Here is a 461,373-nt window from a genome sequence, read left to right as displayed (position 1 = left end):
ATACCCCAGTTCCGTTAAAAGCACAATATATACCGCGTATCCACGCATTGACATACTATAACTATGTAACTATAATGAATTACCGGATACAAAACATGTTCGGAGGTGTCAGTTTATGGGCATCATTCCTTCCAGAAACCTGGATGATCAGCGTCGTGAGAAAGACGGGATCGTCTATTTCGACCGCGGAACGCTGACGGGGAAAAACGGCCGCCGGTATGACCGCTTTGCCATCCAGACCCATTTTGTCGAAGTGGGGGAAGACCAGGCTGAACTGGTCCGCCGTTACGTCCTGCCCCTGGCGCAGGACGGGGATGTTCTTTCCTTCGGCGCCAAGGTCATGGCTATGTGTACCAAAAACGTCAAAACCAAAGAAGAAGTCCATCCGGGCTTCTGGGCCAGGAAGCTTGCGCCTTTTGCCGGCATCAACGAAACGGGCGTCGGCATGCATGAGCCCTACAAGCTTCAGCTGGTCATTGATATGTGCGGCCTGCCCCGGGTGCTCTTTGCCGCGGTGGTCAGCGCCATTACCCGTCCCTTCGGCGTTCACGGCCTTTTCTACAAGATCTGCGGAAAAGGCGTTGCCGGCATAGACGGCTTCTATTTCCGTTCCAGTTTTGACCGGTATAAAGAGCTTGCCCTCATCAATCCTCCGAATCCGGTGGAACTCTGCAACAAGCTTGAAAAGGATACCGGCATTCCCGTTGTACTGATGGATGCCAACGATATCGACCAGAATCAGCTCGGTAAGTGTGATGATTTCCCGCTGACCGATGAGGAGATCCAGGACGCCATGGCGGACAATCCCTCCGGCCAGGGTGATGAACTCACTCCCCTGATCCTGATCCGTCCCCTTTCCTGATTATGCGCCACATACCCTCATCTGATACAGTTCATGCCGGAGTCCTTTCTTTTGAGGAAGCGCTCATCCCTTCCGCTGCGGACTTTGACCGTCGCCGTTGGATCTATGTGCCGGATCACTATAGTGAATACCGGTATATTCTGGGCACCAGGGGCACTCATCCCCTGGTCTGTATAGGCATCAATCCTTCCACCGCCATTCCGGACCGGCTTGACAACACCCTGAAATCAGCCGAGCGCATCGCGCTGCATAACGGATATGATTCCTTTGTGATGTTCAATGTTTATGCCCAGCGCGCTACAGATCCGGATGATATGGAAAAGGAACTCAATCCTGTACTCCACCGGGAAAACATGAAGGCTTTTGACTGGCTTCTCTCTCAGTTTCCGGCCCCGCCGGACCTGTGGGCAGCATGGGGATCCATCATCGAAAAGCGGCCCTACCTTCCCGGTTGTGTTCTGGATATGGCCGCTGTGGGCAGCCGCCACGGATCCCGTTGGTTCACGGCCGGTCCCCGAAGCAAGGCGGGCCACCCGCATCATCCCCTTTACCTGAAAAAAGACTCCCCCCTTGATCCTTTCACAGACTTGACAGACTATCTTCACTCCCTGGAAAAGGGAACCCGGAGGTAAACCATGTATAACACCTATGATGAAACTTTTACCCTGCGGCCCAGGGACTGCGACCTGAATGAAAAATGGCGTCCCAGTGCCATTCTGGAAACCATGCAGGATGCCGCCGGCGCCCACAGCATTCTGCTCGGCTGCGGCCGGGATGAACTGATCAGGAAAAATATGGTCTGGGTGATCGCCCGGTGCGAGCTGCACATGGATCGTTATCCCTCTGTCGGTGAGCAGATTACAGTCCATACCTTCCCGACCCCGACCCGGATCTGCTTCTTCCCCAGGTACTATATCTTTACGGATGCCCATGGCGAAATGATCGGCAAGGCCGGTACCCTCTGGCTCCTGCTGGATGTGGCTACCCGCCGTATGCTGCCGCCCGGGGATGTCGGAAAGCTGATCCCGGACAACAAGGATCTTTCTGTTCCCATGAACCTGCCCGCCACAGTCGGCAATCTCCAGGGAGAAGAATTTGTCAGCGAATACCGTCCGGTCTATACCGACCTGGACGTCAACGGCCACGTTAACAACACCCGCTACGCGGACTGGCTCTGCAACACGCTGGGGGTTGACATCATGACGGAATACGAACCGGAGCATATCATCCTGAACTACAATCACGAAGTGCTTCCCGGTCACGTTGTGACCCTGCACCGCATCCTGAAGGACAGCGAATACCGTCTCTGCGGCAAGATCGGAGACACCACCGCCTTTGAGATCGGCGGAACCCTTCGCAAACGCGTGTAAGATCCTTTGTGCCCCGTTTTTACTGGATTATCCTGAAAACCAAGCCTTGACAATCTGTCCCGAAAAGGATAAAATATCCCGCGTTGAGTGCCCGTAGCTCAGTTGGATAGAGTGTCAGACTCCGACTCTGAAGGTCACAGGTTCGAATCCTGCCGGGCATACCAAAAGCCCCCGCATCAGCGGGGGCTTTTCTCATGGTTTTATTGTCTCAGTACAGGATCTTTTCCGCGTCTTCAGCACTGGCAAAAGGTCCGGGAATGGTTTCGGTTCCGCGGTGATTGCCGAAGTAGTCACGGTCAAACACGATATCCGTTCCGTCCGGGTTTTCGAACCGCTGTTCGGGTTCGAAGGCCTTTCCCAGTGTCTCTGTGCAGATGATTCCGTCTTTAAAGTTCTTCAGCTTCGCGTACACATTGGTCTTCAGGCTGTACTTCCCGTCCTTTTCCTCCAGGGCGATCGTCACCTTGGACCGTTTGTCCAACAGCTTATGCTTTTCATGCTTGCATACAGTCGCCCCGTTGAAGTAGGCGTTGCCCTCAACCCATACCGGCAGATGACCGAAATGGACTTTGGCCAGGGCGCCCATATCGGGTTTCGCGCCGGGAACAAAAGGAGCGAACCACTCTTCGTAGGTCGGGAAGATATCAAAGGGCGCCGTGCCCACAGTCTGGTATTCAGCGTCCGTGGGCTTCCTTTCCTTGTCCTGGATCGGATAGGCCTGGATGAACAGGTTGTTGTAGATCCGGTCATCTCCGTGCAGAATGGTCATAAAGCCTGCCACCTCCGTCCGGTGGCGGATGTGATAGGGCGTATACCGGGGCTCCCGCTGTCCGTTCACCACGCTGTCCACGCCGCTGTTGATCAGGCTGAAGCCGCCCAGGATCAGGTTATGCACACAGGCAATGCCTTCCGAGGGGATCGTGATGCTGACCGGGCTCATCAGCACGTTATTGTCGATCAGCGTGGGGCCGTGGCCGACCTCCACAAAGATATCGGTGGAGAACATCGCTCCGCGGGCCTGTTCTCGTCCTTCCGGCCGGCAGTTGTCATGCATCAGGTTCTGGCTGACGCGGGCACCCTGTGCCTCCCAGTCAAGCCATACGCCCATAATACAGTTGTGGATATGGTTGCGCCGGATCGTCACGTCGATCGCAGCATGCAGTTTGATGCCGGCGGTTTCCGCGCCGCCAAGCTGCTGGCTGTTGCAGATGTGATGAATATGGCAGTCCTCGATCGTTGAGAACACGCCGCCCATACGGCCGACAATACCGGTCTGTTCGCAGTGATGCACGTTGCAGCGCCGGATGATATGGCCGCCCACCTTTTCCTTCAGCCAGCCGTGATACTGTCCGCGGCAGACCGCGTCCCGCTCCATCTGGGTGGGGCTCTTTACCTTCTTGTGGAAGAAATACATATCATTTTCCGGATCCAGGTACTTGCCCAGGGAGATACCGCAGCAGCGGCTGTTGCTGACTTCACAGTCCTCAATGATCCATCCCCGGGACCAGTGCGGTCCGATCATGCCGTCCTGGTATGCAGCCGGCGGCGCCCATGTTGTGGCTGCCTTGGTGATCAGGAAGCCGCTTACGGTAATGTATCCGATGCCGGTCTTGTCAGGCATGAAGCAGTTCCGGCGGACGCTGATCTCCACTTTCTGCTTGTTGGGATCCTTTCCGTGGAAGTTGGCGTACAGTACGGTTTCCTCTCCGTCCTGCTCCGTATACCACAGGTATTTCGCCTCGTCCTGCGTCCAGGCGTGGGGATCCGGTTTGCCGGCTTCGCATTCCTCCAGGGAGGAGCACTCGTACATCGCTGCGTCATTCAGGTAGACCGATCCGGTATGACGGATCACAGGAGAAAAATACCAGTCTCCGCATACGACTTCCTTATAGGGATTGTAGGTCCCGAATATGCCGTTGTTCACCCGTGCGGTCCAGGTTGTTCCCTTGACCTTTTTCCATCCCGTCAGCAGTTCAGCACCGGTAATGACTGCTCCGAGGGGCTTTTCACTTCTGTAAGTGATCCGTTTCTCCTCGGTACCGGCGTTCACGGGATTGACGTACTCACGGTAGATACCCGGAGCCACGATGACTTCATCGCCGGGCACCGCGATTCTGGCCGCGTCATTGATGCGCCTGAAGGGCATTTCTTTGGATCCGTTGCCTTCCCGGGGGGCATTTGCACTTACGTAATAGATCATGGGGAACCTCCTCAAAGATAGATTTTATAGTTGCCTGTCAGCATCAGCAGACAGAAGAAATACAGACAGTTGTCATAGTACCGGCGGACGCCTTTCCGCATCGGCAGCTCAGCGAACTCCTTCAGGAAACGAAGCCGGTTTTCAGAACGGCTGGCGATGGAGGCTGCGCCAAGTACAGCGCGGATCGCTGTCGGATGCATGGCCGGTTCGCTCTGCGCTTTGCCGTCCAGTTCGTAGGCGCGAAGGTCGTTCATGTCCTGCGTGCCGAAAAAGTCCTGTATATGCGTTTCGATTTCCGCCAGGGTCTCATTCTCCCCGAACCAGACGCAGTCCAGCGCGATATTTTCAGCCACACGGTAGGCATCGGAATAATATACCCAAGGTTTCCGGAACAGCAGCACGGTCTTTCCGTCATAATCGGCGTATTCCGGGCTTAATCCGGTAACAGGATCCGCAGAGAGTGCAATATACTTCCTGCTCTGCTCCGCCGCGTATTTCCAGAACTCCCTGTCTTCCTCATCGGCCTTCAGGGAAAACAGCTCGTAGAAATGAGGCAGGTGATAGCTGGGATCTGAAATCTTCATTCCGGGAACAAAGCGGATATAGCCGTTTTCCGGTTCCCACATAGGCTGTCCGCCCTCAGTCATCTCATGCTGATGAACAGCATGGCGGAGGATCTCCCGGGCCCGTGCGGTATAGTTGAAGCTGCCTTCACCGTCTCCCCACCGGGCGGCGGCCATGAACAGCGCCATGGCGTAATACTCTTCCCCGTCCGGTGCCGGTCCGTCAGAATTCGGAGAACCGTCAATATGGACTGACCAGCGGAAATAGCCGGCGTTGGGACCATCCTTCAGCAGCATATAACGCTCCGAAAAGGTCCACAGCTTATCAAAGATATCTTTCCGGTCCATCTGCACGCACATCATCATGCCGTAGCTCATGCCCTCTGTCCGTGCGTCAATATTGCCGGTATCAACCATACACCAGGCATCCTCATCCGTATGATGGCAGAAGTTTTCCTCCGGATCAAAAAAAATCGTCTCAAAAGCCTGACTGACTTTTTCCGCCGCTTCCCTGTCACTGATCCCGGCTTCAGCCAGGTAATTCGGATATATTCCGGTCACAAAGGCACCTGTTTTCATCGCAGTTCCTCCGGTTGTACGTACTTTTATAATCATAAATCTAAGGAATCATCGATGTCAAGATTTTTCCTGCAGGCGGCCGGACGCCTTTAATTTCCGGAAGAATAGCTGCCTGATGAAGAAGCGGCAGCGGCGGCCGCCCGGTCTTTGATCATATGCTGAAGCGTAACGAGAATCGCGATGGTGATATCCTGGAACTCAGGCTGATACAGGTCAATGCAGTATTTGTCGTGCATGGACAGCATCTTCTGGCCGATCACGGCGATCACCCTGTCCTGCCCGTCATAGAGTTCAAAGTTCAGTCCCGCGATATTTCCCCGCAGCTGCCAGTCCAGTCCTTCGATGTTCGTAATATCCTTCACCAGGTGAAACAGTTCATTGGACATCTCAAACTTTTTGCCATCCGCCATGGTGACATTGTGACGCTCATGAAGGGTCATCAGTTTCCGTTCAATATGGGCAACATGCCTGCCTTCCGCATCCCTGATATCCGTCTTGTCATGAATGGACGGGAATTTGGTGTCCGCCTGGTATACAATACTGCCCTGTTCATCTGTAATATCGATATGGTGGTGCAGGGTGAACACCTTTGTTGTGGTGAAGAGGGAAAGCGCAGGCTCCCCAAACATCTGAACATTATTCACGTTTGCCTCTTCGCCTGCTTCACGGAAACGATGATACCTGGAAAATACGCCCATGGTCAGGTTCCTCCTTTATTCTTCCCGCGTTCTGTCCGGCATGGATCAGGCCCGCGGGATGCGTTTCTGCATTCAGAAAGGGGGCTGGCTCCTGTCAGCCCCCTCGCTTCCCGTTTATATCATTTTCAGTGCCGGAAAGGACAGGACCATCATCATGAATCCCGGACTGTCCTCCTGTTCAAAAAAACGGGTCTGGAAAGCCGGTTCCACCTGCAGTCCTGTCGGCGGAATCCAGTCGGTTTCCGTAATTCTCTCCGTAATCGCTGATACCGGCATCCCGTTCCTTCCGAACATGTACATCCCGTTCCGTTCCTCAACGGTCATGGACCAGCCGCCTGTATCCGTACGGGCGGAAAACTCATAAAGTCCCGGCTGCCAGAAGATGATCCGGTACAGTTCCTCTCCCGTCAGGTTATCCTTGATTCTCCTGCTGACGCCCGGCACTATATCCGTATCGATCTTGAACTGGCTGTACCAGGCGATATCCTCACCGGTCACGCGTACTGTGGAGGAAGTGCTGATCTGGCAGGTCGTTTCCCCGATTTTCTCGCTGCCCAGGTAATAGGAATAGCCCCACATCCCTGTAGCAGAAAGGCGGTAGGAAATAATATCCGTCATTTCCTGCCGCCCCCTTTCATGCCGCATTCCCGGCGTTTTCCTTCTTTATTCCCTGTCCGGCACGGTTTTCCCTTCCGCCGCGCCGGAAATCAGTTTGAGCTTTTGTTCACGGTTCATGTGCTTGATGTGCCATTCCCGGCTCAGCGCCTCGTGCCGGTCCTCATAGGTTTCATACCATACCAGCTTTACCGGCAGCCTGGACCTGGTATATTTGGCTCCCCGGCCCAGACTGTGCTGTTCCACGCGGGCTTCCAGGTCCGTTGTCCACCCGCAGTAGAGGCTGCCATCCCCGCATCTCAGCAGATATACATAGTTCATTCCTGTATTTCCGTTTTTCCTTCCCCTGCCTGTTGTTTCCGTTCCGCCTTAAGCCGGTTCTGCCTGGCCTTGTTCAGGGCGTGCATCGCTTCAAAGGGACCGAATATGGCGGACAGGATAATCAGGATCCAGTACCATGGCATGGGTATCACACTCCGCTGTCTGATGTTTTATCCTTATACTGCCTGTTCCCAGAGCATTTGGGTCAGGCACTTCCGCACAATGGATTCCGGTTCTGTTTCCGGATTGATCCACTGTCCTACATCCTCCTCCGGAAGCATCAGGGGCATCCGGTCATGCATCCAGGCCAGCGAATCGTCCGCCTGCCTGGTCAGGATAACAAAAGCAGGGATTCCCGCTTCCATCCTGTATAGTCCGGCCAGCCAGACATGGTCTTTTCCGGCGGGATGGATCCTGTATTTCTGTCCCGGTTTTTTCTTCGCGTCATGCTCCCATTCGTAATAGCCGGAAGCAGGGATCACACACCGGTGTTTCTGCCAAGCTTCCCGGAAGGTCGGCTTTTCGGCGGCTGTTTCAGACCGGGCATTGATCAGCAGCGTCCCGGATCGTCCGGCCGCGGAAGGCTGGCTGAATCCCCACTTCATCGGGAACACCTTCCGCTCGCCGGTTTTGCTGCTTGCAATAACCGGAACCACAGATGAGGGGACAATCTCCCCGCCCTGTGTAATCGGCGGCTGGTTCGCCGCGCTGAAAAGCTCAGCCAGTTTGGTCCGGTTGATTTCCCGGATCATTTCCAGGATAGCCGGATCCACCGGTTCGATAACATAACGTCCGCACATCGTTTACTCCGGTTCAGATGATTCCCAGGGGAATCAGGATAATCAGCAGCAGGGCAACAAGTCCCCACAGGACCGCCAGGAACCTCGTACGTTTCCGCGGCTCCAGGTCCGGAACATAGTTGCTTGCGATAAAGAAAGGAATATAGGTCGTGATGAATACCGGGATCACGCCCCACCATTTGTAAACCCAGATGAAGGAATGGTTGCTTGTCCCTGCCAGGAAGGATTCCACCAGCGCAAACAGCAGCGCCATCTCCAGTGCCCCGGCCAGCTTGCAGGAAATACCCCCTTTGCCGTTGCGTGCAAAGTATCTCTTTGTCCGGTCCTGCGGCAGCATCTTGAAGGAAATCATTCCCGCGATGGAAAACATCATCGAAAGCTCCCAGCATACACCGATCAGGAGAATGAAGGTTGTGGATTCGTTGCTTACAGACCACAGCGGATAGCCGGCCAGTTTGCCGATCACCGCGTTGCAGATTTCATACAGCCAGTGCACACCGTAAAGAGCCAGGCCGGCACACACAACTTCTGTATTTTTCTTTTGGATCTCGGTCCAGTAGACATAAAAAACAACAGACAGGATAAAAATGAAAGTCCAGTTGAAATTCTCTGTGCTCCGTACCCGGATGGCATTGACAAGGTCCATGGCTTCCTGCGAGCCGTCTCCCCAGAATCTGAACATATGCTTTCACTCCTTTATACTTAATTGACTGCTGTCAATGGAGTCCCGGCTTCAGTTTCCTGTTGTTTTCCCGATGCAGAGGGTTTCCAGCTTTTCCATGTTCGTCAGGATGCTCACAGCCGGCTGCACCACGTTGTCGATCAGCTTCCAGTCATATCCGTTCATGATCAGCGCCATGGTAATTCCCGTTTCCCGCTGATAATAGATATTCGATGACAATCCGCTGTACCGGCCCTGGTGTCCGTACCAGGTGCCCCGGTCAAATCCAGTCAGCCGGACCGTGCTCAGGCCGTACCGGCTTTCCGCCGTCAGCGGCTGGTCGGCCTCCATCAGCCTGACCGTTTCTTCTTTCAGGATCCGGACCCCGTTCAGTGTTCCGCCGTTGAGCATCATCTGCGCCAGCTTTGTCAGGGACTCCGCGTTGATATACAGTTTCCCCACGGTATATCCGTTGTTCCCCTTCGGATCAGCCTTGTTGTTATACGTCCGGTTCCTGTCCTTCTGTACGGATATCTGCACCTTTCCGTTTGTTTTCAGGAGATCCTTTGTCTTCGTTCCTGACGGCAGGAATTTCGGGGAATAGGCTGCGGTCAGTCCAAGGGGCTTAAACACTTTCTGGTTCAGGTAGTTCTGTACGCTTTTGCCGGAGATGGCTTCAATCAGGCATCCGAACAGCGCCCCGTTATAATCCGCGTACATATAAACGGTTCCCGGTTCGACGGATTCATCAAAGATCGGGTCATATCCTTTTTTCCCGATCCTTCCCCAGTCCGGATGGTAGTTTGACGCATCCGCTGACAGGGACGATGTATGGGTCAGGAGCATCCTGGCTGTAATGGGCGTATCCGGAAAAGCCGGATTCCGTACTTTGAAGCCGAGATAGGAACTGATATCCTTGTCCAGGTCAAGCTTTCCCTGGTCAAACAGCGTCATCAGGCCGATCGCCGTCACCCATTTGGTAATGGAGGCGATCCTGAAGCAGGTATCTTCGTCAACGCCTCCGAAAGACCATGTGAGGAATGTTTTTCCCTCTTTGGAGAGCACAAGCGTGCCGCATGCAGCGCCGCTGTTTCTTTGAACGGACTGCAGGAAGCTGTTCACCTCATCCGGAAGGATGACAAGACCGGTCGCCGGATCCGCTGCAGTCGGTAAATCCGATCCGGACGAGGGCGTCTCCGCCGTGTCATCATCCGCTTTGGCATAGAGCTTCCCAAGGGTTTTCGGTCCCGCAACGCCGTCAGCCTTCAGCCCGTTTTTCCGCTGATAAGCTTTGACAGCGTTCCGCGTTCCCTTTCCGAAAACACCGTCAATTTTCCCATTGTAAAAGCCCAGGTCCTTCAGGGCCGTCTGCAGTGTTTTCACAGCAGCCCCCCGTGAACCTTTCTTGAGCGTCTGAACTTTTTCCGCCTGTACAATCTGCATGCAGGAAACCAGCAGCACCAGCACGAGCAGGAATGCCGTCAGTCTTTTCAGCACGGAAGTCCCCTCCATTTTGAACGGGTCGGCACATCTTGTTTTTCAATATCTTATTTATTATATGCTACAATCCGTAAACCCGTCAACCAATGAAAAACACTGCTTTATCTCTGCTGTTTGTCTTGCGTGCGCCTTCCGGAACAGATACAATAGGATTCACCTGGAAATGATTCACCGGAAGGTCGTGTTTTGATTTGCGTATTCTTCTTATCCGTCATGCGGAACCTGATTACACCGTGGATTCCCTCACACCGAAGGGGCGTGTGGAAGCTGAACTCCTGAGCAGGCGCCTCATACATTATGATATCCGCGATTTTTACGTTTCCCCCCTGGGCCGTGCGCGGGACACCGCTGCCTATACCCTTGAAAAACTGAATCGCCATGCTGAAACCCTTTCCTGGCTCCGTGAATTCACGGGCTCCTATCCGGATCCGGAAACAGGTGTCCGCCGGATCGTGGCATGGGACGTGAAGCCCCGGATCTGGACTGCCTTTCCCGGCGTGACTGATATTAGCACCTGGTGTGACGCGCCTGCCTTTTCCGGCGGCGATGTCCGGGAAATCTGGAAACAGACTACGGACGGGGTTGATGAACTGCTGGGACGATACGGCTATGTCAAGGACGGCCCTGTCTGGCGCTGTGAACAGAACGAAGATTTTACCCTGGCCCTGTTCTGCCACTTCGGGATTTCCATGGCAGTCCTGGCCTATCTCACGGATGTCTCTCCCATGGTACTCTGGCACCACACGCTTTGCCTGCCGTCTTCCGTAACAGAGATTGTGACGGAGGAAAGGATCCGCGGAGAAGTTTCCTTCCGGATGACCAAGCTTGGGGATCTGACCCACCTGGAAGCCGCGGGCGAAAAAAGAAGCACCGCCGGATTGTTTCCGGAGTGCTTCACAGGGATTGACTCAACGGATCCCGCTGTGAACGGAACCCTGAAATGATATGAAAAAAGCGCCGTGAAGGCGCTTTTTTACTGCAATTATTGCTTGGCGATCTCAACGAGCTTGGCAAAGCCGGCGGCATCGTTCACAGCCAGGTCAGCCAGCATCTTGCGGTTGACTTCGATGTTCTGCTTCTTCAGGCCGTTGATGAACGTGGAATAGCTCATGCCGTTCAGGCGGGCGGCAGCGTTGATACGGGTGATCCACAGACGGCGGAAATCGCGCTTGCGGAGTTTACGTCCGATGAACGCGTAACGCAGGCTGCGGGCAACCTGTTCTTTCGCGGCGCGGTACTGTTTGGATTTAGCTCCCCAGTAGCCTTTCGCCAGCTTCATAACCTTGCGGCGACTCTTATGGGCGTTAACGGCCCTCTTAATGCGTGCCATGTTTGTTTTCCTCCTTGCCGGTGAATTGGCTTATTTGTAAGGCAGTAACTTGTGAATGGTCCGGGCTTCAGCAGCGTTGTCAACAACACCGGCGTTCCGCAGGTGACGGGTACGCTTGGTGGTCTTCAGACGCACCTGATGGTTGGCGTTCATCTGCTTATGCCTTACGATACCGGATTTGGTAAAGGAAAAGCGTTTGGCAGCTCCGCGATGGGACTTTTGTTTGGGCATTGGTTTTGTCCTCCTTCCAACGGTTTACTCCTTCGTCTCTTTCGAGACGGCATTCTCCCTCTTTGCCTTTCTTTCGGCAAAGGAAGCCTTAACGGCTTTGGGAGCAAGGATCATGATCATGTTACGGCCATCCAGCAGCGGGCGGCGTTCCACCATGCTGGCATCCTTACACCGTTCAGCAAAATCCTGCATGACCTTAAGGCCGATTTCGCTGTGGGTGATCTGGCGGCCGCGGAAACGAATGGATACCTTAACCTTGTCGCCGTTCTCCAGAAAGCGGATCGCCATCTTCGCCTTGGTGTTCACATCGTTTTCTTCGATGGTGGCGGACAGCTGCACTTCCTTGATATCGACAACGCGCTGATTCTTCCGGTTTTCCCGCTCCCGCTTTGCCTGTTCATAGCGGTACTTGTCATAATCCAGCAGTTTGCACACAGGCGGAACCGCTGAAGGCTGGATCTTGGCCAGATCAAGTCCCCGTTCCTCCGCAAGCTGCAGTGCCTGCTGCGTACTCATGACTCCGAGCTGTTCACCGTTTTCGTCGATCAGGCGAACCTCTCTGTCGCGGATTTCCTCATTGATCATCAGTTCGGTTGCGATGTCCATGCACCTCCTACAAAAATGAGCGGCGGGCTGTTGACCCGTCGCTCATGAATCATCTTATCCTGATCGGAAAAGCGCCATAACCCGGCAGCGTGAGCCGCGCAAGGTGAGAGACGGGCAAGCCTCTGCTTTAGAACATAGGGATATTACCACAACGGTATGACACCTGTCAAGCTATTCTTTTCTTTCTTTTTTTCTTTTTATATATGTTCCGGTTATCCCGTCACAATACGGCTGTACAGGATTACAGCGAATTGACCAGGTCAAACAGCGGCCGGTTGAAATACCGTTCCTTTTTAAGTGCCTTTTCGATCGGCATATAGAACACTTTGCCCTTCTGCATGCCGATGACCTGGTTGCTGATACCGTCGCGCAGCAGGCGCACCGCCAGGTTGCCTGCCTCGAAAGCAAACGCGCTGTCGCGTGCTGTGGGTTCAGCGCCGCGCTGAACATAGCCGATCACATTGGCCCTGGCCTCCACCATGCCGCACATGCGTTTCATCACGGAAGCAAACCGTACCGCAGACATAGGTTCTTCCGGATAGCAGGGCTTTCCGCGGGATGTCAGGAAGTTGTACAGGTCAAAAGGTGCCATGGATTCCCAGCAGCCTTCCGCCACAACGATCGTTGCCCGGTAATTCCCCTGGTTCAGCTGGCGCTGCAGCTGCATGGCCACACCTTCCACCGTCCAGGGCACTTCAGGAACCACCACAATCTCACTGCCTGTGGAAACAGCTGCCGTCAGGGCAATATCTCCGCAGTGGCGTCCCATCACCTCCACAACGGCAGGCCGGTCATGGCTGCGGGAGGTTGCCCGGATCTTACGGATCGCTTCCACGCAGACGTTGACAGCCGTGTCATAGCCCAGGGACATTTCCGTATAGGGCAGGTCATTGTCTATGGTGCCGGGTATGCCGATACAGGGTACTCCCAGGTCGCACAGGGCCTGTGCTCCCCGGAAGCTTCCGTCTCCGCCGATCACAACAAGGCCGTCGATCTGCATGCTTTTCAGCGTTTTTACAGCTTTTTCCTGGTATTTCTTTTCCTTGAATTCCAGGCATCGCGCCGTACGAAGATAAGTACCTGGATCATCCGCGATATCGAGTACCAGTTCCAGCGTAAGCTCCTGCATGTCATCCTTCAGGTTTGCGCTTTTCCGGAGCAGACCGTTATATCCGCGCTTGATGCCGATCAGCGGAATGCCGTACATCGCGGCGCTTCGTGCAACAGACATCACCGCCGCGTTCATTCCAGGGCTGTCACCGCCGCTGGTTAATACGCCGATCTTTCTCATGGTTCGTCTGTTCTCCTTTCCCTTCTTTCTTCATCAATATAGCACATTTTGCGAAAAGAAAAAAGTTTCCGGGGAATGTATGTTATTTCCGTTTCGTTAATTTATCGTAACACTTTCTTTACATTTTGAAACATGTCTGCTAAAATTAGCATGCCTGTTTCAGATGCATAACGTATCGGAAGGAGATTGTCATGAGAAAGCATCGTTTTTCTGCCCGGGCTCTGATTCGGCTGTGTCTTGCCGGATGCCTTATCATGCTGTTTTTATCCCCCGCTCTGGCCTATGAAGCTTCCACCCTCTATAACGGCTGCTCAGGCGAGGAAGTGCGTCAGCTGCAGCAGGCGCTGATTGACCTTGGATTCCTGGACGGAAAAGCAGACGGTGTCTTCGGAAATAAAACCGAGAACGCGGTCCGTGCCTTCCAGAAGAAAAACAAACTGACAGCCGACGGCCTGGCCGGTGAAAAAACGCGTGAGCTGGCTCTCAACAGCGCGGCCAAACTCAAAAACCCTTCTGCCACCCCGGTGCCGCAGACCGTTTATGCCGATCCGCCGACCACCCCGACCATCGGAACGGCAGCGACACGGATACCCGCTTCAAAAGCCAATGCCGGCTTACTCTTCGGCGGCAATTATGATACCATCCGTTACGGAGACAAGGGAGAACGCGTAAAGATCCTCCAGAATGCTCTCATTGACACCGGTTTCCTGAAAGGCAAAGCAGACGGTGATTTCGGCGATCTGACCCTGAATGCTGTCGTTGCCTTCCAGCAGTATCAGAAGCTGACCGCTGACGGCCTCGCAGGCAAAAAAACACTGGAAGCGCTGGAAAAAGCCGTCAAAAACGGTACAAAAGTCAGCACAACACCAGTTCCCGCTGCAACTCCGGCTCCCACCGCAACGCCGAAGCCGGCTGACACGCCCTCCGATATCAACGCGAGGATGTCCATTCCCTCCCTTTCCTCTGTGCAGCTGATGCACTGGTTCAACGATGTGAAACCCTCCATCTCAAACGGACAGTATCTCCTGATCTGCGATCCGTCAACGGGCCTGAACTGGACACTGCGGGTCATGTCCCGAGGCCGTCACTGCGACTGCGAACCACTGACCTCGCAGGACACGCGTACCATGGTCACCGCTTTCGGCGGGATAAATACCTGGAATCAGAAGGCGGTTTATGTGAAACTGCCTGACGGACGTTGGACGATTGGTTCCACCCATGATATGCCCCATGATTCGGGCGGAATCAAGAATAATGATTTCAACGGCCATCTGTGTGTCCATTTCCTCCGGGATATGTCAGAAGCGCAGAAAAACGATCCCAAATACGGTGTGGCAAACCAGCAGACCATCCGGAGCTTCTGGAAGCAGCTGACCGGCCAGGATATTACAAAATAAACAGAAATGAAAAATACCGGCGGTTCCATAAAGAACCGCCGGCTTTGTTTTTGTTTTGGAGATCAGGCTTCTTCAGGAAGGATGGCCTTCAGGATATCAAACGCCTGGGGATTGTCGATACTGCTGCTGATCACGCCGAGGTCCAGCGCTTCCTGTTTATCATCCGTGATTTCCAGTACGCTGTCATCGTTCAGGTTGAATTCGCCGATTACCTTCACGGAGTCGGAGAAGTCAGCTTTAACGATTTCCGCGGTCAGTTCGTCACCGAATGCCATGTTCCAGTTTTCGTCCGCTGTCCGCTTGCTTCCGTCCTTTGCCGTCAGGGTCAGGATACTGTCTTTCACGCTGTAAGATCCGGTTTCGGTATAGCCGTCTTTGAATTCCGCCTTGTAAGCGTATCCGGTCAGGAACCAGATGGTATATGCTTCCTCTTCACCGTAAAGGATAGCCAGCACACGGCCTTCGCTGTCGCTGCCGGTATCGGTATCCTTATCCGTATCATCATCCTTGTCCGTATCGGTATCCTTGCCGCTGTCCTTATCATCCTTTTCAGGTTCCGGTTCTGTCTTCTGCTGCGGCACTGGAGCGGGATCCTTCTTCTGCTCTTCTTCCGGCCCGTTTTCCGGTTCCTTTACCGGATCTTTGCCGGGTTCGGGAGCGGGTTCTTCTCCCTTTGCTGGTTCAGGTTCGGGTTCGGGATCCGGTTCAGGTTCGGGATCCGGTTCAGGTTCGGGATCCGGTTCAGGTTCGGGATCCGGTTCGGAATCAGCCAGTTTCTCCAGGTCGAAGGACAGGTAAACACCGCCTGCCCACGGAACTACAAAGGTGAAGTTTCCGTTCTCCTGTTTTGTGACTTCCGCTTTGATCCGGTTATCACCCTTGCCGTTATAGATCACAACTTCGTAGCCTTTGCGGTATTCCTCCTTCAGGTCAACAGAAAGGGTCAGTTCCTTGCTCTCTTTGGCCACATTCAGCGTGTGTGTGCCCTGTGTGTTTCCGCCGGCTGCTTCCGTTCCTGTTCCTTCCGGTCCCGCTGTGCCGACTGTCTTTTCGCTCGTTCCGGCAACGTTCAGCGTTCCGTATTTCTCGTTGTCTTCCTTCTTGATGATGTAATTGATGCTTTCTTCAACTGCTCTAACCGATTCGCCGTATTGATCCACTGTGATCTGGTTGTCTTCGTTCGGTCTGACTGCCCAGGTTGTGATCAGGAAATTCACCGCCGCTTCCACATTGGCCACAAAGATCGGAATCCCGCCGGAAATGGTCTCTTCCACTACAATATCCACTGCCGGATCGGTGTTTTCCGCTTCACTGGCACACTCTCCTCCGGCGTTACCGGTGGGCTGAGGCGCTAAATTATACTCCACCTTTTCACCAAGCTTGATGCCGCCTTCAGTGGCCGTCAGGTCACCGCCGACGATGATCTGGGCTGTTCCGGTGCCTTTGCCGCTGAAGTCCACATCAATACCGTTTTTCCCGCTCAGGCTGCCGCCGACTGCCACCACTGCTGTACCGTTGTTCTCCCAGCCGGACCCCTGTCCTGAGATCGTTATGCCTGTGCCGTTGTCTGCTGTCACGTCGCCGGCGATCTCCACATCCAGTTCGCCGCTGTAGTTGACAATCTTGAGTCCGTTTTCTCCAGCGATCAGGTCTCCGCCGATATTCATTCTGGAGATGCCACCCTCAACGCCGACGTTTTGCACCATCGCAGCGTATTCTTCGCCCGCAGTAACGCTTCCGCCGATATCCATCGTGACCGTACCGTCACTGTTTTGGATCCCGACACCAAAGGCTGACGCCGTCACATCGCCGCCGATACCGACCGTGGCTGTTCCTGTCTCGGTATTGACCCTCGCGCCGTTTGCGGATGCCTTCAGGTCTCCGGTGATTTCAACCGTGGTTGTGTTGTCCAGGTTATTGATGTCCAGTCCGTCCCTGGCAGTCACGTTTCCGTCGATGACCAGGTCGGTGATGCCGGATGTCGTGTCATCCTGGCTGTCCAGCCAATAATACGGAACATCCATTATGACGGCAGTTCCGTCAACCGCGGACAATCCGCCGTTAACGGTGATGTCCAACTCACCGCCCTTGTTCTGAACCGTAACGCCGTCTCCGTTGAAGACATGTTCGGAATTGTCATACCAGTTGTCTTCTTCATCGTCATCTACTTCATCGTCATCTTCATCGTAGTCTTCAGGAGCAGCCTCCCAGCCGCCCTGATGCTGATAGCCGAATACTTCAAGTCCCTTGTCAATAGTGATCGTTGTTTTACCGGCTTTTGCTTCCGCATGCACACCGTTTATCGTAAGGTCTTCACGTGGATTATCCTCTTTTTCATGAGATACAGAAACACCGTTTTCGGCCTTGATTGTGAAATCTCCGCCCTCATTACGGGTTTTGATTCCGTACACCCCTGCATTGACCGTTCCCTTAACAGTCACATCCGCATAGTTATCAGGTTTTTCGTACACTCCGATGCGGGATCCGTCAGGGTTTTCGATATAATCACCGTATTCATCTTCCAGATATCGGAAATTTTCACTTGAAGAAACATCGATTCCCGTTTCGCCGCTCTGAACATCCCCGTTTATGGTTGCGTTGATGCCCTTTTCCTTGTCATCGCCAGTAAGTGAAATATCAACGCCGCTGTAATCCCTTGCCCAGACATTTTCTGCATTGACGATTATATTACCGTTCTGCACATCCGCGTACAATCCGCCCATATTTCCTTGTACATCGCCGACATTGACATCTAATGTTCCGTTTGCATCATGGATGTCAGAGTCGGCATTATCTACTGAAAGGTTTACGCCGATATCCGTTCCGAAAACATCTCCTGCCTGAATGGTGGTTTTGCTCCCCGCTTCCCAGGCGGCTGCGTACAGTCCGTCACTGCCCCAGCCATCAATATTCTGGACAGTCACATTGACGGTTGATCCTTCACCCTCGGATTCAGCTAAAACACCCTTTCCTTTCTGGCTGTAAACATCCTTAGCTTTCACTGTCGATGTGGAATAATCATCAGTTTTCAGGAAAACCCCATAGTCGGACCAGGATTCAATATCACCTTCAACGGTAACATTCAGTATGCCGGAATTGTTCTGCAGGTAGGCGCCTCTGTATCCGCCGTATACATCCCCTTCAACTGTGATGTCTGTTTGGCTGTGATCAAGCGGTTCATCCGGCCATCTTACTATACCGTTCGTAACGAGCATACCCTGGGAATTGTTTTTGTCTTCAGCGTAAAGGTCCCCTTCAATGGTGACTTTTGCTGTAGAATCATATGTGTTTTGCAGCGACAGTCCATCCCCTCCGTTTGTACCGGCGGAAACGCTGCCCTTAACAAGTACCTCAGAATGGGAATTATCATCAACAGTTATCCCTATTCCCTGACCGGCGCTCTGTATAGCACCGGTTTCGACCGTGGCATAGCTTTCGTCATATTCATCATATGATCGGCTTGTAATAGATAAGCCGCTGTATCCGGCCTGAAGCTCTCCTGCTTTCGCGTTGACTGTGGAACCATATTCAGCAAGTATATCCAGAGCAACACCATTATTTCCGGCGGTAATATCTCCGTTTACAACTGAAGTTGTTTTACCGCCGTATTTCTGTGCCACACCCAGCCCACTGTCGCTGCTCTGGATTCCGCCGTCTACTGTAAAGGAGGTTTCACCATACCATGTCTCAAGGTTGGCACCCGATCCATTCGTTGAGATATCTTCTGTGCTGATTTTTACAGTAGATCCTGATTTGTCTTCGTTATAGCTTTTCAGAGCAATTCCGTTGCCGCCATCTCTATAGGTTGTGATTTTTCCCGCATCAATTTCGACATTGCAGGCATCATCCACATACAGATCAACAGCCGTTCCGGCTTCAGACCAGATATCCCCTGTTTCAAGATCAAGTGTTGACTGATCCTTCACGCTGATCTTTGCACCGCCGCCGGCCGTATTGGTGATATTGCCGGTATCCAGGTCCAGGGTGGACTTGTCATCCATCTTGACGGTAAGTCCGTGAGATTCACATGTGATTTCCTGTTCGCCCCATCCCCATTCCACCGGATAGGGATATGCCGGATTGTCATAACCAACTGTTACGGTCACCGGGCCGGCATTCGATGTCAGGTCACCTGTCTCCATGGTAACTTTACCGCCGCCTAATTGATCGGGAAATTCCAGCAGCAGAGCCGCGTATTCCGTTCTGCCGTCCTCCAGTTCGATCGGATCCGGCAGGACAAGGTCCCCCAGTGCGTTATCGCCTGTGTAGGTGCTGTCTTCCACATTGCCTGTATATGTGAAAGCCGTGCCATTCGTCTGCTCAGCAAATACACCGGTCGGCAGCATCAGGCCGAAAATGCAAATGCTGAGCATCAGGCCGGTCCATCTTCTGATGGTGTGTTTGGTTGTCTGCTTCATGTCAAAATGTCCTCACTTTCATTGCTCGTTTCCGAAAACGTTTTCGGGGTCAAAGTGCTGAAGTTTGCTGGGATTCTGACTTTTCTGCGCTGAGACATGCTATTGTATTCAGCCGATATTATTACACATTTGTCTGCACAAATCAATCATTATTCCTTTTTTTCTGTGTTTTGATTCTGTTTTTGCCGTCCAGGCATTGATTTTATTGCTTTTTTCTGTCAGGGCTTTTTGCTTGACACTTTCATTTTTATCCTCTCACTGTGTTGTCAAGGGAAAACCCTTGACATTCTTTTTTGATTGTGTATAATATTGCAGGTGTCAGAAAATGACCCATTGCAAGGAGGCCATGCATGGAACGGGAAGATCTCAGCAAAAAGGTGGATCTGGCGTTCCTTTCCGCCTTTTACGGCGGCCTGCTGACAGAGAAGCAGCGTCGTGTCCTCTCCCTCCACTGTGAGGAGGATCTCTCCCTGGGTGAGATTGCCGACGATGTCGGTATTTCCCGCCAGGCAGTGCATGAAACCCTTACCCGTGCGGCTTCCAGGCTTGAAGAACTGGAATCTGTCCTTGGTGTGGCGGAGCGTTTCCGTAAAATAGACTACGGTCTGGAAAGTGCTCTGGACGCCATGAAACGGAAAGATTACGCCCGTGCGGAATACCTGATTAAAGAAATTCTGTCGATCGAAACGGCTGAGCCGTCCGATCGCTGATGGAGGCACCATGGCATTTGAAGGCTTGAGCGAAAAGCTCCAGGGCGCCCTGCGGAAAATGACCGGCCGCGGCCGGCTGACAGAGCAGGCTGTTAAGGAAGGCATGCGTGAAGTCCGTATGGCCCTGCTGGAGGCTGACGTCAACTACGCTGTCGCGAAGGATTTCATCCGCAAGGTCACAGACCGCTGTGTCGGCGCGGACGTTCTTTCCTCCCTCACCCCCAGCCAGCAGGTTATCCGTATTGTCAATGAAGAGATGACCGAGCTGATGGGCAGCACCAACGCCAAACTGAACTGGTCTTCTTCCGTTCCGACGATCTTTATGCTCTGCGGCCTGCAGGGCGCCGGTAAAACCACCATGTGCGCCAAGCTCGCCGGATACCTGATCAAGCAGGGTAAAAAGCCCATGCTTGCCGCCTGCGATATCTACCGTCCCGCCGCCATTAAACAGCTGCAGGTGGTCGGCCAGCAAGTAAACGTCCCCGTGTTCGAAAAGGGCACCCAGGACCCGGTGAAAACCGCGAAGGAAGCCATTGAGTACGCCCGTTACTATCAGCGGGATGTACTGATCATCGATACAGCCGGCCGCCTGCATATTGATGAAAACCTGATGGATGAGCTGCTTCGGATCCAGAAAGCGGTCTCCCCCACGGAAGTTCTGCTGACGGTTGACGCCATGACCGGTCAGGATGCCGTGAATGTCGCCAAGGCCTTCGATGAAAAGCTCGGCGTCACCGGCGTTATCCTCACAAAGCTGGACGGCGACACCCGCGGCGGCGCGGCGCTGTCCATCAAGGCCGTCACCGGCAAGCCGATCAAATTCAGCGGTATCGGCGAAAAGCTCACCGATATCGAGCCCTTCCATCCGGACCGCATGGCCAGCCGCATCCTCGGCATGGGCGATGTGCTCACCTTGATCGACAAGGCCACGGAAGCCTTCGATGAACAGGATGCCGGAAAATTCGCCCGCAAAGGCCTGAACAACAAGCTCACCCTGGAAGACTTCCTGGACCAGATGCAGAGCATGAAAAAGATGGGCGGCTTGCGCAGCATGATCAGCATGCTTCCCGGCATGAGCGGCAAGGATATCGACGTGGATGACAACGCCATGAAGAAACCCGAAGCCATCATCCGCTCCATGACGCCGAAGGAGCGCAAGGATCCCTCCATCCTGAACGCCAGCCGCCGCAAGCGTATTGCCGCCGGCTCCGGCACCACCGTACAGGATGTGAACACCCTGATCCGCCAGTTTGAGCAGGCACAGCAGATGATGAAGCGCATGATGGGCACCAAAGGGAAAAAGGCCCTGCGCGGCATGCGTTTCCCCGGGATGTAAATCCCGCAGTCAACCTTTGTTTGGACTCATATACCTCGCTATATGATTTCCATATATATTAATTCATTTATTTTTGAGGAGGAAATCCAAATGTCCGTCAAAATTCGTCTGAAGAGAATGGGAATGAAGAAAAAGCCTTTCTATCGCGTGGTTGTTGCTGATATCCGCAGCCCCCGTGACGGCCGCTTCATCGAAGAGATCGGTTACTATGATCCCATGACCAAGCCCGCTGAAATCAAGGTTGACAACGAGCGTGCGAAGTACTGGCTCGGCGTTGGCGCTCAGCCCACCGATACCGTCCGCATTCTGCTGAAGAAGTCCGGCGCGATCGAGGAAAAGTAAGCCTGAGATCAGAAAGGATGTACCCATGCAAGAACTTCTAACCTTTGTGGCACAGTCTCTGGTGGAGCATCCCGATCAGGTCACCGTTACCGAAACCGAAGGACCTGAAGCAGTGATTCTGGAGCTCCATGTGGCTGAAGATGATATGGGCAAGGTTATCGGCAAGCAGGGCCGCATCGCCAAAGCGATCCGCGCAGTGGTGAAGGCCGCCACGCTTAAGAACAGCAAGCCTGTTTTTGTTGAAATTCAATAAACTCACAGCCATGTCCGGCGGGATCCGATCTGCGGATCCCGCCGTGCTTTCACCGGAGGAAAACAGCTTTTATGAATGACTATCTCATGATCGCCACCGTGCTCAAGCCCCAGGGAGTCCGCGGGGAATGCAAGCTCCGTTCCTATGCCGCGGACATCGATCTTTTTCACACCTGGAAAACCCTGTACATCAAAAAAGATGAGACATATACGCCCGTAGCGGTCCAAACTGAGCGGATCCGTGACGGCTTTGTGTACGCCCGTCTGGAAGGCAGCGACAGCGCTGACGCCGCGGAGCGGTTCCGCGGTCAGGACCTGTATGTGGACAGGGCTCATGCCACCCCTGTGGAGGAAGATGCCAACCTGATTGCCGACCTGATCGGATGCGAGGCCCGGGATGAGAACGGCAGTGTTATCGGCACCTTAACGGATGTACTCCAGTATGGCACGGTTGATACCTGGGTTTTCCGGGCCGGTAGAGAATCCCTGATGGCCCCTGCTTTGAAATCTGTTTTCCCGGAAGTGGATACGGAAAAGAAAACGATCCTTGTGATCCGGGACAGGCTTGAGGAGGTGGCAGTCCGGTCATGAGCGAGGCTTTCCGTGTCAATATCCTGACCATCTTCCCGGAAATGTTCGAGAGCTTCTTCTCAGCCAGTATCCTCGGACGTGCCCGGGAGCAGGGACTCATTGATATCCGGACAACGGATATTCGTCCTTTTTCAAACAGCAAGCATCACAACACGGATGACTATCCTTTCGGCGGCGGTGCCGGAATGGTCATGATGGCGCAGCCCATCCTGGATGCCATGAAAGCGGTAACCGCTGAGTATCCTTCCGCAAAAAGGATCTACCTGGGTCCCCGCGGGAAAAAGCTGACCACTTCCCTGGCCCGCGAACTGGCACAGGAAAAGGAACTGATCCTTCTCTGCGGCCACTATGAGGGCGTGGACCAGCGGGCGCTGGATGCCTGCGTGGATGAGGAGATCTCCATCGGTGATTATATCCTGACCGGCGGGGAAACGGCCGCCATGGTCCTGGTGGACTGCGTGGCCCGTTTTATTCCCGGTGTCCTGGGCAGTTCCGACAGCCCGGAAGAGGAATCCTTCTCCGACGGTCTTCTGGAATATCCCCAGTATACCCGTCCCCGGATGCTGGAAGGGATGGAAGTCCCGGAGATACTTCTGAACGGCGATCACGCGAAAATAAAAGCCTGGCGGCGCCGGGAAAGCCTGAAAGCCACCATGAAGCATCGTCCGGACCTGCTTGAAACCGCCCCGCTGGATGAGAAAGACCTGATCATGCTTGATGAAATCCGGAAGGAGATGAACGAACCGTGTTCCTCAGAAAACTGACAGTCCTGCTTGTACCGCTGGGCATGCTGCTCCTGCTGTGCCTGCTGTTTCCGCTTTTCAGCTCCATGGATCCGTTTTTCGGCTCCCTGCTGCTTGGCGCGGTTATGGGCGTGATGCTGGCGCTGCTTCTGCCGCTGGCCGGCGCGACCCGTCTGCGGGAACCCTTTGCCTGGCTTCTGTGGATCCCCGCGGCTGTGATCCTGCTTGTCCTGCTGTACCAGTTCCTGGCTTCCCAGCAGGTGGGTCAGAACCTTCCGGTCCTGCGGCTGCTGGCCACCCGTGACACACGGGTAATCACCGCGGAAAGCGCTTTTGCCGCCTATATGCTCGCCTTTTCCATCCGTACAGGAAAAGGGATCTGATTCCTTTCACCAATTGCTGCTTCGGGGATGCGTGACGCATCTCCTTTTTTGATACAAAAAAAGAAGGCCGAAGCCTTCTTTGTGTTTAAATCAAACCAAAGTCTATTTTACAGAACCCGTGATGCCTTCTGCGAACTGCTTCTGCAGCACAAAGAACACAATAATGGTCGGCAGGGAGCAGAACAGAACGCCCAGCATCAGCATACCATAGTCTACTGCGTATCCGTTCGACATATTGGCGATCAGCATCGGCATGGTCTGGACCGCGTTCCCTTTCATAACTGTCCTGGGCCACATATAGGCATTCCAGCTGTTCATGAATATGATAACCGCGGATGCCGCGTAGGTAGCCTTCATCATCGGAATATACATCCGGAAGAAGATCCCGATCTCGCTCAACCCGTCAATCCGGGCCGCCTCCATGGTGTCCATGGGGAAATTCCGTGAATTCTGCCGGAACATCATGATCATGAACGGGGTAGCCAGTCCGGGGATGATAAACGCGAGTACGCTGTTCAGCAGCTTCATTTGGGAGATCATGGTGAACAGCGGAATCAGCGTGGCTACCTGGGGAACCATCATAGCCAGTAGCAGGATGGCAAACAGCCGGTCCTTTCCCCTGTCGTGATACAATTCAAAACCGTATCCAGCCAGGGAGCAGATCAGCAGTGTCGCCAGTGTCTGGACAATCGCGTAGAAGAAGGAATTCCCCATCGCCTGCCACAGGTTCTGCTGGTCAATCAGGTTCTTGTAGTTCTCCGCCAGGTAATTGCCGAACCAGACTTTACCCTGTGCCACTTCCAGAGATGTGTTCGTCGCGGCGGTAAACATCCAGTACAGCGGGAACACGGACAGGATCGACATGATCGTCAGGAAGATATAGCTTGGGATCAGCTTGCGCTGAATATGGGAAACCGCCGGTTTCCGGATCGTTGCAGCCTTAATCACGTGTATCACCTACCTTCAGGTTGATAAACGCCAGAATGGCTACCAGGATGAACACGATGAAGGACAGGGCCGACGCGTATCCGAAGTTGGCAACCCCCTGCCCCAGCGCGTTGTTGTAGATATAATGGGACATCGTGATCGTCGAGTTTGCCGGTCCGCCGTTGGTCAGGTTTACAGACTCATCAAACAGCTGGAGTGTACCGTTGATGGACATGATGCCCGTCATGACGATCACAGGCCGAAGCAGCGGTACCGTGATATGCCAGAAGGTTTTCCAGCCGCTCGCGCCGTCAATGTTCGCCGCCTCATACACTGAATACTCTATGTTCTGCAGGCCGGCCAGGAAGAAAACCATATTATAGCCGGTCCACCGCCAGAGCAGCGCGATAATGATAACAGCCTTTGCGGTTCCGGACTGCCCCAGCCAGTTGATGTTCTCACTGATGATGCCGATTCCCTTCAGGAAGGAATTGACCAGTCCTTCCGTGGCAAACAGGGTTTTGAAGATCAGGGAGTAGGAAACCAGCGCCGTTGCGCAGGGCAGGAAAATCAGCGTCCGGAAAAGGCCGCGGAATTTCAGGTCTTTGTTGTTCAGCAGCTGTGCCAGCAGGATTGCCAGCACCAGCATGATCGGTACCTGGATCAGCAGGTACAGGAAGGTGTTTCCCATAGAGGTCAGGAACACCTTGTCGTTCACCATCCGGGTATAGTTTTTGAACAGCGGCTCCGCCCATTTCAGTTTGGCGGCCGGACCGGTCTGCAGGGAAGTGATGAACGCCCTCACCATGGGATAGAAGCTCATGACAAAGATCAGGATGCTGGCCGGGGCAAGGAATCCCCATCCGGCCGCTTTCTGCTTTGCCAGAAGGCCGAAGCCTTTTTTCTTTTTCATCGGGGCTTTTCCTCCCGTTGCTGTATTCAATGAAGAATCAGGGAACCGGAATACTCCGGTTCCCTGCCGGTTTTTCTGAGAGCTCAGAAAGGAATGATGGAATTAATAACCCATACCTTCCATGTAGAACTCAGTGGCGGTCTGCGCTTCCTCGAGGGCCGCGTCAATATCCGCGCCGTCCTTGATCTGCTGCATGGCTACGCCCAGGTATCCGCGCAGCACGTAATGGAAGGGGCTTTCTTCAACCGGGATGATCTTGGCGCCCATCTCGGTAATATCCTTATAGACAGGCTGGTTGTTGAAGAAAGGTACGCCTTCGCCGTACACGTCAGACTGGCCCGCGCTGATGCAGCAGGTAACCACGCCGCCGGTACGCAGCGCGTTGTCATAGGTTTCCTTGGATCCGCCGAAGGTGTAGGCCAGGAACTTCTTTGCCAGGTCAACATTCTTGCAGTTGCCGGTGATATACAGGGAGGATCCGCCGTTGGTGGCATATCCTTCGCCGCCGTCCAGTGTCGGCATGGTCGTGATCTGCCACTTTCCGGCATTATCCGCGACCTGCGTCATGGTGGGGATGATCCAGTTGCCGTTCAGCACGCCGGCCACCTGGTCCTGCATGATGGTCTCATTGGTATAGCCGGTCCAGTCGTTGGACAGGATCAGCACATGTTCCTTTTCCATTTCGATCAGCAGTTCCACAACCCTGCGCAGCTTCTCATTGCCGACGATGAAGGGCTTGCCGTCCTTCCAGAGGCTGACGCCTTCTGCCTGCAGCATCATGTAAGGCAGGTCATTGCCGCTGCCGTCCATGGAAAGCAGGGCCTTGCCGGTCTTTTCGTACACGGCCTTGCCCACTTCCAGGAATTTCTCCCAGGTGATTCCCTTCATGTCGTCGATGGTGTATCCGGCCTGTTCCAGCAGGTCCACACGATATGCCATGATGGCGGTGCCGTTGTCCACAGGTGCGCCGTAATGAACACCGTCAATGGTGGAATAGCTCTGCTTGACAGCGGTAATGTCATCCCAGTTGATATCGGCGCCTTCCAGACTGACCCAGGCATCAGGATAGTTTTCAACGAAGTTCTTGATGTAGCGGTCCTGGAAAAGCACGATATCGCTCAGCAGGCTGTAGTCACCGGAGGAGCCGGCGTTGGTGATATCATTCTCCACGTCGCTGGAGCCGCTCACAATGTTGATCTCCAGTTCAAAATCAGGATCCACATTGGCTTTGTAATCGTCCGCGGCTGCCTGCAACGCGTTTCCGTTGAAATTCGCGTCCCAGGCGGTAACAGTCAGTTTCTCCGCAAAAGCTGAAGCGATGCCAAGCATCAGGCACATTGCGATAAAAAGGGCAACGATTTTCTTGGTCATAGGATATCAGTCTCCTTTCAATTTATTTCTTCAGCCGTCTTTAAGGCTGTTGAAATCACGTTCATTTGATTGAAATACAGAAAAAATACAATCTCTTCTGACCGTATTGTAGCAGATGGTTTGTCCGGCTGTCAACGGACAAATGTTTGAATATTATGCACATTTTGGTAGATTATTTTCCGGATGTTCTATGTTTTCAGTACTGTTCTCTCAGTTATTGCGTATCGCTGATCCGGACCGTTTCCCGGTTTCTCCTCCTGAGGAGCCGGATGGCCTCAGGAGTCAGGTCCATCAGCAGCTTCAGCATCCGGGGTTCATCCCTGACGATAACGGTATAATACGGCACATCCTCCCGGTAGGAGGTATAATCTTCCTTTTTCACGCGGACCGCCCCGCCTTTTCTGTAAGGCGCTGCCTCATCCGAATCCGGCCTGCAGACAAGCACTATGCTGCCGTATGGTATTTCGTAGAGGAGATTTCGGCCGTGATCACTGACCCGTTCGATCTTCAGGCTTTCCTCGTCCAGAGTATATTCATATTCCCGTTTTGACGCATGCCTGTACCAGTAATAGCATAGTGCTGTGAGAAAGCAGGGCAGCATGAACGCCGTGGAAAACAGGATGCCCTGCAGGAGAAAAAGAACCCCGAGAACAGCCATCAGACGCAGCAGGAACACGTCCGATCTGCGCGGCTTCCGGGATACAGAGATGACAAGCTCTTCCATGGCACTTATTCCCTTCTTTCTTGCTGGCATCAGTATATCGTCCCTCGGAACGCCCCGTCAAGAAACGATATCGTTCACATATGGAAGATTTCTCTGTTGTGGGCTGATGCCGCGCTATGTTATAATTCTTTTGTTGTCATAACAGTTATATTTTGCTGTATTCGGAGGCCTGTTTATGCAGACGATAATGATCGACGGTTCCCGGTACGACAGTCCCCGGGAGCTTCATCTTGCCCTGAAGCAGATGCTGTCCCTTCCTTCTTATTACGGAATGAACGCGGATGCCCTGAATGACTGCCTGTCCGAACGGACACAGCCGGTCAACCTCTGGGTCTTTGATCCCGGTTCCGGTGATGTCGCTTCAGCCGTTTCGGTGATCTGTGAGGTCTTCCGGGATAACGGCGGAAACGTAAAGGAGCTGTGATCCGGGTATGGAACTGCATCTGCTTGGCATTAACGGTCCTTTTCCCCAAAGCTGCGGAGCAACCTCCGGTTATCTGCTGGAGGCGGGAGACAGCCTCTTTCAGTTTGATCTGGGAAGCGGTGTGCTTGGTTTGCTGACATCCCTTACAGCGCCGGAAACACTTTCGGCGTTGTTTGTCAGTCACTGGCATTATGACCATACGGCGGATATCCCGGTACTGATGTACCGGCTTCAGGCATACGGTCAGGTACTGCCTGTTTACGGACCGGAAGATCCTTCTTCTCCGGTCTTTCAGCTTGTGTCCTCTGTTCCCTGCTTTGCCTTTACAAAAGTATCCGCGGGACAGGTTCTGAATGTGAACGGGACTGAAGTCAGGGTCAACGCTGCCAGGCATCCTGTCCCTTCTGTAGGCTACTGCCTGTCCTGTGACGGGAAAACCTTCGGCTATACCGGAGATACCAATACCCTGTCCTCCCTTGCGGATGACTACCGCGGCTGCAGTCTGCTCCTGGCGGACGGATTATTCCCTTCTGACAGCTGGTCAGATCAGAAACCCCATCTTTCCGCGGAGCTTGCCGCGCGTCTCGCGCAGGAAGCCGGGGCGGATGATCTCATCATCACCCATCTCAATCCCCTGTATCCCCGCCGGATCCTGCTGGAGGAAGCCCGTTCTGTTTTCCCCCGCGCAAAACTGGCTGAAGCCGGCGCTGTCATCAGTCTGTGAATAAGCTGCAGCGGGGCTGGCTGCTCCCGCCCGCGGCAATAGCCCTTGTCGCGGGTGTATTCATCGGCAGAGGAACAGACGGCCTGGTTCTTCCTGTACTTGCCTGTATCCTGGCGCTTTCCGCCGTCCTCCTGCTGAAGGAATGGCAGCGTTTTTCCGCCTGTATTGCCTTTTCCCTTGCCCTGGGCGTCTGTGCCGGCTGTATCGCGTTTCATCCCGGCCTGCCGCCGGAAGCAGACTATACCGTCCGCGGGATTATATCGGACGAAATCACTTACGGATCTTTCGGCCAGCACAGGGTATACCTGTCTGACGTCACCCTGGATGACCGGCCTCTATCCGGCGGGCTTTACTGGACTTTTTATGCTGATGAACAGCAGACCTCGCTGGTTCCGGGCAAAGAAGTCCATTTCCGTGCTTCTCTGTATCATCCCCGGGGGGCGGATAATCCGGACGGATATGATTTCCGGGAAGCCCTGCTCCAGCGAGGCATCACGGTGTGCGTATACGGCTGCGATAACCTGTCCGTTCAGGATCCGGATTCCTTTTCTTTTGCGGGTTCTGTCGCTGCGCTTCGCCACCGGCTTTCATGCGCCTTCATCAGTCATCTCGGTGTGGAGACAGGCGGTTATGCGTCCGCGATGCTGCTGGGAATGCGTTCCCTGATCCCCTCAGAAGACCGTCAGGCTTTTTCCCGGCTTGGCATTGCCCACATTCTTTCTGTAAGCGGCTTTCATGTGGGCATCCTGATCGGCGCGATGGCATTGCTGTTCCGCCTGCTGAGACTGCGGCAGGGACTTCGGCTGTGCCTTTATGCGGCAGTGCTTGGCTTTTACGCGGCGCTATGCGGTATGAACCAGCCTGTGATCCGTGCCTCCCTGCTTCTCCTTCTGAATCAGGAAGGCCGTATTCTGAACCGGCCCCGTTCAGGACTGCATCTGCTCAGTGCGGCGCTTTTCATTATGACGCTTTTCTCACCGGTCCAGGTTACTTCGGTTTCCTTCCAGCTGACCTTCGGCGCCATGTTCGGCCTTGTCTGGTTTTCACCGATCGCCGCCCGCTGCAGGTCCCTTCGAAGCCGTTTCCTGCGTTATATCCTGGAATCGCTGGTCCTGACCTTTGGCATACAGCTTGGTATGCTGCTTCCGGAGCTTGCTTCTTTCCAGCGGCTTCCGCTCCTGGTCTTCCTGATCAACCTGCCGGCTATGCTGATCTCGGGAATACTGATTACCCTTTTCTGGCTGACGCTTCTTTTCCTCCCGGTACCGTTTCTTTCCGGCCTGCTTTCCGGTCCGGTATCCGCCGTCACCGGCCTGCTTCTTTCCGGAATACGCCGTCTCGGCTCCCTTCCGGGGCTTACAGTATGGATTCATACTCCGAATGTCCTGACAGGAGCCGCTCTTGTGCTTCTCTTTCTCGGCTTCTGCTGGTTTATCCGATTGCACCGCGGGGTACGCGCCGTACTGCTGTCCCTCGGTGCGGCTGCGCTGGTTGTCTCCCTGCTTCCTGTTTCCCATAACGTAACGGAATATATACAGCTCAGCGCCGGAAACGCTGACGCGGCGGTGCTTTGGGACAACGATAAAGTTTATGTCATGGACACCGGGGAGGATAACAGTATTCTCAGCGGCTTCCTGCGCTCCCGGCGTCTGACCCCGGATGCTGTTATCCTGACACACCTGCACACAGATCATGCGGGTGGCCTTCATTCCCTGATTCAGGATGAGATTCCCATCCGGCTTATCCTTCTTCCTGCCGGAGCTCTGGAACAGGATATTCATCCTGATATGGCTGCGCTGCTTCAGGAGCTGCAGATGAAGGGCACGGAGATACGGGAACTTTCCCGCGGGGATGTTCTTCAGCTGCCTTCCGGCACACTGACTGTGCTCTGGCCTGAAAAAGGAAAAACACGTCCCGGCCAGGATGCCAACAACTATTCCCTGGTATCCCGCCTGACGCTGAACGGAACAGTACTTCTGCAGACAGGGGATCTTTCCGGTATTTATGAAATCTATTGTGCCGCTCCGACCGATATCCTGAAAGCAGCCCACCACGGTTCCGCTTCCTCCACAGGGCCTGCTTTTCTTTCCTCAGTATCGCCGGATGCCATACTGCTCACCTGCAGGTCAGTTTCCCGACTGGATGATTTCCGTTCCCGTACCGGCGGTATTCCGGTTTATGGCTCAGCCGAATGCGGTGCTGTCACCGTTCATTTTGAGCAAGATTCATATACGGTTACCCCGTATCTTGTACCCTGATCGCTTCGGAGGTTTTTTCATGGATCGTAAGGATTTTACCCGTGCCCTTTCCCAGCATTCCCTGCCGCAGGTGCTGCTGTTCGAGGGAGATGAGGAACACCTGAAACAGGATGCGCTTGCGGAACTGCGCCGTGCAGTTCTTCCGGAAGGTATGGAAACACTGAATGAAACCGTCCTGTCTGATCCCTCCGTTGACCAGCTCATAGCTGATACGGAAACCCAGCCTTTTATGGCCGACAAACGCCTGGTCATCGTCCGTGACTTTCCTGCCCTGCTGGGGCGGGCTGAAGCGGATGAACGCCTGATCAGCTATCTCCCCTCTGTACCGGAAACCGCCATTCTCCTTTTTTACTGCACCGGAAAGCCGGATGGGCGTAAAAAACTCTACAGCGCGATTAAAAAGCATGGGGGAATCATCACTTTTGCCTCGCTGCGCGGTGCGGAACTGACCCGTTTTGTCACAGATACCTTTAAGCAGGATGGCAAGGAATGTGATGACCGTACAGCTGAATACCTGATCTTTACCGTCGGCTCCGACACCGGCCTGCTGGTTTCTGAAATCCATAAGATCTCTTCATACGCGGAAGGCCGTTCTTCCGTGCTTGCGGATGATATTTCGCTTCTGGCGACGCCTTCCACGGAGTGCACCGTTTTCCAGATGGTGGACGCCGTGGTTACGGGACAGCGCACTCGTGCGTTCACGCTCCTGCGCAACCTGCTGCTCTCCGGCACGGACCGCATGGCCATTCTCGCCATGCTGCTCCGTCAGTACAGGCTTTTGCAGCATATCAAGATCATGCAGTATGAAAAGAAAGGCGGCGATTATATCCGGAATGCGCTCGGTGTCCCTCCTTTCGCGGTGGATCAGTATCTGCGCCAGGCTTCTTCCTATACCGGCGGTCTTGTGAAAAAGGCCGTCCAGATCTGTTTTGACACCGAATACGCCGTCAAATCAGGCAGAATTCTGCCCGACGGTGCGCTGGAAACGGTTGTCATCCGTCTTCTGAATCTGCGCACACAGGATTAAAAAACAGGATATGCCGGAAAACCCGCGAAAATATTGCTATTTTTGTTATCATATGTTAATATATATGTAATATTTTGATCGATACGGGAGGCATCCTTCATGAAGAAGATTATCAGCCTGGTTCTGGCGTTCTGCCTTGTGTTTGCTTTTGCGTCGGAAGCATTCGCCGCCGGCAAACCTACCATTACAAAACAGCCTGAAACCTCCACAACATCCAAAAAGGGAGCTGTCAGCTTCTCCATTTCGGTGAAGGGTACTGTTGATTCCTATACATGGTATTTCATCAATCCCGAGAATGGTGAAAAAGTCAGCGGCAAAAAGCTTTCCACTGTTTTCAAGGATGTCAAGGTAAAGAGCCCGAACAGCAAAACGATCTCCCTGACCCATGTGCCGGACGCCATGCATGGATGGTCTGTTTACTGCCATGTGAACGGCAACGGCTATAAAGTGGATTCTGATACCGTTATGCTGCTTGTTTACGGCATGGAGCCTCCCGCCGGCGCAGCCGCGTCGAACACGACCGAAACACCCGCGGATAATCCCGCTCCTGCTCCTGAAGCGGCACCTGATACCGCGAACACCGCCAGCGCTCAGCCGGCGGATGATGGCCAGCAGGCTGCTCCGGCTGACGGATCTGATGAAGACATGCCCGAACTGGAGCTGAAAACCATCACCGTCTCCGCTTCCGCAAAGGTCCTGCTGAAGCTGGACTCGGTCGGAAATGTAGTGGAAGGCGATCCTGCATCTAAGCTCGTATTCGACAATACCGGCTCCTTCCTGGTCAGGTCTGAAAACCCCATCAAGAGCTGGACCGTAAACGGTATCCGTTTTGAGCCTGCCTCTCCGGTTAATGAATTTAAAGTGATGAACATCACTGATGATGTGGCGCTGGACGTTAAGATCGTGCGCCAGACCGCGGCTTCCGCGGAAGTGGATGAAAGCAACATGTGCAAGGTCACCTGCACAGGATGCACCTTCACCTACCACAGCGGCAAGCTTCGTTCTGTCACGGAAGGCGAAGTGCCTGCCGGCGCGCCGATCAAGGTTATCGCGGACAGTTCCGCCCTGGCGGCTGATGGCTACAGCATCAACGGCGGGGAAAAGGAATACGCCGGTAAAGCCTCCTTCCAGCTGACCATCACCGAAGACACCACTATCGTGGTCGGAAAATAAAAAGAGCAGCACAAATAAAGCGGGTGCAGTCATTTGAACTGCACCCGCTTTTCTGTGTAATGTTTTTTACTTCTTTCCGCCGATCAGTCCGCCGAGCAGGTTGCCCAGGGCTCCGCCGATCCCGTCGGCACTGGATTCCAGTCCGCCGCCGACAGTATCCAGCAGTTTGATAGCCGAGTCAGCGTACTCCCCTTTCAGTACCTTCAGGGAGATCTTCTTCAGGTCGCCGGAAGCGCCGCGGTATGCCTCAATCAGTTTCTTCTCAGCAGCCGTAACCTTCATGCTTGTATTCGCGCTTGCGGGAACAGCAGGCTTTTTGGCTGCTGCGGGTTTCTTGGCGGTTGTGGTCTTTTTCGCAGCGGTTGTCGTTTTCTTTGCTGCTGTTGTGGTTTTCTTTGCTGCTGTGGTTTTCTTTGCAGCGGTTGTTGTCTTCTTTGCCGCCGTTGCGGTTGTCTTCTTGGCGGCGGTTGTCGTCTTCTTCGCCGCTGCCGCGGTAGTCTTCTTGGCGGCAGTTGTCGTCTTCTTCGCTGCGGTCGCAGTTGTCTTCTTGGAGGCAGCAGTGGTCTTCTTGGCAGCGGTTGTCGCTGTCTTCTTCGCCGCGGTGGTGGTCTTCTTTGCGGCAGCAGCAGTCTTCTTTACGGTTGTTGCGGCCTTTTTGGCAGCAGTCGTTGTCTTCTTGGCGGTGGTTGCGGTCTTCTTTGCTGTAGGCATAGTCAGAACCTCCTGTAAGTATTTTACTGTTTTGTTATATTGATTGTAACGCAACCGGGGGCTGTCTTCAAGCTTTTTCTCTTTTTTCGGTTTTTTCCTGTCTCAATATTGCCATACAACTTGGATAGGATTATAATACTGTTATCAGATTCGGATGTGTGGTCATCCGTAAAACTTTATATTAGGAGGAATTGCCATGGATATTCAGAAGATTATATCCGACCTTGTATCAAAGCTGACCGGTAACAAGGACCTGATCGCCAAGTTCACCGCTGACCCGCTGAAAGCGATCAAGGACCTGCTTGGTATCGATCTGGATCCCAGCCAGCTGGGTGATGTTGTCAAAGGCGTCACCGGACAGCTTGGCGATATTACGGGAGATGCCGCAAAACAGGCTGGCGGAATCCTCAGCAAGCTCAAGAGCATTTTCGGCCGTAAATAATACATTGTTTAAAGCAAAAGGCACAGTCCGTACAGGACTGTGCCTTTGTTTGTTATTTCCCGGATTTCAGTCTGACAGGCTTCGCCTTTTCCTTTTTCGGGGCATCCGCGGCTTCCTTCTGCGGTTCCGGTTTCCGGAGCGGTTCCAGGTGCCAGATCTGGTCGTTGTATTCGTGGATCGTCCGGTCAGATGAGAAGACACCGGACATGGCCGTGTTGGTGACAGCCATCTTCAGCCACTTGTCCCGGTTGGCATAATCATTGTTCAGCCTTCTCTGGGCCATGCTGTAGGATCCGAAATCTTTCAGCACGAAGTAGCTGTCGCCCATGGATCCCCAGCTGCCAAGCAGCAGACTGTGATACAGGTCCTGGAGAGCGGCGGGATTGTTGGGCATCAGGGTACCGTCGATCATCTGTGTCATCGCCAGGCGGATTTCCTGGTTCGTTTCAAAGATGTTCATCGGGTTATAGTTGTTCTCACGGTACATATCACGGACAGTATCCGCACGCATGCCGAAGATGTAGATATTGTCCATCCCCACCTGTTCGCTGATTTCCACATTGGCTCCGTCCAGTGTTCCGATGGTGACGGCACCGTTCATCATAAACTTCATGTTGCCCGTTCCGCTGGCTTCCTTGCTGGCGGTGGACAGCTGCTCGGACACTTCGGCGGCCGGGATCAGCACTTCCGCGCTGCTCACGTCGTAGTTTTCAAGGAATACGACCTTCAGCATTTTTCTCGCGCGGGGATGTTTATCAATCAGTTCGCTCAGCGCGCAGATCATCCTGATGATCTGCTTGGCGCGGTAATACCCGGGGCTTGCCTTGGCGCCGAAGATAAACACCCGCGGCTCCATGGTGAAATGCTCGTCATTCACAATGCGGTTATACAGCACAAGGATATGCAGGGCATTCAGCATCTGCCTCTTGTATTCGTGCAGCCGTTTGGCCTGGACGTCATAGATGAAGGACGGATCGATCACAGCTCCCTGCCGTTCCTTCAGCATTTCAGCCAGCCGTTCCTTGTTATGCTGTTTGATCTTCCCGAACTTCTCGCGGAAAGCGGCGTCATCTGCAAAGGGGCGAAGCTCGCTCAGGCGCTGGGGCTCCTTGATCCAGCCTGTTCCGATGGATTCGCAGATCAGGTCCGTCAGTTCCGGATTGCAGCTCATCAGCCAGCGGCGGTGTGTAATGCCGTTGGTAATGGCGGAGAATTTCTCCGGCATCACCAGGTTGAAATCATGGAAGGTTTCTTCCTTCAGGATTTCGCCGTGCAGCTTGCTGACACCGTTCACCGAATAGCTCATCGCCACGCACATATTGGCCATATGGACATTGTCATAGCTGATGATAGCCATCCGGGCGATCCTGTCCCAGTCTCCCGGGAAACAGTTCCACAGCCGCTCGCAAAGGCGGCGGTTCATCTCGCAGATGATCTGGTAGCATCGGGGAAGCAGCTGCTGTACCATGCCTACCGGCCATTTTTCAAGAGCTTCGGCAAGAATGGTGTGGTTTGTATAGGCGATGGTCTTCTGCACAATGGCGGAAGCTTCATCCCAGCCAAGGCCTTCCTCATCAATCAGCAGGCGCATCAGTTCGGGAATCGCCATGCCGGGATGGGTATCATTGATATGGATAACCACCTTTTCCGGCAGTTTGCTCATGTCATTACCGAAGCGCTTCTTGTAGTCCTTCAGGATATACTGCAGGGAAGCGCTTGTGAAGAAGTAATGCTGTTTCAGGCGCAGCATCTTGCCTTCGTAGTGCCTGTCTTCCGGATACAGCACCTTACTGATGGCTTCAGCCAGCTCGATCTCTTCAGAAGCCTGGGCGTATCTTCCCTCTCCGAAACGGTTAAGATCCAGCTTCTTCGGGCTCCTGGCAGACCACATCCGCAGCGGGTTCACGATCGTGGCATCATAGCCGACTACCGGCATATCATACGGTACAGCTTCGACCGTATAGTAATCACGGGTGACAAACTTCTGACGTCCGTTGATTTCAATTTCATCCACATGGCCGCCGAAATGCACCTCACAGGCGTCTTCCATCATGGCGGTCTCCCAGACGTTGCCGTTGTCCAGCCAGCTGTCCGGCATTTCAACCTGCTGTCCGTCAACGATCTTCTGGCGGAACAGGCCGTATTCATAACGGATGGTACAGCCCATGGCCGGCAGGTCCAGGCAGCTCAGGCTGTCCAGGAAGCACGCCGCAAGACGGCCAAGGCCGCCGTTGCCCAGACCGGGTTCCGGCTCTTCTTTCAGCACATCCTTGATATCGATTCCCAGTTCTTCCAGTGCTTCGGTATATTCTTTGGTGGAGAGCAGGTTCAGCATATTGCAGTACATGCTGCGCCCCATCAGGAATTCCACGCTCAGGTAATACAGGCTCTTGCCCTTTTGCTTCTTCCACACTTCACGGCTCTCGATCATTTTGTGCATGATCTGGTCGCGGACAGTGGAAGCCACAGCCTTGTAGATCTGATGGGGAGATGCCTCCTCAATTGTCAGGCCGTTATACCGCTGAACTTTTCCGACAATGGTATTCTTGATCGATTCCTTGTCAAATTTCGTAGCAGGCATGTTGTCCCTCCTGATCCTTTCCCTCTACGGTTACATAATCAATTCCGGATGTATTATACCACCTGTTTTTTATTGTATACAAGGCACAGGAAAGTCTGATTTCCGACCATCTATGCCATGTGGAACAATCTGAGGGCCTCTTCCCTGTCCTGTTCAATCTGCCGCGTCAGTTCCTCAACCGAATCGAACCGTTTTTCAGACCGCAGCATTTTCAGCAGTGACAGTCGGACCTTCTGTCCGTACAGTTCCGGACTCTCCGTCAGGATATGTGCTTCCACGGTTACCTTTCCGGAAGGAATAGTCGGCTGTATGCCGATATTCACGACTGCCGGAAGCATCTCTGTATCTGTTTCCAGCATTCCCGTATAGACGCCGAATTTCGGAAGCGCTTTCCGCTTCCATGGTTCGATGTTGGCTGTGGGAAAACCCAGTTTATGGCCCTGGTGCTTTCCCTGGGCCACTGTTCCGGTCAGCGAGTAGGTATATCCAAGCAGTTCCGATACTTTTTGCATGTCTCCGTCCTGCAGGGACCTGCGGACAAGGCTGCTGGAGATCACTGTGCCGTCCTCCAGGGTGGTCGGCGGAACGATGATCACTTTGTATCCGTGCTTTTTCCCGTCTTCCCGCAGCAGGTCGGCGTTGCCGCGGCCGTTTTTCCCGAAGGAATAATTCCAGCCGGCCACAATGCCCCGCACCGTGATCATACTGTGCATTCTTTCCAGGAACTGCTCCGGTTCCAGGTCGGCGACACTCCGGTCAAAGGGGATCAGCTCGGTTTCATCCACGCCTGCACTGAAGAGCTGTGATGCTTTCTCCGGAATCGTGGACAGCATGACAGGGGGATTATCGGGACGCAGGATTTCCAGCGGATGACGGTTAAACGTGCATACGCGAAGCGGTACGTTCAGTTCATCCGCCAGCTGCTTTGCGGTAAGCAGCAGCGCCCTGTGTCCCCGGTGCACCCCGTCAAATGTTCCCAGGGCCACAACCCGTTCTCCCGCGTTCTGCGGTTTTTGAATCACACGCATGTCAGTTCGTTTCCTCCGCTTCTTTCGGCGCGATCAGTGCTTTCCAGATAAGTTCGTTCTCCCGCCGGGCAGCGATCCCCCAGAAACGGTCTTCCAGGTAAACTCTCACCGGTTCATTTTCTTCAAGGTCTTCCGTACCGGGAACCAGGGGCAGTTTGGCCCCGTTGATCACAGGTTTTCTCAGCCTGGCAGGAATATCTGCTCTTTTCAGGTGCGCCAGGGCATAATCCGGCGGCAGCAGCCTGCTGGCCAGGGTTCCGGCTTCAGCCAGCGTTTTCGCTTCTTCCAGGCTGATGGCATTCTCAATCGTAAAGGCGCCGCTTCTTGTCCGTGTCAGGCTCCTCATATGGGCAGGGCATCCGCAGGCCTTTCCCAGGTCTTCGCATAAGGTCCTGATATAGGTTCCCCTTCCGCAGCGAACACGGATTTCAAATCCGTGATCTTTCTGTTCACTGAGCAGGTCAATACTGTCAATCCGGACCTTTCTTTCTGGTACTTCGACGGTCTCGCCGTGGCGTGCCCGCACATAGAGGGGCTTCCCGCCGACCTTGATGGCGCTGTACATGCTCGGAACCTGGATGATCTCGCCGGTCAGGCTTTGGGCGGCTTTCAGGAAAGCTTCCCTGTCCGGATAATTATCCCCTGTTTCAATTACCGTACCTGTGGCATCCTGTGTATCGGTACGGTTGCCAAAGGCACACACCGCGATATATTCTTTTTCTTTATCCGCCAGATAATCAAAAAGCCGCGTAGCTTTCCCGGTCATCACGGGCAAAACGCCTGCGGCTTCCGGATCCAGCGTGCCGGCATGACCAATGCGTTTCACACCTGTCAGCCGGCGCATAACGGCCACTACGGCCGCGCTGCTCATTCCGGTTGGTTTCTTTATGTTATAAAAACCGTTCATCGTTTATCCATTCAGTTTCCGGATCATAGCGTCCAGCACACGGCTGACCGTCTCATCCAGATCTCCGTACATAGTGATTCCCGAAGCCTGCGGATGTCCGCCGCCGCCAAACTCCTGCGCGATATCGCTGACGCAGTCAGGTTCCTTGGCCCGGAGTGAGAACTTGATGGCACCGTCTCCGCCCTCCCGGGCAAGCATTGCCATTCTTGTTCCGACCGTATCCAGTCCGAAATTCACCAGCGTATCCGCGTGTTCGCTCAGCGCGCCGCATTCATCGAAATCCCGCCGGGTCAGCTTCATCACGGCGATCCTGCAGCCTTCATAATACTGAAGGCTGTTCAGTGCCCGGCCCATGAGCAGTACCTGGGGTTTGGCGCGTTCCCTGAACAGAACCCTGTTCAGTTCAGCCAGCGGCAGCCCTTTGCCCATCAGTTCGCTCATAATCTCAAAACAGTCCGCGTTGGTTGACGCAAAGGCAAAATTTCCCGTGTCTGTGCTGATGCCGGTGTACAGACAGATAGCCATATCCCTGTCAGGTTCGATGCCCAGCGCGGCCAGCTGTTCACGGATCAGGATACAGCAAGCTGGCGCGTCACCGTCCACGCTGTTTTCCTCCATAAAGAAGGGATTCGTGGGATGGTGGTCGATCTGCGCCGTATGCCTGCACTGGGGCAGCAGCTTTGCACAGCAGCCCAGGCGCTTCTCATCACTGACATCCACCGCGAGCATCAGGTCAAAAGGACCTTCTTCGCCAGTGGGCACGCTCATCTCCCCGATACCGGGAAGAAACGCCAGCTGATCCGGTACCTTCCCGTCGCAGAACAGGCTTACGGTTTTACCCAGCTTCTTCAGCGCCAGCCTCATGGCAGCCGCGCTTCCGAGGGTGTCCCCGTCCGGATTTACATGGCTGCAGATGGCAATCGTCTGTGCATCCCGGAGCATCCGGGCAATGGCCTCAGGCTTCCTGGTCATCGCTTCCACCGGTTTTTTCCTCCGTTCCGATCGCTTCCGAAAGGACCTTGGCGATGTGGACACCGTAAGCAATATTCCGGTCATCCACAAAGATCAGTTCGGGGGTATAACGGATAATCATCCGCTTTCCAAGCGAACGGCGGATATATCCCTTTGCGTTCTTCAGGGCGTCGATCAGCCCGTCCCGGAGGTCATCCTCCAGTACGCTGACGTAAATCTTCGCATACCGAAGATCGCCGGTCACTTCCGCCCGGGTGACCGAAAAGGTTCCCGTTACGCGGGGATCGTGCAGTTCCTCACGGATGATGGCATCGACTTCCCTGCGTACTTCTTCCGATATTCTGTCTATTCTCTGGTAACTGCTCATATCAGCGCGGGATCTCCTCCATGATGTAGCACTCGACTACGTCGCCTTCCTTGATGTCGTTATGGCCTTCCAGGCTCATACCGCATTCATAGCCGGCAGCCATTTCCTTCACGTCATCCTTCAGGTGACGGAGGCTGCTCAGCTTGCCTTCGAATACGACCACGTTGTCACGCAGCAGGCGTACACCGGCATTCCGCTGTACCTTGCCGTCCGTCACATAGCAGCCTGCGATAATACCGGAACCGGTGATCTTGAACACATTCCGGACTTCCGCATGGCCCAGCAGCACCTCGCGGTACTCCGGTTCCAGCATGCCCTTCATAGCCAGTTCCATATCCTCGATCGCCTTGTAGATGACCGTGTACATCCGGACATCGACTTTCTGCTTTTCAGCGGCCTCCCGTGCGGAAGCATCCGGACGGATATTGAAGCCGATAATGATGGCGTTGAACGCGGAAGCAAGATTGACGTCGTCCTTGGTAATGGCACCTGCGGCGCTGTGCAGCACGCGGATCTTCACTTCGTCGTTGCTCAGCTTCTCCATGGCCTGCTTGACAGCTTCCACAGAGCCCTGCACGTCCGCCTTGATGATCAGGTTCAGCGTGGTGACCTTGCCAGCCTCGATGCTGGAGAACAGGTTCTCCATGCTCATCTTGGCCATGGTGGCTTCACGGCTGGCCTTCAGCTTCTCACGGCGTTCGTCAGCAACCTGGCGGCTCAGGTGGTCATCGCCCACGGCGATCATCTCATCACCGGCGCTCGGCACATCGTCAAAGCCCATGATTTCCACAGGCATGGACGGACCTGCTTCGCTCACGCGTTCGCCCTTGTCATTGATCAGGGCACGGACCTTACCGGAAGCAAGTCCCGCGATAACGCTGTCACCGACGTGCAGCGTACCGTTCTGCAGCAGCACGGTCGCCAGCGGGCCCCTGGCCTTGTCCAGCTTGGCTTCGATAATAACACCCTTGCCCAGGCGGTTCGGGTTGGCCTGCAGCTGAAGCATATCAGCCTGCAGCAGGATCATTTCAAGCAGTTCATCCACGCCCTGGCCCGTCACGGCGGAAACAGGCACGCAGATGGTCTCGCCGCCCCAGTCTTCGCACACCAGGCCGTACTGGGTCAGGTCCTGCTTAACGCGGTCGGGGTTGGCATCCGGCTTATCCATCTTGTTGATCGCCACGATCACAGGCACTTCAGCAGCCTTCGCGTGGTTGATGGATTCAACCGTCTGGGGCATAACTGAGTCATCAGCCGCGACAACGAGAACGGCGATATCGGTCGCCTGGGTTCCGCGGGCACGCATGGCTGTGAATGCCTCATGGCCGGGCGTATCCAGGAAGGTAATCTTCCGGCCGTCCACGTCCACTGTATAGGCACCGATATGCTGGGTGATGCCGCCCGCTTCGCCCGCTGTTACGCGGCTCTTGCGGATGTAGTCCAGCAGGCTGGTTTTACCATGGTCAACATGGCCCATGATGGTGACAACCGGCGGACGGGGCTGCAGGTTCTCTTCTTCATCGTCGAAGTCCTCAGCCACCAGAGCCGCTTCCGCCGTCTGCTCCTGTTTCCGTTCAAGGGTGATCTCGAAGTCGGAGCAGACAAGCTGGGCCGTGTCGAAGTCGATCTCGCTGTTGATGGTGGCCATGTTCCCCAGCAGAAACAGCTTTTTGATGATCTCGCTGGCGGACTTACCGATCTTTTCGGTCAGGTCACGAACTGTGATGGTATCGCCGGCCATGTAGGCAGTTTCGATCTTGATCGGCGCCATCATCTGCTGCGCGCTGGGTTTCTTTGCCCTGGAGCGCTTGCCGCCGCGGATGACCTCATCATCATAGCCGTTGTAGTGGGCATTCTTGCTCGCCTGCTTCCGGTTGCGGCTTACATGCTCCGGATCATGCTGGCGGATATAGTTCTTCTTGTTCGGGTCGTAGTTGGAAACCCGTTCCTTTTCCATGGGCACGGATAATTCAGGAGTACGCTGCCTGCTTCCGCCGGCACCGCCCTGGCGGTTGCCGAAACCGCCCTGCGGACGCGTTCCACCGCCCTGCTGACCGCCGGCGGGGCGGCCATACTGACCCTGCTGGCCTGCGGGACGGCCATACTGACCCTGCTGTCCGGCAGGACGTCCATACTGACCCTGCTGTCCTGCGGGACGGCCGTAGGGACCCTGCTGTCCGGCAGGACGTCCGTACTGGCCCTGCTGGCCTGCGGGACGGCCGTAGGGGCCCTGCTGTCCGGCAGGACGTCCGTACTGACCGGGCTGGCCGGGCTGACCGGCGGGACGGGCAGGCCTGGCCGGAGCCTGATTGTCTCCGGGACGGCTCATGATCTGGCCGATCGCGGGTTTCTTCGGAGCGGCAGGCCGGGTGGGATCCGGATCATCAGGCGTCGCGACGTAGGATTCCACCTTCTTCGCGGGCTTCTTTTCCTCCGGAGCGGCTGTTTCCACAGGCTTCTTTTCCGCTTCCGCGGGTTCAGCCGGCTTCTTAACCGGTTCTTCAGCCTTCTTGGCAGGTTTTTCCACGGCCGGTTCAGCTGTCTTGGCAGCTTCTTCCTTCCGGGCCGCTTCCATCATCTGCTTCTCATCATCGTCCAGCATTGTGAACGCTTTGGTGTGCGCAGACTGAGCCTTCAGCTGTTCCTGCTGGCGGCGGCGGGCTGCCTCCTCTTCGGCCTGTCGGTTCATCTCCGAATCCAGGCGTTTCAGCGCGTCAAAAAGGCCGTCCGCTTCCTTCCGGATTCGTGTGGCTTCCTCCAGGATGCCGGAGGCTTCTCCAACCAGTTCTTTCGTAGCGTCTTTCAAATTCACATTTGCCATGCGATGCTGTTTCCCTCCGCCGTTCTACGGCATTTCTTTATTCATCATGCTCTGCGCATAATGATGAGTACGCATTCTTGTGTTCTGCCGGTTTTACGCTTCCGCGTCTTCCGTCATTTCCCCGCGGATCCGGTCCGCGAAAGAGCCTTTGCTGATCCCGATGGCCATATTATCCTTACCGGTGGCCTCAGCGATCATTCCGGCAGGCAGGATCATGACCGGTACGCCTGCCTGGCTGCACATGTCCTGTGCTTTCTTCCGGCTGTTGGGGCCTGTGTCTCCGTCCAGCAGCATGATGCCGCATTTTCCGGAGCGGATCAGGATCCGGCATGCATCCATCCCCAGCGAGGCCTGTCTGGCCCTCAGGGCAAGCCCCAGCATTCCCTTCAGCTTTGTTTCATTCACGGCTGCGTTTCCCCTTCGCTGCTCAGCCGTTCCATCTCGGCCGTCAGCGCATCTGTGATCTCAGGGGTCAGGGTGATCTCCAGCTGTCTTTCAAGCTGCTTCTGCCGGATCGCGCGCCGCAGGCATTCCGCCTGCCGGCAGACATAAGCGCCTCTGCCGGAGCGTTTTCCTGTGGTATCCAGGGCAACTTCCCCTTCCGGGGTCCTCACGATCCGGATCAGTTCACGCTTTTCCTTCATTTCCCGGCAGCCAACGCACATCCGCATCGGGATCTTCTTTGGCTTCATCAGGTGTCTCCTTCAGTCCGGCTTCGGATTCCGTTTCCGGGATCCGTGATTACATGGTATCGTCGTCGCCGCCGATCTCTGCGTCATAATCCATGGTGAAGCTGTCATAGGCGGGGGTTTCCACCTGGACAAACTCAGTCATCTCACCGTTTTCATCCACCATGTCATCCATTTCGGCAGCCTGGCTCTGGCTCTTGATATCGATCTTCCATCCGGTCAGTTTCGCGGCCAGGCGGGCATTCTGTCCTTCCTTGCCGATGGCCAGGCTCAGCTGGTTGTCCGGCACGATCACGCGGAAGGCCTTCTCATCCTTGGCCTGGTAAACGCTCAGCACGTGGGCCGGGTTCAGGGCGTTGGCCACAAATTCCGCGGGATTGCTTGACCATTTGATAATGTCGATCTTCTCGCCCTTCAGCTCGGTCACGACACGGTCCACACGGCCGCCGCGCTGTCCGACGCAGGCGCCAACGGGATCGATCATCACGTCCGCGCTGTGCACGGCGATCTTGGTGCGGCTTCCGGCTTCACGGGCGATATTCTTGATTGTTACGATACCGCCGGCGATTTCCGGAACTTCCATCTCAAACAGGCGCTTGACCAGGTTCGGATGGATCCGGCTGACATAAACCTGGGGAGTGTAGCCGGCATTCTGGCTGGTCTTGTGCACTTCAAGGATATAAACCTTGATGTGGTCTCCGTCATGCAGTTCCTCACCGGGGATCATCTCATCCCGTTCCAGCACGCCTTCGGTCCGGCCCAGGTCGATATAGGCTGCCTTGGGCTCAATGCGTTCAACGATACCGGTCAGGATTTCGCTTTCCTTCTCGATGTATTCGTCATAGATCTTGCCGCGTTCCGCTTCACGGATGTGCTGGATGATCACCTGCTTGGCCGTCTGGGCAGCCACGCGCAGGAACCCGTTGGGTGTAACGTCCACTTCAGCGATGTCCCCCATCTGGTAGGAGGGGTTGATCTTCTGCGCTTCCTTCAGGCTGATCTGGTTGGTGGGATCCTCAATCTCTTCATCCTCAAGGATCAGCTTGCGGGCATATACGGAGATGCTGCCGTCCTGGCGGTTTACGGTAACGTCCAGGTTGTTGGGAGCGGTTTCGCTCTTCGGCAGGTTCTTCCTGTAAGCGGCCTTCAGGGCCTCCTCAATGGTCTTGAACAGTGTTTCCTCGGGAATCTCTTTTTCCTTTGCCAGCATCCTGATGGCTTCTATGACTTCGGATTTCATGTTGCTTTCCTTTCTCACGTCTCCGTGTTGTTCTCGTCACTGACTGTCGTCCGATTCGCTGTCTTCGGAAAGATCGACATCCTCGATTCCTTCCATGTCAACAACGGGCTTCACAAGCGCGGCAGCTTTGCGCGGGATGAGTGTCCGGCCTTCTGCCGTGTCGATTACGATGTTACCCTCCTCAAGCCCCGCGAGGACGCCGGTATAAACCTTTGTTCCCTCAATGGGCCTGAACAGCCTGATCTCGATTTCGCTTCCGAGGTTTCTTTCAAAGTCCCGGTCCGTCTTCAGTGGTCTGTCAATACCGGGAGAAGAAACCTCCATGAAATCGTAATCCACGCTGTCAGCCGCAGCCCGGACTGCCTTGTGATACGCTTCACAGTCATCCAGGCTGACACCTTCGTCCCTGTCGATGTAAAACCGCAGATACTTTCCGGTGGGTTCACGGTCCATGCAGAGATCCACCAGTTCATACCCCATTTTCTCCGCAATCGTCCGGGCTTTTGATTCAAGGCCGGACAGTGCTTCCGTTTTGGCCATCTGTCAGTCCCCCATCCTTTTCGGGCAATGAAAAAGAGCGGAAAACAAGCCCTCCATCAGCCTGCTCTGACTATACGGAAAAGATGCTCTCCGACAGTCTTCGAAGGCCTTCAGGCTGTTTCCGTTCTTTACGTTAAACCCTTCTTTCAAGGCGTAGTGCCGCTGATTAATCGTATGGAAACCATACGTCCGGAAGTATAGCATACTTCCGGACGCTTTTCAAGCCTTATTTATCAATTATTTCAGGGATTTTCCGGTATGTTTTCACACCTTTTCATACACGGGAATCTGGTCGATCGGCGCGGGGGCAGTCACAACGCGTCCGCCGTCCAGTACAGCGCCGCTGTTCAGGTCTTTCCACCGGCCCTCCGGCAGGTACACACCGCGTTCCCGCTGGTGCAGCTCAAGCACGGGTGCGACCAGGTACCTGCTGCCGAACATGTACTGGTCCTGCAGGTCCCAGCACGCGGCATCCTGCGGGAATTCAAAGAACATGGTCCGGATCAGCGGTGCGCCTGTTTCATGGGCCTCCCTGTACAGGTCACGGATATAAGCATGCATGGAAATGCGCACATCATAATACTTCCGCATAATACGGTAGTTCTCTTCGCCGTAGCTCCACAGCTCGTTGGGCTGGCCCGTATGGAGGTATCCGCCGCCCCAGTCCCTGTCATCAAGCGCCGGGATCGTGAAGGGGCCGCGGTCCCCGTGCATCCGGAGCACCGCGCTGTATACCGCGAACTGATACCAGCGGATCAGCAGTTCCCGAAAATCAGGATCGTTCACGTCGTCCGTCATGAATCCGCCGATATCCGTTGTCCACCAGGGTATACCGGCCAGGCCGATATTCAGTCCCGCCTGGAGCTGTTCCCGGAAGGATTCAAAGGTGCTGGGCACGTCTCCGGACCAGATCACATTGCCATATTTCTGGCTGCCCGCCCAGCCGCAGCGGAGCAGGTTCACCGCGTCAGTGCCCTTTCCGGCAGCCATGGGTTCGTAAAACGCGCGGGAGAACATCTGCGGATACAGGTTGCTGCAGCTCAGGGCCGGTCCCGCGAAATAGCGGTAGTTGTCAAAGTCGTATACCCCGTAATCAGGTTCTGAATTGTCCAGCCAGAATCCGTCTATGCCGAGGTCATAATAGTTCTTTTTGCATACGTCCCAGATATACTGCCTGGCCTCCGGATTGAACGGATCGATCTCAACGCAGTCACCCTGGTAATCATAGGTCTGGGCCGCGCCGCGCTCAGTCCGGATCAGCAGGCCCCGTTCCATCATCGGCCCGAAGTTTTCACTCCGCCGGTCCACGCTGGGCCATACGGACACAATCACCCGGATACCCATGCTGTGCAGTTCATCCACCATGGCCTTCGGATCCGGCCAGTAGGTTTTGTCAAACTTCCAGTCTCCCTGCACGGTCCAGTGGAAGAAGTCGATCACGATCTGGTCGATTTTGATGCCTTCCCGCTGGTACTGCCTGGCAACAGACAGCACTTCCTCCTGTGTACGGTACCGCAGTTTGCACTGCCACAGCCCCATCAGTTTTTCCGGGAACATGGGAGCGTGCCCGGTTACAGCCGAGTATTTGCAGAGGATGTCCTTCGGGTTTTCGCCGGCGCAGATCCAGTAATCCATCTGCCGGGTACTGTAGGCAACCCATTCTGTCAGGTTGTTCGCGAAGGTGGCCCGTCCCACCGCCGGATTGTTCCACAGGAATCCGTATCCCAGGGAACTGACCATAAAGGGTACGGAGATCTGGCTGTTGCGCTGGGCCAGTTCCAGCATGCTCCCCTTCAGGTTCAGGTTCGGCTGCTGATACTGTCCCATGCCGTATATTTTTTCATTTTCGTTGGGATCAAACCGGACGGTGAGCCGGTATTCGCTTCCGCCGGCGTTTCCCTTCCATTCCCGGTTCACGATCTTCAGGCAGCGGCTGGTCCGCGCGATCGTTCCGCCGTAGGAGCGGAAATATTCCCGCAGGATCAGATTTCCATCCCTGTAAAAGCTGATTACACCGGCAAAATTGACCTCAGCCCTGATCCGGCCGTTCTCAATCACCGCGTAAGGGGCCGCGTAGCCAGGCCCGTCCGCCGCGCCCTGGTCCTCACGCTGGCTGATGCTGACCCGGCAGTCTGTTTCTTCCGGCTTTTCAGTCAGGGCGAAATCAGATTCTGAATTTGTGTCATACAGATATGCCCGGACCCGAAGGGAATCCTTTCCCCAGCTTTCAATCCGCAGGGTTTCACCGCCCCTGCGCGCGGTCAGGGCATTGCCCTTTGCCTCAAAAATCATCCGAAGCCTCCGTTATTCGCCGATTCGTTCCAGCACCATGGCTGTACGGCAGGGGCTGTAGACGTTGAATCCGAGGCCCCGGCCTTCCGTATAGGCAGTCTGGTAAATATAGTCATGGTCAATCAGACCCGGGCCACCGAACCGTTTTTCATCCGTGCTCAGGATCACCTTATAGGATCCCTCTCCGGTTGTGTGGGCATGCAGGAAGAAGCTCTGCTCCGAATAGCTGTTATGGAAATTGAACACAAACAGGAGTCCGCCCCGGCTGAAGCTGATGATCTTCCGTTCCGGATCGATCCACAGGCTGACAGCAGCCGGGTCATCCAGCAGCTTCTTTTCCCCGGCCAGGCTGATCATTGCCTTGTCAAAATCGTTCAGCCACCCGAACTTCAGGTCCGGGTTGTCCACCAGCGACCACTGCCTCCGGCAGTATTTGTAACTCCATCCGTTTCCTTCCCGCGGGAAATCGATCCATTCCGGATGGCCGAATTCATTGCCCATGAAGTTCAGATATCCGTTGCCGCCCAGGCTCATCGTGTACAGCCTGATGATCTTGTGCAGTTCAATGGCCCGGTCCATGGTCAGGGAATGGTAATCCTTCATCATTCCCGTATACATTTCAGCGTCCGCCATCCGGAAAATAATGGTCTTGTCTCCCACCAGGGCCTGGTCATGGCTCTCACAGTAACCGATGATCTTTTCCTGCGGCCGCCGCGTGGTCATTTCATACCACAGGCCGTTCATATTCCAGTCCTCGTCCCGGGTATCCTTCAGCAGCTTGATCCAGTAATCAGGCTCACCCATGGCCAGCCGGTAATCAAACCCGATGCCGCCCTGCTCGATCGGCAGGCACATACCGGGCATGCCGCTCATATCCTCCGCGACAGTTGTCGCGTTCGGATTCACCTCGTGGATCAGTTCATTCGCCAGCTGCAGGTAATTCAGCGCTTCCAGATCCGTGTTGAGATTGAAGTACATATCATAATTCGTAAAGGCGCTGCCGAGGCCGTGATCGTGATAGATCATGCTGGTGACGCCGTCAAAGCGGAACCCGTCGAAGTGATATTCCTCCAGCCAGAATTTCAGGTTGCTCAGCAGGAAGTGCAGGACCTCGGTCCGCCCGTAATTGAAGAGCTTTGTGCCCCAGGCGGGATGCCAGCCTTCCCCTCCGGCGAGGAAATACTGGTCTTCGGTTCCGTCCTGCAGCTGCAGCCCTTCCCCCACGTTCGGACAGGCGTGGCTGTGCACCACATCCAGCAGCACACGGATTCCCATGCTGTGGGCGGTGTTCACCAGGTACTTCAGGTCCTCCGGCACGCCGTACCAGTGGGAAGCCGCAAAGAAGTTGGTCACCTGGTATCCGAAGGATCCGTAATACGGATGTTCCTGGATCGCCATCAGCTGCACGGTGTTGTAACCCAGGTCCCGGATGCGCGGCAGCACGTTCTCCGCGAACTCACGGTAGGTTCCGATCCCTTCCCGGTCCTGGCTCATGCCGATGTGCGCCTCGTAGATCAGAGGAGCGTCCGGTTTCACTGCTGTAAATCCCGCGTCCGTCCAGGGATATTCTTTTTCAGCATCCCATACCTGTGTGCACAGGATGCTGGTCTGTTCATCCATGACCACCTTCATGCTGTAGGCAGGAAGGCGTTCAAACCAGTTGTCCCCTTTCCTGACCCACAGCTTTACATTCTGGCCTTCCTTCAGGCTGTCCGCTCCGGGCATGGCGATTTCCCATACGCCGTTTTCCCCGCGGTCCAGGGGGTGGCTGTCCCTGTTCCACTCATTGAAATCCCCCATCAGGCGGACTTCATCCGCTCCGGGCATCCATTCGCGGAAAACCCAGCCGTTTTTTGTCCTGTGAAAGCCGAAAAACAGATATCCGTTGGCAAAGTCCTTCAGCGAGGCTGACTCGCCTACCAGCTGCCGGCGTTTGTCCTTAAACCGGTCCATCCGCAGCTCAATATCATTCCCGTAGGGTGCGAGCCAGGGATCGATCTCTGTGATCTGATAGGGTGCCTTCAGCTTTCCGATATCCATCTTCTGCTCCTCCGCCTCTTATTCGGCCTGGACCTGTTTCCCGTTCAAATCATAATAACGCGTTGACGTGAGCTGTTTGAATTCGTTGTAGAAATAACGGATTTCGCTGTATCCGCCCGGTGTTTCCGCGGCCAGGCCGTCCGTTCCCAGGAAGGTGCGGCTGACCGTTACTCCGTCTTCATCCTTTGTGTCGTGATATCCGGCATATCCCCCGGTGCACAGGGCAGGATTCCCTTCCGTATCCTGGTACATTACCTTTTCAATGCCGCCCCGCTGGTCATAGCTGTACAGGATGCCGCCAACGCCGAGGCTATTGTTCGTCCGCTTTCCCTCACTGTCCAGGAAGCTTTCCCGGATGATCCTGTCATCCTTCATTTCCCGTACAAGCGTGGCAACCCCGGAGGCATCCGTAATCACTCCGCCGGCTGCGTCACAGCGGGTCAGCTTCACAATGTTGTTTCCCTCATAAGCGTATTTTTCCTGGGCGTATCCCGCGCCCCGGTCAGTAAGCTGGCTGTTTACGTCATAGTAGGAAACGGCTGTCACCCGGCCCTGGTCATCCCGGTCCTTCACGCAGCGGAACCATCCGTCCGGTCCCGTTGCCGGCGAGCCGTCCGCATGGTCATAGCGGGTGCTCAGCACCTGGTAGCGCTTGTTCAGCTTCTGCCGGATGACCGCGAATCCCTGGACGTTGTCCACCGGTTTTCCCTTCTCATCCCGGAAGGTTTTGCTGGTCATGGTTTTATTGCTGTATTGGGTCAGCACAGACGCGTATCCGAGGGAAGGTACTGTCACCGCCCTTTTGTTCAGGCCGGTATAGGTCACCAGCTTGACGGCTCCGAAGCCTGTATAGGACATGGTCACTGCCGCGTATCCCCACCGGTTCAGTACGCGTTCACCCTTCTGATCCTGGTATTCGATCTGGATCACGTTGCCTTTTCCGTCCCTGGTCACTGCCTTGCGGTAATACCCGCCGGAAGCCTGGACAGGCTGTCCGTCAGCGTCCAGGTATTCCTCTGTTGTCAGTTCCCGTTTGTAGGTATACCGTACGGTAGTGTATCCTTCAGGTCCGGTCGCCGGCTGTCCGTTGTCATCCTGCCAGACCGTTTCAATGACTTTCCCGTTGCTTTCGATATCTCTGGAATGGATTTCCCCCGCGGCCGATGCCGCTGTGATACAAAGCGTGATAGCTGTAATAACTGTCAGAATTCGTTTCGTTCTCAATCTTTTTCACCTGTCTTGTTTTATTTCACCGCGCCGCGGCACTTCTCACATTTCGTCATGTCAGTATACCAAAAAGCCCGGATGAAAACAACCGCGTTTTGTTTGTTTCCGTATGCGTACACTTGACAAAACCGCCCGGCTTCAACATAGTAAAGACGAAATAAAAAGCAGGAGTTCACCGCTTATGAGCTACGAACTGAAGTCCGCCAGGTTCCTGGCAAAAGAAATCCTTTCGCGGGCCGTCAGTCCCGGGGATACCGTCATCGACGCGACCATGGGCAACGGTCATGATACCCTTTTCCTTTGCCAGACCGTGGGGCCGTCCGGCCGGGTATATGCCTTTGATGTGCAGGAGCAGGCTGTCGTCTCTACGGAAGCGCTGCTCCGCCGGGAAGGCGTTGCGGATCGTGCGGAGCTTTTCTGCTGCGGTCATCAGCATATGAATGAGCATGTGCATGAACCCGTACAGGCGGCGGTATTCAATCTTGGCTGGCTTCCGGGCGGTGATCACTCCGTGACCACGCACTGGGAAACCACCCGGGAGGCCGTTTCCCAGGCTTTGGATCTCCTGCAGGCCGGAGGCGTACTGGTGCTCTGTGCCTATCCGGGTCATTCGGAAGGAGACCGGGAGCGGAACGAGCTGGTTCCTTTCTTTTCCTCCCTTTCCAACAAGACCTTCAATGTGCTTCGCCAGGCCTTCCTGAACGCCGGTCCCGGCGCGCCGGAATGCTTCGTTGTCCAGAAGATGGGATAATCTAATCACTTGCAAATAGAAAAAACCATCCCCGGGCCGTTCAGCCCGGGGATGTTGTTTTTCGGAAATCAGTCGTCTTCGTCAGTGGGAGGAGCCGCTTCCTCTTCCTCCTGTATATCCTGGAAAGCGGAGTACATCGGCTCTATCTGGCGGCCGCGCAGGTGACGGTCCACATAGTTCTTTGTGATCTTCGCCACAACGCCGGACAGGGCGATCACGCCGATCAGGTTCGGGATCATCATCAGGCCGTTGAACGTGTCAGCCAGATCCCAGGCCAGGTTGTCCCCCATCACCGCGCCGCCGAACACCAGCAGCACAAAAATCACCCGGTATGGAACAGTGTTTTTCTCACCCAGCAGGTATTCACAGGCTTTCGTTCCGTAGTGGCTCCATCCCAGTACGGTAGAGAACGCAAACAGCGCAATGGATATGGCAATAAAGCCGGAGCCGATCACGCCAAACTGTTTGTTGAAAACGGTGGCAACCAGGTCATTCTTGGTCAGGTTGCTGAAGGCATCTGTCAGCACACCGGTATTCAGATCGATTATCCCGGAGGAAAGCACAGCGAAAGCAGTCAGGGTGCAGACCACGATAGTGTCAGCAAATACTTCAAAGATGCCCCACATACCCTGCTTGACCGGTTCCTTGACGTTGGAGTTGGAGTGGACCATAACAGAGGAACCGAGACCGGCTTCATTGGAGAACACGCCGCGTTTCATACCCCATTCGATGGCCAGCTTGATTCCGTAGCCCACCACGCCGCCGGCAGCCGCTTCCATGCCGAACGCGCCTTTAAAGATGGAGGAGAACACGGCACCGATCTGTCCGATGTTGATAAAGAAGATGGCGATGGTGCCGAGCATATACAGAATCACCATAAAGGGAACGATTTTCTCGGTTACGGAAGCGATCCGCTTCAGTCCGCCCACCACAACCAGGCCGACCAGAATCATCACAATCGCGCCGGTCACCCAGGTGGGAATTCCAAATACATTCTGCATGTTTCCGGAGATGGCGTTCACCTGTGTCATGTTACCGATACCGAACGCGGCGACCAGGCAGAAGAAGGAAAACAGGCCAGCCAGGATACGTCCCAGCGTCTTGCAGCCTTTTTTCGATCCAAGGCCGTCACGCAGGTAGTACATGGCGCCGCCGGACCACTCGCCCTTGGAGTTCTTGCGGCGGTAGAAGATGCCGAGCACGTTTTCGGAATAGTTGGTCATCATGCCCAGGAAAGCCATGACCCACATCCAGAAAACAGCGCCGGGACCGCCCATGAGGATAGCGCCCGAAACACCAACGATGTTGCCGGTACCCACCGTTGCGGCAAGAGCGGTGCACAGGCTCTGGAACTGGGATATGCTTTTGTCTTTTGTATGGGAAGTCACATGCTTGTCATGGAAAACAGCGCCGATGGTCTTCTTCATCCAGTGGCCGAAATGGGACACCTGGAAAACCTTCGTCAGCACGGTCATCAGGACGCCGACAAATGCCAGCAGGATCAGGGCGGGAACTCCCCAGACAACACCGTTCACGGCGTTGTTCACATTGGCAACACTGTCCAGGAATCCGCCGCCTGCTTCTTCTGCTGCAGCAGCAGATGTACACATCAGCAGCACACCCGGAAGGATCCACGGAACAGACTTTAGTCTCTTGGTCATAGTATTCCCACCCTCTCAAAAAAGATAATAGAAAATAACGTCTCCGAACCGACAGCCCGAAGACGCCTTTGTCTCTTGCGCAAAATTTTACAACCGGCTTTCTTTGAATGTCAATTCTTCAAAGCCCTGAAAACAATGAAAATACAATGATTGTTCCGTTTTCAGGTGTGTTATGCATTTGTCAGGTGTTTCACTTTCGGCTGTTTTTTACGGAAGATTTTTCCCTCTTTCATCATTCCGCACTGTTCAATACTTCATTTCGGGAGTATAATAATATGATTAAAACGGCATACAGGGGACATGAAAGAATCCGGTTTCCGGATGCCGTATCATACTATCGTTCCTGAAAGGACTTACACCGATGAATTTATGGCTCCGGCAACTGAAAAAGGATATCCCTGCCGATCTTCACACACCCGTTGAACTGGCACGTTTTGAGCTCGGTTCCGCCCTTCCCGGCCTGAAAACGGAACTCCGGGTACAGGCTTCCATGGGCGACGCTTACCGGATCGATCCGCTGGATGACGGTTCTTTCCTGCTGACCGGCGGAAGCACCGGCCTGCTTTACGCGGCCTATCGTCTGATCACAGACCGCCTCTGCGGACAGGAGATCACCCGTCCGGTATCCTCTTCTCCGAAATATGCCCTGCGGATGATCAACTGCTGGGATAACGCGGACGGCGAAATCGAACGCGGCTATGCCGGCCGGAGTCTCTTTTTCCGGAACGGGCGCCTGGACTATGACGCGGACCGGATCCGTACCCTGGGCAGGCTTCTGGCCTCCGCCGGGCTCAACGTCCTGTGTATCAACAATGTGAACGTGCATTACCCCGCGCAGCTCCTGCTGGAGGATTATCTTCCCGACCTTGCGGCGCTTGCGGATCTGTTCCGCCCCTTCGGCGTTAAACTCATGGTTTCTGTGGACTTCTCACAGCCCATGCGTCACGGGGTTGCGACCGCCGACCCGCTGGATCCCGCTGTCCGCGCCTGGTGGCAGGATACGGCAAAGCGGGTCTATGCCGCTGTTCCGGATCTTGCCGGTTTCCTGGTCAAGGCGGACAGCGAAGGCCGCCCCGGTCCCTTTACCTACGGCCGCAACCATGCGGACGGCGCCAATATGCTGGCGGAAGCCCTCCGTCCCTTCGGCGGAGTGGTAGTCTGGCGCTGCTTTGTTTATAACTGCCGCCAGGACTGGCGGGATACCAAAACCGACCGGCCGAAGGCTGCCTGGGAACACTACGCTTTCCTGGACGGCGCCTTTTCCGACAACGTCATCCTGCAGGTCAAGCACGGTCCCTTTGATTTCCAGGTCAGGGAACCCCTGAGCCCGCTCCTGCTGGGGATGAAAAAAACAAAACTGGCCATGGAACTGCAGCTGGCCCAGGAATACACCGGTCACCAGATCGACCTGTATACCATGATCCCCATGTGGAAGGAACTGTATGAGGAACTGCCGGCGGACAATATCATGTCCATTGCGGCCGTTTCCAACCTCGGTGATGACGAAAACTACACCGGTCACCCCCTGGCGGCTGTCAACCTTTATACCTTCGGCCTGCTTGCCTGGGATCCTGATGTGGACATGACGGCTGCCGTTACCCGCTGGTGCCGCCTGACCTATGAACTGGACCCCCTCCAGGAGCAGACCCTTGTTGAATTGCTGCTTTCTTCCCGCCGGACCTATGAAAAGTATACTGCGCCCCTGGGCATCGGCTGGATGGTCACACCCCATGACCATTACGGACCAAACCCCTCCGGTTATGAATATGACCTGTGGGGTACCTATCATAAAGCGGACCGGAACGCGGTCGGCATTGACCGCACCCATGAAGGCACCGGCTACCTGGATCAGTATCCGCAGTATTTCCGGGACAAATACGGTGATCCCGCGTCCTGTCCGGACCTGTTCCTTCTTTTCTACCACCGCCTTCCCTACACTTTCCGGATGCGGGACGGCCGTACGCTGATCCAGCGTATTTATGACGATCATTTTGAGGGACTGGAGGAAACCCGCGCCATGGCGGATAAGCTGTCCTCCATTGTCTTCCCGGAACCGGACGCTTCCGTGATCCGTGAACGCATGGACAAACAGCTGTACAACGCCCGGGAGTGGTGCGATATCATCAACACCTTCTTCCATCGTCTCAGCGGCATTCCGGATGAGCACGGCCGTACCATTTATGACTGATTTCACAGGCAGTTTTTCCTTCATTACCAATCCGATATTTAAACCTGAACAGGAGGTGGATTCATGAGGTTTTTCAGGAAATTACTGAAGCTGATCACTAGGATCATTCTGGCGCTTGTTCTGCTCCTGGCAGTGGTACTGGGCGTTTTCACTGCTGCCGAATACAGGCCGGCGGATACGGAGGTCATCATTCCCGACAGAAGCGTTGAAGCGGTTCTCACAACCGGCGATCCCCTTTCTGTTGTTTCCTGGAACTGCGGATACGGCGCCCTTGGTGATAATGCCGATTTCTTCATGGATGGCGGAACTTCTGTCTACACCGCGGATAAAGAGCGTGTGGATTCCAACCTGTCAGGCATCCGCGATGCGCTGAAAGCCCTGAATCCGGACCTGGTAATCCTCCAGGAAGTGGACATCAACTCTGCCCGCAGTTACGGAACGGATGAACGTACCATCCTGCGGGATGTTCTCCCCGGCGCCTCGGATTCTTTTGCCTATAACTTCAATACTCTCTTTGTTCCCTACCCTCTGCCGCCCATGGGTCATGTGGAAAGCGGCCTGTACACCCTGAGCGCCGCTACGCCGCGGACAGCGGAACGGGTTTCCCTGCCGGTTCCCTTCTCCTGGCCCATCCGTTTGTTTAACCTGAAAAGATGCCTGCTGGTCAGCCGGTTCCCGGTTGCCGGAACCGATAAGGAACTGGTGCTGATCAACCTGCACCTGGAAGCTTATGATTCCGGCGAGGGCAAGGAAGCCCAGACAAAGCAGCTGGTCTCCCTGATGCAGGAGGAATATGCGAAAGGCAATTATGTGATCGCCGGCGGCGACTTCAATCAGCGTTTCACCAACATTGACCAAAGCGCCTACCCTGTGTACGACGGAATGTGGCAGCCCGGCGTGATCGACGCGTCTGCCTTCGGCAGCGATTTTACCCTCCATATGGATAACAGCTTCCCCACCTGCCGTTCCCTGGACCGCTCCTATGCCGGTTCGGAAAAAGAAGGTTTCCAGTTCTATCTGATAGACGGATTTATCGTCTCTTCCAATGTGAAAGCCGAATCAGTCGAAACCCTGGATTACGGTTTCGTCTGCTCCGATCACAATCCCGTCCGGATGACCTTTGTCCTGGAATAAACCGGATTCTGTTTTCACCGGTGCCGGAGTTTCTCCGGCGTCTTTTTATATATCTCTGTTTCCTGATATTCACGCAATTTTCCCCTTGCCCACTTCGCCTCATGGTCGTATGATGGCAGTAGAGAAAAGTTCTGATGCATTGGTATGATTCTTTCCATTTTTGAAACATCAATATAGGGGGATTCGTATGATCAACGAGATCGCCGATCAGCTGAATCGCATAATAGAAGCCCTGGCGGCGGACTTTTACCATCCGCTGGGTTCCATCCCCCTGGAAGGATTCAGGGAGGAACAGGATATGACCCTGTCCGAAGCCGAAGCCGCGCCGCGTACCCCATGGCCGGCGGGAACGGTCTGGGGCAGCCCCTGGGAATACGCGTGGATGTTCGGTTCTTTCACAGTCCCCCCGGAAGCCGCCGGAGAGCGGATCGTCATGAACCTGAATCCCGGAGGGGAAGCCACGGTTTTTGTCAACGGAAAACCCTTCGGCGCGCGCAGGGCTGACCGGATGGATCATCCCCATCATTATATGGTGGACCAGACCGTCTGCATCTGTGCTTCCGGCGGAGAGAGCTTTACCGTTGCCATTGAGGTATACGGCGGCACACCGCTTCCGGACCAGCGCTCCCTTCCCGTTTTCCCCGAAGCCGGGGTTGCTTTCACTCATACCGCATCGTCCGTTGTCGGAGAGAATACCTTCGGCTGGTGGAATGAAGAGGCCTACCAGCTTTGGCTGGATCTGACAGTCCTTCGGGATGTGCACCGGTATCTGGATCCTGATGACGCTTTCAGCGAAGCTCTGGAAAAAGGGGTTGCCGATCTCCTGGATACGCTGGATCTTGAGCAGCCGGTCACTAACCGCCGGAAAGCCTGTACCGCTGCCCGCTTAATGATTGCCCCGCTTGTTCATGCGCATAACGGAACCTTCGCTCCGTCCATAGGGGTAACAGCCAATTCGCATCTGGATCTTGCCTGGCTCTGGCCCATGGCTGAAACCCGCCGGAAAACAGCCCGTACCTTTGCGGCGCAGCTCCGTCTGCTGAAAGAATATCCTGAAGCTCTGTTCCTGCAAAGCCAATGTGCTGAATATGAACTCTGCCGGAAACACTATCCGGATCTTTTTGAGGAAGTAAAGAAAGCCATTTCAGAAGGACGCTGGATCGCGGATGGCGGGATGTGGGTCGAACCGGATACCAACCTTGCCGGCGGAGAGGCGCTGGTTCGTCAGTTCCTTTACGGCCGCCGTTACTTCCGGGATGTGCTGGGTGTGGAAAGCCGGGTGGCCTGGCTCCCCGACACCTTCGGATACAGTGCCGCCCTTCCCCAGATCATCAAAGGCTTCGGAATGACCGGCCTGACAACCCAGAAGATTTTCTGGTCCTATAATGACGCGGAACCCTTCCCGCACCACGCCTTTCTGTGGCGGGGGCTTGACGGTTCCGTAATTCCCGGTTTTCTGCATATGGCTTATGAAACCCGGGTGGATGCCGCTTCTGTTCATAAGCACTGGACAAGCCGCCTGGAAAGAGACGGAAGCCGTGATTTCTATCTTCCCTTCGGTTACGGAGACGGCGGCGGAGGTCCTACGCGGGATGATATGGAACTGATCCGCCGTCAAAGGGACCTGCAGGGCGCCCCGAAGCTTTACTGGACCACACCCGGGGAGTACCTGAAAAAGCGGAATAACGGTTCCCTTCCCATTGTCCGCGGTGAACTGTATTTCCCTTGCCATCGCGGCACTTATACAACCCAGGCTATGATCAAAAAAGGGAACCGTCGTGCGGAGCATATGCTCCGTGTCTGGGAGATGCTTGCTGCCATGGCCGCTTTCACCGGCCGTGCCGATTATCCCGCCGCGGCTCTGGAGGAAAGCTGGAAACTGCTGCTGACCAACCAGTTCCATGATATCCTTCCCGGTTCCGCCATATCCAGAGTCTATGAGGAAGCACGCATGGACATTGCCCGCGTCAGGGATACCGCACTCCGCGGGTCAAAGAATGCCCTTCTCTCCTTCTGCCGGAACGGCCAGGGGCTCACCGTATTCAACCCTTCCTCCCATCGGATTACCCGCGTGATCCAGGCGGATATCCGTTTTGCGGAGGGTGCGGTCACCCGGGAAGGTGTCCGTTTCCAGGCTGCGGAGTATAAGAACGAGGCACTGGTTCTGGCCAGCCTGGAGCCCATGTCCGCCGTCACCATGTACCCGGCCAAAGTCCCTGTACACAGCCGTGCTACCGTCAGCCGGAAAGGAAAAAACTATGTGCTGGAAAATTCCTGCCTGCGGGCCGTGTTTTCCGAGCGGGGCGAACTGACTTCCTTCGTACTGCTCCAGGACGGACAGGAAAGAATCCGTTCCCATTCCAACGTTCTCCATCTTTACAGGGATCTTCCCCGTCGTTTCGATGCCTGGGACCTGGACAGCCAGACAGAACGCCGGGAGATTCCAATGAATGCGGACTGCACTGCTGAGATTGTCTGCCCCAGCGGCATCTTTGCTGAACTGAAGATCACAACCCGTTTCTCCTCTTCTGTCATTACCCAGTGGATCCGTCTCACAGCCGAGGAGGAACAGCTGGAATTCATCACGGAAGCGGACTGGCAGGAACGCCACCGCCTGCTGAAGGTTACCTTTGACACTGGCATTGATGCCGACAACGCGGATCACCAGATCCAGTTCGGTCATCTTTCCCGTCCCGCCCATCGTTCACGCCGGTATGATACCGACCGTTTTGAAGTCTGTGCCCATGCATGGACCGCGCTGCGGGATGCTTCCCGCGGGGCTGCCATCCTGAACGACTGCAAATATGGCGTCTCCGTCAATGACGGCGTCATCGGCCTCAGTCTCCTGCGAGCGCCGACTTATCCGGACGCCGAGGCGGACCGTGGACGGCATCGTTTCATTTATGTCTATCGTGCCTGGAACGGTCCGCTGGAAACCTCCGGTGTCACAGAAGCAGCGGAAGTCCTGAATGACCCGCTGATCACTGTTCCCGGTTCCTCCGTTCCGCTTCGCCTGCTGACCTCCAGCGATCCCTCGGTTTCCGTTGAAAGTGTCAAGCTGGCGGAGGACGGCTCCGGTGACCTGATCATCCGCCTGTTTGAGAGCATGGGCGGCTCCCGTACCGTTGTCATACATCCGCATCTTCCCTTCGGCGGAGCCCGTCTTTGCTCCCTGGCGGAAGAACCGGGTGATATTCTGCCTGTCAGGGACAGTACGTTCACACTGTCCTTCCGTCCCTTTGAGATCAAAACGCTGCGTCTCTGCCGCAGGAACTGACCGCGTATCCGCACCGGCTTTTCGTATCGGAAAGCCGGCTGTTTTTTCGAAAACCGTCCATGCTTTTCAGGACAACACAGGCAGCGTTTTCACCTCCCGCGGTATACAGAACGCAGGAAAAATCAAGCGTTTCCGGATTGACAAAGGCCCTGTGTAACAGTATACTTTTTTTATCATAAGCAGCCGGTTTCGCTGCGAAAAAAAACATATGGAGGTATACCATGAAGAAATTCCTCTCTGTCATTCTGGCCCTGTCTTTGTTCCTGTCGTTGGCCGTTGTTTCTGCCCACGCGGAAGACATTACGCTGGACGTCATCATTGCCCAGTACGGCAACAACACCCAGAACTGGTTCCTCGGTGACGGCATGGACGGTTCCAACTTCGTCGCGAAGTTCGAGGAAGCCAATCCCGGCATCAAGCTGAACCTTGAAGTTGTTTCCTGGAATGACCTGTACACCGTCGTTTCCACCCGGATCAGCAACAACAACGCGCCGGACATCCTGAATATCGACGTGTTCGCTGATTACGCCAATGAAGGCCTGCTGATGCCTGTTTCCGACTACTGCCCGGAAGAGCTCTTCAACGACTTCTTCCCCCAGTTCATCGAGCAGTCCGTGATTGACGGCACTGTCTGGGCCGTTCCGGACCTGGCATCCGCCCGCGCTCTGTTCTACAATGAAGACATCCTGAAGGAAGCCGGAGTGGAAAAGGTTCCGGAAACCTGGGCTGAACTGGAAGACGCTTCCCAGGCGATCCTGGATGCCTTCGGCGGCGAAGTCTATCCCTGGGGTATCGACATGACCACAGATGAAGGCCAGGCTGCTTTCGCCTACTACACCTGGGGCAACAACGGCGGTTTCGTGGATGAAAACGGCGAATGGGCCCTGAATTCCGATGCCAACGTCGAAGCCATCGAATACGCCATCGGTCTGGTGAACAAAGGCTTCACCAATCCGAACCCTGCCACCCAGACCCGTTACGATATCCAGGATATGTTTGCGGCCGGCAAGATGGCGATGATCATCGCCCCGAACCAGCTGCCCACCTATATTACCGAAAAGGAAGGCACCGTGGTTCCCGGCACCGCCGCGCTGCCGCACAATGAAGGCGCAGCCTCCAGCTCCGTTGGTGTTATGGACCGTATCATGGCCTTCAAAGACAACGATGCTCCCGATCAGGCTGCCCGCAACGAAGCCATCGGTAAGTTCCTCACCTTCTTCTATGATCCGGCAAACTACGTTGGCTGGGTTTCCATGGAAGGCTTCCTGCCTGCCGTGAACTCCGCTGTCGGCGCCCTGGTGGAAGCTGATCCCACCTTCCAGGCCTGGCTGGATGTTCTTGGAAGCGCCAAGTTCTATCCCACCACCAAAGCGGAATGGAACGACGTGAAGCAGGGCGTTATTGCTGTTGAACAGCAGGCCCTCACCGGCGGAAACGTTAAGGATCTGCTGGATGCGCTCCAGGCCCAGATCACCGGTAAATAATTCCGTAATCATCCGGGAGGCCGGAAGCCCCGGCCTCCCCCTTTTTATAACAGGAGAAAGATCATGCGTTCTGTGTTTGTCCGTCATCGTTGGGAACCCTATCTCTGGATTCTGCCCAGCATCCTGCTGATGCTGGTTTTCGTTGTATTTCCCATTGGTATTGTTTTCCGTCTGGCCTTCAGCCAGATCAGCCGCGCCGGTGTTGTCGGCGGTTTTATCGGACTGAAGAATTTCCAGGACGCAGTCTCCTCTCCCGCTTTCCCGCAGGTCATGGTCAACACGGCCATCTGGGTGGTTTCAGTGGTGGGGCTTTCCACCCTCATCGGCTTCATCTGCGCCATGGTCCTCAACCAGCCTTTCCGCGGCCGGAAGATCGCCCGGTCGATCATGGTCTTCCCCTGGGCCGCGTCCCTGGTCATCCAGGCATCTGTCTGGAACTACATCATCAAAATGGAATACGGCAACCTGAACAATATCCTGCTGAATCTCGGTTTCCTTCAGGATCCCGTCAACTGGCGCTCCTCCTACCAGGTGGAGTTCATCTGGGAATGCGCCATCGGTATCATCGTCACGATCCCCTTCGTCACCTTTACCGTGCTTTCCGGTTTACAGTCCATCGACGCCTCTTATTATGAGGCAGCCACCGTTGATGGTGCCGGCTTCTGGAAGAAGCTGCGCCATGTGACCATTCCGCTCGTAAAACCGTCTCTCACGGTTTCCACCGTGCTGAACATTATATATGTTTTCAATTCCTTCCCCATCATCTACACGATTACCAAAGGTGCTCCGGCCAATAAAACGGACACCATGGTCACCTACCTGTATATGCTGGCCTTCTACGACCAGCGGAAGGGCCCGGCCACCGCGCTTTCTGTGATCGGTTTCATCATCCTGTGCATTGCTTCCGGATGCTATATGCTCATTACCATGCGGAAGGAGGATTCACTCTGATGAATACTCTTTCTGCCGCTCCGGCCCCCCGCCGCAGGATCCTGCTGCTGATCGTTTCCGCGATCCTCCTGACCGTCCTGCTCTGTTCCCTGACCTTTCTGCGCTTTTCTTCCCAGCTTTATATCAAGCGTTCTCCCAACACCTTTGTCGGTGATGACAAATACACCACCGTCCGGCAGGAGGTGGAGCTCCAGCTGGAGGAATACCGTTCCCAGGAAGTGGACGCTGTCATTGAGGAACAGGTCATTGAGCGGGTCAACAGCAAAAATGAAACCACCTCGCTGGTGATCTTCACCATCAATGCCGCCAACACCCGCAGCGGCTGGGATCTGCTGTCCGCGGGTCTGCCCTCCTCAACCCTGCTGATCCTGATCCTGGCCCTGTCCGCCGGTGCGTGGATATTTACGGTGTATTCCGCCTTCACCGGAAACCGGGTAGCCGGAATTGCTTCCTTTGTGCTGTCACTGGCGGCCTTCTTCCTGATCCCGGTCATTTTCAACCGTCTGAACCTGGATCTTTCCAGGACAGCGGACCTGGCACAGGCCGGCGGTGATTCTTCTGCCCTGGATCGTCTCCGCCCGGCCCTGGATCGTTTCCTCTTTGCCGGTACCGCGGGAGACCAGCTGGACACCATGCTTTCCGCGCTGAATTACACAGTCTGTGCGGCACCCTTCCTGCTTCTCATTCCCGCGTTCATGTCAATCTGTGCCTCTGTCCTGGCAGCCTGCAAGCCCCTGAAAAAGACGCTCCTCCGTGTTGCGCTTTATGTCAGCGTGATCCTGTTCTCGCTGTTTATCCTTTATCCCTTCTTTGTCATGTTCGTCACCGCCTTCCGAAGCAACGCGGAAACGACCGACATGTATTTCCTCCGGATCCTGCCCTCCCGCTGGGTTTTCAGCAATCTCACCGATACGCTGAAACGCAATGTGCTTCTTTACCTAGGCAATTCACTGCTCATTGCCGGCGGCGCAACAGTGATTGCCATGCTCTGCGGAATCCCGGCCGCGTACGCCATGGCCCGTATGGATTTCCGCGGAAAGAAAGTTTATCTCGGTTTTGTCATCATGAGCCAGATGTTCTCCCCTGTGGTGCTGCTGGTCGGCATATCCCGCCTGATGAACACCCTGCACCTGAACGATACCCTCATGGGCCTAATGTTCATCAACGCGGCCTTTAACCAGGCCTTCGCCATCTGGCTGCTGCGGGGAACCTTCGTCTCCATATCTTCCGAAATGGAACAGGCCGCCTGTATCGATGGCTGCAGTGTGCTCGGTGCCATGCTGCGCATCCTGCTTCCCATGGCCGCCCCGGGCATCGTAACCACCCTGATTTTCGTTTTCATCAACGCATGGAACGAGTATACGGTTTCCACCGTACTGATTTCCACCCAGACAAATAAACCTATCACGGTCGGTATCACCCAGTTCTCTTCCTTCAACATGATCGAATGGCAGTATCTGTTTGCTGCAGCCCTGCTGGCAACCATTCCCGTCGTCATCCTTTTCATGCTCATTGAGAAACACCTGGCTGCCGGCCTGACCGCGGGAGGAGTAAAAGGTTAATATGAAGAACTACCCTGAAATCCTGGATGCCTTCGCCCTGCCGGAAGGAGAACGTACAGCGGTTCCCTTCGGCAACGGGCATATCAACAGCACCTTCATGGTCCGGATCTCCGGAACGGAAAAGCAGTATATCCTGCAGCGCATCAACAGCTATGTTTTCATCCATCCGAAAGACGTGATGGAAAACATCCAGCGTGTCACCGGATTCCTTCGCGGAAAAATCGCTGAGGCCGGCGGAAACCCGGATCGGGAAACCATCACCCTGGTGCCTTCCCGCACCGGTGAAGCCTGTGCAGAAGACGCGGAAGGGCAAGTCTGGCGGGTCATGCTTTTTGTGCCGGATACGTTCAGCCCTGAGCTTCCGGATAACCTGGATATCCTGGAGGAATGCGGAGGCGCCTTTGGCCGTTTTGCCCGCCTGCTGGATGATTTTCCCGCCTCCTCTCTTCATGAGACCATCCATGCCTTCCATGACACGCCGGCCAGGCTAAGCCAGCTGGAAGACGCCGCCCGGCAGGATCCCTGCGGCCGCCTGAAGGATGTACAGGAAGAAATGGCCTTTGCCCGCGGCTGCGCTGCGGAGACACGCGTGCTCACTGACGCCCTGGCAGCCGGAAAACTGCCGTTGCGCGTAACGCATAATGATACCAAGGTCAACAACGTGCTGCTGGACCGGAACACGGAAAAAGCCGTCTGTGTGATCGACCTGGATACGGTCATGCCCGGTTTACTCGCCTATGACTTCGGTGATGCCATCCGGGTCGGTGCCTGCAGCGCCGCCGAGGATGAACAGAACCTGGATCTTATTCATCTGGAGATGCCCAAATACCGCGCCTTCGCACGGGGATTCCTGTCTCAGCTGAAGGGCATGCTTTCCCGGGACGAACTGCTTTCCCTGGAAGCGGGTGCCCGCATCATGACGCTGGAAAACGGCCTCCGTTTCCTGGCCGACCACCTGAAAGGCGATGTGTATTTTAAGATCCACCGTCCCGGCCAGAACCTGGACCGGGCCCGCGCACAGTTTGCGCTCTTCCGGGACATGGAAAAACACAGTGAGGAAATGAAAGCCATCCTGCTGGAACTGTATGAAGGGTAAAATCCTGACGCATGAAAAAGCTTCCCTTCCGGGGAAGCTTTTTTTGCCGGATCCGGCGCTATAGACCGCGGTATTCAGTCATATTGAATATGTTTTATCCCGGTTATCAGACATAGAATTATGGTATCAATTAATCAATCCGGAGGTTTATATGATGCGAAAAGTTATATCGTTTTTTCTCGTTTCCTGCTTTCTGTTCCTTTGTGCCTGTCCCGCACTTGCGGAAGACGCCGGTTTGAAATCCGGAAACATCTTCCTTTACGGAGAAAAGCATTCAGATTCTGCCTGCCTGGAGAAGGAACTGGAAGCATGGTCAGAATGCTATAAAAACGGCATGCGTGATCTTTTTGTTGAGCTGCCTTCCTATACGGCAGCCTTTCTGAACCGGTGGATGCAGGAAGATACGGACGAACTGCTGGATGCGGTCTTCACAGATATGAAAGGATCAAATGATGATTCCCCGCAGACCAGGGAGTTTTACCGCAGCATTAAGACCGCTTACCCCGAAACAATTTTCCACGGTACAGACGTAGGACACCAGTTTGATACAACAGGCGCCCGGTATCTGTCCCTGCTCACATCTGAAGGAAAACAGGATACACCGGAATACCGCCTGGCTGCCCTTACGATTGAACAGGGGCGGAAATATTATGATATTCGCATTACAGATGAAACAGTCTCGGATATATACCGTGAATACTGCATGGTCGATAATTTCCTCCGTGCCTGGGAAGATCTGGACAGACGGGATATCATGGGCATCTACGGATCCGCCCATACCGATCCGTCTTCGCTGGATATGAGCGGATCCATCCCCTGCATGGCCGCTCAGCTGAAAGGCCGTCTTCAGAATGCCGTTTACAGCACGGATCTTACGAAAAACGATGTCATCAGTACAGACACGGTTACGGTTAACGGGAAAGAATATCAGATATCCTATTTCGGAAGCGAGGATATCTCCTCCTGGGCACAGGGTTACCTGAAGCGCGATTTCTGGCGGGTGGAAAACGCTTATGACGACCTGAAGGACTCTCCGCGGACCGGCAACTGGCTTCCTGCCGGCAACTATAACATGGTCATCAATCCGGGCGAGATCTATATTGTTGAATATACACAGACTGACGGCACGCTGGAACGCCTGTATTATCTTTGCGACGGAACCTTGTATAACGGGGTTTACAATACATTCAACATCACCGTAAGTGAATAAAAACGTCCCTGGAAAACCCAAACCGGGAATCACACCCCTGTGATTCCCGGTTTGTTTTGGTTTTACTGCAGTCCGGTGAAAGCAGCCATCTTCCGGACCAGCGCTTCCGCTTCCTCCTGTGTCGGCGCTTCCGCGAAAACCCGGATCCGCGGTTCCGTACCGGAAGGACGCACGATCACCCAGCCGTTTTCAAAGTATACCTTGCATCCGTCCATATAGTTGACCCGCACCACCGTCTGTTCAAAGGATGGCAGTTTCTTCTCCTCCATGATCAGCTGATGGATCTCTTCCTTCTTCTCATGTGTCAGGGCCCAGTCGTATTCCGCTGAATGCGCTTCTCCGTAGCGGCTGTACAGGTCCTGCACCAGTTCGCTGAGTTTTTTCCCGCTCACGCTCAGCATCTCCACCAGCAGGCTGGCCGCGTACAGGCCATCCTTACCGGCAATGTGACCCCGGACCGTCAGGCCGCCGGAGGACTCACCGCCGATCAGGGCATCATGGGCTTCCATTCCCGCGGAAATATGCTTAAAGCCGACCGGCACCTCAATGCATTTCTCCCCGTGGGCCTCGGCAATCCGGTCCAGCAGGTGTGTGGTCGCGATATTCCGCACCACCGGTCCCTTCCAGCCCTTCTCCTCCAGCAGGTAGGAATAAAGCAGCGCCAGCGTTTCATTGGCGGTAATGTAATTGCCTTTTTCATCAATAATGCCCAGCCGGTCGGCATCGCCGTCCGTGGCGATACCCACGTCCGCGTTATGTTCCTTCACCGCATACTGCAGGTCCACCAGCGTGTCCGGGTTCGGTGCCGGCAGGTGACGGCCGAAGAAGGCATCGTGACGGTCATTGATCACATCCACGTCGCACCGGGAGGTGTACAGGATCGTCTGCAGTCCCGTCAGGCTCACGCCGAACATAGGGTCCAGCACAATCCTCAGCCTGCGTTTCCGGATGGCTTCCGTGTTCACCTGGCGCAGGATGGAATCCAGGTAGCTATCCCGCGGATCAATAATCCGGATGATCCCCGCGGCCTTCGCCGCCTCAAAATCCATACTCCGGATTTCATCCTCCGTCAGCTGGTTTGCCGTCTGCTGAATGGCTTCCGTCACGTCCTGGGCCGCGTCCCTTCCCCCGGCCGTAAACAGTTTGATCCCGTTCCAGATGGCTGGGTTGTGGCTGGCTGTCACCATTGCGCCGTATGGAAGCTTCTGCTCCTTCACTGTGAACATAATCTGTGGCGTTGGGCAGCTCATGTTTACAAAGTAAACCGTCACGCCTTCCCCGGCCAGCACCTCGCAGAACCAGATCAGTGCTTCCCGGCTCAGGAAACGCCGGTCATAGCCAACGCAAAGCCCTTCTTCCGCGCAGCCTTCCTGCTTCATTCTCCGCGCCAGTGCCGCGGCTACCCTCCGGATATTCTCCCGGGTAAACCCGTCCCCGATGACGGCTCGCCAGCCGCCTGTGCCAAATTGTATCATGGTTTGCCTCCGTTCAGATCGCGCTCATCATTTTCCGGATGATGCCGTCGTTTTTTTCCATTTCCCTGGTCAGTGCCATCTGGGTCCTGGTCCTGTCCAGATTGTGCTCCGGCCGTTCTATATGATAATAGGTGTCCCCGTTCAGGTAATCCGTCAGGAACCTCACCGCGTTTTCCAGTGTGATGATCCGCGCGCCGTCGGGCAGGGTTTCCCGCTCCGCTCTGGTCAGCCGGTCGCCGCAGGAGCCGAGGAAGCCTTCCGCGTACGCCCTGTACAGTTCCAGATCCAGGTGTACCTTGTCCAGGTCTTTTTCATCCTCTTCCGCCGTGGAGGCGCCGAAGCGGATGGAATCCCCGAAATCATTGGCCGCCAGTCCGGGCATCACAGTATCCAGGTCCAGGATACACAGCGGCTCTCGGGTCTTCTCATCCAGCATCACGTTATTCAGCTTTGTGTCGTTGTGGGTCACGCGCAGCGGCAGCCCTCCTGCCCGCAGCATCCGCTGCAGAAGCCCTGCACCTGCTTCCCGCTCCAGCATAAAGCCGATTTCTGGCTGTACATCTTTTACCCTGCCGGCCCGGTCTTCCCGGATCGCTTCATGCAGCGCCTCATAACGTTTCGGTGTGTCATGGAACCCCGGAATGGTTTCCGTCAGCTGTTCCGCCGGGAAATCCGCCATCTTTTTCTGGAATGATCCGAAGGCAATACCGCTGTTACGGAAATCTGCTGCTGTTTCAGCCCGGTCCAGGCAGACTCCTCCGGTCACATATTCATACATCCGCCACAGTTCCTTCCGGCCGTTCAGGATATAATCCCTTCCGTCCCTCAGTTTCACCAGCGTCATCACATGCCGCGGATCGGGATCCTGTTTCCGCAGGTGTTTCGTTACCATCAGGATATTGTTCATCAGGCCTTCCGGATCCCGGAAGGTTTCTGTGTTCACCCGTTGCAGAATATACAGATGGGGCTGGTTGGTCACCACCAGCCAGGTCTGGTTGATATGACCGGATCCAAAGGGTACGCACCCGATGATGGTCCCCTCTGTCCGGAACTGCTGCGCCGTTTCACGCATATCTTTTCTCCTGTTTTCAGCCTTTTTCCGCAAAATACCGGCAGGAGGAACCCTCCTCCTGCCGGCAGTGCTGATAATTGATTGTTGAAATGAATCTTATTTTCCGGCCATAAACTCTTCCAGCTGGCGGTTCACTTCATCCACGTATTCGTTGATGCCTGCCGCTTCCAGTTCAGCAATGGCTGCCGGATAATTCTCGTCAAAGTCCACATAGCCGTAGAGGATCGGTGCAAGCTTCTTCCATGCTTCAGAGCAGGAGGTCTCGATGAGCTGCACGTTTTCATTGTTGAAGTTGAAACCGAACATGGCGGAAACCTGAGCGTCATTATCCCAGTTCAGATAGTTTTCAATGTATTCCTTGCTCACATCACCGGGGAACACCTGATAGTTGGCGTTGCGGAACATCCACTCGTAGAAGAATCCTTCTCCCTGAGCTGTTTCGCTCAGCAGCTTCAGCGCGCCGGTCTCGTCCAGATCCCAGTCCTTGCCCTTCTCGCCGTACAGGCAGAACAGGTAATTGTCCTGGCTGCCCCACAGCCATGCAAGGAACTTCAGGGCGCCTTCCGGATTCTTCGCGGAATACGGAATGCACAGCACTTCACCGCCGGCGGTGTTGATGTAACGGGGCTTTTCGGGTGCCAGCAGATAGTTGCCCATCACAGCGTTCGGATCAGCGGTTTTCACCTTGTTGCCGATCTCCAGGTCCTTGGCCAGGGAGCCTTCCACCCACAGGTACAGACCTGTCTGAACGCGGGATTCACGCTCGTTGTACTTGATGGCCAGTTCATCCTGGTACAGGCCGTCCAGGAACATTTCCCGGTTGAACTGAGCAACCTTCTTGAAGGCGTCGGTATGGGCGTAGCTGTATGCCTTATGAGTATCTTCGCCGAAGACCACCAGGTCCTGGTAGCCCACCCAGAAATACTGTTCATCAGCAAAATAACGGGTCAGGGGCTTGAAGATGATGTCTCCGGGGCCGCGGTAGCCTGGCAGCTGGTCCTGCACACGCTCGGCGAATTCACGCAGATCCTCGGCCGTCTTCACTTCAGTCATGCCCACCTGCTCCAGCAGATCCTGCCGCAGGCAGACAAACTGGAACATAGCGGAAGCGGGTGCATAGGCGGACGGAATACCGTACTGTACACCGTTGATTTTGCCGCCGGCCATCTGGGTTTCCGGCAGGACGTTTTTCATGTATTCAGGCCAGGCCTTGGCGATCAGGTCGTCCAGGGGCTGGGCTTCCTTGTTGTTCACCATGCTGGACAGGTCCGGCAGGCCGTCCCAATACAGGTCGATGGTTTCATTGGCAGCCAGCATAATCTTCTTCTGGTCCCAGTAGGAATCCCAGCTCAGGAACCGGAAGTTCACTTTCATATTCAGGTCTTCCTTCACCTTCTGGGCAAAGGCGCCGTTGATGAATTCGGAAAACGCGTCGGTCTCCTCACCGGGATACAGGATCGTGATCTCCTCCAGGTCGTCTGCCTGCGCCATCAGCGGCACAGCCAGGGTCAGCACCAGCGTCAGCGCCAGCACCATTGCCAACAGTTTCTTCATGTGTTTACCCTCCTTCTATTTTCATAATATGCTTAACGCATTATGAATCATGATAATTATTCGTTTCCGCATTCAGCCTTCATCATTCTGAATTACTCTTTAACCGCTCCCGTCATGATGCCCTTGACAAAATACCGCTGAATGAAGGGATACAGGAAGATAATCGGTCCGATCGTAAGGATCGTTACGGCCATCTTTGCGGTTTCCGCGGGCAGCTTTATACCTGCCGCCGCACCGGATGGCACCCGGCCGCTGTTGATTGCGTTCACATTGGACATCATGTGATACAGGAAATACTGCAGCGGGTACATATCCCGTTTGTCGATGAACATCAGCGCGTGCCACCAGTCATTCCAGTAGCACAGGGCATACATCAGGCCAACTGTCAGCAGTGCCGTAATGCTCAGCGGCAGGGCAATCCGGAAGAAGATCGTCATATGTCCTGCGCCGTCAATCTTGGCCGCGTCATAAAGGCTGGGACTGATAGCCCGGAAATAGGTTCGCATCAGGAACATGTTCCATACGCTGAACATAGCCGGCAGGATCAGGCCAAGCATATTATTGCGCAGGCCGTACCAGTTAACACAGATTACATACCAGGGGATCAGGCCGGCGGAAAAAATACTGGTGAAGTTGCAGATGAACGCGATCACGTTCCGGTATTTCATTTCCCGCAGGCTGATAGCGTAGGAAATCATGCAGGTAACCAGCATCGATCCCGCGGTTCCGACTATCGTGATAGCAATCGTTACCATGTATGAATTCATAATCTGCACTTTATTTTCATTCAGCAGATATATATATGTGTTCAGGGACAGTTCACTCGGGATAAGCCTGTAGCCTTCCTTAACAACTGTTTCATCCGGCGTGAAACTCACTACAATCGTCAGCAGCATCGGATACAGGCAAATCAGTCCGAAGAATCCGACAATGATGTAGGCCAGGATCCGCGCCCAGCGGTCTGCTTTGCTGCGGTGTATATGACCGGGATGGGGCTTTGCGGAACGAAGAGTCATACTCATCAGAACAATCCCTCCCCGTCATTGATCTTCTTGGCCAGGGTGTTGGCCAGGACAATCAGGATCAGGCCCATCACACTCTGGCACAGGCCGATGGCTGTACTGAAGCCGAAGCCCATTGTACGCATGGACGTATAAACATACGTATCAATGACCGAAACCTCGTCCAGCAGCGTACCGTTCTGACCCACCAGGCCCCAGATCATCCCCATATCGCCGTAGAAGATCCTGCCGATGCTCATCAGCGTCAGGACCACCACATTGGGTTTCAGCATGGGTATCGTCAGGTACCGGATCTGCTGGAACCGGCTGGCGCCGTCAATGGTAGCCGCCTCGTACAGGCTGCCGTCAAACTGGGACATGGCAGCCATGTAGATGATGGAGTTATACCCGGCCCATTTCCACACATCCAGGAAAATGATAATGGTTCTCCAGTATTTCGCTTCCGCGTACCATCGGACGGGATTTGCGCCCAGAGACATGAGGGCACGGTTTACAACACCGTTGGCTCCCGTCGCAATGAATTCGCCGGTTTTCCGGTCCATCCGGAAATTGGCTGTCAGAAAACCGTACAGGATTGCGCCTACAACGACCCAGCTCAGGAAGTAAGGAAAGAACATCGCGCTCTGGCTGATCTTCTTGAAAGGGCCGTTTTTCACCTCGTTCATCGCGATGGCGATGGTAATCGGCACAATGGTGCCGAAAATCAGTCCCCAGAAATTGATGATCAGGGTGTTCCTCACTGCTTTCCAGAAATATGGATTTCCCTTCAGAAAATAGGAGAAATTCTCGAATCCCACAAAGGCAGAGCCGAAGATACCATCCTTGACATTGTATTTTGTGAACGCCATATATATACCGCCCATGGGCAGGTATGCAAACGCAAGGAGCAGCAGCAGCGCCGGTACGCACATCAGGTACAGTGTCCGGTTGTGCTTCATTTCCCAGCGAAAACCGCGTTTCGTGGGCAGGATCGTTTTCTGCACGAATCTCTCCTCCTTTCTCTTTTATAACCATTCAGGTTTCATAAGGATTCTTTCCGATTTGCGGAACCTCTTCCCGCAGCAGGAACATGCCTGTGGTATGGAACCGGTCTCCCCGTGCCCACACATCAAACATTCCGCGCTCCAGGCTGTTCCGGGGCGTCAGCTTCCGGTAATCCGCGTTTTCGTCGCCCAGAACCTCCAGCCTGATCATCCGGTCGCCTTCCTCCACGGGATAGCAGTAGAACTGCTTCTGGACCCGAACGATATTCCGGTCCGGTTTCACGATCTCCCGCAGGCCCGGATCATACAGCCAGCTTTCGCTCCAGAATCCGATGTAATGGTATTCCGGATAATACCTGTCATAGAACGCCAGTGCCTTTTCACAGCTGCTCTTCACGCGTTCCGGCGTGTAGCCTTCCCCGCCCGGAATATGCAGTGCCAGCAGATAATCGTCATCTCCCAGCGCCTTGCGCCAGGTTTTCTTATCCAGTGTCACAACTTCCGGGGAAACAAGGCCTTCCGGCAGCACCCGGTTGCCTGTCACCGTATCGTTCGTTTCCCTGAACACGGTAGTGAACGCTTCAGGATCATGGATACCGTTCACGCCGTCGATCTGGCCGTCCCTCCGGATCCGTACACCCGCGTGCCACAGGGCTGTCACTTCACCGGTTTCCGTGTTACGCCAGGCTTCCGGTGAACCGCCCCAGCGGTACGGTATAAAGTAGAACCGGTCCAGGAAAAAGATCTGGCAGCAGTAGAAGTTCATATCCCAGGGATAATCGTCAAAGCTGATATCCCCTGTCTCTGCATATTTCTTCAGCTGCTTCCTGGTCATCCGTTCCGGGATATCCGCGTCATATTCTTCCGGAATGCCTCTTTTGCGCAGCGCTTTGCGTCCTTCCAGTACACACAGCTGGGTGTAGAGGAAGGCGTAGGCTTCCCTGGCAAAGCCGGTGAGGCATTCTGGCCTGGGCTGATGGAATTCCACCGCGTGACACCGCACCAGTCCCCTCACCGCGTCCTTTGCCATAACGTGGGCAAGCTCCACCAGTTCAGGAACCTTGTTGGCTTCCTCCAGTGCTTCCAGAAGCGCCGCCTGCTTTTCAGCCGGAACATGATTGGCGGTCAGAACCGAAAGCAGTGTCTCCCGGGGCAGCAGTTCCTTTTCATCCGCCTCCAGGTCGCTGATGTGTTCCTCCATCGCTTCCGGAATAATATTTCCGGTGATCCGCAGCAGTTCGTCCAGTCTTTCCGTTGTCATGCCTGCTGCTTCCTTTCATGCTTTCTTCGGAAATCAGCAATGCTGATCACCTGTCCCGTAACCCGGGCTTCTTCGGCGGCGCAGGCCATCATGTGGCTTTCGACCGACTCATGGATATCTGTGGCGGATTCGCTGATCCTGCCTTCCAGCATAGCCAGGAAATCCTCCACAATACCGCTGTCGCCGCCGCTGTGTCCGCTTGTGCTTTCCTCCGGATGGATGATCTCCGTTTCGCCGGGGGTAATGCCGTTGCTGGCAAAGCGGGTGATTTCGATGACATTTTCATCTTCATTGGCCCGGATTTCACCGTCTTCGCCCATGATCTTGATGGTCCGCATCATCCGGTTGGTGAATCCGCTGAGGTTGAAAGTGGCTGTCACGCCGTTTGTAAAGCGGAGAATGGACACCTGGTGATCACAGACGTTATTGTCGCAGTGATATACGCATCTTCCGTAGGGGCCGGTCCGGATAGCTTCCCGGAGTCCCTCCTCGCTCTGATCTTCCGTCAGTACGGCCGCGGGCCAGTTCGGGGCCACAGGAAGGTAACAGCGGTAGGCACTGAACCGGCAGCTGTCCTTCAGCGGGCAGTCACAGCAGCGTTCCGCCGCGCCTTCGGGAGCGTTTTCCGCTTTGAAATAGGTCAGGTCTCCGAAAGAGGCGATGCTTTCGCATCCGCTTCCTGCCAGCCATACCAGCAGGTCCATATCATGGCAGGACTTCTGCATCACCAGCGGACTGGCCAGGTCGCTTCGTCTCCAGTTGCCCCTCACAAAGCTGTGTGCAATATGGAAGTTGCCGATGTTTTCATTATGCTGAATGGTGATCACCCGGCCGATTTTCCCGTCCGTAACAGCCTTTTTCAAAGCCCTGAAAAAAGGACTGTAGCGCAGCACGTGGCATACTGTCACATGTCTTCCGGTCCTCACCGCGGTTTCCTCGATCTTCAGAGTCTCTTCAGGATCCGGAGAGATGGGCTTTTCCAGCAGCAGGTGATAGCCTTTTTCCATCGCCGGAATGGCTTCCCGGAAATGATCGCGGTCCATCGTCGCGATGATGGCGGCATCCCCCAGCTTCGGCTGTGCCAGCAGGGTTTCCCCGTCTGAAAAACGATATTCAGCCGGAATACCGAAAGTTTCGCCGGCGATTCTGCGTTTTACCTCATCGGTTTCCGCAACGGCAGCGATCTCATGTCCCATTTCACAGGCGTATTTCGCGTAGATCATTCCACGCTGCCCTGCACCGATCAATACAAACTTCATATCCGGTCTCCCTGATGAAACTTTTGTTTTTTGTTTACTAAACATTATCATATGTTTCAGCTGATGTCAACAGATAATTTCGGTATCGATATCCTTTTTCTTCATTATTATATAAGAACGTAACAAAAACATTTTTGTTTCATAAACAACTTGACACAAAGTGTTTCTTCCTCTATGATTAAGATAATTCCAGGGGTTTTTCACATGGTTTTATGCTGCTTCAGGCAGTTGTTTCCTCCTGTGTATCATTTTGTTTCAGGCCTTCTTTATCAGAAAGGACGAAGCTTTATGGCAAATATCCGTGATGTGGCCCGGCTGGCCAATGTTTCCCCGGCTACAGTCTCCCGTATTCTGAACGACAATCAGATATACAAGACCACCGATGAAACAAGGGAGCGGGTTCTGCGTGCCGTTACGGAACTGGGATACCAGGCCCCGTTGAAAAAGCGTCCGCACGCCTCTGTTCAGGAAACCTCCGGTTTCTCTGTCGGTGTGCTGCTGGCCGCCACAAAGGGAAAATACAGCGATCCTTATTATCTGGCGATCCTCGGCGGCATTGAGGATGAACTTGCCCGCCTCGGCGGCACTGTTTCTGTCATTCAGACAGAGCAGGAACTGGAGGATCAGGCGATTCTGAACCGCCTGCTGAGCGCCGGCCTGTCCGGCCTGATCATGATGCGTCCCCTCTCAGAGCCGCTTTTTGAGCAGCTTCATTCCCTCATCCCGCATATTGTAGGGATCGATACGGGCCACATGCCCATCGATAATGTGGAATATGATCATCTCCGTGTCAGCAGGATGGCCGTGGAATACCTCTATGCCAAAGGCCACCGTGCGATCGGCTACATCGGCGGAAGCGTCGGCGACGCGCCGCTGAAGCGCTCCCGCCGCTATCGCAGTTACCTTGAGACCATGGCGGATCTTGGTCTTGAAGTCAAACCCGAATGGGTGCTGAACTGCGGCTGGGATGACCGGAAATGCATTTCTCTGGTGGAAAAGACATACCATGACCATGGTCTTCCCACCGCCTTCTATGCTGCCAGCGACCTGATGGCCATGGCCGCCCTCCGCGCCTTGTATCAGCTGAATATCCGTGTTCCGGATCAGGTAGCGGTCATTGGCATGAGCAATATTGAAATGAGCCAGTACGCCAATCCCCCGCTGACAACGATCGACGTTCCGGCTGTTGAGATGGGCATCACTGCCGCCCGGATCATCGCTGCCCGTGTCCGCGGTGATACAACCCTGCCGAAGCGCGTGCTGCTCCCCTCCCGCCTGATCGAGCGGGATTCCGTCTGACCTTCCCTTTTTCTCCCCCATAAAAGCAGAGCCGGCCATCTGGCCGGCTCTGTCTTTTATTCTTTCTGTGAGGTGCTGATCAGGTTTCCAGAAGGTGAGCGCATTCGCTGCGGAAGGAAATGTACGCTTCATCTCCCACCTGGTAGGTTTTCCGTCCGATCGGGCAGTTATCCGCGATCTTGACGAGCGTATCTCCCACCCTTACATGATAGTTCTGGTAGGATCCCATGAAGCAGCTCAGCTCCACCTTGCAGGGCAGCTGACCCTGATCCGCGATTTCAATGGCTTCCGGACGAAGCACGATCTCAGCGTTTCCGATCGTTTCCTTTTCGGAAAGCACCCTGACCGGATGGCCGTAAACCTCCGCGATTACTTCGCTGCCTTCCCGTCCGGTCACTGTGCAGGGCAGGAAGTTGCATTCGCCGATGAAGTCCGCAACGAATTCGCTGTTCGGATGGTAATAGATCTCTGTCGGAGAACCCATCTGTGCGATCACGCCGCCCTTCATCAGGATGATATTGTCCGAGATCGCCATGGCTTCACTCTGGTCATGGGTCACATAGATAGCCGTAATGCCCAGTGCCTGCTGGATCCGGCGGATTTCTGTACGCATCTGGACCCGCAGCTTGGCATCCAGGTTGCTCAGCGGTTCGTCAAACAGCAGCACACCGGGTTCCACCACCAGCGCCCTTGCCAGGGCGACACGCTGCTGCTGTCCGCCGGAGAGCTGGTTGGTCATCCGCTGCTCCATGTCAGAGAGCTCCACCAGCTTCAGGATGTTTGTGACCCGCTCCTTAATCTCTTCCTTCGGAACTTTCCGGAGCCGGAGACCGTATGCCACGTTGTCAAACACATTGTAGTGCGGGAAAAGTGCGTAGCTCTGGAACACCATTGCCGTATCGCGCTTGTTGGGCGTCAGCTCATTGATCGGTTCCCCGCCCAGGTAGATTTCACCCTCGTCAGGGCTTTCAAAGCCCGCGATCATCCGCAGGGTGGTCGTTTTGCCGCAGCCGGAAGGTCCCAGCAGCGTCACAAAACTGCCGGGTTCAATCTCCAGTGCCACGTCATGCACGGCATAGAAATCCTTTCCCGTCTTGGGATCCTTATAGATTTTGGATATGTGATCCAGGCGGACGCCCTTCGGTTCTTTTTTATTCGCTGCCATATCACTTCACCTCTCCCTTGATCTTTTTGCTCGTACCGAAGTATTTCAGCACTGTATTCATGATCAGGATAGCCGCGTAGGTAATCATGATCAGGATCGTGGCGTACGCGCACGCGACGCCGTATTCGCCTTTCTCCGCGTATTCGTTGATCCGGCAGGTGATCAGCAGGAACCGCGGTGTCACCAGCAGGATCACCGCGCTGATGGCGGTAATGGACCGCACAAAGGTGGTTACAAGGCCGGAGAAGAAGGAATCCTTGATCAGCGGCAGCGTCACGGTCATGAATACTTTCCCGCTTCCGGCGCCCATATCGTAAGCCGATTCCTCGATCGATTTGTCAATCTGCCGCAGGGCGGATATGCCGCTGCGGGTACCGACCGGCAGGGACCGGACCACAAACACAATGACGAGGATCAGTCCAGTTCCGTAGATCCCCTGCAGGAATCCGGTCCGGAAAACGCCGCCAGCAAAGCCGCGGATAAATCCAACGCCCAGCACGGTACCGGGCACGGCCATGGCCAGCATGGAAACAAATTCGATAAAGCCTTTTGCCTTGAATTTCCGCTTGACCACCAGATACGAGATGATCATGGACAGCAGCGCTGTCACAGGCGCGGCGATGATGGAGAGAACGAAGGAATCCTTGAATGCCTTCCATCCGCCCTCGCGGAACATCTGCTCAAACCACTTGAAGGAAAGGGAGTAATCCCTTCCCCACAGCTTGAACAGCGCGCCGAAGGGAACAGCTATGTACATCAGGATGACAAACACGGAGACCAGGGTGCACAGGACTGTCAGCGGATAGCGGACGCTCCGGTCCTCGATCAGCATCCTGCCCCTGGACGCTTTGCCGGTCAGCGTGGCTGCCGTCTTTTTCTCCAGCACATATTTCTGGATCAGGAACAGGATCAGCGTCAGGGCCAGCAGCACCACAGCCATGGCGGAAGCGCCGCTGATATCGTATGTACCGCCGGTAATCCGGAGATAAATGGTGGTTGCCAGCGTATCATAGCTTCCGCCGATGATCATCGGGTTGGCAAAGTCCGCCACGGATTCGATGAATGTGACCAGGAAAGCGTTTCCAAGTCCGGGAAGCAGCAGCGGCAGGGTTACGGTCGTAAACACCTTCCACCGGCTCGCGCCCATATCCCGGGATGCTTCCTCCATGGAAGGATCAATGTTCTTCAGCAGACCCTTCAGCATCAGGTAGACCACCGGGAAGAACGTCAGGGTCTGGACGATCACAATGCCCCACAGCCCATAGATATCTGAATCATAGATTCCCAGCAGTTTCCGGGTGATCAGTCCGCTTCGCCCGAAAAGGAGCATCATGGAAAGGGACAGCACAAACGGCGGTGACACCACCGGCAGCAGCGACACCACGTCAAACAGCTTCTTGGTGACACGGCTGCGGATATGGACATATACATCCACATACGCGAACAGCAGGCCGATCAGCAGCGACCCGAAGCCTGTCAGCGCGCCCAGCAGCAGGGTGTTCCGCAGGGCGTTGTTGAATGTATAGTCGCTGAAGATCCGCGGGAATGCGTCCAGCGTCCAGTTGTCCTCATGCAGCTTGATGCACAGGTCCGCCGGCTCAATCCCGTCCATCTTTTTGATAACACGGCCGTTGGTCTTGTATGTCTGCGGCGTTTCCTGCACCTGTGTCAGCTGGTCCATGGCAATATAGACAGCCTTGTCCTTGCTGTTCACCGTTTTGAGGTATACCGTTTTCCCCTGTTCAATGTCATTCATGGTTGCCCGTCCGGCAAACAGTCCCGTGGAGCTGTACAGGGAAACAATCTTTTCCCCGACTCCTTCCGTGGGAGACGTCAGAATCACACAGACCGGCGAACGGTTGTCGCTTATTTCTTCTCCCTTTTCAGAAACATAGACGATCTTTTCGCCATTGACCAGCGGTTCCACGGAATAGAGCCGTGTATCGCGCTCCATCACGCTGTCCATCAGCAGCATGGCAAGCGGATAAAGAATAAACAGCGCCAGGAAGATAATAAGCGCAATGATTGTGATGACCAGGACCGGATCGCCGAAGAACTTTTTCCGGTCCAGGCTTGCGCTCTGACTTCGGGCCACAGGCACTCATCCCTTTCCTATTTCTATCTTGTTCTTTTCTGAAAAGGGGACGGGGCAAGCGCCTCGTCCCCTGATGTGGTTCCGGATCGGGATTACTCAGTCTTGAAACGGTCATCCGCTTCAGCGCCGGCTTCCTTCAGAGCGTTGAAGTATTCTTCAACATATTTGGAAGTGTTTTCCTTCGCGTCATTGAAATCGTAATCGATGGTCTTGGAGGGATCCAGTTCCGGGAAAGCAGCCAGCGCAGCGGGCATCTCGGCATTGTCGATCACCAGGAACTGATAGCTGCCCGCGTCATCCGCCAGCTCCACGCAGTCGGGAGACAGGGCGAATTCGATCCACAGCTTGGCGGCATTGGGATGCTCACAGCCTTCAAAGATGGCGGTAGAACCGACTTCGTAGGCAGTGCCGTCTTCAGGGATGATCAGGCCGATGTTGTCATAGCCCTGCAGGATCTGGTAAACGCCGTCATGCAGGAAGCCGATACCGATAACACATTCTCCGGGGCCGACCTTCTTGGAGGGACCGGAACCGCTCTTGGTGTACTGGGCGATATTCTTGTCCAGCTCCACCAGGTACTTCATAGCTTCATCGTGGCCCTTGATCTGGACCAGGGTGTTAATCACCAGCTTGGCTGTGCCGGCGGTATTCGGGTTGGACAGCCAGATCAGGCCCTTGTATTCGGGCTTCAGCAGGTCGTCCCAGGTCTTGGGAGCTTCCAGGCCCAGGCGGCCCAGTTCTTCCTTGTTGACCATGAATCCCAGGATGCCCTGGTAAATGCCGTACCAGTATCCTTCCGGATCCCGGTAGTAGGGTTTCAGCAGGTGGGAGGCATTCTGGGCTTCATAAGCTTCCAGCAGTCCGTCCTTGGCTGCTTCATTGTAGGGATCGTTGGTGCCGCCGAACCAGACATCTCCGGAGGGGCTGCCCTTTTCTTCGGCGATCTTCATCTGAACCTCACCGGTGCTCAGACGTTGATAGTCGACTTTGATGTCATACAGTTCTTCGAACTTCTTGCAGGCCGCGATCAGGTAAGATTCTTCGCAGGAGCCGTAGACAACCAGTTCGCCTTCATCCTGTGCTGCGGCGATCAGTTCGTCCATCCCGCCCTCCGCGAACGCGGTAGCGATGCCGAGCATCATAGCGAGGGCAAGCAGCAGAGCCATTAGTTTCTTCATAGGAAAGATCCTCCTTATTATTCTATTCGCCGCGTTTTCCTGCGGCGGAATATACCAAAAACACCAAAAACATAATCAAAATAACAGATCCCTTCCGTATCCGGATATTTTGTTTCTTTTATGTTTTTATCTTATCATCGGCCCCTCTCTCTGTCAAGGAGGGAACTGCTCACTTCTCGTCTTCCCAGCCCAGGGTAAAATACCACTCTGAAGGCTGGATGTATTGAAAATTCGGGGAAAATTCCACGTCAAAACCCTGGTTCAGATAAATTTCCTGAAACAGTTCACGATGCTGGACCACATAGTGCTGCGGCGGAAAAACGATCTTTACGGTTTTTTCTCCAAGCTTCACTGCTTTACGGATTTCCTCGTTGATTTTTCCGCAGTACCAGATGCAGCGCAGGGAACGGCTCCCCCGTCCCGAATTGCGGCTTTGTTCGTTTGCCTGCTGCCGGTCCATCCTTCCGCCTCCTTTTTTACAGGTCCCTGACGGTCAGTCCCTCACAGTCCTTCAGCACACCCCTGTGTCCCACCACACAGACGGCGCCTTCCCGGCTGAAAACCTCAAGCCAGTCAGCGCAGCGGAGCAGGTCAGCGGGCTCCGCGTACAGGATCTGTTTGCGGATCTTTTCCGCTTCCTCCCGCGTATAGCCTGTCATATATCTTCCGTCTGCCAGGGAACCCTTGTCCCTGGGGCTCATCAGCGGATTCAGTTCATTCAGCGATGAAATAATATAGGGATCCAGGTTATTCCCCTTTTCAGCGAACTCCCGCAGGAACGCCGCCGCCCCGCTGTCCGCTTCCAGCGTCTTCGCCGGAGTGGGATCCCGGTATGAATAGGAATAGATGTTCCCTGTCCGGTCCACCTGGAGTCCTGCTCCGTAGGCTCCTCCCCGTACCCTGACCCTGTTCCACAGATAGTCCAGGCTCAGGATGGAGGAAGCCAGCCACATAGCGCCTTCAAAAGGGATGCCCATCCTGCTCAGGCGGTATCCCCTGACCGCGAAACCTGTCTGCGCGGGAATGCGGAATCCCGCCGCCATCGGTGCGTCCGTATGGTACGCCCGGACCGCCGGAACCGCTGTTCCTTCCGGGAAAGCGTCGATCAGTTTTTCCGGGATCATTTTTTCCGTTGATGTAACGCTGACCGTCATCCGTTTCCGGCACAGGCTTTCCTTCATCAGCCGTTCTGCCAGTTTCAGCAGGCCCGGCAGTTCCTTCTCCGGCTTCCGGGCAAGCTGATGGATATAGGCGGCAGCCACGTCTCCGTCCAGCGCGTTCCGCACCGTGTTCTCAGCGCTGAAATGGCTCAGGACATTTTTCACGCCGATCTGGTGACCTGCCGCGACGATCCGCTGGCGTGCCCCCATCTCGTTCTGCCTGAACATCTCCGTCATCCTGTCCCGGTCTTCGTACCGGGTCGATGTCAGGATCTCCGCCAGCAGTTCCTGGGCTTTTTCAGCGTTCTCCTCCAGCGCGCTGGCGGACGCGGTCAGGTATGGCGTGCAGGTTTCATCCTGCCCGGCCTCTGCCCGGGTGATAATGGCAAAGCTGAGGGATCCGATCCAGCGTCTGATCTCCAGCTGCAGCGAAAGCGCGTCATGCCTGTCAGTGGGCAGCCGCCCCAGGAGTCCCGTCATCTGGGAAAGGCGGGTCAGTTCCTTCAGGCTGAAGTCCGTCAGGGCAAAATAGGCTTTCAGGTGAACCACACCGTTGCAGTTCAGCTGGTGTGTCATCACGTTCACGTCTTTGTACCGTTCGACATCGGTTTCCGTCCATTCGGGCGAAACGTCCGCGTCGGACTTGCTGAGCCTCGGCAGGGTTTTCAGCTGTTCCGGCATGTCCGGTGTATTCTGCCATGCGGCAATATCGGCGATCAGCCGGTCATTGGCTTCTTTCTCCTCCGCGATCCATTGTCCGGTGATCCGTTCCAGGAGTTTTTGCTCTTCCTCCCGTTTTTCCTCTCCCAGTGTCCTGGAGGGCTTGGTATGCAAAGTCACCAGGTTTTCATGGTTCAGCAGCATGTCCGCGGCCAGCTCATTGAACCGTCCGCTGTCCAGCCACTCCTTCAGCTGTTTCACGATGCCCGCTGTTTCAAGGGTATCGGTGGGATCGGCTCCGTAGATCCAGTTGCCGAGGCAGCGGATGCACCGGCCGATTCCCTGGGGTTCCTCTTCCTCCCGAAGGATATAGATCGCCCGGTTCAGGGAGGCCTCCACCGCCCTGCGGTCCAGTCCCTCCGCGCGGATCTTTTCGCCGGCTTCCCGCAGCAGCGAAAGCACATCTTCTTCCCGGCCGTCTGTCACATTTTCCGCGTGGATGATCACCCAGCTCTGCAGCGTTGTGTCATCAACGGATACAGTCAGGTCTTCCACAAGTCCGCGTTCCAGTGCCATTCTTTTCAAAGGAGCTTCATTGCCGCCCGTCAGCACGTCGCAGATGATTCCCCTTGCCATGTTTTCGGCCCTGTCTTTCCAGGTGCCGGTAATCCTGGCCAGCGTCAGATAGCCGCGGTTCTCCTCCGGTTCTTCCTGGCCCAGTTCATACCGGATGGATTCCTCGGATCCCCGGGGCTGCTGATAAGTGTATTCAGGAATGTCTTCCCGGCGCTCATACCGCTCCAGGAAAGAATCAACCAGAGTCAGCATTTCCTCCATCGGGACGGCACCGTCCAGGTAGAAAAGCGCGTTCGAAGGATGATAGAACCTTCGGTACTGTTCACAGAATCGCTTATAGGTCAGCAGCGGAATGGCTTCCGGGTCTCCGCCGCTGTTGAATCCGTAGCTTGTATCGGGAAAAAGCTGCCGCATGAGCTGCCGGTCGATCAGCGTGTCCGTATCGCTCATAGCGCCTTTCATTTCATTGAAAACCACACCGCGGAACTCCGGCTCCCCCGCCTCATTCCGGTCCACATGCCAGCCTTCCTGGCAGAAGCGTTTCCGGTCCCGGATCACGGTCGGGTCAAACACAGCGTCCAGGTAAACCCCTGTCAGGTTCAGCAAGTCCCTTGCGTTCCGGCTGGCCACCGGATACATGGTCATATCGGAAAAAGTCAGCGCGTTCAGATAGGTATTCATGCTGCTCTTGAGCAGCTCCACAAAGGGTTCCTTCACCGGATATTTTCCGCTGCCGCACAGCACGCTGTGTTCAATGATATGGAATACGCCTGTATCATCTTCCGGCAGTGTCCTGAAAGTGACGGAAAACACCATGTTTTCCGCTTTGTTGTCTACCCAGAACAGCTGTGCTCCGGTTTTCAGATGCTCCAGGAGCACCGTCCTTCCGTGAAGTTCCTCACTTGTCCGGATCTCCTTCACGGCAAAGCCAGAAAACACCTGGTTCAGTTCAAAATTCATGTATACGGACCTGCCCCGCCCGGGGCTCTTTCTGTTGAATTTCAATCGATTTTTATTGTAGCTCTTTCCAATTCCTTGTCAAGTTTATGCAGGAATTTCAGGGTTTGCGTGGTATATAGTAAATGTGCCGGAGGAATACGGCATACCGGTTGAGAGGGGGCTTCGCTTTGAACATCCGTGAGAGGCAGGAACAGCATGAAAAGTCATATCTCGCTCCGTGGGCTGCCCGCTCCGCCGAAACCGCCGGCCGGGAACAGCCGGTTACCCCCTGCGAACTCCGTACCGAGTACCAGCGGGACCGGGACCGGATCATCCACTGCAAATCCTTCCGCCGGCTGAAGTTCAAAACCCAGGTGTTCCTCTCCCCGGAGGGAGACCACTACCGCACCCGCCTGACCCATACGCTCGAGGTTTCACAGGTCGCCCGCACGCTGGCCCGTTCGCTCCGGCTGAACGAAGACCTTACCGAAGCCATTGCCCTCGGGCACGACCTGGGTCATACGCCCTACGGCCATATCGGTGAGCGCACGCTCAACGAGCTCCTGCCCGAAGGCTTCCGTCATAACGAGCAGAGTCTCCGTGTTGTGGAAGTCCTGGAGAACAAAGGCGAAGGCCTGAACCTCACCAAAGAAGTCCGTCAGGGCATTCTTTCCCATTCCGGCAAAACAGAGCCGGCAACCGTGGAAGCGGAATGTGTCCGCCGTGCTGACCGGATCGCTTACCTGAACCATGACCTGGATGACGCGCTCCGCGCCGGGATTCTCAAACCTTTTGAGCTTCCGGAGGACTGCCTGAACGTCCTGGGCCACAGCCACCGGGAACGCATCAATACCATGATCACCGATATCGTCACCTGCAGTGAGGATAAACCTCATCTTTATATGTCGGCGCCTGTGGAAAGCGCCATGGACGGCCTGCGGGAGTTCATGTTTGACCGGGTTTACCGGGACGGCTGGCGTGATCCGGAGGAAGCCCGCTGTGACTATGTGCTCCGTCATCTTTTCGAGTATTACTGCGAACACCCCGGTGAGATGCCGGAGGAGTTTGTCATGATCGGCTACCGGGACGGAACGGAGCGCAGCGTATGCGATTTCCTTTCCTGCATGACCGACCGCTATGCCACCCGCAAATTCCAGGAGCTTTTTGTTCCTTCCGCCTTCCCTGCTTTCTGACCGGCGCCCCGCGTTTTCAGCTTCGCATTCTGTAAATGGTGACAGCCATTTATCTTTCTTTTTTCATCCTTTACTGATTATGAAAGAAAGGTGATTTCCGCTCATGTCCTCGCGCTTCCCCGCCGCCTGGCTGGATGAACTCCGCAGCCGGTCTGACATTGTCCAGCTCGTGTCAGGTTATGTGGCGCTGAACAAAAAAGGCCGGAAATACTGGGGCCTCTGTCCGTTCCACGGAGAGAAGACCCCTTCCTTTTCCGTGGACGGGGAACATCAGCTCTATTACTGCTTCGGCTGCAAAGCAGGCGGCAACGTCTTCCATTTCTATATGGAAATGGAGCACTGCACTTTCAACGAAGCCGTGGAGCAGCTGGCTGAGCGGGCCCATATGGCCCTTCCCGAAATGGAGAAGGACGAGGATTATGAACGCCGCCGTACCCAGCGGGAGCGTCTTCTTGCCGCCAACCGGGAAGCCGCCAGGTTTTACCATGAAAACCTGTTCACTCCCCAGGGTGCCGCTTCCCTCGCTTATCTCCGCCGCCGCGGTCTGAGCGACGGTGTGATCCGGAAGTTCGGCCTGGGAGCTTCTCCCGATGACTGGAGCGTCGTAAGCGACCGGCTTCTGCAAAAGGGATTCACCCTGGACGAGCTGGTTCTGGCAGGCCTCACGGTACGCAAAAAATCGGATAACGGAAAAGACCGTTACTTTGACATGTTCCGGAGCCGGGCCATGTTCCCGATCATTGATGCCCATGGAAATGTCCTGGCTTTCGGAGGCCGCACGCTGGAAAAAAAGGAGCCCAAATACCTGAACACCGCTGACACCCCTGTCTTCAACAAGCGCAAGGGCGTCTTCGCCGCCAACCTGCTCCGTCAGCAGCGCCACCTGGACCGTGTGATCCTCGTGGAAGGCTATATGGATGTGGTCAGCCTGACCCAGTTCGGCGTGGAAGGAGTATGCGCCACCCTCGGTACCGCCCTGACCAATGAGCAGGCCCGCCTGCTGAAGCGTTATGCTCCCCAGGTCTATCTCGGCTATGACGGAGACTCTGCCGGTCAGCATGCCATCCTGCGCGGACTGGAGATCCTGGAACAGGAAAACGTTCCGGCCCGGGTGCTGGATTTCCCGGACGGTCTGGATCCGGATGAGTTCATCCGCCGGGACGGCGCTGAAGGCTTCCGGAATCTGCCCGCCATTTCTCCGGCGGCTTACCGGCTCCGCCGCCTGAAGGACGGCTTCGACCTTTCCTCCCAGGACGGAAGGCTCGCCTATGCCCGTGGAGCCTCGGAGATCGTATCCGCCGTGGACCCCCTGGAGCGGGATGTTCTCCTCGGGCAGCTATCCGTGGAAACGGGTTTTCCCCGGGAAACCCTGACGGAGCAGATGAACCTGGCCGCGAAAAAACCTGTTCAGCAGCGGATGGAACCCGGAAACCGTCCCCGCCCCCTGCGCGCGGACCGGTCTGACGCCGCTTCTTCTGAGGATCTGAAGGCCCAGGAGATGCTGATCAGTCTTTTTGCTTCCGGCCAGATACCGAAAGATATGATCGAAGAAAAGGATTTTGACGATGACGAGTTGAAATCTTTATACAGGGAACTGGCAGCCGGTGCATCCCCCGCTTCGCTGCCGGACCTGGCACCGGACGATGTTTCCCGTTCAAGGTATACGCGTCTGCTGCTGACTCCCACCGCCGGTACCACCGATGAGATGATCGCCATGGCGACAGACTGTCTCACCCGGATCCGTAAGACCCGGCTGGAAAAACGTTACGAAGAACTGTCACAGGAGATTTCCACCGCTTCCGGGGACCGGCTCCCTGGTCTGCTGAAGGAAGTTCAGGAGATTTCCGATAAACTGAAAAAGCTTAAGTGAACAGCTGACCCGGATAATCTTTCATTCCGTCCGGGACCGACCGGCATTGTGCCGCTTACAGAAGGAGAGGATTCCATTGTCACAGTCACCCGAAAACAGGCAGAACCGTCTGGACGAGCTTTATGAGTACGGCAAGTCCAGGGGAACGATCACTTACAAAGAGATCATGGACCGGCTTTCCGGCATGGATCTCGACGCCGACCAGCTCGACCGCGTGCTTGAAACGCTCGAAGCCTACGGTGTGTCTGTTGTCAATGAAAGCGCTGACCGTCAGGTGACCCTGACAGAAGAACAGGCGGCTGACCAGGCTGCCGAAGTCGCCAGCATTGAAGGGGATGACAATACCCCCATCGACCTGAGCGTTCCGGAAGGCATCAGCATCGATGACCCGGTCCGCATGTACCTCAAGGAAATCGGCAAGGTTCCGCTCCTGACCGCGGATGAGGAAATCGAGATCGCAAAGCGGCTGGAAGCCGGTGATGAAAGTGCCAAGCAGAAGCTGGCGGAAGCCAACCTTCGCCTGGTTGTTTCCATCGCCAAGCGCTATGTCGGCCGCGGCATGCTCTTCCTCGACCTGATCCAGGAAGGCAACCTGGGCCTGATCAAGGCCGTCGAGAAGTTTGACTACCGCAAGGGCTTCAAGTTCTCCACCTACGCCACCTGGTGGATCCGCCAGGCCATCACCCGCGCCATCGCGGACCAGGCCCGCACCATCCGGATCCCCGTGCACATGGTTGAAACCATCAATAAGCTGATCCGCATTTCCCGCCAGCTCCTCCAGGAATACGGCCGTGAACCCACACCGGAAGAGATCGCCAAGGAAATGGGCATTTCCGAGTCCAAGGTCCGGGAGATCATCAAGATTGCCCAGGAGCCCGTATCCCTTGAAACCCCTATCGGTGAAGAAGAGGACAGCCACCTGGGTGACTTCATCCCCGATGAGGACGCCCCCGCCCCCGCGGAAGCCGCTTCCTTTGCCCTGATGAAGGAACAGCTCATGGATGTACTGGACACCCTGACCCCCCATGAAGAGAAAGTTCTCCGTCTTCGTTTCGGCCTGGATGACGGCCATCAGCGCACGCTGGAGGAAGTCGGCAAGGAATTCAACGTTACCCGTGAGCGTATCCGCCAGATCGAGGCAAAGGCCCTGCGGAAGCTCCGTCATCCGTCCCGCAGCAAAAAACTGCGTGATTATCTCGACTGACCGCCATGGCACACATGATACAGCTGGATGCCCGCCTGTCCCTCGCTTATGATCTCTATGATCCCTGCGAACTGGCAGCGGACATCGGCACAGACCACGCCCATTTACCGGCCGCGCTCCTGCAGCGCGGCCGCTGTCAGCATATGATCCTCACGGACCTGAGCGAAAGCGCGTTGAAAAACGCCCGGGATACGATCATCCGCTGCCGCCTGTCAGACCGTACCGATCTTCGCGCCGGCGACGGCCTGCAGCCCCTGCGGGACGAAACCTGCGGCATGATCTCCGTCACCGGCATGGGCGGGCGCACAGTGCATGATATCCTGCTGGAAGGCAGGGATAAACTCCGGAGTGCCTCTCTCGTGCTCTCCGCGCATACAGATCTGCCGCTGATCCGGGAGGCTGTCTGCCGGATCGGCTATCACCTGGACCGGGAGGAGCCCTGTTTCTCCGCCTGCAGGTATTATCTGGTGCTTCGCGCAAGACCCGGTGCCCGGGAGATGACCCCGCGGGAGATCCGGCTGGGCGGTCCCCTGTTTGATTCCGTTTCTCCCTGGCTGGTCCCCTACCTGACCCGCCGGCGTGAAGTGCTTGAGCATAAACTGAAAGGCCTCATTTCCGCCGAATCCCCCGATGCGGAATTTATTGCGCAGGTACGGGAGGATATCGCGTTTTATGATGAATCCATCAGGAAAGGAAGTACAGGCTCATGACAGTCGGGGATTTTTATGACCTGATCAATCAGATCGCTCCCTTTGACACACAGATGGAATTTGACAATTCCGGTCTGCTGGTCGGCTCCGCCTCGCAGGAGGTCAATACGGTCCTTTTTGCGCTGGACGTAACACAGTCTGTCATTGATGAGGCGGTTTCCCGCGGGGCTCAGCTGGTCATCACCCATCATCCGCTCATGATCAATCCCATCCGCACCCTGACCGATGACGCGTATGAAGGCCGGCTCATCCGGCGTCTGGTGAAGGAAAACATCAGCCACATCGCCGCCCATACCAATCTGGACCAGGCTCCCGGCGGGATCAATGACACCCTGGCGGAGCTCTGCGGGCTGACGGAGATTTCCGGAGAAGGCTTCCTTCGCTGCGGTCTCCTGCCGGTACCCCTGACCGCTGCCGAATATGCCCGCGCGCTTCGGAACCGGCTCCATACGGAAGTCCGGCTCATGGGTCCGCAGGACGCGGTGATCCGGAAGGTTGGACTGTGCAGCGGCGGAGGCAGCGATGAGTGGCATTCCGCACTCCTGTCAGGCTGTGATGCCTTCATCAGCGGTGAGATCAAACATCACCACGCGCTCGATATGGCGGACAACAGGCTTGTCGGCCTGGAATGCGGTCACTTCAGCACCGAGGAACCCGGCATCCGTGCTTTGGCCTCGGCTTTACAAAATGCCCTCAATACGGTAGAATGTAATGTGCGGATATATGTGTCGGAGATATCCGCGTATTCCTTTCCCCGGCAACCGTGACAGGCGGTAATTCTGTCAGAAGGAGGCTCCCTTATGGACAAGTTTGAAGCTCTGTGGGCTTACCAGGAAGAAGACATGAAAGCGGACGCCATCGCCGCGGCGATTAAGCGCTCCCCGACCCGGCAGAAACTGGAAAAAGCCCGTGATTTTATACTGGATCGCCAGAAGCAGTATAAGCAGATCGAAGAGGACGTTGCCGCCATGGTGGACCGCAAGGACATCATTGCCCAGGCCATCACCCGTTCCCGGGAACAGCTCGGCGCCCTGCAGAGCCGCTTCGAGGCCAATCCGCCCCAGACTGCTGAAGATGTCAAGGCCCTGCTGGCTGAAGTCAGCCGCTGCCGGGACACCATTCGTCAGTATGAAGTCGAGATCAGCCGCATCGTAAAGGAAACAGACGCCAACGAAAAGCTTTCACGCAATGTCCGCCTGGAAGCCGCGAACGCCAAGAAATCCTTCGATCAGCTCAAGACTGAATATGAAGAGGAGTCCAAAAGCAAGAAGGGAGACCTGGAAACCCAGCGGGCCAAAGCAAAAGAGATTATGGCCTCGGTGGATCCGGCCCTGCTGGAGGAATACGAAACCATCAAAAAGCACATTTCCCCGCCCGTTGCCCGGCTGACTCACGGACAGTGCGCCGGCTGCAACACTTCCCTTCCCTCCGCCATCCTTTCAAAGATCAAGAGCGGAGCGCTTGTGGAATGTGAAACCTGCGGACGGATGATCATTCCGTAATGACAGCCGGATAAAAAAACCCGGACAGCTGCATAGCTGCCCGGGATTCCTTTTGCCTGGAATCAGTAAACGATCCGGAAGTCATCCGCGCATTCACCGAATGCGTTCTGGCCGATCAGGACGTCATCCCCGCCGGGAAGGATCACCCTGCTGAGCATGGAACATTTCAGAAATGCCATGTTCCCGATGGACTTGAGTCCGGAACCGAATGTGATCTCCTGCAGCCGGTCGCAGGAAGCGAACGCGCATTCATCAACGATTTCCAGCGATTCGGGAAGCCGGATCTTCTCCAGCTCCGTACATCCGCCGAAACAGCATTTATCCAGTTTGGTAACGCCCTCATCGATCACCACGGTCTTCAGGCTGGTGCACTGGGCAAACGCCCGGATCCCGATGGTCTGGACAGATCCCGGAATCCGTATGGATTCTAGTGTCGGATCACACAGGCACATGGCGGTGTCGATCCCGGTTACAGGCAGTCCGTTCACGGTATCCGGAAAAACGACATCCGCGTCTGTTCCGCTGTAGGAAACCAGCACCGCTGTTTCCCCGTCGTCACTCATCCGGTATTTGAAATCTCCGTCAGAAAATGTGGGAATATTATATCCGCTGACTGAAAAGGAAGCGGAAAGACCTTCAACTGAACCGGGGCCGTTGAGCGCCGAATGGAATGATTCCTCCAGTATGTCGTCTTCCGTTTCACTCATTCCGGCAGTCACGCCGCAAAAAAGCACGCACAGCACAAGAAACACTGCCGCAGTCCGCTTTTTCACGGTGCTCACCTCCCGGATAAATCGTATTTTTTATTATAGGTCATGCATTCTGAAAAATCAACCGAGGCAAATGTGCAAAAGGGATTGACGAAACGGAGACCATGTGATAATCTTTCGTTGAAAACGTTACCGTTATCGTTTCCGACTTTTGGAAAATGAGAGGGGTACATTAGTGTGAAAGTCTACACAATTAAAGACATTGCCGCTATGGCCGGAGTCTCTGTCACTACGGTCAGCCGGGTCCTGAACAACCGTCCGGATGTTAACAGCGCCACCCGCGCGAAGGTGGAGCAGATCATCCAGAACTGTCATTTTGTCGGCAACACGAATGCCCGCGGCCTCAAGCAGGGTAATGAAGTAATCTGCGTGGTCATCCGCGGTCGTTCCAATCCGTTCCTGAATTCACTTGCGGAAGCGATCCTGGACCGGGCCGACAATGTGCCGGACAACTTTGTCACCGAGTATATCGATGAACGGGGCGATGAGTTTATGACCGCGCTCCGGATGACCCGGCAGAATCACGTCAAGGGACTGATCTTTGTCGGAAGTCTGATCGACGCGCGTGTGGAAGCCATTCGCGGACTGGATGTCCCGATGGTCTTCACCACCGTCAGTGCTGAGTCTGCTTCCCTGCCGCGGGCTTCTTCCGTCGCGGTGGATGACCGCAGCATGGGCAGGATCGTTGCGGAAGAGCTGCTCAACAGCGGCCACCGCCGCATTGCGGTCTTCGGTTCCAATCCGGTGGCAGGCGATTCCCTGGCCATGCGCTTCCAGGGCTTCTGTGATGCCTTTGCGGACCGGGGTCTGACCTATGACCATACTCTTTACCGGGAAACCCGCTTCTCCTTTGACGCGGGATATGAACTGGCCCGTACCTTCTTCGCGGAGCGGCCGGATGCCACTGCCCTCTTCGCTATGAGCGACACCGTGGCTGTAGGCGCGATCCGCGCGCTGAAGGATCTCGGCAGGTCTGTACCGGAAGATATCAGCGTGGTCGGTTTTGACGGTGTGGATATCAGCCGGTACACCGTTCCCCGCCTGACTACCGTTGAACAGCCTGTGGATGAGATCGCGCGCCGCAGCGTCAATCTCCTGCTTGATATGATGGAGAAGAATTCCACACCCCGTCACATTGTCGTTGAGGCAGCCTTCCGCAGAAGAGAATCCGTCGCGCAGTGCAACCGTGCATAAAAGAAAGGAACGATCATTATGCGTACCAGCGGCATCCTGATGCATATCTCCTCTCTTCCCTCTCCCGGCGGGATCGGCTCCATGGGGGAAGAAGCTTACGCTTTTGCTGATTTCCTGCAGGCTTCCGGCATGCGGATCTGGCAGGTTCTTCCTGTCGGGCCGACCGGTTACGGTGAAAGTCCCTACCAGGCTTCCTCCGTTTTCGCCGGCAATCCCCTGCTGATCTCCTGCGGTCTCCTTCGTAAGGAAGGCCTTCTTGATTACGCCGACGAGGAGGAATTCAAGCCTTCCGATCCGGAGGTTGTCGATTACGAATCCGTCCGCAAAAACAAGGAGATGCTTCTCCGCCGCTGCTATGAACAGTCCCGGGAAAAGCTTTCCGGTCAGGTCAGTGAATTCTGCGAAAACAATCCCTGGGTGCAGGATTTTGCCCTCTTCACGGCTGTCAAGCAAAAGTTTGGCGGACAGATGTGGACGAAATGGCCGGATGAAGCCATCCGTTTCCGCCGTCCAGATGCTGTGAAGCAGTATACGGAAGAGCTCCGCGGTGAGATCGACTATCATATCTTCTGCCAGTACCTGTTCCGCCGCCAGTGGTTCAGTCTGAAAAAGTACTGCAACGAACGGTCGATCATGCTTTTCGGCGATATGCCGATCTATGTGGCTGAAGATTCCGCCGATACCTGGACTCATCCGGATATATTCCAGCTGGATAAAAACCTGGTGCCCAAGCGGGTCGCCGGTGTCCCGCCGGATTATTTCTCCGCGGATGGCCAGCTTTGGGGCAACCCTCTTTACCGCTGGACCTACCTGCGTTTCCGCCGGAAATTTGACTGGTGGATCGACCGGATGAAGGGGATGGCGCAGCTGTTCGACATGATCCGGATCGATCATTTCATCGGCTTTGCGAACTATTACTCCGTGAAAAACGGAATGCCCAATGCCCGGAAGGGAAAATGGGTCATCGGTCCCGGGAAATCCCTCTTCAAAGCCCTGGAGCGTGAAGTCCGGGATATCCGGATCGTCGCCGAGGATCTGGGCTGCGTCAACAACCGTGTGCGCAGGCTTCTGGATTGGTGCGGTTTTCCCGGCATGAAGGTGCTGACCTTTGGTTTTGATTCCGATGAATCCAATCCGCACTTTATCGGCCATTATACAAAGAACACCGTTGCCTATACCGGCACCCATGATAATGACACCACGCTGGGTTGGGCTGAAAAAGCTGATCCGAAAGCCCTGGCCTTCGCTGAAAAAACGCTTAACTTCTCCGGGAAGGAAGAAGCCCCGGACGCCTTTATCCGCGCATTGTTCAAAAGCCCCTGCGATACCGTGGTCATTCCCATGCAGGATGTGCTGGGCCTGGGCGGATATGCCCGGATGAATTACCCCGGCACCACAGGCGGCAACTGGGTATGGCGCATGAAACCGGATCAGCTTTCCCTGGACCTTTCCATGAAATATTACAGGCTGAACAAGGAGACCCAGCGTCAGTAAGGAGGAATACTGAAATGAACGCCAAGCAGCTGCTGAAAGATGCAGAACAGCGTCTGATGACCGAATACCATAAAGATATACAGCACGCCAACGCGCAGGAACTGCATAACGCGGTTTCCGGCGCTGCCATGGATGCCCTGGCGCCTGTCTGGGCCCGGAAGGAAGCTGCCCGCTTCCCCCGCCGCCAGGCTGCCTATCTGTCCATGGAGTTTCTCGTCGGCCGGCTGGTTTACAACAACCTTTACTGTATGGGCCTGCTGGAGGATGTAAAGGCGCTTCTGAAAGAAAAAGGCGTGGATATCGCCGTCATGGAGGATGTGGAGGACGATGCCTTCGGAAACGGCGGTCTCGGACGTCTTGCCGCCTGCTTCCTGGACAGCGCCGTTACCTGCAATGTACCGCTCACCGGTTACGGACTTCGTTTCCGCTACGGCCTGTTTAAGCAGGACTTTGTGGACGGACGCCAGGTGGAGCTGCCGGATGACTGGTCCAGGTACGGAGACCCCTGGTCCATCCGCCGGATCGATGAGGCTGTTGTTGTCTCCATGAAGACCGGCGATGTGCTGGCTGTCCCCTATGATATGCCAGTGGTCGGTTTTGGGGCGAAAAATGTGGGAACCCTGCGCCTCTGGCAGACAGAAAGCCTCAATGAGGTTGACTTTGCCGTCTTCAACAGTCAGGATTATGCCAAAGCAGCCGCGGATAAAAACAAGGCGGAGGACATCACCAAATTCCTGTATCCGAATGACACCCGGAAAGAGGGTAAACAGCTGCGGGTCAAGCAGCAGTATGTCCTCGTATCCGCCACCATGCAGGATATCCTCCGTTCCTACCGCAAGCGCCATGGCAGCGATTATTCCTTCTTTGCCAAGGAAGTGGCTGCCCAGCTGAATGATACCCATCCCACCATGGCCATTCCGGAACTGATCCGCCTGCTGGGTGAGGACGGCATATCCTTTGAGGACGCTTTCCTCATCGCCCGGGATACCTTCGCTTATACCAACCATACCGTCATGCAGGAAGCCCTGGAAAAGTGGGATCTTTCCCTTCTTTCCTCCGTCTGTCCGCAGATTGTTTCCGTCATCCGGAAGATTGATGCCCGTTTCCGCCGGGAGATGAAAAAAGCCGGTAAGGAGATCACTCCTTCCCTCTGTATCATCCTGGACGGACGCGTTCACATGGCGGAGCTTGCCACCTACGCCACCCATGCCATCAACGGTGTGGCTGCCCTGCACAGTGAGATCCTGAAGAACGACGTCTTTGCCGACTGGTATCAGCTGTATCCGGAGCGCTTCCAGAACAAGACCAACGGTATTACCCAGCGCCGCTGGCTGGGCCTGTGCAATCCGGAGCTGACAAAGCTGATCACGGACCAGATCGGCCCGGGCTTTGAAACCGACCTGGACCGGCTGAAGGAGCTGGTTCCGAAGATCAACAAATCCCTGTGCAGCAAATTCCGTACCGTGAAGAAGGCCAAGAAGAAGCAGCTTTGTGCCGAGATCCTGAAAAAGGAAGGCGTCGTGCTGGATCCGGACATGGTCTTCGATGTCCAGGTCAAGCGCCTGCATGAGTATAAGCGCCAGTTCATGAACGCCCTCAGCATCCTGGCGATCTATGACCAGCTGAAACGCGGCCAGCTGAAGGATCTCCCGCCTGTCGCCTTTGTTTTCGGCGCCAAGGCTGCGCCCGGTTATGACCGCGCGAAAGCCGTCATCCACTGGATCAACATGATCGCGGATAAGGTCAATAACGATCCGAAGACAAAGGACCGTCTCAAGGTCGTCTTCGTCCGGAACTACAACTGTTCCTGGGCGGAGAAGATCATTCCCGCCGCCGACATTTCCGAGCAGATCTCCCCTGCCGGTACAGAGGCTTCCGGCACCGGCAACATGAAGCTGATGCTGAACGGTGCTGTCACCCTGGGTACCTTTGACGGTGCCAACGTGGAGATCGTGGAGGAAGCCGGGAGGGAAAACAACTACATTTTCGGTGCCACAGTGGAGGAACTGGAGAAGATCAAAGACTCCTATGATCCTGTAAAGATCTACAATAAAAATGCCCTGCTCCGCCGTGCCCTGGATACCCTGGTCAACGGCACCTTCCCGGATGATGACGGCCGTCTGAAGGAACTGCATGACGCGATCCTGAAGGGAGCCTCCTGGCATAAGCCCGATCATTACTATGTCATGAAGGACTTCGGGGATTATTATGAAACCAAGCTGCAGGCCATCCGCGACGCGAAGGCCGATGAAACCGCCTTTGCCCGCAAATGCCTGATGAATGTGGCCTGTTCCGGCAAATTCTCCTCCGACCGTACCATCCGTGAGTATGCGAAGGACATCTGGAAAATCTGAGGTTGCATTTACGTCCGGAACAGGATATAATCAGCGCATCAACCCGCCCGGAGGGAATGCCCATGTTTGAGACGATCGAGAACATTTTCGAGGTGTGCCTTGGCTGCGCCATCACCATCGTGGAGATCATCGGCGCGCTGATCATCCTGTATTACGTCATCAAAGCCCTGGTCTTCCTCCTGCAGAAGAAGCACAACGCCTGCCGCGGTTCGCTGACGATGGGGATCACGACGGGCCTGAACTTCCTGCTGGCCAGCGAAGTGCTCAAAACCATCATCGCGCCGGGCTGGAAAGAGATCGGCATGACCTGCGCGATCCTACTGATGCGCGCAGGCATGAGTCTCCTCGTCCACTGGGAAAACAAGCTGGAAGTGGAGAACGGGGAACCCGGAAACAAATAATGCGGCCGATCACCGCAGGCGCCCCCTCCCGGGGCGCTTCTTTATATCCGAAGCGCTTGAAAAACACTCCATCTTGTATTACAATAATCACAGTTCCACAACAATTGGATATAAAGGAGGATGCGTATGAAAGACATCAAGAAGTATCTGGCTGAGTTCATCGGTACCCTGGTTCTGGTTCTGTTTGCCTGCGGTGTTGCGGGGCAGATATGCGCCACGGGAGTCTCCGGGCTGATTGGTACTGCCCTTGCCTTTGGTCTTGTCATCGTCGCCATGGCTTATTCCATCGGCAATATCTCCGGCTGTCATATCAATCCTGCTGTTTCCATTGCCATGCTGGTAAACAAAAAGATCTCTGTGAAGGATTTCTGCGGTTATATCGTGGCTCAGTTCCTGGGTGCCATCGCCGGCGCTGCAATCCTGAACGCCATTGTGCAGGATACCGCGAAGCTTGGCTGCAACGCCCTGTATAACGGTAATGCATGGCTCAGTTTCCTGATCGAGGTGATTCTCACTTTTGTCTTTGTCATCGCGATCCTGGGCGTAACCTCCAAATCCTCTAACGGTAATATTGCCGGCCTTGTCATCGGCGGTGCCCTGGTGCTTGTCCACCTGTTGGGCATTGCCTTCACCGGAACCTCAGTAAACCCTGCCCGTTCCTTCGGCCCGGCCCTGATCGCCGGAAACCTCAGCGGCATTTGGGTATTCCTGCTGGCTCCTCTGGTTGGCGGTGTACTCGCTGCTGTCATTTACCGTTTCCTGGATCCTGAACAGTAAGAGCACCTGCTCTTCTGGCTGCCCCGGATCCCGGGGCAGCTTTTTAAACCATTTTCGGAGGAAAAGAAATGAAAAAACTGTTATCCCTGTTCCTTGCCCTTGCCCTGCTGGCCGGTGTACTGCCAGCCATGGCAGAGCCTGCCCCGGCTGAAACCGCTGAAGCTGTCGCCCTCCCCTCTGTCGGGGATGTGGTTGAAGGCTTTGAAGTCAAAGAGATCCGTCCTTTTGAGATGATCGGCGCGGATCTGGTGCTTTTTGAGCACCTGAAGACCGGTGCAAAACTCCTCTACATCGCCAATGAGGATACCAACCGTGCCTTCCAGCTGACCTTCCCCACCCGGCCGGTCGATAACACCGGCCTGCCCCATGTGTTTGAGCACAGCACCCTGTCCGGATCTGCGAAATATCCCAGTACCGCCCTGTGGTTCAATCTGGTTTATCAGTCTTACCAGACTTATATGAACGCCTATACCACGGACGCCATGACCAGCTATCCGGTCGCGTCCCTTTCTGAGGAGCAGCTGCTTGCCCTGGCGGATTTTTATACAGACTGCTGCCTGCATCCGATCGTCAAGGAACGTGAGGACATCTACCGCACGGAAGCCTGGCGTTATGAAATGGAGGACATGGACAGCCCCCTGACGCTGAACGGCACCGTTTACAGTGAAATGACCGGCGCCATGACGCTGGAGAGCAGCGCCATGGACAATGCCAACCTGGTCACTTTCCCCGGTGCTGCCCTGACTTACAACTACGGCGGAAAGCCCGAAGCCATCCCGGACATGACCTGGGATGCTCTGAAAAACTACCACGACACCTTTTATCATCCGTCCAACTGCATCTGCCTCCTGTACGGTTCCTTTGAGGATTACACTGCGTTCCTGAAGCTGCTGGACGAAGCCTTCAGTCCCTATGAGAAGAAGGAATTCTCCTTCACCGACAGCGGCTATACGCGGATCACTGAGCCCGTTGTCACCAGTGTTCCCTACGCTGTCGCTGAGGGTACCGATACGGTCAATCAGTCCGTGATCTACTACTATATCATCTGCCCCGGTCTGAAGGACAATAAAGCGCAGCAGCGTGCTGTGGACCACGTTTGGGAGCTTCTGGGCAACGAAGGATCCCTGCTCATGCAGAACCTGAAGAAAGCCTTCCCCGCCGGTTCCTTCTCCTGCGGCCGCGAGCTTGCAGCCCCCGATGACGCCCTTGTCTTTGAGGCAACCAATGTCAATGCAGAAGATGCCGAAGCTTTCCGTACCGTGGTCAATGACTCCCTGAAACAGATCGCGCAGGACGGCTTTGATCCGGTTCAGCTGGATTCCATCGTGACCACCCAGCTGCTGAACAGCAAACTGGCGCTGGAAAACGGCAATCCGGTCGATACTGTCATGGCGAACTTTGCGTATGACTATGCGGTCACCGGCAACCCCTTCGATTATGCCGAATCCACAGAAGACCAGGCCAATATCATGGATGAGAACGCCAAAGGCCTGCTCACCGCCGCCATCTCCGACTGGTATGTGGATCCCGAGCTGTATACACTGACCACCACCTATCCCGAACCCGGCCTGAAGGAAAAACAGGACGCTGCCCTTGCCGACAGGCTGGCGGAGATCAAGGCCGGTATGACGGAAGAAGAAAAGCAGGCAGTCATTGATGCCACCCATGCCGAAGAAGAGGAAGATGACAACGGCGAAATGATCGCCGCCCTTACCCCGGTTTCCGTTGCTGACCTGCCCGAGGAAATCCGTCAGTATCAGATCACCGATGAAACCGGTGCGGACGGCGTCCGCCGCATGACCGCTGTAGCCGGTGTGGACGGCGTTGGCAAAGCAGATCTGTACTTTGACGCCCGTACCCTTCCCCAGGAAGACATCCATTACCTGCGTTTGTTCACCCGTCTGATGGGCCAGCTGGATACTGATGCTCACAGCAAGGAAGAGCTTGCCGTCCTCATGGGGCGCTATCTGATGGGACGCACCATTGGTGTGGATTCCTTCAGCACTCCGGAAAAGGATGATGTCCGTTCCTACCTGATTGCGGAGTGGATCGCGCTGGATGATGACCTGGCCGCCGGTTATGACCTGATGAAAGAAGTCCTGTTCCATACACAGTTTACGGACATCCAGACGCTTTCCGAACGGATCACAGCCCAGAAATCCTATGTGCGCAACACCATCGCAAGTACGCCTTATTTAGCGCTTTATGCCCGTCAGGAAGGTGTCGGCAGTCCCCGGTTAAGGTATTATGATTACCTGAACTATACTGCCTATTACGCTTTCCTGGAAGAGCTGGAGCAGCAGATGGCTTCAGAGCCTGAAAAGGTGGTTGCCCGCCTGCAGAATGTCCAGTCTTTCCTGGCCAACCGCAGCGGCGCTGTGGCCACCTTTGCCGGCAATGAAGCTTCCATAGCGGCAAACGCGCCTCTGGTGGATTCCTTCTTCGCAGATATCAATTCCGAAGAGCGTGAATGCCCGGTCTATGACCTGCCGGTCCCTCCGGTCAGGGAAGGTATTTCCGTCGACGGCAACATCCAGTTTAATCTGAATTGCGCCGCCTATAACCAGATCGGAATCGAGCCGGATTATGCCCTCAATGTGATCGCTTCCCTGGTTTCGGACCAGCTGCTTATCCCTGTCCTGCGGGACCAGATGGGCGCTTACTCCGTTTTCTGCGGTGCTGACGATGATGCCATGTACCTCATCTCCTACAGAGACCCCAATGTCAAAGCGACCTTTGACCTTTACGATTCCATTCCGGAAAAAATGGCGGCCCTGGAGCTGACGCAGGATCAGATTGACGGCTATATCATGAATGTTTATTCAGAGCTGGCAAAGCCCGCCGGTGAACTGGCCGGCGCTGTGGCTGCCATGACCGATGTCCTGCACCGCGTGCCGGAGGATGACAAAGTGCAGAAGATGCGTGCCTGCAAGAGCGTAACGCCTGAGAGCGTGAAGGCTGCCGCCTCGGTCTATGCTCTCCTGATGGAAAAGGGATGCCGCGGTACCGTCGGACCTATCGGCACCCTGCAGGCCAACGAGGATATGTATGATGCCATCCAAAATCCCTTCCACACCGAGGACCTGTCCCAGGTTTCCTTCTCCGATGTAGCGGAAGATCATGAACATCATGACGCCATCTATGCCGCGTTTACCAGCGGCATGATGCTGCCCAAGGACGAAGGCCTCTTCACGCCGGATGAACCCGCCACTGTGGGTGACTTCCTCGGCGGTCTGTATATGCTGATCGGCGGCGGATCCAACGATCCGGAAGCCTGCAAGGAAACGCTGGTGCAGTATGGTCTGGTTTCCGCTGACCAGGATCTGAATGCTGAACTGCATGAAGACCTGTTCTGTGATATCCTTACAGCCCTTGGTGCCGGATTCTCCACGGATACTCCGGACGCGGTTGTCAGCCGTGCGGACCTGGCCGATGTTTTCGTCCAGCTGAACGGAAACTGATTCAAAACCGATATAAAAAGATCACCGTCCATCAGGACGGTGATCTTTTTATATCGGAAATCTTTTCGAAGCCTTAATCTTCGAACAGCTTTTTCAGGGTGAGTGCCGCCTGTTTGACCGCGTTCTTTTTTTCTCCCTTTGCGATCAGGGCATCCTGTGCCTCCCGGAGGCTCATTCCCTGTTTCATGAATTCAACAAGCTTCGCTTCCGGCGGCCATTCAGCCGCCTCTGTTTCCGGTTCCGGAAGGGAAACCCCGTGAAGATCCAGCACCACGCAGTACTCGCCTTTTTCCGTCTTCTCATTGGCCTTCAGGGCTGTAAGCACTTCATCCGGAGTTCCCCGCAGCGTCTTTTCATGCAGCTTGGTCAGGTCGCAGCAGACCGTCAGTTTGGCCTCCGGCAGCGTATCCCGGATGATCTCCGTCAGTTCGATGATCCGGAACGGAGATTCATGCAGGATCGCGATCTTTACACCCCGGGCGATCTCTTCCAGCTTCACTTTGATATCCTTTTTCTCCCGCGGCAGGAAACCGTAAAAAGCAAATTCCCTCGCGTCGAATCCGCTGATGGAAACCGCCGCGATCCCTGCACAGCATCCGGGCACCGGGATCACAGGGATACCTGCTTCCGCGCATTCCCTGACCACCTCACATCCCGGATCGGAAATGCAGGGCGTGCCCGCATCTGTCACCAGCGCCGCGGTCAGATCCTCTTCCAGGATCTTTCCGGCCAGTCCGGCTGCCTTGCTGTCCTCATTATGCCTGTGACAGCTGACAAGCTTTGCCTTCAGGTCAAAAACCTGGCACAGTTTCATGGTTACCCGTGTATCTTCGGCAATGATCAGGTCAGCGTTCCGGAGCGTATCCGCTGCCCGGGGCGAAAGGTCCTGCAGATTACCGATTGGCGTTGCCACAACATACAGAATCGCCACGTTTATGCCTCCGTATTTCTCTTCTCAGCCACCCGGAGTTTGGCGCTCCGTGCCCGCGGATTCCGCTCTGTTTCCTCTTCTGTCGGCGCCACGGCGCCTCCGGCCAGTACTTTAACCACAGGTTTCCGTCCGCAGGTGCAGATCGGTGCCTTCGGCGGGCAGATGCAGGGGTTTTCCAGTGTCTTGAAGCAGCGTTTCACAATCCGGTCCTCCAGGGAATGGAATGTGATCACGCAGATCCTGCCGCCGGGCTTCAGGCAGTCAGTCAGGTCCTTCAGCGCCTGTTCCAGCGGCTTCAGTTCATCGTTGACCGCGATGCGGATCGCCTGGAAGGTGCGGCGGGCCGGATGTCCGTCTTCTTTCCGCCTCACAGCTTTCGGGATCGCCGCGTCCACAGCGTGAACCAGGTCAAAGGTGGTTTCAAAGGGCTTCTGTGTCCGGTGTTCACAGATGATCCGGGCAATCCTGGCCGCCCATTTTTCTTCTCCGTAGTCCCGGATAATAGAAGTCAGTTCCCGTTCGTCCGCTGTATTCAACAGATCCGCGGCCGTGATGCCCCGGCTCCGGTCCATCCGCATATCCAGCGGCGCGTCCTCATGATAGCTGAATCCGCGTTCCGCCACGTCCAGCTGGGGACTGGACACGCCAAGGTCAAGCAGCACGCCGTCCAGCGGACCGGCACCGGCCTGTGCGAGCAGGTCCGCGGCATCATGGAAATTACCGTGCAGTGCCGTGAATCCCGGGTACGCTTTCAGCCGTTCCGAAGCGGCACGGATGGCAGTTTCGTCCCGGTCGATTCCGTACAGCACAGCGGTGCCGCCGGAAGCTTTCAGGATCGCTTCGCTGTGTCCGCCGCCGCCCAGGGTTCCGTCGCAGTATACGCCGTCCGGCCGGACATTCATCCACTGCAGTACTTCCTGCAGCAGCACCGGTTCATGCCGAAACTCCACTTGTCTCTTCCTCTCTTTTGCCAAACACCTTCAGTGTTTGGCAACTCTTCAGTCCGCCCTAACCAAAATAATTCTGAATTCTGCATTGCCTTAAGCCTTAGGCTTAAGGCTTAAGGCCTAAGGCACTCCTCATCGCCCCGATAAAGTACAGGCTTCCGGTGGCCAGTACCAGTCCGTCTTTCCCGGCCAGGTCCCTGGCTTTTTCCAGCCCCTCTTCCAGATTTTTCGCCGTGCGGGCGTCCATTCCCTTCCCGCGGAGTAAACCTGCAAGTTCTTCCGCTTCCATCGCCCGGGGGCTGTCCGGTGTCACCGTCACCGCTGTATCCGAAACGGATGCCAGTCCGGAAAGCATTTCCTCAGACAGTTTTTCCTTCAGCACACCCGTCAGGAGCACCTTTTTCCGGCCTTCCAGCTGTTCATCAACATAGCGGCGGAAAGCGGCGATTCCCTGCGCGTTATGGGCGCCGTCCATCAGTATATTGCCGCACCATTCCAGCCGCCCCGGCCAGAAGGTATTCCCTAGTCCGCTGGCAACAGCCTCCTCCGGAATCCGGATTCCCTGTTTTTCCAGTTCATCCAGGATGCAGAGAGCCACCAGCGCGTTCAGCGTCTGGTGCTCTCCCGGCAGGGAGATCTTCAGTCCGTCATATTGCCTGCGGGCAGTCCGGAAATCAGCGATGGTATACCGGGCATTGATCTCCCGGATCCTGATCTGGCCCTTTTCCGGAATGATCAGGGGCGCTTCGGACTGGCGTGCTTTCTGTTTCAGCACATTCCGGACTTCAGTCTCTTCCGGCGGATAGCAGACAACAGGAACACCGGGTTTGATAATCCCGGCTTTCTCACCGGCAATCTCCCGCAGTGTATTGCCCAGGTACTGCATATGATCCATTCCGATAGCCGTAATGGCACAGACAGCCGGTTCCGGAACCGCGTTGGTCGGGTCAAGCCGTCCGCCCATACCGGTTTCGGAAACGATAATGTCTGCTCTCTCTCTCCGGAAAGTATGGAAAGCCAGCGCTGTTCCCAGTTCAAAAGGCGTACAGTGATAATTCCAGTCCTGTTTCAGCTTTTCCGCCGCGTCCAGCGTCCTGTTTCCGTATTGTTCCAGCTGTACATCGCTGATCGGGATTCCGTTGATCCGGATCCGTTCCCGGTAGGTCTGCAGAAAGGGAGACGTATACAGTCCTACCTTGTATCCGGCAGCTGTCAGCACGCTGCTCAGCATGGCGCATACACTGCCCTTGCCGTTGGTTCCGGCCACATGGATCACCGGGCATACCGGCCATGCCTGTAAAGCCTCAAGCAGGGCTGCGGTATTCCGCAGCCCCTGCTTGTCTCCGTCCCCCAGGGCGGAGTGGATTTCATTTACAACCTCTTCGGCAGTTCTCATAGATTCTCTTTCAGTTCCGCGATACGGTTCTCCAGTGCGGCAGCCTTTGCCTTGGCAGCTTCCAGCTTATCCTTTTCCTGCTGGACCAGCTGGGCGGGAGCCTTGGCGATAAAGCCGGCATTGTTCAGCATACCGTTGGAACGGGCCATTTCCTTCTTCAGGTTTTCCAGTTCCTTGGTCAGGCGCGCGGTTTCCTTTTCAAAGTCCACCAGGTCTCCCAGCGGGATGAAAAGCTCACCGGCTTCCACAACAGCGGAAACGTTCTTTCCGGTTGCATCACTGCGGTCTGAGATCAGTTCAACCTGTTCCGCTCCGGCCAGCTTTTTGAAATAGCCCTCGCCGCCGCGCAGGGTATCAGCCCATCCGTCGGCAGGCAGCAGCATGAGGTGCGTGCGCTTGGAAGGCGCCACGTTCATCTCGCTGCGCAGGTTGCGGATCGTGCGGATGATCTCCATCACGCCCTGCATCTTTTCCTCATCCGCCGTGAACACATACTCTTCTTTGTATTCCGGCCAGCTCTGGAGCATCAGGAAGCCTTCAGTTCCGGGCAGGTACTTGTAAACCTGTTCCGTCAGGAAGGGCATATAGGGATGCAGCAGCTTCAGCAGGTTCTCCAGCACGAAGAGCAGAACGGCCTTCACCGTTTCTTTGCTCTCCCCTTCTTCACCCAGCAGGCGGGACTTGCTCAGTTCAATATACCAGTCGCAGAACTCGCTCCAGGCGAAGTCATAGATCTTTGTGGCAGCCAGACCGAAGTCGCCTTCCTCCATGTGGTCAGAAATATCCTTCACAGCTTCCTGCAGCCGGGTCAGGATCCATTTGTCGGCTGTCTCCAGCTTTGCCAGATCAAAGGCCTTCCGCTCCGTCACGTTCATCAGCACGAACCGGCTGGCATTCCAGACCTTGTTGGCAAAGTTCCGGGCAGCCTCCACCTTGTCCTTGCTGTAGCGGGTGTCATTTCCGGGGCTCACGCCCATCACCAGGCTGAAGCGCAGCGCGTCGGCGCCGTATTCCTCAATCACTTCCAGCGGATCCACACCGTTGCCCAGGGATTTAGACATCTTCCGGCCCTGCTCATCCCGGACCAGTCCGTGGATCAGCACAGTTTCAAAGGGCGTCTCATCCATGCATTCGATACCGGCAACCATCATCCTGGATACCCAGAAAGTGATGATATCCCAACCCGTCACCAGCATGTTGGTGGGATAGAAGTACTTCAGGTCTTCGGTGTTGTCCGGCCAGCCCAGTGTGGAGAAAGGCCAAAGGGCGGAGGAGAACCAGGTGTCCAGCACGTCTTCATCCTGGCGCAGCTTGCCGCCGCACTTCGGGCAGACAGTGGGATCTTCCCGGCTCACAATCTGTTCACCGCAGTCATCACAGTACCACACGGGGATCCGGTGGCCCCACCACAGCTGGCGGCTGATGCACCAGTCACGGATGTTCTCCATCCAGTTATAGTACATCTTGCTGAACCGTTCCGGCACAAACTTCGTCCGGCCTTCCCTCACCGCGGCGATAGCCGGCTCAGCCAGGGTCTTCATCTTCACGAACCACTGTTCACTCAGCCGGGGTTCCACAGGGGTATCCCCGTGGCGGTAGCAGAAGCCTACATTATGGCTGTAGTCCTCGATCTTTACCAGCAGGCCCAGCTTGTCCAGTTCTTCCACAACAGCCTTCCGGCATTCCATGGGATCCATGCCGGCGAAACGTCCGGCGTTTTCATTCATGGTGCCATCGTCATTGGTCACTGTGATAATCTCCAGGTTATGCCGCTGGGCGACTTCAAAGTCGTTCGGGTCGTGGGCAGGGGTCATCTTCACCGCGCCGGTGCCGAATTCCATTTCCACATAGTCATCCGCGACCACGGGAATCTCTTTGTTCATAATAGGCAGGATCACGTTCTTGCCCACCAGGTCGGTATACCGCTCATCGGCAGGGTTCACAGCCACGCCGGTATCGCCCAGCATGGTCTCGGGACGGGTGGTGGCCACCACAACGCCTTCGCTTCCGTCAGCACCGGGGTAGCGGATATGCCACAGATGGCTCGGCACATCTTTGTATACCACTTCTGCGTCGCTGATGGCGCTCTGGCAGGCAGGACACCAGTTGATCATCCGGTTGCCGCGGTAGATCAGTCCCTTTTCATACAGGCTGACAAACATTTCGCGTACAGCACGGCTGCAGCCTTCATCCATGGTGAACCGTTCCCGCGTCCAGTCGCAGCTGATACCCATCTTCCGCTGCTGGTGCACGATACGGCCGCCGTATTCCTTCTTCCAGTTCCAGGCCCGCTCCAGGAAAGCTTCACGGCCGATCCCCTCTTTGGTCAGGCCTTCCTTCGCCATGGCTTCCACAATCTTCACTTCCGTGGCAATCGCGGCATGGTCCGTACCGGGCAGCCACAGGGTAGGATCACCCTTCATCCGGTGGTACCGGATCGGGGCATCCTGCATGATGCAGTCCATGGCATGGCCCATATGCAGCTGGCCGGTAATGTTGGGCGGAGGCATGACGATGGTAAAGGGTTTCTTTCCCTCAACCCTGTGCGCGGTAAACGCGCCGGATTCTTCCCATGCTTTATAAATGTCCGCTTCGATCTCCTGGGGATTGAACCGGGTCGCCATATCAGCGCCGCTCATTTTCTTTTCCATGGTAATCCTCCCTCTCCGGTAAATAGAAGAAACAGCTCCAACCCTGATGGGCGGAGCTGCGATTCTTTAATCCTTGGCCAAAAATGCAGTCGACAATCAGGCGTTCTTCTCTTCGTCCTTATTGACGACGACCTGGACGCCGTTATAATAACCGCAATTCTTGCACACGCGATGAGACAGCTTCATCTGACCGCACTGCGGGCACTTGCCGATTCCCGGCAGTGTGAGCTTCCAGTTGGCGCGGCGGCTGTGCTTGCGAGCCTTAGAGATTTTCCCCTTCGGAAGAGCCATGATTCACACCTCCTCATTGTCTTGAAGCAATTGCTGCAGTCCTGCGAACGGATATTGTACGCCCGGTTCGGAAGGAACTGCTTCCGGGTCCCTGTATTCAAAGCCCGGACAATCCTCTCTGCAGAGAAAGCGGATCGGCAGAGCCATGACGGCGTATGACATAACCAGTTTGTCCAGTTCGATCTCATGCCCTTCATAGGCAAAGATCTCATTATCCTCCATATCGCCGTTCCTGCGGAACACCTCGTCGAATTCGTTTTCGACTTCGGCTTGCGCGTCCTCCAGGCAGTTGGCGCAGGGAGCATGGGCAACGGTCCTGAGCTTGCCTCTCACCGAAATGTTTCCGTCTTCATCTGACAGGAAAACACCCTCCACGGCACACTCGTCAATCCTGACTGTGTCGCCGCCTATCTCCTGGTCCGCAATGGCCTGCGAACCCGAGAAAAGGTACTCCTGTCCGGGATGGGATAAAGCATCCGATACGTCAAGCTTCATGTCCTCACCTCAAAAGTGACCATTTGGTATTATAATTCGATGCAAAACGTTTGTCAACAAAGAATTTGCGCCTGTTTTTCTCCCGCTTCACCCGCCGTTTTTTCCTCCGGCGAAACGGGAGGAAAAACAGCGCTCATTCTTCATAACATAATTCTGAATTCTGAATTCTGAATTCTGAATTAATTATCCCGTACTTTTCCGGTGGTAACCAGGTCCAGCGTGTCGCGTGCGATCATGATCTCCTCGTTTGTGGGGATCACGCACACGGTCACTTTGCTGTCATCCGCGGAGATTACGGCTTCCTTGCGGGTCTTGTTCTTTTCGGGATCGATCTTCGCGCCCATGAATTCCAGGCCGTCGATCACCTGTGCACGCAGGTCAGCGTTGTTCTCGCCGATACCGGCTGTGAACACGATGATGTCCACTCCGCCCATGGCTGCCGCGTAGGAACCGATGTACTTCTTGATGCCGTAGATCAGCATATCCTGCGCCAGTTTGGCGTTCGGATCTCCCTTGCTGGCCAGGTCGTCAATATCCCGGCAGTCACTGCTCTTGCCGCTGATGCCCAGCAGGCCGCTCTTCTTGTTCATCATCGTCAGCACTTCATCCACGCTGATCGGATGGCCCACAGGCGTGCCGTCATCGTTCAGGGGATTGTTGGCAATGAACTGTACCACAGCGGGATCGCAGCTGCCGCAGCGGGTGCCCATCAGCAGGCCTTCCAGAGGCGTCAGGCCCATGGATGTATCCTGGCACTTGCCATCCATCACGGCGCTCAGGCTGGAACCGTTGCCCAGGTGGCAGATGATGATCTTCTTGCCGATGGGGCTGATACCCAGGAACTCGCACACCCGGCGGCTCACATAGCGGTGACTGGTGCCGTGGAAGCCGTAGCGGCGGACATGCAGCTTTTCCTCATACATCTTCGGAACGCCGTACATATAGGCCTTCGGGGGCATGGTCTGATGGAACGCGGTGTCGAACACGGCAACCTGGGGCGTTCCCTTCATGACCTTTTCGCAGGCTTCAATACCCATGAGGTTGGCGGGGTTATGCAGCGGTCCCAGCGGGAAGCAGTCCCGGATGGCCTGTTTGGCCGCGTCGTTCACAATAACGGAAGCCGTGAACGCGCTGCCGCCGTGCAGTACCCGGTGGCCAACAGCGCCGATCTCGTCAGTGCTCTTGATGACGCCGAACTCCGGATCCTGGAGAATCTTGAGCATCAGCTGGGCAGCGGCTTCATGGTCCGGAATTGCCTGCACGATCTCGGTCTTTTTGTCTCCGGCGCTGTGCTTCAGCTTGCTGCCTTCAATACCGATCCGCTCAACCAGTCCTTTGGCCAGCTCTTTCTCGCCGTCCATGTCGATCAGCTGATATTTCAGGGAAGAGGACCCTGCGTTCACAACCAGAATTTTCATTTCGTTTCGAACTCCTTCTCTTAATAAAATGCTACAAATAATTATACTCCTCTTTTGCTTGAAAATAAAGACCTAAAATGCTACACTCAAACTGTTATAAGCATTGAAATTCCAATTGTTCATTGTTAATTGTTCATTGTTAATTGACTGAAAGGGGTGTTTCGCGTGAAGATTCTCGGCATCGTGGCTGAATACGATCCTTTCCACCGCGGACACCTGTATCATATCACGGAGGCAAAGCGCCTCCTCTCGCCTGATCTGGTCTTTGTCGTTCTCTCTCCCTGTGTCAAACAGCGCGGAGAGCTGTCGCTTCTTTCTCCCTCTGACCGGGCTCGCTGCGCGCTGGAAGCCGGCGCGGATGCTGTCTTCTCCCTGCCGGCAGCCTGGACTGTCCGGGACGCGGAGCATTATGCCCTTGGCGCTGTATCCCTGCTGGCCCGGCTGGGTGCGACCCACCTGGCTTTCGGCGCGGAAACTCCGGATGAAGCGCTTCTGGGCCGCGCCGCTGATCTGCTGGAATCCCCGCCCCCGGCTTTTGAAGCCGCGCTGAAAGAGGGTCTGTCAGCAGGCATCGGCTATCCCGCCGCTTTCTCCGCCGCGCTTTCTTCCGTGCTTCCGGAAGCGAACGGTCTTCTGGACCGTCCCAACAACACGCTGGCTGTCTGTTATCTCCGGGCGGTTCGCCGCCTGAACCTTTCCCTTTCTTCCGTCATCATACCCCGCAAGGGGAATTATCATGCCGCGGCGGTCGATCCGGAATCCCCCTCTGCTTCAGCCCTTCGGGAATACCTGCTTCAGGGCAGCTACACCCCTGCTTATCAGGCTGTACCGGAATACACCATGCAGATCCTTCGCTCCCGTTTCCTGGAAGGCCGGATTCCGGACGAACATATTCTGGACAGCCTCCTGCTTTCCCGCCTGCGTTCCATGTCCGACACGGAATACAGTTCCCTTCCGGATCTCTCTGAAGGAATGGAAAACGCGCTTCGCAATGCCGCTTCCGTTTCGAACACCCGCCGTGAACTGATCTCTGCCCTTTCCGGCAGACGCTATCCTGCGGCCCGCATCAGCCGTCTTTGCGCCTGTGCCCTTCTGGGGCTCACAAAGGAAAAGCTGGACACCTTGCCCCTTCCGGATCACGCGCTTCTGCTCGGTCTCCGGAAAAACCCGGAAATGACTTCCCTCTGGAAATCCCTTTCCATTCCTGTCATTTCTTCCTTCGCGGAATGGAAAAACACCGCTGACCCGGCCGACCTGGCCGCCTGGTGCCTCTGGGCCCAGTGCTGCCGCCTTCCCGACACGCTCCCTTTCACAGAAAAACTCGTTTCCTTATAACCTCCGTCTCTGACTACACACCCCGGCAGAAGTAAACAACTTACGGTCACTGGTCAGGAGTAACTATCACATTGAGCATAAAAAGCCATCGAAAGCTTTAGCTTTTCCGATGGCTTTTGCTCAATATTTCACATTGAACGGAAAAACCGCGGCTGGAAGCGTTTACGCTTTGCCGGCCGCGGTTTCGATCGTTCAATATTTCACATTTGACGCAGTCAAATATTTCACGTTGACTTCGTTTACGAAGTCAACATTTCACTGGAGAATATTGCATAATCCTCAAAGATTCTGCAATATTCTCCTCGCCACATGTACTCCGCTGGCGCTGGCGTGGGACAGGCTGTGCGTCACGCCGCTGCCGTCGCCGATCACATACAGGCCCGGATAGGCTGTCTCCAGGTTCTCATCCAGTTCGACTTCCATGTTGTAGAACTTGACCTCAACACCGTACAGCAGGGTATCGTCATTCGCCGTACCGGGTGCGATCTTGTCCAGGGCGTAGATCATTTCAATAATGCCGTCCAGGATCCGTTTCGGGATCACCAGGCTCAGATCGCCGGGCGTTGCCGCCAGGGTGGGCGTCACAAAGGAATCAGCGATCCTGCCGGGCGTGCTTCTCCGCCCCCGCACCAGATCTCCGAAGCGCTGTACGATAACGCCGCCGCCCAGCATGTTGCTCAGCCGGGCGATGGACTCACCGTAGCCATTGGAATCCTTGAAGGGCTCGGAGAAATGTTTGCTGACCAGCAGTGCGAAATTGGTATTGTCCGTATGCTTGGCCGGATCCTCATAGCTGTGTCCGTTCACCGTCACGATTCCGTTGGTGTTCTCGCTGACAACAGCGCCGTGCGGATTCATGCAGAAGGTCCTGACCAGATCCTCAAACTTCTCTGTCCGGTACACGATCTTGCTTTCATACAGTTCATCCGTCAGGTGGCTGAATACCTGGGCAGGCAGTTCCACCCGCACGCCGATATCCACGCGGTTGCTCTTGGTGGGAATGCCCATATCCCGGCATACGCCTTCCATCCACTTGCTGCCGCTCCGTCCGACGGAAATTACGCAGCACGGTGCCGTATAGCTTTTTCCGTCTTCCAGGGTAACCCGGTATCCTTCTCCCTCCCGGGTAACGGACGCCACAGCTGTTTCAAAGAAGAAGTCCACCTTCTCCTTCAGCTCATTGTACAGGTTGTCCAGAACCACATAGTTAATATCGGTTCCCAGATGGCGCACCTGCGCGTCCAGCAGGTGCAGGCCGTTCTGCAGGCAGGTTTTGCGGATGGAGGTGTTTGCGGTGGAGTAAAGTTTAGTCCCCTCCCCACCGTATTTCAGGTTGATCTCATCCACATAGCGCATCAGATCCAGCGCCCGGCCCTTGCCCACGTGTTCATGCAGGCTTCCGCCGAAATCGTTGGTGATGTTGTATTTGCCGTCGGAGAAGGCGCCTGCGCCGCCAAAGCCGCTCATGATCGAGCAGGTCTTGCAGCGTACGCAAGATTTGACTTTTTCCCCGTCGATAGGGCATTTGCGTTTGCTCAGTTCCCTGCCCAACTCAAACACAGCGGCTTTCAGCGGTTTTTCCGCCTTTTCCGTCAGTTCATAAGCTGTAAAAATGCCTCCCGGGCCTGCCCCGATGATCAGCACATCATAATCCATTGCATTCAGTCTTTCATCTCTTTAGTCCGGAAAGCCGTTCAGCGCGGTTCACCAGCCTGTTGATTATATCATTGAAGCAATAAAAAGAAAAGTTTTGACTTTCTTTTCGAAAATGTTTCAGATGTTTTTCGAAAATAAGCATTTCTACTTTAAATATTTACATTTCTATAGTATAATGATTGTTGATCTTTCATTTTTACCTGAAGGAGTGTATTCATCCATGCGGAAACTCTTTGCTTTGATCCTTGTGCTCACACTGCTCCCGCTGATCCCGGTTTTCGCGGAAAATACGGCGCCGGCCGAACCGTCTGTCACGCTCTCCCCGGAAGAGTGGGTCAAACAGCATGTGGATGAAAACACACCGCTGAGCATTGAAGTTGTTCCTTATGATGAGCTTCCTCCCGTGGTGGAAGGGCAGCATCATTATCTTCTGCTTTGTATCGACCAGTGGGTCAGGGATGCCCGTCCGGACGGGATCGGCGTTCCCAAATACGCCACCGGCGGCCGTAAGGACATGTACGGTAATACAGACGGTATCGTCCTGCTCACCCTGGATACCCGTGCCCACCGTATCATGCTGACCTCTTTCATCCGTGACGCGCTGATCAAGAAAACCAATCTGGAGGAATCCTCCGGAGAGGATAAATACGGCAGGATTAACCGCGTATACAATGACTACGGACCCGAGGTCCTGTGCCGGATCATCAGCCAGCACATCGGCGTGAGGGTCGAAAAGTACATTCTCTTCACCTTCAAGCAGATCGCGAATATTGTGGACTATCTCGGCGGCGTGGAGATCGAACTGAACGAAGCCGAAATCGCTGCCCTCAAATACACTGTTCTCCGCGGAACCGTCACCGACCCCAATGGTCATGACCTGCAGTCCGGCGGCCATCATCCTGCCGGTGTCTACACCTTCAAGACAACCGAGTGGGCGGAAAAGCAGAACAGGGTAACCGAAGCCAACCAGAAGGATGACGCCTCCAAAGTGGTCAAGCGCACCGGCGGCTGCTCCGCGGTTCTATACATGCGTATCCGCAAATTCGGCGGCGGCGGTGACTTCATGCGTACCCAGCGTGCCCGGACAGTGCTGAGCCTGCTGGCAGACAAATGCCGCACCATGACCTGGGAAGACGCCAAGGCCCTCGCCAACAATATCCTGGAGAACAACAACAAGACCAACATGAACCTGGATGACATGATTCAGGCAGCCGAATACGCCTTCTCCCTGCGCCAGTGCACCATTGAGGAACTGCGTATCCCCATGGAAGGCGCTGTCCGTTCCCATCACTATGCCGGTATGGCCACCCAGGAAGTCAACTGGCCCTACTGCCGTGAGCAGATGTACGACTACCTCCAGAACAGCTTCCTTGTCGCTGATGATGATGATCTGGACTTCTGACAACGATCAATAGGAGCATGCAATGAAATGTCCTGAATGCGGGCAGTGGAACCGCGCTTCCATGCCCCACTGTATCAAATGCGGCGCGCCGCTGAATATTGACGAAGTATCACGTCTGCAATGGAAGGACACGCTGAAGGACGGCGGTCCTTCCACGGCATATCTGCGCGCCGATGAATTCGGCCAGGTGGACGCGACCCCGGACAACCGGGACAAGCTTGCCGGTGAAATGCAGGACCTGAAGAAGCGCAAGCGTGAAGGTGCCGAGCGCCAGAGCCGCCTTTCCCGCCAGTCCTCGTCCCGTACAGCGCCGGAAGTGATCGTTACCGAGGAAACCACGTCCCGCACCCGCAAGGTGACTCATGACAATATGCCCCTGACAGCAGTCCGGGTACAGCCGACCATCCGGGATGAATCCCTTCGCCGTGAGGAATCCGAAAACAGGCACAGGGTTCGCTTCATGAATGAAAACGGCGTTTTTGCCGAAAGCAGGACCTACGATCCTATTCCTGTCGGCGGCTACTCCCAGGGCACCGGTTCCTGGCATCTTGCCGGCCCCCTGGGCAAAAATATCGCGCAGCCGGCGGAAAAGAAACATATTTTCCTCAAGATCCTGCTGGTCCTGGCCATCCTGGCTGTCATCGGTGCCGCCGGATGGTTCGGATATCAGTATCTTTCTGCCGGAAGCGAGCCCGCCATCAATCACGATGCCATCATTTCCGCCTCGTTCGATGAAGACGGTTTTCCCGCCCATACGATCCTGATCCCCGGCGAGGAAGGAACCACCATTTATATCAAGGAGCTCCACTCCAGTTATGTGGTCACAAACGGCTTCGCCACCATCGAGGTGGTGGACCATACGTGGTATGACAACCTGGAAGGTGCCCTGGATGAGACTATGGATGTCACGCTGACGCCCTTCCTGAAAACCTCCGCCGGAAGACAGTCTCCGCTCCCGCTTGTCACCTACCAGATCACCATTCCCCTCAGCCCGGTTACCCTTGAATATCCCGAATCCCTGCGTACCACGGTTTCAACAACCATGTCAGCCATTCGACTCAGGGTTCGTCCCGGTTCCAGGGTTTTCGTCAACAACAAGGACGAGAGCGATAAGGTTAACAACGAAACAGGTGAAATGAACTACAATGCGATTGTGCAACCCATCGGTGATAATGAATTCATTTTCGCCGTCCGTTCCAGGTACTGCCGTGAGCAGACACTCAAGGTTGTACTCTATCGTGAAAAACAGGATCTTGTACTGGACCTGGCGCCGAATACTATCAGTACCACAAACGAAGACCATATGAAGGTCAGTGCCCAGACCGAACCCGGTGCCTACGTCACCATCTCCACCCCCCATACGGACCTGAACACCACAGACATGGACAAATCCGGCAACTTCTACTTCTACGCCGTCTTCGATAAGATCGGTTATAACACCATCACCATCAACGCGACCCATGAGGGAAGAAGCGTTACGGTAAACCACGAAGTGTATTATCTTCCCAATGAGAGCATTTACTCACCAAAGGCCTGGGGCCTGGATGCCGCTGGTTACAGTGAACTGCTGAACAACATGCCGGCCCGGATCAAGAACGGCCAGATCTATGTCATAATGGGCACCGTTGATCACGAGGAAGAATCCAAGCCGCAGCGTGTGGTGATCTATACCAGTGAAGACGGAAAATCCCAGCCTGTGGTGGTTGAGATTCCGCGCGCTATGAGCAAGCATCTTGAAATCGGTCACTACTACCGGATCTATGCGGACGTTACTTCCTCCTACAACAGCATGCCCGTGCTGACCGCAAGATATGTCCATGATGATAAATAATAAGGAGTCATGATCCATGAAGCGTATTCTGGCTTTATTCCTGGTCCTGTTCCTGGCTTCCGCCTCCGCGCTGGCTGAGCCCCTGCCGCTGCTTGATGACTATGCGGAAGACCTGGTCATCCCCTATGATGAAGCGGATGCTTCCTCCGGAACCTTTTCTTACAGCTACCGCTATCCCCACCCGGATGAAGCTGCAGAAGGCGGTGCTGAAATCAACACCTTCTACACGGAACTGATCGAGTATGACCTCGGCTTCACCGTACCGATCATCCAGGAAGCCTTCGAAGGTTTTGATTCCTCCACCGTGATCACTTATACAGTCACCTGTAACAATGATGATTATTTCTCCGTCCTGATCCGCAGGGAAGAAACCAATCCGGATATCACAAGGATTTCCTGGAATGGCCATGTCTTTTCGCGGAAAAACGGAAGCCCCGGTATGACCTATACACTTCCCAAGGTGCTGGGCATCCTCTCCGCCGATGAAAGCGAGGAATGGCTCCAGAACCGTCAGACCGAGAAAGCGGATAAGCTCATTCGCGAAATGGTCTGGAATATGATTGAGGAAAATGAAGCGGGAATTGACTACGCCGGCCTCACAGAAGACTATCTTGCCGGGTTTTTCTTCCCTGAGGAAAATTTCTACCTGGATGAAAACGGGGATCCGGTCTTTTATCTCCAGCCAGAGGATGTCTATGAGGAGGTTCCGGATAACGCGGAGCTGCTCATCTTCCCGATTCCCCTGGAAGATATCCTGGATGAATTGTAATCAGTACAGAAAAAGACCATGCATTTCAATCATCCCGGGCGTATAATACATCCATGAATTTTATCGGGAAAGAAGGAACCGCCAATGCTGGACATCAAAGTCACACTCTCTCAGAACCTCAAACAGAAGCCCGCGGATGAATCCGCCCTCGGTTTCGGTCGTATTTTCACCGATCATATGTTCCTGATGGACTATGAAAAAGGCGTGGGCTGGCATGATGCCCGCATCGTTCCCTATGGTGATTTCGCGATGGATCCTGCCGCCATGGTGCTCCATTACGGCCAGGCCATTTTTGAAGGTACCAAATGCTACCGCCGTGCTGACGGCGGCCTGCAGCTCTTCCGTCCCCAGGACAACCTCGCCCGTATGACCCGCAGCGCCGAGCGCATGGGCATGCCCGCCCTGGATGAGGAAACCGCCCTGGAAGGCCTGAAACAGCTGGTCCGTATTGAGGAAGCATGGGTTCCGCATCTGGACGGCACTTCCCTTTACATTCGCCCCACCATGATCTCCATGGATGTCGGCCTGGGTGTGCACGCTTCCAAAAAGTATCTGTTCTTCATCATCCTGAGCCCCGTCGGTGCCTACTATAAAGAAGGCCTGAAGCCCGTCAGCATCTACGTTGAGGATGAATACGTCCGTGCGGTCCGCGGCGGTGTTGGTTTCACCAAGTGCGCCGGCAACTACGCGGCTTCCATCCTGGCCGGTGACGTAGCCGAGCAGAAGGGTTTTTCCCAGGTGCTGTGGCTGGACGGTGTGGAGCAGAAATACGTTGAGGAAGTTGGCTCCATGAATATGATGTTCGCCTATGGCAACAAGATTGTTACCCCCAGGCTGAACGGTTCCATCCTGCCCGGTATCACCCGGGACAGCGTACTGAAGCTTGCCCGTACCATGGGCTATGAAGCTGAGGAAGCCCGCCTGGATATCAATGAGATTTTCGCTGACGCCAAATCCGGCAAGCTGACCGAAGCCTTCGGCACCGGTACAGCCGCTGTCATCAGCCCTGTCGGCACCCTGGCCCTGAAGGATGAGAAGATCACCATCGGGGACGGCGGCATCGGCAAAGTAGCCCAAAGCCTGTATGACACCCTGACCGGCATTCAGTACGGCAGGATCGAAGATAAATTCGACTGGGTCGTGAAACTGTAAACCGAAAGGAAAAACATCCTTAATGCTAAGACAAAGCAACACCCGCGCCCTTCACTGGGTTGACAAAACCCTGAGTGTTCTGCGGGCAGATCAGCTGGAGGCCTGCGAGAAAGATCTCGCAGGCCTTCCTTCCCATTGCGTTTTTGATCCGGAATGTTCCGATCAGGAAGCAGAAACCCTTTATGCCCTTTCCTACTATGCAGAGGAAGACCGCCGGAATGCCGGCAGTCCGGTCCTGCATACAGCCGAAGAACTCCGGTCCCGTGTGCTTCATCTTTTCTCAAAGGAAGCTGCCCTTCTTTCCGTTGATGAGCATGTCCTGATGGTCCGTGCTGTTCTGCTTGGCGGCGTTGTACCCCTCAGCGACTGGAATGACCTGATCCCCGCCCGTGGACTGGTCCGCCGTCTCTGGGGACGTGTGGAAGGCACCGCGGAAAAATCGAAGTTTCTTCTGCCCCATCAGTTATGCGCGGCCGCCCTTCTTCTCCTCACTGATGAAAAGCATAAGGAAATGCGTGAGCTGATCTCTCTGTTCAGCCAGTCCATTGAGGATACCCTTTACCTGATGGGAGCTTCTCCCGCTGCCGGTCCAATGCGTCATCTGGCACAGCAGCTGAAAGGCACCCCCTGCGAAGACCATCCCGAGCTGATTAACCGTTTTCTTCTTTCCGGTTTTGATTATGTCTATGACCGTTCCGGCGGTCTGCTCCTGATTCATCCCGGCCTGGCAGAACCGGAAAAACTGATGGGGATCACCCACGCGGAAATGGATCCCCAGTCGCTCAACAGTGCTTCCGCCAGTCTCGGCGATCTGGAATCTCCTCTTTATGAGCGTCTTGTCTGCCTGCTGGATGATGTGACACGGCCTGAAATCTCTTCCGAAGATGCTGTGGAAGACCTGATCATCCTTGCCAAGCAGGATGTTTCCCTGAAGGACATGACGGAAGTTCTCTCCTCGATGCTGATCTGCCGGCCTACTCCGGAAATGCTTACAGCCCTCATGGACCTGAGCGTCCGGATCCCCCGGTGGATTAATCTGAGCACTTCCCGGGTACAGTAATATGGTGTTGAAGGAAATGACCGTTCCCCCGCAGGCAGATGGACTTCGTGCCGGTGACTACCTGCGTACCGCGCTCCCGGATCTTCCGGAAAGCGTTCTTCGCCGTGTCTTCGATGCCCGGGATATCAAACTGGACGGGGTGCGTATTTCACGGAATGACCGGCTGACGGAAGGCAGCTGCCTGAAGATCTATCTGCCGGATTCTGTTTCCGGAAATGATACACCCGTTTCTTCCCTTTCTGTTGTCTATGAGGATGATGACGTGCTGCTTGTCAACAAGCGCGCCGGCATCAGTGTGGAACCGGATGCCCGCGGCGGTGTTACCCTCACGGATCTCTGCCGGGAATTTGTCCGGCGCCATGATCCGGATGCTTTTCCCCCTGCCGCCTGTCATCGTCTGGATAATAAAACCTGCGGCCTCTGCCTGTTTGCGAAGACACCTGAAGTCCTGGATATTCTGCAGGATGTTTTTCGTCAGCGTAAACTGGAAAAGTATTATATCTGCCTGGTCCGGGGGATCATGAAGCCGCAAAAGGCCGAGTGCCGTGCCTGGCTGGTCAAGGATGCCCGCCGCGCAAAAGTCCGCGTAACCGATCGTCCCGAACCTGATGCCAAGCCGATCATCACCGGTTATGAAACCCTGGAAAGCGGTCCCGTTTCCCGTCTCCGGGTTCATCTGATCACCGGTCGTACCCATCAGATCAGAGCCCATCTGGCTGCCCTTGGCCATCCCCTGCTCGGTGACGACCTCTACGGTGACAGGGAGTTCAACCGCCGTGAAAAAGCCCGCAGCCTGAAGCTGTGCGCGGTTTCTCTGAAGCTTGATACAGATGGCCGTCTTCCGGCTCTTGACGGCAGGTCCTTTGTTATCGAACCGCCGTTCTGATCCGGAAAGAACTATTACGCGAAAAAAATTAACCTGCTCGTAAACGTTTACTTTTATAAAGGGAATCATTATAATGAATCCGGAATCACTGATCAACCAGAAAGGAGCATATGGCTATGCTTGCCTCTCTTCCCCCTCTTGGCTGGAATTCCTGGAATACCTTTGGTGAACACATCAGCGATGCCCTGATTCGTGAAATGGCCGACTTCATGGTTGACAAAGGATGGCTTGCTGCCGGTTATAACTATCTTGTCATTGATGACTGCTGGTCCCTTCGGGACCGGGATGAAAACGGTCTCCTGGTTCCCGACCCTGAAAAGTTCCCTCACGGTATGAAGGACCTGGCGGATTATGTCCATTCAAAAGGCCTGAAGTTCGGTATGTATTCCTGTGCAGGTGTCATGACCTGTGCCGGATATCCCTCCAGCTACGATCATGAGTTTGTGGACGCGCAAACCTTCGCTTCCTGGGGCGTGGATTTCCTGAAGTATGACTTCTGTAACTTCCCGGAATCCGGTGACTGCCTGGCCCGGTATCAGACCATGTCCATGGCCCTGAAGGCTTCCGGCCGCGACATCCTTTTCTCTGCATGCAACTGGGGACGCCATGATCCCTGGAAATGGATGCGCAGCCGCGGTGCCCATATGTACCGTTCCACCGGCGACATCATGGATAACTATGTTTCCTTCACGGATATCTTCAAATCTCAGCTGCAGAACCTGTGCATGAGCGGAACAGACTGTTTCAACGATATGGATATGCTTACCGTCGGTATGTGCGGCAAGGGAAACGTTGGCTTTGGAAAGGTCTGCACCTATGAGGAATACCGCATGCAGTTTGCCCTCTGGTGCCTGTGCGGTGTTCCGCTGATGATGGGCGCGGATCTCCGTTCCCTTGCGCCGGAGTATGTCAGCCTCATGCAAAACCGTGACCTCCTGCGGATCGACCAGGATGAGGAATGCCGTCCGCCTTTCCTTATCCGGCGGGGTTCTGTCTTTACCTCCAACCCGGAACCGAAAGAGGGTGAATATCCCTGGCGGGAGATTCCGGACTCGTTCTTCACCCTGTTCCGTCATCTTTCCGGCGGTGAGTTTGCTCTGGCTTTTGTCAATCTGTCAGAGGCGGAGACCTGCATGCACTGCGAACTGGTAGACCTGGGTCTGCCTGTTTCCTCCGGTTTCTCCCTGCAGGTGCGTGATGCCTTTACCGGTGAAGACCTCGGTCGGAAATCAGACTATTTCAATCCGACTGTTCCCGGACACGATATGCGTATCTATCTGTGTTCCCTGGTGCCCTCCCGTGGCTGATCAGGCACGTTGCATCCGGTGCAGCGCTGTCCTGCTGAAGGATGAGATCGCCCTGACCCGGAAGCTTGTCAACCGCGGTGCGGATAAATTCTACTGCCTGCGGTGCCTTGCGGATCATTACGGGCTGTCGGAAGATATTCTGAGGCAGAAAATAGCCTATTTCAAAGCCATGGGCTGCACACTTTTCAAATAAACACAAATGACGCGGGATCATCCCGCGTCATTTTTTTTGAAAAATCATTTTGCATTGATATTGAGCAGTTTTTCTGCATTACGGTACAGGATTCTTTCCTCTTCCTCATCAGTCAGCTGAAGCCTGTGGAACCGTTCCAGTTCCTCCGCCGGATTCCACATGGGATAATCCGTACCGAAGAGCACCCGTTCCCTGCTGTAGCAGCGGATGATCCTTTTTGCCTCTTCCGGGCTCATCGCGTACAGGGCGCTGGATGTATCCACATAAACATTCTCATAACTGGTTAGTGTTTCCAGGGCTTCGTCCCATTCGCTCCATCCGCCCAGATGTGCGCATACGCAGACCAGCTTCGGAAAAGCATCCAGTACCTGCTTCATCCGTCGCGGATTGGAATACCCGAAACGGGGATCCCCTGTGTGTATGATGATCGGAAGTTCGCCTTCAACAGCGGCAAACATGTTCATGGCTTCCGGACTGTCCAGAGCGAACTTCTGCATGTCCGGGTGGATTTTCAGGCCTTTCAGTCCCTGTTTCTTTGCCTCCTGTATCAGGTCTGGAATATCTTCATATCCCGGATGAATGGCGCCGAAACCGGACAGTTTGTCAGGGTTTGCCCGCGCTGTGTCCGCAATAAACCGGTTGATGGAATCAACCGAATGCGGTGTGACCGCCACAGAGTGAATGCATCCGTGGCTGATTCCGGCTTTCCTGTGTGTTTCAAGGAGCTGGCTGACGGTGCCGTTATGGATTGCCTCCATATGATAGAATACGCCTATGCTTTCGGAGGCTTTCGCTGCTATGGAATCCGGAAATACATGGGCATGAATGTCTACAACCCGCATCTTGTCAGTGTGTCCCTTCGGTAAACTCTTTTATTCCGGAATGTAACGGTATACGATCTCTTCAACAGTTCCGGAGCTGTCCAGGTGATATTCAAGCTGGTACCATGTGCCGTCTTTACGGATCCTGTAGCGGATAGCGTTGGCCTTCTTCAGGTATTTCCCGTCTGATCCGTTATCAAGGCAGTACAGTCCCCGGTTTCCCTTGGCAGTGGCTACCTGGCCCATATCCCTGAACTTGCCGATGACAAAGTCCATCGGATCGCCTATGCCGGTTCCACGAGGCGCCTTAAACGTGGATCCGTCATGGAAGCGCAGCTCCACCAGCACCCAGTTCCGCCGGTCAAGGGTCATCACGACGTATCCCCAGGGATACTCAATCTTCCGCAGTTCTGTTTTAAAACCGTTGATCCCCTGCTTGATATCCGCGTCCTTGCCTTCGCCATAGGCAGCCTGGAATGCCTGCAGGGTCGTTTTGTTCAGTTCCAGGTCATTGATTGTCTCGGTAATATCCCATGCCTTCAGCGGATAAGGTTTCGCGTCGATCTTGAAACTGACTTCCAGCACACTGGATACCTTGTCATACCGGTTTACAGCAACTGCCTTGATAGTTACCTTATGCCCGCTTGGCAGCAGAACCGGTTCGCCGGTATACTGCGGGTTGTCGCCGTTGGACGGATCGGATCCGTCAACACTGTAGAAGATCTTGATATCATCATCGTTTTCATTGTCCTTGCCGGGGAACAGTTTGACCTTCTGCCTGTTTTTGTAGGTTCCGGGTGCCAGGTTGCACCGGGGCATCTGCGGAGAGGGCATGATGATCTTGTAGGTGGCCGATATTTCATCCGAAACCAGTTCACCGTTCACCGCTACCGCCCTCAGGTTCCATGTCGGGTCAGGATCCTTCTCATCGATATAGAAGGGTTCTGTAAAGAGAATACCGTCAGCAGGCAGCTTGGCTTCTTCGTCAAATGTGTAGTAGATCTGGTATTCCTGCGAGGATTTTTTAAAGTTGATCTCGATCTTCTTTTCCGAATACTGAGAGCCTGCGGTCAGCTCGGGCATTTCCGGCAGCAGGTCCCGCCGCTGGGTATCGAAACTGGTCTCACCGGTATTCTCATAGGCCTTTTTCATCAGGTCGCCGGCTTTTGCCTTGTCTCCTTTGACACCGCTGTTCAGCAGGATCCGGATATGGTTAATATACGCTTCCGGACGGGAGGGTGTTTCTGTATAAATCTCTTCATAAAGCTTCGCCGCGTCTGCCGTTCTGCCGGCAGCTTCATAAACGCTTCCGAGCATCAGGAGGCCGTCCACGTCCACATGGCCTTCCTCATCTGCCAGATCCTGTGCCTTGGCCTTTTCAAAGCTTTCAATGGCTCCGTCCAGGTCGCCGGCATTCATCAGTTCTTCGCCGACATTCCATAAAGCGGAAGAAGTCGCTTCCTTACCGATACGCGCCATCACCCGCTGTCCGGAATCTGTTTTTTTCAGGAAAAGGTATCCGCCGACAACGAGAACAATAGCTGCCGCGGTCAGGAGAATGGAGATCTTGATCCAGTTCACCATTTTCCGCTTTTTCCCTTTGTTCTGTTCAATCCACTGGGTATAAACCCTGGCCTGTTCCTCCAGGGCTTCGTTTTCGTCATATACCGCGCGGCGCCGGCGTTCAAAGACACCGTCTCCGTCTTCTTCTCCCTCAGAGCCGTCCGACACAGTGTAATCAGGGAAATAGTCAGATTCTTCCCGCTCATCCTTCACAACCGGCATTTCCACTGTCGCGTGGCTTGCCCCGCTGCGGCGGCGCCTTTTGGCTTCTATGTTCTGCCTGGCGGCCGCGTCATGGATGGCCTGCCTGGCCCGCTTCCCCTGCCGGATCGCTTCAGCCCCTCCCGGAAGAACTTCCGCGGTCGTCAAAATAATCTCTCCGCATTCCGGACAGACGTTTTCCTCGTTTTCCGCGTAATATCCGCATCTCGGACACAGCATGACCTGCAGCCTCCTTTCCGGGTACCCTTTTTCTTCAGGTCAGGTCAAGATCCCGGAGTGCTTCATACTCAGGATCGTCTTCATAAGTTCGTTCGGGACATACTCCGCCAAGGGTCTCTATGGCATTCCTGATCTCAATAAAGGTCAGGTAAGGCAGTTTCTCCTCTTCGGCTGCCGCCGTCAGTTCCGGCAGGGCGCGGTCATCCCCGAGCTTGGCCAGGTATCCGGCAAACAGTGCCCTGCGTTCCTTTCTTTCCCGGAACAGTTTCAGGGCCAGCTTAAAGATTTGCTCTTTGCCGGGAAAATGGGAAAGCACTTCCAGCAGGGCTTCCTCACCCGCTTCATTGGCTCCGGGCAGCTCCTGCAGGATCGGCTGAACCACCGTTTCGCCCATTTCCGTCAGGCTCTCCAGGGCATTGTCCTTCAGTTCATCCTGGGGATTCCTGTCCAGCTGCCAGCGGATATAGAGCATTTTCGGCAGTACGCTGTCCATCTCCCGCAGCAGGTTAACAGCTATCATTTTCGCTTCTTCCGTGGCTTCCTCGTCCTTCAGGAGTTCCAGCAGCCGCTTTTCGCAGGGCCGTCCCACTGTCGTAATCTGTTCCATCAGCAGGTCCGGAACCGGTGTCCCTTCCTCGCAGTACTGTGCCAGCCAGTCCACAAGAACCTTCGGATCTTCAAACTGTGTGAAATAGGCTCCGGGAGTCACGTTGCCCAGCCATTTCGCCCTGGTGTTCAGGAAGGCCATATAGATCCTGGGCATGTCCTCTTCCATTTCATCGAAGTTGGCGTATTGATCCTCATGGGCTTTCATCCAGTCGGACATAAACTCCGCAAAGTGTTCATCAAAATTGATGATCGGCATTTTCATTGATGGGCCTCCTTCAGCATGGCCTTCAGCTGTTCAGTCGTAAAGAAATATTTGCTGTGGCAGAAATGGCAGACCAGTTCAGCTCCTTCATCATCATCGATAATGGACTGCAGGTCTTTTTCCCCCATGGAGATCAGTGCCTTTTCCATCCGTTCCCGGCTGCAGGTGCAGGTATAGGAAATCGGAGTCCTTTCCAGGATTTTCGGCGACATTCCGCGGAACCAGTCTTCGCAGAGCTGTTCGATCGGCGCGAATGTCATCTCCCGGCTGATATCGGCAAACATGGGACTTCTCAGTTCCAGCTGGTCAATGATTTCGTCCGGGCATCCGGGCAGCGGCTGGATCAGTAGTCCCCCGGCTTTCAGTACCGTATCTCCGCTGACCAGGACACCGAGTGCCACAAGCGAGGGTTGCTGTTCCGAAACAGTGAAATACTGTGCAAAGTCCATGGCAATTTCGCCGCTCACCAGTTCACTCTGTCCGATATAGTTTTTCCGCAGCGCCAGGTCCTTGATCACGCTCATGCGTCCCTGGTGCCCTACCGCTCCGCCCACGTCCAGTTTTCCGTCCGCGCGCAGGGGCAGTTCCACCTTGGGATTGTCAGCGCAGCAGCGAAGCTTTCCGTGATTGGCCACCGCCACCAGGGTTCCCATGGGACCGTCTCCCTTAATGGTCACGGTCACATTTTCCTCTTCACCCTTCATCATGATGCCCATCATGGAAGTTCCCGTCATCAGCCGCCCCAGGGCTGCCGTACAGACGGGAGTGGAGCCGTGTATATCAGCACATCGCTGCACTGTTTCCGTGGTTTCGCACAGCATCACCCGGACCTGTCCATCGCAGAGGTCAATCTGCAGCATTTCGTCTTTGTTTGCCATTTTTTCCGTACCTTCTTAATTCAACAATCCATTATTCATTGTTCATTGGCGGCTGGCAATCCTGTGAAACATCATTTCACAGGATTGGTAGCCGCTATATGCCACCTTTGATCCTGTTCCCGGATCGCGTTCAGCGAACCCTCGGAATACATGCACACAGCCCGGAATCCGGCCTGCCAGAGGATCCCCTTCAGCGTTTCCGCGTCCCAGGCTTTCTGCGTCTGGTGTTCTTCCATCCTGCGGTACCTGCCGTCCTTTTCCCTGATGAAAAAGCACAGGTCCAGGTCAACCGTCCTGGACCGCTCATGCCAGGTGTTCTGCCACAGGTACGTGATATCTTCCCTGTCTTCACACATCAGTCCGGCACACAGGATGTTCTTCAGCTTGTGGGGGGTGGAAACGTCAAAGATCAGCGCTCCTCCCGGTACAATTGACCGCTTTGCGGCCCTGAAAAAGCTCAGCAGGTCTTCTTCTGTCAGCAGGTAATTAACGCCGTCACAGGTAGCCAGTACGGCGTCAACAGGTCTGTGAAGGTTCAGGCTTCGCATATCCTGCTGTACAAAAGGAATGGCGATTCCGTTTTTCCTGGCTTTTTGGGCGGCCTGCCAGAGCATTTCCCGGCTCAGGTCAACCCCTGTCATCTGAAAACCCCTGCGCTGCAGCGGCAGGGTCAGGCTGCCGGTGCCGCAGGCGCATTCACATACTTTTCCGCCTCTTATGCCGTAAATCGAAAGCAGGCGGGTGTAATGATCCGCCCAGCCTTCGTAGTCAACGTCATTCATCAGTTCATCATAGAGTTCAGCAAATCCCTCGTACATGGTCAGTTATCTGTTTCCCCTTCCGCGTCTGCGTTTTCTTCATCCTCATCCTCTTCCGGTGTGTAAATGCCCTGGTTGACCTTGGCGCCTTCGATCCGGGGATTGATGAAACGGTCAAATACCGCGTTCGTATAGCTGGCGGTGATAAAGCGGCTGATGGCAAAGCCAATCAGCGCGTAATACGCGAAAAGGATCAGCATACCGATCATCGGATTCCAGAACCAGATCAATGCGGCCCCGATCAGTGCAGGCACGCAGTGCAGCAGACGGATCCCGACGCTCATGGGCAGCCGGGCAACGCCCAGCAGCAGGCCGTTGCGGATGATATCCTTTGTTTTAAGCTTGTAGGTCACGGTCAGCGGATGCATATAGGTAATGCTGATGGACCAGATGATTACGACCAGCACAACCAGCACCTGCGGAACAATCATAATGATGTCCTGTGCCGACAGGTTGCCGTAAAACTTCCATCCCACATAACCTGCCAGCGGCAGGATGGAGGTAATTGCGGAAAGCACCAGGGCCTGTTTCCAGTTTTCCTTTACTGCGTCCTTGAAATCCGACCAGATGAATGCGTGTTCATCCCGTGCCCAGTTCCGCGTAACATAACTGAGTCCGGCGGTAAACGGTCCGGTAATCGCCAGGCAGGGAATCAGCCAGACCAGCATGCGGAACAGTTCGTTATCCATGAGGTCGCCGGCGTTGATCCCGGAGTTCCTCAGTTCATTGTACTGTTCCTCCGTGACAGCGACCTCCTGTCCGTTCTCTTTCACCATTTCCGCATAGGAGGCATAGTCATTTTCCTCCATGATCATCAGGTTGGATGTGTTGGAGATAATATTGGTAAAGAAGAACATCATCACGATCATAGCCGGCAGAAAGATGAGCATATACATCAGGTTGATCCTGCACAGACCGCTCAGCCGGGTTTTCAGCGTATCAAGAAAAAGCTGGCGCCGGTTCTGCGGCAGGTCCTCCTTGCGGAAATCTCCTTTTCCGCTTTTTCCGTAGTAATAGTTGTTCATAAATCTGCCAAACATACTGGTCTCTCTCCCTTATTCTGGGAACCCTGACGGGTTCCCAAAAGTATTAATTGTTCATTGTTAATTGTTCATTGTTCATTGTTTTTACGCCATCATCGCTTTGGCTGCTTCGCAGAGCGCCGCGTTGATTGACTCAGCCTCAGCCTTTTCCGGAGCATTGCTGTTCACATACAGTTTGATCTTCGGTTCCGTTCCGGATGGCCGGACACAGACCCAGTTGCCGCCTTCCAGTTCAAAATACAGAACATCGGATACCGGCAGGCCTGTGGGCTCCTCACGGCCGTTTTCGGTACGGGTTCCCTTCAGATAATCGCGTACGGCCGTGATCTTCAGGCCCGCGATTTCCTTCGGCGGCTGCGCGCGAAGGCCGCCCATGATCTCCTTGATCCTGGCCAGTCCGTCCTTACCGGGAAGCGTGGTGGAAACCACGTTGTTCACATAGTATCCGTATTCCTTGAATATCTGCTGGATCCGGTCATAGAACGTGATCCCTTCTGCCATGCAGGCGCATGCCACTTCACTGACCAGCAGGCTGGCGTTCACGCCGTCCTTGTCCCGCACGAAGGTGCTGGAAAGGAATCCGTAGCTTTCCTCGAAGCCGAACAGGAAGGTATGGTCTCCCTTGTCCATGAACTGCTGGATCTTTTCGCCGATGAATTTGAAGCCCGTCAGCGTTTCAAAGATCGAAATACCGAAGCTTTCGCAGATTTTGTTGGCCAGGCTCGTTGTCACGATGCTCTTAACCGCGGCACCGTCCTTCGGCAGTGTTCCTGCCTTCTTTTTGCTGGAAAGGATATAGTGCAGCAGTACGCAGCCAATCTGGTTGCCGCTCAGCAGATGCCATTCGCCCTTGCCGTCTTTCACCGCAACACCCAGCCGGTCGCAATCCGGGTCCGTCGCGAAGATCACGTTCGCGTCCACTTCCGCTGCCAGCTTGAAAGCCATTTCATAGGCCCCCGGATCTTCCGGGTTGGGAACCTTGATCGTGCTGAAGTTGGGATCAGGCATTTCCTGTTCCTTTACAACCGCCACATTGGTCAGGCCGATTTCTTTCAGCAGCCTCCTGACCGGAACATTTCCGCTTCCGTGCAGGGGTGTATAGACGATATGCAGTTTGGATCCTTCAGACCGGAGCAGTTCCGGATTGATGCTCAGGGTTTTGATCTGTGCGATATAATCGTCATCCACTTCCTTGTTACCGATCATCTTCAGCAGACCGTTGTCCAGGGCCTTCTTTTCATCCATCAGCACACAGTCAGTATACTTTGTTGCCCGGATGATCCGGGTAATGCCTTCCGCGGCTTCCGGGCCCACCTGTGCGCCGTCCTCGCCGTAAACCTTGTAGCCGTTGTACTGGGGCGGATTATGGCTTGCCGTGATCACAACGCCTGCCGCGGCGTTCAGGTGGCGTACAGCATAGCTGAGCACCGGCACAGGCCTGAGCGCGTCAAACAGGAAGGCAGGAACACCCTCCGCGCAGAGCACCAGCGCAGTATCCTTTGCGAATTCAGCGCTGCAGCGCCGGCTGTCGTACGCGATAACGACGCCGCGCTTCGCGTTTTCCGGGTTTTCGAGCAGATATCCGGCCAGGCCCTTTGTAGCCCTGCGGACGTTGTATTTGTTCATCCTGTTGGTTCCGGCGCCGAGCACGCCGCGCATTCCCGCGGTGCCGAAGCTCAGGTCCGTATAGAATCGGTCTTCCAGTTCCTTTTCATCATTCCGGATTGCCTCCAGCTCCCGGACCGTTTCCGGATCGTTGGCAAAATCCTGCAGCCACTGATGATAGTTTTCAAGGATCGTCATACCATTACCGCCTTTCTTTCTGTTGCCTGCGGTTTGCCTGTACGCTGTTTACGCACAGATATCTACATTATAATTATAGTTTTTTTCATTCTTCTTGACAAGCAAAAACCACAGGAACCCGGAGGAATCAGGTTCCCCTGTCATTCCTGTCCTTCACGGATACAGACGGCTGCCGCCATCCCGCCGTCATGGGACACGGAAAGATGAAACCGGTCCCCGCCCGCGAGCTGTTCCACGCGTCCCGACAGTGTATATCCGGGCCGTCCGGCCTCATCATGACGGACACTGACATCCTTCAGGTCAAAAGCGATTCCTGTGCCAAGTGCTTTGGCAAGCGCTTCTTTCGCTGCAAACAGCCCTGCCAGCGTCTGGGCGGCACATTTTCCTTTTGAGTGGATGTAGCTGACTTCATCCGATGTAAAAAAACGGTTCAGGAACCGTTCGTCTGTCAGTTTTCCTTCCATTCTGGAGATCTCACACAGGTCCAGTCCAACGCCTTTGATCATCCTGCAGCGCTCCTTTATTTTCAATCCTTCTATCGGCCTATACTGCATTGCGTGGTTTGCTCTTCCGAATCATACCACACCTTGCGGTTTTCAGCAATTAAAGGTATAATATGCCTGTTATATACGCATCACGGAATCCGTTTTCTGACTTCAGATCATTCTGAATGCTGAATTCTGAATTCTGAAATGACTCGGAGGTCCCTATGATCAATCCCGGCAGAATGATCCTTGCACTTCAGCAGAACATCGGCAAAGCCGTTGTCGGCAAGGAAGAAGCTATTGAATATGCCCTCATTGCCCTGCTTTGCAAAGGCCATGTCCTGATTGAAGATGTTCCCGGTGTCGGTAAAACAACACTTGCCAGTTCTCTTGCCCGTTCTCTGGATTGTTCGTTCCGCCGGATTCAGTTCACCCCGGACCTGATGCCGTCAGACGTTACCGGTTTCACCCTGGTCAATTTCCAGACCGGTGAAATGGAATATAAAGAGGGCGCTGTCATGAGCCAGATCGTCCTGGCGGACGAGATCAACCGGACGAGCCCCAAAACCCAGTCCGCCCTTCTGGAGGTCATGGAAGAGCACCAGGTCACCGTGGACGGCGTGACCCATCCGCTCCCCCAGCCTTTTATTGTCCTGGCTACCCAAAACCCGGGCGAATTCGTCGGTACCTATCCCCTGCCTGAAGCGCAGGTTGACCGTTTCTTCCTGCGGATCTCCGTGGGTTATCCCACCATCGAGCAGGAAATGGACGTCCTGGAGCGCTACAGCGGTACCGTTGTTCCCATCACCACCATTGAGCCTATCTGTTCCGCGCAGGATGTCCTTGCCATGCAGGAACAGGTCACCACGGTCTATTGCTCACCGGAAGTCCGGAATTATGTGGCCTCCCTGGCCGCTGCCACGCGGAGTGATCCCGCCTTCTCCCTCGGTGCTTCCACCCGTGCAGCCATTGCCCTGATCCGCGGAGCACAGGCCTGTGCCATGCTGGATGACCGTGATTTTGTCCTGCCCGAAGATGTACAGCACATGTTCCTGCCCGTCATGGCACACCGGATGATCCTGTCACCGGAAGCAAAAATGAAAGGCATCCCTGTTGAGCAGTTCCTGCTGACCATTCTGCAAAATACTTCCGTACCGGTTAAATTATGAAGCTGAAACTGACACTTCCCCTTGCGGTTTTCCTGATGCTGCTGACGGTTGCCCTTTGCACCGGCAGTCAGCTTTTTTTACTGCTTTCCATTCTGATCCTGCTGGTTGTCGCCGCGGCTTTTATTGCGGTGTTCTGGGCTTCCGCCACCCTTACGGTAGACGGCCAGCTTTCAGGGGAAACAGTGTACCGCGGGGATGACGTGGTACTTTCCCTTCGCGTGCATCACCGCGGGCTTCTGCCTGTCGCTCCGCTGCTTCTGGAGCTCACCGATCCCTCCGGAAACAGGGAGCGGGATATCCGCCTGAAAAACATGCCTAACAAGGTTCAGAGCATGAGGCTTCCCATTCACGCCGCCCATGTCGGTGTGTTTTCAGTCGGCCTTCATTCCTGTACCGTGGAGGATCTCCTGGGCCTCGTCCGGAAAAAGGTTCCTTTTCAGAAGACCTCTTTTGAGCTTCTGGTACTGCCCCGTACTTTTGATATTGAACCGCTGAAGCTCGCGCCCGGGGATCCCGGAAGCGAACTCATGGCCCGGGCCACGGAAGATCTTAGTGCGCCGTCTGATGTGCGGAATTACCAGCCGGGCGACGCGATGAAGAAGATCCACTGGAAGCTGTCCCTGCGCAAACGGGAGCTTATGGTGCGCAAGTTCGATGAGCCGATCCTCCAGGATGTGCTGATTCTGATGGACTGTTCCCGTCCGCCCTCCTGGGGCCATCCTCAGGCGGAAGCGGACCTGCGGGACACCCTGCTGGAAACCGCCGCCTCTGTACTGACCGCCCAGCTTTCCACCGATCACCAGTTCCGTCTTCCGCTTCTGGGAAGTCATCCGGTGGACGTGGTAAAAACCATGGGTCTTCCCATTGCCATGGATTATCTTTCCAGGGTGGACTTTTCTGAAACAGACCGTTTCGAGCGGGTGCTTGCCATAGAAAGCAGCCGTTTGCGGAAGGTCGGTTGTGTGGTGATCATCTCAGCCCGCCTGAATATCCCCATGGTGGACATCATGATCCGCATTCACCGTGCGGGCCCGAATATCCGCCTCTACCTGGTCACCTTCGCGCCGGACGATGAGAACGTCCTTCCGCTGATCGGCCGCCTTCGCCAGGCTTCTATCGAGGTTTCGTATGTGACGCCGGATCTCTGATCCGGGCGTCACACAGAAACCTCTAAACTGACATCCAACGGATGTCATCCCGTGCGTAGTCGAGGGATCTCCCCGGCCGCAGCCGATTATTGATTCAAAGAATGGCGCAGCCATTCATCCGCAATTATTCATTCTTCATTCTTCATTTTTCATTATGCAGAATGCATTCCGCATTCTGCATTACCGAAAAGGGGGGTCGCCTGCCATGAGTGAAACAGTCCGCTCACGCCTGGTTCATGCGCTGCTGTCCATGCTGCTGGCAGTCGGCCTGCTGCTGCCCCTGCTGGGTATTCTTGATTCAGCGCTGGTTTCTCCCCTGGTTCTTCTTCCGGTCGCTGTCGTTATTCTGATTTTTGAGCTTTCTTCCATCAACCGCATAACCAGGCTCGCCGCTGCCGGTGTCTCAGCAGTTCTTCTGCTGCTTTGGCTGTTTGCCATGGGCGGTATGCTGACCGTATCGGATGTGGTCATGGCCGTTGTGCTCCGGTTCAATGGGATTCTTTCCGCCGTACCGCTCGTCTCTACACCCGCCGCGATCATCCTGACCATTGTGGTTACGCTGGTCAGCTGTTTTGCCTGCCTGCGGAACGCTTCGATCCTGCCGGCAACACTCCTCTGCTTTGGTATGATCCTCCTGATCTACCTTACAGCCTCAGAGCAGGTTATTCCGATGTTCCTGCCCGCGCTGGCAGCCTTGCTGCTGCTCCTGATGACAGAGCGGTTTCCTGAAACACCTCTTCCTCACCTGCTGCCCTTTGCCGCCCTGCTGGTTGTCCTCGCTTTCCTGCTGGCCGGCAATGGTACCGGCCAGAATGCCCTCCGGCAAAAGGCGGACGAGCTTCGCCAGGCTGTTCTGGACAGGCTCTTCTTTACGGAGCCCCGGGACGTTTTCTCGCTGCGCAGGGATGGCTATTATCCCCAGGGGCAGGATCAGCTGGGCGGAAAGCCCAATCCGAAAGACGATCCTGTGATGATCGTTTCCACGCCCCGGAATGTTTATCTCCGCGGTGTTATCCTGAATGATTATACCGGCCGCAAATGGCAGAACACCACCGGTGCCCGGCGTTATCTCCGTCAGTCGGCACGCCTGGCATCGATGCGTGAAGCGTTGTTTGATGAAAATCTGCCATCGCCGTCTGTCCGTAACGCGCTGTGTGAACCGGTCACTGTATCAGTTCGTATGCTCAGTGAAAGCGCCTCTACGCTTTTTGTTCCCCAGCGGGTCCGGGAGCTTTATCCCGGCGGCGACCTTGTTCCCTATTTTTCCAACTCTTCTGAACTCTTCATCACCCGCAACCTGAAACCAGATGATACTTACAGTGTGTCAGCGCCGCTTTTCCAGGCCGGCGATCCGGGTCTCGGTACCCTGATTGAGGTTTGTTCCACGCTGGAAGACAGTGCCTACAGTGATATTGTGGATACCTACACTGTTCTTCCGAACCATCTGGAGGAACCTGTCTACGCGATCGCTGTGGAAGTATCGTCCATAAAAGCTTCTCCCTATGAGAAGGCGCTTGCGCTTCAGTCCTGGCTGGCCCGTAACTGCCGGTACACGCTGGATGTGGAGCCCCAGTCCGCCAATGATGATTTTGTGACCCATTTCCTTTTGGATACCCGGGAAGGCTACTGTACCCATTTTGCTTCCGCCATGACCGTGCTCTGCCGTATGATCGGTCTGCCGGCCCGATATATTGAGGGGTATCTCGCGGAACCGGATGAGGACGGCAACGCGCTTGTCACCGGCCTTTCCGCCCACGCCTGGACCGAAGTCTATTTCAGCGGTTTTGGCTGGCTCACCTTTGACGCGACTCCCCGGCGCAGCGGAAACAACAATTCGGACAACAACAATAATGCCGATTCTTCCGATTCGCCTTCCGCGCCCCCCACCGAAAACACGCCTGAACCTACCCCGGAACCCACGCCCGATCCTTCACAGGATCCTCAGCAGGATCCTCCGCAGAATTCCCCCGAACCGCCGCCGGAAACTCCTGAACCGGAGTCTTCTCCCCAGGATACTGCTTCCGGTTCTTCGGCCTGGTTCTGGATCCTTCTGCTTTTGCTTATCGCGGCTGCTGCGCTCCGGATCTGGCTGACCTCTCCCGTTACCCGCGCCAAACGCGCCGGCAGCGAAATGGAACGTTTTGATATCTGGACACAGGAGATCTCTGATCTCCTCAGCGCAGAAAACCTGACCCGCCGGAAGGGCGAAACCCCGATGGCTTTCGGACGCAGGATTGATCGCACCGCCCGTTTCGGGGTTTCCCTGAATACCGTCTGTGAATGTATCTCCCTGATCCGATATTCCCGTTCTTCCGCCACGGATACGGATACGGGCCTTGTCCGGGATTCGTCTGTCCTGCTGAAATCAGAGCTCAGCCGGCCCGCCCTTGCCCGCTACTTCTTCCGCCGCATCTTTGTTCCTGTCAAAAAGAGGCTGTCGCTTTAAAGCGATCGGCCTCTTTTATCTCTAAACTCTTCACTGCCGAAAGCCTCGCTTTCGGCAACTCTAAACTGTTCACTCATCACTATTTACTCAAAAACGGCACCTGTCAGTGCCGTTTTACCCGCCTTTTGGCCAGCGCAGCATCTTCATATTTGCGTCAGCAAATATCCCGTGCGAAGCACAGTAATTCACACATGCCCGTGGAGCGAAGGAAGCGGTAGCCCAGTGGGCGAACCTCTGAGGGCAGCCAGTGGCTGAAATTCCGTCAGAGGTGAGGTCATCTGAAAAGGAGCAATCTCCCCAGTGGGGAGTTGCGACTATTGAAGATGCGGAACTATCCTGCATAGCAGGAAGCCACCTGGAGTCCTGTCGCGCGCGGTGCGCGAGGCGGGAATTCCGCCCGCGGTGCGTGTGCGTTTCCTTACCGAAACAAGTAATGCGAACCGCTCCAAGGGAGCAGTACGTCGATTGAGGATGCGGATGCAAATATTTCCCATCGGCCGATTCATCGGCCGATATTTCACATTTCAAAGCAATTACATTGCTTTGAAATATTTCATTGGATCGTTTTGTTTATTTGAACAAAACGATCCTCGGCTGGCATTCCATATCCTTCTTCGCGATTCGCAGTGCTTCCGCTCCCTCACAGATCACACCGGGATCATACAGGGCTGTAAACGCTTCAGGACCTGAGATCGGCCAGTCTTTGTTATATTCCGTTTTATAGTGCATCGGCAGGATAATGCGGGCGTTCAGCTGTTCTGCCGTCTTTTGGGCCATTTCAGCGTCAATCGTATAGAACCCGCCCACAGGAATCATCAGCACATCCGGATTTTTCAGTGTCGCCAGCTGATCCTGGTTCAGCTCGCATCCCAGGTCGCCCAGGTGAACAATCCGCAGTCCTTCCGTTTCGATCAGGAACAACAGGGTCTCTCCCCTTTTGCTTCCGCCCGCGTCATCATGAAAAGCGCGGATAGCGGTCACCTTCACGTCCGGTTCCGGACGAAATACACCGTCCGTGTCTATGATCCTGGGTTTCCCCGTCAGGTTTTCCACCGCGTCATGATCATGGTGATGATGGGAAACCAGGGCAATATCTGCTGCTGTTTTATAAAGCGGATAACCGCAGCGGGCATCATAGGGATCTGTAACGATACGGACTCCGTTCTCATTCTCGATCAGGAATTCCGCGTGGCCGGGATGCTGGATAAACATAATGCTTTATTCCTTTCTGTCAGAGAAATATGCCGGATTTATCGCCGGAAGCGGTTCTCCTTTCCGCAGGCGTTCCGCCCAGCTGTGATGCAGGGCGGCGCATGCGGTTTCAAAGGCTTTTTCGCCCTCTTCCGCTGCTTTGATCAGGATACACTCTACGCTTTCCGCGTCTGTACCGGAATTCCCCGGATGACGTTCAAGCAGGCTGCGGCAGCAGGCTGCTTCCGGTCCGAACGGACCTTCGTACCAGTTGGCCGGCGGTTCATATGAGGCTTTCCTCATCTGAATCCATCCGTCGTCTTCCATGGTTTCCCATCCGTTTTCCGTCAGTGTTTCCAGGAAGCGCTTTTTCTCCGTTTCCCGGCACAGTGCGGGAAGATCGGTGGCATACAGCCAGTCAGGCAGCAGGCTCCTGCGGATCACCGGCATCCTGTCAGTTTCCGTTCGTGACAGGGTATCCTTCAGTTCCTGCCTGAAAGCGTTAATCAGCATTCTCCTGTCCTCTGACTGTCATGGGTGAGTTTTTCAGGATAGATTGTACCGTTTCAGCCGATTGGCTCATTTTTTTACGCTGATCATTGTCCATACCGTCCGGCACACTGCCGTTGGATGCGATACAGCGGTAGTAGTACCGGCCGTCCTGCTTGTATTTCCAGGTATAGACCGGCGTGTACTCCGGTCCGAGAATCAGGGCACCGCCTTTTCCGTCGCTCCGGACTGTCACATGGAGCAGGTAACCGGACAGATGTTTGATATTGCCCCTGTCGCCGCCCAAAAGGGTTCCCAGGCTCCATACGCACAGGACAGAGCTTCCGTCTTTTTCGGTGATATATTCAGCTGACTGCGGGACATGACTTCCGTTTCCGACAATCAGGTCAGCGCCCGCCTGGGCGATACCCGCGGCCAGTTCCTTCTGCGTCCGGTCAGGTTCTTTCCCGTTCTTGCCCCAGTTCACCAGGACGATCACCACTTCTGCTCCCTGTTCCCTCGCGGCCGCGATGTCAGCGGAGATCTGTGTCAGATCCGCTTCCGGTACCATACCGGAAGTCTCTTCCTTTACCATGGCTTTCCGGGTTTTGGCAGAGATGGTGGCGGTGTACTGCAGGAACGCGGTTTTTACGCCTCCGGCATTCGTGATCACGGGAGCACTGTCCTCATCCGCGTAACGGATTCCCAGTGCCTTGATTCCCTGTGTGTTCAGCGTATCCAGGGTGGCCTCAATGCCTTCTTTTCCGTTGGAATAGCTTTGTGAAAAGCCGCAGGCTGCCATTCCGAATCCTGCTTCCTTCAGAATTCCGGAAGCTGAGGCAGGCGCGGTATTGTCATTGGCTTTGTGGTTGTCGCTCAGGATGTTCTCCAGGAACACCGCGTTCACATCCGCGTCAATCTGCGGCGCGAGCAGCATCATCACGTCGGCGTAGTCTGTTACCTTGGAATCCGCGTTCCAGCTGTTTTTCCGCACTTCTCCGGACAGGGTGATGCTGCCGCCGATCGTCAGAGTATAACTGTTTTCCTGCTCCTGCGGAACAGGTGTCACGTCATAAACCGGTGGTGCTGTCACCTTTGCGGCTTCCGCCGTTTGTTCCGTTGTTTTTGTCTCTTCTGTCGTCTCACGGGAAGGATCATCCTGCAGTTCGATAACATCGACTTTCTGTTTGTTCAGGTTGATCGAGGCTCCTGAGGAGAGCCTGCCCAGGACCAGTGCTGATCCGCAAAGAACAACAGCCAGCAGTCCCAGCATGAAAACAGTACCGGCGGACATTCTGCGCCGACCGCCTTTTCTTCTGCCTTTCACCCGCTCCCCCTCCTTTCCGTGTTTCAGGTTTTCCTTTTATTTTACGAGAACCGCCAGGAGTGCCGTCAGTACAAAAATCCCTGCAAGCACAACCGCCATGATCCGGGCGCCCAGCTGCCTTCTCGTGGTTTTCCTGTCTGTCATGATTTGAATCTCCTCTCTGCAAACGCGCTTTGGACATTATACCATGGCCCCGTTGAAAAGCAAAGAGGAGGCCGCGTTCAGGCGGCCTCCTCCTGCGATTTGTCACTGTTTTCAGGATCCGCCCCTCTTATGCTTCGGGCTTGTCATCGCCGGAGGCGTCATGGCTCCTGTTCGTCCGTACTCTGCTTTCTCCGTTAGCCGGTTTGAAGCTTGCCGTGTAAGTGGCGTCTTCCCCTGCTTCGGAGCTGGAGTAGCGTCCGTAGGGATTCTGTGTCCCTGTCGTTTTATACTGTTTCGGCGCGTTCTGCCCTTGCGTGGAAGCCGTCGGTGTGGCTTTGGGCTTTGCGGAGCCCGCTGTTCCGGTATAGTTGCCGGTTCTCACCCTTGCCGCGTTCTGCGCGGAAGCGGGCTGGCCGCTTGCCGGGCTTTCCTGCCGCTGACGGGCTTTCTGCTGCTGGGCCACCTTCTTCTGGGCCATTCTCTGGGCGGCCTTACGTTTCCGTTCCCTCTGGGCGTACCAGTAATATCCGCCGCCGCCCGCTGCCGCGAGGATAACTCCGGCCGCGATCCAGCCGCCGGCACCGCCGGTGCTCTGCTCCTGCGGGAACTCGGTGATCTCTTCGGTGGTCACGGGTTCCGGAGATTCAGAAGGCTCTTCTGTGGTCGTGCCCAGTTTGCCCTCAATGTAATCCATCGCCCTGGTCACGGACCCTTCCGGATCCTTGGCGTCTTTATAGAATTTCTCCAGTTCGGTCTTAATGTCTTCACGCTTCAGTTTACCGGTCCGGACCTGGTCGATCAGGGAGTTGACAAACTGGTTGTTCTCAAACTCATTCTCAGCCAGCGGGGCCGGAGTGGCAAAGGGATCGAACGGCTCATAGCTCACGGTGGATCCGGTGGCCGGATTCACCCATTCGCTGACCTTCTGGTCTTCCGCCGACACAACGCCGGAAGGAATACCGGTCGTTGCCGGGTTGGAGCTGCCGTTGCTGCCGGAGTTGTTCTGGCTGCTGTTGCTGTTGTTGATCAGGCCTTCCTGGTACTTGGAGGAAGAGAAGAATTCTTCCGCCTCGCCAACAGTCATCTGCTTGAAGTATTTACCGTTCAGGTATCCTTCCTGGTTGTCATAGGAGACCTTGTACCAGGTTTCGCCGCCGGACTGTACGCTTCCGTAGACAATGAAGAGCGCGTACTTCTTCATCAGCTTGATCCGCCTGGAGCTGGAAGCGGGCTCAGCCCGGAAGTTCACGGCATCTGTGGTTACGTAGCCGTAGCAGCTCATCTCAGTGGGATTATAACTGTACGGAGCGGGAGTTTCGTTCATAACCGGGGTGGTGCCGGGACGGATCAGGCTGGTATAGGCCTGCAGCTCTCCTTCGGAAATCAGCCTCAGCAGGTCAGCTCGTACATAGCCCCACTTCCCGTCATACTCTGCCACATGCCATGCCACACCGTCGATATAGACCTGGCCTGTAACGTAAACCACCTTGTTCACAGCCAGTGTCTCGTTGATGGAGCTGGAGGCTGTCGGCCACTGGCGGACCGGAACACCGTCACCGATGGTGATGGCATATCCTGTCTGCTGATAGGGTTCCTGTGTCGGCGCGGGTACCGGCGTTGCGGTCGGAGCCGCTGTGGGTGTTTCTGTCGGTGCTGCTGTGGGTGTTTCTGTCGGGGCAGCAGTCGGAACCGCGGTAGGCGTCTCTGTCGGAGCGGCAGTCGGCGGTTCCGTGGGCTTTTCAGTCGGTGCCTCTGTGGGAGGCTCTGTCGGAGGTTCCGTCGGAGCCGGTGTATCGGTAGGCGCCACAGTTGGTTCATCCGTTGCCGGAATGGTTACCACTTCAGTAGGAAGTTCCACGTTGGGAACATTTTCGATCGGCACGATGGGCGCGGGGCTGGACTGGGCGCTGTTATAGGCAGCGCTGTCTTCTTCCGTCAGCGCGTCCAGGTATTCCGTCATAATGTACCCTGTCCTGCCGTTTACCTGTGCATAGGTCCATACTTCGCCGGCGCTGTTCTCCTGCGTGTAGATCATATACACGTAGGTGTTCTTGGCCAGCTGGGTCAGTTTGGATGCCTTGGTACTGGGCTCCTTTCGGAAATATACCTTGCTGTTCGTTTTGCCGTAGCAGTTCTGCAGCGAGCCTATCGGAATATCCGGTTCCGGCGTCTCTGTCGGTGCGGTGGTAGGCGTCGCGCTGGGTTCCGGTGTTTTGGTCTCTGCCTCTGCGGCAGGTTCATCGGTTTCCACGTTGACCTCCGCGGGGGTGCCGGCCTCACCGGTTTCATCCGCGTAAACGGGAGGCTCAGTGTTTTCCTCTGCCGGTGCCGGTGTGTCGGTTGCCGGAGCGGGGAACAGTTCCTCTTCTGTCCTTACGGGAGCGGGACTCGGCTGCAGGCTGTCCCAGGCAGTGCTGTCCTCTTCTGTCAGTTCATCCAGGAACTCAGTCTTGATATAGCCCAGCTGTCCGTTGACATCAACATAGGTCCAGCTTTCACCGGCCTTGTTCAGTTCCGCGCGCAGCAGATACACATGCTGGCCTTTGTCCAGCCGTGCGATCAGCTTGCCGTCTTTATCAGGGGAAGCCCTGAAGGCTAGTTTGCCGGCGTTGGTAACGCCGTATCGGTTGATCATAGCCCCTTCGGTAATGACGGGTGCTTCTGTCGGTACTTCCGTAGGAGCTTCCGTCGGTGCCTCGGTGGGAGCTTCCGTCGGTGCTTCCGTGGGCGCTTCAGTCGGCGCCTCCGTAGGTGCTTCGGTAGGAGCTTCCGTGGGTGCCTCAGTCGGTGCTTCCGTCGGGGCTTCAGTCGGAGCTTCCGTCGGCGCCTCGGTCAGGGCCTCGGTAGGTGCCTCCGTCGGAGCTTCGGTCGGGAAGACATCCTCATAGTTATACAGCGGTGCGGGACTGGCCTGTACATTGTTCCACGCGTCACTGTCCTCAGTGGTCAGCACGGTGATGAATTCGCTCATCACATAACCGGTATGGCCTTCCGCTTCAACCAGCGTCCAGTTCTCACCGGCCGCGTTGGTTAATGTATAGATCAGGTAGACCATGGAATTCGGAGCCAGCTCACCGTATTTTCCGGCATCCTTGCTTGGTTCCTTCCGATAGTTGACCTTTTTCGTGATCATGCCGTAGCGGTTGATCATTTCGCCCACAGGCATAACAGGAGCTTCCGTCGGCGCCGCTGTCGGAGCTTCGGTGGGGGCTTCTGTCGGCGCTTCGGTCGGGGCGGATTCCTGTTCAGGTTCAGGAATGAACTCTTCCGTCTCAGGTTCAGAAGGCTGCAGGTACGCGGGCACCTCGGTATTTTCCGTTGCCGGTTCCATATACGACTCTTCCGGGGGTTCCGGTTCAGCGTACGGTTCCTCGTACGGTTCTTCCGGTGTTTCCGGTTCAACGTATGGTTCCACGTACGGTTCATCCGGGGTCTCCGGTTCCACATACGGTTCCACGTACGGTTCTTCCGGAACTTCCGGTTCCACGTACGGTTCTTCCGGAACTTCCGGTTCCACATTCGGCTCTTCCGGGATTTCCGGTTCAATTTCCTGCATGACAGGCTGTTCCGTTACTGTGGAAATATAAAGGTAGAAAACCTCCGTCATGCCGGTTTCCGGATCAGTGGCTGAAACAGGGATGCAGCTCACGCCGTCCATTGTTTCGCCCGCGTCGGTAACTCCTTCCAGGATACTGCCCGGAACGGGGAAATACTCATAGGCATGGGAAGGATGGAATACTGAAAACACCAGGGAATACAGCGGTGCGTCCTGGGAAACATATGCCCAGAAGCATCCTTCACCCGTCTCCGTTTCTCCGGCGGGTGCCGCGTAAACGGTGCGGGTCTCCCCGTTCTCATCAGCCCAGCTGAGGGTGATCTGCAGCTCGCCCCAGTCCATACTTGCGGCGAAGGCCGCCGGCAGGGCAGGAAGAAGCAGCAGCAAAGCAGTCAGCAGTGCCGCGGTTCTTTTCAGGATCCATAGATGCTTGTTTTTCATAATCCGGTCCTCCTGAATCAGAAAATATGAAAAGAACAATTCCCGTTCATTTTACCGCCGTCAGGATACTGTGTCAATGAATCCGGCCGTCCGGCAAACCCGCGCGTTACCGGAAGGAAAAGCACGGGGAACTGTCGAAATTGAAGGAACGTAATCATACATAGAAACGGTTCGGACGTCCGTTTCCTTCCCGGAAGGTTTGTTTGCCATGAGTTTTTTCTGGAATCGATTCCTTGCCGCTCCCGAAAGAGCAGACGGTTTCCAGTCTCCGGCGCAGTTTTTTTACAATCTGCCCCGGCTGGAAACAGAAGACCTGATCCTCCGCAAACCCCTTATGAAGGACGCGAAGGATATCTTTCGTTATGCCTCCGATGAGGAAGTGGCCCGCTATGTGCTTTGGGAACCGCACCGCCGGCTTTCGGAAACCCGGATGTTTGTCCGTAGTCTTCGCAGCCGATGCAGGGCAGGATGGCCCTCTTCCTGGGTTGTTGTGCTCCGTGAAACCGGAACCGTCATCGGAACCATCGGTTTTGTCTGGTATTCTTCTGAAAACAATTCTGCGGAACTGGGCTACAGTTTCTCGCGGGAACACTGGAATCACGGCTATGCCACCCAGGCCCTGAAGGCTGTCACCGATACTCTTTTCCGTTCTCTCCCCCTCAACCGGCTGGAGGCTCAGCACGATGTACGCAACCCCGCCAGCGGCCGGGTCATGCAAAAAAGCGGCTTCGTCCGGGAAGGAACCCTGCGAGGCCGCATACTGAACAAAGGGGAATATGTGGATACCGCGCTGTACGCGTTTCTCCGTTCCGACTGGGAATCCGCTCAGTGGTAAGCGCTCATCCGCCGCTGTAACACGTCTTCCCGCGCGATAGACCATCCGAAAAAGCCAAGTACATCTCCCAGCTTCTGATACAGGCCGTGGCTGTAAGTGATCAGCCCGGCCTTTTCCAGGTGCAGGCTCCCTTTGGCATCCAGGAGATCTTCCCGCACCATAACCGAAACCACCTCACCCAGAAACATGTCATGGCTTCCCAGCTCCAGCACCTGCCGTACTTTGCAGCAGAGACTCACCGGAGCGCCTTTTACAGCGGGAGCAATAGTGAGTCCTTCCGCCTGCATGTATTCGAGGCCGGTTTCCCTGGCTTTGTCTGTATCTCTTCCGCTTTTGACACCGCAGAAATCCACAGCCCGCGCCATTTTCTCATCCGTCAGGTTTACAACAAACTCCCCGGATCCGAGAATCAGCCCGTGGGAATGCCGTTCCTTCCGAACGCTCACGGACACCATCGGCGGTTCGGAATTGACCGTTCCCGCCCAGGCAAGCGTGATCATATTTTTGTTTTCCGGCTGTTCTTTTTCCGCGCAGCTGACCAGCACCACAGGAGTTGGATTCAGCATGGTGGAGGGCGGCAGGATCCGGTACTTCTGCATGTCCATATTCATCTCTCCAGTTCTTGAAGATTCACCGATTTAGTGTATAATAGTTTTGTTATGCAGTCAATGCATTCAGGAAGGAGTTGAAAGGTTTGAACGCTTATCGCGGTAAGCATGTTTCCGCGGCCGCCCGCCGTGCTTCTCCCTCCTTCCATCGCGGCCGTCACCAGGTGCGGTATCCTCATCGCCGCCGCTCCCTGATCATTGGCCTGATCCTGATTGTACTGATCCTGTTATATCCCCTGCTGGAGGCCCGCCTGATCCTGACAGACAGGGTTACCATCCGGTCAGATGACCTTCCTGCGGAAGCGAACAACCTCCGTATTGTTTACCTCAGTGATATCCATTATGGTTTCTGGTTTACAGACGCTGATGTCAGCAGGCTGGTGTCAAAGATCAACAACCTCCGTCCGGATCTGGTACTCCTCGGCGGGGATTACGGCACTGATAATGCTTCCGCTGTTGATTTCTTCGTTTCCCTCCGGAAACAGGGAACCCTTCATTCCCGTTACGGTGTGTACGGTGTCATCGGCGAAATGGACCGGGGTGAATCCGCCGCTGATCTTACAAAGCTGACGGAATCCATGTCCAATGCCGGTGTTACTCCCCTGGTGAACAAGGTCGCGGCTGTTAACGTCGCCTCCAACAGGATCTATATTGCCGGCGTGGATGATTACATTGTCGGCGATCCAAACTTCAGAACAGTTGCCGGTTCTGTATCCGCACAGGATTATGTTATTTTCCTCAGTCATAATCCTTCGGCTATTTCAGACGCGCAGCTGGCCACGGACTCTTCCGGAACACTCGGCTGGTTTGACCTGGGGCTCTTCGGTCACACGCACGGCGGTCAGATGAAGATTTTCGGCTCCCTTCTGGATATCGCGGAAGATGTGCCGGATCGCTACCGCGGCGGCTGGCTGAAGGAAAACCGTGTTGATCTGCTGATCTCCCGGGGTGTAGGTACCATCCTCTACCCCGGCAGGCTTTTCTGCTTCCCCCAGATTCACTACATCACCGTCACCAATTAACCCCTTGAACCAGCGCACTTGATTTCAGAAAGGAATTTCCATGCAGACTGATACCCGCGTTCAGCTGAACAATGTATCCTATACCTATGAAGAGCAGGCTCAGCCTGCTCTTTCCGGCGTCTCCGCTGTTATTCAGCCGGGAGAATTCGTGGCCGTCCTTGGCCACAACGGTTCCGGCAAATCCACCCTGGCCAAGCTCCTGAACGCGCTTTACATTCCCACGGAAGGGAATGTGCTCGTTTGCGGCTACGATACGCGGGAGGAAAAACTCGTCTGGGAGATCCGGCAGCGAGCCGGCATGATTTTTCAGAATCCGGATAACCAGATCGTTGCCACCGTCGTCAAGGAAGATGTTGCGTTCGGTCTGGAAAACCTGGGAGTCCCCACGGAAGAGATGCTTCCCCGGATTGAGAGTTCCCTCTCCGCCGTCCGGATGAGCAAATATGCTGACACTGCGCCCCATATGCTTTCCGGCGGCCAGAAGCAGCGCGTCGCCATCGCCGGAATCCTGGCCATGGAGCCGTCCGTGATCATTGCGGATGAAGCCACCGCCATGCTGGATCCCTCCGGCCGGAAGGAAGTGCTGGAAACCATCCGCACTCTGAATCAGCAGAAAGGGATTACCGTCATCTGGATCACCCACTTTATGGAAGAGGCTGCCCAGGCTGACCGCGTGCTCGTTATAACGGACGGTCAGATCCGTCTGTCCGGTACGCCTGCTGAAGTGTTTGACCGGGTGGATGAAATGCGGGAAATGCATCTGGATGTACCCCATATGACCGCGCTTGCCGCGGAACTCCGTGCCGCCGGCATGCCGCTGAAAACCGGCATCCTGACAGTTGAGGAGCTTGTAGAGGAGGTGGAAAGACTGTGTCCATTGAAGTCAGCCACCTGACCCATTGTTATTCCGAGGGAAGTGCCCTGCGTACTGTTGCCCTGAACGACGTTTCTTTCCGGATTGACGAAGGCGAGTTCATCGGGATCATCGGTCACACCGGCAGCGGCAAATCCACCCTGGTCCAGCATCTGAACGGCCTTTTAAAGCCCTCCTCCGGCCAGGTCCTGATCGATGGTGAGGACCTGAACGGTGAGCATGTAAACCGCCGTGCTCTGCGCCAGCGAATCGGCCTGGTCTTCCAGTATCCGGAATACCAGCTTTTTGAGGAAACTGTCGCGAAGGATATTGCCTTTGGTCCGAAAAACCAGGGTCTCTCTGCTGAGGAGATTTCCGAACGCGTCCATTATGCCATGGACTGTGTCCACCTGAATTATGAGAAATACGCGGAACGGAGTCCTTTTGAGCTCTCCGGCGGCCAGATGCGCCGTGTCGCGATTGCCGGTGTGCTGGCCATGCGTCCTTCTGTTCTCATCCTGGACGAGCCTACTGCCGGCCTTGACCCCCGCGGCAGGGATAAAATCCTGACCATGCTGGAGGAACTCCACGCCCGGGAAAACGTCACCATCATCATGGTTTCCCACAGCATGGATGATATGGCCCGCCTTGCAACCCGCCTGATCGTTATGAGCGAGGGCAAAATTGTCGCTGACGGTCTTCCCCGGGAAATCTTTGCCAGGGAGGATATGATGACCTCCATTGGACTGGATGTCCCCGCTGCCGCGCGCCTGTGCGCACAGCTCCGGGCAAAAGGCTATGACCTGCCCGCGGATCTTTTCAGGCCGGAAGAGCTGAAGGAACAGCTTCTCCGCCTCTGGAAGGAGGGATCCGCGTGCTGAACAATATCACAATGGGCCAGTACTATCCCGTGGACAGTAAGGTCCACCGCCTGGATCCCCGGATCAAGCTGATTCTGACAATTGTCTTCATTGTCATAGTGTTCATGGCAAAAACCTTCCTGGGTTATGCCCTGATCCTTGGCTTTGTCTGGATGACTTCCCGCCTTGCCAACGTCCCCTTCCGCATGCTGCTGAGGGGCCTGAAACCGCTTCGCCTGATCATCATCCTGACTTTCCTGCTGAATCTGTTCTTTACGTCAGGTGATACTGTCTGGATCGAGTTCTGGATCATCCGCATCACAAAGGAAGGCTTCATGCAGGCCGCCTTCTATTCCCTGCGGCTGATGTTCCTGGTCATCGGCACCAGCCTGCTGACCCTGACCACTTCCCCGGTGGCCCTTTCAGACGCCATTGAGATCCTGCTTACGCCCCTGAAAAAGATCCATTTTCCCGCCCACGAACTGGCCATGATGATGACCATCGCCCTTCGTTTTATTCCTACTCTCCTGGAGGAGACGGATAAGATCATGAAGGCACAGATGGCCCGCGGCGCGGATTTTGAAAGCGGAAACCTGATCTCCCGGGCAAAGGCGATGGTACCGCTTCTGGTGCCGCTGTTCGTCAGTGCCTTCCGCCGTGCCGGAGACCTGGCCATGGCCATGGAAAGCCGCTGCTACCACGGCGGTGAGGGACGTACGCGTCTCCGCGTGCTGAAGATCACCCGGAATGACTGGATTGCCTGCGGCGCGATGGCTGTGCTGCTTGGGCTGATTATACTGGAGGGGATCATCTTTTGAAGCGGATCCTGCTGACAGTCGAATATGACGGCACCGCTTATGCCGGCTGGCAGCGGCAGATCAACGGTCTGGCTGTCCAGCAGGTACTGGAGGAGGCGCTCTCTTCCGCCTGCGGTCATCCGGTCACAGTCACCGGCGCTTCCCGTACGGACGCTGGGGTTCACGCGCTGGACCAGAAAGTTCATTTTGATACAGACTGTTCGATTCCGCCGGAAAAGTATCCCTTTGTGCTGAATACGATGCTTCCGCCGGATATCAGGGTGCTGGAAGGCCGGGAGGTTCCCGTGGATTTTCACGCCCGCTTCCTGACTTCCGGGAAAACCTACACCTACCGTATCTGGAATGCCCGCCATGCAAGCGCCCTTCGGCGCAACACCCATTGGCACATTCCTGTCCCGCTTTCGGAGGATCCTGTCCGCTGTGCCCTGGAGACGCTGCCCGGAAAGCATGACTTTGCCGCTTTCCAGGCAGCCGGCGGCACCGCGAAAACCACCATCCGCACGTTACGCTCTGTTGATCTGGAGATTCACGGAAATGAGTGGATCCTGACCGTCAGCGGCGATGCTTTCCTTTATAATATGGTCCGCATCATTGCGGGAACCGTTGCGGAGATCGGCCTTGGCAGGCTGAAACCGGATGCCTTTGAAACCGCTTTCCGGACGCTGGACCGCCTGGCTCTCGGGATGACGGCTCCTGCCCACGGTCTCGAACTGACCCAGGTCCGTTATCCTGATGCCGCCTTCACCGATCCCGCTTCACTTCGCTGGCATGATCCGGACTGAAAGCCCGGATCGACTCTTCACTGTTCCTCAAATGAAAGAATGGCGCAGCCATTCCTCCGCCATTCTGCATTCTGAATTCTGCATTCTGCATTATCTCGACGTGCTATGCTCCGACTCCCATAACGACGATCGCACGCCACTCTTCACTCTTCACGGTTCCTCAAATGAAAGAATGGCGCAGCCATTCCTCCGCCATTCTGCATTCTGAATTCTGCATTCTGCATTATCTCGAGGGTTTTATGCTCCGACTCACCAATCTTTCTGTCCCGCTGGATTATGATGATGCTATCCTTCGGGCCCTCCTGCTGAAAAAGCTGAAGCTGTCATCTGATCAGCTTCTCTCTTTTCATGTGTCCCGCCGCAGCGTTGACGCCCGGAACAAACAGGATGTCCATTTCGTCCTGTCCATCGATCTTACCCTCAAAAACGAACAGTCCGCCCTTCGGCATAACAAAACCCTGACACCTGTTCAGAATACAGCCAAAAACAATTCTTCATTGTTCATTGTTAATTCTTCATTGCACCCGCAACATGCGACGAAGCCGCTTGTTGTGGGTGCCGGCCCTGCCGGTCTTTTCGCTGCCCTGACCCTTGCCCGTGCCGGCATGGCACCTACGCTGATTGAGCGCGGAAAATCCGTGGACGCCCGCAGCAACGATGTTGCCGCCATGCAGCAGGATGGCGTCCTGAATCCTGATTCGAACGTCCAGTTCGGCGAAGGCGGAGCCGGAGCCTTTTCTGACGGAAAACTGACCTGCGGGGTAAAGAGCCCCCATATCAGGAACATCCTGGATACCTTCGTTGCCCACGGAGCGCCGGAATCCATTCTCATTGACCAGAAGCCCCACATTGGCACAGACCGCCTGAAGGGTGTTGTTTCTTCCATCCGGGAGGAGATCATTCGTCTCGGAGGCACCGTTCTTTTTGAGACCCGCCTGGAGGAGCTGATTCTCCGGGGCGGTCATGTGGAGGGAGCGGTCCTTTCCCATAGCGGGGAACGCCGGGAATTCCTGACCGATACCATTCTCCTGTGCATAGGACACTCTGCCCGCGATACTGTCCAGAAGCTTTTCACCCAGGGCCTGCGCATGCAGCAGAAGCCATTCGCCATGGGTGTACGCATTGAGCATCCCCGCACCTTTATCGACAAATCCCAATATGGCTCCTTTGCGGGGCATCCGGCCCTCGGTGCCGCATCCTACAAACTGATCTGCCATACCCCGGACGGCCGGGGCGTCTATACCTTCTGCATGTGTCCGGGCGGCGAGGTCATTGCGGCCGCTTCCCAGCCCGGAGGCGTCGTGACCAACGGTATGAGTTATCATGCCCGTGACGGTCAGAACAGCAACGCGGCCCTGCTGGTAGGTGTTCGGCCGGAAGATTTCGGGGATGATCATCCCCTGGCCGGTTTCGTCCTGCAGCGCAGTATCGAAAAAGCTGCTTTCAGGGCCGGCGGCGGTAACTTTATCGCGCCTGCCCAGCGGGTCGGTGATTTCCTGGAAAGCCGGGAATCTGCCTGCTTCGGGGACATTCTTCCCTCCTACCTTCCCGGTGTTGTTCCCGCGGACCTCCGTGCTGTCCTGCCTGCCTGGATGATCGAAGACCTGAAGAAAGGCATTCGTGCCATGAACGCGCAGCTGTCCGGTTTCTCCTGTCCGGATGCGGTCCTGACCGGTCCCGAAACCCGTTCTTCTTCCCCCGTCCGCATCAACCGGAATCCCCTGGGAGAAGCAGAAGATATCCGCGGGCTCTGGCCGGTCGGTGAAGGCGCGGGCTATGCCGGCGGCATTGTTTCCGCCGCCGCTGACGGCATCTCCGCCGCCCTGAAAGTCATCGAAAAACTCCAGTTACTGTAAATCATTTGCCGCTTTACGGCATCAAATCAAAAAACAGCGCCTGCCCAGGCGCTGTTTTCTCCACCATTATTCATTTTTCATTATTCATTTTACATTTTTAAGTAATTATCCGCCCGCAGGCGGATAATTCTTACTTAAGCATCTGCTCCGCTTCTTCCCTTGTGATCAGCTCCGCGGAAAGCTGATGCGGCAGGCAGATGATCATATTCCAGAGGATCCGCTCCTCCCGGTTTTCGAGAGTGACTTCTCCCTGTTTCACACAGTCCTGTCCCTCGCAGTTCGCGTGTTCCATCCAGAATCCGTTTGTAGTGATATGAAGCACATTCACATATTCAGATCCGTCCGGCATAGCCACCCGGATGGTCTTTTTGTATTCCCCTTCCTGCGGAAGCGGCAGCAGGCCTATAGGATTCGGCATTCTCACCAGCACATAGCCGATGGAAGGATCATCCTCTGTGATCTGCACCAGGAAAGGCTGCTCCTTTGCCTCATCCTCAGCGGATGCTTTTGTTTCTTCTTCAGCGGTTTTTTCCATATCTTCTGCTGCAGGGGCTTCTGTTTCTTCCGCTGAGGTTTTTTCAGTCTCTTCTTCTGCTTGTATTGCCGTTTCTTCTGCCGTGGTTTCTTCCGTCTGCTCCGCTGCGGGTGCTTCCGTCTGTTCCACCTCAATGACGTCCGGTGTCACCTGTGGTTCCGTTTTATCAGGTTCCGCCGTAACACTTAATTCTGAATTCTGAATTCTGAATTCTGAATTATTCTTCTCCAGCATCAGAACAACAAGCGCGATTACCGCAATCAGCACGATGGCCGCAACAGCAATAAAGTTTTTCCTCTTCATATCTTTTCTCCGTTTATTCAACCATATAGGCCGCCGCGCCGGATGTATACGTCACGGTCCGGTCCCTGGCAATAAATACCGCTTCAATGCCTTCCAGGCTTTCGATCAGTTCCATTCCTTTTTCCGTTCCAAGCACATATGCTGTTGTGGAAAGCGCATCGCCCTCCATGGAACTTTCCGAAAAAATGGTCACCGAGGCCAGTTCATTCTGTACCGGCCAGCCTGTTTCCGCGGAAAGCAGGTGGTGATACCGGACACCGTCCAGGGTAAAACCCCGTTCATAGATGCCGCTGGTAACCGTGGATCCGCCCCTGTTCAGGGAAACAAGCATGTGTTCCCCGGTTGGCTTGTCAATATCCTGAATACCGACCTTCCAGGGCGTCCCGTCCGGTTTTTCTTTCCCAATGGCCACAATATTGCCGCCGAAGCTCAGGATCGCGTATTGTACGCCCCGTCCTTTCAGATACTCCTTCACCTGGTCCGCGATATATCCTTTGGCGATGCCGCCCAGGTCGATCATCATGCCTTCAGGCAGGGTCACCGTGTTTCCGTCCAGCTGCATCCGGGTGTAGTCCACCAGTTCCGCGGCCCGGGCAATAGCTTCCGCGTCCGGCAGTTCATGCGGTTCCCTGGTAAAGTTCCACATGGTGGAAACCGGAGCGATCGTTACGTCAAACGCGCCGCCGGATTTCTCGCTGATCTCCTTCGCGCACTGCAGGATCCGCATTGTGTCATCAGATACTTCCACCGGAGCGCCGTTGGCATGGTTGATCCGCCATACGTCGCTTCCTTCAACGGTACGGGAAAGCATCCGCTCATACCGTCCGCACTCCTCCAGCGCGTCCTTCAGTACCTGCCGGTCTTCAACATAGGCTGTCAGGGTAATAACCGTATCCAGGTAAAACCCGACTTCGGCCTGTTTCGGCAGTTCTTTTTGCGCCGCGCATCCAGTGCACAGCATCATCACTGCCAGCAGAACTGCTCCGGCCATTATTATCCTTTTCAATGCTTCCTCCATAAATGGTCATAGCCATTCATTGTTCATTGTTCATTTTTCATTCTTCATTAACTTCATTGCCGTCAGCACCCGGTCCGTCACAATACCGGTCAGGCATCCCACCGCCGCGCCGATTCCGATCAGGGCCGGCAGGTAGCTGATCAGCAGCATGGTATTGTTCATAACCGCGCAGGCCATTACAATCTGCCCTACATTATGGGAAACCGCGCCGGCCAGGGAGGTGCCCATCACCGGAGTGACAGTTCCCTTCACGGTCAGCACCAGGATAACAATGCCCGCAATAAACGCGATCCCGATCAGGATCACAACCGCAAGCACCTGCCCCTGCGGATGCCTGTTTTTGCTTAACAGCCAGATCTCAGCGGCCGACGTAAGCAGGATAACGGCAGCGGCTCCCCTTTCAGGCTTTTTCCGGATCAGCAGCATCACGATCAGGCTCAGCACGCCGCCGGCCAGGCTGAACAGGATGGCTGACAGGGAGCCGAAGATCAGGCCGGAGAGTACAACCTTCGTCAGCATCAGCGCGACACAGCTCTTCCAGTCCATAAGGTAGACAGCGTAAAGCAGTACCGTATTGGCAAGTCCAAGTTTGATACCGGGGAGAACTCCCCCGAGAAGGGCGGAAACCGGAATTGCCCTGTCCATCAGTCCAAGGACCAGCGCCAGCGCTGTCAGCAGGCCGAACCGGGCAATTTTCTGTGTCTGAGGCCGCACGATTTTTCCTCCTCCGTTACCGTTACAACAGTTCATTATATCTATTTTACGTCTTTCGGGCAACAGTTTCCCAAATGGATACAGTATGTAGTTATTGCCCTTCTTTGGTAGTTTTTGCTAATTTGCCATTATTATTGTATACAAATTGACGCAAACGATTGCAGCATAGTACACTCCATGTACAGTCTGATGTATTGTCAGGCCCGAACAATCTTTATATCTCTATAAGGAAAGGAAGAGGAAACCCATGAAGAAACTTGTTGCTCTTCTCCTGTCCTTCTGCCTGCTTTTCAGCATGCTGGCCGTGGCTTCCGCTGATGCGGAAACCAGGACCGGTGCTGCTCAGGGCTTCGGCAGCGAGGTGAAAGTGACCGTGACCGTCGAAGACGGCAAGATCACTGCCCTCGACGTGGACGACTCTGGAGAAACCTACACTTTAGGCGGTTTTGACCGTGCTGAAACAGTTGAAAAGCTGATCGAAGCGATCGTTGCCGCCGGCACTGTTGACGGTGTTGACACCGTAGCAGGTGCTACCGCCACCCAGAAGGCCGTTCTGGAAGCTGTTGGCAAGGCTCTGGCCGAAGGCACAGAGGCTCCCGCTGATTTGGCTTTCACTGCCGGCACCTATGAAGCGACTGCTTACGGCTACAATGGCAACGTTACTGCCAATGTGACCTTCTCCGAAAGCAAGCTCGAGAGCATCGAGATCACCGCTTCTGTGGAAACCGCTCATGTGGGCGATGTCGCTTATGACATCATGATCCCCGAAATGCTCGCCGCCAACGGTTCCGGCGTGGATGGCGTCTCCGGCGCCACCTTCACCAGCCGTGCCCTGCGCGCGATCGTGAACGATGCTGCCGAACAGGCTGCCTGCACCAATCTGGACGCCTTCAAGTCCAACAAGATTGAGCACACTGCCGGCGAAGCCATCGATGTGACCGCTGACGTGGTCGTCGTCGGTGCCGGCGGTGCCGGTATTGCCGCGGCTGCCCAGGCCACCCAGAACGGCAACACCGTCCTGGTTATCGAGAAGAACGCTGAAGTCGGCGGTAACACGCTGGTCTCCGGCGGTCAGTTCCAGTCTGTGATGCCCTACGTTGTCTGGGATCCGGCCGATCCGGACGCTGAAACCGGCGTTTATGCCCACAACGGACAGACCTACAACAAGTATAAGTCTGTGAACGGCTGCATCAACGAGCTCAAGAACATCCTGAACTGGAGCGAAGAACCCTTCGATGAAGAGTTCTACAAGACCCATGAGTTCGTGGCCGGCGACGCTGTCGAACTGGCCAAGCACGGCGTGCATGCGGAATACCTGCCCGTCCTGCAGGAGCTGAAGAAAGAGATCCAGGCTTATCTGGACTGGGCGCAGCCCAAGCTGGATGCCGGTATCGACGAATCCCAGCTCGCTCTGTTCTCCACCCTGAACCTTCACATCTTCCAGACCTACTACGGCGGTCTGCGCCAGAGTGCTGACAAGTCCCAGTGGATCTACGGCAACATCGACCTGGTCAAGCAGTTCATCAACGACGGCCAGGGCCTGAAGGAGTGGCTGGAAGACCAGGGCGCACACTTCCTGGAAGATCAGCAGAACACCCTGATCGGTGCCCTCTGGTATCGCGAAAATGAGTATGAACCGAAGGACGGCAACTGGGGCACCTACTTCGTAGGACCCGTGAAGACCATCGGTGAAGACAACATCATGCTGCGCACCACCGCCACCGATCTGATCATCGAAGACGGCAAGGTCACCGGCGTGAAGGCTGTGAAGTTTGACGGCACCGAAGTGACCGCTCATGCCACCAAGGGCGTTGTGCTGGCCACCGGCGGCTATGCTGCCAACATCAACCTGGTACTTGAGAACAACGTGTACTGGGATACCGCTTACCTGACCACCTCCACCAAGACCACCAACCGTTCCTCTCAGATCGGTGATGGCATCGTTATGGCCGAGAAGGTCGGTGCCGCCACAACCGGTATGGGCTTTACCCAGCTGATGCCCATCTCCTGGGTAGACAACGGAAACCTGGCCTTCGGCGGCGGTAACTACGCCTGCTGGATCAACCCCACCACCGGCAAACGCTTCGTGGATGAAGGTTCCGAGCGTGACGTGCTGTCCCTGGCTGAGTTCCGCAACGGTATCGTGAAGAACAATACCCCCGGCGTCTTCGTTGAGTTCTACAATGCTGAACAGAAGATTCCCGGACCGCCCACCGCGCAGCTGCAGCCGACCGACTTTGCCGGCCGCTACTACCACATCAAGGGCACAGTTGAAGAACTGACCAAGCTCTTCTCTGATCCCGAGTTCGAAGGTGTCACCGCTGATCCCGCCGCTGTTCTGGAGACCATCAAGGCTTATGACCAGGCTGTTATGGGACAGGGTGAATTCCCGGATGTTGGCAAGGGCATTGCCTCCCGCACCATTGGTAACTGTGCCAAGGATGAGAACGGTAAGTACGATCCTTCCACCTATGACCTGGAAGGTGCTGACCTGATCGTTCGTCTGATGGCTCCCTCCACGCACCACACCATGGGCGGTATCGTTGTTGATACCCAGCGTCATGTTCTGGATGCTGAAGGCAACATCATCCCCGGCCTCTACGCCGCTGGCGAAGTCACCGGAGGTATCCACGGCGGTAACCGTCTGGGCGGCAACGCGATCGTTGAGATCTTCGTTTCCGGCCGTACCGCTGCGAACACCATCGCTGCTGAATAATCCTTTCCTTGGTTTTCCCTTCCCTGCCTCTTCGGAGGCAGGGATTTTTGTTACCTGAAACTGATGAGTGAACGGACAGGGACGGCTCTCCACGTTACGGTTTATACGGAACGAGAGGACCGTCCCTTCCGTTCGCGTAGGCAAATATCCCGTGCGAAGCACAGTAAATCACACATTCGGCGGCAGCCGAATATTTCACATTTGCCGAAGGCAAATATTTCACATCGGCCGATTTGTCGGCCGATATTTCACATTGAGCAGCTTTGCTGCTCAATATTTCATTGGAATAATCCGAATAACAAAAACAGCCCCGGCATACGCCGGGGACTGTGTGTTATACGGATTATTCTTCCTCGTCCTCTTCGATCTTCGCGTTGGCAATGATCTTCTGAGCTTCGACCTGGGGAACTTCCTCGTAGCGCTCAAACTTCATGGAGAAGGAGCCTCTCGCCTGCGTCATGCTGCGCAGGTCGGTGGCGTACTTGAACATTTCAGCCAGGGGCGCTTCCGCTTCCAGCTGCTGCATGCCGTTCACCTGGTTCATACCCATGATGCGGCCGCGGCGCTTGTTCATGTCGCCCATGATATCGCCCATGTACTCGTTGGGAACCAGCACTTCAACGTGCATGATCGGCTCCAGCAGGACGGGGCTCGCTTCCATACAGCCCTTCTTGTAGGCGATACGGGCAGCGGTCTTGAAGGCCATTTCGGAAGAGTCGACCGGATGGTAGGATCCGTCGTACAGCTTCGCATGGAGGTGAACCATCGGATAGCCGGCCAGGACGCCCTTCACGATGTTCTCGCGCAGGCCCTTTTCAACGCTGGGGATGAAGTTTCTCGGCACCACGCCGCCGACAACCGCGTCTTCAAACTCGAAGTCCGCGTCGCTGTCCAGGATGGGGCTGAACTCGATCCATACGTCGCCGAACTGGCCGTGACCGCCGGTCTGCTTCTTATGGCGGCCCTGGACCTTAACGGTCTTGCGGATAGTTTCACGGTACGGGATCTTGGGATCCTGCAGCACCGCGTTGGCGCCGAACTTGGAAGCCAGCTTGTTTTTGATCACGTCCAGATGCATTTCACCCTGGCCGCTCAGTTCGGTTTCGGTAGTCTCGACGTTCTTTTCAATCCTGATGGAAGGATCTTCTTCCGCCAGACGGTTCAGGCCGCTGAAGACCTTGTCTTCTTCGCCCTGCTTCGCGGCAAACACAGCCTTGGAGATGCAGGGAGCCGGGAACTCGATCGGGGGATAGATGATCGGATTGTTCGGGTCGCACAGGGTATCACCGGTAGAGGTGATCTGCAGCTTCGCCAGGGCGCCCAGGTCACCGGCATGAAGCTTGTCAACGTTCGTCTGCTTGTTGCCCTTCAGGGTGAACATACCGCCGGCTTTTTCAGTCTTTTCCTTGTTGGCGTTATACAGCTGGGTAGAGGAAGTGAGCATACCGGAGAAGATCCGGAACAGGCTCAGCTTACCGACGAACGGGTCGGCAATGGTCTTGAACACCAGGGCGGAGAAGGGTTCCTCGTCCTTACAGACACGCTTGATCTCTTCACCGGTCTTCGGGTTCTTTCCGGTCTGGAACAGGCCTTCATGTGCGGGAGAAGGCAGGTATTTGGCCATCAGGTCCAGCGTACGGGCAATACCCACGCCGGTCACGGCGGAGCAGGCCACAACGGGAACGATGCTGCCGTCCTTCATGCCCTTGCGGAAACCGGCCATGATTTCGTCATAGGTCAGTTCTTCGCCTTCCAGGTACTTCATCATCAGATCGTCATCCGCGGCCGCGGCCTGTTCGGTCAGATATTCAAAAGCTTCGTTGACTTCCGCTTCCAGTTCGGCGGGCATCGGAACTTCCAGGCTCTTCTTGTAGGCGCCTTCATAGGCTTTCTTTTCCAGGACGTTCACAACACCGCGGAAGCTGGCACCCTGTCCGAGGGGCAGCAGGATCGGCACCACGCTGGAGCCGTACTTTTCACGAAGCTGAGCAGTCACTTTTTCAAAATTGGCATGTTCACGATCCATCTGGTTCACGATGAACATACGGCCCAGGTTATGGGCACCCGCGTAATCCCAGGCTTTCTCAGCGCCGACGCTGAGTCCGTTCACGCCGCCGACCACGATAACCGCGGTCTCGATCACGCGCAGGGGTCCCATCAGTTCGCCGATGAAATCAAAATATCCGGGAACGTCGATCACATTGATAACTTTGCCATTCCAGGGAATGGGTGCATAGGAAGCGCTGATGGAAAAACCGCGCTTTTTCTCTTCCGGGTCAAAGTCAGATACTGTGGTACCGTCCTCCACTTTACCCTGACGGTCAATCATGCCGGCAGCGAAGAGCATCGCCTCGGTCAGCGTGGTCTTGCCCTCGCTGCCATGCCCCATGAAGGCAACGTTACGAATGTTACTGGTTGCGAATTCAGCCATAGTTGTCATTCCTCCTTGATTTAATTAAACGATGATCATCCTGCACTCCGAATTCGCGAAGAGCGGGAATCAAATGCTAAACGGGATTATACCATAATAAGGCTCAAAAGAAAAGGAAAAATATATTTTCCGGTCAATTCTGAGCCAGAAAACCAATGAAATGCATCAATCTGTGATGGCTTTCCAGCTGAGCAGCCTGACCGTCAGCCCGGGTAATCATCACATCCGGCGGCAGCCGGATATTTCACATTGAACAGCATTGCTGTTCAATATTTCACGTTGACGAAGTCAACATTTCACATTTGACGAAGTCGAATATTTCACTTACCACTTCCTTGTCACCGGGACATAATCTCAAATGAAAAAACTTCTGATTCATTGAATCAGAAGTTTTTTCATCAGCTCTATATCTTTTTCCGTTCCGCTGGTTTCAAGTTCCACGCTTCCCGGACCTTCCTCATTCAGCAGGTTTTCCGCGGCCAGTACCCGGCGCAGCTGCCTGGCTGTTCCCGTGTTCCCGTCCGTAATGGCAATGCGTTCCGGCAGCAGACCGCGGATCATATCCTTCAGGAACACATAGTGGGTGCATCCCAGCACCACCGCGTCCACTGTTTCCGCAGGATATCGGGAAAACAGCTTCTCCAGGTACCGCTTTGCTCCCTCTGTGTCATCCGCCTCCACCAGTTCCATCAGGCCGGGGCACGGAACCTTTACAGCACCTTCCCCATACTGCTTCATCAGGTTCTCAAACTTTTCCTGATGCAGTGTCAGGGGTGTCGCCAGCACCAGCACGCTTCCGTTTTTCCGGGCTTTTGAGGCCGGTTTCAGGGCCGGTTCCATTCCCACAACAGGAATACTAAGTTCGTCCCGCAGAACGGCAGCAGCCGCTCCTGTGGCTGTATTGCAGGCGATCACCAGCGCCTTGATATTCTGTTCCATCAGCCGGTCCACAACAGACCGTACGCAGGTGATAACCTCTTCTGTATTCTTGGTTCCGTAAGGAGCATTCGCCATGTCCCCGAAATAGATAAAACGCTCATCCGGCAGTTCACGGATCATTTCCCGCAGGGTGCTGATGCCTCCTACCCCGCTGTCAAAAACCCCGATCGGATCGCGTTTCTGGTTCATGCTCATTCCTCTTCTGTCTCCGTTTTCTTCGCGATATTTTAACAAATTCTCTGTCTTCTGTAAACCTCAGTTGAATTTTAGCCTTCCATGCTATATCATGACATAGGAGTCTGTCCGTTGATCAATTGGCACAGTAAACAATATATAATTCTGAATTCTGAATTCTTAATTCTTAATTCCGTTTTTATTGGAGCGATAACCATGGTTGAAGAGATCCTGGTCGGTGATGTGATCACCACCCGTAAAACCCATCCCTGCGGTTCAGCGGAATGGACCGTCATCCGTACCGGCGCCGATATCAAGATCCGCTGCAAGGGCTGCGGAAGGATTGTCATGCTCGACAGGGAAAGCTTCCTTCGCCGCCGCAAAGCGGTTATCTCCCGCGGAGAGTCTCCTGCGCAGGAATCTTGTCAATAAACTTCTTCCTATGATATAATTATTGTTGATATTTTATCAGTTTTGTTGCTGATCCATCATTCTAGAGAAAGACGGTGAGCCCGTGCGGAAATCGTTGTTACTCATTCTGGTCCTTTTCATGATGGTTTTCTGTGCCTGCGCCGTGGCTGATACGGAATATGCCCTGGAGCCCTGTGCCGGTAAGATCTCCATCAATGAGACCAACTATATCGTCCTGACGCCCGAAAATCTCGACGATCATCAGGACCTGCTTTCCAGCCCCGCTATCAGCAAAACCAAGGAAGAACTCCTTGCGGACTGGGAAGAGAATCACGTGCTGCTTCAGGCCTGGACCAAAAAGATGGATGCCTGCCTGGAAGTGCGTGTTTATGTGGATGAAGATTCAACCCACTATTTCGATCTGGAACAGCAGACCCGCCAGACCCGTAACGAATACCTCAAGCTCCATCAGGGTTCCGGTAAGTATGCCAAGGAAGGCTTCACCATCCTGAAGCCCGAATGGAAAAAGCAGAAGTACGGCGGCAACTTCCTGAAGTTTGAGTACAAGCGCACCGTCGGTGAAGCCACCTGGCGCGGCGTCGCCCGCAAAAGCATCCGGAACGGCTATACCGTGTTCCTGGACTATAAAGTATTTGATCGTCTTCCCCGCCGCACGGATGAAGATAACCTGAACAAGATTGCCAACACCCTGGTCTTTGAAACAAAAGATCCCGGTGAAGCCGCTATTCAGTCCGCAGCCGCCATAGATGCCGGCAACGCTGATACCATCTCCGTGGATCTGACCAGCGTCCTCCAGGTTACCGTGGAGCCGCCGCTTGTGACCAATACTGGTATCTTCACGGTTGAAGGTCGTGCCACTCCCGGTGCTTCCATCATCGGTGTCGCCCAGCGGTTGGCTAACTTCTCTACACAGAATTTCCCGATGGAAGTCCCCAAGTCCGGCAACTTCAAACTGAAGTTCACCCTGCCGGAAGAAGGCGTATGGAACATTACCCTTACACTGGAGATCAACGGTGTCCGGGTTCTTGAGACCTACAGTTCGGAAAATGTAACCCAGTACTACAAGTCTCTCCTGCCCATCTCCATGACCTCGGAAATCCCCGAGATCCTGACCTCCGATGAGCTCACCGTGTCCGGTGTCACAGATAAGGGCGTTACCGTCCAGTGCCTCGTTTCCTGCGGAAGCGCCACTGTTCTTGAAAAAACCATCCGGACCAATGGAACCGGTGTATTCAAGTTCAAAGTTCCCACAACCCTGGAGGGTGATTATGATATCGTCCTTGCCTTCCAGAAGAAAGGACTGGACAATAAGCGTCTTGAATATAAAACCACCCGCCAGCTGACAGAGCAGGATACCCGCGATCGTTCCGCCACCAAGGCGATCCATCCCGCGTATAATACGCTTGTCAAGAAACTGGATACCTACGCCGGCAAGTATATGGTTTATACCGCCCATGTCGTGAGCGTGGAACAGTCCGGCGATCAGTGGATCATCCTGGCCGCCCTGAAGAAGAACAAGGACAAGTATTCCAATTACCTGGTCTACAGTGCCGATCATGATCCCGGCCTGGAGGCCGGTTCCAAGGTGAAGATCTACGGCACCTGTGAGGGTGTAGGACATCAGTACCAGAGTGAAGAAGATGTCGTCTCTTATCCTTGCTTCATCTTCAGCTTCTATGAATAAAAAGATTGCCCGGCATCGCCGGGCTGCTTTTTCACTCTTTACTCTTCCTTTAAGTCATGAAAACTCCTGCGATTCCCATCGCAGGAGTTTTTTCCATCCTATAAAAGTGTCATCCTGAGCAAGACGAGCGTAGCGAGCGCAGTCGAAGGATCTATTTTTCATTCTTCATTGACTTTGCAGCATAGCTGCAAAGTCCTTTTACCCCGCACTCTTCGCACAGCGGCCTTTGCGCTTTGCACAGCTTCCTGCCATGCCAGATCAGCCAGTGATGGGCCTGTCCCCACTTTTCCCGGGGAATCAGCCTTGTCATCTGCCTCTCTGTTTCCTCAACCGTATCCGCCTTGCACAAGCCCATCCGGTTGCTGACCCGGAACACATGGGTGTCCACAGCAAAAGCTGGAATCCCGAAAGCGTTGAAAAGCACCACGTTTGCCGTCTTCCTGCCCACGCCGGGGAGCGCGGTCAGTTCTTCCATGGTGTCCGGCACCTGTCCGCCATGCTTTTCTTTAATAATCCTGCAGGCAGCAATGATATTCCCTGCTTTGGAGCGAAAGCCGCAGCTTTTCACCATCGGGAAAAGCTCCTCAACAGAAGCCTCTGCCATGCTGTTCGCGTCCGGCCAGCGTTCAAAGACTGCGGGGGTTACCTTGTTCACCTGCTTGTCGGTGCACTGTGCGGAAAGCATGGTGGCAACCAGCATCTCGTACGGATTGGAAAAGACCAGTTCCGCCTTCGCCTCCGGATACATTTCCTCTAGCTTCGCCAGGATAGCAAACTTCTGTTCTTTCTTCATATCAGAGTTTCCTCAGTCGAGCGGGTATTCTGTCCAGCGTCTTCCATATTCCGAACAGGATAAATCCGTTTACAACAAACTGCGCCATGTTTTTCCCGACCCTGGTCCAGAAAATGGACATGAACGCTTCGTTTTCCGGACCTACAATATAGCCGGTGCGGACAAGGAATATGGTATTCAGAACAATATTGCAGATAATTGTAACCGTCAAAGTGCAAAGCAGGCAGCGCAGAAGATGGTTCTTCTGTTTATACAGGAACAGGCCATAAATCAGGCCGTCCACGGCAGCCACGAGAGTGAATCCCCAGTAGAATGTTCCGGTAGGAAACAATGTTGCCCCGATAATATCGCATACTACGGCCATCATGACCGTCCATACCGGCCCGGTCAGAATGGCGCAGATCGCGATCGGGATAAATCCGAAGCTGATTTTCAGCCACGGAAATACGTTGATCGCCGCGACCCTGCTGAGCACGATTTCCAGTGCGCACAGGATGCCGACCACACACAGCTTGTAGGTTGGGTTCGTCTCTTTGTTTTTTTGCATACAAAAAGCCTCCTTTCGTCTCACAGAAAAAAGTTCTTGTGATTCGCAGAGGCTTTTGCTGTAAAAAGCAGCGGGATGCGCATCCTCCACCGCACGGCATTTGCCGTTTCGTTTCATGACAACTCCCCGTTCATGAACACTTTACGCGGAAAACGCTACTCTGCCTTTACGAATCGTTTTGCATATCCTGACTGTTCCGGGCTTTCCAGCCCGTCACAGGAACCCAGGCGAAAACATTATATCACATTCCGCGAATGCGGAATATTTCACATTTGGCTTCAGCCAAATATTTCACATCCGACGTCAGTCGGATATTTCACATTGAACGGCTTCGCCGTTCAATATTTCACTGGAATCATTTTTGCTTCGCAACAATGATTCCTTTCCTGCACAGCAGTTCCGCAGTCAGCATACCGCCGCCGGCAGCGCCGCGGATCGTGTTGTGGCTCAGGCACACAAACTTCCAGTCGAAGATCTTGTCTTCACGCAGACGGCCGATGCTGACGCCGAAGCCGTTCTGGAAATCCCGGTCCAGACGGGTCTGGGGACGGGACGGATCCTCAAAGTACTGAAGGAATGGCTTGGGAGCGTTCGGCAGCTCCAGCCGCTGGGCTTCTGTCTCAAAGTTCGCCCACCGCTCCAGGATCTGTTCTTTGGTAACCTTCTTGCGGAAGCTGACGGAAACAGCAGCCATATGACCGTCGCTGCAGGCAACGCGCAGGCACTGGGCGCTGATCACAGGCTCCGCTGCGTTCACGATCACCGGGCCGTTGCCCTTGTCTTCCACGGTACCCCACAGCTTCAGGGGCTCGTTTTCGCTCTTCTCGTCTTCCCCGCCAATATAGGGGATGACGTTATCCACCATCTCCGGCCAGCTCTTGAAGGTCTTGCCGGCGCCGCTGATCGCCTGATAGGTGCATACGCTGACCTGGGTGGGCTCAAAGTCCAGCAGGGGGGTCAGGGCAGGCACATAGCTCTGGATGGAGCAGTTGGGTTTAACGGCGATAAAGCCGTACTTGCTTCCCAGGCGCTTCCGCTGGGTATCGATCACAGCCAAGTGGGAGGCATTGATCTCCGGCACTACCATGGGAACGTCTTCAATCCCACGGCAGGCACTGTTGTTGCTGATGATCGGAATTTCATGCTTTGCGTAATTTTCTTCCAGGGCGCGGACTTCGTCCTTCTTCATGTCCACGGCGCAGAAGCAGAAGTCAACCAGTTCGCCGACGGCATCGATATCCGCAGCGTCCACAATGGTCATATCCGCGGCATAATCCGGGATCGGCCAGTCAAAAGCCCAGCGTTCTCCCACTGCATCCTTGTATTTCTTACCGGCGCTGCGGGCAGAAGCCGCCAGGCAGGTCACTTTGAACCAGGGATGGTCCTTCAGCAGGGTAATGAAACGCTGTCCCACCATTCCGGTGGCACCGATGATACCGACGCGATACTGAGTCATTGCAGCACCCTCCATGTAGTAAAAAACCGGGCTCCGCCCGTTGTTCCTGTGAATCTTAACACGTGCGTACGTATGTGTCAACCTTCTGGGACTTTGGGAACAAGCGAAAAACAAGGGTTCCCGACAGGGAACCCTTATCCGTTTTACTGCCTGTTCACCCACCGGTCGAATTCATCTTCTGTCGCAAGGACAGTGTGTGTTCCGGAAACCACATGTTCCGTTCCTTTGGCATAATCGATACCGGATGAGGCATAGTCGTAAGCAATGGATTTCCGCCGCTTTTCCGCTTCCGGATTCGGATGCGGGATGGCGGACAGCAGCGACTTCGTGTACGGGTGGACCGGGTTGGAGAAGATTTCTTCCTTGGTCCCCGCTTCCACAAGGTATCCGAGATGCAGCACACCGATCCGGTCTGATATATACTTGACCATGCTCAGATCATGGGCAATAAACAGATAGGCGCAGGATGTCTCATCCTGGATATCCTTCATCAGGTTGACCACCTGGGCCTGGATGGACACGTCCAGGGCGGAGATACACTCATCCGCGATGATCAGCTTCGGGTTCATGATCAGTGCCCGGGCAATGCCGACCCGCTGCCTTTGGCCGCCGGAAAACTGGTGCGGATAGCGTTCCGCGTGTTCCGGTGACAGTCCGACCTTTTTCAGCATGGCGCTGATCTGCTCCGCCCGTTCTTCCTTCGACGAAGCCATATGATGGATGTCCAGTCCCTCACCGATGATGTCCGCAACCTTTTTCCGGGGATTCAGGGACGCCATGGGATCCTGGAAGATCATCTGCATGTTTTTCCGCAGGTTTTCCCGGATCTTCCCTTCCAGCCTGCCGGTAATATCCATCCCGTTAAAGATGATCTTTCCTTCTGTCGGATTATACAGCCGGATAACGCTGCGGCCGATGGTGGTTTTTCCGGAGCCGGATTCCCCCACCAGTCCGTAGGTCTCTCCGGGATAGATCTCAAAGGATACGCCGTTTACGGCTTTCACAGTATAGTTACGGGAGATCCTGAAATGCTGTTTCAGGTTTTCCACTTTCAGGAGCGGTTCACTCATAGGATCTTCTCCACCTCCTTCTGCGCGCGTTCGATCCGGGCTTTCAGTTCCTCAGGCATTTCCACCTTCGGGGCGTCCGGATGCAGCAGCCAGGTGGCGGCGGAATGGGTGGGCGAAACCTGGAACATCGGCGGCTCCGCCTTTTCATCGATGGCCATGGCAAACTGGTTCCTGGCGGCAAAAGCGTCTCCCTTCGGCTCATGCAGCAGATTGGGCGGGCTGCCTGGAATGGAATACAGCCGTTCGTCGTCCGTGTCCAGGTCGGGCATGGCGGAAAGCAGGCCCCAGGTATAGGGATGCTTCGGCTCATAGAAGATCTCGTTGACGTTGCCAACCTCAACGATCTTTCCGGCATACATCACGTTGACGTAGTCTGCCACCTTGGCAACCACGCCGAGATCATGGGTGATATAGATCACGGACAGCTTCATTTTCTGCTGGATATCCATGATCAGTTCCAGGATTCTGGCCTGGATGGTCACGTCCAGGGCCGTGGTAGGTTCGTCGCAGATCAGGATGTCCGGATCAGCGCTCAGGGCGATGGCGATCACCACCCGCTGGCGCATACCGCCGGATAGCTGGTGGGGATAGTTCTTAAACCGTTTTTCAGCGTCCGGAATCCCCACAAGCTCCAGCAGTTCGATCGCCCGTTTCCGGGCCGCTTCCTTTTCCATATGTTTATGGAGGAACATTCCCTCCATAATCTGTTTTCCGATGGTCATCGTGGGATCCAGGCTGGTCATGGGATCCTGGAACACCATGGCGATCCGCTGCCCGTTAATGTCCCGGCGCAGCTCCTTCCTGCTCATTTTCAGCAGGTCCACCGTGGTTTCCTTCCCGTCCTTGTCCGTATAGGTATACAGGATCTCTCCGCTGTTGATCTTCGCGTTGCTGTCCAGCAGGCCCATGGTAGCTTTCATGGTCACGGATTTGCCCGAACCGGATTCACCCACGATCGCCACTGTTTCACCCTTGCAAAGGTCCAGGCTTACGCCCCGGATGGCATGCACGGTTCCCGCGTTTGTCCTGAAGGAGATATCCAGATTTCTGATATCGAGGATTTTCTTTGGTGTCTCGCTCATCTGTCTCTCCACTCCTTACATATCTTCCAGCTTCGGCGCCAGCGCTTCCCGCAATCCGTCACCTATGAAGTTGAAGCCCAGCATCATCAGGGCCAGCACAATGATCGGAGGAATGATCTGGTAAGGCAGGGTCGTGATGTTGTTGAAACCGTCCTCGATCAGTGTACCAACGGAGCACTCGGGCAGGGCGATACCTACGCCCACAAAACTCAGGAAGGCTTCGGTGAAGATAGCCGTGGGGATGGAGAACATCACCTGGGTAATGATCGGCCCGATGGTGTTCGGCAGGATCTCCCGGAAGATGATATGACCGCTTCGTGCTCCCAGGGTTCTGCTGGCCAGGACATACTCCCGTTCCTTGGTCTTCAGCATTTCAGCCCGGGCAATTTTACTCATCCCGATCCATTCCGTCAGCAGCAGCGCGATGATAACCAGCCATATGCCCTTTTGCATGAATATGGCCAGCACGGAAACAATAACCAGCCGCGGAACGCTGTTGGCGATCTCCACCACCCGTTGCATGATATTGTCTGTCAGCCCGCCGAAATAGCCGGATATGAGACCGTAGCTCATTCCGATGATCATATCGATAAAGATGGTCACAAAAGCGATCAGCAGCGATACCCGGGCGCCGTACCATGTACGGGTCCACAGGTCCCGCCCCATGTTATCGGTACCAAACAGGAAGGTATAGTGACCGAAATCGCCTTCCGGTTCTTCTCCTGTAAGAAGCTTGTGGATCGCCGGAATCTGCGGGGCAATGCCCTTGGCTACCACGCGCTTGTTGTTCTCGTTCCGGAATTTCAGGATATCACTATATCCGAATTCGTTCAGGGAGGGTCCGATCACGGCCAGCAGGATGATCAGCAGTACGATAACCAGGCCGAAAACCGCCCTGCGGTTTCGGAAGAAATGGATTGCCACCCCTTTCCAGTAACTCTGGGAAGCAAAGTTTTTGTCTGTGTACAGGTCTTCCCTGTGAAGCAGGGTAAAATCCTCTTTGACGGGAGTATAGCCTTTCTCCATCCCGATTACGCCTCCTTTCCCTTGCCGGACACACGGATCCGGGGATCCAGCACGCCGTACAGCAGGTCCACAACCAGCATGATGCCGATATACAGGGCGGAATACAGGATACCCAGGGCCAGCACATAGTTGTAGTCAATGCCTTCCCCGGCAATGGCGTCCACCATGAGCTTGCCGATGCCGTTAATGCCGTAGATTTTCTCCACGACCAGTGCGCCGGTCAGCAGGTCAACGATCAGCGGTGCCAGCACCGTCACGATCGGGATCAGGGCGTTCCGGAGCACATGCTTCATCACCAGGCTCCTGCCGTACATACCTTTGGATTCCGCAAGCCGAACATAATCGCTGTCAAACACTTCCACCATCTCGTTCCGGGTGAACCGGGCAATGGTGGACATGGTAAACAGGGAAAGGGAAACGGACGGAATGACCGAAGAAAAAAGGAATCGTTTTTCTTCAAAGAAATATGGGAAAAACGGAATTTTAAAGGAAAAAGTATACTGAAGGAAGATCAGGAACACATAGCTCGGCACGCATACTCCCAGGATTGAGAATACCGTGCAGAAGCCGTCCAGGAACCTGCCCCGGTTCAGCGCTGCCGTAATACCCAGCAAAAGCCCGATCAGTGCGCCGATCAGCACCGCCAGTCCGCCGATCCGGAAAGAGTTGGAAACAGCCGTGCTCAGCACCGTGCTGATCGGAGCACCGTAATACAGGGAGGTTCCCTTTCCGAAATCCCCTTTCAGCACATTCCCCATATAGCGGATAAACTGGGTCAGGATCGGATCATCCAGTCCCATTTCCGCCCGTTTATTCTGGATCTGCTCCGCGCTCATGCGTTCAGACGGGAACGGATTGCCCGGCATAATGCGCACCAGCACAAACAGCAAAAACGTTATGATCAGCAGGGTCAGCAGGGCCATGCCAATCCGCTTCAGCGTATACTTGATCATTTTCCGCGTTCCTCACATTTACTGTACGATAAACAGGAAAAAAGGAGCGGCCAGCGTGCTGACCGCTCCGTTCGGTTGTCCTTACTTGGTTGTATCCTTATAGACACGGTTCAGCGCCACAGGATGGAAGTCAATACCTTCCACACCGTCAGTGATCAGGTTCGCGTTGGCCTTGGTGTACAGGGGAGCGATAACCGCTTCCTGCATAACCAGGGTCTCAGCCTTGAACATGGCATCCCAGCGGGCATCATAGTCGGTGATGTAGGCGCCGGTGGTGCAGTCCGCGATCAGCTGGTCGAATTCAGCGTTGGACCAGAAACCGTAGTTGTTGGAATTGTTGGTCACCCACATGCCAAGGTAGGTCATGGGGTCAGCGTAGTCGGGACCCCAGCGGGTCAGCGCGATATCGTAGTTGTCGTTCTGCATCTTGTCCAGGCGCTCCGCCTTGGTCATGCTCTGCAGGTTGATCACAACGCCGGGCAGCGCGTCTTCAACGTCTTCCTTGATGGCCTGCGCAACCTTCTGGACTTCATCGCCCTCGTTGTTGCCGTAGATCATGGTGAAGGTGAAGCTGTCCTTGCCCAGTTCAGCCTTGGCGGCCTCATAGTATTCGGCAGCCTTTTCAGGATTGTAGCCGACATAGTCGGTAAAGGCATCCTGGTTGGCGGAGAAGTCTTCGCCGGTGGTGCTGCTGGCGGCAAACTGCGGCGGAACCGCGGTAAAGGTCGCCAGGGAGCCGTCCATAACATAGTTGTCAACCAGGTTGTCCCGGTCGATGGCGTTGCTGATGGCCAGGCGCAGGTTAGCATTGGCCAGCATGCCGCCCTCAGCGTTCTTTTCGGTCTGGCTGAAGGACAGGTACCACATGTATCCGGCACCGGTCACCTTCAGTTTCTCGGCCAGGGCAGCGTCTTTCTTGGCGGCATCCACCTGGTCGCCGGAAATCATAACAACGTCCAGGGTGTTGTTGCGGAACGCGGTCAGGGCGTTGTCAGAGGAACCGACCACCTGATAGGTGATTCCGGCCAGCTTCACGCGGTCGGCATCCCAGTAGTCAGGATTCTTCTTCACGCTCAGGTTCGCGGTACCGGGGGTATAGCTTTCCAGCACGAAGGCGCCGTTGCTCAGGAAGGTCTCCGGGCTGGTGCCGTAGGTACCGTCCGCCAGGCTGTTGTAGAACTCTTCATTAATCGGATAGAAGGTGGGGAAATACATCAGGCTCGGGAAGAAAGACACCGGAACGTTCAGTTCAACAACCAGCGTTTTGTCATCCGCGGCGTTGACGCCCAGGGTGGTCAGGTCGGACTCGGAACCGCTGATGATTTCCGCGGCGCCCTTGATGTTGCCGATCTCGTCCAGCATATAGGCATATTCGCCGGCTTCCTTCGCGATCCGCCTCCAGGCGAACACGAAGTCGTTGGCGGTAACAGCCGTTCCATTGTTCCACTTCGCGTCACGCAGGTGGAAAGTGTAGGTCAGGCCGTCTTCGCTCAGGTCGTAGCTTTCAGCGATGGCAGGAACGGCAGCACCGTCCTTGTCCATCTGCATCAGGCCGTCGATGCAGTCAGCGATTACTTCGAAAGAGTCACCGTCAGTCGCCAGGTTGGTGTCCAGGGACATAACGTTCGTACCAAGCATAACGCCCAGGTAGCTTGCGTCTTCGGCGGAAGCCGTGACAACGCAGGCCAGGAGCATCATGATGGACAACAGGATAGCCGTCAGTTTCTTCATGATAGTTCACTCTCCTGATTAAATTATGGTTAACCTGGTTGATATTTTAACCTTCCGGTTTGTTAAAGTAAACTAAAAAACAATTGTAAAACAATTTCGTTTCACATTTTTTGCGTTGCTGAAACATTTATCTTTCCTATATAGAAACCTTCCCCTTTGCCCTTTTTTCTCATCCTGTGTCCTTTATCCATTCAGCGCTTTCTGCCGTCTGTTACAGCCTTTCCCCTTCCCTTCCATGCGGCAGGATTTTGTCTGCCGGATGTGGAAATAATGGGTGATATGAAATGAATATAAAAGCGGAGGAATATCTGTTATGAAGAATATAAAGCTTTTCAGCCGCAGTAAAAAAGATCCGGATACGCTGACTGCCCGTTCCATGATCCTGCCCATCGCTTTCTGTCTTGTCTGCGGTGTGCTGCTGATCCTGTTCGGCAATCTGGCCCTGCGCATCACAGCCTATGTGCTGGCCGGTGTCATGATTCTCTGCGGTATCTGGTCCATCATTGCCTATATGCGTTCCAAGCCTGTCCAGCGGATCACGGAATCCCGCCTTGCCACAGGTCTCATCCTGCTGGTCGCCGGTTCCCTGCTGGCTTTCAATCCCAACTACCTGGAGGACTTCCTGCCCTTCATCTGGGGCCTGGCGCTTCTCTTCGGCGGTTTCCTGAAGATCCAGTATGCTTTTGATGAGAAATCCGTCGATGTAAAGAGATGGTGGATCATGCTGATCTTCGCCGCCTTCTCCCTCATCGTCGGTATCCTTTCCCTGCTGAACCTGCTGGGTGAAAACCGCAACCTGGTTATCGGCATCCTGCTGGTGCTGGAGGCTGTGCTGGATATCACGGTTTTCTTCCTCCTTCGCCACGCCCTGAAGAAGAGCTCCCAGCCAGTGGCCGCCGTAACTCAGACCTTCGAGTCTGACACCCCCGCCGACGAATCCCCCGCCGAATCCCCTGAGACTCCCGCCGAATCCCCTGAGACTCCCGCCGAATCCCCCGCCCAGGAAGTTCCTGCAACCGAAGAAAATCCAGCCGAGACTCCCGCCGCAGAGGACACCCCTGCTACAGAAAAAGAGTAACTATCTCATCCCGGCCGCAGCCGTACATTTTTAAGTTTTCAGTCTTCAGTTTTAAGTAGCACCCCGGCCGCAGCCGAATAATTCTGAATTCTGAATTCTGAATTTGTCTTCTTTCCCGCCCTGAAAGGATCTGATCATTATGTCATATGATGCCCTGCAAAAGATGGTCAATGACTGTTCCCGCATCGTCTTCTTCGGCGGTGCCGGTGTGTCCACGGAAAGCGGCATTCCGGATTTCCGCAGTGTGGACGGACTGTATAACCAGAAGTATGATTATCCGCCGGAAACTATTCTTTCCCATACCTTCTTTATGAAAAGGCCGGAAGCTTTCTTCCGCTTCTACCGGGATAAGATGCTCCCCCTGGACGCGAAGCCCAACAAGGCCCATCTGAAGCTCGCCGAATGGGAAAAGGAAGGAAAGCTGCTGGCCGTGGTGACTCAGAATATCGACGGGCTCCACCAGGCAGCCGGCAGCAAAAAGGTCTACGAGCTTCACGGCAGTGTTCACCGGAATTACTGTATGAAGTGCGGCAAGTTCTTCCCGCCGGAATATATCCGGGACAGCAAGGACGAAATCCCCGTATGCCCCTGCGGCGGCCGGATCAAACCGGATGTTGTTCTCTATGAGGAAGGCCTGGATAACGATGTGGTTTCCGGAGCGGTCAATGCCATAGCCCAGGCTGATATGCTCATCGTGGCCGGTACCAGTCTCACCGTCTACCCTGCCGCCGGTCTTGTCCGCTATTTCCGCGGGAAACACCTGGTGTTGATCAACCGGGACGCCACCCCCATGGACTCTGAATGTGATCTTGTGATCCACGACAAGGTCGGAGAGGTGCTCTCCTCCCTCACCTGATATAATATGCAAAACGAAAAGGCAGCCGCTTCCGGCAGGAGGCGGCTGCTGTCTTGTTATCCGTTTCCATCCCTGAAATACTTTTTCTCGATAAACCCTGTCCCCAGGTTTGTCAAAGCAGCAAACCAGTCTTCTGATTCTCCGATCAGCTGCATATCCAGATATAGGATGGAGCAATCGGAATAGGTCCAGATCGCGGTTGATGAAACAGAGGGTTCCGAATAAAGCGTCATCTCATTTAACAAAGAAGTATCGCTTGTCACGTTCCATGACTGGGTGGGATTATTGTCCACTTCAAACAGCACACCGTTTGGGGATGGATATATATCTTCATTCCACACATATCCTGTCATATCTCCTAACGCGACCCGGATAATACCGTCTTCCACCTCTTCCAGTATCTTTACCGGCGTTCCCTGGTAAACAGTAAAGGACTCATGGTATTTCAGCTTCCCTTCGTACCCCGAATAAATCTGGATATATTCATTTGAATCAGAAGCAGCAATCGCGTCATATCTTCCTGTCTGCGGGTATAAATTCACGTTCTTCAGGCCCTGAGGCATCATCTGAGCGGTCACGTTTTCTATCTTCCGTGCTTCCTCATACGCACCGCATATTCTGGTTGTTCTGTCGTCTGTCCTGCCGTAAACGCTTTGTCTGTACTCGATATTCATAATATCCGGATAATACGTCAGTATCATTTCCTCTCCATAGTATGAGTACCAGTTTGATAATACCCACTGGTTCCCGGGCAGCCGGATGAAGCATGCGGTTGCTTCATCAATGAAATTGATCATAAGCTGATCCCCGGATAAGCCCTGGAAATAGATATCCGGGAATACGCCAAACAGTTTTTCGAGCCAGCCGCTCTTTGTTTCGGGCATCCATCTGTCATCAATACAGCTGTAAATCCTGATCTGCCATTTGCCGCTCATATCGCCAGCAAGCACATAAAAACGGTCATCGGCCTTTTCAGCATCAAGGATATATGTCCCCTCTTCCAGATCGTTAAGGATCTCCGGCAAGGGCTCATCAGTTCCTGCAAAATGCTGTGGTTCCCATTTGCCGTCATCTTTGTCGAAGAGCCTGACGTTCCGTCCTCCTTCCGGATCAACAGCCATCACGTATAACCATTCGTCCCCTGTTATGATGTCAGTGACATTCTCTCCCGGCTGAAGATACTCCAGAACCTCCGGAGCCAGTTCTTCCGCACTCATAGCAATGGTTTCTTCTTTCTCCGCATGACCGGAAACCGGCAAAGCCGCTGCTGTCAGCAAAACAGCCATTGATATGGCTGTTATTCTTTGAGTGACCGTCCTTTTCACAAGCATTCCTCCTTTGGGCAAACACAGCCGTTACCCGTATGGGACGCGGATAAACATACTGTTCATAATAGATGACGTATCAGCGGCTGTATACCTTCCTGTGAAAATGACTGATCCGGTAACTGTAATGATGAATTCTCAATTATATGAAAGCTTCCGGAACAGCATATGTTAATCAATCGTTTCATTAATGTGTCAGATATGATATAATCAGACGATGTTGTGTCAAAGGAGGCGAATGATTTGCCTGATTTATCTAAAGTCACGGCGATCCTGCCGGATCTTGCCGATTATGTGGTTTACGGGGCCATTGCCATTGTTACCCTGATTGGTCTCTTCAAATGCCTGATCCCGCTGTGGCGGACCACCGCTTCCCTGCGGCTGGCTATTTCCCGCCTGCAGCAGAACGCCGGGAAAAAGCTGGACAAGCCCGTCTGGCAGGAAGCCCGTTTTGTGGGCCGCCGCCTGAAAGGCAGCTGGCTTCGTTTCCTGCAGAATGCGGAACAACTGGACCGCCGCGGTCTTCCCACCAACGTGGAAGACTATATCAACGATGATACCGTGACCCACGGTCCCGGAAATGCCGGCCTGGCCGAGCTGATCCCGAACCTGCTCACCTCCCTTGGTATTCTCGGTACCTTCATGGGTCTTTCCCGCGGTCTGTCCTCCCTGAACTTCGCTGACTCCGCGCAGCTCATCCAGGGCATTCCGGATTTGCTGAGCGGTATGCGTTTTGCTTTCGGTACTTCTGTGGCCGGTATCAGCTGCAGCCTGGTCTTCAACATGCTCAACCGTATTTCCCAGGGTTCCAGCTACCGCGCTATCGATGATTTTGTTACTTCCTTTACCCAGCTGGCCATGTCCCGGCCCCTGGATAACGATGTCCAGATGATCATCCAGAACCAGGACCGCAACTTCATGCTTCAGGGCATCAACGAAACCCTGACGGACCGCCTTGTGGACAATGTGGGCCGTTCCATTTCCCGTGCCCTGAATCCTGTTGCGGAATCCATGGACCGCTTCCTGGTCGGCACGACCCGGAATCAGATCGAGGGTGTCAATCATATTGTCAGCCGCTTCCTGGCTGAAATGGATAGGAGTATGGGGGGACAGCTCACTTCCCTGGCCCAGTCCATGAGCACTTTGGAACAGAGCCAGCGCCAGGCTGCCAAAGCCACCGGTGAAAACCTCTCCGCGGCGGAAGGCATTATCCGCAATGCCCAGTCCCTGCAGGAGATCACCTCCCACGCGCTGGATAAGTTTGATACCTACATGAAGCAGATCAATACCGTTCGGGAGCGGGATGAAAATTTCGAACGCCGTGCCGCGGACCTGCTCAATGATATGCGCAAGGAAAGCAAGGATATGGCTTCCCTGATCTCCGGACTCACCGATAAACTGAAAACCCTTCCCGAAGACGGAGACGCTCCGGCTGATGATAAGCTTTCCGAGATCAGTGGCCTGCTTTCCGGCCTCAATGAGAATGTCAAATCCGTTTCTGAAACCCTGACCCGGCTGTCCAAGGAGGCCTGATCATGGCACGTCAACGTATCCATAACCGTCGTGCCGGCCGGGGTTCCGGAGGCACCGGCGCCAGCTGGATCAGCTATTCCGATATGATGGCAGCCCTGCTGCTCATCTTCGTCCTGATCCTGACCTACAGCCTCTATCAGTATTTCACCATGCTGGAGGCCAAAACAAAAGAACTGAATGCCCAGCAGCTGGTACTGGATCAGCAGACCATTGACCTGCAGCTGGCCAAAGATGAACTGGATGACAAGGAAGCCCGCCTGGTCATCATCCAGGGAGACCTGGATGATCTGAAAGTGAAACTGGAAGACCAGGAGAAGACCTTGTCCGACCTGCAGATCGTACTTTCCTCCAAGGAAGCGGATCTGGAAGCCGCCACCATCCAGCTCCAGGAGCAGAAAGACCTGCTGAATGCCCAGGCCCTGCGGATCGATAAACTGATCGGTATCCGTTCCACCATGATCCAGGACCTGTCCAATTCCCTTTCCGCGGCAAACCTGAAGGCCGCTGTTGACCCGAATACCGGCGATATCATGCTGGACAGCGCTGTCTTCTTTGAAACCGGCAGTTCAGAGATCCGTCAGGAAGGTAAAGACCTGCTGGACCGCTTTATCCCGGTTTACCTGGACGTGCTTCTGCGTGATCAGTATTCTGATTATCTCGGTGAGATCATCATCGAGGGCCATACGGACTCCAAGGGTTCCTATGAATCGAACCTGAAGCTGAGCCAGAACCGTGCCCTTCAGGTGGCCCTCTACTGCCTGAAGATGCCTTCCCTGACCGGTGAACAGAAAGCCCAGCTCCAGAAGATTCTCACCGCAAAAGGCCGCAGCTATGCCGACCTGATCTATGTCGACGGTATTGAGGATGCTGACGCGTCCCGCCGTGTTGAATTCAAATTCAGCCTGAAGGATTCTGAAATGATCGCGGAAATGAACCGCATCCTTTCCGGCAGTGAACCCGCCCCGGCGGAGTAAAAGGAGACTGAAGGATGAAACCCTTAGCGATCATTCTGGTTGTTCTGGTGCTGGCCGCCGTCGTCGGCGTAGGCTGGCTGTATCTGAACGCGCGGATGGATATCCGCTTCGTGTCCTGCGTTGCCAATGATGGCGTGGACCAGGCGGAAGTCTTCGACACCCTCAAGACCAGAGTCAAAAACTCCACCTTTGTCGGCACCCTTTTCACGAAGGAGGAGCCCGGTACCGCGGATCAGTATCAGTTCCTGACCTACACCCTGCACTTTAACAATCATTCTTTCCTGAAAGCCGAAGTCATTGAGATCCGGATCACGCCCATGCAGGGAGATGTTATCCAGATCGGTGAGGAGTATGTCCATGACCTGCCCGCCGGACAGCAGATGGACCTGACGGCCACCATCATGACAGCCAGGAATATGCATGCCGTCCGTGAGGCCACCGTCACCTGGTATTTCTGGGGTTTGCCCTTTACAGAAAAGCTGACGCTGGGAAGATGACATTCAGTCATCTTCAACGGGATGCTTTTCTGTAAAAACTGGAAACTCTTCACTCTTAACTTTTCACTATTCACTCTTAACTCACCACCAAAGCCTGCCATCCGGCAGGCTTTCTTCTATTCAAAAAAACAGCACTCCGTGCTGTTTTATCCACCTTTTTCCGCCTTAAACATTATATCACATGAGCCATAGACCTCAGTCTATGGCTCATATTTCACATCGGTCGCAGACCGATATTTCACATTCGGCGTAAGCCGAATATTTCACATTGAGCAGCATAGCTGCTCAATATTTCACTGAAAAAACCTTCCGCAACTGCGAAAGGTTTTTTCCCAACCCCCGGGGAGCCGATGCCTTCGTTTTTTCACCCGCTCTGTAAAGCAGGCTGGTGCCCTGCCGAACGCTTTTGCCGTCCCCTGGCGTACAAGACGGGGGCATGGCATATCGTCCTTTGGACCCGGGCTCCATTTTATGAAATGTGGGGAAAACCGAAAAGCTGTCGCGAACCCCAGGATGTCTGTCATTATTATATCCGCTGCAGGTTTCTCAGTCAAGAGTCCCCTTTTCTTCCAAACGCATTCCTTTCAATCGAAAACCAGCTTCCTCAGGAAGCTGGTTCTCCGCCATTGTTCATTGTGAATTATTAATTGTTAATTGTTTTCCATCCGTTCACGGATGGAAAGCAAAAACTCCTTACTGTTCACAGCCTTCGCTTCTCCCTCATACAGCGTAGCCAGGTCCTTCGTCATGATCCCGCTGTTGATAGTGTCCAGCGTAGCCTTCTCCAGTTTGTCCGCAAAAGCCTGCAGTTCCGGCAGGTTGTCCAGTTCGCCCCGCTTCCGCAGCGCTCCGCTCCAGGCGAAGATCGTAGCCACGGGATTCGTGCTGGTCTCCTCGCCCTTCAGGTAGCGGTAGTAGTGCCGGGTTACGGTTCCGTGGGCGGCTTCATATTCAAACTGTCCGTTCGGACTTACCAGAACGGAAGTCATCATAGCCAGGGAACCGAAAGCCGTGGCGATCATATCGCTCATCACGTCGCCGTCATAGTTTTTGCAGGCCCAGATAAATCCGCCTTCGGAGCGGACTACCCGCGCTACGGCATCGTCGATCAGCGTGTAGAAATAGGTGATCCTGGCTTTTTCAAAAGCTTCTTTGTACTTTGTCTCATACAGTTCAGCGAAAATGTCCTTGAACCGGTGGTCATAGGTCTTGCTGATGGTATCCTTCGTGGAGAACCACAGGTCCTGCTTCACGCTCAGTGCGTACTGGAAGCAGCTGTGGGCGAAAGAGGAAATGGAAGCATCCAGGTTGTGCAGTCCCTGCAGTACGCCCGGGCCCTTGAACTCGAAAACGGTCTGGCGGATTTCCTTTCCGTCTTCCCCTGTAAACACCAGCTCCGCTTTCCCGGCGCCGGGAACCCGCATTTCCGTATTCTTATACACATCGCCGTAAGCATGACGGGCAATGGTGATGGGCTTCTTCCAGGTCCGCACCGTGGGATGCACACCGTTCACCTGGATCGGAGCCCGGAACACGGTACCGTCCAGGATCGCGCGGATTGTTCCGTTAGGGCTCTTCCACATTTCCTTCAGGTTGTATTCCTCAACCCGCTGGGCATTGGGAGTGATCGTAGCGCACTTCACCGCCACGCCGTACTTCAGCGTCGCTTTCGCGCTGTCCACAGTCACCTGGTCATTGGTTTCATCCCGGTGTTTCAGACCCAGGTCATAATACTCGGTTTTCAGGTCCACAAAGGGCTCCAGCAGCTGCTTTTTAATCTCCGCCCAGAGGATCCGGGTCATTTCATCCCCGTCCATCTCCACCAGCGGGGTTTTCATCTGAATCTTGCTCATTTATCTGTCCTCTTTCCATAATATCAGTATCGTCATCCCGTATGGATGAAGCGGGATAAGCACTCTTTTCATTCTGAATTCTTAATTCTGAATTCTGAATTGCATAAAAGATCCCCGAAGGAGATTTTATGCTATCCTTCGGGGAGATACAAGCAGACTTCCAAAAAACAACACAGAAAAGACAGGATCAGTCCGGAGCCCAGGCGTCATACTCCATTGCGGCGGAATCCGGTTCCGGTGTCGGAGTGGCATTAGCTTCCAGTGTCACAAGCCTGTTATCAGGAAAATAACCGCCCTCGCCTTCTTCATCGAAAGGCGGATCGGTGGTTTCCACTTTCATGATGATACCCTCATCCTGATCCCAGTATTCGGGCAGCGGAAAGATGATCATCATTTGCAGCCAGTCTTTATGGGTCTGGTACTGGTTCGGATAATACGCGTATGTAACCTGGGGCTTTTCCCCGTTCAGGATTTCCTTTTCCTTGTCTTCGTACTTGTCAAACTCATAGTCAACAAAGGAATCTGAAGGATTGCTGACAACCCTCTGTGCGCGCTCGGCAGGCGTTGCCATAGCCTGTTCCTTCGTTATCGTATCCGGGCTCAGTGCGCGTATAAAAGCGCCGGCGACACGCGGAAAACGGTTTACATCGCTTACCCGCACCAGCATATAGTGAATACCGTCATATCTCATATATACGGTTACACCAACAACTTCAGGTTCGTAATTATCCGGAGCGGAAGAGATGCCCAGTTCCACAACGTTGTCCGTTTCGTCAAACACCCTGTTGATCTCGTAGTCACCGTTCTCTACCAGGAAATCATTCACCCTCGACATGTAGTTTTTCAGCATCTTCTGTCCGGGAGTGGAGTCCCGCAGCGGCAGTTCATCCGCAATGCCGCATCCTGCGATCATAACCAAGACCAGGAGCAGCGCAAAAATCCGTTTTACCATTCTTTATCCTTTTCCTCTGCCATTTTTTTCCTGATCTCCACGCACTGGCAGATCAGTTCAACACACCCTTCAATGCCCAGGGTGCCTGTATCAACACACAGGTCATAGTTGTTCACATCGCCCCATGTGCCTGTAGCGTAATAGTTGTAGTACGAAGCGCGCTGCTTGTCCGCCTTGCGCAGGATTTCCTCCGCCTTCACGGGATCCGCTCCGTTATACTTGATGATTCGCTGGATCCGGTCTTCTGTCTTCGCCTTCACAAAGACGTTGATCACGTTATCATGATCCCGCAGCACATAGTCCGCGCAGCGGCCCACGATGACGCAGGGACCTTCATCCGCCAGGCGGCGGATGGTATCAAACTGGGCCAGGAAGATCTTATGGTTCAGCGGCATATCCATATACATGGTTCCCGGTTCACCCCGTGTTTGCGCGCCGCTGATCAGGGAGAACAGGAGATTCTTTCCCTGCTTCTCGTCATAGCTTTCAAGAAGTTCCTGACAGATGCCGCTGTCCCGGGATGCTTCCGCCAGCAGCTCCTTGTCATAGAAAGGGATGTCCAGTTTCTCGGCCAGCAGTTTGGCCACATAGCGGCCGCCTGAACCGTACTGTCTCCCTACGGTGATGATCGGCTGATACTTCATGAAAACTCCCTTCCTTTCTTTCGTCTTTATCTGTGTGCCGGAGGCACATTTTAGTAAGTTCTCACTTATAGTATTCGCTTCCTGTCTGCCGTTTCCCTGCTTTTGTCCTGTTATTGCCTTGTTTTCCTCCCTGTTCCGTGGTATGCTTCCTGTTGAATCAATTATGATTCAAGGGAATAATTTCAACCGTTTATTATTCATTTTTCATTGTTCATTCAATGGGAACGGAGTTTGCATGAAGACCCCTGTCACTTCCAAATCCCTTCGTCAGCACTTCACCTATAACTGGTGGGTGTATCTTCTGATCGCGCTGCTCGCTTTTGGCCTGGTGGACCTGCTCTATACAGTGACAGCCTATCGTTCGCCCAGGGATAAGACCATCGGGTTCTATGTTTACGGCTATGTGAATGATACGGGTATGTCCGCCTATATGGATAATATCCGCGAAACCGAAATGTCTGACATGGAGGAAATGTCCTCTGTCATGCTCGCCATGGATGACACCTACGGACCGATGCAGCTGATGACCTACCTGTCCGCCGGTGAAGGCGATGTCTATATGCTGCCCCGTGAACAGTTCCTGAATTACTCCATGGGCGGTTCCATGGTTCCCCTGGAGAATGATGCCGAGCTGATGGCTCTGTTTGACGCTGCCGGTGTTAACCTGCAGAGCGGATGGCGGAAAGAAACAGAATCCGGGGAGAATCATCTCTACGGTATTCCGCAGGACAAGCTCCCCGGTCTTATTCAGTATGCTTATGCACAGGATGGTTTCCTTTGTGTCCCCCTTACAGGTGGAAACCAGGAAAACGCTATGAAGTTCCTCCGGATCCTCTGCAGGGATATGCTCACTGCCCCGCCTGAGGAAACCGCCGCTGACGAATAATCATCAGCCGCGGATACCCGCTGTCAGTTTCTCTGCCAGTTCCTTTTCCTGCTCGCTGAAACGGCGGGCCGGATCGTACCACACAGGAGCGGCAACTTTGAACAAATGATTCTTATAATCCACATGGACAGGATACATCTTCAGCGCTCTTCCGCTGGCCTTGTACCACAGCTGTCCCAGACGCAGCCACCCGGTATTGATCCGCCGGTGGCTGTTTTTTCCGGGACCCGGGATTTCCGGGAACAGAAGCAGGTAGTGATCCTTCTGCAGTACGCGGACACTCTCGCGCAGTGTCAGCATGATCCGCTGGTCACGGTAAACCGGGATATGCGGAATGCTGCGCAGCATTGGGGGCATCAGCACAGAAGCGATATAAGGAACCGTCACATTCAGCAGCGGCGCGAAAAAGCTGTCCGGCTTCCACCAGTAGTCCTTCCGGACGTAAGCCGGAATCTCCTTCGGGTTCAGCATTTCACTGTTGACCCAGGGGTGGATCTTACCCCGCAGCGGGAACTTGGCGCACATGTCAACAGGTCCGCTGGAACCCGCATGGTTCACCACAAACACGCAGGGACCTTCCTCAAAGGGAACTTCCCATTCTGTTTTCATTTTCCGGCTGAAAAGCCGTACTGTGGCTCCCGCCAGCTTATAAAAGCGCTTGCCCACTTCTGCTCCTCCCGTCTGATCTGCGATCCTTTTTCTGCGCAGGAAAACACCTGCGGATGCTGAGGAATGCTGAATTCAGAACCCAGAATAATGAACTGTTATACGTAAATGACAGGTTTCATATTATTTATTCTGAATGGATAGCGCAGAAACCTTTAATTCTGAATTCAGAATTATATAAGTTGCTGTCACATCCGCCGTATGGCGGATATTTCACATTCGACGTCAGTCGAATATTTCACATTGGCCGTCAGGCCAATATTTCACATTCCAAAGGGCTGTGCCCTTTGGAATATTTCATTCTATTCAGGAAGCAATCAATTGCTTCTGGAATAGTTCGGTGCTTCCTTCGTAATGGAGATATCATGCGGATGGCTTTCCGCCAGGCCCGCTCCGGTGATCTTGATGAACTGGCTGTTCTTCCGCAGGTCATCAATGGTCTTTGTTCCGCAGTATCCCATACCGGCACGCAGGCCGCCAACCATCTGGAAGATGGTATCTGCCAGCGTTCCCTTGTAGGGCACGCGGCCTTCCACGCCTTCGGGAACCAGTTTCTTCTGGCCTTCCTGGAAATAACGGTCCTTGGAACCCACGGACATAGCCGCGAGGCTGCCCATGCCGCGATAGACCTTGAAGGAACGTCCCTGGTAGATTTCCATGGCTCCGGGGCTCTCCTCGGTACCGGCCAGCAGGCTGCCCAGCATCACGCAGCTTCCGCCCGCTGCCAGGGCCTTGGCGATATCGCCGGAATATTTGATACCGCCGTCCGCGATGACGCGCACGCCGTATTTGTCTGCTTCTTCCGCGCAGTCGGAAATGGCTGTGATCTGCGGAACACCGATACCGGCAACCACACGGGTCGTACAGATGGAACCCGGACCGATACCAACCTTCACGCAGTCAACACCGGCGGAGATCAGGTCGTGGGTCGCGGCAGCGGTTGCCACGTTGCCGGCAAACAGGGTGATGTCCGGATACTTGTTACGGATCTTCTCCACCTGTCTCAGCACACCCAGGCTGTGGCCGTGGGCTGTATCAATATTGATCACGTCCACCTTGGCAGCCAGCAGGGCGTCGATCCGTTCAAACACATCGTTTGTCACGCCTACAGCAGCACCGCACAGCAGACGGCCGTTCTCGTCCTTGGCGCTGTTGGGGTATTTGCTTGTCTTTTCAATATCTTTGATCGTGATCAGTCCGCGCAGCATGCCGTTCTTGTCCACGATCGGCAGTTTCTCGATCCGGTGGGAGGCCAGGATCTTTTTGGCTTCTTCCAGGGTGGTGCCTTCGGGAGCGGTGATCAGGTTTTCACTGGTCATGACCTCGCCGATGGGCCGGCTGTAATCTGTTTCAAACCGAAGGTCACGGTTGGTCAGGATGCCGACCAGCTTGCCTTCCCGGGTAATGGGGACGCCGCTGATGCGATAGCGGCTCATCAGTTCTTCCGCGTCGGAGATCAGGTTTTCGGGACTCAGATAAAAGGGATCTGTGATTACGCCATGCTCACTGCGCTTGACTTTATCAACCTGGGCCGCCTGTTCCTCGATAGTCATGTTCTTATGGATGATTCCCAGACCGCCTTCACGCGCCATCGCGATGGCCATGCGGCTGTCCGTCACCGTATCCATGGCGGCACTCAGCATGGGAATATTCAGTTTGATGTTTTTCGCCAGCTGGATCGAAAGATCCACATCCCTGGGGAGCACTTCGCTCTTCGCCGGCACCAGCAGTACGTCGTCAAAAGTCAATCCTTCCCTGATCTTATCCTGCAGCATCCCTTGTATCCTCCCTCCATATAATTAAAGTGTATTTTATCAAATCCGGAGCGCCCCTGTCAATTATTCTTTGCCTGTTTTTAGCCCGGAAATCCGGTGCCCGGAATCATCCTCGAGAGGTATCCATTGCTGTCTTTTTCGGCCTTCAGTACGAAATCAAACTTATCCCGGTCAATGCACATCCAGAAATCTTTTTCAGGGAAATCCGCCTGCCTGCAGGGATCAAAGAAATGCTTTCCGTTTCCGTTCCGCAGTGCCCGCAGTTTTTCGTCAATATCCGGCATTCCCCGTCCTGTCAAAAGTCCTTCAATATAGATGGCGCACAGTTCATCCTCTTCCGCCAGCGTGATTCCTTCCTTTCCCATGCAGACCAGCGTCACCTTCGCCGGTGCTTTGCTCCTGATATACGCGGCGATCGCTTTGGCGTTCACAAAGCTGCCGGTGATCACCTCGTCCGCGTGAACGGCGTTGACTATCCCCTGCGTTCCGGCGCTCGTGGTATGGATGACGCGCTTTCCCTGGATCATCTCCGGGTTGATGGAGGAAGGAGAATTTCCCAGGTCGCATCCGTCAATCCTGATCCCATGCCGTTCCCCCACCAGGACGCATTCGGAGTCTTTCTCACGCCAGTCAAAGGTTTCCTCAATGCTCCCCACCGGGCGTACTTCTCTGGCGCCCTGTGCGTACAGGTAGCATTCCATGGAAAACGCGCGGAACACGTCAATGATCACTGTCAGGCCTTCCGCCTGCTGTGCCCCGCTGATCAGGTGATTTATCCGGATGTCCATACTTTCTCCTTCCAGGGCTTGTATGCGCTCATTGCGCTGTTTTTCAGTACTGTATTATTACGCCGGACACGGATCATTTCCCTGTCTTTCGTGCGTCATTCCCTGAGAAATGTGCTATAATCTGTTCCGTTCATTTTTGTTTTTCTGAGGAGATATTTCATGAAAAAAGATGCCCGTATACTCAATGAGCCGCCGAAACGTTCCATCCTGGAAGAGGTTGGCAACGCGGTCACCCACGGTGTCGGCGCCCTGTTTGCCATTGCCGGCCTGGTGCTGCTCCTGGTTAAAGCCAGTACGCCCACCGGTGTTTTGTGCGCCGTCATCTACGGTTTCTGCCTGGTCATGATGTTCCTCATGAGCTGCCTGTATCATTCCTTCCGCTGGGGTTCCGGCGTCAAACGCCTCTGGCGGCGGTTCGACTATATCTCCATTTACCTGCTCATCGGCGGCACTTTTACGCCCATGTGGCTGATGTTCTGGGGCGGACAGCTGGGGACCATCCTCTGCTGCGTCCAGTGGGCTGTCATCATTACCGGGCTGGTTTTTGTCGCCGTCTTCGGCCCCGGCCGTCCCAGGGCGCTTCATATCACGCTTTTCATTGTCCTGGGCTGGTGCGGCCTGATCTTCCTGCCCCGTATGCTCCGTGAAAACCTGCCGCTGTTCCTGTTTACCCTCATCGGCGGTATTGTCTATACCGTGGGCATCATTCCCTTTGCTATGAAAAAGAAGGGAGCTCATTTCCTCTGGCATTTCTTCGTTTTCTTCGGCGCCGTCATCCACTGGTTCGGCATCTATTTCTTCCTGTACTGATATATAATCACAATATTTTTGTGCTTTTCTGTTGCCTTCCCCTTCTCTTTGTGCTACAATTCAATTGAACTGAACTGTGTTCCCTGCAACGGGCTTTGTTTTTCAATCCCTGCGGGCGGTATAAACCATATATAATTCTGCATTCTTAATTCTGAATTGTTGAGGAGTTGTCCAAATCTTTGATTTGGGTAACAACTCCCATGCTACAGCCGTCAAAGTCGCGAAGCGGCTTTGGTAACGGCGATCGCAGCATTGACGGAGAGGTGTGCCTGCATTGGATCGCGTATACGTTAAGGTATCGTCCGAATTTGATTCCACCGGCTATATGCAGCCCCGTGCCATTCTCTGGCCGGACGGGCGGAATTTCAGTATTGAGGAGATCCGTTCCTTCCGTCCTGCCGGCGGGGACCGCTCTCTGGACTGCTATACCGTCGTCATCCACGGAAAAGAACGCCGCCTCTTCTTTGAACGCACAACCGACCGTTCTGCCGGCCGTCTCGGCCGTTGGTTTGTGAATCCCGATTCACAAACCGGCAGCCAGCTCTAAACTCTTCACTCTTCACTCTAAACTTTTGTCTCCTGCCTCCTACCTCATCACTCTTTCCCGACTGTTTACGTATTATTTATGACTTACATCGCCATCGACCTCAAAAGTTTCTACGCTTCCGTGGAGTGTGCGGACCGTGGTCTTGACGCGCTTTCCGTTAATCTTATTGTGGCTGACGCGACCCGGACAGAGAAAACCATCTGCCTGGCCGTCTCTCCCAGTCTCAAGGCTTACGGGATCGCCGGCCGTGCCCGCCTGTTTGAAGTCATCCAGCGGGTTAAAGAGGTCAATGCGGAACGGCTGCGCAATGCCATCCGCCTGGGCAAGGCTGTCCGTGGGCCGGACGGGAAATACGGTTTCTCCGTCCGCTCCGCCGATGCGCGTCAGCTGGCGGCGGATCCGTCCCTGGAGCTGGATTATATTATTGCCCGGCCGCGGATGAAGCTTTATGAGCGGATCAGCACCAAAGTCTTTTCCATCTACATGAAATATGTCAGTGATGAAGATATCCATGTCTATTCCGTGGACGAATGCTTCATGGATGTCACCGGCTATCTGAAAACCTACGGCATGACCGCCCATGAGCTCGCCATGACCATGATCCGGGACGTGCTTTACAACACCGGGATTACCGCCACCGCCGGCATAGGAACCAATATGTACCTGGCGAAAATCGCCATGGACATTGTGGCCAAGCGGGTTCCCGCGGACCAGGACGGTGTCCGCATCGCGGAACTGAATGAACAGACCTACCGGGAACTTCTCTGGTGCCACCGTCCCCTGAAGGATTTCTGGCGTGTGGGGTTCGGAATCGCTGCCCGCCTGGAAAAGCTGGGCTGCTATACCATGGGAGATATCGCCCGCCTTAGCCTGACCAATGAAGATCTGCTTTACAAGGCGCTGGGCATCAACGCGGAGTTGCTCATTGATCATGCCTGGGGCTGGGAGCCTGCCCGGATTTCAGACATCAAAACCTATCGTCCCATATCCAACAGTCTCAGCAGCGGCCAGGTACTTTCCGAGGCCTGTGATGCCCGGAAAGGCCGCCTGATCATCCGGGAGATGACAGACCTGCTGACCCTTGACCTGGTGAAAAAGAAACTGGTCACCAAAAAGATCGAGCTCACCGTCTGCTACGACCGGGAAAGCCTGGCTGTGGAAGTCCAGGGACGTTCCCTTCGGGATTCAGTCTTTCGCGTGGCCTCCACCGGAAGGATCTATACCGGCGCCATCTCCGCGGATCCCTACGGCCGCATCATTCCGAAGCACGCTCACGGCACCGGAAACCTGGATCGCTGGACCAGCAGCACCCGCCGTATTTCAGACGCGATGATGGAGCTTTATGACCGGATCGTTGATCCGGATCTGCTGATCCGCCGCGCCTATGTGGTCGCCGTCGGTCTGATTCCCGAGGATGATATACCGGAGGAAGCTCCCCTGCAGCTGGACCTCTTCACGGATTATGAGACCCTGGCCCGCCAAAAGGAGGAGGAAGCCGCCGCGGACGCAAAGGAAAAGCGCCTGCAGGAGGCTGCCCTGGATATTCAGGAACGCTTCGGCAAAAACGCCATGCTCAAAGGCATGAACCTGGAGGAAGGCGCCATGACCATCAAACGCAACGGCCAGGTCGGTGGTCACCGCGCCTAGTAACTATCACGTCCGACGCAGTCGGACATATCATATTGGCCGCAAGCCAATATATCATATTTGCCAAAGGCAAATATATCATGCTGCCCCGGCAGCATATCATTAAAGGCATTTATGCCTTTTCCCGTCCGCAGGCGGTTGTTAAATTCAAAAAATGACGTAGTCATTCCTCCGCCATTATTCATTTTTAAGTCTTCATTTTTAAGTTTTAAGTAAAACCTCCTACCTCCTACTTCCTACCTCCTACCTGAACACAGCCTCCTACCTGAACACAGCCTCCTACCTGAACGCATCGACCACCATTAATGGGGTAAACGCTTATGAATCAAGAATCTGCTCCCTCCCCCCGTCAGGTCTACGGCGACATCATCGACCTTCCCCATCACCAGTCTCCCACCCGTCCGCACATGAGCCTGCACGATCGCGCTGCCCAGTTTGCGCCTTTTGCCGCGCTCACCGGTTATGAGGAAATGGTGGATGAGGAGGCCCGCCTCACGGAACGGGAGATCTCCCTCGGGGACTCGGACCTGGATATCCTGGATCAGCAGTTCCGCCGCCTTTCGGAATTGCTGTCTGCCGGCCAGCGTCCTCCGGTTACCGTAACATTCTTTGTACCTGACCCGCATAAAGCCGGCGGCCGCTATGATACCGTCTCCGGCCTTGCCCGCCGCCTCGATCCCGTCGAAAAGCAGCTTCTCATTCTCACAGAATCCACTCCTCCCCAACCCATCTCTCTCGATATGAACAGGATTCTGGAAATTGATTTATGATTTCCAGAATCCTGTTAACTCTTCACTCTTCACTTTAAACTGATAACTCTAAACTCTTCACTCACAACTTTAATTCAAAGAAACCGCTTACGTCCTCGTAAGCGGTTTCCTCCACCATTTTTAAGTTTTCAGTTTTAAGTTTTCATTTTTCAGTTGTTTCCGCCCGCAGGCGGATAATTCTGAATTCTGAATTCTGAATTAATTACTTGCTTTCAGCATTTTTCATCAATCATCCCATACACTTCCACGTACTTTTCTTCCGCGATTGCCTCTTTCGGCTTCCTCTCCTCGTACATTTCCCTCAGTTTTTCGCTGTCTCCGTACAGTTTCTTCACCTGCTCATAGGCAAACCTGTTGGCGTCCATCTCGTGCGGTTGTCCCATATAGAGGTCCGTAAAAGCCTCTTCTCCGCCTTCCAGTTTGCACTCGATGTATTCTCCGTTCACCAGCTTATAGCAGGTTCCGTCATACTGGATCACGTATCCGATGCTCCGCCGGATCAGTTCGCTGAACCGTTCCGGGCACAGGTACTGTGACGCGTGCCGCAGCTCATGGAACAGGAAGAACGCCCGTATGAAGTCCGGTGTCCCTTCCGGGAAATCCGTGTTGATGTATACCGTCCGGCTGTCAGGATCAAACATTCCGTCCGCGCCTTCAAAGCCTTCCGGCATTTCAAAGCACAGGTGCAGGGCCAGTCCGTTTTCCCGGCAGTACTCGTCAAAAATCTCCTGATAGTCAAACATGGGAAATTCTGCCTCTCATTGTAATATGCCTTTGTTTGAGATCTGGCAAAGAAAGCGTTAAAGCTTTTTGGTGATCGTCAGGATATTCTGCCCGTCTTTGCGGCTGTATTCCATCGCGTCCATACTTTTCTTCACCATATAGATCCCCAGGCCGCCGATCTTCCTTTCCTCGGCGGACAGCGTCACGTCCGGATCCGCTTTGGCAAGCGGATCAAAAGGAATACCGTTGTCCCGGAATTCGATCGTAACTGACGCGTTTTCCGGATCCGGACGCACAGAGATATAAGCCTTGCCGGTTTCAGGCGCATAGGCATAATTGGCGATATTCACATAGATCTCTTCCACCGCGACATCAATCTGCATCTGAGCCTTCATGGAACAGTCCATCGTTTCCAGCTGACCGTCCACAAAAGCAAGTACCTGATCCAGGTTGCTCACGAGGGCATCAACTGTCAGGTCAGCCATTCTGTGCCTCCTCAGATCCGAAATAGCGCAGGGCAAGCATGGTGATGTCATCAAACTGCGGTGCGCTGCCTACAAACCGGTTGATTCCGTTCCGGACATTCCGCAGCAGCCGCTGTGGAGAAGCATCCGGTTCCTTGTTCAGGGCTTCCAGCATCCGGTCCGTACCGAACAGCTGGTTATCCGCGTTGGTTGCTTCGGTCACACCGTCTGTGTACACAAACAGGGTATCACCCGCATGCAGTTCAAAGGAATGTTCTTTGAAGGGAATTCCTTCCATCACCGCAACCGCGGGAGAATGGGTATACTTCACCAGGTCATAGGAGCCATCGGCCCGGCAGAGCACAGGATGTTCATGGCCCGCGTTCGCGGCCTTTCCCTTACCGGTGGAGATCTCCAGGATGGCAAACCATACGGTGACAAACAGTTCCGCGTCATTGCCTTCGCAAAGCTGTTCATTCACATACCGCAGGATCTCGGCAGGTCCGCCGCCCATCTGGGCCCGGTTCTTGATCAGCGTCTTGGTAATCACCATGAACAGGGCCGCCGGAACGCCCTTGCCGGATACGTCCGCCATAACAAGGCCCAGGTGGTCATCATCGATCAGGAAGAAGTCATAGAAGTCACCGCCGACTTCCTTCGCCGGGGACATGGAGGCAAAGATATCAAACTCCTTGCGGTCCGGGAACGGCGGGAAAATCCGGGGCAGCATGTCCGCCTGTATCTGCGTGGCAACGTTCAGTTCCGCGCCGATCCGTTCCTTTTCAGCCGTGATGGCAGTCAGGTTATGGATGTATTCGTTCATGTCCGTTTCCATCTGCTTCATGGCGACGGACAGGTCTTCAATTTCGTCATGAGTCCGGATGTCAAGATCCGTAAAGATTGTCTTTGCTCCTTCCGATCCCTCCTCCGCGTAATACTCGGAAGCCGCGCTGGACAGCTTCTTCAGTGGTTTGACAACACCCTTGTTGACAACCAGGAAGAAGATGATGCAAAGCGCCAGGGTCAGGCCCAGGAGGAACATGGACAGGGTGATCAGGAACATCTTTTCAGAGTTCTTCACCTCGTTCATGGAGATATCCGCAAAGGCATAGGCGCTTACCGTTCCGTCCGCCCGGTAGATCGGCACTGCGGCGGAAACCAGCCAGCCGTATTCTTCCGTATTGGTGATGTAAGGCGGGAATCCTACGGAAGGATTGCTCAGTACCGCCTTGTTCTGGTCATATACCGGATCAAAGTTGCCCGGGAAGCAAGGATCATCCGAGGCATCCACCATGTATACAGTAGCCCGGGTAGGCACGTCCACATACAGGATATAAATGGACTCCACCTCGTTCGCGTCCTGGATGCCGCGCAGTTGTTTGTACAGGAACTGATAGGCTTCGCTCTCCTGGATATGGGAAAAGCGTGCCAGGTACTCTTCATACTCGGGAGTCCCCATATTCTCGCTGCCGACCTTGTTCTTCGTCGATTCATACACTTCCTCGACTTCCCGGCGCAGCTCGTCCACCTTTTCGGCGTCCACAACAGCCTGGACCGTTGCGGCCAGTTCAGTAGCCTTGTTCCGGTAACGGGTATCGTTGTTCCGTGAGAAAACGATCCCGCTGATGGTCAGTGCCGTACCGGAAAGGATAACCGCCATCACAATGATCAGAAGCACGATTTTTTTACGAAGGGAAAACCTGGATGCCTTTTTCATATCGTCACCACCATCGTATTAAATTCCTGGTACCTGCGGTAGTAGAAGCTTTCCGCTCGTTTTTTGATAACCTGCATGCCGACTTCGTTGAAGTCAATATCTTCTCCGTCGGATTTGTCTGCTGAGAAGGCGAAGGGATTGAAGGTGTCGGAGCTGTCCCTCAGGTGCAGGGTGAACTTTCCGTCCTTTCCTGCCACCAGGGAGATCTGGATCATGCATTCATCCGCTTCTTTTCCCTGGAAACCCTTGGTCATGATCACGTTGCACAGTTCTTCCACGGTCATCTGCACGTAATAATGCTGTTTTGGGGTGGCTTCCCAGCGTTCGCAGAATGCTTCGATCTGTTCCGTAACCGTTCCGATCTCCTCCAGCTGGTTGTGAAGGAAGGCCCTGTATACGCGTTCCGGTTCGATCTGCCCGTTGTCAACATATTTCAGTTTCCGCCACAGCAGGAAGATTGCCAGGGAAACAGCCTCCGTCAGCGGGAACACCGTCCAGAAGAACTTGGCCCCGAACTGGGAGCAGAGCAGCGTCAGGGGAATCAGTACCGCGGCGCCGCGCAGCGTGGAAAGCACAAACGTCGGCAGGCTCTGTCCCCTGGCCAGGGAAAACTCACCCCACAGATGGTTTATACCCGTCAGCAGCGTACCGGTACAGAACACCCGGATTGCCCAGGTTCCGAGCGTTCCGCCGTTTTCGGGCGACAGGCCGAACACGGCGCATACTTCGGGAGCAAAGACGGCCACCAGGGCCGTAACCGCCAGTCCCGTAACCATCCCCACAAAGAAGCCTTTCCGTTCCGCCAGGTCACAGGCTTCGTGGTTGTATTCCTGGGAATAGGTGCTCAGGATCGGCTGGACTGCCTGCGTCACCGCGCCGTAGATGTAGGAGAAGAAATAGGTCAGGTTCTGGATGACATCGAAAACTGCCACTCCCTCCTCACCGGCGAGGCGGATGATGATGTTGTTGCACAGCAGCACAAAGACCAGCTTGTACAGATAGGATACACAGGTTGAAAAGCCGGTCCGGAAGCATTTCCATACATTGCTGTAATCCGGCTTGAACGGCAGCAGCCGCAGAGCGTTTTTCCGGCACCGGATCACCACGATCTCAATGGCGGATGTCAGCGCCACTCCGGCAAGGGTCGCGATTCCCGCGCCGGCAGCACCCATCCGCAGGAAAAAGACCAGCACAACATTCAGGATGATATCAACAATATTGCCCACGGACGCCGCGATGCCTGCCTCACGCTCCATGTCGCAGTTCCGCATATAGTATCCCAGGCTGTATGCTGAGAAGAACAGAGGCGCGCTGATCAGCAGGATCCGCACATAGACCGCTGTTGTGTCATACAGCAGCGTATGGCTTTCTCCCGCGCCGAGCACAAACAGGATCGGCTGTATGGCCAGGTTGCCCAGCACGGCGATTGCCGCTCCGATCAGGATCAGGAAAGTGAATACGCCCTGGAAATCCGCCCTGGCTTTTTCCTCGTGTCCCGCGGCCATATGCCGTGAAAAGTTCATGGAACCGCCGAGACCGAAAGAATGCATGATCACGTTGTAGATCATGAAGATCGGCAGCGCAAAGGACATGGCGGCCAGGCCGACCTCTCCCATCCGGCGGCCCAGCACAATGGCGTCCGCCATATCGCCCAGGGACAGCGTCAGCGCGGAGATCAGCGCAGGCATATACTGCCGCCGGAACATGCGGCGGATGAAATAATTGTGTTCTTCTGTACCCGTTCCGTTAATCCTGTTCATATTCATAGGCTGCGCTCTCCTGTAAACATTTGGATCATGGCACAGGGACGCAGTCTTTCCTTGGTCAGTCGCAGTCCTTCCGTTCCCAGATCTTCTTCATAATTGAATTGTCCGACATGCTCCGGACATGCCCCGACAAACGCTGCGCGAAGGTTTTCCGTCATTCCCGGCAGGTTTTCCCGGGCGTTGTGCAGGCAGCAGTCATATACTCCCTCGCTCAGCGGAAAACCGGCGGAAACGGCCCAGTCTTTCCCGTCCAGCCTCAGGATAACGCCCCTGGCTTCCAGCGCGTTCCAGTTGTCCAGCAGGGCATTGGTCGGCTCTTCCCACAGCAGGGAAACATTCTTTCCGCGGTTTTGCTGCCACTGGCGGCATATATCCCGCACAGCGGGAAGAATGTCTTCCGTAATGGGCGCCGTTGTGATCTCGTGCTCTTTCTGCAGCCTGCGGTACAGGTTGCGCATCTTCACAAACCGTCCGCCTGCCATCTGGAGGATTTCCTCCCGGTTATACAGGTATTCACTGTCTTCCGGCGATTCATGGATCGTAAACACGCCCGGAAAATACCTGTTCAGTTCTTCAGCGTCTTCCTTTTGCAGGTAGCAAAGCCTTCTGCAGCCGGACCGGATCAGGGTTTCAACGCATTCCAGCCTGGCTTCCGGCTTTCCGCAGGGATAAAACCAGCTGTTTTCGCCCTTCCAGCCGCTGCGTACGGTATAAACGTCCGGTGTCATGTAAAGGGAAAGGTCCATGTCCTGCTTCCACAAAAACAGTGATGCGAAAGCATGGGCGCTGTCGCATCTTCCATACGCGCTGTACAGCTCCTCCACAGCTGCCTTATCCGCGATGGTGATGCTCTGTACTGTCAGGGTGTCGGTCATTTACTGAAGCTTCCTCGCTTTCATGGCGCATATAACCCGGCTTCCGAAGGGAAAACATATTGTGTTCTCTTCTTCGGTGTCCTTCAGCAGGGCCCGGATCAGCTCCCATTTTTCTCCTTTTGTCTCATAGATCACCTCATAGCTGTAGAACGCGCGCAGCACACGCTCCACGCAGTCCTCGTCCATCCCGTCGGTGATCGTCCAGTCCTCTTCTGTCGGGCAGGGCCAGTATTCGGCGGCTGTTTCATCCTGGACCGCGGCATTGTTCCAGAGGCCGTCCGGATCCGCGCACAGCTCCCTGATCATTTCCGGCAGAACGCTGCGCTGCTTCTCCATCAGGGTTTCCTGGTTTTCATCCGGTTCAACGATAATCTTCCGCTGCAGGAGAATATCCCCGGCATCCAGTTCGTTTGTCATTTTATGGATCGTAACGCCGGACTCCGTCAGTCCCCGCAGGATCGTGACCGCCATCGGCCACGCGCCCCTGCCGGAAGGAAGGTAGGAGGGATGGATATTCACGATCCGCATCCCTTCCGGAACCGGAATCTTGTAATAGTATCCGGCGCAGACCACCAGTTCACAGCCCTGTCCGGCCAGCTCCTCCAGGTCGCTCTTCCGGATTCGGTCAAGCTGGAGCGGGATCCCGTGTTCCCGGGCATAGCCGCATACCTGGATGTTGAATTCCGTCACATTGTCCGTTTCGCAGGAAAAGATCTTCATGATCTCGCATCCGCACCCTGCCAGGACCGGAAGCGCGGGAAACAGGAAATCTATTCCGATATACGCTGCCTTCATACTGAAACAAGCATCCTCACTGAATATTCAGGATATCCGTGAAACCTGTGATTTCGAAAATGTCCATGATCTCCGGCCGTGTATTCAGGATGATCATGCTTCCCTGTTTATTCATCATCTTCTGGGCGGAAAGCAGTACCCGCAGCCCGGCGGAAGAGATATATTCCAGTCCGGCGAGATCAAATGTCAGTTCCGTCACGCCTTCCAGGTTCTTCAGTTCAGCCTCCAGTTCAGGAGCAGTCGTAGTATCAAGCCGGCCCTCCGGAGCGATGTCCAGTGCGCCGCCGTTTTGTTCCTTCCGGATTGTCATATTCAATTCCTCCCTTTTGAGATGAGGACAGTATATCACAAACCTCGCCGGAATACAGTCCCAAATTGCCCAAAAAACAAATAAATATGCAAAGAAAAGGTCTCATGTCCTTTTCTTTTCGCACTGGTAAAAAGGTATCCTGTGCCGGAAACCGTTCCTGATCATCGCCTGGAAAGTTTATCCTGAATGGCATCCGGATTCTCCGGACAGTTTCCGGTCCACCGTTTCTTGATACGTATCTCCCTGCCCCGCTGGCACCTCCTTCCAAACAAAAATGCATAAAAATGCAATTTCAGCAACTTCATCCGTACAACCCGTACATTTTGCATATTGTCTTCATCATCCCGTGTGCTTCCCTGCTGTTTCACAATCAAACAATAAACATGGAAACCAAATTGTCCCTCACCTGGTTTGTCATCTCTACCGGAACGTAGCTAAGCAGAGAGATCTGATTCAAATCAAAAAAATCGCACCTTCGGGTGCGATTTTCTCCATCATTCTTCATTTTTCATTACTTTTGTTCCTTCGCGCAGCGACAAGCTCCCCGTACCTTTCTTTTAACCGTCTCAGGTTGTTCAGCGAGACCGTCTCATCCAGCTTTCCCGTTCTGTCTCCTTTCATAAAGGTCAGAAATGCCCTCTGTTCTTTCCGGAAGCCTTCCGCCAGTTCCGTCTCCCCGATCAGTTCCAGCATGGTAATCCCATCCAGAAGCAGCGGCCGGAAAATCTTGTCCATAGCTGTATCATATTCTTCCCGCGAATGCGGTTTCCCGCAGAAAGACTCTGCAGTCCTGTAATTTTCTTCCAGTACAGCAAGGGATTCTTCCGTCAGTTTCCGCTGATCCGGAATCACCCTGTCATGTTCAGCCACAGTCCCGACTATCGTAACCGGATCCGCCGCAAGCATAAGCCCTTCCCGATCCAGCTGGATCTCCGTTTCCTGTCCGCTCCCCTCACGGGTCGGATTGAAGAAACACCAGGCGCCGTCATACTCTTCCATCACAACCGCGTGTTTTCCCCGATGTCCGGGCAGTCTCAGGCCAAGCATACTCCCTTCATGATCCCGCAGGTATTCCGGCAGTTTTTCCCTCTCCACCGGCTCTTCCCGCATGCAAAGTCCCCGCGGATTCAGGTACAGGTCATACCATTTCTTTCCCTGCAGCATCGGCCCGCCCAGGAAGGAGTCCCCTTCCCGGGCAAAAATCCACGGAAGCCCTGCTTCCCTGACGATCTCCGTATCTTCCGTCATGATTCCCTTTTCAGCCAGGATGAACGCCAGTGCCGTAAAAGAACATGCCGAATTAAAATGCATATATTTCACTTGTTTCAAAGGATATACTCCTTAATGGTAAAACAGCACCCTTCGGTGCTGTTTTTACCACAATTATTCGTTTTTAAGTTTTAAGTTTTCATTATTCATTTCTGATCAGATTTCTTCTGCCATGTCAGAAGGAATCTGATCAGATAACTCCCTATTCCGTTTCCCACTGCCGCCAGCGGGATCACCCACCAGGCAATTCCCTGGGCGATGGCCGCGTATCCGGCCAGGGCGATGGAGTGGGCATAGGAGGAAAGGATGAACAGCGCCACGCCGTACACCACAAAAGGCAGGCGGCTGATATCCTTGTTCTTCGGTTGGGTGGTTGCCAGATACATACAGATACCGCACATCACGGACTGCCAGATTACCTTGACCGGATCCTGGTATCCCGCGGCGATCTTCTGTGCAGCTTCCCGGATCTCCGGCAGGAAAAGGGAGGCCAGGTAGCCGCATATACCTCCGCCGATCACGTTCATCACCAGCATGATCAGCTTCTGCAGGGGATTGTAGTCATCCCGGGCCACACGTCCGGTGAACAGTTCCGCGTCAAAGTTGACAACGAACCAGAGGCCCGCGCTGAAGAGCACCGCTCCCGGTATACCGCCGCCGACTTTGAGATTCACAATACATCCCATACAGATCAGGATACCCGCTGCCGCGGACCGTGCCAGAGAGGTCTTCATGGTGCTCATCCTCCTGCAATATAAAAATCTGCCCCCATGGTAACCGGAAAACAGGTCAATGTCAAACATCTTCCTGTTCTTTTTACGGACCGGATGGATTCCGCTTCTCCCTGTCCTTTCTTTCAATAATATGGTATGATTCAGGTGGTCCCGGCTGCATCTAAAAGCCGGGCCGTCAAAGGAGACCCGCTATGGAATATCGTATCCTGATCGTGGAGGATGAACAGGGCATTGCCATGTCTGTCTGTTCTGCCATGGCCCGCTGGGGCCTGAAGGCCGAAGCTGTCACGGATTTCCGTCATGTCATGGAAGACTTCGAACGTGTCCAGCCGCACCTGGTGCTGCTGGATATCTCCCTGCCCTTCATGAACGGCTACCACTGGTGCACAGAGATCCGCAAGGTTTCCGCCGTACCGGTGATCTTCGTTTCCTCCGCATCCGATAATATGAATATCATTATGGCCATGAACATGGGCGCGGACGATTTCATCGCCAAGCCCTTTGATCCGGATGTCCTGGTTGCCAAGGTGCAGGCCCTGCTTCGCCGCTCTTACGATTTTGCCGGTTCCGCTCCGGTAATCGAGCACAGAGGCATCGTCCTGAACACCGGGGATAATACCCTGACCTGCAACGATCAGAAGCTGGATCTGTCCCGCAATGAATACCGGATCCTGCTCACCCTTATGCAGAACAAGGGCAAAATCGTCAGCCGGGAAAAGCTCATGGAAGCCCTCTGGCAGACCGATTCCTTTGTGGATGAGAACACCCTCACAGTCAATGTAGGCCGCCTGCGCAAAAAACTGGAAGCGGCCGGCGTCAGCGATTTCATCACAACCAAATTCGGCGAAGGTTATCTGGTGGGGTAAGAAAATGAAGCTGCTTATACAATACCTGAGGAGTAAAGCCGCCGTCCTGCTGATTTTTCTGCTTTTTGCGGCCATCATGGCATTCTCCTTTTCCCTCTACCACCTCCCGGTAAAGGCTGTACTCTATCCGGCCGCGCTGTGCGCTGTTCTGGGGCTTGTGGCACTGGCCATCGGTTTTCTCCGGACCCTGCGGATGCATAATCTGATCACCGCTATCCGTGAAATGGATACCGCTCTTCCGGAAGTCCGGAATGTTGAAGCCGCGGACTACCGGGAGATCGTCCGTCTGCTGCGGGAGCAGAACCGGGAAGCCCTGACCCGTTCCGAAACCGAAATGAAAGCCATGATGGACTATTACACCCTCTGGGCCCATCAGATCAAAACGCCTATTGCTTCCATGCGCCTGCGCCTGCAGGAGGAGGATTCTGCCCAGTCCCGTGTCCTCCTCTCAGACCTGAGCCGCATTGAGCGTTATGTTTCCATGGTACTGACCTACCTGCGCCTGGAAGGCAGCAGCACAGACTATGTGATCCGCAAAACAAACCTGGACAGCATCCTGCGTCCTGTTTTCAAACAGTTTGCCGGAGAGTTCATTAACCGGAAACTGAAGCTGGATTATACCCCGACAAATGTCGAAGTGCTCACGGATGAGAAATGGCTCTCCTTTGTGGTGGAGCAGCTGCTTTCCAACGCCCTCAAATATACGCCGAAGGGTTCTGTCTCCGTTTATCTGGAGGAACCTTCGGTTCTGTGTATCCGTGATACCGGCATCGGCATCTCCTCGAAGGATCTGCCACGGGTATTTGAGCGCAGTTATACCGGTCTCACCGGCCGGGCTGACAAGCGTGCCAGCGGTCTGGGGCTCAGCCTGTGCAAGCAGGTATGTGACAACCTGGGGCACGGCATATCCATCGAATCCGTACCGGATCAGGGTACAACCGTTCGTGTTGACCTGGGCACACGGAAAATGAATTATGAGTAAATGTGACAGTTTTGTTAGTTTTGACCTCCGATCTGTAAGCCGATTCGATGGAATGGATCGGCTTTCGCCTTTACAATAGGGTCGTAATCGAAATGCAAGGAGGTACCCGTTAATGAGTCTGCTTGAAGTCAAAAGTCTGAAAAAAGTTTATAAAACACGTTTCGGTGGTCAGTCTGTCGAAGCGCTGAAGAATGTTAATTTCACCGTGGAGGAAGGCGAATACGTCGCCATCATGGGTGAAAGCGGTTCCGGTAAAACCACCCTGCTGAACATCCTGGCTGCGCTGGACCAGGCCACCTCCGGCACCGTGCTGCTGGACGGTAAGGATTTCTCCAAAATCAAGGAGAACGAAGTGGCTTCCTTCCGCCGGGATAATCTGGGCTTTGTTTTCCAGGAATTCAACCTGCTGGACACCTTCACCCTGGAGGATAACATCTACCTGCCCCTGGTACTGGCCGGCAAGGGCTATCAGGAAATGAAGGCTACTCTTATGCCCATCGCTGTATCCCTGGGAATTGAAGACCTGCTGAAAAAGTACCCCTATGAAGTTTCCGGCGGACAGAAGCAGCGTGCGGCCGTTGCCCGTGCTCTCATCACCCAGCCCCGGATCATCCTCGCCGATGAGCCCACCGGTGCCCTGGATTCCAAGTCTTCCGATGAACTGCTCAGCCTTTTCGCGGATGTCAACCGCATGGGTCAGACCGTCCTTATGGTGACCCACTCCGCCCGTGCTGCCAGCCGTTCCGGCCGCGTGCTCTTCATCCGTGACGGTGAAGTGTTCCACCAGCTGTATCGCGGCGAAGAATCTGATGAACTGTTCTATCAGAAGATCGTTGACACCCTGACCCTGCTGGCCCGGGGAGGTGAGCGGGCGTGAAGAAGCTCTTCTATCCCCGCCTGGCCTGGGAGGGTCTGCGGAAAAACCGTCAGCTCTCCAGGCCCTATCTGCTGACCTGCGTCTGCATGGTCGCTGTGTTCTACATCCTGTCCTTCCTGGCTTCTCCGATAGTGCTTCCCCTGATACCGGTAGGTGCCAGCATCGTTTTCGAAATCATGAACCTTGGCCGGTATGTCATCATGGCCTTTTCCCTGATCTTCCTGTATTACACCTATTCGTTCCTGCTTCGCCGCCGTTCCCGTGAATTCGGCCTGTATAACGTGCTGGGCATGGGCAAACGGAACCTGGTTCGTATCATTACCTGGGAGAATGTCATCACCTTTGCTATTGCCATGACCTGCGGCCTGTTCCTGGGTATTCTCCTGTCCAAGCTGGCGGAACTCGGACTGGTCAACCTGCTGGGAGGCACCATCGACTTCGTTTTCCGCGTTGATTCAACCGCGATCTGGCAGACGGTCCTGTTCTATGCCATTATCTTTGGCCTGCTCATGCTGTCCGCGGTCATCCGGACCGTCCGTGCCAATGCAGTTTCCCTGATGAAGACCGAGAATGCCGGTGAGAAGCCCCCGAAGGGCAACTGGCTGTTTGCGATCCTGGGTGTGCTCATTCTGGGCGGCGCTTACTATATCGCCATCACCGTCAAAAACCCGGTTACCGCGATCCTGCTGTTCTTCGTTGCTGTGCTCATGGTCATCCTGGCCACCTATCTTCTGCTTGTCACAGGCAGCGTAAAGCTGTGCCGCATCCTGCAGTCAAATAAAGGCTACTATTACAAAGCAAAGCACTTTGTCTCGGTTTCTTCCATGGCTTTCCGTATGAAACGGAACGGTGCCGGCCTGGCCTCCATCTGCATCATCGCCACGATGATCCTGGTCATGCTTTCCACCACCACCTGTATGTGGTTCGGCGCGGAAGATTCCCTCAGAAAAACCTTCCCCCGTGAGATCAACTTCACTGCCAACCTGAACAATCCCGAAAAGCTGACAGACGGCACACCGGACAAGGCTGCTTCCATGATCCTGGATGAGCTTCAGAAAAACGGTATTGCCCCGAAGAACATCCGGGAGCAGAAGCTGATCGACCTGAGCGGTGTCCGGAAAGACGGTTTGATCCAGTGCGATTATGAAACCGCAAGCATGGGAGCCGATTTCAACTCCCTGCTGGAGATCTACATGGTGCCTGCCGATTCCATTGAAACTTCGGACAACAGTCTCCTGGATCTGGCTGCTGATGAAGTTGTGGTAATCACAGACGGCATGGACTATACCGATGATACCCTGACCCTGGCCATGGGTGAAAAGACCCGCAGTTGGAAGATCCGGCATTATGAACGGAATGATACCAACGGAGATACTTCCTCTATGGGCTTTCCGACCATGACCGTTGCCGTGGCCGACCTGGCCGCCGCGGTCAGTGGTCTGGAAGAAGCTGACGATGAAGGCCGCATGAAGTTCCAGTCCCAGTGGTATTACAGCTTTGACACCGGCCTGTCCGATGCTGAGAATACAGACCTGCATGTAACCCTGAGTAAGAACGTCAGGCCTGATCTCAATAACCTCTTCACGGAAGATGCCACCAGATGGATATCCATAGATACCCGCGCCGAAGGTTCCGCTGATTTCTATGGCACATACGGCAGTCTCTTCTTCATCGGCATCCTGCTCAGCATCGTCTTCGTCTTCGCCGCTGTGCTGATCATCTACTACAAGCAGATCTCCGAAGGCTATGAAGATGCCAAACGCTTTGATATCATGCAGAAGGTTGGTATGACAAAGAAGGAGATCCGTTCCAGCATCAGCTCCCAGCTGCTGACAGTCTTCGCCCTTCCGATGATCTTCGCCGGTATGCATCTCATCTTTGCCTTCCCGATGATCCGGAAGATGCTGGCCCTCCTCCATCTGACGAACGTTGACCTCTTCATGCGCACCACCATCATCAGCTTCGTAGTCTTTGCCATCTTCTACGGCATCGTCTACGTCCTGACCTCCGGTATCTACTACCGCATCGTCAGTGGTGCCACTGATCAAAATGCTTAATCATTTTGATCAACTCTTCAGTTGAGGAGGCATCAGCGCTTTAGACTGATCTGTCAGTGCTTCAGCACTGATAACAGATCGTCCATGCAGGTGTCAATGCTTTAGCATTGGTAACACCGAGCCATTCGATGCGAATGCCTCCCATGCTACAGCTGTCAAAGGTCTGGAGCGTTAGCGAACAGAGCTTTGGGCGAAGAGCCGATGACCGCCAGTGGCGGAAATCTCATCGGATCTGAGGTCAATCGAAAGGGAGTAATCTCCACAGTGTGGAGTTACGACCATTGAGATTGCGGAACACAGCGATCGCACTTCACTTTTCACTCAAGCCTGCCGTTCGGCAGGCTTTTCTCTTACTCCCTGCACCCCGAAACGAATAAGTGAACCGCGGGACGGTTCTCCGCGTTACCGCTTGCCGGGAACGTGAGAACCGTCCCGTCCGTTCGCGTTATGTCTGTCCTTCTGTCACCCGAAGGCTTTTTGTAACTCAGCAATTTTTTATCGTTTCTCGATATTTTTCTATTGACATTCATTTTCTCTCATGCTATCATCCTCTCATCAGGAGGTGTTTGTCATGAATCAGAATAAGCTTTCCGTTTACCTGAAGGTCATTCTCGCTGTCATCGGCGTCTGTGGCTTAGTCGTATATTTCCTCATTCTTCCCACCTGCGGTGAATCTCTTCACGCCAGCTTCCCGGAATTTGCCGCCTGGCACTGGCCCTGGCTGATCTTTCTCTGGGTCACTGCCATTCCCTGCTATGCGGCGCTGTTCTTCGGCTGGCGGATCGCCTGTAATATCGGGCAGGATAAGTCCTTCTCCCTGGAAAATGCCCGTCTGCTGCAGATCATCGCCTGGCTGGTTGCCGGTGTCACCCTGTATTACTTCATCGGAAATGTTGTGTTCCTGTTCCTGAACATGAATCATCCCGGCATTATACTGATCGCCCTGCTGATCTGCGCCGTCGGTGTGTCCATCACCATCGCCGCCATCTGCCTGTCTCACCTGGTTAAAAAGGCCGCGGATCTTCAGGAACAAAGCGACCTGACAGTGTAAGGAGGGATAGCTATGGAAGGTGAAATCATTTTCAACATAGATGTCATGCTGGCCAAACGCAAGATGAGCCTTAATGAGCTGTCCCAGCGCGTTGGCATTACCCCGGCCAATATGTCCGTTCTCAAAACCGGCAAGGCCCGTGCCGTTCGGATCAGTACCCTTACCAAACTCTGTGAGGTTCTGGACTGCCAGCCCGGTGACCTTCTCGAATACCGCAAGGCAGACACTCCGTAACCATCTGTTTTCCGAAATACTGTTTCATCACAAAGGGATCCGGGTTCGGCATCCCTTATTCAATTGTACACTTTCCCACAGAAAGAAGGTTCCACAGGAATGAAAAAACATCCCGCTCTCCTCTTCATTCTGTTCCTTTGTCTGAGTGTTTTTATCATCCTGTTTCTCTGCCTTCTTCCTGATAAAGTCTTTGACCCGTCAAAAGAGCCAAGGGCTGCGGAACCTTTTGATATCAGTGACTTGCTGTATAAGCCCCTGAAAGATGGCACCCTGGAAATCACCAAATACCTGGGAAACTCTGATGATATTATTCTGCCTTCGGAACACAATGGAATTCAAATCACAAGTATTGGTTCGTATGCTTTCTCTGAAAACAAAAACCTGAAAAGCATCACTCTCCCGGATGGTATTACCACGATAGGATGCAGGGCTTTTGACAGTTGCATAAGTTTGACCGAAATCATTATTCCGGACAGTGTCACAGCCATTGAAAAATCAGCGTTCTATAACTGCAAGTCCCTCGCTGTTATCCGGATCCCGGACAGCGTAACACGGCTGGAAGCAAATCCGTTTACCGGCTGTAATCAGCTGGATGTTATCCTCTCCCCGGATCATCCTACCCTGACCTTCTCAGACGGTGTCCTGCTGACCCGGGATGGTACCCGCCTGATTGCCTATACCCACTCCCGTATCAATCAGTCTTTCACCCTTCCGGAAACCGTCACAGAAGTCGGAAACCGTGCTCTGGCCTTCACAGAATTAACGGATATCACCATCCCCGAAGGTGTAAAGAAAATCGGTGAATGTGCTTTCAAATGGTGTTCGCTGACGTCCGTTACGCTTCCGGACAGCGTGGTTTCCCTTGGAAAAAGCGCTTTCATAGGAAGCGATAACCTGACATCGGTCAGGCTTTCCGGTTCATTAACCAGCATTGAAGATTGTACTTTTGAAAAATGCGTCTCTCTGTCGTCCATTATCATTCCCAGAGGTGTAACCGCCATCGGTGATTATGCTTTCTACCGTTGTTATAAACTGAATTCCGTGATTCTTCCCGGTACCGTGAACACCATCGGTGAATACGCTTTTTGCTGCTGCAGCCAGCTGGAATCGATTGTTATTCCCGGCAACCTGAATACTGTAAATGAATATGCTTTCAGCTGGTGTGAAAAACTGAATTCCGTGATTCTTCCCGGTACCGTAAACACCATTGGTCAATATGCTTTCATAGGTTGCCATCAACTGGCTTCAATTTTTATTCCCGATAGCGTGAAAGCCATTAGAGGGCACGCTTTTGAGAATTCCGGCCTGACATCTGTCACATTACCTTATGGACTGACATCAATCGAAAGAGACACTTTTTGTAATTGCAAAAGCCTTGTATCAGTAACCATTCCCGAAACGGTACTCAATATCGATTCCGGCGCCTTTGACAACTGTCCTCTTTTGACAGACATTGTCATTCCCGACAGTATAACCCGTATCGAAAGCTATGCTTTTTCCCGTTGCCCTTCCCTGTCTGCTCTGGTTATTCCTGAAAGCGTAACCGAAATCGACGACAATGCCTTCTCCGACTGCGAAAGTCTTATCATCACCGTCACTGGCAATTCCTTTGCGGAAACCTATTGCCGGAAAAACAACCTGAAATACGTCCTTTCAGACTGATATCTTTGCCATCAGCATTCTCACCGGATTTTCGGTCACAGCCCGCAGCCTGATGATATTAGAGGAGAAACACCCAATGAAGAAAGCACTTGCTTATATCCTGTCCTTATGTCTTCTGTTATCTGCCCCTGTATATGCCGACACTGCTGATCTGCCGTTTGCTTCCATTCCGGATACTCCTCCCGGCATGCAGGCCTGCAGCATTGAGGACTTTGTCTATTTCATATGGGATGATTGGTCTGAATTTGAATCGGATCATAGCATGAAAAAGGCCATAAACAAAGCTTATCATCTAAATTCGGAAGCACCGGAGCAGATCCATGTTTCTTATATTGATTGTTTTGAAACAGTAAAACTCTCACCGGACGAAATCATGTCCTATGTGATTTTATATACCATTATGTCTCATACAAATTCAGACGCGGAATTGCCGGTTTATGAGCAGATTCGCCTGCGTAATATAGAAGGCATGATGGTGTCTGAAAATGGAACCGCAATATGGATGTCCCAACAGGGGAATGATGTAGTTTGTATCATTCTTGATAATACTGATTTATCCGGTCCTGAATGCCGTTCCAAAGTCCTGCATGTCCTTGGCGTGACCGAAAATCAGATTGAAATCATACAAACCGGCAATACGAATATTCTCTGATTCCAGCATCCATATCAATTCAAAAAAACCGCACCTTTCGGTGCGGTTTTTTCCGCAATTGTTCATTGTTCATTGTTAATTGTTCATTGATTGAACCCATCTCGCCGCTCTCTCCGTCCATCCTTCCATGCACATGCCCGTACCGTCCGCGAACCCGTGTCCGCCTTCCGGTCCGATCTCCAGCCTGCAGGGAATGGACAGTTCTTCCAGTGCCTTTGCCAGCTTCCTGGAGTGGTTCGGATTCACCAGGTCATCCGTGGCTGTGGCGAAGATTGCGCTGGGCGGGAATCCCTCCGCGTGTTCCGGAATCTCATATTCACTCTCCGCTGCTTCTGCCTGGGTGCATCCGTAAAGGTCCATGGCATCCTCCGGATCCGCCTGCCAGACCAGCATCGTTTCCTTAATGCTCGTTTCCGCATAAACAGGGAAGCAGGCCTGCGGCTTCGGCAGTCCAAAGGCCGGATATCCCATCTTTGTATTCCACAGGCAGATCAGGTATCCGCCTGCAGAGAATCCACAGGTAATATACTTGTCCACCTGTACATGGAATTGTCCTGCCTTTTCCCTGATCAGCTTCAAAGCTCGGGCAAAATCTTCCATGTTCTTTTTCATAAGATTGTCCCCGGTATCCACCTGGTAGGTCAGCACAAACACATGATAACCCAGCCGGTTGAACTGATCCGCCACAGGCCAGCCTTCCGTCAGGCTCCATACGTTCATGAATCCGCCGCCGGGCATCAGGAAAATGAACGGACGTTCATCCGCTTTCGGATCTTCAGAAGAGAGCCGGATAATGTTTACACCTCTGCGTGCCTCATCCTCATCGCATTCTGCTTCGCTGTACAGCGGGTAATACCAGTCACCGCTGTCCGCCGCCCTGTACAGGCAGCGGAATCCGTTGCCGATTTCCCCGAAAAAGATATATTCATCCTTTATCTGTCTCAGTGTCTTGTTCCACAGGTCTTCCTGGCTCAGATCCCTGTTTCGGATCGCGTCCTTCGCGATCTGTTTGATCTTCGGATTGCTCAGCAGTTCTCCCAGTGTATTCTGTTCAAAAGCCATTCTCTGTTTCCTCCGCTCTGTATTTTTAGACGTTCCTGTCCAGTATGGTTTTGATATAAGTTTCCAGATCTCCGGGATACTCATCCCGCATGACCTCTTCAGTAAGGGACCTGACAGCCATTTCCTCAAACGCGTTCAGGATCCCCCTGTCACTTCCGGCCTGATAGTACGATTCATCTATCGTTTCATCTGCCGGCCTTTTCGCAAGGATCAGTTCTTTCTGCGCTTCTACAGCAGGATGCACCACATGATGCAGGAATTCATGGATCACGGATCCTGCCTGAAAGGCTCCGGAGGTAAACACAAACCGGTCACCGTCCAGGTGATAGTCTGAGGAATACACGCATTTGATCGGGTTGACGCAGATCCGGATCTCCTTTACCGGTGAATCATACCGGCCGGTGCAGGTTTCCAGGCATCTCCGGATCATATCCAGTTCTTCCCTGCAGGCATCATTCTGCCCGGCAATCCATTTCTTTTCCCATTCCATATAGCCTGAAAAGCCAGTATCCGCAAGGACGTTTCGAAGCGCCTCCGGGAATCCCTCCAGCCAATCCCACAGCCCGCTGTCCCTTTCCCGGTCCGTAATGTTTCCTGCGGAAAAGATTCTCCGCCGCAGCCCCTCCATGTCCCTGTATGCCGTCCTGCTGTCATTCAGGAAGAACGTGGCCGCTTCCAGGATAAAGGCCCGTGGCCAGTAGGGATACACCTCGCAGGTCTTCTGTTTCGTACCGGAAAAGAAGTCGTTTGCGGTTCCTTTTCCGGTGAGCTTCATCAGGGCATTCACATGCTCGCTGCTGCGCTCAATGGAATAGAAATCATAACCGGACTGCAGCAGTCCATAATAGATTGCTGAGATCTCAGGTATCTGGATGATCCTCATTTCGTCCGATTTCATTTTCGTTTCCTCAGTCGGTTATTCCTGTCCGGTCAATTCCATTGCCAGGGCTTCCGCCCGCTTATAATACTTCTGGAATTCTCCGTCCCTCTGCTTTTCCGGATCCCTCAGCCAGAATCCCAGCACCATCACATATTCATCCAGGAGTGCCAGCCTGATATCCCGTTCAAACACGTTTCTTGCCGGTTTTGTGTCCAGGCGGTCATAGATTGTGTTGATAAACAGTTTCCGCTGTGCCGCTGTCAGCCTGTATATGTCGGATTCCTCTTCACCGGAATGGGCGATGAACCGCGCGATGTCCAGCGCGTACGGCATAAATCCGCCGTATTCCCAGTCTATGATATAGACCCGTTCCCCTGTATAAATGCAGTTGATCGGAACAAAATCACCGTTTCCCAGGGTGAGCGGCATCTCTTTCAGCCGTTCCAGGAATAACTGATATGCCTGCCGCAGTAGCGGTTCGTTTTGCAGGCATGCGCTGCGCTTCTCCCTGTATGCGATCTCCTTGTCGCATATAGTCCGGTCATACTCTTTCCCTATGGGAAACGCGTTCATAATCGCCGCCAGTGATTCTGCTGCCGCGGTAATCCCTTCATCTGTCGGGTTCTTCAGGTCTTCCCCTTCGATGTACTCCGACAGCATATATCCGTCCTCAAATCCGTATACTTTGGGAAGCGGCAGTCCTTCGGGACACATCCCGTAAACCGCCTTCTCAGCTTCGCAGCATTTTTCCCCGTCCGGTTGTTTCAGGACAAGCGCCCCGCCGGGATATACGATTTTGAACACATCATAACACTTGTGTTCTTCCCCGAAATCATCCCGGAACCGGTAAGCCTCAAACTCGCTGATCCCCGCCAGTTTCAGGAGCACGTCCTTTATTCCGGATACGTCTTCCGTTTTTTCCAGATACACACTCATTGCTTTACTCTTTTCAGTCTGTCAGGTCTTTCACGATCTCCGGAAAACAGCCGCGGATAAAATGCCTGTATTCCGGATGATCCGCCGCTTCCATATATTCCTCCCGGATCGTCCGTTCGTTCCATTCCCGCATCTTTTCCGGCATTTCATCATACCGCTGGATAACGATCAGGCCTTCCCGTTCCGCTTCGAGGATCGCCTCATAGGCATCCGGCACAAACTCCACACCGGTCACAGGCACCGGCTGACTGCTGGTGGCCGCGTCCGGGATTTTTACTTCAAACCCGGAGTCAGTAATGCTATCGGCATAGTAGATATATCCGGATACGCCCTTATAGGTTTGCGCCAGCGCGTCCGGATAATACTCCTGAATGCACTGCCGCCCGTCTTTGGCAAACCCGTAGGGTCCCCATTTCTTCCATACGCCGTCCCAGGCAAATCCGGTATCCCTGCAGTACTTCTGGATCGCGTTGCTCAGGTATACAAGCACATTTTCCCGTTTCGTCGAGAAATAGATCAGCGGGATCCCGTGGTTGGAGATTCTCGGCTCCAGTACTTTGATATTTTTTACCTGTGAAGCGTGATAATACATTCTTCTCTCCTGTTCGTTCAGTCCTTCCGGACAACATGCCAGGTTACCGGGTTCCCAAACCCGCAGGCACAGTACAGCGCATATGGATTGTCCGGATTGTTCACTTTCCCGGATACCGTGACGAACTTTGCTTTGTCCTTCATCCTGTAAAGCAGTTCCTTCACGATGTATTTCCCCAGGCCTTTTCGCTTATATTCCGGGGAAACCTGGATCCACTCCAGGATCCCTTCCCCGATCCGGGCATCCAGCTCAGCAATGCCGGTGGCGGCAATCTGCCCTGTTTCCCTGTCCCGAACCGCGATCCACAGTGCCGGGTCATAAACAGGCAGTTCCTTCCGGGCTGCCATTTCTTCCGGCGTCACGCCTTCTTCCCGGTAGCAGCTGTTAATATGCTCCGCGTATTCCTCCGTGCCGCATTCCGCCGTCTCAAACGCGGCAGGCAGCTCCGGCCGTTCAGTATTCTGCGGGAAGCACACCAGCCTGAAATACGATTCATCTGTTCCGTCCGGTTTTTCAGCGATGAACTTGTCTTCCCGCAGGACGGAGATACTTTCGGGAACCCGCACCTGCTCTGTCTTCCAGAACGGAAGGGCGGACGCGCGGCAGGGATCCTGGATATATTCCTCCGCTCTCATCATCTCATCCTCCGTATATTATCCTTTATTCAGATGCTTTCTGATACAGTGATTCCAGCTCTTCCGGCGTCACGGAACTGACACTGTTATAGATCACTTCGCCCTTCCGGTTCAGCACAACCGTCTGCGGAAGCGTTGTCGTTCCGCCGATGATCTCCTTCACCGGATCCCCTTCGCCGTCTGTCGCGCAGGGCATGGCCAGGCCGAAGCTTTCCAGGTATTCCTCCGGATCCGTCACGATCATGCTCGGATGGATGACGATCATGGCAATATCGTCCGGATGGGCCAGGTACAGGTCATTAAAATACGGCAGTTCCTCAATACAGGGTGTACACCAGGTGGCCCAGCGGTTGATCACAACCACCTTGCCCCGGGTATCCGCCAGGTGGAACTCGCTTCCGTCGTAGCAGGTCAGCGTGAAATCAGCCAGCTGGTTTCCTTCTTCATAGCCGGTCGGCGCGTCGCTCACGGTCACCGTTGCCGCGGTCTGTTCCGTCTTTCGGATTGATGGATCCAGGAAGTTGAACCACACCAGCGCAAAGCACAGCACCGCCAGCGCGATGCCACGGAAGATCAGTTTCGCCTTACGGTGTTTGTTTTCCCGGACGCTGTCTCCCGCTGCCGCGGGATCATTGCCCTTCAGGGTGATCTTTCCGGCCTTCAGGGAAATAGCTCCCTGGCTGCAGTGATCCATGCACTTGCCGCATTGGATGCATTCACAGTCGCCCACCTGTTTCACGTCCATACCACAGTGACGCACACAGGTGCCGCAGCCGGTGCAGCGGTCCGCGTCCACCTTCACCCCGACGATACTGAAGCGGTTAAACAGGCCGTACAGCGCGCCAAGTGGGCAGATAAAGCGGCAGAAAGCCCGGTAGCAGAGAACGCAGGCCAGGAATACAACAAGCAGGATCACCCATTTATTGGTAAACAGGGCTCCCAGCATCCCGAACATCGATGTGTTGGCCGGGTTTGCCAGATGTCCAACAGCTCCTTCAGCCGTCCCCGCGGGGCAGATGAATTTGCAGAAGGCCGGATAAGGAAGGTCCTTTGTCAGCCCGTAATACAGCGGCAGGCCGATCACGAACACCGCCAGGATCACATATTTCAGCCGGGACAGCACCCGGGTCACCTTGCTCTTCCGGATCTTCAGTGTGGGGATCTTATGAAGCAGCTCCTGGATCAGTCCGAAGGGACACAGCCAGCCGCAGATGGTCCGTCCCAGTACGATTCCGAAAAGCAGCAGGATCCCCAGCACATACCATCCGGCCCGGTGGCCGGTGGAGGAAAGCGCGTTCTGAAGTGAGCCCAGCGGGCAGGAGCCGACCGCTCCCGGGCAGGAATAGCAGTTCAGTCCGGGAACACAGAGGGCTTTCGCCTTCCCTTCGTAGATTTTTCCTTCGATAAAGCCCCGCAGGTAAGCGTTATGCAGCATGGCCGCGTATAGCTGTACAAGCCGCCGTGTCGTCGGACGGCGAAACTTTCCGGATGTATGGACTTCGTTCTTATCCAAGGCCGACACACTCCGTACAGATATTGATTCCCTTGATCAGCACATCCAGGGCACTGCCGTTGCAGATCCCGGCGATAATCAGCAGCACAGCCGCGACGACAACAACTGCCTGCACAATCTTCGTGCTTTTCGTTTCTTTCTTTGGAGTCATGCGTCCTTCTGCCTTTGCGGGCCGGTCAGCATCGGGATCCTTCACTTTCACCGCAAGGCACATCAAAAGCAGGATTACGGAATTGGCAATAAGCGGCACTGCAGCGAACAGCTTCCGGGTCACTTCCTCCGCGGTGTAAATACTCTCCAGCGGATCCGCGGCCTTCCTTGCAGATCCTTCCATATAGATCCTGACAGCTCCGGCAGCGAGCACCGCCGCCAGCAGGATGCAGCATCCAGTCATTGCGATCAGCAGTATTTTCTTTCCGTTCGTACATACCACCTCCTGTTAATCATACGTTGATCAGTACCGGTATGTTCCGTATGTCTGTATGTATTCTGTTATTCCGTTGGGTTTCTTCATTCTCAGCCAGGCATGCCGCCCGCCTCTCCGGTTTATTCCTTCCGCCATTCCGCCGCGATCGCGGATCCGATGATCATCACCGCGCCGGCCAGGCCGGCCGTACTGAGCGGTTCCCTCAGGATCAGGGCGGACAGCAGCAGCGCGGTTACGGGATCAATATAGCTGAGCATGGCAATGGACTGTGCCTTCAGCCCGTCCATGCTTCCGAAATACAGCACATAAGCCAGTCCCGTATGGACAATCCCTGTGACCAGCAGCAGAATCGCCGTGGTTGCGCTGAATTCTCCTGTACCAATACCGCCTGTCAGCAGCATATAAGGGATCATCACCGCACCCGCGGAAAGCAGCTGGACCGTCGTTTTCCGGTATGGATCCATTCCGCTGATCTTCTTATTCAGGATGATCACTGTGGCATAGCAGACTGCGGCGCCAAGGCCCAGGAAAACACCCTGCAGGTGTCCTTCCGGCCGGTTTCCGCCTTCCGTCACGCCCGACACGAGCACCATTCCGATCACCGCGATCAGGGCGCATATCGATTTCCGGACCGTCAGTTTTTCACGGAAGAGCATTGGGGAAAGCAGCATCACGATCGTAGGCTGCATATAATAGCACAGCGTTGCTGTCGCGACAGTTGTATGATTGTACGCTTCGAAAAGCAGCATCCAGTTGATGCCGATAATGACACCGGAAAGAATGAGCAGAAAGATCGTTTTGCGCGGCAGTTTTTCGCCGTTCCGGTTCCCTTTCAGCCTGGTAAAGGCCAGCAGGATCATTCCTCCTAAAAGCCCGCGGAAAAAGGCAAGAAAAGCCGAGCTGACCGGGATATATCTTCTGAACAGGCCGATCGTACCGAAGATGAGCATGGACGCAACGATCATCAGCAGCGACCTGCGGTCATTCTGCCGGTTATCCATGTCCATCATCTCCCTTTTCATGATTCCGGGATTATGCCAGGCTTCTTCCCAGTGCTTCGTCCAGTGCCTTCAGGTCTTCTTCCGTGGTGGACCAGCCGGTTGCGAACCGGACTACTGTATGGGTATCATCCGTCTTTTCCCAGAAGCTGAAGGCAATATCCTCTCCCAGCTTCTCCATCTGTCTGTTTTCCAGGATCACAAACTGCTGATTCGTCGGAGACTGGTTATAGAACGGAAGACCGTGTTTGCGGATAATATCCTTCAGTTTTTCAGCCATCTCAATCGCATGCCGGCCGATCCGGAAATACAGTTCATCCGTAAACAGCGCGTCAAACTGAACTCCCAGCAGCCGTCCCTTGGCCAGCAGTGCGCCGCGTTTCTTCACAGAAGTCAGGAAATGCTTCGGCATATTCCCTTTGGTAAAGACAATCGCTTCCCCGCACAGGGCACCGACCTTCGTTCCGCCAATATAAAACACATTGCACAGTTCAGCGATTTCCGGCAGCGTCAGGTCTGTTTTCCTGCTTTCCAGGGCATATCCCAGCCGGGCACCGTCCAGGAACAGAGGGATCCCGTACTCCCGACAGGTTTTTGAAATATCTGTCAGTTCCGCCTTGGAATACAGCGTGCCGTATTCTGTCGGATGGGACAGGTAAACCATTCCCGGAAAAGTCATGTGTTCATGGTTCTCATCCGCGAAATAGTCCTTCAGGTACTTTTCAAGTGTTTCAGGCACAATCTTTCCATCAGCTTGCGGCAATTCCAGAACCTCATGGCCGGTGTATTCAATCGCGCCTGCTTCATGGGTGCTCACATGGCCTGTTTTTGCGGCGATCACGCCCTCATAATCCGCCAGCATGGTGGATATCACAACCGCGTTTGTCTGTGTTCCGCCTGTCAGGAACCAGACCTCCGCTTCAGGCATCCCAACAGCCTTGCGAATCTTCTCTTTGGCACTCTCACAGTATGGATCCGAGCCATATCCCGGCAGCGGTTCGGTATTGGTTTCCATCAACCGTCTGAGGACCTCCGGATGGGCTCCCGCGATATAATCACTTTCAAACGATACCATGCCTGTTTTTCCTCCGATCACTTGTCTGTTCTGCAGCGGTTGAATAAACAATATTCGATAACAGTCAGCCGGAATCCTGTATCCGCTTTATTTCGCCTGCTTCATATACTGATATGTATACACCTTGCTGAATCCAAGCTTCTCATACAGTTTCATGGCCGCCTTGTTCGTCTGTACCACCTGCAGGTATGCGTACCGTGTTCCCCGTTCTTTCTCTTTGGCAAGGATCGCCCTGCAGAGCTTTTCACCGATTCCCTGTCCCCGCAGTGCCGGATCCACCACCACGTTCTGCAGCAGCGCGTATCCCTGTTCCGCCGCGGTTGAGGCACAGGCCACGGGCTTTCCGTCCTTCATCACTGTGCAGTAATACGCGTCTACCAGCACTTTGGACAGCATCTCGTTATAGATGGCCTGTACTGCCGTATCCTTCCGGTTTTCAAATTCATAGAATGCCGGCAACCATTCCCACGGTTCCGCGTCAAAAGCGCAGTCCTTCAGATCCGCTGCAGGATCTGTCTTCTCCAGATCCAGCACCATCACGTCCGTAGGCGTCACAACGCTGTATCCCCTTTTCAGCAGGTATTCAGTCAGTTCCGTGTCCAGTTCCGTTACCTTGAAGATCGCCGGCTGTCCCTGTTTCGCGTAGCGCGCTTCACAGTATGCCACCTTTTCTTCAATGCTCTTCCGGGAAGGATAAAGCACACTCACAGAGTTTGCCCGGCTCGTATATCCTTTGGAAAACCGCAGGAGCCATCCGTCATACTGCATCACATTCAGCGCCACATGTCCGTTCCCCGCGATCTCTTCCAAAAACCTGATATATTCTTTCATCTTCTTACTCCTGATTAAACTAAATCATCCTTTCCAGTCAAAAAGCTGGCATTCAGTTGTCCCCATTGTCATCTCGACCGAAGCCGAAGGCGGAGCGGAGAGATCTGATCAATTCAATCAAACAGCACTCTGTGCTGTTTGCACAACCATAAGCCCAGCGCAGCGTCTCTATATTTGCGTCAGCAAATATCCCGTTGCGACAGCAACACTTACTTTCACGTGGCCGGCAGGCCACATTTCACATTTGCTTCCTTAGAAAGTGTCATCCTGAGCAAGCGGTGCGAAGAGAGCGCAGTCGAAGGATCTCATGTCAAAGCAATTATATTGCTTTGACATATTTCATTGACAGTACAGATTCTTAGAATCTGTACTGTCTCACCTCTCCATTTCCTATCCCAAACCCGGCATACTCATCATTCGTCATCTCATAAAAATATGACTGCACAACCCGGGCAATCCCGTTATGCGCCACCAGGATATAATCGCCGCCGTCAGCTTTCAGCTCGTCCAGCAGGTTGTAAACCCTCTGGGCCAGCTGAAACATGGATTCACCGCCCTCGTAGCGGTTCAGGAACTGCTTCTTGGCTTCCCGGAACTCTTCACCGTTCCGCGGTGTGGATTCATATTTCCCGAAATGCTGTTCAAACAGCCTCGGTTCTTCCTTCATTGGAATCCCGGTGATCTCAGCGATATGCTTCGCCGTATCCTTTGCCCGGGATAGCGGTGAATACAGGATCAGATCCGCGTGGATACCCTTTTCCCGGATCTTTTCACCCGTTTCGATCGCCTGTTGGTGTCCCCGCTCCGTCAAAGGACTGTCCGTCGCCCCGCAGATCTTGTTCTCCACATTCCACACGGTCTCTCCGTGCCGCACAAAATAGATCATCCTTTTTCCTTCCATAACTGCCTGAAACATTCGTCGAAGACGAATAATTCATATTGGGCTTCATGCCCAATAATTCATATCAGCTGTAAGCTGATAATTCATATTACAAAGCAACTACGTTGCTTTGTAATAATTCATTGATTTCCATCTCCGATGGAAATCCTTATCAACTCTTCAATATGTATTTCCACGCTGTCCAGCACCGCCGCCGGGCAGTTTCCCTCATTCAGGATCATCGGCAGTTCCGTGCATCCCAGCACGACAGCCTCTATACCGTCCTGTTCCTGCATTTTCCGGATGATCGCCTGGAATTCATTCAGCGTGGATTCCTTTACAATGCCGTTCTCAAGCTCTTCCAGGATCCTTTTGGCGATCAGTTCCCTGTCCGCCTTTTCCGGAATGATAACTTCAATTCCGGCTTCCCGGAGATCCGTCTTCATGTAGTCCTTTTCCATTGTAAAGATAGTCCCCAGCAAGCCGATCCTCCGGTACCCCCTGCGCTGTGCCTCCCGGCACACTGCCCGGGGAATGCTGACAAGGTCTGCCTTCGTCTTCTTCAGCAGGTCATCCATCACAATATGCATCGTTCCGGCAGTCAGTGAGATCACTTCCGCGCCTCCTGCCTCCAGGCAGCTGATCTTCTCTGCCAGGTAATCCACCAGCAGGTCATACTGCCCTTTTTCAACATATTCCCAGGCCCGGCGGAAATTCACGCTTTCAATGGCAATGTCCGGCATGGCTTTACCGCCCGTCATCCGGTCTATCCTCGTATTCAGTTCCCTGTAATACATAAGCGTAGATTCCGGTCCTGTTCCGCCCACCAGCCCGATCTTTTTCATGTTCCCGTCCTCCAGCGGAACAGCAGGAGCTGTTGAAACGACGGGGATACCCCTTTTCGTTCCAACAGTTCTCCTGTTCCCTTTGCTTCAAAACTTTTTAATTCTGAAAAACAGCATTCATGCTGTTTTCTCCGCCATTATGAATTATGAATTATGAAATTTTTTGTTCCGGCAGCCTGTAAACCTCCAGATCGTCCCAGGTTTCGGTATACACAAACCCGTATTTCTCAGCAATGTGTTTGGTAACGGCCTGTTCCGGATCGCATTCGATCACCGGTTTCTTTCCGTCCGCTGCCGCTTTTTCCATCAGCAGCTTTGTCAGTGCGGATGCGTATCCCTTGTTCCAGTATTCCGGCAGCAGCACCCATCCCAGTTCCATGGTGTCTTCCTCATAGGTGCCGTAGATCACATAGCCGATGAACTTACCGTCATCCTCCGCTGTAAAAACACGGGGTTCGTCAGACAGGGCATATTCCAGGAATTCCTTTGTCTGCTCTTCGGTATAAGGTGGCTCCATGTATTTCATCACATCGGGATTGGATAAAAGGGTATGCAGCGATTCAAAATCAGTTTCTTTCATTTTACGGATCGTAATATTCATTTTCTTTTTCCTCCAGTAATGATGCATTGCAGTATTGTTCACCATTGAACAGGCAATAAACCCGGTACAGCGTCTCCATATTTGCCTCCGGCAAATATCCCGTGCGAAGCACAGTATATATCACGTGGCCGGTAGGCCACATTTCACATTTGCCGCAGGCAAATATTTCACATTGAACCGCTTGCGGTTCAATATTTCACATGTCAAAGCAATATAATTGCTTTGACATATTTCATTGGGTTTATGCGGCTATGCCCGCATAAACCCCTCGCACCCCATGTCCGACATCTTCCTGAATCCAACGGATTCATAAAAAGCGATCGTCTTCGGTGTGGAATCCGTTGTCAGTTCAATCTGGCGCACATGGCTGTATCGGGCCAATATCTCTTTCAGCAGGGCCGTTCCGATGCCTTTGCGCTGATATTCCGGAAAAACCAGGATATCCTGCACAAATACGATCGTGGCGCCATCGCCTACAACCCGGATGATTCCGGCCAGCTTATCATTCTCATAAGCTGCCAGTACCAGCAGGGACTGTTCAAATCCCTTTTGCAGAGCTGCCGGGTCGTTGGTATAGGCACTCCAGCCCACAGCTGAATAAAGCCGCAGTATTTCTTCTTCCCTGTAAGCAGGGTATTCTCTGATGTCCATAGATAAGTTATATGATTCCTTTCAATCCTTGTTAAGATAATCCCAGTAGTCCTGTCGAAGTGTATTCAGCAGTTCCTCGTGGTCCCCGCCTTCCGCATACACTTCATTCACGGCCTGGATGTCCTGGAGCCGCCGCTCCGGCACACAGTTCGGGCAGGCCTGCAGTTTGCTGTAGGGTGCCTCATCAAGCTGGGAATAGGTAAAGGGTGTAAAAGTAATCCCTTTCCCGTTGGTGCAGTGATCCTCCCGGTGGTAGTAGGAACCGCCGTTCGGATTGTAATACAGCACTGTTTCCGGATCGGGTTCCGGAAGCTGGCGTCCCTGCCAGTCCTCCCAGATAACGACCTTCACCTTGCCGCAGAGTTTCTCTGAATTCACCAGGTTATAGATCCACGCCATGTTGATCCCTTCAGGGGTCTTCAGGCGCTGCACCCGGATGCAGCCATGGCTGCACTTGGTGCCGAGTTTCGGTTCCGTTGTTTTGTAGTTATGTGAACCGTCCTTGTTTTTCTGATGGGGCACCTCATGCACTTCGTCCCCGCCGTTGAAACGGATGGCGTAGGCGCAGATCAGCTTGTCGCTGGTCAGCTGGCCGGTCATGTTGATCAGCAGGAACTCTCCGGAGCGCGTCTCGTTATACGGCTGATATTTTGATCCGTTCCACTGCACCAGGCCTGTGGAGCACAGGAGTGTGGCGATCATCTTTCCTTCCTGGAAAACATACAGCCGCTGTGCCAGCTTATCCACGACAAGGGCAAGCCGCTTTGTTGGCTCCACCTGCTTCAGGTATTTTGTCGGGATATAGCCGCTTACGAGCAGGTTCCATGCTTTGGTCTTTGTGGCCGGCTTGGAGAAAAAGGAACTGGAATAACATTCCACCAGGGACCAGCCGTTATCCAGCGTCTCGATCACGCGAAGTCCCTGTGACAGGTTGGATACTTCGCCGATGATCTTGGATTTCTCATCCGGTTCCTGATACAGGTAAGTCTGCACCTTGGTCAGCTGGGATTTGCTTTTGCCCTTGATCTTTCCCAGATCCACCACGGTGATCGGCTCCATGAGCATATTCCATACAGCTTCTTCATCGCTGATGTCCATTGGAGTGTTCCAGTAGGCTGATCCCTGCCCGTCTGTATAGGCACTGCCGTGGGACGGCGTGAAAACTTCCTCTGTTTCCAGGACAGGTGTCGCCTTTTCGATGGTTTCCGAAAGCTCATCATCCGGATCGACCCAGATATCTTCAACGATCTCGTCCTCTTCAGCCCATGCGAAACCACAGGTGCCCAGTAACACGAGCGCCAGCAGCAGGCAGAAAAGGGATCGCAACCGCATCATCTTGCGCAAACTCCTTCGTTCAGAGTCAATATGCTGTATATCATTGTACAATTATATGCCCGTGTTTTCAAGCATTCCTATCCTCTTCCCCAACATTTTTCTGCAAATTTCGTAATCGTTTTCCAGTTTCAGTAAATCCAAAATCTCATTTAATCGAAAAAACAGCGCTTCACAGCGCTGTTTTCTCCACCATTATTCATTATTCATTTTTCAGTCTTAAGTTTTAAGTAGTTCCCCGCCCGCAGGGGAGCGAAGGAAGCGGTGCCACAGTGTGGCATTTGCCTAAGGCAAAAGCGACCTGAACGACTCAAGCGAAACAAGCAATGCGAAGCGCTCCAAGCAAGCAGTGCGTCGATTGAGCTTGCGGAAGGCATATTTCACATCGGCCGCTCCATCGGCCGATATTTCACATTTCAAAGCAACACCGTTGCTTTGAAATATTTCATTTAACCCGTAAGGGTTATTTACTTTATTGGTTCAAACGTTATCCCGTTCTTTTTACAATACTTCTCTGCGCACGATCCTTTCCTGGCTTTGCAAACAATGTCATAAAACTTTGGGATTGCGGCATCTTCAATGGTAATCACACTGTCCGGAATAATAATTTCCGTCATTTGAGAGCAATTCTGTAAAGAGACAGTCCCGATGACCTTGATTCCTGCCGGAACCGTATAAGCACCTTTGATCGATCCGGCGACACTGATTAATGTCATTGTCCTCTTTTCAATCAGCACCCGGTCTTTCACTTCATAGACAGGATGATCCTTGGAAATCTGAACAGTCGTCAGGTTATTGCAGTCATCAAACGCACCGGCTCCGATGCTGTATACACTGTTGGGGATCGTAACGGAATTCAGCATACCGCAATGCATAAATGCCTGGGTTCCTATTTCTTTAATTCCTTCCGGAATAAAGACCTCTTCCAGGTTCGTGGCACCTGTGAAGGCACACATGCCAATTATCTGTACACTGTCCGGCAGAATAACCTTTTTCACTTCACTGCTGCAGAAGGCATCTTCCAGGATTTCCGTTATTCCCCAGCTCACCTCATATGTTTCTCCCATACCGCAGGCCGTGATCATCTGCATGTTTTTCTTATTGATCAGTGCGCAATTGCTGAACGCGTAGATCGGATGATTCGGGGAGATCGAAAAGGACAGCATGTTATAGCACTGCAGGATCGGCGGTTGTCCAATCTCTTCAATACTGTCCGGCAGGCTGATGTTTTTCAGGTTTTCACAATAAGAGAATGCCCAATGGCTGATCTTTTTCACGCCTTCCGGAATAATAACCACCGTAAGATTGTTGCAATTCATAAACGCCTGATACCCGATTGATGTCACCGCGTATCCGTCCAGCATCGCCGGGATCCTGCCGTCTGTAATACTCTCTTTGACAGATGTGATCTCAGCTGTTCCGTCTTCCTTTACCTTGTACCCGAACAGTTTCGGATCCGCTGTTTCCTGTCCGGCATCCGTCCCTGGAGCTTCTTCAGCTGCCGGTGCGGCTGGTTCTGCCTTCGCCTGTTCAGTTTCAACTGTTGCAGGCGCCGTCTCTGCCTGCTCCTGCTCCGCTTTCAGCGCGGCAGGTGCCGGCATTTGCGGATCTGCCTCCTCAAATCCCAGGCCCAGTTCGCTGATCTTCTTTCCGCCAAACAATCCGGTTGTGGGATTGTAGTCATAATAATTCCTTTCCGGGCGATACTGGGAAACATACCCGCTCAGCAGCTTTCCATATCGATCAAAGCTCAGGATCATATCCGCGTTTTCCATGCGTTTACTGATTGATGATTTGCTGATTGTTCCGTTTACATAATTGATTGTTTTTCCTATGCCGCCGGCTCCCATAGCGTTAAATCCCTGGGATTGTGTTCTTTCCTCATACGTTACATAGGTTTTCTTGCTGATCGAATACTTCAGATACCAGTCCGTCTGCTCGTTTTCATACGTTGTGCCGACCCATACACCGTCTTCCATGGTCAGGACGCCATCCCGGATCATCTGACTGGCCTCTTCTATCCTGCCATAATAATCATCACTGGAAAACGCATTGGGATAATATGCACCGAATCTGGTTTCTTTCCTGACAGCATCGTATGTCAATTCAATAGCATACCGGAAATCCTTTTTACTGTACTCCAGGTTCATCTCTGTAGCACCCATAGCTTCAAAAGGATAATCCGTCACAATCTGCGGCTTACCTGCGTCATCGAATTCCACGCTAACCGTGAAGTCCACGGCCATCGGGATCTTCGACACCTCTGTAAATTCATCCATCGAAGGCTTTTCAACCGCTGTCACAGCCACGGAATCAGTCTTTCCCTGCTCTGTTTTCAGTACTGCAGGCGCATACACCTGGACGTCTTTATCCTCAAAGCCAAGGCCCAGTTCACTGATCTTCTTCCCGTCAAACAGGCCGGTGGCAGGATCATATTCATAGAATATTTGAGCCGGATAATGCTGCGAAATATAGCCGTATACCACTTTGCCATATTCGTCAAAACGCAGGATCATATCGAGTTTTTCCCCGCGTTTCATATAGTATGAACCGCTGAGCATTCCGTTATTATAACTGATCTGGTTTATCTCTCCGCCTGTACCCATGGCGTTAAAGCCCTGGGAGTGAGTTTTTTCCTCATATGACAAATAGGTCTTTTCGCTGATGGAATACTCCAGGTACCAGTCTGCTTTCTCACTATGGAATGATGTGCCGATCCAGACACTGTCCTCCATGGTCAGTTCTCCGTTCTGGACCATCTTGCTGGCCTCTTCCACTATTTCATAATAATCCTCACTGGAGAAGGCCTGGGGATAATAGCCGCTGAACCTTGTTTCTTTTGTAGCAGCATCATACCTCATATCAATTGCGCTTCGGAAATCCTTTTTGCTGAACACAAGGTTCATTTCTGTAGCGCCCGTGGCTTCAAAGGGATAATCTGTCACGACATGCGGCTTGCCCTCGTCATCGAATTCCAGGCTGACCGTAAAGTCCACGGCCATCGGGATTTTTGATACGCTGGTAAACTCGTCTATCGAAGGCTTTTCAATTGCTGTCACAGACGCAGATTCAGTCTTTTGTTCTGTCTCTGCTGTTCCGGCATATTTCTGCTCCGCTTCCAGTGCCGCAGGCGCGGTCACCTGCAGGTCCTCATCTTCGTATCCAAGTCCCAGCTCGCTGATCTTTTTCCCGCCAAACAGTCCTGTAGCAAAATCGTAGTAAAAAGAATTACTTTCCGGACGGTACTGAGAAATATAGCAGGAGTTCATATGACCGAACTGATCAAAGTACAGGCACAGATCAGCATTTTCGGTTCTTTTCTGATAATAGGACCGCACCAGTTCATCACCCGAATAAGCGAGCTTTTTCCTGATTCCGCCTGTACCCATGGCGTTAAAACCCTGGGAATGGGTTTTTTCCTCATATGAAACATAGGCTTTCTTACTGATGGAATACTCCAGATACCAATCCGTCTGCGCATTTCTATACGCTGTACCGACCCAGACGCTGTCATTCATGGTCACTTCGCCGTTCCGGATCATATCCCAGGCTCCTGATGTATCGTGGTCAGGAAATAACTTGCCATTATAGCCTGTAAGCCATGTTCTTCCGGTATCAGCATAGTAACTCAGCACAACGGCTTCCGGGATATCGCCTTTATCATACCGCAGGTTCATTACCGCCGCGCCCATGGTCTCAAATGGATAATCCGTCACAATACGAGGCTCACCCTCGTCATCGAATTCCACGCTGACCGTAAAGTCCACGGCCATCGGGATTTTCGAAACGCTGGTAAACTCGTCGATCGGAGGCTTTTCAATTGCTGTCACAGCCGCAGGCTCAGTCTTTGCCGGCGCCTGCTCTGCTTCCAGTGCAGCAGGTGCCGGTATTTGCAGGTCTGCCTCCTCAAATCCCCAATCCAGTTCGCTGATCTTTTTTCCACCAAACAGTCCGGTTGAGAGATTATAGTCGTAGGCGCTTCCTCCCACAACACGCTGGGTAACATACCCGCTAAGCAGCTTTCCATATCGATCAAAGGACAGGATCAAATCAGCTTTTTCCAAACGTTTCGTAATCGATGAGCCGGATATTTTCCCGTTTGTATAATTGATTGTTGCACTTTTGCCGCCTATTGCCATTGCGTTATATCCATGGGATTGGGTTTTTTCTTCATATAAAACATAGGATTTCTTACTGATGGAATACTCCAGATACCAGTCCGTATTCTCGTTTTCATACGTTGTACCAATCCAGACACTGTCATCCATGGTCAGGACGCCATCCCGGATCATCTGACCGACCTCTGCAATCCTGTCAGTATAATTATCGCTGGAAAACGCTTTTGGAGTATACCATCCCATTCTTGTTTCTTTCCTGACAGCATCATACACCAGTTCAGTGGCATGCTTGAAATTCTTCTTGCTGTATTGCAGACCCAGCTCTGTAGCACCCATAGCTTCAAAAGGATAGTCCGTCACAATGTGCGGCATGCCTGCGTCATCGATTTCCACGCTGACTGTGAAGTCCACAGCCATCGGGATCTTTGATACGCTGGTAAACTCTTCGATCGAAGGTTTTTCAATCGCCGTCACAGCCGCAGATTCAGTCTTTACCTGTTCAGTCTTATCTGTTTCCGGCTCAATCTCCGCTCGTTCTGACTCTTCTGTTACGGCAGCCGGTTCAGCATTATCCTGTTCCTTTCCAAGTGCGGCAGGCGCGGCTGCCTGCAGGTCTGCTTCTTCAAATCCAAAGTCCAGTTCGCTGATCTTCTTCCCGTCAAATAGTCCGGTTTCGGCATTGTATTCATAGGTTTTGCTTTCCGGACGGTACTGAGAAACAGAGCATTTGCTCATATTGCCGAACTGATCAAAGTTCAGGATCATATCAGCATTTTTCATGCGCTTAATGATTGATGAGTCGCTTATTATTCCGTTTTCATAATTGATTGTTTTTGCTGTACCACCGGATCCCATGGCGTTAAATCCCTGGGAATGTGTTTTTTCCTCATAAAACACATAAGCTTTCTTGCTGATGGAATACGCCAGATACCAGTCTGTCTGCTCGTTTTCATTTGTTGTACCGACGTAGACACTGTCATGCAGGGTCAGGACGCCGTTCCGGATCATGTCTCCTGCTCCTGATGTATCAAAGTCAGGGAATACCTTCCTGTTAAAACCAATGATTCTTGTTTTACCGGTTTCGGCCCGGTAATTCACCGTGATGGCGCCCCTGATATCATCTTTATCATACGTCAGGTTCATTTCGGTGGCACCCGTGGTTTCAAACGGATAATCCGTCACAACACGCGGATTGCCCGCGTCATCGAACTCCACACTGACCGTAAAGTCCACAGCCATCGGGATCTGTGACACGCTGGTATAGCCAACAGACACGAGCGTTTCTTCCGCTGTCACAGCCGCAGGTTCAGTCTTTGCCGGTTCCGTCTCTGTTGCTGCAACAGCCTGCTCAGCATTGACCTGATCCCTTCCAAGTGCGGCAATCGCAGGTACCTGCAGATCCTCATCATCAAATCCAAGCTCCAGTTCGCTGAGCTTCTTTCCGTTGAAAAGACCGGTGGTCTTGTCGTAACTGTAGAAGGAGGATTTCCGGTAATTCGGATCAATCCTGCAGTCGGTAACTTCCCCGTTCACATCATAGATGATCCACAGGTCCGCGTCTTTGGAACGTTTCATGAAACTTGAATAGATCAGGTTGCCGTCAGCATCATAGCTGGCGCTTTTTATCGTTCCTCCCGTTTCAATGCCATTATCGGGCTGGGCATAGGTTTTTTCATCGTACTGGAAGAATCGTCCTCCTTCCAGGGAATAAAGCAGGAACCAGTCTGTTTCCGGACCATAGTTTGATGTGTTGATACTTATCGTATTATCCACAGTCAGCTGTCCGCTCCGGAGCGCCTGGTTTGCCGCCTGGAAGCTGGAGTAACGGTTATTCCAGATAACCACCCGGGTTTCCCCTGTGTTAAACTCATATGTCAGTTCCACCGCCTTCAGCGTTCCGGCGGTATTGTAATTCAGGACCATTTCCGTCGCTCCGGTGGATTCGAACGGATAATCCGTCACGATATGCGGTTCACCGGCGTCATCAAACTCCAGCATGAATGTGAAGTCCACAGCCATGGGAATCTCAGAAACGCTGGTGTAGTTCGTTTCTGCCGAGGCAATACCGGTGAATACGATGCCTGCCAGCAGTACCGCCGCCATAATGATCAGGAACTTTTTCATTTCTTTTGTCTCCCTTCACTTTGCTCCGTGAAAAAACCAGGAGGGCATTTTTCTCTGATATGATTCTATCATGTCTTGAATCACAACGGTGTAACAATCCTGTAAATTCTGTAAACCGGTCTGTACAAAAAGCGCAGGAGACATTCCTGTGTCTCCCGCGTCATTCATTACAGATATATCTCAGCCCGGCGGAAACCATCTTCTCCCCTCAAAGATCCGGTACATTTCTTTGAAGATAGCATCGTTTTCCACTGATTCTGTGCAGCATGCCGGACAGTCTTTCGGTCCGCCTTTGGCAACAGCGTATACACTGATCACCATAAGGCATATATTGAAAAGAAAAACAACCGTATATTTACGTTTATCTTCCCCGCACATGAGCTTATAAACCGCGTACGCCGCAAAGCCAAGGCTGAAGAATCCGTTCAAAGCGGACGATAAAGGGATTGATTCCATGTGTGAGAAAGCAATCTTAAACACATACCAGTGAACATAGTAAAAAGCGTTCGCAAACAGCAGCAGCGCATACAGGACCAGGGAAATAATGATGAGCGAGATTCTCACCTTTCTTTTGGTCAGCCAGAATGGAATAGCCAAAAGGATAACGCGAATCGGCAAAGCGATCATTTACGTCTCCCTCCCTCCTTCATCTGCCTATATAACGCTCCACCCCTTACCTGAATTCCATGGCATCGTTTCATTTTTGTTCGGCGGTATCACGTACAAGGTAAATCTTTATCGGATCCGGACCATACCATTTCTGGGTCTTGATATAGATTCTGCCCTTTTCTCCCCATAGCTTCATGGGGTAATCCTCTGGCCCGTTCTCTATCCCGTTGCGGGATATAACCCTGCCGTTTCCGTCAAAGAAAACAAGCTTGTCAACGATTGTTCCCCTGAATGTAACTCCGCAGAATATTTCCCCCGGCAGGCATACTGATTCCAGATACACCGGAATCTCCAGCTCAATTCTTTTCTGTTCTCCGCTGTTCAGGTCAATCCTGAACAAGTCATTTTCATCGCCATGTCTTTCATACTGTGTATAGCCATATTGTTCCCTGAAAAAATAAAAGTATGATGCTTTGGGATCTGTCTTGAACCGCCTGTTCTCTTTGAGTTCCCTGTCCATGATCACCATCTGCTCACGCATGGAATATACATAACATCCCATATACGGATTCCAGTAAAAGGCATATGCCTTTTTTGTGCTGTCCGGTAAAACATATTCAGTCAGCATGGCACCGTCCGTGGCTGCCAGGCGGCACACTTTATCATTCCTGTCCCTGTTTTCATCATGGAAACTCATCTGAATGACAGCCTCGTCAAGGTCCGCCTGGACAAATTGAAGCTGCTCACGCATCCCGTTCAGTCCCGGTGCAAAAGTCCACAGCGTCCTGCCCTCAGGATCCACACAGGTTATTTCATGATAGTCCGGTGAAAGGCGAAGCCTGTATGGGCTTTTTTTCTCCTGGTTCCGCACAGATTCAGGCCATTGTTCCGGCGGAAGCAGTTCCAGAACAAAGCGATTGGGCCGGTTCCGGAATTCCTTTTCCCGTGCCTTCAGCGTTTTCCAGGTTTCATCGCTTTTCTTTACCTTCCCAATCTCTTCCTGTTCATAGACAACGTCAAAGGGAAGACCAAAGGTTTCTTCCAGCAGCCTGAAGCTTTCGTCCACAGAGGTACACCATTTCATCATCCGAAGCTTTTTCAGGACTGTCGGATCCTCCGGGAACATTTCTCCCGCATCCTTCAGTTTCGAGCTTGTTCCGCTGTTATCGATCGAGGCAATCTTCTTTCCGTCCCGGTAAAACATCAGCTCGAAAAGTTCATCGTCAAAGCAGAAGAATGCCAGCGCGTCCCCGGGGAAAAACCGTGTAAGGCGTGTGATCTTCCGCCAGTTGTTATCCTCACACAGCAGGATCGTCCACCCGTCGAATCCGCCCAGCAGCCTGCTCTTTCCCTGGATCTTTCCTTCAGGAATATTCACATCATCGCCGTGAAAATACAGGTTACAGTATGTCGCGCCCATTTTCATCCCACTCTCTGTCAATGCTCTTTCGGTCTCTCCGCGACCATATTACCCGCTGTCAAACCACGAATCAATAAATTCCCCTCAGAATTTACTATATTGTTACACCCTTTACAGCATTTCCCGCCAAAAACGGAACCCCGGGACGGTTCCTGGTTCCATTTTCTAAAAAGTAGAACAGAGGAACCGTCCCGGGGTTCCGTTTTGGCTCATCAATTCAAAGAAAGCGCGTTTCCACGCGCTTTCTTCCACCATTATTCATTTTTCAGCCTTAAGTTTTAAGTTTTAAGTGGCAGCTCTGCTGCCTCACCCGTCCAGCTCAATCGAATCCGACACGTAATACAGATAGTTATGTTCCTTGCAGAACTCATCGATTTCCTTGATCAGTTCCTCATCCGTGGTGTATTCGATCAGGTAGATATCCGCCCCCTGGGAACCGTACCGGCCGATATAGGATTCAAAGTATTCCCGGTCTTCCGGATCAGCCCTGCCGAAGGCATTCTCGTCCCAAAGGATCGTGGAGATCACGGATTCCTGGGCAATGCCCGTGATCACGTCGCTCCACTTGCCGCCCTGCTCGCAGTAGGCATCCATAAAGGTATCCCCGCTGTTGATGATCACTTTCTTCCCTGTCTGCACAAGGCTCTTCATGATCACGGAAAGGCCTTCCAGAATTTCCGGCCGGGGATATACATAATAGACGTCGCAGTTGTCCACGAAAAAGCCGTCAATCTCCTTGTCCATCAGCCAGACGGCAACATTCTTCAGGATCAGGTCCTGCCAGCGCGGATTGGAAACGTCCACCCATACTTCCTCTTCCCAGTGCTCATAGGCACCCAGGGCCAGATCCTTGTACTCGTCATAGTAATCCCGGAAATCTTCCAGGGAACCGACGTTGATATAGGAGAAGACTTTATGACCCTTGCTCCGGAAACTGTCAATCTGTTCTTTTGTATAGTACTGGGCATCGATCACAATGGTTTCGTAATCCCCGAACTGTTCCAGGTCATCACAGACGTTCAGGATCACGCCAAAGGGATACTTGAATCCGGGAGCCGTTTCCGCTCCGGCAGTACCCATCACCAGCACCAATACTGTCAGGATAATCATTGCGCGTTTTATGATTTTCATTTTTTCGCCCTCCGCGGTTTACTCTGCAGTCATTATACATTATTCATTGTTATTGGTTCATTGATTTATATTGTTCATTGCAAATTACTTATTGACTTCAATTGTTCATTCTTCATAAGTCCGAAAGACGCATCAATTCAAAAAAACAGCGCCCCCGCGCTGTTTTATCCTGAATTGTTCATTATTCATTGTTCATTGTTCATTGACAATGCTTCTTCCATCGTAATCTGCTGTCCCTGGTCTCCCGTTTCCTTTTCCCTCAGCCGGTCAAAATACTGCTTCCGCGTCTGCCGCAGCACCGTCTTGTATTCCGCGCTGCCGTTCTCGTCCAGCGTCTCCAGGAACATATGCTCCCGGGAAGCCAGTTCCGGATAGATCCGGATCAGGGTCGCCATACCGATGTTGGAACAGATACCCGCAACCCGCTTATATTCCGCCATCAGGTTGGAGAAGATGGCATCGGCCAGAAAGGAGCACTCACCTGCGCTCATGCGGTTCAGGTGATTCTGGGTCATCTGGTTGATCAGGTCGTTCACCACATGCACCTTCGGCTCGATCAGGGCAGCGGCCTGTTCATTCTTCCCGGAGAAAGCCTCCTCCGCGTTGTTCAGCACATCTTCCATCAGATCCTGCAGGATCTTCAGCTCGCCTTTGCATTTATCGGAGAAAGCGGTATTGTTCTCGGACAGCCTTGCCGCGATATCCGCGATCTTCACCGCCTGGTCGCCCAGCCGTTCAAATTCCGTTGTCTCTTTGTAATACTGGTTCAGGATATCCGTATACTGGTCGCTCTGCAGATGCGGCAGAAGCTCCACCAGGTAGCGGCTCAGGTTATCCGTCAGCCGGTCCAGCTGCAGTTCTTCCGCGTTGATCTTGTCATTCCGTTCTTTGGAATAATCTTCAAACTGTTTCTGCGCCTTGCCCAGGTTTGCCCGGGCAATGGTAAACATGGTCTGCAGCGTATCAAAGCAGCTGCCCAGGGCCAGCGCGGGTGTGTTATAGAACACAGGGTTCAGGCCCCTGATCACCTCGTCATATTTGGTTGTAACTGTCTTGTCCTTGCCAACGATCCGGTCGCTCAGCCGTTCATGGAAACCGATCACAGGAAGCAGGCAGACCGCGCATACAAGGTTGAATACCGTGTTCGTATTTGCGATCATACCGGAATTCACCGTGGCATCCCAGAGGTTGTCAAGCAGTCCGAGATGATGAATGATCGTGATCACGATCAGAACCATAGCACTTTTGCTCAGGTTGTACAGGATATTCACGATACCGACCCGCCGTGCTTCCCGGTTTGCGCCGATGGAGCATACAATAGCTGTTGTCACGCAGTCTCCCAGGTAAATACCGACGATTACGGAATAGATGGCTTTAAAGGTCAGCAGTCCGCTGGCGGAAAACGCCTGCAGGATACCAACTGCTGCCGAAGAGCTTTGCAGCATAAACGCCACGCCCGCGCCGGTCAGGTAACCCAGGAACGGATTGTTGCCCAGTCCGGAAAAAAGCTGTTCCACCATGCCGGATTTCTGCAGTGCATTCACGGCGCTGGTCATGTTCAGCAGGCCGGAAAACAGGATGCCGAAACCGATCGCTATATTACCGATAGAACGTGAATTTCTCAAAATCCCTGTCATGATCAGCAGGATACCGATGATCAGGGCAATAGGCGCCAGTGTGGAAGGCTGGAAAATGCGAAGGAATGAAGTATCTCCGGAAGTATTCAGGTCCAGCAGCCGGATAATCTGTCCCGTTACCGTTGTACCGACGTTAGCGCCGATAATAATACCCAGTGACTGGTGCAGCGTCAGGATTCCGGCTGCAACAAGGCCTGAAGTGATCACGATGGTTGCCGTGGAGGACTGGATCAGGGCGGTAACAGCAATACCCAGGATAAATGCCTTCAGGGGGTTGTCTGTCACTTTTTCCATGACATGCTTCAGTGTCCCCGAGGAGTTTTCCTTCAGGGAATCGCCCATCAGGCGCATGCCGTACAGGAACATTGCCAGGCCGCCCAGCAGGGACAAAACGTCAAAAAAGTTCATCTTTTTTCCGTCTCTTTCGCTTATGCATAAAGGTTTTCCGGAAAACCCCAAAACCGCGTTTATCATACCAAAAAATATCCTTATACGTAAAGAACAAAATCACATTCTGAACATCTTCCCCCATATTTTATTTTCCAATCAAATAAACAGCGTCCGAAGACATTGTTCTCTCCGCAATTGTTTATTGCTTATTTCCTTGCCCGCCAGGTGTCATCCGCAGGCACATTGTCCCTATTGTCATCTCGACCGAAGCGGTGAGATCTGAAAAAACAAAAAGAAAGCGCGTTCACACGCGCTTTCCTCCACCATTATTCATTGTTCATTGTTCATTGTTAATTGATATGGCACATTGTCCCTATTGTCATCTCGACCGAAGCGGACAGATCTGAAAAGACAAAAAGAAAGCGCGTTCACACGCGCTTTCCTCCACCATTATTCATTGTTCATTGTTAATTGTTAATTGATATTCTCCTCCCTCTCCGATGAGAAAAATATCATACTCTTTCCCTAATTCGAATTCCTGTTCGATCGTTCCCACCTTGTGTTCCTCCATTTCTTTTCCCATCATCACCTGGAGGATCGCGTCTTCCGGCGCAAGGTCCGATACCCCGTATGCCACCTCAATCCGCAGGTCTTTCAGTTCCTCCGGGTTGTCCGTGGAATAGGGGCAGCGGTAAAAGTCTTCTCCCTCATCGGGAGTGGAACACACGTATCCCATATACTGCTCGCCCGCATAAAAATCAAAGCGGAGATAGGAAATTTCCAGGCCGCTTTGGTCATAAATCTTCAGCAGGAAGGAATCATCTCCCGCTTCTTCCTCCGCAAATGCGGCGGTTCCCATCAGCAGGCACAGGCACAGGATCCAGGTTAACAGTTTCTTCATCGTTCTCTTTCCTCTTTTCCGCGCCGTTTCCGGCGCTGTTCTTCCCTGCCATACTATCCGGAACAGATGAACGCCTTATGAACACACCGTAAACTCATAGTTCTTAAATAAATACTATAAAAGAAAAGCGTGTCTCACACGCTTTTTCTTCCACAATTGTTCATTGTTAATTGTTCATTGTTCATTTTCACAAGATGTATTTCAACATCTTGTGAACAGCCACTTATTTCCATTTTCCTACCATTTATCGAAAAACTATGGAAACCGTACCGGCCTTCCCATATAATACAATCACCCGGGAGAAAGGAGCCAAAAAAGTGCAGGTTGAGATAAAGATCGATGCGTCCGTAACCGAGCCGAAAGTGATCGTCGTGGCGAATGAGCTCACGGAGGAGGTCAACGCGCTGATCCAGGTGCTGTCCGAATCCGAACCAAGGATGATCACAGGTTTCCGGGATGACACCGTCACCGTATTGGATGAAAAGGATATCCTCAGAATCTATGCCGCCAACGGCAAAGTATACGCGGTTTTGCCGTCCGGCGAGTACGCGCTGCGTCTTCGCCTGTATGAAGCCGAGGAGCGCCTGAAATCGTCCCGCTTTGTCCGGATTTCCAATTCCGAGATCATCAATCTCAGGAAAGTCAAAAGCTTTGACCTGAGTTTTACCGGAACGATCTGCGTCATTCTGTCAGACGGCAGCAAAACCTATGTTTCAAGACGTTATATGTCAAAAATCAAGGAGGTATTAGGAATATGAATAAGCAGCTTTGGAAAAAAGCCTTTTCACGGGCCCTGATCGGCATGCCCATCGGGCTTACGATCAGCACAGTCATAACCATCATCATTTCCCTGTGCAAGGCGGACGGACAGTATTATCCTGTCGTTCCCGCCCTGGTTGCGGACTGCGGTTCCGAGATCAACGCCGTCCTGATCCAGGCGCTCTGCTCCTTCCTGTACGGAGCCATCTTTGCGGGTGCTTCGGTTGTTTTTGAAACAGACTGGAGTCTGACTAAAATGACGGTTGTGCATTTGATTGCCATTTCCCTTGCGGTACTGCCCATCGCCTACTTCATGCAGTGGATGGCACATACCTTCGTCGGCTTCCTGATCTACATCGGCATCTTCCTGCTGATCTATGCGATCATCTGGCTCATTAACTACCGCAAGATCCGCACCGGCGTCGATGCCATCAACCAGAAAATCAAAACCACCCTCTAACCCATCATACAATCATAAAAATCGCTCCCTTCCGGGAGCGATTTTTTCTTCCATATGCTCAGCGCAGCGTTTATATATTTGCGTCAGCAAATATCACGTGCGAAGCACAGTAAATCTCACATTCGCTGGGGAGCGAAGGAAGCGGTAGCCCAGTGGGCTATCCTGCGTAGCAGGAAGCCACCTGGAGTCCTGTCGCGCGCGGTGCGCGAGGCGGGAATTCCGCCCGCGGTGCGTGTGCGTTTCCTTACCGAAACGAGCAATGCGAAGCGCTCCAAGCAAGCAGTGCGTCGATTGAGGTTGCGGAATGCGAATATTTCATTGGAGGTGGATAATATTAGTCCTTACGGACCAATATTATCCACTCTCTATCGTTTCCTGTCTGCATCTCAAACTCCGGATCAATGCTGTAACCTTCCGGCACCTTCAGCACCTGTACATGGTAGTCTGCCTTCTCACCGTCAAACGTGATCACGCCGTTTTCATCACCGGCTGCCATGGTGCAGTTCTGCTCCGTGCAGAAGTTCACCATCACCCCGGGCACGGGTTCTCCGTTCTGGTCAATCACATGCAGGATATAGGATCCTTTCTCCGCAGTCTCCGGTTCCTTACTCTCCACGTACTCCCAGGTAACGTCAAACCCCTCTCCCCGTCCATAGTCAACCAGTTCCTGGATGTCCTGTTCATTCCGGAACAGGTACATCGCGGTGAAGTCCGGATCAATACTCAGGTCGCCTGTCTGCGTCCCCAGGGAAACAACGAACCAGTGATCCGCCATCTTATCGTCATAAACATACTCGTTCCGTTCCTTGTCCAGCAGGGAGTATATGTAGAAAGTCTGATTGTTTTCATAGTCTGAGAAAACAATATCCTTCAGATTATCCTCAGCCTTGATCTCCAGAACGATCCGGGCAGTGTCATCGGTCACAACATATCCTGTGTATGTTTGTTCTCCATATATGGCATCATATTCAGGATCTGTATTGCGGGTCTTGATGGTAATTTGCTTTGCGCCTTCATTTTCCACCCGCATTCTCCGTGCGTCAGAAACCGGAAGTGCCTGCGTTTCAGACGGCAGCGGAATTTCTGTCAGCGCCCTGGATTCTGTATAGTTTTCACCCAGGAATGAGTCCAGCAGCCTGCTGATCTCGGCGCTGTCCTTAAATGCCATCACCTGCATGTACACCGCGTTTCCGAAACGGTCCACAATAATGGTGGTCGGTGTTCCCTGCACGCCGCCGAGATGCTGGCCGATATTGGTTCCCGCTTCCCGTGCCACAGGGTATTCCATGCTGTATTCTTTCTTCATATCCCTGAGAATGTCCCAGGTGTCTTCCGGTTCAACCGTCAGCCCGACAAACGCCACTTTATCCTTATACTTGTTATATGCTTCATTCAGATACGGGAATTCATGCACACAGGGCTCGCACCAGGAAGCCCACAGGTTGATCAGCACCGCTTCATGATCCTTCAGTGCTTCTGAAAGGGAAAACACATTCCGTTCCGTATCCATGGTCTGGAAATCCGGGAACGGCTTCCCTATGATTGAATTATCTTCTTCCGCCGCAGCCGCGCCGAAGATACATAACATCATTATCGCTATGAATATAATCAGGATTTTTTTCATTTCTTGTTTCCTCCTTTTGGGTTTATCGTCTATTTTCTTCCCCCCTCGTATATATAAACGATTCACCCACTCGTTTTGTACCGTTTTGCCATATCCCCGTAATTCCTTAATTGGAAGAAAACAGCACCTGAAAGTGCTGTTTTTTCCGCCATTTTTAAGTTTTCAGTTTTCATTTTTCAGTTTTCAGTAGCGTCTGCTTGCAGACGCATTATTTAGTTCCTTTTAACAATTACAAACCATTCTCCAAATTCATCCCCTGTCTGCATCTCAAACTCCGGATCATAGCTGTATCCTTCCGGCACCTTCAGCACCTGCACATGATAGTCTGCCGGTTCGCCGTTAAAGGTAACTGTCCCGTTCTCGTCAGCAATCACCATTGTACAGGCCAGGTCCGTGCAGAAGTTCACCGCTGTCCCGGGTACAGCTTCTCCGTACTGATCCATCACATGAAGAATATAGGATTCCTGTTCCGTTTCCGGTTCTTCCTCGTCCGCATACTCCCAGGTCATAATATAGTCATTTTCCTCCTGCATATAGTCAATCCATTCCTGGATAGCTTCCTTGTTTGGAAAAATCTGTAATTCTTCCAGTGCTTCTTCATTTGTACTCAGTCCGTTAAATAAGGAAATATAGTAATAATCGTTAAGTCCATTCACAATGTCCTGCTCATAGACATAGGCATTCCGTTCTTTATCCAGCAGGGAGAACATATCAAAAAATCGAATGCTGTCATTGATAAAAACAATTCTTGAAGGATCATCCTCCGCTGTTAATTCGATAATGATTCTGGCAGTGTCCCCGGGAACCACGTAGCCCACATCCTGCCATTCTCCGTATTCAGCATATAGCTCCGGATCTCTGTCGCGGCTGGTAAAGATAATCTTCCGTGCGTCCTCGTTCTCTACAAACATACGACGGACAGAAGATACCGGCAGTGCCTGCGTCCCGTCAGGCGTAGGAAGCCTGTTACACACTTTCGTTTCAGTATATTCGTCACCTGTGAAAAGCTTCAGCAGCCTGAACAGTTCCGGCCCGTTCCTGAATGCGTAATCCTGCATAAATACAGCATTCCCAAAGCGGTCCACAATGATCGTGGTCGGATTACCCTGCCTGCCGCCTATATATTCCAGTATGCCGGTGCCTTCCTCCTGTCCGACCTGATACTCCATGCCTTGTGTTGTCTTGACCCATGCAACCTTCTCCATGGTATCTTCCGGCTCGACCGTCAGACCGACAAACGCTATTTTATCCCCGAATTCTTTATATGCCAGGTTGATATACGGAAATTCCCGCTTGCAGGGGCCGCACCAGGAGGTCCACAGGTTGATGAACACCGCTTCGTGGTCCTTCAGTGCTTCGGACAGGGAGAACTCGTTCCCGTCCGTATCCGTAAATGAAAAATCTACAAACGGTTTTCCCAGGAAGGGCCAATCCACCGCCGCCGCAGTGCCCAGGATGCTTATCATCAACACGATTGCCAGTATCACCAGGATCTTCTTCATCTGTCCGTACTCCTTTGCAGTTTTCATCTTTTTCTTCTGCCCCTACTATATACGATTTCCCCTCTTTTGTCATTACTTTCCCCTAAAACTGTCAATCCGAAACCAAGCCATCGACTGGGATAAAGAATCGATCCCAAATAAACATGGGAACCATATTCTCCCGCCATCGTGTCATCCTGAGCGCAGTCGAAGGATCTCCTACGGATTCAGAGTGAAACAATAAACATGAGAACCATTCCCTTACTATGTCGAAGGCTCATTTATTCAGAAAAATCGCTCCCAGCGGGAGCGATTTTATCCACCATTATTCATTCTTCATTTTTCATTCTTCATTGCGCTAATCCTTAACTCTTAAGGATTAGCGTGCTCCTCCCCGCATCCATCATCAATTACGATTCTCCCTTTCCCGTTTCCGCACATAACCAGCTGGAACCGGTACTCGCCTTCCTCCACACCGGGAGTGATTTCCATTCCCGCCTTGATCTGGTCAGACCAGAGTTCCTTATCCTCTTTATCGTATAAGGTCAGCGTGCACGGCATTGTTGATTCCAGTTCCGTCACGGCCACGCTTGAATCCGCGTGCAGCCATACCGGGAAGCTGTGATCGCCCTCGTGCTCCAGTTCAAAGCTGAATCCGAGATCGAGCACATATTCATGCTCTTCATCGGTCACTACCTGTTCTATATCAATATGCCCCTGTTCATGGTTGTGTTCCATGTGCCCTGTATATAAGAATATCCCGAATATCACCAGCAGGGCAGCAACAACGATGATAATGACACCTACAACCTTGGGCAGCGTCTTTGATTTCATGGCTTTTACTCCTTTATACAGATATCTTTACGGCTACAATACGTTTTTCACGCTCTCCGTACAACCAATTCTGCAAAACCGGTCGTTTGAAATGCAAAACTGGTCATATCATCCTGGTGTTTTGTAAAGTATACAAGATAAAAGCAGTACGAACATTTACCAAATCTGTAAAATGCTGTATATTCTTTGCAGAGACATGCGGTCTTCGGCTGATACGACCTACACGGACAGGAGTGCGCTAATGAATATTGCTGTTTGTGATGATCTTCCCGAATACCGGGAGAAACTGAAGGAGCTGCTGGCACCCTACATTGCTGCCAACAAACTGGATATTGCGGAATTCTGCCGCGGCGAGGATCTGGTCGCTTCCTGTGAGAACGGCCAAATCTGGGATATTGTATTCCTGGATATTGAGATGGACGGACTGACGGGTATTGAAACCGGAAAACGCCTTCGGAAAATGCAGCGGGATGTGATCGTGATCTTTGTCACCAGCCACGTCAACTACGTTTCCGATGCCTTCCGCCAGGACGCCTTCCAGTTCCTCCTCAAGCCCGTACAGGAAGAGGATTTCCGGAAGGATTTTGAACGTGCCCTCCGTGTCTGGAAAAACCGTCGCAGGCGTTACCTGATCAAATGGCGCAACACCAGCAACATGCTGGAATACCGCAGCATCCTTTATCTGGAGGCCTACCACCGCCATATCTTTGTTCACGCGTCGGACGCTGATTACGAATGTGTCGGAAAATTGCAGGAAGAGTATACAAAGCTGAAGCCTTTCGGTTTCGCCCAATGCCATCAGGGTTTTGTTGTTAATATGAGTCGCATTGTCAGCATCAGCAAATCCTCTGTAAAGATGGATAACGGAAGCGAAATCCCGGTCAGCCGGCGCCATTACGCCAGCCTGATGAGTGATTTTAATCTTTATATGGCGGGGAAACTGATATGACATGGCTGTTTTACGCGGTTGACTTCATTGGAAACTGCCTGGATGACCTGGTGATCCTTTCATTCTTCAGGTCTGTTTCCGGCAGCCGGCACAAATCCCTTCGGACAGTGATCATCGTCTGCGTCCTGATGACACTGATGCGAAGTGCTGTGTCTCTCCTGCTGCCCAGTCGTACCATGAACCTCGTTTGCTCCCTGCTTGCCATCGCGGGCCTGTCATCCCTGTATGATATGCCTCAGCTGAAACGGATGATCTTTTCTCCGATCATGCTGATCATGATGTTCCTTTCAGAGGCCCTGGTAATGATGTTCATCTTATTGTTAACCGGCCTATCCCAGGAAGAAGCCTCTTCCAATATCCTGATCTTTACCGGCTGTCTGTTCGTCTCCAAAATGCTGCTTCTCTCCTTCCTGAAGCTGGTTCATTTTATTGTTCCCTCGTTTGGCGAGAAAATCCCCGGCTATCTGCTGGTTCCCCTGACAATGCTTCCGGTGGCTACCTTCCTCATGACCTTTGCCCTGGGTGAATACACGCTCCAGGACGGAACGTCCACCCTGACCTATTATGCCGTCGCCGCCCTGCTGCTCCTGACCGTCGCCAACATCGGCCTTTTCTTCCTGCTGGAATACCAGCAGCGGGAGGAAAAGGAAAAGGCCCGGATGCATCTCATGCAGAAGCAGACCGAAGGGCAGATCGCCTATTACCGCGAACTGGCCGAAAGGCAAAAGGTCAGCAACAAGACCATGCATGACCTGAAAAACCAGATGTTTGCCCTTTCAGAGGCCATGAAAACCGCTCCCGGAAAAACCCAGGAGATCATGGAAAGCATAACCGGCAGGATTTTTGCCGCCTCCCCCATGAAGATCACCGGCATTGATGCCGTCGACTCCCTGATCTTCACCAAACAGCAGCAGATGGAAACCCTTGGAATCCGTTTTGAGCACGCCGTATATATCTCCCCCGGCTGTTCCGTTGACCCGCTGGACATGTGTATCCTCCTGGGCAACCTGCTGGATAACGCGATCGAGGCAAACGAACATATAGTGCCGGAAAACCGTTATGTTTCCCTGACCATCACCCAGCAGGAGCACTGGCTGAGCATCACCATCCGGAACGCGGCGTCCCATGTTGTCCCCCTTGACGGAAAGACCATCCGTACCACAAAAGCGCAGAAGGAACTGCATGGTTTCGGCCTGAGCAGCGTCCGGGAAATCGCCTCCAAATATCAGGGAGACTGCACCTTCCGCTCCACCGATCAGGACTTCACTTCCTACCTGATCCTGCAGGTGGCATAACCGTACCAGATTTGCAGAAAAAGCGACCACTTTTGCATAAACAATTGAACAATACCCCATCAGATGGTATCTCTTTGAGCAGGTGATGAAAATGTTGGCGTCACAGGCAAAAAGGATATCATCTTTCTGTATTTCAAACGGGATTATCGTTGAACAGGATCGGGAAAAGTATGACTACTGTTATGAAATCATGCTTTCCACCCTGCTGAATTTTGCTTCCGTCCTGCTGATCGGTCTTTGCACCGGTTTCCTTGCGCAGACGGTCTGTTTCATGCTGGTTTTCGCCGTGCTGAAAAGCAATGCCGGCGGTTATCACGCGGAAAGCCATCTCGTCTGCTTTGCTGAAACAGTTGGCACTTTCCTGCTTTACAGGCTTCTCGCGGCTGTGATCCCTGCCGGGATCCTGCCATATGTCTCCATTGTTCTCATTGCTTTTGCCATTATCACCGTCTTCATCCTGGCGCCCGTCGGCACAGGAAATAAACCGATTGGCAGAAGGCAGTCCGGACAGTTAAAAAGGGATTGCTGCCTGATTATCCTGTTCCTTGGCGCGGCAGTCTTTTTCCTGCTGTTTTTTTCCGCCGCTCAATGGGCTTTTTCCATCAGCTTTGCTGTAACTGCTGTTTCCGTTTCCCTGATCATCGGTAAATACCAGCTTGCGAAACACGGCCCGGAGGCCTGAATGCATGAATCCGTATATAACGGAACCTGGTTTCCGTTAAATAAATAGGAGGAGAATCAAAATGAAGAAGAAACTGATCGGTATCCTGGTTTACCTGGCAAGCGCAGCCTCCGTGTTCGCGCTGATCCTGGGGCGCATTTCCGCCGCCCGTGCCTGCACCTACTGCTATTATCAGCCCAAAGTACCGGACTGCATGAAACAGGAAGACTGACAGAAAGGAACCTGAAATCGTGAAGAAAGCAATTTCTGTACTCCTTGTTGTCATCCTGTTGACGGCGGTTACCGCGACCTGTCTGGCAGCGGTGCACTCCCATACTTACAACGTTTGGGGCGGAAAGACAGTTGAAAACGCATGGTCTGGCGCGACAACTGTTCAGGGCTGCCACAACTGTCCTTACCGTCATACCCACTATGACGCGCGTGTGACAGTCACATACCTGTGTTCATGCGGAACCTCTCAGACAACATCCACTTATACTGACACAGTCAATAAGTACTGCCCCTACTCTCATTAATTTCGGGACTTATTCAATCAAAATATAAAAAAGGAGGAAAACATCATGAAAAAGTCCATTGCCCTGGTTCTCGCGGTTATCCTTCTCGTTGGCATCATCGGCACTGCCCTTGCATGCAGCCACAACAACTGGCATCAGGTTAACACCTACACCACATCCACAAAGCAGACCATTGCCAAGACGCATGGATGCATTAAGCTCTCCAATCCGCATACTCACTGGCGGTATAATTACGTAACTAAGACCACATACGTATGCTTTACCTGTGGTGATACAAAAACGATCAGGTCTACAAGCAGTGGCCCTGAACACTGCCCCAAAGACTGATTGTTAATTCGAATCCGGTTCCGTAAACGGAACCGGATTCTTTATGCCTGTATATAAGCAAAAAGGAGGATAAAAAATGAAAAAGTCCATTGCTCTTGTGCTCGCGGTTATTCTTCTCGCCGGCATCATAAGTACTGCTCTTGCATGCAGTCATAACAACTGGCATACCGCTAATACAGCTATCGTAGGTACAGGCTACCAAATATATAATTGCAGACAAGGTTCATGTCCTAACCGCTATGCTTCTCATAAGCACTGGAAAACAACAACTAAAATTCGAACAACATATGTATGTTTTACCTGTGGTGATATAAAACAAATAACGACTACATCTGTTGGTAAAAAAGATCATTGTTCTCTTGTAGATCCTGTTCACAAATAGTAATCTAATTCTTATGTTATAAAACATTATTTGATAAAGGAGGACAAGCCATGAAAAAGCCCATTGCCTTGGTTCTCGCAATCATTCTTCTTGTCGGCATCATCGGCTTCGCCCTTGCGGATTGCAGCCACAACAACAAGCATTGCGTAGGTTCTTACACAGTAACCACAATTCAATACATAGCCATGCAACATGGATGCCCTGCAAAATCCTGGGCGCATAAACACTGGCGGTACAAATACGATCTTTACAGAAGGTATTTATGCTATACCTGTGGTGATGTATCAGTCAGCTATGATTCTACAACCTATGGTAAGGTTCACTGCAACTGAAAAAACATTGACCACCCCAACTCAAAAACTCCGCCCCGGCGGAGTTTTTTTCATTCATAAAAACAGCACTCTGTGCTGTTTTATCAACCATTTTTAAGTTTTAAGTCTTCAGTTTTAAGTTTTCAGTTGTGTCAGCTTGCTGACACATTTATTCTTTGTGCTATACTACTCTTATCTTTCTTTTCTCAGGAGGCAGTTATGACTTTCGATTTCACAACCTGTCCCGATCGCCGTGGAAAAGACGCCATCGCCATAGACTGGATCGGCGGCGGCGATGCTCCCGGCGCCCCGAAGCCCGGCTTTGACGCGATCCCTATGTGGGTAGCGGACATGAACTTCGTTGTCTTCCCGTCTATTCAGGAGGCGATCATCCGCCGTACGGAGCATCCGGCTTTCGGCTACTTCCCTATATCAAAGGAATATTATCAGTCCATCATCCGCTGGCAGGAAAAGCGCAACGGTGTTACCGGCCTCACAGCGCAGCATATCGGCTATGAAAACGGCGTGCTTGGCGGCGTTGTCTCCACCCTGAACGTCCTGTGCTCCCGCGGAGACTCCGTGCTGATCCAGAGCCCGTTCTATGTCGGTTTCAGGCACGCGCTGGAGAATAACGGATACCGTCTCGTCTGTAACCCGCTGGTGAAGGATGCTTCCGGCATCTGGCGGATGGACTATGAAGATATGGAAAAGAAGATCGTGGAGAATAAGATCCACGCTGCCATCTTCTGCAGTCCCCATAACCCCTGCGGCCGCGTCTGGGAAGCTGAGGAGATCCGGAAGGCCATGGAGATTTTCGAAAAGCACAACGTCTGGGTTGTCTCGGATGAAATCTGGTCCGACCTGCTTCTCAACGGCCACAAGCATACCCCCGTCCAGTCCGTCAGTGACTATGCCCGCAGCCACACCGCCGCTTTCTACGCGCCGTCCAAAACCTTTAACCTGGCAGGTCTCGTGGGCAGCTATCATATTATCTATAATGACTGGCTCCGGGACAGGCAGGCAAAGGAGGCTTCCCTCAGCTCTTACAATGAAATGAACGTTCTCTCCATGCACGCGCTGATCGGCGCGTACAAGCCGGAGGGAGAGGAATGGGTTGACCAGCTCTGCGATGTGCTGAGTGGGAACATCAACTTCGCCTGTGATTTCATCCGCGATCATTTCCCCGGCGTTACCCTCATGAAGCCGGAAGGCACTTATATGCTCTTCATTAACTGTGAAGAATGGTGCAAAGCGCACAGCATGATCCTGGATGACCTGCTGGTCAAAGGAACCGATGTGGGCGTTGCCTGGCAGGACGGCCGCCTCTTCAACGATCCCTGGAGCATCCGCATGAACCTGGCCCTGCCGCTGGCTAAAGTGCAGGAAGCCTTCAGCCGTCTGGACCGGTATGTCTTCTGCGGCTGACCCGCCGCTCACACGGGGAAACACAGCGAACATGCCTGTGTTTCCCTTTTTTCAGTTTTTTTGCCGAAAATCCGACATTTTCCGCTGGTATTGCGTCAGTATAAGTGCAGGAGGTGAAACAGAACGTGAGCATTGTTAAGGGCCCTGACACTGCTCCGGATCGCGATCTGAGGTTTATCAGTCTTGTGGATCAGTATCAGGAACCGTTGCTTCGTATGTGTATCCTCTATCTGCGTGACAAATCGCTGGCTGAGGACGCTGTACAGGAAACCTTTCTCAAGGTCTACCGGACGCTGGACAATTTCCGGGGTGAATGCAGTGAAAAGACATGGATCATGAAGATTGCCATGCACGTCTGTTATGACATCAACCGCTCCGGCTGGTTCCGGCACACAAACCGTCATCTGACACCGGAGATGCTTGCTGATCAGGCTATGGCTGAACAGCCCGATGAACGCGATGAAGAGCTTGCGGCAGCGGTAATGAACCTGCCGCGCAGGCTGCGTGAAGTGATCCTTCTCTATTACTATCAGGGAATGAAAGTAAATGATATCGCTGATGCGCTGAACATCTCCCACTCCTCTGTATCAGGCAGGCTGGTCCGGGGACGTGAGAGGCTGAAGAATATGCTGGAAGGGAGAGAGTTTGATGAATAATAAAGTCACGCCGGAAAACTTCCGGGCATCCATGGACCGTATTCTCTCCGGTTCCAAGGCAGATCCCTTTCTCGCTTCGCGCATCATCGCTGCGGAGAAAGGAGAACCGAAGATGAAGAAAACATCCGTAAGTATAGCTCTTGTCCTGCTTATACTGATCATCCTGGCCACTGTTGCCTATGCCGCTTCAAAAATGTCTCACAGTGTTAACTGGAAGGGCGAAACCATCAATGAGTACCCGGATACAACTGACGAAGAGTATGCTGAATTCAAAGCCAGCACGGGCATGTCAATGCATGAAGCCTATGAGATTGCAAACAGCCTGGCAGCTGAAGTTCCGGATAATTATTACGTCGAGGTTGAATATGAACTGTCTGGTGACCATAATGCATTTTCTTCTCACCCCAAGCGGAAGCGTTTTACCTCCTTTGAAGAATTCAAAGCATACATGGCGGATTATGATTATCTGACGATCCCCGCCTGGCTTCCGGAAAACATGACAGACTTTAACGCTGAAGTACAGATGGATATGAGTCCCGCGCTCCGCCGGAATAGCATTGAGGTTGAGGAGTATCAGGACGGACCTGCACACTACAAACGTTACACTTTCGATGATTCCCTCTCCGTTGTAACAGGTTATCGGATTGAATTCTATATCGGTCTTGGAAATGTATGGATAGATTCCCATATGTACAATGAATCTATTATTCCTGAGGTTGGAGCCAGCCTGAGAGAAACAGATTCTGTCCGTGTTGTTAATGTCAGGGGAATGGACGATTCACTATTGACATCCACTCTGGATAACCGGATCATCTCTTTGGAAATGCATCGCAAGTTTCCCGGAATAGTCAGGTATAAGGATCTTGATCAGTCCGCTCCGCACTGGGGTGTTGAGGAAAGGCTCAGTGTCAGTTCCGCCGTTCTGGACGAGGATACCACTCTCCGCATCTTCAACGGCGAATAACCGTACACAACCAAAGTCCCGGCTTCACTTTGAAGCCGGGATTCTTCATGCCTGGCGTAAAAAAACAGGTGCATCCCGGGATGTTTTATTGTATGATAGATGCCACACTTACACTGAAAGGCGGTTATTCACATGAACGAAAAAACACAGCAGGACAATAAAGCCCTGATCGATTTCTGGGATAAGGTACAGACCCTGTCGGAAGAAGAACGTGCCCAGGCCCTGGCTGAAGAGATCGGCCCGGACGACTGGAAGACTTTCGCCCCTTCTGAAAAGATTTTTAATGCTGTCTGCCTCCTCGGCAAGCAGCAGAAAGTGCTGGACTATGGCTGCGGTATCGGCTGGGCCGCCATCACCGCCGCGAAATCCGGCTGCCCGGATGTCACGGCTGTGGACGTGTCTGCCGGCCCCGTGGATACTACCCGCTTCTACGCGGATCTTCTCGGCCTGCAGGATCAGCTGCATACCGCCTGCGTCTCCACCGACTGGCTGCACTCTGTTCCCTCCGGAACCTATGACGGTTTCATCTGTTCCAACGTCCTGGATGTTGTCCCGCCGGAGATAGCGGAAGATATCCTCCGGGAGTCTGCCCGCGTCACCACGCCGGACGCCCTGGTTATCATCGGAATGAACTTCTACATGTCCCCGGAAAGAGCCGCTGAAAAAGGCGAAGAACTGGTGAACGGGAACATGGTCTATGAGGATGGCGTGCTGCGCCTTGTTTCCCGCTCTGATGAAGAATGGGCGCAGCTCTTCTCTCCCTGGTATTCCGTTGAAAAGCTGGACCATTTTGCCTGGCCCGGTGAATCAGCCGAGCGGCGCCGTCTGTTTATTCTGCGCAGGAAATCCCTGTAATTTCCCCGGCACCTTCAAACACCAGGCGCACCGGAATGATCCAGCTGCCCTCCCGGTCCGTGAACTCCGCCGGATCGTGAGAACCGGTCAGGTTGATGAGTTCCTCCGGAGAGATGCCCATCGCTTCCACGCGAATGCCTTTCCTGCCCACGCGCTTCACACCGGATTCGTCAAAGTGCTTCATGTTCAGGCGCTTTTTCATCGCGTCAACGGCGGTGTCCATCAGCTCGTCTGTGCTTTCTTCCGCGTCCCCGGGCATCTGGCAGGTGTATTCCACAAAAGCGCCTGTCCGTTCGTCCGCGGCGGTCTTGTCCGTCCACGCGGTGCTGCATACCGTCAGCAGAATAATCCCCGCAATGATCAGAATGTACTTCATGAGATCCCCCTGTTATCCGTAAAAGATCACCGGTCATTCAGCATGACCGGTGATCTTCTTTTTCCGTTTCTGAAGATGCCATAGCATCGTCATGCACGGGACTTATTGTATCACGAAAAAGGGAAAATAGGTGTAACAATGATGTAAAATCTGGGAAAACACACTGATGAACGTTTTTCCGTTTCGCCTTGTTATTTCTTGTATTTCCTCGAATAGGTGAAGATCATCACGGACAGGCTTACAGCCAGGATCACGCCGATATAGATCAGCGTCACACCCGTCTGCACATTATTCCCGAACATCTTCGCCTGGAAGGTAAACAGGTCCTTCAGAGCCCGCACAAACTCACCGCCGTCCAGTCCGCCGATGCCTCCGTCAATATGATCCAGCATACCGCCCAGCAGCGTGTTCCGCAGCAGGATGGTGATATGGCTGGCCGGGAAGAGATTGCAGACCGTCTGCACCCGTCCGGAGAACTGGGAGATCGGGATATAGGCGCCGATCACAAAACCGGAAACGGCGGACAGGATGCCGAAGAAAGCGGAGGAAGCAGAACCGGATTTGAAGAAAAGCACAATGTTCATGAACAGCGCCGTGGAGGAGACGCAGCCAAGGGCTGTCACCCCGTAAGCCTTCAGGATACCCGGCACGGTGATATACAGGTTTCCGAACTGCTGCAGGATTACCAGGCCGATCGTCATGATCACAAAAGTCATCAGGATGGCGCACAGGCTGGAAGCGGTGAAGTACGCCAGGATGATCTGCCACCGGCGGACAGGCGTGGCCAGGATATCCTGGTCCACTTTGTTTTCCCGGTCGCGGGTCACAGTGGTCAGGCAGCTGAAGGGAATAGTGATCGCCGCGGAACCGATAATGCCCACCAGCAGTTTGATATTCGTGAACATGTTCAGGTCTTCATCCCGAATCAGCTCCCGGATCATCGGAGCCTCCGCCAGCGCCTGGTTGATCGCGTCGATGAAAGTGTTCCGCAGGAACAGGAGATACAGTGCGAATACGATAATGGAGGTCAGCAGGGAAAAGAGGATCGCCTGCCTGTCTTTCAGATAGACGAGCATATTCCTTTTGGTCAGTCCCAGGTACATTTTCATACTGCCATCTCCCTTCCGGTCAGGTTCAGGAACACATCATCCATGGTTCCCTTCAGGATTTCATAGTCCAGGATCTCCGTCCGGTTCCTGTACAGGAACTCAGTCACCGAGTCAATGTGGTAAACGTTGTAGTGGTCCGCGTCATAGGTCCATACGCATCCATCCAGCAGTTTCTCATGCGCCGGATCCTGCTCCGTGTACCAGACCAGCCGGGAGGATGTGAACCGGCTCTTCAGGTCGGAGGGCGTTCCGTTGGCGATCACGTGACCCCTGTCCAGGATGACGACCTGGTCTGCGTCCGCGGTCTCTTCCATGTAGTGGGTAGTCAGGAAGATCGTCAGCGTTTTTTCCTCCCGCAGCTTCCGGATGTGGTCCCAGATCATCCTCCGGGACTTGGGATCCAGGCCCGTGGTCGGCTCGTCCAGGAACAGGATCTTCGGTTCATTGAGCAGCGCCCGTACGATGTCCACCCGGCGCTTCTGTCCACCGGACAGCCTGTCGTATTTCCGGTTCCAGATGTCCTTCAGCTCAAAGCCTTCCATGAAAGGCTCGATCCGGTCCAGGACCTGCTTCCGGTTCAGTCCGTAGTAGCTTCCCCGGGTGAACAGGTTTTCCTTCACCGTCAGTTCCCTGTCCAGCACTGAGTTCTGGAACACGATCCCGATCAGGTTGCGGATCTCGTCGTCTTCCCGTCCCAGCTCGTGGTCGTAAATCTTCACCCGTCCGCCGGTCTTTTCGAGGATCGTGCACAGGATGTTGATCGTTGTCGATTTCCCCGCGCCGTTCTCTCCCAGCAGTGAGAAGAACTCGCCCTTTCCTACTTCAAAGGAGATCCCGTCCACCGCGGTGTGCTCCTTGTACTGCTTCACCAGATGCTCCACCTGAATCGCTTTTTCCATCTCTCAACTGGCTCCTTCCGTTTGGTTCATGAGCATCATATCAGAAAAAATCAATAAAAAAAGAGCATGTCTACCAACATGCACTTTCCCTTTACCAACATGCACAATTTCAATTCAGAATTCTGAATTTGGGCGCAGCCCACTGTCCCTTACTACGTCCGAAGGGCGCAATAATTCAAAGAAAATACTGATGTCTGGTCAGAATGATCACGGGACTGAGCTATGCTCAGGACCGCGAACGGAAGGGGCAGTTCTCTCGTTCCAGTTTACTGGAAACGTAGAAAACCGTCCCTTCCGTTCACTCATCAGTTTCGTTTTTTCATTAAGCTCAGCGCAGCGTTGATATATTTGCCTCCGGCAAATATCACGTGCGAAGCACACTAACTTACACATGCCCGGAGGGCATATTTCACATTGAACGGCTTGCCGTTCAATATTTCACATCGGCTGATTCATCAGCCGATATTTCACATTTGCCGAAGGCAAATATTTCATTGAGACATTCGTGATGATTTATTCATCATCACGAATGTCTCTAATCGCTTCATTAATCTTCTTCTCGTCCGTCTTTGCCATCCACAGGGAGCTGATCCACACAAACGCATAGATCACCACATACATCACGGCGATCACAATGAACTCTGTCAGGTTTGAATACCACCCGAACAGCCATCCGCATCCTGCCACCACGATCAGCAGGAAAAAGAAATGCAGCAGGATCCGTCCTTTTCCGCTTGCGATGTTTTCGCCTTCCCTGTCAATCAGGAACAGTGTCGCCAGCGCGCACAGGAAACCGGTCAGGATAATGGACAGCGGAATGTACCACGGCCATTCAATGACCATGTCCTTACCGAACAGCCGGCCAATCAGCGCTTCCACACCCAGGCCGAACAGGATTCCCGTAGAGATCATCAGCGTCTGGTTGAATACGATCTTCCATTTCTTCATGTTCACACCCCCAGCTTTTCCTTCAGTTCCTTCACGTAGCCCCGGGAGATCACGATCTGTTCCCCGTTCAGCAGTTCCGCCCTCATCCGTCCGTTTATCTCGCCCTTCACGGACCGGATCTTCCGGATGTTGACGATCATTGCCTTGGCGCAGCGCAGGAACCGGCTGCTCAGGATCTCTTCCAGCTCATACAACCTGTACTTCGTTTCATAGCAGCCTGCCTTGGTGTACACAAACGAGCGCTTGTCCACCGATTCAATGTAGTAGATTTGGTCGATCCGGCACATCATGGTCTTGTCGTCATGCTGAACCGGTATGGTCGCGCACTGGTTTTCCAGCAGGTCAATCGCTCCCCGGACGCTGTCCGTAACGTTCACCACGCTGATGACGGCACTTTCCTCTTCCGGGGTCTCCACATGTTTTATGTCAATCCTCATGCCTTTATCCCTGTCAGAAACACTCCTGTTTCCGTTCTTTCCTGCATTCTTCTATCTTGCCGCAGCGGTAGCACAGTTCATTGTCACAGAAACCGTCATTCCGGAAACAGGACAGGATGTTGTTCACCGTGGTTTCCGCGATATTGTTCAGTGCTTCCTCTGTCAGGAACGCCTGGTGTGAGGTCACGATCACATTCGGCATGGAGATCAGCCTGGACAGCAGTTCATCGTCCATAATGTGTCCGGAGCGGTCTTCAAAGAATACATCCGCTTCCTCCTCATACACGTCCAGGCAGGCCGCGCCGATCTTCCGGGCTTTGATGCCTTCCAGCAGCGCTTCAGCGTCGATCAGGCCGCCCCGGGAGGTGTTGACGATCACCACGCCCTTCTTCATCTTCCCGATGGCTTCCGCGTTGATCATATGCCGTGTATCATCTGTCAGCGGGCAGTGCAGGGAGATGATGTCACTCCGCTCCAGCAGCTCGTCCAGCGGCACATACTCAATTCCGCTGTCCTTCGCCGGAAACAGGTCATAGGCAATGACGTTCATGCCGAATCCCCGGCAGATATCAATAAAGATCCGCCCGATCTTGCCGGTTCCCACAACGCCCACAGTTTTCCCGTGGAAGTCAAATCCGGTGAGCCCGCTCAGGGAGAAGTTGAACTCCCGGGTGCGGTTATAGGCCTTGTGGATCCGCCTAACAGAGGTCAGCAGCAGTGCGATGGCATGCTCCGCCACGGCATAGGGTGAATAGGCCGGCACATGCACCACATGGATCTTCCCAAAGGCATGGGGCACGTCCACATTGTTGTAGCCCGCCGACCGCAGGGCGATCAGCTTCACGCCGTATTCATACAGCCTGTCGATCACTTCCGCGTTCACCGTGTCATTCACAAAAACGCACACCGCGTCGCAGCCCCTGGCCAGTTCTGCTGTGTCCTCGTTCAGCTTTGTTTCCAGGAACCGGAACCGGATATCGTTCAGCTCGCCGTAATGTTCAAACGACGGCCTGTCATATGCCTTGGCATCATAAAAAGCAACTTTGATCATCTTCTCCTCCTTTTCTGTTATGCATTATATGTGTTCATTGATTTATGTCTCCTGCGGTTTCAGATTATAACATAAACAGGGGAATTCTACCGTTATGTATGTACCATGTCATTCCGACCAAACGTTAGTGCGTGGGGAATGATCCGAGTGGTGACCCAGTGGGTCATTCGCCATAGCCGAAAACGAGGTGGAGTCCTGACGCGCGCGGTGCGCGGGACGGGGATCCCGTCCGCGGTGCGTGTGCGTTTCCTTATCGAAACAAGCAATGCGAACCGCTCCAAGGGAGCAATGCGCCGATTGAGACTGCGGAGGAATCCCTTACTATAATCCTGACCCGCAGACAATCATTATTCTTCCGACTATAATACTTTCGACTGCAGCCGTCCCCGCTCCTCCGTTCCTTGCCTAATTCAACAAAATCACACAAACATTAAACCTGATCAATTCAGAAAAACAGCATTTTTGCTGTTTTCTCCACCATTTTTAAGTTTTAAGTTCTCATTTTTCATTTTTCAGTACAATAATTATGTTAATATATTTTTTGTGTTTTATTTCATCTCATATTCAGGAGCTCCATTATGAAACGTAATCTTCTCCCCCGCTACGCCCTCTTCCTGGTCGGCCTCTTTGTCGCCTCCATGGGCGTTGCCTTCTCCGCCAAAGCAGGACTGGGCACTTCCCCTGTCGCTTCGGTGGCCTATTCGGTTTCACTCATCACTCCCGTACTTTCCCTCGGTACCTGGCTCAACCTGCTCAGCGTGATCCATATCATCACCCAGATCCTTGTCCAGAAGTTCAAATGCAACTATGCCGAGATCGCCATCCAGGCCGTTCTTGCCTTTGTCTATGGCTACCTGTCCGATTTCTCCTGCTGGCTCATCCGGAACATCGCCGTCAACAGCTACCCCATGCAGCTGCTGTATATGTTCCTGGGCTGCCTCATCCTTGCCCTGGGCCTCTGGATCCAGTACAAGGGCGGTGTGGCCATGCTCCCGGGCGAAGCCATGAACCGGGCCATCAGCCGCGTCACCGGCCGGAAATATGAAAATGTGAAGATCTTTTTTGACGTGCTCTATATCATCATTTCCACCGTCATCTGCCTGGTCTTCCTGGGCGAACTGAAGGGCGTGCGCGAAGGCAGCATCTTCGCCGCCATCGCCGTCGGAAACATCATGAAGCTCTTCAACCGCCTGTATAACCGTTATTTCGCCGCCTACACCCCCACCGCCTGACCTCATTTGTAATGGGACATACCCTGTCTCATCGGTGAAAACAGGACTTTTGCTCACTTTATGTCCTGTTCACCATGAGCCTTTTTTCATAAACTGTCACCCGAGAGGAGGAACCCCGATGGATCTGCAGAAGATCGGAACATTCCTGAAAGAACTTCGGAAAGAGAAAGGTTTTACCCAGGAGCAGCTGGCTGAATCCCTGAATGTTTCCAGGCGGACAGTATCCCGCTGGGAAACCGGGAGCAACATGCCGGATCTGGACCTGCTGATGGAGATTTCAGATCTCTATGAGGTGGATCTCCGGGAGATGCTCAACGGAGAAAGGAAAAGTGAGAAAACAATGGATAAAGAAATGGAAGAAACCGTATTACAGGTTGCTGAATACAGCAACGCCGGCCAGGAACGTGCCACAAAGGTTGTGCGCGTATATTTCCTGCTCGGTATTCTGGCGCTTTGCGTCAATGCCGCCACCCTCTTTATGGATCTGCCGGACACTTACTGGTCAGGCTTCCTGAAGGGCGGCACCATCGGCCTTGCGGTCGCGGCCATGATCATGGGGCTTCTGTACACCACAAGTGCAATGAAGAAGCTCTACGATTTCAAAATGCGCCTGATCGGCAAAGAGAAAGCGGTTCGATGAAATGCACAGATTAACAGAATTCGGTCTGTTTTTGGCCATCGTAATCATTCTGACAAACCGCTTTGTGATTGAAATTCCTTCAGCACCGGCAGTCATTCTGTACACCCTTGCCGTCCTGCTTTTCATCATCGGACTGTACAAAACCACAAAAACAAAACATGGAGAAACAAGCAAATGAATAAGAAAACCAATACTATTTTAACAATTATCAGTGCCATCCTGGGCATTACCGGCATAGGTCTGCTCATCTGGTCCATGCTGGATGATACCGCCTCCCGCTGGGTCCTGGCCATCGCCCTCGCCTGCACCACCACCGGCCTCTTCATCAGCAGCTACCGCCTCGCCAAGCACCACAAATCCGGCAACTAACCCCATTCCCTCAATTCAATAAAATCGCACCCTCCCGGGTGCGATTTTCTCCACCATTTTTATGTATTCAGTAGTCTCTCGCCGCAGCGGATCAATTCAAAAAAAAAACAGCGTCCGAAGACGCTGTTTTCTCCACCATTATTCATTTTTAAGTTTTAAGTCTTAAGTTTTCAGTAGTTCCCGCCCGCAGGCGGATAGCACTTCCTACCTCCTACTTCCTACCTCCTACCTGATGTAGGCCTCCTACTTCCTACCTCCTACCTGAACGCTTCCCTTTATTTTTTCAAAGCGTTCCTTATCGCCATGACCGCTCCGAACGCGACGCCCGCCACCGGCCAGATGATCCAGGAGTCCCTCCACGCGTTCCCGATAAAGCTCCATGCCAGGTATGCCGCGGTCACCAGGCACCAGTACGCCGCGCTGATGTATCCAGAGTGCTTGTTGTTAGCCTTGTTTTCCCGGGTGTATTCCTGTTCCTCCAGCAGCATCTGATAGCTTCCCTGGACGATGGATACCCGGACAATCATCATCACACCGATAGCCGTCAGCACCAGGATCGCCGCAAGCCCTGCCACCATCATAAAGGATTCATCGCCAAGGATCAGGCTGAGAAACAGCGGAATGCATGATGCCACGCACAGCATAATCCCGATGATCAGGTAACGGCTGTGAACTGGCTGGAATCTTTCTTTCCGTTCCCGCGCCATACCCGTCACGCCATACAGCGTTTCCACAGGTTCTTTCTCCAGGTATTCATAGCGGGAGATTTTCTGTGCGGAAGTAACGAACAGCCCTACTGCCGGAGCGATCATCAGCATCATAATGACCATGCCGATTCCGCCCGCCGCGTTCTCGCTCCACTTCAGCAGGCCGTATGACTGCGCGCCGCCCAGCAGAATCAGTGCTACCGGGGAAAGGATGCACAGCATCACCGCAATGGCCACCCTCCGGGAGTTCTCTTCCTTAACTTTCAGGAAAGCATTTGCTTCTTCCATCCCGATAGTCCTCACCGGGCCTTCCGCGCTGCTGTCCTGTACGATCTCCGTTCCGTCCGCCTGCTCCATTTCATCTTTCAGCAGGTAATCGGTACTGACGTGGAACAGTTCCGACAGCTGCACGATCCGTGCCATATCCGGGATCGACTGCGCGCCTTCCCATTTGGAAACCGCCTGCCGGCTCACGTTCAGTTTCTCAGCCAGTTCCTCCTGGGACCAGCCGCTCTTTTTCCTCAGATCAATCAGTTTGTCCGCAAAGATCATTTTCTTCTTCCTCCTGGATTTTCTGTCCCTTTCGGGCAAACCCAGCCTATCCCAATTCCCCGTGGCAGGCTATCAATTCCACCTTGAACTTCCGCAACCACCGGTTGCAACTGTTGTTTTTCCGTATATTTCTCGCCCTTTCCCCCGTTTTCCTTCAATCATTCAAAAATGATGTCTGGTCAGAATGACCGCGGGACTGAGCTGTGCTCAGGACTACAAACTGCAGGGACGTTCGCCGTGTTACAGTATTAACTGGAACAAAAGGAGCGTCCCTGCAGTTCATTCGTCAGTTTCGGGTTTTCAAAAGGCCCAGCGCAGCGTCTATATATTTGCCTCCGGCAAATATCACGTGCGAAGCACAGTAATTTACACATTCGCGGGGAGCGAAGGAAGCGGTGCCACAGTGTGACATTTGACAAAGTCAAAAGCGCCCTGGAGTCCTGACGCGCGCGGTGCGCGGGACGGGGATTCCGTCCGCGGTGCGTGTGCGTTTCCTTACCGAAACAAGCAATGCGAAGCGCTCCAAGCAAGCAGTGCGTCGATTGAGCTTGCGGAAGGCATATTTCACATTTGCCGAAGGCAAATATTTCACATCCGACCGCAGGTCGGATATTTCACATTGAACCGCTTGCGGTTCAATATTTCACTTCACTTATCGATCAGTAGATCGCCATGTGAATCCTTTCGCACATTTTCATATTCTCCGCTTTCCACTCGCCAAACAGTTCCTCAAATTCCTGCCCGTATGCTTCCTTAAACTCTTTGGCGGTTCCATCCATATGCGTGAATACGTAGTCCTTGCCAAACTTCTTCACCAGGTATTCCACAACGCATGCTGCCTGGTGATAGGTCACCGACATCATGGTCGGATGCTCCTGCTGTGTTTCCGTCATATGCATCCAGCTGTTACAGACTGCGAAATACTTTTCTCCCACCGTGATCGGTGTGTTGTAGATTGCGGCTCCGCCATAGTATACCTTCCGGATGTCTATCTTTCCTTCCGCGTCTCCTGCTCCGCGGGCAATCATGCCGGCCGCGAATTCATCGCTCATGGCATAATTAAACGCCCTGGCCATACGGTTGCTGCAGACCAGCTTGGAAAGGTATTCCGCGATCCCTTCCGCCCAGAAACCATGGCTGATCCCAAAGGTAACACATACATCCGTCAGGAAATGTACATATTCATGCAGCAGGCTGTATCCGGCATCATCCCATCCTTTGAACAGCCGGATTCCCATGTCCGGATCATAGTAAAACGCGTCAGATAGCTGCGCTTCCTCCGCCCGTCCCGCAAAATCCGTATAGATCGGGATCGAAGGAACCTCGTCCTTCAGATAGTCTTTCAGGACCTCCCGCACTTCGGCAAAGTCCTTTTCCATACCGGCCAGCAGCAGCTCCAGGCCGGCATAGAACTTCTCTTCCCCGAGCAGTTCAATATCATCCCGGCTCAGATACAGCACAGCCGAGTCCGTTACCACACGGTAGGGATATCTTTGCTGATTCTTCTCCGGATTGTTTTCTACCATATACGTTCTTTCCTCCCCTATACTGCCGGAAACCAGACCGGCCAGCAGCAATATAATAAGCAGAAAAGCCTTCAGGTGCAAAACACACTTCATCTTTTTTGATTTCTTTTTCATGATATTGTGCTGAGTGCTGAGGTGTATATATAAAACCGTACTAATTATATACTTTCGATACTCACTCTTCAGAATCCTTCAAATGATAGAAACGCTGGCAGATTTCCTCTGTTCTGTCTTCAGTTACTGATGAAGCAGTGATTATAACCATGTATTCACCGCGGATAAACATGATAAGTCTGGAGTACATATGCTGATTAACCGTAAGGATATCATAACTTCCCAGCATGCCATCATACTCCCGGCCTTCTATGGTTGTGCTCACATACTCAGCTTCTGCATTGGCAAATCCTGTTTCGCGAAGCCATTGCTGAAAATCATCAATATTGCTTTTTATTAACGTTTTCGTATCTGTTTCCGTATACTCGCTGCTTCCAGCAATGTACTTTATTTTGATATTGATGGCATTATTAAGAAGATCCTTCGCCCGAAGGACTGTAAGAATGCCTGCGTTCTCCTTGAATTGTTGCATTTCTTCCGGCATAAGAGCTTTTGTAGCTTCGCGCATCCGCTCATAATCTTCGTCCGTAAGGATCTGCCAGTCATCAATCTTGAACCCGAGACCTACGTATTTGTTTTCATATGCTCCGTTTTCAATCGTTCCAAACAGCGTGTCAGCATCAACCGACGCTTCTTCAGCATATCCGGTCGCGAAAAGGCACAAAACAAGTACCAGGCATACGCACAGCGTTTTACGCATTATCATATTCTCCTTTCAGATAGAGGAAAAATCTAAAAAAACAGGAATACAGCCTGACGCCGTATTCCTGCACAGTTTACTTGATCAGATAAAGTTTGTCGAAAACTGCATCGATTGCATCTTCCTCAAGGCCGGTAACAGTGATCGATACCAGGTATCTGTCGCGGATGCACATAATAAACTTGGAGCTCATTTGGATTCCCAGCATTTTATAGCTGGTCAGCAGGCCGCTGAATTCTTCACCGTCAACGGTTTTCTTGATAAACTCAACCTTCACGTCCTCGCACCCGGCCGTCGTAAGTGAGGATGCGCTGGCATCAACGCTGCTCTCGACAATCGTATCTACACCAAGCATCTCGTAAACAGGGGCATATTCACCCAGATTTCTCATGGAGATGTTGATGTTCGTTCTGTCAGGAGCCATAGCCATCATGACATAGAGCATATCGATCTGATCCATCATCTTGGCATAGTCCTCTGTCACCAGCTTTTTGGTGATGTTGTTCATCGCGTCGATTTCTTCGTCAGTATAGAAATGCCAGTCCTCCAGTTTGAACCCGAATCCGATAAACTCATTGACATAGTTTCCGTCTTCCACCCTGCCGAACAGATCCGCAGCGACATCCGTGGGTGTGGTGCTTGTCTCGTCCCCGGCTTCCGCGGCAGTATTGCCGATCGCCGCTCCGGCGTCCGTGGTGGCAGCTTCATCCGCTGCGTATCCGACAGCCATGAAGCAGAAAAGGAATACCAGGCACAGGCAAAGTACTTTTTTCATTCTGTTTCTCCTTTCGTTTTGAAGCGATATTGGTTCAATGGAAAGATGCTGTTAAAAATGGATATTTGCGGAATAGTAATAATTTCGATGACTGTTGTCTTGAATCCTTTATGTTACAGGCTTGCGCGGGGAAAAACATAAACAAAACACACTTTTTACACCCGCTTCATTATTTTCTCCTTTGTCTGATGAAAGCTGTTCCGCCGATTCCTGCCGTTCCCAGCAGCACCAGTATCAGATACAGCATCGGGTCCGCCGGTTCCCCGGTCTTCGGGATCGGCTTGGGTGTCGGTGAAGGTACGTCTGCCGGTGTGGGAGTCTGCGTCGCCGAAGGCGTTTCTGTCGCAATGGCTGTCGCTTTATATACCGCGGTATAGGTAACCTTTCCCGTTACCGCGGCAATCTCCCGGTTCCATCCGTCAAAAGTATAAGTATATTCCTTTGTAGGAACTTTCTCCGGTGTTTTTCCGTCATACCGGGGTGTCTCGCCGTATGGAACATATTCGTCCGTTTCCAGGATGGTATGATCATCATTCTCCCAGGTTACCGTATATTTCTGCAGCGTCTGGTTAAACTGGGCTGTATAAACTGCGTTCCCGTTCACAATGGATATTTCTGGCGCCCACGTGTTGTTAAAGGTATAAAGATACTGCGCTGTCGAGGTCTTTGTTGGTACTTCTCCGTTGTAGACCGGCATCACGCCTTCGGTCAGTTTATCCGTCTTCAGCTTATTTCCATCCCCGTCCATCCATGTGACAGTGTAGGTGTTGAAGCCGTAGTACATGGACAGCGTCAGGCTGCCGTCCGGAGCAAGAATACCGCTTCGCGTGGAAATATCAGGTTCCAGGGTATATCCGGGATACTGGATTTCATCCGCTGTCACCGTGGACCGGATGCGTCCGGTCAGCTGCTTCGTCTGTGCCGGATCCTCCTGGTAACTGTCTCCCGCTTCCTGCTTGTAATACCTGACCGTATAGATCGTATTGCCGTCCGCGGCAAACGCGGCTGTCAGGATGATATCTTCCTCGCCGACCGGAATCTCATCGCCCGGATAGTAAAGCATCCCGTCCTGCATCCAGCCGATAAAATGCTCGCCGTCCGGGGCGTTCAGTCCTTCACCGGAAGGTGCGATAACCGCGGAATGCGTCCGGTAGTATTCGTCCTCCGGCACCCTTCCGGAGCCGTCTCCCGCGTTGTAGCTCACCTTCGGCAGGGGCAGGCGGCTCCACTGGGCCACCAGTGTGATATTGTTTTCCGGAACCGCGGAATCAAAATCATAGGGTTTTCCGTCCAGCGCCCAGCCCAGGAAGGTCCATTTCCAGTCTCCGCGATGTTTGCGCGTCGGATTCACGGGCTGGCTCACCTTGTCTCCTGCAATCACCCTGGACTCTGTCGGCCCGGTATAGCTGCCGCCTTCCTCGCCCAGGGCGGGGTCAAACTTCACGGTATAGGCCAGGGGCTCCCATTTGGCAAAAAGGCCAAGCGCATGGGGCGGCATGGTTCTGTCTGTCAAAGCCGTCACAGGATCGCCCACATATTCAGCCGTGTCATACCATCCTTTGAACACATAGGTCACGCCATCCTGTTCCACGATTGTCTGATCCGGAATATAAGAATCCGGTATATATCCGGCAAGTGGTTTTTCATACAGAACCTGTTCAGAGGAAACGGATGTCACGCCTATACCCGGATTAAAGTCCAGCTGATAGCTCAATCGATCCATGTAGAATTTCAGTATATTCGGCAAAGGACTGTAAGAGTATAAGTAATGATAGGGTCCGGAATCGACCGGGCCGGTAACCTGTCCTGTTGTTTTTCCGTGATCCACGCGAAATCCTGGATCATCCGCCTGTGTTGCCCCGTCTGTAGCTCCAGGGTAACGATATTCATACGAATATGCCAGATTGTAACTGGATGGATTATCAAGATCCTGTCGAAGGATTTCCCTGCGGTATGTATAGTTTCCGGATTGTTTGTATAGCCTGTATACGATTGTTGCGCCATCCGGAAGATCCGCATTGCATCCATCAGCTGTCTGCGGAAAAGTCAGTCTGATCTTCAGCATACCGGTATCAAAAGAGGTTGAACCATAATAAACATCCCATCGGTTCAGATCGTGTTCTGCCAGCAAATCTTTAACATCCGTCAGGTAGTCTGTCTGTTGAATTGCGTCATCGATTGTCACCAGAAGCTCTCCTGTGTCTCTTTTTCGCAGTTCAAGCTTATAGCGTTTCAGTCTGGCATATACATTCAGGACCGTGGTGCCATCTCCCTGAATACCGCCATCCTGATTGACTTCCGAAATACTTGCCGTGTTTTTGTCATCAAGGAAGATATGTGTTACATATTTCCTGTTTCTGTATTTCTCACTATTGACCCGCACAGCTTCATAAAGTGCTCCGGAAGCCGCATCTGTCGCCGGATCAAAAGCCACGTCTCCGCCCGTGGTACCGGTTTTGGTTATGCTTGCTCCGTAATCATATCCGCCGTCTGTGTTTTCCACCCACAGCACAACCTTATAAGGCGTATCCGTATTGGCCGTCCAGTGGGCATAGATATCCGCAGCCTGTGTCGGGACAGTATCGAAATCGAACACTGATCCGCCTGCCGCTTCCGTATACCAGTTATCAAAAGTATAGCCTGCCCGGGTTGGATCCTGCTCCGGTCTTTCCGCCTTCTGCCCCGGCAGGATCAGCTGTGAATGTACAAAAGATCCGCCCTGTGTAAAGAACCGGGCATAATAGCCGGTCTCCGGAACAGGTTCCAGATTCATGTCTTCTGTAACAGCAATGGTTTCTGTCGTATGTACCGTGCCATGCTGGTCTTTCCAGCCGCTGTTGACCTTGTCAATGGCAGTGACCGCATAGGCCGGATGCTCTTTGTCGAATGTATAGGACGATCCGGATACAAGCTCCTCGTTCAGCAGCACATTACCCAGTTCGTCATAATAGGTAAAGCAAAAAGTCTGTATGAATTTTGCGTATACGGTCGTTGTGCTGTTCCGCGTGTTCTGGATGCCAAAAGAAAAAGGCTTCGTGCACGCCTCATCCGCGTACCATCCTTCAAAGCGCTGTCCTTCCGGCGCGGCTGGCGCCGCCGGTTCCGGCAGATTCTCCCCTTCTTTGACTGCCAGCAGCTGATAAAGCTCTTTCCCTGTATAGAACCTGAAGATCCGGCTGTCAGCAGTATCCGCGTCAGCAGTAACATTGGTAAAGATCACGCACAGTAAAACAAAAAGCACAGACAGCAGTTTTCTCATTGCAGTATTCCTGCCTGTCTGTGCGTGGCCCTTGCGGTCATGTCGGTCAAGTCCTTCCTGTTATTCCGTTGCTGACTGCCACATATTGTACATGAACATTCATCTAATATCAATATATACGGCCGCGAACATCTGCAAAAAAAGAAAAAATGTACAAAAAAACCGCCGATTTCCATTTCATCGGCGGTCTGTATGGTTTTTTACTTCAGGTGATACAGGTTCTTCACAATTTCGTCTGTTGTGTCTTCATTCATGCTGGTAATGGTAATATAGGCCACATAATCGCCGCGGACCAGCCAGATCTGCTTCAGGTAGGTCGGGACGCCCTGGACTTCGTAATATACGGACGTGCCGGCATAATCCTTGTTTTCAATGCCGATCTTCGCGCCGTCCACCTTCACATTCTCGAAGCCCACCTGGGTATACATTTCCCGGGAAGCGTCCAGGGAGCTGGCAATCACATTATCCACACCCATCGTGTTGATCGCGTCCACGTATTCCTTCATGTTCCGCAGCACGATATTGATACTGGCCTTGTCATCCTGCGCGCTGGCCATCATGATCGTCAGATTGTCGGCCAGGCCGATATCCTGTTCCACCTTGGAGCTGATCAGGTCGTTGCTGACCTGGTTCACAGCCGCCAGTTCCTGTTCAGAATAAAGATGCCAGTCCTTCAGTTTGAATCCCAGGCCCAGGAACTCGTTTTCGTAGTTGCCGTTCACTTCTTTACCGAAGATGGATACGGAATCAATGTCTTCGGAAACGTCGGTAGGAGTAGCCCTTTTGCTGCTTTTCTTATTGGATTTCATATCTGTCGGGGTTGCTTCACTGGCATAACCCACGGTTGCAAAGCATAAAGCAAACACCATAATCAAACATAACACTTTTTTCATTGTACTATTTTCCTTTCAAAGATGAGATGTATAGATAAAAACGATTATCTTACTCAATTACGCGGTTCACGTATGCCGCGGTGATCTGTCCGTCATCGCTGACGGTAAACTTCGATACAGATCCGCTTTTTCCCCTGAACCGGAACTTTTCCCGATCCTCAACCTGCTGGCCGGCCAGCATGGACTGCAGGAAACTGAGCGTCACCCCGTGGGAAACCACAAGGATATTCTCCTCCCCGTTTTCCATGATTTCCCGGAAGAAAGGTTCCACCCGTTCCCACAGTTCGCGGTCGCTTTCAGCGGACGGAAAGGGTTTGTAGTCCGGATCAAATCCGGTACCCCTGGGCGTCTTATTCGCCCGGTACCAGTCCATCGGCATCCCGCAGCCTTCTCCCGCGTCGCATTCACGCAGTTCATCGCAAAAAACAGGAGTCAGGTCAAGGCTGCGGTTGATCTCTTCCGCCGTCTGGCGGGTCCTGAGTTGCGGGGAAACATACATCCGGCAGGATTGTCCGCCGATTTCTTCTTTCAGCCATACCCCGATCCGGAAGGCCGTCTCCAGCCCCCGTTCTGTCAGGGTCCATTCATGCCGGGACCCGCAGTGTCCGCTCAGGTGGTGTTCCGCTTCCGTGTGCTGAACGGTCAGGATCGTCTTCATTCGATATTATTCTCCAAGGGAATCCAGTTTATCATCGATCGCGTCGATCATATCGTTCAGCACATTGACCCGGTCTTCCCATTCGTAGTATTCTTCCTCTTCATCGTCCGGGTCCGGTTCCAGGACCATCAGTCCATCCAGTGTGTCCTGGAGCTGCCGTTTGAACTCCGCCAGCTCCTCCCGATCCATTGTTTCAAGCAGGGATTCGTCCAGATCATCGATCTCTTCTGGTTCAAACGGCATAGACATTGATTATCCCTCCTGTTTTCTGTTGTTCCGGGAATGTTTTGCAGGTTATCAGGCGTCACCGGCCTCGGATTCGATGCCCACTTCGGCACCGTCTTCCGTTGCATCAGCTTCAGGCGCGCTTTCTTCAGTCACATTTCCCTCAGCCGCGCTGTTTTCAGCGTCGGTAGTCTCTGTTTTGCCGGTTTCACTGAGCAGTTTGTCAAACAGTTCCGTAAATTCTTCCGTGGAATTTTTGGCTCCGACTTCCACAGCCACGATCTTCTTGTCCTTGTTCACGATCAGGGTGGTGGGAACCCCGTAGACACCAAACTTTTCACCAAGCATGTCTCCGTCATTCATAACGGTAAACTTCAGGCCGAATTCCTTCGCGAAGTTTTCCAGCAGTGCGCCGGTATCATTCTCTTCTATGCTGAGGGCAACCACGCCGATCCGGTCGGAGTACTTTTCCCAGGCTTCTTCCAGGAAGGGGAATTCGTACTGGCACGGTCCGCACCAGCTGGCCCAGAAATTGATCACCATCAGGTCATGGGTTTCAAGGGCTTCGTACAGGGTGTAGTTTTCCCCGCTCAGGGTCTCAATGGAAAAGTCTTCCATTTCCTGTCCAAGCATATCTTCGACGGTCGCCGGCTCTGCCAGTGCTCCGGTCACCAGTGCCAATACCAGCACCAGGCTGAGGGCTAAAATCGTCATTCTCTTCATTGTGTCTTTCCTCCTTACATTCCCCGTCCGGGGAGGTATTTACAGCAACATGCTGTACTTATATAAGGTTTCAGAATGCTGTTTTCTTCCCGAAAAGGCATATTCCGTCTCAATAGAACTGGATTTCGGAGATGTTCATCTCGTATTTTGTGCTGCCTTCACCGATGTAGAAACGGTCAAAATAAAGGTCTACAGACGTTACTGTTCCGTATCCGTCTCCCAGCTGGAACACCTGGTATTCGCGCAGGTATTCGTCCGGAACAGAGATCTTATTCTCATAGGTGCCGTAAGCGGTGTGGATTACCACCCGGATGCTTCTGATCCTGGCACGCTCATAATAGGAGTTGTAAGACTCCGTGTTTCCGTTCACGATCCCGATGGATTTGATCGTTGCGGGTTCATTGAAGACCGCGGTCAGTTCCGGATACTCGTCCTGCATCTCGGAACTCCAGATGGTGTAGTGGAACGCCGTGTCCATGTTCCCGTCGCACATTCTCTTAACCCAGTTGGGCGTGTTGGCGCTGTTCTTGGTCCGTCCCTCCACAAACTGCTGGGTGGTCCAGTTCGCGTACACCTGCGTCAGTCCCGGCTGGGGATTGACGGGAGCCGGCACCGGAGTTGTGTACTGGCTTCCGGACCGGGTGTAATAGAAGGTTACGCTCTCCTGGGCTCCTGCTTTGAACTCCACATACGCGTTTGCAGGCGCGGAATATCCATCCAGTGCCGGCGGATAGATCGGCTGACTGCTGTAGATGACCTGTGTAAAGGATGCCAGCGGCGTCCCGTTCGCTTCGTAGCAATAGATCAGGATCGTCTCGCCGGTGTTTGTCGCGCTGCCGCCGATTCCGGAAGAAGGCGGCGTTGTATAGGTGGGCACATTGTATGCTGTACCGCTGTTGGACGCGCTCGTCCCGATCCCGGCCGTAGGCGGCGGGTTGTACGCGGGCACGTTGTATGCTGCCGGAGCTGCCGTAGGTGTGCTCACCGGCCAGCAGTCGCATTTCTCCGCGTTTTCCAGCACCCATTCCGCGTCAGCCGTCCACTCCCGGAAGGATTCATTCGGCCTGTATTTGTTTATTTCCGACGCGCCGTGGGGCGTAACGGTCACAGAATAGGATCCCGCTCCCGGCAGGTTGATAAACAGGTAGTCCCGGGCCTCTGTCCGCCGCTCTCCCATGATCTTCTGGAATCCCGCCGCGGAAGGTGCCCAGTCATATGTCTTCTTGTACTGATCCCCGGTAACAACAATGGAGTAGAACCCGTGGAGGCTCACCTGATTCGTGGCCCTGTTCTGCAGCACGTTTGCCGTACCTTCATAGGAACCGAGCTTCACAAACGCGCCTGCCTCGTACGCCCGGATGGTAAACGACGCCGCTCCCTGCGTGGTTCCGTAGATCCCGTCATTCGCTCCTCCGTCCGCCATAGCGCCGCCAAATACACTTGCGGCCAGCACCACAGCAAGCACCAGCGATAAAACACTAATCCTTTTCCTAAACATGTTCTCGCCTCCTTATTTGTCCCGGGCAAATAACTCTAAACTTTTCACTCTTCACTCTAAACTTTATCTACTCTAACGATTCTTCCCGTCCGCAGGCATACACTCTGGGTGTCATCCTGAGCAAGGCCGTAGGCCGCGTCGAAGGATCTCCTCCGGATTCAGATTTCAACAACAAGCATGGGAACCATATCGTCCCACCTCTGTGTCATCCTGAGCAAGGCCGCAGGCCGCATCGAGGGGGAATGAAGGAAGCGGTAGCCCAGTGGGCTATCCTGCGAAGCAGGAAGCGACCTGAGTGAGTCAATCGAAGCAAGCAGCAGGTTGTAGCGCCAGCAATACCCGCTGCGCCGACTGAGATTGCGGAGAGGCTCCTCCGGGGCCTTGTTAAGACTTCATTGATCCGAAGGCATACTGCCCTCCGTGTCATCTCGACCAAGCGTAGCGCGTGGAGAGATCTGATTCAATTCCTGAAAACAGCACTCCGTGCTGTTTTTTCCTCCATTTTTAAGTTTTCAGTATTCATTTTTCAGTTTTCAGTAGAAGAATGTCTTCCGCTTTCCACCTGAAGAATGAAATCTTTGACATTCTTCTCATACCTTTCCCCATCCGCAAACACGCAGCTTGCGTGTCCTGCTCCGGGGAATACTTCCACTTCCGCGTATCCCTTCGTGGCTTCCTTCATCCTTTCGCTGTGTTCCGGAGGGATCAGCATATCAGTCTCTCCATGAATAAAAAGGATGGGGATCTCATTTTCTTCCAGGCTGTCAATGGGCCGCATATCCTGCAGCCACCATCCGGTCCGGATCTTCGCCCATACGGAGGCCACATCACCCAGGAATGCCGGCATATGCATGTTCTTCACCAGGCCCTTCACCACCGGCAGGATTTCCGCGAATCCACAGTCCGCGATGGCAAAGTCCACCGGAGGCTTCTCCTCCAGCACGGCAATGGTGGTTGCCGCGCCCAGCGATTCCCCGTGCAGGCCCAGTTCTTCCATGTCCGGATACCGTCCCCGGCTGTCCCGGATCATGGCCATCAAATCCTTCCGTTCCCGGATGGAATAGGTGCACAGGGCCCGCTCATTCAGCCCGTGGCCCCGCACGTCATACACAATGATGTTGTATCCCAGCTCCAGGAATATCTGGGCATATTTCATCATGCCAAACCGGTTATCCGTCAACCCGTGGGTGATCAGCATATATTTGTTTCCGCCATTCGGGTTCTTTAGGAACTCAACGTTAAGCACGTATCCGTCATAACTCGTAACGGTATAATCCGTTTTCTCCAGTTTATCATAAAATGAGAAGTCGTAGTGATTCTCCTGCCATGCCCTGGCTTCTTCCAGAGTCTGCCGCTTTCCGCACAGCACAAAATTCGACAGCAGGTATCCGGCTGCCGCGATAATGACCAGAACCGCCGCGATCACAATGATAGCAATGATCATATTTCTCCCTTTTCCTCCAGCTCATATTCATAGCACAGCATCGGGCATCCCGTGGTCAGATATCCCGCAATAACGCTGGTATGCTTGTCCGGGGACCATATATAGTACGTTGTGAACATGCCGCTGTATTCCTCGGGTTCACCATATTTCCTTTTCATCTTCTTCAGGATATCCTGGAAAACTACCCCCGGTTTTCTGCTGTTGGTTCCGCCGTCTTCCTCAAAAAGATAATGGAGACGGAGCCATCCGTTTTTTCCGTCCGCCCCTTCCAGTTCGCAGTATGCTGTGGTATGTCCAAGGATTTCCCGTTCCCTGTATAAACGTTCCCACTTGTCACTGTACTGTGTTGCTTCCGTAAACGGTTCAAACCCTGATTCCTGGAGTTTCCTGTCGGCTTCGGCAAAACTTTTGACATCCTTCAGTCCGGCATCTCCGTATTCCTGCATGTTCTCCAGGTTTATCCCGATCCATGCGGCTCCCAGGAGGATTACCATCACGATAAACGCAAGCAAACGCCGGTTGCTTCCCCGGACCTGCCTGTATGCTTTCTCCGGATCCCACACGGCGCTTTCAGTATCTTTCATACGTGTTGTTTCCCTTCAGCCTGTATTTTTTTCTTCTTTGAAATGTATTATACAGGACAACCCCTGATTTCTCAACTGTCCCGTCTCCATGGAAACTCTTCACTATATAAACAACAGCATATCTGATACCTCAAACGCTCCGCAATAATGGAATACCTGTGCTGATAACAAAAAGGCATACGAATCATCATTAATCCGTATGCCCCGTTCACTCTCATATACATGGAGTACTTCATGGATTAAAATATTCAAACCGCACTTCAAAAGCGCCATCTTTTTTATACAGCATTGACACTTGTGTTGTTTCGCTCCGCCTCCAAAACCATACCAGCGTTCCATCTTTGGTTGTTGTCTCTCCGGGCTTTCTTCCGATTCTGCTGGACAGCTCTTTCTTGACAGTCATAAAGACTGCCCCCGGATTCTCTGCGTTATTCTGCTCGGTTTCATCCTCAAAATAATGTGCGAACATAACCGCTTTTTTTGTGGGATCTGTAGCAACACCAACTGAGCTTCCCACTGTTGTATTCCTGTATAGCTTACTGCTTTCATAATACCTGTATTGAAAGCCTTCCTTACTCTGAATCTCACCATTGGGAATATATCCGGCTTTCTGTACCAGCCTGTCCGCCTCTTCAATATTTATATCTGCGTTCAGTTTCACCTCTCCGGGCATGCTCATCGAGGAACTGTACCAGATGATCCCGGCAGCAGCAATAATAACAACCAACAAAACCGCGATTACTCTTTTAATTTCGGATCCGTCCTGGTTGTACCACTTTTTCGCAATAACCTTTTCCTGATTATCCATCTCTATCCTCCCGCCCTCGTCAGGCAGTCTTCATACTCCTCTTATACAATACTATTTTCCTTGTTACATTGTCATCATCACAATGTAACAACCGTGTAAATTCTTGCGCCTTCGTAAAAAAACAGCACCAGAAGGTGCTGTTTATCGTCACGGACGACCCAATCAAGCCACTCTCTCCTTGTCATCCCGCCGCAGCTGTGTGACTGCGGGACAGACGTATTGTCTTACGCAGTGTGACATTAGGGCGAAGAACCGATGACCTCCAGTGGAGGAAATCTCATCGGTTCTGAGCTCAACCGAAACAAGCGATCTCCATAGTATGGAGTCACGTCGATTGAGGTTGCGGATACCGCCACCAGGCGGAATATGAGCCTAACGCTGTTTTTCAGTCACTATATACCCATGCCGTTCTCCTTTTTGTCATCTCGACCGAAGTGGAGAGATCTCCTCCGTAGTCTCATTCATTTCTCTGCTGGTATGACATTTCACCTTTGCCCAAAGTTCCCGCAAATCAAAAAAATCGCTCCATCCGGAGCGATTTATCCACAATTATTCATTTTTCAGTAGAGCCAGGTCCCCAGCTCATTTCTTCTCATGATGTTTATTCCACCTGTAAACAAATCGTATGATATATTCCACAAATCCAACGATTGCGATAACCATACCGGCATCTATGATCCAGGACTCTGAATCAATAAGATCTGTGACAGCCATGATTGCAAGACCAATGATTGAAATAACCGGAAATCCCATATTTACGTCATCACAGGCTCCTGCAATGATGCGTGCCTGTCTGAAGCCTAATCTTGTGTATTTTACCCGGCGATCCACATGAGTGTTCTCTTTTTCCATCTCATCCATGAGCACAAAATTGGACTTCTTCTCGGACATTTTCTTCTCCTTCGCCTGTCATTCTCTCAATGTCATCTCGAGCGTAGTCGAGAGATCTGATCAATTCAGGGAAAACAGCACTCTGTGCTGTTTTATCCACCATTTTCCGATTAAAGTGTCATCCTGAGCAAACGAATGTGCAGTCGAAGGATCTAGTTTTCAGTTTTAAGTAGTGTCAGCTTGCTGACACCAAAATTCTGGCATGTCAGAATTTTGCCTTCCTTATCTCTTCCACCAAATTCCTCCCGTACGTTTCCGTCCCGACCACATTCGGGTGCAGGTTATCCAGGAAGTATTCCGGCAGGTGCGGGACCAGTTTAAATCCGTCCACCACTGTCACATTCGGATACTGTGACGCGATCTTTTTCACGTTCTCGCAGAAACGTTCCAGCACCGGAAGCTGCTCTGGCAGGTCTCCGCGCCACAGCGGGGAGATGCACAGGATCGGGATCTTTGTCCCGTAAATGCCGGTCAGTGTCTCGTAGTATTCTTCCACGTCCTTCATGGTCTCGCATCCGAACTGGTTCGTTCCCAGCGCCACGATGATCTTGTCCGGCGTGTATCCTTCCATCTTCATCAGGGACTTCTTGTCATACACATATCCGCCGATTCCCTGGTTGATGATGTCATAGTTCAGCAGCCGGTTGGCCACGCTGACGTAGGTCTCGGCAGAGCGCAGCGGCCCGTATCCCTGGGTGATGGAGTCTCCCAGCCACAGCACCTTTTCATTCTTTTTCGCGGGTGTATACGCTCCGTCAATCTCAAAATTCCGGATCAGCACCGTCGCGTCCGCGGGCAGGTAAAGGATGACATCCTTCTTCCCTTCCGGAAGCTTCCAGGTCAGCTTTCCTTCCCTGGGCAGATCCTTCACATAACGGATCTCCATGATCTGGTTGTCCACCGCCACCTCAAAAGAGTCTTCGGATCCCACCCAGATAATCCTGTATTCAAAGGAGATCGTGGTCGCGTCCGTGTTCATCTCCAGGGTCTTCGCGGTCGTTGCCATGCACCGGTCATACCAGAAATCAAACGGTCCATTCCTGAAGTAATCCATCTGCTCCTTCGAGTACTGGAAAGCCTGCAGGTATCCGTCTTCTGTTTCCTCAAAGAAATAAGCTCCGAAATAGATATCCTGTAATTCCCGGTTCGTCATATGTGATTCTTCCTCCGTATTCTCAGCAGTTCCCCTGCATTATACAGAATCACACCTGTCCGCTCAATCCTCTCGGGCAATTTTTCAGCAAAAAGTGTCATCCTGAGCAAGACGAGAGTAGCGAGCGCAGCCGAAGGATCTCGTCTCATCCGCAGGCACACACCCGTTGTCATCCCGCCGCAGCCGTGTGACTGCGGGACTGACGTATTGTCATACGCAGTGTGACATTAGGTCTGTCCCTCTGTCACGCAGCATGGCTAATCAGGAAAAACAGCGCTCCGCGCTGTTTTCTCCACCATTATGAATTATGCATTATGCATTGTTTTCTCCCTTTTACTTCCAATACTCGTATTCCAGCAAAAACCTATTGTCTCTCGAATAGATCAGGCTCACTTTTGTTCTTTTGTTCAGTTTCCAGAACCATCCATTTTTCTCTTCCTTTATCACCGATGGGTTCCCCCAGATTTCTCCCCTCAGCGTTGTCGCGATGGTTCTCCAGGTATTGCCGGGAACATCCGCGTTGTTTTCCTCACTTTCATCCGTAAACCAATGGACAAAATTGACCTCCGTTCCGGATTTGGAAACAGTAAGCACACTGCAGTCGGTTGTAAAACCGAAAGCCTCACTGCTTTGATAATACCGATGATAATGCTGATCATCTGTTATAACGTCACCCTTGGGGATATACCCGGCTTCCTGCAGCATTGCATCCGCCTCTGCCATATCCATATCTCCCTTCAGGATCACTTCTCCGGGCAAAGCCGGCCCGCGATGGTATTCAATCCATTTAGCCAATCCAAGCACAGAGAAGCAAAAAAGAACAACAATCACCAGTATCTTTCTGACATTTTTCCTTTCGGATCCGTCATTTTCGTAAAACTTTGGATCAATTCGCTTATCGTCATTGTAGTTGATCATCTTTTTTCTTCTCCATTGTCATACAGTTGCACGTTGCAAATCTTCCCTTTTGTGATTCTTTAGTCTGTGTAACGGTATTCCAACATAACCACACCATCATCGGCATATGTCATATGAACGCTTGGTCCTCTGCGCAGTATCCAGAATATCTCATCCCTGTCTTCTGCAGGTCTGTGAGGAGTTTCCCTGGATCTTACAGTCACTTGTGACGCGATGTATACATAGACTTCACCCGGATTATTCATGTTGTTCTCTTTACTTTCATCATCAAAATAGTGAATGAAACTAACACTTTTTTTCCCGGATTTCGCTACAGCAAGTTCGCTGCGCGTGGTTGGATAGCCGTAGACCTCACTGCTTTCATAGAACAGATGATCATAGTCGTCATCTGTTTTAACTTCATCCAGGGGAATAAACCCGGCTTTCTCCAGCCGTTCATTCGCTGCGGAGATATCCATATCCCCCCTCAGGATCACTTCCCCGGGCAGGGCAGGCAGGCGTGTTTCTTCCAAAGATGTACCAAGTATATAGCCAATCACGCCAACGACCAGGATGATCACCAGGATCTTTAAAACATTTCTTCTTTCAGATCCGTCATTGCGGTAAAACTTTGGATCAATAGACTTGTCATTATTATATTTGATCATGTCTTTTCTGCTCCTTCGTCATACTGCTTCACGTTATATGCTTGTCGTAAACCCTGTCCTCGTTTTTTTCGCATACAATATACTATATTCCTTGTTTCAGTGTCATCATCACAATGTAACAACCGTGTAAAATCCGCAAAAAAACAGTGCCCTTCTTGTCATCTCGACCAAACAAAGTGCGTGGAGAGATCTGTCCCGCCGTGGCGATTTCAATGAAAAAACAGTGCCCGAAGGCACTGTTCTCTCTATAATCCCCGCCGCAGCGTTGACATATTTGCCTCCGCATTAGATGTCATCCTGAGCAAGCGGTGCGTAGAGAGCGCAGTCGAAGGATCTCCCGAAGCAACAGTAACTCACACGTTTTCGGTAGAAAACATTTCACATTGAACCGCTCGCGGTTCAATATTTCACATCGGCCATCGGCCGATATTTCACATATCAAAGCAACACCGTTGCTTTGATATATTTCATTTACCCGCCAGGGTTACTCTCCTACTTCCTACCTCCTACCTGATGGCACTTTCCTGCCTCAATTAACTCCCACTTCAATCCCGCACAGTACTTCCCGTCCGTCCTTCTGGCACCTCACAACAAGCGTATTCCCGTATACCGCCGGGCAGCTTGTCACTTCTCCGCCCAGCTCCAGGCTGTACTTAACAGTGCCTAAAAAGCCGTCCAGCACATACATGTTTCCGCTTTTGTCAAACTGGATCAGATATCCAATACCGTCTTCCGTATATACAATTACCGGTGAGGAAACCGCCCGGTCTTTGATCGGGGTCTCCCATTTCTTTTCTCCGTTGCGTTTCCAGTACGCCACAACCGCCGAATCCGCGTTCCGGTTGTCCGGTGTTTCTTCATCAAACGCATATCCGGCGACGGTGAAATATACAATATTTTCCAGCCATTCCTGTCCCACAACCGGCGAGGCGAAAATGCCGCCCAGGAGAGCGTTTTCTTTTGTCAGTTTTATTCTTTGCTCCCACTTTGTAAGCATCCGGTCTGCATTGATACTATATATTTCGCATTCATTGTGGGTAGTTTTTTCCATGCATCCGGCATACAGAACAGTACGGTCCTCCGAATCCTTATCTACAGCTATACAGGCTGCTGTTTTCCCGGATACATAAACACAATCTTCAAAGATGCTCACGCTCTCATCCTTCATACAGTCCCAGCGAAGGATATCATTGTCTCTCGAAACATATACATTGTTCCCGTCCGCGCTGGCTGGAACGTTGGAATACTTGGTGTGATTATACTCCGCCCTGTATGCGCCTGTTATGTCCACACCGCTTATGCCATCCTGCCCCTGTTTTACGTTCAGGCCGATAGACACAAGATCCGTCTGCGGGGAATTCATCATCAGCCAGCCGTTCTGGTAGATCACGTCTTTTCCCTGTCGGGTATACAGCACTTCATCCAGTTCCGTTCTCCGGCTTCCGTCTGTCAGGTCATAGCAGATATACCCTTCTTCCGCCGGACAGATGATCAGCGGCAAGTCTGAAAGGGCTGTCGCCGTTCCATGGAGTTTTTCTTCCCTGTCCTCGATCGGCGCCCGTGTTTCTTCGCCGGTTTTCAGGTCAGCAAACCAGATCTTCCCGTCTGTTCCGACCGCAATCACTTCCGTCAGGGTAGAATTCTCCCGCTTTTCCGGTTTCAGGGACGTCATGCTTTTCCTGATCTCATCCGACCATTCAACGATCAGGGGCTGCCAGTGAATATCCTCTGTTTTTACTGCCGGCCCGATGTCCTTTTCCCAAAGCACTTCCGGAACACAGATGTCCCTGACCGTCCCTGCGGAAGCATTCTGCCGGTAAGGGGATCCCCTGAATGCATATACGCCTTTCTCTGCGGTTTCCTCCGGCAAACTCTTGTCAGTCAGTTTAAAGTTCGACGCTTCTTCCGGTAATACTGACACCGTTTCACTCATATTGTCTAGTTTGCCGTTCTCATCCGGCACCAGGTCATAGTAGTCGTCACGTTCCCAGTAGCCCGGGGCTTTCCGGCTGTAAAAGCACCAGTCCTCACCGTAGGTTGTGACAAAGCTGTCCATGCTGCCGAATTCCAGTCCGCTTCCTTCTTCCAGGGGTTCGTACTGTCCGTTTTCTCCGTAAACCAGCACAAACTTCGAATAATCCTCGTCCTCCATCTCCGCAGTGTTTTCCAGCAGTTTCCACTGCATCATCCTGTCGCGTCCGAGGTTGCATGTCCCGTCTTCATAGAAGATTGCCATGTCTCCTTCGCTGTCATCCCATTCACCCACCAGCGCCTGCGTGGCATCCTCCAGGGTCATGTTATCCGGGGAAAAACGGATACCTTCCTCCAGCCAGTGCTGGACTTCATCCCGTTTTCCGTGCTCAGCCCAGACAACTTTTCCTTCCCTGTTGATATAAACGTCCAGCAGTTCATACCTGTCATCCATGAACATCACATGAGCCAGGCCGTTGGAGAAAGGCTCCGCTTTGTCAAATGGGAAACCGCCGAACATCATTTCGCCGTCCGGATTCACATAACCGTACAGCCATCCATCAAACGGCGTACAGATACATTCCCAGCCTTCCTCAAAAGGAACCGCTGACGGATTATACTTATACCTGTCATACTGCTCCCGATTCAGGACCGCCTGCAGAATAATCTGTCCTCTTGTATCGATCAGAGTGGATACGTTGTAATCCTCTATGTCCTCCGGCTCCTCCTCTGACTCATTATCCCATTCAATATCCGGTTTACGGTCAATCCACGCCCGTCCGTTCCTGCCGAACGCGGACAGTGCCATATAGTATTTTTCACTGGCCCCATGCCATTTGATCCGTTCACCCTTCGTGTCATAATACCAACCGTCATGCATAAGCATCCTGCAGGGGTTCAGCGCAGCCTGTTCTTTGACGCGTTCATCCACAGGCATCTTCTTTCCGTCCGGCAGCAAAGCCTGGCCTGAATTCTCCGCATAAACAGCTTTCAGCGTTTCTACCCATGTATAATCCTCACTGTAGAAAAAAATATCATCCACATTTTTCACGATGATCTTTCCGTCACAGTCGATCAGGTGTTTATTGTAGTTCTTTGCATCGGCTGCCAGCATATAGGTGTCCGTAACCTGATACGAATAATCCTCTACAGGCTCCAGTGAATCAGTCACTTTGATCGGAAAGCGGTAGATACCGTCATGCAGCTTGTTACCCTCGCTGTCAAGGATAATAAACGCATCTGTCATATTTGCCTCTATTGATATGTTTGTCCCCCGCTGATAGTCGGTATAACAAAACCCCAGGATCAGTCTTCCGTTCCATCCACTGAGGCAAAAATCACTCGGATTCGTTCTACTCCGCAAGTAATTATTATAATAAATCTCATTTTGTTCAGCGCCCGGCGAAAGCTCATAGCCCAGGAACTCCCGATCCAGCTCGATCAGTTTCCCGGAACCTGCAAGGAAAAGGGCATACCGGTTTATGTCTTTCCGGTTGTACAGGAGAAAGGCGTTTCCCACGGCATTCGGTATTTCTTTAGCACCATAATCCATACTGTATTCATTTTCTGTCAGGCACCATTCAGACAGTTTTGTCACTGTCTTTCCCTGCCTGTCTATGAGTGTGAATGCCCAAGTCTCCGGATCCTCCACCACAGCCGCGTATCCCGCGTCGGTAAAGGGCTGGGCCTCGTAATACACAGGATCGATCACCCATTCCCCTTGTGCGTTGATATACCCCTGTTTCCAGCCTTCCTGCGCAACAAACAGGGGCTCGTCTGCCACGGCGGCAGTAGTACACAGGATACTCAGCAATACAACCATCAGCACGATAATCTTTTTCATCACTTGTTACCTCCACCTGTCGCCGTGGCAACTTTTCACTCTAAACTCTTCACTCTTCACTTTGTCATCCCTGGCAAAACAATCATCCTTATTTGTTCCTCTGTTGATATGACGATCAATCTATGCTTTTGGTTCCGGCGGCCCATGGCCAACTTTTCACTTTTCACTCTTCACTGGGAACTTTTCACTGATTATTTAGGCCTAGCGCAGCGTAAACATATTTGCTTTAGCAAATATCCCGTCGCAAAGCGACAGTAACTTACACATTCGCAGTTGCGAATATTTCACATTGGGCTTCCGCATAAAGTGTCATCCTGAGCAAGCGGTACGAAGGGAGCGCAGTCGAAGGATCACATCGGCCGAATCACGGCCGATATTTCACATTGTCGAAGACAATATTTCATTAACCCTTTAGGGTTACCTCCTGCCTCACCATTTCCCCTTCATTTAACAAACAATTCTTTTCTTCTGGAGTAGTATACCCAGTTGATGACCCCCAGGATCATATATCCCACAATCGTACTGATTATTGTTGAATTCTCAAAACTGTTTCTTTTTGAAACAAGCGATACAGCTCCGATATATAACACACGCACCGCAATCCATCCAAGGAACATAATGCCCATCCATTTGAGGGCTTTTCTCCTGAATTTTATCAGCCAGAAACCGACACAATACATCAGTATCGCTGTAAGCAGGCCCATCACACCATAAACAATATTCAGCTCCTTTATGCCCGGATAGAACATATTTACAAGAACCGTAATGTCTACTCCGTTATAGATATACAGATTCCACCCTGTGATTGCCTGCACCGAAAAGAAAACCCGGGCCGCTCCCGCAATCATAAGGATGGCGATGAATAATATATGCCATTTCAGTTTGTATGCTTTGGGGTCAGCTGTATCGATTTTCTCCTCCGTCACGCTTTCCTCTTCAACATACTCTGTCCCGCACCTGTAGCAGATTCTGTCTTCGTCCCTGATCTCTGTTCCGCAGTTCTTACAGATTTTCATCGGTTTCCTCCGCTGGCATAATTATGTTTTATTTGTCATCTCGAGCTTAGTCGAGAGATCTGATCCGTCTTCTTGTGATTCATTTGTTTGAATAATGGTATTCCACCACAAACACGCCGTCACTTGTATATAGCATATGTACCTTTGTTTTTCTGTTCAGGCTCCAGGTCCATGCCTTATCCGACGAACTAACCATTTTTGGGTATTCATCGATTTGTTTGGTCAGTATTGTATAGATAGCTTTAAATTTTTCCCCTGGATTGTCCGCGTTATTCTCTTCACTGTCATCCTCAAAGCAGTGAATAAAATACATGCCTTGCGAACCGGTTTTATCGACAGCCAGTGCACTGCGTACCGTTGTATAACCGAAAACCTCACTGCTTTTATAATACAGTTTATAATATCGATCATTTGTTTTTACTTCATCCTCTGGAATATATCCGGCTTCCTGCAGCAGTTCATCCGCTGCGGCAATGTCCATATCACCCTTCAGGATCACTTCCCCGGGCAGGGCAGGCACACGCTGGTTCTCCCTCCACAAGCCGAATCCCCATAGAGCAGCGGCGACCAGCATGATAATCAATACGATCCTGATAACCCTTTTCTTTTCTGATCCGTCATTGCTGTAAAACTTTTCAGCAATACGCTTGTCGTCATTGTAGTTGATCATCTTTCTTCTATCCCTTCGTCATACTGCTGCGCGTTCTTCCCGTCCAACAAACACTATAAAATGTGTCACTCTTCCTGTTGTTCCCTGCTCGGAGCCAGCCTCTTTGATTACTTCCACATCTTTGTCAATTCGCATCACGAACCTGTCATATACGTATCGGGTTGAATCCTTAGGAAGGTTCCACTCGATGCTTCCGTCTTTCTCTTCCGCTATGGCTCCGTTTACTCTTTCAACAAGTTTCGGACAGCAGCTGATATCAAGCTTCGTCAGCTTGTTACCGTCACACTCCAGGCGTTTCACAAGGGGATTATTGCTCAGATCCAGCTGGGGCAGCTGGTTATTTGAACATTCCAGCACTTCCAGCTTGGGATTGTTGCTCAGGTTCAGGTCTGTCAGCTCGTTACCGTTGCAGCACAGCTGATACAGTTTCGGGTTTTTGCTGACGTCCAGTTCTGTCAGCCCGCACCCTTCGCAGACAAATCCCCACAGATCAGGATAACGTCTGAGATCAAGATCCTTTATCTTGCATCCGGAAACACTCACCTGAATCATTTTTAAGTTCCGGCTGAAATCTATTTCTTCAATCTGATTATCGTAGCACCATAGGGAGGTAAGCTCGGCGTTTCTGCTTATGTCCAGCTCGGTCAGTTGGTTGCCCCAGCATTCAAGCCATCTAAGCTTTGCGTTCAGTCTCACATCTATTTCCGTCAGATGATTCTCGTAGCATTCCAGCTCCTCCAGTTCCGTGTTGTCCCTGACGTTCAGTTCAGTCAACCCGTTAATGCCGCACTGCAGGATCTGGAGTTTCGCGTTTTTGCTTACATCCAGTTCCGTCAGCCTGTTATTTGGGCAGGTAAGATTTACCAATTCCGCATTGTTGCTCACATCCAGCTTTTCCAAACGATTATGACTCAAAAAAATGCGATCCAGCTTTTTGTTATGGCTGATATCCACTTCAGTGAGCTCATTATCATCGGCATAAATGTTTTTCACTTCAGTCAGGTATTCCACGCCCTGAAGGCTTGCTATACCTTTCTTTGCTATATTAAGATACTCTATCTTCTTTATTTCTTCCCCACTGAGCTTTCCATCCTGGTCCAGGTCAAATGCCGTCACGGCTTCCCGGAATGCGCTGTCCGGAAAATGTTCCTCATCGATTCGCACATCTGCCGGCTTTTTGAAAATGAAATAACCAGCCGCACATGCAAGCACAAGTACCAGAACCAGCAGTAACCAGATCTTCTTTTTCATCTTCATTCTCCTGTCTCAGCCCAGTGGTTTCATTGTCCTCGTATACAATACTATATTCCTTGTTTCAGTGTCATCTCCTCAATGTAACAATCCTGTAAATTCTGTAAAAAAACAGTGCCCGAAGGCACTGTTTTCTCAATCATTATTCATCTTCTACTCTTCATAAGTATATCTCAGTTCAAACATACCGTCTTCCACATACATCACTGCTGCTTGTTCCTTTTTATTCACGATCCAGTACCACACAGTTCTCCCCTTTGGTGTTTTTGCCTCGGTGGGCTTCTTCCCAAATCTACGGGTCATTTCTCCCTTTACGGTAAAAAAGATTGAACCCGGGTTTTCAGCGTTATTCTGCTCATTTTCATCAGCAAAATAATGTGTAAAATATACAGCTTCCGCAGGGGTTTCTACAGCGCAAACTTCGCTACCCAGGGTTTTTATACCGAAAAGTTCACTGCTTTCATAAAACCGATAACGACAATCTTCCGTGCTTTTGATCTCATCCTTGGGGATATATCCGGCTTTCTGCACCAGTTCATCAGCAGTCTCAATGCTCATACTGCTGTTTAGTTTCACTTCCCCGGGCAGCGTCATCAATGTGCTGTACCATATTATGCCTGCTGCAATAGCCAGAATGATCAGCAGAATTTTAATAACCCTTTTTATTTCTGATCCATCCTGCTTGTACCACTTAGAATCAATTGCCTTCTCTTTCGTGTCCATTCGATTTCCTCTCGGCCTTTCTCAGTCCAATGGTTTCATTGTCCGTCTATTACAATACAGCATCTCTTGTATCATTGTCATCAATACAATGTAACAACCGTGTAAATTCTAAAAAAACACCCGTCGCAGCGGTTTCAATTCAAAAAAACAGTGTCATCAGACACTGTTTTCTCCACCATTTCCCGTAAAAAATGTCATTCCGGGGTTCGGAACGCCCGGAAATAGAGCCAGTGGCTCTATTTCAGTGGAGAACGGGCGGCAGCCCCGGGCACGAAGTGAGTCGAGGAATCCCTTACTACGCCGCAGGCGCTTTAATTCAGAAAAAACAGTGCCCGAAAGCACTGTTTTCTCCATCATTTTTAAGTTTTAAGTTTTCATTTTTCAGTTTTCAGTAGCGTCTGCTTGCAGACGCATTATTTTGCGCTGACAAGCGCAACCAGCACGTCGGTCATCCTCTCCATCGCTTCCACTGGTATCAGTTCCTTCCTCCCGTGGAAGTTGTATCCTCCCGTGGACAGGTTGGGACACGGCAGTCCCTTGTAGGACAGCTGTGCGCCGTCTGTTCCGCCGCGGATCGGTTTGATGATCGGTTCCACTCCGTTCTCCTCAAAGGCCTTCTTTGCCCTTTCCAGGATCTCCGGATGCTGTTCCACGATCTCCTTCATGTTCCGGTAGGAGTCCTTCAGTTCAACAGCCACCGTGCCTTCCCCGTAGCACTTGTTCAGCGTCTCGCATACGGTGGTCATCATGGCTTTCTTCTCTTCCAGCTTGCCCAGGTCGTGGTCACGCAGGATGTACCGCAGCTCCGCGGCTTCCTCGTTTCCGGACATCCCTGTCAGGTGATAGAATCCCTCATACTTTTCCGTATGCTCCGGCCGTTCCCAGGGCGGCAGCATTCCGGCAAACTCCATGGCCACCAGCGACGCGTTGATCATCTGGTTCTTCGCGCTGCCGGGATGAATATTCACGCCCTTCACCCGCACAATGCAGGAAGCGGCGTTGAAGCATTCATATTCCAGTTCTCCCAGGGCACCGCCGTCCACTGTATAGCCGAAGTCCGCCCCGAAGCCCTTCACGTCAAACAGGTCCGCTCCGCGGCCGATCTCCTCATCCGGCGTAAACGCCACGCAGATCTTCCCGTGATTCGGTGCGTCCGGCGCCGTCATCCTTTCGCACAGGGTCATGATCTCCGCCACCCCGGCCTTGTCATCCGCGCCCAGCACCGAGTCGCCGGATGTCACGATCAGCTCCTGTCCCTTCAGTCCCGGCAGGAAGCTGAATCCGCTGATTTCCACCCCGTTCTTCAGGCGGATCACGCCGCCGTCATAGGATGGGATCACCTGCGGCACTGTTTTCCCTGGCACCGCGTCCGAGGTATCCATATGGGCGATCAGGCCGATGGCCGGTGCGCCTTCCGCGCCCTTCGCCGGGATCCATCCATACACGTATCCGTGCTCATCCATGAAGGCATCCTTCATGCCCATGGCCTGCATTTCACTGACCAGCATCTCCCCCAGCACCTTCTGGCCCGGGGTGGACGGACAGCACTCGTTTGCCTCACAGGAGGTGGTCTCCACCTGTACATATCTCAGGAACCGTTCCTTTACATTGCTCATAGCTTACTCCTTTGGTCTTTGTTGTTATATTATCCCAGATAACCGATCCCCTGACAAGCATAAAAGAAGATCCCGGCTTTTGCCGGGATCTAATAAACAATGCCATTATCCCACGGTAGGAGCGCAGATCTGTTCCGCAAGGGCAGCCAGGTCCAGGCCGTTCAGGTCAGCCCCGACCACAGACAGGGAGTACATGATCTCTGCTGTTTCGTCATACCACAGGCAGCGTTCCACCTTGTCGCCGGTTCCGCTTTCAGCCTTGGCAACGCTGCCGGAGCACAGGTGCACCCGGGTCTGTTCCTCATTTTTCCAGTCAAAGTACATCCCGGAGATGTCCATCAGCTCACCGCTCTTCAGCTGCATGGGCTGGGTCCGGAAGCAGTATTCCGCGCCTTTCCAGCTGAACTGGATCTCCGCCAGCATCTCCGCGCCGTACCAGCGGTAAGCCACCTTTTCCGCGCCTTCCGGCAGGGTGAAGGCCAGTCCGGTTTCTTCCTGCAGCCGGTCCGCGGTCACATTCTCCCACGGATTGCCGTAGGACAGGTTCGATCCCATCTGGAATCCCACAAAGCCGCAGTCGTTCTGCTCGTCATAGAAGAACCAGTTCTGCAGTTCCGTCGGCACGGTGTCCGCCACATCAAAAGTATGGGCCCAGAACTTCATGCCGTCCGTGAACAGTTCCAGGGATGTTCCCGGCTTATACAGCATATACTCTTCTCCCTGGGTGATGCCGTAGGGTTCCGTGTACACATACCGGACGCCGTCCTCGATGCTTTCCTCTCCGATCGTCTGTTCCTGTTTCAGTTCGTCCACCCGGATCTTCCAGGTCTTTTCATCCACCTGTTCCACCAGGGAAAGCTTTCCGCTGAAGGTGCAAAGGTACAGGCTTCCGTCCGGATATTCCTCCGCGGTCTCGCCCATTTCACTGTCGTGGTAGTCTCCGCTGAATGTTCCGTCCGGCAGGATCTCCAGCTCCGTGGCCCATCCGCCCGCGCCGCTGCAGAATTCCCATCTGATCCCGTCAAACTGCGTGAACAACTCGTTGTTCCCTTCCGCGAATGCCGGTCCGGTCATAAGCACAGCGGCCAGCAGGGCACCCATCAGCCGCATCATCACTTTTCCGTGGTTTCGTTTGGTCATCGTTCCTGTTACCTCCTTAGGACTTGATATACCAATATAACGAACCAATGTGCATTTTTTGTCCCGGTGCCGACGGCAGGATGGCAGCGGGAGAAAACTCTTCACTGGAAACTCATCACTGATCACTCTTCACTTTTATCCACTTTTCGCATTTATCATTGACCGCAGGCACACACTTCGGTGTCATTCTGAACGCAGTGAAGAATCTCCCACGGTTTCAGAATGTTTCTATAAACATGGGAACCAATCATCTCCGCTCTTGATGTCATCTCGACCAAGCGTAGCGCGCGGAGAGATCTCCCCCGCCGAAGCGGACATTTATTCAAAGGATGGCCTAGCCATCCACCATTATTCAGTTATTGAGCAGTTGTCCAAATCTATGATTTGGGTAACGACTGCCATGCTACAGCTGTCAAAATGCCAATGGCATTTTGGTAACAGCGATCGCAAAGTTTTAAGTCTTCAGTTTTCAGTAAGAGAGTCATCCTTTCGGATGACTCTCTATATCATACATTCTGCACCAACATAATTCCTACGCATATTGCCAGTGTGCCAAGAAGCATCGCACAAAACGCGATCTTCCATTTCCCGTTTCGATTAAACCCGTAAAAGTCGTCCCACCGTTTTTCTTCCGGCGCGTACAGGATCTTATACAGATACAGCGGCCCGTACAGCACCACCGGCAGCACGCCCAGCAGGCACTGCGGGAATGTCATTCCCCGCCTCTCAAACACGCAGAAGGATACCAGCGCCATCAGCGGCGTCAGCAGGTGCATAAAGATGTCCGACCCGGTCAGCAGGATCTCCACCCAGTTCTTCCCTATGCTGGCAATACTCGGTGCCAGGAAAAAGAACACCGTCAGCATGGTCACAGTCACAGCCACCGTCCCGATATACTTCAGCAGCCATACCCATTCCGGCACATTTCCCGCCAGGGTAAACACCGCCATCAGCAAAGCGGATATGGCACACAGGACGTTGCTCTGGGTGGTGTAGAACCGGAACACAAACCGCGCCTGTTCCGGTGCCCATTTCCCTTCCTTCCGGAAAAACCGGAATATCAGCACCACCGTGATCACAAATATCAGGAGATTGATAATAATATCAACTGTCGTATTATTCATACTTTTTGCCCCTTTCATGCAGATTATACCACAAAGAACGTGACTGCGGGACAGACGTATTGTCACGCGCAGTGTGACATTAAGTCTGTCCCTCTGTCACGTTCTTTCTACCTAAGGCGCATTTAATCAAAGAAACAGCACCCTCAGGTGCTGTTTCTTCCTCCATTATGAATTATGAATTATGTATTCTTAATTGTAGTTGACAAAGGGACGGGGTTAATGTCATGCGAAGTTTGACATTTACCCCGTCCCTCTGTCAACTACAGAATGTTTATTTCATCGCAGCGTAGGGTTTGGACGGATCGATGGGTTCATAAGTCGTATAATAGTAACCGCAGGAAGTACAGGCATGCTTGATCTGCTTAAGATTCAAACCGGGCATCCTGTCTATTACTGTATGCTTGAGTGTATGCGGTGCGTCTACATGTCGGGAAGTATGTGTGATTGCCTTGCAGTTTTCTTCTAAACAAACGATCGTTGTTGTTTCATGTGATGTATGATTTCGTGACGTCCAAGTATGGGGAGATGCCGTTTTGGTACTCGTCATGACGTGCTTACTGCCGCATTTTTGGCATTGATGGGTAACTGCTCCCAATGAAAGCAGCGGAAGAGCTACGCAGATAACCAGCAGGCAAATGGCTACAAATCTTTTCATGGTATTAGGTTTCCTCCTTTTGTGTGGTTTGTTGTTGACTGCATATTAGCACATTCATTTCCTTTTGTACGTATTTTTTGCGATTGTTTACAGCGATTTTGCAATTGTTACGAAATGGTTTACCTTACGTTCCTTTGCATGCACACCTATATTGCCATTCCGTCCGCAGGCACACACCCCATTGTCATCCCAACGCGCAGCGGAGAGATCTGATCAATTCAAAACAGCACCCTCGGGTGCTATTTCCTCTATGTCTATCCGTATCCCAATGACATCCTTCGCCTTGCGAAGGATCCCGTCGCGACAGCGACAGTAAATCACACGTTTTCGGTAGAAAACATTTCACATTGAACCGCTCGCGGTTCAATATTTCACATCCGACCATAGGTCGGATATTTCACATTGCCGCAGGCAATATTTCATTGACTGATCTCAGCCGTTTTTTGCATTCCATATGCAAATAACCGTCTGAGATCGGTCCATGCCATATTCCTTCCCCGTCCTCCCATCACCGCGGCAATGAGCGTCACCCCGTTCTCCTGGTACGCGCCTACATAGCAGAATCCCGCCGTGGAGGTGTATCCGCTCTTCACGCCGGCCGCGTGGGGAATATAGTATTCGGAGTTCGGATCAAAGATCTCCCACTTCAGGGAGATCAGCGGATTCTTCCGTTCCGCCGTCACAGGCAGCGTGTAATACAGGCAGGTCACAATCTCCCGGAACAGCGGCTGTGTCAGCCCATACCGTGCCGCCGTCACCAGGTCCCTGGCGCTGGTATAGTGTCCTTCCGCCGTATAACCATGCGGATTCACAAAGTGGGAATTCGTCATTCCCAGGTTTTCCGCCATTTTATTCATTTCTTCCGCAAATGCGTCCACGCTGCCGGAACACAGTACCGCAATGGAGTTCGCCGCGTCATTTCCGGACCGGATCATCATCCCGTAGAGCAGGTCCTTCATAGTCATCTTTTCCCCGGGAGTCACCGGTACCTTGGTGCTATCTGCCGGAATGTCCAGTGCCTCCGCGGGGATTGTGATAACCTTGTCCGGATCGCACAGGGAAAGTGCCGTGATCAGCGTCATGATCTTCGTGGTGCTGGCCGGTTCCGCCTGGGCATCCGCGTCCTTTTCCAGCAGGGTTTCCCCTGTCACCGCGTTGATGAGGCAGGCGTGCCTTGCGTACAGGTAATTCCCGTTCAGCTTTTCCGGATGGCTGTCATCAAAACAGATTGGCGCTTCAAAGTGATATTTCGTCAGGTCTCCCGTCAGCAGGTCATATTCATCCGGCGTCAGTTTTCCGTCAGCCTTCACCTTTTCCGGTTCCTGCTTTGCAACGGCTTCCTCAAAAGCCTTTACCGCGCTTTCCGTGTTTGCGCCGTACCTCCCGTCCGCGCTGTCATACAGAAGGTTCAGGCCGATCAGCTGCTGCTGGGCTGTCTTCACCCGGCTTCCCCAGCTTCCTGTCCGCAAGGTCTTCAGCAGGTCTGCATTGTTTTCTTCCATGATAAGGGAAACAGTGTCCGGATCCGGAATTCCGGTGGGCTGGACTTTGAATCCGTTTTCCTTCAGTTCTGTCTGCACCAGCATGATCGCCGCGGAAGTCTTCTTCCCGATGATCCCGTCCGCGGTCCCGATCTCGTATCCCAGGGAGATCAACCGCTCCTGTAGGGTCTTCATGTCCGTCTCTTCAGCAAAAACAGGCAGGGCAAAGGAAAGCAGGCACACAGCCAGCACAATGCACATCATCCTCCGAATCCGCACGCTCATGTCCCCGCCTCCTGTCCTGCCTTCCGCGAAAGATCTCGTATGCTTATAAAACGAAGGATACATGCTTTTTGTTTCAACCATACGGACGTTCAAAGCAAAAAGAAGGACCGCTTCTTTTGATCCTTCTCGATCAAGAGAAACAGTCCTTTTGTATTATAAATACGCTTTTAGCAAATGTAGTAATTTTCTGGTTCAGAGGAGTATCTAAGAAATCTGGTATGTTCATGTTTATGAACCGTATTGGAACAAACGAAATAAGTAGTTTCAACCTCATAGACAGCATACATAGGAATAGGTATAATCCCAATAAACACAAATACAGATTTACTTTCAACACGAGTTGTAGACCATGTTCTTTCTAGCGCACCGCTGCAATCAGGGCACATCTCTACCGGACCAGCAAATGCAGGAACCATCAGGGTAACCAAGAGAATTGATACAAGTAACAGTGCTACAACCTTTTTCATAGTACAGGACCTCCTTTTATTGATTTGTTGTTTATTGCATATTAGCACACAATTTCACTTTGTACGTATATGTTTGCGATATTTTACATCATGTTTGCAAATATTACGAAATCGTTTATCTGACGATTCATAGCAACCACAAACCCCAAATGTCATCTCGACCGGAACGTAGTGTAGCGGAGAGATCTAATCAATTCAGAAAAAAGCAGCGCCTTCAAGCGCTGCTTTTATCCACCATTATTCATTTCCTTGTAAAGTGTCATCCTGAGCAAGACGAGCATAGCGAGCGCAGTCGAAGGATCTCCCCCCCCCGCAGCGGATTATTCTTCCAAAAACCGAACCGCCTTTCCTGTCCTTTGTGCATAGCTGATCTCCGACTTCGTGCTTTCCCCGATATACCCGCCCACGTTGATCACATAGATCTCGTCAGCCATGTCGATCTTCCGCTTATGCATATCGTCCAGCATTGCCTTGGTTCCCTCTGTCCAGACTTCATCGTCTCCGGAATGACCGAACATCCCTACGCTGATGACGATATTCCCTTCCAGTGTCAGCCGCTTCTGGGCTTCCATAAAGGCATCCTTGAATTTGGTGCTTCCGCACAGGGTGATTACTTTATACTTGCCGACCATGGTTCGCTCCTGTTGTATAGTTTTCTATCTGTTCCATGTGTTTTTCCACTTTCTTTTCCTGCTTCTCCTGCTTGAAGAGCAGCAGTGCGGCGATTACACCGGCGATGGCTCCGCCGAAGTGACCCTGCCAGCTGATCCCTGCCGAGAAGGTGGACAGCACATTACCGATCACAGCCACAAAGGCATACAGCATATACAGGAACTTTTTCCGGGTGATCAGGTTGTATACTAGGTTCGCTGCCATCAGGCCCCAGATGGCACCGCTGGCACCGGCATGGAGGCCGCTGCCGCCGATAAAGTTGATCAGCAGGGCGGATCCCAGCATGGAAGCAATATAGATCAGCAGGTATTTCCATTTGCCGATCCGGTTCTCAAATACAAAGCCGAAGATCGCCAGGCCGTACATATTGCTGAAGAAATGCGAAAGGTCAAAATGCAGGAAGCTGCTCAGGAACAGCCGCTGGAGCTCTCCTCTCTGGAGGGCTCCCTGGATCATACCGAAATGCCGGAGAACGTCATACTGTCCTCCAGCCAGTTTATAGATACCTGCTACCGCATTCAGGACGATCAGGATAAGTGTGACCCACGGGATCGCGATCTTGAATCCGCCGATCCGGATGGCTCTTTCCTTTTCCCTGGGTTTCCGGTTAAACAGATAACCGGTATTCTCTCCGCAGTAGGAGCAGATCTTGGTTCCCTTTTTCAGCGGCATACCGCACTTCTTGCAGTTGATGATGATTGAGTTGGGCATGGCAGTGGCTCCTATCATACTTATTGCGACATCTAAAGCATACCATATAATAAGGGCCAGCGGTGTAAACTATTTGTAAAATATAACTTTACTCCGTAAAGTACGGTCTCAGGTATTCCCGCAAATCGGGATCACAGACATAAACAAACGCTCCGCGAATTCCTCTAGTCAGAAGTGTGGCATAGATATTCAGGATGTATGCGCGTAATGCTTCATAGTCATTACCAACTGCTTTTCCGAGGCTGTCTTTATACTTGCTTTTATCAACTTCAATTCTCTTTTTTGTTTTATCGTAATAGATTTCCGGTCCGAAGATTACACCAACATAATTCAGGTCATATCCCTGTACAGTATGAATGCAACCTATTTCGTATGGAAGCCGGTCGGAGTTGATCCAGTCCGTATAAGTTCGGTTCCATATATATCCTTTGCCAATATCGATATCCCGTTTAGCTGTATTCTTCGGTTCTTTTTTTGTAATCCATTCCCATGCATACCCAGCCACAGCACAGCATAGATCATACCGTTTGTTCAGTCGGTTGATCTCATTCATCATCTCATCGACATCATCATAGAAACTAAGAGTATAGTCTTTGAAGTTTCCATGCGGTGCTGTCCAAATTGTACCGCTTTCTTTAAGAACAGCGGATTCCGTTATCGATCTATCAATATCTGTCAGGAATCCTTCATACTCAAGAACCTCATGGATATACTTGATATAATCATCCCCGCCCAGGCAGCGCAATTGGGATGTCAGTTGCAGATTTTGCTTATTCTCTTGTGCGTCCAGAATCTTTCGGAATACACCCTTTGGAATATCTGATGGCCTGACTGATTGTGCTGAATCATAGAAAAGGATTTGCATTTTACTGGAGCGGATAATCCAGTCCAATTCTGTCGCGTCCTTTTGCAAACCAAGGTCTTTATTGACCTTGTCATATGCCGGATACTGGCTGAGAGCCACTCTTCTGCGCAATCTGTGTGCTTCATCACAAACTAGAAGATCAAAGGGAGCATCCGTCGCAGCAATAGCGGCTTCCGTTGGTGTCATAATCATGCTTTCTGGGATACCACGCATTGTACGGAAAACCTTCTTCAGTGTTTTACGTAAAGACTGCTGCGGAACTATAAATCCGATCTTCAGATCCCGTTGTTTCATAATAGCATGAAGCTTATCGATATTTACTTCGGAATCTTCCTCGTCTTTGTCTTCATATGTATCGTTTTTCAGATCATACAGAAGCTTAAGCAGGAATACAGCCAGAATCGTTTTCCCTGTTCCGGCTCCACCCTTTACAATAACCGTCTTCTCCTCGTTTTTACATATACAAAGCATCAGGTGCTCAAGTATTTCTTTCAGCACTCTTTCCTGATCTTTTGTCAGAGATTTGTATGGTGAGTATTTGTACAGGTCTGAATTTTCAATATCTGCAATCCCGCTGTCTACTATTCCTTTTTCTTTCAGGCATTCCCAAATCTTTTCAAACTCTTTTTCATATCCCTGCCGGTCATAGTAATCAAAATTAGACAGGCCCGTATTCCCGTTCTGCAGTTTATACCTGCCATCAGCAGAAATATACTTGATCAGGAAGGATTCCAGGTCAAGAATGACGGATTTATTGAAAGTGTCATCCGTCATGATATGGATTGTCTTCAGACGTTTACGTTCTTCTACCTGCCAATGCTGAGCCGCCCGTTTGCCCGCGTTTAGCGTTTCACCAATATATGCTTCTTTGGAATCGTCATTATGGATCATGTACACAACAGGCCAATTGGTACCGTATTCCTTATCTCCGCTTTTCCATTGTTCAATCCTGGACTGACTTGTTGCGTCAAAGGGAAAATCACAGATCTTAACATCAAAGTTGATCATACTTCGTACTTCTCCCCTTGCTCTTGTCTACAGGATACTTCTCAGCGTTTTTCTGCATTTTCTTACGGACAATCTCAACAGGATCCAGGCCTAACTTTGCCGCCATCTGCAGGCAGTAATTCAGCACATCCGCCAGTTCTTCTTCCACAGCTTTAGGCTTTGCTTCACTGCTCCATTGATAGCATTCGAGCAGTTCTCCCGCTTCAATGGCAATGGATTTCGCAAGGTTTTCCGGACTGTGAAACTGATCCCAGTCGCGTTCCCTTGTGAATTCGTTAATTTGGTTCATCAGTTCCTGAAGCTCGCTCATGTTGAGATTCTCCCTGTGTATTTTATTCTAATGGATTATCTCCTTCACGGTATGGAACAACTGCAGATGCTACAACCTCTGCAGCAGGATCTGTGTGTGCGTGTTGATCATCAAAGAAAATATGTGCTCCAAATTTATCCAAGATTTCCTTCTTTGAAACACCGCCCAGAAAAAAGGCTTCATCGATTCGAACGTTCCATGCTCGTAGTGTTTTTATAGCACGTTCATGAGCGGGAGCATTCCTTGAAGTGACCAGTGCCGTACGAATAAGAGCATCCTCACGATCGGGGAACATAGACTGTATATTTGACAATGCTGTTAGAAAATTAGCAAATGGGCCTTTTGAAAGAGGCTCGTTTGCATGACTACGTTCATGCTCCTTAAATGCTTCTATTCCGGCATGTTGATATATTCTTTCGGCTTCTGCTCCAAACAAAACAGCATCGCCATCGAACGCAATTCGTATCTGATCCACTTTGTTTTTCTTTTCTGGATGAGCAGAATTGGTCAACAGTAAACCAGCCGCCACATCATTGTTAATTGCGTCTTGAACGTCTTCGATATTGGCAGACAGAAACAGATCCGTATAAAATGATTGCAAGTACGGTGCTGCAGACGCTCCTCCAGTTAACGCAGCACGAGTTATATCCAGGCCATATTTCTCAATAGAATTGAAAATGCGCAGGCTTGTATCGGGACTATTTCGAGACATAATAATCACTTCCACAAGCCTACTATCTGGCTTAAGATCGTTTAATCTCAAGAAAGCTTTAACCAGCTCAAATCCCGCTCCAGGTTGCAACACTTTCAGTTCATTATTAATCTGATATTTGATATAAGCCTCCAGCCCCTCTTCTTCAAATATCTTGTTTTCTTCTTCAAGATCAAAAAGTGCCCTCGAGGAAATACCAATTACAAGTGGTTTCGAAAGATCGTATGGCATATTCTCCTCCTCATGTATTATGAGTATTACCACATAATCGATATATAATATATTGATATGCCACTAATATGTGTATTATACCATTTCAACGTATTGTGCTTCAATAAAATGAGAAAAAAACTGAAAGAACCGCATATGGTTGCTTAACATAGTCATTTTGCCTTCTAATGACTATATTGAACTCCCAAATGACTATATTGACTCCCCTGTTGCCACTTTCTGCGTGATATAGTAATATCCTTGGGTATTATGTTCCTTGGGGAGGGTGTATGGATACCAGGATTGTGATCTTTGATTTTGACGGGACGCTGGCAAATACCAGGGCGGCGATTGTGAAGGCAAAGCAGGAAACTTCTTTGATGATGGGCCTGCCTGTTGCATCGGATGAGGCGTATGTTTCCACCATCGGGCTGTCTTCCAAGGCCGGGTTTGCAAAGGTGTATCCTTCCCTTTCGGATGAACAGCTGGATGCCTGCGTGGTCGGGTACCGGAAGTTCTTTGAGGAGATCATCAAAAAGGATCCTCCGGTGCGTTTTCCGGGAGCGGACCAGGTGCTTGCCTGGCTTACGGAGAAAGGAATCGCGCGGACGATTGCCACGGCGCGGAATACCCGGTCTTTGCATGATTTCCTGCGCCTGTGGGACTGGGACAGGTATTTCCCGTATGTGCTCTGCCAGGAGGATACGCCGCTTCTGAAGCCGAATCCGGAACCGGTGCTGAAGACGCTGGAGGATCTTTCCTTTCTGCCTTCGGAAGCACTGGTGGTCGGTGATATGCCGGTGGATATTGAGATGGGCAAACGGGCCGGGGCGAAAACCTGCGGGGTGACTTACGGAAACTCCGGCAGGGCTGCGCTGGAGGCTGCCGGAGCGGATTATATTATTGACAGCATAACAGAACTGCCTGGAATCTTCTGATCCAGGCAGTTCGTTTGTTTGGTTTGTTTTTGTTGCTTTGGGTTGTTTTGTATTTGGTTGTTTCTGGTTGTTTTTGTTGTGTTGTTTTATGGTGTGTATTCGTATTCCAGCAGGGTGAATTCGCCCAGGATCCGGCTGGCTTTCTGGATGGTGCTTTTCATGCCGGTGTGGATTATGTTCTGGACTGTTTCCCAGGCTTCGGGGATGATTAAGGGGAATGATACCATGACTTCGTAGTCTGTTTCGCTTTGGAGTTCGTCTTCGTCCGTGATGATCCATCCGGATGACAGGTATCCGCCCAGGTTGAATTCGGGGCGGTACGGGCATTTATGGTCCATGGGCTTGGCCCAGCGGATCTTTTTATCGGGATCCTTCGGGTCTGTTTTGTCATGGAACCGGATGATCATTCTTGCGGTCAGCATCGTATCACGCTCCGTACTGTTTCCAGTAGTCCAGGATTCTTTCGTAGAGGGCATCGTCGATGTACTTTCTGCCGTTTATCTCGGTGGTGTGGAGATGGTCCACCACTTCTTTGATCGTGACGATGGGATAGACCTTGAGGTCGAATTCCTCTCCCAGTTCCTGCAGGGCGGGTTTGGTTCCCTGGCCCCGTTCCATGCGGTCCACGGCGATGATGATGGCTTCGGGTTTGCCCCTGCCGAGGCCTTTGAGCAGGTCCATAGTCTCCCGGACGGCAGTGCCGGCGGTGATGACATCCTCGATGATCACGATTTTGTCGTTTGCTTCCGGGATTTGGCCCACGAGGGCGCCGCCTTCGCCGTGGTCTTTCTTTTCCTTGCGGTTAAAGCACACAGGGGCTTTGATGCCGTACTGGCTGTAAAGGGCCGCGGCAGTGATGGCGATCAGGGGAATCCCCTTGTAGGCGGGTCCGAAGAGGATCCGGGGTTCCTTCCCGATGTTCTCCACGTAGGTTTGGGCGTACATCCTGCCGACCATGTCCAGCTGGTCGCCGTACGTCAGTTTGCCTGTGTTGATGAAATACGGGGTCTTGCGGCCGCTCTTGGCGGTAAAGTCGCCGAAAAGGACCGCGCCGGATTCGGCAAGGAGTTCGATAAACTGCTTCTTTGCTTCATTCATCTGCCTGTCCTCCCTGAATTGTTTTCGCCCCATTATGCCCTGTTTTGGATGAAAACACAAGATTGCATGAAAAAAGCATACGCGGCCGCGTATGCTTTCGTTTTGTTTTGTTGTTTTTAGTATTTTTGTTTGAGCTCCTCGATCACATGGGCGGTGGCCTTTTCCACGGTGCCGTCCTTGAAGGGGTTCAGGAGGTTGCCGGTCTCCAGGAGCTCAAAATAGCCCTTGGTTCCGCCGGCGCGGCACAGGCGCAGGTAGTCTTCCCAGGCGGCCTTCGGGTCTTCCTTCATACGGCCGTAGTACTGGAAGGCGCAGATCTGGGACAGGGCGTATTCGATATAGTAGAAGGGATAGAGGAAGATGTGCTGCTTCTGCATCCAAAAGCCACCCTCTTCCAGGAATTCGTTTCCGTCATAGTCCCGCCAGGGCATGTATTTCTTCTCGATCTCCCGCCAGACTTTGCGGCGCTCCATGGGGGTCATGCCGGGCTTTTCGTATACTTCATGCTGGAACTCGTCCACGCTCACCAGGTACGGGATCGAGCACAGGGCTTCCAGCAGGTGGGCGGTGCGGTACTCGTCCGCCCTGTCGCCGAAGAACAGGTTCATCCAGGGATAGGCAAAATGTTCCATGGACATGGAGTGGATCTCGTTGATCTCCGAGGTGGAGCCGGTCAGGGCGCTGATCGGGATGCTGCGCATGGCCAGGTAGCCCTGGAAGGCATGGCCGGCTTCATGGGTCAGCACATCCACGTCCGCGGCGGTGCCGTTGAAGTTGGAGAAGATGAAGGGGGCCTTGTAGGAGGCAAAGCGGGTCATGTATCCGCCCAGGTGTTTGCCCGGCCGGGTCTCCAGGTCAAAGAGCTGGTATTCCTTCATGAAATCAAAGAACTCGCCGGTCTCTTTGCTCATTTCCCGGTACATCTTCTGGGCCTTATCCACCAGTTCCTCCGTGGTGCCGATGGGCAGGGCGTTGCCTTCCGGGAATTTCAGCTGTTCATCGTAAAAACGGATCTTGTCGATGCCAAGGTGCTTTTTCTGGCGTTCCCGGATGGCGGCCACAGCGGGCGTCACAACGGTCCGGATCTGCTCCCGGAACCTGGCGGCATCCTCCCGGGTATAGTCAAAGCGGTTGCGGGAGATGTAAGCCATTTCGGTATAGGTTTTGAAGCCCATCTTTTTGGCCTTGGCATCCCGGAGCTCCACCAGTTCCGTATACTGCCTGTCCAGTTCCGGGCTGATCTTTTCATACAGCTTCGCCCAGGCTTCGAAGGCTTCCTTCCGCTCCTGCCGGTCCGTGCTTTCCATGTGCTTGAGCAGGCCGTAGAAGTTGCACTCCTCGCCCCGGAAATCCGTCTTGGCCTGTGCGGCGGTCTTGCTGTATTCCTGGCACAGTTCGCCTTCCCGGATCATTTCCGGGATGATCCGCTCATCCTCGGTCAGCAGGTCGGCATCCAGCATGCGGAAAAGCTGCTTGCCGAACTCCGCCTCAAAGTCCTTTCGGAAGGGGGACGTGGTCAGGGCCTTCTGCCAGGCGACTTCCAGGGGAGTCAGCATGGCCAGCTGTTCCCGCAGCCACTTCAGCTCACCGTCGTAATATTCATCTGTGGTATCCATGGTATTCCGTACATGGGCAATGGAATACAGGGTGGAAGCCTGTATGCTCTTCTCCTGCACCTCAAAATATGCGTCCCGGACTTCCTGGTAGGTTTTCGCCTGCGCGGCCTTTTCCGCCGCGTTTTTCAGGGTTTCCTTCATCCCTTCCACATCCGGCCGCTGATAGGGCATCTCACTGAATTTAATCATGGGTTTCTCCTCCGTGTGTTCTGCTTTCTTTGGGGGATCCTCTACTGTTTTATCCGCTGATCTGTTTTCTGTCAACCCGGCAGGCGCATTCTTCCCTTGAACATCCCCGATAGATAGTGTATTTTTTTATTTGAAAAGATTCCCCAACCTTTTTTCAGTTCCCATGTCTTTATGGGTGAAAGCTTTCAAACACGGCAACGAAACCACAACGGGAAAGGAATGGCCTTTGTGAGGAAAGAGGAAGCAGAGCGCGTCCTGGAAGGGTACCTGAAACCGGTTCTTGGTTTCGCGCTCAGGAGATGCAAAAGCAGCGAGGACGCGGAAGACCTGTCCCAGGAGATCGTCCTGAAGGCCTACCGGGCGCTGCTTGCGCGGGATGACGTGGAGGACGCCGGCAAGTTCATCTGGACAGTGGCGCATAACGCCCTGTGCAATTACTACCGGAGCGTGCCGAAGAACGTCATCGGCATCCCTGTGGAGGAGATGGAGGAGCTCCTGGCCTGTCCGGAAGCGGAAGAGGAAAACGAGGAGGCCGTAAAGCGTCTCCGGCAGGAGATTGCCTATCTCACCGCCCAGCAAAGGCAGATCGTTGTGGCCTACTACTTCGAAAACAAAAAACAGGAGCAGATTGCCCGGGAGCTCGGGATCTCCGCGGGAACGGTCAAATGGCACCTGTTTGAGGCGAAGAAAGAGCTGAAGAAAGGAATGGAGAAAATGAGAGAGGCAAGCAACCTGAAATTCAACCCGATCAAATTCACGGGATACGGCATCAACGGCAGCCCCGGAGACAAATCCCCGGACGATTTCTTCCGCAGCGTCCTGCCGCAGAATATCTGCTACGCGGTGAGGAATGAATGGAAAACTGTGAACGAGATCGCGGATGACCTGGGCGTCTCCCCCGTTTTTGTGGAGGGTGAGGTGCAGTACCTGGAGGAATACGGTTTCCTGGAAAAGCAGAAGAACCGCTACCGGATCAACTTCCTGCTGGAAGAGCGCACCACCGAACTCCTGAAGGCGGAAGACACCGCCTACAAAGCCGCGGCGGCGTTGTACGCGGATGCCCTGTTCACGAAGCTGACGGAAAGCGGCATCCTGGAGAGTCCGGATATTGAAAGCGGATACAAGGCGGACAAAAACTTCCTGATGTGGACCCTGCTGCCGTACGCGGCGGCCAACTCCCGGGTGAAACCGAAGAACACGATCTCTTTCCAGGAAGTGGCCACCATCCGCCCGGACGGCAGCGAGAACATCTTCCACGCTTCTGTGGGCGAGCCCGTAACGCCGGAAGGCTATGTGCAGATGAACAACTGGTGCGGTCCCATGTGGAACGCCACCGAAAAGCACACCCTCTGGCAGATCGGCAGCGACTGGTCCGATTTCTTGAAGCATCATGAGTTCTGGACCTACCAGAGCGACTCTGTCAAGATCATGACGCTGTATGAACGGGCACAGACGGAAGCCCTGTCCCGGGATGAGTACGCCTGGCTGGCGGAGCAGGGCGTCATCCGTGTCGGCGGAACCGCCGAAAAACCTGAGATCACCTGGCAGATCGTTATCCTGAAAACCCCTGCGGTCCGGGAAAAGCTCCTGGACCTGGAAGAGAAAGTCCGGAACACCTGTGCGGACGAACTGGACAAGCTGCGGAAAGCCTACAGCGCCGCGGCCCTGGAAAGTATCCCGCAGAATATGCGCCGGGCGAAGGAGTTCGAGCTGCAGTTCACCTTCTACGCGGACGGCCGTTTCCTGCACCGCTGCCTGTGGGAGCTGCTGGAAAGCGGAAAGCTGAAGCTTCCGGAAGAAGCGCAGAAGCCTTCCATGTCCACCCTGCTACTGGTAAACTGACAGATATAACAACAAGGGGACAGATTACTCTGTCCCCTTGCTTTTTTGTTTGTTTATCCGTGGATCCGGATCTCCGGCAGGATCGCGTCCACATCCACATATCCCACGTCCGGATAATCCCGGTTCAGGTAAAGCGGCACGGTGTCGGATTTCAGCATGCCGGAAACGTCTGTGGGCAGATAGCTGCTGCGGAACACATGCACCACACCATTGTCATCCGTATAGGAGCATTCCAGGCGGCGGTAGATTCCGGAGTTCCGGTTGCTGTAGTCCGTCTTCTGGCCCAGGATCTTCGCGTCCACCTTGTTGCCGTATTCATACGCGTCGCGTAGCAGGCGCCGGTGACGGATGCCCCTGTAAAGCAGGACCAGTCCGACAAGCAGGAAGATCACACCGATTCCGCCCATGACGTAGAGGAAGATCTGCTTACCCATGGGATTATCCCAGTCCCTGTCAGGCGTCAATGTTCCGACAAGAACCCCCAGCACCGTAAAGAGCAGGCCGATCGGCGTGAAAACACATCCGACAATCCCGCTGTCATTCAGGCCGTATTTTTTCTTCATGGTTCTTTCCTCCCTGCTTTTTCATTCCGTTACTGTTTTACCACGGAAACACGTTCTGTCAAGCCGTTCAGCGGGTGACGTCCGTGTCGATGATCATCTTCTTGCACTTACGGCAGAAATGGCTTTCCAGGGTAAACCACATGCTCCATTTATGCTTCAATGCGGTCAGATTGCCGATATTGCAGATCCGGTCCATGACTGTTGAGCCTTTGGTTCCTTCCTTCCAATGAATGCCGGTTCTTGTATCCCCGTTGAGGATGCCCGCCTTCATTTCCTCCCCGCAGTACGGACAGAGCATTGCTTAGGTCTCCTTTCCGCTTGGTTCGCTTGTGGAAAACTGCCGCTCATCACGGCAGTTTTCCTTTATACGGCGCAATCCTTACCGCTGCCGTTCATAGGTAACAATCACACCGAAACCCATCGCCTGATTAGGGCAGACAGCCACAACGCGCCAGCCTTCACTTGCCAGGCGGTTCATCTCAATTTCGGCATTCTTGACTGAATAGGTTTCCACTCTGTACTCAAACATTGTTGCGTACCTCCTTGTTTCTTAGTACGCTGTTATTTTACATATTCTGTCAGAAAAGAAACAGGACAGCCTTGGAAAAATAGCCAGCGCTAAATGCCCAAAAGGGAACGATAGGGACGGTCCTTTTCGTTCCCTTTATCCCCGCCTCCGATGTCATCTCGACCAAGGCCGCAGGCCGCGCGGGGAATGATCCGAGTGGTGACCCAGTGGGTCATTCGCCACAAGCGAAAACGAGGTGGAGTCCTGACGCGCGCGGTGCGCGGGACGGGGATCCCGTCCGCGGTGCGTGTGCGTTTCCTTATCGAAACAAGCAATGCGATGCGCTCCAGGGCGAACCTCTGATGACCGCCAGTGGCGGAAATCTCATCAGAGGTGAGACTAACTATTAAAAGTCAAGCCCCTGAAAGGAGGAAATCGAAGAAAATTTCGTTATCCACCGCCGCTTTTGACAAACAGCATTCAAGTGCTGAAATTGGCCGAGCGAGGGCGATGGAGGGTATAGCAAACAAAGCCACAGCCGCCCTCGCAAAAAGGGAGTGTAGCACTTGAATGCTTCGATTTGTCAAAAGTTCGCTACGCCGGCTGCTTGAGCGTCAGCGAACAAAGAGCTCAGGCTCCGAAGGGTATAGCATCAGGTTGCCGGAGAATATGCCTGGCCGGACCTGACTAGCGCGAAAATCAATCTGACAAGTTTCTTTGCCGCATGAGAAATGGCGACGTAGTAATGCTTTCCCTCAGCTCGCTTCTTTGCCAGGTATGCCGCGAAAGTCGGATCCCAGTTGCAAACGAACCGAGTGGCATTGAACAAGGCAAAGCGTAGATAGTGAGAGCCCCGTTTTTCCATGTGAGGATAAGCGTTATCCAGTTTGCCTGACTGGTATGTGGATGGAGAAAGGCCGGCATAAGCCAGGATCTGGTCAGGTGAACTGAAACGAGAAAAGTCACCGATTTCTGCCAGGATCATGGCTCCCATCCGGTAGCTTATTCCGGGAATTGTGAGGATTGGAGAAGGATCTGCATCCATGATTCGCTTGATTGAACTTTCGATTTCATTGATTTCCTCAGTGAGGACTTCAATCAGGTGAATGGTATGTTTTAACTCCATAGACTTGGCAGACATTACCGATCCAATGGGTTTCTAGCAGCTTCTCGGATCTGAATGGCTTTGTCTCGTTTGTAACGACCTTTGGAGGATTCAGAAACCAGGTGAGTTAACCGAGTAAGATGACAGGATGCAAGTTGGCTTGCTCCCGGGAATTCGGCTAATAATGCATAAACTGTATGCACATGGAGTGTTGGTACAAGCCTATCCAATTCCGGGAACAGGATGCTGACGAGTCGGGCAACAGACGTTTTTAACTTAGCTCGTTCCTGAACCTTGTCGAATCTGTATCTTGTCAGTGACTTCAGTTCTTCATTGTGGTATGATTTGGCCGTGTAGGACGTGAGGACTACATTGACATTATCATCTCTGCAATGGTACGCGCATCAATCGGATCAGTTTTCGTTTTGCGGATGTTGGCTGCCTTACGAAACAGATTGACGTGCAACGGATTTATGACATAGGTGTGGAGACCGTTGTCAAGAAGAAATCCGAGGATGTTGTAGCTGTAATGACCAGTAGCCTCAAGCCCTACTTTTACTTTGCTCAGATCCGGTGCTACAGACTTGAGTCTTTGGAGAAGCAGGTTGAAGCCGGCCTGGTCATTCGGGATGGTGAAAACATTCGCCAGGATTTCTCCATCCGAGTTTACGATGTAGCAGTCGTGCTTGTCTTTGGCGACATCAATTCCAAGGTATACCATGGTCATTCCTCCTTTGGTTAATTGATGCTGCTGGGTCCACAGTACCTCTTGCACTCGTAACCTCGTTCCACATAAACCGTCGAGCGGTATCTAACTGATTAACGAACAAACAAGGGGGCTGTGGTTGGAGCCTCACCACAACCGTCTAGCGGTAGGTCAATCGCACCAATCCACAGCATCCCCAGCAGTGTAGCACAAGCTCTTGGAGAAGAGTTGATAAACTACTATTCAATAATACGAGGTCAATCGAAAGAGAGCAAGCTCCCCAGTGGGGAGTTGCGACCATTGAGATTGCGGTAAGTGCGCCGATTGAGGTTGCGGGGAGATCTAACCCGCCCGCAGGCGAAAAACACCTCCTACCTCCTACTTCCTACCTCCTACCTCATTGTGTGCCACTTTTGCACTTTTTCCTGCCACTTATGCACTTCATATAGCATTCCTCCCCTGTTCCGTATATGATATCCCCGACAGGCAGGGTGAGAGACTTAGTGCTGAAGTTTCTTCATACTCTCCTTTGCAGGCAGCGTTGTTGGGTGCGCTGCCTCTTTTCTTTTCCGTTCATTTTCCTGAAATCACAAGAAATGAGCAGGTTTCGCCCCTCTTTGATGAATCCCCATACCGTTTTTGCAGATAATCCTACCAGTTATGCAGGTGCGGTAGTAATCGGCAAATGTTTCGTGTATGCTTTCAGCGTTGCCGACAACAATATCATATTTATGTGGGAGGTAGAATCTATGAAGAAGTTACTGGCTCTGCTGTTTGCACTGATCCTCGTTTGCTCCATCGTCGCGACCTGTGTAGCCGGGTGCAGCTACCATGTTCCGACCTATCACAGCACTTATACCTCGTATTATACCAGGCCCCGCTGGACCAATTGCGCTAACAATCCTTATAATCACGCCCATACCCAGAGCTGCAAAGACACGATCAAGGTCTATCTCTGCAGGACCTGCGGTTATTCCTATACGACCACTACGACCACGGTTCTGAGCGAAACCTGCCCTTGCGCTCACTGAGTCGGTTCAGTTGATCCTTAGTTAAGGTTCTTTTCTTACATAAGGAACGATCTGCCTTCCGCTGACCGTTCCTCTTATTCGATTATGATAACAGGGAGGTTCTGTTCATGAAACGGTTTATCGCTGTCTGTCTGCTGGTCATCTGTGTTGCGCTGCCTATTATCGGCGTTGCCGCCAACTGCTTCTACTGCGGTGCTCCAGGCGCATATCTCAGCACTAATAACACTACGATTGAATCCTACAATTCATCCACTCATACAATCCTCAAATATGACTATACTGTATGTAATGTCTGCCAAACAATTCATATAAGAGTAAAAACAAGAACAGCAGTTCCTCATAGCTTACAGCATTCCAAGCAGTGGGTGACTTCAACGCTCACCTATGAATATGATTACTGCACCGTATGTGACTATAAATCTCCCGGCATAACGATCCATCATTAATCGTTTGCCAGTTTCATTGACATCCAGGGTCTACCTAACCTTTCTTCAAGCGGAAGAGCCCGTCGTGAGACGGGCTCTTCTGTTATATATCATTTCGACCGCAGGCACACACCCAAAATGTCATTCCGGGGTTCGGAACGCCCGGAAATAGAGCCAGTGGCTCTATTTCAGTGGAGAACGGGCGGCAGCCCCGGGCACGAAGTGAGTCGAGGAATCCCTTACTACGTCGAAGATGCTTTAATTCAAAGAAACGGCACCTTTAGGTACTGTTTCTACCACCATTTTTCAGTTTTAAGTTTTCAGTCTTCAGTTTTCATTTGGCTGCCATAGCAGCCTTTTTCCTCACACCAGATTCACTCGAACGTCTTTCCTCTCTCCACCCACAATACAGTCAGTCGCCTCGTGGTCCCAGAAAGGAATAATGATCTCATCAAAATCTTCAACGATTTCCTTCAGCAACGGTGTGTTCCGCCGCTCCAGGTCCTTGCTGTTTGTGATGTTGAACACATAGCTCTCAAAGGGCAGCCATCCCAGGTCCCTGATCCCGTCCAGGTACCGGTCTATCATACCTTCACAATCATAAGGGAAATCCAGTTCAATCTGGATCATGTCGATGTAGTCCTTATAACTGCTGATCTTAGCCGCGTCAATGGTGACCTCCAGTTCTTTGGCGTCATTCCGATACAGCCGGTCAAACGCGGGATCTGTTTTCCGGATTTTATGCCTTCTGATACAGAAATATTCCCAGAAAGCTTCGACCATCTTGTCCGTCTCTTCCAGTTCGCTGACCGTCACATTCGGAGTGCGTTCTTCGGAAGGCCAGGACGCGTAATAATCCGCACACTTTTTGATGGAATTGGTAAAGCCAAAGGGATCCTTCAGGTGCTCCAGCTGATAAATCTGGTATTCAAATTCATGCAGCAGGAGGGAGTTCCTTTGACTTTTTATCCCGCCTTGCTTCAGCTTCTCATAAACCATCCTGACCTGGTCGATCACAGCTTGTTTGTCAGACGTTTTTTCATTCTCCGTATTTGCGCATTTTGTCTCATTGGCTTTCGCTGTTCCCCTGAATATATTACAGACCTTTCTCGCCATACCGGTCACAATCCGCTTCATCCTGTCCTTCACCTTTCATCGCTCTGAGCGTTGATTTTCCTGTACATTTGATAGATTCAAGCAGGCTGTATCCCTTCCCTGCCTTGGTTTACATAATTTACAGCAATGTTACAACAATTTCGTGAAAGGTATGATACCATATCACTGAAAGCTCGGGAGCCCTGTATTCATTGATGCAGAAGGTGCCCGAAAGAAGGAGAAAACTCAGATGAAGAAATTCCTGGTTATGGTACTGGCTGTCATGCTGATCTGTGTAGGGATCATTTCTGTTTCCTCCGCGGATAATAACCTGTTTACGTACAAGAAGCTGGATGACGGAACCATTGAAATCACAAGAGTGGCCAACACCATCAAAGACGAAGCGATCCCCCCGGAAATCGACGGGTATAAAGTAACATCAATCGGATCATTTGCGTTTTCCACCTGCAACAACCTGAACAATGTGATCATCCCTGACACAGTAACAGTCATCAGGTGCAACGCGTTCAGGAGCTGTAAAAACCTGAAGTCCGTCACCATTCCGGACAGCGTAACAACCATTGAAGAAGGGGCGTTCCCCAACTGTGAAAAGCTGGCCGCCTTCGTCATTTCCCCGGATCATCCCGTCTATGTCTTCAACAACAATATGCTGATCGACAAGAAGGAAATGACCCTTTTACAGTATCTGGGCAAAAAAGCCGAACCCTATGAGGTGCTCTGGGGCATCAAAAGAATCGGAAACGGCGCGTTTGAATTCACAAAGCTGAATTCCATCGTTATTCCGAACAGCGTGACTTCGATCGGAGAATATGCTTTCCGCTACATGAACAACCTGAAGGAAATCTCCATACCGGACAGCGTAACAGTGCTCGGTTCCGAGGCCCTCTTCAGAACCCCCAGCCTGACTGCCCTCAGGATCCCCGCTGGCGTTACCGAGATCGGCAGTGACTGCTTCGGCTGGTGTTCAAAACTCAAGGCTATGGAGGTTGATCCCGAAAACCCGGTCTATGAGATGAGAGGCAGCCTTCTCGTCAACAAAAAGGAAAACATGGTTTGCTATCATCTGGACGTGGATGCAGGATCATTTGAAGTACCCGAAGGCATTGAATCGATCCAGGCAGCTGCCTTCCAGAACAGCATCAGAGTGAAAGAAATTATTATCCCCGACGCAGTCAAAAGCATCGGCAATCATGCTTTCACAAACTGTTACGCGATGACCGGCATCCGCCTTCCGAACGGCCTGAAGACGATTGAATCTTTCACTTTCCAGTATTGTAAAGCCCTCAAATCCGTCACGATACCGGAAGGGGTCACGGAGATCGGGATCTGTGCTTTCGAAAGCTGCTCCGCTCTGACGGAAGTGATCATTCCTGCCAGTGTGACAAATATCGATGCCACTGCCTTCACCAAATGCAACAGAGTGGTCTGCAAGGTGGTTGAAGGTTCCTACGCGCAGAAGTTCTGTGAAAAGAACGGCATCAAATTCGTTATTCAGTAACGGGTATAAAAAGAAGGAGCCTGCTGGCTGGCAGACTCCGTTCTTATACTTTCTCTCAGGTTTTTACGACAGATCCAGGTCCATGGCGATCCGGAGTTCATAGTCCGGGAAGGCCTTCTGTACGTCTTCCACAACAGAGGTGTAGACGGCTTTCCGGTCCTCCGCGTCAAAGCTGATGACCACATCGAAGCGTATGCTCTTCTTTGCCCGGTCCAGGTAGAAGCCGTGCATGCCCTTGACGTATTCATGGGCCATGGCGATATCCCTGACCGCCTTCCGGGTTTCGGAGATTTCAGTGTCTTTGGTGTTCATGGAATAGACGCCCACGGCGGTCAGGATCACATTGTGCTTCCGGTACACCGTTTCCTCGATGTCCCGGATCAGGGCATCCAGTTTGTCAGCGGAATAGGTGTCCGGAATCTCAATGTGGATGGAACCGTTCCAGGCATCCGGGCCGTAGTTGTGCAGCACCAGGTCATAGGCACCCTGCACGTCCGGGAAGCTGCGCACCGTCTGCTTGATTACCTTGGCCAGTTCCGGATCATTGTTCTCGCCCAGGATCCGGGAAACGGTTTCCTTAAGCATTTCCACGCCGGACTTGATGATGATCAGTGAGATGATGGCGCCCAGCCAGGCTTCCAGCGACAGGCCTGAGGCCAGGAAGATCACCGCGGCCACCAGGGTGGAAGCGGAGATCACGGCATCCAGCCTTGCGTCTTCCCCGGAGTTGATCAGGGAATCGGAGTTCACCTTCTCGCCGGTGGCTTTCACATACCGGCCCAGGAAGAACTTCACCACAACAGCCACCGCCACGATGACCAGGGAAATAACGGAATAATCCGGTGTTTCCGGGTGGATGATCTGCTTGACGGATTCCACCAGGGAGGTAATACCGGCATACAGCACGATGACGGAGATGATCATGGCGCTGAGGTATTCGACCCGGCCGTATCCGAAGGGATGCTTCTTGTCCGGTTCCCTGCCTGCCAGCTTGGCCCCGACAATGGTGATCAGGGAGCTGCCCGCGTCGGAGATGTTGTTCACCGCGTCCAGGGTGATGGCAATGGAGTTGGACAGAAGACCGATCGCCGCCTTGAATCCCGCAAGGAATACATTGGCGATAATCCCGATGATACTGGTTTTGATGATCGTCTTCTCCCGGGATGTTTCCTCTTTGGTCTCATTCAGGATGGAAGTCTTGTTCATGGGCATTTCCTCCCCGTCTGCTTTTCGTATGTTTGAGATGTATTATACTCAAAACACACCAAAAAGAAAGTGACCGAACGGTGGGACGGCCCAGGATCAATTCAGAATAATTATATTGACCCGTTCCATGGTACAATGCCCTGTGAATAGAAACAATAAATACACTTCCGGAGGAACACACGAATGAAAAAACTGCTTGCCTTTATCCTGGTCCTGGCCCAGCTCTGCGGTCAGATGGCATTTGCCGGAAACGATGATGTAAAATACACCCGCGGATGGGAAATCACCCTGAAGGAAATCTCCATCTACCTGGATGATGAACCTGTTCAGCTGGTTCCTAACGTCTTCCTCCGGCTGATCACGACAGAAGGATCCGATCAGGCACAGTTCGCGGCCGGCATAGAAAAAGACGGAAAAGAAATGGCTGCCATATGGGTGGAAGAACATCCGGACGGCAGCGGTGCCGCCACGCTGAGCACCTGCCGAAACTGTTGTTATTACCCTGCTGGAAATCTTCCTGCCCATGTTTACTTCATCATGCTTTATGCCTTTGATCTCGGTTTCGTGATGGAGAATTATGACCTGCCGGATCTGCTGAAAACTCTGGACAATCATTTTTCTTTTGATGGCTTGATGGTTCCCGTCCTCTCCCTCGCAAACCCGTCCGCAACACCGGAACAGCTGGCAGAGCAGCTGGATGAAGGAAAGTACCGTGTCCTCTTTGGCTCTCATCAGGAAGATTCCACACTGGTTGAATTTCGTACCTTTACTCCGGACGGTCCCCTGTTTGACATGAGTGATAAAAACCGTATAGAGAACACTGATATCTCAAAAACCTTCTGGCAGATTGACGGGATGGATGAAGCATTTATCTCTGCCCTGCGTATTCTGATGCAGGATGAATCCCTGGCAAAGTATATCTCGTACAGTATGGCGCACCGCGATACAGAAACTACCGCGCCGTAACAAAGACAAAAAGAAGCCCCTTCCCAGCCGGGAAGGGGTTTTTTCTGTCCGAACGGAGGGGAACAATATGGACGGTCCTTTTCGTTCCCAAATGTCATCTCGACCAAGCGCAGCGCGTGAAGAGATCTCCTCCGGAGCCTTGATCAAATCATAAACAGGAACCACCTGCAAAGCCTGTTATTCATACCCGTGTTTTCGTTTCCATCCGGATGTTCTTCAACAGGACCTGTTTTTTTCTTTCGCGCTTTAAGTATTATTACCGCAATGACATATATCATTAAACATAAGATGATCGGCGCAACTACAGGATGAATACCGTAGATCAGGCAGAACTGCCACCAGCGAAATACAGTATTGTTGTAATGCGAATTAAGGAATGACTTGTATGGCGCTTCGGTAACCAGTTCCCCGTTGCTGTATTCCAGGAACAGATAGGTTGTCTCTTCGTTATGACATATGTCATTATCGTCTTCCCAGGCAAAAGTCCTTAGATACCCATCGATAAGTCCTTTATCGTCAATGGTTCGTATAACCTCGCCTTTTTCTCCGTTCGTTCCTATGACAATCTCCAGTTTGTCTATGGCATACTCTTTCCTGAAATAATCTATCCCGCTGTAGTACACTTCCGTGCTGTCCGGATTTTCATGAACATACACGATCATGGTATAGAACAGAGCCATGGTAATCAGCGCTGTTGCTGCTATGATCCTCCCCAGCTTGTTTCTCACACTTGTACTTTTCCCCTTATCCGTATGATCTTCAGTGTTCTTTTCCTTTCGCCTTGCGAGAAAAAACAGGACAAAGCACACAGCGCAAATGATCATAGGCTGTACGGCATATCCCATGAATTGAGAAAAGTTCCGGGTTGGACAACTGGGCATAATAAAACTATACAGTTCCTGCGAAACAGGCATCTGGATATATACCACCAGATATGAAACCGCGATGGATACCGCCGCTGAAATACATACAGCGGCTATCCCGATACAGTACGTTTTATACTTTCTCCTGACAGTCAGCAGCGCCAACAGCGAAAACGGGATGATGAAAATGCTCCACAATCCCCACAACACGCAAAGCGTTAAGGACAGCACCGCAATAACCGCCGTCGCTGTGATCCCCGGGATTATACTCTTTCTTTTCATCCGGATCAGGGGCAGGGAAAGAAGATAGTATAGTCCGCACAGGTATACGGCAATGATCCCTATATCCACGTCCATGATATATGGATCAGTTTCCCATGTGGTCATATCGGCGCCGCTAAACACGGAATCAAGCGTACATACCACGCCGACGAAAAAGCAGGAAAACGCCGCTGTTCCGACAATCACCAGCATGAAGCACAGAACCCCGGCCAGGATCCCTTTTGTCCTGTCTGTCAGCTTCATAAAACCTCCGCGATTACGGGAAGCTCAGGTACCGGCTCATCATATAGCCGATCTCATCCTTGTATTTCACAATGGACCAGATTTCTCCGCGCAGGAGAACCTCCACCTTCGCCTTGGCTTTCACCTGGTGGAGCACTTCGGCGTCAGGATTAGGCGCTGTGCGCATACGCACGGCGGAACGGACCGTGGCATTGATTCCGGTTTCCTTTTCAACAGGTTCCAGTTCGCCGCCGTCCCTGATATTGATATACTGGCCGTCTTCCTTTTCGCACAGGAAACGATCCTCATTTTCCGAATTGCTGCTGTAGGAGGCATATACGCCGATAACCGTCAGTTCCGTCCCGGCCGGAATGAGACCGTCATCCTGCTTCAGGCGTACCTTTGTACGGCCGTCATACTTAATATTCTTCCCGTCAAAGGACAGGTACTTCTTCATGACGCATCCCTGTTCCATGACGCCGCCGTTTGGTCCTGTGATAAAGACCACAGCCCAGTCCTTTGTCTGGCTTATCACATGAACCGGGACGCCGGAACACAGTTTTACCACAGAACTGCTTTCCGTATCCGGTTCCCTCCGGATGTTCAGCCGGTCCAGCTTTCCGTCGCATTTTACCCAGGCGGTCGGATAGGAATGCGGGGCATCCGGATCCAGGAAACGCTTTTCAACAAATTCGCCGTCTTCCAGCTGTACCCAGTCTCCCAGCTCCTTCAGAACCGTGACTTCCTTCTTTGCTTTATAGTTGGAATAAACGACTTTTTCACTGTATCCGCTGGCCGAAGCAGCAGGATATACCGGCTCAGCCTCGGAAGCATACAGGGTTGCCTTCCACGCGTCATCCACAATATTCTCGCCGGTTCGTCCCTGTTTCGGCGTTAAGTCCTTCACCTTGCTGACAGCGTCTTTCGAAATGAAACCTTCCGCCGGGCCATCCACATAGTAATCATTGCCGAACTCCCCGCATACAATGACCAAGGTCCCCTTTACATGGCGAACCCGTTCATGCTTGTTTTTCGGAGTAGTGTAAACGGCGGTGTTGTCTTTGGTGATCTCCCCCAGGAAAACACCGCAAGGCCGGGTCTTCTCCCACTCATCATATCCTGCTTCATCGTATTCCGGCCAGAGCGACATAGCCTTGTCAACATTGACCCATACGGAATAGTCGCTGGTCAGGTAGCATTCATAACGCCCGTTGACATCCTCCAGCTCCAGGTTGGTTGTGCGGAAACCGTTATACAGGATCCCCGCCTTGCCGGAACCGGAAGCGGAGGTGTATAACGTCGCCCCCTTCCCTTCGGTCGCAACGTCAAGCTCCATGTAGCCGGCTGACGCGCTTACGGTCAGCAGGAGAAGGCCTGCCAGCAGCAGGCAGGCAGCAAACAGGAAGAATGCGCATCTGTGTTCATGGTGTTTCATATCAGTCACCTCATATTATCCCCCGAAGGGGTATTATTCCATTCTTTGCGCGTTTCCGAAGGGTCTGTGTTATGGGGTCTTCGTCTATTCAACGGCTGACAGATGCGTTCCCTTCCCCGCGATTTTACATGATTGTTACATCTATTTTATACCGTTGAAACCATGTATATGGTATAATTTTTTGTGTAAAAACATGGTAATGAGGAACGATCCTCCGCAGTAAACGGAAAGGAAGAGGAATAATGAACATGACAAAGTGCCCGAAATGCGGGCAGTTAATCCCCTCAAGCACCGCAAAATGCCCTGCCTGCGGGAATCCCACCGGATATAAGATCAAAACCAAACTGACCATTGGGACGATCATCCTGATCGTTGTGCTTTTTGCCTTGTCACTCGTGATGCGTGATGATCTCTGGGCTGGGATCGTATTTGCCCTCGGCATTCTTTATTTCATCCGGCTTAGAAAGATTCAGAAGGAAGAAAAGGCAGCCCAGGCGGAAGCAGGGATCGAACCGGATAAGGAATGCCGTCTGTGCGGTATTCAGGTTCCTGAGCTGGTTCCCGCTGTCCTGCCCTCCGGAAAAACCATCTATGTCTGCGGCGAATGCTTCCGGGCTAACAAATTCCATAAGCCCGGTGAGTATGAAAACCCACTCGAAGAAAAACCCAAAGAAGAAGCCGTTGCTGCAGCTGTGAAGCCTGAAGAGATTCCCGCCGCGGAACCTGTCCGGAAAGACGCGCCGCTGATCACCGAAACCGAAGCGGAACGGGAAGCCCGGATCGCCTGCCTGACCGAGAAACGGAAAAGCGGCGGTTTCCTGCAGGAGGAACTTTTCCTGGAGGACATTGAGGATGAAAACTCCATCAAAAAGATCCTGGAACTGTGGGACTCCTACGACCTGAGCGGTGATTATCCCGGAATCGGAGCCTGTATGGCCCGCCTGGCGGATAAGGACGGCATGTTCTCCTACGCAACAGCCCAGCGGCTTCGGAAAGAACTGCACGACCTGTTCGCCTGAGAAGCGGAACAATCCGCGGATGCCTGAAAGGCATCCGCTTTTTTCATCTGGCCTTATGTTTTTCTCTGTATCTGGTACTTTTCATATGACCACTTTATCGTTTATACTCCCACCAATCCGATAGGTTTAAGATCGGTACAGGGAGGTAAATGACATGACTGCCGCAACACATTCCATCCGCAGGGGTTCCATCATCTGGCTGACGATGACTGCCCTTTTCATGGGCATGAACATCCTGATGTCCATGAGCATCTTCAGCGTTCCCGTTCCCGGCGGACACCTTTATTTCTGTGACGCGGTCATCAACACGGCGGCGGTCCTGCTGGATCCGGTTGCCGCGTTTCTGGTGGGCGGCGTCGGCTCCTTCCTGGGAGATTTCTTCTTCTACCCGGCCCCCATGTTTGTTTCACTGGTAACCCACGGGCTGCAGGCCATGGCTGTGTCCTGGCTTTCCCGCAGGCTGCTGGCCGGAAAGCCGGTGGTCTCCTCTTCCCTTGCGGTCACCGCCGGTTCCGTGATCATGGTCATCGGTTACACCCTGGGACGGGCCTATGTCTATTCCACGCCGGAATACGCTGTCCTGAAGCTGCCCTTTGAGATCCTGCAGGCCGGCGTGGGCGCGGTTGTCGCGATTCTGCTTCTCTATCCCCTGGGGCTGAGGAAAACCTTTCACAAAATCGTCCGTAATTGATTTATATACACAACAGGCGGTCCGGCCAAAGCCGGACCGCCTTTCTGTTTTCACTGTCCGTAACACCGGACAGGATGATCAGTCATCATCGTCATCACGATATTGGCCGCTTACCAGATATAGGACCATTTCGATAGTAGCCAGCGAAAGGACAAAATACTTGGCCGTGATCAGCAGAGTATCAGCACCCGGGAACAGATAGCAAATAATCCACAGCAGGAATGCGATCAGAGTGAGCGGGGGAATTTTGAGGATCACCCTCCCGCCGAACCGCAGCTTGAATGTCCTGATTTTAATATAGTTTGTGACCGTGTGATCGGACTGCAGGTTCTCTTTCTCTTCCATCTCGTCCAGCATGTCGAAATGATGCCGGATCTTCCTGTCGTTCATGGATCTGCCCTCCGTTCGTTGTTTCCCTGTTTACAGGATCAGTATACACCGGCAGCCCAGCTGCATAAATAACTGTTTCCGCAAAATATCCATGCCTATTTTTCGGAATCTCAAAATCGAACACCGGCATACAGGCTGTAAAAAAACCAATGGGATCTGATCAAAAAGTAACAGGCCGCGTAAAAACCGCTTCCAGTCCCGGACCGGCTGTGATATAATCCCCTGCGAATGTTTTTGGAAGAGGGTACTGTACTGTGAAGAAGTTTAAGGGAATCCTGCTGGTTCTGCTTGCTGTGATGATGCTGGTCCCCGGTTTCTGCCGGGCGGACCGTTACCGGGTGCTGGATGCCGCCCTTTCCATGCTGGAGGAAGGGAACCCCTTCCTGGTTCATTATAACGAGGATACCGGCGCGGATATCAAAGCCCGCTATCCGTTGGGCTGCCCCTATTTCTGGGGCGGGCGCCACGAAAGCCGGATCCTGCATATCGCTTCCCCGGAGCAGGCTTCCGACTATTACCAGACCGACAAGCAGTACCTGTACGGCTTTGACTGTGCCGGCTTCACCCGCTGGATCATGGCCCAGGCCGGATATGCGGAACACGACTCCATTTCCAACCTGCTGGATTTCAACAAGTACAAGGAGTATGTGAACTATCCCGCTTCCAAGGTGACCGGTGATGACCGGACCACGGAACTGCGGGTCGGCGACCTGGTGGCGATCCTCCATCCGGACGGCGGACACCACATCGCCATGTACATCGGTACCCTGCTGGACTACGGCTACACCCGGCATAACCTGCCGGCGAAGCTGGTGCCCTATCTGTACTATCCCCTGCTGATCCACTGCACCGGCAGCAGCGACTACTATGAGCGTTACCGCACCTACCTGGAGGAAAACGGGATGGAGAACGTCCTGCCTCCCTTCGGCGGCGTGGTGGTAACCCTGCTGGATGCCCCGGCTTCCGACGCGCCGTACCGTACCCCGGCGGTGGAAGGGCTGGAATCCGAACCCTGCTTTGACCTGGAAGGCTATCACCTTCAGGTAACAAGCCTGGAGAATGAACGGCGGATCCGGTGGATCCGCTGGAAGCAGAAGTAAACCGCTCCCCCCGGTCGGAAGGACCGGGGGATTTTCTTTTCTCATTTCCGGCTGTCACTCCGAATAGTTACCGCAGATTAGTTACATAGGTTAACAACGTATCACCACGTGTAACTTTAAAAAACCAGATTTTGCAAGGCTTAGCGCCGTTTCAGGCACCGCCGTTTTTGTGCAAACGTTTGCGAATCGTTGATTTGTAAGGTTTCCAGGGTTTTATTAATAAAAAAATTTTACAAAAATGAGATATTTAACTCTTTCTATATATGTCTGATTATGATATAATAGTGACACGTTAGAAATGCTTTATGTTATACATGTAATAACCATGTAACTAAAGTCCCATTTCTGACAAACCAGGAAGTCCGTATCAGTTAGTGCAACAGCGCCCTGCGGGTTTCCCGAAAGAAAGACCCGAAGGAACGACGTCAATGAACTACTCAGGCACCGCCATCCTGGCCCTGCTGGTGCACATCATCATCAATTACGATGTACTGCGAAACGCCCACTACCGCGCAGGCTCCCCTGCCGCCAGTGCCTATCGGACGTTCATCTTCGGTGTGATGGTGTTTTATCTCAGCGACGCGCTGTGGGGTCTTCTGTATGACACGCGCATTAACACGCTTGTCTTCGCGGATACGGTGCTTTACTTTTTTGCCATGGCAGTGTCCGTGTTCATGTGGATCCGGTATGTGATCCGGTACCTGAACATGAAAAGCCGGTTCGTTTCGGTGCTTTCGGCCATGGGATGGATATTCCTCGGGCTGATCACCCTGATGCAGGTGCTGAACCTCTTCATGCCCCTGCTGTTCCGGTTTGATGAAGCCGGAGAGTATCACGCCGGAAAGCTGCGGTATCTGGTCTATACTTTCCAGATCGTCCTGTTCCTGGTCACCGCCGCCTATGTCCATATTCGCTCCGGAAGCGCTGAAAGCGCTGTGCGGAGCCGGTACCAGGCCATCGTGATTTACGGGATCGTCATGACCGTGATGATTGTCCTGCAGGTGTTTGAACCTTTGCTCCCGATGTATTCCATCGGCTGCCTGCTGGGAAACTGCATCCTGCACACCTTTGTGGTCGGCAACATCAAGGAAGACCGGCGGCGGGAACTGGAAGAGATGGTCCGCAAGAACGAATTGCAGCGCCAGGCGCTCGGCTCCGCCAGGCACCTGGCTTACACGGATTCCCTGACCAGTGTGAAAAACACCCACGCCTACGTGGAAACCGAGAAGGAACTGGACGAGCGGATCGCGGACGGAAGGATCCGGGAATTCGGTGTGGTGGTTTTTGATATCAACGGGCTCAAGCAGGTGAATGACACTAAAGGGCATGATGCCGGAGACCGTTATATCAAGGAATCCTGCCGGATGATCTGCAGGCAGTTCACCCACAGCCCCGTTTACAGGATCGGCGGGGATGAATTCGTAGCGATCCTGGAAGGTGAAGATTATCAGAACCGGAAGAACCTGATTGCCTCCTTTGAAAACCAAGTGGAGGAAAACCTGAAATCCGGCCTGGCGGTAGTGGCCAGCGGACTGGCGGTGTTCCGCAGGGAGCAGGATCACAGCTATCGCCGGGTTTTTGAGCGGGCGGACCAGCGGATGTACGACCGCAAAGGGTATCTGAAGGCTATGTAAAAAGGCGCCGGATGCAGACCGGCCCTTAAGGAAATTTGAAGAAGAAGGTTGGGTGGTTCCCTATGAACAGCATGTTTGAGACAAACGAAAACTTCCCCAAAGGTCTCCCGGTGCCGCAGCGCGCGGACATCCTGGATGCCCTCCGGTCCTTCGGGATCGAGGAAGCCGAAACAATCCGGCTGATCGATTCCACAAGAAATCCCGCTGACGTACGGCTGAACTTCATCGTGGATAACAAATGGGTACTGCGTTACTGCATCGCCCCGGACATGACCGAAAAGCGCCTGGGCGAGCTGGAAAAACTGGTGGAGCGCTATAACGCCATGGGCATCAAATGTCCCCGGTTCCTGAAAGACTCCTGGGGACGTTACCTGCACATCTGGCGCCAGATGCAGTATTACCTTACAGAATATATTGACCTGCCCCTGGCCGGTGACGAGGATATCAGGGACAAGGCCCGTCTCACCCGGGAGGTACAGGACAGCGTTGCCCGGTTTGCTGAAAAGAACCGGAATACCAGCCCGATTGGTGCCGCAGGCGCATACAACCTGTTTGACCAGTCTCCCTTCGATTCCGGCATCGGCGTTGATGAAAAGGAAGACAACTTCAACCAGCTGATCAGTCTCCTGCGCAAGGAGCATGAGAACAAGATCGCCGACAGCCTGGTGCTCCGCCATGCGGAAATCCGCGAAAAGCTGCGGGGCGTTTACCGGGACCTGCCGCGCTGCATGTTCCAGGGTGACGAAAACTTCAACAATGTCCTGACGGATGAAAACCAGCACTTCGCCGGATTCATTGATTTCAACCTGGCCGGTACGGAAGTCATCGTCAACCAGCTTGTCAACCTGGCCGGGTTTGACTATGACGAAGAGCAGAAGGAGCCTGAAGGCGCTTATCTGCGTCTGAACAAAGCCCTGCTCAATTACCAGGAACAGATGCGGTCCATGCTCCGGATCTATCGTCCTTCTGAAAGGGAGCGCCAGGCCATTGTCTGGTACGCCTGGATCGTGATGGTTTCCCAGTGGTCCTCCCTGGACTACTTCAAGGCTGCCATGCAGGGTAAGCTGAAAACAGAAATCCTCAGCCTGCTGAGCCTTATCGCAGCGCTGCCGGAAGAGCAGCTCTCAGTAATCTGACATTCACGGTTTTCCCCTTCCCCTTATAGAGGAAGGCCCGGTCATCGACCGGGCCTTCTTTCTTTTTCCCTCCGTTCGGCTTGGCAACAAGAATCTTTCGCGGAACAACGGGACGGTTTTGCGTTACGGTTTACCCGGAACACAGAACCGTCCCGGCGTTCCTGCAGACCTTATCGCACCTCGCTCCCCCCGTTGTCATCTCGACCGGAGCCGTAGGCGCAGCGGAGAGATCTAACCCGCCCGCAGCCAGAAAACACTTCCTACCTCATACCTCCTACTTCCTACTTCCTACCCGGGCTTTTGCCCCCGTTGTCATTTCGACCGAAGCGAAGCGAAGTGGAGAAATCTCATTCAAATCAAAAAAATCGCACCTTCGGGTGCGATTTTCTCCGCCATTCTTAATTCTGAATTATGAATTATGAATTTTCTTCTTCAGTTTCCGCGGCCTTCTTCTCCGCTTCCTTTTTCTGGTGATACTTCGCTGAAATCTTATTCAGCCACAGGTCCGCAAAGAAGTCCACGATACCAGTAATGATTTCAAGGATCGCGTCAATCATCGTCCTCCTCCACCGCAGAAGCTTCGGGCAGGATCAGCGCCGCCGCGATATAAGCCAGCAGGCCGCTGCCGGCTGCCAGGCAGATCACCAGGAACGCCAGGCGGATCAGGGTCGGATCGGTGTTCAGGTATTCAGCGATGCCGCCGCACACGCCGCAGATCTTCTTATTTGTATTGCTCTTGCACAGTTTCTTCATAGTTTCCTTCCTCCTGTCGTTCACTCGGGAACTCATCGTTTACGTGTATCATTATATCCATTGTTTCTTTGAAAATAAGGGATAAATCATTAGAACATAATTAAAATCATTTGACAGGTTTCAGAATCCGTTTTATACTTAACTTAGCTAATTTAGCTAACTTGATTCAGGAGGTGATCCGGATGACAACCGTCAGCATGTTTGAAGCCAAAACCAACCTGTCCAAATATGTTTCCGCCGTTGTGGACAATGATGAGCCTTATGTTGTCATCACCCGGAGCGGAAAGCCCGTTGCCAAAATCGTTCCGTTCACGGATCCGGAGGTCAAACGCATCGGCCTTGCGGAAGGCAAACTGCCTGCTCTTCCCTCCCTGGAAGACTTCAACAGCATCCTTACAGAAGATGACTTTGCCAACGGGGGGATCCTCTGATGAAGCTTCTTCTCGATACGCATATGATCATCTGGGCCCTGACAAACGATTCCCGCCTGCCCTATGCCGCACGGGAAATGATCGGTTCTCCGGACAACATTGTGTTTTTCAGCACCGCCTCCCTTTGGGAAATAGCCGTCAAAAACCAGAAGAACCCGGAAAAGTGCCCTTACAATGAAAAAGAGATCATGCAGTACTGCCTGGAATCCGGATTTGAACCCATGACCATCCTTCCCTCCCATATTCTTGCCATCCGGGGTCTGAAGGTTCGTCCCGGCCGGCAGCTGAGCAACCTGGATCCTTTCGACCGCCTGCTCGCTGCCCAGGCGAAAGCGGAGGGCTGCCGCTTTATCACCCATGATAAAAGCCTGGAAAACTACGACGAGAAATGCATCTCGCTTTTCTGATGTCTTTCTCTTTCGTTACTCATTCATTTCATGTTATAATTCACGTGTAACACTTAAGCGAAGGCCGCGGTACCGGCCTTCATTTCGTTGGAGGTAATACTGATGAGCTACGCGGACAACAAAGTCAAAGTGACAGTCATTGAAAGTCATTGCCCGAAATACAAAGTCGGTGACGTGATCTGCTTCGAAGGCAGCTGCCTGGATAAGGAACACAGCGACAATGTGTGCATGGTCGCCATGAACGCGCTTTATCCCTTCATCTATGCCTTCCGGCGGGGCGGCAACCTGCGGAACGGTCCGTATCAGTGCACGGACTGCGGGGAAACCGTTGTGTTTACCGTCGAGATCATTCCTTAACCAGAAGAAACGGGGTGGCTTATGATCATTCGTGAAGCAGCAGCGAAAGACGCTGAAGCGCTGAAAGTTCTCTATTTTGAACACTTGACCAAATACCCGCCTCAGGAAGAACAGAATATGGCGGTCTGGAAAAAACTCCTGGCTGAATATGAAAACGACAACTACAACTATATCCTGATCGCAGAGGAAAACGGCGAAGTGGTCTCCTCCGTGCAGATGTCCATTATACGGAGCATGACCCACAACGTCCGCCCCTTTGCGGTCATTGAGAACGTCGTCACCCATGCGGATCACCGGCAGAAGGGGTATGCCTCCGCGTTGCTCCAGAAAGCCTCGGATATCGCAAAGGCGTTCCATTGCTATAAGATCTCACTGGAAACCGGATCCAACAAGGAATCCACCCTGAACTTCTACCGGCAGAACGGCTTTGCCATCGATGAAAAGCACTCCTGCCTGAAACGTCTTGACTAATTTTTTCAACTTTTTCCTTTCTCCTGCAAAAAACGAAAGTCAGCATCGTCTGTATAAGTGAAAGGAGGTCGGTCACCGGATGATTGCGGAAAAGGGCCCATCCTGCAATACAGAGGATCTGTTTGACCGTATGGTACTGGAGTACCAGCTGCCGCTGAAACGGCTGTGTTTTATGTACCTTCGTGACATGTCACTCGCGGAAGACGCGGTTCAGGAAACCTTCCTGAAGGTATATAAAAGCCTCCGGCAATTCAGGGATGACTGCAGCATGAAAACCTGGATCATGAAGATAGGAGTAAACACCTGCAAGGACATGCTCCGTTCCGCGTGGTTCCGCCACCATGACAGGCGCGTCACGCCGGATGACCTTCAGATCGCTGCCGGGGATGACAGCCGGGACGAGGAAGCTGAAGCCCTGGGACAGGCAATCCTGAAACTGCCTGTCCGGTACAAGGACGTAATCCTCCTTTACTATTACCAGGACATGAATCAGGCGGAAATTGCGGATATCCTGCACACCTCCGTCTCAACTGTATCAAGACGATTAGATCACGCCCAGGGATTACTGCGGGACGTGCTGAAAGGAGGACAGGAAGATGAGTGGATCCAATATCCATCAGAAAGTTCATCAGGCTGTGGAGCAAGTCACCTCAGCCGCGAAGCCTGACCCCTGGCTGGCGCAGAAGATCCGCGTCCGGGCGCAGGGAAAGGAAGAACAACATATGAAGAAGAAACTGCCCGCCGGTGCAGTCATCGTCATAGCCGTTATGCTGCTCATGACCGCCGTGGCTGCCGCGGTCACAAACGGGTTCGGCCTGATAAAGCATTTCCCGGACCAGGCTGAAAACACCGCTTTCACAGACAGAATCATGACAATAGGGCAAACCTGGGAAGGCAAATACTTCAGTGCCGAAATCAGTGAGGCCGTTTTTGACGGAGCCAAGCTGAGGTTCACCATGAGTGTAACGCCCAAGGAAGACGCTGAACGGGTCTATGTCATCCCCTCCATCAAAGCCACAAGCGGGAGCAAAATTTGGCAGACCAATCTCTGGGTAGTGGACGGGCCTGATGATGGCAGGGGCTTCTGGGTTCCGGAAATTGAACCGCCATGCGGTCAGGAAAACGGAAGCCTGGATGACATGATCTTTGAGGCTGATCTCCAGTATTCTGATAATAAGCCGATCACCATAGACCAGGATGTACAGTGGACAGTCACCTTCAATGTCCTGCACACGGACTGGAATATTGCTTATTCGGAATATTCTTTAGACGATATCATCGTATCTGACCCGGACTCCCAGAATGCGCCCAACATCGAGTCACTAATGTTCAAACTGACGAATCTTCAGGGACCGGCGACCATTAACTCCCGTTACCACGGAGCGCTGGCAGAAAATCTCTATAAGCTCCGGGAAGAAGCGTACGCACGGCATGAACTGCTGTTGTATAACAACGGTTATGGGCTGGAAGAGATCATCCTGTATCCGTTCGAGGATGAAGACGGTATCCTGTGCTTCGAAGGCGATCTGGACGAATACATTTTCAACCTGTATAAGCGTGATGTTTTCACACAGGAAGAAGAGGCGGTCTTCAGTTTCGAAGCGGAACGCGCTGAGATCCTGAAACTGCCGGCGCCTGTCAGCTTTACTCTTCCTGAAGAGCAGAAGTATACAGTCCCGAGGGCCGAAGCCACAGCAGACGGAATCAACGTTCTGGTCACGACAAAATATCTCAATGTGCCAAATGAATTCTATGATGATCTGGAGTGGGAATTTGTCCTGAAGTCCGATGAACCCGGACTCCTTGAGGGGAACGTCAACTACGATATGACTCATACTGACGCAAAAGAACTTTATGTAAACCATATACTGCAATACGTTGCCAACCGACCGCTTCATACAGTCACCCTGGTTCCTGTGCAGCACACAGCTGACGGCCCGGTGGAGCGGGACGACCTCGCCGTAATCCTCAACCTGGAATAAGGATTTCTCCCACGCTTAGACCCGGGCATCTGCCCGGGCCTTTTCATTTGTATAAAAAGAGCGGCGCCATGTGCTGTGGCGCCGCAAGAGAAAAGTGGGGAGAATCTATATCGAAACATCTCCGCCGGAAAATGAAACGGAACCGGCGTGGATGATGCCCGTCGTTGGCGGGAGTCGGCCGTGTCTCCCTTTGACAATTGCATCTTATTCCCCTTTCCTTATGTGTACCTAATGATTATGTGAAAAACTTCTGAACACTGCGTGTGTTCTTCGGAAACATGGCCCACTTCAGCGAAATACCCCTGTCTATTTGTCCTCATCCGGCCTGTTTTTCTCCTCCATTTTCCTTTACGATAGGTTCATCGGGAGGCACTTCTCCCAGGGAGGTTTTACGAGATGGAGATTTTTGCAGTTATTGTTGGAATCGGTATAGGATACTACCTCTACCGGAAAAACCGTCAGAACCGTATAGAAGACAATTATGAGGAAGACCGGTATGAACCCTCTGACTCCGGATACGTCACCCGGAACACGTCTTATGACGCACCCCGTCCCGTCGCTTCTGATGATGAACTTCGGGAGATCAATGAGGCCATCCATGCCGGTGAGCGTGCCCTGGACAGCCTGAATGAAGCCAAAAAGCAGCTGAATTCCGCCCGGAACTGGGGCATCTATGACATGCTCGGCGGCGGCATGATCTCCAGCTTCATCAAGCATAGCAAGATCGACAACGCCAACGAGTGGATGTCCCTGGCCAACCGCGACCTGCGCAACTTTGCCCGGGAGCTCCGGGATGTGGACGATGAGGATCTGCAGATCGATACCGGTTCCCTGGTATCCATGCTGGACATCTTCTGCGACAACTTCTTCAGTGACTTGATGGTCCAGGACAAGATCAACAACGCCCGCGCCCGGATCGACAATCTGTCCGACAGGGTTTACGAAGCTGTCGAAGCCCTGAAGAGAAGAGCCATGGCTTAACTGCCCCAGCCGGGGACAAATGTTCTGAGCAGAGGGATGATTCATTCAGTCGGGGGAGCGTTTCCCCCGGCTGTTCTTTTCATGTTCCCGGCTCTGTATGTGGCATTATTCCCCGTTTTATCGTATAGTATATAGCAGCATCATCACAATCATCATGAAGGAGATAAAGCCATGAAGAAGACTTTACAGAAACTGTTCATTCTCCTGTGCAGTGTTGTTGTTTTGACCGGCAGCACCGGGGCTGTTTTCGCGGAACCTGCGGAAGAAGAATCAATGTCTGCTTATCTTCTCCCTAATGAGATGGTCCCCTTCACAGAGGAATCAAAATACGTTCAGTTTGCTGCCGAATTTTGCGAAGGCATAACGGATCAGGAAGAGATCTACAACAAGCTTCTTGAGTATTTTGATGAAAACTTCGTGTATGACTACATCAAAAGTATAACCGTGGAAAACTATACTGTTCCGGATCCGGATGAATGCTGGCGCACCCGAATGGGAATAGAACTGGATCTTGCTTCCCTGATGTGCGCCATGCTCAGGAGTCAGGGAATTCCCACAATGCTGCTGGTTTCCCGGGAAATCACATATAAGTATCCTTCCGCCTGGGTGTTAGCCATGATCGGCGATCAGATCAAGGTTTGCAATCCCGCGATGCGGTTTATGAGTATCGATGACAGCAGCGCCGTCGCATTTTCCGAAGTACTGGCTTCCGATTACGATCTGTATTGATCCTGCCATCCCGACCGGAATAACAAAACAAAGGAATGTTCTGAAAATGAAGAAAACAGTTGAGTCATTGAAAACCCTTTCCCGCGGTTTTATCATCGCCGGAGTCATCATTCTCCTGCTCAGCGCCTATTACCTGGTCATCAAAGCCGGTATCCCCTACCAGGATCCGACTCCGGAGCTCCAGCTCCGGTACACCGTCAACAGCCATGTCGGTGATGAACTGCTTACCGCCGGACTGACCGCCCTGATTGTTGGCATCGTCGGCCGGGTGGTAACCGGCATCATTGGCAAAAACGTAAAATAACCAATAGAAAGTGTAAATGTTTTGCATTACACAGACTAATCTGTACAAAATATCTTGTACATTTCGCGATCCTGGTTTATTATGCATTATCAGGACTTTTATTTTCTCTGACGGGGAGCGTTTGAAAGCGTGTTAATGTTAAAGGAGTACATCATCCAGAACTGGGCTCTGATCCTGGTATCCCTGGCCTTCCTGATCTCGCTGAGAACCACCTCCTTTCTCGACAAAACCTTTGCCAACCGGATGTGCCTGCTGATTCTGGAGGTTCTGATCCTTTCCGTTATTGTTTTTGTTGAATTTTTCCTGAATGACCATGGCATTGTATGGAAGGGACGGTCCGTTCTGATGGCCATCCGTTACAGCGCCACCCCGTTCATTGATGCCCAGGTACTCTATACCCTGGTCAAAAAGCTCAAGCGGGCTATTTTCATTCCCGCCATTATCCTTGCGATCCTCTGTTTTATCAACATTTTCACCAACATCATCTGCCGCCCGCTGGAAGACGGTTCTATCCAGTACGGCCCGCTGCGGTTTCTTCCCTACATAATCCCCGGGCTGTACGGCAGCAACCTGATCTATGTCCTCTACAGGCGAAGCAATAAACAGTCCATGGAACTGATTCCCATCGCGTTCTTTGCTTTAACCCTGGGCTCCGGCGTCATCCTGCCTTTCCTGCTGGGTCCAATCTATTCACATATTTTCTGCGAAACCATCTCCATCGCCCTGTTTACCTATTATCTGTTCTCTATCCTGAACCTGACCAAACAGGATTCCCTGACCGGGCTTCTCAACCGCCAGGCCTGCTATGCCGATATGGAAACCGAGGCAGGCAGTATCACCGCCCTCGTCTCCATGGATATGAACGGCCTCAAGCGGATCAATGACACCCGCGGCCATGCCGCCGGGGATGACGCGCTGACCACCCTGGCACTTTGTTTCAAGCGTGCCGCCAAATCCCATCAGTCTGTTTACCGGATCGGCGGAGACGAATTCCTGATCATCTGCCAGCAGGCCCTGGAAAGCGATGTGCACCTGCTGATTGACCGCATCCAGAGGAATCTTGCCGAAACGGAATTCACCTGTGCCATCGGCTATAGCTGCTCGGAGAACGGTTCGAAATCCATCAGTGAAATGCTGAAGGAATCTGATGAAATGATGTACGCGGAAAAAGCCCGCTACTACCAGACCGCGGGCATCGATCGTCGTCGAGGACGTTAAAACCATTTAACGTCCACAACTCTACACTCTTCACTCTTCACTCCAAACAACGAATCGTCCCTAAAGCACATCCCCAAATGTCATCTCGACCGAAGCCGCAGGCGCAGTGGAGAGATCTGTGGGAACGAAAAGGACCGTCCCTATCGTTCCCTTCACGCATCAAAAAAGGAACGGACTCTATCCGTTCCTTTTTTCCATTCCTTCCCTATTAATCCGCAAGATCCTCCAGCCAGTGGAATGTCCCTGTCTTGCTCACTTCTTCCCCGTAAATCGTCCTGAAATCATCCTTCATCGAAATCACATAATAGCCGTTTGCTTCCCATTTTTCCCGCAGTTTCTGGGCTTTTTCCGTATTCCCGTAATCCTGTTCCTCGTTGTCCGCGATCAGCATAAACGCGGCGCTTTTGTAGCCATTATTATAGATCGTATAGTTGTGCATGCTCACATCGCCGCTGGAATTGCCAAAGGACAGGACAGGCTGGCGTCCGATCTCCCGAACGATCTGCAGCACCTTGTTCATCTTCAGGTTCTTGATCAGCAGGTTATCCGTACGAACAATGCAGTCATCACTGGTAAAGACATAATCCAGACCGTCAGTGTCTCCCTGGTTAACAGCCTCCACCGCCACATCCATGCCGATGATCTGCTCATAAGGGATATCCAGTATTCCTTCAATAAAGGTCCGGCAGATGAAACGGTCGCTTCCGCTGCAGATAAAGACCTTAAAGTCATTGTCCTGCAGGTATTCCACCACTTCGATCATCGGAACGTAAAAGGTGTTTGCATAGGTCATGCCTTCAAACCCGTCCGCGTCACGCACCAGGCAGTTGGTCACGAAATCCGCAAACTCTGACAGCGTCATACCGGAATAGGCCTTTGCAGCGTGCAGCGCGTGCTGCATAGGCATATCTTCCGGGAAAGATCCGTCCAGTGCGTGATCCCGGAGCATACGCCCAAACTCCAGCATCTCCTCATCCGGCTGCCAGGAACGGTCCTTCAGGATTCTCCAGGCAAGCAGATAATACTCCAGATAAGTCGGATTCAGTTCCGCGCAGAGCGTACCGTCCATATCAAAGACAGCGATCCGGTCCACCGGCGGAATATAGTCCGGCGACTCCTCATTCGTCACAGTTTCCACGTATTCGATCAGTGCCTTCAGCGCCGGCGCCTCCGGATTCCATTCCGCAAAAAGCTCTTCGCTTTCCTCCGCCAGTACCGGCACGGCAAATAACATCATTGTGATCATCATCAGCGCCATGACCACCGCGGTCAACTTTTTCATGATCATCCTCCTCCGCGTTTTATGCCAGCAAAACAATCCTCACCTGAAATATCTTCTGTTTTATAAACTCTGTGTATTATTATTCCCGTTTTCCTTTCCTTTTTCCTTCATTCCAGGGCAAACAATCAGGAACAATAGGAACAGCCGCAGACTAAGCAGAATTCAAAATGCAGAATTATTGTTTCTGCAGCCTGTCCCATGGTTGATACGGAGTCTTGGCCTTCGTGTCATCTCGACCGAAGCCGCAGGCGCAGTGGAGAGATCTGTGGGAACGAAAAGGACCGTCCCTATCGTTCCCTTTTCTGAAGTAGATGAAAGCATCTGCCTCTTTCGTATACCTGTTTGTAGAGATTTCTCTGCTCAGAAGAAAACTGACCACCTTTCTCTGGCGGTCAGTTTCCTTTGCCCCTTGGTTAATGTCATTATCTAAATGACATTGCGCCTTTGCGGTGCTTTACTCATTGTCTCAGGTCAAACGGCCATTAAACCACTGGAATCCAAAGCTCACACATCAGGTCCGGATTTCCGTTATCAAAATAAACCTCAAAATCCGGTGACACCTTTGATTCAAGTCCGCTCTGCGGCAGAAAATTTTGGTAATAGTTTTCCCACGCTTTTGAGATGCAGTCTCCATCTTTGCCATAGCAGTTGAATACTACATAGCGGCTTTTCCCTACTTCCCATTTTGTAAAGCCCTCCGGTGCCTGCCTAAAATCAAAGTCATCTGGGACAGCAACTGCAAGTGCGTAAACAAATGATGTGGAGTTCTCTTTCAGTTCAGAGCACAGCCCGAAAACTCTGTCATCATTTTTTTCGCGGAAGGATTTCAGCAGATCGAGTTTATTATTTGATATGCATTCACCCCAGAAATCAGAAATGCTGTGGTCATCATCATCTTCAATGATATCGACTGAAAAGGAACGTGGAATTGCGAGAAAAGTCACCGTTTTCTGCTCTGTCATCCTGTATCTGATGGGTGTTGCGCCTTCCATCGTGACTCTGATTGAAAGCGGATTGTACATTGCAAGGCTTCTGCCGCCGGCCTTTACCGCGCTTGGCGTAATGCCATGAAAGCGCGAAAATGCTTTTGTAAATCCATCCACGCTGTCGAACCAGTATTTCATCGCGAGATCTGTTACTTTTACGTCTGTGTACAAAAGCTCCTGTCCGGCAAGCGAAAGCCTTCTGTTCCTGATGTACGTGCCGGGAGTTATGCCTGAAATAAAGCGGAATGTCCTGTGAAATTCGTACGGCGACATATTGACGTGATTTGCGGCATCAACATAAGTGATGTTGTCGAGCATATGCGCTTCAATGTATTCCACAGCTCTTTGCAGTGTTTCGTAGCCTGTCATTGTATTCCTTTCACTGTCCGCCGCACATCATCCCGTTCATCTGCACGATCGTCTTCAAAGTGAGCAAAGCATGTTCAATATCAAGCCGTGACGGTTTGTTTTCCAGAATGGATTCCACAACATCATGGCATACCAGCTCATAGCAGTTCTGCTGAACAAGTTTAACTTCTTCCAGCTTTTCATCGGTAAAGATTTCAAGCTTTGTTTCTGTTCTTCCGTCCTGATAGCCGTCCTCAAAATAGCGGATAAAAGCCTTTTCAAATGTAGCCTCAAATCCTACGCTGAAAGGGCATGTGTCAACCAGTGATGAGTCTGCGTGAATCGTTGCCGTCGCATTTTTGAAGCTCATCAGCGCAGTTACCGCAGAACATTCAGGGCGGACGTTTCTGCCCGCAACCCGAATCGAATCCGGTTTACCCAGCAATTGTAGCACATAATCGATGTCATGATGCATTAAACTTAATGCAATGTTGTCCAGATCAAGATTGCCCCACCAGTGCGGTGTTTGTCGTCTGATATAAAAGTCGATGCATTCACCGTATCGGTTCTCTTCTTTCATCTGTTTCAAAAGCTGATACGGATATTCAAACTGCAGGAATAAATCGACAAATACACGGCGGTTGCATTCCTTTGCGGTTTCAAGGATTTTTTGTCCGTTTTCCGTTGTGTCGGCAAGGGGCATTTCTACAAAAACATGCTTTCCCGCACGCAGTGCTTTTATGGCATACTCAGCGTGAACCTTAGTCGGAAGACATACGTCAACAAGAGCGATATCCGAGTCGTTCAATATATCATCAAGATTCATCGTCGTTTTTACACCCAGCTCTGTTTCAACTTCCTTAAGCTTCTCCGGCTTGCGTCCCCATACGATGATTTCATCAACCACTTTTTCCCGGCGAAAAATTTTAGCGTGTTCTTTTCCAAAACCTGTACCTAAAACCGCAATTTTCATTTTCTGTAAACCTCCATAATATCGGTCGCGACGTTTTGTACAGAAAGTATAGTTCCTGCGGGAATAGCCTGCCCGAAATTTCTTGCGGAGTTTTGTCCGGGGCCGGAAAAACCTCTCCATTCAAAAAACAGCGCCAGATGGCGCTGTTTTATCCACCATTATTCATTTTTCAGTTATTGAGCAGTTGTCCAAATCTTTGATTTGGGCGAAGAGCCGATGACCGCCAGTGGCGGAAATCTCATCGGATCTGAGGTCAAGCGAAAGGGAGTAAGCTCCACAGTGTGGAGTTACGACCATTGAGATTGCGGAATACAACTGCCATGCTACAGCTGTCAAAGATCCGGAGTGATAATGAACGGATCTTTGGTAACAGCGATCGCAAAGTTTTCAGTAAAAAAGCACCGCATCTGCGGTGCTTTTTATAACTCACTTCTCCGTCTCTGCGGCTGCTTCCGCCGTCTTCTCTCCCTGCGGCTTCATCGTCGGGAAGAGCAGAACGTCGCGGATGGTGGAGGAATCGGTCAGCAGCATGATCAGCCGGTCCAGGCCGAAGCCCAGGCCGCCGGTGGGCGGCATGCCGTATTCCAGCGCGTTGACGAAGTCTTCGTCCACTTCGGCGTGGATGCCCTGGGAGGCACGGAGTGCCACCTGGTCTTCGAAACGCTTCCGCTGATCGATGGGATCGTTCAGCTCGCTGAAGGCGTTGCCCATCTCATGGCCGGTGATGAAGAACTCAAAGCGTTCGGTCAGCGCGGGATTCTCGGGCTTGCGCTTGGCCAGCGGAGAGATCTCCACGGGATAGTCAATGATAAAGGTGGGCTGCACCAGGGAAGCTTCGACATACTCATCAAAGAGGGCTGCCAGGCAGTCGCCCTTGGTGGCGTCCTTTTCCACGTGCACATCGCGCTTATCGCAGATGGCACGGGCTTCCTCATCGCTCTGCCAGGCGTTGTAATCCTCGCCGCAGGCTTCCTTCACGGCATCCGCCATGGTGATGCGCTTCCACGGGGCCTTCAGGTGGATCACTTCACCCTGGTAGGTCACGTCGGTGGTGCCCAGGGCCTTCATGGCAACGAATTCATAGAGCTGTTCGACCATCTCCATGACTTCCTTGTAATCCACATAAGCCTGGTAGGTTTCCACGGAAGTGAATTCAGGGTTGTGGGTGGCGTCCATGCCCTCGTTGCGGAAGATCCGGCCCACTTCATAGACTTTCTCAAAGCCGCCGACGATCAGGCGCTTCAGGTACAGCTCGGTCTCAATGCGCAGGAACATATCCAGGTCCAGGGCATTGTGGTGCGTACGGAAGGGACGCGCGCTGGCGCCGATCTCCAGGGTGTGGAGCACGGGGGTATCCACTTCGATGAATCCGCGGGAATCCAGGAACTCCCGGACGGCGGCAATGATCTTGCTCCGCTTGCGGAAGGTGTCCCGAACCTCGGGATTGACGATCATATCAACATAGCGCTGGCGGTAACGCAGGTCGGTGTCCGTCAGGCCGTGGAACTTCTCCGGCAGCACCTTCAGGCTCTTGCAGAGGAGCTTCACTTCTGTGGCATGAACGGAAATCTCACCGGTCTGGGTGCGGAAAACCGTGCCCTTAACGCCCAGGATGTCACCGATATCGTCCTGTTTGAAGGCCATGTAGGGTTCTTCTCCCACATCGTCCCGGCGGACGTAGATCTGGATATCTCCCTCTCCGTCCAGCAGGTGGGCGAAGGAGGCTTTACCCATAACGCGGCGGCTCGTCATACGGCCGGCGATGGTAACTTCCTTTCCTTCCAGCTCGTCAAAGCTGTTCAGGATCTGCTGGCTGCGGTGAGTGACGCCCCAGCTCGTGATCTCATAGGGGTTCTGGCCGGCGTCCAGCAGCTTCTGCAGCTTCTGGCGGCGGATGATCTCCTGTTCGCTCAGCGGCGGTGTGAGGGGCGTTACGGGATAGTCTGCCATATCGGTTTCATCCTTCTCTGTTTCGTTCAGTTTAGTTCTTCTTGATAGACACGATCTTGTAGCGGAGCGTGCCGGCAGGGATCACGATGGTGGCGGTCTGGTTCTTCTTCATACCGATCAGTCCGGCACCCACAGGGCTCTCGTTGGAGATCTTGTTCTCCATGGGATCCGCTTCATTCGCGCCCACGATGGAATACTCATAGGTCTCGCCGTCGTCCAGGTCCTTCACCTTCACGACAGTGCCGATGGACACCTTTTCAGTGGTGATTTCGTCATCCGCGACAACAGTAGCGGTGCGGATGGTCGCCTGCAGGCGGGTAATCTGCTCCTCCACCTTGGCCTGTTCCTTTTTGGCCTCGTCGTATTCGGCATTTTCACTCAGGTCACCGAAACCGCGGGCCACGGCGATCTGTTCGCTGATCTCGTTCCGGCGAACGGAAATGAGATAGTCCAGTTCTTCTTCGAGTTTCTTCAGACCGCTTTCGGTCAGGATCGTTCCTTCAGCCATGATGGGGACTCCTTTCATAGTAAGAGAAACACCCTGCTTCCGCTCCCGGTACAAGGTGTTTCAGGATCTTCTGAGGATGAAGTGCATTATACCTTTTTCCTCTATAATTGTCAACGCTTTGCGGGGATAAAGCCGTGTCCCGTTGTGTGTCCGGCGATCCGTCTCTCCCTTCCTCCGGCTGTTACCGGCGGAAGGCCCTTCACCCCTTATTTCTTCAGCAGTTTCAGGGCCGTAGCCAGCAGGTCGCCGACGGTATTGGCCCGCTTGACCTCCAGCTTGATCGCTTCCTTGGCGATAAAGTTCAGTTTGTCTTCCTTATGTTCCTCAAACCAGTCCAAAAGCAGTTTCAGATCTTCCTGTTCCATTTTCCTTACTCCTTTTCAGTCTTTAACACATTGGCGAAGCCAACATTTCACATCGCGAAGCGATATTTCACACTGGCGAAGCCAGTATTTCACATGCCCGGAGGGCATATTTCACTTACCAGACCCGGAAGTGTTAACAAGATTCAGTATGATCAGCTCGCAGGGATTTCCGATCCGCGGAATCCGCGGTTTCGCCCCGTTGGTCATTCCCCGTGAAACCAGCAGTTTCCCGCCGTCATACAGGCCATGGGTCAGTTTCGGAAAAAGCCCCTGGCCGGGGGCATACAGTCCGTGGCCCGCGATCTGGATCTGCCCGCCGTGGGCATGACCGGCAAGGGTCAGGTCAATATCCCGTCCGGACACGAAATCCCGGTATACCTCCGGGTGGTGGCACAGCAGGAGTCTGTAGCCCTCCTCCTTCTCAAACCGGTCCAGGAAAGCCAGGTCCGGCTGCTTTTCCTTTACGCTGGAAAGGCCGCCGATGCGGATCCCCATAAAGGAGATGCTCTCATTGTCCAGCAGGGTCACCTTGCTGGCCTTCACCTTTTCCAGGTACGCTGCCCTGTCCCGGAATTTCCTTTCGTGATTGCCGATGGAATAAAACACCGGGGCACACTCCGGAGCGGCTTCCAGGAAGCGATACGCGTTCTCGTTGTTCCGGCGGTGGCGGTCCACCAGGTCACCGGGAATCAGCACCGCGTCGCAGCGGGCAAACTCCTCCAGCACGTCTTCAAAGGGCGAGCTGTGAATATCCGCCGCCACTGCCAGCCGTAGCGGGCGTTCTATCTTTTCCGAGCGGAAGGTGTATTCCGTCAGTTGTCTTTTCATGCCTTTGCCTCATACTTCCGGCCCAGCACAAGGCACACAGCGCAGCCCGCCAGCAGCACAGCCGCCAGCACACCGGTCAGCATAAACGAGCCGGAAGCCACGTCCTGATACTGGATGGTCAGTCCTGCGGACGCCTCCCGGATCATGGACTGAATTCCCGCGGTCAGGTACAGGATTACCAGTGCCGCCAGCACGATAGCCGCGGCGCCCAGTGCGGAACCGATATACTTCAGGGAAGCGCGGACCCTTCCGGCTATCAGGGCGATCAGGCCGGCAATAAAGGCGCTGACCGCGAGCAGGGCCCAGGGCGTTCCGGCAAAGAACTCCAGCAGGTTCGCGATGTCCACCTTTTTGGCCGCCATCTGCAGGCCGATGCCGATCACCTGCTGCCGCATGGGCAGAACCATACGGAGCATGCTCCTGCGCACTTCCGCCGTGCAGTTGATCACCATGGATTCCGCTTCATCCCGTTCCAGCGCCGTAATGGCCGGATCCTTCGCGAAGATCTCCTCCAGGCCTTCCGGGTTCCACTCAACGTCCTCACCGGCTTTTCCGCTGGTCAGGATCCTGCTGTACCATTGGGATGCTTCTTTATGCAGCCCCCGCAGGGTCTCCTCATCCACAAACTCGATCACCGGCTCCGCGGTAAACCCGTAGAGGTCCGCCAGTTCCGTAATACGCTGCCGGGCCAGTTCCTTTTCCTCCCGGATCACCTCGTCCGAAACCTGCGCTCCGTCCTCCTGCAGGCCGGGAGCGATTACCTGGCGGCCGATCAGGCAGACACAGGAGAGCAGCAGCGTACCTGTCAGCGCAAACGCCAGGATCCAAAGAATCACTTTCTTCATGATACCACCGCCGCCTTGATCGCAACGCTGATCAGCTTGATCACCGTCGGCCCGAAGCGGACCGCAGCGAGAATAATCACCGCCAGGAACGGCAGAGAAAGCAGCAGCGGCGCAAACCAGATCCTTTTTCCGCTTTTCTTCGTTTCAGTGTTCACTCTTTCTTGTCCTCTCCCTTCGTCTGTGCCGCCGGCTCTGGTTGTCATCCTTCATGGGGGCTTCGCCCCGGAGCTCCAGCAGCCTGTCACGCAGCTTCGCGGCCCGTTCGAATTCCAGTTCCTTGGCCGCGGACAGCATCTCTTCCTCAATCTGGCGCATCAGCGCGGCCCGTTCTTCTTCATTCAACGCGGCGGGGGCAGTTTCCTCCACCTTGCGTGTGATCTCAAGCACGCTGCGGATCGCGTTGCGCACGCTCTCCGGCGTAATCCCGTTCACCCGGTTGTATTCCTCCTGCAGGGCCCGGCGGCGGTTGGTTTCCGACATAGCCTTCGCCATGCTCTCCGTCAGCTGGTCGCCGTACAGGATCACCCGTCCGTCCACGTTCCGGGCTGCCCGGCCGATGGTCTGGATCAGGGAGGTTTCACTGCGCAGGAAGCCTTCCTTGTCCGCGTCCAGGATCGCCACCAGGGCGACCTCCGGCAGGTCCAGGCCTTCCCGCAGCAGGTTAATACCCACCAGTACGTCAAACTCGCCCAGCCGCAGGTCCCGCAGCAGTTCCATCCGTTCCATGGTCTGGATATCGCTGTGCAGGTAGCGTACCTTGATGTCCAGTTCCTTCAGGTACTCGGTCAGGCTTTCCGCCATGCGCTTGGTAAGCGTGGTCACCAGCACCCGCTCGCCCTTCTCCGTCACCTTGCGGATCTCGCCCACCAGGTCATCCACCTGGCCGGTGGCCGGACGCAGGATCACCTCCGGATCCAGCAGGCCCGTGGGCCGGATGATCTGCTCCACCACCTGCTGTGCCCGCTCCCGCTCGTAAGGGCCGGGCGTGGCGGAAACAAAGATGGTCTGGCCGATCCGCTTCTCAAACTCCTCAAAGAGCAGCGGCCGGTTGTCAAAGGCGGAAGGAAGGCGGAAGCCGTAGTCCACCAGCGTGTTCTTCCGGGCCCGGTCACCGTTGTACATGGCACGGATCTGGGGCACGGTCACGTGGCTTTCGTCGATCATCACCAGGAAGTCCCCGGTGAAGTAATCCAGCAGCGTATAGGGCGCGTCCCCGGGTTTCCGGCCGTCAAAGTATCGGGAGTAGTTCTCAATTCCCTGGCAGTAGCCGATCTCCCGCATCATCTCAATATCATAGCGGGTACGCTGGGCGATCCGCTGGGCCTCCAGCAGCTTTCCGGCGGACTCGAATTCCTCAATCCGTTTCGCCAGGTCCTGCTCGATCTCCCCGATGTGCTCCTCCATATGGGCCGGGTCCGTGGCGTAGTGGGTGGCCGGGAAAAGCGCGGCATGCTCCAGCGTGGCCAGGGCGTGGCCGCTGACCGCCTCAATCACGGAAATGCGCTCAATCTCGTCCCCGAACAGTTCCACCCGCAAGGCCTTCTGGTTTTCACCGGCAGGGATGATCTCGATCACGTCCCCGCGAACCCGGAAGGTGCCCCGGTCAAATTCCACGTCATTCCGTTCATACTGGATATCGATCAGGTCCCGGATCAGCTTTGCCCGGCTGTATTCCATGCCCGGGCGCAGGGAGATCATCTGTCCTTCATACTCGCTGGGATCGCCCATGGAGTAAATGCAGCTCACGGAAGCAACAATGATAACGTCTTTCCGTTCCCGCAGCGCCGCCGTGGCGGAATGGCGCAGGCGGTCGATCTCATCGTTGATAGAGGCGTCTTTTTCGATATAGGTATCCGAGGAAGCGATGTACGCTTCCGGCTGGTAATAATCATAATAGCTGACGAAGTATTCCACCCGGCTGTCCGGGAAAAATGCCTTCAGCTCGCTGCACAGCTGTGCGGCGAGGGTCTTGTTGTGGGCTATGACAAGGGTGGGCTTCTGTACCTTCTCAATGACGGAGGCCATGGTGAAGGTCTTGCCGCTTCCTGTGACGCCCAGCAGGATCTGATCCTTCAGTCCCGCCTTGATGCCTGCCGCCAGGGCCTCTATGGCCTGGGGCTGGTCTCCGGAAGGCGCATAGGGCGCCTTCAGGACAAACTGGTCCATGCTTTTTCGCTGCCTTCCGGGTAGCGCAGGGTGACGGTTTCCCCGTCCTTCGCTGCCCAGGTCCTTTCAAAGATTGTCCGGGTCTCCGGAATATATTCCTCCGGATCCTCAATACTGGTGCTGAAATGGGTCAGCAGCAGGCCGCCCGGCTGTGTTTTCCGGGCAATCTCCGCCGCTTCCCTGTAAAGCATATGATGGTTTTTAAGGGCCTGCGGCATCTTTTCCTCGGTGCCGTACATGCCCTCCAGGATCAGCAGATCCGCGTCCGCGCAGTACTTGTCCAGCGTTTCGCAGGGACGGGTGTCCGTGGAGAACACCAGCGTGATCCCCTTCCGTTCCGCGCCGGTCACATCCGACGGGGTAACCCGCCTGCCGCCTATCCGTACGGTTTCGCCCTGCTGCAGGCGTTTCCAGTCCGCCATGGGAACCTCCAGGGCCTTTGCCTTTTCAGGATCGAAGACCGCGCCCCGGGGCAGGAACATCCGGTAGCCGAAGCAGGGAATGCCGCCGTGGTTCACCGGGAAAGCCCGGATTTTCAGGCCGATCAGTTCGATCTCCCCGCCCTCTGCGGGCATCTCATGCAGGTGCACCGCAAAGGAAAGCGGCGGCACAATGACACACAGTCCCTCCACCACGCGCTTGAGACCCCGCGGTCCCCAGATGTGGAAGGGTTCATCCCGTCCTGCCTTCTCCAGGCTCAGCAGGAGTCCCGCAATGCCCGTGCAGTGATCTCCGTGATAATGGGTTAGCAGCATGCCGTCCAGGCAGCGGAATCCCCAGCCTAACTTGCGGATCCCCACCTGGGTGCCTTCCCCGCAGTCGATCAGGAGACTGCGTCCGTTCACCCGTACATACAGGGAGGAAAGTGCCCGCTCCGGAATAGGAAGCGTTCCCCCGGTCCCGAGGGTGCAGAATTCCATCATGTCCTTTCCTCCCAAAAATCCAATTCAGAATTCAGAATTAAGAATTCAGAATTATTAGTATACCAAAACCTCAGATGTCATCTCGACCAAGGCCGCCTGCGGCCGCGTGGAGAGATCTCTTCCGGGGTCTAATTAGGACATCATTGTCCGCAGGCACACGCCCCTCCCATTGTCATCTCGACCGGAGCCGCAGGCGAAGTGGGGAGCGAGCCGAATGTCAGCCCAGTGGGCTGTCGGCGAAGCCGAAATGAGACGAACGAGTCAACCGAAACGAGCAATGCGACCGCTCCAAGGGAGCAGTGTATTGATTGAGGTTGCGGGGAGATCTCCCACGGATTCAGAGTGAAACAACCCTGTCTGAAGGCAACCTTGCTTCACAGCCCATAATTATGAATTATGAATTGTGAATTATGAATTACCCGTTTATGGTCTCATCATAAACACTCATATACTTCTTCGCCGACTGTTCCCACGACACGTCCTTCCGCATGTTCCGCCGGACCATCTCATCCCAGGCGCCCCGGTTCGTGAAGAATACCGTCTTGGCCTGGTTGATGGCATCCAGCAGCAGGTTCGCGTCATACTTGTCAAAGGTGAATCCGTTCCCCTCGTTCGCGTCTCCGCGGAAGGGCTGCACCGTATCCTTCAGGCCGCCGGTCTCCCGGACGATGGGCGCCGTGCCGTAGCGCATGGCGATCAGCTGTGTCAGGCCGCAGGGCTCGAACAGGCTGGGAACCAGGAAGGCATCCGCGCCGCTGTAGATCAGGTGAGCCAGGGGCTCGTCATAGCTGATATAGGAACAAACAGTTCCCTTATACTGGCTTTCAAACCAGCGGAAGGCATTCTCATACCGGGGATCGCCGGTGCCCAGGACAACCACCTGGGTGTTCCCGTCAATGACCTTCGGGAAGATGGCATCCACCAGATCCAGGCCCTTCTGGTCCGTCAGGCGGGAAACCAGGCCGATCAGCATCTTGCGGCCGTCCTGGTCAAGGCCCAGGCGTTCCTGCAAGGCGCGCTTGTTTTCCTTCTTCTGTTCCACCGCGCTGTCCACGTCATACTGCGCCGCCAGCAGGGTATCCTTCGCCGGATCCCACTGCTCCACGTCGATGCCGTTGACAATGCCGCTCAGCTTCGGGCTGTGATAGCGCAGGTGCGCGTCCAGTCCCTCGCCGAAGGCCGGGGTCTGGATTTCCTTCGCGTAGGTTTCGCTCACCGTGGTGATCCGGGTCGCGAAGGCCAGGCCGCCCTTGAACATATTGGCTTCCGCCTCGTTGTGCTTGAGGACCGGATAGTCAAACAGATCGTCCCGCAGGCCGGACCAGTATTTCAGGTGCTCAATGGAGCAGATCCCCTGGAACCGGAGATTGTGGATGGTCAGCACTGTCTTTGCCTTGCCCACCGCTGTGGCCCAGAACTTGGTCCGCAGGTACAGGGGTACAAGGCTTGCCTGCCAGTCATGGCAGTGGATCACGTCCGGCGCCCAGTCCAGGTAGTTCAGGATCGCCAGGGACGCCTTGGAGAAGAAGCAGTACTTCGGAATATCTTCCCACAGGCCCGTATAGGGATTGCCCCAGTCGAAGAACTCCCGGTTCTCGACAAAGTCGTAGATCACGCCGTCCATTTCCAGCTCCATGATGCCCACGAAGAAGCTCCTGCCGTCCGCGGTCTGGTCCATCATAAAGGAGCCTTTGTATTCCATATTCTCTTTGTATTTCTGGTGGATACAGGCATACAGCGGAAGAATGACCCGTACTTCGCATCCTTCGCTGACAAGGGCACGGGGAAGCGCGTACATTACGTCACCCAGACCGCCCGTCTTCACAAAAGGATAACACTCTGATCCGACAAAGGCTATTCTGCGTTTCTCAGCCATGGTCCTTTTCCTCCTTTTTCAGAGATCACAGTTGCTGCCCGGGTTCTGCCTGACCCGAGGCTCTTTGATGATATTATAACAGAATTACAGCCGGAATAAAAGAATCCGTAACAGACTATTCCGAATTCTTTGGAACGATAGGGACGCGGACCGGAGGGACGGTTCCCCGGTCCAAATCGCCCGCACGATTCAACAAAAGCATTTCATCGGCAGACCGGAGGTCCATATAATCAAAGGAATCGGACCCGCAGGGTCCGATTCCTTCCACCATTCTGAATTCTGAATTCTGAATTCTGAATTGAATTCAGTTTCCCTTCAGGTATTCTCCTATCGCTTCTATGATCTCCGGATTCGGATATCCGTTTCCTTCCGGGCCCTTGTCCCCGAAGACAACCGCGTAGCAGAAATTGTCCGCCAGGCATTCTTCCGGGTCGATCACATAGCCCGTATTGGTTCCGAACACCTCATCAAAATTGGAAGCCTTGTCTGGCGTGTACCAGATGTCCGTTCCGTCCACCGGCACCAGTGCTGTCGTACCGAAAACCATAAAGTTGTCTTCTTCATTCTCCAGATGCTTCGTGGTCACATAGGCGGCGTAGCATTCCGTTTCCTTGCCATCGATCATAAAGGTGGCATGGGCGTTATGGTGTTCCACATCCGGATTGGCAATGTAGTATTCCCACACGGAGTCCGGCAGCTTGTAATCATCCTCCTCCACAGTGAAGTGGATAATGGAATACATATCCTTCCTGAAGTCAGGATTGCACCGGGTCAGGCAGTGGAACAGTTCATGGGCCAGGATGGTCGTGATCTGTGTGTCCACAATTTCCGGCGGCATCTCGGCAAGATGTTTCAGCAGCTCTGTCAGGTAAATCTGCGTGCCGTGGGTGTACCCGGCGGCATCACCTTCCTCCTTCATGGTTGTCCTGATAAACACAATGGTCTCCAGCGGCGGCACTGTCCAGCCGTTCCGGATGAAAGCCTGCTCCACCTTTTCCATGCAGCGGCTGATCATTTCCTTCTCCGCGTCTGTCCAGTCCAGCACCTGTTCCGCGCAGAACGCCTTGTAGTCTTCCAGGGTGGAAGAATCGTTCTTCATAATGTACGCGATCTTGTTGGCATTGATTCCCTCAAAGTATTCCTCATTGGAAAGCATCAGTTCCCGGCCTTCTTCAGCCGTCGCGAAACGATACGGGATAATCGCGGAAGTATCTTCCTCCACAGCCGGCTCTCCCAGGGCCGGCAGGCACAAGCTGCACAGCAGCATCACAATGGTCATCATCAGGGTTGTCAGTTTTCTCATGTCATAATGTCCTTCTCTTTTTATTTCTCCGCGGTATTCCCGGGCCCGCGGAAGTCACAGGGGTAACAATAATGCCTTATTGTGAATTTTGCGTGATGATTCTCCACATATTATTTGTATTTTTTCGTGTAATTCTGTTGTATTCTTTCCTATTTTGTGTATGATTTAAAATGTACTTTTATGGGAACAATTCAAAGGAGAGATGCGGCATGCGGAAACTGATCGAATTCAGGAATATCGTCAAGAATTTTGACGGCCAGATCGTACTCAAGGGTGTCAATCTGAATATCTATGAAAATGAATTTGTGACGCTGCTGGGTCCCTCCGGCTGCGGCAAGACCACATTGCTGCGTATCCTGGGCGGTTTCCTGGAGCAGGACGAAGGCACGGTCATCTTCGACGGCCAGTGCATCGACAACGTGCCTGCCTACAAGCGGGAGATCAACACGGTCTTCCAGCGCTACGCCCTGTTCCCCCACCTGAACGTTTTTGAGAACATTGCTTTCGGCCTGCGCATCAAAAAGCTGCCGAACGATATCATCACCCAGAAGGTCAACCGTATGCTTTCCCTGGTGAACCTGGAAGGCTACGAAAAGCGCAACGTCACCAAGCTCTCCGGCGGTCAGCAGCAGCGCGTTGCCATCGCCCGCGCCCTGGTCAACGAGCCGAACGTCCTGCTGCTGGACGAGCCCCTGGGTGCCCTGGACCTGAAACTGCGCAAGGAGATGCAGCGTGAACTGAAGCGCATCCAGCAGGAGGTCGGCATTACCTTCATCTTCGTCACCCATGATCAGGAAGAAGCCCTGACCATGAGCGACAAGATCGTGGTCATGAACGCCGGTGCCATCGAGCAGATCGGCACCCCGCTGGAGATCTACAACGAGCCGGCCAACTCCTACGTTGCCCGCTTCATCGGCGAGAGCAACATCATGGAAGGCACCATGCTGGCAGACTACAAGGTCCGTTTCGATGATAAGACCTTTGAGTGCACGGACTTCGGTTTCCGGTCCAACGAACCCGTGGACGTGCTGATCCGTCCGGAAGACATTGCCATCGTGAAGCCCCGGGAGGGCGTTATGCGCGGCGAGGTCAAGAGCGTGCTGTTCAAGGGCGTCCACTATGAACTGATGGTGGAAACCAAGACCGGTACCAGCAAGACTGTCAAAATGCACGTTGTCACCCAGCACGACATCGTGAACGAGGAAGCCGGCGAAAAGATCAGCGCCAACGACTTCTATGTTGACTCCGATGACCTGGTGAACAAGGAGATGACCGACGCGGACTTCATCTCCATCGCCAACGCCCAGGCCTGGGATGACGAGAACCGCGACATCTCCCTGACCCATGTCAGCCACAACATTGAAAACAAACCCGGCGTCTACAACATCACCTTCGGCACCGAGAAGCATACTGAAGTGACCGTCAAAGTCTACGTGGTTCACCCCGAATACGTGGAGGACGCCCGTCATAACATCGGTATCAGCGCCCTGGACTTCTTCATCACCCCGGATGAGATCATGGAATCCATGGCCATCTCCACAGACCTGAAGACCTGGGCCAGCGCTGAAGCCTGGAACCTGCAGGACGACTCCCCCATCGACATCACGGACGTCAAGTTTGACTTTGACCCCGCGGACATCAAAGAAGGCTCCTACGATATCACCTTCGCCACCCAGGGCCGGGAATACAAGGTGGAAACCACTTCCCGCCACGAAGCCGGTGACAAGGTCGGCCTGCTCTTCGGGCCGGATGATATCCATGTGATGCATAAGGCGGTGGTGGAATGAAATCCTTCTTCCGGATGAGCTATCCCTATATCCTCTGGATCGGGATCTTCATCGTTGCCCCCATGCTCATGATCTTCCTTTATTCAATCACCAACACGGGCAACGAAACCCTTACCTTCCAGTTTACCGCGGATAATTTCGCCCGCTTCTTCCGGGATCCGGACTTTGTCCGCATCCTGATCACCAGCCTGCGCATTGCGCTGCTGACCACGATCGTCTGCCTGCTGATCGGCTATCCGGCCGCCCTGTTCATCGCCAACCTGTCGGACCGGAAGCAGACCTTCATGATCCTGCTGATGACCCTGCCCATGTGGATCAACATGGTTCTGAAAACCTATGCCTGGCGCGGCATCCTGATGAACTTTGACTTCGCCAGTGAATTCAAGGTTTTCATCGGTATGGTCTATGACTTCCTGCCCTTTATGATCATCCAGATCCATACCGCCATCGCCAAGCTGGATCCCAATCTGCTGGTTGCCGCCCATGACCTGGGAGCAAACAAGGTGAAATCCTTCCTGAAGGTCACCCTGCCTCTGAGCGTACCCGGCATCATCTCCGGCATCACCCTGGTGTTCCTGCCCGCTGTGTCCAGCTTCTTTATCCCGAAAATGCTGGGTAACGGCAATGTTGTCCTGATCGGCAACCTGATCGAGATGTGTTTCAAGAAAACCGGTGACTGGAACTTCGGCAGCGCTATCTCCCTGATCATGGCTCTGATTATCATCACTTCCATGTGGGCGACCAAGAAGCTGGACCGCAGCGCACAGGAGGACTGATTATGGGAAATGTAAGCACCAACAGGCTGGCCGGTATTTCCATGGTACAGAATTCCGAGCTGGAAACCACCAAAAAGAAACGCCCCGCGGATAATTCCGGAGAACCCATGCAGAAAAAGCCCGCGAAGCATCTTACCCGTATTTTCTCCTCTTCCTACCTGATCCTGATTCTTCTGTTCGTTTACCTGCCCATCGTCTACCTGGTGCTTTTCTCCTTCAACAGCGGGAAATCCCCCAGCAGCTTTGATGGTTTCTCCATGCGCTGGTATGAAGCCCTGTTCAGGGACCGGACGATGCTGGAGAGTATCTATGTCACCCTGATCGTCGCGGTGATCTCCACCGTAGTTTCCACTGTTGTCGGCACGGTTGCCGCTATCGGCCTTTCCAAGGCGAAGCGCCTGATCCGCACCGTGGTCCTGGAGGTCAACAACCTGCCGGTGCTGAACCCTGACATCGTTACCGCCATCGGCCTGATGCTCCTGTTCATGTCCATCAAGATCCAGCCCGGTATGCTCACCCTGATCCTCAGCCATATCTCCTTCTGTATTCCCTTTGTGATCCTTTCCGTTATGCCGAAGCTGCGGCAGCTGGATGACAACGTGGCAGAAGCGGCGCTGGACCTGGGAGCAACGCCTTTCAAGGCCCTGACCCGGGTCATCATCCCCCAGATCGCCCCCGCGATCCTCACCGGCGCGCTGCTTGCCTTCAGCATGTCCCTGGATGACTTCGTGGTCTCCTACTTCAACGCCGGCCCCGGAACCAACACGATTTCCATGTACGTTGAGTCCATGAAGCGGTATAATCTCAGTGTTAACGCCATGGCTACCCTCTTTGTTGTGGTCGTTGCCCTGATCCTGCTCCTTGCGAACCTGGTGCCCATCATTAAAGATAAAAAAGCCCAAAAGGAGGAACCCAAAAATGCCTAAGAAACTGATTTCTGCCCTGCTTCTCATCTGCCTGCTGTGCGCGCCGCTGTGCTCCCTCGCGGACGGAACACTGAACGTGTTCAACTACGGCGAATATATCGATGATGAAGTCATCTATAACTTCGAAAAGGAATTCGGCGTCCGCGTCAACTATTCCCTGAACAGCAACCCGGAAGAAATGTATACCAAGCTGCAGACCGGCGTCTCCTATGACGTGGTGGTCACCAGCGACTACATGATCGACCGCCTGATCAAGGAAGAGCGGATCCTGCCCCTGGACAAGGAGATCGTTACCAATCTGGATCAGCTGGATGACAGCATGAAGGGCCTGTACTTCGACCCGGACAACACCTACAGTGCTCCCTACCTGTGGCAGAACGTGGTGCTGTGCTATGACACCACGAAGATCGCCCCCGCAAAGGTGGAGGAAAAGGGCTGGGAGATCCTCCTGGATCCGGAACTGGACGGCCACGCCTTCATCTATGACTCTCCCCGTGACGTCTTCATGATGGCCTTCAAGGCGCTGGGCTACTCCATGAACACCGACAACCCCGATGAGCTGCAGGAAGCCTATGACTGGCTGGTCAAAATGAAGCAGACCATCCATCCCTCCTTTGTGACGGATGAAATGATCGATGGCATGGCCCAGGGCGAAAAGTGGATCGCCATGATGTACAGCGGTGACGCTGCCTACGCCAGCATGGAAAATGAAAAGCTGGCTGTCTGGGCTCCCACCCAGGGCACCAACATCGCCATCGACTGCATGTTCATTCCCTCCAACGCCACCAATCCGGAAATGGCCAACCAGTTCATCAACTACGTGCTGGATTATGACAACAGCATGATGATCACCCTGGAAACCTGCTACACCTCTCCCAACGCGAAGGTGCTGGAGGACGTAACCGCTCCCGGCGGTGAGTTCGACGGCGTGGAAGGCTACCTGCCCCGCATGGGCTACGAAAAGGATGAGATCTATCAGTACGTGAAGCTGCTCCAGGCTGAAACGCCCGAACTGCTGATCAAGGTACAGATGCAATAATACATTACTTACTGTTTGGAGGATTCCCTGATGGAAGCACAGACGAAAAAGCCGGTGATCTTCTCCGGCATTCAGCCCAGCGGCATGCTGACCCTGGGCAACTATATCGGCGCCCTGAGCCGTTTTTCCCAGCTGCAGGATGACTATGACTGCATCTACTGCGTGGTGGACGAACACGCCATCACCGTGCGCCAGAACCCGGCGGATCTCCGCCGCCGCTGCCTGGAGCTGACGGCCCTGTATATCGCCAGCGGCCTCGACCCCGAAAAGTCGATCCTTTACTGCCAGAGCCATGTCAGCGGTCACGCCGAACTGGCCTGGATCCTGAACTGCTTCACCTACATGGGTGAACTGAACCGGATGACCCAGTTCAAGGACAAGTCCGCCAAGCACGCCGAGAATATCAATGCAGGCCTGTTCACCTATCCTGTGCTGATGGCCGCCGATATCCTGCTGTACCAGACGAACTATGTGCCCATCGGTGCTGACCAGAAACAGCACCTGGAACTGTGCCGGGATATCGCCCAGCGCTTCAACGGCGTCTACGGCGATGTCTTCACCATTCCGGAACCCCTGATCAGCAAGACCGGTGCCCGCATCATGAGCCTGCAGGAGCCGGACAAGAAGATGAGTAAGAGCGACCTGGGTGAAGGCTCCGTCTTCCTCCTGGACGATCCTGACGTCATCCGCCGGAAGATCAAGCGCGCGGTAACAGACTCCGAAACCGAGATCCGCTTTGATCCGGAAAACAAGCCCGGCGTCAGCAACCTGCTGACCATCATCTCCGCCCTGACCGGCGAGAGCATCGACAGCGTCTGCGCCGAACTGGACGGCCAGGGCTACGGCGCGCTGAAAGCCCGCGCGGCGGACTGCGCCATTGCCGCCCTGGAGCCCCTCCAGGCCGAGTTTAAGCGTCTGATGGGTGACAAGGACTATCTGATGAAGGTCCAGGCTGAAAGCGCCCAGAAGGCCGCTTACCTGGCCACCAAGACCCTCCGGAAGGTGCAGAAGAAGGTCGGCTTTGCCGCCCGTCCCTGACGCCTTTCCCGGCCGGTATCATCAACTGGAATTGTGAATGGAAGATTATGATTGATACAAAACGTTTCCTTTCCCTGCTGCTTGCCCTGCTCCTGCTCTTCTCCGCGGCCTGCGCCGCGGAAGAGGACACCTGGATCTGCCTGACCTGCGGTCAGGACGCTACCGGCGACACCTGCGCCTACTGCGGTGAAACCCGGGACGTCTGGACCTGTGCCGACTGCGGCACCCGGAACCTTTCCGACACCTGCACCAAATGCGGGAAGGAAAAGAAGGTTTCCCTGGCCGTTCGCGCTTCCAGTCCCTATCCCCTGACCGCCTTCCCGGCCCTTCGGGTGCTTGCGGCCTCCGGGGACGCGGAAGCCCTGTTCAATCTGGGCAAGTACTATGAGAAGGGCCTGTTTGTGACCCAGGACGATGAGCAGGCGCTGCGCTGCTACCGCGATGCCGCGGAAGCGGGCTATGCTCCCGCGTGGGTATACCTGGGCCGGCTGTATGACGCCGGTGTGATGGTGAAGCCCGATGCCGCCTTTGCCCTGGACTGCTACCGGAAAGCCTCCGAAATGGGTAATGCCCAGGCCTACTGGTACCTGGGTTCCTTCTATGAGGAAGGCACTGCCGTGGAGCAGAACTACGGCATGGCTATGGACTATTACCAGATGGCTGCCGACCGCGGAGACGCGGACAGCTGGATGAGCCTGGCCTATATGTGGCTGCAGGGCAAAGGGGTGGAAGCGGACCAGCAGAAAGCCCTGGAGTATTACGAGAAAGCCGCTTCCCTGGGCAGCAGCCTGGCCTGCGACTACCTGGGCTACCTGTATATGACCGGCACCCTGGTCACCCGGGACACCGCCAAAGGTATTGAATGGTATGAGAAAGCCGCCGAGCTCGGCAATGCCCGCAGCATGTACGCCCTGGGCTATGCCTACCAGTGTGGCCAGGGCGTGGACATCAGCATGGACGAAGCCCTGAAGTGGTACGAAAAAGCCGCCCTTGCGGGACACAAAAACGCGTATCTCGTGTGGAAAGCATACAGGAAATAAACAGAAGCGCCGGACACCGGCGCTTTTGTTTATTTCAATGCAGAATTCAGAATGCAGAATGCAGAATTGATAGTGTGGACCGGAGGGACGGTTCCCTGGTCCAATGCAGAATTCAGAATGCAGAATGCAGAATTGATAGTGTACCGGCACTCCAATTGTCATCTCGACCAAGGCCGTTTGCGGCCGCGTGGAGAGATCTGACCACGATTTCAGAGCGAAACAACTATGTCCGCAGGCACACAAAAGGGAACGATAGGGACGGTCCTTTTCGTTCCCATTACAGTCAGAATAGCAATAAGGAAGGTACAGGGAACGAAAAGGACCGTCCCTATCGTTCCCCATCAATTCAAAGGAATCGCACCCACCAGGGTGCGATTTCCTCCACCATTCTGCATTCTGAATTCTGAATTCTGAATTGAAAAAAGTGGAATCCATATCGGATTCCACTTTTTTCTCACGGCGCCGGCGTCGTTTCCGGTACCGGTGTTCCCAGCGCTGTCTCCACAATCAGATCAATCAGCTTCTGGTCCACGGTGCCGCTGGCATACAGGCCATGATCCTTCTGGAAGGCCTTCACGGCGTTCACCGTCTTCTTCAGCATCTTGCCGGTGCACTTGGTATCATAGTATCCCATGTCCTTCAGGGTCCGCTGCAGCCAGTACACTTCGGGGCAGTCGCTCTTCTCATGCAGCGTCTTCTTGCCCAGGTCCGGCTTGTTCAGCAGGCTGTAGTCCGGCTCCGCCGTGGGAACCGGCGTGGAAATGGGCGTGCAGTACTTCTTGTCCAGCGGCGGCAGTTTCAGCGCGTCGCGCAGTTCCGGGTCGGGTGCCATACCTTCCACGATGGAAACCACCGTTCCGGCACCGATGTTGTCATAAATCCACTTCGCGTCCCATACCGCCAGGCGGATGCAGCCGTGGCTGGCCCGCTGGCCCAGCTTGTTGTAGCTGGAGATCTTCATGGCGGAGTTGCTGACCGCCGTATAGATCGGGGAATGGAAAGCGATGCTGCTGTTGATGCGGGTCCAGTAACGGGCGTAGCTGTTGCCCCACTTGGGGAAGATACACCAGGTGGAATGCCGTCCGTTCAGCACCCAGTCACCCACGTCGCTGGGGGTGGCCTTCATGCCGGTGGAGCAGAGCATCTGGCGTACCGGAACGGTATATTCGCCGTTCTCGTCCCTTCCGTAAACGGAAGTCACCTGATTCGCCACGTCCACCACGATGTGGAAGGGCACCGGTGTCGGTTCCGGCGTGGGCTTCGGCGTCGCGTCAGGCAGCACGATATGGGAATCGTTGAAGATGATGTTCCAGGTTTCTTCATCCACCACGCCGTTGGATTCAAGACCGTTCTGGGTCTGCACGGCCTTTACGGCCCGGGTGGTGTATTTCTGGAAGTTGCCGCTGATAGGCCCTTCGTAGTAACCCAGTTCAGCCAGCCGCTCCTGCATCTGCTTGACCAGTTTGCCGGAAGAGCCGTTCTTCAGCTTCTTTTCGAAAGCAACGGGTTCCTCAGCCACCATGACGCCGTTGTCGTTATCATCCACCAGGTAGTTGGAAAGATTCGGTGCCGGGGTGTTCGTGTCATCCGGCTTCTCGCTCTTGCCCAGGATCCGGCCTTCCAGAATCATATCCTGCAGGTCAGCGTCCGCCACACCTGTCACTTCCAGGTTGTTCTTCTTCTGGAGGGTTTCCACGGCCTTGCGGGTTGCTTCCAGGTAGTTGCCGCTGATCTTTCCCTTATAGTATCCCAGCTCTGACAGGCTCTTCTGCAGTTCCTTCACGTCATCGCCGGAGGAGCCGTAGCGCAAGGGCCGGTGGTTCAGGGAAAAGAGGATGGAAAGTGTACGCAGATCCGCGACGCCGGTCACTTCCAGGTCAAAGTCCTCCTGGAAGGTTTCCACTGCCTTGCGGGTTCCCTCCCGGAAACGGCCGGACAGGTTGCCCGTGTAGTACTGCAGGTCCTGAAGCCGTGTCTGCAGCGCCAGGACGTCATCTCCCTCGTCCCCGAACTGAAGGACGCGGAATTCCATGACTTCCACCTGCTCAACCGGTTCTTCATCCTCCATCATATCCACGGGAAGAGGATTGGAGTCGTCTCCCTCGTCCTCAGCCTCCAGCGGAACGGGTTCGGAATCGTCTCCTTCTTCGGCCATGATCGGTTCGGGATTGGAATCATCCCCGTCATCCGTTTCCGCAAAAGCGTATACGGAAAACGCCATCACCAGAACCGCCAGGAAGGCAAGCAGCCGTTTCATCCAAAAACCACCTCGGAAATCTTGGTTGAATGCCGTTTTTTATTGCGGCATATCATAATTATTTTAATACTTTCGTAACTTTTGCGCAAGCTTTTTCTTTCATCTCCATACAAAAGCGGCCGTCCCGCAGGGCGGCCGCCTGTATCTTGTTTATCAGTCCTCAGAGTTGGAGCTGTCAGTCCACTTCTGCTTCTTGCCCTCGCCGATTCCGGGAGGAAGTTCTCCGGCCCTGCGGCATACAAAGCCCAGGTCCGCGTTGTAGTTCGCCTTGTCGCTTTCCACCTGGATCTCGATGGATTCGCAGACCGCCTCGTTGGTTTCCTCCAGCACGGAAGCGATCAGGCGGATATCACTCCGCTGCTTCGTGGGCTTCACCTGTCCGGGCGGGGTCACGGTAAGGGTATAAACCGCAGGATACAGGTCGTTGAAGCGGTAGAAGCCATACTGGTCAGTAACGGTTTCCGCCACAACGTTTCCGTCCCGCATCAGGGTGATCTTCACGCCCGGGATGCCGGGTTCATCCATGCCCTGCAGGCCGTCTCCGTCAGAATCCAGCCAGCAGAAGTCGCCCATCCGTCCGGGCAGCACGCAGCCGATATTCATTTTCAGCTGGTCCTGCGCCATCTTCAGGTTGATCGGATCCGAGCTGCCTTCCCGGTTCACGGTATCCGTCATCACGGAAACCTGGTCACCGTTCAGCCGGCGGTCACCGGGCTCAATGATCACGCAGCCTTCCGGCACCACAGCATCCAGCTGGTAGGTACCGGGCATCAGCTTGTCAAACCTGAACGCGCCGTTCTCACCGGTGGTAATGGTACGCAGCACAGTACCGCTGTCATCCTTCAGGCTGACCTGGGTTCCGCCCAGGGTCTCCACGCTGTTTCCGCGGTCGATCCACACATTGCCGCCGATGGCGGTATAGCGCACAATACCCAGAAGCAGTCCGGCCTTATCCTCATCCTCGCCCAGCTCAATGCCCGGGAGAACCAGTTTGCCGTTCTGTTCGGTGAAGTCGCTGCTGCCGTCCTTCGGGGCGATGGTGTTTTCATCCATGGCGAAGGACAGGGTGAATTTGCCGGGGATCATGCCGGCGGTGGCAAAGCGGCCGCTTTCGTCCGTATAGAGCGTATCGAATACGCGTCCGGTCCGGTCATCGGTCACAACCACTTCGTATCCGGCAGGCGTCTGCTCACCGGTGTCAAACAGGCCGTTGTTGTTTTCATCCAGCCAGAGCTGTCCGCTCACGCCGGCAGGGATCACCGTGCCGACCTCCTGGCTTGTCCATTCGGCACCCATGGCCACAGGCAGCTGTACAGACTGTTCCGTCTTGCCGGCAGTCAGCGGGAGCTTCAGGTTATCCGTACGGCTCATCACATAGTTGGTCGGGCAGGAAACGGTCAGGGTGTAATCATCCGGACGGAGCGCTTCCAGGGCGAAAGTGCCGTCCGCGCCGGTGGTCACGGTAATCTCTTCCAGCACGTCGCGGGAGGGAGTCAGCGTCACGGTCATGCCTTCTGCTTCTTCCTCATCTTCGGTGCGGATACCGTCACCGTTGTGGTCCATCCAGGCGATACCCTCGATCCGTCCGAGGGTCAGCGCGCCGCAGACGGGGCCGTCCACCTCGATACCGGATTTCATTTCAAAGGGAGCGCTGCTGCCGGTCTTCTCACCGCTGATGGTGTTTCCGCCGCTCGTGTTCCGGGCGAATACCGCGTTATCCGGCAGGGTGTATTCCAGTGTATAGGTACCGGGCATCACCGCATCAAACAGGTAATTGCCGTCCTCGCCGATCTCGGCGCTGAAGGCTTCGCCCTCCTCGCCCATCAGGCGGACCGTAACTCCAGTCAGGCCGTTTTCCCCGTCATCCCGGATACCGTTGTCGTTCCGGTCCGCAAAGACGGAACCCCTGACGGTGCCGGGCCGGATCATACCGATATCCATGCCGGTCTTGTTTTCGCCCAGTCCCAGGGAGAATGTCTCGGAGTATCCCTCACCCAGGGTCTTATTCAGGATGACGTTTCCTTCGCCCAGGCGGGTAAAGGCATAATCCTTCAGGGCTGTCACGCTCAGGGAGTATTTTCCGGGCGGAACTTCAGTCAGTTCATATTTACCCTTCACGCTGGTCTTGTCTGTAGCCACCGTGTTGCCTGCTTCGTCCAGCAGCTTCACCAGGTAGCCGGAAACGGTCTTTTCCTTTTTGTCCCGGGTGCCGGAGAAGTCATTGTCCATGTATACATAGCCCACCACGCTGGCAGGATAGATGGCGCCGACGTTCATCACGCGGGTTTCGGAATTGGCCAGAACGAAGTCGTTCCAGAAGTTTTCCCTCCGGCCGGGCCTTGCCTTGAAATGGTTGCCCAGCGGATCGCTGACGGTGCAGGTAAAGTCGCTGCCGTCATCCGGCAGGACCGCGCGCATCTTATAGGTATTTCCGCGCAGGCAGGGCAGCGTGTAGGTGCCGTCCTCGGCGGAATACGTCACGGCGCATTCCTCATCCTTGGCCTGCTTGATGGCGGTGATCTTCACACCGGGCATCGGCAGGTCGCCTTCGTCATAAATACCGTTATAGTTGGCATCCTGGAAGCAGATACCGGTCACCTGGCCTGCCCAGGTAAAGCCCACATACTGCTTCTCTTTGCTCTCATTGTCGTTCAGGTCCAGACGGCGGGCGCCGGTCACGGCTCCGTCCTTGGAAATAACGGTCTTCCGGCCGTTCTTGCTGGGAGCGCGGGTGAACATCATGCCGTCCGGGGCATGCACCACCAGCTTATAGGCAGCAGGCTGCACCCGGTCAATATAGAAGTTACCGTTCTCATCGGACATGGTTTCATAGACCAAGCCGTTCTTCTCGCCCTTCAGCTCAATGCGGACGCCGCCCAGGCCGGGCTCGTCCTTGTCAAACAGGCCGTCCACTTTGGAGGATTCAAACCAGCAGGTACCGCTGACGTGCAGCAGCTTGCTCAGGCCGATGCCGGGAGTGGCGATCTCACCGTCGTTGACTGTAAAGGCATCACTGACCGCCTCGCTGTCCACGGTAAAAGCAAACAGGCTGGCATAGGGTTCGCCGGAACCCTTCTTGCTGAAGGCCCAGCCCGTCGGCAGCATCGCCTTGATCCGATAATTGCCCTGGGGCAGGCCCGCGAACTGCGCAAGACCGTTTCCGTCTGTGGTCACGGCAGTCACAGCTTCTCCGCTTTCGGTCAGCAGGCACACGGTTACGCCGGATACAGGTTTTTCTTTATCGCCCGCAAGGCCGTTGCTGTTCTGGTCATGATAGGCATAAACGCTGATGCTTCCGTTTCCGGCGGAAAGCGCGTGCCATTCAGGTTCCGGAGTCGGAGCCAGCACAGACGCGTCAAAAGGCGGCAGGGTCGGCGTAGTCACAGGGCCGGAAGGAACAGCCGCGTAGGACTCCTCTTCCTCGTCCCCGGTTTCCGCACCGGTCTCTTCCCCGTCTTCGTCTTCCGCGTATCCTTCTTCGGTATCGTCTTCATCCTGTACGGATACCGCGGCAGGTTCAGCCGTGGGTGCAGGCGCGCTGGTTCCCTCCTGCAGCAGGTCCACAACCACGGAAACCGTGGTCGTTCCGCCCGCTTCAGGATAAACCTCGCAGTACGCCTTGGTCAGGTCCCAGTCCGGTGAAACAGTCTCCGGCAGCGGAGCGATCCGTACACGTTCGGTGCCCGGCAGGGTGATCGTTTCCTTCCCTGCCTGGATCGTACCGACCTCTTCTCCGTTCTGCGTCACGCTGAACTTGCCGTCCAGCCGGACGATCGTTTCAGTGCCGTCCTCCGCGACCCTTTTCCCGCAGAAGTAAATGCCCAGGGTAGCCACATCCGCGCGGGCAGCGGCCGTGAGTCCGCACAGCAGAACCAGTATAAGCATCAGAGCAGCCAGACGGCTTGCCTTTAATTTCTTCAAAACAGCCTCCCGAAAGTATGCCGCAGCGCGCTCTCCGCCAGGCGGAAGCGCTCTGCGGCTGGAAATGTAGATGAATCAGTTTGGAACCAGGTGCGGCGGTCAGTTGCTGATCGTCTTCACCGAATGACGGAACGTGTTGTAAACGCTGCTGTCATCCTCAATATAGGGCTTGGCGTATCCGCGGGGATAAGTCACATGAAGGATATACAGCGTCTTGTTCACACAGGCGATGATCATCCGGCCGGCAACCTTGATGGTCTGCCTGTCCTTCTGGATCGTCGCGGTGTAGTTGGCATAGACACCGTCAGCATTCATGAACTTGCGGCCCGCGGTATTGGAGCGCTCGAACTTGGAGAAGCCTTCACCGCCCAGCTTGGTCAGCCGGTTGATGAGTTCCTTCTTCAGTTCGTCCTTGCTCAGGTTTTTGTCCACCGGTTCCAGGTGGATGGACAGCTGCGCCTCGTAGTCCATGCTGGTATCCGGGTTGGTCAGGGTATAGGTATCCGCGGAGGAATCATCCGGGATCCAGTAGGACGGTCCCTTAAAGGACAGGCGAAGCTTTTCCGCGGTGTACGTCTCATACGTGAAGTTCAGCGGCGGCAGCGGAGTGGCTGTCGGTGCGTCCACGGGATCAATGATCACGGGTGTCGCGCCGGCATACTGTCCCTTCACAGCGGGGATCGGCGTGATGACGTCTCCGGCAGAAGCGGAATTGTCGATCAGCTCTTCATAATCTTCGTCCTCTTCCGACGCGGGATTATAGTCTATGCTGTCCCAGTCAACGTCGTCGTTCTTCTCCCCTTCAGAGAAGATCTGCTGCGGGTCCTGCTGTTCAACAGTCCCCTGCTGCTGCGATTGGGACGCGGCGGCCGGTTCCGTCGGATATACTTCCTTCTGCTTGCAGGCCGTCATAACCATCGCGGCGCACAGGACCAGTACCAGACAGAGAATCCGTTTCTTCATGGTCTTTTCCCTCCATCTGCCGAAACACTCTTTCGGCATTTTTCACGGTTCACTCTCTCACATTCATACTAACGTTTATCTGTCAGCTTTGCTTCCAACAAGACTGCTTGGCAAATAATAATTCTGAATTCTGAATTCTGAATTAAATACTCTCTTCTTCGTACAGGGGATGATACACTCTCCGGTCCAGGCTGAAGATCTTTTCACTGAAGGCTCCCGGAGGTGTCTTGTCCGTAACGGTCTTCATGGTGTTCATCCGCGCGTCCATCATGTCGATCCAGTGAAGCGCTTCCGCCTCCGCGAACATCGGCGGCTTGGGGCTGCCGTATTCGCTTTCCCCGTGATGGCTGAGCAGCATATGTTCCAGCAGGATCAGGCACTCGCCGGTCACGCCGGTTTCCTCCGCCACACGGTTCAGGTTCGTGATTCCCCGGACCAGGTGGCCCAGCAGTTGTCCGTCCCGGGTATAGTCCGTCACGTTGCCGGTCTGGTCGCTCTTCATTTCGTCGATCTTGCCCAGGTCGTGGATAATGACGCCTGCCAGCAGCAGGTCCCGGTTCAGCCAGGGATAGATCTCCAGCAGCGCCTTGGCCAGGCGGAGCATATCCGTGGTATGGTGCAGCAGGCCGCTGCGTTCCGCGTGGTGCATCCGCTGTGCCGCCGGGAACCAGTTCAGCCGGTCTCCGGCAATACCCAGCATACCGCGCGTCAGTTTCTTCAGGTCCTCACTTTTAAAGCTTTCGACCGTCTCGTTGATATCTGCCAGCATATCCTCCGGCTTCCGCGGCGCACAGGGCACCAGCACGTTCATGTCCACCGGATCCTCGTCCGTGCTCAGCCGCCATTTTTCCACCCGCAGCTGAAGCCGTCCGTTATATTCCTGAATCGTTCCGCGAACCTTGATCGGCTGTCCCGCTTCCGGTGTTTCCGCCAGCGGATCCCAGTTCCAGATCTTGCAGTTGATCTCGCCGGTCCTGTCCGTCAGGTTCATATCCACATAGTCGCTGCCTTTGCTGTCTTTCCGCTTTTCGGCGGAGCGGATCAGCAGGAATCCTTCAAACCGCATGTCCCGCTGCAGCGTGCATACTGAGTACTGGTCCATCATTGCTCCTATCTCTAAGCTCTAAGCTCTAAACTCTTCACTCTTCACTCTTCACTGGTCACTCTTCACTGATCACTGACCACTGAAGCACTCGTTCTCAAAATCATTGTTCATTGTTCATTGTTAATTGTTCATTACGCGTCGTTCTGATCCCGATCAGAACGGCGCGTCACTCCCGCCCTGGTCTTTCGCTAGGTTTGCGAAGGTGGTGAACTCACTCAGCCAGGCAAGCTTTACCGTTCCCAGGGGACCGCTGCGCTGCTTGGAGATGATGACCTCACCGATGTTCTTATCCTCTGTTTCCTTGTTGTAGTATTCCTCCCGGTGAAGGAACATAACAACGTCCGCGTCCTGTTCAATAGAGCCGGAATCACGCAGGTCGCTCAGCATGGGCCGCTTGTCCACACGGTCCTTGTTGGCACGGCTCAGCTGCGCACAGGCGATAATCGGAATCTTCAGTTCCAGGGCAATAGCTTTCAGCCGGCGGCTGATCTCACTGACTTCCAGCTGGCGGCTTTCGGCCTTTCCGTCCGACTTCATCAGGCCCAGGTAGTCAACCACAACCAAATCCAGGCCCCGGTCCATCATCAGCCGACGGCACCTGGAACGCAGCTGCGTCGGCGAAAGGGCGGATGTATCATCGATATACATGGGAGCCGCGGAAAGCGGCGCGAGGGACTGGGCAAGCCGCAGCCAGTCGGAATCCTCCAGGGTTCCCTTCCGGACCCGCTGCATATCCACCCGGGCATCCGAGCACAGCAGACGCATGGCGATCTGTTCCCGCGGCATTTCCAGGGTAAACACGGCAGTTGTCTTGTTGCACAGGGCTGCATGCTCCGCGATGTTCATGGCGAAGGATGTTTTACCCATGGCAGGACGGGCGCCGATGATGATCAGCTCGCCCGGATGCAGGCCGGTCAGCATGGAGTCCAGGTCGATGAACCCGGTGGGCACACCGGCAATCTGTCCCTTCTGCCTTGCCAGTTCCTCAATGATGGAATAGGTGTTGACCAGCACTTCGCTCAGGGGCTTGAGTTCTTCCCCGCCCTGGCGGTTCATCACGATATCGAAAATGGACTTTTCCGCGTTCGTCAGGATATCCTGGACTTCCTTGTCCTGGCTGTAGCAGTCCTTGGTGATGGTGCGGCAGGCCGCGATCATCTTCCGCAGGGTGCTCTTTTCCTGGACGATCTCGATATAGGCGCGAACATTCGCCGCGGTGGGCACGTCCGAAAGGATCTTCAGCAGGTAACGGTTACCGCCGATTCCCTCAAGCGTGCCGCGGCGGGAAAGCTCCGCCTGCAGGGTGACCAGGTCGATGGGCATGTGCTGGCGGTTCATATCCGCCATCACCTGGAAGATCTCCTTGTGTTCCGGATGGTAAAAGTCATCCGGAGACAGCTGTTCAGCGGCGCGGAGCACAGCAGAGCTGTCCTGCAGCATCGCGCCCAGGACACTGATCTCCGCCTCGGTACTGTTGGGCAGTACCAGGCCAACTGATTCTTCCCTGTTATCCATCTTCCGTCATAATCCCCTGGTTTAGTTTTTTACTTCTTCATCGGCTGGACATCCAGCTTCATGGGCGTGGTCACTCCGGAATGGAGCCATACGGAGATCTCCCGCACACCGACTTCGCGGATCGCGTCCCCGATGTCGATCTTGCGCTTGTCGACCTTCACGCCGTGCTGCTTTTCCAGGGCTTCCGCCACTTCGGCGTTGGTCACGGAACCGTAAAGACGGCCCTTGTCTCCGCACTTGACTTCCAGCGTAATCACCTTGTTCTTCAGGGATTCAGCCTTTGCCTTCGCTTCAGCCAGGATTTCCGCGTCACGGGCGTCCTGAGCCGCGCGCTTGCGCTGGATCTCTTTCAGCGCTCCGGATGTGGCCTCCGCGGCCAGTTTCTGGGGGAACAGGAAGTTCCGGGCATAACCGTCGCTGACCGTCAGGATATCATCCCTTTTCCCGACGTTCTTGACATCCTTCAGCAATACAACCTTCATGGTAAATCTACCTCCTGCAAATTATGAATATTTTATCTCATTTTTGTGTAAAAATCAAGAAAAACGCCCGTTTCAGCACGATAAGGAGCAGCTATGGACAATGCAGAATTCAGAATTCAGAATTCAGAATGATTCTTTCTCCAGCCCGTATCATCGCCCGGACGGAAAAGCATCCCCGGTGTCATTCCGACCAAGCGTCAGCGAGTGGAGGAATCCCTTACTATAATTGGCATCGGTAGTCAAATCGTTTCATGATTTAGACGGAGCAGCATTAAGGGAACCCGACTCCTCCGCCCTGTGTCATCCTGAGCAAGCGAATGAAATGAGCGCGTCGAAGAATCTCCCCGGATTCAGATTATGACAACAGCCATGGGAACCAATCTCCTTCGCCCCGTGTCATCCTGAGCAAGCGAATGAAATGAGCGCGTCGAAGGATCTCCTCCGGGGCCTTACCGCAATTAGTCAGACCAAAGGGAAACCCAAAATTGTCATCTCGACCAAAGCCGTTTACGGCTGCGTGGGGAACGATCCGAGTGGTGACCCGGTGGGTCATTCGCCAAAGGCGAAAATGAGGTGGAGTCCTGACGCGCGCGGTGCGCGGGACGGGGATCCCGTCCGCGGTGCGTGTGCGTTTCCTTACCGAAACAAGCAATGCGAAGTGCTCCAAACGAGCAGTGCGCCGATTGAGGTTGCGGAGAGATCTGACCCGGCTGCAGCCAGAAAAAGCTCTTACTTCATACTTCCGGAACGATAGGGACGGTCCTTTTCGTTCCCCGTCCATCTCTTATTTGCTTGTCTGACAAAAAAGGGAACGAAAAGGACCGTCCCTATCGTTCCCCTACGACGAAGTCGCATTCAATCAAAGAAATCGCACCCATCTGGGTGCGATTTCTTCCACCATTATTCATTTTTCATTCTTCATTTTTCATTCTTAAGAACGGGACCGATAGGTCTCTTCCCTATCGGTCCCGTCATCTCTTTTTAGTTTCCCGCGCTCTTGGTGATCTCGTAGCCGATCTTCTTCAGCGGATCGGTCAGCTTCTTGATGATGTCCTTCAGGCCCTTCTCGTCCATGTTGGCGAAATCGGTCGCTTCTTCGATCTTCTTGGTCAGTTCGTCAACCTTCGTCACCAGGGCGTCCTTCTCATCGGTCACGGCCTTCAGGGCGGCAGCGGCGTCATCGGCAGCCTTGGTGGCTTCGCCCTTCAGGTTTTCGACCTGCTTGAGCAGCTCGTCCTTCTCACCCTGCAGCGCATCCAGCTGGGTCTTCACATCTTCAGCAACGTTGCCGGCAGCGGCAGCGGCTTCGTCGGTCAGGGTCTTTACCTTCGCGGCCAGCTCGTCCTTCTCATCGGTCACGACCTTCAGGGCAGCAGCGGCGTCATCCTGGGCTTTCTTCAGGGCGGCAGCGGCATCGTCCTTGGCGGTCTTCAGCGCGGCGGCAGCATCATCAGCAGCCTTGGCGGCTTCGTCCTTCAGGGTCTGCAGAGCGCTGTCGGCATCTTCCTTGGCCTTGGCGGCATCAGCCGTCAGGGTTTCAACCTGGGCAGCCAGGGCGTCTTTTTCGTCCGTCACGGCCTTCAGGTTGGCAGCAGCTTCATCAGCGGCCTTCTGGGCATCAGCGGTCAGGGTTTCAACCTGCGCAGCCAGGGCATCCTTTTCATCGGTCACGGCCTTCAGGGAGGCGGCGGCATCGTCAGCAGCCTTGGCCGCGCTGTCGGTCAGTTCGTTCACCTTGGCGGTCAGATCATTCTTGGTCTTGGTCAGGTCGCCGCTGTTCGTGAAATACAATGAGGCAAAGGCAATGGCAACGATGGCAAGAATCGCGATGACAATGATTCCGGACTTCTTCATGAGATAGATCCTCCTGTTCAGTTGATAAAATTGTGTCTTCGGCCTTCCGCCGGCGTGATTTGTGCTTATTCTATCACAATCCTACCTTTTTGAACAGGACTTTATGTGTTTTTTCCTGACCTTTTATTCGGCCTTTTCCCGGGTAAGTCTGTAGATACTCGCCTCCCGGTTTTCAAAAACTTTTTCGCCGATTTTAGCGAGTCCTTCCTCGTCCACGTCATAGTCCTGACGCTCATAGGAAGAAACGTATACATATTCCGCTCCGTATTTCTCCGGGATCTCCGGATAGCTCTCCGGATCCCCGTAGAACTCCGCCAGTTCCTCATTCCGTTCCGCCGTGTCAAAGCCATGCCAGTACAGCCACAGATCCGGACCGCAGACAATGGTCCTTCCCGCGATGGAAAGAACGGGATTCAGGTGCTGGGTTCCGGTGATGAACACCGCATCCTCCGGCGTATTCTCCTTCACATACTCCCCGGCTTCCACCGCCGGCTGGCCGAAGGCTGTATAATCCGACACGCATTCGCGCCAGATGGTCAGTCCCGCGCTCAGGAAGGTCACCACAGCGACAATGGCCGCCAGGAAGCGCCGTCCGCCGAAGCCCTCCAGCTTTTTCCACAGCCGGGAGCCCCAGTCCGCGATGATCATGCAGCACAGGAGCCATGCCAGGTAGAGCAGTTTGTTGTTGTCATATTCATTGGGCTGGAAGCGGACAAACTCCGCCGCCAGGATAATGGGCAGCGCCATACAGAAGATCCGGCGGTTCCGCGGGTTCTTTTCAAACAGTGCCGCGATCAGTGCCAGGAACGGCAGGCCGATATTCTTGATATAGAACCAGAGGTACAGGTCCCGCATGCCGTATCCGCCCGGATTGTTGACCCAGTTAAACTGAAGGGTCAGGAAGGAACGGGAGCCCTCCTGGAAAGTCTGCGCAAAGGTAAACAGGACCAGCTGCGGCACAGCCAGCACCGCTGCAATGGCCGCGTAAGCCAGGTACCGGAGCAGGATCCGTCCCCGGGGTTTGCGGACCACCATGGCCTTCGGATCCCCGTGGATCAGGTCATAGCACATGGCTCCGAAGGACGCCAGTCCCAGTGCCAGGAAGCTGTGGGTGTGGATCAGCGGCAGCGCCCCGGCCCAGGTGCCCAGCAGCACCAGACCCCGGTTGTGGTTTTCCGGATCACGCATCCGCGCGCGGAGCTCCGAATTCAGCAGGTAGAAACAGGGGATCACCATGCACCAGCCGCCCAGCAGTGTCCGCTGGGGTACCATCATATCGCAGATGACGTTGCTCCACCGCAGGTTGTTGGGATCCGGCTGGTTGGTGGGTGTTTTGTAATAGCCGGTAAGGATAAACTCCACCCGCTGGGAAACGGTGGAGAACCAGTCGGAAACAGTCTGTCCCACCCTTGTAAGGAAGGGAGCATCCGGATCCGCCGTCCATACACCGCTTCCGGCCAGGTCGAAATCATACAGGAAGCCAAGGCCGCCGTTCAGGAAGAACAGGGCCGCTGCCAGCAGCGCGGTTTTCTTTCCGCTGGTCATATCCCGCGCCAGCACCAGCACGCCCATATAGCACAGGGCCATCATCAGCGAGGCGGGCAGGATGGTTGCCGCCTGCAGGCTGCAGCCAAGCAGATAGAAGGTGGAGCTCAGGCTGTCCATCAGGAAGGGATAACTCAGCCGGTTTCCGGGATAGAAGGGATAATCCGCCGGGAACTTTTTGCCCACCAGGCCGGTAATAAAGCTCAGGTGCATCGGCAGGTCGCCGTAGGTGCTCTGGCCCACGTGCCAGCTGCCGTCCGCGGCGACGCGCATCACATGGGTGTACTGCAGCCAGATCCCCAGGATCGTCAGCGGCAGGCCGATCACCAGCAGCTGCCGGAGCAGCGCGGTTTCCTTTTCATCCCATTCCGCGGGCATACGCCTGTCCCGCAGGAACCAGCACAGAATCGTCAGGATAAATACAACCCCTGCCGCAAAAACATGCGCTTCCACGTCAAATGAAAACAGGAAAGCACCGATGGCAGGCAGCCACATTTCCTCCAGCAGGCCCAGGCTAAGGCCCAGCCAGAGACGGTTCAGCGGACGGTGTCTGGGCAGCAGGAAGCGCACGGACATCACGCCGAAGAACAGGAACATAAACGTATAAGCCAGGGACGCGATCATTCTTCCCGTCCTCCTTCCCCGTATTCTTCCTCAACCTGCCGGGCAATCTCCATCAGGCGGCGGAGCCGGTGGTTCACACCGCTCTTGCCCACCGGGGGATCCATCATCTCTCCCAGTTCCTGCAGGCTCATATCCGGGTTCTCCACCCGAAGCCTTGCCACTTCCCGCAGGGCGGGTGGCAGGGTAAACAGGCCGCGGGCAAGGGAAATGCGGCGGATCGCCTCCGCCTGTTTCTGGCCCGCGTCCAGCATTTTTTCACTGTTATGTTCGTCGCAGTTGGCGGCCCGGGTCGCGGCGGCCCGCAGCTGTTTGTGGATCCGGATGTTCTCCATCTCCAGCACGCTGCTTCCCGCACCCATGATGGCCAGCATATCGGATACCTGCTGGGCATCCTTCAGGTAAATGATCTTCTGCCCTTTGCGCACGTAGCTGTGGTAGGGCAGTTCACATTTCTCCAGCAGTTTTTCCAGGGTTTCCGCCAGGCGGTCATCCGCCTTCCACTCAAAGTGATATCCCTTTTCCGGGTTGGTCATCGTGCCCGCGCCCAGGAAGGCCCCGCGCAGGAAAGCGCGGCGGCAGCACTGCCGGGTCATAGGATGCCGCGGAACGGTATGTTTCAGGTGAAGCATGCCGTTCTCGTCTTCTTCCGCCATATGCAGGGCGTTCAGCAGCACACGGGTATCCTCCGTGCCGAGGGTCAGCACACAGCTCCGGCGGCCTCCCAGCTGCCGGGTCTGGACAAAGTGCAGCTTCGGCGCCGCGCCGAGCCGCTTTTTCAGCAGCTGAAACAAGCGCCTGGCCGTGCCGGCGTTATCCAGTCTGTAACTGACAGAGATCCAGCCGCCGCCCCGGAAGGACAGATGTCCCGAGGTCTGGGTCAGGGCCGAGATCTCACTCAGCATGCAGCAGGCTTTCCCCATGGGGAGGCGGATCAGTTCCTCCTTCACCCCGGCGGAAAAGCTCCGCGTATCCGTTGTGCGCATTATGCCTCCTCAACCGGCGTGGTCCAGCGTGCCTGTTCCAGCAGCAGATCCCGGTGGACGATCTCCGTCGGGAGTCCCTTGTCCCGCAGGTACTGCGCGATAGCTTCCGCAATGGCAACGGAACGGTGGGCACCACCGGTGCAGCCGATGGCGATCACCAGCCGGCGTTTTCCTTCCTCCTTATAGTGGGGGATCAGGAAGTCCAGCAGTTCCGTATACCGCTGCATGAATTCCTTTGTTGTGGGATGATCCATCACAAAGCTCCGGACATCCTCGTCCAGTCCGCTGTGACGGCACAGGGTGTCAATATAGAAGGGATTGGGCAGGAAGCGCACGTCCGCCACCAGGTCCGCCTGCCGCGGCAGTCCTCTTTTGAAGCCGAAGCTCAGTACTTCCGCCCGGAGCGGCGGTTCTGTATCCGAAAGGTCGCCCAGCGCCTTGTCCAGGGTCTTCTTCATGGCCCGGGCGGTCATGTTGGTGGTGTCGATCACATAGCCGGCTGTTTCCCGCAGCGGCTGCAGGCGGGTGCGTTCCTCCACGATCGCCTCGGTCAGCGTCAGGCCTTCCTGGCACAGGGGATGCTCCCGGCGGGTTTCCTTATAGCGGTCCAGCAATGTTTCATCGCTGGCCTCCATAAAGATAACCTCGATCTGGTGACCCATCACCCGCAGTTCCCGGATCATCTTGGCCACAGCGTTTGCGTCAAAAAACTCACCGCTGCGCACGTCCACGGCGATGGTTACCGTCTGGTGCTTTACGGGCGTGGTGTCAAACGCCTCGATCAGCTTCGGAAGCATCATCGGGGGCATGTTATCCATGCAGAAGCTTCCCTTATCCTCCAGGTAACGGACACAGGCGGTCTTGCCCGCGCCGCTCTGTCCCGTAACGATCAAATACCTCATTCTTCCGTACCTACTATCCTGATCTCCGGCTCCAGCCGGACACCAGCCCTTTCCTCCACGATCGCCTGTACCTTTTTCATCAGGTTCAGGAAATCCCGGCTGCTTGTTCCCGTGTTCACCAGGAAACCCGCGTGCTTCTCACTCACCCGGGCACCCCCGATACTGTAACCCTTCAGGCCGCACTGGTCGATCAGCGCCGCCGCGTAATACCCTTCCGGCCGCTTAAAGGTACTGCCGGCACTGGGCAGGTCCAGCGGCTGCTTTTCAGACCGCTTCGCGTTCAGTTCGGACATCCGCGCGCGGATCGCCGCGGGATCACCGGGCTGAAGTTCAAAGGTGACTTCCGTCACAATGAAGTCCTTCTCCTGCACAACGGAGTGACGGTAGCTGAAATCCATTTCCTCCCGGGACAGGCACACCGCGGTTCCGTCCGGCCGGATTCCCCGGACCTCTGTCACCACCTGGGCCATTTCCCCGTCATAGGCACCGGCGTTCATCGTAACACCGCCGCCCACGGTTCCGGGAATGCCGGAAGCAAATTCCAGGCCGGTCAGACCCGCTTCCGCCGCTTCCAGGGCAACACTGCCCAGCATGGCGCCGGCCTGTGCCTTCAGGATATTCCCCTCCCGGGTAATCTTCCGCATGTTCTTTCCGATGCAGATCACCAATCCCCGGATACCGCCATCCAGCACCAGCAGGTTGCTCCCGTGGCCGATCACGGTCACAGGCACGCTGTTTTCCGCCGCTTCCCGGAACATAGCGGCAATTTCCTCCCCGTCCCGGGGAAAGACCATGTAGTCCGCCGGTCCGCCCAGCTTCAGCGTCGTGTGCGCGCTCATCGGCTCATTCACCAGCGCGTTGAAAGATTCGAACATGCAGATACTCCTTTGGCAACCGCGAATTTCCAATTCGCGGTTGCAATGAACAATTAACAATGAACAATGAACAATTCTTTACTGTTCATATGGAAATATGATCCCAAGGGGAGGAATGATAGGGACGGTCCTTTTCGTTCCCTTACCTCCTACTTCCTGCCTTCTACCTAATTCTGAACACATCATTGGCAATGATGTGTTCAGAATTAAACAACCTATTATACTGTTTTTCTTCCTTTCTCTGCAACTTATTGACAAAATTGTTTTTTTGATGTAACTTGTATACAAAGTGCAGAAGAAGTCCCAAGTGGACGAGGAGGAGGACCAGACCATGTCCCTGACATTCCAGCCAATGATGGAGAGCCGCCCCATTCGTGAAATCGCTTACGAAGTCCTGAAGAAGGCCATCATCACGGGAGAAATCCCCGCCGGCGAACGCATCGTGGAAACCGATTATGCCGATCGTCTTCACATTTCCCGTACGCCCCTGAGAGAGGCGCTGCGCAAGCTGGAACGGGACGGCCTTGTGGAATATGTCATGCGCCGCGGCGTGATCGTGCACTCCTTCACTGCCGAGGACGTGGAACAGATCTATACCATCCGTAACTGCCTGGAAATGCTGACCCTGCCGGACATCATTGCCAACGCCACCCCGGAAGACATTGCCGCCCTGCGGGAAATGCTGGTCCGGATGGATGAGCTGGACAAGAAGAACGATGTGGAAGCCCTTTCTCCCCTGGCCCGTGACTTCCACAGCAGGCTGACCTCCATCTCCGGCAAGAACCGGATCCTCCGTGTCATCGAGGGACAGGATGAATATATCCGCCGCTTCTCCGCCATGGCCATCAAGCAGGAAGACCGCCGCTCCGACGCCAACGCCGAGCATCACAAGCTGGTCGACCTGGTGGAGCAGAAGGACCTCCCCGCCTTCGAGAAGCTGATGAAGCACCACATTGAGCGCAGCAAGGAATGCTGCCTGGCTGCCCTCGCCGCGAAGAAGCAGAACCGCGACATCTAAAGTAATTCAGAATTATATGTAGTCTGACCTGTTTCATGGCTGAGACGAAGTCACGCCCCCGTGTCATCTCGACCGGAACGAAGTGAAGTGGAGAGATCTCCCACGGGTTCAGATTGTACACCAAACTGGCACACACACAGGTGACTCACGTTCATAATTATGAATTATGAATTGTGAATTATGAATTTTATAAACTGAATTCCGACGGAATTCAGTTTTTCAATTGACATCGTATCCTGCGTATGATATGATATGCGGGCTGATTTATCGAGGAGGTATGTTCCTATGGCTACTGTTGTTTCTATCGTGCTGATCATCGCAGCGCTTTTTATGATCGTTACCGTGCTCCTGCAGTCTTCTGAAGAAGGCGGCATCAGCGCCATCTCCGGCCAGTCTTCCAACAGCTACTTCAGCAAGTCCAAGGCCAAGACCTTTGAAGCCAAGCTCGCGCTGGGCACCAAGATCGCCGCCGTTATCTTTGTTGTGCTGTCTCTGGTCATGCTGATCATCAAGTAATTGATCCTATAGCAATCAAACAGGCTGCTTCTTTTGAAGCAGCCTGTTTTTTGTTACTCTTCTATGCCGTTGATCTTGAACCGGAGGCGTTTCGGTTCAATGCCCCGCTTTTCCCCCAGCTCATACATCTCCTGCATCAGCTTGGCCTTGGCCACGCGTTCGGTCACTTCTCCCGAAGAGACACTCACCTGCAGGTCCTGGTACTCAGGATGAAGGCAGATCAGCATATACATCGCCGGATCCTGGGTACGGTCCACATGCCAGCGAATCCGGATCAGGTCTTTTTCTTCCGTCATTTGCTGATTCCCTCCGTCATCAGGATCTTCCGGGCCACGGATACGCATTCCGGAATTCCGGCGCCGCTGGCCATATCCGGCCTGCCGCCGCCCCGGCCCACCCGCTTGATCAGGTCATTCATGTCAATCTTTACATCCGCGGACCGGGCAAAGGTCAGCCTTTCCCCCGCGCACAACAGCAGGGCCCTGCCCTTTGCCGCGATATATTCCGAAACCGCTGCCGACACTGCCCGGCTGTCCGTTTCCGGCATCGTCAGCACGCACAGCGTGATCCCGGGAACATCCTCCCCGCTTTCCGCCTGCGCCATCCTGTCCAGCAGTTCCCGGCTTTCCAGCCGGTTCGCTTTCTTCTCCGCCTCCGACAGCCTGTACTTCAGGTCGCTTGCCGCGGAAGACAGCTTCTCCACCGGACAGCTCAGCGCCGCGCCGGCCTTGTCCGCATACCGCATATAGGTCTGAAAAAGGCCCACTGCCCGTCCGCCGCAGACAAAGGAAACCCGCACCTTTCCCTTGGCGGGAATGGCGGAAATAATCTTGATCAGCCCGATCCGGCCCGTGGAGGACGGATGCGTTCCGCCGCAGGCAACCATCTCAAAGTCGCCCATGGCCACAATACGTACATGCTCCGTCACCGTAGGCGCCTTGCGCAGGGGAAGCTTCTTCAGTTCCTCTTCTTCGGGGAACCAGCAGCGGATCGGCGCATCCAGGCGGATCCGCTCGTTCACCGTGTTCTCCAGCAGGAGGATCTCTTCCTCTGTCAGGTGGGTCCGGCCTTCCGGCATGGATACGTCAATGGTGGATTCTGTCTGTCCCAGGTGCAGGCCGATGGTCGTGCCGCCCAGTTTTTCCCAGATGGCGCCCGCCAGCATGTGTTCCCCGCCGTGCTGCTCCATGTGGTCCGTCCGCCGCGCGCCGTCAATCTCGCCGCGCACCGCCGTTCCCACAGGGATCTCTTTGTCAACTGTATGAATAACGTCTCCGTCTGCAGCCACTTCCACGTCCGTGACCTTCGCCTTCACTTTGCCAAAGGTCAGCGTACCGGTGTCAAAGGGCTGTCCGCCCGAGGTCGGGTAAAACGCGCTCCGATCCAGGGTGATCTCCCACTCTCCCGGCCGCGTTCCGTTCCGCACAGACGTGACCGTGGCATCAAACTGCCACAGATATGCGTCATCATAATACAGTCTCTCAGTCATATTTTCCCCTTTGGTTTATAACTAACTAATAACATTCGGCGAAGCCGAATATATCATGTCGCAAAGCGACATATCATATTTGCCAACGGCAAATATATCATGTTGTCGAAGATAACATATCATTGAAGCAATGGTTTATACCATTGCTTCAGGGTGGTAGTTCGCGTCAAATTCTTCTTCCGTCAGGAATCCCAGCGCCACGCACGCCTCCTTCAGGCTGCTGCCGTCCCGGTGTGCCTTCTGGGCGGTCTTCGCTGCGTTCTCATAGCCGATGATCGGCGACAGCGCGGTCACCAGCATCAGGGAGCGCTCCACATTCTCCTGCATCTTCGCCCGGTTGGCCTGGATGCCGCTCACGCAGCGTTCCCGGAAGGAATCCATGCTCTCCGCCAGCAGCCGTGCGCTCTGCAGGAAGTTGTAGGCGCACACCGGCATGAACACATTCAGCTCAAAGTTGCCCTGGCTGGCGGCAATACCGACAGCTACGTCATTACCCATTACCTGGGCCGCCACCATGGTCACCTGCTCACACTGGGTGGGGTTGACCTTGCCCGGCATGATGGAGGAACCCGGCTCATTCTCCGGGATCGTGATCTCGCCCAGGCCCAGCCGCGGGCCGCTGGCCAGCCACCGGATATCGTTGGCGATCTTCATCAGGTCCGCCGCCAGCGCCTTCAGCGCGCCGTGGGCAAAAACCATCTCATCTTTGGACGTCAGGGCATGGAACTTGTTCTCCGCTGTTACAAAAGGCAGGCCGGTTTTCTCCGCAATCTTCGCCGCGGAAAGGGAATCAAAGCCTTCCGGAGCGTTCAGTCCGGTCCCGACGGCGGTTCCGCCCAGGGCCAGGGACAGCAGCGGTTTCTCCGCCAGCCGCAGCAGTTCCTCATCCTTTTCCAGGCTGGAACGCCAGCCGGAGATCTCCTGGCAGAACAGGATCGGTGTCGCGTCCTGCAGGTGGGTGCGGCCGCACTTGAGCACATTCGCGTTTTCCTTCTCCAGCCGGATCAGCTCGTCCTTCAGCCGGACAACCGCCTCAATCGTCCGTTCCATAGCTTCCGCCGCGGCAATGTGCATGGCCGTGGGGAAAGTGTCATTGGAGGACTGGCTCATATTCACGTCATCGTTGGGATGCAGCAGCTTCTCCCCGGCAATTTCGTTTCCCCGGTTTGCGATGACCTCGTTCATGTTCATATTGCTCTGGGTGCCGGATCCCGTCTGCCAGACCACAAGCGGGAAATGTCCATCCAGCTTTCCGGCAAGGATTTCCTCCGCCGCCTGGCAGATCGCGCCGCACTTTTTCGCGGTCATCTTTTCCGGTTTCAGTTCCCTGTTAGCCAGCGCTGCCGCCATTTTCAGCACGGCAAAAGCCCGGATAATCTCCCCCGGCATATTTTCGTGTCCCGCGCCAATGGGGAAATTGTTCCGGCTCCGTTCCGTCTGGGCACCCCAGTAACGGTCCGCGGGTACACGGACCTCACCCATGGAATCATGTTCTGTTCTGTAAGTCATGCCTTGCTCCTGTATTTTTACAATGTTATGAAAATCACTCGTTTTCGGTCAGCGTGGAATTGCCGGAAGAGAACCAGCCCCATACGCCGTCCACCCAGATATAATACCAGACCCTGTCCCGGGGACCCGTCTTGCTGCCGTAGCACGGGAAGACGTCTCCGCCGAAGGCACGGGCCACCATGGCGGAATCCGCGTTGGCATGCTTACGCACGATCATCGCGTAGTCTCCGTCACCGTTCACCGTGATCGTACCGATCTGCGTGTTGCCGTCAGGTGCCGCGACCGGGAAACCCAGTGCTTCATTGCCGGTATACACTTTGCCGTCGATCAGCAGGTCCGCGTTGGTGCGGTTAATGAAGCCGCGGGTCCGCTGCCCGGCCAGCTCCGTTTCCACGTACCACCAGTTGCCGGTGTAGGTATATTTGCCCAGGATCGTTACCTGCGTTCCTTTGGTCAGGGTACCGAAAGGCGTGGAGTTGGAACGCGGGTTGTCCGTGATCTCCGTTTCCTCTGCCAGCGCCACGGGAATGGAGACAAACTTCAGCTGTCCCACACCGGTTGTCAGGCCGCGGACATACTTCTGCGGGATATAACCGACCCGGGCCTTCTTATCCTTTACTTCAAAGCGGACCATAAGCCAGCCGGAATCAAAACCGGCCACAGCCAGCTCATAGCCCACATTGACCATCAGCTTGCCGTCAGACAGGCGGATGGAATCCTCGGACGGGGCGGTATATACAGGGAATTCACCCTTGCCGATTCCCTTGTCCCGGACGAAGAATTTGAAATCCGGCACATTCAGCAGTTCCGCAACGGTCTGCGACTCTGCCGCCGGAGAAGAGGACGTTTTTTCTTCAGCCAGCACGCAACCGCAGGAAACGGTCAGGATCAGTGCCAGCGCCACAGCTGTCAGCCTTTTGAAAAATCCGTTATGCTTCATTCTTCTATTCCTCCTTGCCTGTTCTGCTTATCATACCATATTGTATACTGTAACTTCAACGTTCGTCGCAGACGAACATATTATGTTGCGAAGCAACATATCATATTGGCCATAGACCAATATATCATGTCTGACCTTGTCAGACATATCATTCCAGCCGCCAGGCTGGTTATTGTCATCCCGACCAAGGCCATAAGGCCGCGCGGAGAGATCTGAAAGCCGCATCACCATTTTCCATGAGCGAACGAATTGCCTTGGTATTTAGCCAAACAGAGTTACTATCACATTCGCCGCAAGGCGAATATTTCACATTGGGATTCCGCTAAAAGTGTCATCCTGAGCAAGCGGTACGAAGGGAGCGCAGTCGAAGGATCACATACCCGAAGGGCATATTTCACATTGAACGGCCCTGCCGTTCAATATTTCATTGTTTTACCAAATTCTCGTATGAGATTTTGGTAAAACCGCACTGCTCCTGGCAGGCAGCTATACTCTATATTCTCATTCACCCCGTGCATGCCTTTCATCTGCTCCGGTCCGTAGATCACCGGGGCAAAGCACACCACGTTGTCACAGATCCGATGGTAGAACCGTGAGTCCGTGGCGCCGGTCATCACATAGGGGCTGCCCGCGCATCCCGGGAAAGTCTCCGCGATCACCCGCTGCACGGTCATGAAAGCGTCCCCATGGATATTCACCGGTTCTGTATAGTCATTGGCCGCAAGCACTTCCGTCTCCAGTCCGTGCTTTTCCGCCAGCTTCCGCACGATCCCGAGGCTTTCCTCCATGCCCTGGTGCGGAATAAACCGCATGTTGGCGCAGATACTTGCCTCCTGGGGCAGCACGTTGCAGGCATCTGATCCGCTCATCATCGTAAAGGCGATGGTGGTGCGGATCATGGCTCCCGCCTGGGCGCTGATCGCCGGCAGCACCTTCAGCAGCACAGGCCGGAACAGCCACAGGTTGGACAGCACCAGCTTCAGCGGAAATCCGGCGTAAGGCGCCAGGGTTTCAAACATCGCCGCGACTTCCTTCGGCATCTTCCGTTTGAAGACACTTCGGGTCTCGATCTCATTCACAAAAGCCGCAAGCCGCGCCACCGGGGAATGGGCAGGCGGTGCGCTGGCATGTCCCCCGCCGGACTTCGCGGTGAAGCGCACATCCGCCTTTCCCTTCTCAAAAACACCCACCATGGCAAAGTTGCCGTGGATGCCGCCGATGGGATCAGTGATGATCCCGCCGCCCTCATCGCAGACCAGGTATGGCTTCACACCGCGCCGTTCCAGCTCCGCCACCAGCTTCGGGCAGCCGTCTCCGCCCCATTCCTCCGTGCAGGAGGAGGACAGGTATACATCCTGCGGCGGAACAACCCCTTCCGCCAGCAGTTCCTCAACCGCCTGGAAGAAGGCCATCACCGAGCACTTGGTATCCGAGGCGCCCCGGCCCCAGACCTTCCCGTCCGCGATATCTCCTGAGAAGGGTTCATGCTCCCAGGTTCCCTCCGCGGGCACAACGTCCTGGTGGCTCATCAGCAGCAGCGGACGGCTGCTGTCCTGCCCCTTCCAGTAATACAGCAGGTTTCCGTCAATCTCCGTCTTTTCCAGTTCCCGGTGTACCAACGGGAACAGTTCCTCCAGCACCTTATGGAAGCCCAGGAACTTCTCCCGCAGGTCCTCTCCCGGAACGGAGACCGTCTCATACCGGACCATGGCGGACAGTTTTTCGGCATAAGCCTCCGCCTGTTCCGGATCCGGATCCGGCCGGTAGGTGGACTGCTTATTCGGAATCAGCAGGGTACGGATCATCGCGGCCAGCAGCAGGAGAAGCAGCAGGCCGATCAGTCCCAATACGATCCACAGCGCGATCATTCAGCTGACGCTCCCTTCGAGGCTTTCCGGTACTTGATCCATGCCAGGGCAATGGCCAGCGCGCCGGCGGGGATGATCATGAAGCTGGTGGAAGACGTCAGGGACGGCACCAGCGTGAACAGGATGATCATCACAGTCAGCGGAATCAACGCCAGCAGCGGATCCTTCCGGTAATACTTATAGGCCATAGCGCCGAACAATGCGGGCACCACGTTGGCAAAAGCCGGAGCCAGCACCGGGCTCTGCAGCACAGGCTGCAGCGGGATCAGCAGCACCACGCCCAGGGCCAGCACCACGATCGTCACCAGGGAGGAAGTGGCAATGGACAGGGTCGCGATGACCTCGTTCTCTGCCGTGCCGGACTTGGCATCCACCAGTTCCTTGGCGTTCATGGCGCAGGGGATCTTCATGTTGATCAGGTTGCCGGTAATAAAGGCCAGGTAGCTGCCGCCGGCACCCAGCATAGGCGTATAGACCAGGAACTCCACCACGCTGGAAACCGTCCACACCAGGCCCACAGACAGGAAGCCCCGTGCCACCGCGCCAAGGTCCGGGCCCGCGCCAAGCAGCGTGCCGATCATAAACGGCGCGCCGACCAGCAGCACCAGCGTAATGACGGAAACGATCCGGCCCAGGCGATGGGTGGACTTCAGGTAGGCTTCATAATTGTTCTGCTTATCCATTTTCTTTCCCCTCCTCTCAGTGACCGATCAGCACCGCCGCCAGCATGCCGATCAGCATACTGCCCGCGATGGAGAAGTTGTCCAGCCAGGCCATGCCCTTCTTCTCGGAGAAGTAGGTGAACACAGCCATTGCCAGCGCCGCCGCGGCTACCACCGCCAGCGGCGTCCAGCTGCCGGAGAAGGAGAAGAGGCCGCCGCCGGAGATCCAGCCTCCGACATAGCTGCCGATATAGGCGCTGACCATGCCGATGAACATGGCAGCCATCGCCTTGTCGCCGAAGCCGCCGCCCGTGCGAGTTTCCTGTTTCCCGCCCTGTTGCAGCCTGTGCAGGTATTTCTTATTGAAAAGTGTGGAGAGGATCATGCCCCACATGATACAGATGCTCATCAGCAGGGCAATAGTCGGGAACGCCTGCGCCGTCATCTGGCCGGAGCCCAGGGAAACGCCCAGCTGCTCCGCTGCCGCGTCCGCCACCTGGGTCTCATAGTGCAGGGCACCGATAACCGACAGCCGCAGCCACGGCCACGGCACGCCAAGGCTTCCGCTCAGCGCCAGCACCCCCAGCAGGATGCCCACACTGGGCAGCACGGAGAAAGTCGCGCTGGCTGTCACGGCCCGCTTCATGCGGGTCACGTCCATGCCCAGGGCTTTGCCGGCCCGCCAGGCACGCACCATAAAGATCACGCAGACCACAGCGATAAACGCCACAATAGAACCGCAGATGAGATACACTCCGCCGCCGTTCAGCTGCTCCAGAACGCTCATTTGATTATTCCTCCTGTTTCCTCCGGAAAACCCGGCTTCAGCAGGATTATATTACATCCCCGGCATGTCTTCAAGAAGAAGCCCTGTCTCCGGCAGGAGGAAAATATCCACCCTTATTTTTCCCCTTTCATCCTTTTATTTTTATAGCGGAAATGATATTATTCCCCCATCGGCAGGGAATTGATCCCTTCCGTACCCGGAAAGGAGGGAATTGCTGTGTTTATGAATCGGAACGCTTCCCGCGGCAGGAAAAAGAGCATCCGCCGCTTTACGCTGCTTTGCCTCTCTGTCCTTCTGTTCTGGGGCGGCTGGAGCTTTATCGCTTCCATCCGTATGATCATGAGCATTATGGAAATTTCACTGGGTGCCGCGCTGTCCATGTTCTTCCAGAACATCAGCTTCTTCTTCACTGCTTTCTTCTCCGGAAAAAGCCTGCTCATCGGCACAATCCTCGGCCTGCTGATGTTCTTCCGTCTCAGGAACAGGAATGCCGAAGAAACCGCTGAAGAAGAGACCGCCGAAGAAGCAAAGGAATCCGCTCCCGAAGAGGAAGAAATCATCGAAACCACCCATTACAAATTCCATTGATTTTCATGTATAACCAAAAGAGGCAGGAGCTCCTGCCTCTTTCTTGTTATGGAATTTTCTTATTATTCTTCGGTTTTCTCATCCACATCGTCCAGTTTCGCCCGCCTGTTCCTGTAAACAACCCGGAACAGTTCCAGCACGATAAAACACACCACAAAGGCCGCTGCCGTGAATGCAATAGCAGGCAGGATATCATTAGTAATGACTTCCGGCTTTTTCAGAATCTTCACCGCATTCAGCATGCCCACCAACAGAGCCGCAATGATTGCCGCAGAAAGGTTTCCCTTCCGGGTTGGTGTCACGTTCCGGGTCCACAGACCGTTCCGAAGACTGCTGAAAACATAAAATACGCTTCCGACCAACAGGACGATTGCTTCCCCGGCAATCTGCCTTAGTGTTCCGCCCATAAGCAGCTGGATCAGGATAGCCGCAGCCAGTGCCCAGAACAGAATCCAGAAACCGTATTCTTCCAGCTTCAGCATTTTCTGGTCCTGCATCTCGTCCAGGATGTTTTTCTTTGCATTCTTATTCATCCTCATTCTCCTCTCCGAATAATTCGTCCAGGCTCTTCCCAAGCACACGACAGATTGCCCTGCAGAGCCGTATGGTGGGATTGAACTCTCCCTGTTCAATAGCGTTCATGGTTTGCCGGGAAATCCCGACAGTTTCCGCCAGAGCCTTCTGCGTCATATCCTTTTCAGCCCTGGCTGCCTTGATTTTCAGATTCCTGCCTATCGGAACCACCCCCTTCTGAGCGCATATTAACATATACAGGAATTTCTGTCAAGTATATATTACACATTTTCTTTTATACACGACTCCGTGACAAGGGGACGGTTCTCCTGACACACTTTCGTTCTTCCGGCCGTCACGGCTGCAGTGCCGCATTTTTGCTGCACGGGAACAATTCCTCCTGTCATATCGTCTACCTTTTTGTAACAGTTGTTATACAGCGGATATCGGACAAGGAAACAGCGCCCTGTCTCACCGCTGTGTTTTTACACAGTTGTTACACCATATTTGCAGCTGATGTGATATACTCTCAACAGCTGCAGAAAATGAATACGGAGGAATTCGACATGAAAAGAACCACCCGCTTCTCCCGCGTGCTGCTGATCCTGATGGTTATCACCATCCTCGTTTTCCCCTTTTCAGTATTCGCTCAGGAAGCAGAAAGCACCGATCCCGCCCAGGTACCGCAAAACACCTATCCGGATGTCAATACCCCCGTCGAAAACCCCAGACTCACTGAACTCCTGGCAAAATACCGGGATGCAGACGATGCGGAAGCTTCCGTCCTGATGGAGCAGGTTGCTGAAGAGATCGCAATGAACGCTTATCTGCTCCTGGTCTTCGAAATGGATGACGCGGATTATGAGGATTACGGCAACGGAAAAGGCGAGTTTAAGCAGGGCGGCACCATGTCCATCCCCATGTTCGATGCAACAGACGGAGCAGACGCGTATATTCCTGCCTACACCGACTGGACAGAACTCAAAAAGGGCCCTCAGTATATAGGAGATCAAACCAAAACCCTCATTGTTTCCTTTGATGATCTGGCCGCCATCGCCGGAGGCAATGACGGCATCATCACAAAGGGAATCACGATCAATCCGTACGGCGACCCCTTTGTGATCACACCGGCGAATGTGCTCAGCATGAAGGAGCATAAGGAATACCTGAACACCGGCAGAGTCCAGCATGTTGTCCAGGAGGACACCCCGGTTTTCCTGGGTGACCCTGCTGATTTTCCGACCGAAATGGCGGAAGCCGCCGCGAAATATGCTCAGGGCAATCCGGATATCAATGCTTTCTGGCTGAAGCTTATGACTTCCGAAAAAGAGCAGAGTTTCCTGCTTGTCATTGATTGTACCGGGGATTGGAATACTGCTGTCAGCGGAATAGCTGATGCGGCTCAGCCGTTCCTTCCGAAAGGGTATTATCTTGACATGATCCCCTATGAGGACTCCCTCGGGCAGCAGGCTGCCACCGGTGAACCCTACTATAAACGCCAGTAAAACCTTCTGAAGCCCAACCTGATCATACAGCATATTTGCTGCCGGAGGCTGCCATGAATCATTGCGGAACATTGCCGCTGGAAACAGACCGGCTCATTCTTCGGAGATTTGAATTGTCTGACGCTCCCGCGTTTTACCGGAACGTCTGCTCCGATCCGAAGGTCAACATTTACCTGACCTGGAAACTGCATGAAAGCCCCGCGGAAACGGAAGCGCTGCTGGAAGACTTTATCCGGCGGTACGAAAACCCTGCCCGTTACTGCTGGGCGATCGTCCTGAAGGAAACGGATGATGTCATCGGGACCATCGCCGCCCCCACCGTCCACGAACTGACGGAATGCGTGGAGGTTACCTATGCCATCGGCAGCGCATGGTGGGGCAAGGGCTATATGCCGGAAGCCTTGGCAGCGGTGGTGGATTTCCTGTTTGACCGGGTCGGCGTCAACCGGATCGAAGCCGGCCATGATATCCGGAATCCGAATTCCGGAAAGGTCATGCAGAAGGCAGGCATGCAAAAGGAAGGCATCCACCGCCAGGCCGGCAGGAACAACCAGGGGCTGTTTGACCTGGTCTTCTACGCGAAACTGAAACAGGACCGGATGTGACGGCGAGACCGTCTCCCCTGTCCCTGAAGGAGGAATATATATGACCCAGCTTATTCACAATACCCTCAGCCGCTTTGTGGACTCCGGCGAGATTGCCGGCTGCTCCGCCCGCATCATGCGCAATGACGAAGTCCTTTTTGAAGAAAGCTTCGGGTACGCGGATATAGAGAGCAAGCTCAAAATGTCCGCTGATACCATCTTTCCCATCGCGTCCATGTCCAAGGTGATCACCGTAGCCGGCATCATGCAGCTTTATGAGCAGGGACTGTTCAAGCTCTGGGATCCTGTCAGCAAGTACCTGCCAGGATTCAAAAACCCGAAGATCGCGAAGGAAAAGCCGGACGGCTCCTATGAGATTGTCGATGCCAAAGGCGAAGTAACCATGCGCCAGCTCTTCACCATGACCAGCGGCGTTCCCTATGGCTGGGCGGACACCGCTGCGGGCCGGATCCGCATTGAAAAGGAAAAAGAATGGATGTCAAACCCTCTCTCCTTTCCGGGTACTGTGGGATATGTCAATCTCGTCGGCCAGCTGCCCCTCGCCTTTGAGCCCGGTGAAAGGTGGATGTACGGCTTTTCCATTGACGTCCTGGGTGCTGTGATTGAGGTGCTCACCGGCAAATCCCTGGGCGAATACCTGAAGGAAAATGTCTTTGATCCCCTCGGCATGACTGATACCGGATTCTTTGTTCCGGCGGACAAGCTGGACCGGATCGCCACGCTGTACAATATCAACGAAGGTATGAAGCCCAGCGACAGGGGCGCGCCCACCTCAAAGCCGGAATTTGAAAGCGGCGGAGGCGGCATGTTCTCCACCGTAAGGGATTATTCCCGTTTTGCCCAGATGCTGCTCCACGGCGGCACCCTGGATGGCGTCCGGATCCTTGGCCGGAAAACCATCGACCTGATCTCCACCGATCACCTGACCCCGGAACAGCGCAGGAGCGACAACTGGGATACCCAGCGGGGCTACGGCTACGGCCTGGGCGTACGCGTCATGACCAATCCGGAGCTGGCAGGCATCAACGGTTCCGTCGGCGAATGGGGCTGGGACGGTGCCTTTGGCAACTGGTTCTGCGTTGACCCGAAGGAAAACCTGACCTGCGTTTACCTGACCACAAACCGTCCCGGAGAGCATTACCGTTTCATTCCGAAGCTGATGGCTTCCATGTATGCCTCCCTGGACTGATTTGCAATTAATAACAGAGAAAACAGAGGAACAGAATTGATGGGAATCCTGATCTGCGGACTGAACGGTGCTGGAAAAAGCACCCTGGGCCGGATTCTTGCCGAACGGCTGGGATACCGTTTTATTGACAATGAAGATTTATACTTTCCAAAGGATGATCCGTCCTACCTCTTTTCAGCGCCCAGAAGCCATGAAGAGGTTGTCCGGCACCTGGAGGAACTCATCGAGAAAGACCACCGGTTTGTGTTTGCCGCGGTTAAGGGAGATTACGGAGAGAAGCTTCCGTCCTTCCTGGATCATATCGTGCTGATAGAAGTACCGAGGGAGGTACTGAGCCACCGGGTAAGAGATCGTTCCTATCAGAAATTCGGAGACCGGGTGCTTCCCGGAGGCGATCTGTATGAAAAGGAACAAAGCTGGTACGCCCTGACGGACAGCCGTCCGGAAGACTATGTGACAAGCTGGCTGGAAGGAACCGACTGCCCCGTCATCCGGATAGACGGCACCCTGCCCGTTGAACAGAACCTGGAATACCTCCTGTCCGTGCTTACGTGACCCCGGCACGGTTCTCCTGTCATAAGACTGAGAAAGGATGTGTGACTGATGACTTATCTGCTCGTTCCCCTCTGCCTGTGCCTCGCTGCCGTCTTTCTCCTTCAGGAGAGCAAAAAGCGCTACGTCCCTGCCGTTGTGCTGAAGGGGCTTGCCTCCGCCTGCTTTGTGATCCTCGGTTTCCTGCTTTCCGGCGGTTCCCCGACGGCAAAGCTTATCACCGCCGGCCTGCTGCTTGGCTGTATCGCGGATGTGCTTCTGAATCTCCGCATGGTATTTCCGAAGAAGGGACAGCTGATCTTCCTGGTCGGGATCATTGTGTTCCTCAGCGGCCATATCCTTTATCTTATCGCCATCCTGAAAGGCGCGGCTCCCTTGTGGATCTGTGTGATCATCGGTGTGATCCTGACCGCCCTGCTGATGAAATGGATTTTTGCCCGGATCACCGCGAAAAAAGCGTTCAAGATCTTTGGTATTGTCTATATCGGCGCAATCATGCTCCTGAACTGCGTAGCCATCGGAAACTTGATCGTATCCCCTTCCGCGTTCACGGCAGTCTTCGCCGCAGGCGCTGTCCTGTTCCTGCTCAGCGATATCGTCCTGATCCTGAACACCTTCGGTAAAGAAACCAGGCAGAGCCTCCGGGTGATGAACATCAGCCTGTACTACCTGGGCCAGCTGCTGATCGCCCTGAGTCTTCTGTATCTCCGGTAAGCGCAAAACTGAACAATAGCCCCTGTTATTTCTCTGAATCAGCAGTGGAACTGCTGACCTGCCCGGTTTATGATGTCACCGTAATAAGGGTAAACCTTTAGGAGGATCATACGATATGAACCTGAAAGTACTGGTACTGGTAATCTTTACCGTCATCTGGCTGTACAACCTGTTGCTGAACGTCATCCGCATGCGGTCGGAGAAAAACCCGATCCCCGAAAATGTAGCCGATGTGTATGACCGGGAAACCTATCTGAAGTGGCGGTCCTATCATGCGGAAAAATCCCGCTTTGCCATCGTCACGTCCACGGTCACCTTCCTGGTGGAGCTGGCACTGCTGGCGTTCAACGTCTATGCCGCCTTCGCCGGACTTTTCCCGAAGGAAGATCCCTTCCTGCAGATGTTCGCGGTATTTCTGCTGTCCGCCCTGTCCTCCCTGGTCCTGATTCCCTTCTCCTGGCATGAGACCATGGTGATCGAGGAAAAATACGGGTTCAACAAGTCCACCGCCAAAACCTTCTGGGCTGACCAGGTTAAAAGCTTCATCATAAGCCTGATCATCACGCTTGCCGTCGGCGGCATCCTGATGGCAGTGCATACCGCCCTGGGTGACTGGCTGATCCTGGCCTTTGCGGTGCTGATGACACTGCTCCTGCTGGGAATAACCTTCCTGTATCCCGTTTTCAGCAAAATCTTCAATAAGTTCACTCCCCTGGAGGATGGCGAACTGAAGGACAAGCTTTCCGGCCTGCTGGAGAAGAACGGTTACAAGGTGCGGGCCATCAAGGTCATGGACGCCTCCCGCAGGACCACCAAGTCCAACGCCTATTTCACCGGCTTCGGAAAGATGAAGACCATCGTGCTGTATGACACCCTGGTCGAATCCATGACCCCTGATGAGATCTGCGCCGTCTTTGCCCATGAAATGGGCCACGGCCTCCATAAAGATACCCTGAAGCGCCAGTTCCTTTCCTTCGGGCAGATGCTCATTCTGGGTCTCCTTGCCTGGCTGACCCTGCGGACAACGGAGCTGTTCCTGGACTTCGGTTTCAGCGGTATGAACTACGGCTTTGCCATTATCCTGATTATGTCCGTGGAATTCCCCCTGGTCGCTCCCCTCTTCGGGCTGCTGACCAACTGGATCTCCCGCCGGGCGGAATACCGTGCGGACGCGCAGGCTGTTAAGGAAGGCTACGGCGAAGAATTGATCAGCGGTCTGAAGAAGCTGTCAAAGAACAACCTGGCTGACCTGGCTCCTTCTCCCCTGCTGGTAAAGCTGGAATACTCCCATCCCACCCTGAGCCAGCGGATCGATGCCATCCGGAAGGCAGAACAATAAGCGTTTTCCTCCTGAAATATCCGAATTCTTCAGCATGGGCAACACCGCCCATGCTGTTCTTATTTCCAAAAACATCCAAAAAGGTGTTGACAGATGCAGTTTCATAGTGTACTATCTATCTCGTACACTATGACACCGTTGAGGAGGATGTTATGGATTATGATCCCATGAGCCCCATCTGGCTGCAGGTTGTCAACCGGATCAAGGGTTCGATCGTTACCGGTGCGATCGGCCCGGGGGAAAAGCTGCCCGGCGGAAGAGACCTGGCTGTGCAGTTCTCCATCAATCCAAACACGGCGGCAAGAGTCTACCAGGAACTGGAACGCGAAGGCCTCTGCGAAACCCGGCGGGGGATGGGAACCTATGTGACAGAAAACAGGGAAACCATCTCGACACTGCGGACACAGATGGCTGCGGAAGCGGCAGACCGTTTTCTCCGGGATCTCCGGGCGCTCGGTCTGGACTGCGATGACGCGGTCCGCCTGCTGAATGAAAGGAAGGATACAGATCATGCTTGAAAGCAGAGAACTGACTAAGAAATTCGGCGCGAAAACTGCCGTGGACAATGTCTCCCTCTCCATGGAACCCGGGCATGTCTACGCTATGCTGGGGCCCAACGGCAGCGGCAAAACCACCTGGATGAAGATGGCCGCGGGGCTGGTCAAGCCCACCTCCGGCGAAGTCTTCTTCAACGGAAACCCTGTGGGGATCGAAAGCCGCAAAGATGTGGCTTATATGTCCACCGAACCCTATTTTTATGACTGGATGACCATTGAGGCTGCCGGGAAATACTACAGCGATTTCTTTGAGGACTTCTCCATGGAGAACTTTCTCATCATGCTCCGCGAAATGGACCTGAACGAGAAGGATAAGATCCGTACCCTGTCCAGCGGTATGGTGGCCAAGATGAAGATTGCCCTCACCCTGGCCCGGAACGCCAAAGTCTACATGCTGGACGAGCCCTTCAACGGCATCGACCTGCTTGCCCGGGATGAAATCCGCGCCGCCATTCTGAAAGCGGCAACCCCTGAAAAGCTCCTGCTTCTTTCCAGCCACCTGGTGGAGGAGATGGAAGCAATCGCGGACCGGGCAGTGTTCATCCGCAAAGGCGTATTGATTGAAGTACGGGACCTGGAAGAAATGCGCGAGGTTGACGGCGTTTCCATGGCGGACCGTTACCGTGCGATCTTCGGTCACGGGGAGGTAGAGGCATAATGATGAAGCTTTTAAAATACGAATTCAGGAAAACCGCTTTCCCGAAACTCCTTATTTTCGCGATTATCCTTATTATGGAATGTGTCTTCCTGTACGGATGCCTGACTGATCAGGGCGACACAAAGACACTGGGCGTCATCCTTTTCATGATGGCCACCATGTTCAGTTTCCTCCTTGTCGGCATTCTGAGCCTGGTCACCCTGCACAAGGATATGAACACCCGCCAGGGATACATGCTGTTCATGACCCCCAACAGCACCTATAAGATCCTGGGCGCCAAGGTGGCGGAATGCGGCCTGACCCTGCTGGTTCTGGGTGCAGTGGGCCTGGGGCTCGGCACGCTGGACTTCTCCATGGTTGAAAAGGAAATCCAGTTCGTTACCTCGATCCTGAAGAGTTTCAATCCGGACCTGGTTCCCTCCTTTTCGAACATCTCCGCTATGCTGTTCAATCTCCTCTGCGGCCTGCTGTGCAGCGTGATCACCGCCTATTTTGCCGACGTGATCTCCTCCGCCCTCCTGAACGGAAAGAAAGGCAACCTGCTGATCACTTTCGCGCTTTATATCCTCCTGAACTATGTGATCCGGAAGCTTATGCTCCTGATCCCCTCCTCCATCGGCGTCATCGCGTCGCTCCTGCTGCAGGGTGTTGTGGCCCTGGTCCTGGCCGGTATCATGTATGTGATCACTGCCCGCCTGATGGACCGCTACCTGAGCGTATAAAACATTGACAGGAGAAATCCCTCATGAACCATCCCTGGAAAGAGATTCCGCTGGACGACTATGAAAGCCACATGTCTCTGGACTCCGTCGGCCAGCTCCGGGCGCTGAACCGGATCATGAAGGATCAGTTTGAAGCCCGGCCCGTCCGGACCGCCATGGTTCTCGGCGCCGCCGGCGGAAACGGCCTGGAGCATATACGGAAGGAAAAGTATGACACCGTCTGGGCGGTCGATATCAACGAAGCCTACCTGAAGGCCGCCGCGGAACGGCATGCCCTGCTGCGGGACATCCTGGAATTCCTTTGCCTGGACCTGGTAAAGGACGCTGATCAGCTGCCGCAGACTGAACTGGTCATTGCTGACCTGCTGGTGGAATACATCGGCTATGACGCTTTCAGCCGGGTGGTCCGCCGGGTGGATCCGGAATGGGTTTCCTGCGTCATCCAGATCAACACCGATGAAGCCGAATGGGTTTCTGACTCCCCGTACCTCCACGCCTTTGACCGGCTGGATGAGGTGCATCACCAGATGGAGGAAAATGTCCTGACGGAAGTCCTGAAATCCATCGGCTATGAGGAAATCCTGCGGGAAGATACTCCCCTGCCCAACGGCAAAAAGCTCGTCCGGCTGGATTACCGGAAAACACATTGATCAAAAAACGGCTGTGCGTATCACGCACAGCCGTTTGATTTTACAGGTCTTTACCGGACCGATGCCCAGGCGGAAGCCTCCATGGCGGTCAGTTTAATACCGTGTTCCTTACAGTATTCCATGACATCATTATCCGCCTGTGTCTTCATGATGATGGAACTGCCGGAGCACAGCGAGCCATTATACAGCGTTGTGTATTCAATATCCCAGATCGTTCCGTTATCATCCTCCAGGGCAAAAACCACATGGATATCAGGCACAGGATCCTTTGTGGTATTGGTTACAGTCACCCACATAGCATTTTCACCCGGCCATGTCTGGCCCGTGGTAAATCCGTCATCCGATGTGGGTATGGCGATATCGCGGGCATATATATATTTTGGCTGTACCTCAAACTGTCTGGTGTAGGTAACCTCAGCGTCCTCAGGAATATCCGCGGTCAGGTGGATAAAAGAGACCTCACCGGCATCCAGGTAGGCCGATCCGGACGGGAGCAGATATTTTGCCTCGCCGACCTGCACCCCTTCCGTATTCAGCACCTGCATGCTGCCATTGGAAATATAAACGGGGAAACGGTTGTTGTTCCGAACCTTGGCAAAATAAACAGCACGGTAATCATCATGATACCCTTTGACCACGAAAAAATTCTCGTTCAGGACCTCCAGCTCAGCCGTCTCACTCTCAGCGGCGGTTTCCGGCCGCTCAGCCGGAGGCTCCATCGACAACCCCAGTTTCTTCATTTCCTCGTTAAAAGCCTTTGCGATCCCTTCCATTTCAGCAGCTGTCATCCCTTCCGGCGTGACGAAACGCGGATCATTCATCAGCAGGATCGTGTCAAAATCCACTTTACCTGCTTCCCGGGAAAGCGTCATCGGAAATCCCTCCGCGGTAAGGGTGGAACCGTCATAGGCGAGGGTCAAGGTATCCCCTTCGATCGAAATGGTAACGAAGGTGCCCGCAGTTGTCCAGGTTCCGGTTAATACTGTCTCACCGTTTACCGTCGCGTCGGCGGTACCGTCTTCCCTGAGTTCAAATACTCCGATATTGACATCCGCCACAACGTAATACCAGGTTCCGGAAGCATCTTCTCCCAGCGCGGGAAGGGTTGCCAGCAGCATGCACAGTGCCAGCAGCATCGCAGTCAGTTTTTTCTTCATGTTCTTCTGCTCCTTTACTGTGTTAAATGATCAAAGCGTATTATATCATGTCTCTCCGTCTTTGTCCCGTATAGCGGTTGTATTCCCTTCCGAAGCAAAAAAACACCCGTGGCCTGATATGGCTGCGGGTGCATGAATGACAGTTATCCGTTTTTCTTGCTGAACGTCTTCATCGGCTCGCCCCAGGCGCCCAGGTTTTCACCCTTCCAGCTGAAATAGCGGCTGCAGGTGGTCTGCACCGGCGCGATCTCCACCAGCTTCTCCGTGGACGTTTTTGCTTTATCGGCAAGGGTTTCATCCTGCAGCACGTTGCGGATGGCGCAAAGCATAACCTCACCGTCCTGCCTGGGCAGGAACTCCTTCACTTCCAGTTCAAAGGTAACCGGAGAATCCATGAGCACCGGCACAGGCAGCACCTGTCCTTTTTCGATCTCCAGGTCCAGTCCTTCCATTTTCTCCGGCTTGTTACCGTCGACAACTCCCATATAGTCCGCCAGGGGCAGGATCTTTTCCGTCACCAGGTTGGCAGAGAATACTCTGCTCTTATGAATATTGTCCTTGGTGCGCTTGCTTCCGCCGATACAGGCCATCACGCCCAGTTCCTTTTCCCAGGTATAGCTGAACCAGCAGAAAAGGCCGAAATCCGGCTTGCCATTCTCATCATAGGTTCCGTAAAGGAAAAGGGTCTGGGGGCAGTAGTCGTTGGTGGGCTTCAGGCTGATTTTCTTCATTTGTCTGTTCCTCCGGTTTTATTTGATCATTTTGTCATTGCTGTCCGCGGCGCGCACGTTATCCAGTACACGCAGCAGGTAACCTTCAAATGCTTCAATCTCCTCTTCCGAGAAGCCCTGGAAGTAGATCTCCGTCATTTTTTCTGAAAGGGCGGCATACTGTTCCCGGCAGGCCAGTGCCTTCGGCCCCGGAAACACCTGGATCACCCGGCGGTCCTCTTTGGATCTCCTCCGCTCCGCCAGTCCGGCACTTTCCATCCGGTCCAGCATGCTGGTCAGCGTGCTGTTGGCAAGACCCGTCCGCTGGCCGATTTCATGAGCGGACAGACCGTCCTTCTGCCAGAGCGCGTCCATGATCTTGCCCTGGGGTCCGTTGAAGGTGTCCGTTCCGGAAGCAGCCAGGAGCTTTTCAAACACCCGGCCGCCGATCAGTCTGATCTGGGCGATATAATCACCGCTGCGGGAAGCTTTCATGTCATCCCTCCTTCTATATGAGATATTACTATATAGTACTATTTATGTCAATATGATTTTTTCGAACCTGCATTTCCTTTTATGTATGACTCAAGCGGAACAAATTCCACCGCTGAATCGTTTATATAGCAGGACGGATTCAACAGGAACCGTCACCTCCCCCTGATCCGCGGCAGGCGGATCGCAGGCGCCGCACTTTGGCAAAACCGGGAAATATGGTACACTGTCTGTGTTCCCCGGATCCTGAAATACTGAGAAACTGAGAAGGGATAAGCATGAAAAGATACATGAAAATCATCGGACTGGCCGCGCTGCTGGCGCTGTGCCTGCTGCTGGCAGGATGCCACCAGTCTCCGGACGAGACAAACAGTCCGCACTTCAATACACTTCCGCCGGAACAGGTTGTGACCTCTACGCCTGAACCGCAGCCGGCAGAAACCCAGAACCTCTTCGGTGATGACACCGGATTCCTTCCGGATGAAACAGAAACTGACAAGCCTGCTGAAAGCGGCTGGAATATTCCCTGGGGAGACGATTCCGGTTTGGAAACAGATACTCCCGACGCTGAGGAGACATACCAGCCGGATTATCCGGATATCGAGACCGTCACCTCCGCGCCGGTTACAGAAATGCCCTCTGCCGAGCCTTCCCCGACACCCAAGAGCCTGCAGCGCGGTTTCACCGACAGTGAAGATGTGCGCGAAATGCAGAAGAAGCTGAAAGAGCTTGGTTATTACAAGGGATCCGCGGACGGTGATTTCGGTGCCGGAACAGAGGATGCCGTAATCGCCTTCCAGAAGGCCAACGGCCTCACCGCGGACGGCAAGGCCGGTCCGAAGACCCTGGAGAAGCTGTACGGCACCAGCGCCGTCACCGCCAAGTCCGCTTCTTCTGACAGCTCCGCTTCCACTTCTTCCTCCGCCGGCAAGATCTCCAAGGATACCTACCTGGATTCCGGCAAGAAGGGCAAGGACGTCAAGGCCCTGCAGAACCGGCTGATCGAACTGGGCTGGCTGTCCGGCTCCGCCTCCGGCACCTATGACGAGGCCACCGAGGCCGCCGTCATCGCCTTCCAGAAGAAGGCCAAGCTCTGGGCGGATGGCAAGGCCGGTCCCAAAACCATTGAAGCCCTGTTCTCCTCCAAGGCGCCCACAGGCTCCGCCTCCAGCGGTTCCACGCTGGAACTGGGCAGCGAGGGCAGCGAGGTCAAAAAGCTGCAGAAGCGGCTGATCGATCTGGGCTACCTCAGCGGCACCGCCGACGGTAAGTTCGGCGAAATGACTGAGACCGCGCTGAAAGCCTTCCAGGAAGCCAACGGCCTGGAAGCGGACGGCAAAGCCGGCACAAAGACCCAGAACAAGCTGTACAGCGATGAGGCGGTAAGAGCATCCAAATCATCCGATTGACATCCCATGCACAGAACAGGAGGTGCGCCTGACGCGCGCCTCCTTTTTTATGCGCCTTTTCCGTTTTTCCTCTTGCTGTTCCGACCACGGTATAGTAAACTGACGCGAGCCCTTTCACGGTTCAGTATCAGCGCAGGCTGTACGCGGGAGTTGTTATGAAGAATCAGGTTTCATCGGTAAAAGAACGCCGGTCCGTTCTGTTTGTATTTCTGGCCTCCGTGTGTTTCAGCACGGGCGGTCTGTTTATCAAACTGGTTCCGTGGTCTGCCCTGGCCATTAACGGAGCCCGCAACCTGATCGGTGCTGCGGTTATCGGTCTCTACCTGCTGATCACCCGCCGCAAAATCGTCTTCAACCGGCGGGTATTGATCGGCGCGCTGTCCATGATCGGCGTGACCACGCTTTTCGCAGTCGCGAACAAGCTGACCACCGCCGCCAACACCATTGTGCTGCAGTTTACCGCGCCGGTGTTCGTAATCCTGTTTATGTCCCTGTTCTATCACCAGAAGCCCGGCCGGGTGGATCTTGTCACCTGCTTCCTGGTTCTGCTGGGCGTGGTACTGTTCTTTGTGGACGGCATCCAGGCCGGCAATCTGACCGGCAATATCGTCGCAATCCTGTCCGGCGTCTGCTATGCCGGTGTATTCATGATGAACACCGGAAAAGGAGCGGATGCCATTTCCTCCTGCTTTCTCGGCCAGCTGACCGCCGGCCTGGTCATGACTCCCCTGTGCTTCAGGGAAACGGATTTTTCCCTTCCGGTCATGGCAGCGGTCCTCGCCCTGGGTATTGTGCAGGTGGGCGGCGCTTATATTCTCTTTTCCATCGGCATCCGGCACACTCAGGCTGTCACTGCCAGCCTGATCACCGGTATGGAGCCCATCATGAACCCGCTGCTGGTGGCCGTCTTCTATGGTGAACAGGTCTCTGCCCTGGCTGTCACCGGCGCCGTCATCGTGGTCTGTTCCATTCTGGCCTACAATGTGTGGCTGGCCCGAAAAAAAAGATAACTGTATGGATGATCTTATTATCTGCCTGAAAACAGGGAGTGCATTATGATTCTGACACCTTTATCCTTTCTGATCGTCTGTCCCCTGCTGTTTCTCGCCGGTTTCGTGGATTCCATCGGCGGGGGCGGCGGACTTATTTCCCTTCCGGCCTATCTGCTGGCCGGCCTGCCCGTACACCAGGCTATCGCTACCAACAAGCTTTCCTCCACCTGCGGCACCTCCCTGTCCACAGGCCGTTTTCTGCGCCACGGGTTGATCAATCTGGAGTTGGCCCTTCCTGCCGCCGTGGCGGCCTTTGCCGGTTCCACCCTGGGTGCTCGGCTTTCCCTGCTTGTCAGCGAGGATGTCATGAAGTACATCCTTTTTGCCGTGCTTCCCGTGGCCGCCTTCTTTGTGCTGAACCGGCACCTGTTCCGGGACCGGGGCGGAGAAGCGGAAGCCAACCGCCGAACCATGGTAATCTGCATCCTGTCCGCCCTGTTTATCGGCGCCTATGACGGCTTTTACGGTCCGGGAACCGGCACCTTCCTGATCATAGCCTTTACTGTCTTCGCGAGAATGTCCGTTTCCTCCGCCAACGCTCAGGCCAAGGTCATCAACCTGACTTCCAATATCACTTCCCTCGTTGTCTTTCTGCTGAACGGCCAGGTGGTGTTTCTTCTCGGACTGGCGGGAGCATTCTGTAATATGGCCGGCAATTACCTGGGCTCCGGTCTGGCCCTGTCCCGGGGAACAAGGATTGTTCGCCCGGTCATCCTGGCTGTCCTGCTGCTTCTTTTCCTGAAGATCATCATCGGTTTCTGACACGGAGGCAGTAAAATGGAAAACCAGACGGAAGCGATCACCTACAGCAAAGCCAACGACCGGATTGAGATTGTCCATTACAGGAACTGGACAAAAACCTACGCGCCTCACACCCACACCTCCCACCTGACCCTGGGTTATGTGGAGGAAGGACGTATCCGGCTTGTACTGAACGGAGCGGAACTTCTCTGCGGAAAAGGAGACACCTTCCGCATCCCGCCGGATGTCCTCCATGAAATCGGGCCCGCTGACGGAGAATCTTATTCCATGATGGTCCTCTGCGTCCGGACTGAGCCGGAACCTTCGGACCCGAACCTGCAGCAGCTTCGCCGCGCCATCCTGGAACAACCTGAAAACCTGTACCTCATCAGGGAAATGGCAAAAGACGCCCATATCAGCCCGTATTATATGATCCGGCGCTTCCGGAAGGCTTTCGGGCTGACACCCCACCAGTTCCAGATCCAGTGCCGGGTCCGCAAAGCCCAGAAACTGCTGGAGGAAGAAAAAAGCATCTCCCGGGTGACCTATGATGCGGGCTTTGCCGACCAGAGCCACCTGGACAGATGCTTTCAGAAAGTCGTGGGACTTACCCCCGCCCAGTACCGGGACGCGATCCGGGCTGGAGATCAGCAAAGTGCCGGAAAAAACTTGGCAAACAGGTAAAGCCCCTGTTCTCCCGCCTGCACCTCATGGTGCACTTTTGCCGGCAGGATGGCAATCGTGCCCGGGGTATACCGCTGGCTGAACCCGCCGTTGATACAGGTTCCGTCTCCCGCGATCACCTCATGGGTTTCCAGCTGTGTCTCATGGATGTGGTCCCCGATCCGTTTGTTGGGGGCAATACGGACCAGGTGATAGCTGAACGCGCCATCTGTATCCCTGGCCGTAACGATGTGCTTGAGCTCCACTCCTTCAAATACGGGATGGGCAGACCAGGGAATGTCCGTAAAAGGGATCGTCCGGTCCTCCAGGCACAGTCGCCCTGCTTTAAAGGCTTCAAAGGTTTCGTTGTTCATGGGGTTCCTCCTCCTTTTGTTTTTTACAGGCAAAGCATATCCCGTCCCATACCGCCGGTATTGGATATAATTGCTTTTTTCATACAGCGCGTCTCATTGCGCAGGCTGGAATAAAATGGTATTGTTTACCTTATCATTTTCCGGTCTGGAGGAGGTTTTTCGAATGGAAAAACGTATTGACAATACCAAAGGCTGGCCTTTCCTGTCCTATGCACTGATGGCCTTTGCCTGCCTTGGAATAGAATTGCTGCTTGCGTTCGTTATTGAACCGCTGCTCTACGGACGATCCATGAATGAGTGGTCCGACCTGCAGAACATCAGCCACTGGGTTCTTACCTGCATCTGCTGGGGCCTTATGATTTTCTTCCTGATCAGATCCGCGAAGTCGGAGCTCGGTTATGATGTCCTCGCGCGCGGTTCGCGGATGAAGGGCTGGCAGTGGGCCGTGGTCGCCGTTCTGTTTGTGCTGATGCTTGTTTACTCCTGGTATGACTGGAACGGCTCCAAGGTCATCAAGGAATTCCGCTACAACGGCTGGCTGAAATTCATTTTCCAGTATATCTATTATGCCTTTGAAGTCGGTCTGGTCCTCCTGATCATTTCCTTTGGCCAGAAGGCTTTTGAGAACTGGTTCCATCACGGCAGCAATGTGCTCATTCCCTATGGCGGGATTGTCGCCGGGCTGACCTGGGGCCTGGCGCACATACTGACCAAAGGCAGCCTGACCGGCGGTCTGGCCCTGCTGATTGTCAGCGTTTTCTACGGCCTCACCTGGCTGCTGCTCAACCGGGATATCAGGAAAGCTTTTCCGATCCTGTATCTCATGTTTGTACTGTAATACGCCTGTGGAAAGGAGCCCCTGATGAAGATCGGTGCTTATCAGTTTCCGGTAACCGGAAACATCACGGAAAACACGTCCCGTATCCTGGCCGCTGTGGATCAGGCGGTTCGGGAAGGCGTTGAACTGCTTGTTTTTCCGGAGTGCGCCGTCACGGGTTATCCGCCGCTGGAAATCCCCTCCCCGGATGCTGTTGATGAGGCCCTTTCGGAGGAAGCGCACCGGCAGCTCAGGGATGCCGCGGTCCGGCACCACATCTTTCTCCTGGCCGGTACCATCCTCTCCCGGAACGCGTCGTTTGTTAACGCCGCCCTGTTTTTCGCGCCGGACGGCTCCGTAACGGAATATGACAAGCGGGCCCTCTGGGGCTGGGACAGGGATCACTTTGATCCGGGCAGCCGGGACGGCATTGTGCGGATCGGTTCCCTGAAGGTCGGCATCCGCATCTGCTTTGAAGTCCGTTTCCCCGAGTATTTCCGGGAGCTTTACCGTGCAAAAACCGATCTGAACATCATCCTGTTCCATGACGTTTCCGATCACGCTGATCCGGACCGTTATGCCCTGATCCGGGGGCATGTGCAGACGCGGGCAGTCGAAAACGCCTGTCCGGTTTTCACCGTCAACACTTCAAGCCCTCACCAGACGGCGCCCACCGCGCTGTTCGACGCTTCCGGCAGGGTGCTCAGCGAAGCTGAACCCGGCAGGGAAAACCTGATGATCTGTGATTTTATAAAGAAAGAACCTGACTTCGGCGAGCTCGGCCGAAGGACCATCTCCGACAGTCTTATCTGAATCCCGTTATCCGGTAATATCCTGTTCTTCCTTCGTCTCACGGTTCTCTTCCTGCTCCCCGTCTGTCAGCACACGGGGAATGAACCGCGGGGCGAATTTTCCTTTTCCCTTCTGTTTCACAAAGCAGTAGCCGATGGTGGAAAACACCACCGCCCCGACCATGTTGACCAGCAGGTCCTTCATGGTATCGTGAATCCCCACATCCAGGTACCCGCCCAGTCCCAGGGCCTGTGTGCTGCCGTCCGAATGAATGACAGCCACGTCCGTGATATCCGAAACATGGATCGGAATATTGTTCTGGGTTTCATCCAGGGAAACAGAATTGAATTCATTGATCACCGTATCCTTCTGCATATCCAGCACAAAGAACCGGTCTCCCGCGTATTCATAAAACTCCCACAGTACGCCGATGGTCATGGAAAAGCAGAAGGCCACAATAGCCAGGAAAAGAGGCGAAAGGCGGAGCGATACTCGTTCGTGCCTGTTCAGCATATCCACCAGCGAAAAACCGATTGCCGCAAAACAGAATCCGTTGATCGTATGCAGCACTGTATCCCAGTGGGGTACGCGCACATAAAACTTGTTGATCTCCCCCAGGATGGTTGACGCGAAGATGAAGCACAGCAGGATGATCTCCAGCGTGCTGGGCAGTTCGATCCGCAGCTTTCTGGAAATGATGCTGGGAAGCAGCAGCAGGAAAAAGGTGATCACCGAGATAAAAACCGATTCATAATCTCCCCGCAGGGCGGAAAGCACACCGGTCAGCACCACCAGCGCCCTGAGGATAATAAAAACGATCACCGTTCCACGGTGACTGTACCAAACCTTTTTGCCGGATCTTTTCATCATTGTTCCTCCGTTTATATACAGACAGGCCTGCCCGCTGATCACACAATACCGTTCTCATTATATAACGTTTCAGACTGAAAAACGTGACAGACCCTTATCTGTTTTTCTGTTTTAATCCTGTATTTCCCTTCCTGAAAACGGAACATTGACGGCATTCTTTTTCGTTTGATAATATGTATGACAGGTTTGCCTGAACCAAATCCAAGCAAGGAGCCAACCTGCCATGCTGACTGTACGACGCGCTGAACCACGGGATATTCCCGTGATCCTGAACCTGCTGCTGCAGGTAGATATGGTCCATCATAACGGCAGGCCCGATCTTTTCAAGGGGCCGGCCACCAAATACAGCGCCGCGGAACTGGAAATAATCCTCGCGGATGACGAAACGCCTGTCTTCGTCTGCGTGGATGACGGAGACCGCGTCCTGGGACACGGCTTCTGTATCATGCAGCATTCCGGCGGCCAGCTGCTTGTGGAACACACCACTGTCTACATTGACGATATCTGTGTGGACGAAGCTGCCCGCGGCTGGGGTGCCGGCCGGGCGCTGTATGAGCATATCCTTGCCTTTGCCCGGGAAAAGGGTGCCTATAACGTCACCCTGAACGTCTGGAGCTGCAACCCCGGCGCCATGGCTTTCTATGAAAAACTGGGCCTCGTTCCCTACAAAGTGGGAATGGAAAAAATCCTGTAAACACTGATTGGAGATATATCATCATGTACACAATTAAAAAGCTGGGCATCGAAAGCCTTGATTCCATTCTGAACCTGGAAAAACTGTGCTTTCCCGCCCCGGACCGCTGGAAGGAAGAAGACTGGCGCATGCTGCTGGAGCGGGACAGGGATGTCTATTACGCCATGACCGATGGTGACAAGCTGATCGGCAACGTATTCATCTGCAACTGGCTGGGCGTACGCGACTATGTCAAGGTCATGAATGTTTCCGTTCATCCGGATTACCGGAACCAGGGCATTGCCGGCCAGCTGCTGAACCAGGTAACGGAGGACATGACAAAGCTCGGCATGTACCGTTTCTGCGGGGAAACCCGATCCACCAACAAAGCCATGCAGCAAACCTTTGAAAAATGCGGCTATAAGCTGGACCGGGTTGAGGAGCATTATTTCCACGATCCTGACGAAAGCGCCTGGAAATATGTGCTGAACATCCCTGATCCGTCCGCTAAAACTGATATTTAATCAAAACTGGAGAGATATCATCATGTATACAATCAAAAAACTGGGTATTGAAAGCCTGGATGCCATTTTGGGGCTTGAAGAGCTCTGTTTCCCCGTTCCGGACCGCTGGAAGGAAGCTGACTGGCGTGAACTGCTGGAGGACGAACGGGCTGTCTATTACGCCATGACCGACGGTGACAAACTGATCGGTAATGTATTCATCTACAACTGGAAAGGTGAACATGATTACGTCAAGATCATGAACGTTTCCGTACATCCGGACTACCGGAACCAGGGCATCGCCGGCCGGCTGCTGAACCGGGTGACCGAAGAAATGAAGAACGACGGCATGTTCCGTTTCTGCGGAGAAACCAGATCCACCAACAAAGCCATGCAGCAAACCTTTGAAAAATGCGGCTATAAGCTGGACCGGGTTGAGGAGCATTATTTCCACGATCCGGAGGAAAGTGCCTGGAAATACGTACTTCAGTTGTAAAGGAGGGCCTGATGCTCAATTCGATTCTTGATATTGTCTATAACCATAACGGACTGCTGATCCTCATTCATCTCGCCCTGACAGCCCTGCTGATGTTCAGCGGACTGGAAAGGGAGAATCGTATATACCAGCGGATCATCCTGGTGATCTGGCTTGTCGGAACCGCGTACCTGGTATTTTTTGAGCGTTCGCCGCTTATGGACGCCCGGTACAATTTCATCCCCTTCCGGGATGACAACCTCTTTAACATCAAAAGCAACGTTCTCATTTTTGTCCCCTTTGTGCCGGCCTTATGCGGAGCTTTCCGGAAGGTTTCACCCAAAGCCGCGGTCATCTCCGGCTTCCTTGTGATCATCGCGATCGAACTGATCCAGCTGGTGTCCCACCGGGGCATCTGCGATATAGATGACCTGCTGGAAAACGGTCTGGGCGTTTTGATCGGCACCGGTTTTTATCTCCTCATGCGGAAGCTTTCCGCTCCCAAAGAGGATTGATCAGGAGACGGTTTATCCGTCTCCTTTTTTTGCTGTTTTTGTCCTGTCCTGACCGCCGATTTGTCTGATGATTTTCACTTTTCCCTGATATATAATATGAACAAACAGAGTATCAGGAGGAATGACGGTATGCAGGCTTTCAACCCCTATCTTCCCGGATGGGAATACATTCCCGACGGCGAACCCCATGTATTTGGCGGCCGGGTCTATGTTTACGGCTCCCATGACCGGTTCAACGGCCATGTTTTCTGCCTGAACGATTACGTCTGCTGGTCCGCGCCGGTGGATGACCTGGGAAACTGGCGCTATGAAGGCGTCATCTACCGGAAGACCGATGACCCGGACAACCCGGAAGGAAAAGCCTGCCTCTACGCGCCTGACGTTACGCAGGGACCGGACGGCCGTTATTACCTCTATTATGTGCTGGACAAGCAGAGCCGCGTTGCTGTTGCCGTCTGCGACACTCCCGCCGGCAAATATGAATTCTACGGCCATGTGCATGACAAGGACGGCGGCCTGCTGGGCAACCGTCCCGGGGACGAGCCCCAGTTCGATCCCGGTGTGATCACCGAAAACGGAAAGACCTGGCTCTACACCGGATTCTGCTCTCCCTTCGATAAAGGCCGCCATGGCCCCATGTGCACAAAACTGGCGGAAGACATGCTGACCATTGAGCAGGAACCCGTCTTCATCATGCCTAGCAAACCCTACAGCGAAGGTTCCGGCTATGAAGGCCATGAATTCTTCGAGGCCTCCTCCATCCGGAAGTTCGGAGACCTGTATTACTTCATCTATTCTTCCATTGTGATGCATGAGCTGTGCCTGGCAGTCAGCAAATATCCGGATCACGGTTTTGAGTATAAGGGTGTGGTCGTCAGCAACAACGACATCGGCATCAGCAGTTATAAACCGGCGGGGAAGCCCATGTATTACGGCGGCAACAACCACGGCGGCCTCGTCGGCATCGGGGATAAGACCTATATCTTCTATCACCGCCAGACCAACGGCACCACTTACAGCCGCCAGGGTATGGCCCAGGAAGTGACCCTCCTGCCGGACGGATCCATTCCCCAGGTGGAGATGACCTCCTGCGGCCTCAACGGCGGACCGCTGGAAGGCCGGGGCACCTATCCCGCCTATATCGCCTGCAACCTGTTCACAAAGAAGGATACTGTCTATACCGGCGGCTACGGCGGCGGTGTCTGGGCGGATGGCTGTTTCCCCCGCATCACCCAGGACGGAAAAGACGGGGACGAAGAACAGGCTTATATCATGAATATGCTGGACGGCGCCACCTGTGGCTTTAAGTATTTCGACTGCAAGGGCGTGAAGTCCGTAACCATTGAGGTCCGAGGCTACTGTTCCGGTGCCTTCGAAGTGAAGACTTCCTGGGACGGTCTCGCCCTGGCTTCCATTCCGGTGGAATTCACCAATGTCTGGACGGAATACACCGCGGAAGTCTCCATTCCCGATGGCGTTAACGCCCTGTACTTCACCTATGTTGGTCCTGGTTCTGCGGCTCTCCACAGCTTCACTCTCCAATAACCGTTCATTGTCGCGGAAACTCTTAACTGACATCCCACAGATGTCATCCCGACCGAAGTGGAGGGATCTCCCCGGCCGCAGCCGATTGCCGAAAGCTCTGCTTTCGGCTTTTTTACTTTTCACTCTTTATTCTTGAGAACTGTTACTCTGTAATGCTATAATATTTTGTAAACATTCTGCAGCAGCGTCCAATATTAATTCTGAATTCTTAATTCTGAATTCTGAATTAAATCGATGTGAATTATGAATTGTGAATTGTTTTTGCAGCTTCCCGCTCCCGTCACCGTCCTGCTCCGCCGGCTGAATGAATCCGGCTTCTCTGCTTATGTGGTCGGCGGCTGCGTCCGGGATTCCATGCTGGGTCTGGAGCCCCATGACTGGGATATCTGTACCTCCGCCCTGCCGGAGCAGATGCAGGAAGTCTTTCATGATCTTCATACCGTGGAAACCGGCCTGAAGCACGGCACACTGACCGTTGTGGTGGATCATGTTCCCTATGAGGTAACCACCTACCGGATCGACGGGGACTATACCGACCACCGTCATCCGGACTCTGTCCACTTTGTGGACAACCTGACGGAAGACCTGGCCCGGCGGGATTTCACCGTCAATGCCATGGCCTGGAATCCCGAAACCGGTCTTGCGGATCCCTTTGACGGACAGACTGACCTGGCCGCCGGTCTCATCCGCTGCGTTGGCGAAGCGGAAAAACGCTTCGATGAGGACGCCCTGCGCATTCTCCGGGCCCTGCGTTTCGCCTCCGTCTATGATTTTGCCATTGAGCCTTCCACCTCCGCCGCCCTGCGGAAAATGGCTCCGGACCTTTCCCGGGTCGCCGGGGAACGGATCCGGGAGGAACTGCTCAAGCTCCTGTGCGGCAAAGCCGCCGGGCGTATCCTCCGGGAGTATCCGGAAGTGCTGGCGGAGATCATCCCGGAGATCCGGCCCATGATCGGCTACGACCAGCAGAACCATCATCACAGCTATGACCTGTGGGAGCATACTGTCCGGGGCGTTGAGGGCGTCCCGCCGGATCCGGTACTTCGTCTCACCATGCTCCTGCATGATACAGGCAAGCCTGCCGCCCGTACCACAGACGAAAAAGGCGAAGGCCACTACTTCGGTCATCCGAAGATTTCCGAACAGATTGCCCGGAAGGCCGCGGATACCCTGCGGCTGGACAACGCCTTCCGTGACCGGCTCTGCAACCTGGTGCTGCATCACGACATTCCCCTGCGCACCCAGAGCGGAGAGATCAATACCGACCGTTCCTTCCTCCTGCGCCGGCTTAACAAGTTCGGAGAAGAGGACCTGCGGGCCATTTTCCTCATTCACTGTTCCGACCGGACGGCCACAGGCTATACCACCCGGGAGCGGGAGGATCTCCGGCTGAAAGAGCGGATGGCTGCCCTGGATGCCCTGCTGGCGGAACAGCCCTGCTTCACCCTAAAGGACCTGGCTGTCAACGGCCGGGACCTGCTGGCGGCCGGGCTGAAGGGCAAGGCCGTGGGCGAAGCCCTGCAGACCCTGCTGGAAGCCGTTATGGACGGCAAAGTATCCAATAAAAAGGAAAAGCTTCTGAACTACCTGAATCAAATCTGACAGGAGAGTTATATATGGTACGCGAAGCACGCAAAGACGATCTTGATGCCCTGCTGAACCTGTATCTGTTCCTGCACGAGGACAGTATCCCGGAGCATGACCAGCATCTGCGGGATACCTGGGCCCTGATCACGGAAGATGAAAACCATCACCTGATCGTGAATGAAGTGGACGGGCAGATCGTCTCTTCCTGCGTCTGCGTCATTATCCCGAACCTGACGAGGAACGTCAGGCCCTACGCGTTTGTGGAGAACGTGGTGACCCGTGAGGATTACCGGGGAAAAGGCCTGGCCACCGCCTGCCTCAACTACGCAAAGGAAATTGCCCTGAAAGAAAACTGCTATAAGATGATGCTGCTCACCGGTTCCAAAGATCCGAAAACCCTGCGGTTCTACGAGTCTGCCGGTTACAACAGCAGTGATAAAACTGCTTTCATCCAGTGGCTGTAAAAGAAGCAGGCAGAAATGAGGACTTATATGATGAAGCTTCGTAAGGCAGTCTGCCTCCTGCCGGTCATGATACTGATCGTGCTCTGCGGCATTTCTCCCGTCTGCGCGTCCTCCGAATCATCCCGGGAAACGCTGAGATTTCCCGGAACCGGTTTTGAAATTGATCTGCCTCCCGCTTCAGAGATCAGCGGAACGCTTCAGATCGCATGTGATACACGGCTTGACGAAGACGTCCGTTTGGCGATGTTGTATTATATTGCCGTTCCAAAGGAAAAGAGCGAATTTATTACCCAAAGCAAATACGCCTATTCATCTGAACTGGATGCCCTTACCGAAGGCTTAACGCCGTGCTTATTGACAGTATTGAGTCTGGACAACGGAAAAACCCTTGATGATCTCCACCCTGAATACAAAAAGCAATTCGAGGTTGAGTATTTTGAAGAATTGGGCTCTGCTGGAGAACACAACTTCTACATCCGGTATATTCCGGAAGGATATGATTTTGCCTGGAAGATGTCCGCGGAATCAAAGCAGGAATTTGAATCCCTCGTGGAAATCTGCAGGGAGCCCGGCCGGATCCGTCTCTTCGAGCCAGGAAAAGAAAGCCTTCCGCCTGTGATATTTGAAACCGTTGATCTTAACGGAGAAGAGATTCATTCTGAAGATCTGTTCGGAAGTCATGCCCTGACAATGCTGAACATCTGGACCACCTGGTGCGGACCATGCATATCTGAACTTCCTGATCTTGAAAAGCTGACCCGGAATTGGAAACTGAAAGAAAAGAATGTCGCGATTGTCGGTATTGTAATGGATATCCGTGATCCGGTAAACAGCGAAATGATCAGCAAAGCCAGGGATATTCTATCTGAGAAGGGTGTTCATTATATCAATCTCATTCCCTGGGAGGGAATAGAGAGCATGCTCCCGGTTTCTGCTTTCCCCACCAATTATTTCATCGATTCAAAGGGACAAATCATCGGGGAGTGTGAAATCGGAAGTCATATCAGGAGTGTTTATATAGATCTGATCAATCAGAAACTTACAGAAGCAGAGTAAGGAACCGGCAGTCCTTTTCCCTGCCCTCTCAGCTCCGGCGAAATATCCCTGTATATTTTTCCATATAAAACATTTATTTAACTATATGTATTCAGTATACTGATCCTGGCAGCAAGGAATAGCTGCAGGCATCTGTCATTATGAATTATGAATTGATTTCAGAGGGAGGTCGCCCGGATGTTTAGTGGTTTTTCTTCAGCCCCCGCAGGTTTCCAGTTTTTCTTTGTCCTGATTGCCGCGCTTGTCATCGGCGGATTCATATATGCCATCGTTTCAGGAACAAAAACCTGGATCAGTAACAACAATTCCCCCATTCTGACCGTTGACGCAGTCATTGTCTCAAAGCGGGAAGATGTCTCCGTTCATCGTCATGGGAACGCAGGCGATGTTACAGGAGCTCACGGATACCATACCACATCCAGCACCACATACTACGTCACCTTCGAGATGGAGAACGGCGAAAGAAAGGAACTCCATGTCTCCGGGAAGGAGTACGGTCTGCTTGCTGAAGGTGACAGCGGCAAACTGACATTCCAGGGCACAAGGTATAAAGGCTTTGAACGTAGCATCCGTCATGCGGAAACAGCGCAGGAGGAATCCATACAGGAACTGAAATACAGACAGGAATAAGCCATATTCTCCTGTCAGTCAGGCAAATGCTGCACCTGCCCGGAGGATTGAGCAGTTCTTAAGGGGGAAATCGTATGCGTTTCGGAAGAAGCACCTATATCGAGCCTGGTGAACTGGCTGCGTATTGTGTTGTAGGGGTTATTGTCATCATCTTTCTCTATATCATCATTTCCGGACTCATCAGATGGTCCAGAAACAATAACTCCCCTATTCTGACCGTCGATGCCCGTATAGTCTCAAAGCGACAGGATGTTTCCGGTTCTGACAGTTCAACCAGTACCTGGTATTATGTCACCTTCGAACTGGAAAACAGGGAGCGCATCGAATTCCCTGTACTCGGAAAGGATTACGGTATGCTTACCGAAGGTGACTGCGGCAGTCTGACCTACCAGGGCACAAGATATAAGGGGTTTATCCGCAGTATATAATAACTGCATGCAGTCCAGCCGGGAGATGATTCTCCCGGCTTTTCTTTAATTGTTCGATTTAATTATTTTGTAACATATTTTATAATAATTTAAGATTTTATTTGAATTTTTCATTGCCATTTTTCTTTCCTTGTGATAAACTGTCGAAGTTAGCCCTGGTTTGCCACCGGGCGGCTGCATCCGTTGAAAAACGGGTGTTCCGGTGGGAAATCAAACCCCGTCTCTTTAGGCGCTGGCAGACTGCACCTTCCATAGCAGTCCGTCAGTGTTGTTGTGCGCCTGCTTTCACCAGGAGCCAACATGGAGTCGAGTTTCGCGGTGCCTGGTTGGGTTGCCTCGCCCCATGCGAAACAAAACTTTTCCCGGTTGACCATACGGTCAAACAACATACGGAGGTGTATTACTTAACATGGCACGCATTGCAGGTGTTGACCTGCCCAGAGAAAAGCGCGTTGAGATCGGCCTGACCTACATCTACGGCATCGGCCTGACCACTTCGCAGAAGATGCTCGCGGAAGTCGGTGTGAACCCCGACACACGGGTAAAGGATCTCTCCGAGACCGAAATCAGCAAGCTGCGTGAATACATTGAGCACAACCTGAAGGTTGAAGGTGATCTTCGCCGTGAAGTTTCGCTCAACATCAAGCGTCTGATTGAAATCGGCTGCTATCGTGGCGTCCGTCATCGTCATGGTCTTCCCGTTCGCGGACAGAACACCAAACAGAATGCCCGCACCCGTAAGGGACCCAAGAAGACCATCGCCGGCAAGAAGAAAGCCACCAAGTAAGTCTCTGACTGAATTGATTCCGCTTTTATGCGGATAATACGGAGGGAGTAAAATCAATGGCACCTAAGCAAAAGCTGAAGAAGGCTACGCGTAAACGCCGCGAACGGAAGCTCGTTGAGCGCGGCGCTGCCCATATCCGTTCTTCTTTCAACAATACCATCGTGACCATCACCGACACCCAGGGCAATGCTCTTTCCTGGGCCAGCGCCGGCGGTCTGGGCTTCCGCGGAAGCAAGAAGTCCACGCCCTTCGCTGCTCAGATGGCCGCTGAGACCGCTGCCAAGGCCGCTATGGAATACGGTCTGCGCACGGTTGAAGTGTATGTCAAAGGCCCCGGTTCCGGACGCGAAGCCGCTATCCGTTCCCTTCAGGCCGCCGGTCTGGATGTGAACATGATCAAGGACGTGACGCCCATTCCTCACAACGGTTGCCGTCCGCCCAAACGCCGTCGCGTGTAAGAAGGAGGACAGACAGAAATGGCAGTTAATAAAGATCCGATTGCCAAGAAATGCCGGAAGTTCGACATTTCCCCGGCCGTTATGGGCTATGGCAATAAAAAATCCACCCGCAATCCCGGCGGAAACCGCCGCAAGAAGGTCTCCGAATACGGCGCCCAGCTGCAGGAGAAGCAGAAGGTTAAGTTCGTATACGGCGTCCTGGAAAAGCAGTTCCACAAGTACTACCTGAAGGCCGCCAACATGAAGGGCATCACCGGTGACAACATGCTCCGCCTGCTGGAGCAGCGTCTGGACAACGTGGTGTTCCGTCTGGGCCTGGCCAAGACCCGCCGCATGGCTCGTCAGATCGTCTGCCACGGCCACATCCGGGTCAATGACATGAAAGTCGACATCCCCTCCTATCAGGTGAAGGTCGGCGATAAGATCACTCTGCGCAAGCGCAGCGAAGAGATGGAGATGTTCAAGAGCCTGCGTGAAGGTACAAGCACGCTGATCCCGAAGTGGCTCAGCTTCGACGCTCAGAACCTCACCGGCACCGTCAACGCTCTTCCCACCCGCGAGGATATCGACCTGCAGGTTCAGGAGAACATGATCGTCGAGTTCTACTCCCGTTAATAACTACCGGACAACCCGTTTTTTGAGGAGGGTACAACGAAATGATCGTCGAAATCGAAAAAGCCCGCATCGAATGCGTCGAAGTTGGACAGAACGGCTGCTATGGCCGCTTTGTGATCGAGCCGCTTGAACGCGGATTCGGCCACACCCTGGGCAACTCCCTGCGCCGCGTGCTTCTTTCCTCCCTCCCCGGCGTGGCAGTTTCTTCTGTACACATTGAAGGTGTGCAGCATGAGTTCTCCACGATCCCGGGAGTCAAGGAAGATGTAACGGAAATCATCCTGAATCTGAAGACCATGGCCTGCAAGATGTTTGCGGACGGCCCCAAGCAGCTCACGATTGATGTGAAGGGTCCCTGCGAACTGAAGGCCGGCGACATCAAGACGGATGATGAGGTTGAAATCGCCAACCCGGATCTCCATATCGCCACCCTGAACGAGGATGCTCACCTGCAGATGCAGCTGACCCTCGATCGCGGCCGCGGATATGTGAGCGCCGACAAGAACAAGACACCCAGCATGCCCATCGGCGTGATCCCGATCGACTCCATCTTCACCCCCGTGAAGAAGGTCAACTACACGGTTGAAGATACCCGTGTAGGTCAGATCACCGACTACGACAAGCTGACACTTGAGATTTGGACCAATGGCACGCTGAAGCCTGAAGAGGCGATCTCCAGCGCCGCCAAGATTCTGAATGAGCACCTGAACCTGTTCATCAGCCTGACCGATCAGGTCATGCCCGTGAGCATGGTCCAGCCCGAAGACGACAAGAAGGATAAGGTTCTGGAGATGACTATCGAAGAACTGGATCTTTCCGTCCGTGCTTACAACTGCCTGAAGCGTGCCGGCATCAACAGCGTTGCTGAGCTGGTGCAGAAGAATCAGGAAGACATGATGAAGGTCCGCAATCTCGGCCGTAAGAGCCTGGAAGAAGTTGAGCAGAAGCTCAGCGCTCTGGGTCTGGGCCTGCGCCCCAATGATGACTAATTTAGGAGGGAATTCCCATGGCTAACCAACGCAAGCTGGGTCGCACCGCGGATCAGCGCAAGGCGCTGCTTCGTAACCAGGTGACCAACCTGATCTGGAACGGCCGGATCACGACTACCGAAGCCAAGGCCAAGGAAGTCCGCCGGATCGCCGACAAAATGATCACCCTGGCTGTGCGCGAATGCGAAAATACGGTTTCCACCACCAAGGAAACCCATAACGACAAGGGACAGCTGGTCACCCTGGAAGTGGTGAACGATGCCCCGTCCAAACTGCACGCCCGCCGTATCATGATGGCTTATCTGTACGATCTGAAGGAAGCCAAGAAGGACGACGAGAACAAGGCTGATTACCGTGAGCGCACCAAGGACAACAAGCATCCTGTGGTGGAAAAGCTCTTCCGCGAACTCGGACCCAAGTACAAGGCCCGCAACGCTGAAAAGAACTGCTCCGGCGGCTACACCCGCATCTATAAGCTCGGACCGCGTCGCGGCGATGCCGCCGAGATGGTCATTCTCGAGCTGGTCTGACATTAACCGACACATCAAGCAAGCATACCGTCCTCCCCTGCACAAGGAGGACGGTTTCTTTTTATCCTTTTTGGCTTGACTTTTGCCTTGTTTACCTTCATGATATGAATGTTGTATATAGCAACGTTTCGAAATAAAGTACCGCTTGTACAGCGGTAAAGAATTATGTATGAATTATAAATTATGAATTGTGAATTCTGGAAAGCGTGATCAAATGACAGACCTGTATTCTTCCAACGACCTTCAGTCCGTCTCTTCCCAGTTGAAAAAGCGCTATATCATCCTGGGGATCATCCTGGCAGTTATCCTGGCCGTATTTGTGTATTCCATGATCATCCGTCTGGAATGGCTGAGCATTGTCTCCTTTGCCCTGATCTTCGCCGTCACAGCCTTTGTGATCGACCTGTTCTGCAAGCCTCTTCACCGGTATAAGAAGCTGATCTCCTCCGCCCTTTCCGGCCGTAACCATACAGAAACGCTGGAATACAGCGAAGCCGAAAGCGAATCCTCTTTCGTGGACGGTGTGGCCTGCAGGGGTCTGATCTTCCTCGGCCAGGCTGACAAGCACGGCACGCGGGAACAGCGGTATTACTGGGATCTGGAGATTCCTCTCCCCGATTTTAAAGCCGGAGACCAGGTCACTGTAAAATACACCGGACGAAATATCATTGGCTATGAAATCATCTGATCTTCCATATGTGAAAAAACCCAATGCATCACGCATTGGGCTTTTTTCTGTCTCTGTTATTCTTTATTGCTCTTCCTGCGGAAGATCCGTCATTCCGCCTTTGATCAGGTAGAAAAGCGTATATCCATCCAGGGTCACCGCGTCATGCATGGCATCCAGTTCGCTCAGTTCCACTGTGTGAACCGCGCCGCTCACGGAATGGATCGTATACCGGGTATGCGGTTCGCCGGGCACATATCCATTCGGCAGCTTTCCGCTCACCGTAACGGTCAGCAGGCGGTCCCAGGCAGCGGAAAACATATCATAGGATATTTCCTTTCCGTTCCGCAGGCACCCGTAACCCGGATCTTCCGTTTTTTCAGTATCTTCGGTTTCTTCAGCTTCTTCGGTTTCCTCAGCTTCTTTTTGGTAAATAGTATAAAGAACTGCTTCCTCTCCCTGTTTTTCCACCACAATGCTTTTCAGCGATGTCAGCGGCGTCGCGATCGTATACCGCGCAACAGTGCTAAGGATTTCCGTCTCCAGAATAGCCTGCAGGGAAAAGTCTGTAATGGTGTAGATCTCGTTTTTATAAAGGACGTAGGACGTCATATCGGTTTTATGCCCACCGATCGTCAGCGTCACAGTGGATTCTTCCCAGTCCACAACGTCATATACACCTGAATTGCTCACCGTGCCGGTGGATCCTTGGGCCATATGGAACTCTATGATCGATGTTGGCTGGTCCAGCCCGCAGGCCTTCACATTTTCCTCATTTGCCTCGCCGATATAGACTCCCAGACGGATATTCTCAGTCGTGTCCAGGATACCTTTGATAAAGTCATAATCCGCCAGGTAGGTATAGGGCGTAGTCAGGATCCAGTTTTCAGCCGCATCACGGTCTGTAATCCTGCCCTGAAGTGCCCATTCACGCCGTATGGTTCCGTCCCCGTTCTTCACCGTGATCCGGTCCAGAAGGGCTTTCTTTATTTCTGGCTGCGCAACCGGATGAAGGATATCCATATCCACGTTCAGGTCTTCCAGCGTACCTGCTGAAACGGCATACAGACGGTCATCTCCGTCTATCGACATATAGTAGGCTGAATTCCCTTCCGCGTCTGAGGAGTGTCCGATACGCGCGGTTTTCTCTGTTCCGTCTGTATAACGGAATACGGCAATCACGGCCGGTTCTTCCAGGCCGAAAGCCCGGGCTTCGTGTTTCCACTCCTCCGGATTGTCCGTAAACACTTCTTCGTAAGTCAGGTTGACAGCAACGTCCGTCAGCATGCGGGCAATTGTCCGGTCCACATTCCAGGAGGAAGTCTCCCCATCCGTCAGGAGCCGCAGATTCCCCTCTTCATCCCGAACCACTGTCCAGGGATCTTTCTCCGGCCGCGTCACGGTGATACTTTCCAGTTCCTCTTCAGCGCGCCGGATAATCGTTCCAGATCGATCCACCTTTTCAGAAACAACAGGCTGCTGTTCTTTTCCTTTACGGAACAGCAGGAGCCCTCCCGTAACACAGGCAGCCAGCAAAACAGCGCACAGGATGATCCCGGTCAGCCTTCCCCGCCGCCGGTCCTTATGTTTCTGTCTTTCCACCTTTTGCATGCCACTGCCCGTCTCCTTCGCTGTCGGTTGCTGTCAAAACCGACAGCAACTGTTCACTGTTCACTCTTCACTTTGTCATCTCGACCGAAGCGGAGAGATCTGATTCAATTCCTGAAAACAGCACTCCGTGCTGTTTTATCCGCAATTGTTCATTGTTCATTGTTAATTGTTCATTGGAGAAACGCGTTCACGCGTTTCTCCTCGGCCTCATCACCAGCAGCGCCGCCAGCAGCACCAGCAGGGGCATGGCGACCAGCAGGATGGAGCCAAGGGACGAACTCGCTGCTTTCAGTCCGGGGCGGATAATATCCTTCGGGGAAACCTGCACACCGGATTCCTCCACCTGCAGCAGAGAATCCATCACCTGCACGACAAACTGCATGCTGTTGGTATATTCATACAGTTCCCTGCTGGTCAGGGCCGCGCTGTCCCCGATGATAAACGCCCGGGAAACATAGCCGTCAGTTGTCACCCGGCGGGCCTGTAAGGCCAGGGAGAAGGGCCCGGTGGGGTCCTCCGGCTCCTTCATGCTGCTTGTGGCATTGGCATCCTTCAGGTAAGCAGTTTCACCGCTGCGCAGTACTTCATCCACACTGAGGTTGCGGTCTCCTTCCTCCGGTGTAGCGAAAGCCCTCGATCCGTTCAGCAGCAGGTAATCCGATTCCGTGGCAATCAGGCTGATCGTCAGGTCTGTTGAACACATCTCGGGATGCAGCGCATAAACATACCGGTAATAGGAATCCGCGTCCGCTGTATCCGCGACCACCATGCCGTCCAGCGGAATAAATCCGTAGTTGCGCAGCAGCGTGGTATAGTTGGGCATACTGCTCAGCGGATCATCGTAATCGCTCACAAACAGGAAGCTTCCGCCCTTCTGGGCAAAATCCGTCATCTTCTCCAGTTCTGTTTCAGTCAGGTCCATCTGCGGGCAGAAGAAGATCAGCAGGTCGGCCGGATCCGGTGTGTATGCGCTTTCCTTCAGGGTCTGGTATTTTACCTTGTACTGGTTGGCTTCCAGCAGGTTCTCAAAGTACTGGAGCTCATCACTTCCATACTCTTTATGTCCCTGCAGGATAACCGCTTCCGGTACCCTGTCCCTGATCACATAAGCGATGGCGGAAGTGATGCCGCGTTCGTAGGTCAGTCCGCTCTGGACGATCTCACCGGTTTCCATGTCGAAGCTCTGGCTCAAAAAGTCCTCGCCTCCGACCACGCGGAACCGTCCCGTCTTTTCACACCAGACGATCAGGGTATTCTCACCGGGGATCACGTTTTCTGTAGTAAAGCGCTGCAAAAGGGTGGGATTCAGTGCCGGGTCCACCAGCTTCCAGCTGATCTTGTCGCTGGCTGCGGCATACTTGTCCAGCAGCTCCTGGATCTCAACCAGGCCTTCCTCCCGCTCATTTGACTTGCGGAACAGCGCGTAGATCTCAACCGGCTCTGTTACTTTGTCCAGCACAGCTTTGGTTTCAGCGCTCTGGGACAGGATGCCGTTGAAAGAGAAATCAAGACGCCAGCCCTGGTTTTTCTCCAGCGTGTAAGCACCCACGTTCAGCGCGAGCAGCGCGATCAGCACCATCGCCAGCATCAATGCCGAGATGGAGCTGTATTTCCACTTCCCGTTCCCGTGCTTTTCTTTCTTACCCATCTATTCCTGCTCCTTAGCCCGCTAAGGGCAACTGTTATCTCTTCACTCTTCACTGGAATCTCTTCACTGCCCGTGCACGGGCAACTCTTCACTTTGTCATCCCGAGCGTAGTCGAGGGATCTCCCCCGCCGCAGCGGATTCAATTCCGGAAAACAGCACTCCGTGCTGTTTTTTCCACCATTATTCATTCTGCATTCTGCATTCTTCATTGCGCTGAAGATTGCCCAGCAATCTTCAGCGCCTGTACCTTCTCCGGTCCAGCCTGAATACCGTCAGCGCCAGGAACGCCGCGATAAACGACAGGTCAAACAGGATTGTTGCGAAGCTCAGCTGTCCCAGCTTGATGAAGTTCTCATTCCGCCAGTACAGGGAAATAAACTTCAGGATGCCCGAGAGCCAGTCCACGGTGATCGTGCTGTAGAGCAGGTCCACGATCCACAGCAGCAGGTTAACCCCGTAGGCCAACACCGCCGCGATCACCGGTGTGGCCGCGCAGCCGGAAAGGAACATATCCATGGCGACCAGTGCGCATCCCTGCAGGATAAAGCCCAGGTAGTTCACCGCCAGTTCCGCCGGATAAACCTGCCCGTAAAGCGCAACCACCAGGGCATAGAACAGCGTCATTCCGGCAGTGATCAGCAGCACGGTTACCGCGGCCAGGTATTTTCCGATAACAATGCCCGGCAGGGATACCGGGCTGGTCAGCAGCAGCTGGTCCGTCTTCTTCTGCCTTTCCTCCGCCAGCAGCCTCATGGTCAGGATCGGGCACAGCAGCATCCACAGATAGCTCATATCGCTGATAAAAACCGGCAGGTCGCCGCTACGCGTCCTCAGGATGTCCACATAAAACATAACGGAGGAAACCGCCAGGAACACGCCGATAAAAACGTAGCCCACAGGCGTATAAAAGTACCCCTGCATCTCCCGCTTCCGTATCGTGTTCATATTGTTTGCCTCCTGCCCGCCCGCACGTACGCGGGCAACTTTTCACTGGAATCTTTTCACTCTCAACTCTTCACTCTTCACTTTGTCATCTCGACCAAGGCCGCAGGCCGCGTGGAGAGATCTGATTCAATTTCTGAAAACAGCACTCTGTGCTGTTTTTTCCACCATTATTCATCCTTCAGTTTTAAATCTTCAGTTTTCAGTAAGTGCCTGCTTGCAGGCACTATAATTCTGAATTCTGAATTCTGAATTATTCCTCATGTATTTCGCAGGAATATTTCCTCCAGGCTGTCCCTCTCTTCTCCCATCATCCGGATCGGGGCATTGATCCCGGCCAGCAGCTGGAATATCTGGTCCGTAGCCCTGCCCTGTTCATCCGCGGCCAGGCAGGTCAGCACCAACTCCGCTGTTCCTTCTTCCGGGCTGTTCACGCTTTCCGCCTGCTGAACGCACTGCAGACCCTTCAGGGCATTGAGCAGTGCCTCTTTCCGACCCACAGCGCGTACACGGAGCCGCACGGTATCCTTCGGCTTTTCCGTCAGGTCAATGCTCTGCACCATCCGGCCTTCATTAAGGATGATCACCCGGGAGCAAAGCTGCTGCACCTCGCTGAGGATATGGCTGGAAAACAGCACCGTATGCGCTTCTCCCAGCTTCCGGATCAGTTCCCGCATCTCAACAGTCTGCCGGGGATCCAGGCCCACTGTAGGCTCGTCCAGGATCAGGATCTCCGGTGAGCCGCACAGTGCCTGGGCAATACCCACCCGCTGGCGGTATCCCTTACTCAGGTGGCCGATTACCCGGTGCCTGACCTCCTTCAGTGCGCACAGCTCAATGATCTCATCCACATGCGCGCGGCTTGCCTTCCGGACAACCTCCCGCAGTTCACAGACAAAGGACAGGAAGTCCTCCACCGTCATCTCGTCATACAGCGGCGGCTTCTCCGGCAGGTAGCCGATCATCCGCTTGCAGGCCCGCGGATCCGCGAGCATATCCTTGTCCCCGATGCGAACCGTTCCTTCCGTCGGCGGGAAATAGCCGGTTATCAGGTTCAGTGCCGTGGTTTTCCCCGCACCGTTCCGGCCCAGCAGGCCCACGATCTGCCCTTTGGGAACATGAAGCGAAACATCCCGGAGTCCCGGAATGCTGCCATACATTTTTGTCACATGTTCCAGTCTGATCATTGCTTCACCTTACGGTACAAAACCGCCCGTTTCGAGAAATAATTCCAGATCATCACGATCAGCGTGGCCAGGCACTTGTTCAGCACATACATGTTGACCTGCCTGCTTCCCAGGGTCAGGATCACAGCATCCTCGCCCAGGATCAGGCGGAAGACCAGCATCAGCAGCTCATTCAGTCCCAGACCGATCACGCTGGTGATCAGGAAACCTGCCTTGGCGCCGGCTCCGTGGTTTTTCGCCCCGCGGAACACCCATACCACACACAGCAGGTAGTTCAGGATTACGGAAACCAGGAACGCGATCGGCGTCGCGATCAGCGTATCCACACCGAACTTCCCTTTCAGCAGGATCAGTACCGCCAGTTCAACCAGAAAACAGATCCCGCCCGTCAGGGCAAAGCGGATCACCTCCGCTGTCCGGTTCGTTTTCTGTTCCATGTTCTATCATCCTTTCTGCTTCAGGACCACGTTCTCCGCGCCCAGCGCGTCCCGCAGTCTCTGAAGGCAGTTTTCGTCCGCGCTGCACCAGTTTTCACGCGGACACAGCAGGGTGATCTTCTCCTCCGGAATATGCATATAAACCGGCACATTCCCGGCACACAGCGCCAGCACGGCGCCCGCCCGGTCCATATCCTTCCGTGCCAGCCTCAGGAAGACCTTCCGGTCCGCCTCCTGGGCCAGCTGCGCGTCGGTTTTCTGCGCCTCGTTCTTTTTCCGGAAATCGTCCAGCCGCAGCATGGAGGGCTGTGCCGTCCACTCTTCCAGCCGGGTAATGCGCTCCGCCAGCAGTTTGGGAGCTTCATCCTCCCGCACGCTGATCTTGCCGCTGATCACCACAGCTTCATCCGCGTTCAGCAGCAGCCTGTATTTTTCAAACACCCGCGGGAACACCAAGCACTCGATCTGCCCGGTCATATCCTCCAGGGTCACAAAGGCCATGTAGTCGCCTTTCTTGGTGGCTTTCTCCTTGACCTCCGTCAGGATACCGCCCAGGTCCACAAAGACCCCGTCCATGTCTGCCGTTTCGGCTTCCTCTTCCGGTTCGGTGATCTCCGCCGCTGTATAGGTGAGCTTCTTCAGCTTCTCCCTATAATCATCCAACGGATGACCGGTCATATATACTCCCGCAGCATCCTTTTCCATCTTCAGCTTGACCTTGGCCGGGCAGTCCGGAAGGGGCGGGAGCCGCAGTTCGGCGTCAAACATGGGCTGTTCTTCCCCGCCGCCGAACATATCAAACAGGCTGACCTGGCCGGAAACGTTCTTCTTTTTCATGGCCTGGTTCGCGTCCATGGCTGCCTCATACACCGCCAGCATCTGCGGCCGGTTGGCACCCATGCCGTCGAAGGCGCCTGCCTTGACCAGGCTTTCTGTCACCCGCTTGTTGCATTCCGTAGTATCGATCCGGCGGCAGAAATCAAAGATATCCCTGAAAGGTCCGGCAGCTTCCCGTTCCCGGATGATCGCGTTCACTGCGTTTTCCCCGACGCTCTTGATGGCACCCAGGCCAAAGAGGATCGCGGCTTTGCCCCGTTCATCCGTATCAACGGTGAACTTCCAGCGGCTCCGATTCACATTGGGCGGCAGCACGGAGATATCCCGGCCCCGGCAGTACTGAATATACCCGGCGATCTTGCCGGTATTGCCGTATACGCTGTTCAGCATGGCCGCCATGAACTGCACCGGGTAATACCGCTTCAGCCAGGCTGTCTGCATAGCCACCACACCGTAAGCCGCGGCATGAGACTTGTTGAAGGCGTAGCTGGCGAAAGCGATCATTTCGTCATAGATCTCATTGGCCACGTTTTCCGGCACCCCGTTGCGCACGCAGCCGGGTACCGTGACGTTGCCGTCCTTATCCGTCAGGCCGTGAACGAAGATCTGCCGTTCCTCCTCCATGACCTTATGCTTTTTCTTCGCCATGGCGCGGCGCACCAGGTCGCTCCGGCCGTAGCTGTAGCCCGCCAGGTCCCGCACGATCTGCATAACCTGCTCCTGGTACACCATACAGCCGTAGGTCACGTCCAGGATGGGCCGCAGTTTTTCTGTTTTGTATTTCACGCTGGCAGGGTTCGCCTTGCCGGCAATATAGCGCGGAATGGATTCCATGGGGCCCGGACGGTACAGGGAAATGGCCGCGATGATGTCCTCAAAGCAGCTGGGCTTCATGTTTGTCAGGAAGCCGGTCATGCCCGCGCCTTCCATCTGGAACACGCCGTCCGTATCTCCCCGGCTGATCATCTCATACACTTCCGGGTCATCCAGCGGGATCTCTTCCGGTTTCATATCCTTCCCGGTTTCCCGCATCATATCCAGCGTATCCCGGATCACCGTCAGCGTACGCAGGCCCAGGAAGTCCATCTTCAGCAGGCCCAGGCGCTCAATGGTGCCCATCGGATACTGGGTGGTGATGACCTCATCATTCCGCTGCAGGGGCACAAACTCCACCACCGGCTTACCGGTGATCAGCACACCTGCTGCGTGGGTGGAAGCATGCCGCGGCATTCCTTCCAGGGTCAGCGCCGTATCGATCAGTTCCTTCACCTTGGGCTGGTTATCATACATTTCCCGCAGCACCGGGCTGATCTTCAGCGCCTTGTTCAGTGTCATCCCGAGATCAAACGGAATGGCTTTGGCCACCGCGTCTGTTTCCTGGTAGCTCATACCCAGCACCCGGCCGACATCGCGCACAACGCCCTTTGCCGCCATGGTACCGAAGGTGATGATCTGGCTCACGTGGTCCGATCCGTATTTCCGGGCCACATAGTCAATGACCTCCTGCCGCCGTTCGTAGCAGAAGTCCACGTCAATATCGGGCATGCTGACCCGTTCCGGGTTCAGGAAGCGTTCAAACAGCAGCTGGTACTTCAGCGGATCCAGCATGGTGATTCCCAGCGTATAGGCCACAATGGAGCCTGCGCCGCTGCCGCGGCCCGGGCCCACCATGATCCCGTGGGATTTGGCATAGTGAATGAAGTCCCAGACGATCAGGAAGTAATCCACATAGCCCATGTGTTCAATGGTGGAAAGCTCATATTCCAGTCGCGTATAGGGTTCGTCCCCCTCTTTCGCGTCCGGATAGAGCCGCTTCATGCCTTCCCCGCAAAGGCGGCGCAGCATGCTCTTCGCCGTTTCGCCTTCCGGCACCGGATAGTGCGGCAGGCGTGTTACGCCAAACTCAAATTCCACATTGCACCGGTCCGCGATCTCTCGGGTCCGGTCAACGGCATCCGGCACCTGGCGGAACAATGCCCGCATTTCCTCTTCACTTTTAACGTAGAGCTCTTCCGTTTCCATCCGCATGCGCTGTTCATCCGCCAGTGTTTTGCCGGTCTGGATGCACATCAGCACTTCCTGCGCATGGGCGTCTTTCTTTTCCAGGTAGTGGCAGTCATTGGTCGCGACCAGCGGAACGTCCATTTCCCGGGCCAGAGCGATCAGCCGCGGCAGCACGGTTTTCTCCTCCCGCAGGTTGTGATCCATGATCTCAATATAGAAATTATCTTTGCCGAAGATCTCCTGCATTTCCCGCACATAGGCATGGGCGCTTTCATCCTGCCCGTTCAGCAGCAGCTTCGGCAGGTCGCCGCTCAGGCACGCGCTCAGGCAGATCAGGCCCTCATGATGTTCCCGGATCAGGTTGTAGTCGATTCTCGGCTTATAGTAATATCCTGTCAGGAAACCTTCGCTGATCAGGTACATCAGGTTCTGGTAGCCGGTATTGTTCTCGCACAGCAGGATCAGGTGGCTGTTTTCCCGCCCGGCCAGGGACTTGTCCGTCCGGTCGCGGCAGACATACGCTTCACAGCCGATGATCGGTTTGATCCCGGCATCCTTCATCGTGGTATAGAAATCGATCGCGCCGTACAGAACGCCGTGATCAGTGATCGCGCAGGAGTCCATACCCAGTTCTTTCAGCCGTTCCACAAGGGAGCTGATCCGGCAGGCACCGTCCAGCAGGCTGTACTCCGTGTGCAGGTGAAGATGCGTAAAGCTCATAGTCCCTCCGGCGGTTTTTGCCGCCTTTTCTGTGCAAATATGAACACTTTATTATACCACAAACAAACCCGCAAAGACAAAACCGGATCCAAAGGATCCGGTTCACAATTGATTGTTCAATAATCATTTTTTCCTGATGGAGGAAATGATCTTTTCCGTTTCTTCCGCCGCTTCCTGTGTTGCGTACCAGAAGTTGATCTCGATGATCCACTCCCCGTCCTCAAAAACATAACCGATTCCGGAAGCGCCGTCCGCGTCATCCGTCATCCGGAAGATCAGCATCTGAACCCCGTTCACGTCCCGCAGTTCGGCTTCTTCCCCGCTTGCGGCAAGATTTTCTGCGGTCTCCCGCAGCGTTTCCGCCATTCCCTGCCGGAAAGCGTCCGCTTTCAGGTAGGAAACATAGTCCATCTCCAGCGTTTCGGAGGTATAGGCAGCCATGCCGTAGTCTTCCGGTTCCGGCATACTGTATTTCATCCCGTCCGGCAGTTCAAGCACGTACCCGCTGTTCGGCAGGGATACAGTCTGCGCCGCCGCGGTTCCGCACAGCAGGATCATACAGATGAACAAAGACACAATCTTCTTCATACGCCTGTTCCTCTTTCAGTTTCTTTTCTTCGATTATACTTTTCCCGCATTCGCTCTGTCAATGAGCGGAAGCAGTAAACAATTGTTCATTGTTCATTCTTCATTGTTCATTATAAAAATGGTGCAGCCCATACGGGCTGCGCCGGTTTTTTGTTTTATTTCTCGCAGTAGTACTTTTCCGCGGTCTTATACAGGTAACTGCGCGTTACGATGCACAGGACCAGCAGGATCCCGCCGAGGATGCCGAAGACCGGCCACATTTCCAGGCCGCGGGAGATCAGGAAGTAAGCCAGGATACCCAGCGTAACCAGGATCACCCAGGAAATGGCCATGGAGATCATGACACCGAAGTTCTGCTTCACAGCTTCCTGCTCGGTCACCCAGTCCAGGCGGGGTTTTTTGATATCCCGGCTCAGGGCAAGGCAGGCATTCGCGTAAAGGAACAGCAGGCACAGAACCAGGGCCAGGACAGCCTGAAGTTCAAATCCGGGGAACAGTACGATCAGCGCGACAGTCGCGGCAGCCAGGCCGATCACGCTCAGACCGTAACCCACAATAAACTTGGCGCGGATAAAGGTACTGGTCGGCACAGGCAGCGCAGTCAGGAAACCGTGCCCCTTGCCTTCCCGGGTAACCGCCGTGCACAGGGCGGGGCTCAGGCCTCCCATGTAGGCCATTACACCGGCCATAATACACATAATCTGGACCGGGAACATTGTTGCGAACAGACTGCCGATGCTTTTTCCGGCAGTCGCGGCCGCGTCTACCGTGGCCGCATCCACCGGAGCCTGGTTGGCAGTGATCTTCCCTACCACCACGTTCATCATGACGATCATGATCACGGGCATAAAGCTTATAGGCAGGATATTGGTCGCGTAGGACGGCACCCGCAGGATCGTCTTGATCTCACGCAGGATGCAGGCCTTCAGCTGGCCGCCGGACTTAAAGGATTCCCGGCCGGTAAACTTCTTCTTCGGGGATGCGGGTGTTTCAGACTGCAGCATGGACAGTTTCCGGTAGCCGTAGCCAAGCAGCCACACCAGCAGCACCGGAGCAGCCAGGGAAACCAGGATCCAGACCAGGAACATGGTATCGTTCTGTCCCAGCATGCCTTCCGCCGCCCAGGCAGTCGGCGGGAACAGCTTCGTCATGGAAGTGATCCGTTCGGTGTTGTTCATCAGCAGGTTCTGTATCATGCTTCCGCCGTCGGCAGCGTCACTGCTGATGGTGCTCAGATTCATCATCAGATACATGTATCCGATCAGGAACACGATACCGCCGACAGTCAGCAGCATTTCCTTATGCTTCCACAGGGCGGAAAGGCGGATCAGCAGGGTGGACAGAATGGCGATCAGGCAGATGGGCAGGATTGCGATCAGCAGCCATACCACAACCATCCGGACGTAGAAGATCGCCGCCGCGCCGGTCTTGATTCCATACAGGATGCAGGCCGGCAGGATGATCAGCGCGTTGATCCCGGTTTCGGAAATCCACACCTGGGTCAGCTTGGCACTCAGAAGCGTCCTGGGTTTAATGGGCAGCGAGGCCAGATAGGCCGCGTCCCGTCCCAGGAACAGGGAACTGAGTACAAAGAAGAAGGAAAGGATGATTGTACCCACCGTGGCAAACACAACCGCCAGGGTGATCAGCATATCCGCCATACCGAATTTCAGCAGGGTATCGATCATCTGTGTTTCGATATAAAAGAGCATGCCTCCGAGATACAGGACCAGGAAAAGGATGGCTATAAACATTCCAATGGTGCGGCCTTTCTTTTCCTTCAGCGCCGTCTTCAGGTTACGCGGTTTCAGGTCCGCGTACTTCGACAGCAGCTGCAGCCGCAGCAATGCCATGAATTGCTTCATTCGTTTTCGCCTCCGTCATCCTTTTCCGTCAGCTGCAGGAACAGGTCTTCCAGGCTGGCGCCCTTTTCGCCGGAGCGTAGTTCTTCCAGGGTGCCCTGGGCCCGCAGGGTGCCGTGATCGATCACGCCGATGCGGGTGCACAGTTTTTCAGCAACTTCCAGCACGTGGGTAGAGAAGAAGACGGTATTGCCCTCGTTGCAGTGACGGATCATTTCTTCCTTCAGCAGGTGGGCAGCACGGGGATCAAGGCCTCCCAGGGGCTCGTCCAGGATCCAGATCGGCGGATTGTGGATCAGCGCGCCGATAACGACCAGCTTCTGCTTCATACCCTTGGAATAGGTACGCACCTGGCTGTTGATGGCGTCTTCCAGTTCGAAGATGTGCAGGTATTTTTCAATGTGTGCCTTCCGGCGGGAGGCACTCACCTGATAGACATCCGCCATGAAGTTCAGGTACTCCATGCCGCTCAGCCGGTCATACAGGTCATTGCCGTCCGGCACAAAGCCGATCAGCTTTTGGGCTTCCAGCCGGTCCGTATCCATGCGGTGGCCCGCCATGGTGATGGAGCCTTCATCGGGCTTCAGCACGCCGGTCAGCATCTTGATCGTGGTGGTCTTACCGGCGCCGTTGGGCCCGATGAAACCGAAGAGCTCTCCGCCCTCCACGTTCAGCGTCAGGCCGTCCACGGCCTTTTTCTTGTTTTTGGAGTATGTTTTGGTTACATTCTGAATCTCAATCATGGGTCCTCCTCCGACGGTATTTCCGCCCTTGCTTGTTTTTGACACTTCGCATGATAGCATACTTCCTTTGGACAAAAAATGCAATCCTGCGAAATTTATGCGTACTTATTTTGCCTCTCCCGATGAAAAAAGGGAAACGCCGTTTATGGCAGCATTTCCCGGTTGATTTTCCTTTATTCCGCTTCTTTCTCCCGGTTCAGGCGGAAAGCGACAGAGCGTTCCAGGTATTCCATATACTCATCATCCCGGCACATGGTTTTCCCGGCGGAGTCGGACAGTTTTGCGACAGCTCGGCCGTTCACCGTCTGCAGCTTGATAACGATATTCAGCGCTTCCTCGCTGGTGTCGTTGGAGCAGAACGTACCAATGCCGAAGGACACCTTTGCCCGGTCCTTAAAGTAGTCATACAGTGCCTGGGCCCGATCAAAATCCAGGCTGTCGCTGAACAGCAGCAGCTTGGTTTTGGGATCCGCGCCGTACTTCTTATAGTGCGCGATCATCTTTTCGCCCCACTCATAGGGATCGCCGCTGTCATGCCGCACGCCGGTGAAGTTGTTCACCATCGCCCGGTTGAAGTCCAGCAGGAACAGATCCGTGGTCACGGTATCCGTCAGGGCGGTTCCGTTATCGCCGCGATACTCATTGTACCAGTCTTCCAGCGCGTAATGGTTTGTATAGGCCAGCGGGATGGAGTCGATGCCCTGGTACATCTGCACAAACTCGTGGGCATAGGTTCCGATGGGCTTCAGGCCGTATTTCTTGGCCAGCATCACGTTGGAGGTACCCACGCAGTTGGTGGTTTCCGTAGCCAGCCGCCTGACCACCTCGTCCTCCCATTCCCGGGAAAGCCTGCGGCGGCAGCCGAATTCAGCAAAGCTGAAGGTGTATTTGCCTTTCTGGAACGCCTTGATCTTTTCATTCAGCCGCTCCTCCGCGGACTTCCGCAACTCGGCATAGTCATATTTCAGGCGGAAATAGACCTCATTGACGATCTCCAGCAGGTAGATCTCAAACTGCATGGCGGAGAACAGCGGTCCCCGCACCACGATCTTCAGGGTGCCGTCCTTGGTCAGCCTGGTTTGCACATAGTCGCGGATCGGACGCCAGAGGCGCAGGAATTCCACATAGTCGCTCTTCAGGAACCGGATGGAACGCAGGTAATCCAGCTCGTCCTTCGTGAAGGTCAGCGAGCACAGGTGGTCGATCTGCGCGTTGATCTCCTCAAACATCTCCGGCGTAAACACAACGCCCTCATTCCGGCAGCGGAAGTAGTATTCTCCGCTCAGGTCCGTGTGCTTATGGAAGATAACCTGGTCCATGTTGAACTTGTACAGGTCCGTATCCAGCAGGGACGTAATGATGGGATCCAGTTTCATCGCGTGCTCTTTCTTTTCGGTGCCGAGCAGCTCAAGAATCTCTCCCGGAACCAGTCCCTCCGGGTTTTCGCCCCGGGTGATCAGTTCCCGGACCTGGGTGGAGGAGATGTTCTTTGTCTCTTCCGGCGTCTTCAGGACGGTGATATAGGGCATCAGTTCCGTCAGGAAGGAGCTGTTCCGGATGATCTCCCCGCAGTCATCCCCGGCCCGTTCCATGCAGACAATGCCGAATTCCTCAGCGATCTCCCGCACGTATTTCCAGCGGGTTTCCAGTTCCGCCAGCTTGTCGGAACCCATCAGAAGTGCCGCTTCGTATCCTTCTTCCTTCAGGCGGCACAGGGTCTCATAGGACCTGGGCTGGTGATCCAGGGTCAGCTCGTAATCCGTCACCGCCATCCACGGCCGCTTTTCCCGGGCAGCCCGGAGCATCGCCAGGCGGGCACGGTCGGAATAGGCATAATCTTTTCCCTGCTCTTCCCGGATATAGGCCGACCGGGAAGGAACAAACACAACGCTCTCCCGTCCGGTCTGCTCCATCGCGTAACGCGCCAGTTCCAGGTGCGCGGTTGTGGGAGGATTGAACGCTCCGAAAAATGCCAGTGCCTTCTTCATATGACTCACTCCTTTTCAAAGGGATCCAGCGTCAGCGGCATCCGCCGTTTATGCATGTTGGCCGCTTCCCTTCTGCGGATCTTTTCATCGGTCTCCGGATTGCCGCAGGTTCCTTCCCGCAGGTACAGGTGGATATCCGCGTACCGCAGGCCCATGTTCTCTTCATCGCTCTTGCCGCTCAGCCCGTCTGAGGGAGTCTTTTCCACCAGTTCCCGGGGCAGTTCAGCGATGGTCTTACCCACTTCCACCACTTCAACGCTGGTCAGCTTCCCCAGGACAGCAAAGTCGCAGGAGGTATCCCCGTCCTTGGTGCAGTAGCCCGTGGTGGCTTCGCTCAGGTTGCCTGTGCCGGCCAGCCGGGCGTTCAGTGCCTGGGCAATATAGCGCAGAACCGTCATCCGCAGGCGCGGGCCCACGTTGATATCCGCCTGGCGGCTGTATTCAACGGAGAACTCCCCGGCTTCCGCCGTTATCCCGTTCTGGTCGGTCACGGCCTTCAGGGCCTGGTGGATCGCACCGATGTTCACCGTCCGCTGGTTGATTCCCAGGGATTCACATACCTTGCGGCTGTCACTGATATCCTTCTGTTCCCCGTCCGGCAGCATCACGCCGTAGACGTTTTCCTTCCCCAGCGCCCGCGCGCACAGCGCCGCGGTCACGGTGGAATCCTTGCCGCCGGAAATGCCGATCACCACGCGGCTGAATCCCTGCCGCTCCGCTGTTTTCCGGATCAGTTCCACCAGCCGGTCCCGGGTTGCTTCCGCGTTAAACTGATAAGTGCTCATCTTCTATATCCTCCTGTCGCAGATTACAGAATATCGATCTGGCAGCTCGCCATGGTTTCCAGCGCGGCCCGGTGCTTTTCCGGTGTCACGCCGGCGCAGCACGCGCTGCTGACCCGGATCTCCGCCTCCGGAAACGCCGCTTTCAGCAGCAGCGCGTTGGAGACAACGCAGATATCCGTACACAGGCCCAGCAGCTCGATCGTCACGTTCTCATCCTGTCCGATCCGTTCCCGGACCAGCTCCGGCAGCCGGACGCTTCCGAAGGTGGGTTTTTCCACCAGGGTGCAGTCTCCCAGTGCTTCCCGGATCACAGGGTTCAGCTGCCAGCCTTCCGTGCCCCGGATGCAGTGAGGCACCGGAAGCTTTTTACCTTCCCGGGTCTGCATATAGTCTTCGCCATGGGTATCCAGGGTGGCGATGATCTCTGCCCCTTCCTTCCGGTATTCACGGATCCGCGCCGCGGCCGCGGGAACGATCGCTTCCGCTTCCTTTGTGCCAAGCGCGCCGTCAATAAAATCATTCTGCAGGTCCACCGCAATCAGTATCTTTTTCATATCCGGATCACCTCTGTCCCTTCAGTTGATATCTTTCAGTTGATAAAGTGAGGCCGGACGGCCCCTTTTCTGTTTGTCTTCCCGGTCTGTCAGGACCAGCCTGCCCGATTCCTCATACCGTTTCCGGATGTCGCGGCGGAAATTGCTGCTGTCCTGCTTTTCCCCCAGGACCGCTTCAAACACGGTCTGCAGTTCCCCTAATGTAAAGGCGTTCAGGTCGTTCAGGAACCGGAATCCCACGTCTGTGTAATCAATCTTCCCTTGCAGTCGCTGCACGCCTGTCTCGATGATCCGGCCATGGTCAAAGGCCAGGTCGCTGCCGATCAGGACAGTACCGTTTTCCCCCGCCAGGCGAAGCCCGCCGTCTCCCGTTGACACCTCAAAGCGGGTAAAGGGTGTTTGTTTTTCCTTCATCAGGGCATCCAGCTGTTTCCCCGGTACGATGACCAGGTATGCGGTGGAGATGACCCGTCCCCGGGGATCCCGGTTGACTTCGGAGAAGGTATACAGCTGCTCCAGGAACGGCTTCTCCACCGGAAGCATCTCCTCCAGCAGATTCCGGACCGTTGTTTCCGCTGATTCATCCAGCCCGACAAACCGTCCCGGCAAGGCCCATCTTCCGGCATAGGGAGTATCCTTTCTCCTGGAAAGAAGCAGGTTGAGTTCCCCTTCCCGAATCGTCAGGATCAGCATGTCCACCGTCACGTACAGCTGACCCTGGTGCAGTGAGTCATGCATCTCCATCGCCTCCTTTATTGTCACTTTGACCATATTCATCATAAGCACGTTTACACGAGATGTCAAGTATTTTTAGTCATCTTTACAATAATATTTTTATACAACAAAAAAACAGGCCTTTCGACCTGTTTATTATCAATAGATCCGGGGCTTCATCCTTCAGATCCGATCAGATTCCGGCGGTGGGAGCCTCTGCTCCCTCGTCCACAGGATTGGTATTGTTATAGGTGTATGCAGGCACAACATTGTACGCGTTCGGATCAAACTTCTTCACCATGGTGTTTCCCAGGTCCGTCACGTCCGCGCTGAAAGACACTTCCAGCAGCTTTATGCCGTCCGCGGCCGTATTGACATCGATGGCGATCGTTCCCTCAATGTGCTTCACGGCACCGTTCGCATCATTCGTCACGTTCACCTCAGCCTTTTTGAGGGAAACGCTCCGCATGCAGTACACAAGGCTTTCCGTCACGGTGCGGAAACTCTGCATGGAGTACTGGGCGCCGGCACTGATCTTGTCATAGTCCATACCGAAATAGCGGTTCGCCGCGAACTGCGCGAACATGTTCAGCGCTGTATCCGCGAAGTAAGGCAGGTTTCCGTCCAGCTTGATGCTGTATCCGTCCGAGGTCTTCGTGATCACGTTTTCGCCCAGCAGGGTGTTGGCCTGTGAAGCCAGCATCTTGCCCAGGCTGATAAACTTCTCTGCGCCTACGGACTTACGGAGAATGGAATTCCGTCCGGCTGTGGCACCGGTCGTGTACACGCTGGGCGTAAACTCCTCGATCAGATTGTAATCATCACCGGAAACAAAGATCGTATAACCGTTTTTCTTCTCTGTGCCGTTCTTTCCGGGCGCCTTCAGCAGCAGCTGCCGGAAGGCCCGGTCACCATCCTGCTGCCAGGTTCCTTCGGCAGTCTTGAACCATTCGCCGTCCAGTTTGAACTCGGCAGTACCCTTCAGGGTCACGTTGCTCGTATTGAAAAGCAGGTTTACCAGGGAATCATACAGTTCCGCGGCGGGCTCCGAAGCGGATTCCGCCAGTACACCGATACACATCGCCAGCGCAAGCAGCGCGGCAGTCATACATATGATCAATTTCTTCATAATCTGTTTTATGCTCCTTCTGTTTTATAGGAAAACAGGATCCGGATCGTGTTCAGCACATCCCTGTGCCGGATCTGACGGGGTTCAAAATGCAGCAGGTTATAGACCACCTGCATCACGATTCCCGCGCCGAAGGTGCTGATCAGCGTTCCGATGCCCACCGGTCCGCCCAGCAACCATCCGACCAGCAGCACCACTGCCCAGAGCATCACTTCCACGATACCGATCGGTATTTTCGGAAGCCGCTTGCCCAGGCCGACCAGCAGGGAATCCCGCGGGCCGCAGCACTGCTCACCCTTCATATAGATCCACATTCCCAGGGCCATAAACACGAAGCCCGTCACCATGATCAGGATGCCGAGCCAAATATTGCTGTTTTCCGCCAGCGGGTTCAGATCATTGAACATCTGAACAAAGTTGCCGGTCAGCAGCGCGTCGATGATTGTTCCGAAACCGATCCGCTCCTTCAGCAGCAGGTCGATACAGAGGATCACCAGGGACATAAGCGTCATGGAAAGGCCGTAATTCAGCGGGGTATGCCTCGCGATCCCCATGCCTAGGCAGTCCCAGGGTGCCAGTCCGATATTGGCAAAGATGGTCAGATGCACGCCGAAGGCAAATACCAGAAGTCCCAAAATAATCTGTAACCACTGAATAAAAACCTTCTTACGCATATCGACCGCCTCCATGTATCCGGAATACAGCGAGCATTATATCACACTGCACCTCCCCTGCATACTCCCGTTCCGGAATGCATGGTTTCCTGATCCATACATATATATAAACGTATCCGCCCCTGAAAATGTTCCGTTTTGGATGTCAGCTTCTCCCGGCCCTTTGATCATTCCCCTGTGTATCCTTTGTTTCTATCCGGGCCGTATGCCATTCCGGCATCTTTTTTCGAATAAACACCGTATAACAGTTGACAACAGTTCTGCACTGTTATATACTGTTTATGCTGAAACCCCCACTCGCGAGGAGGATTTTCATGAATATCATTATCAGCACTACGTCTATGACCCCGATCTATGAGCAGATCGTGGAGTCCATCAAGCACATGATTCTGTCCGGTGAACTGACGGAAAACGAGCCTCTTCCCTCCGTCCGGGTCCTTTCCCGGGATCTGAAGATCAGCGCCCTGACGGTGAAAAAGGCTTATGACTTCCTGGAGGAAGAGGGACTCACCGCCACCGTCCACGGAAAGGGCACCTTTGTCCGCACCCCGAACCGCCTGATGATCCAGGAGGAGCAGCGGCGGGACCTGGAACAGGACCTGGAGGCCGTCGCCGAAAAGGCAAAGCGCTACGGGATCAGTCCGGAAGAACTGCGCAATATGCTCGATATCATCACGGAGGAATAAACCATGTTGAAACTCACGAACCTTCAAAAGAACTATCCGGATTTTTCCCTGGATTGTTCCCTGGAAGCGTTGCCTGGCCGGATCACCGGCTTTATCGGCCCCAACGGAGCCGGCAAAAGCACCACCTTCAAGGCTGTTCTGGGACTGATCCATTCCGACGGCGGCACAGTTGAACTTTTCGGCCGGAAGGCGGATACCATTCGTCCTTCCGACCTGCAGCGCATCGGCGTGGTCATGGCTGAATCCGGCTTCAGCGGTGAGCTGACAGTAACCGATATCAGCAGAATCCTTGCCGCCTTCTATCCTGATTTCGACGCCGACTGGTTCAGGGAAAAAGCCGAAGCCCTTTCCCTGCCCATGAAGAAAAAGCTGAAGGAATTCTCCACCGGCATGAAGGCCAAAGTGAAGGTCCTCAGTGCCATTTCCCACAACGCGGATCTGCTGATCCTGGATGAACCCACCGCCGGCCTGGACGTCCTGGCCCGGGACCAGATCCTGGAAATGCTGCGTGAATACATCGAGAACCGGGAAAACAGTTCCATCCTCATCAGTTCCCATATTTCCGGCGACCTGGAACAGCTTTGCGATGACTTTTATATGATCAGCGGTGGAAAGATCCTCTGCCACGAGGAAACGGACCGCCTGCTCAGCGATTATGCCATCCTCAAAGTCAGCCCCCAGGAATACGAAACCCTGGATAAACAGTATATCCTGTACCGCAGGCAGGAAAGCTTCGGCTGGAGCCTGCTGACCGATCAGAAACGTTTTTACATTGAAAACTACCCCCGCATGGTGGTCGACCGGATCTCCATGGATGAATTTATGATGATTATGCTCAAAGGAGAAAAACTATGAAAGGCCTGCTGATAAAAGATTTCTGCCTGCTGCGCAACCAGAACCGAACTGTCCCTATCTTCCTGGTCCTGGCCGTCTGGTTTGCCGTTATGAATCAGATTACCTTCTGCATCTCCTTCCTGACCATGATGTCCGCCATTCTGGCCATGAGCACCTGCAGCTATGATGAACTGGACAACTGCCAGACCCACCTGTTTGCCATGCCTTTCGACCGGAAAACCTACGCGACCGGGAAATTCGTCCTCGGTGTCATCCTGCTGGTTGCGGCCCTGGCGCTCGCGTTTCTCAGCTGCCTGGGCCGTCAGCTCGCTGTGCACGATGTGAACATGCCTGAAGTACTGCAGACCGTAGGCATCTGTTTCTTCCTGGGCCTGATCTTCATCTCCATCATGGTTCCTCTCCGCATCCGTTTCCCCGGTGACCAGGGCCGTATTGCGATAGGAATCCTCATGGGTGTCGGTATGCTGTCCGCGGCTGTCCTTTCCCGGGCTATGCCGAATGGTACCGAAGTCCTGGCCACCGGCCTGGCCGGCTTGTCCCTCCCGGCTGTCTTTGCCCTCCTGGCCGCCCTTACCCTGGTCATCATCGCGATCAGCTACACCCTCAGCGTCCGCTGGATCCGCAAAAAAGAATTCTAAACCATTGGTTATCAGAAAGAGTAAATACAACATTGGCCTTGCGGCAACCGCAAGGCCAATATTTCACACGCCGAAGGCGTATTTCACTTACCAGCACCTAAGGAACGTACTCCAAAACAGGCACCCCCTGGTTCCCCGGTATCCAGCAACTGTAACATTGGCCTTGCGGTACTCCGCAAGGCCAATATTTCACGTGCCGAAGGCACATTTCACGTTTGCGAAGCAAACATTTCACATGCCGAAGGCATATTTCACTTACCAACACCTAAGGAACACACCCCCAAACAGGCACATCATAGTTCCCTTATATTCTCCACAATACTGTTCTTCAGCACCTGTCCCAGCCTGGCCCGGACGCCTGCCAGGCAGCAAAGCAAGCACAGGCCGCTCAGCACCACGAACAGCGGCAGCACGATCTCCGGATGATAAGCCGGGAATGCCGTGCCGGTCATATCACTGTACCTGAAAACCAGATAAAAGGCAGTTCCCAGGATCAGTCCCGCAAGGGATGCCAGTATCATCGGCAGGCGGTAGCATCCCACCAGCGTGTTCCTGTCCGCGCCGACCGCCCGCAGGGTACCGAGCATCCGCCGGTCCGCCCGGATCCTGCGTCCTGTGTTTCCCACCTGCATGGCAACCGAAACCGCGAAGAACAGAACCATGATCCCCGCAAATAACGTAATCCCCTTTCGTAAGGCATCACGTGATTCGCGACGTCCCTGAATATGGTTGTATACGCCCATATCCGCCCGCATGGCGATCCGTTCCAGCCGGTCCTGGATGGCTTTCTCCGTTTCATTATCCACTTCTCCGTCCAGCGTCACATCAATGACATTTGGGCTGTGTGTATACAGACCCAGCGATGCTGCCCCCGCTTCGGTGGTCAGGATCGTCAGCTGACCGGAAGTGATCGCCTCACTCCCTGACAGATCTCCTGCCAGTACCGCGCCCACAGCAGCTGATGTCCTCCGCTGTTCCATGCGGGCATAGGTCTCTTTGTTTTTTTCCGCATCCACCGATGCATAACCAGTTGGTTCATGATCGATCATCTGCAGGAATTCCAGCTGCTGTCCCGGGTGGAAATAATCATTGTGGTTTTCCGCGATCCACTCCACAGCTTCCCTTGTCTCCTGATCCGCCTGACAGATATATGCGATTTCGTTCGGTCTTTTACTCGTTATTCGTCCCACATACTGGTCCGGTGCGTAAACAAGCACTTCCAGCCCGGCATCCAGCTTTTCCCCGCTGATCGTTCCTTCCCTTACGGCCTGCCGGATCATTTCATCCTCCGGATCGACCGTGAATATTCTCACAGGCAGAAGTTTTCCGGTTTCCCCGGACACTTCCTGAACTGCCTGCATCTCCTTGTAGTATTGATATATCCCATCGAAGTTCGCTTCATTCTCCGCCGGTTTTTCCGGTTCTTCCTCTGCCAGCAGGTAATCCAGCGTTCCGCGAAGTTTGGATACATTGAACACAAACGGCTGGACCCAGAAAAAGACCTGGTCATCCTCGCCGGTATTAAAAACCTCGTCTTCCCCCGCATAAGTATCCCGCAGGTATGCCGGGATTTCATCCCGGAGGATCAGATTTATTACTCCCCCGCGGGAGTATTTCATATAATCCATCTCCGGGATCGCGGCGATCTGAGCCAGGTCCTGTTCTGTCAGTTCTGCTGTTTCAGTATCCGTGGAAAACACCAGTGCGCTGTCGTCTGACCAGTTTCGCTTGCTTACTTTGAAATCATATGATCTGCCCGATACATCGTTCATCATTCCCAGACCAATCTCCACCACGAAAAAAGCACCGATCAGCATCAGGGCGATCATCACCGCCGCGCCGGCCTGGCGGAAGGGGTGCAGCCGGGCCTGCCGCCCCGCGATCAGGCCGGTAGCCCGGAACTGTTTCCGACTCCTGAACTTTTTGGCTTTGCGCAGCATTCCCGTATCCCGCAGGACACCCATGGGCATCTGCCGGGAAGCCCGCCGCAGCGGCGCAAAGGAGGAAAGGAAGATGCACAGTGCGGACAGGGCCAGCACCGGCAGCAGGAGCCAGGGGGAAAAGCCAAAGCTCATTTCATTATCCACCAGTCTCCCGGCTGCCCAAACCGTCAGGATTCCCAGGCCGATTCCCGGCAGCAGCGACGCCCCTGCGATCAGCCAGGCATCCCGGCTGAAAAGCCGCCGGACCTGCCGGCGGGTCGCGCCGACAGCCCGCAGCATACCGATCTCTTCCGTTCTCTGGGACAGGACTCCCTCCATGGCCCCGGAAATACCGATACACGTGGCCAGAAGCAGGCATCCACCCATGATCAGCCACAGGATCATCTGCGCGATGGCATTCTGCACTTCATCTTCCAGGGAATCATGCATTTCCACCTGCCCATAGGCACGGTTAACACCATAGACATTCGCCCTGTTCCACCGTTTCCAACTGTATTCATCCACCCGGCTGTAGGTCACCAGGGGTGCATAGGTCATCACCCGGGTGATCCGCGTGCTGCCCACTTCATAGGGCGGTTCCTCCTGCGACACCAGTGCCGCGGGCCAGGCTTTTTCCTTTTCCAGATAGGAATACCTGTAGGACGTATCCAGGTTTCTTGTCTGTTCATTCAGGATACCCGTCAGGGTATAGGATCGCTCCTCCGGTACCCCCTGCTGGGGATGCATTTTCCAGGTGACCGTATCCCCCACACGCAGGCCGGAACGCATACTTTCGAGTGCGCTCCGTTCAATGGCGATCTCCCCGGCTTTCTCCGGCATGCGTCCTTCAACGCACCTCCGGTTCAGGAGATACTCTGCTTCTTCGTCATACCAGCCTGTATAGATCCCTGTTTCTTCAATGACGGCGGAAAGATAAACATGTCCGATCCGGGAGAACAGGCCGCTTCGCCGCAGCTGTACATCCGTGATCTCCGATTTATCGGTAACAAAACAGTTAATATACCCGATCCTGTCCGCCATCTCATCCTGGCGGGCCTTCCAGGTGCAGTAGCAGCCAAGGGTGGCCGCCGCGGCCAGGTATACCGCCAGGAAGACGGTGATCACAAGGCTCAGGTATGCTCTTTTGTTTGCTTTCAGGCCGGCTTTCGCCACCTGGTTCATTGTCAGACGCTTCATATTCAGTCACCTCACCATCGGGGGCGGGCAGCTTTTACAGCGAATTACAGACATGACTTATTCCCCCGTTGAGTATACTTTACCAGGTCAATCTTACTATCAGGTGACTTTTAGCTTACGATTTCGTAAGGTTCACCGGGATATTGCGGCGTTCCTGCCGGTTTTTCCTGTTTTTGAAAAAAAAGCTGTTCAGAAACACGCACAAGTGATATAGTCTCTTCCGGTCCCGGTGCGGACCGGCCCGGAACCATTCCGGACACGAATGGATAAGGATGCGGATTTATGAAGAAAGTACTTGGTTTTTTCAGGCGGGAAATGATGCTGACCCTGTCGCTGCTGGCGGCAGCCGCGGCCATGATCATCACTCCGCCTTCTGAGCGCCTGCTCAGTGATATCGACTGGCGTACCCTGGGCACGCTGCTGATGATGCTGTGCGTACTGGAGGGCTTCAAGAAGGAGAACATCTTCCGCCCGCTGATCCGCCTGGCGTCACGGATGAAACGGATGACCACCCTGACCCTTTTCCTGGTCTTCGGTGTCTTCTTCACGTCCATGTTTGTGACCAACGATGTCTCGCTGATCATCTTCGTACCGCTGACGATCCTGCTGTTCAGCGGTGCCGGAAAGGAAAAGTACATCCTTCCCGTGCTGACGTTCCAGAACATCGCCGCCATCCGCGGTTCCCTGCTCATGCCCTTCGGCAGCCCGCAGAACCTGTTTCTCTATGGGCAGGCGAACGTCACCGCCTGGCACTTCATGCTGCATATGCTGCCGCTGTGCGTCCTGTCCGCCGCGCTGCTGATCGGTTTTATCTTCTTCCTGTACCGGAAAGATCCCCGGGAAGCAATCTGCTCCGGAACTGAGGATACCCCCTGGGCACCGGAAGGAAAGACCCGGCGGATCGTTTACCTGGCGCTTTTCGCGCTGATCATCGCCGTCATTGTGACCCGCACCACCCTCTGGCCCTGGGCCGTGGCGCTGGTTATCGGCACCATCCTGCTGGTGGACCGGAAACTGCTCCTCCAGGTGGACTATGTGCTGATCGTAACCTTCCTTTGCTTCTTTATCTTCTCCTCTTCGATCGCTGCCCATCCGGGCATTTCCGGCGTACTGACCAAAGCGGTTGCCGGTCATGAATACTGGTGGGCCATCGGCCTGAGCCAGCTGATCTCCAACGTTCCGGCCACCATTGTGCTGTATCCCTTCTCCGGTAACTTTGCCGGCCTGATCTACGGAGCGGATACCGCAGGCCTGTGCTCCCTGATCGGTTCCCTGGCCTCCGTGATCAACTACCGGATCTATGTCCGTTCCTATCCCGGTCAGGGAAGAAAGTTCATCAAGGTTTTCACCCTGATCAGCTGGGCCTTCTTCCTCATCGTGGTCATCCCCGGCCTGCTGCTGAGTGGCTGGCCCTTCTTCTGATCCTTATTCCAGCTGGGTCAGGTTCATCAGCAGCCGGGCGATCTGGTCCGGCGATTCCCGCTGTTCCTTATTCAGCCACATGCTGATCACACGGTAGGCTCCGTAAGTCAGGTAATTGAACAGATACTCCCGGACGGCATCATCCTGCTGTCCGGGAGTTTTTTCCATCACAGTCTCCCGCAGCACTGCCAGGGAAAAGATCTTCTGCGGAAAGAGCGGATCCACGTTGTTGTTGATGATCAGCCGGCCGAATTCCAGGTGGCTCTCCATATATTCGCAGACCGTCCGGATGATGATCTTCGGATTCGAGGCGTATTCCCTTATGGTGTTGGAAAGGAACTCCACCAGGTCGTTTTCCATGTCCGCCAGCAGGTCAAACTGGCTTCCGTAATACTTATAAAAGGTTGTGCGGTTGATATCCGCCCGCTGGCAGAGTTCCCGGATGGAAACGTGATAAATATCCACTTCCCGGAGCATCTCCGTCAGGGCTTCCTTCAGCATCCGCTTCGTCATTGCCACCCGGCGGTCTTCTTTTTTCTCCATCTCTTTTCCCCCTGCTTTTTTCATGGATCGTCAACACTTTTTTGCCGGATGTTGACAAACGATACAAACGAACATCATCTGTCGGTTGTTTTGTCAACACTTGTTGTTTTATCATTGTATTGGGTGAATCACCCGCTGTCAAGACGGTCAAACAAACCCGTCCGAAGGGACAGGAAGCATGCAAAAGACGGGAGAGATAAAGAGATGAAAAAGTTCGCGTCATTCCTTGTAGATAAAAGAAAGATCCTGCTGTGTTTTTTCCTGGTGCTGGCAGCGGTATCCCTGCCGCTGGCCGGAATGGTTAATATCAACTATGACCTGACGGAATACCTGGGCTCTGATTCACGGATGAAGCAGGGTATGCAGCTCATGGAACAGGAATTCGGGTCCGCCGCGTCTTCCGGACTGCGTGTTATGTTTTCCGGGCTGGAAGAAGAAGAAAAGGATGAGATTCATTCCTGGCTTTCCGGCCTGGAGCAGGTTTCTGAAGTCCGATGGGAACCCGGGGAAAAGTATAACCGGGACGGTTACACCCTCTATGAACTCACAACGGAATACGACAGCCATTCTGCGGAAGCCGCCTCCCTGTACCGCGCCGTACATGACCGGTATGACAGCCGCGGCGTTGTTACCGGCGGAGACATTCACGAATCCAACGTGCCCATTCTCCCCCTGTACATCATCATCGTGTCTGTCGGCCTCGTGCTGCTGATCCTGCTGATGATGTGCAATTCCTGGTTTGAGCCGGTCATTTTCATGGTCAATATCGGCATTGCGGTAGCCGTCAACCTGGGCACCAACGTTCTCCTCCCCGCCATTTCCTATTACACCAATTCCATTGTGGGTATTATGCAGCTGGTTCTTTCCATGGATTACTCCATCATCCTGCTGAACCGCTATACCCAGGAAAAGGAACAAGCGCCCGACAACCTTGCTGCCATGAAGGCCGCCGTCTCCGCTGCCTTCCCCGCTGTCGCGGGCAGCTCACTGACCACCTTTGCCGGCCTGCTCTGCCTGCTGTTCATGAGCTTCCGCCTGGGCGCGGATATGGGCCTGGCGCTGGCCAAGGGCGTCATCATCAGCCTGGTATGCATCTTTACCGTGCTGCCCTCCCTGATTCTCATCAGTGATAAGCTGATCGTCAAAACCCGGAAGAAGGCCCTGCACATCCCGACTGCCGGTTATTCCCGTTTCGCGGTCCGGCACCGGTTTGTGTTCGCGGTGCTTTTCCTGGTTCTGTTCGTCGGCATGTTTTTCCTGAAGAACAATACAGATATCCTGTATATGCTCCAGACCAACAACCCGGTGGAAAAGGTGTTTGAGGAACAGCATTCCCTGGTCCTGCTCTATGAAACAAAGGACAGGGATAAAATAGCCGAGGTGATGGCCCCCTTTGAGCAGGATGAAAAAGTCACCGGGATCACAGGGTATTACAACACCATCGGCAAAGCCTGCACAGCGGAAGAGACGGCTGAAATGTTCGGCGGTAATCCGCAGATGATCCGGATGATCTACCAGCTTTATGCCGCGCAGAACGGCGGAGAAACCATTGATACCCTCACGCTTCCGGAGCTGATCTCCTTCCTGCAGGAACATGTGCTTCAGGATCCCCGTATGGGAATGATGATCACCGGCGAAATGAAACAGCAGATCGCGGATGCCGGTGACCTGCTGGAGAAAAATGCCGCAAAGCTGGAGGGAGAGCATTACGGACGGATCATCCTCACCACGGTGTATCCGGACGATTCTGCCGAAACCCGGGCGTTTATCTCCTCCCTGTCCGAAAGATGCGATGAACTCCTGGCGGGGAAAACCTGGCTGATCGGCACCTCCGCCATGAACGCGGAAATGTCCCAAACCTTCGATTCGGAGCTGAACCGCATCACCCTCATTTCCGCCGCGGCGATCTTCATCGTTGTCGCGCTTACCTTCCGTTCCCTGGTCATTCCGCTGGTGCTGGTGCTGACGGTACAGTGCGGTATCTATCTCACCATGGCCTTCATCGGGCTGAGCGGCAGCGGCATGTACTACCTGGCCATTCTCATGGTGCAGTGTATCCTCATGGGCGCCACGATAGACTATGCGATCCTCTATACCTCCTATTACCGGGAGCACCGGCGGAACGGAGACAGAACAGCCGCTGTCCGCGGGGCGTATGACGGTGCCCTGCATACCATCCTGACCTCCGCCCTGATCATGATCATCGCGGCCGGCATCCTGGGCTATGTGTTTGCCAATCCGGCCATCGGGGAGATCTGTCTGACCATCTCCCGCGGCGCCATCTCCGCCACCCTGCTCATCGTCTTTGTCCTGCCCGGCGTTCTGGCAGCCCTGGACCGGTTTATCCATCCCGGTGCCCGGAAGCAGGAAAGGCATGGCTGATGAAACTTCCCCCGCATTTTAGTACTGTTTCGAATAGACATTTCTGCAAAAATGTAATATGATTGAATTTACCCCGGAGATGGATCCGGGGTTTCAGGCCGTGCGAAAACAGGCACAGCTCCTGTTTTGGTTCGGTTTTCAGGTAACAAAGGAGAAGAATATGCTTAGGAAAACAAAGATCATCTGTACCATCGGCCCGGCGAGTGAAAACGAAGAAACCCTCACCGCCATGTGCGAAGCGGGCATGAACGTTGCCCGGCTGAATTTTTCCCATGGATCACATGAGGAACACCTGCGGCGGATCAACCTCATCCGCAGCGTTCGGGAGAAGCTGAACCTCCCCATCGCCATCATGTTGGATACCAAAGGGCCGGAATACAGGATCAAGACATTTGCGAACGGCCCGGTAACCCTTCATGACGGAGACCTGTTCACCCTCACCACCGAGGACATTCAGGGCGACGAGACCCGGGTTGCCGTCACCTATACCAATCTGACCAAAGAACTCTTCCCCGGGGATACGGTCCTCATCAACAACGGACTGGTCATCCTGACGGTGGAGGAAGTCAAGGGAAGCGATGTGATCTGCCGCGTGCAGAACGGCGGCGTTCTGTCTGACCGGAAGAGTATGAACTTCCCCGGCAAAGTGCTCCGCCAGGATTTCCTGTCCGAGCAGGACAAGAAGGACGTGCTCTTCGGCATCCAGAACGGGATCGACTTCGTGGCCGCCTCCTTTGTCTCCTGCAAGGCGGATGTGCAGGCTATGCGGGATCTGCTGGACCAGAACGGCGGTAAGGATATTGACCTGATCGCCAAGATTGAAAACCGCAGCGGCGTGGACAACGTGGAAGAGATCTGCGAAGTGGCGGACGGCATCATGGTTGCCCGCGGCGACCTGGGTGTGGAAATCCCCTTCATGGAAGTGCCCGCCCTGCAAAAATACCTGATCAGCCAGTGTCGTATGCTGGGCAAGCGGGTCATCACCGCCACCGAAATGCTGGAAAGCATGATCAAGAACCCGCGTCCCACCCGCGCCGAAATCTCCGACGTGGCCAACGCGGTGTATGACGGTTCTTCCGCCATCATGCTCAGCGGCGAGACCGCCGCGGGCAAATTCCCGGTGCAGGCCGTGCAGACCATGGCGGACACCGCGAAGTTCACCGAAGCCGGTATCAACTATACCAAGCGCTTCAAGAACATGGAGTTCACCATCCACAGCAACCTGGACGCCATTTCCCATGCCACCTGTTCCATGGCCGTGGACGTCAACGCAAAGGCGATCGTTGTCAACTCCCTCTCCGGCCGTACGGTCCGGATGGTTTCCCGCTTCCGCTGCCCGGTCAGCATCATCGGTACCACCACCAATGAACGGGCCTGGCGGAAACTGAACCTGTCCTGGGGCGTTTTCCCCGTGCTGACGGAAAACTATTCCTCCATCGATGTGATGTTCTGGCAGGATATGAAGATCGCTCAGGAAGTCTGCAGCCTGGAAAAAGGCGACAACGTGGTGCTGACCGGCGGCCTGATCAACGGCGAACCCGGCAACACCAACATCATCAAGGTCGAAAGCGTCAAATAACAAACAGGCTCACAGTAACTGCCGGCTGATCCGGCAGTTATTTATTTGCCATATATCAACGTTTCGTTTATAAATCAACAATAAATTGATAATTGTTTTTCTTTTTTCCGTCCGTATACTGATTTGTGTAAGCTTACAGCACTTTTTCAGGATATCTCCCCTGCCGGGGAGACGGACGGGGCCTTTGCCCTGAAAGGAGAATGATCAGATGAACATAACGATTGGTGAAAATATCAGAAAACTCAGAAAACTCAGGGGCGTCACCCAGGAAGCGCTTGCCGACCGCCTGAATGTGACACCCCAGGCCATCAGCCGCTGGGAATCCGAAGCCGGTTTCCCGGCCATCGAGTACCTGCCCGACCTGGCCGGCTTCTTCGGCATCAGTGTGGATGAACTGCTGGGCGTCAAGCTTTCGGAACGGGAAGCCAGGCGGGAGGAGATTTATAACGCCGTCTCGCGGATTGAAGACCGCGGATACGTTCCGGATGATGTCGGGTTCCTGCGGGACGCCCATGCGGAATTTCCCGGGGACCAGACCATCCGTTTCGCTCTGGCCAACGCGCTGGCCTCCGGCAGCGGCGACCGTCAGCCGGAAAAAGCCGGTGTGCAGGAAGCGGAAAAGATCCTGTGGGACCTGGTCCGCCAGGCGGATCACGATGACTTCCGTTTTTCCTGTATCAAACGGCTGGCTGTGATGTATAAGGACTACTGGCATGATGAGCACGGCTATGAGGAGATTGTCAGCATGCTGCCTGAGATCAGTTCCTGCAGAGAGTTTTTCCTGTCAGACTATTTCGGTGGAGCAAACCAGACAGAGGTTGTGCAACAGGATGTCCTCCGGAAACTGTCCCAGTGGTTCAGCTGCGTGCTGCGGGATTATGTGTGCTTCGGTCTCCCCAACGAGCCTGAAACCTGGAACAGCAAGCTTGACTGGCTGGACTGGGTGATCAGCTTCTGCGAACAGTGCATGCGGCTGGTCAGCGGAAAGGATGCCGGCATGCTGGAAGGGAACATCGCCGTGCTGCACCGGTATAAAGCCACCTATTATGTGGCCCTGGGAGAGGCGGACGAAGCCCTTTCCGCCCTGGAAGCGATGTGTGATCATGCCGGAAAGGTACCCGGTGAACCCGCGCCCGGCGTCCGGAAGCCGCTGGTGCCGGATAATGAATCCCATAACCTCGCATGGTACTGCCTGTCCTGTATGAACCAGGACCGATATGACCCGATCCATAATACCCCGCGTTTCCGGGCTGTTGTGGAACGTCTTACCGCTCTCAGCAGATAAACCTTCTCCAGTCCAAAGATCCGCCGGCAGCTCCGGCGGATCTTTTTGACGTCTCCTTTCTGTTTTGGTATGATTGCACAGTCAGCATCTTCACAATGATCATTTGCTTTTTCAGGGAGGAAAAATGAATTACTTTATCGAGGGCCTTCAGGGCAGCGGCAAGAGCACAGTGGTGCAGAAGCTTGCTGAAGCCCGGCCCGGTTATACAGCCGTACGGGAAGGCGATTACTCTCCCGTGGAACTGGCCTGGTGTGCCTATACAGATGAATCGAAATACCGTGAGATTCTCACAAAGTATCCGGACCTCCGTTCTGCCATTGAAGAAAAGACCTTCGCCGAAGGGAATAAACGGATCATCTGCTATACGCAGGTCCGGACGGATAATCACGCTTTCTATCAGGACCTGGAGCAGTATGAGATCTATAACGGCCGGGTTTCCTTTGAAAACTTCAAAACCATTGTCCTGGACCGTTACCGGCAGTGGAACACGGACCGGATGATCTTTGAATGTTCCCTTCTCCAGAACACAGTGGAGGACATGATCCTGTTCCGGTGCTTTTCCGACGAGGAGATCATCGGGTTTTACCGTCTTGCGCGGAAGGCGCTGGAAGGCAAAGACTACCGGATCGTCTATCTGAACGCTGAAGACGTCAGCGGTAATCTGTCCGTGATCCGGAAGGAGCGGTCCGATGAAAACGGCAATGAGCTGTGGTTCCCCCTGATGCTTCAGTACTTCAACGATTCCCCTTACGCAAAAAAGAAGGGTCTTGAAGGTGAAGAGGCGCTGATCCGTCATTTTATCCACCGCCGTGACCTGGAACTCCGGATCTGCAAAGAGATCTTCCCTGACAAATCAGTGATCCTTACGTCCAAAGCGTATACGGATGAAGACATCGCCGGATTATGATCCTGCTTTATGGAGGTTCCTCATGAAACAGTATGAAAGCGAGCACTATCTCTTTCACTATAATGAACACTCCACCGCCGAGCGGGACCTGTCCCTGATTGTTCAGACACAGGAGGCCTGTTTCCGGTATATCTGCGATGTGCTGCGGGTAGAGCCGGACTATAAACTGAATTACTTCCTTTGCGAAACCCCTGAAGAAGTCGCCCGCGTCTATGGCGACTGCGAGCCCTGCAACGGCTTTGCCTATGCGCCGGATAAGATCTATGCTGTGTATAACGACAAAACCCGGTGCATCGGATTCCACGAGGACGCCCACCTTGTCAGCTGGCTCATCGCCCATAATGAAAGCCCTGCCGTAAAGGAAGGCCTGGCCATGTACTTTGACCGCAAATGGTGGAACATTCCCAACCAGGAATGGGTGGCGTTCTACCTGAAGACAGACAGATACAAACCGGTCCCCGGGCTGTTGGACGAAGATTGCTTCTATTCCACGGACTGCACTTTGTCCTACCCCGTTGTGGGCGCTTTCACAGAATGGCTAATCTCCTCCTTCGGAATGGACCGGTATCTCGCGTTTTACCGGACGGAAGGAAACCCTGCCGAAGCGCTGCAGTCTGTCTATGGAAAAACACCGGAAGAGATGGATTCCGCCTTTACCGGCTATATTCGCCTCTTTGGTACAGATCCCGCGGTTGAGGCACGGATCAAAGACCTGCTGCAGGAAGCCGAAATACTCTGATTCCCGAAAATAATCCATTCAGATAAACGGAGGTTTACCATGTCACAACTCTATGACCGGACAGATATCTATGACCTGGTCGAATCCGACCAGCGGACCGAAATCATCCGCAAAGACTGGGCGGATTTCCTGGGAGACCGGGAGATACACACCCTGCTGGATGTCAGCATCGGCACAGGCAGCATGACCCTGGCCCTGCAGGAGCTGGGCATCTCCTTATGCGGTTCAGACCTGAGCGAAGCCATGCTGTCCCGCTGTGAAACGAAAGCGGCCGCCAAAGGAAAACCGGTCGAACTGAAATGCAGTGACTTCCGGGACCTTTCCTGCTGGGAAGGCCGGCAGTTTGACTGCGTCGCCAGCACCGGCAACTCCCTGGGTTATGTCGAAAACAACGATGTGCTTCTGGCCCTTGAAAAAATGGACCGCCTGGTAAAACCCGGCGGCTATCTCTGCTATGATTCCCGCAACTGGGAAAAGATCCGGCGGAACAAACAGCGCTTTTATCTCTATAACCCCTTTTTCCGGGACGGGAACCGGATCAACCTGGTCCAGGTCTGGGACCATAACCCGGACGGTTCCATCACCTTCAACCTGCTGTACACCTTTGAAAAGGATAACCGGATCTTCCAGAAAGAGGAATTTCAGGAGCATTATCATCCCTTCAGCCTGGACCCGGTCCTGGATAAACTGAAAGCCCTGGGATACACAGATTTTGAGATCCGCCCTGTACCCTCCGGCTTTCCGGCTAAGGATTTCAGCGAAATGGAATGGTACAGGCTGATCGGGCGCAAACCCGAATAACAGAAAGGAAGGAAAAAGCATATGACACAGGAAGAGATCAACAGCACCAACTGGAGCCAGTCTGTGGCCGGTGTCTGCCTGAAAGAAGGGAAAGTACTGCTTGCCCGCCATACTTACGGCAGCGGAAACGGAAAGCTGATCATCCCGGGCGGTTATGTCAAATTCGGGGAGGTGCCGGAAGAAACACTGGTCCGGGAATATCTGGAGGAAACCGGTGTACGGGTCAAAGCCGGCCGGCTTCTCGGTATACGGTTCAGCGCAAAGGACTGGTATGCTGTGTTTGCCGCGGAATATGTGGAAGGCGAAGCCCGGTCCGACGGGGATGAAAACAGCGAAGTCGTCTGGATGGACGTTGAGGAAGCCCTGAAGGATGAAACCGTCCCCGGCCTCACCAAGACCATGATCGAACAGGCGCTGAAAGAAACGGGTTTTGAACTCACACCCTACCAGACAACAAAGCAGGGCAATTTCCTGTACGTCGGGCGGTAAGTTGCTTTTTTCGATGAGCGTGATATAATATCCACATCAAGCAAAGGAGGGACCGGCATGCGCTGGGAAGTGCTGAATGACAGCTGTATATTTGCTTTCTCGCCGGAAGCGGAACCCATGCACGGCGTGCTCAGCCTGCTCTACGGAGAACCCAGGCACCAGCTCTGCACAGCGCTTTACGGTGCCGAACAGATTGCGGCCTGGAAACGCACGTACCGCTTTTTGTTTGAGACCTTCAGTGCCATAAAGGATCTCGCCGGCTATGGCATTCTGGACTTCCTGCTCGATACCGTCAGTCCGTCCTTTACGCTGGAAAGCTTCCGGAACTACATCCTCTCCCTGCCGGAAGAGGAAAGGGTTTTCCGCCAGCTGCCCTGGGAATACCTTTGCAAAGCATCCAAAGAAGATATCCTGAAGGCGCTCCGGGATGACGATGTCCTGGGCTCGCTTTACGCGCATATTGAAGACAAGTGTCCCAGCTTCCTCGGTTTTTCTTCCTTTGTCCGGCAAAGCGGCCGCTTTTTTGAGGAGTTTTTTGCCATGTCCGCCGAACTGGATACTCCCGCGCTGCAGGAAGCGCTGCAGGCACACAGCAGTGATGTCGAAGCCTTCCGCGCAAGGGTCATTGATATCCTTAAAACTTCAGACGGTCTGGAAAGCTCGCAGAAGCTGATGGGTAAAAACTTTTACAACCGCGGACCCTATGAACAGTTCTTCTTTATGCCTTCCCTGCTTGTACCGTTCAACGCGCTGCGCTATTTCTATGAAAACAACACGCCTCATAACAAACAGATCCTGGTCTGCAGCATCCGTGATCAGAAAACGCCGCGTGAGAATACCGTTGCCGCGCTGAAAGCGCTTTCGGATGAAACCCGCTACCAGATCCTGATGTTCCTGGCGGAGCAGGGTCCGGCAAAGGGACAGGATATCGCGCGTATGCTGAAGCTGACCCCCTCCACCGTATCGCATCATATGACGGAGCTCCGTCAGTGCGGTCTCGTTACAGAAGAACCGATTCGGACAGCAAAATACTATGGCATTTCCGGAAAGGCTTTACAAAACCTGCTTTCCGCTATCGCAAAGGACCTGAAGCTGGACTCCGTTTACTGAATACAAAAGATTCACAGATTCTTCATACTGGTCATTTCCGTCAGCCTGCCGCGCAGGCTGATTTTTTTGTCTTGACATTCGTTCTTTGTTCGATTATTATCTTATTAGATGATCATCGTATTTATATGAGAGGGTGTGAATCAGATGGAAACAGTGATTGAAGCCAGGGACCTCAGACGGGAATATGTGACCCGCCGCGGATTCTGGAAAAGGGAAAAGAATGTAGTCAAAGCGGTGGACGGTATTTCCTTCGATGTAAAACAGGGGGAGGTCTTCGGGCTGCTGGGGCAGAACGGAGCGGGAAAGACCACCACCATCAAAATGCTGACCACCCTGCTCGCGCCTACAGCCGGAATCTGCAAAGTACTGGACCGGAATACCTTCGGAGAGGAAAAGCTTATCCGCACACGGATCAATTTCATCTTCGGCGGGGAAATGGGCGTATACCGCCGGCTTTCCGCCCGGGACAACCTCCGGTATTTCGCGAATCTGTACATGATTCCCCGTGACCAGCGCGATGAACGTATCAGGAAGATCCTGGAGCTGGTGGACCTGGCCGGGCGGGCGGATGACCTGGCGGAAACCTATTCCAAAGGCATGATCCAGCGCCTGCAGATCGCCCGCGGGCTCATCAACGACCCGGAGATCCTGTTTATGGATGAACCCACCGTCGGCCTGGATCCCGTCGGGGCCAGGATGCTGCGGGACATCATCCGCCGGCTGAAGGAGGAAGGCAAAACCGTCCTGCTTACCACCCACAACCTTGCCGAAGTAGAGGAACTGTGTGACCGGCTGGTCATCATCAACAAGGGCAAAGTGATTGCCAGCGGTACGCCGTCCGGGATCAGGGGCAGCTATGATTCCCTGGAGGACGCTTATGTCAAACTGGTTGAGGGGGTGTCCGCGTGAATCTCAGTATCCTGCTCAGCACCATGCGGGTACAAATGAAGCAGTCCTTTGCCCGTCCTATGTTCCGCTTCTGCCTCCTTGCCAACCCGATCCTCAACACGATCCTGCTGTATGAAATGTACCGCGGTTCCGGTGAGGACAACTTCATGGCCTATGTGGTCCTGGGGTCCGGCCTTATGGGGCTCTGGGGCTGCATCTGCTTTTCTTCCGCCGGTGACATCAACCGGGAACGCTACAGCGGCACCCTGGCGCTGATCTTTGCTGCCCCCGCGCGTTTCCCCGCCATCATTCTCGGCAAGATCATCGGCAATACGCTGATGTCCCTGCTGACCCTCGGTATTTCCCTGGTGACTGCGGTTGTCCTGTTCCGGATCCCGCTGATGCTCGCAAGCCCGCTGTACTTCCTGCTGGCGCTGCTGGCCGCCATTCTCTCCTTCGTGGTCATTTCCTCCGTTGTCGCGTGCCTGCTGACGCTCTCCCGCAAAACGGAGCTGTATATGAACTGTATCGAGATCCCGATCATCCTGCTCTGCGGCTTTGTGTTTCCCGTTTCGGTACTGCCGGATGCCGTACAGGTGATCAGCCGTGTCCTCTCCCCCACCTACGCTGTGGAACTCCTGCGCATGGCCGTATGGGGTGTAGATGATCCGGCGGTCTTCTGGCAGAAACTCGGTATCCTGATGGGCCTCACGGTCCTGTATACGCTTTTGTCCGCGCTGCTGTACCGGAAGATCGACCGCCGCGTACGCATCGCCGCAACACTGGAGGTGGCCTGATGATCTATCGTTTTTTTGACCAGGCTTACCTGTACCACAAAGGACGCCGCGCAGCCTTCCAGGCTGAGGAATTCGCCCTGATGCAAATTGGTTATCCCCTGATCACACTGGTTTTCTATTGCCTGATCGCTTCCTACAGTTTCCGCACCACAAACCTGACAAGCTGGGTGATCGGCAATGCTTTCCTGCTATGCACAAATGCCTGCATCTTCGGACTGGGCGGCATCTTTGCCGGAGAGCGGTACTACGGACGCCTGCGTTCGATCATTGCCTCCCCTTCCGGAAAGCTTCCGCTGATCCTTGCCAACGGCATGTACCCCGCGCTGTTTGCCATCTGCGCTTCCGTGTGTGGCTTCATCGTCGGATCCTGCGTTTTCGGTGTGGACTTTTCCGGTGTTAATCTCGGTCTTGCCGCCCTGGCCATCCTCTGTGCCATGGGATCGGCTGCCTGCTTCGGCCTGTTCCTGTCGGTATTCGGCCTGATCAGCGACAGCATGCACCTGGTGCTGAATGTGGTCAGCTATCTGCTGATGATCTTCACCGGCGCCGAATTCCCGGTATCGCAGCTTCCGCTCATCGGCCGGATCATCTCACAGCTTATGCCGCTGACCAAATCGATCTCCGCTATGAACCTGCTGTTCCAGCCGGATCACAGCCGGTTTGCGGTCCTGCTGCTGGGAGAGCTGGCCACCGGTGCCGCGTACGCGCTGCTGGCACGGGCGGTGTTCGGTTTTGCGGAGCGCACCGCGCAGCGCACCGGCCGGTTTGATATGTTCTGATCAAAAGGCTTTTCCGCGGCGGTTCTCTCCTGTATAATGATGCGGTAAATCTTTTCCCTATCAGATACATTGGAGAGAAACAAAATGCAGATCAGGAAAGCGTCCGCCGGTGAAATGCTGAGTCTTTGGGAATACGATGATCTCAGCAAAGCATCCAATACGGCGAAATACTTTTATCAGAACATCGAATCAGGAAACGCGGTTTTCTGGACGATGGAGCATGACGGAAAGCTGATCGGCGAACTGTATGTCTTCCGGGATATCCCCTTTGACCGGGATTTCGCGGACGGAAAAACCACCGCCTACCTGTGTGCCTTCCGGATCGAAAAGGAATACCGGGGCCGCGGCCTTGGCACACGGCTCATGGAGACCGTCCTGGCCGACCTGAAAGCCGCCGGTTTCCGGCGTGTCACCATCGGTGTCGGCCCGGAAGAGGAGCTCAACGTCAGGCTGTATCACCGCATGGGCTTCACCGAAAAGATCAAGGACTGCCATGCTGATCCCTGCGCCATGGACGCGGATATGAATCCCGCGCCGGATGATTGTTTCTGGCCAGGAACCTGTAAACACAGTACACTTCCCAGTCACTTATATTCTGAAGGAGGAAAAGAAAATGACGAATTTTGAAAGGGTAAAGGATTACTACAAAAACTTCGATGAAAAGAACCGCCTGGCCAACAGCAGCCATGGCAAGCTGGAATATATGATGACCATGGATATTCTGAAGGAGCATCTGCCCAAAGGCGGCACCATACTCGACCTGGGCGGCGGCGCCGGTGCCTATGCCTTCCCCCTCGCCGCGGAAGGATATAAGGTCGTCCTGGCCGACCTGTCCCCCGACCTGATCGAACAGGCAAAGCAGGAAAAGGCAGAGACCGGAGCCGATAATCTCATCGCCTGTGACGTTGTGAACGCGACAGATCTGAATATGTACAGCGATGGTCAGTTCGATGCCGTATTGCTGCTCGGGCCGTTGTACCACCTGATCGAGGAATCCGAGCGGAAACAGTGCGTGTCCGAGGTGTACAGGGTATTGAAGCCCGGCGGAACAGTTATCGCCAGCTTTATCCCATATCTCACCGGCAGCATTGCCATTGTTGACAGGTTCTTCCGCGACCCGCGCCAGGTTAACAGGGAAAATATGGTGGGGGTTTTCCGTTCCGGCAAGTTCAACAATATGGCTCCCTGGGGCTTCCAGGAAGGATATTATCCTTCTTCCGACGAAATTGATGAGCTGTTTAAAAACTGCGGTTTCAGCAAAAAGCTGATCCGTTCCCTCCGCAGCTTCGGTTACGGCCGGGAAGAAATGCTCTGCAGCCTGGCTGAAAAAGACCCGGAGATGTTCAATATCATTATCGGGCTGATCAACCAAACCGCGGAAGACAAAGCCATCATCGAAACCTGCTGCCATGCCGTCTATATCGGCACCAGGCATAAGCAGGCCTTTGGGGAGATTGCATGACCATCAGGGAACTGACAGAAAAAGATATCCCGGCATTCTATCATATGATGTGCTTGCTGGATGAAGAGACGGAATATATGATGTACGAGCCCGGAGAACGCCGCGATCCGGAAGGTTTCCGGACTCGTGTGCTTGAGGCACTGTCCGGAGGCGATTTCCTGCTGGCCGCTGAAAGCAAAAACGGGGAGCTCGTCGGCTTTCTCTGGGCAGAGCGCGGAAAGATGAACCGGATCCGGCATACAGCTTATATTGTTGTCGGGATCCGTGAATCTTACCGGCACCGGGGCATCGGAACAGCGTTTTTCCGGCAGCTGGATGAATGGGCCGCAGCAAGCGGTATTGTCCGTCTGGAGCTCACCGTTGAGTGCCCGAACGGGAGCGCCAAAGCCCTGTATGAAAAGAACGGTTTCCGGGTGGAAGGCATACGTCCCAAAGCCATGAAGGTCAATGGTTCTCTCATAGATGAGTACTATATGGGCAAAATCATCGGAGAACCGGCAGAATAAACATCCGGAGGCTGAACAATGCGTCTTCTGTTTGAAATGGACCTGCACGATTACGCGGAATGCACCCGCTCCTTTGTCCGGAACTCCGCCAGGAGCATTATTATCCGGAACGGGAAAGTGGCGATGGTCCACAGCCTGAAATATGATTATTACAAATTCCCCGGCGGCGGCATCGAAGTCGGGGAAAACCCGGTGGAGGCCATGATCCGGGAAACCCGGGAAGAAGCAGGTTTGACCGTTATTCTGGATTCTGTGAAGGAATACAGTCTTGTTCACAGGATCCAGAAAAGCGACAGTGATCCCGCCGAGTGCTTTGTGCAGGACAACTATTACTACCTCTGTGACGCGCTGGATGAAACGGTTTCCCAGGATCTGGACAGCTATGAATCCGGTGAAGGGTATCGGCTGGAGTTCATGGATCCGCAGTCTGCGATCCAAAAGAACCGGAATGTAAAATCCAGCCCTTACAACGGGCTGATGTTTGAACGGGAAGCCCGGATCCTGGAAATGCTGATCGCCGAAAAATACCTGTAAATACCAAAGGCCGCCGGTTCGAAAAAACGAACCGGCGGCCTTCTTTCTTTTCCGCTTACAGGATATCAATATACTCGCCGTTCAGGGCCTTGTTCATGCTCCTGACCGCGCAGAATTTGCCGCACATGGAACAGGTATCCTCGTGTTCGGGGGCCCTGCTGTCCCGGATCGCTTTGGCGGTTGCCGGATCAATGGAGCATTCCCACTGCTGTTCCCAGTCAAAGGTCCGCCTGGCCTCCGCCATCCGGTCATCCATATCTCTGGCATGCGGGATCTTTTTGGCAATATCCGCCGCATGGGCAGCGATCCTGGAGGCGATGATGCCCTGCTTCACATCTTCCACATTCGGAAGGGCCAGATGCTCCGCCGGGGTGACATAGCAGAGGAACGCCGCGCCGGATGCAGCGGCGATCGCCCCGCCGATGGCGGAAGTGATATGATCGTATCCGGGAGCGATATCCGTCACCAGCGGCCCGAGCACATAGAAAGGCGCTCCCATGCAGATGGTCTGCTGCAGCTTCATATTGGCTTCGATCTGGTCCATCGGCATGTGTCCGGGGCCTTCCACCATCACCTGCACATCCTTCTCCCAGGCCCGCTTGGTCAGTTCGCCCAGGCGGACAAGTTCCTCGATCTGGCACACGTCGCTGGCATCCGCCAGGCAGCCTGGGCGGCAGGCATCCCCCAGGGAGATGGTCACGTCATATTCCCGGCAGATTTCCAGGATCTCGTCATAGTATTTATAGAACGGGTTCTCCTCTCCTGTCATGCTCATCCAGGCAAAGACCAGGGAGCCGCCGCGGGAAACGATATTCATCTTCCGCTTGTGCTTTTTGATCTGTTCAATGGTCTTGCGGGTAATACCGCAGTGCAGGGTCACAAAGTCCACACCGTCCTCCGCGTGCAGGCGGACCACGTCAATGAAATCCTTCGCGGTCAGGGTCGCCAGGTCCCGCTGGTAATGGATCACGCTGTCATAAACCGGTACCGTTCCGATCATGGCAGGGCACTCCGCGGTCAGTTTCCGCCGGAAAGGCTGTGTGTTGCCGTGGCTGGACAGGTCCATGATCGCTTCCGCGCCCATGTCCACAGCGGCCATCACCTTCTGCATCTCAATGTCATAATCCTTGCAGTCCCGGGACACCCCCAGGTTCACGTTGATCTTCGTCCTGAGCATGGAGCCTACGCCGTTCGGGTTGATACAGGTATGAAGCCGGTTGGCGCAGATGGCAACCTGGCCTTTGGCGACCAGTTCCCGGATCTCCTGCTCTGTCCTGTATTCCTTAGCGGCAACCGCCTTCATTTCCGGGGTAATGATGCCCTTCCGTGCGGCATCCATCTGGGTCGTGTAATCTCTCATTGGTCTTCGTTCCTTTCAGGTTAATTTGCTTCTTCGGCAAACCGGGAATTCAGGTCAAAATTATGCTTCATCGGACCGGCGCCTTTTCCCAGGTCCAGCATCGCCCCCAGCGCGCCGGAAATGTATTCCTTTGCCCTCCGTACAGACTCATCCAGGGCAAATCCTTTCGCCAGGTTGGCGGCAATGGCGCTGGACAGCGTACAGCCGGTCCCATGGGTATTGGGATTATCGATCCGCTTCCCTTCAAACCAGGTGATTTTCCCGTCTTCGCAGAGCAGGTCATTGGCATCGTTAATGCTGTGACCGCCCTTCAGCAGCACCGCGCAGTGACGGTCACCACTGATCTGCTTTGCCGCCTTTTCCATGTCCTCCGCGGTACGGATGCTCATGCCGGAGAGGATCTCCGCCTCTGGAATATTGGGCGTGACCAGCTCAGCCAGGGGCAGCAGCTCATCCATCAGGGTCTGCACCGCGTCTGTTTTCATCAGGGCGGAACCGGAAGTAGCCACCATCACAGGATCAACCACCACATTCCCTGCCCGGTAAAACCGCAGCCGTTCCGCGATCACCCGGATCAGCTCCCCGGAGGATACCATGCCGATCTTCACCGCATCCGGCCGGATATCCTCAAACACCGCGTCAATCTGCTGCTGCAGGAATTCGGGTGTCACCTCCATGATGGCCCTCACGCCGGTGGTATTCTGGGCTGTCAGGGCTGTGATCGCGCTCATGGCATAAACACCGTTCATCGTCATGGTCTTCAGGTCCGCCTGGATCCCGGCGCCTCCGCTGGAATCGCTTCCCGCGATGGTCAAAGCTGTTTTCATGCCCCTGTTTCTCCTTTCCCCCGGATCAGGCCGAGCTCCCGGGCTCTGGCTTTCAGTCCTTCAGCGGCTGTCCTCGGGTTTTCCGCCTTCATGATGGCCGATACGGCACAGATGCCGGCAATGGGGATTCCGGCAAGTACGTCAATGTTATCCCGGTTCAGGCCGCCGATGGCGTTGACCGGAATGGAAACAGCCTCACAGATATCCCGCAGGGTATCGGTAGATGTCAGGACGGTCTTCACTTTCGTGGTTGTGGGATAGATGGCGCCAACGCCCAGGTAGTCCGCTCCCTGGGCTTCCTCATCCAGCGCCCAGGGCACCGTTTTGGCCGTTGCCCCGATGATCTTTTCCGTCCCCAGGATCTTCCGGGCCGCGGCAACTGTCATGTCCTCCGCGCCCAGGTGCACGCCCTCCGCGTCCACGGCCAGCGCAACGTCCACCCGGTCGTCAATAATCAGCGGAACGCCGTACTGCCGGGTGAGCGCGTGAACTTTTTCAGCAAGGGCAATGTATTCCCGGGTACTCCTGCTCTTCTCACGGATCTGCAGGATGGTCACACCGCCCTGCAGGGCCGCCTCCACCCGGCTGAGGAATTCCTCCTCTCCGAATCCTGTGCTGTCAGTGATGAAATACAGGCTTGTATCAAACTGCTTCACAATGCTGTTTCCTCCGTGCTCATATTGTTTTCCAGCTGTGCGTCCGTAACCGTGGACAGGGCATCCAGCAGGCTGACCATAAAGGTACCGCTGCCCTTTTCCGTTTCAGCAAGCTGCCCGCAGACGCCCAGCATGACGCAGGCGGCAGAAGCCGCTTCCATTCCCGGGCAGGCGGACAGGAATACGCCGCAAAGCACCCCGAGCATGCATCCTGTGCCTGTCACAGCCGCAAGCTGCGGCGTACCGTTTTTGATCCTTGCGGTTTTTACGCCGTCCGTGACGATATCCGTTTTTCCGCTGGCCAGGACCACCGTACCATATCTCTTTGCCAGTTCACGGGCCGCATCCAGCACCGTAGCCTCATCCAGTTCGCCGTCCGCGTCCACCCCGGGGGAATGATAAGCCGCATGATACAGCGCATAGATCTCCGAATAGTTTCCCTTGAGCACTGCCGGAGCCGCCGTCTCCAGCAGCTTCAGCACAAAGCCGCGCCGCAGTCCGGAGCACGCGGTGCCCACCGCGTCAAGAACAACCGGGATTCCTTCTCTGGCAGCTGCCTGCAGGGAGATTTCCATGGAAACCATCCTCACGTCAGTGATGTTTCCGGTATTCAGCACCAGCGCGTCCGCTGATTCCGTGATCTCATCCACCTCCGCCGGATGCTCCGCCATGATCGGGCGCGCACCGGCAGCCAGCACCGTGTTGGCGCACTGGTTGATGGAGATCGGATTGGTGATGCAGTGAATCAGCGGTCTGTTTTCCCTCACCGCGCCGCGTATTTCACTCAGTCTTCGCATTTGCTTCCCTTACCTTCTTTGTTTTGCATACATAGTAGATCAAACCCGCAGCCGCCGCGGCTGCAGGAGCAGCATAAGCAGCGGTATTCCAGGCGGGAGATGTCAGGCCGAAAGCGGTGGAAGCCACCTTGATTACCACCCAGAGAATTCCTCCCAATGCTGCGATGGTCAGCGCGTCAGCCCGTACGCTCATCTGGTCGTGATAGGCCGCGGATCCCACAGACCGCTGCATCCTGGCCAGCATACCGTTGGATGCCAGCTTGCGCAGGAACACATACGCGATGCTTCCGCCAATCAGCGTTCCGCAGATAAAGGAGGGCACATAGAAAAGCCAGCTCAGCCCTTCCTTTCCCCACAGCAGGGTCATCACCGGATAGGATGCCAGAGCGCCGATGATCCCGGTTCCGATAATCTCACCCGCCACAGCTATAAGGATCTTTCCTTTGGACATGCGATAGAATACCCCGGACAGGAAAGCCCCGAAAACCGCGCCTGTCAGCGCCAGCGGGGGAATCCCCATCGTCAGCATGCGGATGATTCCGATCACCGTCGCGCACAGCAGCGAATACCAGGGACCCATCAGAACTGAACAGACAATATTGATCAGGTGCGCCATCGGACACATTCCCTCCACCCGAAGGATCGGCGAGATCACCACGCCAAGAGCAATCAGCAGGGACAGGACAACCAGTTTCAGGATAACGTCGGACTTCCTCATTTTTGTGAACCCCTTTTCGATATGAAATACGAAGCTTGTACGCTTCGCCCGGTCGGGAATCACTTTTCCCCTCTCACCCCGAAACACGGGTTCCCATCGCAGGATTACAAAGCCCAGGGCGCTCCCCCTCAGCCCGCCGCTCACGCGGATAATGAAAAAGCAGGAGAAAACCTTCAGGGGTTTTCTCCTGCACAAACGTATCCGTTCTTCAGCTTCCTACGGCGGCATTACCCACATCAGGTTTAAGGGTCGAAGGTGAAACCTTCCTCTCAGCCTGTCATCACAAGCTCCCCTGCATATTCAGTTGGTGTGCGGGAACGGGATGCTGTCCCGTACCTGCTCCGGAAATGGATTATATGCCTGCGCCGGGAAGAATACAAGATGTTTTTCCGGAAAACATAAAAAAGCCATTCCCTGTTTTTTCCCTTGACAGGCCGATGGTGTTCTGTTATGATGCGCGAAATACTTTCAGTTCCATGGATATACCGGTATTACGGGTTTTCGTTCATCGTACCCTCACAGAACCGAAAGGCAGGTGAATCACATGGCAAATCTGATCGTAATCTGCGGGCCCCAGGCAGTCGGCAAAATGACCGTCGCGGAAAGCCTGCGGGACAAGCTCCGCTATAACATGATGATGAATCATGACAGCATTGAGGTGTCAGACCGGATCTTCGGGTTTGCCACCCCTGCCCAGAAGGAATTCAACGCCTTTTTCAGGGAAAAGGCCTTTGAGCTGGCCGTAAAGCACAATGTGGACCTGATCTTCACCTATGTCTGCGCTTTTGATATTCCGGAAGAGCGGGAGTACCTGTCAAAGCTGAAGGATCTTTTTGAGCAGGGCGGCGGCCGTTTCTATTTTGTTGAATTAAGCGCGGACCTTGAAACCAGGCTGGCGAGGAACGAAACCCCGCACCGCATGGAGCGGAAAGCCTCCAAGCGGGATGTAACCTGGAGCAGGGATAACCTGCTGAAGGATGCCCGAAGACACAAGTTGAATTCGGATGAAAACGAGGTTTGGTTTGAAAACCATCTGAAGATCGACAATACGGATCTGACTCCCGACCGGGCCGCGGACCGGGTGATTGAAGTCTTCGGCCTGGTGCCCAATGATAAAAGCGAAAAAGAATACCGTTTCGGTGTGTAAAGCACAGAAAACTTTTGGATGACAGAGGTGAAAAAGTATGGCAGGCAAAGCATTATACGTCCTCGCCGGATATGACGACCGGACGGAAAAGACGTTGGCCGGGATGCAGGAGAAGCTGTATAAACTGGGATTCTCCGGTGTCCAGACAAAGAACATTCCCATGCATTTCACCCTGGGCTCATATCATACCGATCAGGAAGAAGCCCTGAAGGAACGCCTTCGGAGGATCGCGGATACACAGCGGGCTTTCGATGTTTCTTTTAACCATGTCGGGCTTTTCCGGCTGCCGGAGAATGACGTGCTGTTCATTAAACCGGAGGCCGGCCGGGAAATGCTGGACCTGAAGGACAGCTTCAATGACAGCCTGGACACCTTCAGCTGGTCAGCCCATACCACACTGCTGATCGACAGGCCGGATGTGATCCGGGAGGCCCTCTCCCCTGTGCTCGGCGGTTTCTCTCCCTTTGAAGGGAAAGTATCCGTCCTGCATCTGTATGAATTCTGGCCCGCGCGGCATATTCTTTCAGTACAGCTGAAAACTTTGGAGGATGATAAACTATGAGCACGAGAGAAGAGATCATCAGCGGATTCTATAACCAGGTTGACGAAGACAGCCGGCTTCAGAATAACCGTCACGGACAGCTGGAATATACCGTGACCATGCATTATATCCACCGCTTTGCCGCGCCCGGTTCCAAAGTGCTGGAAGTAGGCGCCGGAACCGGCAGGTACTCCATTGCCCTGGCAAAGGAAGGCATGGACGTGACAGCTGTGGAGCTGGTGGAGAAAAACCTCGATGTTCTGAAGCAGAACAGCCGGGGTGTGGACCATATCAGTTCCTTCCAGGGAGACGCGACAGACCTGGGCCGGTTTGAGGATCAGGCCTTTGACATCACGCTTGTTCTGGGACCGCTCTATCACCTGTATGACGCGGCGGATATCCATAAAGCCATTGACGAAGCCATCCGTGTCACCAGGAAGGGCGGCGTCATCCTCTTCGCGTTCCTCTCCGTCTTCGGTATCATGTATGCCAATTACCTCAGCGGCGACTGGGCGGAAGGCCAGGAGGAAAACTTTACAAAGGATTACAAAGTTAAGCACTTTAAGGAACAGCTGTTCACCGGATACGATATTGTTGAATTTGAAAAACTGTTTGAGGACAAACCGGTTCAGTGGATCACCACCACCGGTACAGACGGCGTGCTGGAGCCCATTGAAGTGCGTCCGGATTTTGAGATCACGGACGAGGACTTTCCGGCTTTTGTGGACTGGTACCTGGCCTTTTCAGAAAAGCGGGAACTGTTAGGCGCGACCAATCATCTTTTATACATCTGCCGGAAGCAGTGACAGGTCTCCCCGTTTCTTTTGGCAGGACCATGTGATGAAAAGGAAATAATTCGGATGAAAAAGACGACAATCCTGATCGATATGTACGGCGTCATCCTGGAGGAGAGCAAAGGTTTCTTTATCCCCTACACCTTCAATGCTTTCGATCAGTCGGAATATGACAGGCTGACCAGGCAGTTCAGAGAGGAAAACCTGTTTACAAAAGCGTCAAACGGTGAACTGACCTCGGATGAATTCCTGACCCGGCTTGGTTTCGATGATCCCCGCTTCCATATGGTCAACTATATCGATCATTGCCTGACGCTGGATAAAGGGTTTCTGCCCTTTGCCGAAAAATATGCTTCCCTGTACGATTTTGTGCTGCTTTCCAATGACGTTTCGGAGTGGAGCGCATATATCACCGAGCACCACGGACTGGACAGATTCTTCAGTCACAAGATCGTCAGCGGGGATGTGAAATGCCGCAAGCCGGACAGGAAGATCTATGAGACTGCCCTGTCGGTCACCGGGAAGAAGCCTGAGGAATGTTTCTTTGTTGACAACAGTGTCAAAAACCTCCTGGCTGCCGCCGAACTGGACATTGAACCGATCCTGTTCAACAGGGATCACGAGGAATATGACGGAACAGTCGTCACTTCTTTCCCGGAACTGGCGGCACTGCTGGACCAAACGAATAAGGAGTGTTGAGCTGATGCACAGAAGACATATCATCGTTCAGCCTTACGACGAGATGTGGAAACAGGACTTTATCAGTATCAGCAATGAGATCCGGGATGCCCTGGGTGAACTGGCCCTGCGGATTGAGCATGTCGGAAGCACCTCCGTGCCCGGGTTGTCCGCCAAGCCGGTCATCGATATCGATGTGGTCATCCGGGATCATTCCGTGCTGGATGAGGTGATTTCCCGGCTGGCAAAGATCGGTTATCAGCATGAAGGCAACCTGGGCATCGCAGGCCGGGAAGCCTTCGGCTATGAGGGAAAAGAGCACCTGAAAGAACATCACCTGTATGTCTGCCCGGAGGATTCACCGGAGCTGAAAAGGCACATTGCCTTCAGGGATTACCTTCGATCTCATCCCGATGCGGTACAGGAATACAGCCGGATCAAGGAAGAAGCGGCTTCCTTTTACCCGTATGATATTGATCAGTATATAGGGCATAAGTCCCCGGTCATCGAAAAGATCTATAAAGAGATTGGACTATGACAGTCCAGGTTCTGGAGGAAAAGAATGAAAAAGATTTTTGAATCGGAAAACATCAGCTATGTGGAGGTTTCGGCAGAACTGATTCCGGATTACCTCACCATGGTCAATGATATCGAACACGTGGACCGTTTCATCGGCGGTGCGCACGAGCTTTACACCGAAGCGCAGGAAGCGGAATGGGTTCAGGAACAGCTGCGGGAGAAAAAGCCGGTCTTTTCCATGATCGAAAAGAAGAGCGGCCGGTTTATCGGAAACGTTGAGCTGATGAACATCACCGGTTCCGCCGGGGAGCTTGGCATTGCCATTACCGCGGCCATGCAGGAAAAAGGATATGGCACAGAGGCTGTCAAAGCCATCACAGCATACGGTATGAACACCCTCGGGCTGAACCGGGTCTGTCTCAGGACCAACCTCGATAATTACCGGGCGATCCATGTCTATGAAAAGTGCGGCTTCCGGGAATTCAAACGCACCGCCGAACATGTCTGCATGGAAATATTCAGGTAAGGAACCGGCATGAAAAAAACGGATAAACTTGTCCGCCTGCTGATGGCGGATATTGAAAACAGGGATATCCTCGAAGCAGCCTGCGGAACAGCGGATTTTTCCCTTTCAGCTCTGCCGTTTGCCCGCACGGCTGCCTGTATCGATCTGGATGACAGCCGGCTGAATCCGCAGGCCCGTCAGAACGGCCTTCACTTTCAGGTGATGGACGCGTCCCGGATGGATTATGCTGATCACACATTTGATACCGTCTTCATCTATAATGCTTTCAGCCATATTTATCCCCAGTGGAAAGAAATAGTGAAAGAATGCAGGCGTGTCACGAAGGAGAACGGGACCATTATCATTGTCAGCACCTGGTCGCTGGACACAGGTCTGATCCGGGATACCTTCGGTGATAAAGCCGTCATGAAGGACGATTTCCTGATCGTCCGGATTGCTGTATAAAAGCAGGCTGCCGCTGTATCCCCTTTACACGTATAAACAGGTGCCGGTCGGCATGACCGGCGCCTGTTTTTTGTTTGCTGCTCTGTATACAATAAAAATATATGGTTACATTTTTCCTTTTCTATGCAATAATTGTAACAGTTGAATCGTTGAATAGATATCCGACATCAATCGGAAACGAATATATCGGGGCATATAGGAGGAAATCACTATGAAAAAGCGCATTCGGTTCGTTATCCTGCTTGCCCTTGTCCTGCTGGCCGTAAGTGTCTGCACAGCGCAGGCGGATGAACCGCTTCCGGCTGAAATCAGCAGTTATTTCAGCGGGGACGCCTACGCCGGAGCATCGATCACAGATACCGCCCGGTGGGGTTCAGGATGGTTCGTCCTCGTTCGCACAGGCGGAGGGGAGAACGTCCTTTACTGCTTTACAGCTTCCGACGGCAAATGGGTTAACAGTTTCTCAACCAGCAAAGCCATCCCCCAGGGCAGCCACACCGTAGAGATCTATGTGACCAATTCCATAGCAGAATTCTCGGCGCAGGAGCATTTTGACGGCCAGTTCCTGGTCATCAGCCAGTATAACGATGAACAGGGATACCTTGAACTCTTTTCCGCGTATCAGCTTTCCTCCTCCGGCCAGTGGAACCTGATCCGGATCATCAGCAAGGACAGCCGCGGAGCCATTGCCATCGGCGATGGTACCGTCACCTACTACAAGGATCTGAACCAGTCCGGCGTAATCGGAACCGTCCAGGGAAAATTCCAGCGGGATCTCCGCTATATCAGTCTTTCCGCTTTCCCCCGAACCTATCAGAAAGCGCAGCAGCGCCTGACAACGCCCCCCGTACTCCCGGAGGATTCTGAACTCACAGCGCAGGAATTCCGCTTTACCGGCGGCAGAAAGTATCCTGTTTATTCCGCGCCGGATAAGCTTTCCCTTCGCGGCGGAAACGGGAAAGCCCAGGTTTCCACCAACGGATGGATCCAGGTTTTCGGAAAAGAAAACGGCTGGATCCTGATCCAGTATTCCATTGACAAAAACCATTACCGTTTCGGATACATTGATGCCGCTTCCCTGCCGAAAAAGGCAAACGCGGCTGACCTTGATTTCCAGCGGATCAGCGCAGTCGCCAATGAAAAGGTCAGCGTAACGGATGACCCGCTTTTCTCCCGGAGCACGCTGACCGCCCTTTCCGAAGGCGATCCCGTCACGCTGCTGTCCATCATGGGTGAATGGGCCTACATCGAAGGCAGCGGTTTCCGCGGCTTTGTCCCCTACACTTCCCTTGCCTTCCCGTCTGCCGCCGCGGAAGGATACAGCATCTACACCGGCAGCAGCGGAGCGCAGTATGATCTGTTTGAGATCCGGAAGCTGCTGTATGACAAGGATCATCATGTATACGCAGTCACCGGTGTTTATGAGCGCGTTGCCACGGATGAGGAGGGAATGTATTTCGGGGACACAGCGGAAGAAAGCCTCGTCACCTATAACCTGGCAGACAATTTCCATGCGGATATGCAGAGTCCTTCCGGACCTGACCCCGATGCTTTCGAGCCCGTCACGGACCTGTATGCCTGGTATATCAACGCCTACCTGGAAGGGAAAGCCCCTGTCGGCAGGGAGCTGATCTTCTCCTGTGACCTGACGGATGAACAGAATGAAACGACAGATGCGGATTTCTGGTTCGTCACCACACAGATCCGCCTGAATGAGAAGAACGAGATCGAATACATGCGGTACCATTACGTCCCGTGGGCATAATGGTTCCCCTGCATGCAATGAAAAAGGAGCTGAGGATTCTCAGCTCCTTTATTCGTTATCCGATCGGGAAACAAACTTCTGTCACATACTCATCCGGATTCTGCGTTTGCACCGGGCCGACGTGATAGATATTGAACATGGGTCCGCTGATCTGGTATCCATTTTCATTGATCCAGGAAACCACGGTCGCCGTCGCGTCCCCCATCTGCTCATAGCTGCCTTTGATAATACAGCTCGCCACCTTCACCGCCGGAAGGGTTTTGAACTTCACATGCTCCGTATCCTCATAGGTCCCCTTCACGGTCATCCAGGTGATGATCTCCACATTTTCTTCCTTGTATTCCTTATCCAGGAATTCCGCTGCCGCCAGGCAGGGATCCGCGGGGATCAGCGGCGTCTTGCATTCTGCCATCATCCCCCAGAGCATCCCCTCGTCCTCATAGTGCGGAACCACCATATGCACCGTGGCCGCGTATCTTTCCGGGATGGTTTTTACTGTAACGTCATAATTCATGATCTGCTCCTTTCTCAGCCGTTTCCTGGCTGTTTCCAGAAGCATCAGCTTATACTCCGTCTCCTTTGACAGTCTGGACAGTTCCTCCTGCCGGGCGGACAGGAATGATTCCATTTTTTCCGGATCATCATAGTTTTCAAGAATCCGGATGATATCCGACAGGGAAAAGCCCATATCCTTCAGGGCAGTGATCCGTCCGATGGTGAACAGCTGATCCTCCCTGTAATACCGGTAGCCTGTAAAGGTGTCGGTTTCCGCAGGCTTCAGCAGTCCGATGTCATCATAGTGGCGAAGCATTCTGATGCTTACTCTGGACAGTTTTGAAAAATCTCCGATCTTCAGCATTGGTTATTCCCTCCATGGATGGTATTTCTGAGCTCGCCACTACTGTAATGTCTGACATAATGTGAGAGTCAATAGTGTTTGAAAATTATTTTTTCCTGTCCTGCGGAATGAACTGAAAACCTTCAAAAACCTTCAGTCCCTCTTCCGGGAGGACATTGCCGACGATCAGCTTCCGGCTGGCTCCGGAGTTGATCAGGCTTTCACAGGACGGCTTCGGTTTTCCGCCGCTGATCCTGTTGATCTCGCTTTGCGGAACCGAATAATAGATCTGCCCGATCCTGGCCCATTTGATCGCGCCGGAGCACATCACACAGGGTTCGCCGGAACAGACCAGGATATAATCCTCCAAGTATACTTTCTGCTGTTCCCGGCAGTATTCCCGGATCACCTGGACCTCCGCGTGCGCTGTCGGATCACACAGCTCAATGCTCCTGGAATGCGCCTTATGGCAGAAACGGTATTCCGGATCCAGCAGAACCGCCCCGTAGGGATTCTCACCGTTCCGTTTAGCCGTTTCTGCTTCCTCAATGGCGATCCGCATATATTCTTCGATCTTTTTCATGATTTCCGTATCCGGGATCGTCTTTACGCTGTCCATATATCTTTTCCTTTCTGTCCGGTGTGGGAAACAGTATAGCACATCTTTTGAAGGAAACAGTACTTCCTTCCGTTTTTTGACGGAAGGAGGAAATATCTGATATGATGCCGGTAACAAATTTCCGGGAACAGGAGGGACAGCCATGACAGCTCCAGACAGCGAAAAGTTCATCCGCGCGCTGGAAGAAGACGACCGGGACAGTCTGCTCTCCTGCAGGAAGAGCGACCTTCACAGCCATGCCGGGAAAGGCTGCCGGCGGGAATGGCTGGAGAGCCGTCTGAAAAGGCCCTTGTCGGAACCTCCCGTTTCCTTTGACGGTCTTGGCGGAATGCAGGCCTGGTTTACCGGTATGATCAAATCCGCCTGCCCGGATTTTTCCGGCAACATTCTCCGCTGGGAAGGCGCCTTTGCGGAGGCAGGCCGGAACCATCTTTCCAGGCTGGTACTGATCTTCGGCACATCTGATATCACCGGTGCCGGCGGTATGGATTCTTTTTCCGGACTGCTTCAGTCCTTCAACCGGAAATACTGTCCGGATACCGTGCTTGAACCTGAACTGACTTTTATGTCTTCCTGTGATCCCCTGGAAGAAGCGACGCAGGCGGAGGAATACTTTGCTTCCGGTTTCTTCAGGTCAATCGACGTCTGCGGCGGAGAAGGCATCCAGCCGGCGGAAGCGTTCCTTCCCCTGTACCGGAAAGCCGAACAGTACGGGCTGGTTAAGCGGATGCATGTCGGGGAGACCGGCAGTCCGGATGATATGGAACGTGCCCTGGATACCCTCGGCCTGGATGAAATCCATCACGGGATAAGCGCCGCTTCCTCCCCGCGGCTCATGCGCATCCTGGCGGACAGGAAGATCCGCCTGAATGTCTGCCCCGCCAGTAACATTATGCTCGGGATCGTCAGCAGCTATGCTTCCCATCCCGTCAAAACCCTGTTTGAGAACGAAGTGCCCGTAACGATCAATACCGATGACCTGCTGATCTTTGGCAGTTCCGTGGAGAATGAATACCGGCAGCTTTACAGGGCCGGTACGCTGACAGCCGCCCAGCTGGATGAGATACGGATACAAGGGTTTGGCTGATACTTTAATCAATGAAAAAAGAATGGAGAATAACACATGTCTGAAGCAATAAAGAGATACCGGAACGTTGTGGACCAGCCCTGGGGCAGGATGTTCTACGATCTGATTTACCGACAGCTGGATATTCCGGATGACAGGAGTCTGGAGATCCTGGACTTTGGCGCGGGTTTCTGCCTGACAGCGGATCATTACGCCGGGCATCATAAAGTCACCGCCGTGGAGCCGAATGAGGAAATGATCAGCCTGCGGGTACAGGAAAACAGCTATACCCTGGTTCCGCAGGGAGCAGAATACCTTTCAGAAATTGAAGACAGCACCTTTGATGTTGTCCTTTGCCACAATGTCCTGGAATATGTGGAAGATGCCGAATCAGTGCTGAATCAGCTGGTCCGGGTGCTGAAACCCGGTGGCATCCTGTCGGTTGTAAAGCATAATGACCTGGGCCGGGTTGTTGCCTATGCCGTGCTGAATGATGATCCCCGGGCTGCCCTGGACCTGCTGTGCAAAGAAGAGGCTGAAGACAGCATGTTCGGAAGCCGGAATGTGTATGAGAACGAACATCTCGTCAGCTTCCTGGCTGACCGGATGGAGCTTGCTGACACTTACGGGATCAGGACCTTCTTTGGCTTGTCTTCCAATAATGAGATCAAATATACCGATGAATGGTACCGGTCCATGCTGGAGCTGGAAACAAAAGCCGGCACAATGGATGAATACAGGAAGATTGCTTTCTTTAATCATCTGATCTTCCGGAAGAAGCCGGCTATCATATAACGGAAACAGAACCACAGGAAATATCAAAACATCCGGATCCGGGCATGATATCCTGTCGGATGCGGGAGGCGAATACATGAAGGAATGGGTTGAAACCGTCCAGCATATGATAGACTGGATTGAAACGCACCTGGATCAGACCCGGATGCTGCATGACCTCTCTGAAGAGATCGGCTATTCCCCGTGGTACTGCTCGGTGCTGTTCCACGACGTAACAAACATGACCATCAAATCCTACGCGGCCGGCAGGCGTCTGGCCCGTGCCGCGGAAGAGATCCGGGACACCCGGGAGCGGATCCTGGATACTGCCGTCAAATACGGATATTCTTCCCAGGAAGCCCTGTCCAGGGTTTTTAAGGAACAGTATGGATGCACCCCGGCTGTATACCGGAAGAATCCTGTTCCGATCCGCCTTCAGGTTCATAAGGTGGTTCTGCTTCCCGACTACAGCGAAACAGGAAGGATCACGAAGATGGAAACATCCCGTCTGTTTATCAAAGTGGAACACATCCCGGCCCACAAATACCTGGGGATCTGGGAAGAAAAAGCAGCCGGGTACGGTGACTTCTGGAATTACCATGACGAGGATGATGTCTGCGGCTTTGTGACAAGCATGGATAAACTCGCCCACCCCATCGTCACGGCCCATACTGCCGGATGGAAGGAAGCAAACGGAAAACGGTTCTATTTCTATGGAACCGGTGTGCCGGAAGACTACAGCGGCCCTGTTCCGCAGGGATTTGAGCTCCGGGAGATTCCCGCCGGTGATTATCTGGTTTTCGGCTATCCCTCCTTCGACTACATGACCGAAAACGCGGATGTCATGAACGCGGTGGAAGAACTGGCCTGGAATTATGATCCGCATATCCTGGGATATGAATGGGATGAGACTGAACATCCGGATTACCAGAGGCACTGTCCCGAAGGACTTGGTTATCAGGTCCTCCGCCCGGTCAGAAAGGCATGATCAAAGCCGAACCCGTAACGGGTTCGGCTTTGACACTTTATGGAGGATTTTATGCCTGAAGGACCTCAGGGGTGAAGCCCTTTATGCATCTCAGTGATCATCGGCCAGTCTCTGTCGATGCTGTCGCCGTGCACTTCCCAGACGATCAGGCCGCCCAGCTTGTTTTCGTTGATGTAGGCCAGCTTGGCTGCCAGGGAATCAGCGCTGTCATAGGTGATGAAATTGAGATAATCGTCGGATTCAGGATCGTCGTTCCACAGATACGCCGCTTCCTTTTCCTTATCATAGCCCTTATGCCATCCGGGAGTTCCCTCTTCAACAGCGGCCTCCTCAATGGCGATCAGGTCATGCCAGGTGAAATCGTCGATCGCGTCCGCGGCGGCGCCGACAACTTCTTCAGTCGCTTCACGGATCTTCCAGCCATGGCTGTACAGCGGAGAACCGATGGTGATCTTCTCAGCAGGCACGCCCTGCTCCAGCAGGTATTTCACAGCAGTATCCGCGGAAACTTCGCCGAGCAGTGCCGTATGATGGCCGGTGTTTTCTTCCCAGGAGCCCGCCATGTCGTAGGTCATCAGGTTGATCTTGTCCACATAGGGATGCAGGGAAGCGTAATCCTGCTTGCTCAGGGACCAGCCCACAGAGGCACCGGCGCAAACGGTCAGGAGCTTCGTGCCCTGTCCGAAATGCTCGTCCAGCGCTTCGCGCAGTTCTTTCAGCAGCAGGGTGTAGTTGGTCCAGTCGTCACCCACCACCGGGCAACCTTCATCGCTTTCATCCTCAGGTTCCCGTTCCACACCGGGATACTCCCAGTCGATGTCCAGGCCGCCCAGGAAAGGATAGGCATCCAGCGTATCCAGGCAGCTCCTGATGAAGGAGCCGCGGCTTTCCGCTGTCAGTGCCATTTCGGAGAAATGACCGGAATCCGTCCATCCACCGATGGAGATCAGGATCTTTGTGTCGGGATACTTTTCCGCGCATTCCGCGTACTGCGGGAAATGAGCGTTGGGGTTGTCCGGATCGGTGTCAGCCCAGGGGTCAGTGGATACAACGGCAAAGCCGCCGTCCTGGGGAATTACTTCCCAGAAAGCGTGGTTAACGCAGTCCAGCCGGTCCCACGGCAGGCCCTTGACGTCGCACCGGGCGTCGGAATAGATGTTCCAGTTCGGGAAATAAACCGTCACGCCGGGTTCCTCCTTTGCCTGCTCAGCAGGAGCAGCAGCCAGGAGCAGTCCGAGAGTCAGGACAGCCGTCAGTAACACGCAAATAAGTCTTTTCATACCAAGCCCTCCAAATGTAATTGATTGTCCCTTGTGTGGCCACATTCTATCACACATATATTCTGTCGTAATTGACTCCCTTTGTGCTGTTGTTGTCAATCATTGTGCTGTTATTCACATTCGTCCGCAGGCACCGGTTCATGTAACTGTCCGTCTTCAGAAACAAACCTTTCTTTTTCCTTTGACTGCGCGGCCGTTCTTCTGGTATGATCATTGCCGTTGCTGAAAAAACGGACATACGGGAAGCAGAAGGAGGTTGGAAACTTGAACGAATCAGAACTCTACAAAGATCTTGGAATGCTGACAAAGGACAAAACCAGGTGGAAGGAGAGCATTTCGTATGTTTCTTCTTTACTTGATCATGAATCTGAAAAGATCCGGGCCAAAGCACTCTGGCTGCTTGCGGAGATCGGCCTTGAATACCCTCTGCTGGTGAAAGAAACCGTTCCCGCCATTGTGTCTTTCTGCAGCAGTCCGGTCCCCCTTCTGCGGGAACGGGCGGTAAACGCCCTCGGCCGGATCGGCCGGGGCAGTTATCAGGTGATCGAACCATACTGGGCGGACCTGTTCCGCTTTGCCGGGGACGAAGACCCCAAGGTGCGGCTGAGCTTCATCTGGGCTTCGGAAAATATCGCCACAAACACACCCGATATCTATGAACATTCCATGCCGGTGTTTGAGAAGCTCCTGCATGATCCTGATGACAAAGTCAGGATGGAAGCGCCGGAAATCTTCCGGGTACTTGGTAAGCGCAGACCGGAATTCGTCAGGCCTTATGCGGACCTGCTGCGGGATATTTCCGAAACCGATGAAAACCGGGTTGTGAGGATCCATTCCCTCGGAGCGCTCCGGGCAGCCGGTTTGTGAATGCAGGAACTGATTCCCGTCTGCCGGGCAGTCGGGAACAAAACAGCCTGCTGAAGCGTTATATAGATGTATCATGATAAAGGAGGACTACTGTCATGAAGAAACATGTTTGGATTACTATTCTGATCGTAATGACCCTGATCATCGGCAGCATCTGGACAGTCCAGGCTGAAATTATACCGCCCTACGGCGAAGGCCAGATCGGCCTTTCAGCCGTTGTTCTGTGCGAAAACCTGACCGTGCGCCAGGCGCCTGTTGCTGATACCGGAATCATCTCCTCACTGCAGGGCGGAGATCGGATCATCGTCATGAAGCAGACTGACGGATGGGCTGAGATCAGCACTTCGGATTCCGAAGATGATGCCATTATCGGCTGGGTGAAATCAGACTACCTCGCCATTGATCCCGCCTGGTACCACACGGACAAGGCAACGCCGGTATACGCATGGAATGATACTGCGGCGCCGAAGGTCGGTCTCCTGGACAAGGATACGGTTCTCCCCATCCTGAAGGATGACGGCGGTTGGATCGTTGTCGGTCTGCGCGGCGCTTCCGGATGGATTCAGAAATAAGCCATAAAGAGACTTGCGAACAAATAACTCCAAAGGAAAAGATCCTGCCACGGCAGGATCTTTTCTTCATCCGGATCAGTCCGGTTTTCACTGATTACAGTTTTTTCTGCAGCCAGAGGAGGTCATACCACCTGTCAAATTTCTTTCCGACCCCTTTCATCTGTGCCACCAGGGTATATCCCTCCTTCAGGTGATACTTGTAGCTGTCATGGGAGAGGTATTCGTCCTCCTTTTCGCAATAACCCACTCCGGCCAGCAGGTTCACGATCCCCTGATCGCGCAGTCTGCCTTCCAGTTCCCTGTACAGCAGGGATCCCGCGCCCTGCCTGCGGCATTCATGGTCGATATAGATCGATGTTGTTGCCGTCCATTGATACGCTTCCCTCGGACTGTATCGGCCCGCATATGCGTATCCGATCACTTTTCCCTGTCTCTCACAGACCAGATAGGGATACTTTGCCTTGATTTTACAGATCCTCTCCCTGAATTCGCTGACTGACGGCGCTGTATATTCAAAGGAGACTGCCGTATTCCGCACATAATAGGCATAGATCTCTGCAAGCCTTTCGGCATCTTCTTCCTGGACATCGCGGATAATCAGACCATTGTCCATCCTTACTGCCTCTCTCCGATTATTTTTTCCAGCACTGTCACCGCGTTTGCAACAAGCTGCGGACACAGTTCCTTAAAAAGGTTTTTTTCGCGGGCGTATTGTTTGCCTTCAGGGGTTGATATGTCGCACCCGAGGATTTCCCTGCACAGATAAGAGCCGCAGGCTTCCTCAAACCCCCTGATCATCCGGTCGTTTACCTCATTGGCGGTCTGCCTGCTTTCTTCATCCGCCAGGTCATACTGTCCGTATAAGGAGCCAAGCACCATCAACGCCCCTGAACACGCACCGCATACTTCTCCCTTTCGCATTCCGCCTCCGAAACAGGCGCCGATTTTCAGTGCCTGCTCCTCCGAAAGGCCGCATTCATCCGCATACGAGGCTAAAACCGCCTGGGAGCAGTGAAATCCATTATTGAAATATTGCACAGCTTTTTCCTGTCTTGTCATACGATCATTTACTCTCCGCTTTTCTGCAGGCTGCATTGTAGATCTTCAGGGCTTCAAGTACCTGCTGTCGTTTATCCTCTGCTATATTGGCAAAAACCCCGGCAAACTTCCCGTACATGTCATTCTCTATCTTCTCAAACCTGGCCTGTCCGGCTTCGGTAAGGGTAAGCACAACACTGCGGCGGTCTTCCATGGATGGCTCCCGGTTCACATATCCCTTCCGGACCAGCTCCTCAACCCCGCGGCTAATGCCGCTTTTATCCAGTCCGACTTTTTCGGCCAGTTCTTTCACACAGATCCCAGGCTCCCTGCCGATCTCGACAATCAGGAAGCATTGTGACTCATTAATGCCGCACTGGCAGCAGTCAGACTGGTTCAGATACGCCAGATGGCATTCCAGTTCCCTGGTGTATTCACGAAAAAGCTTTACCTGGTCCATAAGCTCATCCTCCTTATGCCCGGTAGGATATCTCTTTTAGTTGCGTTTGTCAACTGTTTATTATTGCAACTATTTTATAACATCACAGGAAAATCAAAAAAGCACCTGCCGCAAAGCAGGCACTGTATATCAGGTTTTTTCCGGATTATCAGATGATCAGTGAAACGCGATCCACGCGACACCAAATCCAAGGGCAGCGCACGCCACGACCGCGATGATCAACTGATAGTTCCGTTTTCCTTCTTCCCTCGCCTTTTCGATATTGTCCAGTTTTTCACCGTTCGTGAAGGCAACGATTTCCTTATATGTATGGATATCATGTTGCTTTTTGACCTTCTCAAGTTTCACGGCATAGAACAGTGCCGCGGCGAACAGCAGCCCCCAGATGACGATGCCCGGTATGCCGCACCATTTCCACAGCGGGAAAAGCAGTACCACACACGCGATCAGCAGGATCGCGTAGATGTTGCTGTCCCGTTTAAAGTTACGAATGTCAGCCTGGTCAATTGTCTCTTTCATGATTTCGATATCTCCTTTAACCAATGTGTCAAGGGAGACGTGAAACAGATCACCCAGCATCAGCAGGCTGTGGATGTCAGGATAGCTTTTGTCGTTTTCCCAGGCGGAGATCGTCTGCCGTGTCACATATAAACGCTCTGCAAGTTCATCCTGTGTCATACCGCTCTGGTTCCTGTATTCCTTCAGCCGCTTTCCAAGTTCCATCTCATCGTCCTCCTTGCAGCCACAGCATATCGAAACCCGGGCTTTTCATCCATCAAATGTACTTTACACCGGCTGTTCCGCCCGTGTCAAAACATCTTTACATCCTTATTTTTCAAGCTTTTCAGCGGTGTCTGTATTGACATCACCGGTTTTGTCATCCGTCCCTGCTTTCGTGTCGGATTTGCCCAGGAATTTGGCAGCAAATTCCACGGCATGGATGGCCAGCGAGATCCGCTTGGCCTGTTGCTGGGCGATCAGCATATCCAGGGTATTGGTCATCACGGTAATGTTCACCTGGCTTGTCCCCGCGTACTGATCGGATACGATCATAACCGCGTGCATGGCCCGCTGTGCCAGGTCTTCTTTCTTTTTCCCATAGAGATTCTGCTCAGCCAGGAATTCATCCGCTTCCCGGATTTCTTCCACCAGTTCGGTAACCGGTCTGTCCGACAGGGACAGAGCCGCAAGGGGTGCCAGTTCAGCGGAATGACCGTATTCCACTCCGGTTTCCTGCAGGGCGTCATACAGTTCGATCACCCGCTGTGTCCTATCCTCCGCCGTACCTGCGGCCATGGAAAGAACCTGGGCCGCCGTCTGCGATCCGCTGCCGTTGGAGAACCGGGCCTTCAGCAGCTGATAGCCGTCTTCTGTCTCTTCAAGCAGTTCATCGTCCGTTTTATCCGAAAAAGCGAGCAGCATCGCGAAAACGCTGTCCGTGTTGTCTGTGAGCATCCTGTGCTTTTTGTTCATCCGGCGGTACAGTTCCCTGCCCCGGGTTACGGTTTCCAATGTCACGTTCCGGTCCGCCAGGTCCGTAAGCAGGAAAGCGGTCAGCACAAGATACTCTGTTCCCTTGAACTGTTTCTTCAGCAGGCGGAAATAATCGTTGGCCTGCACCATCCTGCTTTCCGGATTCTCACCAAGTGCCAGCATACCGGAAAGAAGGCAACGGATCTTCCTGCTCCGGAATTTGGAAAACGCCCCTGTGTTCTTTTTGATCACAGCCCGGCATTCTTTCAGCCTGTCCGCGTCCGCCATATGACCGTTAGCGCAAAAGATGTTGGCGCATACCGCATAAAGGGCGCTGTTGTCCCACCTGAACGCTTTCTTCACCGCTTCGCGGTTGGCTGTATAGTCTGTGCAGAGTTTTTCCAGTTCCGGTTTCATATGAATCTCTCCTGTAAGTGAGCAGTTTGTATCCAATGGTTGTATTATATGCACCGCACACAGTACGTACAAGGTGTACAGCGTTTTTCCGCAGTACTTTTCCGGATGTTATCCTCTGCCGTGTTTTCTCCCGTCCGCAGTTTTTTTCACTTCCATTGTTCTTCCCTTTTGACGGAATCATAAGCCTTTTGATATGATGATACCGCTGACATCAAATCATGTCATATGGAGGATAATAAAATGGACAGGGAAAAAGTAACAGCTCTGTTTGAGAAATATATCCGCAAGCTCCGCATTACCCCCGCCTGGGATGTAAAGCTGGAATTCGTTGAAGATCCTGAATGGCGGAAAACCGGGGACTTCAAGATCGACTGCGATGACAGGAAGGCAATCCTGCTGCTGAACGCGGTTTCACCGAAACAGGAGAACATTGAGGAAGTCATCGTCCATGAACTGATGCATATCAAGATGTATCCACTGGACCAGGTAACCGAATCCCTGATCAAAAACTGTTTCGAGGATGGTTCCGCCGCAAGCCGGTTTGCCTACCAGCAGTTCTTCACCACCCTGGAGCAGACCGTTGAGGAAATGGCGAAGTGTTTCCTGCTGGAGTTCGGGGAAAACCGGGATCTCTCCTTCGGCAGGTGCGCCGTGGCCAAATCCTTCAACGAGCTGTATAACGGACTGAATAATATTGAATAAAAGGATAATGGACCATCATGAAAAAAGCATTACTGATCCTCTTGTGCCTGCCGCTGGCAGCATTGTTTTCGGGATGCGCAAAGAAAGCCGCTGTCAAAGACACAGTCACCGGAAACATGAAAACATACACCGAAATGGATGACGGAACATGGATGTGTGATAACTATACCTACAAATACCGTCTCGAGATCTCCGGAAGGATGCCGAACGCGGCCGAGGATTCCACCTTCGTCTGGTTAAGCAATATCGAAGAGATTTCTTTTGACCAGGCCTATAAAGCCGCTGGAGTCAGCAGCGATACGGAAGATTATTTCCCGCCTGAAAAAGCAGTCCTTGTGGAGATGCACTAACCGAAAGAATAATTCATTTCATCTGTGGAGAATACGATGCTGATCAAAATCACAAAATACGAAGACCTGGATGAAAGAAAGCTGATGGATATCTATTCCGAAAGCAACTATGAGAACACGGATTATTTCTTTCCCGATGAACCTGACAAGGAGAAAGCAGCCCGGCAGGTCGAAGCCGGCTTCCTTGATTTCCTGAAGAACGACTTTTTCAGCAAGCCTGAGGCCGTCGTCTGGGTTTGCGAAGAGAACGGAACCTGGCTCAGTGCTTTGAGAACATGCAAAGTCAGGGATGTATATTACCTTGAGGCCCTGGAAACCCACCCGGATCAAAGGAAAAAAGGCTATGGAGCCTTACTGCTGTCAGCGGTTGTGGACGCCATGAAAAAGGAAGGCCCCTTCCGGCTGTGCGACTGCGTCAGCAAAAAGAATTTGCCGTCCCTGAAAACTCATGAAAAATGCGGCTTCCGGATCGTCTCGGAAGGAGGCTACGATTATCTGCTGGAGGAAACGGATGACCGTGATTTCGGGCTTGAGTACCGTTATCCGGAAGCATGATAAAGAGAAACAGATGGTCACTATAAAGGAAGAGCGGGTTTCCGCCGCCGAATACATTGATTTTCTGAAAAGAACGGACCTGGGTTCCCAGTATCCGAAAGAACGGTTTGAACAAAGGATCGAAAAGCTCGTCCGGAACGTATCCATCAGCCTGATCGCCCGGAACGGGGAGGGCCTGATCGTCGGCGCTTTGTTCGGGCTCACCGATTTCTGCTACTGGCTTTATATCACCGACCTGGGCGTTGACAGGAACTACGAGCGTCAGGGAATCGCCACCCGGCTGATGAAGACCGCCCATGAGATCGCCGGCGGTGAAAAGGACATAGCGGTATACCTGATCGCCAATGAGGACGCCGTGCCCTTTTACGAAAAGATCGGCATGAAAAAGGCGAATGACGTCATGCAGTATAACCATATCGAGTGGACTGAATGGACCGTGGAATAACAACAATCAAAGCCGAACCTGTTTATGGTTCGGCTTTGTCATTTCAGGTTTTACTTTGATTCCTGTCCTGTCCGTTTTTTCCGGGATATATACCGAAAGAATATCACCAGCCCGATCAGTATACCCGCAATCACACCGCCCGGGACAGAGGGTATCCTGTAAAGCACACCGGCCAGCAAAAGCATCAATATGGCATAAAGCACGCCAAACGCCCGGCACACATACGGACGCACCCGGTACATCTGATCGGATGCCAGACTGCTCCTGATATATTCAAAAAAGCATTTCACCTTCCTGATCCTCCATTCCCGGAATCACGATCTCCCTCATTGTGATTCAAGAGTAACACAGGAGGATCGTTCAAAACAGAACAGGCACTGAGAGATAACTGCGGCTATTCTGTTTTTAAAAGAGAAAATCGAAGCATTTTTATGTTATGATATAAAAGCAAAAGCAAATGTGCTGAAGGATGTGATACTGTGAACATTTACGTTGATTTTGATGACTGCCTGTGTGAAACAGGAAGGGCTTTTTCCACGCTTGCCGCTGAGATGTTCGGTATAGATATCCCCTACGAGCATATGCGTTTTTTCAACCTTCAGCAGGCCTTTGGTCTGTCTGACGAACAGTATGACAGGCTGCTCGTCAGAGGCCACGAACCGGAGATGCTTCTGTCCTTTGAAGAGACACCCGGTGCGTCAAAGGTCATCAATGAATGGATCAGCCTGGGCCATAATGTGACGGTGATCACCGGCCGTCCTTTCAGCGCCTGTGAACCCTCCCGCGCATGGCTCGACAGCCATGGCCTCCGGGATGTAAAACTATACTTCCTGGATAAATACGGCAGGGAAAATATTTTAAAAAACACAGATTTCAGTCTTAATCTTGATGATTTCTTCCGGATGAAATTCGATTTCGCGGTGGAAGACTCTCCCCTGGCTTTCCGGTTTTTCGATCATCTGCCGGATCTGAAGGTCATGGTCTTTGACAGGCCGTGGAACCGGATGCCGGAGCTTCCGGGCTGCAACTACCGCAGGTGTCCCGACTGGGAAACCATCAGGGCAAATGTAGCCGCGCAGCCGGGCGATCTTTACTGACTGTTGTCTCTGCCCGCAAGGATAAGGTTCCCGACCTCTTCGGCAGAAGCAGCCAGGAGTACCGCACCGGCATCCGTCAGTTCCTTCCGGTCTCCGTATCCGTACAGCACCCCGATACTGTCCATGCCGAGGTTCTTTGCCGCGGTCATGTCATTCTCCCGGTCTCCCACCATAACGGCCTTCCGGATATCCCCGACGCCGCACATCTGAACCGCGTACCGGAGCACCTCTGTCTTGCTTTGCCGGTCCGTGTCATTTGCTGCTGCCACAAAATCAAAATACGGGCACAGTCCGAAGTGTTCCAGCACGATCTCTGTTCCATGCGCTCCCTTGGATGTCGCTATGATCAGTTTCTTTCCGGCGGCCTTCAGGCCGGCAAGCATCCCCTCCACACCGGGATATACGCTGTTCTGGAGCCGCCCGCCCATATCGTTATAGTATTCCCTGTAGAAGGCAATAGCCTTCTCACTGTCTTCCGGGGAATACCCCAGTTTTCTTTCAAAGGACTCCTTCAGCGGAGGGCCGACAAACTGACGCAGTTCAGCGGGATCCGATACCTTCCCTCCCATTTTCTCAATCGCATAGGCAAATCCGTTCATGATCCCGGGACCGGAGTCCGTCAGTGTTCCGTCCAGGTCAAAAAAGATGAAATCATAGGTATTCATATTTCTTTACCGCCTCTTTTCCGCGACCATGATATCCATACAATGCTGGTGCGGGATTCCTCCGCTGTTGCAGTCAAAGAGTTCTTCGTCGATCCGGTGCAGATGCCAGTCATGATAGTAGGAGAACAGTTCACCGCTCTTCCATTCATAGCGGTTTCCTTTTTTCTGTCCCGACCGTTTCAGGTAAGGTTTGGAAACAAAAACATTCAGTGCGTGAATCCCGCCCTCGTTCGTAAACTTTTTCAGGTTATCCGTGACCTCTTCACGGATCTCCGGACGCAGGAAATGAAATACCCCGCTGCTCAGGATAATGTCATATTTTTCCGTAAGCCGGTAATCAGAGATATCAGCCTTGAAGAAGTCCACGCGGGTACCGCATTTTTCCGCAAGGATACGTCCCTTCTCCAGGCCGTTCTCCGCAATATCAATAGCTGAAACGCGATAACCGTTCCGTGCCAGGAATACGGCATCCTTTCCTTCGCCGCAGCCGATATCCAGCACCTTATACGGCTTTACCGGCGGCCGCATCCGCAGGATGTCATAGCAAAGACGGTTGGGTTCTATTCCCCAGTAGTATTCCGTGCTCTGATACCTGGCCTCATAATCAGCCAGAATCGGAGACCGGTATCCCACCAGCGCGTCCACCGTTGTTCCCAGCATTTCCGCAAGTGCCGGCAGCAGTTCCACGTCCGGATGGGATGCATCTGTTTCCCATTTGGAAACAGCCTGGAAAGAAACTGACAGTTTCTCCGCCAGTTCCTTTTGCGTCATCCCCAGGGCCTTCCGTTTTCTCGTGATCGTTTCACCGATGCTCATCGTATCCCTCCCGCCGTTCATGTGCTGATGTATTCATTATAGAAAAGAATTCCACGTTTTCAATAATCCATTCAGAGAATCAAAAATAAAATTCTACTGTCAGTTGAGTTCTGTAATCTCTCCCCTTTTTTCTTTGACGCGGCAAGTCAGCTTTTGATATGATGGTCAGCGGAATAATCAGCAAACCGGCATTCAGCAACGATCATATCTGTAAAAAGAGGAGATTCATATGCGTATTGGCATCATCGGCGCAGGTCATCTTGGAAAAGCATTGATCGCGGGGCTGGTCAGAAGCGGCCTGGACCAGGAACAGATCATCCTGAACGCGAGATCCGCAGAAACAATGGATGCGGTAAAGCAAACTTACCCCGGCATCATTGTCACCGCGGATAAAAAGCATCTGGCTGCCGGATCAGATGTGATTGTCGTTGTCGTTAAGGCGCAGAATGCCCGGGAAGTATTCACTGAGATCAGGGAAACAGATCTTTCAGGCAAAACGATCATCAGCTTTATGGCCGGTGTCAGCTTAAATGACATGCGGGAATGGCTGCAGGACACCTGCCGTGAATATGCTCTCATCCGAATGATGCCGACTGTGGGAATATCCATCTGCAAAGGCGTTATCGGTGTTTCCTGTGATCATGACCCGGCCGGATCCGATAACGTAATGGATCTGTTCCGGCACCTGGGGTACGTCATCCGTCTGCCGGAGGAAAAGC

At 53.7% G+C, this 461,373-nt stretch carries 437 protein-coding genes, 1 tRNA gene, 3 pseudogenes and 2 riboswitches (1 of these 443 cut by a window edge); of the genes and pseudogenes, 198 read left to right on the top strand and 243 right to left on the bottom strand.

Annotation, left to right across the window (positions count from 1 at the left end; genetic code table 11):
* The first annotated feature begins 115 nt into the window (after positions 1-115).
* From JYE50_RS03250 to JYE50_RS03235, 4 genes are all read left to right on the top strand, one after another.
* Positions 116-862 carry a hypothetical protein gene (locus JYE50_RS03250; RefSeq protein ID WP_084094396.1) on the top strand — a complete coding sequence of 249 codons (747 nt, stop codon included), beginning with the start codon at positions 116-118 and terminating at the stop codon, positions 860-862.
* Positions 863-864: 2 nt separating this feature from the next.
* Positions 865-1,494, top strand: coding sequence for a DUF1643 domain-containing protein (locus tag JYE50_RS03245; protein ID WP_084094394.1), 630 nt, complete (start codon positions 865-867; stop codon positions 1,492-1,494).
* A gap of 3 nt (positions 1,495-1,497) precedes the next feature.
* Positions 1,498-2,232, top strand: coding sequence for an acyl-[acyl-carrier-protein] thioesterase (locus JYE50_RS03240; protein ID WP_084094392.1), 735 nt, complete (start codon positions 1,498-1,500; stop codon positions 2,230-2,232).
* Between the two features lie 87 nt (positions 2,233-2,319).
* A tRNA-Arg gene (locus JYE50_RS03235) sits at positions 2,320-2,396 on the top strand.
* Positions 2,397-2,440: 44 nt separating this feature from the next.
* On the opposite strand, the gene JYE50_RS03230 is transcribed toward JYE50_RS03235, so the two are convergent.
* From JYE50_RS03230 to JYE50_RS03190, 9 genes are all read right to left on the bottom strand, one after another.
* Positions 2,441-4,432: a right-handed parallel beta-helix repeat-containing protein gene (locus JYE50_RS03230; RefSeq protein WP_084094389.1), complete on the bottom strand. Its 1,992-nt coding sequence runs from the start codon at positions 4,430-4,432 to the stop codon at positions 2,441-2,443.
* Positions 4,433-4,443: 11 nt separating this feature from the next.
* A complete protein-coding gene (locus JYE50_RS03225) occupies positions 4,444-5,574 on the bottom strand; it encodes a family 8 glycosyl hydrolase (protein WP_084094387.1) in 1,131 nt (376 codons plus the stop codon).
* Positions 5,575-5,663: 89 nt separating this feature from the next.
* Positions 5,664-6,272, bottom strand: coding sequence for an LURP-one-related/scramblase family protein (locus JYE50_RS03220; RefSeq protein WP_084094385.1), 609 nt, complete (start codon positions 6,270-6,272; stop codon positions 5,664-5,666).
* A gap of 114 nt (positions 6,273-6,386) precedes the next feature.
* Positions 6,387-6,890, bottom strand: a complete 504-nt coding sequence (locus tag JYE50_RS03215) for a hypothetical protein (RefSeq protein ID WP_143763479.1) — start codon at positions 6,888-6,890, stop codon at positions 6,387-6,389.
* A gap of 45 nt (positions 6,891-6,935) precedes the next feature.
* Positions 6,936-7,208: a GIY-YIG nuclease family protein gene (locus JYE50_RS03210; protein ID WP_084094382.1), complete on the bottom strand. Its 273-nt coding sequence runs from the start codon at positions 7,206-7,208 to the stop codon at positions 6,936-6,938.
* The gene (locus tag JYE50_RS03205; protein WP_179138179.1) at positions 7,205-7,351 is read right to left on the bottom strand and encodes a hypothetical protein; all 147 of its coding nucleotides are present in this window, start codon (positions 7,349-7,351) and stop codon (positions 7,205-7,207) included. Before JYE50_RS03205 ends, JYE50_RS03210 begins: the two co-directional genes overlap by 4 nt.
* A 33-nt stretch (positions 7,352-7,384) precedes the next feature.
* Positions 7,385-8,008 (bottom strand): SOS response-associated peptidase, encoded by a 624-nt coding sequence (locus JYE50_RS03200; protein ID WP_084094380.1) that lies wholly within the window; start codon positions 8,006-8,008, stop codon positions 7,385-7,387.
* A 13-nt stretch (positions 8,009-8,021) separates the two neighbouring features.
* Positions 8,022-8,690 carry an AF_1327 family membrane protein gene (locus tag JYE50_RS03195; protein ID WP_084094379.1) on the bottom strand — a complete coding sequence of 223 codons (669 nt, stop codon included), beginning with the start codon at positions 8,688-8,690 and terminating at the stop codon, positions 8,022-8,024.
* 51 nt (positions 8,691-8,741) lie between these two features.
* Positions 8,742-10,166: a serine hydrolase gene (locus JYE50_RS03190; protein ID WP_179138178.1), complete on the bottom strand. Its 1,425-nt coding sequence runs from the start codon at positions 10,164-10,166 to the stop codon at positions 8,742-8,744.
* Positions 10,167-10,360: 194 nt separating this feature from the next.
* On the opposite strand from JYE50_RS03190, the gene JYE50_RS03185 reads away from it, so the two are divergent.
* The gene (locus JYE50_RS03185; protein WP_084094376.1) at positions 10,361-11,113 is read left to right on the top strand and encodes a histidine phosphatase family protein; all 753 of its coding nucleotides are present in this window, start codon (positions 10,361-10,363) and stop codon (positions 11,111-11,113) included.
* A gap of 38 nt (positions 11,114-11,151) precedes the next feature.
* On the opposite strand, the gene rplT is transcribed toward JYE50_RS03185, so the two are convergent.
* From rplT to JYE50_RS03165, 4 genes are all read right to left on the bottom strand, one after another.
* Positions 11,152-11,499 carry a 50S ribosomal protein L20 gene (gene rplT / locus JYE50_RS03180; protein WP_084094375.1) on the bottom strand — a complete coding sequence of 116 codons (348 nt, stop codon included), beginning with the start codon at positions 11,497-11,499 and terminating at the stop codon, positions 11,152-11,154.
* A gap of 30 nt (positions 11,500-11,529) precedes the next feature.
* A complete protein-coding gene (rpmI, locus tag JYE50_RS03175; RefSeq protein WP_084094373.1) occupies positions 11,530-11,730 on the bottom strand; it encodes a 50S ribosomal protein L35 in 201 nt (66 codons plus the stop codon).
* A gap of 24 nt (positions 11,731-11,754) precedes the next feature.
* Positions 11,755-12,336: a translation initiation factor IF-3 gene (infC, locus tag JYE50_RS03170; protein WP_084094371.1), complete on the bottom strand. Its 582-nt coding sequence runs from the start codon at positions 12,334-12,336 to the stop codon at positions 11,755-11,757.
* Between the two features lie 241 nt (positions 12,337-12,577).
* Positions 12,578-13,627 (bottom strand): 6-phosphofructokinase, encoded by a 1,050-nt coding sequence (locus tag JYE50_RS03165; RefSeq protein ID WP_084094369.1) that lies wholly within the window; start codon positions 13,625-13,627, stop codon positions 12,578-12,580.
* Between the two features lie 254 nt (positions 13,628-13,881).
* On the opposite strand from JYE50_RS03165, the gene JYE50_RS03160 reads away from it, so the two are divergent.
* Positions 13,882-15,024, top strand: a complete 1,143-nt coding sequence (locus JYE50_RS03160; protein WP_283399138.1) for a peptidoglycan-binding domain-containing protein — start codon at positions 13,882-13,884, stop codon at positions 15,022-15,024.
* Between the two features lie 62 nt (positions 15,025-15,086).
* On the opposite strand, the gene JYE50_RS03155 is transcribed toward JYE50_RS03160, so the two are convergent.
* Positions 15,087-19,442 carry a procyclic acidic repetitive family protein gene (locus JYE50_RS03155; RefSeq protein WP_179138177.1) on the bottom strand — a complete coding sequence of 1,452 codons (4,356 nt, stop codon included), beginning with the start codon at positions 19,440-19,442 and terminating at the stop codon, positions 15,087-15,089.
* A 350-nt stretch (positions 19,443-19,792) separates the two neighbouring features.
* Between JYE50_RS03155 and JYE50_RS03150 the strand changes: the two genes are divergently transcribed.
* The 7 genes from JYE50_RS03150 (at position 19,793) to JYE50_RS03120 (ending at position 23,799) form a co-directional block, all read left to right on the top strand.
* The gene (locus JYE50_RS03150) at positions 19,793-20,152 is read left to right on the top strand and encodes a sigma factor-like helix-turn-helix DNA-binding protein (RefSeq protein ID WP_084094365.1); all 360 of its coding nucleotides are present in this window, start codon (positions 19,793-19,795) and stop codon (positions 20,150-20,152) included.
* Between the two features lie 10 nt (positions 20,153-20,162).
* Positions 20,163-21,488, top strand: a complete 1,326-nt coding sequence (ffh, locus tag JYE50_RS03145; protein ID WP_084094362.1) for a signal recognition particle protein — start codon at positions 20,163-20,165, stop codon at positions 21,486-21,488.
* A 90-nt stretch (positions 21,489-21,578) separates the two neighbouring features.
* Positions 21,579-21,830 carry a 30S ribosomal protein S16 gene (rpsP, locus tag JYE50_RS03140; protein ID WP_084094360.1) on the top strand — a complete coding sequence of 84 codons (252 nt, stop codon included), beginning with the start codon at positions 21,579-21,581 and terminating at the stop codon, positions 21,828-21,830.
* 25 nt (positions 21,831-21,855) lie between these two features.
* The gene (locus JYE50_RS03135) at positions 21,856-22,083 is read left to right on the top strand and encodes a KH domain-containing protein (RefSeq protein WP_084094358.1); all 228 of its coding nucleotides are present in this window, start codon (positions 21,856-21,858) and stop codon (positions 22,081-22,083) included.
* A gap of 71 nt (positions 22,084-22,154) precedes the next feature.
* On the top strand, positions 22,155-22,673 hold the full coding sequence (gene rimM / locus JYE50_RS03130; protein WP_084094356.1) for a ribosome maturation factor RimM: 519 nt from the start codon (positions 22,155-22,157) through the stop codon (positions 22,671-22,673).
* Positions 22,670-23,437, top strand: a complete 768-nt coding sequence (gene trmD / locus JYE50_RS03125; protein ID WP_084094354.1) for a tRNA (guanosine(37)-N1)-methyltransferase TrmD — start codon at positions 22,670-22,672, stop codon at positions 23,435-23,437. The genes rimM and trmD overlap by 4 nt, the downstream gene beginning before the upstream one ends.
* A complete protein-coding gene (locus JYE50_RS03120; RefSeq protein ID WP_084094352.1) occupies positions 23,419-23,799 on the top strand; it encodes a hypothetical protein in 381 nt (126 codons plus the stop codon). The genes trmD and JYE50_RS03120 overlap by 19 nt, the downstream gene beginning before the upstream one ends.
* Before the next feature lie 102 nt (positions 23,800-23,901).
* On the opposite strand, the gene JYE50_RS03115 is transcribed toward JYE50_RS03120, so the two are convergent.
* From JYE50_RS03115 to JYE50_RS03100, 4 genes are all read right to left on the bottom strand, one after another.
* Positions 23,902-24,747 carry a carbohydrate ABC transporter permease gene (locus JYE50_RS03115; protein ID WP_366212092.1) on the bottom strand — a complete coding sequence of 282 codons (846 nt, stop codon included), beginning with the start codon at positions 24,745-24,747 and terminating at the stop codon, positions 23,902-23,904.
* A complete protein-coding gene (locus JYE50_RS03110; protein ID WP_084094350.1) occupies positions 24,740-25,639 on the bottom strand; it encodes a carbohydrate ABC transporter permease in 900 nt (299 codons plus the stop codon). The genes JYE50_RS03115 and JYE50_RS03110 overlap by 8 nt, the downstream gene beginning before the upstream one ends.
* A 102-nt stretch (positions 25,640-25,741) precedes the next feature.
* A complete protein-coding gene (locus JYE50_RS03105; protein ID WP_084094348.1) occupies positions 25,742-27,010 on the bottom strand; it encodes an ABC transporter substrate-binding protein in 1,269 nt (422 codons plus the stop codon).
* Positions 27,011-27,224: 214 nt separating this feature from the next.
* Complete coding sequence (locus tag JYE50_RS03100; RefSeq protein WP_143763478.1) at positions 27,225-27,764, bottom strand: DUF6106 family protein; 540 nt, start codon at positions 27,762-27,764, stop codon at positions 27,225-27,227.
* A 145-nt stretch (positions 27,765-27,909) separates the two neighbouring features.
* On the opposite strand from JYE50_RS03100, the gene JYE50_RS03095 reads away from it, so the two are divergent.
* The 5 genes from JYE50_RS03095 to JYE50_RS03075 all read left to right on the top strand — a co-directional run bounded on the left by JYE50_RS03095 (position 27,910) and on the right by JYE50_RS03075 (position 33,340).
* A complete protein-coding gene (locus JYE50_RS03095; protein ID WP_084094344.1) occupies positions 27,910-28,158 on the top strand; it encodes a barstar family protein in 249 nt (82 codons plus the stop codon).
* A 7-nt stretch (positions 28,159-28,165) separates the two neighbouring features.
* A complete protein-coding gene (locus JYE50_RS03090; protein ID WP_084094343.1) occupies positions 28,166-28,882 on the top strand; it encodes an MBL fold metallo-hydrolase in 717 nt (238 codons plus the stop codon).
* A complete protein-coding gene (locus tag JYE50_RS03085; protein WP_084094341.1) occupies positions 28,879-31,140 on the top strand; it encodes a ComEC/Rec2 family competence protein in 2,262 nt (753 codons plus the stop codon). The genes JYE50_RS03090 and JYE50_RS03085 overlap by 4 nt, the downstream gene beginning before the upstream one ends.
* A gap of 19 nt (positions 31,141-31,159) precedes the next feature.
* Positions 31,160-32,167, top strand: coding sequence for a DNA polymerase III subunit delta (holA, locus tag JYE50_RS03080; RefSeq protein ID WP_179138176.1), 1,008 nt, complete (start codon positions 31,160-31,162; stop codon positions 32,165-32,167).
* A 99-nt stretch (positions 32,168-32,266) separates the two neighbouring features.
* Positions 32,267-33,340, top strand: coding sequence for a hypothetical protein (locus JYE50_RS03075; protein WP_084094337.1), 1,074 nt, complete (start codon positions 32,267-32,269; stop codon positions 33,338-33,340).
* Positions 33,341-33,406: 66 nt separating this feature from the next.
* Here the strand turns inward: JYE50_RS03075 and JYE50_RS03070 are convergent, their stop codons facing one another.
* Positions 33,407-34,051, bottom strand: a complete 645-nt coding sequence (locus JYE50_RS03070; protein WP_179138175.1) for a hypothetical protein — start codon at positions 34,049-34,051, stop codon at positions 33,407-33,409.
* A gap of 196 nt (positions 34,052-34,247) precedes the next feature.
* Between JYE50_RS03070 and JYE50_RS03065 the strand changes: the two genes are divergently transcribed.
* Positions 34,248-34,493: a hypothetical protein gene (locus JYE50_RS03065; protein WP_084094335.1), complete on the top strand. Its 246-nt coding sequence runs from the start codon at positions 34,248-34,250 to the stop codon at positions 34,491-34,493.
* A 52-nt stretch (positions 34,494-34,545) separates the two neighbouring features.
* Here JYE50_RS03065 and JYE50_RS03060 read toward each other — a convergent pair whose 3' ends face one another.
* The 13 genes from JYE50_RS03060 to JYE50_RS03000 form a co-directional block, all read right to left on the bottom strand.
* The gene (locus JYE50_RS03060; RefSeq protein WP_084094333.1) at positions 34,546-37,074 is read right to left on the bottom strand and encodes a glycogen/starch/alpha-glucan phosphorylase; all 2,529 of its coding nucleotides are present in this window, start codon (positions 37,072-37,074) and stop codon (positions 34,546-34,548) included.
* A 110-nt stretch (positions 37,075-37,184) separates the two neighbouring features.
* Entirely contained in the window at positions 37,185-38,102 is a 918-nt protein-coding gene (locus JYE50_RS03055) for a bifunctional riboflavin kinase/FAD synthetase (protein ID WP_084094331.1), read from the bottom strand.
* A gap of 1 nt (position 38,103) precedes the next feature.
* Positions 38,104-39,009, bottom strand: coding sequence for a tRNA pseudouridine(55) synthase TruB (gene truB / locus JYE50_RS03050; RefSeq protein WP_084094329.1), 906 nt, complete (start codon positions 39,007-39,009; stop codon positions 38,104-38,106).
* Positions 39,010-39,012: 3 nt separating this feature from the next.
* Complete coding sequence (locus JYE50_RS03045; RefSeq protein ID WP_283399157.1) at positions 39,013-39,981, bottom strand: DHH family phosphoesterase; 969 nt, start codon at positions 39,979-39,981, stop codon at positions 39,013-39,015.
* Complete coding sequence (gene rbfA / locus JYE50_RS03040; RefSeq protein WP_084094325.1) at positions 39,965-40,348, bottom strand: 30S ribosome-binding factor RbfA; 384 nt, start codon at positions 40,346-40,348, stop codon at positions 39,965-39,967. Before rbfA ends, JYE50_RS03045 begins: the two co-directional genes overlap by 17 nt.
* A 1-nt stretch (position 40,349) precedes the next feature.
* The gene (gene infB, locus JYE50_RS03035; RefSeq protein ID WP_084094323.1) at positions 40,350-43,169 is read right to left on the bottom strand and encodes a translation initiation factor IF-2; all 2,820 of its coding nucleotides are present in this window, start codon (positions 43,167-43,169) and stop codon (positions 40,350-40,352) included.
* 93 nt (positions 43,170-43,262) lie between these two features.
* Positions 43,263-43,574, bottom strand: coding sequence for a L7Ae/L30e/S12e/Gadd45 family ribosomal protein (locus tag JYE50_RS03030; RefSeq protein WP_084094321.1), 312 nt, complete (start codon positions 43,572-43,574; stop codon positions 43,263-43,265).
* On the bottom strand, positions 43,571-43,861 hold the full coding sequence (gene rnpM / locus JYE50_RS03025; RefSeq protein ID WP_084094319.1) for an RNase P modulator RnpM: 291 nt from the start codon (positions 43,859-43,861) through the stop codon (positions 43,571-43,573). The genes JYE50_RS03030 and rnpM overlap by 4 nt, the downstream gene beginning before the upstream one ends.
* Before the next feature lie 49 nt (positions 43,862-43,910).
* Complete coding sequence (nusA, locus tag JYE50_RS03020; protein WP_084094317.1) at positions 43,911-45,098, bottom strand: transcription termination factor NusA; 1,188 nt, start codon at positions 45,096-45,098, stop codon at positions 43,911-43,913.
* Between the two features lie 36 nt (positions 45,099-45,134).
* Positions 45,135-45,638, bottom strand: a complete 504-nt coding sequence (gene rimP / locus JYE50_RS03015; RefSeq protein ID WP_084094315.1) for a ribosome maturation factor RimP — start codon at positions 45,636-45,638, stop codon at positions 45,135-45,137.
* 264 nt (positions 45,639-45,902) lie between these two features.
* Positions 45,903-47,930 carry a glycoside hydrolase family 31 protein gene (locus JYE50_RS03010; protein ID WP_084094311.1) on the bottom strand — a complete coding sequence of 676 codons (2,028 nt, stop codon included), beginning with the start codon at positions 47,928-47,930 and terminating at the stop codon, positions 45,903-45,905.
* Between the two features lie 12 nt (positions 47,931-47,942).
* Entirely contained in the window at positions 47,943-49,970 is a 2,028-nt protein-coding gene (locus tag JYE50_RS03005; protein WP_084094309.1) for an alpha-amylase family glycosyl hydrolase, read from the bottom strand.
* 18 nt (positions 49,971-49,988) lie between these two features.
* Complete coding sequence (locus JYE50_RS03000) at positions 49,989-51,194, bottom strand: hypothetical protein (RefSeq protein WP_084094307.1); 1,206 nt, start codon at positions 51,192-51,194, stop codon at positions 49,989-49,991.
* Positions 51,195-51,378: 184 nt separating this feature from the next.
* Here JYE50_RS03000 and mnmM point away from each other — a divergent pair, with 184 nt between their 5' ends.
* Positions 51,379-51,948, top strand: a complete 570-nt coding sequence (gene mnmM / locus JYE50_RS02995; RefSeq protein ID WP_179138172.1) for a tRNA 5-(aminomethyl)-2-thiouridylate-methyltransferase MnmM — start codon at positions 51,379-51,381, stop codon at positions 51,946-51,948.
* Positions 51,949-52,016: 68 nt separating this feature from the next.
* Here mnmM and JYE50_RS02990 read toward each other — a convergent pair whose 3' ends face one another.
* A complete protein-coding gene (locus tag JYE50_RS02990) occupies positions 52,017-53,558 on the bottom strand; it encodes an alanine/glycine:cation symporter family protein (RefSeq protein WP_084094951.1) in 1,542 nt (513 codons plus the stop codon).
* 412 nt (positions 53,559-53,970) lie between these two features.
* On the opposite strand from JYE50_RS02990, the gene JYE50_RS02985 reads away from it, so the two are divergent.
* The 8 genes from JYE50_RS02985 to JYE50_RS02950 all read left to right on the top strand — a co-directional run bounded on the left by JYE50_RS02985 (position 53,971) and on the right by JYE50_RS02950 (position 66,511).
* Positions 53,971-55,797 (top strand): hypothetical protein, encoded by a 1,827-nt coding sequence (locus tag JYE50_RS02985; protein ID WP_084094305.1) that lies wholly within the window; start codon positions 53,971-53,973, stop codon positions 55,795-55,797.
* 63 nt (positions 55,798-55,860) lie between these two features.
* Positions 55,861-56,931, top strand: a complete 1,071-nt coding sequence (locus JYE50_RS02980) for an endonuclease/exonuclease/phosphatase family protein (RefSeq protein ID WP_084094304.1) — start codon at positions 55,861-55,863, stop codon at positions 56,929-56,931.
* Positions 56,932-57,118: 187 nt separating this feature from the next.
* Positions 57,119-60,208, top strand: coding sequence for an alpha-mannosidase (locus JYE50_RS02975; RefSeq protein ID WP_084094303.1), 3,090 nt, complete (start codon positions 57,119-57,121; stop codon positions 60,206-60,208).
* Between the two features lie 221 nt (positions 60,209-60,429).
* A complete protein-coding gene (locus tag JYE50_RS02970; protein WP_084094301.1) occupies positions 60,430-61,692 on the top strand; it encodes an extracellular solute-binding protein in 1,263 nt (420 codons plus the stop codon).
* Between the two features lie 63 nt (positions 61,693-61,755).
* Entirely contained in the window at positions 61,756-62,643 is an 888-nt protein-coding gene (locus tag JYE50_RS02965) for a carbohydrate ABC transporter permease (protein ID WP_084094300.1), read from the top strand.
* Entirely contained in the window at positions 62,643-64,205 is a 1,563-nt protein-coding gene (locus JYE50_RS02960) for a carbohydrate ABC transporter permease (protein WP_283399137.1), read from the top strand. Before JYE50_RS02965 ends, JYE50_RS02960 begins: the two co-directional genes overlap by 1 nt.
* A 1-nt stretch (position 64,206) precedes the next feature.
* On the top strand, positions 64,207-65,301 hold the full coding sequence (locus tag JYE50_RS02955; RefSeq protein ID WP_084094299.1) for a phosphotransferase enzyme family protein: 1,095 nt from the start codon (positions 64,207-64,209) through the stop codon (positions 65,299-65,301).
* 235 nt (positions 65,302-65,536) lie between these two features.
* Positions 65,537-66,511 carry a TraB/GumN family protein gene (locus JYE50_RS02950; protein ID WP_143763475.1) on the top strand — a complete coding sequence of 325 codons (975 nt, stop codon included), beginning with the start codon at positions 65,537-65,539 and terminating at the stop codon, positions 66,509-66,511.
* A gap of 62 nt (positions 66,512-66,573) precedes the next feature.
* On the opposite strand, the gene JYE50_RS02945 is transcribed toward JYE50_RS02950, so the two are convergent.
* The 7 genes from JYE50_RS02945 to JYE50_RS02915 all read right to left on the bottom strand — a co-directional run bounded on the left by JYE50_RS02945 (position 66,574) and on the right by JYE50_RS02915 (position 75,137).
* On the bottom strand, positions 66,574-67,986 hold the full coding sequence (locus JYE50_RS02945) for a phosphoglucomutase/phosphomannomutase family protein (protein WP_084094297.1): 1,413 nt from the start codon (positions 67,984-67,986) through the stop codon (positions 66,574-66,576).
* Between the two features lie 13 nt (positions 67,987-67,999).
* A complete protein-coding gene (locus tag JYE50_RS02940; protein WP_084094949.1) occupies positions 68,000-69,058 on the bottom strand; it encodes a phosphotransferase enzyme family protein in 1,059 nt (352 codons plus the stop codon).
* 96 nt (positions 69,059-69,154) lie between these two features.
* Positions 69,155-70,612, bottom strand: coding sequence for an extracellular solute-binding protein (locus tag JYE50_RS02935; RefSeq protein WP_084094295.1), 1,458 nt, complete (start codon positions 70,610-70,612; stop codon positions 69,155-69,157).
* Between the two features lie 92 nt (positions 70,613-70,704).
* Positions 70,705-71,634: a carbohydrate ABC transporter permease gene (locus JYE50_RS02930; protein ID WP_283399136.1), complete on the bottom strand. Its 930-nt coding sequence runs from the start codon at positions 71,632-71,634 to the stop codon at positions 70,705-70,707.
* The gene (locus tag JYE50_RS02925; protein WP_283399135.1) at positions 71,634-72,617 is read right to left on the bottom strand and encodes an ABC transporter permease; all 984 of its coding nucleotides are present in this window, start codon (positions 72,615-72,617) and stop codon (positions 71,634-71,636) included. Before JYE50_RS02925 ends, JYE50_RS02930 begins: the two co-directional genes overlap by 1 nt.
* Positions 72,618-72,648: 31 nt before the next feature.
* The gene (locus JYE50_RS02920) at positions 72,649-73,878 is read right to left on the bottom strand and encodes an acyltransferase domain-containing protein (protein ID WP_084094293.1); all 1,230 of its coding nucleotides are present in this window, start codon (positions 73,876-73,878) and stop codon (positions 72,649-72,651) included.
* Entirely contained in the window at positions 73,875-75,137 is a 1,263-nt protein-coding gene (locus JYE50_RS02915; RefSeq protein ID WP_084094291.1) for a Gfo/Idh/MocA family protein, read from the bottom strand. The genes JYE50_RS02920 and JYE50_RS02915 overlap by 4 nt, the downstream gene beginning before the upstream one ends.
* 288 nt (positions 75,138-75,425) lie before the next feature.
* Between JYE50_RS02915 and JYE50_RS02910 the strand changes: the two genes are divergently transcribed.
* Positions 75,426-76,436: a LacI family DNA-binding transcriptional regulator gene (locus JYE50_RS02910; RefSeq protein WP_084094289.1), complete on the top strand. Its 1,011-nt coding sequence runs from the start codon at positions 75,426-75,428 to the stop codon at positions 76,434-76,436.
* Between the two features lie 79 nt (positions 76,437-76,515).
* On the opposite strand, the gene JYE50_RS02905 is transcribed toward JYE50_RS02910, so the two are convergent.
* The 5 genes from JYE50_RS02905 to JYE50_RS02885 form a co-directional block, all read right to left on the bottom strand.
* Positions 76,516-77,601: an ABC transporter ATP-binding protein gene (locus JYE50_RS02905; RefSeq protein WP_084094287.1), complete on the bottom strand. Its 1,086-nt coding sequence runs from the start codon at positions 77,599-77,601 to the stop codon at positions 76,516-76,518.
* Between the two features lies 1 nt (position 77,602).
* Positions 77,603-79,696 (bottom strand): ABC transporter permease, encoded by a 2,094-nt coding sequence (locus tag JYE50_RS02900; RefSeq protein WP_283399134.1) that lies wholly within the window; start codon positions 79,694-79,696, stop codon positions 77,603-77,605.
* Positions 79,697-79,788: 92 nt separating this feature from the next.
* Positions 79,789-80,874, bottom strand: coding sequence for an ABC transporter substrate-binding protein (locus tag JYE50_RS02895; protein WP_084094286.1), 1,086 nt, complete (start codon positions 80,872-80,874; stop codon positions 79,789-79,791).
* A gap of 169 nt (positions 80,875-81,043) precedes the next feature.
* Complete coding sequence (locus tag JYE50_RS02890) at positions 81,044-81,334, bottom strand: hypothetical protein (protein WP_084094284.1); 291 nt, start codon at positions 81,332-81,334, stop codon at positions 81,044-81,046.
* Positions 81,335-81,350: 16 nt separating this feature from the next.
* A complete protein-coding gene (locus tag JYE50_RS02885; RefSeq protein WP_084094282.1) occupies positions 81,351-84,230 on the bottom strand; it encodes an insulinase family protein in 2,880 nt (959 codons plus the stop codon).
* A 167-nt stretch (positions 84,231-84,397) separates the two neighbouring features.
* Here JYE50_RS02885 and JYE50_RS02880 point away from each other — a divergent pair, with 167 nt between their 5' ends.
* The 6 genes from JYE50_RS02880 (at position 84,398) to JYE50_RS02855 (ending at position 90,688) form a co-directional block, all read left to right on the top strand.
* Positions 84,398-85,402 carry a deoxyguanosinetriphosphate triphosphohydrolase gene (locus JYE50_RS02880; protein WP_084094280.1) on the top strand — a complete coding sequence of 335 codons (1,005 nt, stop codon included), beginning with the start codon at positions 84,398-84,400 and terminating at the stop codon, positions 85,400-85,402.
* Between the two features lie 103 nt (positions 85,403-85,505).
* A complete protein-coding gene (gene dnaG, locus JYE50_RS02875) occupies positions 85,506-87,272 on the top strand; it encodes a DNA primase (RefSeq protein WP_084094279.1) in 1,767 nt (588 codons plus the stop codon).
* Positions 87,273-87,348: 76 nt separating this feature from the next.
* Positions 87,349-88,476: an RNA polymerase sigma factor RpoD gene (gene rpoD, locus JYE50_RS02870; protein ID WP_084094278.1), complete on the top strand. Its 1,128-nt coding sequence runs from the start codon at positions 87,349-87,351 to the stop codon at positions 88,474-88,476.
* A 5-nt stretch (positions 88,477-88,481) separates the two neighbouring features.
* The gene (locus JYE50_RS02865) at positions 88,482-89,186 is read left to right on the top strand and encodes a class I SAM-dependent methyltransferase (protein WP_084094277.1); all 705 of its coding nucleotides are present in this window, start codon (positions 88,482-88,484) and stop codon (positions 89,184-89,186) included.
* Positions 89,183-89,953, top strand: coding sequence for a Nif3-like dinuclear metal center hexameric protein (locus tag JYE50_RS02860; RefSeq protein WP_084094276.1), 771 nt, complete (start codon positions 89,183-89,185; stop codon positions 89,951-89,953). Before JYE50_RS02865 ends, JYE50_RS02860 begins: the two co-directional genes overlap by 4 nt.
* 33 nt (positions 89,954-89,986) lie before the next feature.
* On the top strand, positions 89,987-90,688 hold the full coding sequence (locus JYE50_RS02855; protein ID WP_084094275.1) for a zinc ribbon domain-containing protein: 702 nt from the start codon (positions 89,987-89,989) through the stop codon (positions 90,686-90,688).
* Between the two features lie 62 nt (positions 90,689-90,750).
* Here the strand turns inward: JYE50_RS02855 and JYE50_RS02850 are convergent, their stop codons facing one another.
* Positions 90,751-91,461, bottom strand: a complete 711-nt coding sequence (locus JYE50_RS02850; protein ID WP_084094274.1) for a leucine-rich repeat domain-containing protein — start codon at positions 91,459-91,461, stop codon at positions 90,751-90,753.
* Positions 91,462-91,635: 174 nt separating this feature from the next.
* Here JYE50_RS02850 and JYE50_RS02845 point away from each other — a divergent pair, with 174 nt between their 5' ends.
* From JYE50_RS02845 to JYE50_RS02820, 6 genes are all read left to right on the top strand, one after another.
* Entirely contained in the window at positions 91,636-92,652 is a 1,017-nt protein-coding gene (locus JYE50_RS02845) for a LacI family DNA-binding transcriptional regulator (RefSeq protein WP_084094273.1), read from the top strand.
* An 18-nt stretch (positions 92,653-92,670) separates the two neighbouring features.
* Complete coding sequence (gene malQ / locus JYE50_RS02840) at positions 92,671-94,146, top strand: 4-alpha-glucanotransferase (protein ID WP_084094272.1); 1,476 nt, start codon at positions 92,671-92,673, stop codon at positions 94,144-94,146.
* Positions 94,147-94,160: 14 nt separating this feature from the next.
* Positions 94,161-96,500: a glycogen/starch/alpha-glucan phosphorylase gene (locus JYE50_RS02835; protein WP_084094271.1), complete on the top strand. Its 2,340-nt coding sequence runs from the start codon at positions 94,161-94,163 to the stop codon at positions 96,498-96,500.
* Positions 96,501-96,562: 62 nt separating this feature from the next.
* The gene (locus JYE50_RS02830) at positions 96,563-96,901 is read left to right on the top strand and encodes a DUF1622 domain-containing protein (protein WP_179138171.1); all 339 of its coding nucleotides are present in this window, start codon (positions 96,563-96,565) and stop codon (positions 96,899-96,901) included.
* Positions 96,902-97,027: 126 nt separating this feature from the next.
* Positions 97,028-97,678, top strand: a complete 651-nt coding sequence (locus JYE50_RS02825; RefSeq protein ID WP_283399133.1) for an MIP/aquaporin family protein — start codon at positions 97,028-97,030, stop codon at positions 97,676-97,678.
* 68 nt (positions 97,679-97,746) lie between these two features.
* Positions 97,747-101,139 (top strand): insulinase family protein, encoded by a 3,393-nt coding sequence (locus JYE50_RS02820; RefSeq protein ID WP_084094268.1) that lies wholly within the window; start codon positions 97,747-97,749, stop codon positions 101,137-101,139.
* A gap of 73 nt (positions 101,140-101,212) precedes the next feature.
* Here the strand turns inward: JYE50_RS02820 and rsmI are convergent, their stop codons facing one another.
* The 7 genes from rsmI to JYE50_RS02785 all read right to left on the bottom strand — a co-directional run bounded on the left by rsmI (position 101,213) and on the right by JYE50_RS02785 (position 109,268).
* On the bottom strand, positions 101,213-102,070 hold the full coding sequence (gene rsmI, locus JYE50_RS02815; protein ID WP_179138170.1) for a 16S rRNA (cytidine(1402)-2'-O)-methyltransferase: 858 nt from the start codon (positions 102,068-102,070) through the stop codon (positions 101,213-101,215).
* Between the two features lie 2 nt (positions 102,071-102,072).
* On the bottom strand, positions 102,073-103,020 hold the full coding sequence (gene rsmH / locus JYE50_RS02810; RefSeq protein ID WP_084094264.1) for a 16S rRNA (cytosine(1402)-N(4))-methyltransferase RsmH: 948 nt from the start codon (positions 103,018-103,020) through the stop codon (positions 102,073-102,075).
* A 103-nt stretch (positions 103,021-103,123) separates the two neighbouring features.
* On the bottom strand, positions 103,124-104,413 hold the full coding sequence (locus JYE50_RS02805) for a bifunctional folylpolyglutamate synthase/dihydrofolate synthase (protein WP_084094262.1): 1,290 nt from the start codon (positions 104,411-104,413) through the stop codon (positions 103,124-103,126).
* Positions 104,410-107,052: a valine--tRNA ligase gene (locus JYE50_RS02800; RefSeq protein WP_084094944.1), complete on the bottom strand. Its 2,643-nt coding sequence runs from the start codon at positions 107,050-107,052 to the stop codon at positions 104,410-104,412. Before JYE50_RS02800 ends, JYE50_RS02805 begins: the two co-directional genes overlap by 4 nt.
* A gap of 108 nt (positions 107,053-107,160) precedes the next feature.
* Complete coding sequence (rpmF, locus tag JYE50_RS02795; RefSeq protein ID WP_084094260.1) at positions 107,161-107,355, bottom strand: 50S ribosomal protein L32; 195 nt, start codon at positions 107,353-107,355, stop codon at positions 107,161-107,163.
* A gap of 3 nt (positions 107,356-107,358) precedes the next feature.
* Positions 107,359-107,850, bottom strand: coding sequence for a YceD family protein (locus JYE50_RS02790; RefSeq protein ID WP_084094257.1), 492 nt, complete (start codon positions 107,848-107,850; stop codon positions 107,359-107,361).
* Positions 107,851-108,029: 179 nt separating this feature from the next.
* Positions 108,030-109,268: an acetate/propionate family kinase gene (locus JYE50_RS02785; RefSeq protein WP_084094255.1), complete on the bottom strand. Its 1,239-nt coding sequence runs from the start codon at positions 109,266-109,268 to the stop codon at positions 108,030-108,032.
* A 165-nt stretch (positions 109,269-109,433) separates the two neighbouring features.
* Between JYE50_RS02785 and JYE50_RS02780 the strand changes: the two genes are divergently transcribed.
* On the top strand, positions 109,434-110,603 hold the full coding sequence (locus JYE50_RS02780) for a nucleotidyltransferase family protein (RefSeq protein WP_179138169.1): 1,170 nt from the start codon (positions 109,434-109,436) through the stop codon (positions 110,601-110,603).
* A gap of 279 nt (positions 110,604-110,882) precedes the next feature.
* Here the strand turns inward: JYE50_RS02780 and JYE50_RS02775 are convergent, their stop codons facing one another.
* Positions 110,883-112,259 carry an NAD(P)/FAD-dependent oxidoreductase gene (locus tag JYE50_RS02775; RefSeq protein ID WP_084094251.1) on the bottom strand — a complete coding sequence of 459 codons (1,377 nt, stop codon included), beginning with the start codon at positions 112,257-112,259 and terminating at the stop codon, positions 110,883-110,885.
* Positions 112,260-112,479: 220 nt separating this feature from the next.
* On the opposite strand from JYE50_RS02775, the gene JYE50_RS02770 reads away from it, so the two are divergent.
* The 8 genes from JYE50_RS02770 (at position 112,480) to JYE50_RS02735 (ending at position 120,859) form a co-directional block, all read left to right on the top strand.
* A complete protein-coding gene (locus JYE50_RS02770; RefSeq protein ID WP_179138168.1) occupies positions 112,480-113,661 on the top strand; it encodes an LCP family protein in 1,182 nt (393 codons plus the stop codon).
* Positions 113,662-113,683: 22 nt separating this feature from the next.
* A complete protein-coding gene (locus JYE50_RS02765; RefSeq protein ID WP_084094246.1) occupies positions 113,684-115,492 on the top strand; it encodes a zinc ribbon domain-containing protein in 1,809 nt (602 codons plus the stop codon).
* Between the two features lie 16 nt (positions 115,493-115,508).
* Positions 115,509-116,261 carry a hypothetical protein gene (locus JYE50_RS02760; RefSeq protein WP_084094244.1) on the top strand — a complete coding sequence of 251 codons (753 nt, stop codon included), beginning with the start codon at positions 115,509-115,511 and terminating at the stop codon, positions 116,259-116,261.
* An 84-nt stretch (positions 116,262-116,345) separates the two neighbouring features.
* The gene (locus JYE50_RS02755; protein ID WP_084094242.1) at positions 116,346-117,413 is read left to right on the top strand and encodes a branched-chain amino acid aminotransferase; all 1,068 of its coding nucleotides are present in this window, start codon (positions 116,346-116,348) and stop codon (positions 117,411-117,413) included.
* A gap of 22 nt (positions 117,414-117,435) precedes the next feature.
* Positions 117,436-118,473, top strand: a complete 1,038-nt coding sequence (locus JYE50_RS02750) for a hypothetical protein (RefSeq protein ID WP_084094240.1) — start codon at positions 117,436-117,438, stop codon at positions 118,471-118,473.
* A 16-nt stretch (positions 118,474-118,489) separates the two neighbouring features.
* Positions 118,490-119,359: an RluA family pseudouridine synthase gene (locus JYE50_RS02745; RefSeq protein WP_179138167.1), complete on the top strand. Its 870-nt coding sequence runs from the start codon at positions 118,490-118,492 to the stop codon at positions 119,357-119,359.
* A 110-nt stretch (positions 119,360-119,469) separates the two neighbouring features.
* Positions 119,470-120,666, top strand: a complete 1,197-nt coding sequence (locus JYE50_RS02740; RefSeq protein ID WP_084094236.1) for a glycoside hydrolase family 27 protein — start codon at positions 119,470-119,472, stop codon at positions 120,664-120,666.
* Positions 120,659-120,859: a hypothetical protein gene (locus tag JYE50_RS02735; protein WP_084094234.1), complete on the top strand. Its 201-nt coding sequence runs from the start codon at positions 120,659-120,661 to the stop codon at positions 120,857-120,859. The genes JYE50_RS02740 and JYE50_RS02735 overlap by 8 nt, the downstream gene beginning before the upstream one ends.
* A 44-nt stretch (positions 120,860-120,903) precedes the next feature.
* On the opposite strand, the gene JYE50_RS02730 is transcribed toward JYE50_RS02735, so the two are convergent.
* The 8 genes from JYE50_RS02730 to acpS form a co-directional block, all read right to left on the bottom strand.
* Positions 120,904-121,701 carry an amidohydrolase family protein gene (locus JYE50_RS02730; RefSeq protein ID WP_084094232.1) on the bottom strand — a complete coding sequence of 266 codons (798 nt, stop codon included), beginning with the start codon at positions 121,699-121,701 and terminating at the stop codon, positions 120,904-120,906.
* A gap of 30 nt (positions 121,702-121,731) precedes the next feature.
* The gene (locus tag JYE50_RS02725) at positions 121,732-123,684 is read right to left on the bottom strand and encodes a chitobiase/beta-hexosaminidase C-terminal domain-containing protein (protein ID WP_084094230.1); all 1,953 of its coding nucleotides are present in this window, start codon (positions 123,682-123,684) and stop codon (positions 121,732-121,734) included.
* Between the two features lie 34 nt (positions 123,685-123,718).
* Positions 123,719-124,555 (bottom strand): hypothetical protein, encoded by an 837-nt coding sequence (locus tag JYE50_RS02720; protein ID WP_084094228.1) that lies wholly within the window; start codon positions 124,553-124,555, stop codon positions 123,719-123,721.
* On the bottom strand, positions 124,552-125,433 hold the full coding sequence (hslO, locus tag JYE50_RS02715; protein ID WP_084094226.1) for an Hsp33 family molecular chaperone HslO: 882 nt from the start codon (positions 125,431-125,433) through the stop codon (positions 124,552-124,554). The genes JYE50_RS02720 and hslO overlap by 4 nt, the downstream gene beginning before the upstream one ends.
* Positions 125,434-125,504: 71 nt before the next feature.
* Positions 125,505-126,251 (bottom strand): class I SAM-dependent DNA methyltransferase, encoded by a 747-nt coding sequence (locus tag JYE50_RS02710; protein WP_084094224.1) that lies wholly within the window; start codon positions 126,249-126,251, stop codon positions 125,505-125,507.
* Between the two features lie 2 nt (positions 126,252-126,253).
* Positions 126,254-127,291, bottom strand: a complete 1,038-nt coding sequence (locus JYE50_RS02705; RefSeq protein WP_084094223.1) for a DUF624 domain-containing protein — start codon at positions 127,289-127,291, stop codon at positions 126,254-126,256.
* A gap of 87 nt (positions 127,292-127,378) precedes the next feature.
* Positions 127,379-129,097 (bottom strand): phospho-sugar mutase, encoded by a 1,719-nt coding sequence (locus JYE50_RS02700; RefSeq protein ID WP_084094221.1) that lies wholly within the window; start codon positions 129,095-129,097, stop codon positions 127,379-127,381.
* A 140-nt stretch (positions 129,098-129,237) separates the two neighbouring features.
* A complete protein-coding gene (acpS, locus tag JYE50_RS02695) occupies positions 129,238-129,603 on the bottom strand; it encodes a holo-ACP synthase (protein WP_084094219.1) in 366 nt (121 codons plus the stop codon).
* Positions 129,604-129,806: 203 nt separating this feature from the next.
* On the opposite strand from acpS, the gene JYE50_RS02690 reads away from it, so the two are divergent.
* The 3 genes from JYE50_RS02690 to JYE50_RS02680 all read left to right on the top strand — a co-directional run bounded on the left by JYE50_RS02690 (position 129,807) and on the right by JYE50_RS02680 (position 134,345).
* Positions 129,807-130,751 (top strand): AAA family ATPase, encoded by a 945-nt coding sequence (locus tag JYE50_RS02690; RefSeq protein WP_084094216.1) that lies wholly within the window; start codon positions 129,807-129,809, stop codon positions 130,749-130,751.
* Entirely contained in the window at positions 130,748-131,899 is a 1,152-nt protein-coding gene (locus JYE50_RS02685) for a DUF58 domain-containing protein (RefSeq protein ID WP_084094213.1), read from the top strand. The genes JYE50_RS02690 and JYE50_RS02685 overlap by 4 nt, the downstream gene beginning before the upstream one ends.
* Before the next feature lie 205 nt (positions 131,900-132,104).
* The gene (locus JYE50_RS02680; protein ID WP_179138166.1) at positions 132,105-134,345 is read left to right on the top strand and encodes a transglutaminase-like domain-containing protein; all 2,241 of its coding nucleotides are present in this window, start codon (positions 132,105-132,107) and stop codon (positions 134,343-134,345) included.
* A gap of 570 nt (positions 134,346-134,915) precedes the next feature.
* On the opposite strand, the gene JYE50_RS02675 is transcribed toward JYE50_RS02680, so the two are convergent.
* From JYE50_RS02675 to JYE50_RS02660, 4 genes are all read right to left on the bottom strand, one after another.
* Positions 134,916-135,557: an MBL fold metallo-hydrolase gene (locus JYE50_RS02675; protein ID WP_084094209.1), complete on the bottom strand. Its 642-nt coding sequence runs from the start codon at positions 135,555-135,557 to the stop codon at positions 134,916-134,918.
* A gap of 6 nt (positions 135,558-135,563) precedes the next feature.
* On the bottom strand, positions 135,564-136,049 hold the full coding sequence (locus JYE50_RS02670) for a hypothetical protein (protein ID WP_084094207.1): 486 nt from the start codon (positions 136,047-136,049) through the stop codon (positions 135,564-135,566).
* Positions 136,039-137,352, bottom strand: a complete 1,314-nt coding sequence (locus tag JYE50_RS02665) for a CapA family protein (protein ID WP_084094205.1) — start codon at positions 137,350-137,352, stop codon at positions 136,039-136,041. Before JYE50_RS02665 ends, JYE50_RS02670 begins: the two co-directional genes overlap by 11 nt.
* Before the next feature lie 271 nt (positions 137,353-137,623).
* Positions 137,624-141,493 (bottom strand): SH3 domain-containing protein, encoded by a 3,870-nt coding sequence (locus JYE50_RS02660; RefSeq protein ID WP_179138165.1) that lies wholly within the window; start codon positions 141,491-141,493, stop codon positions 137,624-137,626.
* 208 nt (positions 141,494-141,701) lie between these two features.
* Here JYE50_RS02660 and JYE50_RS02655 point away from each other — a divergent pair, with 208 nt between their 5' ends.
* Positions 141,702-142,328: a GNAT family N-acetyltransferase gene (locus tag JYE50_RS02655; protein ID WP_084094204.1), complete on the top strand. Its 627-nt coding sequence runs from the start codon at positions 141,702-141,704 to the stop codon at positions 142,326-142,328.
* On the opposite strand, the gene JYE50_RS02650 is transcribed toward JYE50_RS02655, so the two are convergent.
* A complete protein-coding gene (locus JYE50_RS02650) occupies positions 142,319-142,933 on the bottom strand; it encodes a flavin reductase family protein (RefSeq protein WP_366212089.1) in 615 nt (204 codons plus the stop codon). The two genes, JYE50_RS02655 and JYE50_RS02650, sit on opposite strands and share 10 nt — an antisense overlap.
* Positions 142,934-143,022: 89 nt before the next feature.
* On the opposite strand from JYE50_RS02650, the gene JYE50_RS02645 reads away from it, so the two are divergent.
* The 6 genes from JYE50_RS02645 (at position 143,023) to JYE50_RS02620 (ending at position 149,127) form a co-directional block, all read left to right on the top strand.
* A complete protein-coding gene (locus JYE50_RS02645; RefSeq protein ID WP_084094202.1) occupies positions 143,023-143,958 on the top strand; it encodes a metallophosphoesterase in 936 nt (311 codons plus the stop codon).
* Positions 143,959-143,998: 40 nt separating this feature from the next.
* Positions 143,999-144,853 (top strand): energy-coupling factor transporter ATPase, encoded by an 855-nt coding sequence (locus JYE50_RS02640; protein WP_084094201.1) that lies wholly within the window; start codon positions 143,999-144,001, stop codon positions 144,851-144,853.
* Positions 144,829-145,692, top strand: a complete 864-nt coding sequence (locus tag JYE50_RS02635) for an energy-coupling factor transporter ATPase (RefSeq protein ID WP_084094199.1) — start codon at positions 144,829-144,831, stop codon at positions 145,690-145,692. Before JYE50_RS02640 ends, JYE50_RS02635 begins: the two co-directional genes overlap by 25 nt.
* Positions 145,686-146,489, top strand: coding sequence for an energy-coupling factor transporter transmembrane component T family protein (locus tag JYE50_RS02630; protein ID WP_143763470.1), 804 nt, complete (start codon positions 145,686-145,688; stop codon positions 146,487-146,489). Before JYE50_RS02635 ends, JYE50_RS02630 begins: the two co-directional genes overlap by 7 nt.
* The gene (gene truA / locus JYE50_RS02625; protein WP_179138164.1) at positions 146,486-147,271 is read left to right on the top strand and encodes a tRNA pseudouridine(38-40) synthase TruA; all 786 of its coding nucleotides are present in this window, start codon (positions 146,486-146,488) and stop codon (positions 147,269-147,271) included. Before JYE50_RS02630 ends, truA begins: the two co-directional genes overlap by 4 nt.
* Positions 147,272-147,510: 239 nt before the next feature.
* Positions 147,511-149,127 carry an NAD(P)/FAD-dependent oxidoreductase gene (locus tag JYE50_RS02620; protein ID WP_084094941.1) on the top strand — a complete coding sequence of 539 codons (1,617 nt, stop codon included), beginning with the start codon at positions 147,511-147,513 and terminating at the stop codon, positions 149,125-149,127.
* Between the two features lie 130 nt (positions 149,128-149,257).
* Here the strand turns inward: JYE50_RS02620 and JYE50_RS02615 are convergent, their stop codons facing one another.
* The 3 genes from JYE50_RS02615 to JYE50_RS02605 are packed head-to-tail and all read right to left on the bottom strand — an operon-like array spanning position 149,258 to position 151,697.
* The gene (locus JYE50_RS02615; RefSeq protein WP_084094195.1) at positions 149,258-149,965 is read right to left on the bottom strand and encodes a NusG domain II-containing protein; all 708 of its coding nucleotides are present in this window, start codon (positions 149,963-149,965) and stop codon (positions 149,258-149,260) included.
* Positions 149,966-149,978: 13 nt separating this feature from the next.
* Entirely contained in the window at positions 149,979-150,971 is a 993-nt protein-coding gene (locus JYE50_RS02610) for an FAD:protein FMN transferase (RefSeq protein WP_179138163.1), read from the bottom strand.
* A 42-nt stretch (positions 150,972-151,013) separates the two neighbouring features.
* Positions 151,014-151,697: a Gx transporter family protein gene (locus tag JYE50_RS02605; protein WP_179138162.1), complete on the bottom strand. Its 684-nt coding sequence runs from the start codon at positions 151,695-151,697 to the stop codon at positions 151,014-151,016.
* A gap of 247 nt (positions 151,698-151,944) precedes the next feature.
* On the opposite strand from JYE50_RS02605, the gene JYE50_RS02600 reads away from it, so the two are divergent.
* A complete protein-coding gene (locus JYE50_RS02600; RefSeq protein ID WP_084094189.1) occupies positions 151,945-154,413 on the top strand; it encodes an FAD-dependent oxidoreductase in 2,469 nt (822 codons plus the stop codon).
* A gap of 343 nt (positions 154,414-154,756) precedes the next feature.
* Here the strand turns inward: JYE50_RS02600 and fusA are convergent, their stop codons facing one another.
* Both fusA and murI read right to left on the bottom strand, forming a co-directional pair.
* Positions 154,757-156,844 (bottom strand): elongation factor G, encoded by a 2,088-nt coding sequence (gene fusA, locus JYE50_RS02595; protein WP_084094188.1) that lies wholly within the window; start codon positions 156,842-156,844, stop codon positions 154,757-154,759.
* Positions 156,845-157,219: 375 nt separating this feature from the next.
* Positions 157,220-157,972, bottom strand: a complete 753-nt coding sequence (murI, locus tag JYE50_RS02590; protein WP_084094940.1) for a glutamate racemase — start codon at positions 157,970-157,972, stop codon at positions 157,220-157,222.
* Positions 157,973-158,173: 201 nt separating this feature from the next.
* On the opposite strand from murI, the gene JYE50_RS02585 reads away from it, so the two are divergent.
* Positions 158,174-158,389 carry a DUF951 domain-containing protein gene (locus JYE50_RS02585; protein WP_084094187.1) on the top strand — a complete coding sequence of 72 codons (216 nt, stop codon included), beginning with the start codon at positions 158,174-158,176 and terminating at the stop codon, positions 158,387-158,389.
* 82 nt (positions 158,390-158,471) lie between these two features.
* Positions 158,472-160,073, top strand: a complete 1,602-nt coding sequence (locus tag JYE50_RS02580; protein WP_143763468.1) for a hypothetical protein — start codon at positions 158,472-158,474, stop codon at positions 160,071-160,073.
* A 151-nt stretch (positions 160,074-160,224) separates the two neighbouring features.
* On the opposite strand, the gene nth is transcribed toward JYE50_RS02580, so the two are convergent.
* The 8 genes from nth to JYE50_RS02540 form a co-directional block, all read right to left on the bottom strand.
* Entirely contained in the window at positions 160,225-160,866 is a 642-nt protein-coding gene (gene nth / locus JYE50_RS02575; RefSeq protein ID WP_084094185.1) for an endonuclease III, read from the bottom strand.
* Between the two features lies 1 nt (position 160,867).
* Complete coding sequence (locus tag JYE50_RS02570; RefSeq protein WP_179138161.1) at positions 160,868-161,413, bottom strand: folate family ECF transporter S component; 546 nt, start codon at positions 161,411-161,413, stop codon at positions 160,868-160,870.
* Between the two features lie 66 nt (positions 161,414-161,479).
* Positions 161,480-161,578: riboswitch (THF riboswitch) on the bottom strand.
* Between the two features lie 190 nt (positions 161,579-161,768).
* Positions 161,769-162,869, bottom strand: coding sequence for an aspartate-semialdehyde dehydrogenase (asd, locus tag JYE50_RS02565; RefSeq protein WP_084094183.1), 1,101 nt, complete (start codon positions 162,867-162,869; stop codon positions 161,769-161,771).
* Positions 162,870-163,012: 143 nt separating this feature from the next.
* Positions 163,013-163,939 carry an ABC transporter ATP-binding protein gene (locus tag JYE50_RS02560; protein ID WP_084094182.1) on the bottom strand — a complete coding sequence of 309 codons (927 nt, stop codon included), beginning with the start codon at positions 163,937-163,939 and terminating at the stop codon, positions 163,013-163,015.
* The gene (locus JYE50_RS02555) at positions 163,936-165,021 is read right to left on the bottom strand and encodes an ABC transporter ATP-binding protein (protein ID WP_084094181.1); all 1,086 of its coding nucleotides are present in this window, start codon (positions 165,019-165,021) and stop codon (positions 163,936-163,938) included. The genes JYE50_RS02560 and JYE50_RS02555 overlap by 4 nt, the downstream gene beginning before the upstream one ends.
* 15 nt (positions 165,022-165,036) lie before the next feature.
* Positions 165,037-166,047, bottom strand: a complete 1,011-nt coding sequence (locus tag JYE50_RS02550) for an ABC transporter permease (protein WP_084094180.1) — start codon at positions 166,045-166,047, stop codon at positions 165,037-165,039.
* A 5-nt stretch (positions 166,048-166,052) separates the two neighbouring features.
* Positions 166,053-167,000, bottom strand: coding sequence for an ABC transporter permease (locus tag JYE50_RS02545; protein ID WP_084094179.1), 948 nt, complete (start codon positions 166,998-167,000; stop codon positions 166,053-166,055).
* A gap of 81 nt (positions 167,001-167,081) precedes the next feature.
* Positions 167,082-168,731 (bottom strand): peptide ABC transporter substrate-binding protein, encoded by a 1,650-nt coding sequence (locus JYE50_RS02540; RefSeq protein ID WP_084094178.1) that lies wholly within the window; start codon positions 168,729-168,731, stop codon positions 167,082-167,084.
* Positions 168,732-169,044: 313 nt separating this feature from the next.
* Between JYE50_RS02540 and JYE50_RS02535 the strand changes: the two genes are divergently transcribed.
* Both JYE50_RS02535 and JYE50_RS02530 read left to right on the top strand, forming a co-directional pair.
* Positions 169,045-169,809 carry an HdeD family acid-resistance protein gene (locus tag JYE50_RS02535; RefSeq protein ID WP_084094175.1) on the top strand — a complete coding sequence of 255 codons (765 nt, stop codon included), beginning with the start codon at positions 169,045-169,047 and terminating at the stop codon, positions 169,807-169,809.
* Between the two features lie 139 nt (positions 169,810-169,948).
* On the top strand, positions 169,949-170,665 hold the full coding sequence (locus JYE50_RS02530) for an NAD-dependent protein deacylase (RefSeq protein ID WP_084094174.1): 717 nt from the start codon (positions 169,949-169,951) through the stop codon (positions 170,663-170,665).
* A gap of 56 nt (positions 170,666-170,721) precedes the next feature.
* Here JYE50_RS02530 and JYE50_RS02525 read toward each other — a convergent pair whose 3' ends face one another.
* Positions 170,722-171,990 (bottom strand): SH3 domain-containing protein, encoded by a 1,269-nt coding sequence (locus JYE50_RS02525; RefSeq protein WP_143329684.1) that lies wholly within the window; start codon positions 171,988-171,990, stop codon positions 170,722-170,724.
* Positions 171,991-172,233: 243 nt separating this feature from the next.
* Between JYE50_RS02525 and JYE50_RS02520 the strand changes: the two genes are divergently transcribed.
* Genes JYE50_RS02520 through JYE50_RS02510 form a run of 3 tightly spaced genes read left to right on the top strand, consistent with a single transcriptional unit; the run spans position 172,234 to position 174,994 of the window.
* Positions 172,234-173,523 carry an anti-phage protein ZorA-like protein gene (locus JYE50_RS02520; protein WP_084094170.1) on the top strand — a complete coding sequence of 430 codons (1,290 nt, stop codon included), beginning with the start codon at positions 172,234-172,236 and terminating at the stop codon, positions 173,521-173,523.
* Between the two features lie 2 nt (positions 173,524-173,525).
* Positions 173,526-174,497, top strand: a complete 972-nt coding sequence (locus tag JYE50_RS02515) for an OmpA family protein (RefSeq protein ID WP_084094168.1) — start codon at positions 173,526-173,528, stop codon at positions 174,495-174,497.
* 14 nt (positions 174,498-174,511) lie between these two features.
* A complete protein-coding gene (locus JYE50_RS02510; protein WP_084094166.1) occupies positions 174,512-174,994 on the top strand; it encodes a hypothetical protein in 483 nt (160 codons plus the stop codon).
* 650 nt (positions 174,995-175,644) lie between these two features.
* On the opposite strand, the gene JYE50_RS02505 is transcribed toward JYE50_RS02510, so the two are convergent.
* The 3 genes from JYE50_RS02505 to JYE50_RS02495 form a co-directional block, all read right to left on the bottom strand.
* Complete coding sequence (locus JYE50_RS02505) at positions 175,645-176,847, bottom strand: NADP-dependent isocitrate dehydrogenase (RefSeq protein ID WP_084094164.1); 1,203 nt, start codon at positions 176,845-176,847, stop codon at positions 175,645-175,647.
* Positions 176,848-177,034: 187 nt separating this feature from the next.
* On the bottom strand, positions 177,035-177,799 hold the full coding sequence (locus tag JYE50_RS02500; protein ID WP_084094162.1) for a hypothetical protein: 765 nt from the start codon (positions 177,797-177,799) through the stop codon (positions 177,035-177,037).
* Positions 177,793-178,443, bottom strand: a complete 651-nt coding sequence (locus JYE50_RS02495; RefSeq protein WP_084094160.1) for a cytidylate kinase-like family protein — start codon at positions 178,441-178,443, stop codon at positions 177,793-177,795. Before JYE50_RS02495 ends, JYE50_RS02500 begins: the two co-directional genes overlap by 7 nt.
* Positions 178,444-178,678: 235 nt before the next feature.
* On the opposite strand from JYE50_RS02495, the gene JYE50_RS02490 reads away from it, so the two are divergent.
* A complete protein-coding gene (locus tag JYE50_RS02490; protein ID WP_084094159.1) occupies positions 178,679-179,329 on the top strand; it encodes a hypothetical protein in 651 nt (216 codons plus the stop codon).
* A gap of 3 nt (positions 179,330-179,332) precedes the next feature.
* On the opposite strand, the gene JYE50_RS02485 is transcribed toward JYE50_RS02490, so the two are convergent.
* The 3 genes from JYE50_RS02485 to JYE50_RS02475 all read right to left on the bottom strand — a co-directional run bounded on the left by JYE50_RS02485 (position 179,333) and on the right by JYE50_RS02475 (position 182,558).
* Positions 179,333-179,995 (bottom strand): lysophospholipid acyltransferase family protein, encoded by a 663-nt coding sequence (locus JYE50_RS02485; protein WP_084094157.1) that lies wholly within the window; start codon positions 179,993-179,995, stop codon positions 179,333-179,335.
* A 317-nt stretch (positions 179,996-180,312) separates the two neighbouring features.
* Positions 180,313-181,770, bottom strand: coding sequence for an IMP dehydrogenase (gene guaB, locus JYE50_RS02480; protein ID WP_084094155.1), 1,458 nt, complete (start codon positions 181,768-181,770; stop codon positions 180,313-180,315).
* 80 nt (positions 181,771-181,850) lie between these two features.
* Positions 181,851-182,558: a 2-phosphosulfolactate phosphatase gene (locus JYE50_RS02475; RefSeq protein WP_084094153.1), complete on the bottom strand. Its 708-nt coding sequence runs from the start codon at positions 182,556-182,558 to the stop codon at positions 181,851-181,853.
* 159 nt (positions 182,559-182,717) lie between these two features.
* On the opposite strand from JYE50_RS02475, the gene trhA reads away from it, so the two are divergent.
* The 4 genes from trhA (at position 182,718) to JYE50_RS02455 (ending at position 186,332) form a co-directional block, all read left to right on the top strand.
* Positions 182,718-183,368: a PAQR family membrane homeostasis protein TrhA gene (trhA, locus tag JYE50_RS02470; protein ID WP_084094151.1), complete on the top strand. Its 651-nt coding sequence runs from the start codon at positions 182,718-182,720 to the stop codon at positions 183,366-183,368.
* A gap of 265 nt (positions 183,369-183,633) precedes the next feature.
* On the top strand, positions 183,634-183,915 hold the full coding sequence (locus tag JYE50_RS02465; RefSeq protein WP_084094149.1) for a hypothetical protein: 282 nt from the start codon (positions 183,634-183,636) through the stop codon (positions 183,913-183,915).
* 78 nt (positions 183,916-183,993) lie between these two features.
* Entirely contained in the window at positions 183,994-185,562 is a 1,569-nt protein-coding gene (locus JYE50_RS02460) for a Y-family DNA polymerase (protein WP_084094147.1), read from the top strand.
* Between the two features lie 320 nt (positions 185,563-185,882).
* On the top strand, positions 185,883-186,332 hold the full coding sequence (locus tag JYE50_RS02455) for a hypothetical protein (protein WP_179138160.1): 450 nt from the start codon (positions 185,883-185,885) through the stop codon (positions 186,330-186,332).
* A gap of 212 nt (positions 186,333-186,544) precedes the next feature.
* On the opposite strand, the gene JYE50_RS02450 is transcribed toward JYE50_RS02455, so the two are convergent.
* The 9 genes from JYE50_RS02450 to JYE50_RS02410 form a co-directional block, all read right to left on the bottom strand.
* Positions 186,545-187,075 carry a hypothetical protein gene (locus tag JYE50_RS02450; protein ID WP_084094145.1) on the bottom strand — a complete coding sequence of 177 codons (531 nt, stop codon included), beginning with the start codon at positions 187,073-187,075 and terminating at the stop codon, positions 186,545-186,547.
* Positions 187,076-187,132: 57 nt separating this feature from the next.
* On the bottom strand, positions 187,133-187,540 hold the full coding sequence (locus tag JYE50_RS02445) for an ATP-binding protein (protein ID WP_084094143.1): 408 nt from the start codon (positions 187,538-187,540) through the stop codon (positions 187,133-187,135).
* Positions 187,533-189,236: a PP2C family protein-serine/threonine phosphatase gene (locus JYE50_RS02440; RefSeq protein ID WP_084094141.1), complete on the bottom strand. Its 1,704-nt coding sequence runs from the start codon at positions 189,234-189,236 to the stop codon at positions 187,533-187,535. The genes JYE50_RS02445 and JYE50_RS02440 overlap by 8 nt, the downstream gene beginning before the upstream one ends.
* On the bottom strand, positions 189,233-191,002 hold the full coding sequence (locus JYE50_RS02435) for an MATE family efflux transporter (RefSeq protein ID WP_084094139.1): 1,770 nt from the start codon (positions 191,000-191,002) through the stop codon (positions 189,233-189,235). The genes JYE50_RS02440 and JYE50_RS02435 overlap by 4 nt, the downstream gene beginning before the upstream one ends.
* Positions 190,999-191,877, bottom strand: a complete 879-nt coding sequence (locus JYE50_RS02430) for a phosphatidylglycerol lysyltransferase domain-containing protein (RefSeq protein ID WP_084094137.1) — start codon at positions 191,875-191,877, stop codon at positions 190,999-191,001. Before JYE50_RS02430 ends, JYE50_RS02435 begins: the two co-directional genes overlap by 4 nt.
* Positions 191,878-192,672: a formyltransferase family protein gene (locus tag JYE50_RS02425; protein ID WP_084094135.1), complete on the bottom strand. Its 795-nt coding sequence runs from the start codon at positions 192,670-192,672 to the stop codon at positions 191,878-191,880. It lies immediately after the preceding gene.
* 16 nt (positions 192,673-192,688) lie between these two features.
* The gene (locus JYE50_RS02420; protein WP_084094133.1) at positions 192,689-192,982 is read right to left on the bottom strand and encodes an STAS domain-containing protein; all 294 of its coding nucleotides are present in this window, start codon (positions 192,980-192,982) and stop codon (positions 192,689-192,691) included.
* Positions 192,983-193,483: 501 nt separating this feature from the next.
* Positions 193,484-194,311 (bottom strand): 6TM ABC transporter family protein, encoded by an 828-nt coding sequence (locus JYE50_RS02415; RefSeq protein ID WP_084094131.1) that lies wholly within the window; start codon positions 194,309-194,311, stop codon positions 193,484-193,486.
* Between the two features lie 86 nt (positions 194,312-194,397).
* A complete protein-coding gene (locus JYE50_RS02410) occupies positions 194,398-194,985 on the bottom strand; it encodes a formate/nitrite transporter family protein (protein WP_179138159.1) in 588 nt (195 codons plus the stop codon).
* A 191-nt stretch (positions 194,986-195,176) separates the two neighbouring features.
* Between JYE50_RS02410 and JYE50_RS02405 the strand changes: the two genes are divergently transcribed.
* From JYE50_RS02405 to JYE50_RS02370, 8 genes are all read left to right on the top strand, one after another.
* Positions 195,177-195,851, top strand: coding sequence for a response regulator transcription factor (locus JYE50_RS02405; protein WP_084094127.1), 675 nt, complete (start codon positions 195,177-195,179; stop codon positions 195,849-195,851).
* 4 nt (positions 195,852-195,855) lie between these two features.
* The gene (locus tag JYE50_RS02400; RefSeq protein ID WP_084094125.1) at positions 195,856-196,833 is read left to right on the top strand and encodes a sensor histidine kinase; all 978 of its coding nucleotides are present in this window, start codon (positions 195,856-195,858) and stop codon (positions 196,831-196,833) included.
* Positions 196,834-196,945: 112 nt separating this feature from the next.
* On the top strand, positions 196,946-197,710 hold the full coding sequence (locus JYE50_RS02395; protein ID WP_084094123.1) for an ABC transporter ATP-binding protein: 765 nt from the start codon (positions 196,946-196,948) through the stop codon (positions 197,708-197,710).
* Positions 197,707-199,767 carry an ABC transporter permease gene (locus JYE50_RS02390; RefSeq protein WP_084094121.1) on the top strand — a complete coding sequence of 687 codons (2,061 nt, stop codon included), beginning with the start codon at positions 197,707-197,709 and terminating at the stop codon, positions 199,765-199,767. The genes JYE50_RS02395 and JYE50_RS02390 overlap by 4 nt, the downstream gene beginning before the upstream one ends.
* A 571-nt stretch (positions 199,768-200,338) precedes the next feature.
* Positions 200,339-200,818 (top strand): DUF2975 domain-containing protein, encoded by a 480-nt coding sequence (locus JYE50_RS02385; protein WP_084094119.1) that lies wholly within the window; start codon positions 200,339-200,341, stop codon positions 200,816-200,818.
* A 12-nt stretch (positions 200,819-200,830) separates the two neighbouring features.
* Entirely contained in the window at positions 200,831-201,052 is a 222-nt protein-coding gene (locus tag JYE50_RS02380; RefSeq protein WP_084094117.1) for a helix-turn-helix domain-containing protein, read from the top strand.
* 99 nt (positions 201,053-201,151) lie between these two features.
* On the top strand, positions 201,152-202,714 hold the full coding sequence (locus JYE50_RS02375) for a leucine-rich repeat domain-containing protein (protein WP_084094115.1): 1,563 nt from the start codon (positions 201,152-201,154) through the stop codon (positions 202,712-202,714).
* A gap of 76 nt (positions 202,715-202,790) precedes the next feature.
* Positions 202,791-203,366, top strand: a complete 576-nt coding sequence (locus JYE50_RS02370) for a hypothetical protein (protein ID WP_084094113.1) — start codon at positions 202,791-202,793, stop codon at positions 203,364-203,366.
* A gap of 75 nt (positions 203,367-203,441) precedes the next feature.
* On the opposite strand, the gene JYE50_RS02365 is transcribed toward JYE50_RS02370, so the two are convergent.
* The 21 genes from JYE50_RS02365 to JYE50_RS02265 form a co-directional block, all read right to left on the bottom strand.
* Positions 203,442-204,428 (bottom strand): alpha/beta hydrolase, encoded by a 987-nt coding sequence (locus tag JYE50_RS02365; RefSeq protein ID WP_084094111.1) that lies wholly within the window; start codon positions 204,426-204,428, stop codon positions 203,442-203,444.
* 25 nt (positions 204,429-204,453) lie between these two features.
* The gene (locus JYE50_RS02360) at positions 204,454-205,326 is read right to left on the bottom strand and encodes a hypothetical protein (RefSeq protein WP_084094110.1); all 873 of its coding nucleotides are present in this window, start codon (positions 205,324-205,326) and stop codon (positions 204,454-204,456) included.
* Between the two features lie 18 nt (positions 205,327-205,344).
* Positions 205,345-206,244 carry a phosphotransferase gene (locus JYE50_RS02355; RefSeq protein ID WP_084094108.1) on the bottom strand — a complete coding sequence of 300 codons (900 nt, stop codon included), beginning with the start codon at positions 206,242-206,244 and terminating at the stop codon, positions 205,345-205,347.
* 13 nt (positions 206,245-206,257) lie between these two features.
* A complete protein-coding gene (locus tag JYE50_RS02350; RefSeq protein ID WP_084094106.1) occupies positions 206,258-206,836 on the bottom strand; it encodes a hypothetical protein in 579 nt (192 codons plus the stop codon).
* Positions 206,837-206,853: 17 nt separating this feature from the next.
* Positions 206,854-207,474, bottom strand: coding sequence for a GNAT family N-acetyltransferase (locus JYE50_RS02345; protein ID WP_084094104.1), 621 nt, complete (start codon positions 207,472-207,474; stop codon positions 206,854-206,856).
* A 22-nt stretch (positions 207,475-207,496) separates the two neighbouring features.
* The gene (locus JYE50_RS02340; RefSeq protein WP_179138158.1) at positions 207,497-208,984 is read right to left on the bottom strand and encodes a redoxin family protein; all 1,488 of its coding nucleotides are present in this window, start codon (positions 208,982-208,984) and stop codon (positions 207,497-207,499) included.
* Positions 208,977-209,417 (bottom strand): hypothetical protein, encoded by a 441-nt coding sequence (locus tag JYE50_RS02335; RefSeq protein ID WP_084094102.1) that lies wholly within the window; start codon positions 209,415-209,417, stop codon positions 208,977-208,979. The genes JYE50_RS02340 and JYE50_RS02335 overlap by 8 nt, the downstream gene beginning before the upstream one ends.
* Positions 209,418-209,530: 113 nt before the next feature.
* Positions 209,531-210,412, bottom strand: coding sequence for a DMT family transporter (locus JYE50_RS02330; RefSeq protein WP_283399131.1), 882 nt, complete (start codon positions 210,410-210,412; stop codon positions 209,531-209,533).
* A 31-nt stretch (positions 210,413-210,443) separates the two neighbouring features.
* Entirely contained in the window at positions 210,444-211,484 is a 1,041-nt protein-coding gene (locus tag JYE50_RS02325; RefSeq protein WP_084094100.1) for a threonine aldolase family protein, read from the bottom strand.
* An 87-nt stretch (positions 211,485-211,571) separates the two neighbouring features.
* The gene (locus JYE50_RS02320) at positions 211,572-212,315 is read right to left on the bottom strand and encodes a GNAT family N-acetyltransferase (RefSeq protein ID WP_084094098.1); all 744 of its coding nucleotides are present in this window, start codon (positions 212,313-212,315) and stop codon (positions 211,572-211,574) included.
* Positions 212,316-212,673: 358 nt separating this feature from the next.
* Positions 212,674-213,201 (bottom strand): histidine phosphatase family protein, encoded by a 528-nt coding sequence (locus JYE50_RS02315; RefSeq protein ID WP_179138157.1) that lies wholly within the window; start codon positions 213,199-213,201, stop codon positions 212,674-212,676.
* Between the two features lie 134 nt (positions 213,202-213,335).
* The gene (locus JYE50_RS02310; protein WP_084094096.1) at positions 213,336-214,040 is read right to left on the bottom strand and encodes an aspartate/glutamate racemase family protein; all 705 of its coding nucleotides are present in this window, start codon (positions 214,038-214,040) and stop codon (positions 213,336-213,338) included.
* 151 nt (positions 214,041-214,191) lie between these two features.
* Positions 214,192-214,641, bottom strand: a complete 450-nt coding sequence (locus JYE50_RS02305; protein ID WP_179138156.1) for a GNAT family N-acetyltransferase — start codon at positions 214,639-214,641, stop codon at positions 214,192-214,194.
* A 249-nt stretch (positions 214,642-214,890) separates the two neighbouring features.
* Complete coding sequence (locus tag JYE50_RS02300) at positions 214,891-215,292, bottom strand: GNAT family N-acetyltransferase (RefSeq protein ID WP_084094093.1); 402 nt, start codon at positions 215,290-215,292, stop codon at positions 214,891-214,893.
* Between the two features lie 21 nt (positions 215,293-215,313).
* Positions 215,314-216,627 (bottom strand): L,D-transpeptidase, encoded by a 1,314-nt coding sequence (locus JYE50_RS02295; protein WP_084094091.1) that lies wholly within the window; start codon positions 216,625-216,627, stop codon positions 215,314-215,316.
* A gap of 464 nt (positions 216,628-217,091) precedes the next feature.
* The gene (locus JYE50_RS02290; protein WP_084094089.1) at positions 217,092-222,866 is read right to left on the bottom strand and encodes a leucine-rich repeat domain-containing protein; all 5,775 of its coding nucleotides are present in this window, start codon (positions 222,864-222,866) and stop codon (positions 217,092-217,094) included.
* 180 nt (positions 222,867-223,046) lie between these two features.
* Positions 223,047-223,493 (bottom strand): hypothetical protein, encoded by a 447-nt coding sequence (locus tag JYE50_RS02285; RefSeq protein ID WP_084094087.1) that lies wholly within the window; start codon positions 223,491-223,493, stop codon positions 223,047-223,049.
* A 70-nt stretch (positions 223,494-223,563) separates the two neighbouring features.
* The gene (locus JYE50_RS02280) at positions 223,564-224,895 is read right to left on the bottom strand and encodes a hypothetical protein (RefSeq protein ID WP_143329682.1); all 1,332 of its coding nucleotides are present in this window, start codon (positions 224,893-224,895) and stop codon (positions 223,564-223,566) included.
* A 306-nt stretch (positions 224,896-225,201) separates the two neighbouring features.
* Positions 225,202-226,026: an endo alpha-1,4 polygalactosaminidase gene (locus tag JYE50_RS02275; protein ID WP_084094083.1), complete on the bottom strand. Its 825-nt coding sequence runs from the start codon at positions 226,024-226,026 to the stop codon at positions 225,202-225,204.
* A 185-nt stretch (positions 226,027-226,211) separates the two neighbouring features.
* Positions 226,212-228,071 carry a Na/Pi cotransporter family protein gene (locus tag JYE50_RS02270; RefSeq protein WP_179138155.1) on the bottom strand — a complete coding sequence of 620 codons (1,860 nt, stop codon included), beginning with the start codon at positions 228,069-228,071 and terminating at the stop codon, positions 226,212-226,214.
* Positions 228,072-228,507: 436 nt separating this feature from the next.
* Complete coding sequence (locus JYE50_RS02265) at positions 228,508-228,954, bottom strand: hypothetical protein (RefSeq protein ID WP_084094080.1); 447 nt, start codon at positions 228,952-228,954, stop codon at positions 228,508-228,510.
* A 317-nt stretch (positions 228,955-229,271) separates the two neighbouring features.
* On the opposite strand from JYE50_RS02265, the gene JYE50_RS02260 reads away from it, so the two are divergent.
* Together JYE50_RS02260 and JYE50_RS02255 are read left to right on the top strand one after the other, a co-directional pair.
* The gene (locus tag JYE50_RS02260) at positions 229,272-229,712 is read left to right on the top strand and encodes a LytTR family DNA-binding domain-containing protein (protein ID WP_084094937.1); all 441 of its coding nucleotides are present in this window, start codon (positions 229,272-229,274) and stop codon (positions 229,710-229,712) included.
* Entirely contained in the window at positions 229,709-230,173 is a 465-nt protein-coding gene (locus JYE50_RS02255) for a DUF3021 domain-containing protein (RefSeq protein ID WP_084094078.1), read from the top strand. Before JYE50_RS02260 ends, JYE50_RS02255 begins: the two co-directional genes overlap by 4 nt.
* A 334-nt stretch (positions 230,174-230,507) precedes the next feature.
* Here JYE50_RS02255 and JYE50_RS02250 read toward each other — a convergent pair whose 3' ends face one another.
* The 3 genes from JYE50_RS02250 to JYE50_RS02240 form a co-directional block, all read right to left on the bottom strand.
* Complete coding sequence (locus JYE50_RS02250) at positions 230,508-231,797, bottom strand: TlpA family protein disulfide reductase (protein ID WP_084094076.1); 1,290 nt, start codon at positions 231,795-231,797, stop codon at positions 230,508-230,510.
* A 212-nt stretch (positions 231,798-232,009) separates the two neighbouring features.
* Complete coding sequence (locus JYE50_RS02245) at positions 232,010-233,299, bottom strand: TlpA family protein disulfide reductase (protein ID WP_179138154.1); 1,290 nt, start codon at positions 233,297-233,299, stop codon at positions 232,010-232,012.
* Positions 233,300-233,650: 351 nt separating this feature from the next.
* Positions 233,651-234,112, bottom strand: coding sequence for a hypothetical protein (locus tag JYE50_RS02240; protein WP_084094072.1), 462 nt, complete (start codon positions 234,110-234,112; stop codon positions 233,651-233,653).
* 241 nt (positions 234,113-234,353) lie between these two features.
* On the opposite strand from JYE50_RS02240, the gene JYE50_RS02235 reads away from it, so the two are divergent.
* The 12 genes from JYE50_RS02235 (at position 234,354) to JYE50_RS02180 (ending at position 242,473) form a co-directional block, all read left to right on the top strand.
* Complete coding sequence (locus JYE50_RS02235) at positions 234,354-235,061, top strand: LytR/AlgR family response regulator transcription factor (RefSeq protein ID WP_179138153.1); 708 nt, start codon at positions 234,354-234,356, stop codon at positions 235,059-235,061.
* Positions 235,058-236,356, top strand: a complete 1,299-nt coding sequence (locus tag JYE50_RS02230) for a GHKL domain-containing protein (RefSeq protein WP_084094068.1) — start codon at positions 235,058-235,060, stop codon at positions 236,354-236,356. The genes JYE50_RS02235 and JYE50_RS02230 overlap by 4 nt, the downstream gene beginning before the upstream one ends.
* Positions 236,357-236,447: 91 nt before the next feature.
* Entirely contained in the window at positions 236,448-237,038 is a 591-nt protein-coding gene (locus tag JYE50_RS02225; RefSeq protein ID WP_179138152.1) for an accessory gene regulator ArgB-like protein, read from the top strand.
* A gap of 61 nt (positions 237,039-237,099) precedes the next feature.
* On the top strand, positions 237,100-237,249 hold the full coding sequence (locus tag JYE50_RS02220) for a cyclic lactone autoinducer peptide (protein ID WP_084094064.1): 150 nt from the start codon (positions 237,100-237,102) through the stop codon (positions 237,247-237,249).
* Between the two features lie 19 nt (positions 237,250-237,268).
* Positions 237,269-237,553, top strand: coding sequence for a hypothetical protein (locus JYE50_RS02215; RefSeq protein WP_143329681.1), 285 nt, complete (start codon positions 237,269-237,271; stop codon positions 237,551-237,553).
* A gap of 45 nt (positions 237,554-237,598) precedes the next feature.
* Positions 237,599-237,880: a hypothetical protein gene (locus tag JYE50_RS02210; protein ID WP_084094062.1), complete on the top strand. Its 282-nt coding sequence runs from the start codon at positions 237,599-237,601 to the stop codon at positions 237,878-237,880.
* Between the two features lie 76 nt (positions 237,881-237,956).
* Positions 237,957-238,262, top strand: a complete 306-nt coding sequence (locus JYE50_RS02205; protein WP_143329680.1) for a hypothetical protein — start codon at positions 237,957-237,959, stop codon at positions 238,260-238,262.
* 50 nt (positions 238,263-238,312) lie between these two features.
* Entirely contained in the window at positions 238,313-238,594 is a 282-nt protein-coding gene (locus JYE50_RS02200; RefSeq protein WP_084094061.1) for a hypothetical protein, read from the top strand.
* Positions 238,595-238,792: 198 nt separating this feature from the next.
* On the top strand, positions 238,793-239,998 hold the full coding sequence (locus JYE50_RS02195; protein WP_084094059.1) for a MalY/PatB family protein: 1,206 nt from the start codon (positions 238,793-238,795) through the stop codon (positions 239,996-239,998).
* A gap of 125 nt (positions 239,999-240,123) precedes the next feature.
* Positions 240,124-240,654, top strand: coding sequence for a sigma-70 family RNA polymerase sigma factor (locus tag JYE50_RS02190; protein WP_283399130.1), 531 nt, complete (start codon positions 240,124-240,126; stop codon positions 240,652-240,654).
* On the top strand, positions 240,647-241,618 hold the full coding sequence (locus JYE50_RS02185; RefSeq protein ID WP_084094057.1) for a hypothetical protein: 972 nt from the start codon (positions 240,647-240,649) through the stop codon (positions 241,616-241,618). Before JYE50_RS02190 ends, JYE50_RS02185 begins: the two co-directional genes overlap by 8 nt.
* A gap of 132 nt (positions 241,619-241,750) precedes the next feature.
* Positions 241,751-242,473: a class I SAM-dependent methyltransferase gene (locus tag JYE50_RS02180; protein ID WP_084094055.1), complete on the top strand. Its 723-nt coding sequence runs from the start codon at positions 241,751-241,753 to the stop codon at positions 242,471-242,473.
* On the opposite strand, the gene JYE50_RS02175 is transcribed toward JYE50_RS02180, so the two are convergent.
* From JYE50_RS02175 to JYE50_RS02150, 6 genes are all read right to left on the bottom strand, one after another.
* Positions 242,448-242,849 (bottom strand): hypothetical protein, encoded by a 402-nt coding sequence (locus JYE50_RS02175; RefSeq protein ID WP_084094053.1) that lies wholly within the window; start codon positions 242,847-242,849, stop codon positions 242,448-242,450. The two genes, JYE50_RS02180 and JYE50_RS02175, sit on opposite strands and share 26 nt — an antisense overlap.
* Before the next feature lie 191 nt (positions 242,850-243,040).
* Positions 243,041-243,958 (bottom strand): ABC transporter permease, encoded by a 918-nt coding sequence (locus JYE50_RS02170; protein WP_084094051.1) that lies wholly within the window; start codon positions 243,956-243,958, stop codon positions 243,041-243,043.
* Positions 243,955-244,857, bottom strand: coding sequence for an ABC transporter ATP-binding protein (locus tag JYE50_RS02165; protein WP_084094049.1), 903 nt, complete (start codon positions 244,855-244,857; stop codon positions 243,955-243,957). Before JYE50_RS02165 ends, JYE50_RS02170 begins: the two co-directional genes overlap by 4 nt.
* 513 nt (positions 244,858-245,370) lie before the next feature.
* The gene (locus JYE50_RS02160; RefSeq protein WP_143329679.1) at positions 245,371-245,805 is read right to left on the bottom strand and encodes a DUF3021 family protein; all 435 of its coding nucleotides are present in this window, start codon (positions 245,803-245,805) and stop codon (positions 245,371-245,373) included.
* 2 nt (positions 245,806-245,807) lie between these two features.
* Positions 245,808-246,242, bottom strand: coding sequence for a LytTR family DNA-binding domain-containing protein (locus tag JYE50_RS02155; RefSeq protein WP_084094045.1), 435 nt, complete (start codon positions 246,240-246,242; stop codon positions 245,808-245,810).
* 13 nt (positions 246,243-246,255) lie between these two features.
* Positions 246,256-247,290 carry a 2-hydroxyacid dehydrogenase gene (locus JYE50_RS02150; RefSeq protein WP_283399156.1) on the bottom strand — a complete coding sequence of 345 codons (1,035 nt, stop codon included), beginning with the start codon at positions 247,288-247,290 and terminating at the stop codon, positions 246,256-246,258.
* 581 nt (positions 247,291-247,871) lie between these two features.
* Between JYE50_RS02150 and JYE50_RS02145 the strand changes: the two genes are divergently transcribed.
* From JYE50_RS02145 to JYE50_RS02135, 3 genes are all read left to right on the top strand, one after another.
* On the top strand, positions 247,872-248,525 hold the full coding sequence (locus JYE50_RS02145; protein WP_084094041.1) for a YczE/YyaS/YitT family protein: 654 nt from the start codon (positions 247,872-247,874) through the stop codon (positions 248,523-248,525).
* A 118-nt stretch (positions 248,526-248,643) separates the two neighbouring features.
* The gene (locus tag JYE50_RS02140) at positions 248,644-249,165 is read left to right on the top strand and encodes a helix-turn-helix domain-containing protein (protein ID WP_084094039.1); all 522 of its coding nucleotides are present in this window, start codon (positions 248,644-248,646) and stop codon (positions 249,163-249,165) included.
* A 174-nt stretch (positions 249,166-249,339) separates the two neighbouring features.
* Positions 249,340-249,534, top strand: coding sequence for a hypothetical protein (locus JYE50_RS02135; RefSeq protein WP_084094037.1), 195 nt, complete (start codon positions 249,340-249,342; stop codon positions 249,532-249,534).
* 275 nt (positions 249,535-249,809) lie between these two features.
* Here JYE50_RS02135 and JYE50_RS02130 read toward each other — a convergent pair whose 3' ends face one another.
* The 33 genes and pseudogenes from JYE50_RS02130 to JYE50_RS01975 form a co-directional block, all read right to left on the bottom strand.
* Positions 249,810-250,793, bottom strand: coding sequence for a helix-turn-helix domain-containing protein (locus JYE50_RS02130; protein ID WP_084094035.1), 984 nt, complete (start codon positions 250,791-250,793; stop codon positions 249,810-249,812).
* A 659-nt stretch (positions 250,794-251,452) separates the two neighbouring features.
* Positions 251,453-252,319: a hypothetical protein gene (locus tag JYE50_RS02125; protein WP_143329678.1), complete on the bottom strand. Its 867-nt coding sequence runs from the start codon at positions 252,317-252,319 to the stop codon at positions 251,453-251,455.
* Positions 252,320-252,494: 175 nt separating this feature from the next.
* Complete coding sequence (locus JYE50_RS02120) at positions 252,495-253,133, bottom strand: hypothetical protein (protein ID WP_084094030.1); 639 nt, start codon at positions 253,131-253,133, stop codon at positions 252,495-252,497.
* 76 nt (positions 253,134-253,209) lie between these two features.
* Positions 253,210-253,908: a hypothetical protein gene (locus tag JYE50_RS02115; RefSeq protein WP_084094029.1), complete on the bottom strand. Its 699-nt coding sequence runs from the start codon at positions 253,906-253,908 to the stop codon at positions 253,210-253,212.
* A gap of 169 nt (positions 253,909-254,077) precedes the next feature.
* Positions 254,078-257,167, bottom strand: coding sequence for an InlB B-repeat-containing protein (locus JYE50_RS02110; RefSeq protein WP_084094027.1), 3,090 nt, complete (start codon positions 257,165-257,167; stop codon positions 254,078-254,080).
* A gap of 200 nt (positions 257,168-257,367) precedes the next feature.
* On the bottom strand, positions 257,368-258,060 hold the full coding sequence (locus tag JYE50_RS02105) for a hypothetical protein (protein WP_084094025.1): 693 nt from the start codon (positions 258,058-258,060) through the stop codon (positions 257,368-257,370).
* 49 nt (positions 258,061-258,109) lie between these two features.
* Entirely contained in the window at positions 258,110-258,718 is a 609-nt protein-coding gene (locus tag JYE50_RS02100; protein WP_084094024.1) for a histidine phosphatase family protein, read from the bottom strand.
* Positions 258,719-258,724: 6 nt separating this feature from the next.
* Entirely contained in the window at positions 258,725-258,967 is a 243-nt protein-coding gene (locus JYE50_RS02095) for a hypothetical protein (RefSeq protein WP_084094022.1), read from the bottom strand.
* 48 nt (positions 258,968-259,015) lie between these two features.
* Positions 259,016-259,666, bottom strand: a complete 651-nt coding sequence (locus JYE50_RS02090; RefSeq protein ID WP_084094020.1) for a TlpA family protein disulfide reductase — start codon at positions 259,664-259,666, stop codon at positions 259,016-259,018.
* 109 nt (positions 259,667-259,775) lie between these two features.
* Complete coding sequence (locus tag JYE50_RS02085) at positions 259,776-261,164, bottom strand: NADase-type glycan-binding domain-containing protein (RefSeq protein ID WP_143329677.1); 1,389 nt, start codon at positions 261,162-261,164, stop codon at positions 259,776-259,778.
* Positions 261,165-261,690: 526 nt separating this feature from the next.
* The gene (locus JYE50_RS02080) at positions 261,691-262,608 is read right to left on the bottom strand and encodes an alpha/beta hydrolase (RefSeq protein WP_084094016.1); all 918 of its coding nucleotides are present in this window, start codon (positions 262,606-262,608) and stop codon (positions 261,691-261,693) included.
* On the bottom strand, positions 262,605-263,192 hold the full coding sequence (locus JYE50_RS02075) for a hypothetical protein (protein WP_084094015.1): 588 nt from the start codon (positions 263,190-263,192) through the stop codon (positions 262,605-262,607). The genes JYE50_RS02080 and JYE50_RS02075 overlap by 4 nt, the downstream gene beginning before the upstream one ends.
* A 232-nt stretch (positions 263,193-263,424) precedes the next feature.
* The gene (locus JYE50_RS02070; RefSeq protein ID WP_084094013.1) at positions 263,425-264,000 is read right to left on the bottom strand and encodes a hypothetical protein; all 576 of its coding nucleotides are present in this window, start codon (positions 263,998-264,000) and stop codon (positions 263,425-263,427) included.
* A gap of 582 nt (positions 264,001-264,582) precedes the next feature.
* A complete protein-coding gene (locus JYE50_RS02065; RefSeq protein WP_084094011.1) occupies positions 264,583-264,891 on the bottom strand; it encodes a hypothetical protein in 309 nt (102 codons plus the stop codon).
* Between the two features lie 205 nt (positions 264,892-265,096).
* On the bottom strand, positions 265,097-266,044 hold the full coding sequence (locus JYE50_RS02060; protein WP_084094009.1) for an SGNH/GDSL hydrolase family protein: 948 nt from the start codon (positions 266,042-266,044) through the stop codon (positions 265,097-265,099).
* A gap of 333 nt (positions 266,045-266,377) precedes the next feature.
* Positions 266,378-266,962 (bottom strand): hypothetical protein, encoded by a 585-nt coding sequence (locus tag JYE50_RS02055; protein ID WP_084094007.1) that lies wholly within the window; start codon positions 266,960-266,962, stop codon positions 266,378-266,380.
* A gap of 59 nt (positions 266,963-267,021) precedes the next feature.
* Complete coding sequence (locus tag JYE50_RS02050) at positions 267,022-267,609, bottom strand: hypothetical protein (RefSeq protein ID WP_084094005.1); 588 nt, start codon at positions 267,607-267,609, stop codon at positions 267,022-267,024.
* 529 nt (positions 267,610-268,138) lie between these two features.
* Positions 268,139-271,423 (bottom strand): WG repeat-containing protein, encoded by a 3,285-nt coding sequence (locus JYE50_RS02045; protein WP_084094002.1) that lies wholly within the window; start codon positions 271,421-271,423, stop codon positions 268,139-268,141.
* A gap of 443 nt (positions 271,424-271,866) precedes the next feature.
* The gene (locus JYE50_RS02040; RefSeq protein ID WP_283399128.1) at positions 271,867-272,349 is read right to left on the bottom strand and encodes a hypothetical protein; all 483 of its coding nucleotides are present in this window, start codon (positions 272,347-272,349) and stop codon (positions 271,867-271,869) included.
* 21 nt (positions 272,350-272,370) lie between these two features.
* Positions 272,371-272,439: pseudogene (locus tag JYE50_RS15490) on the bottom strand (zinc-ribbon domain-containing protein); the annotation flags it as partial.
* Between the two features lie 79 nt (positions 272,440-272,518).
* A complete protein-coding gene (locus JYE50_RS02035) occupies positions 272,519-273,109 on the bottom strand; it encodes a hypothetical protein (RefSeq protein ID WP_084094000.1) in 591 nt (196 codons plus the stop codon).
* An 18-nt stretch (positions 273,110-273,127) separates the two neighbouring features.
* On the bottom strand, positions 273,128-274,360 hold the full coding sequence (locus tag JYE50_RS02030) for a leucine-rich repeat domain-containing protein (RefSeq protein ID WP_084093998.1): 1,233 nt from the start codon (positions 274,358-274,360) through the stop codon (positions 273,128-273,130).
* Positions 274,361-274,513: 153 nt separating this feature from the next.
* Positions 274,514-275,083, bottom strand: coding sequence for a hypothetical protein (locus JYE50_RS02025; protein ID WP_084093996.1), 570 nt, complete (start codon positions 275,081-275,083; stop codon positions 274,514-274,516).
* 413 nt (positions 275,084-275,496) lie between these two features.
* Positions 275,497-276,699, bottom strand: coding sequence for a peptidase T (gene pepT / locus JYE50_RS02020; RefSeq protein WP_084093994.1), 1,203 nt, complete (start codon positions 276,697-276,699; stop codon positions 275,497-275,499).
* A gap of 105 nt (positions 276,700-276,804) precedes the next feature.
* Positions 276,805-277,839 carry a hypothetical protein gene (locus tag JYE50_RS02015; RefSeq protein ID WP_084093992.1) on the bottom strand — a complete coding sequence of 345 codons (1,035 nt, stop codon included), beginning with the start codon at positions 277,837-277,839 and terminating at the stop codon, positions 276,805-276,807.
* A gap of 506 nt (positions 277,840-278,345) precedes the next feature.
* Positions 278,346-278,963: a hypothetical protein gene (locus tag JYE50_RS02010; RefSeq protein ID WP_084093991.1), complete on the bottom strand. Its 618-nt coding sequence runs from the start codon at positions 278,961-278,963 to the stop codon at positions 278,346-278,348.
* A gap of 1,074 nt (positions 278,964-280,037) precedes the next feature.
* The gene (locus JYE50_RS02005) at positions 280,038-281,384 is read right to left on the bottom strand and encodes a peptidoglycan-binding protein (protein ID WP_179138151.1); all 1,347 of its coding nucleotides are present in this window, start codon (positions 281,382-281,384) and stop codon (positions 280,038-280,040) included.
* A gap of 167 nt (positions 281,385-281,551) precedes the next feature.
* Positions 281,552-281,851, bottom strand: coding sequence for a hypothetical protein (locus JYE50_RS02000; RefSeq protein WP_143329676.1), 300 nt, complete (start codon positions 281,849-281,851; stop codon positions 281,552-281,554).
* Between the two features lie 320 nt (positions 281,852-282,171).
* Positions 282,172-282,483 (bottom strand): hypothetical protein, encoded by a 312-nt coding sequence (locus JYE50_RS01995; protein ID WP_084093989.1) that lies wholly within the window; start codon positions 282,481-282,483, stop codon positions 282,172-282,174.
* Complete coding sequence (locus tag JYE50_RS01990; protein ID WP_179138150.1) at positions 282,467-283,234, bottom strand: rhomboid family intramembrane serine protease; 768 nt, start codon at positions 283,232-283,234, stop codon at positions 282,467-282,469. The genes JYE50_RS01995 and JYE50_RS01990 overlap by 17 nt, the downstream gene beginning before the upstream one ends.
* Positions 283,235-283,322: 88 nt before the next feature.
* Positions 283,323-285,107, bottom strand: coding sequence for a DNA/RNA helicase domain-containing protein (locus JYE50_RS01985; RefSeq protein ID WP_084093986.1), 1,785 nt, complete (start codon positions 285,105-285,107; stop codon positions 283,323-283,325).
* Positions 285,094-285,417 (bottom strand): nucleotide pyrophosphohydrolase, encoded by a 324-nt coding sequence (locus JYE50_RS01980; protein WP_084093984.1) that lies wholly within the window; start codon positions 285,415-285,417, stop codon positions 285,094-285,096. Before JYE50_RS01980 ends, JYE50_RS01985 begins: the two co-directional genes overlap by 14 nt.
* 22 nt (positions 285,418-285,439) lie before the next feature.
* Positions 285,440-286,360 (bottom strand): 5'-nucleotidase, encoded by a 921-nt coding sequence (locus JYE50_RS01975; RefSeq protein ID WP_084093982.1) that lies wholly within the window; start codon positions 286,358-286,360, stop codon positions 285,440-285,442.
* 269 nt (positions 286,361-286,629) lie between these two features.
* Between JYE50_RS01975 and JYE50_RS01970 the strand changes: the two genes are divergently transcribed.
* Positions 286,630-287,277 (top strand): HAD family hydrolase, encoded by a 648-nt coding sequence (locus JYE50_RS01970; protein WP_084093979.1) that lies wholly within the window; start codon positions 286,630-286,632, stop codon positions 287,275-287,277.
* Positions 287,278-287,363: 86 nt separating this feature from the next.
* Here JYE50_RS01970 and JYE50_RS01965 read toward each other — a convergent pair whose 3' ends face one another.
* The 3 genes from JYE50_RS01965 to JYE50_RS01955 all read right to left on the bottom strand — a co-directional run bounded on the left by JYE50_RS01965 (position 287,364) and on the right by JYE50_RS01955 (position 290,180).
* The gene (locus JYE50_RS01965) at positions 287,364-287,699 is read right to left on the bottom strand and encodes a hypothetical protein (protein WP_084093977.1); all 336 of its coding nucleotides are present in this window, start codon (positions 287,697-287,699) and stop codon (positions 287,364-287,366) included.
* 4 nt (positions 287,700-287,703) lie between these two features.
* Positions 287,704-288,375, bottom strand: coding sequence for an orotate phosphoribosyltransferase (gene pyrE / locus JYE50_RS01960; protein WP_084093975.1), 672 nt, complete (start codon positions 288,373-288,375; stop codon positions 287,704-287,706).
* 116 nt (positions 288,376-288,491) lie between these two features.
* Positions 288,492-290,180: a M3 family oligoendopeptidase gene (locus JYE50_RS01955; protein ID WP_084093973.1), complete on the bottom strand. Its 1,689-nt coding sequence runs from the start codon at positions 290,178-290,180 to the stop codon at positions 288,492-288,494.
* Positions 290,181-290,408: 228 nt separating this feature from the next.
* Between JYE50_RS01955 and JYE50_RS01950 the strand changes: the two genes are divergently transcribed.
* Positions 290,409-292,022 (top strand): sigma-70 family RNA polymerase sigma factor, encoded by a 1,614-nt coding sequence (locus JYE50_RS01950; RefSeq protein ID WP_179138149.1) that lies wholly within the window; start codon positions 290,409-290,411, stop codon positions 292,020-292,022.
* A 53-nt stretch (positions 292,023-292,075) separates the two neighbouring features.
* Here JYE50_RS01950 and JYE50_RS01945 read toward each other — a convergent pair whose 3' ends face one another.
* The 4 genes and pseudogenes from JYE50_RS01945 to JYE50_RS01930 all read right to left on the bottom strand — a co-directional run bounded on the left by JYE50_RS01945 (position 292,076) and on the right by JYE50_RS01930 (position 294,919).
* On the bottom strand, positions 292,076-292,585 hold the full coding sequence (locus JYE50_RS01945; protein WP_084093969.1) for a hypothetical protein: 510 nt from the start codon (positions 292,583-292,585) through the stop codon (positions 292,076-292,078).
* A gap of 67 nt (positions 292,586-292,652) precedes the next feature.
* On the bottom strand, positions 292,653-292,883 hold the full coding sequence (locus JYE50_RS01940) for a PF20097 family protein (protein WP_084093968.1): 231 nt from the start codon (positions 292,881-292,883) through the stop codon (positions 292,653-292,655).
* A gap of 81 nt (positions 292,884-292,964) precedes the next feature.
* The gene (locus tag JYE50_RS01935; protein ID WP_179138148.1) at positions 292,965-293,114 is read right to left on the bottom strand and encodes a DUF4177 domain-containing protein; all 150 of its coding nucleotides are present in this window, start codon (positions 293,112-293,114) and stop codon (positions 292,965-292,967) included.
* 631 nt (positions 293,115-293,745) lie between these two features.
* Positions 293,746-294,919, bottom strand: a pseudogene (locus tag JYE50_RS01930) (IS110 family RNA-guided transposase).
* A gap of 734 nt (positions 294,920-295,653) precedes the next feature.
* Between JYE50_RS01930 and JYE50_RS01925 the strand changes: the two are divergent.
* Complete coding sequence (locus JYE50_RS01925) at positions 295,654-295,935, top strand: hypothetical protein (protein ID WP_084096496.1); 282 nt, start codon at positions 295,654-295,656, stop codon at positions 295,933-295,935.
* 107 nt (positions 295,936-296,042) lie between these two features.
* Positions 296,043-296,381, top strand: a complete 339-nt coding sequence (locus JYE50_RS01920; protein WP_143763664.1) for a hypothetical protein — start codon at positions 296,043-296,045, stop codon at positions 296,379-296,381.
* A 342-nt stretch (positions 296,382-296,723) separates the two neighbouring features.
* Here JYE50_RS01920 and JYE50_RS01915 read toward each other — a convergent pair whose 3' ends face one another.
* Positions 296,724-297,497, bottom strand: coding sequence for a hypothetical protein (locus JYE50_RS01915; protein WP_084096497.1), 774 nt, complete (start codon positions 297,495-297,497; stop codon positions 296,724-296,726).
* A gap of 208 nt (positions 297,498-297,705) precedes the next feature.
* Here JYE50_RS01915 and JYE50_RS01910 point away from each other — a divergent pair, with 208 nt between their 5' ends.
* Complete coding sequence (locus JYE50_RS01910) at positions 297,706-298,974, top strand: leucine-rich repeat domain-containing protein (protein WP_084096498.1); 1,269 nt, start codon at positions 297,706-297,708, stop codon at positions 298,972-298,974.
* 63 nt (positions 298,975-299,037) lie between these two features.
* Here JYE50_RS01910 and JYE50_RS01905 read toward each other — a convergent pair whose 3' ends face one another.
* The gene (locus JYE50_RS01905; protein ID WP_084096499.1) at positions 299,038-300,180 is read right to left on the bottom strand and encodes a cation diffusion facilitator family transporter; all 1,143 of its coding nucleotides are present in this window, start codon (positions 300,178-300,180) and stop codon (positions 299,038-299,040) included.
* Between the two features lie 183 nt (positions 300,181-300,363).
* Here JYE50_RS01905 and JYE50_RS01900 point away from each other — a divergent pair, with 183 nt between their 5' ends.
* Positions 300,364-301,146, top strand: a complete 783-nt coding sequence (locus JYE50_RS01900; protein ID WP_084096500.1) for a hypothetical protein — start codon at positions 300,364-300,366, stop codon at positions 301,144-301,146.
* 143 nt (positions 301,147-301,289) lie between these two features.
* On the opposite strand, the gene JYE50_RS01895 is transcribed toward JYE50_RS01900, so the two are convergent.
* Both JYE50_RS01895 and JYE50_RS01890 read right to left on the bottom strand, forming a co-directional pair.
* Positions 301,290-302,534, bottom strand: a complete 1,245-nt coding sequence (locus JYE50_RS01895; RefSeq protein WP_084096501.1) for a hypothetical protein — start codon at positions 302,532-302,534, stop codon at positions 301,290-301,292.
* A gap of 13 nt (positions 302,535-302,547) precedes the next feature.
* Positions 302,548-303,948 carry an SH3 domain-containing protein gene (locus JYE50_RS01890; RefSeq protein WP_084096502.1) on the bottom strand — a complete coding sequence of 467 codons (1,401 nt, stop codon included), beginning with the start codon at positions 303,946-303,948 and terminating at the stop codon, positions 302,548-302,550.
* 242 nt (positions 303,949-304,190) lie between these two features.
* Here JYE50_RS01890 and JYE50_RS01885 point away from each other — a divergent pair, with 242 nt between their 5' ends.
* Positions 304,191-304,967, top strand: a complete 777-nt coding sequence (locus JYE50_RS01885) for a hypothetical protein (protein WP_084096503.1) — start codon at positions 304,191-304,193, stop codon at positions 304,965-304,967.
* A gap of 154 nt (positions 304,968-305,121) precedes the next feature.
* Complete coding sequence (locus JYE50_RS01880) at positions 305,122-305,658, top strand: ECF transporter S component (RefSeq protein ID WP_084096504.1); 537 nt, start codon at positions 305,122-305,124, stop codon at positions 305,656-305,658.
* A 78-nt stretch (positions 305,659-305,736) separates the two neighbouring features.
* On the opposite strand, the gene JYE50_RS01875 is transcribed toward JYE50_RS01880, so the two are convergent.
* Positions 305,737-306,048: a hypothetical protein gene (locus JYE50_RS01875; RefSeq protein ID WP_084096505.1), complete on the bottom strand. Its 312-nt coding sequence runs from the start codon at positions 306,046-306,048 to the stop codon at positions 305,737-305,739.
* A gap of 254 nt (positions 306,049-306,302) precedes the next feature.
* Here JYE50_RS01875 and JYE50_RS01870 point away from each other — a divergent pair, with 254 nt between their 5' ends.
* From JYE50_RS01870 to JYE50_RS01860, 3 genes are all read left to right on the top strand, one after another.
* Positions 306,303-307,148, top strand: coding sequence for an NlpC/P60 family protein (locus tag JYE50_RS01870; protein ID WP_084096506.1), 846 nt, complete (start codon positions 306,303-306,305; stop codon positions 307,146-307,148).
* A 428-nt stretch (positions 307,149-307,576) separates the two neighbouring features.
* Positions 307,577-308,782, top strand: coding sequence for a GGDEF domain-containing protein (locus tag JYE50_RS01865; RefSeq protein WP_084096507.1), 1,206 nt, complete (start codon positions 307,577-307,579; stop codon positions 308,780-308,782).
* A gap of 62 nt (positions 308,783-308,844) precedes the next feature.
* A complete protein-coding gene (locus JYE50_RS01860) occupies positions 308,845-309,918 on the top strand; it encodes a phosphotransferase (RefSeq protein ID WP_084096508.1) in 1,074 nt (357 codons plus the stop codon).
* 416 nt (positions 309,919-310,334) lie between these two features.
* Here JYE50_RS01860 and JYE50_RS01855 read toward each other — a convergent pair whose 3' ends face one another.
* Both JYE50_RS01855 and JYE50_RS01850 read right to left on the bottom strand, forming a co-directional pair.
* Entirely contained in the window at positions 310,335-310,475 is a 141-nt protein-coding gene (locus JYE50_RS01855) for a hypothetical protein (RefSeq protein ID WP_179138388.1), read from the bottom strand.
* Positions 310,468-310,671, bottom strand: coding sequence for a PspC domain-containing protein (locus JYE50_RS01850; RefSeq protein ID WP_084096509.1), 204 nt, complete (start codon positions 310,669-310,671; stop codon positions 310,468-310,470). The genes JYE50_RS01855 and JYE50_RS01850 overlap by 8 nt, the downstream gene beginning before the upstream one ends.
* Before the next feature lie 182 nt (positions 310,672-310,853).
* Between JYE50_RS01850 and JYE50_RS01845 the strand changes: the two genes are divergently transcribed.
* The 10 genes from JYE50_RS01845 (at position 310,854) to JYE50_RS01800 (ending at position 317,551) form a co-directional block, all read left to right on the top strand.
* A complete protein-coding gene (locus tag JYE50_RS01845) occupies positions 310,854-311,102 on the top strand; it encodes a type II toxin-antitoxin system Phd/YefM family antitoxin (RefSeq protein ID WP_084096510.1) in 249 nt (82 codons plus the stop codon).
* Positions 311,102-311,509, top strand: a complete 408-nt coding sequence (locus tag JYE50_RS01840; RefSeq protein ID WP_084096511.1) for a type II toxin-antitoxin system VapC family toxin — start codon at positions 311,102-311,104, stop codon at positions 311,507-311,509. Before JYE50_RS01845 ends, JYE50_RS01840 begins: the two co-directional genes overlap by 1 nt.
* Before the next feature lie 102 nt (positions 311,510-311,611).
* A complete protein-coding gene (locus JYE50_RS01835; protein ID WP_084096512.1) occupies positions 311,612-311,866 on the top strand; it encodes a TIGR04076 family protein in 255 nt (84 codons plus the stop codon).
* A gap of 21 nt (positions 311,867-311,887) precedes the next feature.
* Positions 311,888-312,337 carry a GNAT family N-acetyltransferase gene (locus JYE50_RS01830; protein WP_084096513.1) on the top strand — a complete coding sequence of 150 codons (450 nt, stop codon included), beginning with the start codon at positions 311,888-311,890 and terminating at the stop codon, positions 312,335-312,337.
* A 79-nt stretch (positions 312,338-312,416) separates the two neighbouring features.
* The gene (locus JYE50_RS01825; RefSeq protein WP_084096514.1) at positions 312,417-313,004 is read left to right on the top strand and encodes an RNA polymerase sigma factor; all 588 of its coding nucleotides are present in this window, start codon (positions 312,417-312,419) and stop codon (positions 313,002-313,004) included.
* Positions 312,934-314,319 carry a hypothetical protein gene (locus JYE50_RS01820; protein ID WP_084096515.1) on the top strand — a complete coding sequence of 462 codons (1,386 nt, stop codon included), beginning with the start codon at positions 312,934-312,936 and terminating at the stop codon, positions 314,317-314,319. The genes JYE50_RS01825 and JYE50_RS01820 overlap by 71 nt, the downstream gene beginning before the upstream one ends.
* A gap of 396 nt (positions 314,320-314,715) precedes the next feature.
* Complete coding sequence (locus tag JYE50_RS01815; protein ID WP_283399239.1) at positions 314,716-315,300, top strand: hypothetical protein; 585 nt, start codon at positions 314,716-314,718, stop codon at positions 315,298-315,300.
* A gap of 171 nt (positions 315,301-315,471) precedes the next feature.
* On the top strand, positions 315,472-316,029 hold the full coding sequence (locus JYE50_RS01810; RefSeq protein WP_084096516.1) for a transglutaminase-like domain-containing protein: 558 nt from the start codon (positions 315,472-315,474) through the stop codon (positions 316,027-316,029).
* A gap of 46 nt (positions 316,030-316,075) precedes the next feature.
* On the top strand, positions 316,076-316,333 hold the full coding sequence (locus JYE50_RS01805) for a hypothetical protein (RefSeq protein WP_084096517.1): 258 nt from the start codon (positions 316,076-316,078) through the stop codon (positions 316,331-316,333).
* 135 nt (positions 316,334-316,468) lie between these two features.
* A complete protein-coding gene (locus JYE50_RS01800; protein ID WP_084096518.1) occupies positions 316,469-317,551 on the top strand; it encodes a GGDEF domain-containing protein in 1,083 nt (360 codons plus the stop codon).
* A gap of 208 nt (positions 317,552-317,759) precedes the next feature.
* Here JYE50_RS01800 and JYE50_RS01795 read toward each other — a convergent pair whose 3' ends face one another.
* From JYE50_RS01795 to JYE50_RS01735, 13 genes are all read right to left on the bottom strand, one after another.
* A complete protein-coding gene (locus tag JYE50_RS01795) occupies positions 317,760-318,833 on the bottom strand; it encodes a haloacid dehalogenase-like hydrolase (protein ID WP_179138389.1) in 1,074 nt (357 codons plus the stop codon).
* Positions 318,834-319,315: 482 nt separating this feature from the next.
* A complete protein-coding gene (locus JYE50_RS01790; protein WP_084096520.1) occupies positions 319,316-320,188 on the bottom strand; it encodes an AraC family transcriptional regulator in 873 nt (290 codons plus the stop codon).
* A 10-nt stretch (positions 320,189-320,198) separates the two neighbouring features.
* Entirely contained in the window at positions 320,199-321,140 is a 942-nt protein-coding gene (locus tag JYE50_RS01785) for a Gfo/Idh/MocA family protein (protein WP_179138390.1), read from the bottom strand.
* Positions 321,141-321,566: 426 nt separating this feature from the next.
* Entirely contained in the window at positions 321,567-323,090 is a 1,524-nt protein-coding gene (gene lysS, locus JYE50_RS01780; protein WP_084096522.1) for a lysine--tRNA ligase, read from the bottom strand.
* A gap of 31 nt (positions 323,091-323,121) precedes the next feature.
* On the bottom strand, positions 323,122-323,598 hold the full coding sequence (greA, locus tag JYE50_RS01775) for a transcription elongation factor GreA (RefSeq protein ID WP_084096523.1): 477 nt from the start codon (positions 323,596-323,598) through the stop codon (positions 323,122-323,124).
* A gap of 206 nt (positions 323,599-323,804) precedes the next feature.
* On the bottom strand, positions 323,805-323,963 hold the full coding sequence (locus JYE50_RS01770) for a hypothetical protein (protein WP_179138391.1): 159 nt from the start codon (positions 323,961-323,963) through the stop codon (positions 323,805-323,807).
* A 111-nt stretch (positions 323,964-324,074) separates the two neighbouring features.
* On the bottom strand, positions 324,075-324,791 hold the full coding sequence (locus JYE50_RS01765) for a metallophosphoesterase (RefSeq protein ID WP_084096524.1): 717 nt from the start codon (positions 324,789-324,791) through the stop codon (positions 324,075-324,077).
* A complete protein-coding gene (locus tag JYE50_RS01760) occupies positions 324,788-325,636 on the bottom strand; it encodes a hypothetical protein (RefSeq protein ID WP_084096525.1) in 849 nt (282 codons plus the stop codon). The genes JYE50_RS01765 and JYE50_RS01760 overlap by 4 nt, the downstream gene beginning before the upstream one ends.
* Positions 325,633-325,791, bottom strand: coding sequence for a hypothetical protein (locus tag JYE50_RS01755; protein WP_179138392.1), 159 nt, complete (start codon positions 325,789-325,791; stop codon positions 325,633-325,635). Before JYE50_RS01755 ends, JYE50_RS01760 begins: the two co-directional genes overlap by 4 nt.
* Positions 325,781-327,802 carry an excinuclease ABC subunit UvrB gene (gene uvrB, locus JYE50_RS01750; RefSeq protein WP_084096526.1) on the bottom strand — a complete coding sequence of 674 codons (2,022 nt, stop codon included), beginning with the start codon at positions 327,800-327,802 and terminating at the stop codon, positions 325,781-325,783. The genes JYE50_RS01755 and uvrB overlap by 11 nt, the downstream gene beginning before the upstream one ends.
* Positions 327,784-328,725 (bottom strand): ribonuclease Z, encoded by a 942-nt coding sequence (locus JYE50_RS01745; protein ID WP_084096527.1) that lies wholly within the window; start codon positions 328,723-328,725, stop codon positions 327,784-327,786. Before JYE50_RS01745 ends, uvrB begins: the two co-directional genes overlap by 19 nt.
* A 415-nt stretch (positions 328,726-329,140) precedes the next feature.
* Complete coding sequence (locus tag JYE50_RS01740) at positions 329,141-330,601, bottom strand: glycogen synthase (RefSeq protein WP_084096528.1); 1,461 nt, start codon at positions 330,599-330,601, stop codon at positions 329,141-329,143.
* Between the two features lie 304 nt (positions 330,602-330,905).
* Positions 330,906-331,904 (bottom strand): hypothetical protein, encoded by a 999-nt coding sequence (locus tag JYE50_RS01735; protein WP_084096529.1) that lies wholly within the window; start codon positions 331,902-331,904, stop codon positions 330,906-330,908.
* 209 nt (positions 331,905-332,113) lie between these two features.
* On the opposite strand from JYE50_RS01735, the pseudogene JYE50_RS01730 reads away from it, so the two are divergent.
* The 6 genes and pseudogenes from JYE50_RS01730 to JYE50_RS01705 all read left to right on the top strand — a co-directional run.
* Positions 332,114-333,136: pseudogene (locus JYE50_RS01730) on the top strand (ABC transporter ATP-binding protein); the annotation flags it as partial.
* A 551-nt stretch (positions 333,137-333,687) separates the two neighbouring features.
* On the top strand, positions 333,688-334,467 hold the full coding sequence (locus tag JYE50_RS01725; RefSeq protein WP_084096531.1) for an ABC transporter permease: 780 nt from the start codon (positions 333,688-333,690) through the stop codon (positions 334,465-334,467).
* 2 nt (positions 334,468-334,469) lie between these two features.
* Positions 334,470-335,393 (top strand): ABC transporter permease, encoded by a 924-nt coding sequence (locus JYE50_RS01720; protein ID WP_283399240.1) that lies wholly within the window; start codon positions 334,470-334,472, stop codon positions 335,391-335,393.
* Positions 335,386-336,432, top strand: a complete 1,047-nt coding sequence (locus JYE50_RS01715) for an ABC transporter substrate-binding protein (protein WP_179138393.1) — start codon at positions 335,386-335,388, stop codon at positions 336,430-336,432. Before JYE50_RS01720 ends, JYE50_RS01715 begins: the two co-directional genes overlap by 8 nt.
* Before the next feature lie 30 nt (positions 336,433-336,462).
* Positions 336,463-337,470, top strand: a complete 1,008-nt coding sequence (trpS, locus tag JYE50_RS01710) for a tryptophan--tRNA ligase (protein WP_084096532.1) — start codon at positions 336,463-336,465, stop codon at positions 337,468-337,470.
* A 47-nt stretch (positions 337,471-337,517) separates the two neighbouring features.
* Positions 337,518-338,510, top strand: coding sequence for a tetratricopeptide repeat protein (locus JYE50_RS01705; protein WP_084096533.1), 993 nt, complete (start codon positions 337,518-337,520; stop codon positions 338,508-338,510).
* Positions 338,511-338,964: 454 nt separating this feature from the next.
* On the opposite strand, the gene JYE50_RS01700 is transcribed toward JYE50_RS01705, so the two are convergent.
* The 11 genes from JYE50_RS01700 to murB form a co-directional block, all read right to left on the bottom strand.
* Positions 338,965-340,767: a L,D-transpeptidase family protein gene (locus JYE50_RS01700; protein ID WP_084096534.1), complete on the bottom strand. Its 1,803-nt coding sequence runs from the start codon at positions 340,765-340,767 to the stop codon at positions 338,965-338,967.
* A 153-nt stretch (positions 340,768-340,920) separates the two neighbouring features.
* Positions 340,921-344,688 carry an SdrD B-like domain-containing protein gene (locus JYE50_RS01695; protein WP_084096535.1) on the bottom strand — a complete coding sequence of 1,256 codons (3,768 nt, stop codon included), beginning with the start codon at positions 344,686-344,688 and terminating at the stop codon, positions 340,921-340,923.
* Positions 344,689-344,787: 99 nt separating this feature from the next.
* Positions 344,788-345,651, bottom strand: a complete 864-nt coding sequence (locus tag JYE50_RS01690) for a hypothetical protein (RefSeq protein WP_084096536.1) — start codon at positions 345,649-345,651, stop codon at positions 344,788-344,790.
* A 142-nt stretch (positions 345,652-345,793) separates the two neighbouring features.
* A complete protein-coding gene (locus JYE50_RS01685; RefSeq protein WP_084096537.1) occupies positions 345,794-346,756 on the bottom strand; it encodes a 3'-5' exoribonuclease YhaM family protein in 963 nt (320 codons plus the stop codon).
* Between the two features lie 153 nt (positions 346,757-346,909).
* Entirely contained in the window at positions 346,910-348,271 is a 1,362-nt protein-coding gene (gene dnaB / locus JYE50_RS01680) for a replicative DNA helicase (RefSeq protein WP_084096538.1), read from the bottom strand.
* A 29-nt stretch (positions 348,272-348,300) separates the two neighbouring features.
* Entirely contained in the window at positions 348,301-348,753 is a 453-nt protein-coding gene (gene rplI, locus JYE50_RS01675) for a 50S ribosomal protein L9 (protein WP_084096539.1), read from the bottom strand.
* A 981-nt stretch (positions 348,754-349,734) separates the two neighbouring features.
* Positions 349,735-350,607 (bottom strand): hypothetical protein, encoded by an 873-nt coding sequence (locus JYE50_RS01670; protein ID WP_084096541.1) that lies wholly within the window; start codon positions 350,605-350,607, stop codon positions 349,735-349,737.
* A gap of 123 nt (positions 350,608-350,730) precedes the next feature.
* Positions 350,731-352,776, bottom strand: coding sequence for a hypothetical protein (locus tag JYE50_RS01665; protein WP_084096542.1), 2,046 nt, complete (start codon positions 352,774-352,776; stop codon positions 350,731-350,733).
* A complete protein-coding gene (whiA, locus tag JYE50_RS01660; RefSeq protein ID WP_084096543.1) occupies positions 352,773-353,759 on the bottom strand; it encodes a DNA-binding protein WhiA in 987 nt (328 codons plus the stop codon). The genes JYE50_RS01665 and whiA overlap by 4 nt, the downstream gene beginning before the upstream one ends.
* Positions 353,759-354,652 (bottom strand): RNase adapter RapZ, encoded by an 894-nt coding sequence (gene rapZ, locus JYE50_RS01655; RefSeq protein ID WP_304588105.1) that lies wholly within the window; start codon positions 354,650-354,652, stop codon positions 353,759-353,761. Before rapZ ends, whiA begins: the two co-directional genes overlap by 1 nt.
* Positions 354,653-354,657: 5 nt before the next feature.
* On the bottom strand, positions 354,658-355,536 hold the full coding sequence (gene murB / locus JYE50_RS01650) for a UDP-N-acetylmuramate dehydrogenase (protein ID WP_084096545.1): 879 nt from the start codon (positions 355,534-355,536) through the stop codon (positions 354,658-354,660).
* Positions 355,537-355,843: 307 nt separating this feature from the next.
* Between murB and JYE50_RS01645 the strand changes: the two genes are divergently transcribed.
* Both JYE50_RS01645 and secG read left to right on the top strand, forming a co-directional pair.
* Complete coding sequence (locus JYE50_RS01645) at positions 355,844-356,554, top strand: GntR family transcriptional regulator (protein WP_143763665.1); 711 nt, start codon at positions 355,844-355,846, stop codon at positions 356,552-356,554.
* A 285-nt stretch (positions 356,555-356,839) separates the two neighbouring features.
* On the top strand, positions 356,840-357,070 hold the full coding sequence (gene secG / locus JYE50_RS01640; protein ID WP_179138394.1) for a preprotein translocase subunit SecG: 231 nt from the start codon (positions 356,840-356,842) through the stop codon (positions 357,068-357,070).
* 53 nt (positions 357,071-357,123) lie between these two features.
* On the opposite strand, the gene JYE50_RS01635 is transcribed toward secG, so the two are convergent.
* From JYE50_RS01635 to JYE50_RS01605, 7 genes are all read right to left on the bottom strand, one after another.
* Positions 357,124-357,366, bottom strand: coding sequence for a hypothetical protein (locus JYE50_RS01635; RefSeq protein WP_084096548.1), 243 nt, complete (start codon positions 357,364-357,366; stop codon positions 357,124-357,126).
* Positions 357,363-358,559 carry an alanyl-tRNA editing protein gene (locus JYE50_RS01630; protein ID WP_084096549.1) on the bottom strand — a complete coding sequence of 399 codons (1,197 nt, stop codon included), beginning with the start codon at positions 358,557-358,559 and terminating at the stop codon, positions 357,363-357,365. The genes JYE50_RS01635 and JYE50_RS01630 overlap by 4 nt, the downstream gene beginning before the upstream one ends.
* 135 nt (positions 358,560-358,694) lie before the next feature.
* A complete protein-coding gene (gene fumC, locus JYE50_RS01625) occupies positions 358,695-360,068 on the bottom strand; it encodes a class II fumarate hydratase (protein ID WP_084096550.1) in 1,374 nt (457 codons plus the stop codon).
* 34 nt (positions 360,069-360,102) lie between these two features.
* Positions 360,103-361,008 carry an SH3 domain-containing protein gene (locus JYE50_RS01620; protein WP_084096551.1) on the bottom strand — a complete coding sequence of 302 codons (906 nt, stop codon included), beginning with the start codon at positions 361,006-361,008 and terminating at the stop codon, positions 360,103-360,105.
* A 416-nt stretch (positions 361,009-361,424) separates the two neighbouring features.
* The gene (locus tag JYE50_RS01615) at positions 361,425-362,876 is read right to left on the bottom strand and encodes a M20/M25/M40 family metallo-hydrolase (protein WP_084096552.1); all 1,452 of its coding nucleotides are present in this window, start codon (positions 362,874-362,876) and stop codon (positions 361,425-361,427) included.
* Entirely contained in the window at positions 362,873-363,559 is a 687-nt protein-coding gene (locus JYE50_RS01610; RefSeq protein ID WP_084096553.1) for a hypothetical protein, read from the bottom strand. The genes JYE50_RS01615 and JYE50_RS01610 overlap by 4 nt, the downstream gene beginning before the upstream one ends.
* Positions 363,560-363,575: 16 nt before the next feature.
* Positions 363,576-364,325 (bottom strand): DUF5058 family protein, encoded by a 750-nt coding sequence (locus tag JYE50_RS01605; protein ID WP_084096554.1) that lies wholly within the window; start codon positions 364,323-364,325, stop codon positions 363,576-363,578.
* A gap of 216 nt (positions 364,326-364,541) precedes the next feature.
* On the opposite strand from JYE50_RS01605, the gene JYE50_RS01600 reads away from it, so the two are divergent.
* Positions 364,542-364,913, top strand: coding sequence for a hypothetical protein (locus tag JYE50_RS01600; RefSeq protein WP_084096555.1), 372 nt, complete (start codon positions 364,542-364,544; stop codon positions 364,911-364,913).
* Positions 364,914-364,975: 62 nt separating this feature from the next.
* Here JYE50_RS01600 and JYE50_RS01595 read toward each other — a convergent pair whose 3' ends face one another.
* Entirely contained in the window at positions 364,976-365,446 is a 471-nt protein-coding gene (locus JYE50_RS01595; protein ID WP_084096556.1) for a DUF6773 family protein, read from the bottom strand.
* Positions 365,439-365,648: a helix-turn-helix transcriptional regulator gene (locus tag JYE50_RS01590; protein WP_084096705.1), complete on the bottom strand. Its 210-nt coding sequence runs from the start codon at positions 365,646-365,648 to the stop codon at positions 365,439-365,441. Before JYE50_RS01590 ends, JYE50_RS01595 begins: the two co-directional genes overlap by 8 nt.
* Positions 365,649-365,992: 344 nt before the next feature.
* On the opposite strand from JYE50_RS01590, the gene JYE50_RS01585 reads away from it, so the two are divergent.
* The 10 genes from JYE50_RS01585 (at position 365,993) to JYE50_RS01540 (ending at position 373,917) form a co-directional block, all read left to right on the top strand.
* The gene (locus JYE50_RS01585; protein ID WP_179138395.1) at positions 365,993-366,931 is read left to right on the top strand and encodes an enhanced serine sensitivity protein SseB; all 939 of its coding nucleotides are present in this window, start codon (positions 365,993-365,995) and stop codon (positions 366,929-366,931) included.
* Between the two features lie 53 nt (positions 366,932-366,984).
* On the top strand, positions 366,985-367,536 hold the full coding sequence (locus JYE50_RS01580; RefSeq protein ID WP_084096558.1) for a GNAT family N-acetyltransferase: 552 nt from the start codon (positions 366,985-366,987) through the stop codon (positions 367,534-367,536).
* A 40-nt stretch (positions 367,537-367,576) separates the two neighbouring features.
* A complete protein-coding gene (locus JYE50_RS01575; RefSeq protein ID WP_084096559.1) occupies positions 367,577-368,725 on the top strand; it encodes a serine hydrolase domain-containing protein in 1,149 nt (382 codons plus the stop codon).
* Positions 368,726-368,764: 39 nt separating this feature from the next.
* Positions 368,765-369,280 (top strand): AAA family ATPase, encoded by a 516-nt coding sequence (locus tag JYE50_RS01570; protein ID WP_084096560.1) that lies wholly within the window; start codon positions 368,765-368,767, stop codon positions 369,278-369,280.
* A gap of 48 nt (positions 369,281-369,328) precedes the next feature.
* A complete protein-coding gene (locus JYE50_RS01565; protein WP_084096561.1) occupies positions 369,329-369,991 on the top strand; it encodes a lysoplasmalogenase in 663 nt (220 codons plus the stop codon).
* A gap of 115 nt (positions 369,992-370,106) precedes the next feature.
* Positions 370,107-371,330: a M48 family metallopeptidase gene (locus JYE50_RS01560; protein ID WP_084096562.1), complete on the top strand. Its 1,224-nt coding sequence runs from the start codon at positions 370,107-370,109 to the stop codon at positions 371,328-371,330.
* Between the two features lie 152 nt (positions 371,331-371,482).
* Positions 371,483-371,848: a GntR family transcriptional regulator gene (locus JYE50_RS01555; protein ID WP_084096563.1), complete on the top strand. Its 366-nt coding sequence runs from the start codon at positions 371,483-371,485 to the stop codon at positions 371,846-371,848.
* On the top strand, positions 371,841-372,545 hold the full coding sequence (locus JYE50_RS01550) for an ABC transporter ATP-binding protein (RefSeq protein WP_084096564.1): 705 nt from the start codon (positions 371,841-371,843) through the stop codon (positions 372,543-372,545). The genes JYE50_RS01555 and JYE50_RS01550 overlap by 8 nt, the downstream gene beginning before the upstream one ends.
* A complete protein-coding gene (locus JYE50_RS01545; RefSeq protein WP_084096565.1) occupies positions 372,545-373,267 on the top strand; it encodes a hypothetical protein in 723 nt (240 codons plus the stop codon). The genes JYE50_RS01550 and JYE50_RS01545 overlap by 1 nt, the downstream gene beginning before the upstream one ends.
* A 23-nt stretch (positions 373,268-373,290) precedes the next feature.
* A complete protein-coding gene (locus JYE50_RS01540; RefSeq protein ID WP_084096566.1) occupies positions 373,291-373,917 on the top strand; it encodes a class I SAM-dependent methyltransferase in 627 nt (208 codons plus the stop codon).
* A gap of 50 nt (positions 373,918-373,967) precedes the next feature.
* Here JYE50_RS01540 and JYE50_RS01535 read toward each other — a convergent pair whose 3' ends face one another.
* The 3 genes from JYE50_RS01535 to JYE50_RS01525 all read right to left on the bottom strand — a co-directional run bounded on the left by JYE50_RS01535 (position 373,968) and on the right by JYE50_RS01525 (position 376,279).
* Positions 373,968-375,074, bottom strand: coding sequence for a hypothetical protein (locus JYE50_RS01535; RefSeq protein ID WP_084096567.1), 1,107 nt, complete (start codon positions 375,072-375,074; stop codon positions 373,968-373,970).
* Positions 375,075-375,217: 143 nt separating this feature from the next.
* Positions 375,218-375,805, bottom strand: a complete 588-nt coding sequence (locus JYE50_RS01530) for a flavin reductase family protein (protein WP_084096568.1) — start codon at positions 375,803-375,805, stop codon at positions 375,218-375,220.
* Positions 375,806-375,823: 18 nt separating this feature from the next.
* Complete coding sequence (locus JYE50_RS01525; protein ID WP_084096569.1) at positions 375,824-376,279, bottom strand: MarR family transcriptional regulator; 456 nt, start codon at positions 376,277-376,279, stop codon at positions 375,824-375,826.
* A 275-nt stretch (positions 376,280-376,554) separates the two neighbouring features.
* On the opposite strand from JYE50_RS01525, the gene JYE50_RS01520 reads away from it, so the two are divergent.
* The 4 genes from JYE50_RS01520 to JYE50_RS01505 all read left to right on the top strand — a co-directional run bounded on the left by JYE50_RS01520 (position 376,555) and on the right by JYE50_RS01505 (position 380,162).
* Entirely contained in the window at positions 376,555-377,685 is a 1,131-nt protein-coding gene (locus JYE50_RS01520) for a peptidoglycan-binding domain-containing protein (protein WP_084096570.1), read from the top strand.
* Positions 377,686-377,840: 155 nt separating this feature from the next.
* The gene (locus JYE50_RS01515; protein ID WP_084096571.1) at positions 377,841-378,695 is read left to right on the top strand and encodes a DMT family transporter; all 855 of its coding nucleotides are present in this window, start codon (positions 377,841-377,843) and stop codon (positions 378,693-378,695) included.
* Positions 378,696-378,740: 45 nt separating this feature from the next.
* Positions 378,741-379,499, top strand: coding sequence for a TSUP family transporter (locus tag JYE50_RS01510; RefSeq protein ID WP_084096572.1), 759 nt, complete (start codon positions 378,741-378,743; stop codon positions 379,497-379,499).
* Between the two features lie 15 nt (positions 379,500-379,514).
* Entirely contained in the window at positions 379,515-380,162 is a 648-nt protein-coding gene (locus tag JYE50_RS01505) for a helix-turn-helix domain-containing protein (protein WP_084096573.1), read from the top strand.
* On the opposite strand, the gene JYE50_RS01500 is transcribed toward JYE50_RS01505, so the two are convergent.
* Positions 380,126-380,515 (bottom strand): cupin domain-containing protein, encoded by a 390-nt coding sequence (locus JYE50_RS01500; protein WP_084096574.1) that lies wholly within the window; start codon positions 380,513-380,515, stop codon positions 380,126-380,128. The two genes, JYE50_RS01505 and JYE50_RS01500, sit on opposite strands and share 37 nt — an antisense overlap.
* A 163-nt stretch (positions 380,516-380,678) precedes the next feature.
* On the opposite strand from JYE50_RS01500, the gene JYE50_RS01495 reads away from it, so the two are divergent.
* Positions 380,679-381,353: a hypothetical protein gene (locus JYE50_RS01495; RefSeq protein ID WP_283399241.1), complete on the top strand. Its 675-nt coding sequence runs from the start codon at positions 380,679-380,681 to the stop codon at positions 381,351-381,353.
* Between the two features lie 24 nt (positions 381,354-381,377).
* Positions 381,378-382,145, top strand: a complete 768-nt coding sequence (locus JYE50_RS01490) for a carbon-nitrogen hydrolase family protein (RefSeq protein WP_084096575.1) — start codon at positions 381,378-381,380, stop codon at positions 382,143-382,145.
* A gap of 6 nt (positions 382,146-382,151) precedes the next feature.
* Here the strand turns inward: JYE50_RS01490 and JYE50_RS01485 are convergent, their stop codons facing one another.
* Positions 382,152-382,994, bottom strand: a complete 843-nt coding sequence (locus JYE50_RS01485; protein WP_084096576.1) for a DUF2238 domain-containing protein — start codon at positions 382,992-382,994, stop codon at positions 382,152-382,154.
* Between the two features lie 223 nt (positions 382,995-383,217).
* Here JYE50_RS01485 and JYE50_RS01480 point away from each other — a divergent pair, with 223 nt between their 5' ends.
* The 16 genes from JYE50_RS01480 (at position 383,218) to JYE50_RS01405 (ending at position 394,937) form a co-directional block, all read left to right on the top strand.
* Positions 383,218-383,688 (top strand): GNAT family N-acetyltransferase, encoded by a 471-nt coding sequence (locus JYE50_RS01480; protein WP_084096577.1) that lies wholly within the window; start codon positions 383,218-383,220, stop codon positions 383,686-383,688.
* A gap of 23 nt (positions 383,689-383,711) precedes the next feature.
* Entirely contained in the window at positions 383,712-384,191 is a 480-nt protein-coding gene (locus JYE50_RS01475) for a GNAT family N-acetyltransferase (RefSeq protein WP_084096578.1), read from the top strand.
* Between the two features lie 22 nt (positions 384,192-384,213).
* Positions 384,214-384,666, top strand: coding sequence for a GNAT family N-acetyltransferase (locus JYE50_RS01470; protein WP_084096579.1), 453 nt, complete (start codon positions 384,214-384,216; stop codon positions 384,664-384,666).
* Positions 384,667-384,677: 11 nt separating this feature from the next.
* Entirely contained in the window at positions 384,678-385,160 is a 483-nt protein-coding gene (locus tag JYE50_RS01465; RefSeq protein ID WP_084096580.1) for a VanZ family protein, read from the top strand.
* A gap of 129 nt (positions 385,161-385,289) precedes the next feature.
* Positions 385,290-386,705 carry a family 43 glycosylhydrolase gene (locus tag JYE50_RS01460; RefSeq protein WP_084096581.1) on the top strand — a complete coding sequence of 472 codons (1,416 nt, stop codon included), beginning with the start codon at positions 385,290-385,292 and terminating at the stop codon, positions 386,703-386,705.
* A gap of 243 nt (positions 386,706-386,948) precedes the next feature.
* Positions 386,949-388,307, top strand: a complete 1,359-nt coding sequence (locus JYE50_RS01455) for a CCA tRNA nucleotidyltransferase (protein ID WP_283399242.1) — start codon at positions 386,949-386,951, stop codon at positions 388,305-388,307.
* Between the two features lie 14 nt (positions 388,308-388,321).
* A complete protein-coding gene (locus JYE50_RS01450) occupies positions 388,322-388,756 on the top strand; it encodes a GNAT family N-acetyltransferase (RefSeq protein ID WP_084096582.1) in 435 nt (144 codons plus the stop codon).
* Between the two features lie 27 nt (positions 388,757-388,783).
* Positions 388,784-389,812 (top strand): TlpA disulfide reductase family protein, encoded by a 1,029-nt coding sequence (locus JYE50_RS01445; protein ID WP_179138397.1) that lies wholly within the window; start codon positions 388,784-388,786, stop codon positions 389,810-389,812.
* Between the two features lie 177 nt (positions 389,813-389,989).
* Positions 389,990-390,442 carry a DUF2500 domain-containing protein gene (locus JYE50_RS01440; protein WP_084096584.1) on the top strand — a complete coding sequence of 151 codons (453 nt, stop codon included), beginning with the start codon at positions 389,990-389,992 and terminating at the stop codon, positions 390,440-390,442.
* Positions 390,443-390,516: 74 nt separating this feature from the next.
* Positions 390,517-390,870 carry a DUF2500 domain-containing protein gene (locus JYE50_RS01435; protein ID WP_084096585.1) on the top strand — a complete coding sequence of 118 codons (354 nt, stop codon included), beginning with the start codon at positions 390,517-390,519 and terminating at the stop codon, positions 390,868-390,870.
* Between the two features lie 409 nt (positions 390,871-391,279).
* The gene (rpsM, locus tag JYE50_RS01430; RefSeq protein WP_084096586.1) at positions 391,280-391,657 is read left to right on the top strand and encodes a 30S ribosomal protein S13; all 378 of its coding nucleotides are present in this window, start codon (positions 391,280-391,282) and stop codon (positions 391,655-391,657) included.
* A gap of 56 nt (positions 391,658-391,713) precedes the next feature.
* Positions 391,714-392,115: a 30S ribosomal protein S11 gene (gene rpsK, locus JYE50_RS01425; protein WP_084096587.1), complete on the top strand. Its 402-nt coding sequence runs from the start codon at positions 391,714-391,716 to the stop codon at positions 392,113-392,115.
* Positions 392,116-392,133: 18 nt separating this feature from the next.
* The gene (gene rpsD, locus JYE50_RS01420; protein WP_084096588.1) at positions 392,134-392,730 is read left to right on the top strand and encodes a 30S ribosomal protein S4; all 597 of its coding nucleotides are present in this window, start codon (positions 392,134-392,136) and stop codon (positions 392,728-392,730) included.
* A gap of 44 nt (positions 392,731-392,774) precedes the next feature.
* Entirely contained in the window at positions 392,775-393,719 is a 945-nt protein-coding gene (locus JYE50_RS01415) for a DNA-directed RNA polymerase subunit alpha (protein WP_084096708.1), read from the top strand.
* 17 nt (positions 393,720-393,736) lie between these two features.
* On the top strand, positions 393,737-394,249 hold the full coding sequence (locus JYE50_RS01410) for a bL17 family ribosomal protein (protein WP_084096589.1): 513 nt from the start codon (positions 393,737-393,739) through the stop codon (positions 394,247-394,249).
* 214 nt (positions 394,250-394,463) lie between these two features.
* Positions 394,464-394,937 carry a hypothetical protein gene (locus tag JYE50_RS01405; protein ID WP_084096590.1) on the top strand — a complete coding sequence of 158 codons (474 nt, stop codon included), beginning with the start codon at positions 394,464-394,466 and terminating at the stop codon, positions 394,935-394,937.
* Between the two features lie 63 nt (positions 394,938-395,000).
* On the opposite strand, the gene JYE50_RS01400 is transcribed toward JYE50_RS01405, so the two are convergent.
* The 15 genes from JYE50_RS01400 to JYE50_RS01325 all read right to left on the bottom strand — a co-directional run bounded on the left by JYE50_RS01400 (position 395,001) and on the right by JYE50_RS01325 (position 413,339).
* Positions 395,001-396,527: a DUF4340 domain-containing protein gene (locus tag JYE50_RS01400; RefSeq protein ID WP_084096591.1), complete on the bottom strand. Its 1,527-nt coding sequence runs from the start codon at positions 396,525-396,527 to the stop codon at positions 395,001-395,003.
* Positions 396,528-396,714: 187 nt separating this feature from the next.
* Positions 396,715-398,175, bottom strand: a complete 1,461-nt coding sequence (locus tag JYE50_RS01395) for a DUF7088 domain-containing protein (protein WP_084096592.1) — start codon at positions 398,173-398,175, stop codon at positions 396,715-396,717.
* 234 nt (positions 398,176-398,409) lie between these two features.
* On the bottom strand, positions 398,410-399,120 hold the full coding sequence (locus JYE50_RS01390) for an ABC transporter permease subunit (protein ID WP_084096593.1): 711 nt from the start codon (positions 399,118-399,120) through the stop codon (positions 398,410-398,412).
* Between the two features lie 257 nt (positions 399,121-399,377).
* Complete coding sequence (locus tag JYE50_RS01385) at positions 399,378-400,304, bottom strand: ABC transporter ATP-binding protein (RefSeq protein WP_084096594.1); 927 nt, start codon at positions 400,302-400,304, stop codon at positions 399,378-399,380.
* Positions 400,301-400,741 (bottom strand): GtrA family protein, encoded by a 441-nt coding sequence (locus tag JYE50_RS01380; RefSeq protein WP_084096595.1) that lies wholly within the window; start codon positions 400,739-400,741, stop codon positions 400,301-400,303. Before JYE50_RS01380 ends, JYE50_RS01385 begins: the two co-directional genes overlap by 4 nt.
* Positions 400,742-400,747: 6 nt before the next feature.
* The gene (locus tag JYE50_RS01375; RefSeq protein WP_084096596.1) at positions 400,748-404,302 is read right to left on the bottom strand and encodes a DNA polymerase III subunit alpha; all 3,555 of its coding nucleotides are present in this window, start codon (positions 404,300-404,302) and stop codon (positions 400,748-400,750) included.
* Between the two features lie 123 nt (positions 404,303-404,425).
* Positions 404,426-404,890, bottom strand: coding sequence for a hypothetical protein (locus JYE50_RS01370; RefSeq protein ID WP_084096597.1), 465 nt, complete (start codon positions 404,888-404,890; stop codon positions 404,426-404,428).
* 155 nt (positions 404,891-405,045) lie between these two features.
* Positions 405,046-406,755, bottom strand: a complete 1,710-nt coding sequence (locus JYE50_RS01365; RefSeq protein ID WP_084096598.1) for a putative ABC transporter permease subunit — start codon at positions 406,753-406,755, stop codon at positions 405,046-405,048.
* Positions 406,752-407,495, bottom strand: coding sequence for an ABC transporter ATP-binding protein (locus tag JYE50_RS01360; protein WP_084096599.1), 744 nt, complete (start codon positions 407,493-407,495; stop codon positions 406,752-406,754). Before JYE50_RS01360 ends, JYE50_RS01365 begins: the two co-directional genes overlap by 4 nt.
* 173 nt (positions 407,496-407,668) lie before the next feature.
* Complete coding sequence (gene pncB, locus JYE50_RS01355) at positions 407,669-409,483, bottom strand: nicotinate phosphoribosyltransferase (protein ID WP_084096600.1); 1,815 nt, start codon at positions 409,481-409,483, stop codon at positions 407,669-407,671.
* A 5-nt stretch (positions 409,484-409,488) separates the two neighbouring features.
* Complete coding sequence (gene nadE, locus JYE50_RS01345; RefSeq protein WP_084096601.1) at positions 409,489-410,268, bottom strand: NAD(+) synthase; 780 nt, start codon at positions 410,266-410,268, stop codon at positions 409,489-409,491.
* Between the two features lie 23 nt (positions 410,269-410,291).
* A complete protein-coding gene (locus JYE50_RS01340) occupies positions 410,292-410,822 on the bottom strand; it encodes a cysteine hydrolase family protein (protein WP_084096602.1) in 531 nt (176 codons plus the stop codon).
* A gap of 21 nt (positions 410,823-410,843) precedes the next feature.
* On the bottom strand, positions 410,844-411,560 hold the full coding sequence (locus JYE50_RS01335) for an NUDIX hydrolase (protein WP_084096603.1): 717 nt from the start codon (positions 411,558-411,560) through the stop codon (positions 410,844-410,846).
* A gap of 169 nt (positions 411,561-411,729) precedes the next feature.
* Positions 411,730-412,665, bottom strand: a complete 936-nt coding sequence (locus JYE50_RS01330) for a hypothetical protein (RefSeq protein ID WP_084096604.1) — start codon at positions 412,663-412,665, stop codon at positions 411,730-411,732.
* Between the two features lie 8 nt (positions 412,666-412,673).
* The gene (locus JYE50_RS01325) at positions 412,674-413,339 is read right to left on the bottom strand and encodes a YczE/YyaS/YitT family protein (protein ID WP_084096605.1); all 666 of its coding nucleotides are present in this window, start codon (positions 413,337-413,339) and stop codon (positions 412,674-412,676) included.
* Positions 413,340-413,653: 314 nt separating this feature from the next.
* Here JYE50_RS01325 and JYE50_RS01320 point away from each other — a divergent pair, with 314 nt between their 5' ends.
* From JYE50_RS01320 to JYE50_RS01310, 3 genes are read left to right on the top strand one after another with little or no spacing between them, the layout of a single operon-like run.
* Complete coding sequence (locus JYE50_RS01320) at positions 413,654-414,025, top strand: GntR family transcriptional regulator (protein WP_084096606.1); 372 nt, start codon at positions 413,654-413,656, stop codon at positions 414,023-414,025.
* Between the two features lie 3 nt (positions 414,026-414,028).
* Positions 414,029-414,880 (top strand): ATP-binding cassette domain-containing protein, encoded by an 852-nt coding sequence (locus tag JYE50_RS01315; protein WP_084096607.1) that lies wholly within the window; start codon positions 414,029-414,031, stop codon positions 414,878-414,880.
* Positions 414,877-415,518, top strand: a complete 642-nt coding sequence (locus tag JYE50_RS01310; protein WP_084096608.1) for an ABC-2 transporter permease — start codon at positions 414,877-414,879, stop codon at positions 415,516-415,518. Before JYE50_RS01315 ends, JYE50_RS01310 begins: the two co-directional genes overlap by 4 nt.
* A gap of 293 nt (positions 415,519-415,811) precedes the next feature.
* Here JYE50_RS01310 and JYE50_RS01305 read toward each other — a convergent pair whose 3' ends face one another.
* Positions 415,812-418,637: an ABC transporter permease gene (locus tag JYE50_RS01305; protein ID WP_084096609.1), complete on the bottom strand. Its 2,826-nt coding sequence runs from the start codon at positions 418,635-418,637 to the stop codon at positions 415,812-415,814.
* 282 nt (positions 418,638-418,919) lie between these two features.
* Between JYE50_RS01305 and JYE50_RS01300 the strand changes: the two genes are divergently transcribed.
* Positions 418,920-420,059, top strand: a complete 1,140-nt coding sequence (locus JYE50_RS01300) for an SLC13 family permease (RefSeq protein WP_084096610.1) — start codon at positions 418,920-418,922, stop codon at positions 420,057-420,059.
* A gap of 3 nt (positions 420,060-420,062) precedes the next feature.
* On the opposite strand, the gene JYE50_RS01295 is transcribed toward JYE50_RS01300, so the two are convergent.
* Positions 420,063-420,602 (bottom strand): TetR/AcrR family transcriptional regulator, encoded by a 540-nt coding sequence (locus tag JYE50_RS01295; RefSeq protein WP_179138398.1) that lies wholly within the window; start codon positions 420,600-420,602, stop codon positions 420,063-420,065.
* Between the two features lie 204 nt (positions 420,603-420,806).
* Between JYE50_RS01295 and JYE50_RS01290 the strand changes: the two genes are divergently transcribed.
* The 15 genes from JYE50_RS01290 to JYE50_RS01220 all read left to right on the top strand — a co-directional run bounded on the left by JYE50_RS01290 (position 420,807) and on the right by JYE50_RS01220 (position 434,860).
* On the top strand, positions 420,807-422,984 hold the full coding sequence (locus JYE50_RS01290) for an efflux RND transporter permease subunit (RefSeq protein ID WP_179138399.1): 2,178 nt from the start codon (positions 420,807-420,809) through the stop codon (positions 422,982-422,984).
* Positions 422,985-423,144: 160 nt separating this feature from the next.
* A complete protein-coding gene (pyk, locus tag JYE50_RS01285; protein WP_084096709.1) occupies positions 423,145-424,563 on the top strand; it encodes a pyruvate kinase in 1,419 nt (472 codons plus the stop codon).
* Positions 424,564-424,771: 208 nt separating this feature from the next.
* Positions 424,772-425,848 (top strand): helix-turn-helix domain-containing protein, encoded by a 1,077-nt coding sequence (locus tag JYE50_RS01280; protein ID WP_084096613.1) that lies wholly within the window; start codon positions 424,772-424,774, stop codon positions 425,846-425,848.
* 124 nt (positions 425,849-425,972) lie between these two features.
* On the top strand, positions 425,973-426,755 hold the full coding sequence (locus JYE50_RS01275) for a P-loop NTPase family protein (protein WP_084096614.1): 783 nt from the start codon (positions 425,973-425,975) through the stop codon (positions 426,753-426,755).
* A gap of 22 nt (positions 426,756-426,777) precedes the next feature.
* Positions 426,778-427,494 (top strand): hypothetical protein, encoded by a 717-nt coding sequence (locus tag JYE50_RS01270; protein WP_084096615.1) that lies wholly within the window; start codon positions 426,778-426,780, stop codon positions 427,492-427,494.
* Between the two features lie 39 nt (positions 427,495-427,533).
* The gene (locus JYE50_RS01265) at positions 427,534-428,295 is read left to right on the top strand and encodes a class I SAM-dependent methyltransferase (protein WP_084096616.1); all 762 of its coding nucleotides are present in this window, start codon (positions 427,534-427,536) and stop codon (positions 428,293-428,295) included.
* 21 nt (positions 428,296-428,316) lie between these two features.
* Positions 428,317-428,784 (top strand): NUDIX domain-containing protein, encoded by a 468-nt coding sequence (locus JYE50_RS01260; RefSeq protein ID WP_084096617.1) that lies wholly within the window; start codon positions 428,317-428,319, stop codon positions 428,782-428,784.
* 57 nt (positions 428,785-428,841) lie between these two features.
* A complete protein-coding gene (locus JYE50_RS01255) occupies positions 428,842-429,894 on the top strand; it encodes an ArsR/SmtB family transcription factor (protein WP_084096618.1) in 1,053 nt (350 codons plus the stop codon).
* Between the two features lie 144 nt (positions 429,895-430,038).
* Positions 430,039-430,803 carry an ABC transporter ATP-binding protein gene (locus tag JYE50_RS01250; protein ID WP_084096619.1) on the top strand — a complete coding sequence of 255 codons (765 nt, stop codon included), beginning with the start codon at positions 430,039-430,041 and terminating at the stop codon, positions 430,801-430,803.
* The gene (locus tag JYE50_RS01245; protein ID WP_084096620.1) at positions 430,800-431,579 is read left to right on the top strand and encodes an ABC transporter permease; all 780 of its coding nucleotides are present in this window, start codon (positions 430,800-430,802) and stop codon (positions 431,577-431,579) included. The genes JYE50_RS01250 and JYE50_RS01245 overlap by 4 nt, the downstream gene beginning before the upstream one ends.
* Positions 431,579-432,358, top strand: a complete 780-nt coding sequence (locus tag JYE50_RS01240) for an ABC transporter permease (RefSeq protein ID WP_084096621.1) — start codon at positions 431,579-431,581, stop codon at positions 432,356-432,358. The genes JYE50_RS01245 and JYE50_RS01240 overlap by 1 nt, the downstream gene beginning before the upstream one ends.
* A gap of 84 nt (positions 432,359-432,442) precedes the next feature.
* A complete protein-coding gene (locus JYE50_RS01235) occupies positions 432,443-432,985 on the top strand; it encodes a GNAT family N-acetyltransferase (RefSeq protein WP_084096622.1) in 543 nt (180 codons plus the stop codon).
* Positions 432,972-433,820, top strand: coding sequence for a class I SAM-dependent methyltransferase (locus tag JYE50_RS01230; protein WP_179138400.1), 849 nt, complete (start codon positions 432,972-432,974; stop codon positions 433,818-433,820). Before JYE50_RS01235 ends, JYE50_RS01230 begins: the two co-directional genes overlap by 14 nt.
* Positions 433,817-434,326, top strand: a complete 510-nt coding sequence (locus JYE50_RS01225; RefSeq protein WP_084096624.1) for a GNAT family N-acetyltransferase — start codon at positions 433,817-433,819, stop codon at positions 434,324-434,326. Before JYE50_RS01230 ends, JYE50_RS01225 begins: the two co-directional genes overlap by 4 nt.
* Positions 434,327-434,344: 18 nt before the next feature.
* Complete coding sequence (locus JYE50_RS01220) at positions 434,345-434,860, top strand: NUDIX hydrolase (protein WP_084096625.1); 516 nt, start codon at positions 434,345-434,347, stop codon at positions 434,858-434,860.
* 55 nt (positions 434,861-434,915) lie between these two features.
* On the opposite strand, the gene thiC is transcribed toward JYE50_RS01220, so the two are convergent.
* Genes thiC through thiW form a run of 5 tightly spaced genes read right to left on the bottom strand, consistent with a single transcriptional unit; the run spans position 434,916 to position 439,218 of the window.
* Positions 434,916-436,220, bottom strand: coding sequence for a phosphomethylpyrimidine synthase ThiC (gene thiC, locus JYE50_RS01215; RefSeq protein ID WP_084096626.1), 1,305 nt, complete (start codon positions 436,218-436,220; stop codon positions 434,916-434,918).
* Positions 436,221-436,240: 20 nt separating this feature from the next.
* Complete coding sequence (gene thiD / locus JYE50_RS01210; RefSeq protein ID WP_084096627.1) at positions 436,241-437,047, bottom strand: bifunctional hydroxymethylpyrimidine kinase/phosphomethylpyrimidine kinase; 807 nt, start codon at positions 437,045-437,047, stop codon at positions 436,241-436,243.
* The gene (gene thiE / locus JYE50_RS01205) at positions 437,044-437,703 is read right to left on the bottom strand and encodes a thiamine phosphate synthase (RefSeq protein WP_084096628.1); all 660 of its coding nucleotides are present in this window, start codon (positions 437,701-437,703) and stop codon (positions 437,044-437,046) included. Before thiE ends, thiD begins: the two co-directional genes overlap by 4 nt.
* Positions 437,700-438,500, bottom strand: a complete 801-nt coding sequence (gene thiM, locus JYE50_RS01200; protein WP_084096629.1) for a hydroxyethylthiazole kinase — start codon at positions 438,498-438,500, stop codon at positions 437,700-437,702. The genes thiE and thiM overlap by 4 nt, the downstream gene beginning before the upstream one ends.
* Positions 438,484-439,218 carry an energy coupling factor transporter S component ThiW gene (gene thiW / locus JYE50_RS01195; RefSeq protein WP_084096710.1) on the bottom strand — a complete coding sequence of 245 codons (735 nt, stop codon included), beginning with the start codon at positions 439,216-439,218 and terminating at the stop codon, positions 438,484-438,486. The genes thiM and thiW overlap by 17 nt, the downstream gene beginning before the upstream one ends.
* Before the next feature lie 196 nt (positions 439,219-439,414).
* Positions 439,415-439,522, bottom strand: a riboswitch (TPP riboswitch).
* A 240-nt stretch (positions 439,523-439,762) separates the two neighbouring features.
* On the opposite strand from thiW, the gene JYE50_RS01190 reads away from it, so the two are divergent.
* The 8 genes from JYE50_RS01190 to JYE50_RS01155 all read left to right on the top strand — a co-directional run bounded on the left by JYE50_RS01190 (position 439,763) and on the right by JYE50_RS01155 (position 445,632).
* Entirely contained in the window at positions 439,763-440,365 is a 603-nt protein-coding gene (locus JYE50_RS01190; protein WP_084096630.1) for an ATP-binding protein, read from the top strand.
* A gap of 37 nt (positions 440,366-440,402) precedes the next feature.
* Positions 440,403-440,927 carry a 2'-5' RNA ligase family protein gene (locus JYE50_RS01185; RefSeq protein ID WP_084096631.1) on the top strand — a complete coding sequence of 175 codons (525 nt, stop codon included), beginning with the start codon at positions 440,403-440,405 and terminating at the stop codon, positions 440,925-440,927.
* On the top strand, positions 440,924-441,712 hold the full coding sequence (locus JYE50_RS01180) for a class I SAM-dependent methyltransferase (RefSeq protein ID WP_084096632.1): 789 nt from the start codon (positions 440,924-440,926) through the stop codon (positions 441,710-441,712). The genes JYE50_RS01185 and JYE50_RS01180 overlap by 4 nt, the downstream gene beginning before the upstream one ends.
* A gap of 54 nt (positions 441,713-441,766) precedes the next feature.
* The gene (locus JYE50_RS01175; protein ID WP_084096633.1) at positions 441,767-442,399 is read left to right on the top strand and encodes an HAD family hydrolase; all 633 of its coding nucleotides are present in this window, start codon (positions 441,767-441,769) and stop codon (positions 442,397-442,399) included.
* Between the two features lie 4 nt (positions 442,400-442,403).
* The gene (locus JYE50_RS01170) at positions 442,404-442,916 is read left to right on the top strand and encodes a GrpB family protein (protein ID WP_084096634.1); all 513 of its coding nucleotides are present in this window, start codon (positions 442,404-442,406) and stop codon (positions 442,914-442,916) included.
* A gap of 24 nt (positions 442,917-442,940) precedes the next feature.
* Entirely contained in the window at positions 442,941-443,423 is a 483-nt protein-coding gene (locus JYE50_RS01165) for a GNAT family N-acetyltransferase (RefSeq protein WP_084096635.1), read from the top strand.
* A gap of 9 nt (positions 443,424-443,432) precedes the next feature.
* The gene (locus tag JYE50_RS01160; RefSeq protein WP_084096636.1) at positions 443,433-443,867 is read left to right on the top strand and encodes a class I SAM-dependent methyltransferase; all 435 of its coding nucleotides are present in this window, start codon (positions 443,433-443,435) and stop codon (positions 443,865-443,867) included.
* A 211-nt stretch (positions 443,868-444,078) separates the two neighbouring features.
* A complete protein-coding gene (locus JYE50_RS01155; RefSeq protein WP_084096637.1) occupies positions 444,079-445,632 on the top strand; it encodes an SH3 domain-containing protein in 1,554 nt (517 codons plus the stop codon).
* A gap of 55 nt (positions 445,633-445,687) precedes the next feature.
* On the opposite strand, the gene JYE50_RS01150 is transcribed toward JYE50_RS01155, so the two are convergent.
* Complete coding sequence (locus tag JYE50_RS01150) at positions 445,688-446,491, bottom strand: MerR family transcriptional regulator (RefSeq protein ID WP_084096638.1); 804 nt, start codon at positions 446,489-446,491, stop codon at positions 445,688-445,690.
* 85 nt (positions 446,492-446,576) lie between these two features.
* Positions 446,577-447,089, bottom strand: a complete 513-nt coding sequence (locus JYE50_RS01145; RefSeq protein ID WP_179138401.1) for a nucleoside deaminase — start codon at positions 447,087-447,089, stop codon at positions 446,577-446,579.
* 142 nt (positions 447,090-447,231) lie between these two features.
* Here JYE50_RS01145 and JYE50_RS01140 point away from each other — a divergent pair, with 142 nt between their 5' ends.
* The 3 genes from JYE50_RS01140 to JYE50_RS01130 all read left to right on the top strand — a co-directional run bounded on the left by JYE50_RS01140 (position 447,232) and on the right by JYE50_RS01130 (position 449,917).
* Positions 447,232-448,176 (top strand): amidohydrolase family protein, encoded by a 945-nt coding sequence (locus JYE50_RS01140; protein ID WP_084096640.1) that lies wholly within the window; start codon positions 447,232-447,234, stop codon positions 448,174-448,176.
* A 36-nt stretch (positions 448,177-448,212) separates the two neighbouring features.
* Positions 448,213-448,950 (top strand): class I SAM-dependent methyltransferase, encoded by a 738-nt coding sequence (locus JYE50_RS01135; protein WP_084096641.1) that lies wholly within the window; start codon positions 448,213-448,215, stop codon positions 448,948-448,950.
* Positions 448,951-449,026: 76 nt separating this feature from the next.
* Positions 449,027-449,917, top strand: coding sequence for a helix-turn-helix domain-containing protein (locus JYE50_RS01130; protein WP_084096642.1), 891 nt, complete (start codon positions 449,027-449,029; stop codon positions 449,915-449,917).
* Positions 449,918-449,982: 65 nt separating this feature from the next.
* On the opposite strand, the gene JYE50_RS01125 is transcribed toward JYE50_RS01130, so the two are convergent.
* Positions 449,983-451,197 (bottom strand): glycoside hydrolase family 18 protein, encoded by a 1,215-nt coding sequence (locus JYE50_RS01125; RefSeq protein ID WP_179138402.1) that lies wholly within the window; start codon positions 451,195-451,197, stop codon positions 449,983-449,985.
* A gap of 264 nt (positions 451,198-451,461) precedes the next feature.
* On the opposite strand from JYE50_RS01125, the gene JYE50_RS01120 reads away from it, so the two are divergent.
* Together JYE50_RS01120 and JYE50_RS01115 are read left to right on the top strand one after the other, a co-directional pair.
* Entirely contained in the window at positions 451,462-452,064 is a 603-nt protein-coding gene (locus JYE50_RS01120; protein ID WP_084096644.1) for a sister chromatid cohesion protein PDS5, read from the top strand.
* A 95-nt stretch (positions 452,065-452,159) separates the two neighbouring features.
* Complete coding sequence (locus JYE50_RS01115) at positions 452,160-452,636, top strand: SH3 domain-containing protein (RefSeq protein WP_084096645.1); 477 nt, start codon at positions 452,160-452,162, stop codon at positions 452,634-452,636.
* Between the two features lie 94 nt (positions 452,637-452,730).
* Here JYE50_RS01115 and JYE50_RS01110 read toward each other — a convergent pair whose 3' ends face one another.
* The 5 genes from JYE50_RS01110 to JYE50_RS01090 form a co-directional block, all read right to left on the bottom strand.
* Positions 452,731-453,249: a GNAT family N-acetyltransferase gene (locus JYE50_RS01110; RefSeq protein WP_084096646.1), complete on the bottom strand. Its 519-nt coding sequence runs from the start codon at positions 453,247-453,249 to the stop codon at positions 452,731-452,733.
* Positions 453,250-453,251: 2 nt separating this feature from the next.
* Positions 453,252-453,695: a C-GCAxxG-C-C family protein gene (locus tag JYE50_RS01105; protein WP_084096647.1), complete on the bottom strand. Its 444-nt coding sequence runs from the start codon at positions 453,693-453,695 to the stop codon at positions 453,252-453,254.
* A 4-nt stretch (positions 453,696-453,699) separates the two neighbouring features.
* Positions 453,700-454,134 (bottom strand): MarR family winged helix-turn-helix transcriptional regulator, encoded by a 435-nt coding sequence (locus JYE50_RS01100; protein WP_084096648.1) that lies wholly within the window; start codon positions 454,132-454,134, stop codon positions 453,700-453,702.
* Between the two features lie 156 nt (positions 454,135-454,290).
* Positions 454,291-454,857, bottom strand: a complete 567-nt coding sequence (locus tag JYE50_RS01095) for a helix-turn-helix domain-containing protein (protein WP_084096649.1) — start codon at positions 454,855-454,857, stop codon at positions 454,291-454,293.
* Between the two features lie 105 nt (positions 454,858-454,962).
* Positions 454,963-456,024 carry a DUF4003 family protein gene (locus JYE50_RS01090; RefSeq protein WP_084096650.1) on the bottom strand — a complete coding sequence of 354 codons (1,062 nt, stop codon included), beginning with the start codon at positions 456,022-456,024 and terminating at the stop codon, positions 454,963-454,965.
* Between the two features lie 240 nt (positions 456,025-456,264).
* On the opposite strand from JYE50_RS01090, the gene JYE50_RS01085 reads away from it, so the two are divergent.
* The 5 genes from JYE50_RS01085 (at position 456,265) to JYE50_RS01065 (ending at position 459,173) form a co-directional block, all read left to right on the top strand.
* Positions 456,265-456,726, top strand: coding sequence for a hypothetical protein (locus JYE50_RS01085; RefSeq protein WP_084096651.1), 462 nt, complete (start codon positions 456,265-456,267; stop codon positions 456,724-456,726).
* Between the two features lie 17 nt (positions 456,727-456,743).
* Positions 456,744-457,076, top strand: a complete 333-nt coding sequence (locus JYE50_RS01080) for an immunogenic protein (protein ID WP_084096652.1) — start codon at positions 456,744-456,746, stop codon at positions 457,074-457,076.
* 36 nt (positions 457,077-457,112) lie between these two features.
* Positions 457,113-457,631 carry a GNAT family N-acetyltransferase gene (locus JYE50_RS01075; RefSeq protein ID WP_084096653.1) on the top strand — a complete coding sequence of 173 codons (519 nt, stop codon included), beginning with the start codon at positions 457,113-457,115 and terminating at the stop codon, positions 457,629-457,631.
* Positions 457,588-458,076: a GNAT family N-acetyltransferase gene (locus tag JYE50_RS01070; protein WP_283399243.1), complete on the top strand. Its 489-nt coding sequence runs from the start codon at positions 457,588-457,590 to the stop codon at positions 458,074-458,076. Before JYE50_RS01075 ends, JYE50_RS01070 begins: the two co-directional genes overlap by 44 nt.
* Positions 458,077-458,555: 479 nt before the next feature.
* A complete protein-coding gene (locus tag JYE50_RS01065) occupies positions 458,556-459,173 on the top strand; it encodes a 5' nucleotidase, NT5C type (RefSeq protein ID WP_084096655.1) in 618 nt (205 codons plus the stop codon).
* On the opposite strand, the gene JYE50_RS01060 is transcribed toward JYE50_RS01065, so the two are convergent.
* Positions 459,167-459,838: an HAD-IA family hydrolase gene (locus JYE50_RS01060; protein ID WP_084096656.1), complete on the bottom strand. Its 672-nt coding sequence runs from the start codon at positions 459,836-459,838 to the stop codon at positions 459,167-459,169. The two genes, JYE50_RS01065 and JYE50_RS01060, sit on opposite strands and share 7 nt — an antisense overlap.
* A gap of 6 nt (positions 459,839-459,844) precedes the next feature.
* Positions 459,845-460,654, bottom strand: a complete 810-nt coding sequence (locus JYE50_RS01055; RefSeq protein ID WP_084096657.1) for a methyltransferase domain-containing protein — start codon at positions 460,652-460,654, stop codon at positions 459,845-459,847.
* 229 nt (positions 460,655-460,883) lie between these two features.
* Here JYE50_RS01055 and JYE50_RS01050 point away from each other — a divergent pair, with 229 nt between their 5' ends.
* Positions 460,884-461,373 carry the 5' portion of a pyrroline-5-carboxylate reductase family protein gene (locus tag JYE50_RS01050; protein WP_084096658.1) on the top strand. 317 nt of this gene lie beyond the right edge of the window, so the window shows 490 of its 807 coding nt (coding positions 1-490); the start codon lies at positions 460,884-460,886; its stop codon lies off the right edge, out of view.

This window comes from Aristaeella lactis, assembly GCF_018118585.1.
GTDB lineage: Bacteria > Bacillota > Clostridia > Christensenellales > Aristaeellaceae > Aristaeella > Aristaeella lactis.
The sequence above is the reverse complement of the archived record's forward strand: the minus strand, read 5'-3'. Positions and strand labels throughout refer to the sequence as shown.

What these genes read in the sequence shown, in the direction of transcription:
- JYE50_RS02330 (WP_283399131.1), bottom strand. Translation starts at nt 210,412, where the DNA reads ATGGATAACCGGCAGAATGACCGCAGGTCGCTGCTGATGATCGTTGCG.
- JYE50_RS02090 (WP_084094020.1), bottom strand. Translation starts at nt 259,666, where the DNA reads ATGAAGAGAATGACGATTTTAGCCCTCAGCCTGGTGCTGGTATTGGCA.
- holA (WP_179138176.1), top strand. Translation starts at nt 31,160, where the DNA reads ATGGATCGTAAGGATTTTACCCGTGCCCTTTCCCAGCATTCCCTGCCG.
- uvrB (WP_084096526.1), bottom strand. Translation starts at nt 327,802, where the DNA reads ATGGACCAGTTTGTCCTGAAGGCGCCCTATGCGCCTTCCGGAGACCAG.
- JYE50_RS03240 (WP_084094392.1), top strand. Translation starts at nt 1,498, where the DNA reads ATGTATAACACCTATGATGAAACTTTTACCCTGCGGCCCAGGGACTGC.
- JYE50_RS01135 (WP_084096641.1), top strand. Translation starts at nt 448,213, where the DNA reads ATGTCTGAAGCAATAAAGAGATACCGGAACGTTGTGGACCAGCCCTGG.
- JYE50_RS02790 (WP_084094257.1), bottom strand. Translation starts at nt 107,850, where the DNA reads ATGAAGCTTGACGTATCGGATGCTTTATCCCATCCCGGACAGGAGTAC.
- JYE50_RS02830 (WP_179138171.1), top strand. Translation starts at nt 96,563, where the DNA reads ATGTTTGAGACGATCGAGAACATTTTCGAGGTGTGCCTTGGCTGCGCC.
- JYE50_RS03090 (WP_084094343.1), top strand. Translation starts at nt 28,166, where the DNA reads ATGGAACTGCATCTGCTTGGCATTAACGGTCCTTTTCCCCAAAGCTGC.
- JYE50_RS01410 (WP_084096589.1), top strand. Translation starts at nt 393,737, where the DNA reads ATGGCTAACCAACGCAAGCTGGGTCGCACCGCGGATCAGCGCAAGGCG.
- JYE50_RS01450 (WP_084096582.1), top strand. Translation starts at nt 388,322, where the DNA reads ATGGTACGCGAAGCACGCAAAGACGATCTTGATGCCCTGCTGAACCTG.
- JYE50_RS01805 (WP_084096517.1), top strand. Translation starts at nt 316,076, where the DNA reads ATGAAGAAAACAGTTGAGTCATTGAAAACCCTTTCCCGCGGTTTTATC.
- JYE50_RS02360 (WP_084094110.1), bottom strand. Translation starts at nt 205,326, where the DNA reads ATGAAATCGGACGAAATGAGGATCATCCAGATACCTGAGATCTCAGCA.
- JYE50_RS01455 (WP_283399242.1), top strand. Translation starts at nt 386,949, where the DNA reads ATGAATTGTGAATTGTTTTTGCAGCTTCCCGCTCCCGTCACCGTCCTG.
- JYE50_RS02250 (WP_084094076.1), bottom strand. Translation starts at nt 231,797, where the DNA reads ATGAAAAAAATCCTGATTATATTCATAGCGATAATGATGTTATGTATC.
- JYE50_RS02905 (WP_084094287.1), bottom strand. Translation starts at nt 77,601, where the DNA reads ATGGCAGCGAATAAAAAAGAACCGAAGGGCGTCCGCCTGGATCACATA.
- JYE50_RS02225 (WP_179138152.1), top strand. Translation starts at nt 236,448, where the DNA reads ATGTTGGCGTCACAGGCAAAAAGGATATCATCTTTCTGTATTTCAAAC.
- mnmM (WP_179138172.1), top strand. Translation starts at nt 51,379, where the DNA reads ATGAGCTACGAACTGAAGTCCGCCAGGTTCCTGGCAAAAGAAATCCTT.
- JYE50_RS01840 (WP_084096511.1), top strand. Translation starts at nt 311,102, where the DNA reads ATGAAGCTTCTTCTCGATACGCATATGATCATCTGGGCCCTGACAAAC.
- JYE50_RS01935 (WP_179138148.1), bottom strand. Translation starts at nt 293,114, where the DNA reads ATGTTTGAGTACAGAGTGGAAACCTATTCAGTCAAGAATGCCGAAATT.
- secG (WP_179138394.1), top strand. Translation starts at nt 356,840, where the DNA reads ATGGCTACTGTTGTTTCTATCGTGCTGATCATCGCAGCGCTTTTTATG.
- JYE50_RS02115 (WP_084094029.1), bottom strand. Translation starts at nt 253,908, where the DNA reads ATGAAAAAAGTACTTTGCCTGTGCCTGGTATTCCTTTTCTGCTTCATG.
- JYE50_RS01295 (WP_179138398.1), bottom strand. Translation starts at nt 420,602, where the DNA reads ATGGAGAAAAAAGAAGACCGCCGGGTGGCAATGACGAAGCGGATGCTG.
- JYE50_RS01810 (WP_084096516.1), top strand. Translation starts at nt 315,472, where the DNA reads ATGAAGAAGACTTTACAGAAACTGTTCATTCTCCTGTGCAGTGTTGTT.
- JYE50_RS02050 (WP_084094005.1), bottom strand. Translation starts at nt 267,609, where the DNA reads ATGATCAAATATAATAATGACAAGTCTATTGATCCAAAGTTTTACCGC.
- JYE50_RS01290 (WP_179138399.1), top strand. Translation starts at nt 420,807, where the DNA reads ATGAAAAAGTTCGCGTCATTCCTTGTAGATAAAAGAAAGATCCTGCTG.
- JYE50_RS01610 (WP_084096553.1), bottom strand. Translation starts at nt 363,559, where the DNA reads ATGGATAAGCAGAACAATTATGAAGCCTACCTGAAGTCCACCCATCGC.
- JYE50_RS01365 (WP_084096598.1), bottom strand. Translation starts at nt 406,755, where the DNA reads ATGAAGCAATTCATGGCATTGCTGCGGCTGCAGCTGCTGTCGAAGTAC.
- JYE50_RS03005 (WP_084094309.1), bottom strand. Translation starts at nt 49,970, where the DNA reads ATGGATATCGGAAAGCTGAAGGCACCCTATCAGATCACAGAGATCGAT.
- JYE50_RS01765 (WP_084096524.1), bottom strand. Translation starts at nt 324,791, where the DNA reads ATGAAAAGACAACTGACGGAATACACCTTCCGCTCGGAAAAGATAGAA.
- rpmF (WP_084094260.1), bottom strand. Translation starts at nt 107,355, where the DNA reads ATGGCTCTTCCGAAGGGGAAAATCTCTAAGGCTCGCAAGCACAGCCGC.
- JYE50_RS01785 (WP_179138390.1), bottom strand. Translation starts at nt 321,140, where the DNA reads ATGAAAATTGCGGTTTTAGGTACAGGTTTTGGAAAAGAACACGCTAAA.
- JYE50_RS02770 (WP_179138168.1), top strand. Translation starts at nt 112,480, where the DNA reads ATGCGGAAACTCTTTGCTTTGATCCTTGTGCTCACACTGCTCCCGCTG.
- JYE50_RS01470 (WP_084096579.1), top strand. Translation starts at nt 384,214, where the DNA reads ATGTATACAATCAAAAAACTGGGTATTGAAAGCCTGGATGCCATTTTG.
- trpS (WP_084096532.1), top strand. Translation starts at nt 336,463, where the DNA reads ATGGAAGCACAGACGAAAAAGCCGGTGATCTTCTCCGGCATTCAGCCC.
- JYE50_RS01230 (WP_179138400.1), top strand. Translation starts at nt 432,972, where the DNA reads ATGACGAATTTTGAAAGGGTAAAGGATTACTACAAAAACTTCGATGAA.
- acpS (WP_084094219.1), bottom strand. Translation starts at nt 129,603, where the DNA reads ATGATCAAAGGCGTTGGACTGGACCTGTGTGAGATCTCCAGAATGGAA.
- JYE50_RS03105 (WP_084094348.1), bottom strand. Translation starts at nt 27,010, where the DNA reads ATGACCAAGAAAATCGTTGCCCTTTTTATCGCAATGTGCCTGATGCTT.
- JYE50_RS02445 (WP_084094143.1), bottom strand. Translation starts at nt 187,540, where the DNA reads ATGGCTGACCTGACAGTTGATGCCCTCGTGAGCAACCTGGATCAGGTA.
- JYE50_RS01735 (WP_084096529.1), bottom strand. Translation starts at nt 331,904, where the DNA reads ATGAGAAAACTGACAACCCTGATGATGACCATTGTGATGCTGCTGTGC.
- JYE50_RS01795 (WP_179138389.1), bottom strand. Translation starts at nt 318,833, where the DNA reads ATGAAAAAGTTGACCGCGGTGGTCATGGCGCTGATGATGATCACAATG.
- JYE50_RS02740 (WP_084094236.1), top strand. Translation starts at nt 119,470, where the DNA reads ATGGCTATGCTTGCCTCTCTTCCCCCTCTTGGCTGGAATTCCTGGAAT.
- JYE50_RS01530 (WP_084096568.1), bottom strand. Translation starts at nt 375,805, where the DNA reads ATGAAGAAAATCAGCCTGAAGCCCACCAACGACTACTGCCCCCAGACC.
- rnpM (WP_084094319.1), bottom strand. Translation starts at nt 43,861, where the DNA reads ATGAAGCCAAAGAAGATCCCGATGCGGATGTGCGTTGGCTGCCGGGAA.
- JYE50_RS02385 (WP_084094119.1), top strand. Translation starts at nt 200,339, where the DNA reads ATGAATCAGAATAAGCTTTCCGTTTACCTGAAGGTCATTCTCGCTGTC.
- JYE50_RS01945 (WP_084093969.1), bottom strand. Translation starts at nt 292,585, where the DNA reads ATGAAGAAAAAATACGGCCTGAATGACAGCGGGATTGTCGGATGTGTT.
- JYE50_RS02175 (WP_084094053.1), bottom strand. Translation starts at nt 242,849, where the DNA reads ATGAAGTACATTCTGATCATTGCGGGGATTATTCTGCTGACGGTATGC.
- JYE50_RS01630 (WP_084096549.1), bottom strand. Translation starts at nt 358,559, where the DNA reads ATGACTGAGAGACTGTATTATGATGACGCATATCTGTGGCAGTTTGAT.
- JYE50_RS01700 (WP_084096534.1), bottom strand. Translation starts at nt 340,767, where the DNA reads ATGAAACGGCTGCTTGCCTTCCTGGCGGTTCTGGTGATGGCGTTTTCC.
- JYE50_RS01300 (WP_084096610.1), top strand. Translation starts at nt 418,920, where the DNA reads ATGAAGAAAGTACTTGGTTTTTTCAGGCGGGAAATGATGCTGACCCTG.
- JYE50_RS01360 (WP_084096599.1), bottom strand. Translation starts at nt 407,495, where the DNA reads ATGATTGAGATTCAGAATGTAACCAAAACATACTCCAAAAACAAGAAA.
- JYE50_RS02825 (WP_283399133.1), top strand. Translation starts at nt 97,028, where the DNA reads ATGAAAGACATCAAGAAGTATCTGGCTGAGTTCATCGGTACCCTGGTT.
- rpsP (WP_084094360.1), top strand. Translation starts at nt 21,579, where the DNA reads ATGTCCGTCAAAATTCGTCTGAAGAGAATGGGAATGAAGAAAAAGCCT.
- JYE50_RS03165 (WP_084094369.1), bottom strand. Translation starts at nt 13,627, where the DNA reads ATGAGAAAGATCGGCGTATTAACCAGCGGCGGTGACAGCCCTGGAATG.
- JYE50_RS02785 (WP_084094255.1), bottom strand. Translation starts at nt 109,268, where the DNA reads ATGAAAATTCTGGTTGTGAACGCAGGGTCCTCTTCCCTGAAATATCAG.
- JYE50_RS02600 (WP_084094189.1), top strand. Translation starts at nt 151,945, where the DNA reads ATGAAGAAACTTGTTGCTCTTCTCCTGTCCTTCTGCCTGCTTTTCAGC.
- JYE50_RS02560 (WP_084094182.1), bottom strand. Translation starts at nt 163,939, where the DNA reads ATGAGTGAACCGCTCCTGAAAGTGGAAAACCTGAAACAGCATTTCAGG.
- rimM (WP_084094356.1), top strand. Translation starts at nt 22,155, where the DNA reads ATGAATGACTATCTCATGATCGCCACCGTGCTCAAGCCCCAGGGAGTC.
- JYE50_RS02405 (WP_084094127.1), top strand. Translation starts at nt 195,177, where the DNA reads ATGGAATATCGTATCCTGATCGTGGAGGATGAACAGGGCATTGCCATG.
- JYE50_RS02865 (WP_084094277.1), top strand. Translation starts at nt 88,482, where the DNA reads ATGGCACACATGATACAGCTGGATGCCCGCCTGTCCCTCGCTTATGAT.
- JYE50_RS02910 (WP_084094289.1), top strand. Translation starts at nt 75,426, where the DNA reads ATGGCAAATATCCGTGATGTGGCCCGGCTGGCCAATGTTTCCCCGGCT.
- JYE50_RS02070 (WP_084094013.1), bottom strand. Translation starts at nt 264,000, where the DNA reads ATGGATAATCAGGAAAAGGTTATTGCGAAAAAGTGGTACAACCAGGAC.
- JYE50_RS01925 (WP_084096496.1), top strand. Translation starts at nt 295,654, where the DNA reads ATGAAGAAGTTACTGGCTCTGCTGTTTGCACTGATCCTCGTTTGCTCC.
- JYE50_RS03010 (WP_084094311.1), bottom strand. Translation starts at nt 47,930, where the DNA reads ATGATTTTTGAGGCAAAGGGCAATGCCCTGACCGCGCGCAGGGGCGGT.
- JYE50_RS03155 (WP_179138177.1), bottom strand. Translation starts at nt 19,442, where the DNA reads ATGAAGCAGACAACCAAACACACCATCAGAAGATGGACCGGCCTGATG.
- JYE50_RS02585 (WP_084094187.1), top strand. Translation starts at nt 158,174, where the DNA reads ATGGTTGAAGAGATCCTGGTCGGTGATGTGATCACCACCCGTAAAACC.
- JYE50_RS02540 (WP_084094178.1), bottom strand. Translation starts at nt 168,731, where the DNA reads ATGAAGAAACTGACGGCTATCCTGTTGTCCATCATGATGCTCCTGGCC.
- JYE50_RS02550 (WP_084094180.1), bottom strand. Translation starts at nt 166,047, where the DNA reads ATGGAGAAAGGCTATACTCCCGTCAAAGAGGATTTTACCCTGCTTCAC.
- JYE50_RS01495 (WP_283399241.1), top strand. Translation starts at nt 380,679, where the DNA reads ATGGAAAAACGTATTGACAATACCAAAGGCTGGCCTTTCCTGTCCTAT.
- JYE50_RS02400 (WP_084094125.1), top strand. Translation starts at nt 195,856, where the DNA reads ATGAAGCTGCTTATACAATACCTGAGGAGTAAAGCCGCCGTCCTGCTG.
- JYE50_RS01225 (WP_084096624.1), top strand. Translation starts at nt 433,817, where the DNA reads ATGACCATCAGGGAACTGACAGAAAAAGATATCCCGGCATTCTATCAT.
- JYE50_RS02065 (WP_084094011.1), bottom strand. Translation starts at nt 264,891, where the DNA reads ATGTCCGAGAAGAAGTCCAATTTTGTGCTCATGGATGAGATGGAAAAA.
- rbfA (WP_084094325.1), bottom strand. Translation starts at nt 40,348, where the DNA reads ATGAGCAGTTACCAGAGAATAGACAGAATATCGGAAGAAGTACGCAGG.
- JYE50_RS01150 (WP_084096638.1), bottom strand. Translation starts at nt 446,491, where the DNA reads ATGCTGAAGATCGGAGATTTTTCAAAACTGTCCAGAGTAAGCATCAGA.
- JYE50_RS01820 (WP_084096515.1), top strand. Translation starts at nt 312,934, where the DNA reads ATGAGTGGATCCAATATCCATCAGAAAGTTCATCAGGCTGTGGAGCAA.
- JYE50_RS02165 (WP_084094049.1), bottom strand. Translation starts at nt 244,857, where the DNA reads ATGGAAAAAGCGATTCAGGTGGAGCATCTGGTGAAGCAGTACAAGGAG.
- JYE50_RS01465 (WP_084096580.1), top strand. Translation starts at nt 384,678, where the DNA reads ATGCTCAATTCGATTCTTGATATTGTCTATAACCATAACGGACTGCTG.
- JYE50_RS01060 (WP_084096656.1), bottom strand. Translation starts at nt 459,838, where the DNA reads ATGAATACCTATGATTTCATCTTTTTTGACCTGGACGGAACACTGACG.
- JYE50_RS01270 (WP_084096615.1), top strand. Translation starts at nt 426,778, where the DNA reads ATGAAACAGTATGAAAGCGAGCACTATCTCTTTCACTATAATGAACAC.
- JYE50_RS01235 (WP_084096622.1), top strand. Translation starts at nt 432,443, where the DNA reads ATGCAGATCAGGAAAGCGTCCGCCGGTGAAATGCTGAGTCTTTGGGAA.
- murI (WP_084094940.1), bottom strand. Translation starts at nt 157,972, where the DNA reads ATGAACCAGAAACGCGATCCGATCGGGGTTTTTGACAGCGGGGTAGGA.
- JYE50_RS01305 (WP_084096609.1), bottom strand. Translation starts at nt 418,637, where the DNA reads ATGAAGCGTCTGACAATGAACCAGGTGGCGAAAGCCGGCCTGAAAGCA.
- JYE50_RS02135 (WP_084094037.1), top strand. Translation starts at nt 249,340, where the DNA reads ATGAATAAGAAAACCAATACTATTTTAACAATTATCAGTGCCATCCTG.
- JYE50_RS01910 (WP_084096498.1), top strand. Translation starts at nt 297,706, where the DNA reads ATGAAGAAATTCCTGGTTATGGTACTGGCTGTCATGCTGATCTGTGTA.
- rimP (WP_084094315.1), bottom strand. Translation starts at nt 45,638, where the DNA reads ATGGCCAAAACGGAAGCACTGTCCGGCCTTGAATCAAAAGCCCGGACG.
- JYE50_RS01920 (WP_143763664.1), top strand. Translation starts at nt 296,043, where the DNA reads ATGAAACGGTTTATCGCTGTCTGTCTGCTGGTCATCTGTGTTGCGCTG.
- JYE50_RS02110 (WP_084094027.1), bottom strand. Translation starts at nt 257,167, where the DNA reads ATGAGAAAACTGCTGTCTGTGCTTTTTGTTTTACTGTGCGTGATCTTT.
- JYE50_RS02915 (WP_084094291.1), bottom strand. Translation starts at nt 75,137, where the DNA reads ATGAAGTTTGTATTGATCGGTGCAGGGCAGCGTGGAATGATCTACGCG.
- JYE50_RS02195 (WP_084094059.1), top strand. Translation starts at nt 238,793, where the DNA reads ATGACTTTCGATTTCACAACCTGTCCCGATCGCCGTGGAAAAGACGCC.
- fumC (WP_084096550.1), bottom strand. Translation starts at nt 360,068, where the DNA reads ATGACTTACAGAACAGAACATGATTCCATGGGTGAGGTCCGTGTACCC.
- JYE50_RS01905 (WP_084096499.1), bottom strand. Translation starts at nt 300,180, where the DNA reads ATGAACAAGACTTCCATCCTGAATGAGACCAAAGAGGAAACATCCCGG.
- JYE50_RS02490 (WP_084094159.1), top strand. Translation starts at nt 178,679, where the DNA reads ATGAAGACCCCTGTCACTTCCAAATCCCTTCGTCAGCACTTCACCTAT.
- JYE50_RS01130 (WP_084096642.1), top strand. Translation starts at nt 449,027, where the DNA reads ATGAAGGAATGGGTTGAAACCGTCCAGCATATGATAGACTGGATTGAA.
- JYE50_RS02380 (WP_084094117.1), top strand. Translation starts at nt 200,831, where the DNA reads ATGGAAGGTGAAATCATTTTCAACATAGATGTCATGCTGGCCAAACGC.
- JYE50_RS02120 (WP_084094030.1), bottom strand. Translation starts at nt 253,133, where the DNA reads ATGCGTAAAACGCTGTGCGTATGCCTGGTACTTGTTTTGTGCCTTTTC.
- JYE50_RS01570 (WP_084096560.1), top strand. Translation starts at nt 368,765, where the DNA reads ATGGGAATCCTGATCTGCGGACTGAACGGTGCTGGAAAAAGCACCCTG.
- JYE50_RS02350 (WP_084094106.1), bottom strand. Translation starts at nt 206,836, where the DNA reads ATGTATTATCACGCTTCACAGGTAAAAAATATCAAAGTACTGGAGCCG.
- JYE50_RS01670 (WP_084096541.1), bottom strand. Translation starts at nt 350,607, where the DNA reads ATGAAGAAGTCCGGAATCATTGTCATCGCGATTCTTGCCATCGTTGCC.
- JYE50_RS01515 (WP_084096571.1), top strand. Translation starts at nt 377,841, where the DNA reads ATGAAGAATCAGGTTTCATCGGTAAAAGAACGCCGGTCCGTTCTGTTT.
- JYE50_RS02970 (WP_084094301.1), top strand. Translation starts at nt 60,430, where the DNA reads ATGAAGAAATTCCTCTCTGTCATTCTGGCCCTGTCTTTGTTCCTGTCG.
- JYE50_RS02035 (WP_084094000.1), bottom strand. Translation starts at nt 273,109, where the DNA reads ATGATCAACTACAATGACGACAAGCGTATTGCTGAAAAGTTTTACAGC.
- JYE50_RS02125 (WP_143329678.1), bottom strand. Translation starts at nt 252,319, where the DNA reads ATGGTAGAAAACAATCCGGAGAAGAATCAGCAAAGATATCCCTACCGT.
- JYE50_RS01340 (WP_084096602.1), bottom strand. Translation starts at nt 410,822, where the DNA reads ATGAAAAAGATACTGATTGCGGTGGACCTGCAGAATGATTTTATTGAC.
- JYE50_RS02500 (WP_084094162.1), bottom strand. Translation starts at nt 177,799, where the DNA reads ATGGTAAAACGGATTTTTGCGCTGCTCCTGGTCTTGGTTATGATCGCA.
- truB (WP_084094329.1), bottom strand. Translation starts at nt 39,009, where the DNA reads ATGAACGGTTTTTATAACATAAAGAAACCAACCGGAATGAGCAGCGCG.
- pyrE (WP_084093975.1), bottom strand. Translation starts at nt 288,375, where the DNA reads ATGAATGAAGCAAAGAAGCAGTTTATCGAACTCCTTGCCGAATCCGGC.
- JYE50_RS01995 (WP_084093989.1), bottom strand. Translation starts at nt 282,483, where the DNA reads ATGGTCGGCAAGTATAAAGTAATCACCCTGTGCGGAAGCACCAAATTC.
- JYE50_RS01505 (WP_084096573.1), top strand. Translation starts at nt 379,515, where the DNA reads ATGGAAAACCAGACGGAAGCGATCACCTACAGCAAAGCCAACGACCGG.
- JYE50_RS02660 (WP_179138165.1), bottom strand. Translation starts at nt 141,493, where the DNA reads ATGAAAAACAAGCATCTATGGATCCTGAAAAGAACCGCGGCACTGCTG.
- pncB (WP_084096600.1), bottom strand. Translation starts at nt 409,483, where the DNA reads ATGAAGAAGGCACTGGCATTTTTCGGAGCGTTCAATCCTCCCACAACC.
- guaB (WP_084094155.1), bottom strand. Translation starts at nt 181,770, where the DNA reads ATGCTGCAGGATAAGATCAGGGAAGGATTGACTTTTGACGACGTACTG.
- JYE50_RS02535 (WP_084094175.1), top strand. Translation starts at nt 169,045, where the DNA reads ATGAAGAATATAAAGCTTTTCAGCCGCAGTAAAAAAGATCCGGATACG.
- JYE50_RS03055 (WP_084094331.1), bottom strand. Translation starts at nt 38,102, where the DNA reads ATGCGTGTGATTCAAAAACCGCAGAACGCGGGAGAACGGGTTGTGGCC.
- JYE50_RS01390 (WP_084096593.1), bottom strand. Translation starts at nt 399,120, where the DNA reads ATGAACACGATACGGAAGCGGGAGATGCAGGGGTACTTTTATACGCCT.
- JYE50_RS02495 (WP_084094160.1), bottom strand. Translation starts at nt 178,443, where the DNA reads ATGAAGTATCAGCCGATCATCACCGTAGGGAGACAGTACGGTTCAGGC.
- JYE50_RS01400 (WP_084096591.1), bottom strand. Translation starts at nt 396,527, where the DNA reads ATGCAAAAGGTGGAAAGACAGAAACATAAGGACCGGCGGCGGGGAAGG.
- dnaB (WP_084096538.1), bottom strand. Translation starts at nt 348,271, where the DNA reads ATGGATAACAGGGAAGAATCAGTTGGCCTGGTACTGCCCAACAGTACC.
- JYE50_RS01155 (WP_084096637.1), top strand. Translation starts at nt 444,079, where the DNA reads ATGAAAAAGCGCATTCGGTTCGTTATCCTGCTTGCCCTTGTCCTGCTG.
- JYE50_RS01125 (WP_179138402.1), bottom strand. Translation starts at nt 451,197, where the DNA reads ATGAAAAGACTTATTTGCGTGTTACTGACGGCTGTCCTGACTCTCGGA.
- JYE50_RS02280 (WP_143329682.1), bottom strand. Translation starts at nt 224,895, where the DNA reads ATGGGCGCGACATACTGTAACCTGTATTTTCACGGCGATGATGTGAAT.
- JYE50_RS01095 (WP_084096649.1), bottom strand. Translation starts at nt 454,857, where the DNA reads ATGGAACTTGGAAAGCGGCTGAAGGAATACAGGAACCAGAGCGGTATG.
- JYE50_RS02755 (WP_084094242.1), top strand. Translation starts at nt 116,346, where the DNA reads ATGCTGGACATCAAAGTCACACTCTCTCAGAACCTCAAACAGAAGCCC.
- JYE50_RS02425 (WP_084094135.1), bottom strand. Translation starts at nt 192,672, where the DNA reads ATGAAGGCAGCGTATATCGGAATAGATTTCCTGTTTCCCGCGCTTCCG.
- JYE50_RS01835 (WP_084096512.1), top strand. Translation starts at nt 311,612, where the DNA reads ATGAGCTACGCGGACAACAAAGTCAAAGTGACAGTCATTGAAAGTCAT.
- JYE50_RS01890 (WP_084096502.1), bottom strand. Translation starts at nt 303,948, where the DNA reads ATGAAACACCATGAACACAGATGCGCATTCTTCCTGTTTGCTGCCTGC.
- JYE50_RS02310 (WP_084094096.1), bottom strand. Translation starts at nt 214,040, where the DNA reads ATGAAAAAGATCGGGCTGGTGGGCGGAACAGGACCGGAATCTACGCTT.
- trhA (WP_084094151.1), top strand. Translation starts at nt 182,718, where the DNA reads ATGAAAAAAGATGCCCGTATACTCAATGAGCCGCCGAAACGTTCCATC.
- JYE50_RS02765 (WP_084094246.1), top strand. Translation starts at nt 113,684, where the DNA reads ATGAAATGTCCTGAATGCGGGCAGTGGAACCGCGCTTCCATGCCCCAC.
- nadE (WP_084096601.1), bottom strand. Translation starts at nt 410,268, where the DNA reads ATGAGCACTTATCAGTTTAACGCGGAAGCAACCCGGGACCGGCTGGTG.
- JYE50_RS01460 (WP_084096581.1), top strand. Translation starts at nt 385,290, where the DNA reads ATGCAGGCTTTCAACCCCTATCTTCCCGGATGGGAATACATTCCCGAC.
- JYE50_RS01555 (WP_084096563.1), top strand. Translation starts at nt 371,483, where the DNA reads ATGGATTATGATCCCATGAGCCCCATCTGGCTGCAGGTTGTCAACCGG.
- dnaG (WP_084094279.1), top strand. Translation starts at nt 85,506, where the DNA reads ATGTCCTCGCGCTTCCCCGCCGCCTGGCTGGATGAACTCCGCAGCCGG.
- JYE50_RS03060 (WP_084094333.1), bottom strand. Translation starts at nt 37,074, where the DNA reads ATGCCTGCTACGAAATTTGACAAGGAATCGATCAAGAATACCATTGTC.
- JYE50_RS01280 (WP_084096613.1), top strand. Translation starts at nt 424,772, where the DNA reads ATGAACATAACGATTGGTGAAAATATCAGAAAACTCAGAAAACTCAGG.
- JYE50_RS02860 (WP_084094276.1), top strand. Translation starts at nt 89,183, where the DNA reads ATGACAGTCGGGGATTTTTATGACCTGATCAATCAGATCGCTCCCTTT.
- JYE50_RS01565 (WP_084096561.1), top strand. Translation starts at nt 369,329, where the DNA reads ATGACTTATCTGCTCGTTCCCCTCTGCCTGTGCCTCGCTGCCGTCTTT.
- JYE50_RS01075 (WP_084096653.1), top strand. Translation starts at nt 457,113, where the DNA reads ATGCTGATCAAAATCACAAAATACGAAGACCTGGATGAAAGAAAGCTG.
- JYE50_RS01900 (WP_084096500.1), top strand. Translation starts at nt 300,364, where the DNA reads ATGAAAAAACTGCTTGCCTTTATCCTGGTCCTGGCCCAGCTCTGCGGT.
- JYE50_RS02725 (WP_084094230.1), bottom strand. Translation starts at nt 123,684, where the DNA reads ATGCTGTGTCCGAGATGCGGATATTACGCGGAAAACGAGGAAAACGTC.
- JYE50_RS01965 (WP_084093977.1), bottom strand. Translation starts at nt 287,699, where the DNA reads ATGCTGACCGCAAGAATGATCATCCGGTTCCATGACAAAACAGACCCG.
- JYE50_RS01370 (WP_084096597.1), bottom strand. Translation starts at nt 404,890, where the DNA reads ATGAAGAAGATTGTGTCTTTGTTCATCTGTATGATCCTGCTGTGCGGA.
- rpsM (WP_084096586.1), top strand. Translation starts at nt 391,280, where the DNA reads ATGGCACGCATTGCAGGTGTTGACCTGCCCAGAGAAAAGCGCGTTGAG.
- JYE50_RS02285 (WP_084094087.1), bottom strand. Translation starts at nt 223,493, where the DNA reads ATGATCGCTTTGCCGATTCGCGTTATCCTTTTGGCTATTCCATTCTGG.
- JYE50_RS02140 (WP_084094039.1), top strand. Translation starts at nt 248,644, where the DNA reads ATGGATCTGCAGAAGATCGGAACATTCCTGAAAGAACTTCGGAAAGAG.
- JYE50_RS01745 (WP_084096527.1), bottom strand. Translation starts at nt 328,725, where the DNA reads ATGATGGAATTCTGCACCCTCGGGACCGGGGGAACGCTTCCTATTCCG.
- JYE50_RS03095 (WP_084094344.1), top strand. Translation starts at nt 27,910, where the DNA reads ATGCAGACGATAATGATCGACGGTTCCCGGTACGACAGTCCCCGGGAG.
- JYE50_RS01250 (WP_084096619.1), top strand. Translation starts at nt 430,039, where the DNA reads ATGGAAACAGTGATTGAAGCCAGGGACCTCAGACGGGAATATGTGACC.
- JYE50_RS03230 (WP_084094389.1), bottom strand. Translation starts at nt 4,432, where the DNA reads ATGATCTATTACGTAAGTGCAAATGCCCCCCGGGAAGGCAACGGATCC.
- JYE50_RS03205 (WP_179138179.1), bottom strand. Translation starts at nt 7,351, where the DNA reads ATGCCATGGTACTGGATCCTGATTATCCTGTCCGCCATATTCGGTCCC.
- JYE50_RS01715 (WP_179138393.1), top strand. Translation starts at nt 335,386, where the DNA reads ATGCCTAAGAAACTGATTTCTGCCCTGCTTCTCATCTGCCTGCTGTGC.
- JYE50_RS01690 (WP_084096536.1), bottom strand. Translation starts at nt 345,651, where the DNA reads ATGAAGAAACGGATTCTCTGTCTGGTACTGGTCCTGTGCGCCGCGATG.
- JYE50_RS02275 (WP_084094083.1), bottom strand. Translation starts at nt 226,026, where the DNA reads ATGAAAATCATAAAACGCGCAATGATTATCCTGACAGTATTGGTGCTG.
- JYE50_RS01885 (WP_084096503.1), top strand. Translation starts at nt 304,191, where the DNA reads ATGAACATGACAAAGTGCCCGAAATGCGGGCAGTTAATCCCCTCAAGC.
- JYE50_RS02435 (WP_084094139.1), bottom strand. Translation starts at nt 191,002, where the DNA reads ATGAATATGAACAGGATTAACGGAACGGGTACAGAAGAACACAATTAT.
- pepT (WP_084093994.1), bottom strand. Translation starts at nt 276,699, where the DNA reads ATGAGCAATGTAAAGGAACGGTTCCTGAGATATGTACAGGTGGAGACC.
- JYE50_RS02975 (WP_084094303.1), top strand. Translation starts at nt 57,119, where the DNA reads ATGATCAACGAGATCGCCGATCAGCTGAATCGCATAATAGAAGCCCTG.
- JYE50_RS01740 (WP_084096528.1), bottom strand. Translation starts at nt 330,601, where the DNA reads ATGGCTGAGAAACGCAGAATAGCCTTTGTCGGATCAGAGTGTTATCCT.
- JYE50_RS02060 (WP_084094009.1), bottom strand. Translation starts at nt 266,044, where the DNA reads ATGACGAACCGGGAATTACAGGATATCTATTTCGGAGCTTATTTCTTT.
- JYE50_RS02775 (WP_084094251.1), bottom strand. Translation starts at nt 112,259, where the DNA reads ATGGATTATGATGTGCTGATCATCGGGGCAGGCCCGGGAGGCATTTTT.
- JYE50_RS01255 (WP_084096618.1), top strand. Translation starts at nt 428,842, where the DNA reads ATGCGCTGGGAAGTGCTGAATGACAGCTGTATATTTGCTTTCTCGCCG.
- JYE50_RS02185 (WP_084094057.1), top strand. Translation starts at nt 240,647, where the DNA reads ATGAATAATAAAGTCACGCCGGAAAACTTCCGGGCATCCATGGACCGT.
- JYE50_RS02395 (WP_084094123.1), top strand. Translation starts at nt 196,946, where the DNA reads ATGAGTCTGCTTGAAGTCAAAAGTCTGAAAAAAGTTTATAAAACACGT.
- JYE50_RS01325 (WP_084096605.1), bottom strand. Translation starts at nt 413,339, where the DNA reads ATGCGTAAGAAGGTTTTTATTCAGTGGTTACAGATTATTTTGGGACTT.
- JYE50_RS02710 (WP_084094224.1), bottom strand. Translation starts at nt 126,251, where the DNA reads ATGTACGAGGGATTTGCTGAACTCTATGATGAACTGATGAATGACGTT.
- JYE50_RS02320 (WP_084094098.1), bottom strand. Translation starts at nt 212,315, where the DNA reads ATGAAAGAATATATCAGGTTTTTGGAAGAGATCGCGGGGAACGGACAT.
- asd (WP_084094183.1), bottom strand. Translation starts at nt 162,869, where the DNA reads ATGACTCAGTATCGCGTCGGTATCATCGGTGCCACCGGAATGGTGGGA.
- JYE50_RS02240 (WP_084094072.1), bottom strand. Translation starts at nt 234,112, where the DNA reads ATGAAATCAAAGACGCTGCCCAAGGTTGTAGGTGTCATTATCATCGTT.
- rpmI (WP_084094373.1), bottom strand. Translation starts at nt 11,730, where the DNA reads ATGCCCAAACAAAAGTCCCATCGCGGAGCTGCCAAACGCTTTTCCTTT.
- nth (WP_084094185.1), bottom strand. Translation starts at nt 160,866, where the DNA reads ATGAAGAAAGAACAGAAGTTTGCTATCCTGGCGAAGCTAGAGGAAATG.
- JYE50_RS01560 (WP_084096562.1), top strand. Translation starts at nt 370,107, where the DNA reads ATGAACCTGAAAGTACTGGTACTGGTAATCTTTACCGTCATCTGGCTG.
- JYE50_RS01180 (WP_084096632.1), top strand. Translation starts at nt 440,924, where the DNA reads ATGAGCACGAGAGAAGAGATCATCAGCGGATTCTATAACCAGGTTGAC.
- JYE50_RS01100 (WP_084096648.1), bottom strand. Translation starts at nt 454,134, where the DNA reads ATGGACCAGGTAAAGCTTTTTCGTGAATACACCAGGGAACTGGAATGC.
- JYE50_RS01160 (WP_084096636.1), top strand. Translation starts at nt 443,433, where the DNA reads ATGAAAAAAACGGATAAACTTGTCCGCCTGCTGATGGCGGATATTGAA.
- JYE50_RS01500 (WP_084096574.1), bottom strand. Translation starts at nt 380,515, where the DNA reads ATGAACAACGAAACCTTTGAAGCCTTTAAAGCAGGGCGACTGTGCCTG.
- JYE50_RS02820 (WP_084094268.1), top strand. Translation starts at nt 97,747, where the DNA reads ATGAAAAAACTGTTATCCCTGTTCCTTGCCCTTGCCCTGCTGGCCGGT.
- JYE50_RS01580 (WP_084096558.1), top strand. Translation starts at nt 366,985, where the DNA reads ATGAATCATTGCGGAACATTGCCGCTGGAAACAGACCGGCTCATTCTT.
- thiM (WP_084096629.1), bottom strand. Translation starts at nt 438,500, where the DNA reads ATGCGAAGACTGAGTGAAATACGCGGCGCGGTGAGGGAAAACAGACCG.
- JYE50_RS02455 (WP_179138160.1), top strand. Translation starts at nt 185,883, where the DNA reads ATGAATCAAGAATCTGCTCCCTCCCCCCGTCAGGTCTACGGCGACATC.
- fusA (WP_084094188.1), bottom strand. Translation starts at nt 156,844, where the DNA reads ATGGCTGAATTCGCAACCAGTAACATTCGTAACGTTGCCTTCATGGGG.
- JYE50_RS02315 (WP_179138157.1), bottom strand. Translation starts at nt 213,201, where the DNA reads ATGATCTATTTTGTGCGGCACGGAGAGACCGTGTGGAATGTGGAGAAC.
- JYE50_RS01825 (WP_084096514.1), top strand. Translation starts at nt 312,417, where the DNA reads ATGATTGCGGAAAAGGGCCCATCCTGCAATACAGAGGATCTGTTTGAC.
- JYE50_RS02075 (WP_084094015.1), bottom strand. Translation starts at nt 263,192, where the DNA reads ATGAAAGATACTGAAAGCGCCGTGTGGGATCCGGAGAAAGCATACAGG.
- JYE50_RS02675 (WP_084094209.1), bottom strand. Translation starts at nt 135,557, where the DNA reads ATGTTTATCCAGCATCCCGGCCACGCGGAATTCCTGATCGAGAATGAG.
- JYE50_RS01790 (WP_084096520.1), bottom strand. Translation starts at nt 320,188, where the DNA reads ATGACAGGCTACGAAACACTGCAAAGAGCTGTGGAATACATTGAAGCG.
- JYE50_RS02890 (WP_084094284.1), bottom strand. Translation starts at nt 81,334, where the DNA reads ATGGACCGGCAGCAGGCAAACGAACAAAGCCGCAATTCGGGACGGGGG.
- JYE50_RS01115 (WP_084096645.1), top strand. Translation starts at nt 452,160, where the DNA reads ATGAAGAAACATGTTTGGATTACTATTCTGATCGTAATGACCCTGATC.
- JYE50_RS02100 (WP_084094024.1), bottom strand. Translation starts at nt 258,718, where the DNA reads ATGAAGACGATCCTGACCGTTCAGCACACGGAAGCGGAACACCACCTG.
- JYE50_RS02375 (WP_084094115.1), top strand. Translation starts at nt 201,152, where the DNA reads ATGAAAAAACATCCCGCTCTCCTCTTCATTCTGTTCCTTTGTCTGAGT.
- JYE50_RS01475 (WP_084096578.1), top strand. Translation starts at nt 383,712, where the DNA reads ATGTACACAATTAAAAAGCTGGGCATCGAAAGCCTTGATTCCATTCTG.
- JYE50_RS02935 (WP_084094295.1), bottom strand. Translation starts at nt 70,612, where the DNA reads ATGAAGAAACTGTTGGCAATGGTGCTGGCGCTGACGCTGGTGCTGACC.
- JYE50_RS02505 (WP_084094164.1), bottom strand. Translation starts at nt 176,847, where the DNA reads ATGAGCAAGATTCAGATGAAAACCCCGCTGGTGGAGATGGACGGGGAT.
- JYE50_RS01990 (WP_179138150.1), bottom strand. Translation starts at nt 283,234, where the DNA reads ATGCCCAACTCAATCATCATCAACTGCAAGAAGTGCGGTATGCCGCTG.
- JYE50_RS02015 (WP_084093992.1), bottom strand. Translation starts at nt 277,839, where the DNA reads ATGACCAAACGAAACCACGGAAAAGTGATGATGCGGCTGATGGGTGCC.
- JYE50_RS01140 (WP_084096640.1), top strand. Translation starts at nt 447,232, where the DNA reads ATGACAGCTCCAGACAGCGAAAAGTTCATCCGCGCGCTGGAAGAAGAC.
- JYE50_RS02510 (WP_084094166.1), top strand. Translation starts at nt 174,512, where the DNA reads ATGAAACCCTTAGCGATCATTCTGGTTGTTCTGGTGCTGGCCGCCGTC.
- JYE50_RS02800 (WP_084094944.1), bottom strand. Translation starts at nt 107,052, where the DNA reads ATGAGCGGCGCTGATATGGCGACCCGGTTCAATCCCCAGGAGATCGAA.
- JYE50_RS02025 (WP_084093996.1), bottom strand. Translation starts at nt 275,083, where the DNA reads ATGGACACGAAAGAGAAGGCAATTGATTCTAAGTGGTACAAGCAGGAT.
- JYE50_RS02855 (WP_084094275.1), top strand. Translation starts at nt 89,987, where the DNA reads ATGGACAAGTTTGAAGCTCTGTGGGCTTACCAGGAAGAAGACATGAAA.
- JYE50_RS01860 (WP_084096508.1), top strand. Translation starts at nt 308,845, where the DNA reads ATGAACAGCATGTTTGAGACAAACGAAAACTTCCCCAAAGGTCTCCCG.
- JYE50_RS02615 (WP_084094195.1), bottom strand. Translation starts at nt 149,965, where the DNA reads ATGAAGAGGAAAAACTTTATTGCTGTTGCGGCCATCGTGCTGATTGCG.
- JYE50_RS02010 (WP_084093991.1), bottom strand. Translation starts at nt 278,963, where the DNA reads ATGAATAATACGACAGTTGATATTATTATCAATCTCCTGATATTTGTG.
- murB (WP_084096545.1), bottom strand. Translation starts at nt 355,536, where the DNA reads ATGTTCGAATCTTTCAACGCGCTGGTGAATGAGCCGATGAGCGCGCAC.
- JYE50_RS02945 (WP_084094297.1), bottom strand. Translation starts at nt 67,986, where the DNA reads ATGATACAATTTGGCACAGGCGGCTGGCGAGCCGTCATCGGGGACGGG.
- JYE50_RS02475 (WP_084094153.1), bottom strand. Translation starts at nt 182,558, where the DNA reads ATGGACATCCGGATAAATCACCTGATCAGCGGGGCACAGCAGGCGGAA.
- JYE50_RS02000 (WP_143329676.1), bottom strand. Translation starts at nt 281,851, where the DNA reads ATGAAAAAGGTTGTAGCACTGTTACTTGTATCAATTCTCTTGGTTACC.
- JYE50_RS03200 (WP_084094380.1), bottom strand. Translation starts at nt 8,008, where the DNA reads ATGTGCGGACGTTATGTTATCGAACCGGTGGATCCGGCTATCCTGGAA.
- JYE50_RS02305 (WP_179138156.1), bottom strand. Translation starts at nt 214,641, where the DNA reads ATGAATATTACGATCCGTAAAATGAAAGAAACTGATTTTGAATCGCTG.
- JYE50_RS03245 (WP_084094394.1), top strand. Translation starts at nt 865, where the DNA reads ATGCGCCACATACCCTCATCTGATACAGTTCATGCCGGAGTCCTTTCT.
- JYE50_RS02145 (WP_084094041.1), top strand. Translation starts at nt 247,872, where the DNA reads ATGAAACGTAATCTTCTCCCCCGCTACGCCCTCTTCCTGGTCGGCCTC.
- JYE50_RS01800 (WP_084096518.1), top strand. Translation starts at nt 316,469, where the DNA reads ATGTTAAAGGAGTACATCATCCAGAACTGGGCTCTGATCCTGGTATCC.
- JYE50_RS02940 (WP_084094949.1), bottom strand. Translation starts at nt 69,058, where the DNA reads ATGCGTGAAACGGCGCAGCAGTTCCGGACAGAGGGGACCATCATCGGG.
- JYE50_RS01705 (WP_084096533.1), top strand. Translation starts at nt 337,518, where the DNA reads ATGATTGATACAAAACGTTTCCTTTCCCTGCTGCTTGCCCTGCTCCTG.
- JYE50_RS01605 (WP_084096554.1), bottom strand. Translation starts at nt 364,325, where the DNA reads ATGAGCGTTCTGGAGCAGCTGAACGGCGGCGGAGTGTATCTCATCTGC.
- nusA (WP_084094317.1), bottom strand. Translation starts at nt 45,098, where the DNA reads ATGAAATCCGAAGTCATAGAAGCCATCAGGATGCTGGCAAAGGAAAAA.
- JYE50_RS01685 (WP_084096537.1), bottom strand. Translation starts at nt 346,756, where the DNA reads ATGATGGACCAGTACTCAGTATGCACGCTGCAGCGGGACATGCGGTTT.
- JYE50_RS03220 (WP_084094385.1), bottom strand. Translation starts at nt 6,272, where the DNA reads ATGGGCGTATTTTCCAGGTATCATCGTTTCCGTGAAGCAGGCGAAGAG.
- JYE50_RS01620 (WP_084096551.1), bottom strand. Translation starts at nt 361,008, where the DNA reads ATGAAGCATAACGGATTTTTCAAAAGGCTGACAGCTGTGGCGCTGGCA.
- JYE50_RS02085 (WP_143329677.1), bottom strand. Translation starts at nt 261,164, where the DNA reads ATGTTTAGGAAAAGGATTAGTGTTTTATCGCTGGTGCTTGCTGTGGTG.
- JYE50_RS03195 (WP_084094379.1), bottom strand. Translation starts at nt 8,690, where the DNA reads ATGTTCAGATTCTGGGGAGACGGCTCGCAGGAAGCCATGGACCTTGTC.
- JYE50_RS01310 (WP_084096608.1), top strand. Translation starts at nt 414,877, where the DNA reads ATGAAAGGCCTGCTGATAAAAGATTTCTGCCTGCTGCGCAACCAGAAC.
- JYE50_RS01165 (WP_084096635.1), top strand. Translation starts at nt 442,941, where the DNA reads ATGAAAAAGATTTTTGAATCGGAAAACATCAGCTATGTGGAGGTTTCG.
- JYE50_RS02680 (WP_179138166.1), top strand. Translation starts at nt 132,105, where the DNA reads ATGAGTGAAACAGTCCGCTCACGCCTGGTTCATGCGCTGCTGTCCATG.
- JYE50_RS01485 (WP_084096576.1), bottom strand. Translation starts at nt 382,994, where the DNA reads ATGATGAAAAGATCCGGCAAAAAGGTTTGGTACAGTCACCGTGGAACG.
- thiD (WP_084096627.1), bottom strand. Translation starts at nt 437,047, where the DNA reads ATGAAAACAGCTTTGACCATCGCGGGAAGCGATTCCAGCGGAGGCGCC.
- JYE50_RS02450 (WP_084094145.1), bottom strand. Translation starts at nt 187,075, where the DNA reads ATGTTTGACTATCAGGAGATTTTTGACGAGTACTGCCGGGAAAACGGA.
- JYE50_RS02805 (WP_084094262.1), bottom strand. Translation starts at nt 104,413, where the DNA reads ATGAGAACTGCCGAAGAGGTTGTAAATGAAATCCACTCCGCCCTGGGG.
- rpsD (WP_084096588.1), top strand. Translation starts at nt 392,134, where the DNA reads ATGGCAGTTAATAAAGATCCGATTGCCAAGAAATGCCGGAAGTTCGAC.
- JYE50_RS02885 (WP_084094282.1), bottom strand. Translation starts at nt 84,230, where the DNA reads ATGAATTTTGAACTGAACCAGGTGTTTTCTGGCTTTGCCGTGAAGGAG.
- JYE50_RS02705 (WP_084094223.1), bottom strand. Translation starts at nt 127,291, where the DNA reads ATGTTTGGCAGATTTATGAACAACTATTACTACGGAAAAAGCGGAAAA.
- JYE50_RS03075 (WP_084094337.1), top strand. Translation starts at nt 32,267, where the DNA reads ATGAAGAAGATTATCAGCCTGGTTCTGGCGTTCTGCCTTGTGTTTGCT.
- JYE50_RS01975 (WP_084093982.1), bottom strand. Translation starts at nt 286,360, where the DNA reads ATGCCATACGATCTTTCGAAACCACTTGTAATTGGTATTTCCTCGAGG.
- JYE50_RS03070 (WP_179138175.1), bottom strand. Translation starts at nt 34,051, where the DNA reads ATGCCTACAGCAAAGAAGACCGCAACCACCGCCAAGAAGACAACGACT.
- JYE50_RS01175 (WP_084096633.1), top strand. Translation starts at nt 441,767, where the DNA reads ATGAAAAAGACGACAATCCTGATCGATATGTACGGCGTCATCCTGGAG.
- JYE50_RS03250 (WP_084094396.1), top strand. Translation starts at nt 116, where the DNA reads ATGGGCATCATTCCTTCCAGAAACCTGGATGATCAGCGTCGTGAGAAA.
- JYE50_RS01915 (WP_084096497.1), bottom strand. Translation starts at nt 297,497, where the DNA reads ATGAAGCGGATTGTGACCGGTATGGCGAGAAAGGTCTGTAATATATTC.
- JYE50_RS01525 (WP_084096569.1), bottom strand. Translation starts at nt 376,279, where the DNA reads ATGAAAGCTTCCCGCAGCGGTGATTATATCGCCCAGATCAGACTGATC.
- JYE50_RS01265 (WP_084096616.1), top strand. Translation starts at nt 427,534, where the DNA reads ATGTCACAACTCTATGACCGGACAGATATCTATGACCTGGTCGAATCC.
- JYE50_RS02955 (WP_084094299.1), top strand. Translation starts at nt 64,207, where the DNA reads ATGAAGAACTACCCTGAAATCCTGGATGCCTTCGCCCTGCCGGAAGGA.
- JYE50_RS02515 (WP_084094168.1), top strand. Translation starts at nt 173,526, where the DNA reads ATGGCACGTCAACGTATCCATAACCGTCGTGCCGGCCGGGGTTCCGGA.
- JYE50_RS03135 (WP_084094358.1), top strand. Translation starts at nt 21,856, where the DNA reads ATGCAAGAACTTCTAACCTTTGTGGCACAGTCTCTGGTGGAGCATCCC.
- JYE50_RS01375 (WP_084096596.1), bottom strand. Translation starts at nt 404,302, where the DNA reads ATGAGCTTTACGCATCTTCACCTGCACACGGAGTACAGCCTGCTGGAC.
- JYE50_RS01110 (WP_084096646.1), bottom strand. Translation starts at nt 453,249, where the DNA reads ATGGACAATGGTCTGATTATCCGCGATGTCCAGGAAGAAGATGCCGAA.
- JYE50_RS02005 (WP_179138151.1), bottom strand. Translation starts at nt 281,384, where the DNA reads ATGAGCGTGCGGATTCGGAGGATGATGTGCATTGTGCTGGCTGTGTGC.
- rplT (WP_084094375.1), bottom strand. Translation starts at nt 11,499, where the DNA reads ATGGCACGCATTAAGAGGGCCGTTAACGCCCATAAGAGTCGCCGCAAG.
- JYE50_RS01830 (WP_084096513.1), top strand. Translation starts at nt 311,888, where the DNA reads ATGATCATTCGTGAAGCAGCAGCGAAAGACGCTGAAGCGCTGAAAGTT.
- JYE50_RS02230 (WP_084094068.1), top strand. Translation starts at nt 235,058, where the DNA reads ATGACATGGCTGTTTTACGCGGTTGACTTCATTGGAAACTGCCTGGAT.
- JYE50_RS01085 (WP_084096651.1), top strand. Translation starts at nt 456,265, where the DNA reads ATGGACAGGGAAAAAGTAACAGCTCTGTTTGAGAAATATATCCGCAAG.
- JYE50_RS02045 (WP_084094002.1), bottom strand. Translation starts at nt 271,423, where the DNA reads ATGAAAAAGATTATCGTGCTGATGGTTGTATTGCTGAGTATCCTGTGT.
- JYE50_RS01440 (WP_084096584.1), top strand. Translation starts at nt 389,990, where the DNA reads ATGTTTAGTGGTTTTTCTTCAGCCCCCGCAGGTTTCCAGTTTTTCTTT.
- JYE50_RS02345 (WP_084094104.1), bottom strand. Translation starts at nt 207,474, where the DNA reads ATGATGAGAGCGGAGGAATATATCCAGGATCCCTGCCGCGCGTCCGCC.
- JYE50_RS01770 (WP_179138391.1), bottom strand. Translation starts at nt 323,963, where the DNA reads ATGGAACAGGAAGATCTGAAACTGCTTTTGGACTGGTTTGAGGAACAT.
- JYE50_RS02160 (WP_143329679.1), bottom strand. Translation starts at nt 245,805, where the DNA reads ATGAAGAAATGGAAGATCGTATTCAACCAGACGCTGATGATCTCTACG.
- JYE50_RS02130 (WP_084094035.1), bottom strand. Translation starts at nt 250,793, where the DNA reads ATGATCTTTGCGGACAAACTGATTGATCTGAGGAAAAAGAGCGGCTGG.
- JYE50_RS02985 (WP_084094305.1), top strand. Translation starts at nt 53,971, where the DNA reads ATGAATTTATGGCTCCGGCAACTGAAAAAGGATATCCCTGCCGATCTT.
- JYE50_RS02200 (WP_084094061.1), top strand. Translation starts at nt 238,313, where the DNA reads ATGAAAAAGCCCATTGCCTTGGTTCTCGCAATCATTCTTCTTGTCGGC.
- JYE50_RS02440 (WP_084094141.1), bottom strand. Translation starts at nt 189,236, where the DNA reads ATGAAAAAGGCATCCAGGTTTTCCCTTCGTAAAAAAATCGTGCTTCTG.
- JYE50_RS01760 (WP_084096525.1), bottom strand. Translation starts at nt 325,636, where the DNA reads ATGAAGAAAGTGATTCTTTGGATCCTGGCGTTTGCGCTGACAGGTACG.
- JYE50_RS01955 (WP_084093973.1), bottom strand. Translation starts at nt 290,180, where the DNA reads ATGATTAAATTCAGTGAGATGCCCTATCAGCGGCCGGATGTGGAAGGG.
- JYE50_RS02055 (WP_084094007.1), bottom strand. Translation starts at nt 266,962, where the DNA reads ATGATCAACTACAATGACGATAAGCGAATTGATCCAAAGTTTTACGAA.
- rplI (WP_084096539.1), bottom strand. Translation starts at nt 348,753, where the DNA reads ATGAAGGTTGTATTGCTGAAGGATGTCAAGAACGTCGGGAAAAGGGAT.
- JYE50_RS01720 (WP_283399240.1), top strand. Translation starts at nt 334,470, where the DNA reads ATGGGAAATGTAAGCACCAACAGGCTGGCCGGTATTTCCATGGTACAG.
- JYE50_RS02730 (WP_084094232.1), bottom strand. Translation starts at nt 121,701, where the DNA reads ATGCGGGTTGTAGACATTCATGCCCATGTATTTCCGGATTCCATAGCA.
- greA (WP_084096523.1), bottom strand. Translation starts at nt 323,598, where the DNA reads ATGGCTGAAGGAACGATCCTGACCGAAAGCGGTCTGAAGAAACTCGAA.
- JYE50_RS01520 (WP_084096570.1), top strand. Translation starts at nt 376,555, where the DNA reads ATGAAAAGATACATGAAAATCATCGGACTGGCCGCGCTGCTGGCGCTG.
- JYE50_RS02720 (WP_084094228.1), bottom strand. Translation starts at nt 124,555, where the DNA reads ATGAAAATGCCGATCATCAATTTTGATGAACACTTTGCGGAGTTTATG.
- JYE50_RS01845 (WP_084096510.1), top strand. Translation starts at nt 310,854, where the DNA reads ATGACAACCGTCAGCATGTTTGAAGCCAAAACCAACCTGTCCAAATAT.
- JYE50_RS01985 (WP_084093986.1), bottom strand. Translation starts at nt 285,107, where the DNA reads ATGATCAACTTTGATGTTAAGATCTGTGATTTTCCCTTTGACGCAACA.
- JYE50_RS01540 (WP_084096566.1), top strand. Translation starts at nt 373,291, where the DNA reads ATGAACCATCCCTGGAAAGAGATTCCGCTGGACGACTATGAAAGCCAC.
- JYE50_RS02750 (WP_084094240.1), top strand. Translation starts at nt 117,436, where the DNA reads ATGCTAAGACAAAGCAACACCCGCGCCCTTCACTGGGTTGACAAAACC.
- JYE50_RS01385 (WP_084096594.1), bottom strand. Translation starts at nt 400,304, where the DNA reads ATGATCAGACTGGAACATGTGACAAAAATGTATGGCAGCATTCCGGGA.
- JYE50_RS02620 (WP_084094941.1), top strand. Translation starts at nt 147,511, where the DNA reads ATGCTCCGACTCACCAATCTTTCTGTCCCGCTGGATTATGATGATGCT.
- JYE50_RS02655 (WP_084094204.1), top strand. Translation starts at nt 141,702, where the DNA reads ATGAGTTTTTTCTGGAATCGATTCCTTGCCGCTCCCGAAAGAGCAGAC.
- JYE50_RS01980 (WP_084093984.1), bottom strand. Translation starts at nt 285,417, where the DNA reads ATGAGCGAGCTTCAGGAACTGATGAACCAAATTAACGAATTCACAAGG.
- JYE50_RS02290 (WP_084094089.1), bottom strand. Translation starts at nt 222,866, where the DNA reads ATGAAAAAGTTCCTGATCATTATGGCGGCGGTACTGCTGGCAGGCATC.
- JYE50_RS02205 (WP_143329680.1), top strand. Translation starts at nt 237,957, where the DNA reads ATGAAAAAGTCCATTGCTCTTGTGCTCGCGGTTATTCTTCTCGCCGGC.
- infC (WP_084094371.1), bottom strand. Translation starts at nt 12,336, where the DNA reads ATGGACATCGCAACCGAACTGATGATCAATGAGGAAATCCGCGACAGA.
- JYE50_RS01145 (WP_179138401.1), bottom strand. Translation starts at nt 447,089, where the DNA reads ATGGACAGCGTAAAGACGATCCCGGATACGGAAATCATGAAAAAGATC.
- pyk (WP_084096709.1), top strand. Translation starts at nt 423,145, where the DNA reads ATGCTTAGGAAAACAAAGATCATCTGTACCATCGGCCCGGCGAGTGAA.
- JYE50_RS02835 (WP_084094271.1), top strand. Translation starts at nt 94,161, where the DNA reads ATGAACGCCAAGCAGCTGCTGAAAGATGCAGAACAGCGTCTGATGACC.
- JYE50_RS01970 (WP_084093979.1), top strand. Translation starts at nt 286,630, where the DNA reads ATGGATACCAGGATTGTGATCTTTGATTTTGACGGGACGCTGGCAAAT.
- JYE50_RS02650 (WP_366212089.1), bottom strand. Translation starts at nt 142,933, where the DNA reads ATGGACATGCAGAAGTACCGGATCCTGCCGCCCTCCACCATGCTGAAT.
- JYE50_RS02460 (WP_084094147.1), top strand. Translation starts at nt 183,994, where the DNA reads ATGACTTACATCGCCATCGACCTCAAAAGTTTCTACGCTTCCGTGGAG.
- JYE50_RS02210 (WP_084094062.1), top strand. Translation starts at nt 237,599, where the DNA reads ATGAAAAAGTCCATTGCCCTGGTTCTCGCGGTTATCCTTCTCGTTGGC.
- whiA (WP_084096543.1), bottom strand. Translation starts at nt 353,759, where the DNA reads ATGCGCACAACGGATACGCGGAGCTTTTCCGCCGGGGTGAAGGAGGAA.
- JYE50_RS02760 (WP_084094244.1), top strand. Translation starts at nt 115,509, where the DNA reads ATGAAGCGTATTCTGGCTTTATTCCTGGTCCTGTTCCTGGCTTCCGCC.
- JYE50_RS02430 (WP_084094137.1), bottom strand. Translation starts at nt 191,877, where the DNA reads ATGACCGACACCCTGACAGTACAGAGCATCACCATCGCGGATAAGGCA.
- JYE50_RS02895 (WP_084094286.1), bottom strand. Translation starts at nt 80,874, where the DNA reads ATGAAGAAACTAATGGCTCTGCTGCTTGCCCTCGCTATGATGCTCGGC.
- JYE50_RS03225 (WP_084094387.1), bottom strand. Translation starts at nt 5,574, where the DNA reads ATGAAAACAGGTGCCTTTGTGACCGGAATATATCCGAATTACCTGGCT.
- JYE50_RS01435 (WP_084096585.1), top strand. Translation starts at nt 390,517, where the DNA reads ATGCGTTTCGGAAGAAGCACCTATATCGAGCCTGGTGAACTGGCTGCG.
- JYE50_RS01635 (WP_084096548.1), bottom strand. Translation starts at nt 357,366, where the DNA reads ATGACGGAAGAAAAAGACCTGATCCGGATTCGCTGGCATGTGGACCGT.
- JYE50_RS01405 (WP_084096590.1), top strand. Translation starts at nt 394,464, where the DNA reads ATGACAGACCTGTATTCTTCCAACGACCTTCAGTCCGTCTCTTCCCAG.
- rpsK (WP_084096587.1), top strand. Translation starts at nt 391,714, where the DNA reads ATGGCACCTAAGCAAAAGCTGAAGAAGGCTACGCGTAAACGCCGCGAA.
- JYE50_RS02370 (WP_084094113.1), top strand. Translation starts at nt 202,791, where the DNA reads ATGAAGAAAGCACTTGCTTATATCCTGTCCTTATGTCTTCTGTTATCT.
- JYE50_RS02570 (WP_179138161.1), bottom strand. Translation starts at nt 161,413, where the DNA reads ATGCAAAAAAACAAAGAGACGAACCCAACCTACAAGCTGTGTGTGGTC.
- JYE50_RS02270 (WP_179138155.1), bottom strand. Translation starts at nt 228,071, where the DNA reads ATGAACTTTTTTGACGTTTTGTCCCTGCTGGGCGGCCTGGCAATGTTC.
- JYE50_RS02105 (WP_084094025.1), bottom strand. Translation starts at nt 258,060, where the DNA reads ATGAAAAAAGTGTTATGTTTGATTATGGTGTTTGCTTTATGCTTTGCA.
- JYE50_RS01330 (WP_084096604.1), bottom strand. Translation starts at nt 412,665, where the DNA reads ATGAAGAAATTGATCATATGTATGACTGCCGCGCTGCTTGCGCTGGCG.
- JYE50_RS01090 (WP_084096650.1), bottom strand. Translation starts at nt 456,024, where the DNA reads ATGAAACCGGAACTGGAAAAACTCTGCACAGACTATACAGCCAACCGC.
- JYE50_RS02530 (WP_084094174.1), top strand. Translation starts at nt 169,949, where the DNA reads ATGTCATATGATGCCCTGCAAAAGATGGTCAATGACTGTTCCCGCATC.
- JYE50_RS02555 (WP_084094181.1), bottom strand. Translation starts at nt 165,021, where the DNA reads ATGAGCGAGACACCAAAGAAAATCCTCGATATCAGAAATCTGGATATC.
- JYE50_RS03065 (WP_084094335.1), top strand. Translation starts at nt 34,248, where the DNA reads ATGGATATTCAGAAGATTATATCCGACCTTGTATCAAAGCTGACCGGT.
- JYE50_RS02365 (WP_084094111.1), bottom strand. Translation starts at nt 204,428, where the DNA reads ATGGCTTTTGAACAGAATACACTGGGAGAACTGCTGAGCAATCCGAAG.
- JYE50_RS01080 (WP_084096652.1), top strand. Translation starts at nt 456,744, where the DNA reads ATGAAAAAAGCATTACTGATCCTCTTGTGCCTGCCGCTGGCAGCATTG.
- JYE50_RS02420 (WP_084094133.1), bottom strand. Translation starts at nt 192,982, where the DNA reads ATGACAATCCGGAAGGAACAAAACGGCGGCGCACTGGACATCGCTCCG.
- JYE50_RS02155 (WP_084094045.1), bottom strand. Translation starts at nt 246,242, where the DNA reads ATGAGGATTGACATAAAACATGTGGAGACCCCGGAAGAGGAAAGTGCC.
- JYE50_RS01185 (WP_084096631.1), top strand. Translation starts at nt 440,403, where the DNA reads ATGGCAGGCAAAGCATTATACGTCCTCGCCGGATATGACGACCGGACG.
- JYE50_RS02325 (WP_084094100.1), bottom strand. Translation starts at nt 211,484, where the DNA reads ATGGTATCGTTTGAAAGTGATTATATCGCGGGAGCCCATCCGGAGGTC.
- JYE50_RS03215 (WP_143763479.1), bottom strand. Translation starts at nt 6,890, where the DNA reads ATGACGGATATTATTTCCTACCGCCTTTCTGCTACAGGGATGTGGGGC.
- JYE50_RS02745 (WP_179138167.1), top strand. Translation starts at nt 118,490, where the DNA reads ATGACCGTTCCCCCGCAGGCAGATGGACTTCGTGCCGGTGACTACCTG.
- JYE50_RS01445 (WP_179138397.1), top strand. Translation starts at nt 388,784, where the DNA reads ATGATGAAGCTTCGTAAGGCAGTCTGCCTCCTGCCGGTCATGATACTG.
- thiC (WP_084096626.1), bottom strand. Translation starts at nt 436,220, where the DNA reads ATGAGAGATTACACGACCCAGATGGATGCCGCACGGAAGGGCATCATT.
- JYE50_RS01070 (WP_283399243.1), top strand. Translation starts at nt 457,588, where the DNA reads ATGACCGTGATTTCGGGCTTGAGTACCGTTATCCGGAAGCATGATAAA.
- JYE50_RS01575 (WP_084096559.1), top strand. Translation starts at nt 367,577, where the DNA reads ATGACCCAGCTTATTCACAATACCCTCAGCCGCTTTGTGGACTCCGGC.
- JYE50_RS01815 (WP_283399239.1), top strand. Translation starts at nt 314,716, where the DNA reads ATGGAGATTTTTGCAGTTATTGTTGGAATCGGTATAGGATACTACCTC.
- JYE50_RS01615 (WP_084096552.1), bottom strand. Translation starts at nt 362,876, where the DNA reads ATGATCGCGCTGTGGATCGTATTGGGACTGATCGGCCTGCTGCTTCTC.
- JYE50_RS01055 (WP_084096657.1), bottom strand. Translation starts at nt 460,654, where the DNA reads ATGAGCATCGGTGAAACGATCACGAGAAAACGGAAGGCCCTGGGGATG.
- JYE50_RS01380 (WP_084096595.1), bottom strand. Translation starts at nt 400,741, where the DNA reads ATGGAACAGAAAACGAACCGGACAGCGGAGGTGATCCGCTTTGCCCTG.
- JYE50_RS02080 (WP_084094016.1), bottom strand. Translation starts at nt 262,608, where the DNA reads ATGATCATTGCTATCATTGTGATCGCGGCGGTTCTGGTCATTATCGCG.
- ffh (WP_084094362.1), top strand. Translation starts at nt 20,163, where the DNA reads ATGGCATTTGAAGGCTTGAGCGAAAAGCTCCAGGGCGCCCTGCGGAAA.
- JYE50_RS02545 (WP_084094179.1), bottom strand. Translation starts at nt 167,000, where the DNA reads ATGATCAAGTATACGCTGAAGCGGATTGGCATGGCCCTGCTGACCCTG.
- JYE50_RS01665 (WP_084096542.1), bottom strand. Translation starts at nt 352,776, where the DNA reads ATGATCGCGTCCCTGGCTTATACGTTTATGTTCCTGTTCTTCGGCGTG.
- JYE50_RS02930 (WP_283399136.1), bottom strand. Translation starts at nt 71,634, where the DNA reads ATGAGTATGACTCTTCGTTCCGCAAAGCCCCATCCCGGTCATATACAC.
- JYE50_RS02965 (WP_084094300.1), top strand. Translation starts at nt 61,756, where the DNA reads ATGCGTTCTGTGTTTGTCCGTCATCGTTGGGAACCCTATCTCTGGATT.
- JYE50_RS03150 (WP_084094365.1), top strand. Translation starts at nt 19,793, where the DNA reads ATGGAACGGGAAGATCTCAGCAAAAAGGTGGATCTGGCGTTCCTTTCC.
- JYE50_RS02180 (WP_084094055.1), top strand. Translation starts at nt 241,751, where the DNA reads ATGAACGAAAAAACACAGCAGGACAATAAAGCCCTGATCGATTTCTGG.
- thiW (WP_084096710.1), bottom strand. Translation starts at nt 439,218, where the DNA reads ATGAGGAAGTCCGACGTTATCCTGAAACTGGTTGTCCTGTCCCTGCTG.
- JYE50_RS01220 (WP_084096625.1), top strand. Translation starts at nt 434,345, where the DNA reads ATGCGTCTTCTGTTTGAAATGGACCTGCACGATTACGCGGAATGCACC.
- JYE50_RS02245 (WP_179138154.1), bottom strand. Translation starts at nt 233,299, where the DNA reads ATGAAGAAGATCCTGGTGATACTGGCAATCGTGTTGATGATAAGCATC.
- JYE50_RS02170 (WP_084094051.1), bottom strand. Translation starts at nt 243,958, where the DNA reads ATGAAAATGTACCTGGGACTGACCAAAAGGAATATGCTCGTCTATCTG.
- JYE50_RS02670 (WP_084094207.1), bottom strand. Translation starts at nt 136,049, where the DNA reads ATGCTGATTAACGCTTTCAGGCAGGAACTGAAGGATACCCTGTCACGA.
- JYE50_RS03110 (WP_084094350.1), bottom strand. Translation starts at nt 25,639, where the DNA reads ATGAAAAAGAAAAAAGGCTTCGGCCTTCTGGCAAAGCAGAAAGCGGCC.
- JYE50_RS02300 (WP_084094093.1), bottom strand. Translation starts at nt 215,292, where the DNA reads ATGGACATCAGAGAATACCCTGCTTACAGGGAAGAAGAAATACTGCGG.
- JYE50_RS01315 (WP_084096607.1), top strand. Translation starts at nt 414,029, where the DNA reads ATGTTGAAACTCACGAACCTTCAAAAGAACTATCCGGATTTTTCCCTG.
- JYE50_RS01510 (WP_084096572.1), top strand. Translation starts at nt 378,741, where the DNA reads ATGATTCTGACACCTTTATCCTTTCTGATCGTCTGTCCCCTGCTGTTT.
- JYE50_RS01850 (WP_084096509.1), bottom strand. Translation starts at nt 310,671, where the DNA reads ATGAAGAAACTGTGCAAGAGCAATACAAATAAGAAGATCTGCGGCGTG.
- lysS (WP_084096522.1), bottom strand. Translation starts at nt 323,090, where the DNA reads ATGGCAGACTATCCCGTAACGCCCCTCACACCGCCGCTGAGCGAACAG.
- JYE50_RS01395 (WP_084096592.1), bottom strand. Translation starts at nt 398,175, where the DNA reads ATGGGTAAGAAAGAAAAGCACGGGAACGGGAAGTGGAAATACAGCTCC.
- JYE50_RS02295 (WP_084094091.1), bottom strand. Translation starts at nt 216,627, where the DNA reads ATGATGCGGTTGCGATCCCTTTTCTGCCTGCTGCTGGCGCTCGTGTTA.
- hslO (WP_084094226.1), bottom strand. Translation starts at nt 125,433, where the DNA reads ATGGCAAACAAAGACGAAATGCTGCAGATTGACCTCTGCGATGGACAG.
- JYE50_RS01895 (WP_084096501.1), bottom strand. Translation starts at nt 302,534, where the DNA reads ATGAAGCTGACAGACAGGACAAAAGGGATCCTGGCCGGGGTTCTGTGC.
- JYE50_RS02235 (WP_179138153.1), top strand. Translation starts at nt 234,354, where the DNA reads ATGAATATTGCTGTTTGTGATGATCTTCCCGAATACCGGGAGAAACTG.
- JYE50_RS01585 (WP_179138395.1), top strand. Translation starts at nt 365,993, where the DNA reads ATGAAAAGAACCACCCGCTTCTCCCGCGTGCTGCTGATCCTGATGGTT.
- JYE50_RS01880 (WP_084096504.1), top strand. Translation starts at nt 305,122, where the DNA reads ATGACTGCCGCAACACATTCCATCCGCAGGGGTTCCATCATCTGGCTG.
- JYE50_RS01240 (WP_084096621.1), top strand. Translation starts at nt 431,579, where the DNA reads ATGATCTATCGTTTTTTTGACCAGGCTTACCTGTACCACAAAGGACGC.
- JYE50_RS01865 (WP_084096507.1), top strand. Translation starts at nt 307,577, where the DNA reads ATGAACTACTCAGGCACCGCCATCCTGGCCCTGCTGGTGCACATCATC.
- JYE50_RS02220 (WP_084094064.1), top strand. Translation starts at nt 237,100, where the DNA reads ATGAAGAAGAAACTGATCGGTATCCTGGTTTACCTGGCAAGCGCAGCC.
- JYE50_RS02690 (WP_084094216.1), top strand. Translation starts at nt 129,807, where the DNA reads ATGATCAATCCCGGCAGAATGATCCTTGCACTTCAGCAGAACATCGGC.
- JYE50_RS01170 (WP_084096634.1), top strand. Translation starts at nt 442,404, where the DNA reads ATGCACAGAAGACATATCATCGTTCAGCCTTACGACGAGATGTGGAAA.
- JYE50_RS02685 (WP_084094213.1), top strand. Translation starts at nt 130,748, where the DNA reads ATGAAGCTGAAACTGACACTTCCCCTTGCGGTTTTCCTGATGCTGCTG.
- JYE50_RS02030 (WP_084093998.1), bottom strand. Translation starts at nt 274,360, where the DNA reads ATGAAAAAGAAGATCTGGTTACTGCTGGTTCTGGTACTTGTGCTTGCA.
- JYE50_RS01480 (WP_084096577.1), top strand. Translation starts at nt 383,218, where the DNA reads ATGCTGACTGTACGACGCGCTGAACCACGGGATATTCCCGTGATCCTG.
- JYE50_RS01490 (WP_084096575.1), top strand. Translation starts at nt 381,378, where the DNA reads ATGAAGATCGGTGCTTATCAGTTTCCGGTAACCGGAAACATCACGGAA.
- JYE50_RS02255 (WP_084094078.1), top strand. Translation starts at nt 229,709, where the DNA reads ATGAATAAGCAGCTTTGGAAAAAAGCCTTTTCACGGGCCCTGATCGGC.
- JYE50_RS01545 (WP_084096565.1), top strand. Translation starts at nt 372,545, where the DNA reads ATGATGAAGCTTTTAAAATACGAATTCAGGAAAACCGCTTTCCCGAAA.
- JYE50_RS01855 (WP_179138388.1), bottom strand. Translation starts at nt 310,475, where the DNA reads ATGATTGACGCGATCCTTGAAATCATTACTGGTATCGTGGACTTCTTT.
- JYE50_RS01190 (WP_084096630.1), top strand. Translation starts at nt 439,763, where the DNA reads ATGGCAAATCTGATCGTAATCTGCGGGCCCCAGGCAGTCGGCAAAATG.
- infB (WP_084094323.1), bottom strand. Translation starts at nt 43,169, where the DNA reads ATGGCAAATGTGAATTTGAAAGACGCTACGAAAGAACTGGTTGGAGAA.
- JYE50_RS03045 (WP_283399157.1), bottom strand. Translation starts at nt 39,981, where the DNA reads ATGACCAGGAAGCCTGAGGCCATTGCCCGGATGCTCCGGGATGCACAG.
- malQ (WP_084094272.1), top strand. Translation starts at nt 92,671, where the DNA reads ATGCGTACCAGCGGCATCCTGATGCATATCTCCTCTCTTCCCTCTCCC.
- JYE50_RS02640 (WP_084094201.1), top strand. Translation starts at nt 143,999, where the DNA reads ATGCAGACTGATACCCGCGTTCAGCTGAACAATGTATCCTATACCTAT.
- JYE50_RS02960 (WP_283399137.1), top strand. Translation starts at nt 62,643, where the DNA reads ATGAATACTCTTTCTGCCGCTCCGGCCCCCCGCCGCAGGATCCTGCTG.
- JYE50_RS02980 (WP_084094304.1), top strand. Translation starts at nt 55,861, where the DNA reads ATGAGGTTTTTCAGGAAATTACTGAAGCTGATCACTAGGATCATTCTG.
- JYE50_RS03160 (WP_283399138.1), top strand. Translation starts at nt 13,882, where the DNA reads ATGCTGTTTTTATCCCCCGCTCTGGCCTATGAAGCTTCCACCCTCTAT.
- JYE50_RS01875 (WP_084096505.1), bottom strand. Translation starts at nt 306,048, where the DNA reads ATGAACGACAGGAAGATCCGGCATCATTTCGACATGCTGGACGAGATG.
- JYE50_RS02920 (WP_084094293.1), bottom strand. Translation starts at nt 73,878, where the DNA reads ATGACAACGGAAAGACTGGACGAACTGCTGCGGATCACCGGAAATATT.
- JYE50_RS01595 (WP_084096556.1), bottom strand. Translation starts at nt 365,446, where the DNA reads ATGAATAAGAATGCAAAGAAAAACATCCTGGACGAGATGCAGGACCAG.
- JYE50_RS02355 (WP_084094108.1), bottom strand. Translation starts at nt 206,244, where the DNA reads ATGAGTGTGTATCTGGAAAAAACGGAAGACGTATCCGGAATAAAGGAC.
- JYE50_RS02700 (WP_084094221.1), bottom strand. Translation starts at nt 129,097, where the DNA reads ATGACGATCCTTGAAAACTATCATCAGTGGCTGCAGGATTTTGCCAAC.
- trmD (WP_084094354.1), top strand. Translation starts at nt 22,670, where the DNA reads ATGAGCGAGGCTTTCCGTGTCAATATCCTGACCATCTTCCCGGAAATG.
- JYE50_RS01335 (WP_084096603.1), bottom strand. Translation starts at nt 411,560, where the DNA reads ATGCATGACTCACTGCACCAGGGTCAGCTGTACGTGACGGTGGACATG.
- JYE50_RS02990 (WP_084094951.1), bottom strand. Translation starts at nt 53,558, where the DNA reads ATGTGTACATCTGCTGCTGCAGCAGAAGAAGCAGGCGGCGGATTCCTG.
- JYE50_RS01725 (WP_084096531.1), top strand. Translation starts at nt 333,688, where the DNA reads ATGAAATCCTTCTTCCGGATGAGCTATCCCTATATCCTCTGGATCGGG.
- JYE50_RS01320 (WP_084096606.1), top strand. Translation starts at nt 413,654, where the DNA reads ATGAATATCATTATCAGCACTACGTCTATGACCCCGATCTATGAGCAG.
- JYE50_RS01275 (WP_084096614.1), top strand. Translation starts at nt 425,973, where the DNA reads ATGAATTACTTTATCGAGGGCCTTCAGGGCAGCGGCAAGAGCACAGTG.
- JYE50_RS03100 (WP_143763478.1), bottom strand. Translation starts at nt 27,764, where the DNA reads ATGCCAGCAAGAAAGAAGGGAATAAGTGCCATGGAAGAGCTTGTCATC.
- JYE50_RS01940 (WP_084093968.1), bottom strand. Translation starts at nt 292,883, where the DNA reads ATGCTCTGTCCGTACTGCGGGGAGGAAATGAAGGCGGGCATCCTCAAC.
- JYE50_RS02095 (WP_084094022.1), bottom strand. Translation starts at nt 258,967, where the DNA reads ATGTCTATGCCGTTTGAACCAGAAGAGATCGATGATCTGGACGAATCC.
- JYE50_RS01550 (WP_084096564.1), top strand. Translation starts at nt 371,841, where the DNA reads ATGCTTGAAAGCAGAGAACTGACTAAGAAATTCGGCGCGAAAACTGCC.
- JYE50_RS02265 (WP_084094080.1), bottom strand. Translation starts at nt 228,954, where the DNA reads ATGAAGAAACTGTTAACCTGGATCCTGTGCCTGTGCCTGCTGATGGGA.
- JYE50_RS01260 (WP_084096617.1), top strand. Translation starts at nt 428,317, where the DNA reads ATGACACAGGAAGAGATCAACAGCACCAACTGGAGCCAGTCTGTGGCC.
- JYE50_RS01535 (WP_084096567.1), bottom strand. Translation starts at nt 375,074, where the DNA reads ATGAAGAAAAAACTGACTGCGATGCTGCTGGCACTGTGCATGCTGCTG.
- JYE50_RS01105 (WP_084096647.1), bottom strand. Translation starts at nt 453,695, where the DNA reads ATGACAAGACAGGAAAAAGCTGTGCAATATTTCAATAATGGATTTCAC.
- JYE50_RS02410 (WP_179138159.1), bottom strand. Translation starts at nt 194,985, where the DNA reads ATGAAGACCTCTCTGGCACGGTCCGCGGCAGCGGGTATCCTGATCTGT.
- JYE50_RS03210 (WP_084094382.1), bottom strand. Translation starts at nt 7,208, where the DNA reads ATGAACTATGTATATCTGCTGAGATGCGGGGATGGCAGCCTCTACTGC.